This window comes from Microbacterium sp. GCS4, assembly GCF_001262495.1.
GTDB lineage: Bacteria > Actinomycetota > Actinomycetes > Actinomycetales > Microbacteriaceae > Microbacterium.
Map to the genome: position 1 here is coordinate 113,320 of NZ_LGYE01000002.1, position 451,168 is coordinate 564,487.

436 protein-coding genes, 2 tRNA genes, 1 pseudogene and 1 riboswitch (2 of these 440 running past the window's edge) are annotated in these 451,168 nt (G+C 70.2%); of the genes and pseudogenes, 277 read left to right on the top strand and 162 right to left on the bottom strand.

Annotated features, from left to right (window positions below; genetic code table 11):
- Nucleotides 1-564, top strand: the 3' portion of a protein-coding gene (locus AKH00_RS07765) for a serine hydrolase (protein ID WP_050722175.1). 360 nt of this gene lie to the left of the window's left edge; the window shows 564 of its 924 coding nt (coding positions 361-924); its start codon lies off the left edge, out of view; the stop codon is at nt 562-564.
- A gap of 56 nt (nt 565-620) precedes the next feature.
- Nucleotides 621-1,040, top strand: a complete 420-nt coding sequence (locus AKH00_RS07770) for a hypothetical protein (protein WP_050722176.1) — start codon at nt 621-623, stop codon at nt 1,038-1,040.
- Between the two features lie 44 nt (nt 1,041-1,084).
- Here the strand turns inward: AKH00_RS07770 and AKH00_RS07775 are convergent, their stop codons facing one another.
- Nucleotides 1,085-2,527 (bottom strand): MFS transporter, encoded by a 1,443-nt coding sequence (locus AKH00_RS07775; RefSeq protein WP_050722177.1) that lies wholly within the window; start codon nt 2,525-2,527, stop codon nt 1,085-1,087.
- Between the two features lie 55 nt (nt 2,528-2,582).
- Nucleotides 2,583-4,052, bottom strand: coding sequence for a peptide MFS transporter (locus tag AKH00_RS07780; protein WP_050722178.1), 1,470 nt, complete (start codon nt 4,050-4,052; stop codon nt 2,583-2,585).
- Nucleotides 4,053-4,100: 48 nt separating this feature from the next.
- Here AKH00_RS07780 and AKH00_RS07785 point away from each other — a divergent pair, with 48 nt between their 5' ends.
- From AKH00_RS07785 to AKH00_RS07795, 3 genes are all read left to right on the top strand, one after another.
- The gene (locus AKH00_RS07785; RefSeq protein ID WP_050722179.1) at nt 4,101-4,718 is read left to right on the top strand and encodes a hypothetical protein; all 618 of its coding nucleotides are present in this window, start codon (nt 4,101-4,103) and stop codon (nt 4,716-4,718) included.
- A gap of 51 nt (nt 4,719-4,769) precedes the next feature.
- Entirely contained in the window at nt 4,770-5,459 is a 690-nt protein-coding gene (locus tag AKH00_RS07790; RefSeq protein WP_050722180.1) for a GNAT family N-acetyltransferase, read from the top strand.
- A 124-nt stretch (nt 5,460-5,583) separates the two neighbouring features.
- Nucleotides 5,584-6,969 (top strand): glycine--tRNA ligase, encoded by a 1,386-nt coding sequence (locus AKH00_RS07795; protein WP_050722181.1) that lies wholly within the window; start codon nt 5,584-5,586, stop codon nt 6,967-6,969.
- A gap of 6 nt (nt 6,970-6,975) precedes the next feature.
- On the opposite strand, the gene AKH00_RS07800 is transcribed toward AKH00_RS07795, so the two are convergent.
- A complete protein-coding gene (locus tag AKH00_RS07800; RefSeq protein ID WP_050722884.1) occupies nt 6,976-7,935 on the bottom strand; it encodes a helix-turn-helix transcriptional regulator in 960 nt (319 codons plus the stop codon).
- Between the two features lie 67 nt (nt 7,936-8,002).
- Between AKH00_RS07800 and AKH00_RS07805 the strand changes: the two genes are divergently transcribed.
- Nucleotides 8,003-9,148, top strand: coding sequence for an epoxide hydrolase family protein (locus AKH00_RS07805; RefSeq protein WP_050722182.1), 1,146 nt, complete (start codon nt 8,003-8,005; stop codon nt 9,146-9,148).
- Between the two features lie 97 nt (nt 9,149-9,245).
- The gene (locus tag AKH00_RS07810) at nt 9,246-9,728 is read left to right on the top strand and encodes a hypothetical protein (RefSeq protein ID WP_050722183.1); all 483 of its coding nucleotides are present in this window, start codon (nt 9,246-9,248) and stop codon (nt 9,726-9,728) included.
- Between the two features lie 29 nt (nt 9,729-9,757).
- Here AKH00_RS07810 and AKH00_RS07815 read toward each other — a convergent pair whose 3' ends face one another.
- The 3 genes from AKH00_RS07815 to AKH00_RS07825 all read right to left on the bottom strand — a co-directional run bounded on the left by AKH00_RS07815 (nt 9,758) and on the right by AKH00_RS07825 (nt 12,257).
- Entirely contained in the window at nt 9,758-10,183 is a 426-nt protein-coding gene (locus tag AKH00_RS07815) for a DUF1801 domain-containing protein (RefSeq protein ID WP_050722184.1), read from the bottom strand.
- Entirely contained in the window at nt 10,180-10,755 is a 576-nt protein-coding gene (locus tag AKH00_RS07820) for an HhH-GPD-type base excision DNA repair protein (protein ID WP_050722185.1), read from the bottom strand. The genes AKH00_RS07815 and AKH00_RS07820 overlap by 4 nt, the downstream gene beginning before the upstream one ends.
- Nucleotides 10,756-10,949: 194 nt before the next feature.
- Entirely contained in the window at nt 10,950-12,257 is a 1,308-nt protein-coding gene (locus AKH00_RS07825; protein WP_050722186.1) for a glutamyl-tRNA reductase, read from the bottom strand.
- Nucleotides 12,258-12,319: 62 nt separating this feature from the next.
- On the opposite strand from AKH00_RS07825, the gene hemE reads away from it, so the two are divergent.
- The 10 genes from hemE to AKH00_RS07875 all read left to right on the top strand — a co-directional run bounded on the left by hemE (nt 12,320) and on the right by AKH00_RS07875 (nt 21,518).
- On the top strand, nt 12,320-13,339 hold the full coding sequence (gene hemE / locus AKH00_RS07830) for a uroporphyrinogen decarboxylase (protein WP_050722187.1): 1,020 nt from the start codon (nt 12,320-12,322) through the stop codon (nt 13,337-13,339).
- A gap of 61 nt (nt 13,340-13,400) precedes the next feature.
- Nucleotides 13,401-15,047 (top strand): protoporphyrinogen/coproporphyrinogen oxidase, encoded by a 1,647-nt coding sequence (locus tag AKH00_RS07835; protein WP_082297499.1) that lies wholly within the window; start codon nt 13,401-13,403, stop codon nt 15,045-15,047.
- 187 nt (nt 15,048-15,234) lie between these two features.
- The gene (locus AKH00_RS07840; protein ID WP_050722188.1) at nt 15,235-15,666 is read left to right on the top strand and encodes a hypothetical protein; all 432 of its coding nucleotides are present in this window, start codon (nt 15,235-15,237) and stop codon (nt 15,664-15,666) included.
- Between the two features lie 2 nt (nt 15,667-15,668).
- Entirely contained in the window at nt 15,669-16,076 is a 408-nt protein-coding gene (locus tag AKH00_RS07845; protein ID WP_082297500.1) for a phage holin family protein, read from the top strand.
- Nucleotides 16,063-16,374 (top strand): hypothetical protein, encoded by a 312-nt coding sequence (locus AKH00_RS07850; protein WP_235556723.1) that lies wholly within the window; start codon nt 16,063-16,065, stop codon nt 16,372-16,374. The genes AKH00_RS07845 and AKH00_RS07850 overlap by 14 nt, the downstream gene beginning before the upstream one ends.
- Before the next feature lie 82 nt (nt 16,375-16,456).
- Complete coding sequence (gene hemQ / locus AKH00_RS07855) at nt 16,457-17,134, top strand: hydrogen peroxide-dependent heme synthase (protein ID WP_050722191.1); 678 nt, start codon at nt 16,457-16,459, stop codon at nt 17,132-17,134.
- A gap of 7 nt (nt 17,135-17,141) precedes the next feature.
- Nucleotides 17,142-18,155, top strand: a complete 1,014-nt coding sequence (hemC, locus tag AKH00_RS07860) for a hydroxymethylbilane synthase (RefSeq protein ID WP_050722192.1) — start codon at nt 17,142-17,144, stop codon at nt 18,153-18,155.
- On the top strand, nt 18,152-18,943 hold the full coding sequence (locus AKH00_RS07865) for a uroporphyrinogen-III synthase (protein ID WP_050722193.1): 792 nt from the start codon (nt 18,152-18,154) through the stop codon (nt 18,941-18,943). Before hemC ends, AKH00_RS07865 begins: the two co-directional genes overlap by 4 nt.
- The gene (hemB, locus tag AKH00_RS07870; protein ID WP_082297501.1) at nt 18,940-19,917 is read left to right on the top strand and encodes a porphobilinogen synthase; all 978 of its coding nucleotides are present in this window, start codon (nt 18,940-18,942) and stop codon (nt 19,915-19,917) included. Before AKH00_RS07865 ends, hemB begins: the two co-directional genes overlap by 4 nt.
- 278 nt (nt 19,918-20,195) lie before the next feature.
- Nucleotides 20,196-21,518, top strand: coding sequence for a glutamate-1-semialdehyde 2,1-aminomutase (locus AKH00_RS07875; protein ID WP_050722194.1), 1,323 nt, complete (start codon nt 20,196-20,198; stop codon nt 21,516-21,518).
- A gap of 219 nt (nt 21,519-21,737) precedes the next feature.
- Here AKH00_RS07875 and AKH00_RS07880 read toward each other — a convergent pair whose 3' ends face one another.
- Nucleotides 21,738-23,231, bottom strand: a complete 1,494-nt coding sequence (locus tag AKH00_RS07880; protein ID WP_050722195.1) for an HNH endonuclease signature motif containing protein — start codon at nt 23,229-23,231, stop codon at nt 21,738-21,740.
- 144 nt (nt 23,232-23,375) lie between these two features.
- Between AKH00_RS07880 and AKH00_RS07885 the strand changes: the two genes are divergently transcribed.
- On the top strand, nt 23,376-23,825 hold the full coding sequence (locus AKH00_RS07885; protein ID WP_050722196.1) for a hypothetical protein: 450 nt from the start codon (nt 23,376-23,378) through the stop codon (nt 23,823-23,825).
- Nucleotides 23,826-23,888: 63 nt separating this feature from the next.
- On the opposite strand, the gene AKH00_RS17630 is transcribed toward AKH00_RS07885, so the two are convergent.
- Nucleotides 23,889-25,859: an ATP-binding cassette domain-containing protein gene (locus AKH00_RS17630; protein ID WP_082297502.1), complete on the bottom strand. Its 1,971-nt coding sequence runs from the start codon at nt 25,857-25,859 to the stop codon at nt 23,889-23,891.
- Nucleotides 25,860-25,980: 121 nt separating this feature from the next.
- Between AKH00_RS17630 and AKH00_RS07895 the strand changes: the two genes are divergently transcribed.
- The 3 genes from AKH00_RS07895 (at nt 25,981) to AKH00_RS07905 (ending at nt 31,202) form a co-directional block, all read left to right on the top strand.
- A complete protein-coding gene (locus AKH00_RS07895) occupies nt 25,981-27,042 on the top strand; it encodes an enoyl-CoA hydratase/isomerase family protein (protein WP_050722197.1) in 1,062 nt (353 codons plus the stop codon).
- A gap of 201 nt (nt 27,043-27,243) precedes the next feature.
- Nucleotides 27,244-28,971: an ABC transporter ATP-binding protein gene (locus AKH00_RS07900; RefSeq protein WP_050722198.1), complete on the top strand. Its 1,728-nt coding sequence runs from the start codon at nt 27,244-27,246 to the stop codon at nt 28,969-28,971.
- The gene (locus AKH00_RS07905; protein ID WP_050722199.1) at nt 28,968-31,202 is read left to right on the top strand and encodes an ABC transporter ATP-binding protein; all 2,235 of its coding nucleotides are present in this window, start codon (nt 28,968-28,970) and stop codon (nt 31,200-31,202) included. Before AKH00_RS07900 ends, AKH00_RS07905 begins: the two co-directional genes overlap by 4 nt.
- A gap of 78 nt (nt 31,203-31,280) precedes the next feature.
- Here the strand turns inward: AKH00_RS07905 and AKH00_RS07910 are convergent, their stop codons facing one another.
- Nucleotides 31,281-32,777, bottom strand: a complete 1,497-nt coding sequence (locus AKH00_RS07910; protein ID WP_050722200.1) for a D-alanyl-D-alanine carboxypeptidase family protein — start codon at nt 32,775-32,777, stop codon at nt 31,281-31,283.
- 82 nt (nt 32,778-32,859) lie between these two features.
- Nucleotides 32,860-32,969, top strand: a riboswitch (TPP riboswitch).
- Between AKH00_RS07910 and AKH00_RS07915 the strand changes: the two genes are divergently transcribed.
- The 5 genes from AKH00_RS07915 (at nt 32,963) to AKH00_RS07935 (ending at nt 38,498) form a co-directional block, all read left to right on the top strand.
- The gene (locus AKH00_RS07915) at nt 32,963-33,619 is read left to right on the top strand and encodes an ECF transporter S component (RefSeq protein ID WP_050722201.1); all 657 of its coding nucleotides are present in this window, start codon (nt 32,963-32,965) and stop codon (nt 33,617-33,619) included. It overlaps the preceding riboswitch by 7 nt.
- Nucleotides 33,616-35,076: an ABC transporter ATP-binding protein gene (locus AKH00_RS07920; protein ID WP_235556724.1), complete on the top strand. Its 1,461-nt coding sequence runs from the start codon at nt 33,616-33,618 to the stop codon at nt 35,074-35,076. Before AKH00_RS07915 ends, AKH00_RS07920 begins: the two co-directional genes overlap by 4 nt.
- The gene (locus AKH00_RS07925; protein WP_050722202.1) at nt 35,073-35,870 is read left to right on the top strand and encodes an energy-coupling factor transporter transmembrane component T family protein; all 798 of its coding nucleotides are present in this window, start codon (nt 35,073-35,075) and stop codon (nt 35,868-35,870) included. Before AKH00_RS07920 ends, AKH00_RS07925 begins: the two co-directional genes overlap by 4 nt.
- Nucleotides 35,871-36,034: 164 nt before the next feature.
- A complete protein-coding gene (locus tag AKH00_RS07930; RefSeq protein ID WP_200903822.1) occupies nt 36,035-37,105 on the top strand; it encodes a TerC family protein in 1,071 nt (356 codons plus the stop codon).
- 91 nt (nt 37,106-37,196) lie between these two features.
- Nucleotides 37,197-38,498, top strand: a complete 1,302-nt coding sequence (locus AKH00_RS07935) for a hemolysin family protein (RefSeq protein ID WP_050722203.1) — start codon at nt 37,197-37,199, stop codon at nt 38,496-38,498.
- 130 nt (nt 38,499-38,628) lie between these two features.
- On the opposite strand, the gene AKH00_RS07940 is transcribed toward AKH00_RS07935, so the two are convergent.
- Nucleotides 38,629-39,354, bottom strand: coding sequence for an aminoglycoside 3'-phosphotransferase (locus AKH00_RS07940; protein WP_050722204.1), 726 nt, complete (start codon nt 39,352-39,354; stop codon nt 38,629-38,631).
- 149 nt (nt 39,355-39,503) lie between these two features.
- On the opposite strand from AKH00_RS07940, the gene AKH00_RS07945 reads away from it, so the two are divergent.
- Nucleotides 39,504-40,265, top strand: coding sequence for an SDR family NAD(P)-dependent oxidoreductase (locus tag AKH00_RS07945; protein WP_050722205.1), 762 nt, complete (start codon nt 39,504-39,506; stop codon nt 40,263-40,265).
- Between the two features lie 29 nt (nt 40,266-40,294).
- Nucleotides 40,295-41,125 (top strand): SDR family oxidoreductase, encoded by an 831-nt coding sequence (locus AKH00_RS07950; RefSeq protein WP_050722206.1) that lies wholly within the window; start codon nt 40,295-40,297, stop codon nt 41,123-41,125.
- A 25-nt stretch (nt 41,126-41,150) separates the two neighbouring features.
- Here the strand turns inward: AKH00_RS07950 and AKH00_RS07955 are convergent, their stop codons facing one another.
- Genes AKH00_RS07955 through AKH00_RS18250 form a run of 4 tightly spaced genes read right to left on the bottom strand, consistent with a single transcriptional unit; the run spans nt 41,151 to nt 43,809 of the window.
- Nucleotides 41,151-41,900: a sulfite exporter TauE/SafE family protein gene (locus AKH00_RS07955; RefSeq protein ID WP_050722207.1), complete on the bottom strand. Its 750-nt coding sequence runs from the start codon at nt 41,898-41,900 to the stop codon at nt 41,151-41,153.
- Nucleotides 41,901-41,907: 7 nt separating this feature from the next.
- A complete protein-coding gene (locus AKH00_RS07960; RefSeq protein ID WP_050722208.1) occupies nt 41,908-42,603 on the bottom strand; it encodes an ankyrin repeat domain-containing protein in 696 nt (231 codons plus the stop codon).
- A 41-nt stretch (nt 42,604-42,644) separates the two neighbouring features.
- A complete protein-coding gene (locus AKH00_RS07965; RefSeq protein WP_082297504.1) occupies nt 42,645-43,283 on the bottom strand; it encodes a bifunctional 4-hydroxy-2-oxoglutarate aldolase/2-dehydro-3-deoxy-phosphogluconate aldolase in 639 nt (212 codons plus the stop codon).
- 49 nt (nt 43,284-43,332) lie between these two features.
- On the bottom strand, nt 43,333-43,809 hold the full coding sequence (locus tag AKH00_RS18250; protein WP_050722210.1) for a ribosomal protein L7/L12: 477 nt from the start codon (nt 43,807-43,809) through the stop codon (nt 43,333-43,335).
- Nucleotides 43,810-43,882: 73 nt separating this feature from the next.
- On the opposite strand from AKH00_RS18250, the gene rlmN reads away from it, so the two are divergent.
- On the top strand, nt 43,883-45,172 hold the full coding sequence (gene rlmN / locus AKH00_RS07975; RefSeq protein ID WP_235556725.1) for a 23S rRNA (adenine(2503)-C(2))-methyltransferase RlmN: 1,290 nt from the start codon (nt 43,883-43,885) through the stop codon (nt 45,170-45,172).
- On the opposite strand, the gene AKH00_RS07980 is transcribed toward rlmN, so the two are convergent.
- Nucleotides 45,121-45,759: an NAD(P)H-dependent oxidoreductase gene (locus tag AKH00_RS07980; RefSeq protein WP_050722211.1), complete on the bottom strand. Its 639-nt coding sequence runs from the start codon at nt 45,757-45,759 to the stop codon at nt 45,121-45,123. The two genes, rlmN and AKH00_RS07980, sit on opposite strands and share 52 nt — an antisense overlap.
- 64 nt (nt 45,760-45,823) lie before the next feature.
- Between AKH00_RS07980 and AKH00_RS07985 the strand changes: the two genes are divergently transcribed.
- The 3 genes from AKH00_RS07985 (at nt 45,824) to AKH00_RS07995 (ending at nt 49,179) form a co-directional block, all read left to right on the top strand.
- Complete coding sequence (locus AKH00_RS07985) at nt 45,824-46,393, top strand: TetR/AcrR family transcriptional regulator (protein ID WP_050722889.1); 570 nt, start codon at nt 45,824-45,826, stop codon at nt 46,391-46,393.
- Nucleotides 46,394-46,467: 74 nt separating this feature from the next.
- Nucleotides 46,468-48,084: a DUF4407 domain-containing protein gene (locus tag AKH00_RS07990; RefSeq protein ID WP_050722212.1), complete on the top strand. Its 1,617-nt coding sequence runs from the start codon at nt 46,468-46,470 to the stop codon at nt 48,082-48,084.
- Nucleotides 48,085-48,165: 81 nt separating this feature from the next.
- Complete coding sequence (locus AKH00_RS07995) at nt 48,166-49,179, top strand: aldo/keto reductase family protein (RefSeq protein ID WP_050722213.1); 1,014 nt, start codon at nt 48,166-48,168, stop codon at nt 49,177-49,179.
- A gap of 110 nt (nt 49,180-49,289) precedes the next feature.
- On the opposite strand, the gene AKH00_RS08000 is transcribed toward AKH00_RS07995, so the two are convergent.
- From AKH00_RS08000 to AKH00_RS08015, 4 genes are all read right to left on the bottom strand, one after another.
- Nucleotides 49,290-50,204, bottom strand: a complete 915-nt coding sequence (locus tag AKH00_RS08000; protein ID WP_200903823.1) for a carbohydrate ABC transporter permease — start codon at nt 50,202-50,204, stop codon at nt 49,290-49,292.
- Nucleotides 50,201-51,166, bottom strand: a complete 966-nt coding sequence (locus AKH00_RS08005) for a carbohydrate ABC transporter permease (RefSeq protein WP_050722214.1) — start codon at nt 51,164-51,166, stop codon at nt 50,201-50,203. Before AKH00_RS08005 ends, AKH00_RS08000 begins: the two co-directional genes overlap by 4 nt.
- Nucleotides 51,167-51,169: 3 nt before the next feature.
- Complete coding sequence (locus AKH00_RS08010; protein WP_050722215.1) at nt 51,170-52,486, bottom strand: ABC transporter substrate-binding protein; 1,317 nt, start codon at nt 52,484-52,486, stop codon at nt 51,170-51,172.
- An 88-nt stretch (nt 52,487-52,574) separates the two neighbouring features.
- On the bottom strand, nt 52,575-53,810 hold the full coding sequence (locus AKH00_RS08015) for an aminotransferase class V-fold PLP-dependent enzyme (RefSeq protein WP_050722216.1): 1,236 nt from the start codon (nt 53,808-53,810) through the stop codon (nt 52,575-52,577).
- Between the two features lie 166 nt (nt 53,811-53,976).
- On the opposite strand from AKH00_RS08015, the gene AKH00_RS08020 reads away from it, so the two are divergent.
- On the top strand, nt 53,977-54,675 hold the full coding sequence (locus tag AKH00_RS08020; RefSeq protein WP_050722891.1) for a FadR/GntR family transcriptional regulator: 699 nt from the start codon (nt 53,977-53,979) through the stop codon (nt 54,673-54,675).
- A gap of 132 nt (nt 54,676-54,807) precedes the next feature.
- Here AKH00_RS08020 and AKH00_RS08025 read toward each other — a convergent pair whose 3' ends face one another.
- Genes AKH00_RS08025 through AKH00_RS08050 form a run of 6 tightly spaced genes read right to left on the bottom strand, consistent with a single transcriptional unit; the run spans nt 54,808 to nt 59,155 of the window.
- Nucleotides 54,808-55,314, bottom strand: coding sequence for a glycine cleavage system protein R (locus AKH00_RS08025; protein ID WP_050722217.1), 507 nt, complete (start codon nt 55,312-55,314; stop codon nt 54,808-54,810).
- A 30-nt stretch (nt 55,315-55,344) separates the two neighbouring features.
- A complete protein-coding gene (locus AKH00_RS08030) occupies nt 55,345-55,848 on the bottom strand; it encodes a hypothetical protein (protein ID WP_050722218.1) in 504 nt (167 codons plus the stop codon).
- Nucleotides 55,845-56,903 (bottom strand): PLP-dependent cysteine synthase family protein, encoded by a 1,059-nt coding sequence (locus AKH00_RS08035; protein ID WP_050722219.1) that lies wholly within the window; start codon nt 56,901-56,903, stop codon nt 55,845-55,847. Before AKH00_RS08035 ends, AKH00_RS08030 begins: the two co-directional genes overlap by 4 nt.
- A gap of 37 nt (nt 56,904-56,940) precedes the next feature.
- The gene (locus tag AKH00_RS08040) at nt 56,941-57,744 is read right to left on the bottom strand and encodes a GntR family transcriptional regulator (RefSeq protein WP_050722220.1); all 804 of its coding nucleotides are present in this window, start codon (nt 57,742-57,744) and stop codon (nt 56,941-56,943) included.
- 1 nt (nt 57,745) lies between these two features.
- A complete protein-coding gene (rbsD, locus tag AKH00_RS08045) occupies nt 57,746-58,150 on the bottom strand; it encodes a D-ribose pyranase (RefSeq protein WP_050722221.1) in 405 nt (134 codons plus the stop codon).
- A 51-nt stretch (nt 58,151-58,201) separates the two neighbouring features.
- Nucleotides 58,202-59,155 (bottom strand): ribokinase, encoded by a 954-nt coding sequence (locus tag AKH00_RS08050; RefSeq protein WP_050722222.1) that lies wholly within the window; start codon nt 59,153-59,155, stop codon nt 58,202-58,204.
- A 106-nt stretch (nt 59,156-59,261) separates the two neighbouring features.
- Between AKH00_RS08050 and AKH00_RS08055 the strand changes: the two genes are divergently transcribed.
- A complete protein-coding gene (locus AKH00_RS08055) occupies nt 59,262-59,924 on the top strand; it encodes a transaldolase family protein (protein ID WP_050722223.1) in 663 nt (220 codons plus the stop codon).
- Between the two features lie 27 nt (nt 59,925-59,951).
- Here the strand turns inward: AKH00_RS08055 and AKH00_RS08060 are convergent, their stop codons facing one another.
- Nucleotides 59,952-60,629 carry a FadR/GntR family transcriptional regulator gene (locus AKH00_RS08060; RefSeq protein ID WP_050722224.1) on the bottom strand — a complete coding sequence of 226 codons (678 nt, stop codon included), beginning with the start codon at nt 60,627-60,629 and terminating at the stop codon, nt 59,952-59,954.
- 47 nt (nt 60,630-60,676) lie between these two features.
- On the opposite strand from AKH00_RS08060, the gene AKH00_RS08065 reads away from it, so the two are divergent.
- Complete coding sequence (locus AKH00_RS08065; RefSeq protein WP_050722892.1) at nt 60,677-61,648, top strand: amidohydrolase family protein; 972 nt, start codon at nt 60,677-60,679, stop codon at nt 61,646-61,648.
- Between the two features lie 56 nt (nt 61,649-61,704).
- Here AKH00_RS08065 and AKH00_RS08070 read toward each other — a convergent pair whose 3' ends face one another.
- Entirely contained in the window at nt 61,705-62,463 is a 759-nt protein-coding gene (locus tag AKH00_RS08070; RefSeq protein ID WP_200903824.1) for an SDR family NAD(P)-dependent oxidoreductase, read from the bottom strand.
- A complete protein-coding gene (locus tag AKH00_RS08075) occupies nt 62,460-63,320 on the bottom strand; it encodes a fumarylacetoacetate hydrolase family protein (RefSeq protein ID WP_050722225.1) in 861 nt (286 codons plus the stop codon). Before AKH00_RS08075 ends, AKH00_RS08070 begins: the two co-directional genes overlap by 4 nt.
- Before the next feature lie 132 nt (nt 63,321-63,452).
- Between AKH00_RS08075 and AKH00_RS08080 the strand changes: the two genes are divergently transcribed.
- Together AKH00_RS08080 and AKH00_RS08085 are read left to right on the top strand one after the other, a co-directional pair.
- Entirely contained in the window at nt 63,453-64,748 is a 1,296-nt protein-coding gene (locus AKH00_RS08080) for an L-fuconate dehydratase (protein ID WP_050722226.1), read from the top strand.
- The gene (locus AKH00_RS08085; RefSeq protein ID WP_050722227.1) at nt 64,735-65,700 is read left to right on the top strand and encodes an aldo/keto reductase; all 966 of its coding nucleotides are present in this window, start codon (nt 64,735-64,737) and stop codon (nt 65,698-65,700) included. The genes AKH00_RS08080 and AKH00_RS08085 overlap by 14 nt, the downstream gene beginning before the upstream one ends.
- 121 nt (nt 65,701-65,821) lie before the next feature.
- Here AKH00_RS08085 and AKH00_RS08090 read toward each other — a convergent pair whose 3' ends face one another.
- Nucleotides 65,822-66,823: a LacI family DNA-binding transcriptional regulator gene (locus AKH00_RS08090; RefSeq protein ID WP_050722228.1), complete on the bottom strand. Its 1,002-nt coding sequence runs from the start codon at nt 66,821-66,823 to the stop codon at nt 65,822-65,824.
- A gap of 170 nt (nt 66,824-66,993) precedes the next feature.
- Between AKH00_RS08090 and AKH00_RS08095 the strand changes: the two genes are divergently transcribed.
- The 4 genes from AKH00_RS08095 (at nt 66,994) to AKH00_RS08110 (ending at nt 71,716) form a co-directional block, all read left to right on the top strand.
- On the top strand, nt 66,994-67,863 hold the full coding sequence (locus AKH00_RS08095; RefSeq protein ID WP_050722229.1) for a sugar phosphate isomerase/epimerase family protein: 870 nt from the start codon (nt 66,994-66,996) through the stop codon (nt 67,861-67,863).
- A gap of 229 nt (nt 67,864-68,092) precedes the next feature.
- Nucleotides 68,093-69,595 carry a sugar ABC transporter ATP-binding protein gene (locus AKH00_RS08100; protein WP_050722230.1) on the top strand — a complete coding sequence of 501 codons (1,503 nt, stop codon included), beginning with the start codon at nt 68,093-68,095 and terminating at the stop codon, nt 69,593-69,595.
- A complete protein-coding gene (locus AKH00_RS08105; protein ID WP_200903825.1) occupies nt 69,595-70,626 on the top strand; it encodes an ABC transporter permease in 1,032 nt (343 codons plus the stop codon). The genes AKH00_RS08100 and AKH00_RS08105 overlap by 1 nt, the downstream gene beginning before the upstream one ends.
- Before the next feature lie 88 nt (nt 70,627-70,714).
- Nucleotides 70,715-71,716 carry an ABC transporter substrate-binding protein gene (locus AKH00_RS08110; RefSeq protein WP_050722231.1) on the top strand — a complete coding sequence of 334 codons (1,002 nt, stop codon included), beginning with the start codon at nt 70,715-70,717 and terminating at the stop codon, nt 71,714-71,716.
- A gap of 211 nt (nt 71,717-71,927) precedes the next feature.
- Here the strand turns inward: AKH00_RS08110 and AKH00_RS08115 are convergent, their stop codons facing one another.
- From AKH00_RS08115 to AKH00_RS08145, 7 genes are all read right to left on the bottom strand, one after another.
- A complete protein-coding gene (locus AKH00_RS08115) occupies nt 71,928-72,224 on the bottom strand; it encodes a putative quinol monooxygenase (protein WP_050722232.1) in 297 nt (98 codons plus the stop codon).
- Between the two features lie 109 nt (nt 72,225-72,333).
- Nucleotides 72,334-73,287 (bottom strand): phosphotriesterase family protein, encoded by a 954-nt coding sequence (locus tag AKH00_RS08120; protein ID WP_050722233.1) that lies wholly within the window; start codon nt 73,285-73,287, stop codon nt 72,334-72,336.
- Nucleotides 73,284-74,231 carry a shikimate dehydrogenase family protein gene (locus AKH00_RS08125; protein ID WP_050722234.1) on the bottom strand — a complete coding sequence of 316 codons (948 nt, stop codon included), beginning with the start codon at nt 74,229-74,231 and terminating at the stop codon, nt 73,284-73,286. The genes AKH00_RS08120 and AKH00_RS08125 overlap by 4 nt, the downstream gene beginning before the upstream one ends.
- A gap of 24 nt (nt 74,232-74,255) precedes the next feature.
- Entirely contained in the window at nt 74,256-75,212 is a 957-nt protein-coding gene (locus AKH00_RS08130) for an NAD(P)-dependent oxidoreductase (RefSeq protein ID WP_082297568.1), read from the bottom strand.
- Entirely contained in the window at nt 75,212-76,714 is a 1,503-nt protein-coding gene (gene xylB, locus AKH00_RS08135; protein ID WP_050722235.1) for a xylulokinase, read from the bottom strand. Before xylB ends, AKH00_RS08130 begins: the two co-directional genes overlap by 1 nt.
- 9 nt (nt 76,715-76,723) lie before the next feature.
- Nucleotides 76,724-77,308, bottom strand: a complete 585-nt coding sequence (locus AKH00_RS08140) for a glucose-6-phosphate isomerase family protein (RefSeq protein WP_050722236.1) — start codon at nt 77,306-77,308, stop codon at nt 76,724-76,726.
- Between the two features lie 307 nt (nt 77,309-77,615).
- Nucleotides 77,616-78,596, bottom strand: a complete 981-nt coding sequence (locus AKH00_RS08145) for an acetylxylan esterase (protein ID WP_050722896.1) — start codon at nt 78,594-78,596, stop codon at nt 77,616-77,618.
- Between the two features lie 85 nt (nt 78,597-78,681).
- On the opposite strand from AKH00_RS08145, the gene AKH00_RS08150 reads away from it, so the two are divergent.
- Nucleotides 78,682-79,245 (top strand): VOC family protein, encoded by a 564-nt coding sequence (locus AKH00_RS08150; protein WP_050722237.1) that lies wholly within the window; start codon nt 78,682-78,684, stop codon nt 79,243-79,245.
- Here the strand turns inward: AKH00_RS08150 and AKH00_RS08155 are convergent.
- Nucleotides 79,242-79,778 (bottom strand): CGNR zinc finger domain-containing protein, encoded by a 537-nt coding sequence (locus AKH00_RS08155; protein ID WP_050722238.1) that lies wholly within the window; start codon nt 79,776-79,778, stop codon nt 79,242-79,244. The two genes, AKH00_RS08150 and AKH00_RS08155, sit on opposite strands and share 4 nt — an antisense overlap.
- Before the next feature lie 39 nt (nt 79,779-79,817).
- Between AKH00_RS08155 and AKH00_RS08160 the strand changes: the two genes are divergently transcribed.
- The 8 genes from AKH00_RS08160 to AKH00_RS08195 all read left to right on the top strand — a co-directional run bounded on the left by AKH00_RS08160 (nt 79,818) and on the right by AKH00_RS08195 (nt 89,024).
- A complete protein-coding gene (locus AKH00_RS08160) occupies nt 79,818-80,819 on the top strand; it encodes an EamA family transporter (RefSeq protein ID WP_050722239.1) in 1,002 nt (333 codons plus the stop codon).
- Between the two features lie 33 nt (nt 80,820-80,852).
- Nucleotides 80,853-81,608: a GntR family transcriptional regulator gene (locus AKH00_RS08165; RefSeq protein WP_082297507.1), complete on the top strand. Its 756-nt coding sequence runs from the start codon at nt 80,853-80,855 to the stop codon at nt 81,606-81,608.
- Between the two features lie 9 nt (nt 81,609-81,617).
- Nucleotides 81,618-83,144, top strand: coding sequence for an MmgE/PrpD family protein (locus AKH00_RS08170; protein WP_050722240.1), 1,527 nt, complete (start codon nt 81,618-81,620; stop codon nt 83,142-83,144).
- A 102-nt stretch (nt 83,145-83,246) separates the two neighbouring features.
- Complete coding sequence (gene prpB / locus AKH00_RS08175) at nt 83,247-84,155, top strand: methylisocitrate lyase (protein WP_050722241.1); 909 nt, start codon at nt 83,247-83,249, stop codon at nt 84,153-84,155.
- 89 nt (nt 84,156-84,244) lie between these two features.
- The gene (locus tag AKH00_RS08180) at nt 84,245-85,375 is read left to right on the top strand and encodes a bifunctional 2-methylcitrate synthase/citrate synthase (protein ID WP_050722242.1); all 1,131 of its coding nucleotides are present in this window, start codon (nt 84,245-84,247) and stop codon (nt 85,373-85,375) included.
- Nucleotides 85,376-85,576: 201 nt separating this feature from the next.
- Entirely contained in the window at nt 85,577-87,064 is a 1,488-nt protein-coding gene (locus AKH00_RS08185; RefSeq protein ID WP_050722243.1) for an MFS transporter, read from the top strand.
- Nucleotides 87,065-87,088: 24 nt separating this feature from the next.
- Nucleotides 87,089-88,348 carry an FAD-binding protein gene (locus tag AKH00_RS08190; RefSeq protein WP_050722244.1) on the top strand — a complete coding sequence of 420 codons (1,260 nt, stop codon included), beginning with the start codon at nt 87,089-87,091 and terminating at the stop codon, nt 88,346-88,348.
- Between the two features lie 100 nt (nt 88,349-88,448).
- Nucleotides 88,449-89,024: an NADPH-dependent FMN reductase gene (locus AKH00_RS08195; RefSeq protein ID WP_050722245.1), complete on the top strand. Its 576-nt coding sequence runs from the start codon at nt 88,449-88,451 to the stop codon at nt 89,022-89,024.
- Nucleotides 89,025-89,057: 33 nt separating this feature from the next.
- Here AKH00_RS08195 and AKH00_RS08200 read toward each other — a convergent pair whose 3' ends face one another.
- Complete coding sequence (locus AKH00_RS08200) at nt 89,058-89,903, bottom strand: NAD-dependent epimerase/dehydratase family protein (protein ID WP_050722246.1); 846 nt, start codon at nt 89,901-89,903, stop codon at nt 89,058-89,060.
- A 57-nt stretch (nt 89,904-89,960) separates the two neighbouring features.
- Between AKH00_RS08200 and AKH00_RS08205 the strand changes: the two genes are divergently transcribed.
- Nucleotides 89,961-90,884, top strand: coding sequence for an aldose 1-epimerase family protein (locus AKH00_RS08205; protein WP_082297508.1), 924 nt, complete (start codon nt 89,961-89,963; stop codon nt 90,882-90,884).
- Nucleotides 90,885-90,989: 105 nt separating this feature from the next.
- Here the strand turns inward: AKH00_RS08205 and AKH00_RS08210 are convergent, their stop codons facing one another.
- Nucleotides 90,990-91,574, bottom strand: coding sequence for an antibiotic biosynthesis monooxygenase (locus AKH00_RS08210; RefSeq protein ID WP_050722247.1), 585 nt, complete (start codon nt 91,572-91,574; stop codon nt 90,990-90,992).
- Nucleotides 91,575-91,703: 129 nt separating this feature from the next.
- Here AKH00_RS08210 and AKH00_RS08215 point away from each other — a divergent pair, with 129 nt between their 5' ends.
- Nucleotides 91,704-92,891 (top strand): thiolase family protein, encoded by a 1,188-nt coding sequence (locus AKH00_RS08215; protein WP_050722248.1) that lies wholly within the window; start codon nt 91,704-91,706, stop codon nt 92,889-92,891.
- Nucleotides 92,892-92,997: 106 nt separating this feature from the next.
- Here AKH00_RS08215 and AKH00_RS08220 read toward each other — a convergent pair whose 3' ends face one another.
- Nucleotides 92,998-93,321 carry a hypothetical protein gene (locus AKH00_RS08220; protein ID WP_152926136.1) on the bottom strand — a complete coding sequence of 108 codons (324 nt, stop codon included), beginning with the start codon at nt 93,319-93,321 and terminating at the stop codon, nt 92,998-93,000.
- Nucleotides 93,322-93,521: 200 nt separating this feature from the next.
- Between AKH00_RS08220 and AKH00_RS08225 the strand changes: the two genes are divergently transcribed.
- The 4 genes from AKH00_RS08225 (at nt 93,522) to AKH00_RS08240 (ending at nt 98,007) form a co-directional block, all read left to right on the top strand.
- Entirely contained in the window at nt 93,522-95,021 is a 1,500-nt protein-coding gene (locus AKH00_RS08225; protein WP_050722250.1) for a CoA-acylating methylmalonate-semialdehyde dehydrogenase, read from the top strand.
- A 48-nt stretch (nt 95,022-95,069) separates the two neighbouring features.
- Nucleotides 95,070-96,254, top strand: a complete 1,185-nt coding sequence (locus tag AKH00_RS08230; protein ID WP_050722251.1) for an acyl-CoA dehydrogenase family protein — start codon at nt 95,070-95,072, stop codon at nt 96,252-96,254.
- The gene (gene mmsB / locus AKH00_RS08235) at nt 96,251-97,159 is read left to right on the top strand and encodes a 3-hydroxyisobutyrate dehydrogenase (RefSeq protein ID WP_050722252.1); all 909 of its coding nucleotides are present in this window, start codon (nt 96,251-96,253) and stop codon (nt 97,157-97,159) included. The genes AKH00_RS08230 and mmsB overlap by 4 nt, the downstream gene beginning before the upstream one ends.
- A gap of 71 nt (nt 97,160-97,230) precedes the next feature.
- Entirely contained in the window at nt 97,231-98,007 is a 777-nt protein-coding gene (locus tag AKH00_RS08240; protein WP_050722253.1) for an enoyl-CoA hydratase-related protein, read from the top strand.
- A 19-nt stretch (nt 98,008-98,026) separates the two neighbouring features.
- On the opposite strand, the gene AKH00_RS08245 is transcribed toward AKH00_RS08240, so the two are convergent.
- Genes AKH00_RS08245 through AKH00_RS08255 form a run of 3 tightly spaced genes read right to left on the bottom strand, consistent with a single transcriptional unit; the run spans nt 98,027 to nt 99,475 of the window.
- Entirely contained in the window at nt 98,027-98,470 is a 444-nt protein-coding gene (locus AKH00_RS08245; RefSeq protein WP_050722254.1) for a YdeI/OmpD-associated family protein, read from the bottom strand.
- Nucleotides 98,467-98,937, bottom strand: coding sequence for an SRPBCC family protein (locus AKH00_RS08250; protein WP_050722255.1), 471 nt, complete (start codon nt 98,935-98,937; stop codon nt 98,467-98,469). The genes AKH00_RS08245 and AKH00_RS08250 overlap by 4 nt, the downstream gene beginning before the upstream one ends.
- Nucleotide 98,938: 1 nt before the next feature.
- A complete protein-coding gene (locus AKH00_RS08255; RefSeq protein ID WP_050722256.1) occupies nt 98,939-99,475 on the bottom strand; it encodes a MarR family winged helix-turn-helix transcriptional regulator in 537 nt (178 codons plus the stop codon).
- Between the two features lie 110 nt (nt 99,476-99,585).
- On the opposite strand from AKH00_RS08255, the gene AKH00_RS08260 reads away from it, so the two are divergent.
- From AKH00_RS08260 to AKH00_RS08270, 3 genes are read left to right on the top strand one after another with little or no spacing between them, the layout of a single operon-like run.
- A complete protein-coding gene (locus AKH00_RS08260; protein ID WP_050722257.1) occupies nt 99,586-100,362 on the top strand; it encodes an electron transfer flavoprotein subunit beta/FixA family protein in 777 nt (258 codons plus the stop codon).
- A 2-nt stretch (nt 100,363-100,364) separates the two neighbouring features.
- Nucleotides 100,365-101,336: an electron transfer flavoprotein subunit alpha/FixB family protein gene (locus AKH00_RS08265; RefSeq protein ID WP_050722258.1), complete on the top strand. Its 972-nt coding sequence runs from the start codon at nt 100,365-100,367 to the stop codon at nt 101,334-101,336.
- 2 nt (nt 101,337-101,338) lie between these two features.
- Nucleotides 101,339-103,015 (top strand): cytochrome b/b6 domain-containing protein, encoded by a 1,677-nt coding sequence (locus tag AKH00_RS08270; protein WP_050722259.1) that lies wholly within the window; start codon nt 101,339-101,341, stop codon nt 103,013-103,015.
- A gap of 131 nt (nt 103,016-103,146) precedes the next feature.
- On the opposite strand, the gene AKH00_RS08275 is transcribed toward AKH00_RS08270, so the two are convergent.
- Nucleotides 103,147-103,653, bottom strand: a complete 507-nt coding sequence (locus tag AKH00_RS08275) for a GNAT family N-acetyltransferase (protein WP_050722260.1) — start codon at nt 103,651-103,653, stop codon at nt 103,147-103,149.
- 130 nt (nt 103,654-103,783) lie between these two features.
- Between AKH00_RS08275 and AKH00_RS08280 the strand changes: the two genes are divergently transcribed.
- From AKH00_RS08280 to AKH00_RS08305, 6 genes are all read left to right on the top strand, one after another.
- The gene (locus AKH00_RS08280) at nt 103,784-104,344 is read left to right on the top strand and encodes an acyl-CoA thioesterase (protein ID WP_050722898.1); all 561 of its coding nucleotides are present in this window, start codon (nt 103,784-103,786) and stop codon (nt 104,342-104,344) included.
- A 4-nt stretch (nt 104,345-104,348) separates the two neighbouring features.
- Entirely contained in the window at nt 104,349-105,200 is an 852-nt protein-coding gene (locus AKH00_RS08285) for a sugar nucleotide-binding protein (protein WP_050722261.1), read from the top strand.
- A 142-nt stretch (nt 105,201-105,342) separates the two neighbouring features.
- Nucleotides 105,343-107,919 carry an ATP-binding cassette domain-containing protein gene (locus tag AKH00_RS08290; RefSeq protein ID WP_082297509.1) on the top strand — a complete coding sequence of 859 codons (2,577 nt, stop codon included), beginning with the start codon at nt 105,343-105,345 and terminating at the stop codon, nt 107,917-107,919.
- Entirely contained in the window at nt 107,916-108,971 is a 1,056-nt protein-coding gene (locus AKH00_RS08295; RefSeq protein WP_050722262.1) for an ABC transporter permease, read from the top strand. Before AKH00_RS08290 ends, AKH00_RS08295 begins: the two co-directional genes overlap by 4 nt.
- Nucleotides 108,964-110,025: a rhamnose ABC transporter substrate-binding protein gene (locus AKH00_RS08300; protein WP_050722263.1), complete on the top strand. Its 1,062-nt coding sequence runs from the start codon at nt 108,964-108,966 to the stop codon at nt 110,023-110,025. The genes AKH00_RS08295 and AKH00_RS08300 overlap by 8 nt, the downstream gene beginning before the upstream one ends.
- Before the next feature lie 126 nt (nt 110,026-110,151).
- Complete coding sequence (locus AKH00_RS08305; RefSeq protein WP_050722264.1) at nt 110,152-111,165, top strand: LacI family DNA-binding transcriptional regulator; 1,014 nt, start codon at nt 110,152-110,154, stop codon at nt 111,163-111,165.
- A gap of 55 nt (nt 111,166-111,220) precedes the next feature.
- On the opposite strand, the gene AKH00_RS08310 is transcribed toward AKH00_RS08305, so the two are convergent.
- The 4 genes from AKH00_RS08310 to AKH00_RS08325 all read right to left on the bottom strand — a co-directional run bounded on the left by AKH00_RS08310 (nt 111,221) and on the right by AKH00_RS08325 (nt 114,845).
- Nucleotides 111,221-111,883 carry a nucleoside/nucleotide kinase family protein gene (locus AKH00_RS08310; RefSeq protein ID WP_050722265.1) on the bottom strand — a complete coding sequence of 221 codons (663 nt, stop codon included), beginning with the start codon at nt 111,881-111,883 and terminating at the stop codon, nt 111,221-111,223.
- Nucleotides 111,884-111,936: 53 nt separating this feature from the next.
- On the bottom strand, nt 111,937-112,737 hold the full coding sequence (locus AKH00_RS08315) for an ATP-binding cassette domain-containing protein (RefSeq protein ID WP_050722266.1): 801 nt from the start codon (nt 112,735-112,737) through the stop codon (nt 111,937-111,939).
- Between the two features lie 10 nt (nt 112,738-112,747).
- Nucleotides 112,748-113,743: an ABC transporter permease gene (locus tag AKH00_RS08320; RefSeq protein WP_050722267.1), complete on the bottom strand. Its 996-nt coding sequence runs from the start codon at nt 113,741-113,743 to the stop codon at nt 112,748-112,750.
- A gap of 79 nt (nt 113,744-113,822) precedes the next feature.
- Nucleotides 113,823-114,845 carry a substrate-binding domain-containing protein gene (locus AKH00_RS08325; protein WP_050722268.1) on the bottom strand — a complete coding sequence of 341 codons (1,023 nt, stop codon included), beginning with the start codon at nt 114,843-114,845 and terminating at the stop codon, nt 113,823-113,825.
- 155 nt (nt 114,846-115,000) lie between these two features.
- Here AKH00_RS08325 and AKH00_RS08330 point away from each other — a divergent pair, with 155 nt between their 5' ends.
- The 7 genes from AKH00_RS08330 to rocD all read left to right on the top strand — a co-directional run bounded on the left by AKH00_RS08330 (nt 115,001) and on the right by rocD (nt 123,959).
- Nucleotides 115,001-115,996, top strand: a complete 996-nt coding sequence (locus AKH00_RS08330) for a LacI family DNA-binding transcriptional regulator (RefSeq protein ID WP_235556758.1) — start codon at nt 115,001-115,003, stop codon at nt 115,994-115,996.
- Nucleotides 115,997-116,204: 208 nt separating this feature from the next.
- The gene (locus AKH00_RS08335; RefSeq protein WP_050722270.1) at nt 116,205-119,864 is read left to right on the top strand and encodes a proline dehydrogenase family protein; all 3,660 of its coding nucleotides are present in this window, start codon (nt 116,205-116,207) and stop codon (nt 119,862-119,864) included.
- A 93-nt stretch (nt 119,865-119,957) separates the two neighbouring features.
- Nucleotides 119,958-120,392 (top strand): hypothetical protein, encoded by a 435-nt coding sequence (locus tag AKH00_RS08340; protein ID WP_050722271.1) that lies wholly within the window; start codon nt 119,958-119,960, stop codon nt 120,390-120,392.
- Nucleotides 120,392-120,622, top strand: coding sequence for a helix-turn-helix transcriptional regulator (locus AKH00_RS08345; protein WP_050722272.1), 231 nt, complete (start codon nt 120,392-120,394; stop codon nt 120,620-120,622). Before AKH00_RS08340 ends, AKH00_RS08345 begins: the two co-directional genes overlap by 1 nt.
- A 1-nt stretch (nt 120,623) precedes the next feature.
- Entirely contained in the window at nt 120,624-121,688 is a 1,065-nt protein-coding gene (locus AKH00_RS08350; RefSeq protein WP_050722273.1) for an NAD(P)-dependent alcohol dehydrogenase, read from the top strand.
- 181 nt (nt 121,689-121,869) lie between these two features.
- A complete protein-coding gene (gene ddaH / locus AKH00_RS08355) occupies nt 121,870-122,745 on the top strand; it encodes a dimethylargininase (protein WP_050722274.1) in 876 nt (291 codons plus the stop codon).
- Nucleotides 122,742-123,959 carry an ornithine--oxo-acid transaminase gene (rocD, locus tag AKH00_RS08360; protein ID WP_050722275.1) on the top strand — a complete coding sequence of 406 codons (1,218 nt, stop codon included), beginning with the start codon at nt 122,742-122,744 and terminating at the stop codon, nt 123,957-123,959. The genes ddaH and rocD overlap by 4 nt, the downstream gene beginning before the upstream one ends.
- A gap of 18 nt (nt 123,960-123,977) precedes the next feature.
- Here the strand turns inward: rocD and AKH00_RS08365 are convergent, their stop codons facing one another.
- From AKH00_RS08365 to AKH00_RS08375, 3 genes are read right to left on the bottom strand one after another with little or no spacing between them, the layout of a single operon-like run.
- Nucleotides 123,978-124,382 (bottom strand): hypothetical protein, encoded by a 405-nt coding sequence (locus AKH00_RS08365; protein ID WP_050722276.1) that lies wholly within the window; start codon nt 124,380-124,382, stop codon nt 123,978-123,980.
- 59 nt (nt 124,383-124,441) lie between these two features.
- A complete protein-coding gene (locus AKH00_RS08370; RefSeq protein WP_082297511.1) occupies nt 124,442-125,794 on the bottom strand; it encodes an MFS transporter in 1,353 nt (450 codons plus the stop codon).
- A 5-nt stretch (nt 125,795-125,799) separates the two neighbouring features.
- On the bottom strand, nt 125,800-126,240 hold the full coding sequence (locus tag AKH00_RS08375; RefSeq protein ID WP_050722278.1) for a MarR family winged helix-turn-helix transcriptional regulator: 441 nt from the start codon (nt 126,238-126,240) through the stop codon (nt 125,800-125,802).
- Nucleotides 126,241-126,388: 148 nt separating this feature from the next.
- Between AKH00_RS08375 and AKH00_RS08380 the strand changes: the two genes are divergently transcribed.
- From AKH00_RS08380 to AKH00_RS08465, 18 genes are all read left to right on the top strand, one after another.
- The gene (locus tag AKH00_RS08380) at nt 126,389-127,801 is read left to right on the top strand and encodes a serine hydrolase domain-containing protein (RefSeq protein WP_050722279.1); all 1,413 of its coding nucleotides are present in this window, start codon (nt 126,389-126,391) and stop codon (nt 127,799-127,801) included.
- A 70-nt stretch (nt 127,802-127,871) separates the two neighbouring features.
- Complete coding sequence (locus AKH00_RS08385) at nt 127,872-129,449, top strand: ABC transporter substrate-binding protein (protein WP_050722280.1); 1,578 nt, start codon at nt 127,872-127,874, stop codon at nt 129,447-129,449.
- A 40-nt stretch (nt 129,450-129,489) separates the two neighbouring features.
- Nucleotides 129,490-130,485, top strand: a complete 996-nt coding sequence (locus AKH00_RS08390) for an ABC transporter permease (RefSeq protein ID WP_050722281.1) — start codon at nt 129,490-129,492, stop codon at nt 130,483-130,485.
- Nucleotides 130,482-132,347: a dipeptide/oligopeptide/nickel ABC transporter permease/ATP-binding protein gene (locus tag AKH00_RS08395; protein WP_050722282.1), complete on the top strand. Its 1,866-nt coding sequence runs from the start codon at nt 130,482-130,484 to the stop codon at nt 132,345-132,347. Before AKH00_RS08390 ends, AKH00_RS08395 begins: the two co-directional genes overlap by 4 nt.
- On the top strand, nt 132,344-133,093 hold the full coding sequence (locus AKH00_RS08400; RefSeq protein WP_050722283.1) for an ABC transporter ATP-binding protein: 750 nt from the start codon (nt 132,344-132,346) through the stop codon (nt 133,091-133,093). The genes AKH00_RS08395 and AKH00_RS08400 overlap by 4 nt, the downstream gene beginning before the upstream one ends.
- 46 nt (nt 133,094-133,139) lie before the next feature.
- Nucleotides 133,140-136,505, top strand: coding sequence for a serine hydrolase (locus tag AKH00_RS08405; RefSeq protein WP_050722284.1), 3,366 nt, complete (start codon nt 133,140-133,142; stop codon nt 136,503-136,505).
- A complete protein-coding gene (locus AKH00_RS08410; RefSeq protein ID WP_050722285.1) occupies nt 136,502-137,641 on the top strand; it encodes a M20/M25/M40 family metallo-hydrolase in 1,140 nt (379 codons plus the stop codon). Before AKH00_RS08405 ends, AKH00_RS08410 begins: the two co-directional genes overlap by 4 nt.
- Complete coding sequence (locus tag AKH00_RS08415; RefSeq protein ID WP_200903827.1) at nt 137,629-138,438, top strand: GNAT family N-acetyltransferase; 810 nt, start codon at nt 137,629-137,631, stop codon at nt 138,436-138,438. The genes AKH00_RS08410 and AKH00_RS08415 overlap by 13 nt, the downstream gene beginning before the upstream one ends.
- Complete coding sequence (gene menC / locus AKH00_RS08420) at nt 138,435-139,541, top strand: o-succinylbenzoate synthase (protein ID WP_050722287.1); 1,107 nt, start codon at nt 138,435-138,437, stop codon at nt 139,539-139,541. Before AKH00_RS08415 ends, menC begins: the two co-directional genes overlap by 4 nt.
- A gap of 16 nt (nt 139,542-139,557) precedes the next feature.
- Nucleotides 139,558-141,180 carry a PucR family transcriptional regulator gene (locus tag AKH00_RS08425; protein ID WP_152926137.1) on the top strand — a complete coding sequence of 541 codons (1,623 nt, stop codon included), beginning with the start codon at nt 139,558-139,560 and terminating at the stop codon, nt 141,178-141,180.
- Between the two features lie 23 nt (nt 141,181-141,203).
- Nucleotides 141,204-141,968: a copper homeostasis protein CutC gene (locus tag AKH00_RS08430; RefSeq protein WP_050722900.1), complete on the top strand. Its 765-nt coding sequence runs from the start codon at nt 141,204-141,206 to the stop codon at nt 141,966-141,968.
- Between the two features lie 9 nt (nt 141,969-141,977).
- Nucleotides 141,978-142,832 (top strand): alpha/beta fold hydrolase, encoded by an 855-nt coding sequence (locus AKH00_RS08435; protein WP_050722289.1) that lies wholly within the window; start codon nt 141,978-141,980, stop codon nt 142,830-142,832.
- Between the two features lie 148 nt (nt 142,833-142,980).
- Complete coding sequence (locus AKH00_RS08440; RefSeq protein WP_050722290.1) at nt 142,981-143,718, top strand: DUF1684 domain-containing protein; 738 nt, start codon at nt 142,981-142,983, stop codon at nt 143,716-143,718.
- Between the two features lie 49 nt (nt 143,719-143,767).
- The gene (locus tag AKH00_RS08445; RefSeq protein ID WP_050722291.1) at nt 143,768-144,817 is read left to right on the top strand and encodes a lipoate--protein ligase family protein; all 1,050 of its coding nucleotides are present in this window, start codon (nt 143,768-143,770) and stop codon (nt 144,815-144,817) included.
- Nucleotides 144,796-145,767, top strand: coding sequence for a DNA-methyltransferase (locus AKH00_RS08450; protein WP_082297512.1), 972 nt, complete (start codon nt 144,796-144,798; stop codon nt 145,765-145,767). Before AKH00_RS08445 ends, AKH00_RS08450 begins: the two co-directional genes overlap by 22 nt.
- Nucleotides 145,768-145,797: 30 nt before the next feature.
- Nucleotides 145,798-147,267, top strand: a complete 1,470-nt coding sequence (locus tag AKH00_RS08455; RefSeq protein ID WP_050722292.1) for a carboxylesterase/lipase family protein — start codon at nt 145,798-145,800, stop codon at nt 147,265-147,267.
- 17 nt (nt 147,268-147,284) lie between these two features.
- Nucleotides 147,285-147,530 carry a hypothetical protein gene (locus AKH00_RS08460; protein WP_050722293.1) on the top strand — a complete coding sequence of 82 codons (246 nt, stop codon included), beginning with the start codon at nt 147,285-147,287 and terminating at the stop codon, nt 147,528-147,530.
- On the top strand, nt 147,527-147,871 hold the full coding sequence (locus AKH00_RS08465) for a type II toxin-antitoxin system PemK/MazF family toxin (RefSeq protein ID WP_050722294.1): 345 nt from the start codon (nt 147,527-147,529) through the stop codon (nt 147,869-147,871). The genes AKH00_RS08460 and AKH00_RS08465 overlap by 4 nt, the downstream gene beginning before the upstream one ends.
- Before the next feature lie 7 nt (nt 147,872-147,878).
- On the opposite strand, the gene AKH00_RS08470 is transcribed toward AKH00_RS08465, so the two are convergent.
- The 3 genes from AKH00_RS08470 to AKH00_RS08480 are packed head-to-tail and all read right to left on the bottom strand — an operon-like array spanning nt 147,879 to nt 150,127.
- Nucleotides 147,879-148,226, bottom strand: a complete 348-nt coding sequence (locus tag AKH00_RS08470; protein WP_050722295.1) for a cupin domain-containing protein — start codon at nt 148,224-148,226, stop codon at nt 147,879-147,881.
- Complete coding sequence (locus AKH00_RS08475) at nt 148,223-149,629, bottom strand: NAD(P)/FAD-dependent oxidoreductase (protein ID WP_050722296.1); 1,407 nt, start codon at nt 149,627-149,629, stop codon at nt 148,223-148,225. Before AKH00_RS08475 ends, AKH00_RS08470 begins: the two co-directional genes overlap by 4 nt.
- Nucleotides 149,630-149,659: 30 nt before the next feature.
- A complete protein-coding gene (locus AKH00_RS08480) occupies nt 149,660-150,127 on the bottom strand; it encodes an Lrp/AsnC family transcriptional regulator (RefSeq protein WP_050722297.1) in 468 nt (155 codons plus the stop codon).
- A 100-nt stretch (nt 150,128-150,227) separates the two neighbouring features.
- Here AKH00_RS08480 and AKH00_RS08485 point away from each other — a divergent pair, with 100 nt between their 5' ends.
- From AKH00_RS08485 to AKH00_RS08500, 4 genes are all read left to right on the top strand, one after another.
- A complete protein-coding gene (locus AKH00_RS08485; RefSeq protein ID WP_050722902.1) occupies nt 150,228-151,676 on the top strand; it encodes a gamma-aminobutyraldehyde dehydrogenase in 1,449 nt (482 codons plus the stop codon).
- An 88-nt stretch (nt 151,677-151,764) separates the two neighbouring features.
- Entirely contained in the window at nt 151,765-152,940 is a 1,176-nt protein-coding gene (locus AKH00_RS08490; RefSeq protein WP_082297513.1) for an ROK family transcriptional regulator, read from the top strand.
- Complete coding sequence (locus AKH00_RS08495; RefSeq protein WP_050722298.1) at nt 152,937-153,842, top strand: polysaccharide deacetylase family protein; 906 nt, start codon at nt 152,937-152,939, stop codon at nt 153,840-153,842. The genes AKH00_RS08490 and AKH00_RS08495 overlap by 4 nt, the downstream gene beginning before the upstream one ends.
- Nucleotides 153,839-155,173: an MFS transporter gene (locus AKH00_RS08500; RefSeq protein WP_050722299.1), complete on the top strand. Its 1,335-nt coding sequence runs from the start codon at nt 153,839-153,841 to the stop codon at nt 155,171-155,173. Before AKH00_RS08495 ends, AKH00_RS08500 begins: the two co-directional genes overlap by 4 nt.
- A gap of 161 nt (nt 155,174-155,334) precedes the next feature.
- Here the strand turns inward: AKH00_RS08500 and galE are convergent, their stop codons facing one another.
- The 3 genes from galE to galT all read right to left on the bottom strand — a co-directional run bounded on the left by galE (nt 155,335) and on the right by galT (nt 158,737).
- Complete coding sequence (gene galE / locus AKH00_RS08505) at nt 155,335-156,312, bottom strand: UDP-glucose 4-epimerase GalE (RefSeq protein ID WP_050722300.1); 978 nt, start codon at nt 156,310-156,312, stop codon at nt 155,335-155,337.
- Between the two features lie 89 nt (nt 156,313-156,401).
- Nucleotides 156,402-157,592, bottom strand: coding sequence for a galactokinase (gene galK, locus AKH00_RS08510; RefSeq protein WP_050722301.1), 1,191 nt, complete (start codon nt 157,590-157,592; stop codon nt 156,402-156,404).
- Nucleotides 157,589-158,737 (bottom strand): galactose-1-phosphate uridylyltransferase, encoded by a 1,149-nt coding sequence (galT, locus tag AKH00_RS08515; protein ID WP_200903846.1) that lies wholly within the window; start codon nt 158,735-158,737, stop codon nt 157,589-157,591. Before galT ends, galK begins: the two co-directional genes overlap by 4 nt.
- Before the next feature lie 200 nt (nt 158,738-158,937).
- Here galT and AKH00_RS08520 point away from each other — a divergent pair, with 200 nt between their 5' ends.
- From AKH00_RS08520 to AKH00_RS08545, 6 genes are all read left to right on the top strand, one after another.
- Entirely contained in the window at nt 158,938-159,885 is a 948-nt protein-coding gene (locus AKH00_RS08520) for a LacI family DNA-binding transcriptional regulator (protein WP_050722903.1), read from the top strand.
- Nucleotides 159,886-160,050: 165 nt separating this feature from the next.
- Complete coding sequence (locus tag AKH00_RS08525) at nt 160,051-161,214, top strand: Gfo/Idh/MocA family protein (RefSeq protein WP_050722303.1); 1,164 nt, start codon at nt 160,051-160,053, stop codon at nt 161,212-161,214.
- A complete protein-coding gene (locus AKH00_RS08530) occupies nt 161,211-162,398 on the top strand; it encodes a dihydrodipicolinate synthase family protein (RefSeq protein ID WP_050722304.1) in 1,188 nt (395 codons plus the stop codon). The genes AKH00_RS08525 and AKH00_RS08530 overlap by 4 nt, the downstream gene beginning before the upstream one ends.
- A complete protein-coding gene (locus AKH00_RS08535) occupies nt 162,395-163,261 on the top strand; it encodes a sugar phosphate isomerase/epimerase family protein (RefSeq protein WP_050722305.1) in 867 nt (288 codons plus the stop codon). The genes AKH00_RS08530 and AKH00_RS08535 overlap by 4 nt, the downstream gene beginning before the upstream one ends.
- A gap of 42 nt (nt 163,262-163,303) precedes the next feature.
- Nucleotides 163,304-164,362 (top strand): LacI family DNA-binding transcriptional regulator, encoded by a 1,059-nt coding sequence (locus AKH00_RS08540; RefSeq protein WP_050722306.1) that lies wholly within the window; start codon nt 163,304-163,306, stop codon nt 164,360-164,362.
- On the top strand, nt 164,359-165,468 hold the full coding sequence (locus tag AKH00_RS08545) for a glycerate kinase (protein WP_050722307.1): 1,110 nt from the start codon (nt 164,359-164,361) through the stop codon (nt 165,466-165,468). The genes AKH00_RS08540 and AKH00_RS08545 overlap by 4 nt, the downstream gene beginning before the upstream one ends.
- A gap of 136 nt (nt 165,469-165,604) precedes the next feature.
- Here AKH00_RS08545 and pgm read toward each other — a convergent pair whose 3' ends face one another.
- Nucleotides 165,605-167,248 carry a phosphoglucomutase (alpha-D-glucose-1,6-bisphosphate-dependent) gene (gene pgm / locus AKH00_RS08550; protein WP_050722308.1) on the bottom strand — a complete coding sequence of 548 codons (1,644 nt, stop codon included), beginning with the start codon at nt 167,246-167,248 and terminating at the stop codon, nt 165,605-165,607.
- 98 nt (nt 167,249-167,346) lie between these two features.
- On the opposite strand from pgm, the gene pheA reads away from it, so the two are divergent.
- Entirely contained in the window at nt 167,347-168,297 is a 951-nt protein-coding gene (gene pheA / locus AKH00_RS08555; RefSeq protein WP_050722309.1) for a prephenate dehydratase, read from the top strand.
- A 288-nt stretch (nt 168,298-168,585) separates the two neighbouring features.
- Entirely contained in the window at nt 168,586-169,518 is a 933-nt protein-coding gene (locus AKH00_RS08560; RefSeq protein WP_050722310.1) for an endonuclease domain-containing protein, read from the top strand.
- Nucleotides 169,519-169,627: 109 nt separating this feature from the next.
- Here the strand turns inward: AKH00_RS08560 and AKH00_RS08565 are convergent, their stop codons facing one another.
- Both AKH00_RS08565 and AKH00_RS08570 read right to left on the bottom strand, forming a co-directional pair.
- Complete coding sequence (locus AKH00_RS08565; protein ID WP_235556726.1) at nt 169,628-169,834, bottom strand: methyltransferase; 207 nt, start codon at nt 169,832-169,834, stop codon at nt 169,628-169,630.
- 85 nt (nt 169,835-169,919) lie between these two features.
- Nucleotides 169,920-170,954 (bottom strand): LLM class flavin-dependent oxidoreductase, encoded by a 1,035-nt coding sequence (locus tag AKH00_RS08570; RefSeq protein WP_050722312.1) that lies wholly within the window; start codon nt 170,952-170,954, stop codon nt 169,920-169,922.
- A 56-nt stretch (nt 170,955-171,010) separates the two neighbouring features.
- Here AKH00_RS08570 and AKH00_RS08575 point away from each other — a divergent pair, with 56 nt between their 5' ends.
- Complete coding sequence (locus AKH00_RS08575) at nt 171,011-172,744, top strand: cation:proton antiporter (RefSeq protein ID WP_050722313.1); 1,734 nt, start codon at nt 171,011-171,013, stop codon at nt 172,742-172,744.
- 236 nt (nt 172,745-172,980) lie between these two features.
- On the opposite strand, the gene AKH00_RS08580 is transcribed toward AKH00_RS08575, so the two are convergent.
- Together AKH00_RS08580 and AKH00_RS08585 are read right to left on the bottom strand one after the other, a co-directional pair.
- Nucleotides 172,981-174,402, bottom strand: a complete 1,422-nt coding sequence (locus AKH00_RS08580; protein ID WP_082297515.1) for a dicarboxylate/amino acid:cation symporter — start codon at nt 174,400-174,402, stop codon at nt 172,981-172,983.
- A 169-nt stretch (nt 174,403-174,571) separates the two neighbouring features.
- Nucleotides 174,572-174,922, bottom strand: a complete 351-nt coding sequence (locus AKH00_RS08585; protein ID WP_050722314.1) for a hypothetical protein — start codon at nt 174,920-174,922, stop codon at nt 174,572-174,574.
- Between the two features lie 107 nt (nt 174,923-175,029).
- Between AKH00_RS08585 and AKH00_RS08590 the strand changes: the two genes are divergently transcribed.
- Nucleotides 175,030-175,398: a YbjQ family protein gene (locus AKH00_RS08590; protein ID WP_050722315.1), complete on the top strand. Its 369-nt coding sequence runs from the start codon at nt 175,030-175,032 to the stop codon at nt 175,396-175,398.
- 7 nt (nt 175,399-175,405) lie between these two features.
- Here AKH00_RS08590 and AKH00_RS08595 read toward each other — a convergent pair whose 3' ends face one another.
- The 3 genes from AKH00_RS08595 to AKH00_RS08605 are packed head-to-tail and all read right to left on the bottom strand — an operon-like array spanning nt 175,406 to nt 176,891.
- Nucleotides 175,406-175,636 carry a helix-turn-helix domain-containing protein gene (locus tag AKH00_RS08595; RefSeq protein WP_050722316.1) on the bottom strand — a complete coding sequence of 77 codons (231 nt, stop codon included), beginning with the start codon at nt 175,634-175,636 and terminating at the stop codon, nt 175,406-175,408.
- Entirely contained in the window at nt 175,633-176,274 is a 642-nt protein-coding gene (locus AKH00_RS08600; RefSeq protein ID WP_050722317.1) for a hypothetical protein, read from the bottom strand. Before AKH00_RS08600 ends, AKH00_RS08595 begins: the two co-directional genes overlap by 4 nt.
- Nucleotides 176,274-176,891: a hypothetical protein gene (locus AKH00_RS08605; protein ID WP_050722318.1), complete on the bottom strand. Its 618-nt coding sequence runs from the start codon at nt 176,889-176,891 to the stop codon at nt 176,274-176,276. Before AKH00_RS08605 ends, AKH00_RS08600 begins: the two co-directional genes overlap by 1 nt.
- Before the next feature lie 238 nt (nt 176,892-177,129).
- Here AKH00_RS08605 and AKH00_RS08610 point away from each other — a divergent pair, with 238 nt between their 5' ends.
- The 7 genes from AKH00_RS08610 to AKH00_RS08635 all read left to right on the top strand — a co-directional run bounded on the left by AKH00_RS08610 (nt 177,130) and on the right by AKH00_RS08635 (nt 184,787).
- Nucleotides 177,130-179,655 (top strand): ATP-dependent Clp protease ATP-binding subunit, encoded by a 2,526-nt coding sequence (locus AKH00_RS08610; protein WP_050722319.1) that lies wholly within the window; start codon nt 177,130-177,132, stop codon nt 179,653-179,655.
- 302 nt (nt 179,656-179,957) lie between these two features.
- Nucleotides 179,958-180,659: a 2OG-Fe dioxygenase family protein gene (locus AKH00_RS17635; protein WP_161804384.1), complete on the top strand. Its 702-nt coding sequence runs from the start codon at nt 179,958-179,960 to the stop codon at nt 180,657-180,659.
- Nucleotides 180,660-180,861: 202 nt separating this feature from the next.
- Nucleotides 180,862-181,884, top strand: coding sequence for an argininosuccinate synthase-related protein (locus AKH00_RS08615; protein ID WP_268768107.1), 1,023 nt, complete (start codon nt 180,862-180,864; stop codon nt 181,882-181,884).
- Entirely contained in the window at nt 181,877-182,812 is a 936-nt protein-coding gene (locus AKH00_RS08620) for a DMT family transporter (protein WP_161804385.1), read from the top strand. Before AKH00_RS08615 ends, AKH00_RS08620 begins: the two co-directional genes overlap by 8 nt.
- Before the next feature lie 87 nt (nt 182,813-182,899).
- Nucleotides 182,900-183,403, top strand: a complete 504-nt coding sequence (locus AKH00_RS08625; protein ID WP_050722321.1) for an amino-acid N-acetyltransferase — start codon at nt 182,900-182,902, stop codon at nt 183,401-183,403.
- 9 nt (nt 183,404-183,412) lie between these two features.
- Nucleotides 183,413-184,066, top strand: a complete 654-nt coding sequence (locus AKH00_RS08630) for a hypothetical protein (RefSeq protein WP_050722322.1) — start codon at nt 183,413-183,415, stop codon at nt 184,064-184,066.
- Nucleotides 184,067-184,379: 313 nt separating this feature from the next.
- The gene (locus tag AKH00_RS08635) at nt 184,380-184,787 is read left to right on the top strand and encodes a hypothetical protein (RefSeq protein WP_050722323.1); all 408 of its coding nucleotides are present in this window, start codon (nt 184,380-184,382) and stop codon (nt 184,785-184,787) included.
- A gap of 196 nt (nt 184,788-184,983) precedes the next feature.
- Here the strand turns inward: AKH00_RS08635 and radA are convergent, their stop codons facing one another.
- Nucleotides 184,984-186,351: a DNA repair protein RadA gene (gene radA / locus AKH00_RS08640; RefSeq protein WP_050722324.1), complete on the bottom strand. Its 1,368-nt coding sequence runs from the start codon at nt 186,349-186,351 to the stop codon at nt 184,984-184,986.
- Between the two features lie 100 nt (nt 186,352-186,451).
- On the opposite strand from radA, the gene AKH00_RS08645 reads away from it, so the two are divergent.
- The 5 genes from AKH00_RS08645 to cydC all read left to right on the top strand — a co-directional run bounded on the left by AKH00_RS08645 (nt 186,452) and on the right by cydC (nt 193,135).
- On the top strand, nt 186,452-187,111 hold the full coding sequence (locus AKH00_RS08645; RefSeq protein WP_050722325.1) for a helix-turn-helix transcriptional regulator: 660 nt from the start codon (nt 186,452-186,454) through the stop codon (nt 187,109-187,111).
- A 103-nt stretch (nt 187,112-187,214) separates the two neighbouring features.
- Nucleotides 187,215-188,630: a cytochrome ubiquinol oxidase subunit I gene (locus AKH00_RS08650; protein WP_050722326.1), complete on the top strand. Its 1,416-nt coding sequence runs from the start codon at nt 187,215-187,217 to the stop codon at nt 188,628-188,630.
- Between the two features lie 14 nt (nt 188,631-188,644).
- Nucleotides 188,645-189,673, top strand: a complete 1,029-nt coding sequence (gene cydB, locus AKH00_RS08655) for a cytochrome d ubiquinol oxidase subunit II (protein ID WP_050722327.1) — start codon at nt 188,645-188,647, stop codon at nt 189,671-189,673.
- A gap of 115 nt (nt 189,674-189,788) precedes the next feature.
- Nucleotides 189,789-191,453, top strand: coding sequence for a thiol reductant ABC exporter subunit CydD (gene cydD, locus AKH00_RS08660; RefSeq protein ID WP_082297518.1), 1,665 nt, complete (start codon nt 189,789-189,791; stop codon nt 191,451-191,453).
- On the top strand, nt 191,450-193,135 hold the full coding sequence (cydC, locus tag AKH00_RS08665) for a thiol reductant ABC exporter subunit CydC (protein ID WP_050722329.1): 1,686 nt from the start codon (nt 191,450-191,452) through the stop codon (nt 193,133-193,135). The genes cydD and cydC overlap by 4 nt, the downstream gene beginning before the upstream one ends.
- Before the next feature lie 105 nt (nt 193,136-193,240).
- On the opposite strand, the gene AKH00_RS08670 is transcribed toward cydC, so the two are convergent.
- On the bottom strand, nt 193,241-194,017 hold the full coding sequence (locus AKH00_RS08670; protein WP_050722330.1) for a hypothetical protein: 777 nt from the start codon (nt 194,015-194,017) through the stop codon (nt 193,241-193,243).
- Nucleotides 194,018-194,149: 132 nt separating this feature from the next.
- On the opposite strand from AKH00_RS08670, the gene AKH00_RS08675 reads away from it, so the two are divergent.
- Nucleotides 194,150-194,240 (top strand) — tRNA-Ser (locus AKH00_RS08675).
- A 107-nt stretch (nt 194,241-194,347) separates the two neighbouring features.
- Here the strand turns inward: AKH00_RS08675 and AKH00_RS08680 are convergent.
- The gene (locus tag AKH00_RS08680) at nt 194,348-195,367 is read right to left on the bottom strand and encodes a LacI family DNA-binding transcriptional regulator (protein WP_050722331.1); all 1,020 of its coding nucleotides are present in this window, start codon (nt 195,365-195,367) and stop codon (nt 194,348-194,350) included.
- Nucleotides 195,368-195,472: 105 nt separating this feature from the next.
- Here AKH00_RS08680 and AKH00_RS08685 point away from each other — a divergent pair, with 105 nt between their 5' ends.
- From AKH00_RS08685 to rbsK, 6 genes are all read left to right on the top strand, one after another.
- The gene (locus tag AKH00_RS08685; RefSeq protein WP_050722332.1) at nt 195,473-196,408 is read left to right on the top strand and encodes a nucleoside hydrolase; all 936 of its coding nucleotides are present in this window, start codon (nt 195,473-195,475) and stop codon (nt 196,406-196,408) included.
- 241 nt (nt 196,409-196,649) lie between these two features.
- Nucleotides 196,650-197,627, top strand: a complete 978-nt coding sequence (locus AKH00_RS08690; protein WP_050722333.1) for a nucleoside hydrolase — start codon at nt 196,650-196,652, stop codon at nt 197,625-197,627.
- Nucleotides 197,628-197,691: 64 nt separating this feature from the next.
- On the top strand, nt 197,692-198,723 hold the full coding sequence (locus AKH00_RS08695; RefSeq protein ID WP_050722334.1) for a BMP family lipoprotein: 1,032 nt from the start codon (nt 197,692-197,694) through the stop codon (nt 198,721-198,723).
- Between the two features lie 60 nt (nt 198,724-198,783).
- Nucleotides 198,784-201,534, top strand: a complete 2,751-nt coding sequence (locus AKH00_RS17825; protein WP_152926139.1) for an ATP-binding cassette domain-containing protein — start codon at nt 198,784-198,786, stop codon at nt 201,532-201,534.
- Nucleotides 201,531-202,475 carry an ABC transporter permease gene (locus AKH00_RS08705; RefSeq protein WP_050722335.1) on the top strand — a complete coding sequence of 315 codons (945 nt, stop codon included), beginning with the start codon at nt 201,531-201,533 and terminating at the stop codon, nt 202,473-202,475. Before AKH00_RS17825 ends, AKH00_RS08705 begins: the two co-directional genes overlap by 4 nt.
- 34 nt (nt 202,476-202,509) lie before the next feature.
- Nucleotides 202,510-203,433 carry a ribokinase gene (rbsK, locus tag AKH00_RS08710; RefSeq protein WP_050722336.1) on the top strand — a complete coding sequence of 308 codons (924 nt, stop codon included), beginning with the start codon at nt 202,510-202,512 and terminating at the stop codon, nt 203,431-203,433.
- Nucleotides 203,434-203,516: 83 nt separating this feature from the next.
- On the opposite strand, the gene aztD is transcribed toward rbsK, so the two are convergent.
- From aztD to aztB, 4 genes are read right to left on the bottom strand one after another with little or no spacing between them, the layout of a single operon-like run.
- Nucleotides 203,517-204,704: a zinc metallochaperone AztD gene (gene aztD / locus AKH00_RS08715; RefSeq protein WP_050722905.1), complete on the bottom strand. Its 1,188-nt coding sequence runs from the start codon at nt 204,702-204,704 to the stop codon at nt 203,517-203,519.
- Between the two features lie 50 nt (nt 204,705-204,754).
- Nucleotides 204,755-205,675 (bottom strand): zinc ABC transporter substrate-binding protein AztC, encoded by a 921-nt coding sequence (gene aztC, locus AKH00_RS08720; RefSeq protein WP_050722337.1) that lies wholly within the window; start codon nt 205,673-205,675, stop codon nt 204,755-204,757.
- Nucleotides 205,672-206,871, bottom strand: coding sequence for a hypothetical protein (locus AKH00_RS08725; RefSeq protein ID WP_050722338.1), 1,200 nt, complete (start codon nt 206,869-206,871; stop codon nt 205,672-205,674). The genes aztC and AKH00_RS08725 overlap by 4 nt, the downstream gene beginning before the upstream one ends.
- Nucleotides 206,868-207,779 (bottom strand): zinc ABC transporter permease AztB, encoded by a 912-nt coding sequence (aztB, locus tag AKH00_RS08730; RefSeq protein WP_050722339.1) that lies wholly within the window; start codon nt 207,777-207,779, stop codon nt 206,868-206,870. The genes AKH00_RS08725 and aztB overlap by 4 nt, the downstream gene beginning before the upstream one ends.
- Before the next feature lie 54 nt (nt 207,780-207,833).
- On the opposite strand from aztB, the gene AKH00_RS08735 reads away from it, so the two are divergent.
- A complete protein-coding gene (locus tag AKH00_RS08735) occupies nt 207,834-208,457 on the top strand; it encodes a metal ABC transporter ATP-binding protein (RefSeq protein ID WP_082297519.1) in 624 nt (207 codons plus the stop codon).
- Nucleotides 208,458-208,521: 64 nt separating this feature from the next.
- Here the strand turns inward: AKH00_RS08735 and AKH00_RS17640 are convergent, their stop codons facing one another.
- Both AKH00_RS17640 and AKH00_RS08740 read right to left on the bottom strand, forming a co-directional pair.
- Nucleotides 208,522-208,656, bottom strand: coding sequence for a methionine/alanine import family NSS transporter small subunit (locus AKH00_RS17640; RefSeq protein WP_082297520.1), 135 nt, complete (start codon nt 208,654-208,656; stop codon nt 208,522-208,524).
- Nucleotides 208,653-210,272, bottom strand: a complete 1,620-nt coding sequence (locus AKH00_RS08740) for a sodium-dependent transporter (protein ID WP_050722341.1) — start codon at nt 210,270-210,272, stop codon at nt 208,653-208,655. The genes AKH00_RS17640 and AKH00_RS08740 overlap by 4 nt, the downstream gene beginning before the upstream one ends.
- A gap of 150 nt (nt 210,273-210,422) precedes the next feature.
- Here AKH00_RS08740 and AKH00_RS08745 point away from each other — a divergent pair, with 150 nt between their 5' ends.
- From AKH00_RS08745 to AKH00_RS08765, 5 genes are all read left to right on the top strand, one after another.
- Nucleotides 210,423-211,472 carry a type IV toxin-antitoxin system AbiEi family antitoxin gene (locus AKH00_RS08745; RefSeq protein WP_152926141.1) on the top strand — a complete coding sequence of 350 codons (1,050 nt, stop codon included), beginning with the start codon at nt 210,423-210,425 and terminating at the stop codon, nt 211,470-211,472.
- Nucleotides 211,462-212,304: a hypothetical protein gene (locus tag AKH00_RS08750; protein ID WP_050722343.1), complete on the top strand. Its 843-nt coding sequence runs from the start codon at nt 211,462-211,464 to the stop codon at nt 212,302-212,304. The genes AKH00_RS08745 and AKH00_RS08750 overlap by 11 nt, the downstream gene beginning before the upstream one ends.
- Before the next feature lie 196 nt (nt 212,305-212,500).
- The gene (locus tag AKH00_RS08755; protein ID WP_050722344.1) at nt 212,501-213,823 is read left to right on the top strand and encodes a flavin monoamine oxidase family protein; all 1,323 of its coding nucleotides are present in this window, start codon (nt 212,501-212,503) and stop codon (nt 213,821-213,823) included.
- Between the two features lie 196 nt (nt 213,824-214,019).
- Nucleotides 214,020-215,414, top strand: a complete 1,395-nt coding sequence (locus AKH00_RS08760; RefSeq protein ID WP_050722345.1) for a hemolysin family protein — start codon at nt 214,020-214,022, stop codon at nt 215,412-215,414.
- Entirely contained in the window at nt 215,411-216,412 is a 1,002-nt protein-coding gene (locus AKH00_RS08765; RefSeq protein ID WP_050722346.1) for a hemolysin family protein, read from the top strand. The genes AKH00_RS08760 and AKH00_RS08765 overlap by 4 nt, the downstream gene beginning before the upstream one ends.
- A gap of 15 nt (nt 216,413-216,427) precedes the next feature.
- Here the strand turns inward: AKH00_RS08765 and nhaA are convergent, their stop codons facing one another.
- Both nhaA and AKH00_RS18145 read right to left on the bottom strand, forming a co-directional pair.
- Nucleotides 216,428-217,711, bottom strand: a complete 1,284-nt coding sequence (nhaA, locus tag AKH00_RS08770; RefSeq protein ID WP_050722347.1) for a Na+/H+ antiporter NhaA — start codon at nt 217,709-217,711, stop codon at nt 216,428-216,430.
- Nucleotides 217,712-217,777: 66 nt separating this feature from the next.
- Nucleotides 217,778-217,951 carry a hypothetical protein gene (locus tag AKH00_RS18145; RefSeq protein ID WP_200903829.1) on the bottom strand — a complete coding sequence of 58 codons (174 nt, stop codon included), beginning with the start codon at nt 217,949-217,951 and terminating at the stop codon, nt 217,778-217,780.
- An 86-nt stretch (nt 217,952-218,037) separates the two neighbouring features.
- On the opposite strand from AKH00_RS18145, the gene AKH00_RS08775 reads away from it, so the two are divergent.
- The 9 genes from AKH00_RS08775 to AKH00_RS17835 all read left to right on the top strand — a co-directional run bounded on the left by AKH00_RS08775 (nt 218,038) and on the right by AKH00_RS17835 (nt 228,139).
- Nucleotides 218,038-219,186, top strand: a complete 1,149-nt coding sequence (locus AKH00_RS08775) for an agmatine deiminase family protein (RefSeq protein WP_050722348.1) — start codon at nt 218,038-218,040, stop codon at nt 219,184-219,186.
- A 208-nt stretch (nt 219,187-219,394) separates the two neighbouring features.
- Entirely contained in the window at nt 219,395-220,915 is a 1,521-nt protein-coding gene (locus AKH00_RS08780; protein ID WP_050722349.1) for an ABC transporter substrate-binding protein, read from the top strand.
- Nucleotides 220,916-220,919: 4 nt separating this feature from the next.
- The gene (locus AKH00_RS08785; RefSeq protein ID WP_050722350.1) at nt 220,920-221,864 is read left to right on the top strand and encodes an ABC transporter permease; all 945 of its coding nucleotides are present in this window, start codon (nt 220,920-220,922) and stop codon (nt 221,862-221,864) included.
- Nucleotides 221,861-222,724, top strand: coding sequence for an ABC transporter permease (locus AKH00_RS08790; RefSeq protein WP_050722351.1), 864 nt, complete (start codon nt 221,861-221,863; stop codon nt 222,722-222,724). Before AKH00_RS08785 ends, AKH00_RS08790 begins: the two co-directional genes overlap by 4 nt.
- Entirely contained in the window at nt 222,721-223,695 is a 975-nt protein-coding gene (locus tag AKH00_RS08795) for an ABC transporter ATP-binding protein (protein ID WP_050722352.1), read from the top strand. Before AKH00_RS08790 ends, AKH00_RS08795 begins: the two co-directional genes overlap by 4 nt.
- Nucleotides 223,692-224,567 (top strand): ATP-binding cassette domain-containing protein, encoded by an 876-nt coding sequence (locus tag AKH00_RS08800; RefSeq protein ID WP_050722353.1) that lies wholly within the window; start codon nt 223,692-223,694, stop codon nt 224,565-224,567. Before AKH00_RS08795 ends, AKH00_RS08800 begins: the two co-directional genes overlap by 4 nt.
- 7 nt (nt 224,568-224,574) lie before the next feature.
- Nucleotides 224,575-225,192, top strand: a complete 618-nt coding sequence (locus AKH00_RS08805; RefSeq protein WP_050722354.1) for a TetR/AcrR family transcriptional regulator — start codon at nt 224,575-224,577, stop codon at nt 225,190-225,192.
- A 170-nt stretch (nt 225,193-225,362) separates the two neighbouring features.
- A complete protein-coding gene (locus AKH00_RS17830) occupies nt 225,363-226,397 on the top strand; it encodes an agmatine deiminase family protein (RefSeq protein WP_200903830.1) in 1,035 nt (344 codons plus the stop codon).
- Nucleotides 226,394-228,139, top strand: coding sequence for an amidase (locus AKH00_RS17835; RefSeq protein ID WP_050722355.1), 1,746 nt, complete (start codon nt 226,394-226,396; stop codon nt 228,137-228,139). The genes AKH00_RS17830 and AKH00_RS17835 overlap by 4 nt, the downstream gene beginning before the upstream one ends.
- Before the next feature lie 72 nt (nt 228,140-228,211).
- Here AKH00_RS17835 and AKH00_RS08820 read toward each other — a convergent pair whose 3' ends face one another.
- Nucleotides 228,212-228,415 (bottom strand): hypothetical protein, encoded by a 204-nt coding sequence (locus AKH00_RS08820; protein ID WP_050722356.1) that lies wholly within the window; start codon nt 228,413-228,415, stop codon nt 228,212-228,214.
- Between the two features lie 158 nt (nt 228,416-228,573).
- Between AKH00_RS08820 and AKH00_RS08825 the strand changes: the two genes are divergently transcribed.
- The 9 genes from AKH00_RS08825 to AKH00_RS08865 all read left to right on the top strand — a co-directional run bounded on the left by AKH00_RS08825 (nt 228,574) and on the right by AKH00_RS08865 (nt 236,894).
- Nucleotides 228,574-229,887 carry an MFS transporter gene (locus AKH00_RS08825; protein ID WP_050722357.1) on the top strand — a complete coding sequence of 438 codons (1,314 nt, stop codon included), beginning with the start codon at nt 228,574-228,576 and terminating at the stop codon, nt 229,885-229,887.
- Between the two features lie 93 nt (nt 229,888-229,980).
- The gene (locus tag AKH00_RS08830) at nt 229,981-230,571 is read left to right on the top strand and encodes a TetR/AcrR family transcriptional regulator (RefSeq protein ID WP_050722907.1); all 591 of its coding nucleotides are present in this window, start codon (nt 229,981-229,983) and stop codon (nt 230,569-230,571) included.
- 99 nt (nt 230,572-230,670) lie between these two features.
- Entirely contained in the window at nt 230,671-231,456 is a 786-nt protein-coding gene (locus tag AKH00_RS08835; protein WP_050722908.1) for an NAD-dependent epimerase/dehydratase family protein, read from the top strand.
- Entirely contained in the window at nt 231,453-232,463 is a 1,011-nt protein-coding gene (locus AKH00_RS08840) for a phosphoglycerate dehydrogenase (RefSeq protein ID WP_050722358.1), read from the top strand. The genes AKH00_RS08835 and AKH00_RS08840 overlap by 4 nt, the downstream gene beginning before the upstream one ends.
- A complete protein-coding gene (locus AKH00_RS08845; RefSeq protein ID WP_050722359.1) occupies nt 232,460-233,134 on the top strand; it encodes a substrate-binding domain-containing protein in 675 nt (224 codons plus the stop codon). The genes AKH00_RS08840 and AKH00_RS08845 overlap by 4 nt, the downstream gene beginning before the upstream one ends.
- Before the next feature lie 59 nt (nt 233,135-233,193).
- Nucleotides 233,194-234,180: a nucleoside hydrolase gene (locus tag AKH00_RS08850; RefSeq protein ID WP_050722360.1), complete on the top strand. Its 987-nt coding sequence runs from the start codon at nt 233,194-233,196 to the stop codon at nt 234,178-234,180.
- Between the two features lie 103 nt (nt 234,181-234,283).
- Nucleotides 234,284-235,606, top strand: coding sequence for an MFS transporter (locus AKH00_RS08855; RefSeq protein WP_050722361.1), 1,323 nt, complete (start codon nt 234,284-234,286; stop codon nt 235,604-235,606).
- A 7-nt stretch (nt 235,607-235,613) separates the two neighbouring features.
- Nucleotides 235,614-235,925, top strand: a complete 312-nt coding sequence (locus tag AKH00_RS08860) for a YgjV family protein (RefSeq protein ID WP_050722362.1) — start codon at nt 235,614-235,616, stop codon at nt 235,923-235,925.
- Nucleotides 235,926-235,946: 21 nt separating this feature from the next.
- Nucleotides 235,947-236,894, top strand: coding sequence for a nucleoside hydrolase (locus tag AKH00_RS08865; protein ID WP_050722363.1), 948 nt, complete (start codon nt 235,947-235,949; stop codon nt 236,892-236,894).
- Nucleotides 236,895-236,966: 72 nt separating this feature from the next.
- Here the strand turns inward: AKH00_RS08865 and otnC are convergent, their stop codons facing one another.
- The 8 genes from otnC to AKH00_RS08905 form a co-directional block, all read right to left on the bottom strand.
- Nucleotides 236,967-237,587 (bottom strand): 3-oxo-tetronate 4-phosphate decarboxylase, encoded by a 621-nt coding sequence (gene otnC, locus AKH00_RS08870; RefSeq protein WP_050722364.1) that lies wholly within the window; start codon nt 237,585-237,587, stop codon nt 236,967-236,969.
- Complete coding sequence (gene otnK / locus AKH00_RS08875; protein ID WP_050722365.1) at nt 237,584-238,864, bottom strand: 3-oxo-tetronate kinase; 1,281 nt, start codon at nt 238,862-238,864, stop codon at nt 237,584-237,586. Before otnK ends, otnC begins: the two co-directional genes overlap by 4 nt.
- The gene (locus tag AKH00_RS08880; RefSeq protein WP_050722366.1) at nt 238,861-239,556 is read right to left on the bottom strand and encodes an aspartate/glutamate racemase family protein; all 696 of its coding nucleotides are present in this window, start codon (nt 239,554-239,556) and stop codon (nt 238,861-238,863) included. The genes otnK and AKH00_RS08880 overlap by 4 nt, the downstream gene beginning before the upstream one ends.
- Entirely contained in the window at nt 239,553-240,341 is a 789-nt protein-coding gene (locus tag AKH00_RS08885) for a hydroxypyruvate isomerase family protein (RefSeq protein WP_050722367.1), read from the bottom strand. Before AKH00_RS08885 ends, AKH00_RS08880 begins: the two co-directional genes overlap by 4 nt.
- 69 nt (nt 240,342-240,410) lie before the next feature.
- Nucleotides 240,411-241,148, bottom strand: a complete 738-nt coding sequence (locus tag AKH00_RS08890; protein ID WP_050722368.1) for an MBL fold metallo-hydrolase — start codon at nt 241,146-241,148, stop codon at nt 240,411-240,413.
- 133 nt (nt 241,149-241,281) lie between these two features.
- Nucleotides 241,282-241,944, bottom strand: coding sequence for a GntR family transcriptional regulator (locus tag AKH00_RS08895; RefSeq protein WP_235556727.1), 663 nt, complete (start codon nt 241,942-241,944; stop codon nt 241,282-241,284).
- A gap of 109 nt (nt 241,945-242,053) precedes the next feature.
- Nucleotides 242,054-242,446 carry an ester cyclase gene (locus AKH00_RS08900; protein WP_050722370.1) on the bottom strand — a complete coding sequence of 131 codons (393 nt, stop codon included), beginning with the start codon at nt 242,444-242,446 and terminating at the stop codon, nt 242,054-242,056.
- Nucleotides 242,447-242,469: 23 nt separating this feature from the next.
- Nucleotides 242,470-243,483, bottom strand: coding sequence for a DUF2188 domain-containing protein (locus AKH00_RS08905; RefSeq protein ID WP_050722371.1), 1,014 nt, complete (start codon nt 243,481-243,483; stop codon nt 242,470-242,472).
- Between the two features lie 235 nt (nt 243,484-243,718).
- Here AKH00_RS08905 and AKH00_RS08910 point away from each other — a divergent pair, with 235 nt between their 5' ends.
- The 4 genes from AKH00_RS08910 to AKH00_RS08925 are packed head-to-tail and all read left to right on the top strand — an operon-like array spanning nt 243,719 to nt 247,624.
- A complete protein-coding gene (locus tag AKH00_RS08910; protein ID WP_050722372.1) occupies nt 243,719-245,449 on the top strand; it encodes a DHA2 family efflux MFS transporter permease subunit in 1,731 nt (576 codons plus the stop codon).
- A gap of 1 nt (nt 245,450) precedes the next feature.
- The gene (locus AKH00_RS08915; protein WP_050722373.1) at nt 245,451-245,942 is read left to right on the top strand and encodes a MarR family winged helix-turn-helix transcriptional regulator; all 492 of its coding nucleotides are present in this window, start codon (nt 245,451-245,453) and stop codon (nt 245,940-245,942) included.
- A 42-nt stretch (nt 245,943-245,984) separates the two neighbouring features.
- Entirely contained in the window at nt 245,985-246,494 is a 510-nt protein-coding gene (locus AKH00_RS08920) for a MarR family winged helix-turn-helix transcriptional regulator (protein ID WP_050722909.1), read from the top strand.
- Between the two features lie 38 nt (nt 246,495-246,532).
- Entirely contained in the window at nt 246,533-247,624 is a 1,092-nt protein-coding gene (locus tag AKH00_RS08925) for an alkene reductase (protein WP_050722374.1), read from the top strand.
- Here the strand turns inward: AKH00_RS08925 and AKH00_RS08930 are convergent.
- Nucleotides 247,617-248,774: a calcium:proton antiporter gene (locus AKH00_RS08930; protein WP_050722910.1), complete on the bottom strand. Its 1,158-nt coding sequence runs from the start codon at nt 248,772-248,774 to the stop codon at nt 247,617-247,619. The genes AKH00_RS08925 and AKH00_RS08930 overlap by 8 nt on opposite strands.
- Nucleotides 248,775-249,098: 324 nt before the next feature.
- Nucleotides 249,099-250,709 (bottom strand): HNH endonuclease signature motif containing protein, encoded by a 1,611-nt coding sequence (locus AKH00_RS08935; RefSeq protein ID WP_050722375.1) that lies wholly within the window; start codon nt 250,707-250,709, stop codon nt 249,099-249,101.
- 655 nt (nt 250,710-251,364) lie between these two features.
- On the opposite strand from AKH00_RS08935, the pseudogene AKH00_RS08940 reads away from it, so the two are divergent.
- Nucleotides 251,365-252,550: pseudogene (locus tag AKH00_RS08940) on the top strand (zinc-dependent alcohol dehydrogenase).
- 36 nt (nt 252,551-252,586) lie between these two features.
- Here the strand turns inward: AKH00_RS08940 and AKH00_RS08945 are convergent.
- Nucleotides 252,587-253,024, bottom strand: a complete 438-nt coding sequence (locus tag AKH00_RS08945) for an SRPBCC family protein (protein WP_050722376.1) — start codon at nt 253,022-253,024, stop codon at nt 252,587-252,589.
- 181 nt (nt 253,025-253,205) lie between these two features.
- Between AKH00_RS08945 and AKH00_RS08950 the strand changes: the two genes are divergently transcribed.
- Nucleotides 253,206-253,409, top strand: coding sequence for a hypothetical protein (locus AKH00_RS08950; protein ID WP_050722377.1), 204 nt, complete (start codon nt 253,206-253,208; stop codon nt 253,407-253,409).
- Nucleotides 253,410-253,659: 250 nt separating this feature from the next.
- Here the strand turns inward: AKH00_RS08950 and AKH00_RS08955 are convergent, their stop codons facing one another.
- Both AKH00_RS08955 and AKH00_RS08960 read right to left on the bottom strand, forming a co-directional pair.
- Nucleotides 253,660-254,634, bottom strand: a complete 975-nt coding sequence (locus AKH00_RS08955; RefSeq protein ID WP_050722911.1) for a cation transporter — start codon at nt 254,632-254,634, stop codon at nt 253,660-253,662.
- Between the two features lie 5 nt (nt 254,635-254,639).
- Nucleotides 254,640-255,119, bottom strand: a complete 480-nt coding sequence (locus tag AKH00_RS08960) for a hypothetical protein (RefSeq protein WP_050722378.1) — start codon at nt 255,117-255,119, stop codon at nt 254,640-254,642.
- A 126-nt stretch (nt 255,120-255,245) separates the two neighbouring features.
- Between AKH00_RS08960 and AKH00_RS08965 the strand changes: the two genes are divergently transcribed.
- Nucleotides 255,246-256,499, top strand: coding sequence for a hypothetical protein (locus AKH00_RS08965; protein WP_050722379.1), 1,254 nt, complete (start codon nt 255,246-255,248; stop codon nt 256,497-256,499).
- Here the strand turns inward: AKH00_RS08965 and AKH00_RS08970 are convergent.
- The 3 genes from AKH00_RS08970 to AKH00_RS08980 are packed head-to-tail and all read right to left on the bottom strand — an operon-like array spanning nt 256,413 to nt 258,222.
- Nucleotides 256,413-256,898: a hypothetical protein gene (locus tag AKH00_RS08970; RefSeq protein ID WP_050722380.1), complete on the bottom strand. Its 486-nt coding sequence runs from the start codon at nt 256,896-256,898 to the stop codon at nt 256,413-256,415. The two genes, AKH00_RS08965 and AKH00_RS08970, sit on opposite strands and share 87 nt — an antisense overlap.
- A complete protein-coding gene (locus tag AKH00_RS08975) occupies nt 256,895-257,452 on the bottom strand; it encodes a hypothetical protein (protein WP_050722381.1) in 558 nt (185 codons plus the stop codon). The genes AKH00_RS08970 and AKH00_RS08975 overlap by 4 nt, the downstream gene beginning before the upstream one ends.
- Nucleotides 257,449-258,222, bottom strand: coding sequence for a hypothetical protein (locus tag AKH00_RS08980; protein WP_152926144.1), 774 nt, complete (start codon nt 258,220-258,222; stop codon nt 257,449-257,451). Before AKH00_RS08980 ends, AKH00_RS08975 begins: the two co-directional genes overlap by 4 nt.
- A gap of 130 nt (nt 258,223-258,352) precedes the next feature.
- Here AKH00_RS08980 and AKH00_RS08985 point away from each other — a divergent pair, with 130 nt between their 5' ends.
- The 7 genes from AKH00_RS08985 (at nt 258,353) to AKH00_RS09015 (ending at nt 265,319) form a co-directional block, all read left to right on the top strand.
- Entirely contained in the window at nt 258,353-259,387 is a 1,035-nt protein-coding gene (locus AKH00_RS08985; RefSeq protein ID WP_050722383.1) for a substrate-binding domain-containing protein, read from the top strand.
- Between the two features lie 31 nt (nt 259,388-259,418).
- The gene (locus AKH00_RS08990; protein ID WP_050722384.1) at nt 259,419-260,492 is read left to right on the top strand and encodes an ABC transporter permease; all 1,074 of its coding nucleotides are present in this window, start codon (nt 259,419-259,421) and stop codon (nt 260,490-260,492) included.
- Nucleotide 260,493: 1 nt separating this feature from the next.
- Nucleotides 260,494-261,303 (top strand): ATP-binding cassette domain-containing protein, encoded by an 810-nt coding sequence (locus AKH00_RS08995; RefSeq protein ID WP_050722385.1) that lies wholly within the window; start codon nt 260,494-260,496, stop codon nt 261,301-261,303.
- Between the two features lie 71 nt (nt 261,304-261,374).
- Nucleotides 261,375-262,211: an SDR family oxidoreductase gene (locus AKH00_RS09000; protein WP_050722386.1), complete on the top strand. Its 837-nt coding sequence runs from the start codon at nt 261,375-261,377 to the stop codon at nt 262,209-262,211.
- A 1-nt stretch (nt 262,212) separates the two neighbouring features.
- Nucleotides 262,213-263,328 carry a galactitol-1-phosphate 5-dehydrogenase gene (locus AKH00_RS09005; protein WP_050722387.1) on the top strand — a complete coding sequence of 372 codons (1,116 nt, stop codon included), beginning with the start codon at nt 262,213-262,215 and terminating at the stop codon, nt 263,326-263,328.
- Entirely contained in the window at nt 263,325-264,368 is a 1,044-nt protein-coding gene (locus AKH00_RS09010) for a zinc-dependent dehydrogenase (protein ID WP_050722388.1), read from the top strand. The genes AKH00_RS09005 and AKH00_RS09010 overlap by 4 nt, the downstream gene beginning before the upstream one ends.
- A gap of 48 nt (nt 264,369-264,416) precedes the next feature.
- Nucleotides 264,417-265,319, top strand: a complete 903-nt coding sequence (locus AKH00_RS09015) for a MurR/RpiR family transcriptional regulator (RefSeq protein WP_050722389.1) — start codon at nt 264,417-264,419, stop codon at nt 265,317-265,319.
- A gap of 58 nt (nt 265,320-265,377) precedes the next feature.
- Here AKH00_RS09015 and glpK read toward each other — a convergent pair whose 3' ends face one another.
- From glpK to AKH00_RS09045, 6 genes are all read right to left on the bottom strand, one after another.
- Nucleotides 265,378-266,877, bottom strand: coding sequence for a glycerol kinase GlpK (gene glpK / locus AKH00_RS09020; protein ID WP_050722390.1), 1,500 nt, complete (start codon nt 266,875-266,877; stop codon nt 265,378-265,380).
- Nucleotides 266,878-267,019: 142 nt separating this feature from the next.
- Nucleotides 267,020-267,820 carry an endo alpha-1,4 polygalactosaminidase gene (locus AKH00_RS09025; RefSeq protein ID WP_050722391.1) on the bottom strand — a complete coding sequence of 267 codons (801 nt, stop codon included), beginning with the start codon at nt 267,818-267,820 and terminating at the stop codon, nt 267,020-267,022.
- A 15-nt stretch (nt 267,821-267,835) separates the two neighbouring features.
- On the bottom strand, nt 267,836-268,540 hold the full coding sequence (locus AKH00_RS09030) for a DUF899 domain-containing protein (RefSeq protein WP_050722392.1): 705 nt from the start codon (nt 268,538-268,540) through the stop codon (nt 267,836-267,838).
- 136 nt (nt 268,541-268,676) lie between these two features.
- Nucleotides 268,677-270,074, bottom strand: a complete 1,398-nt coding sequence (locus AKH00_RS09035; protein ID WP_235556728.1) for an MFS transporter — start codon at nt 270,072-270,074, stop codon at nt 268,677-268,679.
- Between the two features lie 45 nt (nt 270,075-270,119).
- Complete coding sequence (locus AKH00_RS09040) at nt 270,120-271,283, bottom strand: carboxylate-amine ligase (RefSeq protein ID WP_082297526.1); 1,164 nt, start codon at nt 271,281-271,283, stop codon at nt 270,120-270,122.
- Between the two features lie 7 nt (nt 271,284-271,290).
- On the bottom strand, nt 271,291-271,557 hold the full coding sequence (locus tag AKH00_RS09045) for a DUF7218 family protein (protein WP_050722393.1): 267 nt from the start codon (nt 271,555-271,557) through the stop codon (nt 271,291-271,293).
- Between the two features lie 124 nt (nt 271,558-271,681).
- Between AKH00_RS09045 and AKH00_RS18150 the strand changes: the two genes are divergently transcribed.
- Nucleotides 271,682-271,846 carry a hypothetical protein gene (locus AKH00_RS18150; protein WP_200903832.1) on the top strand — a complete coding sequence of 55 codons (165 nt, stop codon included), beginning with the start codon at nt 271,682-271,684 and terminating at the stop codon, nt 271,844-271,846.
- A gap of 52 nt (nt 271,847-271,898) precedes the next feature.
- On the opposite strand, the gene AKH00_RS09050 is transcribed toward AKH00_RS18150, so the two are convergent.
- Entirely contained in the window at nt 271,899-272,105 is a 207-nt protein-coding gene (locus AKH00_RS09050) for a CsbD family protein (RefSeq protein ID WP_050722394.1), read from the bottom strand.
- Between the two features lie 217 nt (nt 272,106-272,322).
- On the opposite strand from AKH00_RS09050, the gene AKH00_RS09055 reads away from it, so the two are divergent.
- Nucleotides 272,323-272,724 (top strand): hypothetical protein, encoded by a 402-nt coding sequence (locus AKH00_RS09055; protein ID WP_235556729.1) that lies wholly within the window; start codon nt 272,323-272,325, stop codon nt 272,722-272,724.
- Nucleotides 272,725-272,881: 157 nt separating this feature from the next.
- Here AKH00_RS09055 and AKH00_RS09060 read toward each other — a convergent pair whose 3' ends face one another.
- Entirely contained in the window at nt 272,882-273,229 is a 348-nt protein-coding gene (locus AKH00_RS09060) for a hypothetical protein (protein WP_050722396.1), read from the bottom strand.
- Between the two features lie 298 nt (nt 273,230-273,527).
- Between AKH00_RS09060 and AKH00_RS09065 the strand changes: the two genes are divergently transcribed.
- Entirely contained in the window at nt 273,528-274,013 is a 486-nt protein-coding gene (locus AKH00_RS09065; RefSeq protein ID WP_050722397.1) for an FBP domain-containing protein, read from the top strand.
- Here AKH00_RS09065 and AKH00_RS09070 read toward each other — a convergent pair.
- From AKH00_RS09070 to AKH00_RS09085, 4 genes are read right to left on the bottom strand one after another with little or no spacing between them, the layout of a single operon-like run.
- The gene (locus AKH00_RS09070; protein ID WP_152926145.1) at nt 274,010-274,882 is read right to left on the bottom strand and encodes a PaaX family transcriptional regulator; all 873 of its coding nucleotides are present in this window, start codon (nt 274,880-274,882) and stop codon (nt 274,010-274,012) included. The genes AKH00_RS09065 and AKH00_RS09070 overlap by 4 nt on opposite strands.
- A complete protein-coding gene (locus AKH00_RS09075; protein ID WP_082297527.1) occupies nt 274,872-276,164 on the bottom strand; it encodes a kynureninase in 1,293 nt (430 codons plus the stop codon). The genes AKH00_RS09070 and AKH00_RS09075 overlap by 11 nt, the downstream gene beginning before the upstream one ends.
- A gap of 1 nt (nt 276,165) precedes the next feature.
- Nucleotides 276,166-277,212, bottom strand: a complete 1,047-nt coding sequence (locus tag AKH00_RS09080) for an amidohydrolase family protein (protein ID WP_050722398.1) — start codon at nt 277,210-277,212, stop codon at nt 276,166-276,168.
- The gene (locus AKH00_RS09085) at nt 277,212-278,063 is read right to left on the bottom strand and encodes a tryptophan 2,3-dioxygenase (protein ID WP_050722399.1); all 852 of its coding nucleotides are present in this window, start codon (nt 278,061-278,063) and stop codon (nt 277,212-277,214) included. Before AKH00_RS09085 ends, AKH00_RS09080 begins: the two co-directional genes overlap by 1 nt.
- A 171-nt stretch (nt 278,064-278,234) precedes the next feature.
- Between AKH00_RS09085 and AKH00_RS09090 the strand changes: the two genes are divergently transcribed.
- From AKH00_RS09090 to AKH00_RS09115, 6 genes are all read left to right on the top strand, one after another.
- Nucleotides 278,235-279,569 (top strand): extracellular solute-binding protein, encoded by a 1,335-nt coding sequence (locus AKH00_RS09090; RefSeq protein WP_082297528.1) that lies wholly within the window; start codon nt 278,235-278,237, stop codon nt 279,567-279,569.
- Nucleotides 279,570-279,638: 69 nt separating this feature from the next.
- On the top strand, nt 279,639-280,550 hold the full coding sequence (locus AKH00_RS09095) for a carbohydrate ABC transporter permease (protein WP_050722401.1): 912 nt from the start codon (nt 279,639-279,641) through the stop codon (nt 280,548-280,550).
- A complete protein-coding gene (locus AKH00_RS09100) occupies nt 280,547-281,437 on the top strand; it encodes a carbohydrate ABC transporter permease (protein ID WP_050722402.1) in 891 nt (296 codons plus the stop codon). Before AKH00_RS09095 ends, AKH00_RS09100 begins: the two co-directional genes overlap by 4 nt.
- 26 nt (nt 281,438-281,463) lie before the next feature.
- A complete protein-coding gene (locus tag AKH00_RS09105; RefSeq protein ID WP_050722403.1) occupies nt 281,464-282,168 on the top strand; it encodes a GntR family transcriptional regulator in 705 nt (234 codons plus the stop codon).
- Nucleotides 282,165-282,869, top strand: a complete 705-nt coding sequence (locus AKH00_RS09110) for an N-acetylmannosamine-6-phosphate 2-epimerase (RefSeq protein WP_082297530.1) — start codon at nt 282,165-282,167, stop codon at nt 282,867-282,869. Before AKH00_RS09105 ends, AKH00_RS09110 begins: the two co-directional genes overlap by 4 nt.
- On the top strand, nt 282,866-283,873 hold the full coding sequence (locus AKH00_RS09115; RefSeq protein ID WP_082297531.1) for a BadF/BadG/BcrA/BcrD ATPase family protein: 1,008 nt from the start codon (nt 282,866-282,868) through the stop codon (nt 283,871-283,873). Before AKH00_RS09110 ends, AKH00_RS09115 begins: the two co-directional genes overlap by 4 nt.
- A gap of 398 nt (nt 283,874-284,271) precedes the next feature.
- Here AKH00_RS09115 and AKH00_RS09125 read toward each other — a convergent pair whose 3' ends face one another.
- Together AKH00_RS09125 and AKH00_RS09130 are read right to left on the bottom strand one after the other, a co-directional pair.
- The gene (locus AKH00_RS09125; RefSeq protein WP_050722406.1) at nt 284,272-284,526 is read right to left on the bottom strand and encodes a hypothetical protein; all 255 of its coding nucleotides are present in this window, start codon (nt 284,524-284,526) and stop codon (nt 284,272-284,274) included.
- Nucleotides 284,523-284,756: a hypothetical protein gene (locus AKH00_RS09130; RefSeq protein ID WP_152926146.1), complete on the bottom strand. Its 234-nt coding sequence runs from the start codon at nt 284,754-284,756 to the stop codon at nt 284,523-284,525. The genes AKH00_RS09125 and AKH00_RS09130 overlap by 4 nt, the downstream gene beginning before the upstream one ends.
- Nucleotides 284,757-284,830: 74 nt before the next feature.
- Here AKH00_RS09130 and AKH00_RS09135 point away from each other — a divergent pair, with 74 nt between their 5' ends.
- The gene (locus tag AKH00_RS09135) at nt 284,831-286,336 is read left to right on the top strand and encodes a glutamate-cysteine ligase family protein (RefSeq protein ID WP_050722408.1); all 1,506 of its coding nucleotides are present in this window, start codon (nt 284,831-284,833) and stop codon (nt 286,334-286,336) included.
- 112 nt (nt 286,337-286,448) lie between these two features.
- Here AKH00_RS09135 and AKH00_RS09140 read toward each other — a convergent pair whose 3' ends face one another.
- Nucleotides 286,449-288,155, bottom strand: coding sequence for an amidase (locus AKH00_RS09140; RefSeq protein WP_050722409.1), 1,707 nt, complete (start codon nt 288,153-288,155; stop codon nt 286,449-286,451).
- Nucleotides 288,156-288,275: 120 nt separating this feature from the next.
- A complete protein-coding gene (locus AKH00_RS09145) occupies nt 288,276-289,313 on the bottom strand; it encodes an agmatine deiminase family protein (RefSeq protein WP_050722410.1) in 1,038 nt (345 codons plus the stop codon).
- An 80-nt stretch (nt 289,314-289,393) separates the two neighbouring features.
- On the opposite strand from AKH00_RS09145, the gene AKH00_RS09150 reads away from it, so the two are divergent.
- The 3 genes from AKH00_RS09150 (at nt 289,394) to AKH00_RS09160 (ending at nt 292,180) form a co-directional block, all read left to right on the top strand.
- The gene (locus AKH00_RS09150) at nt 289,394-290,038 is read left to right on the top strand and encodes a TetR/AcrR family transcriptional regulator (RefSeq protein WP_050722411.1); all 645 of its coding nucleotides are present in this window, start codon (nt 289,394-289,396) and stop codon (nt 290,036-290,038) included.
- Between the two features lie 10 nt (nt 290,039-290,048).
- Nucleotides 290,049-291,422 carry a pyridoxal phosphate-dependent decarboxylase family protein gene (locus AKH00_RS09155; RefSeq protein ID WP_050722412.1) on the top strand — a complete coding sequence of 458 codons (1,374 nt, stop codon included), beginning with the start codon at nt 290,049-290,051 and terminating at the stop codon, nt 291,420-291,422.
- Between the two features lie 74 nt (nt 291,423-291,496).
- On the top strand, nt 291,497-292,180 hold the full coding sequence (locus AKH00_RS09160) for an SGNH/GDSL hydrolase family protein (protein ID WP_050722413.1): 684 nt from the start codon (nt 291,497-291,499) through the stop codon (nt 292,178-292,180).
- Between the two features lie 41 nt (nt 292,181-292,221).
- Here AKH00_RS09160 and AKH00_RS09165 read toward each other — a convergent pair whose 3' ends face one another.
- Nucleotides 292,222-293,301, bottom strand: a complete 1,080-nt coding sequence (locus tag AKH00_RS09165) for an alpha/beta hydrolase (protein ID WP_235556730.1) — start codon at nt 293,299-293,301, stop codon at nt 292,222-292,224.
- A gap of 371 nt (nt 293,302-293,672) precedes the next feature.
- Between AKH00_RS09165 and AKH00_RS09170 the strand changes: the two genes are divergently transcribed.
- Together AKH00_RS09170 and AKH00_RS09175 are read left to right on the top strand one after the other, a co-directional pair.
- Entirely contained in the window at nt 293,673-295,265 is a 1,593-nt protein-coding gene (locus AKH00_RS09170) for an ABC transporter transmembrane domain-containing protein (protein ID WP_050722414.1), read from the top strand.
- Nucleotides 295,262-297,001 carry an ABC transporter ATP-binding protein gene (locus AKH00_RS09175; RefSeq protein WP_050722415.1) on the top strand — a complete coding sequence of 580 codons (1,740 nt, stop codon included), beginning with the start codon at nt 295,262-295,264 and terminating at the stop codon, nt 296,999-297,001. Before AKH00_RS09170 ends, AKH00_RS09175 begins: the two co-directional genes overlap by 4 nt.
- 9 nt (nt 297,002-297,010) lie before the next feature.
- Here the strand turns inward: AKH00_RS09175 and AKH00_RS09180 are convergent, their stop codons facing one another.
- Complete coding sequence (locus tag AKH00_RS09180) at nt 297,011-297,574, bottom strand: TetR/AcrR family transcriptional regulator (protein ID WP_235556731.1); 564 nt, start codon at nt 297,572-297,574, stop codon at nt 297,011-297,013.
- A 64-nt stretch (nt 297,575-297,638) separates the two neighbouring features.
- On the opposite strand from AKH00_RS09180, the gene AKH00_RS09185 reads away from it, so the two are divergent.
- Nucleotides 297,639-298,349, top strand: coding sequence for an MBL fold metallo-hydrolase (locus tag AKH00_RS09185; protein ID WP_050722416.1), 711 nt, complete (start codon nt 297,639-297,641; stop codon nt 298,347-298,349).
- 131 nt (nt 298,350-298,480) lie between these two features.
- Here AKH00_RS09185 and AKH00_RS09190 read toward each other — a convergent pair whose 3' ends face one another.
- The 3 genes from AKH00_RS09190 to AKH00_RS09200 all read right to left on the bottom strand — a co-directional run bounded on the left by AKH00_RS09190 (nt 298,481) and on the right by AKH00_RS09200 (nt 301,865).
- Nucleotides 298,481-299,029, bottom strand: a complete 549-nt coding sequence (locus tag AKH00_RS09190; RefSeq protein WP_050722417.1) for a cysteine hydrolase family protein — start codon at nt 299,027-299,029, stop codon at nt 298,481-298,483.
- Nucleotides 299,026-300,486, bottom strand: coding sequence for a purine-cytosine permease family protein (locus AKH00_RS09195; RefSeq protein WP_050722418.1), 1,461 nt, complete (start codon nt 300,484-300,486; stop codon nt 299,026-299,028). Before AKH00_RS09195 ends, AKH00_RS09190 begins: the two co-directional genes overlap by 4 nt.
- 92 nt (nt 300,487-300,578) lie before the next feature.
- On the bottom strand, nt 300,579-301,865 hold the full coding sequence (locus AKH00_RS09200; RefSeq protein WP_050722419.1) for a M18 family aminopeptidase: 1,287 nt from the start codon (nt 301,863-301,865) through the stop codon (nt 300,579-300,581).
- A 193-nt stretch (nt 301,866-302,058) separates the two neighbouring features.
- On the opposite strand from AKH00_RS09200, the gene AKH00_RS09205 reads away from it, so the two are divergent.
- From AKH00_RS09205 to AKH00_RS09215, 3 genes are all read left to right on the top strand, one after another.
- Nucleotides 302,059-307,599 (top strand): DUF7507 domain-containing protein, encoded by a 5,541-nt coding sequence (locus AKH00_RS09205; protein WP_161804386.1) that lies wholly within the window; start codon nt 302,059-302,061, stop codon nt 307,597-307,599.
- A gap of 190 nt (nt 307,600-307,789) precedes the next feature.
- Nucleotides 307,790-314,425, top strand: a complete 6,636-nt coding sequence (locus tag AKH00_RS09210) for a DUF7507 domain-containing protein (protein ID WP_152926147.1) — start codon at nt 307,790-307,792, stop codon at nt 314,423-314,425.
- Nucleotides 314,426-314,653: 228 nt separating this feature from the next.
- Nucleotides 314,654-315,520, top strand: a complete 867-nt coding sequence (locus tag AKH00_RS09215; RefSeq protein ID WP_050722422.1) for an EamA family transporter — start codon at nt 314,654-314,656, stop codon at nt 315,518-315,520.
- Nucleotides 315,521-315,562: 42 nt separating this feature from the next.
- Here the strand turns inward: AKH00_RS09215 and AKH00_RS09220 are convergent, their stop codons facing one another.
- Nucleotides 315,563-316,216: a response regulator gene (locus tag AKH00_RS09220; RefSeq protein ID WP_235556732.1), complete on the bottom strand. Its 654-nt coding sequence runs from the start codon at nt 316,214-316,216 to the stop codon at nt 315,563-315,565.
- 225 nt (nt 316,217-316,441) lie between these two features.
- Here AKH00_RS09220 and AKH00_RS09225 point away from each other — a divergent pair, with 225 nt between their 5' ends.
- Nucleotides 316,442-317,719, top strand: a complete 1,278-nt coding sequence (locus AKH00_RS09225) for a sensor histidine kinase (RefSeq protein WP_082297533.1) — start codon at nt 316,442-316,444, stop codon at nt 317,717-317,719.
- Between the two features lie 218 nt (nt 317,720-317,937).
- Here the strand turns inward: AKH00_RS09225 and AKH00_RS09230 are convergent, their stop codons facing one another.
- On the bottom strand, nt 317,938-318,681 hold the full coding sequence (locus tag AKH00_RS09230; RefSeq protein ID WP_235556733.1) for a GntR family transcriptional regulator: 744 nt from the start codon (nt 318,679-318,681) through the stop codon (nt 317,938-317,940).
- A gap of 171 nt (nt 318,682-318,852) precedes the next feature.
- Here AKH00_RS09230 and phnD point away from each other — a divergent pair, with 171 nt between their 5' ends.
- The 6 genes from phnD (at nt 318,853) to AKH00_RS09260 (ending at nt 325,487) form a co-directional block, all read left to right on the top strand.
- Nucleotides 318,853-319,785, top strand: a complete 933-nt coding sequence (gene phnD / locus AKH00_RS09235; protein WP_050722424.1) for a phosphate/phosphite/phosphonate ABC transporter substrate-binding protein — start codon at nt 318,853-318,855, stop codon at nt 319,783-319,785.
- A 130-nt stretch (nt 319,786-319,915) separates the two neighbouring features.
- The gene (gene phnC / locus AKH00_RS09240; protein ID WP_050722425.1) at nt 319,916-320,797 is read left to right on the top strand and encodes a phosphonate ABC transporter ATP-binding protein; all 882 of its coding nucleotides are present in this window, start codon (nt 319,916-319,918) and stop codon (nt 320,795-320,797) included.
- Nucleotides 320,794-322,527 carry a phosphonate ABC transporter, permease protein PhnE gene (gene phnE, locus AKH00_RS09245; RefSeq protein ID WP_235556734.1) on the top strand — a complete coding sequence of 578 codons (1,734 nt, stop codon included), beginning with the start codon at nt 320,794-320,796 and terminating at the stop codon, nt 322,525-322,527. Before phnC ends, phnE begins: the two co-directional genes overlap by 4 nt.
- Nucleotides 322,524-323,672: a TIGR03364 family FAD-dependent oxidoreductase gene (locus AKH00_RS09250; protein ID WP_050722427.1), complete on the top strand. Its 1,149-nt coding sequence runs from the start codon at nt 322,524-322,526 to the stop codon at nt 323,670-323,672. Before phnE ends, AKH00_RS09250 begins: the two co-directional genes overlap by 4 nt.
- Complete coding sequence (locus AKH00_RS09255) at nt 323,669-324,388, top strand: phosphonatase-like hydrolase (protein WP_050722428.1); 720 nt, start codon at nt 323,669-323,671, stop codon at nt 324,386-324,388. Before AKH00_RS09250 ends, AKH00_RS09255 begins: the two co-directional genes overlap by 4 nt.
- A gap of 10 nt (nt 324,389-324,398) precedes the next feature.
- On the top strand, nt 324,399-325,487 hold the full coding sequence (locus AKH00_RS09260) for an alcohol dehydrogenase catalytic domain-containing protein (protein WP_050722429.1): 1,089 nt from the start codon (nt 324,399-324,401) through the stop codon (nt 325,485-325,487).
- A 58-nt stretch (nt 325,488-325,545) separates the two neighbouring features.
- On the opposite strand, the gene AKH00_RS09265 is transcribed toward AKH00_RS09260, so the two are convergent.
- From AKH00_RS09265 to AKH00_RS09285, 5 genes are all read right to left on the bottom strand, one after another.
- Nucleotides 325,546-326,970, bottom strand: coding sequence for an HNH endonuclease signature motif containing protein (locus AKH00_RS09265; RefSeq protein ID WP_050722430.1), 1,425 nt, complete (start codon nt 326,968-326,970; stop codon nt 325,546-325,548).
- Between the two features lie 117 nt (nt 326,971-327,087).
- Complete coding sequence (locus AKH00_RS09270) at nt 327,088-327,597, bottom strand: CinA family protein (RefSeq protein WP_050722431.1); 510 nt, start codon at nt 327,595-327,597, stop codon at nt 327,088-327,090.
- Nucleotides 327,594-328,007 carry a CBS domain-containing protein gene (locus AKH00_RS09275; RefSeq protein ID WP_050722432.1) on the bottom strand — a complete coding sequence of 138 codons (414 nt, stop codon included), beginning with the start codon at nt 328,005-328,007 and terminating at the stop codon, nt 327,594-327,596. Before AKH00_RS09275 ends, AKH00_RS09270 begins: the two co-directional genes overlap by 4 nt.
- Complete coding sequence (locus tag AKH00_RS09280; protein ID WP_200903833.1) at nt 328,004-328,576, bottom strand: FHA domain-containing protein; 573 nt, start codon at nt 328,574-328,576, stop codon at nt 328,004-328,006. Before AKH00_RS09280 ends, AKH00_RS09275 begins: the two co-directional genes overlap by 4 nt.
- Nucleotides 328,577-328,642: 66 nt before the next feature.
- Nucleotides 328,643-328,984, bottom strand: a complete 342-nt coding sequence (locus tag AKH00_RS09285; RefSeq protein WP_050722433.1) for a DUF7882 family protein — start codon at nt 328,982-328,984, stop codon at nt 328,643-328,645.
- Nucleotides 328,985-329,073: 89 nt separating this feature from the next.
- On the opposite strand from AKH00_RS09285, the gene AKH00_RS09290 reads away from it, so the two are divergent.
- The 3 genes from AKH00_RS09290 to AKH00_RS09300 all read left to right on the top strand — a co-directional run bounded on the left by AKH00_RS09290 (nt 329,074) and on the right by AKH00_RS09300 (nt 331,381).
- Nucleotides 329,074-329,424 (top strand): DUF7882 family protein, encoded by a 351-nt coding sequence (locus tag AKH00_RS09290; RefSeq protein ID WP_050722434.1) that lies wholly within the window; start codon nt 329,074-329,076, stop codon nt 329,422-329,424.
- A 113-nt stretch (nt 329,425-329,537) separates the two neighbouring features.
- Nucleotides 329,538-330,419, top strand: coding sequence for an SDR family oxidoreductase (locus AKH00_RS09295; protein ID WP_050722435.1), 882 nt, complete (start codon nt 329,538-329,540; stop codon nt 330,417-330,419).
- 26 nt (nt 330,420-330,445) lie between these two features.
- Nucleotides 330,446-331,381: an EamA family transporter gene (locus AKH00_RS09300; RefSeq protein ID WP_050722436.1), complete on the top strand. Its 936-nt coding sequence runs from the start codon at nt 330,446-330,448 to the stop codon at nt 331,379-331,381.
- Between the two features lie 27 nt (nt 331,382-331,408).
- Here the strand turns inward: AKH00_RS09300 and AKH00_RS09305 are convergent, their stop codons facing one another.
- On the bottom strand, nt 331,409-332,182 hold the full coding sequence (locus tag AKH00_RS09305) for a YidC/Oxa1 family membrane protein insertase (RefSeq protein WP_050722437.1): 774 nt from the start codon (nt 332,180-332,182) through the stop codon (nt 331,409-331,411).
- A gap of 63 nt (nt 332,183-332,245) precedes the next feature.
- Nucleotides 332,246-332,518: a DUF6412 domain-containing protein gene (locus AKH00_RS09310; protein ID WP_050722919.1), complete on the bottom strand. Its 273-nt coding sequence runs from the start codon at nt 332,516-332,518 to the stop codon at nt 332,246-332,248.
- Nucleotides 332,519-332,609: 91 nt separating this feature from the next.
- On the opposite strand from AKH00_RS09310, the gene AKH00_RS09315 reads away from it, so the two are divergent.
- From AKH00_RS09315 to AKH00_RS09325, 3 genes are read left to right on the top strand one after another with little or no spacing between them, the layout of a single operon-like run.
- The gene (locus AKH00_RS09315) at nt 332,610-333,656 is read left to right on the top strand and encodes an NAD(P)H-dependent flavin oxidoreductase (protein ID WP_050722438.1); all 1,047 of its coding nucleotides are present in this window, start codon (nt 332,610-332,612) and stop codon (nt 333,654-333,656) included.
- Between the two features lie 36 nt (nt 333,657-333,692).
- On the top strand, nt 333,693-333,950 hold the full coding sequence (locus AKH00_RS09320) for a type II toxin-antitoxin system Phd/YefM family antitoxin (protein ID WP_050722439.1): 258 nt from the start codon (nt 333,693-333,695) through the stop codon (nt 333,948-333,950).
- Nucleotides 333,947-334,348 (top strand): type II toxin-antitoxin system VapC family toxin, encoded by a 402-nt coding sequence (locus AKH00_RS09325; RefSeq protein ID WP_050722440.1) that lies wholly within the window; start codon nt 333,947-333,949, stop codon nt 334,346-334,348. Before AKH00_RS09320 ends, AKH00_RS09325 begins: the two co-directional genes overlap by 4 nt.
- A gap of 13 nt (nt 334,349-334,361) precedes the next feature.
- On the opposite strand, the gene purU is transcribed toward AKH00_RS09325, so the two are convergent.
- Nucleotides 334,362-335,213: a formyltetrahydrofolate deformylase gene (gene purU, locus AKH00_RS09330; protein ID WP_050722441.1), complete on the bottom strand. Its 852-nt coding sequence runs from the start codon at nt 335,211-335,213 to the stop codon at nt 334,362-334,364.
- A 76-nt stretch (nt 335,214-335,289) separates the two neighbouring features.
- Between purU and AKH00_RS09335 the strand changes: the two genes are divergently transcribed.
- The gene (locus tag AKH00_RS09335; protein WP_050722442.1) at nt 335,290-335,760 is read left to right on the top strand and encodes a hypothetical protein; all 471 of its coding nucleotides are present in this window, start codon (nt 335,290-335,292) and stop codon (nt 335,758-335,760) included.
- A 259-nt stretch (nt 335,761-336,019) separates the two neighbouring features.
- Here AKH00_RS09335 and AKH00_RS09340 read toward each other — a convergent pair whose 3' ends face one another.
- The 6 genes from AKH00_RS09340 to AKH00_RS09365 all read right to left on the bottom strand — a co-directional run bounded on the left by AKH00_RS09340 (nt 336,020) and on the right by AKH00_RS09365 (nt 340,399).
- Nucleotides 336,020-336,739 carry a glutamine amidotransferase-related protein gene (locus AKH00_RS09340; RefSeq protein ID WP_050722920.1) on the bottom strand — a complete coding sequence of 240 codons (720 nt, stop codon included), beginning with the start codon at nt 336,737-336,739 and terminating at the stop codon, nt 336,020-336,022.
- Between the two features lie 44 nt (nt 336,740-336,783).
- Nucleotides 336,784-337,530, bottom strand: coding sequence for a LysR substrate-binding domain-containing protein (locus AKH00_RS09345; protein WP_050722443.1), 747 nt, complete (start codon nt 337,528-337,530; stop codon nt 336,784-336,786).
- A gap of 52 nt (nt 337,531-337,582) precedes the next feature.
- Nucleotides 337,583-337,990 (bottom strand): DapH/DapD/GlmU-related protein, encoded by a 408-nt coding sequence (locus AKH00_RS09350; protein ID WP_050722444.1) that lies wholly within the window; start codon nt 337,988-337,990, stop codon nt 337,583-337,585.
- Between the two features lie 93 nt (nt 337,991-338,083).
- Entirely contained in the window at nt 338,084-338,857 is a 774-nt protein-coding gene (locus tag AKH00_RS09355) for a DNA-formamidopyrimidine glycosylase family protein (RefSeq protein ID WP_050722445.1), read from the bottom strand.
- A complete protein-coding gene (locus tag AKH00_RS09360) occupies nt 338,857-339,675 on the bottom strand; it encodes an EI24 domain-containing protein (RefSeq protein WP_082297535.1) in 819 nt (272 codons plus the stop codon). Before AKH00_RS09360 ends, AKH00_RS09355 begins: the two co-directional genes overlap by 1 nt.
- A gap of 49 nt (nt 339,676-339,724) precedes the next feature.
- Nucleotides 339,725-340,399, bottom strand: a complete 675-nt coding sequence (locus tag AKH00_RS09365) for an HAD family hydrolase (protein WP_152926148.1) — start codon at nt 340,397-340,399, stop codon at nt 339,725-339,727.
- A gap of 254 nt (nt 340,400-340,653) precedes the next feature.
- On the opposite strand from AKH00_RS09365, the gene AKH00_RS09370 reads away from it, so the two are divergent.
- Nucleotides 340,654-341,388 (top strand): GntR family transcriptional regulator, encoded by a 735-nt coding sequence (locus AKH00_RS09370; RefSeq protein WP_050722447.1) that lies wholly within the window; start codon nt 340,654-340,656, stop codon nt 341,386-341,388.
- A gap of 195 nt (nt 341,389-341,583) precedes the next feature.
- Here the strand turns inward: AKH00_RS09370 and AKH00_RS09375 are convergent, their stop codons facing one another.
- Nucleotides 341,584-346,248: an ATP-dependent helicase gene (locus AKH00_RS09375; RefSeq protein WP_050722922.1), complete on the bottom strand. Its 4,665-nt coding sequence runs from the start codon at nt 346,246-346,248 to the stop codon at nt 341,584-341,586.
- Nucleotides 346,249-346,317: 69 nt separating this feature from the next.
- Here AKH00_RS09375 and AKH00_RS09380 point away from each other — a divergent pair, with 69 nt between their 5' ends.
- Complete coding sequence (locus AKH00_RS09380; RefSeq protein WP_050722448.1) at nt 346,318-346,728, top strand: DUF6157 family protein; 411 nt, start codon at nt 346,318-346,320, stop codon at nt 346,726-346,728.
- 3 nt (nt 346,729-346,731) lie between these two features.
- Here the strand turns inward: AKH00_RS09380 and AKH00_RS09385 are convergent, their stop codons facing one another.
- A complete protein-coding gene (locus AKH00_RS09385; protein ID WP_050722449.1) occupies nt 346,732-348,330 on the bottom strand; it encodes an ABC-F family ATP-binding cassette domain-containing protein in 1,599 nt (532 codons plus the stop codon).
- 305 nt (nt 348,331-348,635) lie between these two features.
- Here AKH00_RS09385 and AKH00_RS18070 point away from each other — a divergent pair, with 305 nt between their 5' ends.
- Complete coding sequence (locus AKH00_RS18070) at nt 348,636-348,920, top strand: hypothetical protein (protein WP_152926149.1); 285 nt, start codon at nt 348,636-348,638, stop codon at nt 348,918-348,920.
- 3 nt (nt 348,921-348,923) lie between these two features.
- Here AKH00_RS18070 and AKH00_RS09395 read toward each other — a convergent pair whose 3' ends face one another.
- A complete protein-coding gene (locus AKH00_RS09395) occupies nt 348,924-349,580 on the bottom strand; it encodes an alpha/beta hydrolase (RefSeq protein ID WP_050722451.1) in 657 nt (218 codons plus the stop codon).
- 97 nt (nt 349,581-349,677) lie between these two features.
- Here AKH00_RS09395 and AKH00_RS09400 point away from each other — a divergent pair, with 97 nt between their 5' ends.
- The gene (locus AKH00_RS09400; protein ID WP_050722452.1) at nt 349,678-350,280 is read left to right on the top strand and encodes an NUDIX hydrolase family protein; all 603 of its coding nucleotides are present in this window, start codon (nt 349,678-349,680) and stop codon (nt 350,278-350,280) included.
- A 288-nt stretch (nt 350,281-350,568) separates the two neighbouring features.
- Here the strand turns inward: AKH00_RS09400 and AKH00_RS09405 are convergent, their stop codons facing one another.
- Nucleotides 350,569-351,636, bottom strand: a complete 1,068-nt coding sequence (locus AKH00_RS09405) for a threonine aldolase family protein (RefSeq protein ID WP_050722453.1) — start codon at nt 351,634-351,636, stop codon at nt 350,569-350,571.
- 62 nt (nt 351,637-351,698) lie between these two features.
- Here AKH00_RS09405 and AKH00_RS09410 point away from each other — a divergent pair, with 62 nt between their 5' ends.
- Nucleotides 351,699-353,120 (top strand): MFS transporter, encoded by a 1,422-nt coding sequence (locus tag AKH00_RS09410; RefSeq protein ID WP_082297538.1) that lies wholly within the window; start codon nt 351,699-351,701, stop codon nt 353,118-353,120.
- Here the strand turns inward: AKH00_RS09410 and AKH00_RS09415 are convergent.
- Nucleotides 353,089-353,733 carry an SDR family NAD(P)-dependent oxidoreductase gene (locus AKH00_RS09415; protein ID WP_050722455.1) on the bottom strand — a complete coding sequence of 215 codons (645 nt, stop codon included), beginning with the start codon at nt 353,731-353,733 and terminating at the stop codon, nt 353,089-353,091. The two genes, AKH00_RS09410 and AKH00_RS09415, sit on opposite strands and share 32 nt — an antisense overlap.
- Nucleotides 353,734-353,848: 115 nt before the next feature.
- On the bottom strand, nt 353,849-355,279 hold the full coding sequence (locus AKH00_RS09420) for a DUF6421 family protein (RefSeq protein ID WP_050722456.1): 1,431 nt from the start codon (nt 355,277-355,279) through the stop codon (nt 353,849-353,851).
- 71 nt (nt 355,280-355,350) lie between these two features.
- Between AKH00_RS09420 and AKH00_RS09425 the strand changes: the two genes are divergently transcribed.
- The 3 genes from AKH00_RS09425 to AKH00_RS09435 are packed head-to-tail and all read left to right on the top strand — an operon-like array spanning nt 355,351 to nt 357,162.
- Entirely contained in the window at nt 355,351-355,806 is a 456-nt protein-coding gene (locus AKH00_RS09425) for an Lrp/AsnC family transcriptional regulator (protein WP_050722457.1), read from the top strand.
- A 57-nt stretch (nt 355,807-355,863) separates the two neighbouring features.
- Complete coding sequence (locus tag AKH00_RS09430) at nt 355,864-356,154, top strand: DUF4287 domain-containing protein (protein WP_050722458.1); 291 nt, start codon at nt 355,864-355,866, stop codon at nt 356,152-356,154.
- A gap of 36 nt (nt 356,155-356,190) precedes the next feature.
- The gene (locus AKH00_RS09435) at nt 356,191-357,162 is read left to right on the top strand and encodes a 1,4-dihydroxy-2-naphthoate polyprenyltransferase (RefSeq protein WP_050722459.1); all 972 of its coding nucleotides are present in this window, start codon (nt 356,191-356,193) and stop codon (nt 357,160-357,162) included.
- 206 nt (nt 357,163-357,368) lie between these two features.
- Here the strand turns inward: AKH00_RS09435 and AKH00_RS09440 are convergent, their stop codons facing one another.
- On the bottom strand, nt 357,369-357,665 hold the full coding sequence (locus AKH00_RS09440) for a DUF4229 domain-containing protein (RefSeq protein WP_050722460.1): 297 nt from the start codon (nt 357,663-357,665) through the stop codon (nt 357,369-357,371).
- 62 nt (nt 357,666-357,727) lie between these two features.
- On the bottom strand, nt 357,728-358,612 hold the full coding sequence (locus AKH00_RS09445) for a hypothetical protein (RefSeq protein ID WP_152926150.1): 885 nt from the start codon (nt 358,610-358,612) through the stop codon (nt 357,728-357,730).
- Nucleotides 358,613-358,754: 142 nt separating this feature from the next.
- Between AKH00_RS09445 and AKH00_RS09450 the strand changes: the two genes are divergently transcribed.
- The 5 genes from AKH00_RS09450 (at nt 358,755) to AKH00_RS09470 (ending at nt 364,654) form a co-directional block, all read left to right on the top strand.
- Complete coding sequence (locus AKH00_RS09450; protein WP_050722462.1) at nt 358,755-359,735, top strand: glycosyltransferase family 2 protein; 981 nt, start codon at nt 358,755-358,757, stop codon at nt 359,733-359,735.
- Nucleotides 359,732-361,084 (top strand): polysialyltransferase family glycosyltransferase, encoded by a 1,353-nt coding sequence (locus AKH00_RS09455; RefSeq protein ID WP_050722463.1) that lies wholly within the window; start codon nt 359,732-359,734, stop codon nt 361,082-361,084. The genes AKH00_RS09450 and AKH00_RS09455 overlap by 4 nt, the downstream gene beginning before the upstream one ends.
- A gap of 37 nt (nt 361,085-361,121) precedes the next feature.
- On the top strand, nt 361,122-362,267 hold the full coding sequence (locus AKH00_RS09460; protein WP_050722464.1) for an acylneuraminate cytidylyltransferase: 1,146 nt from the start codon (nt 361,122-361,124) through the stop codon (nt 362,265-362,267).
- 96 nt (nt 362,268-362,363) lie between these two features.
- Nucleotides 362,364-363,236 (top strand): N-acetylneuraminate synthase family protein, encoded by an 873-nt coding sequence (locus tag AKH00_RS09465; protein WP_050722465.1) that lies wholly within the window; start codon nt 362,364-362,366, stop codon nt 363,234-363,236.
- The gene (locus AKH00_RS09470) at nt 363,233-364,654 is read left to right on the top strand and encodes a DUF6716 putative glycosyltransferase (RefSeq protein WP_152926151.1); all 1,422 of its coding nucleotides are present in this window, start codon (nt 363,233-363,235) and stop codon (nt 364,652-364,654) included. The genes AKH00_RS09465 and AKH00_RS09470 overlap by 4 nt, the downstream gene beginning before the upstream one ends.
- Before the next feature lie 20 nt (nt 364,655-364,674).
- Here AKH00_RS09470 and AKH00_RS09475 read toward each other — a convergent pair whose 3' ends face one another.
- Nucleotides 364,675-365,457 carry an ABC transporter permease gene (locus AKH00_RS09475; RefSeq protein ID WP_050722467.1) on the bottom strand — a complete coding sequence of 261 codons (783 nt, stop codon included), beginning with the start codon at nt 365,455-365,457 and terminating at the stop codon, nt 364,675-364,677.
- Nucleotides 365,454-366,485 carry an ATP-binding cassette domain-containing protein gene (locus AKH00_RS09480; protein WP_050722468.1) on the bottom strand — a complete coding sequence of 344 codons (1,032 nt, stop codon included), beginning with the start codon at nt 366,483-366,485 and terminating at the stop codon, nt 365,454-365,456. Before AKH00_RS09480 ends, AKH00_RS09475 begins: the two co-directional genes overlap by 4 nt.
- Nucleotides 366,486-366,546: 61 nt before the next feature.
- Between AKH00_RS09480 and AKH00_RS09485 the strand changes: the two genes are divergently transcribed.
- Nucleotides 366,547-367,533, top strand: a complete 987-nt coding sequence (locus AKH00_RS09485) for a helix-turn-helix transcriptional regulator (protein ID WP_050722469.1) — start codon at nt 366,547-366,549, stop codon at nt 367,531-367,533.
- Here AKH00_RS09485 and AKH00_RS09490 read toward each other — a convergent pair.
- The gene (locus tag AKH00_RS09490) at nt 367,522-368,472 is read right to left on the bottom strand and encodes a hypothetical protein (RefSeq protein WP_050722470.1); all 951 of its coding nucleotides are present in this window, start codon (nt 368,470-368,472) and stop codon (nt 367,522-367,524) included. The genes AKH00_RS09485 and AKH00_RS09490 overlap by 12 nt on opposite strands.
- Before the next feature lie 146 nt (nt 368,473-368,618).
- Here AKH00_RS09490 and AKH00_RS17845 point away from each other — a divergent pair.
- Nucleotides 368,619-368,694: transfer RNA gene (locus AKH00_RS17845), tRNA-Met, on the top strand.
- A 5-nt stretch (nt 368,695-368,699) separates the two neighbouring features.
- Here the strand turns inward: AKH00_RS17845 and AKH00_RS09495 are convergent.
- A complete protein-coding gene (locus tag AKH00_RS09495; RefSeq protein ID WP_050722471.1) occupies nt 368,700-369,308 on the bottom strand; it encodes a TetR/AcrR family transcriptional regulator in 609 nt (202 codons plus the stop codon).
- Nucleotides 369,309-369,378: 70 nt separating this feature from the next.
- Here AKH00_RS09495 and AKH00_RS09500 point away from each other — a divergent pair, with 70 nt between their 5' ends.
- On the top strand, nt 369,379-370,662 hold the full coding sequence (locus AKH00_RS09500) for an MFS transporter (protein WP_235556735.1): 1,284 nt from the start codon (nt 369,379-369,381) through the stop codon (nt 370,660-370,662).
- Nucleotides 370,663-370,697: 35 nt separating this feature from the next.
- Complete coding sequence (gene arfB, locus AKH00_RS09505) at nt 370,698-371,138, top strand: alternative ribosome rescue aminoacyl-tRNA hydrolase ArfB (protein ID WP_050722472.1); 441 nt, start codon at nt 370,698-370,700, stop codon at nt 371,136-371,138.
- Between the two features lie 9 nt (nt 371,139-371,147).
- On the opposite strand, the gene AKH00_RS09510 is transcribed toward arfB, so the two are convergent.
- Both AKH00_RS09510 and AKH00_RS09515 read right to left on the bottom strand, forming a co-directional pair.
- A complete protein-coding gene (locus AKH00_RS09510) occupies nt 371,148-371,348 on the bottom strand; it encodes a hypothetical protein (RefSeq protein WP_050722473.1) in 201 nt (66 codons plus the stop codon).
- A 91-nt stretch (nt 371,349-371,439) separates the two neighbouring features.
- Nucleotides 371,440-373,530, bottom strand: a complete 2,091-nt coding sequence (locus AKH00_RS09515) for a bifunctional lysylphosphatidylglycerol flippase/synthetase MprF (RefSeq protein WP_050722474.1) — start codon at nt 373,528-373,530, stop codon at nt 371,440-371,442.
- Nucleotides 373,531-373,663: 133 nt separating this feature from the next.
- On the opposite strand from AKH00_RS09515, the gene AKH00_RS09520 reads away from it, so the two are divergent.
- On the top strand, nt 373,664-374,695 hold the full coding sequence (locus tag AKH00_RS09520; RefSeq protein ID WP_235556736.1) for a PQQ-dependent sugar dehydrogenase: 1,032 nt from the start codon (nt 373,664-373,666) through the stop codon (nt 374,693-374,695).
- 56 nt (nt 374,696-374,751) lie between these two features.
- Here the strand turns inward: AKH00_RS09520 and AKH00_RS09525 are convergent, their stop codons facing one another.
- Nucleotides 374,752-375,411 (bottom strand): DsbA family protein, encoded by a 660-nt coding sequence (locus AKH00_RS09525; RefSeq protein WP_050722476.1) that lies wholly within the window; start codon nt 375,409-375,411, stop codon nt 374,752-374,754.
- Nucleotides 375,412-375,517: 106 nt separating this feature from the next.
- A complete protein-coding gene (locus tag AKH00_RS09530) occupies nt 375,518-375,964 on the bottom strand; it encodes a hypothetical protein (RefSeq protein WP_050722477.1) in 447 nt (148 codons plus the stop codon).
- An 88-nt stretch (nt 375,965-376,052) separates the two neighbouring features.
- On the opposite strand from AKH00_RS09530, the gene AKH00_RS09535 reads away from it, so the two are divergent.
- From AKH00_RS09535 to AKH00_RS09545, 3 genes are read left to right on the top strand one after another with little or no spacing between them, the layout of a single operon-like run.
- Entirely contained in the window at nt 376,053-376,403 is a 351-nt protein-coding gene (locus tag AKH00_RS09535) for a PLD nuclease N-terminal domain-containing protein (protein WP_050722478.1), read from the top strand.
- Nucleotides 376,404-376,417: 14 nt separating this feature from the next.
- Nucleotides 376,418-378,076, top strand: a complete 1,659-nt coding sequence (gene menD, locus AKH00_RS09540; protein ID WP_050722924.1) for a 2-succinyl-5-enolpyruvyl-6-hydroxy-3-cyclohexene-1-carboxylic-acid synthase — start codon at nt 376,418-376,420, stop codon at nt 378,074-378,076.
- A gap of 53 nt (nt 378,077-378,129) precedes the next feature.
- Entirely contained in the window at nt 378,130-378,972 is an 843-nt protein-coding gene (locus AKH00_RS09545) for a PPK2 family polyphosphate kinase (protein WP_050722479.1), read from the top strand.
- A 10-nt stretch (nt 378,973-378,982) separates the two neighbouring features.
- Here AKH00_RS09545 and AKH00_RS09550 read toward each other — a convergent pair whose 3' ends face one another.
- The gene (locus tag AKH00_RS09550) at nt 378,983-380,233 is read right to left on the bottom strand and encodes an isochorismate synthase (protein ID WP_050722480.1); all 1,251 of its coding nucleotides are present in this window, start codon (nt 380,231-380,233) and stop codon (nt 378,983-378,985) included.
- Nucleotides 380,234-380,419: 186 nt separating this feature from the next.
- On the opposite strand from AKH00_RS09550, the gene AKH00_RS09555 reads away from it, so the two are divergent.
- The 5 genes from AKH00_RS09555 to AKH00_RS09575 all read left to right on the top strand — a co-directional run bounded on the left by AKH00_RS09555 (nt 380,420) and on the right by AKH00_RS09575 (nt 385,378).
- The gene (locus AKH00_RS09555) at nt 380,420-380,983 is read left to right on the top strand and encodes a hypothetical protein (RefSeq protein WP_050722481.1); all 564 of its coding nucleotides are present in this window, start codon (nt 380,420-380,422) and stop codon (nt 380,981-380,983) included.
- A 9-nt stretch (nt 380,984-380,992) separates the two neighbouring features.
- Entirely contained in the window at nt 380,993-381,727 is a 735-nt protein-coding gene (locus AKH00_RS09560) for a class I SAM-dependent methyltransferase (protein WP_050722482.1), read from the top strand.
- A 45-nt stretch (nt 381,728-381,772) separates the two neighbouring features.
- Entirely contained in the window at nt 381,773-382,834 is a 1,062-nt protein-coding gene (locus AKH00_RS09565) for a polyprenyl synthetase family protein (RefSeq protein WP_050722483.1), read from the top strand.
- Between the two features lie 60 nt (nt 382,835-382,894).
- The gene (locus AKH00_RS09570; RefSeq protein ID WP_050722484.1) at nt 382,895-384,268 is read left to right on the top strand and encodes an FAD-dependent oxidoreductase; all 1,374 of its coding nucleotides are present in this window, start codon (nt 382,895-382,897) and stop codon (nt 384,266-384,268) included.
- 102 nt (nt 384,269-384,370) lie between these two features.
- Nucleotides 384,371-385,378 carry an alpha/beta hydrolase gene (locus tag AKH00_RS09575; RefSeq protein ID WP_050722485.1) on the top strand — a complete coding sequence of 336 codons (1,008 nt, stop codon included), beginning with the start codon at nt 384,371-384,373 and terminating at the stop codon, nt 385,376-385,378.
- Nucleotides 385,379-385,401: 23 nt separating this feature from the next.
- Here AKH00_RS09575 and AKH00_RS09580 read toward each other — a convergent pair whose 3' ends face one another.
- Both AKH00_RS09580 and AKH00_RS09585 read right to left on the bottom strand, forming a co-directional pair.
- Nucleotides 385,402-386,034, bottom strand: a complete 633-nt coding sequence (locus AKH00_RS09580) for a GntR family transcriptional regulator (RefSeq protein WP_050722486.1) — start codon at nt 386,032-386,034, stop codon at nt 385,402-385,404.
- A 243-nt stretch (nt 386,035-386,277) separates the two neighbouring features.
- Nucleotides 386,278-386,766, bottom strand: a complete 489-nt coding sequence (locus tag AKH00_RS09585) for a YajQ family cyclic di-GMP-binding protein (protein WP_050722487.1) — start codon at nt 386,764-386,766, stop codon at nt 386,278-386,280.
- Between the two features lie 147 nt (nt 386,767-386,913).
- Between AKH00_RS09585 and AKH00_RS18075 the strand changes: the two genes are divergently transcribed.
- The 41 genes from AKH00_RS18075 to rplQ all read left to right on the top strand — a co-directional run bounded on the left by AKH00_RS18075 (nt 386,914) and on the right by rplQ (nt 421,764).
- Nucleotides 386,914-387,066, top strand: a complete 153-nt coding sequence (locus AKH00_RS18075; RefSeq protein WP_162531779.1) for a hypothetical protein — start codon at nt 386,914-386,916, stop codon at nt 387,064-387,066.
- A 124-nt stretch (nt 387,067-387,190) separates the two neighbouring features.
- Nucleotides 387,191-388,207, top strand: coding sequence for a hypothetical protein (locus AKH00_RS09590; protein ID WP_050722488.1), 1,017 nt, complete (start codon nt 387,191-387,193; stop codon nt 388,205-388,207).
- A 188-nt stretch (nt 388,208-388,395) separates the two neighbouring features.
- Complete coding sequence (locus AKH00_RS09595) at nt 388,396-388,707, top strand: hypothetical protein (protein ID WP_235556737.1); 312 nt, start codon at nt 388,396-388,398, stop codon at nt 388,705-388,707.
- 60 nt (nt 388,708-388,767) lie between these two features.
- Entirely contained in the window at nt 388,768-389,415 is a 648-nt protein-coding gene (locus tag AKH00_RS09600; protein ID WP_050722489.1) for a hypothetical protein, read from the top strand.
- Nucleotides 389,416-389,635: 220 nt separating this feature from the next.
- Nucleotides 389,636-390,004: a 30S ribosomal protein S12 gene (rpsL, locus tag AKH00_RS09605; protein WP_013584051.1), complete on the top strand. Its 369-nt coding sequence runs from the start codon at nt 389,636-389,638 to the stop codon at nt 390,002-390,004.
- A gap of 5 nt (nt 390,005-390,009) precedes the next feature.
- Nucleotides 390,010-390,480 carry a 30S ribosomal protein S7 gene (gene rpsG / locus AKH00_RS09610; protein ID WP_050722490.1) on the top strand — a complete coding sequence of 157 codons (471 nt, stop codon included), beginning with the start codon at nt 390,010-390,012 and terminating at the stop codon, nt 390,478-390,480.
- Between the two features lie 87 nt (nt 390,481-390,567).
- Nucleotides 390,568-392,682, top strand: a complete 2,115-nt coding sequence (gene fusA, locus AKH00_RS09615; RefSeq protein ID WP_050722491.1) for an elongation factor G — start codon at nt 390,568-390,570, stop codon at nt 392,680-392,682.
- Between the two features lie 147 nt (nt 392,683-392,829).
- Nucleotides 392,830-394,020: an elongation factor Tu gene (tuf, locus tag AKH00_RS09620; RefSeq protein WP_050722492.1), complete on the top strand. Its 1,191-nt coding sequence runs from the start codon at nt 392,830-392,832 to the stop codon at nt 394,018-394,020.
- A 401-nt stretch (nt 394,021-394,421) separates the two neighbouring features.
- Nucleotides 394,422-403,553, top strand: a complete 9,132-nt coding sequence (locus AKH00_RS09625) for an isopeptide-forming domain-containing fimbrial protein (protein ID WP_050722493.1) — start codon at nt 394,422-394,424, stop codon at nt 403,551-403,553.
- A gap of 128 nt (nt 403,554-403,681) precedes the next feature.
- On the top strand, nt 403,682-403,894 hold the full coding sequence (locus AKH00_RS09630; RefSeq protein WP_050722494.1) for a hypothetical protein: 213 nt from the start codon (nt 403,682-403,684) through the stop codon (nt 403,892-403,894).
- An 858-nt stretch (nt 403,895-404,752) separates the two neighbouring features.
- Nucleotides 404,753-405,061 carry a 30S ribosomal protein S10 gene (gene rpsJ / locus AKH00_RS09635; RefSeq protein ID WP_017201594.1) on the top strand — a complete coding sequence of 103 codons (309 nt, stop codon included), beginning with the start codon at nt 404,753-404,755 and terminating at the stop codon, nt 405,059-405,061.
- An 8-nt stretch (nt 405,062-405,069) separates the two neighbouring features.
- A complete protein-coding gene (gene rplC, locus AKH00_RS09640) occupies nt 405,070-405,729 on the top strand; it encodes a 50S ribosomal protein L3 (RefSeq protein ID WP_050722495.1) in 660 nt (219 codons plus the stop codon).
- A gap of 2 nt (nt 405,730-405,731) precedes the next feature.
- Nucleotides 405,732-406,394 carry a 50S ribosomal protein L4 gene (gene rplD / locus AKH00_RS09645; RefSeq protein WP_050722496.1) on the top strand — a complete coding sequence of 221 codons (663 nt, stop codon included), beginning with the start codon at nt 405,732-405,734 and terminating at the stop codon, nt 406,392-406,394.
- Nucleotides 406,391-406,714: a 50S ribosomal protein L23 gene (gene rplW, locus AKH00_RS09650; RefSeq protein ID WP_017829206.1), complete on the top strand. Its 324-nt coding sequence runs from the start codon at nt 406,391-406,393 to the stop codon at nt 406,712-406,714. Before rplD ends, rplW begins: the two co-directional genes overlap by 4 nt.
- A 21-nt stretch (nt 406,715-406,735) precedes the next feature.
- Complete coding sequence (gene rplB, locus AKH00_RS09655; protein WP_050722497.1) at nt 406,736-407,575, top strand: 50S ribosomal protein L2; 840 nt, start codon at nt 406,736-406,738, stop codon at nt 407,573-407,575.
- A gap of 12 nt (nt 407,576-407,587) precedes the next feature.
- Complete coding sequence (gene rpsS / locus AKH00_RS09660; RefSeq protein ID WP_017201589.1) at nt 407,588-407,869, top strand: 30S ribosomal protein S19; 282 nt, start codon at nt 407,588-407,590, stop codon at nt 407,867-407,869.
- Nucleotides 407,869-408,267 carry a 50S ribosomal protein L22 gene (gene rplV, locus AKH00_RS09665; protein WP_050722498.1) on the top strand — a complete coding sequence of 133 codons (399 nt, stop codon included), beginning with the start codon at nt 407,869-407,871 and terminating at the stop codon, nt 408,265-408,267. Before rpsS ends, rplV begins: the two co-directional genes overlap by 1 nt.
- Nucleotides 408,267-409,022: a 30S ribosomal protein S3 gene (rpsC, locus tag AKH00_RS09670; RefSeq protein WP_050722499.1), complete on the top strand. Its 756-nt coding sequence runs from the start codon at nt 408,267-408,269 to the stop codon at nt 409,020-409,022. The genes rplV and rpsC overlap by 1 nt, the downstream gene beginning before the upstream one ends.
- Nucleotides 409,022-409,441: a 50S ribosomal protein L16 gene (gene rplP, locus AKH00_RS09675; RefSeq protein WP_045275476.1), complete on the top strand. Its 420-nt coding sequence runs from the start codon at nt 409,022-409,024 to the stop codon at nt 409,439-409,441. The genes rpsC and rplP overlap by 1 nt, the downstream gene beginning before the upstream one ends.
- Nucleotides 409,441-409,758 carry a 50S ribosomal protein L29 gene (gene rpmC / locus AKH00_RS18255; protein WP_050722500.1) on the top strand — a complete coding sequence of 106 codons (318 nt, stop codon included), beginning with the start codon at nt 409,441-409,443 and terminating at the stop codon, nt 409,756-409,758. Before rplP ends, rpmC begins: the two co-directional genes overlap by 1 nt.
- On the top strand, nt 409,758-410,075 hold the full coding sequence (gene rpsQ / locus AKH00_RS09685) for a 30S ribosomal protein S17 (RefSeq protein WP_050722501.1): 318 nt from the start codon (nt 409,758-409,760) through the stop codon (nt 410,073-410,075). The genes rpmC and rpsQ overlap by 1 nt, the downstream gene beginning before the upstream one ends.
- Nucleotides 410,072-410,440: a 50S ribosomal protein L14 gene (gene rplN / locus AKH00_RS09690; protein ID WP_050722502.1), complete on the top strand. Its 369-nt coding sequence runs from the start codon at nt 410,072-410,074 to the stop codon at nt 410,438-410,440. Before rpsQ ends, rplN begins: the two co-directional genes overlap by 4 nt.
- Nucleotides 410,441-410,443: 3 nt before the next feature.
- Nucleotides 410,444-410,791, top strand: a complete 348-nt coding sequence (gene rplX, locus AKH00_RS09695; protein WP_050722503.1) for a 50S ribosomal protein L24 — start codon at nt 410,444-410,446, stop codon at nt 410,789-410,791.
- On the top strand, nt 410,791-411,381 hold the full coding sequence (rplE, locus tag AKH00_RS09700; protein ID WP_050722504.1) for a 50S ribosomal protein L5: 591 nt from the start codon (nt 410,791-410,793) through the stop codon (nt 411,379-411,381). The genes rplX and rplE overlap by 1 nt, the downstream gene beginning before the upstream one ends.
- A 133-nt stretch (nt 411,382-411,514) precedes the next feature.
- A complete protein-coding gene (gene rpsH, locus AKH00_RS09705; RefSeq protein ID WP_050722505.1) occupies nt 411,515-411,913 on the top strand; it encodes a 30S ribosomal protein S8 in 399 nt (132 codons plus the stop codon).
- Between the two features lie 6 nt (nt 411,914-411,919).
- A complete protein-coding gene (gene rplF / locus AKH00_RS09710) occupies nt 411,920-412,456 on the top strand; it encodes a 50S ribosomal protein L6 (protein WP_050722506.1) in 537 nt (178 codons plus the stop codon).
- A 2-nt stretch (nt 412,457-412,458) separates the two neighbouring features.
- Complete coding sequence (gene rplR / locus AKH00_RS09715; protein ID WP_050722507.1) at nt 412,459-412,818, top strand: 50S ribosomal protein L18; 360 nt, start codon at nt 412,459-412,461, stop codon at nt 412,816-412,818.
- 20 nt (nt 412,819-412,838) lie between these two features.
- Nucleotides 412,839-413,516 carry a 30S ribosomal protein S5 gene (gene rpsE / locus AKH00_RS09720; protein ID WP_268768102.1) on the top strand — a complete coding sequence of 226 codons (678 nt, stop codon included), beginning with the start codon at nt 412,839-412,841 and terminating at the stop codon, nt 413,514-413,516.
- The gene (gene rpmD / locus AKH00_RS09725) at nt 413,516-413,701 is read left to right on the top strand and encodes a 50S ribosomal protein L30 (RefSeq protein WP_042538783.1); all 186 of its coding nucleotides are present in this window, start codon (nt 413,516-413,518) and stop codon (nt 413,699-413,701) included. Before rpsE ends, rpmD begins: the two co-directional genes overlap by 1 nt.
- The gene (gene rplO / locus AKH00_RS09730; RefSeq protein WP_082297539.1) at nt 413,701-414,330 is read left to right on the top strand and encodes a 50S ribosomal protein L15; all 630 of its coding nucleotides are present in this window, start codon (nt 413,701-413,703) and stop codon (nt 414,328-414,330) included. Before rpmD ends, rplO begins: the two co-directional genes overlap by 1 nt.
- Nucleotides 414,331-414,434: 104 nt before the next feature.
- The gene (gene secY, locus AKH00_RS09735) at nt 414,435-415,757 is read left to right on the top strand and encodes a preprotein translocase subunit SecY (RefSeq protein WP_050722509.1); all 1,323 of its coding nucleotides are present in this window, start codon (nt 414,435-414,437) and stop codon (nt 415,755-415,757) included.
- On the top strand, nt 415,754-416,350 hold the full coding sequence (locus AKH00_RS09740) for an adenylate kinase (RefSeq protein ID WP_050722510.1): 597 nt from the start codon (nt 415,754-415,756) through the stop codon (nt 416,348-416,350). The genes secY and AKH00_RS09740 overlap by 4 nt, the downstream gene beginning before the upstream one ends.
- Before the next feature lie 8 nt (nt 416,351-416,358).
- Complete coding sequence (gene map / locus AKH00_RS09745) at nt 416,359-417,207, top strand: type I methionyl aminopeptidase (protein WP_050722511.1); 849 nt, start codon at nt 416,359-416,361, stop codon at nt 417,205-417,207.
- A gap of 133 nt (nt 417,208-417,340) precedes the next feature.
- Nucleotides 417,341-418,021, top strand: coding sequence for a DsbA family protein (locus AKH00_RS09750; RefSeq protein WP_050722512.1), 681 nt, complete (start codon nt 417,341-417,343; stop codon nt 418,019-418,021).
- A gap of 70 nt (nt 418,022-418,091) precedes the next feature.
- Nucleotides 418,092-418,463 (top strand): hypothetical protein, encoded by a 372-nt coding sequence (locus tag AKH00_RS09755; RefSeq protein WP_152926152.1) that lies wholly within the window; start codon nt 418,092-418,094, stop codon nt 418,461-418,463.
- Between the two features lie 185 nt (nt 418,464-418,648).
- Nucleotides 418,649-418,870: a translation initiation factor IF-1 gene (gene infA, locus AKH00_RS09760; protein ID WP_017201569.1), complete on the top strand. Its 222-nt coding sequence runs from the start codon at nt 418,649-418,651 to the stop codon at nt 418,868-418,870.
- Nucleotides 418,871-418,935: 65 nt separating this feature from the next.
- Nucleotides 418,936-419,052: a 50S ribosomal protein L36 gene (rpmJ, locus tag AKH00_RS09765; RefSeq protein ID WP_005050492.1), complete on the top strand. Its 117-nt coding sequence runs from the start codon at nt 418,936-418,938 to the stop codon at nt 419,050-419,052.
- Nucleotides 419,053-419,237: 185 nt separating this feature from the next.
- On the top strand, nt 419,238-419,612 hold the full coding sequence (rpsM, locus tag AKH00_RS09770) for a 30S ribosomal protein S13 (protein WP_050722514.1): 375 nt from the start codon (nt 419,238-419,240) through the stop codon (nt 419,610-419,612).
- Between the two features lie 31 nt (nt 419,613-419,643).
- Entirely contained in the window at nt 419,644-420,042 is a 399-nt protein-coding gene (gene rpsK / locus AKH00_RS09775) for a 30S ribosomal protein S11 (protein WP_050722515.1), read from the top strand.
- Nucleotides 420,043-420,187: 145 nt separating this feature from the next.
- Nucleotides 420,188-421,177 (top strand): DNA-directed RNA polymerase subunit alpha, encoded by a 990-nt coding sequence (locus AKH00_RS09780; protein WP_050722516.1) that lies wholly within the window; start codon nt 420,188-420,190, stop codon nt 421,175-421,177.
- A 32-nt stretch (nt 421,178-421,209) separates the two neighbouring features.
- Entirely contained in the window at nt 421,210-421,764 is a 555-nt protein-coding gene (gene rplQ / locus AKH00_RS09785) for a 50S ribosomal protein L17 (RefSeq protein ID WP_050722517.1), read from the top strand.
- A 160-nt stretch (nt 421,765-421,924) separates the two neighbouring features.
- On the opposite strand, the gene AKH00_RS09790 is transcribed toward rplQ, so the two are convergent.
- Nucleotides 421,925-423,499, bottom strand: coding sequence for an AMP-binding protein (locus tag AKH00_RS09790; RefSeq protein ID WP_050722518.1), 1,575 nt, complete (start codon nt 423,497-423,499; stop codon nt 421,925-421,927).
- 138 nt (nt 423,500-423,637) lie between these two features.
- On the opposite strand from AKH00_RS09790, the gene AKH00_RS09795 reads away from it, so the two are divergent.
- The 6 genes from AKH00_RS09795 to AKH00_RS09820 all read left to right on the top strand — a co-directional run bounded on the left by AKH00_RS09795 (nt 423,638) and on the right by AKH00_RS09820 (nt 427,799).
- Nucleotides 423,638-424,438: a sulfite exporter TauE/SafE family protein gene (locus AKH00_RS09795; protein ID WP_050722519.1), complete on the top strand. Its 801-nt coding sequence runs from the start codon at nt 423,638-423,640 to the stop codon at nt 424,436-424,438.
- Nucleotides 424,439-424,498: 60 nt separating this feature from the next.
- Entirely contained in the window at nt 424,499-424,954 is a 456-nt protein-coding gene (locus tag AKH00_RS09800; protein ID WP_050722520.1) for an FAS1-like dehydratase domain-containing protein, read from the top strand.
- The gene (locus AKH00_RS09805) at nt 424,954-425,352 is read left to right on the top strand and encodes a MaoC/PaaZ C-terminal domain-containing protein (protein ID WP_050722521.1); all 399 of its coding nucleotides are present in this window, start codon (nt 424,954-424,956) and stop codon (nt 425,350-425,352) included. Before AKH00_RS09800 ends, AKH00_RS09805 begins: the two co-directional genes overlap by 1 nt.
- Complete coding sequence (locus tag AKH00_RS09810; RefSeq protein WP_050722927.1) at nt 425,352-426,506, top strand: UDP-N-acetylmuramate dehydrogenase; 1,155 nt, start codon at nt 425,352-425,354, stop codon at nt 426,504-426,506. The genes AKH00_RS09805 and AKH00_RS09810 overlap by 1 nt, the downstream gene beginning before the upstream one ends.
- A 98-nt stretch (nt 426,507-426,604) precedes the next feature.
- Nucleotides 426,605-427,354, top strand: a complete 750-nt coding sequence (locus tag AKH00_RS09815; protein WP_050722522.1) for a fibronectin type III domain-containing protein — start codon at nt 426,605-426,607, stop codon at nt 427,352-427,354.
- 46 nt (nt 427,355-427,400) lie between these two features.
- Nucleotides 427,401-427,799 (top strand): VOC family protein, encoded by a 399-nt coding sequence (locus tag AKH00_RS09820; protein WP_050722523.1) that lies wholly within the window; start codon nt 427,401-427,403, stop codon nt 427,797-427,799.
- Nucleotides 427,800-427,896: 97 nt separating this feature from the next.
- Here the strand turns inward: AKH00_RS09820 and AKH00_RS09825 are convergent, their stop codons facing one another.
- Entirely contained in the window at nt 427,897-429,099 is a 1,203-nt protein-coding gene (locus AKH00_RS09825; protein WP_050722524.1) for a pyridoxal phosphate-dependent aminotransferase, read from the bottom strand.
- Between the two features lie 84 nt (nt 429,100-429,183).
- Nucleotides 429,184-430,278: an alanine dehydrogenase gene (gene ald, locus AKH00_RS09830; RefSeq protein ID WP_050722525.1), complete on the bottom strand. Its 1,095-nt coding sequence runs from the start codon at nt 430,276-430,278 to the stop codon at nt 429,184-429,186.
- Nucleotides 430,279-430,387: 109 nt separating this feature from the next.
- Between ald and AKH00_RS09835 the strand changes: the two genes are divergently transcribed.
- Nucleotides 430,388-430,897, top strand: coding sequence for an Lrp/AsnC family transcriptional regulator (locus tag AKH00_RS09835; RefSeq protein ID WP_050722526.1), 510 nt, complete (start codon nt 430,388-430,390; stop codon nt 430,895-430,897).
- 32 nt (nt 430,898-430,929) lie between these two features.
- On the opposite strand, the gene AKH00_RS09840 is transcribed toward AKH00_RS09835, so the two are convergent.
- The 5 genes from AKH00_RS09840 to aceA form a co-directional block, all read right to left on the bottom strand.
- Nucleotides 430,930-431,334 carry a PIN domain-containing protein gene (locus AKH00_RS09840; RefSeq protein ID WP_050722527.1) on the bottom strand — a complete coding sequence of 135 codons (405 nt, stop codon included), beginning with the start codon at nt 431,332-431,334 and terminating at the stop codon, nt 430,930-430,932.
- Nucleotides 431,331-431,588: a type II toxin-antitoxin system Phd/YefM family antitoxin gene (locus AKH00_RS09845; RefSeq protein ID WP_050722528.1), complete on the bottom strand. Its 258-nt coding sequence runs from the start codon at nt 431,586-431,588 to the stop codon at nt 431,331-431,333. Before AKH00_RS09845 ends, AKH00_RS09840 begins: the two co-directional genes overlap by 4 nt.
- 43 nt (nt 431,589-431,631) lie before the next feature.
- On the bottom strand, nt 431,632-432,066 hold the full coding sequence (locus tag AKH00_RS09850; protein WP_050722529.1) for a hypothetical protein: 435 nt from the start codon (nt 432,064-432,066) through the stop codon (nt 431,632-431,634).
- 97 nt (nt 432,067-432,163) lie between these two features.
- The gene (gene aceB, locus AKH00_RS09855) at nt 432,164-433,813 is read right to left on the bottom strand and encodes a malate synthase A (RefSeq protein WP_050722530.1); all 1,650 of its coding nucleotides are present in this window, start codon (nt 433,811-433,813) and stop codon (nt 432,164-432,166) included.
- 81 nt (nt 433,814-433,894) lie between these two features.
- Nucleotides 433,895-435,220: an isocitrate lyase gene (aceA, locus tag AKH00_RS09860; RefSeq protein WP_050722531.1), complete on the bottom strand. Its 1,326-nt coding sequence runs from the start codon at nt 435,218-435,220 to the stop codon at nt 433,895-433,897.
- A 232-nt stretch (nt 435,221-435,452) separates the two neighbouring features.
- Here aceA and AKH00_RS09865 point away from each other — a divergent pair, with 232 nt between their 5' ends.
- Nucleotides 435,453-436,892, top strand: a complete 1,440-nt coding sequence (locus AKH00_RS09865; protein ID WP_050722532.1) for a helix-turn-helix domain-containing protein — start codon at nt 435,453-435,455, stop codon at nt 436,890-436,892.
- A gap of 27 nt (nt 436,893-436,919) precedes the next feature.
- On the opposite strand, the gene AKH00_RS09870 is transcribed toward AKH00_RS09865, so the two are convergent.
- Nucleotides 436,920-437,486: a zeta toxin family protein gene (locus tag AKH00_RS09870; RefSeq protein WP_050722533.1), complete on the bottom strand. Its 567-nt coding sequence runs from the start codon at nt 437,484-437,486 to the stop codon at nt 436,920-436,922.
- A 3-nt stretch (nt 437,487-437,489) separates the two neighbouring features.
- Nucleotides 437,490-437,852 carry a TA system antitoxin ParD family protein gene (locus AKH00_RS17655; RefSeq protein WP_082297540.1) on the bottom strand — a complete coding sequence of 121 codons (363 nt, stop codon included), beginning with the start codon at nt 437,850-437,852 and terminating at the stop codon, nt 437,490-437,492.
- 122 nt (nt 437,853-437,974) lie between these two features.
- Here AKH00_RS17655 and AKH00_RS09880 point away from each other — a divergent pair, with 122 nt between their 5' ends.
- Together AKH00_RS09880 and AKH00_RS09885 are read left to right on the top strand one after the other, a co-directional pair.
- The gene (locus AKH00_RS09880; RefSeq protein WP_050722534.1) at nt 437,975-439,558 is read left to right on the top strand and encodes a glucoamylase family protein; all 1,584 of its coding nucleotides are present in this window, start codon (nt 437,975-437,977) and stop codon (nt 439,556-439,558) included.
- A gap of 37 nt (nt 439,559-439,595) precedes the next feature.
- A complete protein-coding gene (locus AKH00_RS09885; protein ID WP_050722535.1) occupies nt 439,596-440,222 on the top strand; it encodes a TetR/AcrR family transcriptional regulator in 627 nt (208 codons plus the stop codon).
- 11 nt (nt 440,223-440,233) lie between these two features.
- Here the strand turns inward: AKH00_RS09885 and AKH00_RS09890 are convergent, their stop codons facing one another.
- Nucleotides 440,234-441,742: a PucR family transcriptional regulator gene (locus AKH00_RS09890; protein WP_050722536.1), complete on the bottom strand. Its 1,509-nt coding sequence runs from the start codon at nt 441,740-441,742 to the stop codon at nt 440,234-440,236.
- A gap of 93 nt (nt 441,743-441,835) precedes the next feature.
- On the opposite strand from AKH00_RS09890, the gene gabT reads away from it, so the two are divergent.
- The 6 genes from gabT (at nt 441,836) to AKH00_RS09920 (ending at nt 450,093) form a co-directional block, all read left to right on the top strand.
- A complete protein-coding gene (gene gabT / locus AKH00_RS09895) occupies nt 441,836-443,197 on the top strand; it encodes a 4-aminobutyrate--2-oxoglutarate transaminase (protein WP_050722537.1) in 1,362 nt (453 codons plus the stop codon).
- Nucleotides 443,198-443,297: 100 nt separating this feature from the next.
- Nucleotides 443,298-444,680, top strand: coding sequence for a flavin monoamine oxidase family protein (locus AKH00_RS09900; protein WP_050722538.1), 1,383 nt, complete (start codon nt 443,298-443,300; stop codon nt 444,678-444,680).
- Nucleotides 444,680-445,564, top strand: a complete 885-nt coding sequence (locus tag AKH00_RS09905; RefSeq protein WP_050722539.1) for a universal stress protein — start codon at nt 444,680-444,682, stop codon at nt 445,562-445,564. The genes AKH00_RS09900 and AKH00_RS09905 overlap by 1 nt, the downstream gene beginning before the upstream one ends.
- Nucleotides 445,564-447,108, top strand: coding sequence for an APC family permease (locus tag AKH00_RS09910; protein WP_050722540.1), 1,545 nt, complete (start codon nt 445,564-445,566; stop codon nt 447,106-447,108). The genes AKH00_RS09905 and AKH00_RS09910 overlap by 1 nt, the downstream gene beginning before the upstream one ends.
- A gap of 44 nt (nt 447,109-447,152) precedes the next feature.
- On the top strand, nt 447,153-448,619 hold the full coding sequence (locus tag AKH00_RS09915) for an NAD-dependent succinate-semialdehyde dehydrogenase (protein WP_050722541.1): 1,467 nt from the start codon (nt 447,153-447,155) through the stop codon (nt 448,617-448,619).
- A 109-nt stretch (nt 448,620-448,728) separates the two neighbouring features.
- Complete coding sequence (locus tag AKH00_RS09920) at nt 448,729-450,093, top strand: NAD-dependent succinate-semialdehyde dehydrogenase (RefSeq protein WP_050722542.1); 1,365 nt, start codon at nt 448,729-448,731, stop codon at nt 450,091-450,093.
- A 101-nt stretch (nt 450,094-450,194) separates the two neighbouring features.
- Here AKH00_RS09920 and AKH00_RS09925 read toward each other — a convergent pair whose 3' ends face one another.
- Nucleotides 450,195-450,848, bottom strand: a complete 654-nt coding sequence (locus tag AKH00_RS09925; protein ID WP_050722543.1) for a response regulator transcription factor — start codon at nt 450,846-450,848, stop codon at nt 450,195-450,197.
- Nucleotides 450,839-451,168, bottom strand: the 3' portion of a protein-coding gene (locus AKH00_RS09930) for a sensor histidine kinase (RefSeq protein ID WP_050722544.1). The gene runs 801 nt beyond the window's last position; 330 of the gene's 1,131 nt are visible here — the last part of the coding sequence; its start codon lies off the right edge, out of view; its stop codon occupies nt 450,839-450,841. Before AKH00_RS09930 ends, AKH00_RS09925 begins: the two co-directional genes overlap by 10 nt.

A 451,168-nucleotide genomic window follows, 5' to 3' on the forward strand; every position in this document is an offset into this window, starting at 1 on the left:
CTGCACGCCCCCGCGCTCCCGCTCGAGGATCTCGCGGTCCTCGCGGCGACGGCGGGCGACCCGATCGCCGTGAACGCCCTTCTGCACCGTGTGGGCCATGACCGGGTGCGTCGGCGCATCGAAGACCTCGGCCTGCGCCGCACGGCGCTGCTCGACCGGTTCCGCGATGAGCGCGGCCCGGATGACGCGCCGCAGGTCGCGGTGGGCTCGGCGCGGGAGTTCGCGGGGCTGTTCTCGGCCCTCGTGAACTCGCAGGTGGTCGATGCGCCGGTGAGCGCGCAGGTCGCGGAGTGGCTCAGCCTGAACCAGGATCTCAGCCTCGTGGCGGCATCGACGGGCCTGGATCCTTTCGCCCACGACCACGACGCTCACGGGCTGCTCTTCATCAACAAGACGGGTCGCGACCGCGGGGTGCGTGCCGAAGCCGGCGTGCTCGCGGGCCCGCGCGCGGGGGTCGGATACTCGATGATCGTCTGCTTCGACGACCTCTCGATCACACACCGCCTGCGGGCTCACGACGCGTTCCGGGTGCTGGGCGTCGAGCTCATGGAATACACGCACTAGTCGGAGAACACGTACTAGTCGGAGAACACGCACTCGTCGGAGTACGCTATCTGGTCATGCCCCGCTCAGACTGGACCCCGCATCGCCGCGACGACGGCGAGCTGCTGGGCTGGATCCATCCCGAAGGCGTCGGCTGGGTCGCGGTCGACGTGCTCGGGCGTCCGGTGTCGGCGCCGGTCGAGTGGCTCGACGCCGAGGCCGCTCTGGAGGATCACGGCATCGCGTGGCTCGCGGATCCGTGGATGCTCGAGGGTGAGGACGAGGGTGATTCCGTGGGCGAGGGCGACCGGGCGCTGCGTGTGCGGATCCTCGAGGTCACTCCGGATGAGGACGGGACTCCGGGGCGCATCGTGGTGAAGGTCGACGATTTCGGGGACGTGACCCGGCCCCCGACGCAGCGGTTCTCGCTCCCGTGGCCGATCCCCGCGCGTCTTCGTCCGCCGCGTCACGACGACCCGGACCCGCGGGTGCTCTGAACGGGGGNGGGGGGGTGGGGGGGGGGGGGGGGGGGGACTCGTCGTCAGCCGGGCAGTGACGGATGCTGCTCGCTCGCGCGCTGACGCGGGATGAACAGCGACAGCACCACGGCGACGACGCCCGCGGCGATCGCGAGCCAGAAGCACAGGTCGAATGCTGCACGCGTGGGGATGGCGGCGCCGTCGACCTCCACGCTCATCGCCGCGAGCACGCCGCCCATGACGGCCGAGGCGCTCGAGGTGCCCACCGAGCGGAACAGCGCGTTCAGGCCGTTCGACGCACCGGTCTCGTTGGCGGGCACGGAGCGCATGATGATCATCGGCATGGCGGCGAATGTGAACCCGATGCCCACGCCGATGAGGATGTTGCCGACGAGGATGTGCCACACCTCGCTCGACCACAGCAGCACGAACAGGTAGGCGAGCACGATCGCGGAGGCGCCGACGGTGAACAGCGGGCGCGGTCCGACCGTGCGCTCGAGCCACCCCGAGAGGGGCGAGATCACCATCATGACGAGTCCGGCGGGCATCACGACGAGCGCCGCCGACACCATGTCGAGCCCGAAGCCGGAACCGGTCGCGACCGGCATCTCGAGCAGCTGCGGGAAGGTCACGTTCGAGGCGAACAGCGCGAATCCCATGCCGATCGCGGCGATGTTGGTGAACAGCACTGCGGGTCGGGCGGCGACGCGCAGGTCGAGCAGGGGATCGGTCGTCCGCAGCTGATACCAGCCCCACAGGAGCAGCACGCCGAGTCCGCCGAGGATGCAGGTGAGCGTGAGAGGAGCGGTCCAGCCCCATTGCGCGCCGCGGGAGACGAACAACAGGATGCCGGTGAGGCCGATGGCCAGTCCGATCGCGCCGACGACGTCGAGCCGACCAGGTGTGCGGAGCACGTCCTCCGGCACGGCGAGGAGCACGAGTGCGAGCCCGATCAGCCCGAGCGCCGCGGCGAGCCAGAACAGCCAGTGCCAGTCGGCGTTCTCGGCGAGGAGCGCGGCGACCGGCATCCCCACGGCTCCGCCGACGCCCATGGTCGCGCTCATCAGGGCGACGGCGGTGCCGAGACGTTCGGGCGGCAGGACGTCGCGCATGATCGCGATGCCGAGCGGCACGACGCCCGTCACGGCGCCCTGGAGGGCCCGGCCGATGATGACGCCGACGATCGAACCCGACAGGGCGGCGATGAGGGAGCCGACGATCAGGAGCGCGAGCAGAACGATCACGACGCGACGTTTGCCGTACATGTCGCCCAGGCGGCCCGAGATCGGCGTCGCGACGGCCGCGACGAGCAGAGTGATCGTGACGACCCAGGTGGTGTCCTCGCGCGAGGCGTTCAGCAGGCGGGGGAGCTCGGCCTGCAGGGGCACGACGAGGGTGAACATGAAGGACGCGCACAGGCCGGCGAAGGCGAGGACGGCGATCGTCGCCCAGCGGGGGACCTGTCGGGAGAGTCGTCTGCGTGCGCGATCGTCGTTCTCTCCCATCATTCCAACATATCGGCGCAGGGAGTGCAGGGGTCCGGATGGGCAGTGTGACCCCTCAGCTCACACCCTTCATGAGCCGCAGCACCGGCTTCACCGAGAGGAGCAGGCCGGCGCCCACGAGGATCGCGATGCCGCCCAGGATCGCGAAGTACGGCACCTCGTTCTTCGGATCGTAGAAGCGCACGAGCCAGCCGGAGATCGCGGTTCCGAGCGCGATCGACAGGAAGAACAGCGCCACCATCTGCGTGTGGAAGACCTTGGGTGCGAGCTTGGTCGTGACCGACAGCCCGACCGGGGAGATCAGGAGCTCGGCGATCGTGAACACGAGCAGGATGCCGACGATCGCGAGCAGCGGCGTCGAGTTCGCGGCGCCGTTCGCGAAGATCAGGAACAGCAGGAACGCCGATCCCATGATCATGGCGCCGAGCGCGAACTTGACCGGGGTCGAGGGCTGGCGGGCGCCGAGCCGCGTCCAGATGGCGGCGAACACTCCCGACAGGATGATGATGAACACCGGGTTGATCGACTGCACCCAGGAGACCGGCATCTCGAAGCCGAAGATGTTGCGGTCGAGGCGCTCGTCCGAGTACACGGTGAGCACCGTGAACTGCTGCTGGTACAGGGACCAGAACGCTACGCTCGTGACGAACAGAGGCAGGAAGCCCCACACGCGCGAGCGCTCGGTCGCATCGATCCGGCGGCTGCTGAGGATGACGGCGAAGTAGGCGATCGCCGCGACGACCGTGCCGATGATCACGATGGTCGAGAGGTTGTCGGGCTTGATCACGCCGAGCAGCACCAGGGCGACGATCACGATGATCGCGGCCGCCGCGACGACCGCGACGAGCGGGTAGCGCTTCGCGGGGAGCGGGTTGGGCACGCGTCGAGCCTCGCCGGGCAGTCCTCGGCGGCCGAAGGCGTACTGCACGAGGCCGAGCGTCATGCCGATCGCGGCGAGTCCGAACCCGAAGTGGAAGCCGAGGGTGGATTGCAGGATGCCGGTGAGGATCGGTCCGAGGAAGGCGCCGAGGTTGATGCCCAGGTAGAAGAGCGAGAACCCGGCGTCGCGGCGGGTGTCGTCGGCGCTGTACAGCGTGCCGACGACGGAGGTCGCGTTGGCCTTGAGTCCGCCGGAGCCGAGCGCGACGAGCACGAGTCCCACGCCGACGCCGAGGAAACCGGGCAGCAGGGCGAGCGCGACGTGGCCGGCGACGATCACGATCGCGCTGAGGAACAGCACGCGCTCGGAGCCCAGCATCCGGTCGGCGATCCACGCGCCGAGGATGGTCGAGAGATACACGGAGCCGCCGTACGCTCCGACGATCCCGCCCGCGACGGCCTGCGGGAGTCCGAGGCCGCCCTCCGTGACGGAGAAGTACAGGTAGATCAGCAGGATGCCCTGCATGCCGTAGAAGCTGAAGCGCTCCCACATCTCGACGCCGAAGACGTGGACGAGCGCCCACGGCTGCCCGAAGAAGCGGGTGTCCTGGCGGTCGCTCGCGCTGGTCTGCTCTGCGGTGCTCATTCTTCGACGGTACTCCGCAGACGCCCTTCGGGGTGATTCGATAGGGGGATGGGCACCTTGGAACAGCATCCGGCAGACAGCGACTGGCACCGGTGGGCTCCCATCGGCGAGACGCTCGATGCGACCAGCGTCCCGGGGAGCGGTCCTGCCCCGAGCATCGCGGCCTTCGAACTGCTCCCCCTGGATCGGATGCTCGTGCCGGAGAAGCCTCGGAACGGGGAGCTCGACCCGTCGACCTGCGGACACTGTCGGCCCTCGGAGCACACCATCTGGCAGGACGACGAGTGGCGGGTGAATGCGGGCTTCGGTGGACCGACGGGGCTGCCGTTCGTCGCCGCGATCTCGCCGCGCCGACACGTGCGACTGGAGGATGCACCCGTCGAGGTGCTCGCGGGGCTCGGCCCTGTGATGCAGCGTGTGTCGGAGGCGGCGAAGGCGATCCCCGCTGTCGCCCGCGTGCACTTCTCCCGCTGGAACGACGGGAGCGCGCATCTGCACCTGTGGGCGTATGCCCGCCCCCTGGGCATGATGCAAGGCCGCGGCGCGATCCTCCCGTACTGGGAGCAGTGTCTTCCGGCGATGCCCGACGCGATGATGGCCGAGTACCTCGATATCGTCGCTCGCGGCCTCGCAGCAGGCGGGGGAGAGGCCTATCCGAACCGCTGACACCCCGGGGTCGGGTTTCGCACCTGAGGCGATGAGGGACAGACTGTGAGGGTGCGAACCATCCGTGATCTCGACACCGTTGAACTCATCATCGACGCGCAGGGCCTGCTGGACTCGATCCGCGGCCCCGAACGCGTGATCGACGCTGGCACTCTGCGCGCGCTGCAGCAGTCCGGCAACTACGTCGTGGGCCTGTTCGACGGCGAAGGCGGGGAAGAGCGCATGGTCGGAGCCTCGATCGCGTTCTTCGGCGCTCCGGCTCAGCGGGCGATGCACTCCCACATCACGGCGCTGCTTCCGGAGTACCGGGGGCGCGGCTGGGGGCGCGAGCTCAAGGAGCACCAGCGCCAGTGGGCGTTCTCCCGCGATGTCGGCCGCATCACGTGGACGTTCGACCCGCTCGTCGCACGCAATGCGCACTTCTTCCTCTCGGTGCTGGGCGCCCGCGTGACCGGATACTCGATCAACCGCTACGGCATCTTCGGCGGAGGGGATGCCGGTGACGAGAGCGACCGTCTCGATGTCGAGTGGGCGCTCGCGGACATCGCCAAGGCTCCGGCATCCGACCTCGTGGTCGAGACGCTCGAGATCCCTTCCGACATCGAGGCCCTGCGGGAGTCGGATCCCACCGCGGCCCACGAGTGGCGCACCCGCCTCCGCGCGCAGATGGAGGGCCTGCTCGGCAGCGGTCTGCGGATCGCGGGCTTCGACGTCGAGCAGGGCTACCTGTTCACCGCGTGACGGGGCTGTTCACCATGTGATGGGGCTACCTGATCACTCGCGCATAATCCAGCGCGGATAGGATTGACGTGCCCGGGTTCCCGGGTTTCTCCGCATCCTTCCCTCTCCGACCATTGGAGCCACCGTGGCCGAACAGTCTCGTCTCGACAAGGTCATCGCCCTCGCCCGCCACCGCGGGTTCGTCTTCCAGGCGGGTGAGATCTACGGCGGTTCCCGGTCCGCCTGGGACTACGGACCCCTCGGCACGGAACTCAAGGAGAACATCCGCCGCCAGTGGTGGCAGACGTTCGTGCGGGGTCGCGGCGACATGGTCGGCCTGGACTCGAGCATCATCCTGCCGAAGCGCGTGTGGGAGGCGTCGGGTCACGTCGCGACCTTCAGTGACCCACTCGTGGAGTGCCTCAGCTGCCACAAGCGCTTCCGCGCCGACAACCTCATCGAGGACTTCGAGGCGCGCAAGGGCCGCAAGGCCGAGAACGGTCTGGCCGACGTCCCGTGTCCGAACTGCGGCACCAAGGGGCAGTACACCGAGCCCAAGGACTTCTCGGGTCTCGTGAAGACGTACCTCGGCGTCGTCGACGACGAGTCCGGCCTCTACTATCTGCGTCCCGAGACCGCCCAGGGCATCTTCGTGAACTTCTCGAACGTGCTCACCGCGAGCCGCAAGAAGCCGCCGTTCGGCATCGGCCAGGTCGGCAAGGCCTTCCGCAACGAGATCACCCCCGGCAACTTCATCTTCCGCACGCGCGAGTTCGAGCAGATGGAGATCGAGTTCTTCACCCCGCCGGCCGACGCGCCGGAATGGTTCGCGCACTGGGTCGAGGCCTGCTGGAACTGGTTCATCGATCTCGGCATCGACCCCGAGAACATGCGCCAGTTCGACGTGCCGGAGGAGGACCGCGCGCACTACTCCACCGGCACGATCGACGTCGAGTACCGGTTCGGCTTCCAGGGCAAGGAGTGGGGCGAGCTCATGGGCGTCGCGAACCGCACCGACTACGACCTGTCGAGCCACAGCGAGGCCTCCGGCCAGAGCCTCACCTACTTCGACCAGGCCTCGGGCGAGCGGTACACGCCGTACGTGATCGAGCCCTCGTTCGGTCTGACGCGCGCGATGATGGCGTTCCTCGTCGACGCGTACGTCGAGGAGGAGGTGCCGAACGCGAAGGGCGGCACCGACGTCCGCACCGTGCTCAAGCTCGACCCGCGTCTCGCTCCCGTGAAGGCCGCCGTTCTCCCGCTGTCGCGCAACGAGCGTCTGTCGCCCCTCGCCCGCGAGGTCGCGGACACGCTGCGCACCTCCTGGGCCGTCGACTTCGACGACGCCGGGGCGATCGGGCGCCGCTATCGCCGTCAGGACGAGATCGGCACGCCGTTCTGCGTCACGGTCGACTTCGACTCGCTCGACGACCACGCCGTGACGGTGCGCGACCGCGACACCATGGCCCAGGAGCGCGTGGCGATCGACGAGCTGCACGCCTACCTCGCGGAGCGTCTCCGGGGCGCCTGAGTCGGTTCACCCCGATCCGGCGACAGCGCGTGCGTATCGCTCCGACAGCACGCGCAGTCGCGGGATCAGCTCGGGCGGCGACTCGACCGTGAAATCCAACATCAGCATCCCGATGTACGCCGCGACCGTGTCGAGGCTGTCGGCGCCGGTGACGAGGATGCAGTGGGTGTCGTCAACCGGTTCGACGACACCCACGGCGGCATGGATGCGGTCGAGCACGGCCTCGGCGGGGGCGTCGATGCGCAGCCGCGCGTGCACGACCCATCCGCTCACGGCGATCGTGCGCATCGCGAAGGCGGTGTAGTCGCCGCCGGGGAGCGGCTGCGGTGCGAAACGTCGCCGTGTCGGCATCCGCAGTCCCATCCAGTCGACCCGGAACGTCGTCCACTCCTCGCTCTGCGGGTCCCGGCCGACGAGGTACCAGCGGCGATGCCAGGTGAGCAGGCGGTAGGGCTCGATGAGAACGGCCGCGTCGGCGTAGTCGAAGCGCAGCCACTCCTGGTTGCGGATCGCGGTGGCGATGGCCTGCAGCGTGCCGGCGTCGACCTCGGGATCGGGAGCATCGGTGTCGTTGTTCTCGGGGGCCCTGTCGACGCTCGACCGCAGGGCGTCGACCGTGGGGCGCAGATGCGAGGGCAGGACCTGCTCGAGCTTGGCGAGGGCGCGAGCACCGGAGTCCGCGATCCCTGCGATGCCGGCCGCGGCGCGGAGTCCGACCGTGACCGCTACGGCCTCTTCGTCGTCGAGCAGCAGCGGCGGGAGCTTGCCTCCGGCGCCGAGCCGATAGCCGCCCGTCGATCCTCGCGTGGCGTCGACGGGGTAGCCGAGGTCGCGCAGGCGCTCGATGTCGTGACGGATCGTGCGAGCGGAGACTCCGAGCCGTGCGGACAGCTCGCTGCCCGAGCGCCCTGGCGCGGTCTGCAGCTGTGCCAGGAGCGCGAGCAGGCGGGCGGTCGGATCGGTCATGACATCTCCGAGAATCGATGCTTCCATTAGGAACATATTCAACCTAATGGGTTCCTACCGTGGAGATATGGAAAACACGAACCTCACCTTCAGCCCCTTCACGGTCTCGATCTCCGCCGCCGAGGTCGCCGATCTGCATGATCGCCTCGCCCGCACCCGACTGCCGCAGCCCTCGCCCACGGACGACTGGGATGCCGGTACGCCGAACTCCTACCTCCGCGAGGCGATCGCCGCCTGGCGGGCGTTCGACTGGTCGGCCGCTCAGGACCGGATCAACGCCGTGCCCCAGTTCACGACGGAGATCGACGGCCAGACAATCCACTTCCTGCACGTGCGCTCCCGGCACGAGGGCGCCACGCCACTGCTGCTCGCGCACACCTATCCGGGGTCGTCCGTCGACTACCTCGACCTGATCGACGAGCTCGTCGACCCGGTCGCGCACGGAGGTCGTGCCGAGGATGCGTTCGACGTCGTGATCCCCGACGCCCCGGGCCATGGGTTCTCACAGCCGCTCGCGTCGTCCGGATGGACCACCGCCCGCGTCGCGGAGGCCTACGACCGCCTCATGCGCGGACTCGGCTACGACAGCTACGGCATCCACGGCTCCGACAACGGCGCGATGGTCGCCCGCGAGCTGGGGCTGCGGGAGCCCGAGGGGTTCCTCGGACTTCACGTGCTGCAGCTGTTCTCGTTCCCGTCGGGCGACCCGGCGGAGTTCGAACGACTCGAGCCGCAGGACTACGCCGGCCTCGAGCACATGCAGTGGTTCCAGTCGGTCGGCGGCTACAACACCATGAACTCCTCGCGTCCGCAGACGGTCTCGGTCGGGATCAGCGATTCCCCCGTCGGCCTCCTCGCCTACAGCGAGCTGTTCAACTCCTTCGGCAACGGCACCTCGCTCGTGCCGCTCGAGACGATCCTGCTCGAAGTCAGCGTGAACTGGTTCGCGAACGCGGCCTCCGGCATGAACCGCAGCTATCTGGAGAACGCTCGAGCGGATGCCGGGGAGGAGGCCGCGCCGCGCATCAACGCCGCGCGCACCGGGGTCGCCGTGTTCGCCGACGACTTCCAGACCATCCGGGTCTTCGCCGAGCGCGACAACTCGAACATCGTGCACTGGAGTCGCTTCGACGAGGGCGGCCATTTCGCAGCCCTGGAGCGTCCGGCCGTGCTGGCCGGGGACATCCGCGCTTTCTTCGCCGATCGCCGCTGAACCGCATCCCCGCCGAGCCCCTCGCGTCCCCTGACGCGAGGGGCTCGGCGTGCGGGTGCTCCCGGGCCTACCATGTCCTCATGATCGGGGACGTCTCATGATCGAGGAGTGGAGCGAGTTCAACGTTGCGATGGCGGGCGCGACCGCCGCCCTCGCCGGCCTCGTGATCGTCGCGGCCAGCGTCAACATCGCCGAGATCGTGAAGTCGCGCACGCTCACGGCTCGGCTGCTCGCGGGGATCGCCGCGCTCGTGCTCGCACTCGCCGTCTCCGCGCTCGGACTCGTCCCCGATATCGACCTCGTCTGGTACGGCATCCTCATGGTCCTGGCGACGCTGCTGATGTCGGTGTTCCAGGTGAACGTCACGCGGCTGATCGCACGGGACCCGGATCCGGCCGACCGCGCACGCCCGCTCAAGTACCTCATCGGCTTCCTGCCGCTCACCGCGTACCTCGTCGCCGGCGTGCTGGTGGCGGTGGGGCATCCTTCCGGCCTGTACGCGGCCGCTGCCGGGTGTCTGCTCGCGATCGTCTCCGCGATCGTCGTGTCGTGGGTGGCCCTCGTCGAGGTCCTGCGCTGAGCGTCTCGGCGGGCTGAGAACCCTGGCCGTCAGCCTGTGACGGTGATCTGCACGTCCGGGGTGCCGCCGGCCTCCATCCACGCGAGGGACGTCTCGAGGATCCCCCGGAGCACGTCCAGATCGATCAGCTCGAGATCCTTGATGTAGACGCAGCTCGCGCCGGTGGTGTGCGGGCCGAGAGAGCTCAGCGCCTCCGCGTGCGCGTCGGTGCCTTCGAAGAGGTAGATGGTCGTCGCGGCCGCCCGGGGCGCGAACCCGAGGAGTCCGCTGTCGCCCTCCGTGCCGGTGGGGTAGCGGTAGTGGCAGGATCCGAAGCCGATGATCGTCCCCCAGGTCGCGGGCGCGCGGCCGGAGACCTCCTGCATGAGTGCGGTGAGGGTCTCGGCGTCGCGTCGCCGGCTCGCCGGCGTGGCGCGAGCGATCAGGCCGGCGACGTCGTCGCCCGTGGGCTTCACGCCTTCGCGGCCTTGGCCGCGGCCTTCATGGCCTTCTTGTGCTCGCGCACCTTGGTGAGGGACTCGGGGGAGACGATGTCGGCGACGCTGCGGAACGAGCCCTCCTCGCCGTAGGCGTCGGCCGCTTCGCGCCACCCCTCGCCCGCGAACCCGTACTGCTTGCCGAGCAGGGCCAGGAAGATCTTCGCCTTCTGCTCCCCGAACCCCGGCAGAGCCTTCAGGCGCTTCAGAACCTCGGCGCCGTTCGGGTCGCCCTGGGTCCACAGCGCCGCCGCGTCACCGCCCCAGTGGTCGACGAGGTCCTGGCACAGCGTCTGGACGCGGGTCGCCATGGAGCCGGGGAAGCGGTGCACGGCCGGGGTGGTCTTGAACGCCTCGAGGAACTCCTCGGGGTCCATGCCGGCGATGGATGCGGCGTCCGCCGCGCCGGTGCGCTGCTCGATCTTGAGGGGCCCGGCGAACGCGGTCTCCATCGGCACCTGCTGGTCGAGCAGCAGGCCCACGAGGAGGGCGAGCGGGTTGTCGGTCAGCAGCGCGTCGGCGGCGGTGTCTCCGGTGATGTGAAGGGCCATGCGTCCAGTGTGACAGTCCCTGTTCACAGACGCTGCAGTCGCCGCGCGACGGGGCCTTCGATCCGGGCGATGGAGATCTTGACCTCGGCGATCTCGGCCCGGATCGCGGAGCGCGGATGCGCGGACGACGGTCTCCGTGGAGAAGTCTCGCTCGGGAGCGGCCGTGGAGGGAGGGTTCCGGCGGGGCCTGTGATTCAGGCGGTCGCTGCGTCGTCCGGAATCGCGGTCTGCGCGGGCTCGACCGGCTCGAGGCCGTACAGCGTCGAGAGCGCGGCGGCGAACTCGTCTGCGCGACCGGCGTCGGCGAGCTCGTGGGCGCGCGTCGTCGGTGCGTGGAGGAGCACCCCGGCGAGGTGGCGCAGCGCCTGCTCGACCTTTCCGTCCTCGTCTCCACGCGCGCGGGCGCGGTCGATCTCGGAGTCGAGCAGCGCGAAGATGTGCGAGCGCAGCGCGACCACCGACGGGGTGACGCTCTGGCGACTGCCGACCACGTGGAACGTGTCGGCGGCCTCGCGGACGACCGAGCGCGCGGCATCCGTCGCCTGCAGCTCCTCGAGCGGCGCGTGCAGGCTGATCGTCTCGAGGTCGAGCAGCGAGACGCCCTCGAGCGCGGCGACGGCCGGATCGACGTTGCGCGGCATGCCGAGGTCGATCACGAGCTGGCTGTGCGAGGTCACGGGGCAGCCGACGGCGGAGAGCCCGGTCGGAGCCTCGAGCTGCGCGGGCGTCAGCACCGGCTCCGTGGCCGTCGTGCAGGTGATCAGCAGGCTCGATCGTGAGGCGACACGCGCGTAGTCCGCAGCCGCGACGGCACGGAGGCCGTGCTTCGCGGCGAACTTCTCGGCGCGTCCGGACGGCGAGTACACCGAGATGTCGACGGCGCCGCGCTCGCGCAGCGTGGCCAGGGTCACGGCCGCGTACGCGCCGGTGCCGACGAGCAGCACCCGCTCTGCCGACCAGTCCGCGATCCGGCTGTCGGCGAGTTCGAGGGCGAGGCGCACGAGCGATCGGCCGGCGCGACCGAGGGCTGTCACGTTCTTGACCTTGCGCTGAGCCTGGCTCGCGCGCTGGAACAGTCGCTCCAGCTCCGGCGACGTCGTGCCGTCCTTGCGGGCGCTCTTGAGCGCGCGACGAACCTGGCCCGCGATCTCGCCCTCGCCGGACACCACGGATTCGAGCCCCGAGGCGACCGAGAACAGGTGCTCGGCCACGTGGCGGCCGGAGTGCACCTCATAGGCGCCGTCCAGCTCGGCGACGGTGATGCCGGTCGCGGACTCGACGGCCTCGAGCACGGCCTCGACGCCGATCGCGCCGGCCGCCGTGACGGGCTCGTCCATCTCGACGTACGCCTCGAAGCGGTTGCACGTCGCCAGCACGACAGCACCCTGCACGCACGACGCTGCGTCCACCACGGTGGAGGCGACGTCGTCGGGGGTGCGGCTCAGGCGTTCGAGCAGTTCGAAGGAGGCGGTCTTGTGACTCGCCGTGACACACAGCAGCACCCCATGAGTCTACCCCTCCTCACGCACAGGTCGGTCGGAGAGCGGGATGGGAGGATGGAGACATGGCCCTCTCCGACGCCCCGCTGCTGCGCGCCCTCACCGGTCCCCGTCCCGATCGCACCCCCGTGTGGTTCATGCGGCAGGCCGGCCGCTCGCTGCCCGAGTACCGTGAACTGCGGGTCGGGACGCGGATGCTGGATGCCTGCCTCACGCCCGATCTGGCCGCCGAGATCACCCTCCAGCCCGTGCGTCGGCACGGTGTGGACGCCGCCGTGTTCTTCAGCGACATCGTGATCCCGCTGCGCCTCGCGGGTGTCGACGTCGAGATCGAGCCGGGCCGAGGGCCCGTGTTCGCGAATCCGGTGCGCTCGGCCGCGGACGTCGAGCGCATCACCGCGATCGACCCCGAGTCCCTGGACGGCACGGCGGTGGCCGAGGCCGTGCGCATCGTCGCGGCCGAGCTCGGCGACACCCCGGTGATCGGATTCGCGGGCGCGCCGTTCACGCTCGCCGCCTATCTCGTCGAGGGAGGCCCGTCGAAGGAGCACCTGCGGGCGAGGGCCATGATGCATGCGGACCCGGAGTCCTGGGACCGCCTGGCCGGATGGCTCGCGGGCGTCTCGCGGCGGTTCCTCGAGATCCAGCGCGACGCGGGAGCGTCGGTCGTGCAGCTGTTCGACTCGTGGGCCGGGTCGTTGAACCCCGCCGACTACCGGCGCTTCGTCGCCCCGCATTCGCACGCCGCGCTCGCGGGCATCGGCGTGCCGACCATCCACTTCGGCGTGGGGACAGGTCCGTTCCTCGCCGACATGCGCCTCGACGGCGTGGCCGACGGCGTGGGCGTCGACTGGCGTCTGCCGCTCGACGAGGCCGCGGCGATCGTCGGACCGGACACCGCGGTACAGGGCAACATCGACCCGGCACTGCTATCGGCGCCCTGGCCTGTGCTCGAGGCGCACGTGCGCGATGTGCTCGAGCGGGGACGAGCGGCGAAGGGGCACATCCTCAACCTCGGTCACGGCGTGCCGCCCGAGACCGATCCCGACCAGCTCACCCGGATCGTGGAGCTGGTGCACTCATGACCCGCGTGCCGCCCGAGACCGATCCCGACCAGCTCACCCGGATCGTGGAGCTGGTGCGCTCATGACCCGCGCCGAGGGGAGTGCCGGGAGTCCCGACGAGGCTTCCGCTGCCGAGAGCTCGCGGATCGAACTCGAAGCACGCGCCGCTCGCGCGGCCGAGCGTCACGTCGTCGTGATCGGCGGCGGCATCGGCGGACTCATCGCCGCGCGGGAGTGCGCCAAGGTGGGTATGAGGGTCACGGTGCTCGAAGCGGGGGATGCCGTCGGCGGCGCGATCCGCCGCGCCGAGCTGGACGGCGTCGTGCTCGACGCGGGCGCCGAGAGCTACGCGACCCGCGGAGGACATGTGCGAGCGCTCCTCGCCGAGCTCGGGCTGTCCGATCGCATCGTCGCGCCCGCGGCGGGCGGTGCCTGGCTCGCGGGGATCCCCGGCGTCGGCGCCGCACCCCTGCCGGTCGGCGGCATCCTCGGCATCCCGAGCAACCCCTTCCAGGAGGATGTGCGCCGGATCATCGGGTGGTCGGGAGTGTGGCGCGCCTACCTCGACCGCATCCGTCCGCCGCTCACGATCGGCCACGATCACAGCCTCGGCAAGCTCGTCCGCACCCGAATGGGGGCGAGGGTGTCCGACCGTCTCGTGGCTCCGGTGACCACGGGCGTGTACTCGGCGTCGCCTGAGGACGTCGACGTGGATGTCGCGGCGCCCGGGCTGAACGCGGCCCTCACCCGTGTCGGCTCGCTGTCGGGCGCGGTGCAGGTGCTGCGCGATGAGGGCGCCGCTCGGGCGGCGCAGGCGAAGTCCCCCGGCGCTGCCGTCGAGGGCCTCATCGGAGGCATGAGCGTGCTCGTCGAGGCGCTCGTCGCCGACATCGAGAAGCTCGGCGGCGAGGTGCGCACCGGGGTACCGGTGACGAGTGTGGTCCGCGAGGGCGAGACATGGCGCGTCGCCATGGGCCGGTCGGCCGATGCGGGTGCGGTGCAGCCGGCGGACGCGGGTGCGGTGTCTCCGGAGGATGCGGGTGCGGTGTCTCCGGAGGATGCGGGTGCGGTGTCTCCGGACGCTGCGGGTGCATCGCGCACGCACGAGAGCGAACCCCGCGAACTCGCCGCTGACGGAATCGTCGTCGCCACGTCCGAGAGCGTGGCCCGCACCCTGCTCGCCGCCGCCGTCACTGCGCTGGCGAAGACCGACGCCGCCGATGCCCCCGAGATCGAGATCGTCACGCTGCTGCTGTCGGCAGGGGCGCTGCAGGGCGCTCCGCGCGGCACGGGGGTGCTCACGGTGCCCGGGAGTCACACCGCCAAGGCGCTCACCCACTCGAGCGCGAAGTGGACGTGGCTGCAGGATGCTGCGGGAGATCGACACGTCGTGCGCGTGTCGTTCGGCGCGCAGGGCGAGCCCGCGGCGACGGCGGGGCTCGATGACGCAGAAGCAGCCCAGCTGGCGTTGCGGGAGGCCGGGGCGCTTCTCGGGACGTCGTTCACCGATGGGCATCTCCTCGCCGCCCATCGGTCGCGGTTCGTGCAGGCCCAGCCGGCTTCGATCATCGGCTCCGGAGACCGACGGGATGCTGCGCGCGCGGCGGTCCGCGCCGTGCCCGGCCTAGCCGTCGTCGGCGCGTGGATGGCCGGCACCGGCCTCGCCCAGGTCGTCCCCGACGCGCACGACGAGGCCGACCGCCTGCGCCGGACGCTCCTCTGGGAGTGAACTCGGGGCTGAAGGGGGTAGGTGCAGCGGGCTCGCTCGTTCCGAATGCGAACCGGGCTCGTGTGTCAACCCTCTACGCGATAGATGCCGAAATCGGCATACGGCGTTACGCTGGACACCTGGCTGGCGGCGCCGAGCCGCCGGGTCGCCCCCGGGCGATCGCACCGGAACAACGTGAGGAGACCCCATGAAGGGGAAGATCGGACTCGTCGTAGGACTCGGCGTGGGATACGTCCTCGGAACGCGCGCCGGACGTGAGCGCTACGAGCAGATCAAGACGCAGTGGCTCAAGGTGTGGCACCTCGATCCGGTGCAGGAGCAGGTCGAGAAGGTCAAGGGCTATGTCGGCGACAAGGCCGCCGCGGTCCCGGGAGCGATCTGGTCGGGCGTGCAGAAGGTCGTGCGCTCGGCGAACGGCGGAGGCACGGCGGGGCAGCGCCTCGACGCAGCCGTGGCTGCCGGCAAGAAGGCCGCGGACGACATCGTCGACGCGACCGAGGATGCGGTGGAAGAGACCAAGTCCGCCGCCAAGAAGCCCGCCGCGAAGAAGCCGGCTGCGAAGAAGCCGGCATCCAGCCGATCGACGTCGTCGCGTTCCACGACGAAGTCCGGTGACTGACCATGGCCCGGGGCTACCGCGATCGCGCGGATGACAGTCTGCTGTCGCTCATCGGCGACCTTCCCGAGCTGATCGGGAACCTGGTCAAGGCCGAGATCGACGCCGGGAAGAAGTGGGTCGCGAAGACCGCGAAGGGTGCCGGGATCGGCGCCGTGTGGTTCGTCGTCGCGCTGTTCTTCCTGTTCTGGGCCGTGCCCGTGATCCTCGTGTTCGCGATCGCGGGTCTGTCGTCGTGGTGGCCGGTGTGGCTGTCGGCGCTCGCCGTGTTCGGCATCCTCCTGCTCGCCGTGCTGTTCTTCGCGCTGCTCGGCATCCTGAAGTTCCGCAAGGTGCTCCGCCGCGAGAATCCCGCCCAGGCGGTCGGCGCAGACCTCCGACTCGTGAAGGAAGCCGGCGATGACGAACTCTGACAACTCCCTGCGATCGTCTCGATCAAACGTCACGATGGCGACCCTGCCGAAGACGGCGGTGCCCGCGGGCATCGCCGATCCGGTGGAGTCGGCTCGTGCGGAGCTGAAGGCGGCTCTCGCCGCGATCGAGGTGAAGGGGAACTTCCCGCGCCGCATCGACAAGGCATCGAAGCGGGCGGTGGGCAAGGCCCGTGCGTTCGCGGACCGCAACCCCGCGGCGGCGACTGCCGCATCCGTCGCTCTCGCCGCCGTCGTCGGCGGAGCTGTGTGGGTGATCGCCCGGGCGCTGTCGCGCTGAGTAAGAGCGGGTTCTCCCGGCTGCGAACGACCCGGGTCCCTCCGCGTTCGCTACTCCTTCGCAAAGGGGGCAGACTGGACACATGTCCGATGAGCGCGAAGAGAACCCGTCCGGCTTCACCCTGTGGGCCGTGTGGCGGCGCAACCCCGATGTCCCGGTGACCGAGTCCGACTCGACGGAGCTCGAGACGATCGCGGGCTACATCGAGGACTCGGGCGTGACCGTGCGCGGTTTCTACGACGTATCCGGTCTGAAGGCCGACGCCGATCTCATGGTGTGGCTGCACGGTGAGACCGCCGAGGAGCTGCAGCGTGCGCTGCGCCGCCTGCGTCGCACCGAGCTGCTGCGTTCGCTGCTGCCGGTGTGGAACGTCATGGGGGTGCACCGCGACGCGGAGTTCAATCGCGCGCACGTGCCGGGATTCCTCCGCGGCGTCGAGCCGAAGGACTGGTTGTGCCTGTATCCGTTCGTGCGCACGCCGGAGTGGTATCTCGCGCCGGAGGAGGAGCGTCGGAAGATGCTCGCGGATCACGGCCGCAAGGGTGCGGCGTTCACGGGCGTCATCGCGAACACGGTCGCGGCCTTCGCGCTCGGCGACTACGAGTGGATCCTCCCGATGGAGGCGGACGACGTCACCGACCTCGTCGACATGATGCGCGACCTGCGCTACACGGATGCGCGCCTCTACGTGAAGGAGGAGGTGCCCTTCTACACGGGGCGCCGACTCCGGTTCGACGAGATCGCGGACGTCCTGCAGTAGGTCGTCCATGAGCATCTCGATCGACCGTTCCGCCCCCATCCGCCTGGGCACCCGACGCAGCGCGCTCGCGCAGGCGCAGTCGGGTCATGTCGCAGCCGCGCTCGAGAAGGTATCGGGCCGCGCGGTGGAACTCGTCCCGATCACGAGCGAGGGCGACACGAACCGCGCCTCGCTGTCGGAGATCGGTGGGCAGGGCATCTTCGCCACACGCCTGCGCGAGGCTCTGCTCGCGGGGGAGTGCGACTTCCTCGTGCACTCGCTCAAAGACCTCCCGACGGCGATCCCCGACGGTCTCGTGATCGCCGCGACGCCGGTGCGCGAGGATGCGCGGGACGTCGCGATCACCCGTGGGGGCACGCCGCTCCACGAGCTGCGATCGGGGAGCAAGGTCGGCACCGGTTCGCCGCGTCGCATCGCGCAGGTGCGTCGACGGTCGCCGCACGCGAAGGTCGTCGACCTGCGCGGCAACGTCGACTCCCGTCTGCATCGCGTCGCCTCGGGCGAGCTCGATGCCGTCATCCTCGCCGCCGCGGGTCTCTCGCGTCTCGGCACGGACTCGCCCCTGCGGCGGGAGGAGCTCGGCCTCGCCGAGTGGCCGACCGCACCGGGGCAGGGTGCGCTGGCGATCGAGACCCGCACGGATGCGCCCCAGGAGCTGCTCGATGCGCTCGCAGAGCTCGACGATCACGACACCCGGGTGGCCATCACGGTGGAGCGCGCGGTGCTGGAGGGTCTCGATGCCGGTTGTCAAGCCCCCATGGCCGCGCACGCGGTTCTGCAGGGCGACGAGATCCGCGTCAGGACGGTCGTCTACGCCCCCGAAGGGGAGCGTCGGATCGGCCTCGACGTCACCGAGGTGCTGAACGGGGAGTATATTCGTCGGAACGGCAGTGGCAATGGGGCGGATGCTGCCGATGGTGCAGACCCGATGCACGCAGCGCGCGAGCTCGGGTTGACTGTTGCCCGTCGGCTGCTCGAACAAGGGGCGGCTGACCTTGTTTCCCGAGAGCATTCTTCATGACTGAATCGAAGCAGGACCGACCGCTGAGCGGCTGGCGCATCCTCGTGCCGCGCGGGGGGCCGTGGGGCGACGGCGTCGCCGCGAGCCTCCGTGCCCAGGGCGCGGTGCCGGTGGTCGCGCCGCTGATCAATTTCGCCCCGACCACGGACCAGGCGGCACTCGACGTGGCGCTCGCGCAGCTTGCCGACGGCGCGTACGACTGGCTGACCGTGACGAGCGCGACGACCGTCGACGTGATGTTCGCGCATCGCGCGGTCGTGCCGCGGGGGACGAAGATCGCCGCGGTGGGCGAGACGACGGCCGCGGCCCTGCAGGCCGTCGGCTACGAGGTCGCTCTCGTGCCCGAGCAGGACAACTCCGCCGAGGGGATGGCGCAGCAGCTGATCGCTCTCGAGACCGAGCCGCGACGCATTCTCGCGCTGCGCAGCGAGATCGCCAAGCCCGTGCTCAGCGTGCTGCTGCAGGAGGCCGGGCACGACGTGGACAGCGTCGTGGCGTATCGCACGGTCGGCGTGCCGGTGACGGATCGCATCAAGCGCGACGTGGAGAACGGCCGGATCAACGCGATCCTCATCACCAGCGGTTCTGTCGCGGCGCAGGTGCGCGAGCAGTTCCCGGAGATCCCGGATGAGACGCTGCTCGCGGCTATCGGCCCGCGGACTGCTCGGGATGCCGACAAGGCCGGGCTCCCCATCACGGTGGTCGCCGATCGGCAGACCGTCGATGCGCTCATCGACGCGGTGTCGACGTTCACGCTTCCGCACGCGGCGGACGAGCTGGCGCCGTGAGCTTCCCCGACGTGCGCCTGCGCAGGCTGCGACAGTCCCCGGCGGTGCGCGGGCTGGTCCGCGAGACCTCGATCGAGCCTCGCCAGCTGGTGCTGCCCCTGTTCGTGCGCGAGGGCGTCACAGAGGCGCAGCCGATCGGCTCGATGCCGGGCATCGTGCAGCATTCGCTCGACTCGCTGAAGAGCGCGGCGACGGAGGCCGCCGAGGCGGGTGTCGGCGGTGTGATGCTCTTCGGAGTGCCGGCTGTGCGTGACGCGCAGGGTTCGGGGGCCGATGACCCTCGCGGCATCCTCAACGTCGCGACCGAGGCGCTCGCTGCGGAGATCGGCGATGCGATCGTCGTGCAGACCGACCTCTGTCTCGACGAGTTCACCGACCACGGGCATTGCGGTGTGCTGGCGCCGGACGGCTCGGTCGACAACGACGCGACGCTGGAGCGGTACGCGTCGATGGCGCTCGCGCAGGCGCGCGCCGGCACGCAGCTGCTGGGCCTGTCGGGGATGATGGACGGCCAGGTGGCCGTGATCCGTCGGGCTCTGGATGCCGAGGGGTTCACGGACACGCTGCTGCTCGCCTACGCCGCGAAGTATGCGAGCGCCTTCTACGGTCCGTTCCGCGAGGCCGTCGATTCGCAGCTGAAGGGCGATCGCCGCACGTATCAGCTCGATCCGGGCAACCGGCGCGAGGGCGTGCGCGAGGCCGTCGTCGACGAGCAGGAGGGCGCCGACATCGTCATGGTCAAGCCGGCGATGGCCTTCCTCGACGTGCTCCGCGAGGTGCGGGACGCCGTCGACGTCCCGGTCTGGGCGTACCAGGTGTCGGGGGAGTACGCCATGATCGAGGCCGCCGCGGCGAACGGTTGGATCGATCGCCGCGCGTCGATCCTCGAGTCGCTCCTCTCGATCCGTCGTGCGGGCGCCGACGCCGTGCTGACGTACTGGGCGACCGAAGCGGCCCGCTGGCTGAGAGGCTGAGCGCGCGCGAGGCGCGCTGTATGTCCTCACCGCGCTCTGAGTCCGCGCGTCCCGTTCCGCTCTGCGAGCACCGGCCCTGAGTCCTGTGCTCAGGCCCTGAGTCCCGTGCGCCCGGCCCTGAGTCCTGTGCTCAGGCCCTGAGTCCCGTGCGCCCGGCCCTGAGTCCTGTGCTCAGGCCCTGTGTCCTGTGCACCCGGCCCTGAGCCCTGTGCACAGGAGCCGGGGATAGCCTGGAGGGTGTGCTCGGAGCCGTCCGTGCCCTGTCCGAGGAGTGTGCTGTGACCGACCGCAATGACGACCTGTTCTCCGCCGCGCGAGCGGTGATCCCCGGCGGGGTGAACTCGCCGGTTCGGGCGTACGGGTCCGTCGGTGGAACCCCACGTTTCCTCGCCTCGGCTCGCGGTGCGCGGGTGACGGATGCCGCGGGCGTCGAGTTCGTGGATCTCGTCGCGTCCTGGGGACCCGCGCTGCTCGGGCATGCACATCCCGAGGTCGTCGCCGCGGTGCAGGAGGCCGCCACCCGCGGGTTGTCCTTCGGTGCGCCGACCGAGGGCGAGGTCGAGCTCGCCGAGCTGATCGCGGATCGTGTGCGCGTGGGCGACGCCGCTCCGATCGAGCGTGTGCGTCTCGTGTCGACGGGCACCGAGGCGACGATGACCGCGATCCGACTGGCTCGCGGTGCCACGGGTCGCGACCTTCTCGTGAAGTTCGCGGGGCACTATCACGGTCATTCCGACGGGCTGCTGGCGGCGGCGGGCTCGGGCGTCGCGACGCTTGCTCTTCCTGGTTCCGCGGGAGTGCCCGCGCCGATCGCGGCGCAGACCCTGGTGATCGACTACAACGACCGCACCGCGCTCGAGACGGTGTTCGCCGAGCACGGCGACCGCATCGCCGCGGTGATCGTCGAGGCCGCTGCGGCGAACATGGGCGTGGTCGCGCCGGACCCGGGTTTCAACGCCTTCCTGGCTGACACGGCGCACGCGCACGGTGCGTTGTTGATCCTCGACGAAGTGCTCACGGGGTTCCGTGTCCACCCTGCGGGCTTCTGGGGTTTGCAGGCTGCGGCCGGCGAGCAGTACACGCCCGATATCGTCACGTTCGGCAAGGTCGTCGGCGGCGGGATGCCGCTCGCCGCTCTGGGGGGTCGCGCCGAGGTCATGGATCTTCTGGCGCCTCTGGGGCCTGTGTATCAGGCGGGTACGCTCTCGGGGAATCCGCTGTCGGTCGCGGCCGGTCTGGCGACCCTGCGCCTCGCCACGCCCGAGGTCTATGCGGCTGTCGACGCTGCCGCTGCACGCGTCGCATCGGCCCTCGACCGCGCTCTCTCGGACGCAGGCGTGACCCACGCCGTCGCCCACGCCGGAAACCTGTTCAACGGGTCGTTCCGGCCGACCGCCCCGCGCGACTACACCGAAGCGCAGGCCCAGGAATCGTTCCGCTACGCGCCGTTCTTCCACAGCATGCGCGAGCAGGGCGTGGCGCTGCCGCCGAGCGTGTTCGAGGCGTGGTTCCTCACAGCCGCTCACGATGAGGAGGACCTGCAGCGGATCGAGGCAGCACTCCCGTCGGCAGCCCGGGCTGCCGCGAACGCGCGGGGATGATGCGAACCTGACCGGGTGCCGGGCGCACATGCCCTGGAGGATGCACGACTGATCGGATCTACGACTGGGCAGATTCCGCGGGGCGCGATCACGCCTGCGGGCAGGATCCCGCGGGGCAGGACTCGACTGGGCAGATTCCGCGGGGGCAGGATCCGACTCGCCACCAGTGGGCAGGATCCCGCAGGGCATGGTCACGCCTGCGGGCAGTACCTCCCCCTGTCAGGTGAACATGACCCGGCGCTGTGGTTCGTCGCGGTAACTGCGGCCCAGCGGGCTGAGCCAGTCGATCGTCCCGTCCGGGAGTTGCCGCGCTGTCCATCGGTGGTCGTCCGCGATGTCCGGATGTTTGAGTACGTGGTGGGTCGCGCACAGGTGCCCGAGGTTGTGCACCTCGGTCCGACCGCCCTTGGCGTGATCGTGGGTGTGGTCGATCTGGCAGCGGTGCACCGGCATCCGACAACCGGGGAAGCGGCAGTGCTGGTCTCGCGCTCGAAGGAATCGGCGCATCGGCTCGGTCGGAGTGTAGGTGTCCGTCTCGGTGACGAGTCCTCGAGCGTCGAGGAAGAGTCGTGACCACCCGCTGTTGCGCCCGGCGAGATCCCGTGCGATGTCGGGATGCAGCGGACCGAAGCCGTCGAGCTCGGCTGGACGATCGTCGAGGCCGGCAAGCGTCGACGCCGCGACCGTCACCTGGATGCGGGCGTGAATGCCGTCGAGAGCGGCTCTGTGAGCGTCGCCGGGTGCGGCAGAGAGCAGGAGATCGGTGAGCAGGTCGGTGCGGACCTGGTCGATGGTGCGATCGTCGGCCGGCTGCGGCGCGAGGGGTTTGATGTCTTCGCCGCCTCCCGCAGAGACTGTCGGCGTATCTGCTGTGATCGACGGGTCCACCGTGAACGTCGCGCCGGCGAAGATCGCATGGTCGTCGCGATCGGCCGATGTCGTCTCACCGCCTGCGTCCCGAGCGTCTGCGACACCGGCGTCCCGAGCGTCTGCGACACCGGCGTCCCGAGCGTCTGCGACACCGGCGAGGCGCGCATTCTTCCGGGACGAGTCCGTGCGCGCAGCCAGCACACCGCGCGCGAGCTGGGTGAGTCGGTCCATGATCGCGACCGCGAGATGTTCTGGCAGGACCACGGTGAGCAGTGCGAGTCCGTCGTCGACGGAGCGCAGCGTGACGGTGCGCTCCGACCGCGCGCGTGCATGGCGCTCCCGCAGGGTCGCTCCGGCCAGCACCGCGGCGAGGGAACGGACGTGCACGGCGGTGCGCGCGGGGGACTCGCGTTGCGCGACGATCACGGCCCCGGCGTCGTAGTCGTCCGCAGCCTCGGCATCCGCTCGTCCGTTCATGACGGCCTCACGGACGACGCCGCCCTCGCGGATGATCGCCCGCACATGGGCGGCTGTGATCGAGCCTGTGCGGAAGGCGGCGAGCACCTCGGGGTGGCCCCGGCGCAGGAATGCGGCATCTGTGAACGCGTACTCCATCGCGCCGGTGGACAAGCGACCGGCCGCGGCGTACTCGGCGACCATCGAGCGGTGGATCGCATCCCGGTGGAAGGGGTGCTCCGCCGCATCGGCCTGGCTCAGTGCCATCCGATCGGCGAGCAGCGACGAGGCCTCGGACTCGAGGACGGCGATCCGACGCCGCTTCTCGACCCACGCGTCGAGCAGAGCTCGGCGGTGGTCGAGATCGGTGTCGGGAATTGCTGCCATGCTTCGAGTTTAGTATCTTTGTTCGAAACTCGGGCAGAACATCGGAATGGAACAGCGCGTGATGGTGGGAACAGACAAGGGATCGTTGTGGTCCTGTGAAGAAGACGCAGGCAACGGACGGGGTACCGCTGGCAGACTGGACGCATGGTGACGTTGCTGCTGGACCAGACGCAACTCGAAGTCGTGCTCTCGCCCATCGAGCGCGCGGCCAGCTTCCATCGTGACAACCTGCGCATCGCGCGCGAGACGATCGCGAAAGTGCAGCTCACCGACGATGCGTGGACCTGGCTGCGCGGCGTGCCCAATCCGGGAACGCACATCCCCGGGGTGCTCGCCTCGGGAAGCTGGAAGGCGGCGGGCAGCGTCGACTTCGTGCTCATCCGCCGACACCGTCCGAGCGTCGTGATCGACCTCGACGGAGATCCGCAGTTCCGTCGCCTGATCCTCACGACGCGCCACGGACTCGCCCTGACCCAGGCCCTGCGCCTCGACGTTTCCGCGGAGCCCGCAGACGTCGAGGAGATCGTCGCCACGGCACCGACGCCCGTGTCCAAGCAGCGCCGCCGGCCGGTCATCCGTCCCCGACCGGCCTGAGCCCTCGACAAGAATGCCCTCCGTCACCGATCGGTGACGGAGGGCATCGTCGCTCGGGGCGCGTCAGTCGTGACGGTGCTCGCCCTCGTGGTTCTGGTGCTCGCCCTCGTGGTTCTGGTGCTCACCCTCGTGGTTCTGGTGCTCACCCTCGGGGTGCTCGCTCTCGACCTGGTGCCCCTGCTCGTCATCCGCAGACGAACGGCCTTCAGCGGACGAAGCCGCCCCTGACGCCGAGTCGTCCTCCGCAGCCGAATCGTTCTCCCCAGCTGCGTCGCTGTCGGGTGTCCACGCGGGCACCTGGTCGATCACGCCCGTGCTCGCGACAGACCAGTGCGCGTCCTCGTTCGAGGTCTCGTCCTCGGACGCGGCGCCCGTAGCGCCTTCGGACGCGTCGCCGGCCTCGCCGTCGGCGCCGGCATCGGTGGACGCCGCGGCGTCGCCGAGCGGGTAGTCTGCCGGCTCATCGTCGTAGTAGGCGCGAGCGGCGGCGGCGAGCATGGACGTCACCGCCGTGGAGCGTGGATCGTCGCCCTCGGGGCGGTCGTCCGATTCGTCGCCTCCGTCGGCGACGTCATCCTGCTCGCCGAGGTCGTCGAAGACCTCGACACCGGATGCCGCGGCGTCCGCCTCGCCCGTCGTCGGTGCGTCGGCGACCTCGGGGAGACGGTCCTCGTTATCGTCCCCGGGCGCGGTCCCGGTGCCGAACAGGATGTCGTCGAAGGACTGCGTGGTCGCGCCTTCCTCGGCCGGGAGATCCTGCTCTTCGCCGGTGTCCGCGTCAGCGGCCTGCGCGGCGTCTGCCTCCGGAGCCGCATCGGCGGTCACCGCGTCCGGGGCCACCGCAGAGGCTCCCGCTGTCGGGTCCGCCTGTGCCTCAACCGCAGCACCCGAAAGCGGGTCGATGGCCGCAGTCACATCCGCTTCGGCCGCAGCATCCACATCCGCATCGGCCGCAGCATCCGCATCCGCACTGGCCGCTGCATCCGCTTCCGCCGCGTCCGCCGCAGCATCCGCCGCGGAACCGGCATCCGCCTCCGAATCGGCATCCGCCTCCGAATCGGCTTCCGCCTCGACGGCCGCAGGGGCAGCCTCCGGCGGCGCCACGTACTCCGACGCCGCCGCGACCGCGCGCGGTCCGAGCGTCCCTCCGCGGACGAGCTCGATGAACACGTCTTCCAGAGTGGGTCCGCGCTGCACGAGCGTGCTGAGCGCGACGCCCGCCGAGGCGGCGATCGCACCGACGGTCTGCGCGTCCCCGCCGCGCACGCGGAGTCCGGAGCGCAGCACCTCGACCTCGAAGCCCGCGGTCGAGAGAGCGGTGCGCAGAGCGACGCGGTCGGCGGAGTCGACGACGACGGATCCGCCGGACGGGTCGGCGAGGGTCTCGATGCCGCTGGAGAGCACGAGCTGCCCCTTGGACAGCACGAGCACGTGGTCGGCGACCTGCTCGATCTCGCTGAGGACGTGGGAGGAGACGAGCACAGTGCGTCCCTCATCCGCGAGGCGCCGCATCAGAAGACGCATCCACCGGATGCCCTCGGGGTCGAGTCCGTTCGCCGGTTCGTCGAACACGAGCGCGCCAGGATCGCCGAGCAGGGCGTGCGCGACGCTCAGGCGCTGGCGCATGCCGAGGGAGAAGCTGCCGACACGGCCCTCCGCCTCGTGCTCGAGACCCACGAGCGACAGCACCTCGTCGACGCGGGAGAGCGGGATGCCGTTGGCCTTGGCCGCGATGGTCAGGTGGCGTGCGGCGCTGCGGCGCGGTCGGTAGACGGTCTCCTCCAGCACGGAGCCGATCGTGCGCAGCGGGTGCCGCAGCTCGGCGTAGGCGACGCCGCCGATCGTGGCCGTTCCGCTCGTGGGTCGCACCTGGCCGAGCAGGATGCGCAGAGACGTGGTCTTCCCGGCGCCGTTGGGGCCGAGGAACGCGGTGACGATCCCCGGCTCGACACGTGCGGAGAGGTCGGACACCGCCGTCACGTCATTGAAGCGCTTCGTCACGCGCGTGAACTCGAGCACCTGTCCGTCGGGCATCCGCGACCTCTCGTTGCAATGGGCGGTTCCGTCTATCCTGCCGGAAAAGCGGTCAGATCGCGCATTTACCGCAGGAACATGTGCAGAAGCAAGCCCTGGAAGACGGGGTAGCCTGGCACGCGTGACCGCATCGACCGCCTCGCCCCGCGTCCTCGTCCGCACGGAAGGCGCGCTGGGTCGACTCACCCTCAACCGTCCCGAGGCCATCAACGCGCTCGACGTCGACATGATCCAGGCGCTCACGGCGGCGCTCGAGGCCTGGCGCGACGACACCGACGTGCAGATCGTGCTGATCGACGGCGACGGCGATCGCGGGACGTGCGCGGGCGGCGATGTCCGGGCCCTCTACGACCAGATCGTGGCGGGTCAGGCCGAGACCACGACGGAGTTCTTCCGCTCCGAGTACGCCCTGGATGCCATGATCGCGGAGTACCCCAAGCCGGTGGTCGCGTTGGCGGACGGCATCACGATGGGTGGCGGGATCGGCCTCACCGGACACGCGGCGATCCGCATCGTCACGGAACGGTCGAAGCTCGCTATGCCCGAGACGAGGATCGGCTTCACCCCCGATGTCGGCGGCACCTGGCTGCTCGGCCGCGCTCCCGGGCGCTTCGGGGAGTACTTCGGACTCACGGGCTCGACCATGAACGGGGCGGATGCCGTGCTGCTCGGCTTCGCCGACCACTTCGTCCCCTCGGATCGGCTCGATGCGCTGCGCGAGGCCCTCGCGTACCGCGCCGACCCCACGGGGCCGGCGGAGATCGTGCTGCTGTTCGACGAGACCCCCGACCCCTCGACGCTGCCGGCCTCCCGCGAGTGGATCGACGACGCGTTCTCCGCCGACACGGTCGCGGAGATCGTCGCGCGGCTGCGCGCTCGCACCGAGTCGGATGCGGTCGCGACGGCCGATCTGCTCGAGACGCTCGCGCCGACCGCGCTCACCGTGACGCTCGACGCGGTGCGCGAGGCGCGGGAGATGCCGGGTCTCCGCGCGGCTCTGGAGGGGGAGTACCGCCGCGTGATGTGGTTCGTGCGGCACCATCCCGACCTCGTGGAGGGCATCCGCGCGCAGATCGTCGACAAGGATCGCGACCCGCATTGGAGTCCGGCGACGATCGCCGAGCTCGCGTCGGATGCGGGGGCTCCGGCCCGTTCGTTCGTCCCGGAGCGCTCGCTGTTCTAGGGGGTGCCGTCGGTCGGCCTTTGTTCGCCGCGGTGCAGAAAACCCCCGGCCGGGCCGGGGATCGGTTCGCTGTGAGCGAAGGTCCTCCCATAGGGGCATACGAATGTCGTCGGTTCGTGGCACTCTTGCATGTGCGCGATCGTCGGCCTGCGTCCGCCCGCCGGGAGATCCGCCGCGTCATCCTTCCTAGAAAGTCCGCCTGTGCTGGGAAAAATCCTCTTCCGCTATCTCCGTCGATACAAGTGGTTGCTCGTGGGCGTGCTGGTCTTCCAGTTCGCCAGCGCCATCGCCACGCTCTACCTCCCCCGTCTCAACGAAGACATCATCAACAAGGGCGTCGCGCAGTCCGACACCGATTACATCTGGCGCACCGGGCTGTTCATGCTCGCCGTGTCGCTCGGTCAGATCATCGCCTCGATCATCGCGACCTACTTCGCCGCCCGCGCGTCCATGGGAGCGGGGCGCGACATCCGCTCCGACGTCTTCGGCAAGGTGAGCGGCTTCTCCGAGCGCGAGGTCTCGCAGTTCGGTGCCGGTTCGCTCATCACCCGCAACACGAATGACGTGCAGCAGGTGCAGATGCTGGCGATGATGGGTGCGACGATGCTCGTCACCGCCCCGCTGCTCGCGATCGGCGGCATCATCTTCGCCGTGCAGACGAACGTCGGCCTCAGCTGGCTGATCGCGGTCTCGGTTCCGCTGCTGCTGGTCGTGGCGGGCTTGGTGGTCAGCCGCATGGTTCCGCTGTTCCGCAGCTATCAGGGCAAGCTCGACACCGTGAACCGCGTCATGCGCGAACAGTTGACCGGCGTGCGCGTCGTCCGCGCGTTCGTCCGCGAGCGCATCGAGGAGGAGCGGTTCCGCGAGGCCAACACCGACATCATGGTCGTCGGTCGCAAGGTCGGCTCGCTGTTCGTCCTGCTGTTCCCGCTCTTCATGCTGATCCTCAACGTCACGGTCGTGGCGGTCGTGTGGTTCGGCGGCGTCGAGGTCAACAGCGGCACGGTGCAGGTCGGCACCATCTTCGCCTTCATGCAGTACATCGGCCAGATCATGGGCGGTGTCATCATGGCGAGCTTCATGGCGATCATGATTCCGCGCGCTGCCGTCTCGGCCGAGCGCATCGGCGAGGTGCTCGACACCGAGTCGAGCATGACTCGTCCGGCAGACGGCGTCACCGCGTTCCCGCGGCCTGGCTCCGTCGCCTTCGACGACGTCGAGTTCACGTACCCCGGCGCGGACTCTCCGGTTCTCACCGGCATCAGCTTCGGCGCCGAGCCGGGCGAGACCGTCGCGATCGTCGGGTCGACGGGCTCCGGAAAGACGACGCTCGTCTCGCTCATCCCTCGACTGTTCGATGTCTCAGGCGGAGCGGTCTTCGTCGGCGGGACCGATGTGCGCACCGCCGACGTCGAGTCGCTATGGGCGACCATCGGCCTCGTGCCGCAGCGTCCTTTCCTGTTCACCGGCACCGTCGCGTCGAACCTCCGGTACGGCCGGGAGGACGCGACGGACGACGAGCTGTGGCATGCGCTCGAGATCGCGCAGGGGCGTGACTTCGTCGAGGAGATGCCCGATGGCCTCGAGTCGCGCATCACGCAGGGCGGCACGAACGTGTCCGGCGGTCAGCGTCAGCGTCTCGCGATCGCCCGTGCGATCGTGCGCCAGCCGCAGATCCTCGTGTTCGATGATTCCTTCTCGGCGCTCGACCTCACGACCGATGCGAGACTCAGGCAGGCGCTGTGGCGCGAGCTGCCGCACGTCACCAAGATCGTCGTCGCACAGCGCGTCTCGTCGATCACGGATGCCGACCGCATCGTCGTCCTCGAGGGCGGCACGATGGTCGGGGTCGGCACCCATGAGGAGCTCCTCGAGACGAGCCCGACATACCGAGAGATCGTCGAATCGCAGTTGGGGGTCGACGCATGAGCGAGCAGAGCACGCCCACGTCCCGTCGCCGTCGCGCGCCGAAGGCCGCGGCCACCGCGACCGTCGAGGCGGAACTGACCGACGAGGAGAAGTACGAGGCAGAACTGGCCGAGCAGGCCCGTCAGAACGGCGGCGGCTGGGACAGCGTCGCGCCGGGCAAGGCCGACAACTTCGGCAAGAGCTTCAGCCGGATGATCGGTCTGCTGAAGCCGTCGGCGGTGTGGTTCGTCCTGGTGTCGATCGCGGGCGCTGTCGGCGTGGTGCTCACCGTCGCCGCCCCGAAGGTGCTCGGCGAGGCCACGAACCTCATCTACAAGGGCTTCCTCTCGGTGCAGCTCGGGCAGACGAACGGGGGCGTCCCCGGATTCCCCGCCGGTACCCCGCAGGAGGACGTCGTCGCCGCGCTGCGACAGGGCGGGCAGGACGACTTCGCGAACCAGGTGGCGGCCCTCGGCAGCTTCCAGGTCGGTGACGGCGTCGACTTCGACGCGCTGCGGTGGGTCATCATCGCAGTGCTCGCGATCTACATCGTCGCGGCGTTCCTCAGCTGGATCCAGGGCTACGTCATCAACGTCATCATGGTGCGCACCATGTGGCGCCTGCGTGAGCAGGTCGAGGCGAAGATCAACCGTCTGCCACTGTCGTACTTCGACAAGGTGCAGCGCGGTGACCTGATCTCGCGCGTCACGAACGACATCGACAACATCACGCAGACGATGCAGCAGTCGCTGTCCGGTGCCATCACGGCCGTGCTCACCGTCGTGGGCGTGCTCGTGCTGATGTTCTCGATCTCGTGGCAGCTCGCACTCGTCGCGCTCGTCGCCCTCCCGCTCATGGGCGTGATCTTCGGCGTCATCGGTCCGCGGTCGCAGAAGGCCTTCGGCACGCAGTGGCGCAAGGTCGGTCGTCTCAACGCCCGTGTCGAGGAGGCCTTCTCGGGCCACGCTCTCGTCAAGGTGTTCGGCCGCGAGCAGGACGCGCTCGACAAGTTCAAGGACGAGAACGAGGAGCTCTTCCAGGCCAGCTTCAAGGCGCAGTTCCTCTCCGGCATCATCATGCCGGCGATGACCTTCGTCGGAAGCCTCACCTATGTCGGCATCGCGGTGCTGGGTGGCCTCATGGTCGCCAGTGGCCAACTGCGGCTCGGCGACGTACAGGCATTCATCCAGTACTCACAGCAGTTCACGCAGCCGCTGTCGGAGCTGGGCGGCATGGCCGCGGTCGTGCAGTCGGGCACCGCATCGGCCGAGCGGGTGTTCGAGCTGCTCGACGCTCCGGAGCAGGAGGCAGACGCCCTCGACGCTCCGAAGCTCGACGAGGGCAAGGGCGTCGTCGAGTTCGAGAACGTGGCGTTCTCGTACACGCCGGAACGTCCGCTCATCACGGATCTGTCGTTCCGCGTCGAGCCCGGTCAGACGGTCGCGATCGTCGGCCCGACCGGCGCGGGCAAGACGACGCTGGTCAACCTGATCATGCGGTTCTACGAGCTGAACGGCGGGCGCATCCTGCTCGACGGTCAGGACATCGCGGAGATCACCCGTGAGGATCTGCGCTCGCGCACCGGCATGGTGCTGCAGGACCCGTGGCTGTTCGCGGGGTCGATCCGCGAGAACATCCGGTACGGGAGGTCGTCCGCGACCGACGACGAGGTGTACGAGGCCGCCAAGGCGACCTACGTCGACCGTTTCGTGCACGCGCTCCCGGACGGATACGACACCGTGCTCGACGAGGACGCGTCGAACGTCTCGGCCGGCGAGCGGCAGCTCATCACGATCGCCCGCGCGTTCGTGGCGCAGCCGTCGATCCTGATCCTCGACGAGGCGACGTCTGCCGTCGACACGCGCACCGAGCTGCTTCTGCAGAACGCGATGGCTGCGCTCCGTCAGGGACGCACGTCGTTCGTGATCGCGCACCGTCTGTCGACCATCCGCGACGCCGACCTCATCCTCGTGATGGAGCACGGCGACATCGTCGAGAAGGGCACGCACGACGAGCTCATCGCCGCGCAGGGTGCGTACTGGCGCCTCTACCAGTCGCAGTTCGAGCAGGCCGCGACCGACATCGACGCGGAAGAGGCCCTCACCGGCACCACGCCCGTCGTCGTGAGCGGCGAAGCCGAAGAGCAGACAGCGGCCCAGGTCGGCGCCTCCGTCGGAGCGCAGCAGCCGGTCGCCGAAGCCGCGGCAGCGAAAGCCGTGGTCGAGCGCCCGGACGGCGACTCACAGAGCTGAGCAGGAACACGAGAGCGCCGCGTCCCTCCCGGGGCGCGGCGCTCTCGCGTCCGCGATCAGCGCATCGACGGGGCTGAGTCAGCGCTGGGCTTCGGTGAGGCCGAAGAGTTCGAGCGGGTGCGTGAGGCGCCACCAGGGACTCGGCCCGTCGACATCCTCTGCGAGGCTGAGCGGTGTCACCACGGAGTTGAGAGGCCCGGACACGAGCAGCGTTCCCGCCTCGTCGCCACCCTCCCGGCGATCGCCGAGATCGAAGGTCGGGGTCGCCTGCGCGCCCACACCGTTCCACAGGATGATGGGGGTGTCGGCATCCGCGACAATATCCACCGTCTCGCCCCACAACGTCGTCACGGTGCCGATCACGGCATCCTTCTCGACCGCGGGTTCCTGTGCCGCGAGTGAGGCCTCGACCTGGGCGAACAGGGCACGCGTCTCGGACAGACGCTGCTCGTCGTCCACCTGCCCCAGCACCGCCGCGTACATCCGGACGGTCGTGTCGTCGACCACGATGTCCTTCGCCGTGAGGAGGTTCCAGCTGTCGCCGAGCGTGCCGGTCTTGACGCCGACGACACCGGCGTCGGCCAGCATCCCGTTCGTGTTGACGACCGTTCCCGCCCCGGGCAGGTCCACCGACGGCGTGCTCACGATGCTCGCGAACACGGGATTCTGCATCGCGCGCTCGGCCAGAGCGATCAGCGATGCCGGGGTCGCCGTGTTGCGCTCGTCGAACCCGGACGGCGTGGCGATCGTGATCTCGTCGAGGCCGCGATCCCGCAGCCACACCGTCGCCGCCGAGGCGAACGCCTCATCCGATCCCCAGATCTCTCGGGCGAGACGGTCGATGTAGTTGTTCGCCGATCCCAGCAGGGTGCCCTGCAGCATCTGGTACTCGGTGAGCGTTCCGCCGACGGGCACGTCGAGCGCGGACTGATCGGACCGGCGGTACTGCCAGTAGGCCTGGTTGTCGGCACGCGTGAACGCGAACTCGGGCCCCTGCTCCCCGACGGCGAGCGGCATGCGGTCGAGCACCATGAGGCTCGAGACGACCTTTGTGACGCTCGCGATCACGGCCGGGTCGAGGGAGGATGCGGTCGTTCCGAGTCCGCCGATGCCGACAGCGGCACTGCCCTGCGCGGGCCAGAGGATCTCCGCCGGAGCGGGCGCAGTCGGCGTGAACGTGGCGGCCTGCACGGTCGGCGGCAGCTCATGCAACGGCCACAGCATGGTCGCCCCCGCGTAGGTGCCCAGGAGTCCGAGAAGAGCGCCGACGGGCACGAGGATGCCGGGGCTCGCCGCCCGAGAACGCAGCCGCGCGCCGCGCAGCAGAGTGCTGGCCGCCTCCGGATCCGCGTCCAGTGTGAGAGGTCCGGTCGACGTGAGCTCCGCGACCTCGAGCGGGTCGACCCAGGTGAGAGCCGTGCCGCCTGACCCGGCCGCGGCCCATCGGGTCTCCGGGGCGCTCTCGGCGCCGGAAGGCTCGGCCTCGGCTGTCTCCACCGGCGGGCGCGTCAGCACCGACGTCGCGTCCGCGGGCGACGTGTCCGGAGCGGCCTCAGGGGAGTGGGGAGCGGTCACCCCCTCACGGTACCCAATCCCGGCACGGAATCCCGGCGCTGCAGGCAGACGAGACAGGAGTGTCGAACCCGGCTAGGATCGACAGCACAACCACGGGAGTCCGGCGAGCCGGGCTGAGAGGGAGCGAATCGCGCTTCGACCGTCGAACCTGATCTGGGTCATGCCAGCGCAGGGAGGAGCATTCAATGAGCACATCCACGTCCGGATCCACCACGGAATCCGCCGCCGTCAGCGCGTCCGCGAAGGGCCTCGGCCGTCCCGAGCTCTGGCGCTGGCGGGTCGTCGACATCGTCGTCGCCAGCGTCATCGCCGTCGCGTGCGCCCTGATCTTCCTGCTCTGGAACGTCGGATACGAGGTGCCGAGCAGCATCCTCAAGCCGCTCCTGCCGGGTGTGCAGGGCCTGCTCGCCGGACCGTGGCTCATCGCCGGCGTCCTCGGCGCTCTCATCATCCGCAAGCCGGGCGCCGCGCTGTACACCGAGCTCGTGGCCGCGATCATCTCCGCGCTCGTCGGCAACGCCTGGGGTCCGCTCACGATCGTGTCGGGTCTCGTGCAGGGCCTCGGCGCCGAGCTGATCTTCCTCGTCTTCCTGTACGGCGTGTGGCGTCTGCCCGTGGCCATGCTCGCGGGCGCGGGCGCGGGGCTCGCGTGCGGAATCAACGACCGCATCCTCTGGTACGCGGGCGCCGACACGCTCTTCACCACGGTCTACATCGTGTCGACGACGATCTCGGGGGCGATCATCGCCGGCCTCGGAGCCTGGCTCATCGCCCGAGGTCTCGCCGCGACCGGAGCGCTCAGCCGGTTCGCCGCCGGGCGTGAGGTCACCGCACGCGTGTGACCGCGCCGGGGACTCCGGCCGCCCTCGAAGCCCGCGGCTGGGGGTGGCGGTACGCGACGCGTCGCCGCTGGGCCGTGCGCGACATCGAGCTGCGCATCGAGCCGGGGGAGCGCGTGCTGCTGCTCGGCGCCTCCGGCTCGGGCAAGTCGACCCTGCTGCAGGGCTTCGGCGGCGTGCTCGGCGGTGCTGACGAGGGGGAGACCCTCGGGGCGCTGCTCGTCGACGGACGCGCGCCGACCGAGGCGCGAGGCCGCGTCGGCATGGTCCTGCAGGATCCGGACACCCAGACGATCCTCGCGCGGGTCGGTGACGACGTCGCGTTCGGCTGCGAGAACCTGGGCGTCCCGCGCGAGGAGATCTGGCCGCGGGTCCGGGAGGCGTTGGATGCCGTCGAGCTCGACGTCGACCTCGAGCGGTCGACCGCCGCGCTGTCGGGCGGGCAGAAGCAGCGCCTCGCCCTGGCCGGCGTGCTCGCGATGCGACCCGGAGCGATCCTGCTCGACGAGCCGACCGCGAACCTCGATCCCGAGGGCGTCGGGGACGTGCGGGATGCCGTCGCGTCGGCGCTCGATGCCACGGGAGCGACACTCGTCGTGATCGAGCACCGCATCGACGTGTGGCTGCCGCTCGTGACCCGCGTGATCGTCCTCGGCGCGGAAGCCGCGGGGACGGTCGTGCTCGCCGACGGCTCCCCGGACGAGGTTCTCGGGGCGCGCGGCGCCGAGCTCGCGGCATCCGGTGTCTGGGTGCCCGGTCATCCGCCGCGCGTGCCGGCATTGCCGTCGTCCCTGCCGGGCGAGACGCTGCTCGAGGCCCGCGGACTCGAGGTCGCACGCCGACGCGGACTCGCCGTCGCCGGCCCGTTCGACCTCGACGTGCGTGCGGGCGAGGCGCTCGGCGTGACCGGACCGAACGGCGCGGGCAAATCGACGCTGGGACTCACGCTCGCGGGTCTCCTCGCGGCCGAGCGCGGCCGAGTCGAGGCGCAGCCCGTGCTCGCGGACGGAGCCGGACCCGATCCGATGCGCTGGAGCTCACGCGCCCTGCTCACGCGCATCGCCACCGTGCTGCAGACGCCCGAGCATCAGCTGCTCGCGAAGACCGTGCGCGAGGAGCTCGCGGTGGGGCCCCGGGCCCTGCGACTGCCCGACGCGGAGGTCGCCGCGCGCACGGACGACCTGCTCGACCGGCTGCGGCTCCGCGCTCTCGCCGATGCGAACCCCTACACGCTCTCCGGAGGCGAGAAACGGCGGCTCACGGTCGCTGCGGCACTCGCCACACGTCCGCGGATGCTCGTGCTCGACGAACCGACGTTCGGACAGGATGCCGCGACCTGGGCGGAACTCGTGGGCCTCATCGCCCGGCTGCGCGACGAGGGCACCGCCGTCGTCGTGATCAGTCACGACGAGGCCGTGCTGTCGGCGCTGCACGCACGACGGATCGAGGTCGGGCGATGATCGACCCTCTCACGGCGCGGATCGAGCGCCCCGGCCCCATCGCCCCGCGCTCGGCGCTGGCGAAGCTCGCGGCGGCGCTGCTGATCGCGCTGCCGCTCGTGCTCACGATCGATGTCGTCTCCGCCGCCGTGGCGCTGCTGCTGGAGATCCCGCTGCTCGTGCTCGCGGGTCTTCGCGCCCGGGAGTTCTGGACCCGCACGGCCGTGCTGTGGATCGCCGCGCCCCTCGGGGCGGTCACGATCGCGCTCTACGGCGCGACGAGCGGCACGATCCACTTCGAGTGGCTGGTCATGCGGGTGAGCGACGGCTCTCTGGCGCTCGCTGCGGCGACGGCGGTGCGCGTGCTCGCGATCGGTCTGCCCGCCGTGGTGCTGTTCGTCACCGTCGACCCGACCGATCTGGCGGACGACCTCGCGCAGCGGCTGCGCCTCCCGGCGCGCTTCGTGGTCGGGGCGCTCGCGGGGATGCGGATGCTCGGCCTGCTCGTCGACGACTGGCGCGCGCTGTCCCTGGCCCGACGGGCGCGCGGCGTCGCGGACGAAGGCCGTGTGCGGCGGGCGTTCGGCATGGCGTTCGCGCTGTTCGTGCTGGCGATCCGACGCGGCTCGTCCCTCGCGACCGCGATGGAGGCCCGAGGGTTCGGCGGCCCCGGCATCCGCTCGTGGGCCCGGGAGTCGCGCTGGGACCGGCGGGATACAGCTCTCGTGCTCGTCGCAGCCGTGATCCCCGTCACGGCGCTCACCGTCGCCGTGCTCTCGGGATCGTGGAACTTCATCCTCGGACCCACTGCCTGAGCCGCCCCGACCGCCTGGTATCATCGAGGTAACCCAAGGGGAGTACTCCGCCACGGGCGGCTCGTCATTACGGATGTCTCTGCATCCCGGGTCCCCGGTCCTCGTCCACGAGGATGGAGAAGACCTTGGCGTCGACATCGTCACGCCCTCGTCTGGAGAACCCTGTGGAAATCACCCCCCTCGTGTGGATCATCACGCTCCTCGTCACCATCGCCTTCTTCGTGTACGAGTTCTTCGCGCACGTCCGCACCCCGCATGAACCCACCGTGGGCGAGTCCGCCCGCTGGTCGGCGTTCTACATCGGCCTCGCGCTGCTGTTCGGAGTCGGCATCGGCGTCGTCTCCGGATGGAAGTTCGGCGGCGAGTACTTCGCCGGATACCTCACCGAGAAGGCGCTGTCGATCGACAACCTCTTCGTGTTCCTCATCGTGATGACCGGCTTCGCGGTGCCGAAGATCTACCAGCAGAAGGTGCTGATGATCGGCATCGTGATCGCGCTCGTCATGCGCGGCGCGTTCATCGCGGTCGGCGCGGCGCTGATCGAGAACTTCTCCTGGATCTTCTACCTGTTCGGCGCCCTGCTGCTCGTCCTCGCCTACCGTCAGGCGTTCTCCGACGGCGACCACAACCCCGCCGACGGCCGGTTCATGCGCTTCGTCCGCCGCATCCTCCCGGTGAGCGACCAGTACGCGGGCGACCGCCTCACCGTCAAGAAGGACGGCCGCCGCTTCGTCACCCCGATGTTCCTCGTGATCATCGCGATCGGCTTCGTCGACCTGATCTTCGCGGTCGACTCGATCCCCGCGATCTACGGGCTCACGGAGGAGGCGTACATCGTCTTCACGGCCAACGCGTTCGCGCTCATGGGCCTCCGCCAGCTGTACTTCCTCATCGGCGGACTGCTGCAGAAGCTCGTCTACCTCGCGCAGGGTCTCGCCGTGATCCTCGCCTTCATCGGCGTCAAGCTGGTGCTGCACGCCATGCACGTCAACGAGCTGCCGTTCATCAACGGCGGCGAGCCGATGCTGTGGGCCCCCGAGATCCCGATCTGGTTCTCGCTCGTGTTCATCGGGCTGACGATCGCTGTCGCGACCGTCGCGAGCCTCATGAAGTCCCGCGCCGACGAGCGGCGCGCGGCCCAGGAGCCGGCTGCTCACACCACGGCCACGCCGACCGATGGCACCCTCCCGACCGACCCTGCCCTCACGACCGACACAGACAAGGATCACTCGTGAACCAGTCGCGCCGCTCCGACGCGTCCGCAGACCCTGACAGACCCGGCGCCCGACCGACCTCGGGCACCCCCGCACCGCAGGAGCCGGTCCGATGACCGCCGACCTGCTGTGGAACATCGCGCTGGTCCTCGTGTTCGTGCTGGTCGGCGGCGTTTTCGCCGCGACCGAGATGGCGCTCGTGACGTTGCGCGAAAGCCAGATCAACGCGATCGCGGCACGCGGTCGCCGGGGAGCGAAGGTCGCGGGCCTCGCCCGCAACCCGAACACGTTTCTGTCGGCCGTGCAGATCGGCGTGACCGTGGCCGGGTTCGCGTCGGCCGCGTACGGCGCCACCTCGATCGCGCCGTCGGTCGCTCCGCTGCTCCAGTCGTGGGGTCTCGACGAGCAGCTGTCCTTCACGCTCGCGACGGTCATCCTCACCCTGCTGATCGCGTACCTCTCGCTCGTGCTCGGCGAGCTCGTGCCCAAGCGCCTCGCGATCCAGCGCAACGCGCAGTTCGCCTATGCGGTCGCCCCTGTGCTGGATGGCTTCGCGACCGTCATGCGGCCCGTCATCTGGTTGCTGTCGGTCTCGACCAATGCGCTCGTGCGCCTGCTCGGCGGTGATCCGCACAAGACGGCCGACGAGCTGAGCGAGGAGGAGCTGCGTGACATCGTCGCGACGCATCAGAGCCTGCCCGACGACGAGCGCCGCATCCTCGACGACGTGCTGTCGCTCCGCGATCGCCAGGTCAGCGAGGTCATGCGCCCGCGCCCGGAGGTCGTCGCGCTCGACGCCGCCGCACCCCTGGCGGAGGCGATCGTGCAGGTCACCGAGCTGCCGTTCTCGCGCTACCCCGTGGTCGACACCTCGATCGACGACATCGTCGGCTTCGTGCACGTGCGCGACCTGTTCGAGGCGGCATCGGTCGACGCGTCCCGCACGGTCGAGACGCTCACCCGGCCCGTCGAGTATCTGCCGTCGACGGCGCGCGTGCTGCCCACGCTGACCCGCATGCGGGCGGCGGGCCACCAGATCGCGGTCGTGGTCGACGAGTACGGCGGCACCGACGGCATCGTGACGCTCGAGGACCTCGTGGAGGAGGTCGTCGGCGAGATCTTCGACGAGTACGACCCGGAGGAGCGGATGCCGGCGGCCGGCGGCCCGCTCGACGGGCGCCTCAACCTGCAGGACTTCGCCGAGATCACGGGAATCGTCCTGCCTCGCGGAGCGTCCGACACCGTCGCCGGCTTCGTCACGGAGATGCTCGGCCGCCTCGCCGTCGTGGGCGACTCCGTCGAGGTGCCCGGCGCGACGATCCACGTCACCGGGATCGACCGCCGTCGGATCTCGGAGATCCGGGTCGCGGTGCACGAGAACGACGCGGATGCCGGAGGAGAGGCGACCGCGTAGGTGCACGCCCGGCACATCGCCGACGGGCGGAACGAGGCGCCCGAGCATCCGCTGGCCGCGTCGATCGCCGTCATGGAGACGCTGGACGCCGCCCGCGCCGCCCTCGGCTACGCCTTCTGAGCTGCGCCGGTCACGTCGCGTTCCAGAGACGGCGGTAGTAATCGAGGCGCACGGGGTCGGGCTCGACGCCGTAGGCCGCGATGAGCGCATCCTCCCAGCCGGGACCGTAGTTCCACTCGGTGCTCATCGACGCGACGGCGATGTCGGCCCAGCGGTCGGCGACGCCGAGGGCCGCGAGGTCGACGTGTGCGAGCGGGCGGCCGTCGTCGTCGAGCAGGGTGTTCGGCACGCACGCGTCGCCGTGGCACACGACCAGGCGGTCCACAGGAGGGGGAGTGCGCAGCTCGGCCGGCACCTGGATGCCGCGGTCGGTGGCGTTCGCGATGCGGGTCGCCGGATCCCACAGCCACGGGCACTCCGCGACGGGAAGAGAGTCGTGCAGACTTCTGAGGGCCATGCCGACGGCGCGCACCGCTGTCGCGGGGTCGGCGATCCACCGCGGATCCACCGCGCTGCGCCCCGGCAGCGCCGCCGTCACGAGCCACTCCTGCACGGCATCCTCGCCCTGCTCGAGGACCTCGGGCACCGGCGTCCAGCGGCCCGCCCACCGCATCCGCTCGGCCTCGTCCCGCATCGTCGCCTCGGGGTCGCGCGGCCCCCACTTGATGTAGCGTCCGTCGTCGGTGCGGAACGTCAGCCCTCCGATGCCGTTGCGCCAGACCGGGGTGAGCCGTGCGCCGGCGGCGAGGGCGTGCACGATCGCGGGGACGTCGACGTCGCCTGCCGGGATGCTCATGCCTCCATCCTGCCCGGGAGTTCGCTCGCGCGCGCGGTGCGCCCGTGTCCTAGGCTCGGACCGATCACCCGACGCGACCCCCTCGCTCGGGATGGAACCGGGAATCAGTTAGGCTGAAACCCAGTCGCACACGTTCGAAGGAGAACCGCATGCAGATCCAGGGTTCGAGCGCTCTCATCACGGGAGGTGCCTCCGGGCTGGGACTCGCGACCGCCCGAGCGCTCACCGCCGCCGGAGCCGTCGTCACGATCCTCGACCTCCCCTCCTCCGCCGGGGCCGAACTCGCACGGGAACTCGGTGGCGCATTCGCACCCGGCGACGTCACGAGTCCCGAGGACGCGGCGGCAGCCGTCTCCGCAGCCCAGGCGACAGCCCCGCTGCGGATCGTCGTGAACTGCGCGGGCATAGCCCCGCCCGCCAAGGTCCTCGACCGCGAGGGCACCCCCGCGGTGCTCGCCGACTTCGAACGCATCGTGCGTATCAACCTCGTCGGCACGTTCAACGTCCTGTCGCAGGCTGCGGCCATCATCGCGAAGAACGACGTCGCCGAGGGCGGCACCCGTGGCGTCGTCGTGAACACCGCGAGCGTCGCCGCGTTCGACGGGCAGATCGGACAGCCCGCCTACTCCGCGTCGAAGGGCGGAGTGCACGCCATGACGTTGCCCGTGGCCCGGGAGCTCGCCCGCCACGGCATCCGCGTCTGCACGATCGCGCCCGGCATCATGGAGACGCCCATGCTCATGGGGCTGCCGCAGGAGGCGCAGGACTCGCTCGGCACGCAGGTGCCGTTCCCCTCGCGGCTCGGCCGCCCCGCGGAGTACGCCTCGCTCGTGCAGCAGATCGTCGAGAACGACTACCTCAACGGCGAGACGATCCGCCTCGACGGCGCGATCCGCATGGCGCCGAAGTGACCTCCGATCCCGCAACCTCAGGAGAACCCATGTCCCTCGCCGGAAAGACCATCCTCATGTCGGGCGGCAGCCGCGGAATCGGCCTCGCGATCGCCCTGCGCGCCGCCGCCGACGGTGCGAACATCGCCATGCTCGCGAAGACCGACACCCCGCATCCGAAGCTCGAGGGCACGATCCACACGGCCGCCGAGCAGATCCGCGCGGCCGGCGGCCAGGCGCTGCCGATCGTGGGCGACGTGCGCGACGACGACGACATCACCGAGGCGGTGCTCAAGACGCAGGGCGAATTCGGCGGCATCGACATCGTCATCAACAACGCCAGCGTCATCGACCTGTCGCGCTCGCTCGACCTCGGCGCCAAGAAGTACGACCTCATGCAGGACGTCAACGTGCGCGGCACGTTCATGCTGTCGCGTGCGGCCGTGCCGATCCTCAAGGATGCCGAGAACCCGCACATCCTGTCGCTCTCCCCGCCCCTCAACCCGACGCCGAAATGGCTCGGCGCGCACACCGGGTACACGCTCGCGAAGTTCGGCATGACGATGGTCACGCTCGGTCTCGCGGCGGAGTTCGCGCGCGACGGCATCGCCGCGAACACGCTGTGGCCGCGCACGACCATCGCGACCGCCGCGGTGCAGAACCTCCTCGGCGGCGACAAGGTCATGGCCGCGAGCCGCACGGCCGGCATCTACGCGGATGCGGCGTACGCCGTGCTCACGAAGCCCGCGGCGGGCTACACGGGGCAGACGCTCATCGTGGAGGACGTGCTCGAGGCCGATGGCGTCACCGACTTCTCGGGCTACGCCGCCATCCCCGGAACCCCCGACGACCGCCTGTTCCCCGACATCTTCCTCGACTGAAGGCCCGGAGGGGAGAGAGACCGCGTCAGAACAGCAGGTAGATCGCGCCGGCGATCGTGAGGACGATCACGATCCGGTCGAACAGCCGCTGGTCCAGGCGTTTCGCGACGGCGATGCCGACCAGCGCGCCGATCACGACGAGCGGCGCGAGCACGGCGTCCATGAGCAGCACGGGGCCGTGGAAGAGGCCCAGGCCCGCGAGGAACGGCACCTTCACGAGGTTGATGATCGCGAAGAACCACGCCGATGTGCCGAGGAAGACCTGCACGGGGGTGCGCGTCGCGAGGAAGTACATCGACATGACCGGGCCGCCCGCGTTCGCGACCATGGTCGTGAAGCCTCCGAGCGTTCCGTAGGTGCCCGCGAGCAGGATGCCGCCGCGCGGCGTGTCCACCGCATCCGACCGGCTCTGCCGCCATCGGCGCCACAGGGTCACGGCGATCATGAGCAGCAGGATGACGCCGATCGCGCGGCGCACGATGCCGTCACCGGCGATCGCGAGGAACGCGAAGCCGACCACGAGCCCCGCGACCACCGCCGGGGCGAGGCGCAGCAGCGTCGGCCAGTGCGCATGACGGCGATAGGCGAGCAGTGCGAACACGTCGCCGACCATGAGCAGCAGGAGCATCGCGGCGGTCGACGTGCGGGCAGGTAGCACCGCGGCGAACAGCGCGATCGCGAGGATGTTGCCGCCCGGCAGCGCGGTCTTCGAGATGCCGATCGTGACGGCGGCGACGCCGAGTGCGGCCCACGCCCAGGGTTCGAGTTCGATCACAGGGCGCTCAGCCCGCCAGCAGGGCGGCGATCGCGTCGTAGCCGCGCGCCGTCGCGAGGTCGTGGGGGAGCACGCCGTCGCCGTCGCGGATGGTGACGTCGGCACCGCCCGCGAGCAGTGCCCGCACGACCTCGACATAGGTCTGCGAGCCGTCGCCGAGCACGATCGCCTCGTGCAGCGCTGTCCAGTGCAGGTTGTTCACGTGGTTCGGGTCGACGCCGGCGTCGAGCAGGATTCGGATAGTCGACAGGAGCCCCCGCTCGGATGCCGGGATCAGCGCCGTACCGCCGTAGCGGTTCGTGCTCGCGAGGTCGGCGCCGTGGTCGAGCGTCAGTCGCAGGATCTCGTCGTGGCCGCGGGCTCCCGCGTAGAGGTACGCCGAGTCCTGGATGTCGTCCTTCGCGTTCACGTCGGCGCCGGCGTCGATCAGCGTCCGTGCCGCGCCGACATGGTTCGCCTTGGTCGCGGCGACGAGCGCGGTCATGCCGCCCTCGCCGCGGGCCTCGAGGTCTGCTCCCGCGTCGAGCGCCGCGCGCACGGCGTCCGCGTCTCCGTCGGTCGCGGCGGCGAGCAGGTCACGGGTGGCATCGGACACGGCGGACTCCTCAGGGGCGGGTGGGGCGGATGCCGGAGCGCACGCCGACAGCCCGAGAGCGACGACGGTCGCGAGAGCGCCCCACAGCAGCATCCGGGCGGTTCTCATGGTTCCGGTCTACCACGGTGCGGGAAGCGGGGCGGTCGCGATCAGCTCCGCGCGGCGGCGAGCGCGGCGGCGAAGCGCGCAGCGCGCTGCTCGAGGTCGGCCCAGTCGGAGCCCGCGATGGAGGCGCCGTTCGCGAGGTCGCCGCCCGCGCCGACTGCGACGGCTCCCGCGCGGAACCAGTCGGCGAGGTTGTCCGGCGTGACGCCGCCGGTGGGCATGAGCGGAGCGTCGGGGAACGGTCCGCGCAGCGCGCCGAGGTACGAGGGGCCGCCGAGGGAGGCGGGGAAGATCTTCACGACGTCGACGCCGAGCTCGAGCGCTCCCATGACCTCGGTCGGCGTCATCGCGCCGGTCATCACGACGCGACCGGTGTCGAGCATGGCGCGGGTGAGGGCGGGAAGGGTTCCGGGGCTCACGAGGAACTCGGCACCGGCATCCGCTGCGGCGGTCGCCTGCTCGACCGTGGTGACGGTGCCGGCTCCGACATACGCGGCGTCGCCGTGGCGGGCGATGAGCTCGCGGATCACGGCGGGGGCGTCGGGTGTCGAGAACGTGACCTCGATGCCGGTCACCCCACCGCGGATGATCGCCTCGGACGCCTCGAGCGCGAGCTCGGGGGAGGGGGCGCGGAGGACGGCGAGGACGCCGGTGGCGCGGGCGCGGTCGAGACGATCGGACATGGGTCTCCTTCGATGGGCTGCGTCCATTCTCCCGGACGCCAACCTGTCATTACAAGTTGTGCGTCGACCAGCCGTCGATCGCTTCCTTGGACTGCTTGAGTCCGAGCCCGGTGTGCTCGCGGTAGACCTTGATCGCCTGGATCTTCTGATCCGCGGCGACGAGACGATCGATCTCGGCGGTGACCTCCGAGGTGAGGGGTGCGGCGTGCGGGGGCGCCGTCGTCGGGCTGGCCGTCCTCGAGTGCCCCGCTCGCATCTCCCAGTGGTCGATCCGGTTCTTCGCCTCCTGCAGACCCACGTGCGTGTGCTCGCGGTACAGCTTGATCGCCGGGATCTTCTGGTCCGCGGCCACGAGGCGGTCGATCTCGGCGATGACCTCGGGGGTGAGGGGTGCGGCGGCCGCCTGGGCCCGGCTCGAGCCCGGGGACGCGGGAACCTGAGGACGCATGGCGCGAAGCGCCCTCGACAGCACGGCCACCACGATCAGCGCGGCGACCACGATTCCGATGATCCAGACGAGGTCCATGGTCGTCAGTCTAGGGAGGCCCCGCGCCCGCCGACCCAGCCGCCTCCCACCCGGCCCCCGGTACCCTGGAGACATGACCGAGAAGCCCCGCACGCGCGAGACGCGCCCCGCGACCGCGTCGTCCCGTCCCGCGGGGACCACGATCCGTGCCACCGGCGGCACGCAGGTGCGTCCGGCGACCGAGGGCTGGACGCAGCAGAAGGATGCCGAGGGGCGGCCGCTCCTGCAGTTCGCGAGCCCCAAGCGCGGCAAGCCACCCGTGCACCTCGCCGACCTCACGCCGGCCGAGCGCGTCGACAAGGTGAAGGAGCTGGGTCTTCCGGGGTTCCGGGCCAAGCAGCTCTCCACGCATTACTTCCGGCACTACACGTCGGACGCCGCCGAGATGACCGACCTCCCCGCCGGCATCCGCGAGGAGCTCGTCGCCGGCATGCTCCCGCCGCTCATGACCGAGGTGCGCCGCCTCGAGACCGACCGCGGCGACACGATCAAGTTCCTGTGGCGTCTGCACGACGGCGCGCTCGTCGAGTCCGTGCTCATGCGCTACCCGGGCCGCATCACGCTGTGCGTGTCGTCGCAGGCAGGGTGCGGCATGAACTGCCCGTTCTGCGCCACGGGCCAGGCCGGGCTCACGCGCAACATGTCGACGGCCGAGATCGTCGAGCAGATCGTGCGCGCCAACCGCCTGATCGCCGACGGCGGGCTGGGCGGCAAGAAGGCCGACGACCACTCCATGGAGCGCGTCTCGAACATCGTCTTCATGGGCATGGGGGAGCCGCTCGCGAACTACAAGCGCGTGATGGATGCCGTGCGCATCATGGTCGCCCCGCAGCCCGACGGCCTCGGGATGAGCGCGCGCGGCATCACGGTGTCGACGGTCGGTCTCGTGCCCGCGATCAAGAAGCTCGCCGACGAGAACATCCCGGTGACCTTCGCGCTGTCGCTGCACGCCCCGGACGACCACCTGCGCGACGAGCTCATCCCGGTGAACTCGCGCTGGAAGGTCGACGAGGCCCTCGACGCCGCCTACGACTACTACGCCAAGACGGGCCGCCGGGTGTCGATCGAGTACGCGCTCATCAAGGACATGAACGACCACGCCTGGCGCGCCGACCTCCTCGCCGAGAAGCTCAACCAGCGGGGACGCGGCTGGGTGCACGTGAACCCGATCCCGTTGAACCCGACGCCGGGCTCGATCTGGACCTCGTCCGAGAAGGACGTGCAGGACGAGTTCGTGCGCCGCCTCAACGACGCCGGCATCCCGACGACCCTCCGCGACACCCGCGGCAAGGAGATCGACGGCGCGTGCGGTCAGCTCGTCGCGACGACCGAGGACGAAGCCGCCGCGGCCGCCCTGGCCTGAGCGGATCTTCTGTCTGCGGCATCCCGGATGCCGTCGCGCCGTCCGAGTTCCTCGACGCGCGCGATCCATGATGCGATGCGTTCCGGACTCGCCGTCTTGACCCCCAGCATCCGGTGCGTCCGGACTGAGCGGATGCCGCAGAGCCGCAGCGTGTTGCGGGCGACCTGCGTCTGCGCGGGCAGGCCGGTGAAGGGCACGGCGTACCAGGGGGTGTCGGCGAGCAGGATCAGCCGACCGCGCCGGGCGGGGAGCAGTCCCTCGGGGATCCCGAGCGTCGAGTAGCGGTACTCCTGCTGCGGCAGCAGCGCGCGGTCGAAGAAGCCCTTGAGGACCGCGGGCACGGAGCCCCACCACAGCGGGGTCATCACGGTCACGGACGAGGCTTCGTGCAGCATCCGCTTGGCGTCGGCGAGGTCGGGCTCCAGGTCCATGCGCTCGCGATAGCCGAACCGCAGTGAGGGGTCGAAGGCGAGGTCGCGCACCGCGAGAACGCGCGCGTCGCCGTGCGCGGCGGCGTAGCGCCGGGCGAGCTCGGCGGTCAGCGAGCGGGCGTCGGGGTGGCCGTCGAGGACGAGGGCGGTGGTCATGGCTGCTCCAATGTTGACACTGTCAATGTGGTGGACACTGTCAACATAAGGAACAATGTTGCTCGTGTCAAGTTCTCGATCCGGATATCACCACGGCGACCTCGCGCACGCCCTCGAGGCCGCGGCGATGCAGCTGCTGGCCGATCGTCCGGCGCAGGAGATCAGCCTGCGCGAGGTGGCCCGCGCCGCCGACGTGAGCCACAACGCGCCGTACCATCACTTCTCCGACCGTCGCGGGCTGCTCAAGGTGCTCGCCGAGCGGAGCATGGCCGACCTCGTCGACGCGGTGCGCCTCGCGATCGGGCGGGCACCCGACGCGACCGCGGCCGCGATCGACGGCGGCGCGGCCTACATCCGCTACGCAGTCGAGAATCCGCATGGCTTCGACGTGATCTACGACCCGACCGTGTGCATCCCCGGCGAGCCGAGTGACACGATGGCTCCCCTCATCGCAGAACTGGAAGGTCAGCTGTCCCGCGCGGCAGCCTCCGCCGGCCTCGGCACCGCGGACGACGTCACGGGGATCTGGGGTCTCGTGCACGGCCTCGGGACGCTCTGCGCCGCGGGGCATTTCCCCCTCGACGCCGCGCTCGCCGGGTACGAGCACACGCTGCGCCGCATGCTCCCCGGCTGAGCCCGCGGGATCTCGCGGCGGAGACACAGGCACCGTCCACGTTTTCCACAGGCGACCTTTCGTAGATTGTCGGGATGCCCTATTCCGCTCACCGTCCCGGACGGTTCGACTCGCAGGGGCGGATCATCGTCGACAGCGACCCGAACGCCGACACGGATGACCTCGAATTCCTGCGCGCCTACGAGCCGAGCGGCGCCGACAGCGCCGACGCGCAGTCGACCGCGCCGATCGACGAGCGCGTGGTGACGACGGATGAGACGGATGCCGCGGCATCCCGTCCCGCCCGTGAGCCGAAGCCGCGTCGTCAGCCGCGCGAGAAGAAGCCGCGCGTCCCCGGATCCCGCCTGCGCACGCTCGCGATCCTCGGCGGTGCGGAGGGCGAGATCCTCGACCGCGTTCCCGGGGAGACCCCGCGGTTCGTGCAGATGTTCTTCGTGCTCGCCGGCACCGCCCTCGTATCGGCGATCTCCATGCTCTTCGCCCTCACCACGGGAGTGCAGGCCGCGATCTGGCTGGCGGTGCCTCTCGCGATCGTGTGGGCGCTGATCATCTTCAACCTCGACCGGTTCCTCACGTCGACCATGACGTCGACCCGCAACGTGTGGCGTCTGATCGGCCTCGCGATCCCGCGTATCGTCATGGCGGCGATCATCGGCTTCGTCGTCGCCGAGCCTCTCGTGCTGCAGATCTTCCACAACGACATCGCCCGCGAGGTCGCCTCGACCAACATCACCCAGGCGCAGTCCGACCAGGACGCACTCGAGACCGGTCCGGAGAAGAAGGCCCTGGATGCGGCATCCGATCGCGTCGCCGAACTCGAGAACCAGGCCGCGACGGGCATCGTCGCCGGCACCGACTCCTCGTCGGCGAGCGAGTCCGCCGCGCAGGCGACCGTCGACGACGTCACCGCCAAGATGACCGCCCAGCAGGCCGTGATCGACCAGGCGCGCGTGCTGTACCAGTGCGAGCTCACCGGCGAGGGCGCGGGGACGGTGCCCGGCTGCACGGGCGTGAACGGCGAGGGCGCGAGCTCGGATGCCGCGAAGGCCCAGCTCGCCGAGGCGCAGCAGACCTACGACGCGCTCGCCGCACAGCTGCGCACCGCGAACGAGGAGCTCGCCGCCGCGGGCACCTCGGCCAAGGAGAACACCACGGCCTCCGAGACCCAGAACCGCGAAGAGGCGAAGTCGCAGCTGCCCGCCGCCCGCGACTCGTACGAGACGGCGCTCGCCGCGTACAACGCCCGCGCCGAGTCGGTCGCCTCCGGCAACGCCGGCGCCATCGGTCTGCTCAGTCAGATCAGCGGGCTGAACCGCCTGAGCGCGAAGGAGCCCACCATCCTGTGGGCGCACATCCTCATCGCGGCGCTGTTCTTCATGATCGAGCTGCTGCCCGTGCTCGTGAAGGTGCTCACCTCCTACGGCGACCCCTCGCTGTACGAGCGTGCCCTGGCGATCCGCAAGCAGGTCGCGCTCGACAAGGTCACGGCCGAGGGCTTCCGCGACCGCGCCGCGATCGTCAATGAGCAGTCGAACGGCATCCAGGCGGAGGCGGATGCCGCGGCGCCGCAGACCCGCGCCGAGCGGCGCGAGGCGGAGAAGGCCGAGGCGGAGGAGCGCGAGCGGGTCGAGCAGCGCGCGCAGGCGCAGACCCTGGAGGATCAGGAGCGGCTGCTGCAGACGCAGGCCTGAGCGTGAATTCGGGATGCTGTCAGCGAGCTTCTCGCGTGAGCGCACGGCCCGCGCCCCGGCATCCGCGAGTAGCGTTGCAGCATGGTCAACTATCGCTACCTCGGTAACAGCGGACTCAAGGTCTCGGAGATCACCTACGGCAACTGGGTCACCCACGCCTCGCAGGTCGGTGACGAAGCCGCCGTGAAGACGGTGCACGCCGCGCTGGATGCCGGAATCACCACGTTCGACACGGCCGACACGTACGCCAACACGGCCGCCGAGGTCGTGCTCGGCAAGGCCCTCGAAGGTCAGCGCCGCGAGAGCCTCGAGATCTTCACGAAGGTCTACTTCCCGACCGGCCCGAAGGGCCCGAACGACACCGGGCTCAGCCGCAAGCACATCATGGAGTCGATCGACGGCTCGCTGACGCGCCTCGGAACGGACCACGTCGACCTGTACCAGGCGCACCGCTTCGACTACGAGACGCCGCTCGAGGAGACGTTCCAGGCGTTCGCCGACGTCGTGCGCCAGGGCAAGGCGCTCTACATCGGCGTCTCCGAGTGGACCGCGGAGCAGCTGCAGGACGGACACGCGCTCGCGCGCCAGCTCGGCATCCAGCTCATCTCCAACCAGCCGCAGTACTCGATGCTGCACCGTGTGATCGAGGGCAAGGTCGTGCCGGCCTCCGAGGAGCTCGGCATCTCGCAGATCGTGTGGTCGCCCATGGCGCAGGGCGTGCTGAGTGGCAAGTACCTGCCGGGTCAGCCGGTTCCCGCGGGATCGCGGGCGACCGATCCGCACAGCGGCTCCGACTTCATCAAGGGCTTCCTGCAGGACGACATCCTCACCGCCGTGCAGAAGCTCAAGCCGATCGCCGAGCAGGCCGGTCTCACGATGCCCCAGCTCGCGATCGCGTGGGTGCTGCAGAACCCCAACGTGGCCGCGGCGCTCGTCGGAGCATCCCGTCCCGAGCAGCTCGCCGACACGGTCAAGGCCTCGGGTGTCACGCTCGACGCCGACACCCTCGCGGCGATCGACGAGGCCCTCGGCGACACGGTGAACCGGGATGCCGAGGCCACGTACTCGGTCTCCCCGAAGTCCCGGCTCGTCTGACCCGGCCTCCTCGCCGAGCCACCCCCGTACGATCGAACCCGCCCCTTGCGTGCAGTACGCAAGGGGCGGGTTCGTCTGAAGAGGGGTGGCTCGGCGCAGGGATGCCGGAGCTACTCCTTCACGGCGCCGGCGGTGAGGCCCTGCACGATCCAGCGGCTCGCGAGCGCGAACATCGCCATGGTCGGCAGGATCGTCAGCACAGCGGCGGCGCTCATCGAGCCCCAGTCGATGTTGAACGTCGAGATGAAGCCGTTCAGCGCCGAGGGGACGGTGCGGTTCTCGTCGGTGTTCATCAGCACGACCGACAGGAACAGCTCGTTCCAGCAGTTCACGAAGTTGAAGATGAACGCCGCGATGATGCCCGGCGTCATCACGGGGACGAGCACGCGGAACAGGGCGCCGAGGCGCGAGCATCCGTCGATCATCGCCGCCTCTTCGAGCGCGTCGGGCACGTTCTCGAAGAACCCGCGCAGCATGACCGTCGAGAACGGGATGCAGATCGCGATGTACACGAGGATCAGGCCGGGCTTCGTGTCGACGAGACCGAGGTCGGTCATCATCGAGTACAGCGGCCCGAGCGCGATGAACGCCGGGATCATCTGCGTGAGCAGGAACGCGATCAGCACCGCGCCCTTGCCCCGGAACTCGAACCGCGCGATCACGTAGGCGCTCAGCAGGGCGATCAGCGTCGCCACGGCGCCGGCGACGATCGCGACGAGCGCCGAGTTGCCGAGGAACGTCGCGAACGCGCTCTGCTGGAACAGCTTCACGTAGTTCTCGAACGACGGCTCGCTGGGCCAGTACTCGATCGGGAACCGGTTGATCGTGCCGGGCGACTTGATCGACGTGAGCGCGATCCAGTACAGCGGGAACAGCGTGATCACGAGCCAGAGGCCGAGGCCGACCACGCGGACGACGCCGCCGGCCGTGACGCGACGACGGCCGCGCGGAGCCTTCGCGGCGTCCGGCACCGTCAGCACCCGCGTCTCGGTCATGGTCGTGCCGGTGGGGGTGGTGATGGTCATCGCTGGGCCCTCCGCATCGCCATCAGGTAGAACGCGCAGAACACGAACAGGAACGCGACGACGATCAGTCCGATCGCGCTCGCGATGCCGTAGTTGCCCTGCTGCGTGTAGTTGATCATCCACGTCGTGATGATGTGCGTCTGGTTCGCGGGTCCGCCGTTCGTCATCGCGTAGATGATGTCGGGGAAGTTGAAGATCCAGATCACGCGCAGCAGGATCGTCAGCAGCAGCGTCACCGAGATGTACGGGATGATGATCGAGAACAGCTGCCGCACCTTGCCGGCGCCGTCGAGGCTCGCCGCCTCGAGCATCTCGTCGGGCACCGACTGGAGAGCCGCGAGGATCATGATCGCGAAGAACGTCACGCCGTACCAGACGTTCGCGACGATGACCGCGAACATCGCCAGCTTCGGGTCGGCCAGCCACGGAAGGGGGGCGTCGATGAGCCCGGCCTTCATGAGCAGGTCGTTGACGACGCCGAACTCCGCGTTGAACATCCAGCGGAACAGCATCCCGATGAGGAAGCCCGAGACCGCCCACGGGAAGAACACCAGCGCCTGGTAGACACCGCGGAACCGGAACCGCTTGCGCAGTGCGAGAGCGATCAGGAACCCGATCACCAGCTGCGGCACGAGGGAGCCCACGACCCAGAGGATCGAGTTCCACGCGACGATCGGGAAGGCCGGGTCCTGGAAGACCGTGACGAAGTTGTCGAAGCCGACCCACGGGGTCGAGGTGAGGTCCCACAGGTTCCAGTCGTGGAACGCCATGCGCGCGCCCTGCAGCATCGGCCAGTACGTGAACCAGGCGACGAACACGATCGCCGGGGCCATGAAGGCCAGCAGGGTCAGCGCGTGACGCCCGCGGAACGGACGCCGACGCGGACCGGGGGAGGAGGCCCCGCCGGCGGCTTCTTTCGAAGCCGTGCCGGCGGAACCCCTCTCACGAAGAGCGGATGACACGGATCAACCCTTCTCCGCGGCGTACTTCTCGGTCCAGAACGTGTCCCACGACTCGAGCAGCTCGCTCGTCGACATGTTGCCGAGCAGCACGTTCTGCACATCCTGGTCGGACTTCTGGATCCACTCGGTCCACCAGCTCACTCCGCGCGGCTGGCGCACGTTCACGTAGGTCTCCGGGTCCTCCGTCATGGTGACGTAGCTGGTCCACGGGCCCGTCGAGTAGAACTCGTCGTCGGCCGCCTCCGCGATGATCGGCACGAGGCTGTTCGCCTGCGCGAACTCGGTTGCGGGCTCGGCCGACGAGAGGAATTCGACGAGCTTCACCGCGGCCTCCTGGTGCTCGCTGTTCTCGGCGACACCCCAGCCGGCGACCGCCAGCGGCTGCGCGGCCTTGCCCGAAGGGCCGACGAGCAGCGGAGCGGTGTCCCACTGGTCCTCGGTGAGCGAGGAGTCCTGCACGGTCGCGATGACCTCGGGGTCCTGCAGCAGGAACGCGGTGGTGCCGTTCGTGAAGCCGGCGACCATCTCGGGGTAGCCCCACGAGACGGCCGAGGGCGGCGACGCCTCGGTGAACAGGTCGAAGTAGTCGTCGACGGCATCCTGTGCCTCGGGGGCGGCGAAGATCGTCGAGCCGTCCTTCATGAGGAACGCGTCCTCGGTGTCGAGGCCGTCGATCGTGTAGGCCTCGATCGCCGCGACCACGTTGCTGTTGGCGTTCGCTCCGCCGCGGAAGGCGTAGCCGTAGACGTTGTTCGACGGGTCCTGGATGGCGCTGGCCTGCTCGAGGAGGTCCTCCCAGCTGTGCGGCGGACCGTCGAAGCCGGCGTCGGCAACGAGGTCGGTGCGGTAGAACAGCGACAGACCGTAGAAGCCGTAGGGCACGAAGTAGCTCTTGCCGTCGGCCGCGACCGACGCGGACTGCGCGTTGTCGGTCAGGGCGTCCCAGCCGTCCCACTTCTCCAGGTCGGCGGTCATGTCGTACAGCCAGCCGTTGTTCGCGAACGGGCCGACCGTGATGTCGCGGACCTCGAGCACGTCGACGCCCTTGCCGGACTGCAGCATCTGCTGGATCTTCGCGTCGGCCTGCTCGGTCGGCGGCGAGACCAGGTTGACCTTGATGTCGGGGTTCTCCTTCTCGAACTCGTCGAGCAGGCCGCGGATCAGGTCGGTGCGGGCCGGGTTGGTCAGGCTCTCGACCATCTGCAGCGTCACGGTGCCGTCGGCGGACGAGCCGCCGCTGCCGCCGGAGCAGCCGGTGAGCGCGAGTGCGGCGACGGTGCCGATTCCCGCTGCGGTCGTCAAGATGCGGTTCTTCTTCACGAGGTGCCTCTCAATTTCGGGTGGTGGTGGGTTCGGGTGGTGGTGGTTCGGGCGATGGTGGGTGCGGATGGGGGATCGGGTCGTGCGGTCAGGAGACGATGAGGGAGTTCGCGGAGCGGATGCCGGCGCGGCTGAGGATCTGCGGCACGCAGCGCTCGACGAACGCGGCGAAGTCGGACTCCTCCGTGTAGAGGTGCGCCGACAGGCGGAAGTAGCCGATGCCGCGGAAGCTCGTGAACGCGGTCTCGACGCCCACCGCGTCGAGGAGGTCCATGCGCAGCGCGTCGGCCTCCTCGCGGGTCGCGCCGAGTCCGAGCGGCAGGCGCACCAGGCGCATCGACGGCACGGGCGAGGGGAGCGGTGTGAGCGGGTCCTCGTCGCCGTAGGGACGCAGCGCCTCGGCGATCATCTCGGCGCCGGCATCCGCGATCTCAGAGATCGCGAGACGCGCGGACGCCCAGCCGAACTCGTTCTCGACGAAGTCGATCGCGGTCGGTGTGGCGAGGTACGTCGTCGCGTCGATCGTGCCCTGCGTGTCGAAGCGCACGGGATAGGGCTCGCGGGCGGCCCAGGAGTCGATGAGCGGCCACAGCTCGTCGCGGTCGGGAGCGCTGGTGACGAGCAGTGCGGATCCGCGCGGGGCGCAGGGCCATTTGTGCAGGTTGCCGAACCACCAGTCGCCGCCGGCCTGGGCCGCGGCATCGGCGATCAGGCCGGGCGCGTGTGCGCCGTCGACGAGCGTGCGCACGCCCTGCGCGGCGGCGAGCTCGGCGATGCGGCGGGTGGGCAGCAGGCGCGCGGTCGGCGAGGTGATCTGGTCGACAACGATCAGCCGCGTGCGCCCGGTGAGGGTGTCGGCGAACAGCTGCACGACCTCGTCGTCGGAGGCGAGCAGCGGCAGGGCGACGGTGCGGACGGATGCTCCGAAGCGGCGCGCGAGGCGCTCGGCCCCCATCGTGATGGCGCCGTATCCCTGGTCCGTCACGAGGATCTCGTCGCCGGCCTCGAGCCGGAGGGCGTTGTAGACGACGGTCGCGGCGGCGGAGGCGTTCGGCACGAACACGCTGTCCTCGGCGCGGGCGCCCACGAACGGAGCCGTGCGCTCGCGGGCCTCCTGCACGCGCTCGGCGATGCGCGGGAACCACTCGACCGGGCTGAGGTCGGCCCGGCGGCGCAGCGCGTCCTGGTGGGCGACGACCGCGGTGGGCACGGCGCCGAAGGATCCGTGGTTGAGGTGGATCACCTCGGGGTCGAGGGGCCAGGCGTCGCGCGCTCGCAGGCCGGAGTTCAGCGTGAGCGGTGCGGGGAACGGCAGTGCGGGCATCGATCCTCATCGGTGAGTCAGGGGCGAGTTGTTGCACAACTTTGCCACACGAGTGCGGAAATGGCTACGTATCGGTGAAGATGAAACATAGTTGTCATACGAGTTTTCATGGTCGGCACATTCCGACAGACTTCACGAGGAGCAGGCGATGGCCGAGAGGATGACGATGAGCGCACTCGACACGGCGCTGCACGGCCTGCGGGCGCTGATCGCCGACGGCGCACTGCGCCCCGGCGACCGCCTGCCGAGCGAAGGGGAGCTGTGCGAGCGGCTCGGGGTCTCCCGCGGGTCGCTGCGCGAGGCGATCCGCATGCTCGCGGCGCTCGGCGTGCTCGAGACGCGCCACGGCTCGGGCAGCTACGTCGGCGAGCTGCGGGCTGCCGACCTCATCGGCAGCCTCTCGCTCACGGTCGGGCTGCTGCCCATGGCCGGGGTGCTGGAACTCACCGAGCTGCGGCGGGTGCTCGAACCGCACGCCGCGGCGCTCGCCGCCGCGCGGATCGATGCCGACACGGTGGCGGCGCTCGACGGCATCCTCACCGAGATCGAGGCGAGCGACGACTTCGAGGAGCACTCGCGCCTCGACCACGCCTTCCATATGACGATCTCCGAGGTCGCCGGCAACGACGCCCTCACGAGCCTGATCGACGTGCTGCGCTCCCGCTCGCGCGCCTACCGCATCCCCGACGCGCACGACGCGAACGAGCTCAAGCGCAACTCGGATGCCGGGCACCGGGCCATCCTGCGCGGGCTCGCCGCCGCCGACCCGGTCGCCGCCTCGGCAGCCGCATCGTCGCACGTCGCGGCGACGGAGTACTGGGTGCGGCTGTACACCGAGGCCGAGGCCGCGGAGTCGTCCGCCTGAGGCCCGTGCGCCGGTCGTGCGCCGCCGACCCACCCCTCTCTCGCCGAGCCACCCCCGTATGCCCTGCACGCACCGGGGTGGTTCGCGACGAAAGGGGTGGTTCGGGGCAGGGGCGTCGGGGCGGGGCGGCGCCTACTCGAACGTGATGTCGACCTGGATCTCGGTGGCCAGGCGCTCGAGGTCGGCCTGCAGTGCGTCGACGTCGACGTCCGCAGGAACCCGCGCCGCGACAGTCGCCTCGAACAGGCGGCCTCCCGCCATCGCCGCATCCCGCGTCTCCGTCGCCAGCTCCTCGATGCTCAGCGCATGAGCGTGCAGCACGGCCGACACCTCTCGCACGATGCCGGGACGGTCGTTGCCCAGCACGCGCAGTTCCAGCATCCGCTCCGGGGCGGCGACGTTCTCGGTGCCGGTGCGCACGGCGACCGTGAGCAGGCCATCGAGCTCACGCAGCGCCGACTCCAGCTCGGACGACCGCTCCGGCGAGACCGAGACCTCGATCACACCCGCGAACGTGCCGGACAGCTCGGCGAGCTGGCTCGACTCCCAGTTGCCGCCGTGGGCGTCCACGACATCGGCGACGGCGGCCACGAGGCCCGGACGGTCAGCACCCGCGACGGTGAGGATGAGAGTGGTCATGCGGCCAGCGTACCCGGGCACTCCTGGCGGCTACTGCGGCGAGGTCTGCGCGTTGCGAATCGCGGCCCGCAGTTCGACGGCGCGGTCGCTGCGCAGAGTGCGGGTACTGCCCTGTGACAGGGTCAGACGGACGGCGGGGCCCGCGGACCAGAGCAGGAATCGATCAGTGCCGAGGATGCGCCATCCCACTCCGCCGGCCCCGGACGGCGTCACATCGACGAGGTCGATTCGCTCGATGTCGGCGAGCGGGATGTGCTCGACGCGGAATGGCGAGAGCCAGGCGTCGACGTGAGCGGAGGTGACGCTGAGTACGATGCGCCGAGTCAGCGCGAGCAGGCCCGCGCCCAGGACGAGCACAGCACCGATGAGCAGGACGACCACGGTCCAGGCGCCGACGTGCTCGCGTTCCGCAACCACGGCCGGTGCGGCGACGGCAATGATCACCGCGAGGAAAACCAGGGTGGCGGCGCCGGTGATCGCCAGCCACCGGGGACCCACGATCGTGTCACGGAACGGCGTGGAGGTCGAGGTCACTCCATCCACTCCCCGGTCTCCAGGAACCGGTCGAGCCGCGCCCGATGCGGAGCGAGGTCCCAGCCCTGCGCGGCGACCCAGTCGTCGGAGTAATAGGTGCCGGCGTAGCGGATGCCGCTGTCGCAGATGAGCGTCACGACGCTGCCGGTCTCGCCCGCCGCGCGCATGCGGGCGATCAGCTGGAAGGCACCGTACAGGTTCGTGCCGGTCGACCCGCCGGCGAGGTGCAGGGTGCGTTCGCGCAGCATCCGGATCGCGGCGACGGAGCCCGCATCCGGCACCTGGATCATCTCGTCGATCACGGTCGGAACGAACGACGGCTCGACCTGCGGGCGGCCGATGCCCTCGATGCGGCTGGGGCGTCCGGCGGGCGCGTCGGGAGTGCCCGCCCAGCCGTCGTAGAACGCCGAGCCCTCAGGATCGACGACCGCGATCTGCGTGTCGTGGCGGCGGTACTTCACGTACCGGCCGAACGTCGCGCTCGTGCCGCCTGTGCCCGCGCCCACCACGATCCAGCGGGGGATCGGATGCCGCTCCTGAGACAGCTGGCTGAACACGCTCTCGGCGATGTTGTTGTTGCCCCGCCAGTCCGTCGCGCGCTCCGCGTACGTGAACTGGTCGAGGTAGTGGCCGTGGCAGTCGTTCGCGAGGCGCCGTGCTTCGGGAGACATGTCCTCCGCGCGCTCGACGAAGTGGCAGGTGCCGCCGCAGAACTCGATGAGGTCGATCTTCTCCTGGCTCGTCGAACGGGGGACGACCGTGATGAAGGGCAGGCCCAGCATCCGCGCGAAATAGGCCTCCGAGACCGCGGTCGACCCGCTCGAGGACTCGACGAGCGTCGTGTCCTCCGTGATGCGTCCGTTCACGAGGCCGTAGAGCAGCAGTGAGCGGGCGAGGCGATGCTTGAGCGACCCGGTCGGATGCACCGACTCGTCCTTCAGGTACAGGTCGATGCCCCACGCGGCCGGCAGCGGGAACAGGTGCAGGTGCGTGTCGGCGCTGCGGTTCGCGTCGGCTTCCAGCAGGGCGATCGCGGTGCTGGTCCAGTCGCTCATGAATCGAGCGTAACGCGGCGCTCCCGACGGCGCCCGATCAGCTCACCGTGCCCGCCCTCGACGCCGCGCCGTCGTCGTCGATGTGCAGCAGCGACGCCTGCGACTGCTCCTGCTGCAGCTGGAACTCGAAGCGCGAACGATCACCGCGATGGTGCGCCACGAAGTACTCGATCGGGATGCCGTCGGCGCCGCGACTCACACTGCGCAGCCGCAGCAGGGCGGAGCCCGCGCTCACGCCGAGGTGCTGGGCCTGCTCGTGCGTCGCGACCGTCGCCTCGGCGGAGCGGACACCGCTCGTCGCGACGATCCCGTTCTCGGCGAGCAGCCGGTACAGCGACGCCTCCGACAGGTCGACACCGAGCGTCACGCCGCCGACCGCCTCCGGCATCCACGTCGTCGAGAGCGACCACGGTTCGCCGTCCACGTGCCGCAGGCGCTCGAGCAGGACGACCGGGGTGCCGGGCTCGACCTCCAGCGCGGCGGCGATCTCCTCGTCGGCCAGGGCCTGCTCGTGCCGCAGCACGTCGCTGTGCACGTGTCCCCCGCGGCGCTCGACGTCGTCGTACAGCCCGACCAGCGTGTGCACCAGGCTCTCCGCCGTGCGCGGGCGCGACACGAACGTGCCCTTGCCCTTGACGCGTTCGACGAGCCCTTCGTGCTCGAGCTGTGCGAGAGCCTGACGCACGACCGTGCGGGAGATGCCGTACCGCTCGCACAGACGATGCTCGCCGGGCAGCGGATCGCCCGGCTGCAGACCGTCGCGGGCGATGCCCTCGATGATCAGCTGCCGCAGCTGGTCGTACATCGGCGCTGCGGAGTGCCGGTCGATCGAGTCCTCCATGTCAGTACGCCACTCCCGCGTGCAGGATCACGTTGGCGTACGGCGTGAACTCGCCCGAGCGCACGAAGGCGCGTGCGCCGTGCGTGAGCTCCTTGAACTCGACGTGCGGCACGAGCGTGATCTCGAAGTCCTGGTCCGCGAACCGCTCGCGCAGCGCCGCCAGCACCTCGGGGCTCTTCTCGGCGACCTCGGCCGACACCGTCGCACCCTCGACCACGAGTTCGGCGAGCACGGTGTCGAGCACGTCGAAGAACGCGGGCGCACCGGGCCGGTACGCCAGGTCGATGCGCTCCGACCCGGGCGGGATCGGCAGGCCGGCGTCGGTCACCACGATGAGGTCGGTGTGGCCGGTCTCGCTGATCACGCGGGAGAGCGCGGGGTTGATGGTCGTGGCGGTCTTGCGCATGAGGGCTCCTCGGGCGGCTGATGCTGCGGGTCGGGCGGCGGGTGCGGCGGCTCAGGCGGCGGCTTCGCGGGCGGACAGGAACGCGTCGACCTCGGCGCGCAGCGGAAGGCTCGGCGACGCGCCCTGCTTCGTGACAGCCAGCGCCCCGGCCGCGGTCGCCAGGCGCACCGCCTCGTCGAGAGTGCTGCCGTTCGCGAGTGCGGCCCCGAGATAGCCGGCGTAGGCGTCGCCCGCGGCCGTGGTGTCGACGGCCTCGACCGGGAACGGGGGGATCACGGTGGCGCCCTCGGCCGTGACGACGCACGATCCCTGACCCGCGAGCGTGATGACGGCGGCCCCGACCCCGCGGTCGAGGAACCAGCGACCCGCGCGCTCGGCGGAGTCGGCGTCCGTCACCTCGACGCCGCTGATGAGCGTCGCCTCGGTCTCGTTCGGCGTCACGATGTCTATGCTCGACCACACCTCGTCGGGGAGGGATGCTGCGGGGGCGGGATCGAGGATCACGGTCATGCCGTGCTCGCGACCGCGCGCCGTGATGTGCGCCGTGAGAGCGGAGGGCGTCTCGAGCTGCGTGAGCAGCACCGACGTGGTCGGCGCGAGCGCGGCGAGGGCGTCGTCGATCTGCTCGGGGCTCAGCGCCGCGTTCGCGAGAGGCACCATGACGATGTCATTCTGCGCCGAGGCGTCGACGCGGATGTGCGCGATGCCGGTCGGGCCGGGCACGGTCCGCAGGTGCGCGAGGTCGACGCCCGCGTCGCTCAGCCCGGTCACGACGAGGTCGTGGAACAGGTCGTCGCCCACGCATCCGACGAAGCTCGTGAGCGCCCCGGATCGTCCGGCCGCCACGGCCTGGTTCGCGCCCTTGCCGCCCAGCATGAGCGTGAACTCGTCGCCCAGGATCGTCTCGCCGCGCGCGGGGAGTCGGGTCGAGAAGGTGGTGACGTCGGCGGTCACGCTTCCGACGATCACGACTCCGGTGCGGTCGGCCGAGGCGGCGGGGGTCATGGCGCTCCTGATCGTCGTCGATCCGCGGGCTTTGACAATCGTCCGCGGCTGTCATTACATTAGCCGAATCCGAACCTGTAACGACAGGTTGCGATCGAGGAGAGCCATGACCGCGCCGTCCCCCCGTCTCTACGTCGACAGCGCCGACCTCGAGCGCGTCTCGTCGCTCCTCGCCACCGGCGTCATGCACGGCGTCACGACCAACCCCACGATCCTCGAGCGCGGCGGGCGCACCGCCGCCGAGATCCCGGACCTGTACGCCCGGTGGGCGAGCGAGGGCGCGCGCGAGATCTTCTTCCAGACCTGGGGCGGCGACACCGCGTCCTTCCTCCGCAACGCCGAGGGGATCCGCGCGCTCGGCGACCTCGTCGCGGTCAAGGTGCCGGCGACGCGGGAGGGCTTCGCGGCGGCATCCGCCCTCGTGCGCGACGGCGCGACCGTGCTCGTCACGGCCGTGTACTCCGTCGCGCAGGCGCTCGCGTGCGCGAGCATCGGCGCGCAGTACATCGCGCCCTACCTGGGTCGCATGCGGGATGCCGGGATCGACGGCGACGCCGTGATCGCGCGGATGCAGGCGGTGTGCGCCGGAAGCGGATCGAACGTGCTCGCCGCGAGCCTGCGCTCACCCGACGACATCACCGGCCTCCGTCTCGCCGGGGTGCCCTACTTCACGGCGGCTCCCGACGTGCTCGACGCCGTGCTGTCCCACCAGGTCAGCGACAGTTCCGCCGCCGAGTTCGACGCGGCCATGGTGCGGCTCGGGGCCTGACGCCCGGCAGCGAGTCGACGCGGGGTATCAGGCCGACGCCGCCTGACGCAGCCACCGTTCCACGCCCGCGATGTGCGCCGTCGCGAGGGAGGTCGCGAGGATCGGATCGTGCTGCGCGACGGCGTCCGCGATCGCCCGGTGCTCCGACAGCGTGCGCTCGACGGCACCGCCCTCGGTGAGTCCGCGCCAGACGCGCGCCCGCACGGTCTGGCTGCTCAGGTGCTCGATCAGGCTCGCGAGATAGGCGTTGCCCGACATCGCGACGATCTCGCGATGGAACCGGATGTCGTGCTCGACGAGCTCCTCGATGCTGACGTTCGCGTCGACCGAGGCGACCTCCTGCTCGAGGTGCGCGATCGCCTGCGCCGTGCCGAGCGTCGCGGCGAGACCGGTGGCCTGCGACTCCAGCATCCGACGCACCGCGAAGATCTCCAGCATCGAGTCGTCGTCGTGCATGTCGACGACGAACGAGATCGCCTCCAGGAGCAGATGGGGTTCGAGGCTCGTGACGTAGGTGCCGTCGCCGCGGCGCACGTCGAGCACCCGGATGACCTCGAGCGCCTTCACGGCCTCGCGCATCGAGTTGCGCGACAGGCCCAGACGCTCGGACAGCTCCTTCTCGGGCGGGAGGCGGTCGCCGGGAGCGAGCTCGCCCGACACGATCATCGCCTTGATCTTCTCGATCGCCTCGTCTGTCACAGCCATGGCGTCATCCTAGCGATTCATCGGATGTCTGAGGCAGGATGGTCGGCATGCGCGTACTCGATTCGCACCTGCACCTCTGGGACCCCGAGGTTCTGCACTACACCTGGCTCGAAGGGCCCCTCGCGTGGCGGTTCGCCGACACGGAGATCGAGCACTCCCGCGTCGCGCGGGCGACCGTCGAGTCGTCGGTCTTCGTGCAGGCCGAGACCGTGGAGGCCGACTTCCTCGAGGAGGTCCGCTGGGTCGCGGGTCTCGCGCCCGCGCTCGGTGTGGTCGGAATCGTCGCCGGTGTGCGACTCGACCGGGGCACCGACACGACCGCGCACCTGGAGGGGCTCGAGGTCGAGCCGCTGGTCGTCGGCGTGCGGCACCTCCTACAGGGTGCGGACGACGGCCTCTCCGGGACGGCCGCATTCGTGACCGGCGCGCGCGAGGTCGCCGCCCGAGGATGGACCTTCGACGCCTGCATCCGCCCCGATCAGCTGCCCGAGGTCTCGCGGCTGGCCGCCGCGGTGCCCGAACTGCGCATCGCGCTCGACCACCTCGGCAAGCCGGCGGTCGGCACCGCGGACGCGCCGCTGGCGCCGACCCCGGAATGGGTGCGCGACCTCGCCGACCTCGCGCGGCATCCGCTCGCCTTCTGCAAGCTCTCCGGGCTGCCGGCGGAAGCCGGCGGGAACTGGACGCGGGAGCAGCTCGAACCCTTCCTGGATGCCGCGGCGGACGCGTTCGGAGCGGACCGCCTGATGTGGGGGAGCGACTGGCCGGTCTCGGTGATCGGCCCCGCGGAACACGACGACCCGCACGCGCCGGAGGACGGATCGCCCGTGTACCAGCCGCACGGCCGTGACCGCTGGGCCGAGACCGTGACCGCGTGGGCCGAGGAGCGCGGCCACGACGTCGACGCGATCCTGTGGCGCAACGCCTGGGAGTTCTATCGGATCGGCGAGCGCCGCGAGGCCGCGGATGCATCGGATCGGCCGCGCCGCGGCATCCTGGGGTGGCTCCGCGGGGAGTGACGCGAGCGGGCCGTCCCGATCCGCGGATCGGGACCGGCCCCGCAGATCGGGCGGGGTCAGCTGCCGACGGGGCGGAGACGCAACCGCGCCATGCCGCCGTCGACCTCGAGGAACGTGCCCGTAGTCGACCCCGCGTCCGGGCTCACGAGGTAGGCGACGGCTGCGGCGACCTCGTCGGGCGCGACCAGGCGGCCGTGCGGCTGCCGGGCCTCCAGTGCCGCGCGCTCCGCGTCGGGATCGGATGCCGTGTCGAGCAGTCGTCCCACCCACGGGGTGTCGGCCGTGCCGGGGTTGACCGCGTTCACGCGGATGCCCTCGCGCAGGTGGTCGGTCGCCATCGCGCGAGTGAGCGCCGCGACCGCGCCCTTCGAGGCGCTGTACAGGGCACGCTGCGGCAACCCGGTGGTCGAGGCGATGGATGCCGTGTTGCACACCGCCGCGCTCGGGGACTTCCGCAACCAGGGCAGCGCTGCCGCCGTGACGCGGGCGATGCCGGTCACGTTGATCGAGAGCACGCGCGCCCACTCCTCGTCGTCGTTCGCCGTGATGTCGCCCTGCGCACCGATCCCGGCGTTGTTCACGACGATGTCGATGCGGCCGAAGCGCTCGGCGACCGCGGCCACCGCGGCGTCGACCGACGTACGGTCGGACACGTCGGCGGTGAACGCCGCGAACGCGGCATCCGCTCCCGAGGTGTCGCGGTCGAGCACGGCGATCTGCGCCCCGTCGGCGTACAGGCGGGCGGCGATCGCGGCGCCGAGCCCCGAGGCCCCGCCGGTGACGATCGCGACGAGTCCGTTCAGTCCTTCGCTCACTTCTGCGCCTCCCAGGCCACGAACTCGTGGCGTTGACGCCCGAGCCCTTCGATCTCGATCTCGACGACGTCCCCGGCCTTCAGGTAGGGGAACTTCCCGCCGAACGCGACGCCCTGCGGTGTTCCCGTCAGGATGAGGTCGCCCGGTTCGAGCGTTACGTACTGCGACAGGTGGTGCACGATCGTGCGCACGTCGAAGATCATGTCGTCGGTGTTCGAGTCCTGGCGGGGCTCGCCGTTGACCCAGCTGCGCAGACGCAGGGCATCGACCTCGACCTCGTCGGGAGTGACGAGCCACGGCCCGGTCGGGTTGAACCCCGGAGCGATCTTGCCCTTCGACCACTGCCCTCCGGAGACCTCCATCTGGAAGGCCCGCTCCGAGACGTCGTCGGCCGTGACATAGCCGGCGATGTGGGCCTCGGCCTGCTCGGGGGAGTCGAGGTAGGCCGCGCGAGCGCCGATCACGATGCCGAGCTCGACCTCCCAGTCGGTCTTCTCGCTGCCGCGCGGGATCGTCACCGTGTCGTGCGGGCCCACGACCGTGTTCGGGGTCTTGAGGAAGATGATCGGCACCGTGGGCGGCTCCGCGCCGGATTCGCGGGCGTGAGCTGCGTAGTTCTGGCCGATGCAGATGACCGCGCTGGGGCGCGCGATGGGGGAGCCGATGCGCAGGTCCGCAGCGCCTTCGAGCGGCACGAGCTCGCCCGCGGAGCGCGCGGCGGCGATGCGGGCGGAGAAATCGCTCGTGAGGAACGCGCCGTCGACATCGGATGTCACGGGGCGAAGATCGAGGTGGACGTCGCCCTCGACGAGGACGGGGATCTCGGCTCCGAGGGGTCCCAGGCGTGCGAACTTCATGTCTCTCCTGCTCAGTCGGATCGTCGTGCAGACCGGCTGCGCCGACGCAGCCGGTCTCGTTGACAGTATAGACATCGGATGTTTACACTCCAAGAGATCCGCACGAATCCCATCCGTGCCCGAGAGGAACCCGTGAGCCGCATCGTCGCCCTCGACACGACCGACATCCGCTTCCCCACCTCGTTGAGCCTCGACGGCTCCGACGCGATGAACCCCGACCCCGACTACTCGGCCGCCTACGCCATCGTGCGCACCGACGCCGGCGACGGCCACGACGGGCACGCCTTCGTCTTCACGATCGGTCGCGGCAACGACGTGCAGGTCGCGGCGATCGACGCGCTCGCCGGACACCTCGTCGGACGCGAGATCGAACCGCTGCTCGACGACATGGGCGGGACGTTCCGCGACATCATCGGCGACTCCCAGCTGCGCTGGCTCGGACCCGAGAAGGGCGTCATGCACATGGCGATCGGCGCCGTGATCAACGCGCTGTGGGACATCAAGGCCAAGCGCGCCGGCCTGCCGCTGTGGCAGCTGCTCGGCCGGATGAGCCCCGAGGAGATCGTCGACCTCGTCGACTTCCGCTACCTCACCAACGCGCTCACCCGCGAGGAGGCCCTCGAGATCCTCCGCGCCGCCGTGCCGGGCCGGGAGGACCGCGAGCGCGAGCTGCTCGCGACCGGATACCCGGGGTACACGACGAGCCCCGGCTGGCTCGGCTACTCCGACGAGAAGCTCGAACGGCTCGCCCGCGAGGCCATGGCCGACGGCTTCACGCAGATCAAGCTCAAGGTCGGCGCCGACCTCGACGACGACATCCGCCGCTTCCGCAAGGCCCGCGAGGTGTGCGGGCCCGACTTCCCCATCGCGATCGACGCGAACCAGCGCTGGGAGGTGTCGGAGGCCATCGAGTGGGTGAACGCGCTCGCCGAGTTCCACCCTGCCTGGATCGAGGAGCCCACGAGCCCCGACGACGTGCTCGGGCACGCCGAGATCGCGCGCGGCGTCGCGCCCATCCGCGTGGCCACCGGCGAGCACGCCCAGAACCGCGTGATCTTCAAGCAGCTGCTGCAGGCCGAGGCGATCTCCGTCATGCAGATCGACGCCGTGCGCGTCGCCGGCGTCAACGAGAACATCGCGAACCTGCTGCTCGCAGCCAAGTTCGGCGTGCCGGTGTGCCCGCACGCGGGAGGCGTGGGACTCTGCGAAGCCGTGCAGCACCTGTCGATGTTCGACTTCGTCGCCGTCACGGGCACGAGGGAGGGGCGCATGATCGAGTTCGTCGATCACCTGCACGAGCACTTCGTCGTGCCGACCGACATCCAGGGCGGCTCGTACATGGCGCCCACCGCTCCGGGAGCGGGCATGGAGATGAAGGCCGACAGCATCGCGGACTACACGTGGACGGGCGCGCATGTCACGGTCTGATCGGCTGACCGTCCCGACGCTCGGCTACGGCGCCGCGAACGTCGGCAACCTGTTCCGGGAGCTCACCGACGAGGAGGCCTGGGCCGTGCTCGACGCGGCGTGGGAGAGCGGCATCCGCTTCTACGACACCGCACCGCACTACGGGCTCGGACTCTCGGAGCGGCGCCTCGGCGCGTTCCTGCAGACCAAGCCCCGCGAGGAGTACGTGCTGTCGACCAAGGTCGGTCGGCTGCTGCGCCCCAACCCCGACCACGCGGGCGGACTCGACACTGCGAACGACTTCCACGTGCCCGACGACCTGCAGCGGGTGTGGGACTTCTCGGCCGACGGCATCCGCGCCAGCCTCGACGAGTCGCGCGAGCGGCTGGGCATCGAGCGCATCGACCTGCTCTACCTGCACGACCCCGAACGGCACGACCTCGATCTCGCGCTCGCCGAAGCGCTGCCCGCCCTCGAAGGGCTGCGCGATGCCGGTGAGGTCGCCGCGGTCGGCATCGGATCGATGGTGTCGGATGCTCTCGCCGCGGCCGTCCGTGGAGCCGACCTCGATCTCGTGATGGTCGCCGGCCGGTACACGCTGCTCGAGCAGCCGGCGGCCGTGGACGTGCTACCGGCCTGCCGCGAGCGCGGGACGGGCATCGTCGCGGCATCCGTCTTCAACTCCGGGCTGCTCGCCTCGGACGAACCGCGACGCGACGGCCGCTACGAGTACGGGCAGCTGCCGGACGAGCTCTGGGAGCGACTCGTGCGCATCGCCGCCGTGTGCGCCGCGCACGACGTGCCACTGCCGGCCGCGGCGATCCAGTATCCGCTGCAGTCCGACGTCGTGCGCTCGGTCGTCGTGGGCGGGAGCCGGCCGGAGCAGCTGCGGCAGAACGCGGAGCACGCGGCGCGGGACATTCCGGCTGCGCTGTGGCAGGAGCTCGCGGCGGAAGGGCTCATCCCCGCCTGAGACGGTCGCGTGTGGGTGCCGGGGTGCAGCGGCGGTAGGCGAGAGCGCCGGCGTAGGACGATTCGGCGGGAACTCTCCTGCACCGGGTAGATCTCCTACCTCGGGGTGGGGTCGAGCGGGATCAGCGCCCGACGGTCGACTCCCGCACGATGAGCTCGGCCGCGAACGGCGTCGGCTCGGGCAGCGGCGCCGTGGGATCGGCGAGCTGTCTCAGCAGGGCGGCGCCCGCGGCGCGACCGATCTCGTATCCGGGCTGCCGCACGCTGGTGAGCGGGACGACGGACTGGTGGGCCTGCGCGACATCGTCGAATCCGACGAGTGCGACGTCTTCCGGGACGCGGACGCCGTGTCTCATCAGCTGTGCGAGCACGCCGATCGCGACCATGTCGTTCGCTGCGAAGACGGCGTCCGGGCGCTCGTTCGGCGGCAGCGCGACGATCCGCGCCCCCGCCTCCAGGCCGTCCTCCGTCGCGAGATGCGCGACCTCGTCGACCTCGACGGTCGCGGAGGACTCGGCGACGGCATCCTGGAGCCCGCGCAGGCGGTCGTTCGACTGGCTCACCGACGGCGCACCGAGGAACAGGATGCGGCGGCGGCCGAGCGCGAGCAGGTGCTCGCCCGCGAGACGCCCGCCCCCGCGGTCGTCGAAGAGCACGGACCCGACCGTCGAGGACTCGCGGGTCGGCCCGATCACGACCGAGCGGATGCCGCGCTCCGCCAGCTGCTCGAGGCGCGGTACGACGTCGCCCAGCGGGTAGATCACGATGCCCTGCACCCGGTGCGCCTCGAACATGTCGATGTTGCGTCGTTCGAGGTCGCCGTCACGGCTGCTGTTGCTGAAGAACAGCGACCAGCCCTCCTCGCGCGCGATGTCCTCGACACCGCGGGAGAGCTCCTGGAAGTACGGGATCCACGCGTCGAGCAGCACGAGCGCGAGGGTCCTGCTCGTTCCGGCGCGCAGCTGCCGTGCCGACTCGTTGGGCACGTAGCCCAGCTGCGCGATCGCGGCGCGCACCTTCTCGGCGCTCGCTGCGCCGAGCACGTGCGGATGGTTGAGGTAGTTCGAGACCGTCGAGGAGGAGACCCCGGCGAGGGCGGCGACGTCTTTGACGCTGGCGGGCATGGAGCTCCTCTGCTGATGCGGTGCGTGACCAGGCTAGTGCAGGACTTGGCACGTGCCAAGAAAGTTCTTGACAGTCGTGGGGCCGCGCACGTAGCGTGGCTCGCATGTCGATTTGGCACGTGCCAATCGACGGAGGCGACGGTGCCGCACACCCGCCTCCGAGAGGTGCCATGAACATCGGATGCCACGGACTGGTGTGGACCGGACGCTTCGACGCCGAGGGCATCCGCCTGTCCGTCGAGAAGACCAAGCAGGCCGGCTTCGACCTCATCGAGTTCCCGCTGATGGACCCGTTCTCCTTCGACGTCGCGGCCGCACGGGACGCGCTCGCCGACCACGAGCTCGCGGTCAGCGCCTCGCTCGGACTCTCCGAGTCCACCGACATCACGAGCGCGAATCCCGCGGTCGTCCAGGCGGGGGAGGAGCTGCTGCTGCGCGCGGTCGACGTGCTGGCCGAGCTCGGCGGACGCCACTTCTGCGGGGTGATCTACAGCGCCATGAAGAAGTACATGGAGCCGGTGACTCCGGAGGGGCTGGAGAGCAGCCGCCGCACGATCGCCAGGGTCGCCGAGCACGCCGCCGACCGCGGCGTCGAGGTCGCGCTCGAGGTCGTGAACCGCTACGAGACGAACGTGCTGAACACCACGCGGCAGGCGATCGACTACCTCGCCGCCGTGGACAGGCCGAACCTCGGCATCCATCTCGACACGTACCACATGAACATCGAGGAGTCGGACATGTTCGCGCCCGTGCTGGACGCGGCGCCGTCGCTGCGGTACGTGCACATCGGCGAGAGCCACCGCGGCTACCTCGGCACGGGGACGGTCGACTTCGACACGTTCTTCAAGGCTCTCGGACGTGTCGGCTACGAGGGTCCGATCGTCTTCGAATCGTTCTCCTCGGCCGTCGTCGCTCCGGATCTGAGTCGGATGCTGGGCATCTGGCGCAACCTGTGGACCGACAACGAGGAACTCGGCGCACACGCCAATGCGTATATCCGGGACAAGCTCGTGGCCGTCGACTCGATCCGGCTCCACTGAGCGCTATATCGGTGAGGGGTTGATCTGAAATCGATTTCACCTAGACTGGGCCGCCGGGTCCCAGGCGAGCTGTGACCCACTTGTTATTACAGATATTCCCTTTCCGCAGTCAGTTAGATACATTTAGATACAACTTGCGGTGCAGGCACCGCAGGCCGCAGAATTGATCCGATGTTTCCGGCCCGAACCGGAAACAGCGGAGACGACCTTCAAGGAAGCAGGTGAGCGCATGGGCGACCCCATCCTCCGAGTAGACGGGATCAGCAAGGGATTCCCGGGCGTGCAGGCGCTGAAGGACGTGCACCTCGAGGTGCACGCCGGCGAGGTGCTGGTTCTCGTGGGCGAGAACGGTGCAGGCAAGTCCACGCTCATGAAGATCCTCTCGGGGATCTACACCAAGGACGAGGGCACGATCACGTTCGAGGGCCGGGAGGTCGAGCTGACCAGCCCGCTGCAGGCGCAGCAGCTGGGCGTCACGATCATCCATCAGGAGCTCAACCTGATGCCGGACCTCACCGTGGCGCAGAACATCTTCGTCGGGCGCGAGCCCACGTCCGGCCCATTCCTGTCGGAGCGCAAGCTCAACGCGCAGACGGCCGAGCTGCTGACGCGTCTGAACATCCGGCTCGACCCGCGGCAGAAGGTCGGCGAGCTCACGGTCGCCGAGCAGCAGATGGTCGAGATCGCGAAGGCGCTGTCGTTCAACGCCAAGGTCCTCATCATGGACGAGCCCACCTCGGCGCTGACCGACTCCGAGGTCGAGACCCTGTTCGTGCTCATCGAGCAGCTCAGGGCCGCCGGCACCGGCATCGTCTACATCTCCCACCGCATGGACGAGCTGCGGCGCCTCGCCGACCGTGTCACCGTGCTCCGAGACGGCACATACATCGGATCACTGGAGAAGTCCGAGGTCAGCATCCCGAAGATCATCGAGATGATGGTGGGCCGCGTGATCGACGAGGGAACCCGTCCGCAGGCGCGCGAGCATGCGAACGACCCCGTGGTCCTCGATGTGCAGGGGCTGTCGACCAAGGCCCTCCTCAAGGACGTCTCCTTCCAGCTGCACAAGGGCGAGATCCTCGGCTTCGCCGGCCTCATGGGCGCCGGACGCACCGAGACCGCCCGCGCGATCATCGGCGCCGACCGCAGCGACGGCGGCGTCGTCACGATCGGCGGACGCTCCGTGCGCATCTCCCAGCCCGCGGATGCCGTCAAGCACGGCGTCGGCTACCTCTCCGAGGACCGCAAGCTGCTGGGTCTCATGCTCGAGCAGGACGTGACGTTCAACACCGTGCTCGCCTCGCTCGGCTCCTACGCCAACGCGATCGGCTGGATGGGCGACGGCAAGGCCAAGAACCGCACCAAGGACTACGTGCAGCAGCTGCGCGTGAAGACGCCCTCGGTGAACCAGGTCGTGAAGCTCCTCTCGGGCGGCAACCAGCAGAAGGTCGTCATCGCCCGGTGGCTGATGCGCGACTGCGACATCCTCATCTTCGACGAGCCGACCCGAGGGATCGACGTCGGTGCGAAGGAAGAGATCTACCGCCTGATGCAGCAGCTCGCTGATCAGGGCAAGTCCATCATCGTCATCTCGTCGGAGCTCCCGGAGATCCTCCGCGTCGCGAACCGCATCGCGGTCTTCGCGAACGGTCGCATCACCGGCACGCTCCGCAACGAGGACGCCAGCCAGGAGAAGATCATGCAACTCGCAGCCCACGGAGAGGAAGACTGATGAGCGCTCCGCAGAACGGATCGTCCACGACGACGATCATCCAGACGGCCATCGACGAGAACACCGACAAACGCGACGTCGTCGGATTCCTCAAGCGCCAGGTCCAGCAGTCCCTCGCGTTCGGCACGCTGATCGTGCTCGTGATCTTCTTCTCGATCGCGAGCCCCAACTTCTTCACGTTCAGCAACATCTCGACCGTGCTTCTCTCCACGGCGGTCATCGGCATCCTCGCCCTCGGCACGACCTTCGTGATCATCACCGGCGGCATCGACCTGTCGATCGGAACCGGCATGGCGCTCTGCGCCGTGATGACCGGTGTGATCGTCACGAACATGGGGCTGCCGGTCTGGATCGGCGTGATCGGCGGTGTGCTCACGGGTGTCCTGATGGGTCTCGTGAACGGCATCAACATCACCTTCCTCCGCCTCCCGCCGTTCATCGCGACCCTCGCGATGATGATGATCGCCGGCGGTCTCGCCCTCGTCATCTCGAACGTCGCGCCGATCTACTTCTCGAGCTCGGCCCCCGACTTCAAGAAGATCGCGCTCGGCCTGATCATCCCCGGCATCCCGAACGCCGTGCTCATCACGGCCGCCCTCGCGGTCATCGCCTGGCTCGTGCTGTCGAAGACGCTGCTCGGTCGCTACACCTTCGCGATCGGGTCCAACGAGGAGGCCACGCGTCTCTCGGGCGTCAACACCCGCCGCTGGACGATCTTCATCTACATGTTCGCCGGTGCCTTCACGGGTGTCGCGGGCATCGTGATCGCCTCCCGCCTCGACTCCGCCCAGCCGCAGATCGGCATGGGCTACGAGCTGCAGGCGATCGCGGCCGTCATCATCGGCGGCACCTCGCTGCTCGGCGGACGCGGCTCGATCCTCGGCACCGTGATCGGCGCGCTCATCATGAGCGTGCTCGTCAACGGCCTGCGCATCCTCTCGATCCAGACCGAGTGGCAGAACATCGTCGTCGGAATCGTCGTGCTGCTGGCCGTGTTCCTCGACTCGCTGCGCAACCGCCAGCACACCTGACCCATCCCGTAGCACCACCCGCAGTACGCATCACCACAGCAGTACCCACCCACCACAGCAGTACCCACCCACAAACAATGGAGTTTCCATGAAGTTCGGCAAGAAGACCGCATTCGCGGCACTCGTGGCCGCATCCGCCCTCGTGTTCGCCGGCTGTGCCGGCGGCGGCGGTGACGTCATCGAAGAGGGCAGCGGCGACGGAGGCAGCGGCGACGGCGAGATGTACATCGCCATGGTGTCGAAGGGCTTCCAGCACCAGTTCTGGCAGGCCGTGAAGAAGGGCGCCGAGGAGAAGGCCGAGGAGCTGGGCGTGCGCATCACGTTCGAAGGCCCCGCAGCCGAGACCGAGATCGCCCAGCAGCTCGAGATGCTGACCGCCGCCATCGACAAGAACCCGGATGCCATCGCCTACGCCGCCCTCGACCCCGAGGCGTGCGTCGCCCCGCTCGAGCAGGCCAAGTCGAAGGACATCCCGGTCGTGTACTTCGACGCTCCCTGCGACGGAGACGTGGGCCTGAGCCTCTCGGCCACCGACAGCAAGGTCGCCGGCGCGCTGGCCGCCGAGCACATGGCCGAGCTGATCGGCGGATCGGGCGAGGTCGCGATCGTCGGCCACTCGCAGATCAACTCGACCGGTGTCGAGCGTCGTGACGGCTTCGTCGAGAAGATGGAAGCCGACTACCCGGACATCGACATCGTCGACATCCAGTACGGCGACGGCGACCACCTGAAGTCGGCCGACATCGCCAAGACCCTCATCGCCGCGCACCCCGACCTCAAGGGCATCTACGGCACCAACGAGGGCTCCGCGATCGGCGTCGTCAACGCCGTGAACGAGCTCGGCCTCGAGAAGGGCAAGATCACGATCGTCGGCTTCGACTCCGGCGCTGCGCAGATCAACGCGATCAAGGACGGCACGATGGCCGGCGCCATCACGCAGGACCCGATCGGCATCGGCGCGCAGGTCGTGCAGGCGGCGTACGACGCCGCCAACGGCAAGTCGGTCGAGAAGTTCTACGACACGGGTTCGTACTGGTACGACAAGACGAACCTCGAGGACTCGAAGATCGCCGCGGTCCTGTACGAGTGATCCTCTGAGAACGGGAGAGCCCCTCGCCTTCGGGCGGGGGGCTCTTTCGCGTGTGTGGCCCGGATGCCGACGCCCCGTCTGATTGCCGACGCCCCGTCTGATTGCCGACGCCCCGTCTGATCGACGTCGGTCAGCGGGGGCGTGGGTAACCAGCCGGGGCGTCGGCGTGGAGGCGAAGAGGCGTGGAGGCGAAGAGGGCCGAGGGATGCCGTCAGAGGCGACGCAGGAACGTCAGAACGGACGACGGCTCGACGATGAGCTGCTGCAGCGCCTCGTTGAAGGGTCCCCCGGCCGGGGAGGCGAGGTGCGCCTGGAACGCCGCCTCGTCGCGATAGACCTCGTACACGAAGAAGCAGTCGGGATCGTCGACGAGACGGGTCGCGTCGAACACGACGTTGCCCTCCTCGGCGCGGACGCCCTCGGCGAAGTCCGCGAGCAGCGCGGCGACGCGGTCGCCCTCGCCCGGTCGCGCCGTGAAGGTGGCGTGGAGGATGGTCGGTGCGGTCATGAGGGACTCCTTCGGGGTGGATGCTGTGGACTGGGTGTTGTGCGGGGATCTGGCGCGTTTCGTCTCGCGGAGACCCGCGCTGAGCGAGCGTAGCGAGTCGAAGTGTCGCTCAACGACCCGTCAGGGTGAGGAGGCGTGCGGGGTTGGCGACGAGCATCCGGTCGACGCGGTCGTCGCCGATCGCGGCACGCAGCCGGGGCAGGTAGCGCTCGCCGAGGTAGGCGAGGCCCGGCATCCCGCCGTACGCGATGTAGCGGGTCGCGCGCGCGACGTCGCCGCCGAGCACCACGTGGTCGCCGGCGCCGCGCGACACGACGGCTTCGGTGAGGGCCAGCAGCTCGGCATCCGATCTCGTGCGGGGGCGGGCGAAGCCGTCGTACCCCAGGTAGGCGCCGCGTTCGGCGAGCGAGACGTGCAGTCCCGCGTCCGGGTCCCGGTCGGCGTGCGCGAGCACCACGCGCTCGGCGCCCACGCCCTCGGCGCCGAGCAGATCGAGCACTTCGTGCGCGGCCGTGCAGAACTCCAGGTGCACCATGATCGGGGCCCCGGTCGTGCGATGGGCGGCGGCGAGGGCGCGCAGGGTCGTGCTCTCGAAGTCGCTGATGCGCCAGTAGTCGACGCCGCCCTTGAGCAGACCGGCACGCGCGGGGGCGGCGCCGGGGGTGAGCGCCCGCGCGCCGTCGGGATCGGCGTCGTCGCGCGGCATCCCCTCGGCGATCTCGCACACGAACCGCCTCGTCAGGGTCTCGGCATCCTCATGGCGCGTCGGGTGGTCCGCAGAGTAGTGCGCCTCGCGGTGGCGTCCCGTCGTCGCGACGACGCGGAGTCCGGTCGCGGCGCTGATGCGCGCCAGCGCCTCGGGATCGCGGCCGAGCCCGAAGGGCGTGGCGTCGACCATCGCCGCGAACCCGCTGTCACGCAGCAGTGCGGCCTCGGCCCCCGAGCGCTCCTCGTCGTCGAGCTCGTCGCCCGGCAGCAGCGGCGACACCTGGAACAGGTGCTCGTGATAGTTCGTCGTCCCCAGATCCGCCGGGTCGACGTCGCCGAGGACGGTGCGGATCATCGGCGCACCGACTCCGCCGCCTCGGCCAGACGCTCCACGATCTCGGGCGTGAGCTCCAGCTCGAACACGTCGGCCACGACCTGCGACCATCCGTGGATGAAGTAGCGCCAGCCGTCGACCACGTGCAGGCGGCGCGCGGCCTCCTGCGCGCGGGCCTGGTGCAGGAACTCGAGCGTGCCGCGGTAGTTGAACTCCCACACCCACGCGTCCTCGGGGAACACCACGTCGTCGGGCAGCGGAGAGCCTGGCCGGTCCTTGCCGAGACCGGTGGCGTTCACGATGAGCGATCCGGCGGGGGCGGCGGCGACGACCGCGGCGGCCTCCTCGACAGACCCGGTGCGCACGTACTCGATGAAGCCCTCGCGGGTGCCGTGCTGGCGATGGACCTCGCGCAGATGCTCGAGCTTCTCGTCGCTACGGGCGGTCACCGTGATCTTGGACGGGGCGTCGGCGCGCTCCGCGAGAGCCCAGCTCAGCGCGGTGCCCGAGCCGCCGGCGCCTAGGATCACGACCTCGGCGCCGGTGCGCGCGAAGTGGTCGGAGGGCAGGAAGTCGTTCAGCGCGAGGTCGACCGTGAGCGGGTCCTTGGCACGACCGATCAGGAGGTCGCCGCGCTTGGAGATGCTCGAGATCTCGGAGCACGACACCGCGAACGGGTCGAGCTCGTCGAACAGGTCGGATGCCGCGGCGAACACGTTCATCTTGTGGGTCGTCACGAGCGCTCCGCGGTGGTGCGGGTCGTCGCGGATCTGCTCGACCATGGCGCGGTACTGCGCGGGGGTCGCATCCATGGGCAGGTCGTGGCCTACCAGCTCGGTCGTCGGCAGGTCGAGCACCTCCGCCCACCGGGGGAAGACCTGCATGATCGACGACGAGCCGGTGCTCACGCCCACGAAGCCCATGTAACCGCCGGTCGTGGTCGGCGTGTTCTCGGTGATGGTCATGTCGGTCCTTCAGGGGTAGAGACTTCAGGGTCGGGAGGAGACGGGATGCGCCGGTGCGCGCCCCGCGAGCACGGAGAGCACGTCGTCGAGCGACAGCGAGCCCATGTTGTCTACGGCCTGGGTGGTCTGCGCGCCGAGGTGCGGCGTCACGGTCACGCGTTCGGCGAGGTCGGCGGCGAGCAGCGGGCTCGCGCTCGCCGCGGTGTCGCCGGCGAGCGTGTCGGCCGCGTACGCGCCCAGGCGACCGTCGCGGAGGGCCGCGGCCACGGCATCCTCGTCGACGAGGTCGGGCCGGGCGGTGTTCACGACGATCGCGCCCGGGCGGATGCCGCCCAGCCGAGCCGCATCCACGAGCGTCTGTCCGCCCGGGGCATGGAGCGTGATGAGGTCGGCTGCACGGAACAGCTCGTCGAGGTCGACCGGGGTCGCGCCCAGCTCGGTGATCCGCTCCGCGGGGAGGTACGGGTCGGCGGCGAGCACCGTGCACCCGAAGCCGGAGAGTCGACGGGCGACGCCCTGGCCGATGCGGCCGAAGCCCACGATCCCGACGGTCGCGGCGCCCAGCTCACGGCCGCGCCGCACGCTCCAGTCGCCGTCCCGCACGCGTCGATCGCCGTCGGGGATGAAGCGCAGCGCGGCGAGCATCAGGCCCACCGCGTGGTCGGCGACGGCATCCGCGTTCGCGCCGGGAGTGTTCGTCACCGGGATGCCGCGGCGCTCGGCGGCCGCGATGTCGACCGCCTCGGTGCCGACGCCGTAGCGGGCGACGATGCGCAGCTGCGGTGCCGCCGCGAGGTGCTCGTCGGTCACAGGGCCGGTGCCCGCGATCCAGCCCTCGGCCGTCGCGAGCAGCGGGGTCAGCTCGGCGAGGTCGTGGTGCGCGGGTCCGCGCACGATCTCGTGCCCCGCGGCCTCCGCCCGGGCGACGAGGTCGAGCTCGCCGTCGGAGAACGAACGGCTCGTGGCGAGGATGACGCCCATCACACGCTCCCCGCGGACGGAGCCGAGGCGAACCACGGCGCGAGCGCGTCGTACGCCGTCGTGAAGCGGGCGTGCCGCTGCGCGTACACCGCGTGGCGACCGGCACCCGGGGCGAACTCGGCCGTGACCTCGCTCAGGGCGCGGGCGGCCGAGAAGTCGGCGAGGCCGAGGCCCACCGCGCCGGTGACCGCCGCACCCAAGCTGTTGGCCTCCTCGACGATCGTGCGGCGACGCACCGGCACTCCCCACACGTCGGCGAGGATGCCGAGCCAGACGTCGCTCTGCGCGCCGCCGCCGACCGCGTCGATGCGGTCGATCACGGCGCCGGACTCGCGGAACGCCTGGATGCAGGTGAAGAGGTTGAACGCCACGCCCTCGAGCACCGCACGGGTCAGGTGGGATCGCGTGTGGTGGCGGCCGATGCCGACGAACGCCCCGCGGGCGGCGGGGTCCCACAGCGGCGAGCGCTCGCCCAGGAGGTACGGGAGGAAGTAGAGATCCTCCGTGTCGAGGTCGCCGCCCGCGTCGGCGGTCAGACGGCCGGTCTCGGGGCGCGCCGGGTCGGCGGACAGCGCCTCCGCGATCCACTGCACCGAGGCGCCGCCGGCCTGCATCGTCGCGGTCGGCACGAACGAACCGGGCACGACGTTGTCGAACGTCATGGTGCGCATCTGCGGGTCGTGCAGCGGGGTGGGGCTCGCGAACGAGATCCACGACGAGGTGCCCAGGCACACGTACGCGCCGTCCTCCGGGGCGACGACACCGGAGCCGACAGCCGCGAGCGGACCGTCGCCGCCGCCCATCACGACCCGGGTCCCGGTCGGGAGGCCCAGCGCGTCGGCGGCGTCGGACGTGAGCGTGCCCGCGACGGTCGTCGAGTCGAGGATCTCGGGGAACAGCGCCGGGTCGAGGCCGGCCGCGGCGAGCACCGACTCCGACCACGTGCCGGTGATCTGGTCGTAGGCGTTCGTGCCCGAGGCGTCCGAGCGCTCGGTCGCCAGACGGCCGGTGAGGCGGTAGACGATGAAGTCCTTCGCGACGCAGAAGTGGCGCACGCGCGCCCACGTGTCGGGCTCGTTGTCACGCACCCACATGATCTTCTCGAGCGAGTACGTCGGGTTGAGGCGGTGGCCGAGCACGCGGTAGGCCGCCTCGGCGCCGAGCGCCTGCTCCAGCATCCGCGTCTGGGCACCCGAGCGCGTGTCGGCCCAGATGATCGCGGGGCGTACGGGGGCGCCGTGCGCGTCGAGCAGCACCGTGCCCATCATCTGACCGCTCACGACCAGGCCGCCGACGGTCTCCGGCCCGATGCCCGAGGTGGACAGCAGCTGCCGCGTGGCGGTGACGACCGCGCCCCACCAGTCCGCCGGGTCCTGCTCAGCGATGCCGCCCGCCGCGAAGTGCGCGGGATACGGCACCGTGACCGAGGTCACGAGCCGGCCGTCGTCGTGGTGCAGCGAGGCCTTGTTGCCGGTCGTGCCGAGGTCGTGCGCGATGATCATGGCCGGAGCCTATTCGGCGGTGGCGGCGTAGGGGCGGAGGTCCACGCCCTCGGACGCGCGGTACGCCCGCGAGCCCATGCCGTGCTCGAGCACCCAGCCGTAGTCGTGGCCGGCTCCGCCGGGGTATACCGCGAGGAACGCGTAGGGCTCGTCACCCGTGTTGACCGAGCGGTGTGCCCAGCCCGGCGGGATGTAACCGATCGTGCCCGGGAGCATGTCGAGCCACTCGGTGCGCTCTCCGTCGAACATCAGCAGTCCGCCGCGGCCTTTCAGCGCGAGGTAGATCTCGCCCTGGTGATTCGGGTGCTGGTGGCCCTTCGTCATCCAGAGCTCGCCCGAGGTGTCGCCCGGCATGATCGTCGTGATCGACTGGGGCAGCTCGCGGTCGATCTCCGGCACGGGGGAGCTCACGACCGTGTAGACCACGGGGTTGTCGCCTTCGCTGGCGGCCTTCCAGGCATCCGCGTCGAGGAAGAGACCCTCGAGGTCGGACATGCGGCGCGTGAGGGTCGGGCCTTCGGGCGACAGGGTGAGCTTCTCGGAGTCGAAGGCGATCGCGATCGGGGAGAGCGGCGGGGTGTGGAACTCGGGCATCGGTGCTCCTCGTAGGGTGCTGCGACACTGCGCAACCTGTAATGACAAGTTGAGCGTACCTGTTATGACAAGTGGTGTCCAGTGCTCATCTGCGCGGAGGTGCGGGCGCGGGTGCGGGGCGGCGGCGTGGGGGAAGGTGTGGAGGAGGGTGTGAGGGAGGGTGTGCAGGGAGGGGATGACGCGGAGGTAGGAGGATGTGGCCCGGATCGTCCTGCGCCCGGGTGATCGCCTACGCCCAGGGTTGCCGGGAGAGCGGCGGGCGGCGCGCGAGCGGGCGGGGAGTGTGGACGGGCGGGGGGAAGGATGCTCAGGATGCGGCGCGCAGAGCTCGCGTGAGGTGTGCGCGTCCCCTGCGCACGGCCCGGGCGGCAGCGGCATCCGACCCCGGGTACTCCGCGTGCCCGGCGGGCAGGACCTCCAGGTCGAGGTCGCGTACGGCGTTCGCGACGCCGAACTGCCCGGGTGGCGGTACGTAGTCGTCCCACAGCGCGGCCTCGACCCGCACTGGCACCCGGGTGAAGCCCAGCGTGCTCGACGCATCGAACAGCCGCAGCTGCTCCCGGGCCTCGGGGTGCGCGGCGACGTGCGCACGCACGACCTCGCCGCTGCCGAGGCACGGCACCGCGAGGCGTTCGTCGTACTGGCCGAAGCTCGGCACGATGAGCGTCGCGCCGATGTACCGGTCGTCCCAGGGCAGCGCGAGAGCCCCGATGCCGCCGCCGAAGCTCTCGCCCACGTAGTAGAGCGGCAGGTCGCCTGCCGCAGCGAGGAGCGTGTCCGCCGCGAGCCAGAGGTCCCGCGCGCACAGGCCGAGGACGTATCGATCGGGGTCATCGAGCCCGGCGAGAACGTGCTGCTCCACGAGCTCCGGGGCGCCGACGCCCGCGTTCAGGGTCGGCAGACCCCGCGCGACCGGGAAGATCGCCGCCGCGTCGTCGGGCACGCGCGCGAGATCGATCGCATCGCGGCCGCCGTAGCCGTGCGAGTGCACGATCCCGACGCGGGCCGCGCCCGTTGCCGGGCCCACGATCCAGGAGCGCAGGCGGATGCCGTCGGCACCGGCGTGCTCGACGACCGAGACCTCGCGGCCCTCGACCGTCTCGGACGAGAGCGTGCGCGGCGCGGCATCCACGCCCTTCGCTTCCGCGCGCCAGCGCCGCCAGGTCTCCGCGAGGCCTGGAGGCGCGGCGACCGGCCGGACCCGACGCAGTGCGCTCTCGTCGAAGCCGTAGGTGCTGTCGAACGCGGCATCCGGGAACCAGGTGTCGTAGGGCGCGGGGAAGGTCATGATCATCCGACCGTATCCCGCTCTCCATTGAGGACCGGATGTGTCCTGGTTGTCGGGGATGCTGGCCGGGACGAAAGGACGAGCCATGACTCATCTCCCCGCGATCCCCGCTGGATCCAACACCGTGAACCCCTTCCTGATGACCGACGATGCCCCGCGCATCATCGCCTTCCTCGTCGACGTGTTCGGCGCGGTCGACGTGCCGGAGGCTCGCACTCTCGACTCCGACGGGCTGATCCTGCACTCCGAGCTGCGCATCGGGGACTCGGTCGTCATCGTCGCCGATCGCAAGCCCGACTGGCCCTTCACGCCGGGCTTCGTGCAGGTGTACGTCGACGACGTCGAGGCGACGCTCGCCCGCGCGGTCGAGCGCGGGGCGCGGATCGTCACGGCGCCGACCGACTTCTTCGGCGACACCTTCTCGCGCTTCGCCGATCCCGCAGGGAACCTGTGGTGGGTGTATCGCCATGCGTCGGGCGCGGAGGCGGACGGGTCCGCGGATGCCGAGGAGTGGGGTGCGCCCGGCAGTGACGAGGGTGTGGAGCAGGAGGACTGGTCGGCATTCACCTCACCCGAGCTCGAGTACATCCACGGGAGTCTGGTGGACGCGATGCGCGCGTTGCGCGATCCGAGAGCGCGGGAGGCCTAGGCGCTCGCCTGCCTCGCGCGATACGCGGCGACGGCGTTGCGATTCGTGCACGTGGGCGAGCAGTAGCGCTTCGAGCGGTTGCGGGAGAGGTCGAGCGCGAGCGCCTCGCACGTGTCGTCGGCGCACACCGAGATGCGCGAGCCCTCGTCGGCGCGGATGACGTCGACCAGCGCCATGGCGGTCTCGATGAGCACGCGCTCGGCGAGGGGTCGATCGTCGGCGACCGCGTGCAGGTGCCAGTCGGCGGCGTCGTGGCGGACGAGGCGCGGGGTGAGGTGCGCCTCGGCGAGGGCGGCGTTGACGTGCTCGGCCATGTCGTCGCGCGATGCGAGGAGCATGGCGCGGAGGCGGGGGCGGATGCCGCGCAGGGCGTCGAGCTCGGCTCGATCGCGGTCGAGGCGGCCGGAGTAGGGGAAGTCCGCGAGGAACGCGCGATGGTCGTCGAGGGACTCGAGCGTGTCGGGGTCCTCCGCGGAGTTCACGAGCCAGACGGCCGAGCGCAGCGCCTCTTCGGTGTCATCGGTGAAGATCATGTTGACACCTTACTCCGTGCGCGAGTAGCGTCACGTGTCATGAGCACAGTCACCGATGACACACGCGCGACGGGCATGCGCCTCGGGCTGCCGCTGGCGATCGCCGCAGCCTTCTCCTTCGGCATGTCCGGCGCCTGGGCGCGCGGACTCATCGATGCGGGGTGGACGCCCGGGGCCGCGGTCACCGTGCGGGTGTGGGTCGCCGCGCTCGTGCTGCTCATCCCGACGATCCTCGCGTTGCGCGGACGGTGGCGTGCCCTGTGGCGGAACGTCGGCATGGTCGCCGCATACGGCCTGCTCGCGGTCGCCGCCACCCAGCTGTTCTACTTCCAGGCCGTCGCCGTGATGGACGTCGGCATCGCGCTGCTGATCGAGTACACCGCACCGATCGCCGTGCTCCTGTGGCTCTGGCTGCGACACGGAGAGAAGCCCAGTCGGCGCAGCGTGCTCGGTGCGGTCGTGGCCTTCGTCGGGCTCGTGCTCATGCTGGACGTCGTCACGGGTACACAGGTGAACCTCGCCGGCATCCTCTGGGCGCTCGCCGCGATGGTCGGCGCCGCCACCTACTTCGTGCTCTCGGCCCGCGCCGACACCGGCGTCCCGCCGATCGCCCTCGCGGGGTCGGGGCTGCTGCTCGGCGCGGTCGGGCTCTCGATCGCCGCCGCCGTCGGCATCCTCCCCTTCCGCTGGACCACCGACGACATCTCCTATCGTTTCGGCACCGTGCCGTGGTTCGTGCCGGTGCTCGCGATCGGCGTCCTGGCGACGGCGCTCGCGTACGTGCTCGGCATCACCTCGACGCGGATGCTGGGGTCCCGCCTCGCGTCGTTCGTCGCGCTCGCCGAGGTCGTGGCCGCGCTGCTGTTCGGATGGCTCCTTCTCGGACAGCTCCCCGACCTGCTGCAGGCCCTCGGCGGCCTGCTCGTGCTGGTCGGTGTCGTGGTCGTCAAGCTCGGCGAGCCGGTGCCGGCTGCCGAGTTCGTCGAGCCGTTGCCGGAGGATGCAGTGTATACCGAGGGCCGGTATCAGGCTAAAAGCTGACTCCATTGCGCGCTTTGTGTATACACTGAGGGCATGGCGCTTCCCGCAGTCGATCGCATCTCGGCGAGCGAGCGCGCCCACGCGGCGCTTCTCGACGAGATCCAGTCCGGAGTGCTGCCCGCGGGGTACGTGCTCGGCGAGGTCGAGCAGGCCGCGCGCCTCGGGGTGAGCCGCACGCCGCTGCGCGAAGCGCTCCGGCGCCTCGCTGCCGACGGTCTCGTCGTGCAGCAGTCGCCGCGGGTGACGGTGGTCGCAGCGCTGGATGCTGACGACATCCGCGCGCTGTTCGAAATCCGCCGTGCGCTGGAGGAGACGTCTGCGAGACTCGCCGCGCAGCGCGGGGACGCCGAGCTGTTCGCCGCGCTCGCCCTGGAGTTCGCCGACGTCGACCTTGCCGCAGCCGAGGGGCGCGATGCGTACTACGCGCTCATCGCCCGCTTCGACGCGACCCTCGACGCCGCCGTGGCGAACGACTACATCGCCTCGGCGCTGCGCACCGTGCGCACACATCTGGTGCGGGTGCGCCGCATGGCGAAGGACAAGCCCCAGCGTCTCGCCGCCTCCGCCGCCGAGCACCGCACGATCGCGCGGGCGCTCGCGGCCCGCGACGGCGACCTCGCCGCGCACGCGACGCACGTACACCTGCACAACGCGCTCACCGGCATCCTCGAGTCCCTGGATGCTGCGGGGGAGGGCGTTTCGACTCGCTCCGCTCGCTCAACGACCGGGGCGGGGGAGGGCGTTTCGACTCGCTCCGCTCGCTCAACGACCACGACCTCCGACCAGTAGGGATCGATCATGACCGTCACCCACCACGTCCGCGTCCACCGGAGCGACGAGAACCTCGCCCGTGAGGATCAGCTCGCCTGGAAGATCGCCGAGGTCGCCGCCGATCCCGTCGAGGTCGAGCCCGCGGTCGTCGACATGATCGTCAACCGCATCATCGACAACGCCTCGGTCGCCGCAGCATCCCTCACGCGCGGACCGATCAACGCGGCGCGCGCGCAGGCGTTCAGCCACCCGGTGTCGACCGGCGGCGCGGGCGCGACCGTCTTCGGCGCGGCGCTCGACCACCGCACGAGCCCGGAGTGGGCGGCGTGGGTGAACGGCGTCGCCGTGCGCGAGCTCGACTACCACGACACGTTCCTGGCTGCCGAGTACTCGCACCCCGGCGACAACATCCCGCCGATCCTCGCGGTCGCGCAGCACGTCGGGTCCGACGGCCGTGCGCTCGTTCGCGCCATTGCGACCGGCTATGAGATCCAGATGGACCTCGTGCGCGCGATCTGCCTGCACAAGCACAAGATCGACCACGTCGCGCACCTCGGCCCCTCCGCAGCCGCCGGCATCGGCACCCTGCTCGGCCTCGACGTCGAGACGATCTACCAGGCGGTCGGCCAGGGACTGCACACGACGACCGCGACCCGGCAGAGCCGCAAGGGCGAGATCTCCACGTGGAAGGCGCACGCCCCGGCGTTCGCGGGCAAGATGGCCGTCGAAGCGGTCGACCGGGCTATGCGCGGCCAGACCAGCCCGGCCCCGATCTACGAGGGCGAGGACGGCGTGATCGCCTGGATGCTCGACGGCAAGGATGCCGCGTACGAGGTGCCGCTCCCGGCATCCGGCGAGCCGAAGCGCGCGATCCTCGACTCGTACACGAAGGAGCACTCCGCGGAGTACCAGGCACAGGCGTGGATCGACCTCGCCCGCAAGCTCGGCACCGAGAACCCGGCGCTTCGCGACCCCGCCACCATCGAGAGCATCGTGCTGCACACGAGCCACCACACGCACTACGTGATCGGCTCGGGTGCCAACGACCCGCAGAAGTACGACCCGACGGCGTCGCGGGAGACGCTCGACCACTCGATCCCGTACATCTTCGCCGTCGCGCTGCAGGACGGCGGCTGGCACCACGTCGACTCGTACACGCCCGAGCGCGCCGGCCGACCCGACACGGTCGCGCTGTGGCAGAAGATCACGACGGCCGAGGATGCCGAGTGGACGCGCCGCTACCACTCCGAGGACCCCGACGTGAAGGCCTTCGGCGGTCGTGTGGAGTTCCGGCTGACTGACGGCTCGACCGTCGTCGACGAGATCGCCGTGGCCGACGCGCACCCGCTCGGGGCCCGTCCGTTCGCGCGCGAGAACTACATCGCGAAGTTCCGGCTGCTCGCGGAGCCCGTGCTGGAGCCCGCCGAGATCGAGCGCTTCCTCGAGCTCGTGCAGCGCCTGCCCGAGCTGACGGCGGCCGAGGTCGGCGAGCTGTCGATCATCGCGAAGCCCGGACTCCTCGAGGGCGCGGACGCGCCGAAGGGGCTGTTCTGATGCGACGTTCGTCTCGCTTCGCTCCTCGCTCAACGACCAGACGCTTCGGTCGTTGAGCGAGCGAAGCGAGACGAAACGCCCTAACCCGAGGGAGACCTTCTGATGCTGTACTCAACGACGACGCCGGCCGAGAAGAGGCGGTTGTTCCGTGAGCGCCTCGCGAGCGGCGAACTGCTGCGCTTCCCTGGAGCGTTCAACCCCCTCAGCGCCAAGCTCATCGAACAGAGGGGTTTCGACGGCGTCTACATCTCCGGGGCGGTGCTCTCGGCCGACCTCGGACTGCCCGACATCGGGCTCACGACGCTGACCGAGGTCGCCGGACGCGCGAAGCAGATCGCCCGCATGACCGACATCCCCGCGATCGTCGATGCCGACACCGGTTTCGGCGAGCCGATGAACGTGGCGCGCACGATCCAGGAGCTCGAGGATGCCGGACTCGCCGGCACGCATATCGAGGACCAGATCAACCCCAAGCGCTGCGGTCACCTCGACGGCAAGAGCGTGGTCGACGAGAACACGGCGATCAAGCGCATCCGCGCCGCCGCCGATGCGCGCCGAGACGAGAACTTCCTGATCATGGCCCGCACTGACATCCGCGCGATCGACGGACTGGATGCCGCGATCGATCGGGCCAAGGCCCTCGTAGACGCGGGGGCCGACGCGATCTTCCCCGAGGCGATGCGCGACCTCTCGGAGTTCGAGGCGATGGCGGATGCTCTCGACGTGCCGATCCTCGCCAACATGACCGAGTTCGGCAAGAGCGACCTGTTCTCCGTCGACCGGTTGCGGGACGCGGGTGTGAGCATGGTCATCTGGCCGGTCTCGCTGCTGCGGATCGCGATGGGCGCGGCGGGCCGTGCTCTCGATACGCTGAACGAGGAGGGGCATCTGACCTCGAAGCTCGGCGAGATGCAGCACCGCGCCGATCTCTACGACCTGATCGACTACGAGTCGTACAACCACTTCGACTCCGGCGTCTTCAACTTCACCATCGACACCACCGGTCGTTGAGCGAGCGAAGCGAGACGAAACGCGCCACCACGTTTCGTCTCGTCGCTTCGCTCCTCGCTCAACGACCGAAATGACACGAAGGAGTGAGCATGACCGAGCCTGACATCAAGAAGGGCCTCGCAGGGGTCGTCGTCGACACGACGGCGATCTCGAAGGTCAACCCCGAGACGAACAGCCTGCTGTACCGCGGCTATCCCGTGCAGGAGCTGGCCGACACGCAGCCCTTCGAGGCGGTCGCGTACCTCCTGTGGCACGGCGAGCTCCCCACCGCCGAGGAGCTCGCGGCCTTCCGGCTCGAGGAGCGCCGCCACCGCGCGCTCGCCGACAACGTCAAGGCCGCGATCGACCTGGTGCCGCTCGACGCCCACCCGATGGACGAGGTGCGCACGGCCGTGAGTGTGATCGGCGCCTCCGATCCCGCCGCCGGAGGTTCTGTGCTCGACGCGGGCGGCAGCCCCGAGCAGAACCTCGAGCGCAGCATCCGCCTCTTCGCCGCCCTGCCGGCGATCGTCGCCTACGGGCAGCGTCGTCGTCGCGGGCAGGAGATCATCGAGCCGCGCGACGACCTCGACTACTCCTCGAACTTCCTGTGGATGACGTTCGGCGAGGAGCCGGACCCGGTGGTCGTGGACGCGTTCAACCGCTCGATGATCCTGTACGCAGAGCACTCCTTCAACGCCTCGACGTTCACCGCCCGGGTGATCACGTCGACGCTGAGCGACCTGTACTCGGCGGTGGTCGGGGCCATCGGCGCGCTCAAGGGGCCGCTGCACGGCGGCGCCAACGAGGCCGTTCTGCACATCTTCGACGAGATCGGGGAGGCGGAGAACGTCGTCCCGTGGCTCGAGAAGGCGCTCGCCGAGAAGCGCAAGATCATGGGCTTCGGACACCGCGTGTACAAGCGCGGCGACTCGCGCGTGCCGACCATGAAAGCGGCCCTCGACACGCTCGTCGAGCACTACGACAAGCCCGAGGTCGCGGCGCTCTACGACGCCCTCGAGTCGGAGTTCGTCGAGCGCAAGGGCATCTACCCGAACCTCGACTACCCGTCCGGCCCCGCCTACAACCTCATCGGCTTCGACACGCTCACGTTCACGCCGCTGTTCGTGGCCGCGCGTGTCACGGGCTGGACCGCGCACGTGATCGAGCAGGCCGGTGCGAACGCGCTCATCCGTCCGCTCTCCCACTACGACGGGGTCGACGAGCGTCACGTGAGCTGACCCCGCCCCCGCAAAGACCCTCTATTTCTGCCGAAGGGCACGAATAGAGGGTCTATTGCTGCCGTTCGGCAGAAATAGACGGGTGGGTGGACGGGCGGATGCCGTAGCGCGATCCGCGGCGCGAATCAACCGGATGCGCGGACCCGCGCGCCAGGAGTATCACTGATCCGGGACCGAGGGGTCCCGGGTGAAGGAGGCTCCATGTCCGCGTCGGGTGTCAACGTCAAGGAGGTCCGGTCGCTCGTGCCCGCCCGGATGGACCGGCTGCCGTGGGCGCGATTCCACTGGATGATCGTCGTCGGCCTCGGGTTCTCCTGGATCCTCGACGGCCTCGAGGTGCAGATCGTCGCCGCGAACGGCTATGCCGCGACGCTCGGGATGGGCCCGGCCGAGGTCGGCCTCGCCGGCACCTGCTACCTGCTCGGCCAGGTGTTCGGCGCGCTGGTGTTCGGACGCCTCACCGATCGGCTCGGACGCAAGAAGCTCTTCATCCTGTCCCTCGCGGTGTACCTCGTGGGCTCCGCGGTCGCGGGCCTCGCGTTCGCGCCCTGGTTCTTCTACATCTGGCGCTTCGTCGCGGGAGCGGGCATCGGCGGCGAGTACGCGGCGATCAATTCGGCGATCGACGAGATCATCCCGGCGAAGTACCGGGGACGCGTCGACATCGCCATCAACGGCACGTACTGGGGAGGCGCGGCACTCGGCGCCGTCGCGAACCTGTTCTTCCTCAACACCGACATCCTGCCCGCCGACATCGGCTGGCGGCTCAGCTTCTTCCTCGGGCCCGTGCTCGGCATCCTCATCATCTGGCTGCGCCGGCACATCCCGGAGAGCCCGCGCTGGCAGATGACGCACGGACGCGAGGACGAGGCCGAGCGCAACGTCGACGGGATCGAGCAGCGCATCCGCGAGGAGGGCAAGGAGATCCCGCCGGTCGACGAGTCGAAGGCGATCACGGTCAAGGAGTACGGTCGGGTGCCGTTCCTCGTGATCGTGAAGGTGCTGTTCCGGAAGTACCCGCGGCGCACACTCGTCGGCATCACGATGATGGTCACGCAGTCGTTCCTGTACAACGCGATCTTCTTCACGTATGCGCTCGTGCTCGAGAACTTCTACGACACGCCACCGGCATCCGCCTCGCAGTACTTCATCATCTTCGCGATCGGCAATCTCGCGGGTGCTCTCCTCCTCGGGCACTTCTTCGATACGTGGGGACGGCGGCGGATGCTGTTCGCGACCTATGTGCTCGCGGGATCGATCCTGCTCGTGAGCGCGTTCCTGTTCCACGCCGGGGTGCTGAACGCCGGGACGCACACGGCGTTCTGGTGCGCCTCCTTCTTCTTCGCCTCGGCGGGGGCCTCGGCCGCGTACCTCACGGTGAGCGAGATCTTCCCGCTCGAGCTGCGCAGCCAGGTGATCTCCTACGTGTTCTCGATCGGGCAGCTCGTGGGCGCGATCGCCCCCGTGCTGTACGGGGCGCTGATCGGCGAGAGCGCCGAGACCGGCGATCGCGGCCCGCTGTTCTGGGGTTATGTGCTGGGCGCGGGGATCATGATCGTCGGCGGCGTCGTGTGCGGCGTGTTCGGTGTCAGCGCGGCAGGCAAGTCGCTCGAGGACATCGCGGATCCGCTGTCGCTCGTGGATCCGCCGGAGAAGGGGGTCACGCCCGACGCGCCCTCCGGCCGGTGAGCCGTGCCTCGGTATCCTGGCGCGATGGCTTCCGAACGGAACTGGGCAGGCAACATCGAGTACCGCGCCGCACGGGTGGAGCACCCGGCGTCGCCCGATCAGCTGCAGGAGCTCCTCGCGCAGGGGGGAGCGGTGCGGATGCTGGGCTCCCGCCACAGCTTCAACACGCTGGCCGATACGGACGGGACGCTGATCGCCCTCGACCGGATGCCGACCGTGTTCGAGGTGAGCCCCGAACGTGACGCGGTTCGGGTGAGCGGCGCGCTGCGCTACGGAGACCTCGCTCCGCTGCTGGATGCCGAGGGGCTGGCGCTCGCGAACCTCGCCTCTCTCCCGCACATCTCGATCGCGGGTGCGGTCGCGACGGGCACGCACGGCTCCGGCGACGCCCTCGGCTCACTGGCGACGGCGGTGCGCGCCCTCACGATCATGACTCCCGCCGGGGAGACGCGGAGTCTCGCGCGCGGCGACGAGGATTTCGACGGCGCGGTCGTGAGCCTCGGGGCGCTCGGAGCGGTGATCGACGTCACGCTCGACGTCGAACCCGCCTACGAGGTCGCCCAGCACGTGTTCGAGGGGCCGTCGTGGGACGCGATCCTCCGTGACTTCGACGAGGTCACCGGCATCGGCACGAGCGTCAGCATCTTCTCGACCTGGGAGCGCACCGACGTCGCGGACCAGATCTGGGTCAAGCAGCGGCTGCCCGAGGCGCGCGAGATCACCCGCGCCGACCTGTTCTCGCGCCTCGACGCACAGCCGGCTGCTGTGAAGCGGCATCCGATCCTCGGCGTCGATCCGGTCGCGTGCACCGAGCAGGGCGGCGAGCCGGGTCGGTGGTTCGAGCGCCTGCCGCACTTCCGGCTCGAGTTCACGCCGTCGGCCGGAGCGGAGCTGCAGAGCGAGTATCTCGTGCCGCGCTCCGATGCCGTCGAGGCCATCCAGGTCGTCCGCACGCTCGCGGGGCAGATCGCGCCTCTGCTGCTCGTGAACGAGATCCGTACGGTCAGGGGCGACGGGCTGTGGCTGAGCTCGTCGTACGAGACGGATGCCGTCGGCATCCACTTCACCTGGAAGCCCGACGAGGACGCGGTGCGTGCGTTCCTGCCGACCCTCGAGGCGGCACTGCCCGGCACGGCACGACCGCACTGGGGCAAGGTCTCCACGCTCGACGGCGCCGAGGTGCGGTCGCGGTACCCGCGCTTCGACGACTTCGCCGCACTCGCGGCGCGCTACGATCCCGAGCGCCGGCTCGTGAACCCCTACCTGCAGCGTCTGGACCTCTGAGCGGAGCGGCGCCCGGCGGGGGTGGACGCGGGCCGCTCCCGACGCGAGACTGGACCCAGTGCCCGGGCAGCGCGCTCGGCATCGAGACGGAGGAGCGGACATGACACGCAGGGTCGGATACTTCGTCGGCAGCCTGTCGTCGACATCCATCAACCGGATCCTCGCGACGGCCCTGATCGAGTTGGCGCCGCGGGATCTGGAGTTCTTCGAGATCCCGATCCGCGACCTGCCGCTGTACAGCCAGGACTACGACGAGTCGTATCCGCCGGAGGCGGTGGCGCTCAAGGAGGCGATCGACTCGGCCGACGCGGTGCTGTTCGTCACACCGGAGTACAACCGGTCGATCCCCGGCGGGCTCAAGAACGCGATCGACTGGGCCTCCCGCCCCTGGGGGCAGAACTCGTTCGACCACATCCCGGCCGCGGTCATCGGCGCCTCGGTCGGCGCGATCGGCACCGCCGTCGCACAGCAGAGCCTGCGCGGCGTGCTGAGCTTCTGCAACGCCCGGCAGATGACGGCGCCCGAGGCGTACGTCCGCTTCGTGCCCGAGCACTACGCCGAGGACGGCACGGTCACGCACTCCGACACGGCCGACTTCCTCCGCGGGTTCATGAGCGAGTTCCGCGACCACATCGAGCGCGTGCTGACCGTGCTCCCGCGCGACACCGACAGCTGACGCTCAGGTGCGCGCTCAGACGTGGTCGAGCGCTCAGACGTGGTCGCGCCAGGAGTGCTGCGGCTCGTAGCCCAGCATCCGCCGCGCCTTGTCGATCGACAGTAGGGTCTCGTTCGCTCCCACCTCGCGCCCCACGGGCACGTCGGGGAAGACCTCGGCGAGCAGCTCGGCGTTCGGCCGGGACATGACCGTGTCGGCCGCGGCGATGATGTACTGCTCGAACCCCGGCGGCGCGACCTCGAGCGCCCGCTGCACGGCCTGGGCGCCGTCGCGCGCGTCGATGTAGCCCCACAGGTTCCACTTGCGCCGCAGGGCATCGGCGTCGAATGAGGGGAACTCGGCGTAATCCTCGGGCACCATGACGTTCGAGAACCGCAGGGCCGTGATCGACAGGTCGGGGTGCCAGCGCACGAGCTCGGTCGCCAGGCGCTCCTCGAGCGTCTTCACGAGCGAGTACACCGACTCGGGCCGGGGCGGGTACTCCTCGTCGACGGGGACGTACGGCGGGGGCACGTCGAACGGGAGGCCGAGCACGGTCTCGCTGGACGCGTAGACGATGCGGCGGATGCCGAGGCGCACGGCCGCCCAGAACACGTTGAACGTCGCCGGCATGTTGTTGTGGAAGGTCGCGACGTCGCTGCGGATGCCCGGTGCCGGGATCGCCCCCAGGTGCACGACCGCGTCGATGCCGTCGTGCCGGTCGCCGACCGCGGTGAGGGCGTCGACGACCTGTCCGTAATCGGTGAGGTCGACCTGCACGAAACCGGGGCCCCGTTCGCCCGCGACGTCCATGCCGACGACGTCGATGCCCGCGGCGCGCAGCTCGCGGGCGACGACGGTGCCGAGCTTTCCCGATGATCCGGTGAGTGCGATGCGCATGTCACCAGCGTGGCATGCCGACAGGGGGCGCGGGCCGTTCGGCATACACTCGTCGGCGTGAGTGTTTCGACGACGTCCGCGGCTCGGCCGCGCTCCGGCCGCCAGCTGACGATCGCCGGGCACGGCTACGAGGCGGCGATCGCGAGCGTCGGGGCGACCCTCCGTTCCCTGACCTTCGCCGGGCGCGACCTCGTCGTGCCGTTTGCGGCCGACGAGGTGCGGCCGGCCTACCGCGGGGCGACGCTCGCGCCCTGGCCCAACCGGATCGTCGACGGGCGCTACACGTTCGGCGGCGTCGAGCATCGGCTGCCGCTCACCGAGCCTGAGCGCGGTCACGCGCTGCACGGCCTCATCGCCTGGACCGAGTTCGACGACCGTGTGGTCTCCGACGACCGGGTCGTGCTGGCCGGGGTGATCGAACCCCAGACCGGCTACCCCTTCCGCGTGGAGGTGGAGGTCGAGTACCGCCTCGACGCCCACGGTCTCACGCAGACCGTGACAGGTCACAACCTCGGGACGGATGCTGCGCCGTGGGGCGTCGGTCCGCACCCGTACCTCGTGGCCGGCGGCGGGCGCGTGGACGATTGGACGCTGACGCTGCCGGCATCCTCGGTGCTCACGGTGACACCGGATCGGCTGTCTCCGGTCGCGGTCGAGCCCGTCTCGGAGCATCCGGAGTGGGACTTCCGTGCGCCGCGCGTGCTCGGCGACGTCTTCGTCGACCACGCCTTCACGCGGCTGTCGCGGACCGACGCGGTCGCCGAGGTGCGCCTCGTGACGGACGGCGGGACCGGTGTCGCGATGCGGTTCGACGAGCGCTGTCCCTGGGTGCAGGTGCACACGGCGGACGATTCCGATCGCATCGGCCTCGCCGTCGAACCGATGACCTGCCCACCCGACGCCTTCAACTCGGGAACGGACCTCGTGGTCGTCGAGCCGGGCGCCGCGCACGCGGCATCCTGGACGATCTCCGCGATCTGACGTCCGCCCTCTCCCCGCCCGTCTATTTCTGCCGAACGGCACGAATAGGGCTCCTCAACCGTGCATTCGCCAGAAACAGACGGGCAGTACGGGCAGGGTGGGGCGCTAGCGGGCGAGCCAGCGGCGCAGCGCGCGCGTGACCCAGGGCAGCACCCAGTAGGTCATGATGGGCGTGAGCACCAGCGTCGTGGCGAGCACGCGCAACCAGATCGGCAGCTCGTTGAAGCCCGGGACAGGGCTCATGGCGTACGTGAACACCAGGTTCACGGGGAAGAATCCGAGCCAGATCGACACGGCCTGCTTCCACCGCGGGGGAGCCTTCACGATGGCACCAGCGGCCGTCCCCTCGGCGGTCTGCACCGTGATCGACCCCGTCGCGGGTTCGTCGAACCACCCCTCGATGCCGCTGCGTCGGCGGGAGCGCTCGCTCAGCACGAGGCCCTCTCCGGTGGCCAGCCAGGCCGCGCGCTCGGCGGAGTCCTCCCAGGCCACGAGCGTGTCCTCGTCGGCGAACCGGTACAGCATGTGCCAGACATGCGAGTCGGCGCCGGCGCGCACCCAGCCGGATCCGAGGAATCCCGGATACGTGTTCGCCTTGTTCACCCCGCGCTGCACCCACTCGGTGGTCTCGGCGATGCGCGTCGGGTCGACCTCGCGGCGGATGGACACGGTGATGGAGTCGCTGGACATGGCGGATCCTCGGGAGAGCACGGCCCGGGTCTCGGGCGCATCGGCAGGGGGCGGCGCCAGGGTGCGGGCGCCTATCGATCGTACGTCGGATGCGGCGCCCGCTCGCGCGCACGGGGTCACAATGGAGTCATGAGCGCGCGCAACGAAGCCGTCCTGATCGACGTCGTCCGCACCCCGGTGGGTCGGGGCAAGCCCGGAGGGATGCTGTCGGGAGTGCACCCCGTCGACCTCGCCGCCGGTGCACTCGCGGCGATCCTCACCCGCAACGGACTCGAGTCGCGCCAGATCGACGACGTGCTCCTCGGCTGCGTGAGCCAGGTCGGCGAGCAGTCGTCGAATATCGCGAGGCAGGCCGTGCTCGCCGCCGGCTTCGACGAGGCCGTGCCTGCCGCGACCATCGACCGGCAGTGCGGGTCGAGCCAGCAGGCCGTGCATTCCGCGGCGCAGGGCATCATCGCAGGGTCATACGACGCCGTGATCGTGGGCGGCGTGGAGTCGATGAGCCGCGTGCCGCTCGGATCGTCGTCGGCCGTCGCCGGAAGCCCGATGTCGCCACGGCTGCGGGCTCGCTATCCCGATGGGCTCGTGAACCAGGGCGTCTCCGCCGAGCTCATCGCGCAGCGCTGGGGCCTCGACCGCGACGCCCTCGACGCGTACGCCGAGGAGTCGCATCGGCGTGCCGCCGCCGCGTGGGACGAGGGGTTCTTCGACCGCACGGTGATCGCGGTGGACGAGGCTCCTGACGCTGCGAGGGATGAGACCGTGCGAGCCGGCACCACGGCATCCGCTCTGGCCGGTCTGTCGCCGGCGTTCCGTACCGATGCGCTGGCCGAGCGCTTCCCCGAGATCGACTGGCGCATCACCCCGGGCAACTCCTCGCCGCTCACCGACGGGGCCTCGGCCGCGCTGCTGATGAGCGCCGACCGCGCGGAGCAGCTGGACCTGGCACCGCGGGCGCGGTTCCGCGCCTTCACGGTCGTGGGCGACGACCCGCTGATGATGCTCACCGGCCCGATCCCCGCCACGCGACGCATCCTCGAGCGCGCGGGACTCTCGATCGACGACCTCGACGCCTACGAGGTCAACGAGGCGTTCGCCTCGGTGCCGCTCGCGTGGGCCGCCGAGGTCGGGGCGGATGCCGCGAAGCTCAACCTCCGGGGCGGGGCGATCGCGCTCGGCCACGCGCTCGGATCCTCGGGCACGCGCCTGCTCGGCACGCTCGTCGACCACCTCGAGGCCACGGGCGGCCGTCTCGGCCTGCAGACCATGTGCGAGGGCGGCGGCATGGCGAACGCCCTGATCGTCGAGCACCTCTAGCCGCCCGAGACGGAGAAGACCCCCGCCGACCCGATTCGGCGGGGGTCTTCGCGGCGGTGACACCGCGACGGGAGCAGAGGCTCACCGTGACGCGCGGATGACGTGACTACCCGATCCGGTCTGAGTCCTGTGTCCGCGCATCAGCAGTTGTAGTCGGCGGAGATGTCCGGCCGGTGAACGGGCGGAGAACACCCCGAGGGCCGTCGCACTTCAGAGCCGCCGCCAGAGCGACTCCCGTCAGACCCAGCGTGCCGGCGCCCAGGAGGACGAGCCCTGCAGGCCAGACGTCGAGAGTCGCTTGGAGGAACTGCGAGGTCCCGTCGGCGTTCCAGAACGACACCGTCGGGTTCGCCATGAGCACGATTCCGGCGATCGTCGAGACGATGGGTACCGTCCACGCCATTCCCCAGGCCAGCAGTCTCACACTCATTCCCGCCCCCGCATGTGTATTCATATGTCATCACAATGTCTTTGATCGACGCCACCACATGCCGGTATTCAGCACTGCATCACCCCATGCTGTCCTGCTGTCCGTGCGTTGTGCTGAATTTACTTGGATACCCTAGTAAATCCACGGATGCCGAAGTATGATCGCAATGTGCCAATGACGGCCCGAAGGGACAACGCACAATGACTCGTACTATCCCGCATTTCGTAGGCGGAAAGCCCGTGACTCCGGACTCCGGACGCTTCGCGGACGTCTTCGACCCCAGCAGCGGAGCCGTGCAGGCCCGCGTGCCGCTCGCGTCCGCCGACGAGGTGCGCGAGGTGATCGCGAACGCCGAGGCCGCCCAGGCCGACTGGGCCGCGACCAACCCGCAGAAGCGCGCCCGCGTGCTCCTGCGCTTCCTCGATCTGGTGCAGCGCGAGATGCAGTCGCTCGCCGAGCTGCTCGCGAGCGAACACGGCAAGACCGTCGACGACGCCAAGGGCGACATCCAGCGCGGACTCGAGGTCATCGAGTTCGCCGCCGGTGCGCCGCATCTCCTCAAGGGCGAGTACTCGACCGGAGCCGGCGCCGGCATCGACGTGTACTCGATGCGGCAGCCGCTCGGCGTCGTCGCCGCGATCACGCCGTTCAACTTCCCGGCGATGATCCCGCTGTGGAAGGCCGGGCCCGCACTCGCCGCCGGCAACGCCGTCGTGCTCAAGCCCAGCGAGCGCGACCCCTCGGTACCGGTCCGTCTCGCCGAGCTGTTCCTCGAGGCCGGTCTGCCCGCAGGGGTGCTCAACGTCGTGCACGGTGACAAGGAGGCGGTCGACGCACTGCTCACCGACGACCGCATCCGCGCCGTCGGCTTCGTCGGCTCGACGCCGATCGCCGAGTACATCTACGCCACCGCCGCCGCGCACGGCAAGCGCGCGCAGTGCTTCGGCGGAGCCAAGAACCACATGATCGTGATGCCCGACGCCGACCTCGACCAGGCCGTCGACGCGCTCATCGGCGCGGGCTACGGCTCGGCGGGCGAGCGCTGCATGGCGATCTCGGTCGCGGTTCCGGTCGGCCAGGAGACGGCGGATGCTCTCGCCGCGAAGCTCCTCGAACGCGTCGCGCAACTGCGCGTGGGCCCTTCGCTCGCCGCGGACGTCGACTACGGTCCGCTCGTGACCCGCGCGGCGGTCGAGCGCGTGGAGGGTTACATCCAGCAGGGCGTCGACGAGGGGGCGACGCTGCTCGCCGACGGGCGCGGCTTCACGGTCGCAGGTCACGAGGAGGGCTTCTACCTCGGCCCGACGCTGTTCGACCACGTCACCACCGACATGGCGATCTACCGAGAGGAGATCTTCGGTCCGGTGCTGGTGATCGCCCGCGCGGACGACTACGAGCAGGCGCTGCGCATGGCGTCCGAGCACGAGTTCGGCAACGGCGTCGCGATCTTCACGCGTGACGGCGACGCGGCTCGCGATTTCGCCGCCCGCGTGGAGGTCGGCATGGTCGGCGTGAACGTGCCCATTCCCGTGCCGATCGCGTACTACACGTTCGGCGGATGGAAGCGGTCGGGCTTCGGCGACCTCAACCAGCACGGCGCCGACGCGTTCCGCTTCTACACGAAGACCAAGACCGTCACGAGCCGATGGCCGAGCGGCATCAAGGACGGCGCCAGCTTCGTCATCCCGACCATGCACTGACCCTTGGTCGCCCCGCGAGCGCAGCGAGACGAAACGCAGGAGAGAGACATGACTGACACGATCACCGTCACCACCACCGCCGAGGAGCGCGAGGCGATCATCGGCGCCGTGCGCGAGTTCGCCGAGACCGAGCTCGCGCCCTTCGCCGCCGAGCGCGACGAGAAGCACCTGTTCCCGAGGGAGTCGCTCCAGCGCGGCGGCGAGCTGGGCCTGGGCGGCATCTACGTACGCGAGGAGTTCGGCGGCACCGGCCTCAGCCGCAGCGACACCGTCGCGATCTTCGAGGAGCTCGCGAAGGGCGACCCGGCGGTCGCGGCGTACATCTCGATCCACAACATGGTCGCGTGGATGATCGACACCTACGGCCACGACGCGCAACGCGCCGCCTGGCTGCCGCAGCTCACCGCGATGCAGGAGTTCGGCGGGTACTGCCTGACCGAGCCGGGGGCCGGATCGGATGCCGCGAACATCGCCACGAGCGCGGTGCGCGACGGCGACGACTACGTGCTCACGGGCGTCAAGCAGTTCATCTCCGGCGCGGGCGAGGCCGCGGTGTACGTCGTCATGGCCCGGACCGGAGAGCCGGGAGCGCGCGGCATCAGCGCGTTCCTCGTGCCGGGCGACGCGGCAGGGCTCAGCTTCGGAGCGCCCGAGAAGAAGATGGGCTGGCACGCCCAGCCCACGCGCCAGGTCATCCTCGACGGGGTGCGGGTGCCGGCATCCGCTCGTCTCGGCGAGGAGGGGCGCGGCTTCGCGATCGCGATGTCGGCCCTGAACGGCGGACGTCTGAACATCGCCGCGTGTTCGCTGGGCGGCGCGCAATGGGCGCTCGACCGTGCCGTGCAGTACGTGCACGAGCGCGTCGCGTTCGGCGAGCCGCTGGCCGAGAAGCAGTCGATCCTCTTCCAGGTCGCCGACATGCGCACCGATCTGCAGGCCGCCCGGCTCATGGTCAGCGACGGCGCGAGGGCGGTCGATGAGCACGCGCCCGACGCCACCATTCGCTGCGCCATGGCCAAGCGCTTCGCGACCGACGCCGGCTTCGACGTCGCCAACCGCGCGCTGCAACTGCACGGCGGCTACGGCTACCTGCAGGACTACGGCATCGAGAGGGTCGTGCGCGACCTGCGCGTGCATCAGATCCTCGAGGGGACGAACGAGATCATGCGCCTGATCGTCGGCCGGGAGATGCTGCGGCCGTCGGGCTCGGCATCCATGCGGAGCGCGTCGTGACCGCCCGGTCGGCCCAGGTGGTCGCGTTCCTCGGACTCGGTCACATGGGCCTGCCGATGGCGCGGAACCTCGTCGCCGCGGGACACGAGGTGCACGGCTTCGACCTCGTGCCGGCCGCGATCGACGCAGCGCGTGCCGCCGGCATCCCGGTCGCCGAGAGCGGAGCGGATGCCGTGGCCGACGCCGACGTCGTCATCACGATGTTCCCCGCGGGGAGGCACGTGATCGAGGCGTACCGCACCGAGCTCCTCGCCGCCGCGCGGCCCGGCACGCTCTTCATCGAATCGTCGACGATCGCGGTCGACGAGGCCAGGGCCGCGCACGCGCTCGCGCTCGCGGCCGGGCACCGCAACATCGACGCACCGGTCTCCGGCGGTGTGGTGGGCGCCGAGAACGGCACGCTCGCGTTCATGGTCGGCGGCTCCGACGAGGACTACGCCGCCGCGCTGCCGCTGCTCGAGGTCATGGGAAAACGCATCGTGCACTGCGGTGGGCCGGGGCTCGGGCAGGCCGCGAAGGTGTGCAACAACATGGTGCTCGCGGTATCGCAGATCGCCGTCGCCGAGGCCTTCGTGCTCGGAGAGCGTCTGGGACTCGAGCACCAGGCGCTGTTCGACGTCGTGTCGCAGGCATCCGGTCAGTGCTGGTCCATCACCACCAACTGCCCCGTGCCGGGACCCGTGCCCACGAGTCCCGCGAACCGCGACTACCAGCCGGGCTTCGCGGGCGCGCTCATGGCGAAGGACCTCGGCCTGGCGCTGCAGGCGATCGAGCAGACCTCGACGGATGCGCGGATGGGGCGGCTCGCGCAGGAGCTCTACGCTGCCTTCGCCGCGGGTGAGGGCGCGGGTCGCGACTTCTCCGGCATCATCACCGATATCCGCGACGGAGCTCCCGGTCGTTGAGCGAGCGAAGCGAGACGAAACGCACAGACCCCGCGACATACTGGAACCGACAGCCGACGGAGAGGGCCTTCATGACCGAGTACGAGACGATCCTGGTCGAGCAGCGCGGACGCGTCGGATGGATCACCCTGAACCGCCCGCAGGCGCTGAACGCGCTGAACTCCCGCCTCGCGGAGGAGATCACCGCCGCGGCGCAGGCCTTCGACGCGGATGACGGCGTCGGCGCGATCGTCGTCACCGGGTCCGAGAAGGCTTTCGCTGCGGGCGCCGACATCAAGGAGATGGAGGGCATGTCCGCGGCCGAGATGCTCGACACCGACCACTTCGGCATCTGGCACGAGTTCGCCGCGGTGCGCACCCCCATGATCGCCGCTGTCTCGGGCTTCGCGCTCGGCGGTGGCTGCGAACTGGCGATGATGTGCGACATCATCCTCGCCGCCGACACCGCGAAGTTCGGTCAGCCCGAGACCAACCTCGGCGTCATCCCGGGCATGGGCGGCACGCAGCGGCTCATCCGGGCGGTCGGCTACTACAAGGCGGCGGAGCTCGTGCTCTCCGGGCGACTCATGGACGCGGCGGAGGCGGAGCGCTCGGGTCTCGTCTCGCGCGTCGTCCACGCATCCGACCTGATCGCCGAGGCCACGACGCTCGCCGACACGATCGCCTCGAAGTCTCTGCCCTCGCTGTTCGCGGCGAAAGCGGCCCTGGATGCGGCGATGGAGACCGGTCTCGCCGACGGCCTGGCCCACGAGAAGCAGGCGTTCGCCGCCCTGTTCGACACCGCCGACCAGAAGGAGGGCATGGCCGCCTTCCGGGAGAAACGTGCACCCGACTTCCAGAACCGCTGAGGCACTGTCGTCGGACGCGTCAGCCCCGCAGCGACTCCACGATCTTGGCGATGCGCCGCTCGCGCGTCTCCTCCTGCTTGGCCTCGGCGACGGTGCGGGCGTGCTCCTTGCGCACCGAGTACGAGAGGGCGTCGAAGGCCGAGCGCAGCGCCGGGTCGGCGTCGAGCGCCGCCGCGAGTGCGGGCGGGACCTCGACCGTGCGCTCGGCGCCGTCGACCCGGATGACCGCGTCGACCTCCTGGTCGATCTCGACGCCGAGGTCTGCACGCACGGCCTTGCTGAAGCCGATCATGTTCTGCCCGCCCATTCGCGCCAGGCGCAGGCGGGCGGTGCGGCCGCCGATCGTCACGGCGACGGGGAAAGCCTTGCCCGCGCCGAACGAGGCGACCTGCTCGTCCGACAGGATGATCGCCGCGGCGGGGCCGCGGCCCTCGAGGACGGTGTGCAGACGCAGTTCGCTCATGGCGACAGAGTACGCCCACGCCCCTCGATCTCGGCGGTGATCGTGTCGTTGCGCTCCTCGATGAGCCGCTGCAGATACGTGCGCATCACGAGGCGGTCGACGAGCCGTCCGAGCGGACCGAACGGCGACCGGAACGTGATCGTGTCGCGCATGAGCGTTCCCCGCGGATGCTCCTCGAACTCGTGCACGTGCAGGAACGCCCCGAACGGGCCGGCGATCTGCCGATCGCGGAAACCCCGCGGCGGGTCGATGTCGAACACGAGCGAGCGCAGCCGGAACGGGATGCCGAAGTGGCGCGCGCGCCAGGTGACGGTCGAGCCCTCGCTGAACACCCCGCCGGCCGGTGCTTCGACCATGGTCTCGCCGTGTCGTGCCATCGACCGCACGTGCAGCCCGGGGTCGAGCGCCGCGGCGAAGACCTCGGCCGGGGGAGCGGCGATCACCCGCTCGAGCACGAAGCGCGCCATGTCAGAGGGCGTCGGGCTGTGGGCGGGGGTCGGCGAAGTCGCCGGCCGCCTTGCGCATGCGCGCGACGATCGCGACGAGCTCGGTGGCGTCCTCGCGGCTGATGCCCGGGTCGACGAACACCTCGGAGTTCAGCGCGGTCGTCGCACGCTCGACCAGGATGCGACCCGAGTCGGTGAGCGCGAGGAGAGCTGCGCGACCGTCGTGCGGGTGCGGTTCGCGCACGATGAGCCCGTCGCGCACCAGGCGCTCGGCCGTGCTCGTGACGGTCGTCGCGTGCACCTGCAGTCGGGCGACCACGCTCGACAGCGGGAGGCGTCCGGAGCGGCTGAACGCCAGCAGACGCAGCATCTCGTAGCGGGCGAAGCTCAGCGCGAAGGGCTTGAGCGCGGCATCCACTCGGGCGAGGAGCAGCTGCTGCGCGCGCATCACGGAGGTGACGACGGTCATGCCGTCGGCGGCATCCGTCCATCCGTGCGCGAGCCATTGCCGCTTCGCTTCGGCGAGCGGATCGACGGGGAGCGGACGGGATCGGACCACGGTTCTACGGTAGGGCATGGCGGGACGCGCGGCGCGTTGGTCCTCGGTCGCTCGTCGGATGGTACTCAGTTTCAGCGCGCTAGAATCGAGGCAGTCGTGAGGAGCAATCGATGAAGATCTTCGTCCTGGTCAAAGAGGTGCCAGACACCTACGGCGACCGCGTCCTGAACCTCGAGACCGGGCTCGCCGAGCGCGGCGCCGGAGACGTGGTGCTCGATGAGATCACCGAGCGGGCTCTCGAGGTCGCGCTGAGCCACGCCGACAAGAACGAGGGCACCGAGGTGGTCGCTCTCGCGATGGCCCCCGAGGGTTCGACCGCGTCGGTACGCCGCGCTCTCGCGATCGGCGCAGGATCCGCCGTACACATCGCCGACGAGGAGCTCGTCGGCGCCGACCTGGGCCTCACCGCCGACGTGCTCGCGGCCGCGATCCGCCGCGGCGAGCCCGACCTCGTCATCACCGGCAACCTCTCGACCGACGGCTCGGGCGGCGTGATCCCCGCGATGCTCGCCGAGCACCTCGGCTGGGCGCAGGCGACCGCGCTCACCTCCGTCGAGATCACGCCGGAGGGAGTCACCGGCACGCGCGCAGCGGATGCCGGTGCGCAGTCTGTCTCGGCCCCGCTGCCCGCCGTGATCTCGATCACCGAAGCGCTGCCCGATGCCCGGTTCCCGAACTTCAAGGGCATCATGGCCGCGAAGAAGAAGCCCCTCGAAGTGCTGTCTCTCGCCGACCTCGGTGTCTCCGCCGATCCGGCGGCAGCGCCGCGCACCATCATGACCGCGGTGTCGGAGAAGCCTCCGCGCGCGGCGGGCGTCAAGATCGTCGACGAGGGCGACGCCGCCGAGAAGCTCGTCGAGTACCTCGCGCAGAACAGGCTGGTGTGACCATGGGCTACCCCGAGAACCCGATCCTCGTGCTCGTCGACGTGATGCCCTCGGGTGACGTCGCCTCGAGCACCGCCGCGCTGATCGGCGCCGCATCGACCATCGGATCTCCCGTCGCGCTCGTCGTGGGCGGGGCGGAGGGCGCCGCGGCGCAGGCGGCCGCTGCCGGAGCATCCGTCGTGCTCACTGCCGATGCGGATGCCGCCACGCTCACGACCCCGGTCGTCGACGCGCTGCAGTCGGCCTTCGCGCAGGTGCAGCCCGATGCCGTGCTCGTCTCGAACTCCATCGCGGGCCGTGATGCCGCCGGACGGTTCGCCGTGCGCGCGAAGCTCGCACTCTCCGTCGACGCGGTCGGCATCTCACGCGACGACGAGGGCATCGTAGCTCACCACTCCGTGTACGGCGGGGCGTACCTCGTCGACTCGGCGCCCACGTTCGCTGCGCCCGTCATCACGGTGCGTCAGGGCGCGGTCGAGGCGCGGGCCGAAGCCGTGGAGTCGCCGACCGTCGAAGCGCTCGCGGTCACGGCATCCGAGGTCCCCGCTGCGACCGTCGGCGCGATCGAGGCCGTCGAGCAGGCGTCGTCGAGGCCCGAGCTGCGCGGTGCGACGCGCGTCGTCTCGGGCGGACGCGGTCTCGCCTCGAAGGAGAAGTTCGTGCTCGTCGAGGAGCTCGCCGACGCGCTCGGCGCCGCCGTCGGAGCATCCCGGGCCGCGGTAGATGCGGGCTACATCCCGCAGTCGCACCAGGTCGGGCAGACAGGGGTCTCGGTGTCGCCGCAGCTGTATGTCGCTCTCGGCATATCCGGCGCGATCCAGCACCGCGCGGGCATGCAGACCTCCAAGACGATCGTCGCGATCAACAAGGATGCCGAGGCGCCGATCTTCGACGTCGCGGACTTCGGCATCGTCGGCGACGTATTCACCGTCGTGCCGCAGCTCATCGCGGCTCTCGAGGCGCGGAAGAAGTAGCCATGGCAGAGCGGATGCTGCGCCGCGGCCTCCCGCGCACGCCCGGTGGTGAGCCGTGGCCTCCCGGCGGTGTGGTCGTGGTGGTTCCGGGCACCCCGGAGGCCGAGCCTCCGGTCGTCGAGCCCCTGGTCGCTGAGCCCCTGGTCGCTGAGCCCCTGTTCGTTGAGTCTCCGGCCGCGGCCTCTCCGGTCGTCGACTCTCCGATCGTCGAGCCCTCGGTCGTCGAGTCTCCGGTCGCTGAGTCCTCGGTCGTTGAGCGAGCGGAGCGAGACGAAACGCGCCCAACCGCCGGCACGACATTCCGCCGCGGACTCCCGCGCACGCCGGGCGGCGAGCCCTGGCCGCCTGCAGGCTCGCAGGCTGCGGCGCCGAGCGGAGCGGAACGCGTTTCGTCTCGGTCGACTCCGTCGTCCTCGCTCAACGACCGGGGAGCTGAGCCTTCTTCGCCGGACGTTCGGGTGGCGGCGCCGTCTTCGACCGACGTTCCGGCGGCTGCCGCTTCCGTGGTGGCCTCGCCGACGGCATCCGTCCGCCGAGGCCTGCCCCGGACCCCCGGCGCCGAGGCCTGGCCGCCCGCGGGCACAACCCCCGCGCCATCCGCATCGGCCCCCGCGACGGGTGCCGCAGCCGCCTCGACCGCGTTCGCCACGCCCACCGCCACGGCTACGCCCACCGCTACGTCCGCGGTCGTGTCCCGCGACGTCTCGACGCCGCTGCGATGGAACCGCACCGTGTGGAACGGCCGTGCGCCTCGTCACGTGGCCGCGGCCCCGGCATCCGCTCGTCGACGCCCGACGTGGACGCAGGGCATCGCCGTGCTGCTGGGCGCCGCGGCGCTCGGCATCCTCGCCGGAGCCGCGATCGCCTTCGTGCGGACGCTGCTGAGCCTGCCGTTCATGCAGGATTTCCTCATGGCGTTCCCCGGCGAGTACGAGCCCGCCGTGCACGTCGAGCCGGGATTCGCGCCCTGGATCGGCTGGCAGCACTTCTTCAACGTCTTCCTGATGGTGCTGATCATCCGCTCGGGGCTGACGATCCGCACCGAGAAGCGTCCGACAGCGTTCTGGACACCGCGCAACAACCCGAAGGGCAAGGTCAGCCTGACGATCTGGTTCCACCAGGCACTCGACGTACTGTGGCTCGTGAACGGCGTGATCTTCGTGGTGCTGCTGTTCGCGACGGGGCACTGGGCGCGCATCGTGCCGACCAGCTGGGAGGTCTTCCCGAACGCGCTGTCGGCGGCGCTGCAGTACGTGTCGTTCGACTGGCCGCACGAGAACGGGTGGAACAACTACAACAGCCTGCAGCAGCTCGCGTACTTCGCGACGGTGTTCCTCGCGGCGCCGCTGGCCGCGATCACCGGCTTCCGCATGTCGGGGATGTGGCCCAAGAAGGCCGAACGACTCTCGAAGGCCTACCCGATCGAGTGGGCGCGGGCACTGCACTTCCCGGTCATGCTCTACTTCGTGGCGTTCATCATCGCGCACGTCGCACTCGTGATGCTGACCGGGTTCCTGCGCAACCTCAACCACATGTACGCCTCGCAGGATGCCGTCACCTGGACCGGGTTCTGGGTGTTCGTGGCCTCGCTCGTGGTGATCGCGGTCGGCTGGGTGGCCGCGCGACCGCTCGTGATCGCGCCGATCGCGAAGCTCTTCGGGAACGTGTCCGGGCGCTGAGTCGCGGCGCATCTTGCGCCGCCCACGTCGACGCCCCCGCCGGTTGCCGACGCCCCTGCTGAGAAGCGAATCTCAGAGGGGGCGTCGGCGCTCAGCAGGGGCGTCGGCGCCGCAAGGGAACGGCGCGGGGCTCAGCGCGTGAAGCGGACCTCGGTCAGCGTCTCGCCGAGGAACGGCTCGGTGTGGCTGGCGCCGTCGAGCGTGAAGCCGTTACGCGTGTAGAACCGGTGCGCGCGGGGGTTGTCCTCGGCGACCCACAGGTACAGCGGCTCGTCCTTCTCGACGGCCGCGTCGAAGAGCTTCTGGCCGATGCCGGTGCCGTGCCACGCGTCGAGCAGGTAGATGAAGTACAGCTCGCGGAACGCGGGGGCGTCCTTGTCGCGGGCGGGCCCGGAGCCCACGAATCCGACGATCTCGCCGTCGACGAGGGCCGCGTTCATGGTGAACTCGGGCCCCTGAGCCGCCCAGTGCGTCCACAGTTCGGCCATGCGCCGGGGCGAGACCTTCTCGAGCGCGGCCTTGCTGATCAGGTGGTCGTAGGTCTCGTGCCAGCACTGCGCGTGCACGCGACCAAGGGCTTCCGCATCCACATCACGGACCGGACGGACGATGACTTCGGGGTGGGCTTCGGCGCTCATGCGGTGACTCTACGCGCGGCATCCGGGATCGTGAAATCGAGCAGGATGCCGAAATGCCGCTGTAACAACGTGTGGAGGAATCGCACAATGATGTTCGCGGATCGTGCACCGATGGCTACGATCGATCCTCGTGAACGTGATCTGGCGCACCCTCCTCGTCATCCTCGCCGCCCGCCGCCGTGTGCGCCGCGGCAAAGCCCTCGATCCCACGGCCGTCGGCACCGTGCGGCTCACCACCCTGCCGAGCGACATCGACATCCTGCGGCACATGAACAACGGCCGCTACCTGTCGCTGTTCGACCTCGGCCGCTGGGACCTGCTCATCCGCGCCGGCCTGTTCGACGCCATGAAGGAGAACGGCTGGTACGCGGTCGTGTCGAGCGAGACGGTCACGTTCCGCAAGTCGCTGCAGCTGTGGCAGCGCTTCGACGTGCAGACCCGGTTCATCGGCCATGACGAGAAGGCGGTCTTCATGGAGCATCGCGCGGTCGTGAAGGGCGAGGTCTACGCTCGGGCGATCGTGAGGGCGCGGATGCTGCGCCGCACCGGCGGCACCGTCAGCAACGAGGAGCTCTTCGCCGCTGTCGGCAAGCCCGAGGGCGTCCGCGAGATCGACGCGTGGGTGCACGACTGGGCCGCGGCCTCCGCGCTGCCGCCCGTGCGCACGCCCGCCCCGAGCGACTGGAGCTGACGCCGTGACGGATGCCGCGGGCCGGCGCCCCGGACGCACGCTCATCGTCGGCTGCGGGGCGCTCGGCACCGCGCTCGGGGAGCGTCTCATTGCGGGCGGGAACGAGGTCACCGCGATCCGGCGCGATGTCGCGGGGCTGCCGTCGGCGTTCGCGACGCTCGCGGCCGATCTGCGGCATCCGCTCTCCGCGTCGCTGCCGCGCTTCGAATCGGTCGTGATCACGCTGCCGCCGGGCATCGGCGGCGAGGGGTCGATCTACCCCGCGGCCCTCGCGCACATCGCGGAGGCGCTGCCAGCGACGCCCGAGCGGGTGCTGTTCGTGTCGTCGACGCGGGTGTTCGAGGGCTACACGGGCGAGAGCTTCGGCGGCGACGGCGGACGCGCGCCGCTCACCGAGAACGACGAGCCGCGCCCGACATCCGAGCGCGGAGAGGCGCTGATCGACGGCGAACGACGCGCGATCGACCTGCTGGGCGCCGTGATCGTGCGCCCGGCCGGCATCTACGGCCCCGGGCGCGACTCCCTGATCCGCCGGGTGCGCGAGGGCGCGCCCGTCGACCACGAGCGCCGCACCAACCGCATCCACGAGCACGACCTGGTGCGCCTGCTGGAGGTGCTGCTGCGGGCCGAGGCGCCGCCCGCTCTCGTGCACGCGATCGATCAGGAACCCGTTCAGCTCGGTGAGGTCGTGGCGCACATCGCGGCGCGGCTGGGTGCCGCGGTCCCGCCGCAGACCGAGGGGGATGCCGGCGGCGGAACGGTGCTCAACGGGGCTCGCGCCCACGCGCTGCTCGGCGAGCTCGCCTATCCGACGTTCCGCGAGGGCTACGACGCGATGCTCGACGCCCGCGCGTGATCCTCCCCGCCTGATCCCCGCGCTTCCCGCGGCGCGAGCGTAGATATGCGCATACCTTCGCGCAAGCGCTTGCGCATACGAATTCAAACGCGGGAACATTCCTCGGTCGCTCGATTCCACAACGACGTGAGGAGACGCCACCATGAGCACCGAACCACACTCGGAGATCGCCGAGAACCCGCGCACCGACCCGCCCGATCACGCCACCGTGCTGGTGGCCGACCATCTCGCGAAGATCTACGGCTCGACGATCGCCGTCTCCGACCTCAGCCTCACTCTGCGACGCGGCGAGGTCCTCGCCCTGGTCGGCGAGAACGGGGCGGGGAAGAGCACGTGCGTCAAGATGATCGGCGGCGTGGTCCGCCCGGATGCCGGCGTCATCACCCTGCGCGGCGAAGAGGTGACTTTCGACGGCCCCCGGGATGCACAGCGGCAGGGCATCGCCGTCGTGCACCAGCATCCGGGCCTCTTCCCCGATCTGTCCATCGCGGAGAACATCTTCGCCGGCAGGCCGCTGCGCACCAAGGCCGGACTGCTCGACAACCGGGCCATGGAGGACGAGGCGAAGCGACTGACGGCCGAGCTCGGTCTCGACCGCGATCCGACCACTCCCGTCGGACGCCTGCGCATCTCGGAGCAGCAGCTCGTCGAGATCGCCCGAGCGCTGTCGATCGACGCCGCGGTGCTGATCCTCGATGAGCCCACCGCCGCGCTCACCACGAGCGAGGTCGACAACCTCTTCACCGTGATCGACACCCTCAAGGCACGCGACGTGGCACTCCTGTTCGTCGGGCACCGGATGGAGGAGATCTTCCGCATCGCGACCCGCATCACGGTCATGCGCGACGGCGGCTACATCGCCACCGTCGAAACCGCGCAGACCGCGGAAGACGAGATCATCCGGATGATGGTCGGTCGGGAACTCGCCGAGCCCCTCGTTCGCGAACCCGTGACCCCCGGTCCCGTCGTCCTCGAGCTGGAGGACCTGAGTGCGAAGGGTTCCTTCGAGGACGTCTCGCTCACCGTGCGCGCCGGAGAGATCGTCGGTATCGCGGGCCTCGTGGGAAGCGGGCGCACCGAGGTAGCGCGAGCCGTGTTCGGCGTCGATCGCCCGGACTCGGGTCGGATACGCCTGGGCGGTTCTTCTGTTCGCATCCGCTCCGCCGCGCAGGCGATCGAGCTCGGCATCGCCTACGTCTCAGAGGACCGGCGGGGGCAGAGTCTCGTGGAGGACTTCTCGATCCTCGACAACGCCACCCTCCCGGTCATCGGCTCGTCGACCAGGGTGGGACTCATCAGTCGGCGTCTCGAGCTCGACCGCGTCGCCGGGGCTCTCGACAGGATGCGCCTGCGATTCCAGAGCTATCTCCAGCCCGTAGCCACCCTCTCGGGCGGCAACCAGCAGAAGGTGGTGCTCGCGAAGTGGCTCGCGACGAACCCTCGACTGCTCATCCTCGACGAGCCCACCCAGGGCGTCGACGTGAACGCGAAGGCCGAAGTGCACCGCATCATCGGCGAGCTCGCCTCCCAGGGCATCGCGATCCTGCTCATCTCCTCGGACATGCCCGAGCTGCTCGCCCTCGCCGACCGCGTCGTCGTCATGCAGCACGGCCGTCTCGTCGCGTCCTTCGACGGTGACGCGATCGACCAGTTCGACATCGGCCGCGCCGCGACCGGAACGGTCTCCACGGTCCCCTCGGCCACGACCACGACGGCGGAGAAGCGCATCACGCGCCTGCAGACCGGCCGCGCCCTGTCGTGGCTGCTTCGCCAGCGCGAGATCGGACTGCTCGTCGCCCTCGCCGTGGTGATCGTGCCCCTCAGCCTGCTCAACACCAACTTCTACAGCCCGTCGAACATCGCCGACCTCGGCATCTACTCGTCGCTCCTGGGGATCGTCGCGCTGGGCCAGATGCTCGTGATCCTGACCAGGAACATCGACCTGTCGGTCGCCAGCACTCTCGCCCTCTCCGCATACTGCGCCGCGGCGACGATGAGAGCTCTTCCCGACGCCACCCCTCTGCTCGGCATCGCCGTCGCGCTGGTCGTCGGTCTCGCCTGCGGCGCGCTCAACGGCGTGCTGGTGGCCTACGGCGGTGTGCCCTCCATCGTCACCACCCTGGGGACGCTGGCGATCTACCGCGGTCTCCTGTCTGTGATCTCTTCGGGCGACAGGGTCAAACCGGACGACGTCAGCGACGACTGGCTCGGATGGACGCGCGCCCATCCCCTCGGCATCCCTCTCATCGTGCTGATCGCCGTGCTCGTGGTGGTGACCGCGATCGTGGTGACCACGTCCACGAGAGCAGGACGCGAGGTCTACTACGTGGGCTCCAACCGGGACGGCGCCGAACTCATCGGCATCGACGCCCGCCGACGCACCTTCGCGGTGTTCGCGGGATCCGGCCTTCTCGCCGGCCTCACCGGGTCGATGTGGGCGTCCTGGTACCCCTACGTCGACGGCCAGGTCGCGATCGGGCTCGAGACGCTCGTGATCGCGGGCGTCGTCGTCGGCGGCGTCGCCCTGCGCGGAGGCTCGGGCACCGTGATCGGCGTCGTGATCGGCACAGTCGGCCTGCTCACCATCCGCAAGGTGCTGACGATCGCCGGGGTCTCCGACCAGTACCTGCAGGCCGTGTACGGACTCGCGATCATCGTCGCGGTCACCGCGGATGCGGTGCTGATGCGCCGCTCGACCCGCACCGGAGGTGTGCGATGAACCTCACCGTCCCCTGGCGCGAGCGCCTGCTGTCGTGGGAGTGGCTGCTCGGCGCGTTCGCGATCGCCGTGCTCGTCTACGCCTGCATCGCGACGCCCGGCTTCGCCGACGCCTACAACCTGGAGTCGTCGGTGGCGCGGATGGCCCCCAAAGCGCTGCTCGTGCTGCCGCTGGTCCTACTCGTCATCGCGCGGGAGATCGACATCTCGGTCGCGAGCATCGCCGGGCTCTCCGGGATCGTTTTCGGGATGCTGTACCAGTCCGGTGTGCCGCTCTGGCCGGCGGTACTGGGAGCCCTCGTCGTCGGCGGCGCCTGCGGCACGATCAACGCGATACTCGTCGCCCTCCTGCGACTGCCGTCGCTCATCGTCACACTCGGCACGCTCGCCCTGTTCCGGGGGCTCTGCTACGTCCTCGTCGGCGGAACGCCGATCTCTGCGGTCCCGCCCGAGCTGATCGACTTCTCGTACGGACTGGTGCCGGGAACGGTGGTCCCGACCGCGATCGTCCCGTTCGTCGTCCTGGCTGCCGCGACTGCGGTGATCCTGCATCGGATGCCCTTCGGGCGCCGCGTGTACGCCATCGGGGGGAACCCCGACACCGCCCGGTACGCCGGCGTGCGCACCACTCGGATGCTGATCACGATGTTCATCGCCTCCGGCGTCGTGGCGGCGCTGGCGGGTGTGATCCAGGTCGGGCTCACGTCGTCGGCCACGCCCGACGGCATGATCGGGTTCGAGCTCGACGCCCTCACCGTGGTCTTCCTCGGCGGTGTCAGCTTCCTCGGCGGCAGGGGCAAGATCTCTGGCGTGCTGTGGGCGCTGGTCGTCGTGATCGTGGTTCGCAGCATGCTGCAGCTGCAGAACGTCGGCGCCTTCGGGCAGGCCGCGGTGATCGGCGTCATCCTCATCGCCTCCCTTCTTCTCGCCGACACCGTGTCGCGAGTCGCCCGGTCGCGCGCCACGGCATCGGCTCGGGCATCCCGTTCGTCGGTCCCGACCGGCGACGGGGACACCACCACTGGTTCAGCAAAGGAGCACCACAATGCATAAGTCCGTCCGCACCGCCGCGTTCGTCGGCATCCTCGGCCTCGCCTCCGCGTCGATCGCCCTCACCGGTTGCTCGGGATCGACGAGCATCGACGCCGGATCCGGCGCACCGGCCGCCGATTCCTGCACTGATGGCCCCATCACGATCGGCATCATCCCCAAGCTCGGCGACGACCCGTACATGACCACCGTGCGCGACGGTGCCGAGGCTGCGGCCGAGGATCTCGGAGAGGGCGATGAGATCGTCTACACCTCGCCGAGCGAGGCGACCGGTGCCGCGCAGATCCCGTTCGTCCAGCAGCTGATCTCTCAGGGCGTCGACGTCATCGCGATCTCCGGCAGCGACCTGGACGGCGCGGCCGCCGAGCTCAAGAAGGCTCAGGAACGCGGCATCAAAGTCGTGTCGTTCGACTCCGACGTCGCCTCCGACGCCCGCAGCATCTTCGTGAACCAGGCCGAGACGTCGGAGCTCGGCACCAAGATGCTCGACAGCATGAGCGAGCTGGTCGACGGCGAAGGTCAGTTCGCCGTGCTCTCGTCGACGCAGACCGCGGTGAACCAGAACGCCTGGATCGCGGACATCCGCTCACGGATCTCCGCGGACCCCGCCTTCGCCGGGCTCGACCTCGTCGACGTGGTCTACGGCGAGGAGAAGGCCGACGTGAGCGCGAACCGCGCGAAGGAGCTGGTGACGAAGTACCCCGATCTCAAGGGCATCATCATCCCTGCGGGGATCTCGCTCCCCGCGGCGGCGACCGCGCTGGATGAGTCCGGCGACCTCGGGCGCGTCAAGCTCACCGGCCTCGCGCCGGCATCGCTGATCAGCGACTACATTTCCAGCGGCGACGTGCAGGACATCTGGTGGAACGTCACCGACCTCGGTCGTCTGACCTTCGCGACGGCCAAGGCCCTCGCGTCGTGCACGACGACGGGCGCCGTCGGGGAGACGTATGACGCAGGGGACCTGGGCACCTACACCGTCGGCGACGACGGTGTCGTGATCCTCGGCCCGGCGACCGTCGTCACGCCGGAGAACGTCGACGAGTTCGCGTTCTGAGCCCAGGGGGTGGCGGGTCGAGCGAAGCGACCCGCCACCCCCGTCCGCGGCGAGCGCAGTGCCCGGCCTCTGATGATCGGGCCTACTCTGATCGAAAATCCGCTCGCACCGACCGAGAGGGGCGCCATGGTGACCATGATCGATGTCGCGCGACTGGCCGGCGTCTCGCAGAGCACCGTGTCGCACGTGATCAACAAGACGCGGCGGATCGCTCCCGAGACGGAGAAGCGCGTGCTCGACGCCATCGAGGCCACCGGGTATGTCAACGACGGAGTGGCCCGGTCGCTGCGCACCGGTCGCACCGGCACCGTGGGCCTCGCCGCCTCGGCGCTGTCGAACCCCTACTTCGCGGACGTGGTGCACATGATCGAGCAGACCGTCAGCGCTGAGGGCCTGACGCTGGTCCTCGTCGACACGCACGACGAACCCGAACGGGAGGTGCGCAGCATCCGCGAACTGCTCTCGCGCCGACCGGACGGCGTGATCATCGCCCCCAGCGCGAGTCCGGCCCGAGCTTTCTCCCTCCTGGCACGCCGGGGTGTTCCCGCCGTCGCGCTCGACCGCATCCCGAGGACGACGCTCGCCCCCACTTTCGACTCCATCGGGGTGGAGAACACCGAGTCGACGGCCGCCCTCGTCGCTCACGTCGTCGCGCGCGGGCATCGCCGGATCGGCTTCGTCGCCCCGAGGCGCGGTCTCAGCACCACCGAGGAGCGAATAGCCGGCTATCGGCTCGGGTTGCAGCGTGCCGGTATCGACGCCGACTCGCGGCTCGTCGTCTCGTCCGACCCCGACCCCGATCGCCTCGAGGAGACGGTCGCCACTCTGCTCGGCACGCGGCCCCGGCCCACGGCGCTCATCGTCGGGAACAACCAGCTCACGATCGAGACGATGCGGGTGCTGCGCGATCTCGGAGTCGTCGTGCCCGACGATCTCAGCATCGCCGCGTTCGACGACTTCCGGTGGGCGGATCTGTTCGCCCCGCGTCTGACCGCGATCCGCCAGCCGGTGGAGATGCTGGGTCGCGGTGCCGCGCAGCTCCTTCTCTCGCGACTACGCGACCCGCACCTGCGCTCACGATCGGTGACGTTGCCGACCACCCTTCAGATCAGGGACTCGGTCGCCCCCGCCGTGCGCTGAGCGGGAGCCGCGCCGACTCCGGACGAGAGGGACGGCTTGGCCGCGGACCCCGACCTCACCGTCGAACGATGCGCACGATCAGATCCGCGCGCCCCGCGGTGTCGGCGACGACCTCGGCGTTGCGCTGATCACTGCCGAACGACCTGACCCGCGCGACCTCGGGCGTCAGGCCGAAGCGCTCGTGCCGCGCGATGAGCTGCGCGAGTCGCTGATCCTCATCCGTCGCGAGGAACCACATCTCGTCCACCAGCGCACGCACGTCCCTCCACGGCCGTTCCTGCAACAGCAGATAGTTGCCCTCGGTCACGACGAGTGGGACATCGGACCGCACCGGGATGGAGGACCCCACCGGCTCCTCCAGGTCACGGCGGAACTCGGGAGCGTAGACGATCCCGTCAGCTCCGTCTGCCGCCTCCCACGGCTGGTCGCGGATGCGTCGCATCAGAGCCAGGTACCCCCAGGCGTCGAACGTGTCGTCCGCGCCTTTGCGCCCCTGCATCCCGAGTTCCCGGAGTCGGGACCCGGAGAGATGGAAGCCGTCCATCGGCACTCTGACCGCGGCGGCCGCCCCCAGAGCCTCCACGATGTGCTCCGCGAGCGTGGATTTCCCGGCCCCGGGGGCCCCGGCGATGCCGAGGATGCTCCGGCGCCCCGGCACACACAGGGACCTGGCCCGTTCGACGAGCTCCTCGACGGTCGCCTCCCACATCGACGGCATCCGTTCGTCCCTCCTGATGCTGCGCGGTCGCTCCGCCCGATCGCGTCTCGACGTCACGCCCCACCTGCGGCCTCGAGGTCGGTCGGGCGCTCGGCGCCCGTCATCAGGGCGACGACCTCCGACATGGAGCGCGCCTTCGGATCGACGACACCTGCGCGCCGGCCGAGGCGGTGGATGTGGATCCGGTCCGCGACCTCGAACACGTGCGGCATGTCGTGACTGATCAGGACGACGGGGATCCCCCGGTCCCGGATCGTCTTGATCAGCTCGATCACCTGACCCGATTCGCGGACCCCCAGGGCCGCGGTCGGCTCATCCATGATGATGACCCCCTTGCCGAACGCCGCCGCGCGGGAGACGGCCACCCCCTGCCGCTGCCCTCCCGACAGGTCCTCGACGGCCTGGGTGACCGACGTGATGCCGATCTTCAGATCGTCGAGGTGACTCTTCGCCTCAGCACGCATCGCCGGGGCGTCCAGACGGCGGAAGAGGGTCCCCATGATCCCCTTTCTGCGCACCTCCCGCCCCAGGAAGAGATTCGAGGCGATGTCCAGAGCCGGGATCACGGCCAGGTCCTGGTACACCGTCTCGATGCCGTGCGCCCTCGCGTCTCCGGTGCTGCGGAACGTCACAGCCTCACCCCCCATCCGGATCTCCCCCTGATCCGGGATGATCGCGCCGGCGAGAGCCTTGATGAGACTCGACTTGCCTGCGCCGTTGTCGCCGATGACGGCGAGCACCTCGCCCCGACGGAGGTCGAAGTCCGCTCCGTTGATCGCGGTGACGCTGCCATACCGCTTGACGAGTCCTCGCGCCTGCAGCGCGAGCGTCTCAGTGGTGGTCTGTCCGCTCATGTCCGGCTCCTCACCGCGTCGTCGAGCGACGCATGACCTGGTCGACGGCCACCGCGACGATGACCAGGACTCCGGTCGCGATGTTCTGGTAGAGGTTGTCGACGCCCGCGAGGGTGAGTCCGTTGCGGAGGACGCCGACGATGAGTGTCCCGATCAGGGTGCCGAGCACACCCCCTCGGCCGCCGAACAGGCTGGTCCCACCGATGACCACCGCGGTGATCGTCTCGAGGTTGGCGTTCTGGAAGGCGTTGGGATCGGCGTTCGGGATGCGCCCCAGCGCCGCCCATGCGGCGATCATCGCGATGACGCCCGCCACGAGGTACACCGACAGGGTCGTCCTGTTCGAGCGGACGCCCGACAGTCTGGCGGCCGCCGGGTTGCCGCCCACCGCGTAGACGTGCTTGCCCCACGCCGTCTGCGTCAGCGCATAGCCCACCACGAGGTAGACGAGGATCATCGCGATGACTCCGTACGTCGTGCTGAACGCCCCGATCCGGAACGTCGTGCCGAGGAACGTGACCACCGGGTCGGTGACCGGAAAGGTCTGCGACCCGGCGAACAACCGGGTCGCCGCGAAGATCGCCGTGAACGTGCCCAGGGTCACTATGAACGGAGGCAGCCGCAATCCTGTGACCAGCCCGCCGTTCACCGCTCCGAGGGCGACGCAGACCAGAAGCGTGATGAGGAGCCCGGCGAAGGCTCCGATCTCGCCCGCGGTCTGCGCCAGCACGATCGTTCCGAGGACGGCGATGGCTCCGATCGACAGGTCGATGCCCGCTGTGAGGATGACGAGCGTCTGAGCGACGGCGAGGATGCCGATCACCACGGACTGCTGGAGGACGAGGGACAGATTGCCCGCCGTCAGGAAGCGCGGCGAGAGGATGCTGAAGACGATCACCGCCGCGAGGAGGGCGATCGAGGATCCGAAGAGCGGGGCGCGCACGAGAGAGCTGAGCGCTCTGGGACGCGGAGGCGCCACCGGGGTGGCAGAGGTGGGTGTCGACATGGAAGTGCTCCTTCTGCGGAGAGCGGACCGTGCGGGAGAGGACGCACGGTCCGCTGGTCGGGAATCGGGGCGCCGGGGCTCAGCCCCAGCAGTTCTCCGCACCCCAGGCGGTGTCCTGCGACTCCACTCCGTCGACGGGCGAGTCTGTGATGAGAGTCGATCCCGTGTCGGTGAACCCCGACGGCTTCGTGCCGTCCTGGGCGAAGGCCACGACCGCGGCGACGCCCTGCTCGGCCATCTTTCCCGGGAACTGCATCACGGTCGCTCCGATGATCCCCTTCTTCACGTTCTCGACGCCGGTGCAGGAGCCGTCGATCGACCCGATGACGATCTGGTCCTCGAGTCCGGCGGCGAGGATCGCCGCGTACCCGCCGGCGGCCGCCGGCTCGTTGATCGTGTACACCGCGTTGGCATCGGGAGCACGCTGCAGGAGGTTCTCCATCGCGGTCTGCGCCTTGGTCTGATCGCCGTTGGTGTTCTCCTTGCCGAGGATCTCGGGCGAGTCCTCGCTGAGCCCGATTCCTTCGAGAAACCCCTCGTGGCGGAAGGTATCGACCGTTCCACCCGCGGTTCCGTCCAGCATGAGCACGCGGGGTTCGTCGCCGTCGAGGCTGGCGCGGACCCATTCGCCCTGCGCGACGCCGGCCGCGTGGTTGTCCGTCGCGAAGGTCGCGTCCACCGCGTCCTCGGGATCCGTGGCGGTGTCGAGCGCGATGACGAGTACGCCGCTGTCCCTGGCCTGCTCGATGGCGGCGAGGATCCCCGCTGACGAGCTCGGGGTGATGAGGATGCCGGAGACGCCCTGGCTCACGAGGTTCTCGATCGCCGCGACCTGGCCCTCATTGTCGCCGTCGAAGGCCCCGGCGAGGGCGATGAGCTCGGCGCCGTTGTCCTCCGCGGCCTTCTTGGCGGCTTCGCGCATGTTGACGAAGAAGGGGTTCGAGTCGGTCTTCGTCACGAGGCCGATCTTGATCGAGTCGTCGGACGACGGCGAATCGGCGCCGTCCTGGTCGGCCGTCCCGCAGGCTGCGGTGGCGAGCAGTGCGCCGGCTGCGAGCAGCACGCCTGCGGCCCTCGTGAGTCGTGTGAATCTGACGTTCATGGGAGAACTCCTTTGATCTCGCTGTGTCCAACCTTGGTGAGGACGATCATGACACACGGGCAAGCGCTTGCGCAAGCGCTTGCGCAAGCGCTGTGCGCTAGATTCGACGACAGGGCCGATCGCCCTGTCGTCGAGGAGGTGCCATCGTGGTCACGATGGATGAGGTCGCGAGGCACGCGGGAGTATCGACGACCACCGTCTCGCACGTGCTGAACCAGACCCGCAAGGTCAACGAGGACACCCAGCTCCGCGTCGAAGCAGCCGTGGCCGAGCTCGGATACCGCCGCAACTCGGTCGCCCGCACGCTCGCCGGAGGACGCTCGCACACCGTGGGACTCGCGATCTCCGGACTCGCCAACCCCTACTTCGGCCCGCTCATCCACACCGTCGAGCGCCGCGTCTCCGAAGCCGGCTTCGTGCTCATCCTCGGCGACACGCACGACGAGGCCGCGACCGAACTGAAGGTGATCGATTCGCTCCTGGACCGCCAGGTCGACGGGTTGATCGTGGCACCGTCGCCGGGATTCGCCGACGCCGCAGCGGCGCGCGTCGCGGAGTCGGACACCCCGGTGGTCTTCGTCGACCGCGGCGCGCCCTTCGACTGCGACAGGGTCACCCCCGAGAACCGGAGGACTGCAGACCAGCTCACGACGCATCTGATCGAGCACGGCCACCGGCGCATCGCCGCCATCGCCGGTCTCGCCGGTCTCGACTCGACCGACGAGCGACTCCAGGGATATCGCGACGCCATGAAGCGAGCGGGCCTCCCGATCGACGAGGCCCTCATCCTGCGCGGTGACTCGCGCACCGAGAACGCCGAACGGGTCGTCGGCGCCATGCTCGGAGAATCCGATCGCGCCACGGGCATCGTCGCCTTCAACAACGCCATGACTCTCGGAGCCATGCGTGCCGCGAAATCCGCCGGCCTGCGGATCCCCGACGACCTCGCTCTCGTCTCTTACGACGACTTCGAGTGGGCCGATCTCTTCACCCCCGGCCTCACCTGCGCCGCGCAGGACGTCGCGGGACTCGGACGCGTGGCCGTGGAGCTGCTGTTCGATCGCATGGAGGGGGACACCAGCCCGTTCGCGCACCGAGTGATCGACACCACCTTCCATCGGCGGGACTCCTGCGGCTGTCCAGTCGCCTGATGCCTCCGATGACCCGCTCGATGCGTGTCCACCCGCAGGATCCGGCACGTACCGAATAATCGTGTCGGGCTGAGGATCCGTCTCGACCGGAGACCTCGAACGGCTCGCCCACCGTCAGCCGCACAGCACCAGCGGATCGGCGGCTCGTCCGGTGTCACCGGCGGCGCGGGGCGGCCGTGCGACGAGGCCGCGGTCCTAGGCTGAGCACATGGCCGACCCGACGCCTTCCGCCCCCGCATCCGACACCCTCGCGGATCGCGCGATCGAGCTCGCGCGCCGGTGGGTCGCCGAATCCGCGGCCGCAGACGTCGACCCGGCCGCCGAGCGCCTCGCGGGAGTGCTGCAGGACGCCAACGGGCTGCCCTTCACGCTCGGCTTCGTCGACGGCGTCATGCGCCCGGAGAGCCTCGGCGCTGCGGCATCCCAGCTGCACCGCATCGCGCCGATCGTGCCCGACTTCCTGCCCTGGTACCTGCGGTCGGCCGTGAGGATCGGCGGCGGCGTCGCGCCCGTCCTCCCCGCGCCGGTCGTGCCGATCGCCCGCCGGGTGCTGCGCGAGATGGTCGAACACCTCGTGGTCGACGCCCGGCCCGCCAAGCTCGGACCGGCCATCGCGAAGATCCGCGAGTCCGGGGCCCGCCTGAACCTCAACCTGCTGGGCGAGGCCGTGCTCGGCGAAGCCGAGGCGAAGCGTCGTCTCGACGGCATCCACGACCTCATCCGCCGGCCCGACGTGGACTACGTCTCGGTCAAGGTGTCGGCGATCATGAGCCACATCTCGATGTGGGCGTTCGACGACGTGGTGGATGCAGTGGTCGAGCGACTCCTGCCGCTATACGTGACCGCGGCAACCGACCGCACGTTCATCAACCTCGACATGGAGGAGTACCGCGACCTCGATCTCACGATCGCGGTGTTCACGCGCATCCTCGAGGACCCGCGACTGCAGGGACTCGAGGGCGGCATCGTCCTGCAGGCCTACCTGCCCGATGCGCTGCCCGCGCTGCAGGAGCTCACCGCCTGGGCGCGCGAGCGCGTGCAGCACGGCGGAGCGCTCATCAAGGTGCGGCTCGTGAAGGGCGCGAACCTCGCGATGGAGCACGTCGAGGCGACCATGCACGGCTGGCCCGTCGCGACCTACGACACCAAGGTCGACACCGACGCGAACTACCTCCGCTGCCTCGACTGGGCGCTGCGGCCCGAGAACATCGCCGCCGTGCACCTGGGCGTCGCCGGGCACAACCTCTTCGGCATCGCCTACGCCTGGCTGCTCGCGGGGGAGCGCGGCCTGGTGGGTGCGACGGCCGCTGACGGCGTGGCGTCGATCGCCGGCCAGCCGCCGATCGAGTTCGAGATGCTGCTCGGCATGGCGCAGGGGCAGGTGCAGGCCGTGTCCCGCGAGGTCGGCGAGGTGCTGCTGTACGTCCCCGTCGTCAAGCCCGACGAGTTCGACGTCGCGATCAGCTACCTCGTGCGCCGCCTCGAGGAGAACGCCTCCTCGGAGAACTTCCTCTCGGCGGCGTTCCGGCTCGGCGACGACGAGGCGCTGTTCGTGCGCGAGCAGGACCGCTTCCTCGACGCCCTCGACCGCTCCGCATCGCCCGACCTGCGCACGGGGCCGCGACGCACGCAGGATCGCAGCGCACCCGTGCACGAGTCGATGCGCCCGGCGCCCGTCGCCCCCGCCCCCGAGCAGGACCTCACGAAGGCCGTGCTCGGGATCTCGCGCGGATCCGGCGACGGGGGAGGGCCGTTCCTCGAGACCGCGGTGTACGACCCGCGCGAGGTCGAACGCGGCACCGGCGGAGCGCCGGGCTTCGAGAACACTCCCGACAGCGACGCCTCCCTGCCCGCGAACCGGGCCTGGGCGCACGAGGTGCACGCGCGCATCGCCGGATCGACGCTCGGCGAGGAGACGATCGCCGCCGCGCGCATCGACGACGCCGCGGTGCTCGAGAACACGGTCGCCCGCGTCCGGGATGCCGGCGCCAGCTGGGGCGCGCGCCCGGCCGCCGAACGCGCGGAGGTGCTGCTGCGGGCCGCCGCCGCGCTGGAGGGACGCCGCGGCGAGCTGATCGAGGTGGCCGCGTCCGAGACCGGCAAGGTGTTCGCCGAGGCCGACGTGGAGGTCAGCGAGGCGGTCGACTTCGCGCGCTACTACGCCGCGAAGGCGAGGGAGCTGGATGCCGTCGCCGGCGCCGCCTTCGAACCGGCGCGCGTGACCGTCGTGGCGCCGCCGTGGAACTTCCCGCTCGCGATCCCCGCCGGAGGGGTGCTCGCCGCGCTCGCCGCGGGGTCGGGCGTCGTGTTCAAGCCCGCACCCCAATCGCGCCGCTGCGCCGCGGTGATCGCCGAGACGCTGTGGCAGGTGGGCGTGCCCCGCGATGCCCTCGCTCTGGTCGACATCGAGGAAGGGGATCTCGGGCGGACGCTGATCGCGCACCCCGCGGTCGACCGGGTGATCCTCACCGGGTCGTGGGAGACGGCGGCGCTGTTCCGTTCGTGGCGGCCCGATCTGCCGCTGCTCGCCGAGACGAGCGGCAAGAACGCCATGATCGTGACGCCCTCGGCCGACCTCGACCTCGCGGTGTCCGACCTGGTGCGCAGCGCCTTCGGTCACGCCGGGCAGAAATGCTCGGCGGCGTCGCTCGCGATCCTCGTGGGTCCGGTGGGGCGCTCGCAGCGGTTCGCGCGTCAGCTCGCGGACGCGACACGCTCGCTGCACGTCGGCTGGCCCGAGGACCCGCGCTCCGAGATGGGTCCGGTGATCGAGCGACCGCAGGGAAAGCTCGCGTGGGCGTTGACCGAGCTGGAGGGCGACGAGCAGTGGCTGATCGAACCCGCTGTCGCCGCCGACGATCCCTCCGGACGGCTCTGGCGCCCCGGCATCCGGGTCGGCGTGCAGCCGGGCTCGCGCTTCCACACCGAGGAGTTCTTCGGGCCGGTGCTGGGTGTCATGCACGCGCCGACGCTGGAGGCGGCGATCGAGATGCAGAACGCGGTCGCCTACGGCCTCACGGCGGGGCTGTACACGCAGGACCCCGACGACGTCGGCCTCTGGCTCGACCGCGTGCAGGCCGGGAACCTCTACGTGAACCGCGGCATCACGGGGGCGATCGTGCAGCGGCAGCCGTTCGGCGGATGGAAGCGCTCCTCGGTCGGCCCCGGCGCGAAAGCCGGCGGCCCCAACTACCTGATCGGGCTCGGCACCTGGCGCTCGCGCGGCTCCGGTCCTGTCTCGAGCACGCTGCACCTGCGGGGCCTCGACTCGCGCATCACCGAGACCATCGAGGCCGCGCAGTCGTCGCTCGACTACGAGGCGTTCGAGTGGCTGCGGCGTTCGGCGCTGTCGGATGCGCTCGCCTGGGACCGCGAGTTCGGACGTGTCCGCGACGTCTCGCAGCTCGGGGTGGAGCGCAACCTGTTCCGGTACCGGCCGGTGCCGGTCGCGATCAGGGCGACGGCGGATGCCGGGTGGCAGGAGCTGCTGCGGGTCGTCGTCGCGGCGGTGCGGGCGGGGGCGGCGTTCACGCTCTCGACTCCGGTGGGTCTACCCTCGGCGGTGCGGCACGCGTTGGGCGACCTCGGCGCGGTCGTGTACATGGAGGCCGAGGAGGAGTGGATCGCGCGGATGCGGTCGCCCGAGCGTCCCGCCCGTGTGCGGATCGTGGGGCAGCGGGCCTCGGTCGCCGCGCTGCACGGCGCTCTCGCTGCGGCTCTCGACGGCGATCCCGATCTGGCGGTGTACGACGGCGAGGTGACGTCGGCGGGCCGCATCGAGCTGCTGCCGTTCGTGCACGAGCAGGCGATCGCGATCACGGCGCACCGCTACGGCAATCCCGACGACTGGAGCGCCGAGGTCATCTGAGCGTCCCGCATGCAGTATGTAAAGAATTCTTGACACCGAATGCCGGGTCGCCGTACTCTCCCATGTAAACAATCTTTTACATGGGAGGCTGTCATGGTCTACGAAGAGCGCAATGTCTGGGCGGGACTCATTGTCAGCATCCTCGTGATCCCCGCCTACATCGTGATCATCCTGCAGCAGGCGGCAGGTCGGCCCGTCGAGACGATCGACTGGTTCCCGCTCATGCTGTGGACGATCGGCATCGGCATCGTCGCGACCATCGTCGTCAGCGTCGTGTGGGGCATCGTCGCCGGCGCGCGCGACCCCGAGGGCGTCGGGAAGTCCGACATCCGCGACCGGGACATCAGCCGCATGGGCACCAGGGTCGAGCAGTCGTTCCTCGTGCTCGCCGGGCTCGGCGTGATCCTGCTGTGCGCGATCGGGGCCGACGTGTTCTGGATCGCGAACACCATGTTCGCCGGATTCGCCGTCTCGGCCGTGGTCGGCGGGGTCGCCCGGGCCATCGCCTACCGGCGGGGGCTCGTGTGATGGTCAAGTCGACCCTCGTCTCCAACCGCATCCGCGCCCACCGCGAGTCCGCCGGCCTCACCCAGGCCGAGCTCGCCCGCACGATCGGCGTGACCCGGCAGACCCTCATCGCGATCGAGCAGGAGAAGTACTCCCCGACGCTCGAGCTCGCGTTCCAGATCGCCCGAGCCTTCGGCGTCGGCCTCGACGATCTGTTCCAATACCCCGACGCCGCATCGACGGAGGACTGACATGAACGCCTCACACTTCACTCCCGCCACCACGGCCGCCACCATGCCCGCGTGGAGCCGCGACACCTACGGACCGGCCGACGGCATCCGCCTCACGCAGCGTCCGATGCCCGTGCCGCGCCGCGGCGAGGTCGTGCTGCGGGTCGAGGCGACCTCGCTCAACGCGGGAGACGTCCGCCTGATGCTCGGCGATCCGCTGGTCGTGCGTCCGGCCTTCGGTCTCACCCGCCCCAAGAACCCCGTGCGGGGGATGGAGGTCGCAGGCACCGTGGTCGAGCTCGGCCCCGAGGCGATCGGCGTGGAGCTCGGCAGCCGGATGGTCGGCGAGCTCGTCGGCGGCGGAGGCCTCGCCTCGCACGTCGCGGTGCCCTCGTCGCGTCTCGTCGCCGTGCCGCCCGACGTCCCGTCCGACGTCGCCGCGACCCTGCCCGTGGCCGGCGGCACGGCGTGGCAGGCGCTCGACCTCGCCGGCGTCGGCATCCGCACGGCAGGTGGGGCGCCGGATGCCGGCGCGGGGCGCGTCCTCGTGATCGGCGCCTCCGGCGGTGTCGGCACCTTCACGGTGCAACTCGCCGCGCTGCGCGGTGCCGAGGTGTGGGCGACGTGCGGGGAGCGCAACGCCCGTCTCGTCGAGCACCTCGGCGCGGTCCGCACGCTCGACCATCGTCGTACGCCTCTGTCGACGCTGCCCGAAGGGCATTTCGACGCCGTGGTCGACATCGCCGGCGGCATCCCTCTCCGCGATCTGCAGCGTCTCGTCCGCGCTGGCGGCACGGTCGTGCTGACGGCGGGCAACGGGGGTCACGTGCTGGGGCCGATCCCGCGTCTGCTCGCCGCGACGCTGCGGTCGATCGGGTCGCGCCGCCGCATCCGTCCGCTGCTGGCGACCCCGCGCGCCGAAGTGCTCTCGGCGCTCCTCGATCTGGCCGCAGATGGACGCATCACGCCCGTGATCGAGCGCGAGTACGCGTTCGACGATGCCGGGGAGGCGCTCCGCCACATCGAGGCCGGGCACACGGTGGGCAAGGTGGTCGTGCTCTCACACCCGTCTGTTTCTGCCGTATGACACAAACCGCCCGTCTATTCGCGCCATACGGCAGAAATAGACGGGCTGGGGAGGCGGGTGACAGAATGGTCCCGGCGTGCTCGAGTCGCATCTTCCCCGCACTCGCTCCTCGGCGAGCGGCACGGGTCGAAGGACCGCCGGGCCCCTGGACAGCGTCCGCCGCATCCGTTCGAGGAGCTCCATGTCTGTCGAAACCACGGCCACGACCACGCCGGTCCGCACCGCCCACCACCGCCGGTACCTGATGTGCGAGCCCTCGCACTTCACGGTCAACTACTCGATCAACCCGTGGATGGAACCGGCGAAGCCGACCGACACGGCCAAGGCGGTCGCCCAGTGGCAGAAGCTGCACGACCTGTACCTCGAGCTGGGCCACGAGGTCGAGCTGATCGAGCCGCTCGCCGGCTACCCCGACATGGTCTACACCGCGAACGGCGGCTTCCTCATCGACGGGCGGGCGTACGTGCCCAAGTTCCGCTTCGTGGAGCGTCAGGGCGAGGCCCCGGCGTTCGCCGACTGGTTCCGTGCCGCAGGCTACGACACGGTCATCCCCGAGGAGGTCAACGAGGGCGAGGGCGACTTCCTGCTCGTGGGCGACGTGATCCTCGCGGGTACCGGGTTCCGCTCCACGGGCGACAGCCACCGCGAGGTCGGCGAGGTCTTCGGCCGCGAGGTCGTGTCGCTGAACCTCGTCGACCCCCGCTTCTACCACCTCGACACCGCGATCGCGGTGCTCGACCCCGTGCAGGGTGTCGAGAACGGCGGCCCCGAGCGCGCCAACATCGCCTACCTGCCCGGCGCCTTCGACGCGGAGAGCCGCGCGATCCTTGAGGAGCGCTTCCCGGACGCGATCCTCGTGTCCGACGAGGACGGATCGGTGTTCGGCCTGAACTCGGCCAGCGACGGCTACAACGTCGTCATCTCGCCGCGGGCGACCGGCTTCGAGAAGCAGCTGCGCGAGCGCGGTTACAACCCGATCATGGTCGACCTGTCGGAGCTGCTGCTCGGCGGCGGCGGGATCAAGTGCTGCACGCTCGAGCTGCGCGGTGCCGCATGACCGCGCTCGACGAGACCACGGGGGCGGCGGCCGGGAACGTCGCCGAGCCCCACGTCGCGCACAACTACCACCCGCTGCCCGTCATGATCGCCCGCGGCGAGGGCGCCTGGGTCACCGACGTGGAGGGCAAGCGCTACCTCGACCTGCTCGCGGCATACTCCGCCGTGAACTTCGGGCACCGGCATCCGGCCCTCGTCGCCGCGCTCACCGAGCAGCTCGGAAGGGTCACGCTCACGAGCCGCGCGTTCATGAGCGATCGGCTGGAGCCGTTCGCCGCCGCGCTCGCGCAGCTCGCCGGCAAGGACATGGTGCTGCCGATGAACACCGGAGCCGAGGCCGTCGAGACCGGCATCAAGGTGGCCCGTGCCTGGGGCTACCGGGTCAAGGGCATCGCCGACGGCGCCGCGCGCATCGTCGTCGCTGCCGGCAACTTCCACGGGCGCACCACGACGATCGTGAGCTTCAGCGACGACGAGGAGGCGCGCGCCGACTTCGGTCCGTACACGCCCGGCTTCGACGTCGTGCCCTACGGGGACGCGGATGCCGTCGCCGCGGCGATCACGGCCGATACGGCCGCCGTGCTGATCGAGCCCATTCAGGGCGAGGGCGGCGTCATCATCCCGCCGGAGGGCTATCTGCGGCGCATCCGCGAGATCTGTGACGAGAAGAACGTGCTGTTCATCGCCGACGAGATCCAGTCGGGCCTCGGGCGTGTGGGCGAGACGTTCGCGTGCGACCGGGAGGGCGTCGTGCCCGACCTGTATCTGCTGGGCAAGGCGTTGGGCGGCGGCATCCTGCCCGTGTCGGCCGTGGTGGGGAACACCGACGTGCTCGGAGTGATCCAGCCGGGCGAGCACGGCTCGACGTTCGGCGGCAACCCGCTCGCCGCGGCGGTCGGTCTGCGCGTGGTCGAGATGCTCGAGACCGGGGAGTTCCAGGAGCGCGCCCGCGCCCTCGGAGCGCACCTCGCCGCGGCCCTCGAGCCCCTGATCGGGCACGGCGTCACGGCCGTGCGCATCGCGGGGCTGTGGGCCGGCGTCGACATCGATCCCGCGAAGGGCACGGGCCGCGAGATCGCCGAGAAGCTCCTCGACCGCGGCGTGCTCGTCAAGGACACGCACGGACAGACGATCCGCATCGCGCCGCCGCTCGTCGTGCGGGCGACCGAACTCGACTGGGCCGTCGAGCAGCTCCGGCACGTGCTGGGGGCGTAGCCCCGAGCACGCACCCGCTCAGGCGGGTGTGTCGTCGGGGTCGAGGGTGCGCAGCGTGTCGCGCTCGACCTCGGTGTCGGCGTCGAGCTGCTCCTCGGTCGTCGCGTCGCCGCCCAGGTGCGCGCCCCGGTCGGGGTTCGCGTCGCCCTGGATCGCGCCGTGCGGCGACTCTCCGTGGGAGCTGTCTCCCTGGATCGCGCCGCCCTGCGTCGCGCCCTGCGCGTCTCCGTCCTCGGCTTCGCCCTGGATGGCCCCGCGCGCCGATTCGCCGTGCGCGCTGTCTCCCTGGATCGCGCCGCCCTGAGCTGCGCCCTGCGCCCCGCCGTCCTCGCCGTCGGGGGCGGTGTTGTGCTCGGGGTTGACGTCGGGGGAGCCCTCGGCGGGCTGCTCGGGGTGCGGGGTGCGTCCTGTGTTGTCGTCCATGGGGGTGACGCTACGCGCGCCCGCATCCGCTCGAGAGGGCGTTGACAAAGCGCGGGCGCTCAGTCCTGGTTCGCGATCCGGATCGGGGTCGTCGCGGTGGCCTTCTCCGTGTAGTCGACGGGCTCTGCGGATGCCGAGGGCTCGGCCAGCTCCGGCTCGTCGACGATGCTGAGCGGCCGCGTCTCGTCGAGCGTGAGGAGGAAGCGCCGGTCCTCGCGGCGCTTCAGCCGTCCGGAGGTGAGCACCCAGGTCAGACCGATCGCGCAGGCGACGAACCCTGCGGTGCCGCCGAGCATGATCGCGCTGCGGGGTCCGAAGGTGTCGGCCACCCAGCCGGCGATCGGCGCACCCACCGGGGTCGAGCCCATGATGACGGCCATGTACAGCGCGAGGACGCGACCGCGCAGCGCGGCGTCGGTCGTCATCTGCACGTATCCGTTCGCGGTCGTGAGCAGCGTCACGATCATGAATCCGGTGAACGTGAGCGTGATCGCGTAGGTGAGGTAGGTCGGCATCGCAGCCGACACGAAGGCCGCGACGCCGAAGCCGCCGGCGGCGAAGATCACGACGCGCACGCGGGCGCGGTCACGGCGGGCGGCGAGAAGCGCGCCGGCGAGCGAGCCGATCGCGAGGATCGAGCTGAGCACGCCGTAGCCGTCGGCGCCCGCGCCGAACTCGAGTGCCATGGTCGAGGCGAAGATCGGGAAGTTCATGCCGAACGCGCCGATCAGGAACACGGTCACGAACACGACCCGCAGGTCGCTGCGCCCCCACACGTACCGGAAGCCCGCGGCGAGACCTCCGCGGCTGCGGTTCTTGAGGCGGGGGGCGAGCTGTCCGGTGCGCAGCATCAGCAGTGCGACGAGCATCGCGAGGAAGGTCGCGGCGTTCGCGATGAACACCCAGCCGGAGCCGATCGCGACGATGAGCAGGCCGCCGACTGCGGGCCCGATCATGCGGGCGAGGTTGAAGGATGCCGAATTGAGGGCGACCGCGTTGGAGGTGTCGCCGACCGACACCATGTCCGACACGAACGCCTGGCGGGCCGGAGCGTCGAAGGCGTTGACCACGCCGAAGGCCGCCGCGAAGCCGAACATCATCGGCAGCGTCATGAGCCCGTTCAGCAGCAGCGTGCCGACGGCGATCGCGAGGATCAGCAGGGAGGTCTGGGTCGCGAGCAGGATGCGGCGGCGCTCGAATCGGTCGGCGACCCATCCGGTGAGGCTCACGAGCACGAGCGGCGGACCGAACTGCAGCGCCATCGTCACGCCCATGGCGGCCGCGTCGTTGTCGGTGAGCTCGGTGAGGACGACCCAGTCCTGAGCGGTCGCCTGCATCCACCCGCCGACGTTCGAGACGAGCGCGCCCGCGAACCAGATGCGGTAGTTGATGTTCGCGAACGACCGGAACATGGCGCTCATCGGTCGACCACCTTGCGTATCAGGGCACTCGCCTCGCGCAGGGTCGCGAGCTCGTCGTCGGTGAAGTCGAGTTCGGCGAGCATGTCGGCGAGGAGGTCGTCGCGGCGCTGGATGGTCTCGGCCACGATCGCGGTGCCCGTCTCCGTGATGTCGACGTGCACGCGCCTCCGGTCCTCGTCGTCGGGGATCCGGACCACGTAGCCCTGTTCCTCGAGGCCGTTGATCATGCTCGTCATGGAGGGCGCGGTGACGCGCTCGCGCTCGGCGAGAGCGCTGATCGTGCGACGGCCGTGCATGCGGAGAGTGGCGAGGACAGCGAGCTGCGCATCGCTCATGGCGTCGATCGCGCGGGCGCAGCGGAGGCGGCGCGCGAGCCGGAACACGGCCATGCGCAGGTCTGTCGCGGTGAGGTGGAGGGCTTCATCGGACGCAGACATTACTTAGACAGTCTAAGTAATCCAGGCCGGAATCGATACCCGCGTCCGCGTGTCGTCTCCTGGATTCGTCTGAGAGGCCGAACGAGACCGCTGTCATCCGTCGAACTGAACGAACGACGTCGACACCCCCGGTGCCTAGAGTGAGGCCATGCAGAGCCCTTCAGAGGTCCGTGACCACCTGCGATCCACCCTCGGATCTCGGGCGGAAGCGCGCGGAGTGCCCGGCGCGTCCGTCGCCGTCCTCGTCGACGGCGAGATCGTCGTGCACGCCGCAGGTCTCCTGAGCACCCGCACGCGTATCGAGGCGACCACGGACGCCGTGTTCCAGATCGGCTCGATCACCAAGGGGTGGACGGCCACGCTCGTGATGCAGCTGGTCGACGAAGGTCTGGTCGACCTCGACGCCCCGCTCCGCTCGTACCTCCCGGAATTCGCGCTCGCGGACGAGAACGCGGCCGCCACGATCACCGTGCGCCAGCTCCTCAGCCACCGCTCCGGTTTCGAGGGCGACATCTTCACCGACACCGGACGCGGCGACGACGCCGTCGAGAAGTACGTGACGCTGCTCGCCGAGGCCCCGCAGATATTCGAGCCCGGCGCGCTGTTCTCGTACAGCAACGCCGGCTACGTGCTTCTCGGTCGACTCGTCGAGCGCCTGCGCGGCACCACCTGGGAGCAGGCGCTGCTGACGCATCTCGCGACGCCTCTGGACCTGCCCAGCGTCTCGCCCAGTCCCTACGAGGCCATCGTGCACCGCGTCGCCGTCGGACATCTGGATGCCCCGGACGGCGAACCGCAGCCCGCTCCCTTCTGGGCGATGGCGCGGTCGAACGAACCCGCGGGATCGATGCTGGCGATGACGGCCCGCGACCTCGCCGCCTTCGCCCACGCGCACCTTCGTGCGGCTGACGGCTCGTCCGGGCCGGATGCCGAGAGCGCCATCGTGTCGTCCGGATCCGCGGCGACCATGCGCGCAGCCGCGGTGCGACTGCCTCGGCTGACCGGGATGGGGGCGGCCTGGGGTCTCGGATGGGAGATCGATCGCGCCGAGGGCGTCGTGCTCTTCGGCCATGACGGCAACACGGTCGGTCAGTCGTCGTTCCTGCGGATCGCCCCGGAGGCGGGTGTGGCCGTCGTACTGCTCACGAACGGCGGCGACGGCGCGGGCCTCTTCCACGACCTGGCCGACCCGCTCCTGCGCGAACTCACCGGGGCGGGCCTGCCCGCGGCACCGCTTCCGTCGGCATCCGACTCCACCGCACCCGATCCCGCGGACGTCGACGTGGACGGCTTCCTCGGCGTCTACGCGAACTCGACCGTCGAGATGGAGGTGTCGCGGGACATGGAGGGGCGCCTGTGGCTCGAGCAGCGCCCGGCACCCGAGCTGAGCGCGCTCGGCGCCGAGCCCTCGACCGACGAACTCGTCCGCTTCGAGCAAGGATCGCTCATCGCCCGGGAGCCGAAGGACGGCCGGCACCTCGTGCTCGCCTTCCTCGCGCCGGGCGACGACGGCCGCGCCTCGTACATCCATTTCGGCCGCGCCGTCCCGCGGTCCCGCTGACCATCCGATCCCCTCGTCGCCACGCGGCGTGCACCCCGAGAAGCACGAACCCACTGCCTGGAGGAACGTCATGACACCGAATCGCACCGCCGTCACCGTCGTGGTCGGCGTGACCGCTCTCGCCACCGTGCTCACCGGGTGCGGGACCGACGGAGGTGGAGGAGAGCCGGTGAAGGGCGGCACCTTCACCGAGATCCTCGGCTCCGACCCCGGCAGTCTCGACCCGCAGCTGTCGGCGGGCAGCGCGCTGTTCGACATCAGCAAGCTCGCGTACGACACCCTCGTCAGTGTCGACTCCGACGGTGAGGTGCGCAGCCAGCTCGCCACCGAGTGGGAGGTCGACGGCACCACAGCGACCCTGAAGATCCAGGACGGCATCACCTGCGGTGACGGCACGCCGTTCACCGCGCAGAGCGCCGCCGACAACCTGAACTGGATCTCCGATCCCGCGAACCAGAGCGGCTTCCTCGGGGCCTTCCTCCCGGTCGGCGTGTCCAGCGCGGCCGATGGCGACACCGTCACCATGACACTGTCGAGCCCCGCGCCGTTCCTCCTGCTCGGTCTCTCGGGGCTCCCCATGGTGTGCGACACCTCGCTGAACGACCGCGACGGGCTCGCGGCAGGCACGGACGGCACCGGGCCGTACGTCCTCACCGAGGCCGTGCCCAACGACCACTACACGTACGAGCTGCGCGAGGACTACGCTTGGGGCCCCGGCGGGGCCACGGTCGACGAGGAGGGCATCCCCGCGAAGGTGAACGTCCGCGTCGTCTCCGACGGTACGACCGCGGCGAACCTCCTGCTCTCGGGCGAGGCCAACGCCGCGCAGCTCACCGGCCCCGACGCCGACCGGGCGATCGGCGCCGGGCTCTTCCAGCGTGAAGGCACTGCAATCGCCGGCGAGCAGTGGTACAACCACGCGGAGGGGCACCCGACGAGCGACCCCGCCGTGCGCATGGCGCTCACCCAGGCGGTCGACCTCGACGAGCTCGCGAACGTGATGACCGCGGGCAAGGGGGGACCTGCCACGGCCCTCGCGGTCGTCGAGCCGACCGTGTGCACGTACGACGCGATCGCCGAGTCGCGCCCGGCCTTCGACGTCGACGCCGCCAATGCGACGCTCGACGAGGCCGGGTGGGTGCGCGGCTCCGACGGCGTGCGCGTCAAGGACGGCCAGCGACTGAGCCTGACGTTCCTGTACGAGAACAGTCTGGGCGCCGCCGCCGCAGCCGCCGCCGAGCTCGCGCTCTCGGCCTGGAAGGACATCGGCGCGGAGGTCGACGGGAAGCAGCAGGACGAGACCGCGCTGCTGGAGGCGACCTTCAGCACCGGGGCGTGGGACGTCGCATGGCTGACGCTCAGCGTCAACAGCCCCGACCAGGCCATCGGCTTCGTGAGCGGCACCGTGCCGCCCGAGGGGTCGAACTTCTCGGCCATCGAGAACGCGGAGTACACGGATGCCGTCGCTCGGGCGTCCGAGATGAACGGCAGCGAGGGCTGCGACGTGTGGCAGGAGGCGGAGAGCGCCCTGTTCGCGGCTGCCGACATCGTGCCCTTCGCGAACGCGACGATCTACATGTTCGGCAACGGCGCCGAGTTCGACTGGACGGGCGTGATCGAGCCGACGAGCATCCGCCTGGTCGGCTGAGAGTCCCCGCCGCCCCCGACGCTCGGATCGAATCGACGACATGACGACATTGACCACCCGCCTCGCCGAAGACGACGCGCGCGTCGGCGACCACCGCTGGCTGAGGTTCGCCCTGCGCCGCACCGGTCGGCTGCTCGTCTCGCTGTGGATCCTCATCACGGCATCCTTCCTGATGATCCACCTCGTTCCCGGTGATCCGATCCGGGCGGCGCTCGGGCCGACGGCACCGGCCGCGGTCGTCGAGGCGAGGCGGGAGTCGCTGGGGCTGAACGACCCGATCTGGCAGCAGTACCTCGACTACCTCCGGGGGGTGTTCAGCGGCGACCTGGGGGTGTCGATCGGGTCGCAGCTGCCCGTCGCGGACACGATCGCGCAGCGGCTGCCGGCCACGCTGACGCTCGCGCTGCTGGCCTTCGTGCTCGCGGTGCTGATCGCCATCCCGCTGGGCATGGCCGTCGCCGCGGCGACGCAGCGCGGCAGGGCGCGGGGGCTCGAGGTGGGCTTCAGCTCGACGAGCGTCGTGATCGGGTCGATCCCCGACTTCCTCCTGGCCGTGGCCCTCGTGGCGGTGTTCGGCGTCCAGCTCGGATGGTTGCCGGTCGCCGGGCGGGAGGGGCCGCTGTCCTACATCCTCCCGGTGCTCGCGCTCGCGCTCGGGCCGGCGGCGATCCTCGCCCGCATCCTCCGCATCGAGGCGCTCTCGGTGCTCGACGCCGACTTCGTGCGCACCGCGCACGCCAAGCGGCTGCGGGGTCCGCGCATCACCCTGCGGCACGTGCTGCCGAACGCCGTGACGGCCACGCTCACTCTCGGCGGACTGCTGCTGAGCGGGCTCGTCGCGGGCACCGTGCTCGTCGAGACCGTGTTCGCGTGGCCGGGGCTCGGCAGCACGATCGTCAGTTCGATCCAGGCCAAGGACTATCCGCTCGTGCAGGGCACCGTGCTCGTCTACGGCGTGGGCGTGCTGCTCGTGAACACCCTCGTCGACGCCGCGCTCGCGGTGCTCGACCCCCAGTCGACGGCGGCCGACGCATGAGGCGCGCGCTCGCGACGATGGTGCGCACGCCGCTCGGTGCGACGGCGCTGGCGCTGCTCGCGATCGTCGTGCTCACAGCGATCGTCGCCCCGATGATCTGGGGCGAGCAGGCCGACGTGACCGACACCGGCGACCTGCTCGCCGGTCCGTCCGCCGAGCATCTGATCGGCACCGACAACCTCGGCAGGGACCTGCTGCTGCGGACGATCGTCGCCACACGTCTGTCGATCGTGCTCGCGCTGCTCGCGACCCTCGTCGCGGTGGTCGCCGGTCTCATCCTCGGCGTCGCCCCGCTGCTGCTCGGGCCGGTGCTCGGTCGGGCGATGACGTGGTTCACGGGCATCGCGGTCGCGTTCCCCGGTCTGCTGCTGGCACTGTTCTTCGCCGCGATCTTCGGCAGCACCGCCACCGCCGCGGTCTTCGCGCTCGGCCTCGCGGGAGCGCCGTCCTTCGCCCGTCTGTGCCAGAACCTCATCGCCGGCATCGAGGCCCGCGACTTCGTGGCAGCTGCCCGGGTGGGCGGGATCGGGCGCGTGCGGGTGCTGTTCCGCCACATCCTGCCGAACATCGGCGAACCCCTCATCGTGAACACGACCATCGGCGCGGGCGGCACGCTGCTCGCCTTCGCCGGCCTGTCGTTCCTCGGCCTCGGCGTGCAGCCGCCCGAGTACGACTGGGGCCGTCTGATGATGGACGGTCTGCGCGGCATCTACGCCAACCCCCTCGCCGCTCTCGCGCCGGGCCTCGCGGTCGTGATCGCCGGACTCGCCTTCAACCTGACGGGCGAATCGGCCGCACGCAGCCTGGGTCTCGCGGATGACGTGCTGCTGCGCACCGCGATCCGCCCCCGCCGCTCCCGCCGGACGTCGGGCGCACGCGCGGCCGCGCCGATCGCCCCGACGGCGCCGGAGGACGGCGCCGTGCTGGAGGTCGAGGATCTGCGGGTCGACTTCGAGAGCGCCGACGGCACCGTGGTGCACGCCGTGCGCGGGATCGACTTCGAGGTGGGAGCGGGCGAGATCGTCGGGATCGTCGGCGAGTCCGGCTCGGGCAAGTCGATGACCGCGCTCGCGGTGGCGCGGCTCGTGAACCCGCCGGGCCGCGTGACGGCATCCGCTCTGCGCTTCCTCGGCGTCGACCTGGTGTCGGCCGAGCGGCCGGCGCTGCGCCGCCTGCTCGGCACCTCGATGGCGATGGTGTTCCAAGACCCGATGTCATCGTTCAACCCGACCATGCGCATGGGGGCGCAGCTGGCCGAGGTCGCCACCGAGCATGCCGGCCTGAGCCGGCGCGAGGCGCTCGTCCGGGCAGCCGACCGGCTCGCAGCCGTGCGCATCAGCGCGCCGCAGCGCCGCGTGCGGCAGTACCCGTACGAGTTCTCGGGCGGGATGCGTCAGCGCGCCATGATCGGCATGGGTCTCATGGTGACGCCGCGCCTGATCATCGCCGACGAGCCCACGACGGCCCTCGACGTGACGGTGCAGAGCCAGGTCCTCGACCTGCTGCGGGCGATCCGCGACGAGGACGGCGCGTCGATCCTCTTCATCAGCCACGACATCTCCGTGGTCGCCGAACTCTGCGATCGCGTGCTCGTGATGCGCTCCGGCGAGATCGTCGAGTCGCTCCCGGCGACCGACCTGTCGTCGGCACGGCATCCGTACACGCGGGCGCTGCTCGCCGCCGTCCCGCACATGGCGACAGATCTCGACCGCCCGCTCGCGACTCTCGCGACGCTGGCCGAGGAGGAGGGCCGCACGACGGCTGCGGAGGGCCCTGTCGGCGCCGAGCGTGCGTCGGGTGCCGAGGAGGCCGCCGTCCCGCCCGACGCGGGGTCCGACCACGAGGAGGTGGGCAGCCGATGAGCGAGCTCGTCTTCGACGACGTCTCGGTGCGCTACGGCGTCGGCCGCGGCGCCATGACCGCGGTGGATCGCGTCTCGCTCACCGTCCCCGACGGAGGCGTCACCGGTGTCGTCGGCGAGTCCGGATCGGGCAAGTCCACGCTCGCCAGGGCCGCAGTCGGACTCGTGCCGCTGCACGGCGGACGGATCCTGCTCGACGGCGCCCCCATCCCACGCCGCGGGCCGCGTCCGCTGCAGATGGTGTTCCAGGACCCGTACTCCTCCCTCGACCCGCGGATGCCGGTCGGGGCGAGCATCGCCGAGATGATGCCGTCCGGCATGACCAGACGGGAGCGGGCCGCCGAGGCCGCGCGACTGCTCGAGCTCGTGCAGCTCGATCCCGACAAGGCCGACGCGCGTCCCTCGCGGTTCTCGGGCGGTCAGCGGCAGCGCATCGCGATCGCCCGCGCCCTCGCCGGCCGGCCCCGTGTGCTCATCGCCGACGAGATCACCTCGGCGCTCGACGTGCTCATCCAGGGCGCGATCCTCAACCTGCTCCGGGAGCTACAGGACGAGCTCGGGTTCTCGATGCTCTTCATCTCGCACAACCTCGCGGTCGTGCGGTACGTCGCCTCGCACATGGCCGTCATGCGCGACGGCCGCGTGGTGGAGCAGGGGCCGACGGCCGCCGTGCTCGACGATCCGCACGACGAGTACACGCGGCAGCTGCTCGCCGCGATCCCCCGACCGATCCAGTACACCCCCTGAACCGTCCCGACCCGGCGCCACGAACGCCGCAACCGAAGGAGTCACCGTGACCCGCAGAATGAGCATCGACGACGCTCTCGCTCTGACCGTGCCGAGTCAGCCGACGCTGTCGTCGACCGGCGACCGGCTCGTCTACGTCCTCGCCGCGACGGACGTCGCCGAGGACCGCAGCACGAGCGCGCTCTGGATCGCCGAGAACGGGGCGACGCGCGCTCTCACGCGCGGCCCGTCCGACTCGAGCCCGGTCTTCTCTCCGGACGGCTCGCAGGTCGCGTTCCTCCGCGAAGGCCAGCTGTGGACGCTCCCGCTCGCGGGCGGCGAGCCGGAGCAGCGCACGACCCTGCCGCTCGGCGCCGGTGTGCCGGTGTGGAGCCCCGACAGCACGCGCATCGCGTTCACGGCCGCGGTGGTGCCGCTCTCCGCGCAGGGTGAGGGGGAGAGCGGCGAGCAGCGGGCGGAGCGGGAGAAGGCCCCGATCGTCGCGACCGGGATCGACTATCTCGCGGACGGGGCGTGGTTCACCCGCGGCGTGCGCGATCAGCTGCATGTGCTCGACGTGGCGGACGGGCGCGTGCGCCGACTGACCGACGGCGTGGCCGGCGTCGGCAGCCCCGCCTGGTCTCCCGACGGCGCCACCCTCGCCTACGTCGCACGACCCGACGGCGCTGACGACCTCGCGTTCCGCTCCTCGGTGCAGGCGCTCGACCCCGCCGATCCCGCCGCCCGCCCCCGCACTCTCGCCTTCGCCGAGGGCTTCGCGGGCACCGTGTCGTTCACGCCCGACGGTGCGAGCCTGGTCGTCATCGGCTGGAACGGCGAGCCCGAGGGGCACGCCGGCCTCTTCGTCGTCGAGCTCGCATCGGGTGAGGTCGTCGACGCGGCGCGCGACCTCGACCGCAACGTCATGCCCGGAGCCCCCGCCTATCCGGGCGCGCTGCCGCAGGTCACGGCATCCGGCGACATCCTCTTCGCGGTCCGCGACCGCGGCGCGACCCACCTCTACGCCGTACCGGTGGCCGGCGGTGAGCCTCGGCTCGTGCACGGCGGCACCGACGAGGTCGTGAGCGGACTGTCGGTCGCGGGCGACACCGCGGCGATCGCGCTGACGACCCCGACGTCGTTCGGCGAGATCCTGCGCCTCGACCTCGCGGCGGGTACGAGCGCCGTGCTCACCGCGCACGGCGACGCGCCGGACGGGGCCGAGCTGTTCGTGCGCGAGAGCCGCGAGTTCTCGATCAGCGACGGCACCGTCGTGCAGGGCTGGATCGTGCGCGACCCCGCGGTCACCGGCGCGACCCCGCTGCTCGTCGACATCCACGGCGGACCGCACAACGCGTGGAACGGCGCGGTCGACGAGATGCACCTGTACCACCAGCAGCTCGCGGCGGACGGGTGGACGATCCTCATGATCAACCCGCGGGGCAGCGACGGGTACGGCGAGGACTTCTGGCGCGGCGTGAACGGTGGCTGGGGCGTCTCCGACGCGAAGGACTTCCTGGAGCCGGTCGACGAGCTCGTCGCGGAGGGGACGGCGGATGCCGCACGGCTCGCCGTCGCCGGATACAGCTACGGCGGCTACATGACGGCGTACCTCACCGGACACGACGACCGGTTCGCGGCGGCCGTCGCCGGCGGCATCGTCGCCGACCTGTTCAGCATGGGCGGCACGAGCGACGACGCGCACATGCTCAACGTGCTCGAGCTCGGCGTCATGCCGTGGGCCTCCGCCGACCGGGAGACGCTCACCGCGATGTCGCCGTACTCGGCCGTCGAGAACGTGACGACGCCGACGCTCGTGCTGCACGGAGAGAAGGACCTGCGGTGCCCCGTGCACCAGGCGCAGCAGTGGCACTACGCGCTGCGCGAGCGCGGCGTGCCCACCGAGCTCGTGCTCTACCCCGGCGGCAGTCACGTGTTCCCGCTGCTCGGGGCGCCGAGCCACCGGGTCGACTACGCGCGGCGCATCGTCGACTGGGTCGAGCGCTTCGCCGGGAGCACCCGCGGTGTGCGCCCGGCCGCGATCGACGCCGCGCACTGGCAGCACCGGCTCGACGAGCTCGCCCGGCTGCACGACGTGCCGGGCGCGCAGCTCGGCATCCTCCGCTACGACCCCGAGGGTCGTGACGAGGTCGTCACTGCCGCCACCGGCACGCTCAACGCCGATCTGCCGGCGGCGTCGGCGACGGTGCTGCCCGACTCCGTCTTCCAGATCGGCTCGATCTCGAAGGTGTGGACCGCGACCGCGGTGATGCGGCTGATCGAGCAGGGGGCCTTCACGCTCGACACCCCGGTCGTGGAGATCGTGCCCGAGCTGCAGCTCGCGACCGAGGAGTTCACCAGGGGTGTCACGGTGCGCCACCTGCTCACCCACACGAGCGGCATCGACGGCGACGTGTTCACCGACACCGGTCGCGGTGACGACTGCCTGGAGAAGTACACGGGGCTGTTCCCGGAGATCGGTGTGAACCACCCGCTCGGCGCGACCTGGTCGTACTGCAACTCGGGCTTCTCGCTGCTCGGACGCGTGATCGAGAAGGCCACGGGCAGTGTCTGGGACACGGCGATGCGCGACCTGGTCTTCACGCCGCTCGGGCTCACGCACACCGTGACGCTGCCCGAGGAGGCGATCCTGCACTCCGCGGCGGTCGGCCATGTCGAGACCGGCGAGAAGCCCGTGATCGCCCCGGTCTGGGCGCTGCCCCGCTCGCTGGGTCCGGCAGGGCTCATCACCGCTCGGGCAGCGGACGTGCTCGCGTTCGCGCGTCTGCACCTGGCCGGCGGCGTCGCGGCGGACGGCACGCGTCTGCTCGCCGAGGACACCGTGGCCGAGATGCAGGCGTTCCAGGCCGAGGTGCCCGACAAGCACATCCTCGGCGACTCGTGGGGGCTCGGCTGGATCCGCTTCGACTGGAACGGCGAGCGCCTCTATGGACACGACGGCAACACGATCGGCCAGGCGGCGTTCCTGCGCGTGCACCCCGGGTCCGGCGTCGCGGTGACGCTGCTCACGAACGGCGGTCACACACGCGACCTGTACGAGGACCTCTACCGCGAGATCTTCGCCGAGCTGTCGGGCGTGACCATGCAAGCCACCGTGCAGCCGCCGGCCGAGCCGGTCGAGATCGACATCGCGCCGTACGTCGGCACCTACGAGCGCGCCTCGGTGCGCGCGGAGGTGTTCGTCGGCGACGACGGACCGGTGCTCCGCACCACCGTGCTCGGGCCGCTCGCCGAGCTCGAGTCCGACCCGGTCGACGAGTACGCGCTCACCCCCTACAGCGATGGAGTGTTCGCGCTCCGCGCCCCCGGGACGCAGACCTGGATGACGGCGACGTTCTACGAGCTGCCGACCGGCGAGCAGTACCTGCACTTCGGTGCGCGGGCCACCCCGAAGGTGTCGAGCGGCGCATGAGCATCCCGTCTTCGCTCGTCGCCGGCGCCCTCACGGAGGCGACTCTCGTCTCCACGATCCGCCGGCTGATCGAGTGCGAGTCGCCCTCGGGTGACGACGCGGCCGTTGCCCGCTCGGCCGACGTCGTCGCCGAGATCGGCGCCGAGCTCCTGGGCGTCGAGCCCGAGCGCCTCGTGATCGACGGCTGCACCCACCTGCGTTGGCGCTTCGGCGCCGAGACCCGCGTGCTGCTCCTGACGCATCACGACACCGTCTGGCCGCACGGCACCCTCGACCGGCTGCCGTTCGGCGTGGTCGACGGCGTGCTGCGAGGGCCGGGATCGTTCGACATGAAGACCGGGCTGGCGATGGTGCTGCACGCGGTCGCCGAGCTCGACGATCGCGACGGCGTGACGATCCTCGTGACCGGTGACGAGGAGACCGGGTCGGTGCGCTCTCGCGCGCTGATCGAGGAGACGGCGCGCGGCGCCGGCGCCGTGCTCGTCACCGAAGCCTCGGAGGGCGGAGCCTGGAAGGGCGCGCGCAAGGGCGTCGGCATGTATGAGGTCGCGGTGCGGGGCAAGGCGGCGCACGCGGGGCTCGAGCCCGAGAAGGGTGTCAACGCGACGGTCGCGCTCGCACACCTCGTGCTCGCGGTCGGCGCCCTCGCCGATGCGGATGACGGCACGACCGTGACACCCACCCGTGCCGACGCCGGCACGACGGGGAACACGGTGCCTGCCGAGGCCACCCTGCGCATCGACGTGCGGGCCTGGTCGGCCGCCGAGTTGGACCGGGTGGATGCGGCGCTCCGCGCCTACGTCTCGCCCGTGCCGGGTGCGGTCGTGACGGTGCACGGCGGTATCAACCGCCCGCCGCTCTCCCGCGAGATGTCGCAGGCGCTCGCCGCCCTCGCTGCGCGGCTCGGCGCGAGGCACGGTCTCGGCGATGTGCGTGCCGTCGATGTCGGCGGGGGCAGCGACGGGAACTTCACGGCGGGTGCGGGCGTGCCGACCCTCGACGGCATGGGCGCCGTCGGCGGCGGCGCGCACGCCGACGACGAACACGCGATCGTGGCGGAGATCCTGCCGCGGACGCGCCTGCTGGCCGACATGGCGGCGGAGATCTCGAGAACGGACGGATCATGGCAGAACTGATGCACGACGACGCGGTCGTGTCGTCCGCGCGGCATGACGCGGACCGCGCCGCAGCGGCATCCGGTGTCGCGATCAGGGAGCTCGGGGCGGTGGGGGAGCACGCCGAGGCCATCGCGCTGCTGTCGCGGATCTGGGGGCGTTCGCCCGAGAACCCGGTCGTGCCGCCCGAACTCATGCGGGCGCTCAGCAAGGCAGGCAACTACATCGGCGGCGCGTTCGTCGGCGATCGTCTCGTCGGCGTCGCGATCGCGTTCCACGCCGACCCCGAGCGGCATGCGCTGTACAGCCACATCGCCGGAATCGCGGCCGAGAGCGCCGGTCGATCGATCGGCTTCGCGCTCAAGCAGCACCAGCGGGCCTGGGCTCTGGGTCGCGGCATCGATGCGATCGAGTGGACGTTCGATCCGCTCGTCGCCCGCAACGCCCACTTCAACATCACCAAGCTCGGTGCGAGACCGCAGGAGTACCTCTCGGACTTCTACGGCGCGATGACCGACGGCGTCAACAGCGACGACGAGACCGATCGGCTGCTCATGCGCTGGGAGCTGCGCGACGCGGGCGTCGTGCTCCGCGCGCACGGCAGTTCCGCCCAGCCCGAGACGCGGATGCCGGGCGACCGCAACGTCGCGGTACCGCCCGACATCGAGGGGCTGCGACGCGACGACCGCGCCGCGGCGCAGCGGTGGCGTTTCCTGGTGCGCGAGCAGCTCACCGGGGCGCTGGACGCGGGCGGGCGCATCGTCGGATTCGACCGCGCCGAGGGCTACATCATCCGACCGGAGAGGACAACGGCATGAGGATCGACGGGATCGAGCTGCGACGGGTGGCGATGCCGCTCGTCTCACCGTTCCGCACATCGTTCGGCACGCAGACTGCCAGGGACATCCTGCTCGTGCGGGCCGTGGTCGACGGCGTCGACGGGTGGGGCGAGTGCGTGACGCTGCCCGACCCCGTCTATTCGCCCGAGTACACCGAGGGCGCGGTCGACATGATCCGTCGCTACATCGTGCCGGCTCTGACCGGGGCCGAGCTCTCGGGCGCGCACATGGTCGGCGAGATGCTCGCGCCCTTCAAAGGCCATCGCATGGCGAAGGCCGCGATCGAGACGGCCGTGCTCGACGCGGAGCTGCGGGCCGAGGGCCGCTCGTTCGCCCGTGAGCTGGGCGCCGTGCGCGACACCGTGCCGTGCGGGGTGTCGGTCGGGATCATGGAGGAGATCCCGCGGCTGCTCGATGCGGTCGACGGATACCTCGCCGAGGGGTACGTGCGCATCAAGCTCAAGATCGAACCGGGGTGGGATGTCGACGTCGTGCGCGCGGTGCGCGAGCGCTTCGGCGACGAAGTGCTGCTGCAGGTCGACGCGAACACCGCGTACACGCTCCGCGACGCGCAGCACCTCGCCCGACTCGACGACTTCGACCTTCTCCTGATCGAGCAGCCCCTCGAGGAGGAGGACATCCTGGGGCATGCCGACCTGGCGCGGATGCTGAAGACGCCGATCTGCCTGGACGAGTCGATCACCTCGGCCCAGACCGCGGCCGCCGCGATCCGCCTCGGCGCCACGAGCGTCATCAACATCAAGCCCGGCCGCGTCGGCGGGTACCTCGAGGCGCGCCGCATCCACGACCTCGCCGTGGCCCAGGGCGTGCCGGTCTGGTGCGGGGGCATGGTCGAGAGCGGCATCGGCAGGGCCGCGAACGTGGCGCTCGCCGCGCTGCCGGGATTCGTCCTCCCCGGCGACGTCTCGGCGAGCGACCGCTTCTACCGGGTCGATCTCACCGAGCCGTTCGTGATGCGCGACGGCAGCCTCGCGGTCCCGCAGGGGGCAGGGCTCGGCGTGACCCCGATCCCGGAGATCCTCGACGAGCTCACGACCTCGACCGAGTGGCTTCCGATGTGAGGTTATGCTCGCCGATATGAGCGCGCTGTCACGGTCGAGCTGGGGTCGCGTGATCGACGATCTCGGCGTGACGCTGCTCGACGTGGCCTACGGGCGCATCGATGTGGATCGGCAGGTCGGCGGCGTCGTGATCCACGATCCGCTCGACGAGCCGGTGTATCCGCCGGGAGCCGTGGTGCTGGCGGTCTCGCTGCGCGACGCCGACGAGCTCGCGGAGCTCGTGCGGCATGCCGGCGACCGGGATGCCGTCGCGGTGGTCGTGCGTGCCTCGACGGATCTCACCGACGCCGTCCGCGCGGCGGCCGACACCGCGGGCATCGCGGTGCTCGGACTCGCTCGGGGTGCGACGTGGACGCAGCTCGCCGCGTTGCTGCGCTCGTTGCTCGCCGAGGACGACGTCGGGCAGACGCCGGCGGAATCGCTCGGAGGCGTCTCGTCGGGCGACCTGTTCGCAGTCGCCAACGCGATCGCCGCACTGCTCGACGCCCCCGTGACGATCGAGGACCGCTCCTCCCGGGTGCTCGCGTTCTCGGGCGGGCAGGAAGCGGCCGACCCCTCGCGGGTGGAGACCATCATCGGCAGGCAGGTGCCGGACCGGTACGCCCGAGTGCTCACCGAGATGGGCGTCTTCCGCGACCTCTACCGCGGCGACGCGCCTGTCGTCGTCGACCCCGTGCGTCTCGGCGAGGGCGTCTCCACGCAGCGCATCGCGATCGCCGTGCGCGCGGGCGACGAGGTGCTCGGCTCGATCTGGGCCGCGATGGACGGGCCCCTCACCGACGAGCGGGCGGCGACGCTCCGTGACGCGACGACGCTCGTGGCGCTGCACCTGCTGCGCATCCGCGCCGGCGCCGACGCGCAGCGCAGTCTGCGCGCCGAACTCGTCAGCCGGGCTGTGGACGGCGGGCCGGACGCTCAGGACGCCCTGGGGCGACTGGGACTCGCGGGACGCCGGGTGTGGGTGATGGCGACCGCCCTCGCCCCCCGTGGGGAGGACGGGTCGGAGCACGATTCGATCGCGGAACGCGAGCGCCTCACCGACGCCCTCGCGCTGCATCTGTCGGCCGTGCAGCAGGGCGCGGCGGTCGCGCTCGTGGGCGATACCGTCTACGGCATCCTGCCCGTGGCCGATGCTCCGGCCGAGGACCGATCGGCGCGTCTGGCCGAGGACTTCCTGCTGCGCGTCGGCGACCGCATCCCCGCCGTGATCGGCATCGGGCGCCCGGCGGTCACGGTGGCCGAGATCGCCCGTTCCCGTGCCGAGGCGCACCGCGCGCTGCGCGTCGTGTCGGAGCGGTCTCCGCGTCACCGCAGCCTCGCCCGCATCGCCGACGTCGAGACGGACTCCCTCCTGCTCGATCTGCGCGACCTGCGCAGTGCGCGCGGCGACCGCGCCTCCGGACCCCTCGCCCGGCTCGCCGACTACGACGCCGAGCACGACGCCCACCTCGTCGACACCCTGACCGCGTGGCTCGACCACTTCGGCGACGTCGCCGCGGCGGCCGCCTCCTGCTTCGTGCACGTCAACACGTTCCGCTACCGTCTGCGGCGCGTCGCCGAGGTCGGGGACATGGACCTCTCCGACGCCGATACCCGCTTCGCGGCGATGCTCGAGATCCGCACCCTCCCGCGACGGTGACGACGCTCGGGCAGAATGGGCGGATGACGACCCGCACGCCCGCACTCGAGATCGCCGTGACCGGACCCGCGGGGGTCCGCATCGCCGGAACCGTGGGCGCCGCCCGCGTCGAACTCGCGCAGGCCCTCCCGCTCGGCGGCCTGACGCCCTCGCCCGCGACCCTGGAGCTGTCGATCGACGCCGCGCGCGAAGCCCGCGTCGAGGTGCACGTGCTCGTGCGACCACGGGCCGGCGGATTCCACTACGACGCCGACGAGATCGCCCTGTCCGTCCTCGATGTGCGCCGTGCGGTCGAGGCGGGAGCCGACGGCGTGGTCGTCGGTGCGCTCGACCCGGCCGGCGCGCTCGACCTCGACGCCATGGCCCGTCTGCGCGACGCCGCGGGCTCGGCATCCGTCACCCTGCATCGCGCTATCGACGTCACCGCCGACCCGGTCGCGACGCTCGCCGCGGCACGCTCGCTCGGACTGCGCCGCGTGCTCACCTCGGGCGGGGCCTCGGCCGCGATCGACGGGATCGACAGGCTCCGGGCGATGGTCGTCGAAGCCGCCGGCGCGATCGAGGTCATGGCCGGGAGCGGAGTGGATGCCGCGAGCGCGGCCGCGCTCGCCGCGACCGGCGTCGACGCCCTGCACTTCTCGGCCAAGCGCACGGTGCGCGAAGACGGCGGCGTGCGCATGGGGTCGGCGTCCGACGGCGTCGGCGGCTACGAGGTCACCGACCTCGACACCGCCCGCGCGGTCGTCGCCGCGCTCGCCTCCCTGACGCCCTCGGGCACCGGTCAGTAGGGTGGGGGCGTGACCGAAACGCGTGAGTTCACGGATGCCCACGGCATCGCCATCGTCTACGACGTGCACCCCGCGGCCGGGGACGCGCGAGGCGTCGTCCAACTGCTGCACGGCGTCGGCGAGCACGCCGGCAGGTACGTCGCGCTGATCGCGGCGCTCACGGAGGCCGGGTTCCACGTGTACGCCGACGACCACCGCGGACACGGACGAACCGGCATCCGTCAGCATGAGGGTCCGGCGAAGCTCGGGCGGCTGGGGGCGGGCGGGATCCGCGCCGCCGAGGCCGCGATCTGGCAGCTCACCGGGATCATCAAGGACGAGCATCCCGACCTGCCGCTCGTGCTGGTCGGGCACTCCTGGGGATCCTTCCTCGCCCAGATGCTCGTGAACGATCACCCCGAGGCGTGGGACGCCGTGATCCTGTCGGGCTCCGCGCTGCGCATGCCGGGTTCCCTCAACGCCGCGCCGCTCAACGCGCGCTGGGCGGCCCCCGACGCCACCGGACTCGAATGGCTCAGCCGCGACCCGGAGGTGTGGTCGGCGTTCCACGACGACCCGCTCACGACCGAGGAACCGCTCCTGAAGCTGTTCGGCCCGATCGAGGCCGCCAAGCTCTACGGGCGGCCGCGCAAGGACCTCGGACGCGACATCCCCCTGCTGCTGCTCGTCGGTCGCGACGACCCGGTCGGCGGACCCCGCAGCGTGCACAAGCTCGCCGAGGCGTACCGCACGCGCTCGGGCTTCACCGACGTCACGACCCTCGTCTACCCCGACGCCCGCCACGAGATCTTCGCCGAGCTCAACCAGGCCGAGGTCCGCGCCGACGTGCTGTCCTGGCTGGACGCCCGGATCCCCGCGCGCTGAGCCCGCGGGAGATGTCCTCCCGTGACCTCGCGTGACCCCGCATGACAGCGGGTGAATCCGCGTGACGCCGCGCCCGCCCGGCATCCTCTCCTCGCCATAGATTCACGGCTGGAGGGTGAGAGCGACCGGGTCGAGAGGGAGGTGCGCGGTGGGCTTCGAACAGGAGTGGCGCAGCTGGCATGAGTCGCGCGAACGCTACGCCGGCGCCGAGTACGGACCGGCCGCGCTCGAGTCGACGAACTGGCTCATCACGGAACCGGCCGCGGTGGAGGGCGTGCCCGGGCTGTGGGCGCTCACCGGCGACGGCGGGATCCGCGGGAGCGACCTCGGCACCGCGGGGAACGTCGTCACGCTGCGGGGGCGCGAGACGTTGCGCCTCGGCCGACGCGAGCTGCGGGTGTTCGACCGGCGCGGCGCCGTCGCACTGCGGGTGTTCAATCCGCGGCGGCCGGAACGTGAGCGCTTCAGTGGGATCGACGCGTACCCGCCACGGGAGGGGTGGCGGGTGCGCGCCGACTTCGAGGCGACGCCCGACGAGACGATCACGATCACCGCGCTCGACGGCGCCGTGCACGAGCAGCCGCTGGCCGGACGCCTGCGCTTCGCGCTCGACGGCATCCCCCTGACCCTCTCCGCGACCCGCACGCCGCAGGGGGCCCTGACCGCGGTCTTCGCCGACGGCACGAACGGCACCGAGACCTACCGCTTCCGCTTCCTGCCCGTGGAGGAACCCGCGGACGACGGCACCGCGGTCGTCGACTTCAACCGGGCCTACCTGCCGCCGTGCGCGTTCTCCGACCAGTTCGTGTGTCCGCAACCGCCGGCCGAGAACCGGTACTCCCTGCCGATCCGCGCGGGCGAGAGGGTCGTCGTTCTGGGACGCTGAGCCCGGCATCCGCCCCCCGGCCCTGCGGGCCGCGCCTTAAGCTGGAACCGTGCACGGAGAATACAAGGTCCCAGGCGGAAAGCTCGTGGTCGTCGACCTCGAAGTCGAGGACGACCGGATCGCGCGATTCCGCCTCGCCGGCGACTTCTTCCTGGAACCGGACTCGGCGATCGAGGACATCGACGCCGCCGTGAACGGGCTGCCCGTGGAGTCCGACGCCACGACCATCGCCGCCGCCGTGCGCGCAGCGCTGCCCGAGGGTGCCCAACTGCTCGGCTTCGCGCCTGAAGCCGTGGGCACCGCGGTGCGACGAGCGCTCGTCACGGCTCCGGGCTGGGGAGACTTCGACTGGGAGATCGTGCACGAGAAGGCCGTCTCGCCACGCATGAACCTCGCGCTCGACGAGGTGCTCACCGCCCGCGTCGGCGAAGGGCGACGCCGGCCCACACTGCGGATCTGGGAGTGGGACCAATCGGCCGTCGTGATCGGGTCGTTCCAGTCCTACCGCAACGAGGTCGACCCCGAGGGCGCCGCCCGGCACGGCTTCGACGTCGTCCGCCGCATCTCCGGCGGCGGGGCGATGCTCATGGCCGCGGGGCAGATCATCACCTACTCGCTGTACGTGCCGGCATCGCTCGTGCAGGGCATGACGTTCGCCGACTCCTACGCGTTCCTCGACGACTGGGTGCTGCAGGCGCTGCGCTCGCTGGGGATCGACGCGGTGTACCAGCCGCTCAACGACATCGCGAGCTCGTCGGGCAAGATCGGCGGCGCGGCGCAGAAGCGCCTCGCGAACGGCGGAGTCCTGCACCACGCCACGCTCTCGTACGACATCGACGGGCAGACCATGACCGAGGTGCTGCGCATCGGCCGCGAGAAGCTCAGCGATAAGGGCACGACCTCTGCCGCCAAGCGCGTCGACCCGCTGCGCAGTCAGACGGGCCTTGCTCGCGCAGAGATCATCGAGCGCTTCAAGGCCACGTTCCGGTCGCTCACGCATGCGGAGGACGGCACGATCACGCCCGACGAGTACGCCGACGCCGAGGCGCTCGTCGAGTCGAAGTTCGCCACCGACGCGTGGCTGCACCGGGTCCCGTGACCGACGACCCGCTCGGCGCCGTCACGGTCATCCAGGGCGACAACCTCGCGGTCGCGGCGACGCTGCCCTCGGCGTCCTTCACGCTCGTCTACCTGGACCCGCCGTTCAACACCGGTCGTGCGCAGGAGCGGCAGGTGGTGACGGCGCGGCGCGCTTTCACAACTCCGGAGAACCCCGTCGTCGCGGAGGACGCGGCAGCGGGATCACGCGAAGGGGGCGGCCCGGCCGCCGCGGATCTCCGGAGTCCTGAACGGGAGGAGCCGACCACCGAGGTGCGGCACGGCTTCCACGGGCATCGGTACGAGCGCGTGCGGGGGATGCTGCGTACCTACGACGACCGTTTCGACGACTACGGCGACTTCCTCATGCCGCGCCTCGAGGAGGCCTGGCGCCTGCTCGCCGACGACGGCACCCTGTACCTGCACCTCGACTACCGCGAGGCGCACTACGCCAAGGTCATGCTGGATGCGGTTTTCGGGCGCGACTGCTTCCTGAACGAGCTCATCTGGGCGTACGACTACGGCGCGAAGTCGCGGCGGCGCTGGCCGACCAAGCACGACACGATCCTCGTCTACGTGAAGAACCCGCGAGAGTACGTGTTCAATTCCGACGACGTCGACCGCGAGCCGTACATGGCCCCGGGGCTCGTCACGGCCGAGAAGGCCGCGCGCGGCAAGCTGCCCACCGACGTCTGGTGGCACACGATCGTCCCGACCACGGGGCGCGAGAAGACCGGGTATCCGACGCAGAAGCCCGAGGGCATCCTCCGTCGCATCGTGCGGGCGTCGAGCAGGCCCGGCGACCGTGTGCTCGACCTCTTCGCCGGCAGCGGCACGACCGGAGCCGTCGCGTCGGCGCTCGGCCGCGACGCCGTTCTGGTGGACGACAACCCCGAGGCGATCCGCGTCATGACGGAGCGGATGCCGCATGCCGAGGTCATGCAGGGCTGAGCGCACCGCGCGATCCGGCAGACTGCTGTGATGAGCGAATTCGTCGAGGTCGACACCGCTGCAGGGCGCGTCCGCGGACGCTGGCGTGAGACGACGGGTGGTGGGGGCGCGCCGAGGTCGGCCGCGTTCCTCGGCATCCTGTTCGCGGAGCCTCCGATCGGGGATCTGCGCTTCGCGGCTCCCGTGCCGCATGCGGCCTGGGAGGGCGTGCGGGATGCGCTCGAGTTCGGCGCGACCGCGCAGCGCGGCGACCAGGGCGACACGCTGATCCCCGAGCCGAGCGTCGAGGGCGAGTCCACGCTCAACGTCAACGTGTTCACGCCCGACCCGGAGGCGTCCGGTCTGCCGGTGCTCGTCTGGATCCACGGCGGCGGCTTCACGACCGGGTCCCCGGCGAGCCCCTGGTACGACGGGCGCAGCTTCAATCGCGACGGCGTCGTGACCGTGACGCTGTCGTACCGGCTGGGGTTCGAGGGGTTCGGATGGATCGAGGATGCGCCGTCGAACCGCGGCGTGCGCGACTGGCTGCTCGCGCTCGAATGGGTGCAGCAGAACATCGCGGCCTTCGGGGGAGATCCGGGTCGCGTCACGATCGCCGGGCAGTCCGCGGGCGGCGGAGCCGTGCTCACGCTGCTCGGGATGGAGAAGGCGCAGCACCTGTTCCATGGCGTCTACGCGCTGTCGTCGGCGCTCACCGACGTCGCGGCCGCGCGCTCGGAGTCGTTCGGTCGCGCGCTCGCCGCATCCGCCGGGGTCGCCCCGACGGTCGCCGGGCTGTCGACGGTCGACGAGCTGCGGGTCCTCGAGCTGCAGAAGCGCGCCACGCAGCTGAATCCACGGATCATCGCGAGCCTGGTCGATCAGGGGCTTCCGCTCGGCCCCGCCGTCGACGGCGACCTGATCGTCCGGCCGACCCTCGACTCATTGCGTGCCGGCGTCGGCGCCGACAAGCCCGTCGTGCTGGGAGCCACCGACGACGAGTTCACGATGGTGTTCGGCGGCGCCGCGGCGAAGGCGCTGCGCTGGGTGCCGCGGAACGTCCTGTTGGACCGGCTCGGGCTGCCGCGGAGCGTTCGCGCCGACTACCTCGCCGCGAACGCCGACATCGTGCGCCTCGGCAAGTCCCGCCTGGCGGGGCGCGTGCTCAGCGACCGCATGTTCCGCGTCGGAGTGCTGCGGGTGTCGGACGCCCGCGGCGACGCACCGACCTGGGTGTACCGGTTCTCCTGGCCCTCCGGACGCTTCGGCTTCGCCGAGCACTGCCTCGACGTGCCGTTCTTCTTCGACTGCCTCGACGGTCCGCGCATCGAGAACCTCGCCGGCCCGAACCCGCCGCAGCGGCTCGCCGACGAGGTGCATTCCGCGGCCGTCTCCTTCATCACGCGCGGGGATCCGGGCTGGCCGCAGCACGAGGGGGATGCCGGGGTCGTGCGCGTCTACGACAGCGAGACCCGTGACGTCGCGGACGCCTACGCGACCGTGCGCCCGCTGCGGGTATGACCGGTTATACTCGAGTCATGAAGACAGCGATCTCGGTACCCGATGGCGACTTCGCGCGTTTCGAGCGCGTCGCCCGTCGTCATGGAATGAACCGATCCGAGTTCTACCGGCTGGCGGGTGCGAGGCTCGCGGACGAGCTGGAGGGCGCTGCGGATCTCACGCGCATCGCCGACGATGTGCTCGCGCGAGCAACCCGCATCCCGGACGACGACCTCTTCGTGCGCGCGAACGAGGAGCGTCTGCGCGAAGAGTCCGACTGGTGATCCGCCGCGGGGACGTCGTCTGGGTGGATTTCGGAGTCCCGCGCGGCTCGGAACCAGCCAAGGTCAGGCCCGCAGTCGTGCTCCAGGACGACTGGCTGCTCGACACGCAGATCAACACGGTGCTTGTGGTGCCGCTCACATCGAACACGACTCTCGAAGGCTTCCCGGGGAATGTTCTCATCCCCGCGGCGGCGTCGGGGCTGGACCGTGACTCGGTCGCTAACGTCAGTCAGCTCAGTGCGGTCAGCCGCGAGTTCCTCGACCCCTGTCCGGTTTCGCGGCTCGCGTCGTACCTGCTGACCCAGATCGGCGCGGGAGTCCGGCTCGTATCGGGCGTCTGACGTCGCCTCAGGCGATGTAGACCTTGCGGAAGGTCTCGGTGATCGTCCACACCGTGCGCATGCCCTCGGCGAGGCGCACGAGCGAGCCGGGTCCCACCTCGATCGACGGGAGCGCCGGGTCGACGAACTCGATGCGTGCTCGCCCCGACAGGACGACGAAGACTTCGTCGGCCTCGGTGTCGGATGCCGTGCCCGGGGTCATCTCCCAGATCCCGATCTCGATCCCCGACAGCTCGTCGAGCGCGACCGCGCCCGTCGTCGGAGCACCCGACAGCACCTCGGATGCGGGCAGCGGCTCGTGCGCGAGGGGCAGCGCCGCGGCATCCACCACGGCGCCCGGCGCGAGTGCGCTCACGAGTCGAACCCCATGCCGACGGCATCCAGCGTCTTGAGGAACAGGTTGCGCCTGCCCTCGTTGTGATCAGCCTGGTTCATCGCGGCGCGCACGAGGTTGATGCCGATCGCGGCGGCGGGCTCGGGTGGGAAGGGGATGGGCTTCTCGCGCACCATCGCGAGCTCGGTGCGCTCGGTCGGCTCGCCCGAGAGCTTGTCGAGCATGACGTCGGCGGCGAAGCGCGCAGCACCCACACCGAGGCCCGTGAAGCCGGTCGCGTACGCGACCCGACCGCGACGGGCCGTGCCGAAGAACGCGCAGAAGCGGCTCGACGAGTCGATCGCCCCGGCCCAGCGGTGCGTGAAGCGCAGACCCTCGAGCTGCGGGAACGTCGTGAAGAAGTGCGAGGCGAGTTTGCGGTGGCTCTCCATCCGGTCCTCGTACTCCGGGCGCACCTTGCCGCCGAAGTGGTAGACGGCGTCGTAGCCGCCGAACAGGATGCGGTCGTCGGCGGTCAGTCGGTAGTAGTGGAACTGGTTCGCGCTGTCGGCGAGCCCCTGACGGTTCGACCACCCGATCGATGCGAGCTGCTCGGCCGACAGCGGCTCGGTCATGAGCACGTAGTCGTACACGGGCACGGTCATGAGGCGGTTGCGCTTCAGGAGCGAGGGGAAGACGTTCGTGCCGAGCGCCACGGACTCGGCGATGACCTTCGCCCCGTCGCGCGTGACGACCGTCACCGGACCGGAGCCGTCTCCGGTGATCTCCCGTACGAGCGAGTTCTCGTGGATCTCGACGCCGAGCTCGACGGCCACGCGGGCCAGTTCGAGCCCGAGCTTGGCGGGGTGTACCAGGGCGCAGGCGTCGCGCTCCCAGGCCCCGGCGAGGAACGTGGGGGAGTGCACCTCGGCCTGCACGGCCTCCCGATCGAGGAAGCCCTCCTCCTCGCGCAACCACTCCACCTGGTGCGGTTCGACGGCGACGGCGAGCTGACCGGTGCGCTCGAAGTCGGCGTCCATCTCGTAGCGGCGGACGGTCGCCTCGATGCCGTCGAGGTTCTCGAGCCCGAGCTCTTCGAGGCGGTCGATCTCCTGCGGCCAGCGGGTGACGCCGTTCTCGTGCCCGTGCGTGAGACTGGCCTCGCAGAACCCGCCGTTGCGACCGGACGCCGCCCACGCGATGCGAGAGGCCTCGAGCAGCACGACCGAGCGTCCCGGCTCGCGCTCCTTGGCGCGGATCGCGGTCCAGAGGCCCGTGTAGCCGCCGCCGACGATCACGAGGTCGGCGCTCGTCGTGCCGCGGAGCGGTGGATGCGCGGGCCGCTCGACGTCGTCGAGCCAGAACACGCTCAGCGCGGTGTCCTGCAGGGACGCGTCGATGACGGCATCCGTCGGGCGCTGGCGTTCGAAGACGGTGGTTCCCATGGTCACTCCGATGCGGATGGCGGGCGCGCGTCAGCGCGTGCCCCAGTTGTAGAGGTCCTTGTAGAGGCCCGCGTACAGCAGGCTCTCGGTGTGCGTCACGCCGGGGATGGTGCGGATGCGGGTCGCGATGAGGTCGAGCAGGTCTGCGTCGCTCTCGCATACCGCCTCGACGAGGATGTCGTAGGTGCCGAGCGTCACGACGACGTAGGCGAGCTCGGTGATCTCTGTGAGCTGGATGGCGACCGCTCGCGGATCGCCCGTGACGCGGATGCCGATCATCGACATGCGGTGGAATCCGAGCTGCATGGGGTCGGTGACCGCGACGATCTGGATGATGCCCGCCTCGGTCATGCGCTGCACGCGCTGGCGGGCCGCGGCCTCGCTGAGCCCGACCTCACGACCGATCTCGGCGTACGGGCGACGGCCGTCCTCCTGCAGGAGTTCGACGATCCGCTTCGAGATGTCGTCCAGCACGGGCTGCTTCGCGGGCGCGCTCATATGTCGATATTGACAGGCGGATGTCATTCCTGCAACTGATTCCATCGTCTTTCTCGGCGGACTCTTCTGTATTCGCACAGCGGTCGCTAGCATGGCGAGCATGGCCACTCAACATCCGCGCACCGAGCTCCTGCAGAACTTCATCGGCGGCGCGTTCGTCGCCGCGCGCGGCACCGGTCGGATGCCGCTGATCGACCCCGCGACCGAGGAGACCTACGGCGAACTGCCGATCTCGGACGCCTCCGACGTCGACGCGGCCTACGCCGCAGCAGCCGCGGCGTTCCCGGTGTGGCGTGACACCACGCCCGCCGACCGGCAGCTGGCGCTCTTCCGCATCGCCGACGAGATGCAGGCCCGCGCGGAGGAGTTTGCCGACCTGGAGTCGAAGGACACCGGCAAGCCGCGCGCGACGCTGGTCGCCGACGAGATCCTGCAGTCGGTCGACCAGCTGCGCTTCTTCGCGGGCGCGGCCCGGAGCCTCGAGGGTCGGGCCGCCGCGGAGTACCTCGCGGGGCACACCTCCTTCGTGCGGCGGGAGCCGATCGGCGTGATCGGCCAGGTAACGCCGTGGAACTATCCGCTGAACATGGCGGTGTGGAAGATCGCTCCCGCGCTCGCGGCGGGCAACACCGTCGTGCTCAAGCCCGCCGAGTCCACTCCGCTCACGACGCTGCTGCTCGCCGAGATCGTCGCGGTGCACACCCCGGCCGGCACACTCAACGTCGTGCTGGGCGACCGCGAGACGGGCGTGGCCCTCGTCGAGCATCCGACCCCGCAGATGGTCGCGATCACCGGATCCGTGCGCGCGGGCATGGCGGTCGCCCGCTCGGCGGCCGCGGATGTGAAGCGCGTGCACCTCGAGCTCGGCGGCAAGGCACCTGCGATCGTGTTCCCCGATGCGGATGTCGCGAAGGCCGCCGCCGGCATCGTCACCGGCGCGTTCTTCAACGCGGGCCAGGACTGCACGGCGGCGACCCGCGTGCTCGTTCACGCCTCGCTGCACGATGAGCTCGTCTCGGCCCTCGTCGACCGCGCGAAGGCGGATGCCCGCACCGGCGGTCCGCACGAGGAGGGTGTGCTCTACGGACCGCTCAGCAGCGCGGCCCAGCTCGCCCAGGTGTCGGGCTTCGTCGACCGTCTGCCCGCGCACGCGACGGTCGTCACCGGCGGGCGCCGGCAGGGCGACACGGGCTACTTCTACGAGGCGACGATCGTCACGGGCATGCGTCAGGACGACGAGGCCGTGCAGGGCGAGATCTTCGGCCCGGTGCTCACGGTGCAGTCGTTCGAGACCGAGGAGGAGGCGCTCGCGATGGCGAACGACGTGCCCTACGCCCTCGCCTCCTCGGTGTGGACGACCGATCACGCACGCGCCATGCGCTTCTCGCGTGACCTCGACTTCGGCTGCGTGTGGATCAACACCCACATCCCCTTCGTCTCGGACATGCCGCACGGTGGCTTCAAGCACTCCGGGTACGGCAAGGATCTGTCGCAGTACGGCTTCGACGACTACACGCGCCTCAAGCACGTCATGACCGCGCTCGACTGAGCGCGGATCGCGGGGCTCCGGTCACGGCTCGACCAGTCAGACGCAATGTGTCTATGCTGGGTCCGACGTCGACTCCGGGGGGACCCTCATGGCACGACCGCTCGCCGGTCCGCAGACGCTGCTGCGCACGCTGAACGGACGCGCGATCCTCGAATCGCTCGCCCGCCGCGGACCTCTCACACGCGCCGAGCTCATGACCGAGACGGGTCTCTCCCGCACCGCGGTCACCCAGGTGCTGCGGATGCTGGAGGGTTCGGAGGCCGTCGCCGCCGCCGGCGTCGACCGGGAGACGCGCGGACCCGCCGCGGGGCGCGTGTCCCTGCATCCCTCCCTCGGATACGCGGCCGCCGTGCACGTCGAGCCCTCGGCCGCGCACGTCGCGCTCGTCGATGCGACCGGCGCCGTGCGCGTGGAGACCCACGGCCCGTTCCCGCCTCTCGGCGACCGTGTGGCCCACATCGCCGAGCTGATCGAGGCCTGTCTCGCCAAGGTGAACGGACCCCTGCACGTCGCGGTCGTCGGCGTGCCGGGCATCGTCACCGCCGACGGGGCGATCCGCGACGACCAGGGCCCCGACGGCGGAGCGTTCCGAGCCGCGCTCTCCGCCAGGCTCGGCGCGGCCGTCCGGGTCGAGAACGACGTGAACCTCGCCGCTCTGGCGGAGCTCGCCGACGGACGCGGCTCCGAGCTCGCGAGCTTCGCGCTGCTGCTGCTCGACGACGGCCTCGGCGGCGGCATCGTGATCGACGGGATGCTGCACCGGGGGTTCTCCGGCGTCGCCGGCGAGATCACGTTCCTGCCGCAGACGCCCGTGCCGATAGGCGCCCCCGTCCTCGGCGACGCCGTGGTGCGCGACCTCGCTCTCGCGCACGGACGCGACCCCGAGGAGAGCGTCCACCAGCACCTCGACGCCGCTGCCGCCGGAGACTCGGCCGCCCTCGCGATGGCGGCCGAGATGGGACGTCGTCTCACGATCGTGGCGGGCAGCATCGCGCTCGTGCTCGACCCCGAGGCGTTCATCCTCGGCGGGCTCGCCACGCATCCCGTGCTCGTCGAGGCGGTGGAGCGGGTCGCGGACGAGTACGCCGCGCAGCTGCCGATGCGCTTCCTCGTGTCGGCGTTCGGGCCGGAGGCCCCGCTGGTGGGCGCCGTGCAGGAGTCGGCCGCCGCGCTGCGTGCGACGGTCTTCTCGCGCCTGGTCCCCTCTGTGGATCGGGGCGCGTCCCTCGAACGCGGCGCCACGGGCGCACGGTCGTCCCGATGATCTCGGACCTCGCCGACCGTCTGGGCCTGGCCCCCGGGGCGCGCGCGATCATCGTCAACGCCGACGACTTCGGCATGTGCCACGCCGCGAACACCGCCATCATGCAGCTGCTGCCGGCCGGACTCGTCGACTCGACGACCGTGATGGTCCCGTGCCCGTGGGCGCCGGAGGCGCTCGCGTTCGCGGCATCCCGCACCGACCTCGACGTGGGCGTGCATCTCGTGCTCACGAGCGAGTGGACGCGGTACCGCTGGCGTCCCCTGACCGGCACCGCCACGACCCTCGTCGACGGGGCGGGGTACTTCCCCGCCGAGGTGCTCGCGGTCGAGCAGGGTGCGTCAGACGCCGACGTCGCCGCCGAGATCGCGGCGCAGCTGCAGGCCGCCCTCGACGCCGGAGTCGACGTCACGCATCTCGACAACCACATGGGCTCGGTCTACGGACTGCTCACCGGCCGCGACTTCCTCGGCCCCGTGCTCGAACTGGCGGCCCGCCACGGACTGCCCTTCCGCCTCCCGCGGACCATGGAGGGCGCGGCCGGCGACCCCGCGCTGCAGGCGACGCTCACCGAGGCCGCCGCGGCCGCCGACGCGCTCGGCGTGGAGATCGTCGATCGGCTCTGGACGCACCCCTTCGACGCGCTGCCCGGAGAGACCTACGAATGGGTGCGGGAGGGGTTCCTCGCCCTGTTGCGCGCCGTGCCGGCAGGGGTCACCGAGATCTATCTGCATCCCATGGTCGACGATGACGAGCTGCGCGCCGCGGTCGACTTCGGCGCCCAGAAGCGCGGGCATGAGCTGCGGCTGCTGAGCGACCCGATGGTGCTGCAGGCGATCGAGGAGGAGGGTCTGGTGCGCATCGGATGGCGCGATCTGCGCGACCTGCAGAGGGGAGAGCGGTGAGCTCGCTCACGACGCGCCTGCGCGATCGACGGCTCGATGCCGCCCCCACCCGCGCTCAGGCCCTGGCCTTCGGCGCCTCGGGATTTCCGACGCAGCTCATGGCGCAGACGTTCTCGGCGTTCGTCGTCTACTTCTACGTCACCCACCTCGGTGTCGCGCCGGCCTGGGTCGCGGCGGCCATGATCGCCCACGGGGTGCTGAACGCGGTGCTGAACCCGGTCGTCGGGGCGCTGTCCGACCGCATCCGCACGCCCTGGGGCCGACGCATCCCGTGGATCGGGATCGGCATCGTGCCGCTGGTCGTGGCCTTCGCCCTCGTGTGGATGCCGCCGGCCCTGCCGACCGCAGGGCTCATCGTCTGGTTCCTCGTGGTCGTCGCCGTGTACGACATCGCCTTCGTCGTGGTCGTGCTCAACGTCTCGGCGCTGTTTCCCGAGATCTTCCGCACCACCGAGGAGCGCGCCCGCGGCAACGTGCCACGGCAGATCTTCGCGATCCTCGGAATGGTGCTGGGCACGGCCGGCGCCCCCGCCCTGTACGGCTGGATCGGCTGGCCCGGGATGGCGATCGTGCTCGCGATCGTGTGCCTCGGGATGCTGGTCTGGTCGTTCGCGGGCGGCATGGTCGAGCGGCGCGTGCCCGAGGCGTCGTCCGAGGCGATGCGCTGGGGCGACCAGCTGCGGTACACGTTCGCGAACCGGGCCTTCGTGCCGTATGTGCTCGGCTCGCTGTGCGTGCAGACGTCGATCGCCGTGATCCTCGCCGCCATCCCGTTCTACGTGCGCTACTCGCTGCACGCCGCCGAGAGCGAGGGGAGCCTGCTGCTCGGGGCGATCTTCGTCACCGCAATCCCGTCGATCGTGCTGTGGAGTGCGGTCGTGCGCCGCACCTCGCCGCGCACCGCCCTGCTGTGGAGCGTGGCCGTGTTCGGCGTCGCCGTGCTCGGCTATCTGCTGCCGTCGAGCGTGCTCGCCGCGGCGCTCGTGGGCGTCGCCGTCGGCGTCGGGGTGGGAGGACTGCTGCAGCTGCTCGAGGTCGTGCTCGCGCAGATCATCGACGAGGATGCCGTCCGCACCGGGCACCGCCGCGAGGGGGCCTACTTCGGCATCAACGGCTTCGTGGTGCGCGGCTCGGTTGTGCTGCAGGCCGTCGTCGCGGCGGCCGTGCTCACGGCATCCGGGTTCGACGCGGGTCTCGGCGACGCCCAGCCCGAGTCCGTCGACGGCGGCATCCGGATCATGGTCGCGGTCGTGCCGCTCGTGTTCACGGTGCTCGCGTGGCTGTGCTTCTGGCTCTACCCGATCCGCGCGCGCGACGTCCCCGGTCGCTGAGCGAGCCGAGCGCCCCGGTCGTTGAGCGAGGAGCGAAGCGACGAGACGAAACGGGTCCGGACGCGTTTCGTCTCGCTGCGCTCGCTCAACGACCGGGGAGGCGTTTCCGGTCGTTGAGCGAGGAGCGAAGCGACGAGACGAAACGCCCCGGCCAGCGTCGCTCAGCTCGCGCGGCGGCGGGCCTCCCAGCCCGTGCGGACCATCTCGTCGACCGAGTACCGCATCTTCCAGTCCAGGTCGCGTGCGGCGAGCTCGCCCGTCGCCACGATCCGGTCGGGGTCGCCCGGGCGTCGGGGGCCGATCTCGGGGGCGAAGTCGATGCCGGTGACCCGCGCCACGGCATCCATGATCTGCTTCACGCTCAGCCCGTCGCCGGAGCCGAGGTTGTAGGCGGGCTCGACGTGCTCGCCTGCCGCGAGCCGCTGCGCGGCGGCGACGTGCGCGGCCGCGATGTCGCCGACGTGCACGTAGTCGCGCACGTTCGTGCCGTCCTCCGTGGCGTAGTCGTCTCCGAAGATCTTCGGGGTGCGGCCGTCGAGCAGCGCCTCGAACACGATCGGGAACAGGTTGTGCGGGCTCACGTCGTACACGGTCGGGTCCGCCGAGCCCACGACGTTGAAGTACCGCAGCGAGGTGTGGCGCAGCGGGGCATCCGAGTCCGCCGTCGCGACCGCCTGGTCGCGCAGCAGCCATTCGCCGATGAGCTTGGACTCGCCGTAGGGGCTGGCCGGGCGCTTCGCGGTGTCCTCGACGACGAGGGGCACGTCCGGGGTGCCGAACACGGCCGCGGACGACGAGAACACGATGTTCTGCACGCCGACGGCCTGCATGGCCTCGAGGATCACGCGCGTGCCCTCGACGTTCTGCGCGTAGGTGTGCAGGGGGCGCTGCACCGAGACGCCCGCGTACTTGTAGCCGGCGACGTGGATCACGCCCTCCGCGCGGTACTCCCGCAGTGTGCTCTCGACGAGGTCGCGATCGAGGATGCTGCCGCGCACGAACGGCACGCCCTCGGGGGCGAACGACGCGACGCCGCTGGAGAGGTCGTCGATGATCACGGGGTCGAGGCCTGCTCCGGCGAGGGCGCGGACGACGTGGGCTCCGATGTAGCCGGCGCCGCCGGTGACGATCCAGGACATGTGTTCCTCTCCTGCCGCGCTGCGCGGCTCAGGACGATTCTTCCAGGTGTCCCGCGGGCGACCGTCGGGTCTGCACCCAGGTGCCCGTGTCAGGCGTCGCGTCGCGGGCCTTCCGAGGGCGTCACCGTGAACATCACGGGTGGTGAGAAACCGGATGCCGCGAACGCGGCGTGCACGGCATCCGTCACCGCTCCCACGGCGTCGCGGTCGATCAGCGCGATCGCCGCGCCGCCGAATCCTCCGCCGGTCATGCGCGCGCCGATCGCCCCCGCCGAGAGCGCCGCGTCCACGGCCGTGTCGAGCTCCGGCACCGAGATCTCGAAGTCGTCGCGCATCGAGGCGTGCGAGGCGACGAGCAGGCCGCCGATCGCCCGGGCCCCCTGCTCGCGCAGCGTGCGCACCGTGTCGAGCACGCGCTGGTTCTCGGTCACGACGTGACGGACGCGTCGGAAGGTCACGTCGTCGAGGATGCTCTCGGCGCGGCCGAGATCGTCGACCGACACGTCGCGCAGGCTCGTCGCGCCGAGCATCCGGGCTCCCCGCTCGCACGACGCACGGCGCTCGCGATAGCCACCCGTCGAGTGCGCGTGCGCGACGCGCGTGTCGATCACGAGCACCGCGAGACCGGCCTCGACGATCCCGACCGGCACGGGCACCGCGTCGAGGGACCGGCAGTCGAGGAAGATCGCGGAGTCCGGCTCGCCCAGCATCGACGCCATCTGGTCCATGATCCCGGTGGGTGCGCCCACTGCGTCGTTCTCGGCCGTCCGGCCGATGCGCGCGAGCGCGACGCGGTCGAGTCCCGCACCCCACAGATCGTTCAGGGCGGATGCCGTCGCGCCCTCGATCGCCGCTGACGAGGAAAGTCCCGCGCCGACCGGGACGTCGGACGCGAGCGCGATGTCGACGCCGGAGCCGGTGACGCCCGCTTCGCGCAGCGCCCAGGCGACGCCGAGCGGGTACGCGGCCCATTCCGCGACGCGGGGTGCCTCGCCCGCGGGGGTCGGGAACAGCCGGTGCAGGTCGTCGAGCGCCACCTCCACGGGCTCGTCCGCGAAGGTCGAGGCCACCCGGATGCGGTCGTCGTCACGACGGCCCACGGCCGCGACCGTGCGGTGCGGGATCGCGAAGGGCAGCACGAAGCCGTCGTTGTAGTCGGTGTGCTCGCCGATGAGGTTGACGCGGCCGGGCGCCGACCAGAGGCCCTCGGGGGCATGACCGGTCAGGGTCGTGAACAGCTCCTCCGCGGCGGCGGCGGTCGGCGCGGCGTGCGCGCTCATGCCCTGACCTCGGGGATGCTCTCGACCGCCGCGCGCAGACGTGCGGCGCCCTGCTCGGGTGCGACCTCGGCGGCCCAGGCGCCCATCGCCGCCTCCGACCCGGCCAGGAACTTGAGCTTGTCGGCCGCGCGACGCGGGCTCGTGAGCTGAAGGTGCAGGCGCACGCTGTCGCGCCCGCGGCGGACCGGGGCCTGATGCCAGGCGGCGATGTACGGGGTGGGGGTGTCGTACAGGGCGTCCACGCCTCGCAGCAGGCGCAGGTACAGGGGTGCGAGCTCGTCGCGCTCGGCATCCGTCGTCTCGGCGAGGTCGGCGACGTGCCGGTGCGGCATGAGGTGCACCTCGAGGGGCCAGCGCGCCGCGAAGGGCACGAACGCGGTCCAGTGCTCGCCGCGCAGCACGACGCGCTCGGAGCGCTGCTCGAACTCGAGGATGCGGGAGAACAGGTCGGCGCCGGTGCGCTCGATGCTCTCCAGCACGCGCGTCGTGCGCGGGGTCACGTACGGGTAGGCGTAGATCTGGCCGTGCGGATGCGGGAGCGTGACGCCGATCGCCTCGCCGCGGTTCTCGAACGGGAACACCTGCTCGATTCCGGGCAGGGAGGAGAGAGCGGCCGTGCGGTCGGCCCACGCCTCGATCACGGTGCGCGCACGGGTGACCGACTGCGTGCCGAACGACCCGGTGTGCTCGGGGCTGAAGCACACGACCTCGCAGCGTCCGACCGAGGTGCGGGTGCGGCCGAGGCCGAGTGCCTCGAGATCGTCGAGTCCGCGCGGGGGATTGCTCGCTGCGGGTGCTCCGTCGAGCGCGTCGGCGAGCGCGGGGCCGAATGAGGGGGAGCGGTTCTCGAACACGGCGACGTCGTACAGCGACGGGATCTCGGACGGGTTCGTCGCGCTCTGCGGGGCGAGAGGATCGGCGTCGGCGCTCGGCATCATCACGCGGTTCTGCCGGTTCGCGGCGACCGTGATCCAGTCCCCGGAGAGCACGTCGAGTCGCATCGTCGCGGTCTCGCCGCGGGCATCGAGCACGCGGGAGTCGATCGCGCGCTCGGGGCCGAGGGTCGTGCCGGGGTCGTCGAAGTACAGCAGTTCGCGTCCGTCGGCGAGCGTCGTCGCGCGCTTCACGACTCCGGCCCGGAGCATCTGGGGCTGCACAGCGGCGCTGGTCGCCGTGCGGTTCTCCGGAGAATCTGGCATGTTCACGTCAACATGGTACGCATGGGGGCGTGGTAACGTCAACACACCGGAGTTGTGGCGGCGGAGCGGAGGTGCCTCGAGTGGACGACGGTTCCGTGCACCCGCCGCGATCGCCCGACGCTCGGCCCACCTCGGCGCGCGTCTCGATGGCGACCGTCGCCGCGGCCGCCGGCGTCTCGGGTCAGACGGTCTCCCGCGTCGTGAACGGCAGCCCGCGGGTCGATCCCGAGACGCGCATGCGCGTCGAACGGGCCATGGCCGACCTCGGCTACCGCCCGCACCGCGCTGCGCGCGCCCTGCGCACCGGACGCTCGCACACGATCGGTCTCGTCGTCACGACACTCGCCACCGTGGGCAACTCGCGCATGCTGCAGGCCACGGCCGAAGCAGCGGCCGAACGGGGGTACGCCCTCATGCTCGTGACCGCGGGCGACTCGGTCGCTGAGGCGTTCGCGCGCCTCGCCGAGCAGGAGGTCGACGGCGCGCTCGTGCTCAACGAGGCATCGGCGCTCGTCCCCGCGGCGCAGCGCCCCGCCGATCTGCGCCTCGTGGTCGTCGATGCCCCGGCGGACGACGGTCTCGTCGTCGTGCACAGCGATCACGCGGGGGGAGCCGCCGCCGCGACCGCGCACCTGCTCGACAGCGGCCACGCGACGGTGCACCATCTCGCGGGCCCGGCGGATTCCTTCGCGGCGGCCGAGCGCGAGCGCGGATGGCGCGAGACCCTGCAGGCTGCGGGCGCCGCGGTGTCGCCGGTCGTACGGGGGGACTGGTCGGCGGACGCGGGGTACGCGGCGGGGGATGCGCTCGCCTCGGCATCCGCGGTGTTCTGCGCGAACGACCAGATGGCGCTGGGCCTGCTGCGGGCGCTCGCCGAAGCGGGGCGACGGGTGCCCGCGGATGTCGCGGTGATCGGCTTCGACGACGTGCCGGAGGCGGCGAACTTCCGCCCTCCGCTCACGACCGTCCGGCAGGACTTCACCGCGCTCGCGCATCGTGCCGTGGACCTGCTCGTCGCAGAGATAGAGGGTGCCGACGCCCCGGCATCCACCGTCGTCCCGACTGTCCTGGTCGAGCGCGCCAGCATCCGCTGATTCGAAAGATCGAAAACGCTCCGGAAGGGCCCGCTTCCGATGCGTTTTCCATCTTTCGAGACGTGACGTGGAGCGGAGAGCGTTTTCCCAGAACGCTTGCGCTCCGCCCCGAGCCATGAGATCGTGCTGGAAAGCGTTTACCCAGATTCACAGAACGGACCACGCATGGCACAGGCGACCACCCGCGAGATCGGGATCATCATGAACGGCGTCTCCGGGCGCATGGGCTACCGGCAGCACCTCGTGCGCTCGATCCTCGCGATCCGAGAGCAGGGCGGCATCGAGCTGCCCGACGGCTCGCGCGTCACGGTCAAGCCGCTGCTCGTGGGTCGCAACGAGGCCAAGCTCGCCGAGCTCGCCGCGCGCCACGACATCGCCGACTACACGACCGACCTGGATGCCGCGCTCGCCGACCCGCAGTGGGAGATCTACGCCGACTTCCTGGTGACCAAGGCCCGCGCGGCCGCCCTCCGCAAGGCCATCGCCGCCGGCAAGGCGATCTACACCGAGAAGCCCACCGCCGAATCGCTCGAGGAGGCGCTCGAACTCGCCCGTCTCGCGGACGAGGCCGGGGTCAAGACCGGCGTCGTGCACGACAAGCTCTACCTGCCCGGTCTGCAGAAGCTCAAGCGCCTGATCGACTCGGGCTTCTTCGGGCGCATCCTGTCGGTGCGCGGCGAGTTCGGCTACTGGGTGTTCGAGGGCGACTGGCAGCCCGCCCAGCGGCCGAGCTGGAACTACCGCACGGAGGACGGCGGCGGCATCATCGTCGACATGTTCCCGCACTGGAACTACGTGCTCGAGAACCTGTTCGGCGCGGTGAAGAGCGTGTACGCGCAGGCGGCGGTGCACATCGCCGACCGCTGGGACGAGAAGGGCGAGCGGTACACCGCGACCGCCGAGGACGCGGCCTACGGCATCTTCGAGATCGAGGGCGGCGTCATCGCCGAGATCAACTCGAGCTGGACCGTGCGCGTGAACCGCGACGAGCTCGTCGAGTTCCAGGTCGACGGCACCCACGGGTCCGCCGTGGTCGGACTGTTCGGCGCGAAGATCCAGCCCCGCAACGCCACCCCGAAGCCGGTCTGGAACCCCGACCTCGAAGACGACCACGACTACGACGCCGACTGGCAGCAGGTGCCGACCAACGACGTCTTCCTCAACGGCTTCCGCCAGCAGTGGGAGGAATACCTGGTGTCGTACGTCGAGGGCACGGACTACCCGTTCGACCTGCTCGCAGGCGCGCGCGGCGTGCAGTTCGCCGAGGCGGGCCTGACCTCCAGCGCCGAGGGGCGCAAGGTCGCGATCGAGCCCCTGGGCCTGCGATGACCACGCTCCGCCTCCTTGCCGCCGACGGAGCGACCTCCGAGACCGAACTGCACGACAGCGGCGGCTACACCCGGCCGACCGCCCCGCTGCAGAGCCGCGTCGCCTACGCGGCCGCGCACGTCGTGCCGAAGGCGCACGCCGACAACACGCCCGGTCGCCCCGCCGACATCGACTGGGATGCCACGCTCGCGTTCCGTCGCAACGTGTACTCCTGGGGCCTGGGCGTCGCCGACGCCATGGACACCGCGCAGCGAAACATGGGGCTCGACCCGACGGCTGTGCGTGAGCTGATCGCCCGCAGCGCGGAGGTGGCACGCGAGGAGGGCGGCTCCGTGGTGGTCGGGGTGAACACCGACCACGTCGAGGAGACGCACATCCCGCTCGACCGTGTGATCGACGCCTACAAGCAGCAGCTGCACTTCACCGAGGAGCAGGGCGCCGGTCCTGTGCTCATGGCGTCCCGTCATGTCGCGAGGGCGGCGGGGGATGCCGACGACTACCGCCGCGTCTACCGGGAGGTTCTGGCGAGTGCGACCGTGCCGGTCGTGCTGCACTGGCTCGGACCTGCCTTCGATCCCGAGCTGCAGGGCTACTTCGGAGCGGATGACTGGGAGACGGCATCCGCTGTGCTCCTCGACATCATCGGGGAGCACCCCGACAAGGTCGCGGGCGTGAAGATGAGCCTGTTGAACGCCGACTCGGAGATCTCGGTGCGGGAGCGGTTGCCCGAGGGCGTGCGGATGTTCACCGGCGACGACTTCCACTACGTGGGGCTCATCGGGGGTCACCGGTCGTCGAGCGAGCGGAGTGAGACGAAACGCACCCACTCCGACGCGCTGCTCGGCGCGTTCGCCGCGATCACGCCGGTCGCCTCGGCGGCGATCCAGGCGCTGGATGCCGGAGACCCGCAGCGCTATCTCGAGATCCTCGGCCCGACCGAAGAACTCAGCCGTCAGGTGTTCGCCGCCCCCACGTTCTACTACAAGACAGGAGTCGCGTTCCTGGCGTGGCTCAACGGGCACCAGCCGGCGTTCCAGATGGTCGGCGGACTGCACTCGGCCCGCAGCCTCCCGCATCTCAGCCGGATCGTCGAGCTCGCGAACGCCTCGTTCGCGCTGGAGGATCCGCAGCTCGCGCGCGAGCGCTGGCACGGGATGCTGCGCCTGAACGGGGTGGACGCGTGAACGCCCCGGATCCGCGGCTGAGCATCAACCAGGCCACGATCAAGCACGCGGACCTCGCCACCGCCCTGCGAGTGACGGCGGATGCCGGCATCCACGCCATCGGACTATGGCGCGAGCCGGTGAACGAGGTGGGTCTCGACCTCGCGGCGCAGATGCTGGCCGATTCGGGCCTGCGGTTCACGACCCACTGCCGCGGCGGGTTCTTCACCCTGCCGGAGGGGCGGGAGCGCATCGCAGCCCTCGACGATAACCGTCGCGCGATCGAGGAGACCGCGACGCTCGCCGCCGCCGGCGCGGAAGGCTCCACGGCCGTGCTCGTGCTCGTCGCGGGCGGGTTGCCCGCCGGGTCTCGCGATCTGATCGGGGCGCGGGAGCGGGTGCGCGACGCGATCGGGACGCTGGCCACGGATGCCGAGGCCGCCGGGGTCACGCTCGCGATCGAGCCGCTGCATCCGATGTACGCGTCCGATCGCGCCGTCGTCTCGACCCTGGGTCAGGCGCTCGACATCGCGGCGGACTTCGCACCGGAGGTCGTGGGCGCGGCGGTCGACACGTTCCACATCTGGTGGGACCCGCAGGTGCTCGAGCAGATCGCCCGCGCCGGGCGCGAGGGGCGCATCGCGACGTATCAGGTGTGCGACTGGAAGACGCCGCTCGCGGCCGATCCGCTGCTGTCGAGGCACTATCCGGGCGACGGCGTGATCGACTTCGGGTCGCTCACGAGGGCCGTGGTGGATGCCGGATACGACCGTGACATCGAGGTCGAGATCTTCCATGCCGACGTCTGGGCCGATGCTCCGGAGAACGTCGTGCGGCGCACCGCCGAGGCGTTCGCGGCCGCGGTGTCACCGCATCTGCCATGACCTCCACGCGGGCACGGTCGCGGTGACCAGTAGGCTCGGCTCATGAGTGTGCCGGAAAGCCCTTCCCGCGTGCGTCAGCCGCGGCCGCCCCGCGGAGCGGCGCCCACCCTGCACGACGTCGCCCGGGAGGCGGGGGTGTCGCTCGCGACCGCGTCGCGCGTGCTCAACGGCTCCGATCGCAAGGTGGCCGAGTCGTTCCGCGAGAAGGTGGAGCAGGCTGCGGCCTCGCTCGGCTACACGGCGAACGTGTCGGCCCAGGCGACGGCACGCGGCACGTCCCCGGTCATCGCGCTGCTCGTCGCCGACATCGCCGACCCGTACTTCGGGCTGATCGCCGCCGGCGTCGCGCGCGGCGCCGACGAGCATGGTCTCGTCGTCACGATCTCGATCACCGAGCGCGACCCGGCCCGCGAGGCACGGATCGTCCGGGCCCTGCGCGGTCAGCGCCCGCAGGGTCTCATCATCGCGGCATCCCGCACGAGCGGGACGACGGATGCCGCCGCGGTCGCCGAATTGGACGGCTTCGCGCGCTTCGGCAGCCGCGTCGTCACGTTCGGCGCCAGGGTCGGCGAGAACCGGCACATCGAGATCGACAACCGCGCGGGCGCCGAAGAGCTCGGCCGTCGGATGGCCGCGCTCGGGTACCGCTCGGCGATCGCGCTCGCCGCAGCGCCCGGCATCCTCACCTCCGATGAGCGTCTCGCGGGATTCCGCAGCGGCTTCGAGGCGGGGGGAGGAACCGTCGACCGCGTGCTGCGCGGAGACTTCCGTCGCGAGTCGGGCGCGACGGGCATGGCGGCAGCGCTCGCCGAGGGCGTCGATCCCGGAACGCTCGTGTTCGGGATGAGCGACGTCATCGCGATCGGAGCCATGTCGGCGATCCGCGACGCCGGGCGCGAGGTCGGGCGCGACATCGCGGTGTGCGGCTTCGACGACGTGCCGTCGAGCAGCGACGTCACGCCGGGCCTCACGACCGTGCGGGTGCCGTTGAGCGACATCGGCTATCAGGCCTTCCGCGCCACGGTCGACGCCGACTGGGAGCAGACCCCACTGCCGCTCGAGGTCATGGTGCGCTCGAGCACCCCGGAGGTCGCGGCATGACCCGCGTCGTTCTCGCACCGGACAGCTTCAAGGGCACGATCACGGCCGCCGACGCCGCCGCGGCGCTCGCAGAGGGATGGGCGTCGGTCGACCCCGACGCCGACTTCGTGCACCGGCCGATGGCGGACGGCGGGGAGGGCACGGTCGCGGCGTTCGAGGCCGCGGTTCCCGGAGCGCGCCGGATGCCCGTGACGGTCGACGGGCCCGCCGGGCGTCGGATCGACGCCTCGTGGCTGCTGTTGCCCGGCGACGCCGCAGCGCCGAACGGGACCGCGGTGGTCGATCTCGCCTCGACGTCCGGCATCGAGCTGCTCGACGAGCTGCGCCCCTGGGATGCCGACACCACGGGTTTCGGTCAGGCGATCGCCGCGGCCCTCGATCACGGCGTCTCGCGGCTGGTCGTCGGCATCGGATCCAGTGCGTCGACCGACGGCGGCACGGGGATGCTGTCGGCACTCGGCGCCCGGTTCCTCGACGTGCACGGGCATCCCGTCGCCCGGGGTGCCCGTGGCCTCGCCGACATCGTCACGGTCGATCTCGGCGCCCTGCGCGCCGCCCCCGAGGTGCGCGTGCTCACCGACGTCACGAACCCTCTGATCGGCGCGCGCGGTGCGGCAGCGGTGTTCGGCCCGCAGAAGGGCCTCGACTCGGTCGACGACATCACCACGGCGGATGCCGGGCTGGCGCGCCTCGCCGCCCTGCTCGACCTCGATCCGACCACCGCGGGCACCGGGGCGGCGGGAGGCACGGGTGCGGCGCTCGTCGCATGGGGCGCGACACTCGCGTCGGGGGCGGCCGAAGTAGCCGCGCTCATCGGCCTCGAGGAGGCCGTCCGCGGAGCCGACGTCGTGATCACCGGTGAGGGCTCCTACGACGGCCAGTCCGGCGACGGCAAGGTCCCGTCGTTCCTCGCCGGGATCGCGTCCTCCGCGGGAGCCGCGGCCATGCTCGCCGCCGGACGCATCACGGATGATGCGGACACGGCGCTGTTCACGGCATCCGCGTCACTCACCGCGCTGGCGGGGTCGTCGGATGCCGCGCTCCGGGAGCCGGCCCGCTGGCTGCGTGAGGCCGGCGCGGCGCTCGCCCGCACGACCGGTCGTTGACCTCGGTCGTTGAGCGAGGAGCGCAGCGACGAGACGAAACGCATCCGCCGACGTGCGGCGCGTTTCGACTCGCTGCGCTCGCTCAACGAGCGGGGCCTCGGGTTCGCTCGCTGAGCGCGGTGGCCCGCCTCGGGGCTCAGCCTCCGAGCGCGGCGGACACGACCGCCCTGGCCTCCTCCTGCACCTGCGCGAGGTGCTCGGGGCCCCGCAGGCTCTCGGCGTACAGCTTGTACACGTCTTCGGTGCCCGAGGGCCGCGCGGCGAACCACGCGTGCTCGGTCTGCACCTTGAGGCCGCCGATCGCAGCGCCGTTGCCCGGAGCGTTCGACAGCTTCGCCGTGATCTCCTCGCCCGCGAGGGACGTGGCCGAGACGGCATCCGGCGCCAGCTTGCCGAGCGTCGCCTTCTGCTCGGGCGTGGCCGGTGCGTCGACGCGCTGGTAGGCGGACGATCCGAACGCCTCCTCCAGCTCGCGGTACCGCTCCGAGGGCGTCTTGCCCGTGACCGCGATGATCTCGGCCGCGAGCAGGCACAGCAGGATGCCGTCCTTGTCGGTCGACCACACCGAGCCGTCCATGCGGAGGAACGAGGCACCCGCCGACTCCTCGCCGCCGAACGCGACGCTGCCGTCGAGCAGACCGGGCACGAACCACTTGAAGCCCACCGGCACTTCCAGCAGGCGGCGGCCGAGCGACTCGGCGACCCGGTCGATGATCATCGACGACACGAGCGTCTTGCCGATCGCGGCGTCGCGCGGCCACTCGGCACGGTGCGAGAACAGGTAGTCGATCGCGACCGCGAGATAGTGGTTCGGGTTCATGAGACCGGCGTCGGGGGTGACGATGCCGTGGCGGTCGGCATCCGCATCGTTGCCGGTGAGCACGTCGAAGTCGCCCCGCTTCGCGACGAGCGAGGCCATCGCCGAGGGCGACGACGGATCCATGCGGATCTTCTCGTCCCAGTCGAGCGTCATGAAGCGCCACGTCGGGTCGACCTCGGGGTTCACGACCGTGAGGTCCAGGTCGTGGACCTCCTTGATGAGCTGCCAGTACTCGACCGAGGCGCCGCCCAGCGGATCGGCGCCGATGCGCACACCCGCCCGGCGGATCGCGTCGACGTCGATGATCGACGACAGGTCGCGCACGTACGCGTCGCGGAAGTCGTAGCCCGGCAGGGCATCCCAGTCGATGTCCGCGAACCGCTCGCGCTTCACTCCCTCGAGCCCCGCGGCGATCAACTCGTTCGCGCGATTCGCGATCCAGCCGGTCGCATCGGTGTCGGCCGGCCCGCCGTGCGGCGGGTTGTACTTGAACCCGCCGTCGCGCGGCGGGTTGTGGCTCGGCGTCACGACGATGCCGTCGGCGCGGCCCGCGTCGTCCGCCGCGCGGCCCCGGTTGTACGTGAGGATCGCGTGGCTGAGCGCCGGCGTCGGCACCCAGGCGTCGCGCGAGTCCACGCGCACGTCGACCCCGTTCGCGACGAGCACCTCGATCGCGCTGCGCTCGGCCGGCAGCGACAGGGCGTGCGTGTCGCGGCCGAGGAACAGGGGGCCGGTGATGCCCTGCGCCGCCCGGTAGTCGACGATCGCCTGTGTGGTGGCGAGGATGTGATGCTCGTTGAAGCTCTTCGACAGCGACGACCCGCGGTGACCGCTGGTGCCGAACACCACACGCTCCGCGGCGACGGAGGGATCCGGGGTGCGGTCGTAGTAGGCCGAGATCAGCTCGTCGACGTCGATCAGGTCAGTGTCCTCCGCGGGGAGGCCGGCACGGCTCGTCATGCAGACAGTCTGCCCCCATCTCGGCATCCGCGCACCTTCGAGTCGGATGCTTGACAGCGGCCGCCCCGTCGCCTCCAGGACCCGGCGCGTGCCCTACAGTGAAACGCGTGACCGAACGCCGCACCTACAGCTATCTGGGCCCCGCCGGAACGTTCACGGAGGCGGCGCTCGAGCAGGTCGCCGAAGCGCGCGGGCAGGACTGGCGCGCCGTGCACAACGTGGGCGAGGCTCTCGCGGACGTGCTGGAGGGGCGCAGCCACGCGGCGATGATCGCGATCGAGAACTCGGTCGAGGGCGGCGTCTCCACCACGCAGGACGCGCTCGCGACCATCCCCGGGCTGCGGATCATCGGCGAGTACCTCGTGCGGGTGAACTTCGTGCTCGTGGCCCCGCGGGGCACGACGCTGTCGGACGTGGCGGTCATCGCCGCGCATCCGGTCGCCTACGCGCAGTGCCACGGCTGGCTCGGCGAGAACCTGCCGTCCCACTCCCACGTGCCCGCCGCGAGCAACGTCGCCTCCGCGATCGGCGTGCTCGACGGGTCGCTCCCCGCCCAGGCGGCCATCGCCGCCCCCGGTGTCGTGAAGCACCTCGACGTCGACGTGCTCGCGTCCGACATCGGCGACAACGCGCAGGCCGTCACGCGGTTCGTGCTCGTCACGCGCACGACCACGGCGCCGGAGCCGACCGGCGCGGACAAGACCTCGCTCATCGTCGAGCTCCCGAACGACCACCCCGGGTCGCTCCTCGAGATGCTCGAGCAGTTCTCGACGCGCGGCATCAACCTCTCGCTGATCCAGTCGCGGCCCATCGGAGACGAGCTCGGCCGCTACCGGTTCGTGATCGACGCCGACGGGCACATCTCCCACGAGCGCATGGCCGACGCGCTGCTCGGCATCCGGCGTTTCAGCCCGCGCGTCGTGTTCCTCGGGTCGTACCCGCGCGCCGACCGCCAGATCGTGCAGTACCCCGACCGCTACGCCGATGACGTGTTCGTCGAGGCGCGCGACTGGCTGCGCGGCATCCTCTCCGGCGAGCCGGAGGCGTAGCCGCTCCCGCCCTCCCGTCCCGTCCCCTCCCGCCCCGTCCCCTCCTGGCCCGTCCCCTCTCGCCCCGCCCTCCCGCCCCGTCCCCTCTCGCCCCGTCCCCTCCCGTCCCGTCCCCTCCCGTCGAGAGATGGAAAACGCCTCTGAGGAGTGCCTGCTGGAGGCGTTTTCCATCTCCCATCGGTCTCAACGCTCCCTGCACAGGATGCCGCGGGGGCGGCTTATCCCGATCCGGTGGGCGTAGCGGACGGAGGACGGCGCTGCGGCGAAGGATGCTGGCAGGCTTCCCGGATGCATCATCGCAGCGACCTCCCGCACGAGCTGGGAGACAGCTTCAGCCTCTCTCAGGCATCGGCGCTCGGGGTGCGCCGTGGCCGGGCGGATGCCACAGACCTGGCGCGTCCATTCCCCGGCATCCGTGCGTTCCAACCGCCGACGACGTTCCTGGAGACCGTGAGCTGCTACGTTCCGCGCCTCCGCGACGGCCAGCGATTCGTCGGGACCACGGCCGTCCGCCTGTGGGGACTGCCGTGCCCGACGGGGTGGCGCGCAGACGAGCCGCTGCACATCGCCGTGGGCCATCGCCGCAATCCTCCGCGCACCCACGGGGTCGCGGGGCGACGTCTCGCCCTGTCCCGTGCGCAGACCTGGCGGGTGCACGGGGTGCCCGTGGTCGATCCCGTCGCCGCTGTCCTGAGCTGCGCTCCTGAGCTGACTGCGGACCAGCTCGTCGTGATGCTCGATGCCGTGATCACGTCGTCGGGGAACTACCCCGGTCTTCGGGAGGTCCGACGTCCCCGGGTGACGCGGGAGGAACTCGCATCCCGCGTGCAGGACTGGCGTGGATCGGCGGGCATCGCGACCGTGCGCTGGGCATTGCGGCGCACGCGCGACGCGGTGGAGTCGCCGAAGGAGACGCAGACCAGACTGCTGATCGTCGACGCCGGGCTTCCCGAGCCGGTCATCCAGCACGAGGTCTGGAGCGGCGGCGAATTCGTCGCGCGCGTGGACCTCGCCTACCCGGACCAGCGGATCGCGATCGAGTATGAGGGAGACGGGCACCGCACGGACAAGGCGCAGTGGCGACGCGACATCGCACGACAGCGGCGTCTCGAGGACCTCGGGTGGATCGTGATCCGACTGACGCAGCATGATCTCGACGCTCCGACCGACGTCATCTCCCGCATCCGCCGAGCGCTCGCGGCGCGCCCAAGCCAGCCATAGATGGAAAACGCCTCGCGGAGAGACCGCGCAGCGGCGTTATCCATCTCGCGACCGGCATATCGCCCGGATGGGGCCGGGTGAAGGGGCGCGGGGCGGGGAGGGAAGCGGGTCAGTGCTCGCGGAACATCGGCCAGGCGCTGCCCGGCCGCATCTTCGCGTGCAGGGCGCCCTTCGCCGACGCCAGGGTGGGGAAGGTGCCGGATGCGGCATCCGAACCCGCCATGACGACGGTGTACCCCTCATCATCGTGTCGGATGCTGCCGACCACGCCGTTCGTGCCGTACGCCACCCAGAGGGCCAGAGTCTTCGTGCTCATCATCGAACCCCTTCCGTTGCCGCTGAGGCTACGCCCGAAGGTGCGCGAAAACCAGCCCTTGCCGCGAACGCCGGGATGCCGCGGGCTACAGCGCCTCGGCGATGAGCTCGAGCGTCTGCGCGCGCCCGCCGGCGGCGTCGCGCGGCTCGGCCTCGAACGCGCCCGCGACCGGCGACAGCATGATCTCGTCGACGCCGTGTGCCGCGGCGAACGCCTGCGCCTCGGCGCCCACGGACTCGCCCGTCCCGACGAACCAGCGCGAGCGCGCGGCCTCCACGACCTGCTGCTCGGCGGCATCCGTCTCGGCGGCCTGCGCCTCCTCGACGGTCTCCAGCGCGATGAGCGGCTTGTTCAGGCGCAGCCGCGCCATCATGCGCAGCTGCGGCAGGGCGCGGGCCTCGGCCTCCTCCTGCGTGGGCGCGGCGACCGCGTTCACGGTGAGGAACGTACGCGGCTCGGGATGCTCCTCGCTCGGCCGGTACCCGCTGCGATACAGGTCGAGCGCGCGCTCGAGGCCCTGCCCCGAGAAGTGGTTCGCGAACACGTAGGGCAGCCCGTGCGAAGCGGCGAGCTGGGCGGAGTAGTCGCTCGACCCGAGCAGCCAGATCTCCGGAGCCCCGGTCGCGGCGGGCGTCGCGCGCACGGTGTACTCGCCGCCGGACGTGAAGCGCACGGTCGCGCCCTCGTCCGAGGTGAGCGCACCGATGTCCTGCACGTGGCGCGGGAACTGCTCGACGTCGCTCGTCGTGCCCGATCCGCGCAGCAGCTGCGTGATGACGGGGTCGCTGCCGGGGGCGCGGCCGAGACCAAGGTCGATGCGTCCCGGCGCGATCGCCTCGAGCGCGGCGAACTGCTCCGCGACGATGAGCGGCGCGTGGTTCGGCAGCATCACTCCACCCGATCCCAGGCGGATGCGGGAGGTGCGCATCGCGGCGGCGGCGATCAGCACCGGGGGAGTGGTGGACGCGACCGCCGGCATGTTGTGGTGCTCGGCGAACCAGTACCGGCGATAGCCCAGCCGGTCGGCCGTCTCGGCGAGGGACAGAGAGGCCGCGATGGCCTCCGCGCTGGTCTGCCCGGTGCGCACCGGGATGAGGTCGAGGACGGAGAGAGCAGTCACCCCCTCTCCAACCCGCGGACTGCGGCGCGCATTCCCCGCGCAGTATCTTGAGGGGCATGGATGCCGAGATCTTCTATGTGCTCGTCGGTGCGGTGGTCGTCGCGGCGGTCGCGCGATGGCGGGGCTGGCCGGCACCTCTGCTCGTGACGGTGGTCGCGCTCGCGGCATCCTTCCTGCCTTTCGTCCCCGACGTCGACATCGACGGCCATCTGCTGCTGAACCTCGTACTGCCGCCGCTGCTGTACTCGGCCGCGCTGGACGTGTCGTTCGTGGGGTTCAGGCGCAGCCTGCCGCAGATCCGCCGGCTCGGCATCACGCTCGTGCTGCTGACCTCGGTCGCGGTCGGGCTGGTCGCCTGGTGGATCCTGCCGTCGCTCACGCTGCCCGGCGCCCTGCTGCTCGGTGCGATCGTCGCCCCGCCCGACGCCGTGTCGGCCGCCGCGATCGGCCGCAAGCTCGGCCTGCCCCGCCGCATCATGACCGTGCTGTCGGGGGAGAGCCTCATCAACGACGCGACTTCGCTGACGCTGTACCGCGTGTTCGCGGCGATCATCGCGGGGGCGACGGTCTCGGTGTGGGGCGGGATCGGACAGTTCGGACTCGCGGTGGGCGTGGGCGTCGTCATCGGACTCGTGTTCGGGGCCGTGCTGCACCAACTCCGGATGCGGGTGAACGACGCGGTCGTGATCGGCACGTTCGGGCTGCTCGCCCCCTTCGGCGCCTACGCGATCGCCGAGCATCTGCTGGGTTCCGGCGTGCTCGCGGTCGTCGCGATGGGCCTGTTCGTCGGATACAACTCCCCGCGCACCGACTACACGACCCGCCAGCAGGAGAAGCCCCTGTGGCTCTCGGCCGACCTGCTGCTGGAGAGCTTCGTGTTCGCGTACATCGGCCTGCAGTTCCCGCGGGTGCTGAACGACCTCGGCGGCGAAGAGGTTCCGCGCATCCTGCTGCTCTCCGGAGCGGTGCTGCTGGTCGTGCTCGTCATGCGTCCGCTGTACGTGTATCCGGCGAACATGTGGTCGAACTTCCAGGATCGCCGGCGGCTGGAACGCTGGGATCGGAGCGTCGCCTCCGGGGCGTTCGACGAGCGCCGCCGTGAGTCCAAGCGGTGGAAGGAGTACACGCCGGAGGAGCTGCGGTCGAAGATCGTGCGCGACCGGATGGCGGGCCTCCAGCTCACCTGGAAGGACAACGCCGTGATCTCGTGGGCGGGCATGCGCGGCGTCGTGACGCTGGCGACCGCGCTCGCCGCGGCCGACCTCGCCGGGCTCGGGACCGAGCCCTCGCACGCGATCGTCGTGGTGGCGTTCATCGTCACCGTGGGCACGCTGCTGCTGCAGGGCCTCACGCTGCCGATGCTGATCCGCGGCCTGGGGATCGCGACCGACTCCGAGGAGGAGGAGGACGAGCGGGCGCTGGAGGCCGTCAAGGCGAAGAGCCGCGCGGCCGGCAAGGAGTTCCTCGCCGAGAAGCGCGCCGAGTGGGAGGCGAAGCACGGCCCCGCCGACCTCGACATGTTCGACGCGTTCACGAAGCGCATGACGCGCGTGCAGAAGGACACCGACGAGGCGCAGGAGGTCGAGGATGCCGCGGTGCGCCGTCCTTCGTTCGACGACCTCGTGGCGCTGTCGCGCGGGTGGCTGCAGGTGCGTCGCGACATCCTCGTGCAGGAGCGCGACGCCGGCAACCTCGACGAGGAGGTCATGCGCGAGCTCATGACGGCCATGGATGCCGAGGAGCTGGCGCTCGACACGAGAGGCGCTACCCGCCAGCAGGGCCGCGCCTGAGCATTCGGTCTCCCGCCCCCGTCCCGTCCCCGTCCCGCCCCGTCCCGTCCCCGTCCCGTCTCGTCCCCGCCCCGCCCCGTCCCGTCCCGCCGATATGCCGGTCGCGAGATGGATAACGTCGCTGCCGGGTCCTGTTGCGAGACGTTTTCCATCTATCGCCGGGTCGGACGGGGACTCGGGGATGCAGAAGCGCCCCGCCCCGGAGGGGCGAGGCGCTTCGTACGGTGACGCGGACGTCAGCGGGTGGCGGCGGGCTCCGACGCGGATGCCGTGGCGTCCGCCTCGGGCTCGTCGTCGTTGTCGTCGGCGAAGGGAAGGCCCTCGCGCGGCGCGTTGTAGAGGTCCTCGTTCAGGATGCCCTCGCGCTTGGCGACGATCGCCGGCACGAGCGCCTGGCCCGCGACGTTGACCGCGGTGCGACCCATGTCGAGGATCGGGTCGATCGCGAGCAGCAGGCCGACGCCCTCGAGCGGCAGGCCCAGGGTCGACAGCGTGAGCGTGAGCATGACGGTCGCGCCCGTGGTGCCGGCGGTGGCGGCGGAGCCGACGACCGATACGAGCACGATCAGCAGGTACTGCACGATGTTGAGCTCGATGCCGAAAAACTGCGCGACGAAGATCGCGGCGATAGCCGGGTAGATCGCGGCGCAGCCGTCCATCTTCGTGGTCGCGCCGAACGGCACCGCGAACGACGCGTACGAGCGGGGCACGCCGAGGTTGCGCTCGGTCACCCGCTCGGTCAGGGGCAGCGTGCCGATCGACGAGCGGCTCACGAAGCCGAGCTGCACGGCGGGCCACACGCCCGAGAAGTACTGCTTGATCGACAGGCCGTGCGTCTTCACGAGCACGGGGTAGACGACGAACAGCACGAGCGCGAGGCCGATGTACACGGCGATCGCGAACCAGCCGAGCGCGGCGAGCTTCTCCCAGCCGTACTTGACGACCGCGGCGCCGATGAGGCCGAACGTACCGATCGGGGCGATGCGGATGATCCACCACAGCACGCGCTGGATGACCTTGAGCAGCGACTCGGTGAACGCGAGGAACGGCTCCGCCTTCTTGCCGGCCTTCAGCGCGGCGATGCCCACGGCGACCGCGACGACGATGACCTGCAGGATGTTGAAGTTCACGCTCGAGGTGAACGTGCCCTCGACCGGGCCCGGGTTGGTGCTGACGCCCAGGCCGAGGAAGTTCTGGGGGATGAGGCCGAGGAGGAAGTTCCACCACGTCCCGACCGTGTACGGGTCGCTGGGCTCGAGGCCCTCGCCGGCGCGGGAGCCGGGCTGGATCACGAGGCCGAGCACGATGCCGATCGTCACGGCGATGAACGCGGTGATCGCGAACCACAGCAGGGTCTGACCTGCGAGGCGTGCGGCGTTCTGCACGCGGCGGAGGTTCGAGATGCTCGCGACGATGGCGGTGAAGATCAGCGGGACGACGGCGGCGCGCAGCAGCGTCACGTAGGAGCTGCCGATCGTGTCGAGCGTCGCCGAGAGGCCGTTGGGGGCGTCGGCGGTCGCGCCGAGCTGGCGGGCGACGAGTCCGGCGGCGATGCCGAGGACGAGGGCCGCGAGGATCTGGAAGCCGAACGAGGTCAGCAGCTTCCGGACCGGCCCGCGGGTGTCTGGCGCCTTGGCGGCGCGCGCGGTGGTTCTCATGGGGTGGGGACTCCAGGGTCGTTGCGCGGCTGGGGGACGCGCGTGGACGGACAGATGCGCGCGAGTGCGCGACATATCGGTCAACGCTAGGAGCGGGCTGACATTCCCGGGGTCGTTATGACGAAGGATGACGGATGCCGCAGCATCCGCCATCCTTCATCGATGCCTGCTACTCGGCGGTGACGCAGTCCGGACCGGCCTCGGTGATCGTGGACTGGACGAGGTCGAAGTCGTCCTGGTTGGTCTGCGCGTTCTGGTCGCCCTTCGCGATGGCGGCCAGCGTGTCGTTCGACACCTCCGAGTCGACCAGGGCCTCGGAGAGGCACAGGACCATCGGCTCGGTGAGGGTGTCGCCCATGCCCTGGTCCTCGAGGACCTTCATGAGTCCGTCCGAGACGTCCTCGGCGGAGGGGCGTTCGGCGGGGCCGCCGCAGGCGGCGAGCGAGAGGGCGACGGCCGCGATGGGCAGGGCCAGGAGCAGTCGGGAGGTGGGGCGCAGGTTCCGGTCGTTGAGCTTCATGCACACCAGAGTATTGGCGCACAGCGAATTCATAGAGGGGGTTGCATGGGGAGAAATCCCCACGCCATGATCTGTCGCCCGGGATGGCGGAGTGCCACGATGGCGTCATGTTCATGGTGACGACGAACGACATCCCCGGCTACCGCATCACCCAGGTGCTCGGGGAGGTCATGGGCCTCACGGTGCGGTCGACCGACTTCGGCCAGGGCTTCGCGGCGGGATTCCGCTCGCTCGGCGGCGGCGAGATCCCCGAGTACACGCAGGTCATGTACGAGGCGCGACAGGTCGTGATGGGGCGCATGTGGGCCGAGGCCCAGCAGCGCGGGGGCAACGCGATCGTCGCGATGCGCTTCGACGCCGGGTCGATCGCGAACTTCACCGAGATCTGCGCCTACGGCACGGCCGTCGTGGTCGAGCCGCTCGCGCCGTCGGCACCGCAGCCGGCATCGCAGCCCCCGCAGCCGCCGACGGCCTGACGCGGGATCAGGCGAGCACGAGCAGTTCGCCGACCTCGCACTGCAGGGCATCGCAGATCGCGCGCAGCGTCGAATAGCGAATGGCCCTGGCGCGATCGTTCTTCAGCACCGACAGGTTCACGATGCTCACGCCCACGCGTGCGCTCAGCTCGGTCAGCGTCATGCCGCGCTCGGCGAGCAGCTCGTCGAGTCGGCAGTGGATGCCGGTGAGCTCGTCGTCGCTCTCAGCCGGGCTCACACGAGACCCCGGGTGTCGTCGGCGAGCGAGTCCCGCTCCTGTTGCACGCGGATCCCGCGGCGGAAGGCGACGGCGATCAAGCCGACCGTCACTCCCGTGGCGAAGATCGGGGCGATCGCCCAGAACTCGATCGGATGCGCGGGCTCGGCCGCGCTCAGGCCGAGGGCGGCCGTCACGCCGTTCCGGCCCATCGTCTCGAGCATCACGATCAGGAGCGGGGCGAGCACGAGGGTCCAGCCGATCACATCGAACGCGCGGGCGTTGCCCCGCACGAAGAAGCGGCCGCGGAGGAAGTTCCAGGCGACGAGCGCGACCGCGGCGATGATCGCGAGCGCCGCGAGCGCCCACAGCGCGAGGGCAGCGATGATCGCCGCGACGGAGACGGCGTTCACATCCGGGGCCAGGACCATCGCCTGCTGCGCGATCCCCTCGACGGGGATCGAGCCGGAGTCCACGGTCGCCTCTATCGGCTGCTCGTCGATCGGGATCGACCAGGCGATGCCGTCGGCGCGGAAGGTGTCGAGCGCCCGCATGACCGTGACGATGCCGACGATGACGAGGGCTGCGGCGGCGTACAGGATCACGGTGATCGCATCGGCGCGTTCCGAGCGCGTGGGGGTGGCGGTGTTCGTCGACATCAGACGAGTCCGTCCGTCTCGCGCTGCAGGCGGTCGCCGATCGAGAACACCGTGGTGATGAGCGCGACCACGAACGCGGCGAGGATGAAGGTGAACGGCTCGACCGTGAGGACGGCGTTGTCGATGCCGTTGTCGGCGATGCGCGAGACCGTGGCGTTCGCGAGCATGTTGTCGAAGAAGCGCACCCCGGAGAAGCCGAGGAGGCCGGTGATGCCCGCAGTGGCGACGACGGCGGTGCGTCCGCGCCCGAAGATCCGCCCTCCGATCGTCAAGCGGGCGAGCAGGATGAGGCACGCGATCACGACGACCACCGTGATGATCTGCAGCACCTGGGCGATGATCCCCGGGACGACGGCGACGAGGGGCAGCTGCGGGGCGACGATCGTGCCGCTCTCGAGTCCGACCGGGATGCTGCCGCCCGTCGACAGCGGGAGGTCGACGCTGTCGCCGCGGAACTCGACCCGCACGGGGACCTGTCGTCCGCCCGCGAGCTCGATGATGCGGACGATCGAGTACACCGTGAAGTACACGGCGATGACGACGCCGGCGATGCAGAACCCGACGAGGGCTCCGACGTCGCCGCGACTCAGTGTCCGGTCGTTCTTCGTGGGGGACATTGTCCACTCCTTATCGACTATCGTTGTTACCGACAATCGTTAACATATCGACTTTCGATATGCAGGTCAACCGCCACTCCGGCATCCACCCGGCATCCGCGCGTCATCACCCGTCACGGCGATATGCCGACGGCGAACACGGGCATACCACCCGCGCACGGTGGTTACTCTCGATGTACAAGCGCTTCATGCGTCTTCGCCAGTGTCGAACAACACGTGCGAATAAAGGAGTCACAGCATGTTCGAGAGATTCACCGACCGAGCCCGTCGTGTGGTCGTCCTCGCCCAGGAAGAGGCGAAGATGCTCAACCACAACTACATCGGCACCGAGCACATCCTGCTCGGCCTCATCCACGAAGGTGAGGGCGTCGCCGCCAAGGCGCTCGAGAGTCTCGGCATCTCCCTTGACGCCGTCCGCGAGCAGGTGCAGGACATCATCGGCCAGGGTCAGCAGCAGCCGACCGGGCACATCCCGTTCACGCCGCGCGCCAAGAAGGTGCTCGAGCTCAGCCTCCGCGAGGCCCTCCAGCTCGGCCACAACTACATCGGCACCGAGCACATTCTCCTCGGGCTCATCCGCGAGGGCGAGGGCGTCGCCGCACAGGTGCTCGTCAAGCTCGGCGCCGACCTGAACAAGGTCCGTCAGCAGGTCATCCAGCTCCTCTCCGGCGCACCCGGACGCGAGCCCGCCGCCGTCGGCGCGCAGTCGAACGACACCCCGAGCGCCCAGGGCGGCTCGCAGGTGCTCGACCAGTTCGGCCGCAACCTCACGCAGGCCGCGCGCGACAACAAGCTCGACCCGGTCATCGGGCGCGAGAAGGAGATCGAGCGGGTCATGCAGATCCTCTCGCGTCGCTCCAAGAACAACCCCGTCCTGATCGGTGAGCCCGGCGTCGGCAAGACCGCCGTCGTCGAGGGTCTCGCGCAGGCCATCGTCAAGGGCGACGTGCCCGAGACGCTCAAGGACAAGCAGCTCTACTCGCTCGACCTCGGCTCGCTCATCGCCGGTTCCCGCTACCGCGGTGACTTCGAGGAGCGCCTGAAGAAGGTCACGAAGGAGATCCGCACCCGCGGCGACATCATCGTCTTCATCGACGAGATCCACACCCTCGTGGGTGCGGGCGCCGCCGAGGGCGCGATCGACGCGGCCAGCATCCTCAAGCCGCTCCTCGCGCGCGGCGAGCTGCAGACCATCGGCGCCACCACGCTCGACGAGTACCGCAAGCACTTCGAGAAGGATGCCGCGCTCGAGCGCCGCTTCCAGCCGATCCAGGTCGCCGAGCCGAGCCTGCCCCACGCGATCAACATCCTCAAGGGGCTGCGCGACCGCTACGAGGCGCACCACAAGGTGCAGATCACGGATGGCGCGATCGTCGCGGCGGCGAACCTCGCCGACCGCTACGTGTCGGACCGCTTCCTGCCCGACAAGGCGATCGACCTGATCGACGAGGCCGGCGCCCGCCTGCGTCTGTCGATCCTGTCGAGCCCGCCCGAGCTGCGCGAGTTCGACGAGAAGATCGCCGCCGTGCGCGAGCAGAAGGAGATCGCCTCCGAGGAGCAGGACTTCGAGAAGGCCGCGTCGCTGCGCGACGAGGAGAAGAGTCTCCTCGCCGAGCGTCTGCGCCTCGAGAAGCAGTGGCGTTCGGGCGACGTCGCGACCCAGGCGGTCGTCGACGAGGGTCTGATCGCCGAGGTGCTCGCTCAGGCCACCGGCATCCCGGTGTTCAAGCTGACCGAGGAGGAGTCCTCGCGGCTCGTCTTCATGGAGAAGGCGCTGCACCAGCGCGTCATCGGACAGGAGGAGGCCATCGCGGCCCTCTCCAAGACGATCCGTCGTCAGCGCGCCGGCCTCAAGGACCCGAAGCGTCCCTCGGGCTCGTTCATCTTCGCCGGCCCCACGGGTGTCGGAAAGACCGAGCTCGCCAAGGCGCTCGCGGAGTTCCTGTTCGACGACGAGGCCGCGCTCATCTCGCTCGACATGAGCGAGTTCGGCGAGAAGCACACCGTCTCGCGTCTGTTCGGCGCCCCTCCCGGATTCGTCGGATTCGAAGAGGGCGGCCAGCTCACCGAGAAGGTGCGCCGCAAGCCGTTCAGCGTCGTGCTCTTCGACGAGATCGAGAAGGCGCACCCGGACATCTTCAACTCGCTCCTGCAGATCCTGGAAGAGGGTCGTCTGACCGACGGCCAGGGTCGCGTGATCGACTTCAAGAACACCGTCATCATCATGACCACCAACCTCGGTGCTCGTGACATCGCCGGCGGTCCTGTGGGCTTCCAGATCGAGGGCAGCAACGCCACGACCTACGAGCGCATGAAGGGCAAGGTCAACGAGGAGCTGAAGCGCAACTTCAAGCCCGAGTTCCTGAACCGTGTCGACGACATCATCGTGTTCCCGCAGCTGAACAAGGAGGAGCTGGTGCAGATCGTCGATCTGTTCACCAAGCGCCTCGGCGAGCGTCTGCTGGACCGCGACATGACGATCGAGCTCTCGCTGGCCGCCAAGGAGCGCCTGATCGAGATCGGGTTCGACCCGGCCCTCGGCGCCCGGCCGCTGCGTCGCGCGATGCAGCACGAGGTCGAGGACCGTCTGTCGGAGAAGATCCTGCACGGCGAGCTGAACCCCGGCGACCACGTGAAGGTCGACGCGAAGGACGGCGAGTTCGTGTTCGAGCACGGCCCGCGCGGCGAGAAGGTCGCGGTCGGTGTGAACACCGGCGGCGAGATCTCGGCCACGCCGGACCTCGCGATCACCGGCAACGACTGATCGCAGAGCACACGGAGGGGCGGATGCTGCGGCATCCGCCCCTTCGTCGTGTCCGGGTGCACGGTCATCACCGCCGTCAACCACGTCATTCGTTGATGTATTGCAGCATACCGATGCAGCACAGCCGTCCCGGTGGACACCCGCTTGGGGTGACTCTAGCGTCGAGGTGACCACAGAACCGAAGACCTGGGTAACTCAGAACCGAAGACCCGGTCTCGCCTCCACTCCGAGCAGCATGTGAGAGCCGATTCCATTTCGCGAGCAGTTCGGGCGGCGAGGTCGATCCTATGAGAGGCACTGCATTGACGAACGTCTCCGACGCGCAGAACGTTGCGTCCCTGCGCACAAAGGGTTACGCACATTCGAAGCTTGACCTTGCTTCAGATTGGGAGCTCTTCGCGGAGAGCTGGGACAATCTGCGTCCCGACACATACATGGCTGATGGCGGGGAGTATCGCGTTCGCCGGTACTCGGAGTTCTCGGTCAACGGAACAACTGGTGCTGCGAACCTGCTTCCGCACGTCGCTTACCGACAGGAGCGCGACGTCAATCATCTGAACGGGGGGATCGATCGTCTTTACGAACCGTTCGAGTCGCGGGTGGTCGACAGTGATGCTCTGGCACGGGCGTTTGCCACATCGGCTGCATACCTCGAGGCAGTGCGCCCGGGGCGGACCTGGAAAGCGCAGTGTTTTCAGAATCGCATCATGTCGACGCCTAACGAAATCGGTCACCCTGCCCCAGAGGGCGTGCATCGCGACGGCGTCGACTTCGTTCTCACGCTTTTCGTGGACCGAGTCGGAGCACAGGGCGGTGTCAGCAGCGTCTACACGCTGAGAACCAGGGCTTGCTGGCAGAAGCGCAGTTGGCGGAGCCCGGAGAATACCTCTTCGTCGACGATCAGAAAACTGATGCACGGTGTTACCGGGTTGTCGCTGGAAGAGGGGCAGGAGATCGGCCACCGCGACGTGCTGATCGCGATGTTTACCGTAGTAGAAGACTGAGGGCTGTTGTGTCGAGAATTGTTCGCTCTTTCGCTCAGCTCGAAAGCGGGGAAGTCGATCTCCACGCTCCGGTCGTCACCCTGTTCAGTGGCGGACTCGACAGTACCTACCTCCTCCTCCGTCTTAAGGAACTGGGGGCACATGATGTGCATGCAGTTTCCGTAGATGTCGGTGACGAGGATTCGCACGCGGGAAGCAAGAGATCGCCGCCCACCTCGGGGCGAGGCTAGTGGCCGTCGATTCCAGGAGTGAGTTCGTCGATGAGCACGTGGCGCCTGCCCTGCGTGCCCATGCTGTCTACCTGCAGACGCATCCGGTGAGCTCGTCGCTCTCACGACCTTTGATTGCCAAGAGCGCCCTTCGCGTTGCTGCGGAACTAGGAGCAAGAGCCGTCCTGCATACCGCGAATAGGTCGCAGAATTCGCTCCGGCGGCTGAACGGGGCAATTCGAGCCCAGGGCTTCGAGGGTCACTATGGGAGCCCGTACGACCTGGACCCGATCGATCGTGTGACGAAGATCGCGCGCATCACGGAGGCTGGGATGTCGCATATGGCGGAGCGTGTGGTCAGCGGCGACACCAACCTCTGGTGTCGCGAGTACGAGTCCGGGTTTCTGGATGACCCCGAGGCGCACGCGATGAAGTACGACCTCTACCACTGGACCAAAGATCTGGGGCAGCACGCCGACGAGCGAATCAAGGTCACATTCAATCGCGGGCTACCGGTTGCTCTGAATGACTGCCCGATGGGTCTCGGGGCTATTCTCGAGGATCTCAACTATCGGGTCGGCAAGTTCGGCTACGGGCGATACAGCGGACTCGAGCATCTGGACCACGGACAGAAAGTACTCGAGGTTCGGGAGATGCCGGCTGCGTGGCTGTTGCTCCGAACATTGCGGCATCTGGAAGGAGCAACGCTCACGCAGCCTCATATCCGCGAGAAGCAGAGGGTCGAGCAGATCTGGGTCGAGGAAGTGCTTGAGGGACGGTGGTTCAGTGAGCTTCGAGCTGCCGCTCAGTCGTTCGTGGACGCATCCGTCTCGCAGGTATCCGGGTCGGTGACGTGGTCGATCAATCACCGATCGGCGGACACGGTGAGCATCGTGGCAGAGGAGCCACTCTATCTGCGTGACCGAGACGTGTGGGAGATCGAGGCCGTCCGCGCCGAGCGGTCTGCCTATGAGGTCTCGATGGCCAGTACTCTCGCCGGGTCACGCATTGGCTGAGTCCAGCGCCAGGAGGCTCGGAACGCGACCGTGGGTTGCGGATGTTCTGCTAGTCGTGGTCGCGGTCGCCTGGGGGTCGACCTACCTCGTTGCGAAGATTCTTGTAACCGAAGACACGGTCTTTGCGATGCTGGCCGTTCGGATGTCGGCGACAGCTCTCGTGCTCGGCGCACTGTGGGCATTGCTTCGACAACGGATCACTCGCGGCGCTTTGCGAGTGGGCTTCGTGTTGGGTGTGATGTTGTCGCTTGTCTTCATCTTCGAGACTTTCGGGATCGCGATGACCAGCGCAACGAACGCCGGGGTCATCATCAGCTTGACCATCATCATCACCCCTGTCTTGGAATCACTGGTGGGAAGGCGACGTTTGGGGGCTCTGTTCTACATCGCCGGCGTCATCGCGGTCGCCGGCGTGTACTTCCTCGCGACAGGGAGCAGGTTCACGGCGTTCGGCGTCGGCGACGTTCTCATCCTGATCGCGGCCTTCGCGCGTTCCCTCCACGTGCTGAGCATGCATCGCCTATCCCACGCGCATTCCGTAGACTCCCTCGCTCTCACATTCGTCCAGATGCTCACCTGCGGCGCGGTCTTCGTCGCCCTCTCCAGCATCTGGGGTGTCTCCAGCTGGAGTTACCTGACATCGATGGGGTGGAATCTCGCGGTATGGATGGCTTACCTGGTGATCGTCTGCACGGTGTTTCCCTTCTTCATTCAGATGTGGGCGGTGCGTCGGACCTCCCCGACCCGCGTGAGCCTCGTGCTCGGGACAGAGCCCGTATGGGCGGCGCTTATCGGGGTGACGATCGCCGGCGATCGACTCGGCCTCATGGGTTTCATCGGTGTTGCCCTCGTCTTGGTCGGCACGTTGTGGGGGCAACGACTCGAGCTTCGGGTTCCACGACACAGCATCGAGGATGTTCGTGAGTGAGCGACAATGAGCTCGACGGTGTCCATGCGGACTCAGGATCCGCAGGTGTTCAGGGTCGATCGAGGCGACCGGTTCTAGGCTGGACGGGTGAGTGAGTACATCGTCCGTCCGGCGCGCAGCGCGGACATCGTCGGCATCCGCGATCTCCTGCAGCCGATGGTGGAGCGACGCGTGCTCCTCGGCAAGGATCTCGCGGTGCTGTACGGCGCGGTGCAGGAGTTCGTGGTCGCCGAGGCCGAGGGCGAGCTCATCGCCTGCGGAGCCCTGCACGCGTTCTGGGAGGACCTCGGCGAGGTGCGCACACTCATGGTGCGCGAGGACTGGCTGCACCACGGCGTCGGCGGCGCGATCGTCGGCCGGCTCGAGGACAACGCCCGCGAGCTCGGCCTCAGCCGACTCTTCTGCCTCACGTTCGAGACCGTGTTCTTCGGACGCCGCGGGTACACGCCCATCGGCGAGCAGGTCGTCGACCCCGACGTGTACTCCCAGCTGCTGCGCAGCGGTGACGCGGGTGTCGAGGAGTTCCTCGACCTCGCGCACGTCAAGCCGAACACGCTCGGCAACACCAGGATGCTGAAGCGGCTGAACTAACCTGGGATCATGCCCCGCCAGTCCGCCGCCGTCTATCGTCGCCGGCGCATCGTGGTTCTCGTCGGGCTGGTCCTGTTCGTGGCGTTCGTGGGACTGTCGGTCTGGCTGCTGATCGAACGCCCCTGGGCTGCGGCGACCGATGCGACGCCCGTGCCGACCTCGACTCCGACCGGCACGCCCACGCCGAGCACGACTCCCACGGACACGGCCGAGTCCCCGGTGCCCGACCCCACAGCCGAGGAGACACCCGGGGTCGTGGCCTGCGAGGCGAAGGACGTCGTCGTGACGGCGGTCACCGACGCTGACACCTACGCGGCCGGTGTGCTGCCCAACCTGTCGATCTCGCTCACGAACAACGGCGCGGCGGACTGCACGATCGACGTCGGGTCGACCACCCAGGTGTTCACGGTGTCGAGCGGTGCGGACGTCTGGTGGCGGTCGACCGACTGCCAGGAGAACCCGAGCAGCATGATCGCGACGCTCGCAGCGGGCGCGACGGTCACCAGCAAGGTGCCGGTGGTGTGGGACCGCACGCGGTCGAGTGTCGAGACCTGTGCGCAGGAGAACCGTCCGCGCGCGCCCGGCGGTGGGTCGTCGTACCACGTGGCGGTCGAGATCGGCGGCTTCGCCGGGGCCGCGACGAAGCAGATCCTGCTCTACTGACGGAGCGGTGCCGACGTCGCGACACGCCCGAATACCTATCTGCACTCAGTATCGGGGCTGACACCTCGCTTTCTTTGGGATACCATTGGAAACGGCTCTCTGATCATGCGGCGTTCATGCCATCCCCAGTGGCGTCGACTCACAGCGTCCCCAGCGCTTCGACACGTGCCGCCCGAGAGCCCGCGGGCCCTCTCGAGTACCCCAGTCCCCAATGTGGGACTCGAGAGGGCCCCAATCCTCTCCTGACTGGATGTCGGCTTCTCCCGAGCGGATGCCGACGCGATGCCGACCGCGCCGTGACTACGCTGGAACCATGGCAGCGAAGAAGTCGAAGTCCGCGAAGAAGCCCGCACCCGAGGACTTCCGGTCGGATGCTCTCGCCCAGGCGCTCGAGAAGCAGGACGTCGCAGCCGTCGCTCTCGCCCTCCGCCACGGCACGACGGTGGTCCCGCTCGTCAAGCCCGGGTCGCGCGACAACCCGCTCGACAGCGGGGAGGTGTGGACGTACCGAGACCCGAACACGGGCGATCTCGCACTGCTCCTGTTCAGCGATGCGAAGAACAAGCCGGCGAACCTGCCGCCGGGCGTCGGGATCTACTCCGCCGACTGGCTGCGGAAGTTCCTCGCGACGCATCCCATCACGACGGTGTTCCTCGACATCGCTGGACCGCACCCGATGCAGGCGTCGCCCGAGGAGATCCTCAAGGCCCTCGACGCCTGAGCACCGCCGTGCGCGGTGATCCGAGGTCGTTGAGCGAGCGGAGCGAGACGAAACGCGGTGAGTGCCGTGCGGACGGAGCGCGTTTCGTCTCGTCGCTGCGCTCCTCGCTCAACGACCGGGGTTGGCACTGCGCCCTCGTGGGGTGACACTCTTCTGGGTCGTTGAGCGAGCGGAGCGAGACGAAACGCCTGGCGAGTCAGAACGGCGGGATGTCGGCCTCGCCGCGGCGTGACGTGTTGCGCGCGCGGACGTCGTTCAACGCGGCCCGCAGCGTCTTCGAACGGTCGTCGACGACCTGCTCATAGCCCAGGCGCGCGGCCTCGGAGCGCCGCTGAGTCGACTGCGTCACGGGGCGGATCTCTCCCGCGAGGCTGAGCTCGCCCACAGCGGCGACCGTGCGCGGCACGGAGATCTGCTGGATCGATCCCGCCACGGCGATCGCGATCGCGAGATCCGCGGCGGGTTCCGTGAAGCGCACCCCGCCGACCGTCGACACGTACACGTCGAGAGTGCTGGTCTTGATCCCTGCCCGCCGTTCGAGGATCGCGAGCACCATCGCCACGCGCGAGGAGTCGAGCCCGTGCACGACCCGGCGCGGATTCGGCGCCGTCGTCCCGACCGTGAGCGCCTGCACCTCGACCGGCAGTGCACGGCGCCCCTCGAGCGAGATCGCGACGCACGTGCCGGGCTCGGTCGCGCCCTGCGACAGGAACAGCCCCGAGGGGTCGGGCACCTCGGCGATGCCGTCGCCCGTCATCTCGAAGCATCCGACCTCGTCGGTGGGGCCGAAGCGGTTCTTGAGCGCACGGATGAACCGCAGCGAGGTCTGACGGTCGCCCTCGAAATGGCATACGACGTCGACCAGGTGCTCGAGCACGCGGGGTCCCGCCACCTGACCGTCCTTCGTGACGTGCCCGACGATGATGATGGGCAGGCTGCGCTCCTTCGCCACACGGATCAGGGTCGACGCGACGTCGCGCACCTGGCTCGGCTGACCCGCGGCGCCGTCGATCAGCGCCGACGACACGGTCTGCACGGAGTCGACGATCACGAGCTGCGGCTCGACCTCGTCGATGTGCCCGAGGATCGTCGCGAGATCGGTCTCGCTCGCGAGGTACAGCTCATCGTGCAGCGCGCCGGTGCGCTCGGCGCGCAGGCGCACCTGCGCGGGGGACTCCTCGGCGCTGGCGTACAGCACGCGGCGCCCCGACTGCGCGGCCTTCGCCGCCACCTCGAGCAGCAGCGTCGACTTGCCGACACCCGGCTCACCGCTCAGCAGGATCGCCGCTCCCGGAACGATGCCGCCGCCCAGCACGCGGTCGAACTCGCCCACACCGCTCGTGCGCCGCGGGGCATCGGTCGTGGTGATCTGCGTGATCGGCCGGGCTGCGCGATCGGCGGTCGGCGCGAGCGGGGTCACCCGGCTGAGGATGCCGGTCTGCGCGCTCTGCTCCTGCACCGTGCCCCACTGCTGGCACTCGCCGCAGCGTCCGACCCACTTCGCGGTCGTCCACCCGCATTCCGTGCACACATACGCGGGAGGGGCGGGTTTGCGGGTAGCCATGCAGCCAGGCTATCGCCGGTATCCGACATCCCTATCGCGGCGGGCATTATTCACGGCCCCAGCCCTCGATGTCGCGCAGCGGCCACGCGATACTGGATCCATGGCCAACGGAGCGCCCGTCTGCGGGCCCATCTCGACCTTCTCGCGAGTGCGGATCCTGCACGCGCTGTTCGAGTCCGGCACGGCCCAGATCCGTGGCACGCGCACGATCGGCGAACTGTGCGAGGCCACCGGCCTGCACCCCAACACGGTCCGCGAGCACCTGCAGCGCCTGATCGAAGGCGGCTACGTGATCCAGGCCACCGAGCACCGCACGACCCGCGGTCGTCCGCGCACCCTGTACAGCGCGGCGACCGGCACGGGTGACGCCTCCAGCCCGATCGCGCGCGACAAGGCCAAGGCCGCGGCGCAGCGCGGCGACCTGCTCCGCCGGATGCTCCCGGCGACCGCATCCGCCCTGGGTCGCGACGCGACCTACCAGCTGGACGCGCTCATCGAACACTTGGAGGAGAGCGGCTTCGAGCCCGTCGTCGACGACGAGCAGCTCACGGTCGACCTCACCCCGTGCCCGCATGCCGCGGGCCGCGCCGAAGACCGCCCGATGCTGTGCTCCGTGCATCTCGGCCTCATGCAGGGGGTGCTCGCCGAAGCGGGCGGGCCGCTCGCTGCCGAGGCCGTGCGCGCCTCCGGACTCCCGGAGGAGTGCCCGCCTCTGGAATGCACCGTGCAGCTGCGTCTGACGGAGATGACCGCCGCCTAGGCGATCGTCTGCACACCCTGCCGACGACTCCACGAGGGTCGCCGGCCCCGATACGCGCGACCTCAGGCCCGTACGAACAGGCACAGAAGAAGGAGTGGCCACCATGGAATGGCTCGATCCGCTCGCCCTCTCGCGATGGCAGTTCGGTCTCACGACCGTCTACCACTACCTGTTCGTGCCGCTGACGATCGGCATGGCGCTGGTCGCCGCGATCTTCCAGACCGCGTGGGTGCGCACCGGCAAGGTGCAGTACCTCCACCTGACGCGCTTCTTCGGCAAGATCTTCCTCATCAACTTCGCCATGGGCGTCGTGACCGGCATCGTGCAGGAGTTCCAGTTCGGCATGAACTGGTCGGACTACTCGCGCTTCGTCGGCGACGTGTTCGGCGCCCCGCTCGCGTTCGAGGGACTGCTGGCGTTCTTCTTCGAGGCCACGTTCATCGGCCTCTGGATCTTCGGCTGGGACAAGCTCCCGCAGAAGCTGCACCTCGCGACGATCTGGTGCGTCTCGATCGGCACGATCCTGTCGGCCTACTTCATCATCGCCGCCAACGCGTTCATGCAGAACCCGGTCGGCTACGTGTTCAACCCTGAGACGAACCGCGCCGAGCTCACCGACTTCTGGGCGCTGCTGACGAACCCCGTCGCGCTTGCCGCCTTCCCGCACACGATCTTCGGTGCACTCATGTTCGCCGCCGGCGTCGTGATCTCCGTGTCGGCCTGGCACCTCGCTCGCGGCCAGCACTTCGACACCATGCGCATCTCGCTCAAGTTCGGCCTGTGGGCGATGATCTTCTCGACCGCGGGAGTCGTGCTCACGGGCGACCAGCTCGGGCTCGCGATGTATGCCGCGCAGCCCATGAAGATGGCTGCGGCCGAGGCGACGTTCAACACCGTGTGCGGACCGGATGCCGCGTTCAGCCTCTTCACGCTCGGCACCCCCGACGGCAGCTCCGAACTGTTCAGCATCCGCGTGCCCTACCTGTTGTCGCTGCTGTCGACCCACACCTTCGACGCGTGCGTGCACGGCATCAACGACCTCAACGCCGAGTACGCGACCACGTACGCCGACACCGGGCTCACCGAGTTCGCCCCGATACTCTGGGTCACGTACTGGGCGTTCCGCTGGATGATCGGCCTCGGCATGGCTGCCGGCCTCGTCGCCGTGATCGGCCTGTGGCTGACCCGCAAGGGTGCGAAGAAGCCGCCGGCGCCGTGGATGTGGAAGCTCGCGATCTGGTCGTTCCCGCTCGCGCTCGTCGCGAACATCATGGGCTGGGTCTTCACCGAGATGGGTCGGCAGCCGTGGATCGTTTTCGGGCTCATGACCACGCAGGACGGCGTCTCGCCGGGCGTGACCGGTGTCGACGTGCTGATCTCGCTCATCGCTTTCACCGCCATCTACGCCGCGCTCGCCGTGGTCGAGGTCAGGCTCATCGTCAAGGCCGCGCAGAAGGGCCCTGACACCGACGAGCAACCCCACGAGGAGACGGCCCAGCTGCCGTCGGTCGTGTACTGAGAGGAAGGAACACCATGGATCTCGCAACGCTCTGGTTCTTCATCGTCGCCTTCTTCTTCGTCGGCTACTTCGTGCTCGACGGCTTCGACTTCGGCGTCGGCATGTCGCTGCCGTTCCTCGGCAAGGACGACGTCTCGCGCCGCCAGGTGATCAACACGATCGGCCCGGTGTGGGACCTCAACGAGACGTGGGTCATCGTGGCCGGCGCCGTGCTGTTCGCGTCGTTCCCCGAGTGGTACGCCACGCTGTTCAGCGGGTTCTATCTGCCGCTGCTCCTCATCCTGCTCGCGCTCATCCTGCGCGGCGTCTCGTTCGAGTACCGTCATCAGCGCGACAGCGCGGCGTGGAAGCGCGGCTTCGACCGGATGATCGTGATCGGCTCCGTCGTCCCGGCGCTGCTCTGGGGCGTCGCGTTCGGCAACATCGTGCAGGGCGTCGCGCTGGATGAGAACCACATCTACGTGGGCGGGTTCTTCGCGCTGCTGAACCCCTACGCGCTGCTCGTGGGCGTGACCACGCTGCTGCTGTTCTTCCTGCACGGGGTGCTCTTCGTGGCGCTCAAGACCGACGGACCCGTGCACGAGGACGCGCACCGTCTCGCGAAGCTCGCCGCCGGTCCGACCATCCTCGCCGCCGCGGGCACCGTGGTGTGGACGGCCGTGATCGCCATGAACCGGGAGGCGCCGCTGCTGTGGCTCGTGATCGGTGCGGGGGCTGTGGCCGCTGTGGCGCTGATCGCCGCGGTCGGCCTCTCGCTCGTGCGCCGGGACGGATGGGCGTTCTTCGCCGGCATGGTCACCGTGATGCTCGCGGTCGTGATGCTGTTCGCCGCACTGTTCCCGTACGTGATGCCGTCGACCATCGCGGACGCGAACAGCCTGACGATCGCGAACGCCTCGAGCACGCAATATACGCTGGAGATCATGAGCTGGACGGCGCTGATCGCGACCCCACTCGTGCTCGCCTACCAGGCGTGGACCTACTGGGTGTTCCGCAAGCGCGTCACCCGCCGTTCGATCGAGGGGGCTCCGGCGCACGCGTGAGTGATCGGTTCGATCGGCGGGTTTCATCTCTTCGTCTCGCTGCGCTCGCTCAGTGCGGCGCTCGCGGTAACGCTCGCTCAACGACCGGGTTGTGCGACGGGGATGGGGCGCACGCGTGAAACCCGTCGACATCCGGCTGATCCGGTACGCGAGCGCCGCCCGAGGGTTCCTGCTCCTCTCCGGGGTGATCGGGGTCGCGCAGACCGCGGTCGTGATCGCGTTCGCCTGGATGCTCACGGATGCCGTGACCGGCGCTCTCGCGGGACGCGACGTCACGGCATCCCTGCTGTGGCTGCTCGCACTCGCCCTGCTGCGCGGACTGCTCATCGCCGCCTCGGATGCCGCCGGCATGCGCGCCGCCGCGAAGACCGGGATGCAGCTGCGGTCGGCGCTCATCGCCGCGATCGGCCGTCTCGGGCCCGGATGGCTCGCGCAGCGCAACCGCGCGGAGCTGGCGGTCACGGCCGGTCACGGGCTCGAGGCTCTCGACGCGTACTTCGCCCGGTACATCCCGCAGCTCGTGCTCACGGTCGTGGCGACCCCCGTGATCGTCGCGGTGATGTGGTGGCAGGACTGGCCCAGCGGACTCACGGCGATCGTCACACTGCCGCTCATCCCGCTGTTCCTCATCCTGATCGGCATGGCGACCCGCACCGTGCAGCGTCGGCAGTGGCAGACGCTGCAGCGTCTCGCCGCCCGGTTCGCCGACACTGTGCAGGGGCTCGCGACGCTGCGCCTGTTCGGCCGCGAAGGCCGTGCGGCTGCGCAGATCGAGACCACGGCCGGCGAGTACCGACGCGAGACCATGAAGGTGCTGCGCTTCTCGTTCCTGTCGGGTTTCGCGATGGAGCTGCTGTCGTCGATCGCGGTCGCGCTCATCGCCGTCGCGATCGGGTTCCGGCTGCTGTCCGGTGACCTGTCGCTCGAGGTCGGACTGTTCGTGCTGCTTCTCGCGCCGGAGGCGTTCCTGCCGATCCGCCAGGTCGGAGTGCAGTTCCACGCCGCCGCGGAGGGGGTCGCGGCCACCGAGGACGTGTTCGCGGTGCTCGACGAGGCGGGGGATTCCGGCGACGTTTCGGCTCGCTCCGCTCGCTCAACGACCACCACCCGGTCGTTGAGCGAGCGCAGCGAGACGAAACGCGCGGAATCCGACGAGGAGCCTCTCCGCGGCCCTCTCACCGTGACGGACCTGCGCGTGCGCGACCTCCCGCCGGTCTCCTTCACGGCCGAGCCCGGCACGATCACCCTGATCGAGGGGCCGAGCGGGGCCGGCAAATCGAGCCTGCTCGCGGCGCTCCGCGGGGCCGTCGGGTTCGAGGGGGCCGCGACGATCGGCGGACGGGATGTCCGAACGCTGTCGCCCGCCGACTGGCTGGCGTGGGCCGGGCAGAGCCCGCAGCTCAGTCGGGGCACGGTGGCCGCCAATGTGGCGCTGGGCGATCCGGCACCGGAGGCCGACGGCATCCGTCACGCGCTCGACGAGGCATGCGCCGACGAGGTCGACGCCGCGCTCGAGCTCGGCGTGCAGGGCAGCGGGCTCTCCGGCGGACAGGCGCAGCGCGTCGCTGTCGCGCGGGCGCTGTACCGGCAGGCGCGCAGGCCGGAAGCGGTGCTCGCGCTCGACGAGCCGTCCAGTGCGCTCGACCCCGACACCGAGCGGCGCCTGTGGACCTCGCTGCGCGCGCGGGCGGATGCCGGGGCGACGGTGCTCCTCGTGTCGCATCGGCGCTCCGCGCGCGACATCGCCGACCGGGTCGTGGAACTGGGGGTGCGGGTATGAGCTCCGTCACCGGATCCGTCTCGCGGGCCGCCCGCATCCGGGAGGTGCTGCGACTCGCGCAGCCGCCCTTCCCGCGGTTCCTCCCCGGACTCGTCTGGGGTGTGGTGTCGGCGGGTGCAGCGGTGAGCCTGCTCGCGGTGAGCGGGTGGCTGATCGTGAGCGCCTCGATCGTCGACTCGCTCGTGCCGCTGTCGATCGCCGTGGTCGGTGTGCGCTTCTTCGCGGTGACGCGCGCGGTGACCCGGTACCTCGAGCGCCTGAGCGGTCACGACGCGGCGCTGCGACAGCTCGCCGCGACCCGCGCCGACATGGTCCGCAGGCTCACGCCCCTGTCGCCCGCGGGGCTCGGGCGCACCGACCACGGCCGCGTGCTCTCCGCGCTCGTCGACGACGTGGAGAACCTCCAGAACCTCCCGTTGCGCGTCGTGCAGCCCCTCGCGGTGTCCGGCGTCGTCGCGGTCGGCGCCGTCGTGTTCCTGCTGTTCGTCTCGGTGCCTGCGGCGCTCACGCTCGCGGTCTGTCTGGTGATCGCCGCACTCGCCGCGATCGGGCTGGGGTGGCTGTTCGGCTCACGCGCCGAGGCGGTGGTCTCGCAGCGGCGCGGCGACCTCGCGGCAGCGCTCACCGACTACCTGGGCGGGCTCGATGTGCTGCTCGCCTACGGCGCGGAACCCGAGGCGCGCGAGCGGGTGAGCGGTGCGGATGCCGCGCTGCGGCGTGCCGTCGCGCGAGCGTCCCTCGCGCAGGCCGTCGCTGCCGGGGTCGTGTCGGCGGTGGCGGGTGCGGCCTCGGTCTGGGCGCTCGCCGCCGCGGCGCCTGGTCTCGGGAGCGCGATCGACGGACCGTGGCTCGCGGTCGCGGTGCTCGTCCCGATGGTCGTGTTCGAGGTTTTCGGTGCGGTGCCGATCGCCGCCGCATCCTGGCGGAGCGTGCGGTCGAGTGCCGAGCGCATCGTCGACGTGCTGCCGGAGCGGATGCCGGTTCAGCTGCGCCCGGATGTCGGGACGGACGATGTCGTGGAGGGCTCCCTGGCTCTGCGCCTGCGCGGCGTGCGGGCCGACTGGCCGGGCGGGGCGCCGGCGCTGCGCGGAGTCGATCTCGACCTGCATCCGGGGGAGCGGGTGCTCGTGTCGGGGCCGAGCGGGGCGGGCAAGAGCTCGCTCGCCGCCGTGCTCGTCGGCTTCCTGCGGGCCGAGGGGGAGTACACGGTCGGGGGTGTGTCCGCTGCCGAGCTGTCGGGCCCGGCGCTGCGGCGCACGATCGGGCTGTGCGAGCAGAGCCCGCAGCTGTTCGACGAGGACATCCGTCAGAACCTGCTGTTCGCGCGCGACACCGCGACCGATGACGAGTTGCTGGCAGTGCTGTCGCGCGTCGGACTCGGTGACTGGGTGCGGCAGCGGGGCGGCCTCGATGCACGTGTCGGCGATCGGGGCGCGCTCGTGTCGGGCGGTCAGGCGCAGCGTCTGGCGCTCGCGAGGGCGCTGCTGCGCGGGTTCCCGGTGCTCGTGCTCGACGAGCCGACCGCGGGCGTCGACCCGGAGGCGTCGGATGCGCTGCTCGCCGATCTCCTGGGCGCCGCGGGGGAGCAGTCGGTGCTGCTGATCTCGCACGTCGCCCCGCCCGAGGGGTCGGTCGACCGCGTCGTGCGGCTGGAAGACGGCCGCACCGTCGCCGGTCGTTGAGCGAGGAGCGCAGCGACGAGGCTCGCTCCGCTCGCTCAACGAGCGGTTCCAGTCCGGTCGTTGAGCGAGGAGCGCAGCGACGAGACGAAACGCGGTGAGGGCGCGTCAGACGCTCAGATCGGCGCGCGGCTCCATGACGATGCCCTGCGCCTCGAAGGCGCGGCGGCGCTCCTCGATGCGGCGGTGCAGCTCGACCTGCGCGTCGTCTACGAGCTGGGGGTCGAGCGCGATCGTGTCGGGATGCGGGTCGCCGTGGTTCGCGGCGATGTACGCGTCGAGCTCGGGGCCGGAGGTCCACGACGTGATGAGCGCGAAGCGCGGGGCCGTGCCCCGGTGCCAGACGGCGTGCCAGAAGCGCTGCGTGTCGACGATGATGCGCGAGCCCGCGCAGAGCGGCAGGCGGACCTCGGTGGCCGGGTCGAAGCGGTCGCTGCGCAGGAGCAGCAGCGAGTCGGCGTCGTCCGTGAGGTTGTAGTAGCCGCGCACGACCCAGCCGGTGCCGTCTTCGTTGAGGCGGTTGTTGTCGTCCTGATGGAGGTTGTAGACCGCATCGGCGTAGGTGTTGGGCTGCAGCTCGATCACGCGGCAGCGGCCGACGCCGGCGCCGGGCTCGAGCGCGCGGCGCTGCAGCGTCGGGGCGACGGCGACCTGCGACGGCACCCACACGCCGTCTTTGTCGGTGCGGGGAGGGGTGTGGTTCCAGAAGCCGTTGCACTCGATCTCGCCGGCGTAGCTCGCGAGCGGCGCGAATCGGGTGACCCCGGACGAGCGCCAGCCGATGTACTCGAGATCGAGCCACTCGGCGGGATCGGATGCCTGGTCGTGGTCGTCGAGCACGACGTAGCCGGTCTCGGCCAGCGTCTCCGACGTGATGTAGCCCATGTGCGCATCCCTCCGTTGCGTCGCTTAGGCCATCCTAACTATCCCGCGCTCGTCGTGCCGGGGACGCGACCGTGGATAAGCCGTCAGGTCCACGATTCGCGCGGGAACGCGGACTGTCGTAAGCTAGTCCGCGGTGACGTGTCCGAGCGGCCGAAGGTGCAACTCTCGAAAAGTTGTGTAGGGTAACCCCCTACCGTGGGTTCAAATCCCACCGTCACCGCCATGGAAACCCCCGAGAGATCGGGGGTTTTTCCGTATCTGGGGTCGGTCCCGGCAGCACGCGCCCGCAAGGCCGTCGACGAAGTCGGCTCTCGCCGATCTTTTACCCGGCTACGCCGGCTGACCCTGCACCCGCGCCGTCGATCCCCCCACACGCAGCTCGGGGGCGAGGCAATTGCGGCGGAGTGCGCCGGAGCCGCCGCGGATGCGGTCGACGAGCAGGGTCACGGCGTCGGCCGCGATGGACGGCAGCGGCTGCACCACGGTCGTGAGGGTCGGCCAGGAGATGCGCGACAGGTCGCCGCCGTCGAACCCGGTGACGAGCACGTCACGCGGCACGTCATGGCCCTGTTCGCGCAGGCGGGCGATCACGCCGACCGCGATCTGATCGGATCCGGCGACGATCGCATCGGGGAGGGGCCCGGCGGCGAGGATGTGGTCCGCGGCCGCCGTGCCGTTCTCGACGCTGAACTCGCCGCGATAGGTGGCACCGATCTCGATGTCGTGACGCCGCGCGAGACGGTGGAAACCCTGCCAGCGCTCGACTCCGCTCGTCGTGGCGTCGTCGGTGCCGGCGTAGCCGACGCTCGTGACCCCCTGCTCGACGAGGTGCTCGAACAGCAGCTGCATCCCGAGCTCGTTGTCGACCCCGACGAAGTCGGCGATCGGCCGGTCGGTCGCGCGGTCGACCGTCACGACGGGGATGTCGTCGGGCACGTTGACGATCGAGGGCATGGAGGCGGTGCGGTCGGAGGCGACGATGAGGATGCCGTCGACGCGGCGGTCGCCGAGCACGCGCAGTCGCCGGACCTCCTCGTCGACGAACCCGTGCGAGTCGGCGAGCAGGAGCTCGAACCCGGCCCGGGTGAGCTCCTCTTCGACGGCGTCGATCAGCTGCGCGTAGAAGGGGATGCTGATCACGGGGACGATCATGCCCACCAGACGCGTCGAGCCATCGCGCAGCGCCCGGGCGATCGGGTCGACGCGATAGCCGAGTTCGGCGGCGACCGCACGTACGCGATCCACCATCTCGCGGGAGACGCGCGGCTTGCCGGCCAGCGCGCGGGAGGCGGTTGCGATCGAGACCCCGGCTCCGGCAGCGACATCAGAGAGAGTGACGGTGGACTTCACGGATGCTCCGTTCCTCGATCGAGATCCCCGGATTCGAGCAGTATCTCGGTGCTAAAATCGATGATGAGTAAACGATTACATGAAACGTAGCAGAAGGGATGCGCCATGCCGACGCCTGTCATCCTCGACTGCGATCCCGGCTACGACGACGTGTTCGCCATCTGGCTGGCGGCCGCGAACGACGCCGTCGACCTGCGCGCCATCACGACCGTCGCCGGAAACGGCACCGTCGACCACACCGCGCTGAACGCCCGCGTCGCCTGCACGGTCGCGGGAGTGCGCGGGGTGCCGATCGCCCGTGGGGCGGAGTCTCCGCTCGCGCAGGAGCTCGCCCCCGCGGATTGGATCCACGGGGCTAACGCACTCGGCGGGGTGGACCTCCCCGACGTCGCGATGTCGCTCGACGATCGCGACGCGGTCGCGCTGATCGCCGACGTGCTGCGCGACTCCGCCGAGTCTGTGACGATCGCCGCGACGGGGCCGCTCACGAACATCGCGCACGTCGTGCAGCGGCATCCGGACCTCCTCTCGCGGATCGAGCGGATCGTATGGATGGGCGGATCCACCGGCCGGGGCAACGTCTCGCCCTTCGGCGAGTTCAACGCCTCCACCGATCCCGAGGCACTCGCCCTCGTGCTGGACAGTGGCATCCCGTTCACCATGGTCGGGCTGAACATCACACATCAGGCGCTCATCACCCGGGAGGTGCGGTCGCGCATCCGTGCGATCGGCACGGAGACCGCGCGCTTCGGTGCCGAGCTCCTGGAGCGGTTCTGCTCCACCTACGACGCCTTCGGCGACATGCCGGACGGCCCCCTGCACGATCCGCTGACCGTCGCGATGATCATCGACCCGGAGGTGGCGACGACCGTGCGCGCCCGGGTCGACGTCGAACTGCACGGAGATCACACGCGTGGAGCGACCGCGGTCGACCTCCTCGAGCTCGCGCACCGGCGGCCCAAGAACGCGACGATCGCGCTCGAGCTCGACGTCGATCGGTACTGGCGCCTGATCGAATCCGCGGTCGCCGCTCTGCGCTGACATCGGCACGTACACGGCCTGACTGTCGCGCCCGACTGCGATCCGATCGTGCGTGTGAGCAATCGTTTACGCACGTCTGTCACAGGTTGATAACCCGCTTGACAGTGCCCCGGAGTGGTCGGTTCGCTGTCTTCATACCGCGTAAAACGTTTCTCAGTTAAAGAAACGCGTTTCTCAGATCGGGAAAACACCGGCACTCGTCGATCCCGACGTCGCTGGCCGCGGGACACGAAGGAGTGACATGGAGAAGATCATCCTGGATTGCGATCCGGGCCACGACGACGCGATCGCCATCCTGCTGGCCGCCGCGAGTCCGGAGATCGACCTGCTCGGCATCACGACCGTCGCGGGCAACCACACGATCGACAACGTGACCCGCAACGCGCTGTCGGTGTGCACGGTCTTCGGAATCCAGGTCCCCGTCGCGCGCGGGTCGGAGGGTCCGCTCGTGATCGAGCAGGTGATCGCCGAGGAGATCCACGGCGCCACCGGGCTCGACGGGCCGTACCTGCCGCCGGCGTCGTTCGACCTCGACCCGCGACATGCGGTCGACTTCATCATCGAGACGGTCATGGCGCACGAACCCGGAACCGTCACGCTCGTGCCCGTCGGCCCGTACACGAACATCGCGCTCGCCGCCCGCAAGGAGCCGCGCATCGTCGAGCGCGTCAAACAGGTCATCGTGATGGGCGGGGCGTACACGCGCGGCAACATCACCCCCGCGGCCGAGTTCAACATCTACGCCGACCCCGAGGCAGCGCACGTCGTCTTCAGCGCGGGCTGGCCCGTCACCATGATCGGACTCGACCTCACGCAGCACCAGGCCCTGGCGACTCCCGAGCTGCAGGAGCGCGTGCGGGCCATCGGCGGGGACATCAGCGAGTTCATCCTCGACACCTGGGACTTCGTGCACACGACCCACAACGGCCTGCTCGACATCCCGTACCCGGCGATCCACGACGCCTGCTGCGTGGCCGCCGTGATCGACCCCGACATCATCACGGTCGAGAAGGCCGACGTGCGCGTCGAGCTCGAGGGGCGCTGGACCAAGGGGCAGACCGTCGCGAACTTCCAGAGCGCCTCCGGGATGCGTCACTTCGGCGGCAGCGCGAGTGCGCAGACCGACTACCGCACGGACGTCGCGATCACCCTCGACTTCGAGCGCTTCGCCGACCTGATCGTCGACTCGGCGACGCACCTCACGAACGCGAAGGCCTGAGCGCCCCGCCCATCGCAGTACCCCACATCACCACGCAGTACCCACTCATACGAAGGGACCGTCCATGAACACCAAGCGGTACAGCCTCATCGCCGCGGCTGCCGTCCTCGCCCTGAGCCTCAGCGCGTGCAGCGCCTCGAACGCAGGCGGTGGCGACGGCGGCGACGACAGCCGCGGCGTCGCCAACGTCGTGCCGGGCGCACTGGGCGACCAGAGCTTCTACGACGACGCCGAGAGCGGCATCGCCGAGCTGAAGTCCGACGGCTACACCACGACCACCCTGCAGGGCGACGCCAACAACCCCGCGCAGTGGAAGGCCAACCTGCAGTCCGTGTCGACCGGCCAATACGACGTGGTCGTGATCGGCAGCTCGACCTCTTCGGACACAATCACCGAGGTCGCGCCGAAGTTCCCCGATCAGCACTACATCTTCTACGACGGTGTGATCGACGCCCCGAACGTCGCCTCCCTCACGTACAAGCAGAACGAGGGGTCGTTCCTCGCCGGCGTGCTCGCCGCGCTCGCCACGACCCAGACCGCCGACTTCCCGCTCGCCGAGGGCAGCAAGAAGGTCGGGCTGGTCGGCGGCATGGACATCCCGGTCATCAACGACTTCGCCGCAGGCTTCCGGGCAGGCGTCGAGGCGGTCGACCCGAGCGTCGAAGTGCTCGTCAGCTACGTCGGCTCGTTCAGCGACTCGGCCAAGGGGTACGACCAGGCGACCGCGATGTTCGACCAGGGTGCCGATGTCGTCTACCAGGTCGCCGGCGGCGCCGGGGTAGGAGTGCTGCAGGCCGCGGCGGATGCCGACAAGTACGCCATCGGCGTCGACAGCAACCAGAACGCGCTGCAGAAGGGCCACATCCTCGCCTCCATGCTCAAGCACGTCGGAGCCTCGATCGTCCAGGCCGTGCAGAGCGACGAGAAGGGCGACCTCGCGTACGGCGAGACCACGTCCTTCGGGCTCGCGAACGACGGCGTGGGACTCACGTTCGACGACAACGACGGCATCGTCCCTCAGGCGATCATCGACGCGATCGACGACTACAAGCAGAAGGTCGTCGACGGAGAGATCGACGTCCCGAGCGGATTCTGACCGCTCACGGCGGCGGAGGCCACCACCTCCGCCGCCGCCCCGTACTCGAAGGAGAGAACCATGGACCGCCCGATCCTCGAACTCCGCGGCATCACCAAGACGTTCGGCCCGAAGGTCGCCAACCGCGAGGTGTCGCTCCGCATCCTCCCCGGCACCGTCCACGCGATCGTGGGGGAGAACGGCGCGGGCAAGTCGACCCTCATGAACATGATCTCCGGCAACCTTCAGCCGGACTCGGGCGAGATCGTCGTCGACGGTGAGCGGGTGGTCGTCAGCGACCCGAAGCGCGCCGACGCGCTCGGCATCGGCATGGTGCATCAGCACTTCAAGCTCGTGCCCTCGCTCAGCGTGGCCGCCAACATCTTCCTCGGCAACGAGGTCGCGGGCGCGGGCGGTGTGCTCGACCGCCGCGCGATGGATGAGCGCGTGTCGACGCTGAGCACCGAGCTCGGCCTGACCCTCGATCCGCGCGACCGCGTGCAGGATCTGTCGGTCGGTGAACGTCAGCGCGTCGAGATCGTCAAGGCGCTCTCGCACGACACCCGACTGCTCATCCTCGACGAGCCCACGGCCGTGCTGACGCCGGCAGAGACCGACGAGCTGTTCGTCGTCGTGCGACGACTCGCCGCGCAGGGCTGCGCGGTCGTGTTCATCTCCCACAAGCTCGGCGAGGTGCTCGCGATCGCCGACGAGATCACAGTGATCCGCGACGGGGAGGTCGTCGGCAGCCGCTCGGCCGAGGGGCTCAGTCAGAGCGACATCGCCTCGATGATGGTCGGCCGCGAGGTGCTGCTGCGCATCGCCCACACTCCGCCGAGCCCCGGCGACGAGGTGCTCGCGGTCGACGACCTGTCCGCCATCGATCAGCGCGGCGCCGTGGCCGTCAAGAATCTCTCGCTGCGGGTGCGCTCCGGCGAGATCGTCGGCATCGCCGGAGTCGAGGGAAACGGGCAGTCCGAGCTAGCCGCAGCGATCGCCGGGATGTACCTGCCGCCGCGCGGGCGCATCGCTCTCGCAGGCGATGACGTCACCACGGCCTCCGTCGCCGAGCGCCGCGGACGCGGGCTCGCCTACATCCCGGAGGATCGGCACGAGGAGGGCGCGGCACCCGCGTTGAGCATCGGAGAGAACATCGCCGCGGGCCACCTGCGTCCGCCGATCGCCCGCCGCGGCTGGCTGTCGCTGCGCGCGATCCACGAGTACGCGCAGCGCCTCATCGCGAAGTTCGATGTGCGCGGCGCCCGGCCGGACACCCCGATCGGCTCGCTCTCGGGCGGCAACATGCAGAAGGTCATCATCGCGCGCGAGTTCGAGTCGGAGCCCGCGCTGCTCATGGTCTCGCAGCCGACCCGAGGCGTGGACGTCGGCGCCATGGAGTTCGTGCACAACTCGATCGTCGATCTGCGTGACAAGGGTGCGGGTGTGCTGCTGTTCTCCGCCGACCTCAACGAGGTCATGAGCCTGTCCGACCGACTGCTCGTGATGTATCGCGGCGAGGTCGTCGCGGAGTTCACCCAGGAGAACATGACCGAGCTCGCGGTCGGCCTCGCGATGGCGGGGGTGCCGCCGACCGAGGAGGCGCTGCGCGAGGCGGTGGCCGAGCGCGAACGCGTCGCCGCCGAGCTCGAGGCGACCGGCACGCGACTCGTCGACGCCTCCGCCGATGTCGCGATCGTCGACGAGGTCGAGACGACGTCGGTCGTCGTGCCCCGAACGGTCGCGGTCGAGACCACGGCGCGCGGCGTCAGCGCGATGCTGTCGGACTTCGTGTCGAACACGTTCCGCAGTGCCACCCAGCCGATCCTCGCCGTGCTCGCGGCTCTCGCCATCGGCGCCGTGGTGATCCTCGCGATCGGGCAGAATCCGGTGACCGCGTACGTCGAGCTCTTCACCTCGGCGTGGCGCACCCCCTTCGGGATCGGCAGCATCATCGCGATGTTCGTGCCCCTGGCGATCATGGCGGCCGGCACGATCGTGTCGTTCCGTGCCGGGTTCTTCAACATCGGCGGAGAAGGACAGCTGTACCTCGGTGCCTTCTTCGGCGCTTTCGCCGGCTTCACGTTCCACGGGCTGCCGCCGTTCGTGCACATCCTGCTGGTGCTGCTCTTCGGATCCGTCGCCGGGGCCCTGTGGGGTCTGATCCCCGGCTTCCTCACCGGGTTCCTGAAAGTCGACATCATCGTCATCACGCTGCTCCTGTCCCAGGTGGCGCTGCTCGTCACGAGCTTCTTCGTCACGGGGCCCTTCGCCGACCCCGCCGCGACCCTCGCCGGGTCGCCGCGCGTCGACGCCGCGGCGCTGCTGCCGGTCTTCGACGCCGCCTTCGGGTTCGCTCCCGACCTGCTGATCGCGATCGGCGTCGCCGTGCTCCTCGGAGTCGTCCTGAACCGCACGACCTGGGGTCTGCGCGTGAAGGAGCTCGGCGAGTTGAACCGTTTCGCGGACTACATCGGCACCTCCTCCCGGGGCATGGCCCTGCAGGTGATGTCGGTCAGCGGTGCGGCCGCAGGCCTCGCGGGAGCGCTGTTCGTGATCGGGCCGAACGGCGGACGCTTCCTGCAGGCGTTCTCACCCGGGTTCGCGTTCCTCGCGATCACGGTCGCGCTGCTCGCGCGACTCAACCCCTGGGCCTCGCTCGTGGCCGCGCTGTTCTACGCGACCATGATGGCGGGAGGCACAGGGATCCAGGCGGCCGGCGTGCCGTTCCCGATGATCAGCATCCTGCAGGGACTCATCGTGATCGCCATCACCGCCACGTTCGCCGTCGGGTTCCGCAGACGGCGCCAGTCCACGAAGGGCGCATCGAAATGAACGAGATCCTCGCGCAGGTGCTCACGGTCGGCACGCTCGCCGTCATCCTCGCCAAGACCACGCCGATCCTGCTCGCCGCGATCGGCGGCGGACTCAGCCAGGTCGGCAACATCCTCAACATCGGACTCGAGGGGCTGATGCTCGTCGGGGCGTTCGCAGGCATCGCGATCGGAGCCGTGACCAACCCCTACGTCGGGGTGCTCGCCGCGCTCGGCGCCGGGGTGCTCCTGGCTCTGGTGTACGCGGTCGCGTCGCTGGTGTTCAAGGCCGACTACATCGTGGTCGGGATCGGCACCAACCTGCTCGCCATCGGCATCACCGTGCTGCTCCTCACGGTCCTGTACGGCAACGCCGGGGTGACCCCGGGCGACGTGAAATCCGTGCTGCCGAAGATCGACCTCGGGCCCGTGGGCGATATCCCCGTGATCGGCCCGATCTTCGACGACCACACGATCCTCGTCTGGATCGCCTTGCTGCTGGTGCCGGTGTACTGGTTCGTGCTCTACCGCACGCGCTACGGGGTGCACCTCCGCGCCGTCGGCGAGGACGAACCGGCCGCGCTCGCCGCCGGCATCCGCGTCTTGCGGGTCAAGTTCCTCTCGATCATCGTGTCCGGCGCCCTGTGCGGACTCGCCGGCGCTCAGCTGGCGATGGCCTCGGTGGGGTCGTTCACGGCCGGGATGACCTCGGGGCGCGGGTTCATCGTCGTCGCGGCCGTGATCTTCGCCGCGGGTCGCCCTGTGCCGACTCTGGTGGTCTGCCTGATCTTCGGCGCGGCCGACGGTCTCGCCGATCGCCTCGCACTGGGCGGAGTGAACTCCTCCCTGGCCCTGCTCACGCCGTACGTCATCACGATCGCGGCGCTCGTGATCGCGGCGCTGCGCATCCGCGCCGCGGTCACGGCGCGGACACGCCGCGGCCTTGCGCAACTGACGGCGTGATCCCGCGCGGTCGCACGAAGGAACGGAAGAACAGATGAACCGTGTAGCCGTCCTCGGCAGCGCGAACGCCGATCTCGTGGTCGAGGTGGATCGCAGACCCGGAGCGGGGGAGACCCTGCTGGGCTCCGACCTGCAGGTCTTCGCGGGAGGCAAGGGAGCGAATCAAGCATCATCGGCGGCCCGATCGGGCGCGACGACCTCGTTCATCGCCTGCGTCGGCGACGACGACAACGGGATGCTCCTGCGCACGGCGCTCGAGGATGCCGGCGTCGACACGAGCGGGATGCGGCACGTCGATCGCCCCACCGGTACCGCGTTGATCCTGGTGACGCCTGATGGCGAGAACTCGATCGTCGTCTCGCCGGGCGCGAACCAGGCTCTCGACGTCGCCGCCGCGGATGCTGCGGTGCCTCGGTGGGCGGATCGAGACGTCCTCGTGCTCAATCTGGAGAGCCCGCTCGAGACGGTCGAGCACGCGGCCGAGGTGGCGGCGGGTCGCGGGGTGCGGGTGCTGCTGAACGCCGCCCCGGCGCATCCCCTCAGCACCGAGACCCTGGCCGTGTGCGATCCGCTCGTGGTCAACGAGCACGAGGCGCGCATACTGGCCGACGACGGGGGATCTCGCTCGTTCGAGGAGCTCGCCGCGGTTCTCCTCGAACGTGGAGTCCGCTCCGTGGTGATCACCCTCGGTGCGGAAGGCGCACTCTTCGGCGACGCCGGGGGGATCGGAACCGTGCCCTCTCATGCGGTCGACGTCGTGGACACCACGGGAGCCGGGGACGCGTTCGTCGGGGCGATGGCGTGCGAGCTCTCCCGGGGAGCATCCCTGAGCGCGGCCGTGGCGTTCGCGACGGCCGTGGCGGCGGTGTCCGTGCAGTCGATGGGCGCGCAGTCGTCGTACCCTCGACGCGGCGAGGTCGAGCGATGGCTGGACGCGATCCGGCATGTGACCGCATGACGGTGGGACGGTCACGGAACGAGGAGCGGGCAGGGCATCCCCCCTCGGGACGCCCTGCCCGCTCCGTAAGCGGATGCCGCTGATCAGCCGATCGCGACGGCCAGCTCGTTCGGGGTGTGGTCGAGCTCGACCGAGGCGATGACCTCACCGGTGGTGAGGTCCACCGCGTGCACACTGTTCGCGGCGGGCTCGGTCACGTAGGCGATGTCGCCGTCGACCTTGATCGCCGGGTGCGCGTCCTGCCACTCGGCGGGGCCCTCCCACGGTGCGACGACGGGGTACGCGTCGGTCAGCTCGCCCGTTCCGGGGTCGAGCACGTGGATCTGCCCGTCCGTCGACAGGATGTACGCGAGGTCGCCGGGGCCGCGGGCGATGTCCCGGAACGTGTAGCGCACCTCGGCGGGGAGCTCGACGACCTCGAGGGTCTCGGCCGCGGTGTCGATCAGCGTCACGGCGCTCAGCAGGTAGCCCTCGGCGTCGGGGTCGGTCTTGTAGTCGCCGACGACGATCGGGCTGGTCTCCGAGACGAAGGCGTTGCCCATGCGGCCGTATGCATCGGGCGCGGTGAGCTTGGTGAAGGCCTCGTCCTTGAACAGCAGTGCGCCGTTCTCGCAACCGAAGATCACGGCCTCGTCCGCGGCGGTGCCTTCGCCGTGGATGCCGGGGCACTCGGCGCTCGCCGCGGCCTCGTCCCAGTGGTCGTCGTGCGCGTGCAGCGACTTCGCGCCCGTGCGGGAGGTCTCGTCGCCGACCGTCGTGACGAGCGTGCCGTCCTCCAGGACGATCGAGACGCCGTGGTGCGCGGCATCCGCGGTGTAGGTCGTCGTCTCGGGCAGCGCGTCGTAGCCGTCGGCGAACCCGTCGGTCGGCACGATCGTGGTGACGCCGGTGCCGTCGTCGAACAGCACCGTGTTCTCACCGTGGATCACGACATGGCCGGGCGTGGTCCCCTCGAACAGCGCGTCGGTCAGGGCAGGCTCGGCGGTGTCGAGCATCTGGAAGCCCTCGGAGGTCGTGACGGCGATCGTCCTGCCGTCGCCGAAGGGGTTGAGGCGCGTGAACTCCTCGGTCTCGAACTCGTCGACGACCTCGAGCGTCTCGGGGTCGAGCACGGCGATCCCGCCCTCGTAGGAGACCGCGACGCGGCCCGTCTCCGCGGTCGCGGCCGGCGACTCCTCGTCTGCCGGGGCGGAGCCGGCGGCTCCTCCGGCGCACGCGGTGGCGAGCAGCGAGACGCCCGCGAGCGCCGCGACAGCGGCACTCATCCTCATGTGTCGCTTCATTGTTCTTCCTCTCGTGTCGGGCCCCGTTCGGGGTCCATTCATGGGTTCAGTCCGTCGGCGATGCGCTCGGTGTTCGCGCGCATCATCGTCAGGTAGGTATCGGCGCCCTCGCCCGGTGCGGTGAGGGATTCGGTGAACAGCTCGACGACCTCGACCTCGACGCCGGCCTCGGAGGCCAGCACCTGGATGAGCCGATCGGGCTGCGAGGATTCCGCGAAGATCGTGCGGACCCCTGCCTCGTCGATCGCGTCGGTCAGGTCGCGCAGGTCGGCCGCGCTGGGCGCGGCGAGCGTCGTGCCGCCGGGGATGACGGCGCCGACGAGGCGGAAGTCGAACCGGTCGGCGAGGTAGCCGAAAACATGGTGGTTCGTCACGAGCGCCCGGCGATCCGCGGGGATCGCGTCGAACGCCGCGGACATCTCCTCGTCGAGCTCGGCGAGCTCCCCGCGGTAGACGTCGGCGTTGTCGCGGATCTGCTCGACGTCGATCCCGTCGATGCCCGCGAGGGCGTCTTCGAGAGCATCGACGACGTCGACCATCCGGGCGGGATCCGTCCAGAAGTGCGGATCGTCGGCGCCGGCGGCATCCTCCGAGGTGTAGGGGAGCACGTCGATCACGTCGCCCGCGACCAGGGTCGGCACGCCGGCCGCCTCCGTGCGGTCGATGTGCTGCTGCAGCCCTTCCTCGAGCCCGAGGCCGTTCGTCACCAGCAGGTCGGCACCGTCCATCTGCGCGGCCTCCTGCGCGGAGATCTCGAACGAGTGCGGGTCGGCGTTCGGCTTCATGAGCACCGTGACCTCTGCGGCATCGCCGACGACGTTCTCGACGACGTCGCCGAGGATGTTCGTCGTGACGACGATCTGCGGTCCGTCGGTCCCTGCCGGGGCGGCGCACCCGGTGACTCCCGCGCCGATCAGTGCGATGCCCGCGAGCAGGGCGCCGGTGCGCAGCATCCTCATCGGCCGACCTCCGTGACGAACATCGGGGCCGTGGGGGTCTCGAGCGACCGCGCGATGCGGGCGCCGTCGGCGTAGTCGATCTCGTGCACGACGCCCGCCGCCGGATCGCTGACGTACGCCCGCTGCTCGTCGACCACCAGCGACGAGGCGCTGCCGCCGTCGGCGAGCAGGGGTTCGGTGGCGCCGACGAGCGCTCCTCCCTCGGCGAGGTGCACGACGATCCGTCCGTCGACGTCGATCGCGACCACGTGGCCCTCGGCGTCGTCCACCGAGACCACGCGGGCGAGCGGGCGCTCGGTCGGCACCAGGGTCCAGGTGCGCTGCCGGGAGTCCAGCAGCCAGAAGCCGGTGGTCCCGGCGACGGCTGCGACCGTCGGACGGCCCTTGCGTCCCTCGAACAGCAGCGCGCGGTCGGATGCGCCCGCCGGATAGGGGATGCGCTCGGTGAGGAGCTCGTCGTCCTGCCAGGTCGCGAGCACGGCGCCGTCCGCGCAGCCGACGACGAGTCCCACCCGGGTCGTGATGGCACCCGCGGCGTCGGCGCACTCGACCGGAGTTCCCGCCGATTCGCCGTCGCTGTCGTGGAACACCAGCGCCTCGCCGTCGGTCACGAGCGCGCCGTCTCCGACCGGGGCGACGAGTCCGGCATCCGCCCCCGTCTCGATGCGGAACAGCTCGTCGATCCGTCCGTCGGACAGCGCCTTGTTGTCGAGCAGGACCGCTTCGCCGGAGCCGGCGAAGAACACCCCCGTGGTGCCGGCGGTCGACAGCGCGCCGGTCGTGACGGTCGCAGCGCCGTCGCCCGGCACGGTCCCGAGCACGGCCGCCTCGGCGAGGTAGTAGTGGAAATGATCGCCGTGATCCCAGCTCCAGCGGCCCGAGTCGACGATCTCCACGCCCTCATCCGTGGTCACGAAGCCGTAGCGTCCGTCGCTCGCGAGGGCCGTCGGCGCCGCGGTGGCGCCGAGATCCGCAGTCTCCTCGCTGAGCAGGTCGAGCACCGCGACGCTGCCCTCGGCGTCGACCGAGAGCAGTCCGAGCGGCGGCTCGGCGACCTCTGCGGCGCCGGCGATCGCGCCGTGGCCGTCTCCGGACGTGGCAGTCGCCGACGGAGCAGCGCTCGGTGCCGCGGTGCAGGCGGAGAGTGCGGCGATGGCCAGGACTGCGGGGAGGAGCAGGAGGGGGCGGGAGGTCATCGGGTCCTTTCGGGGAGCGCGACGGGCGCGAGTTCCGGCGCGTGTTCGGGGGAGTGGGCGGGACCGGCGTCGACGGGGCGGCGTCGCCGCGTGGCGCGGGCGAGCACGGCGCGGATGGACGCGGAGAGCGCCGCGAGCAGGACGGCTGCCGCGGCGATCGAGGCACCCGCAGCGGTCGCGAAATGCCAGGACACGAGCAGGCCGGTCAGCACGGCCGCGGCGCCGACCAGGGTCGCGACGATCATGGTGGCCGGGATGCGGGTCGTCCAGGCGCGCGCGGCCACGGCGGGGGCGAGGAGCAGGCCCACGACCAGGAGGGTGCCGACAGCCTGGTACGAGGCCACGACGGCGACCGTCACGAGAGCGACGAGCACCACGTGCGCGAGCTGCGGCCGCAGCCCGAGGGTGCGGGCGATCCGCGCGTCGAAGGCCGTGACCACGAACGAACGGTGGAAGCCCGCTGCGACGCCGATCGTGACGACCACGGCGGCAGCGAGGACCGCGATGTCGTCAGGGCGGATCGCGAGGATGTCGCCGAACAGCAGCGCGGTGGCGTCGGTGGCGAAGCTGCGCGAGTGGGAGACGATGATCACGCCGAGCGAGAGCATCGCGACGAACAGCAGACCGATGCTCGTGTCGTACGACAGTCGGCCGCGGCGCTGCAGCAGGCCGATCGCCCCGCTCATCGCGGCGGCGCTGAGGGCTGCCCCGAGCAGCACAGGGGCGCCGAGGACCGTCGCGAGCGCGACGCCAGGCAGCATCCCGTGGCCGATCGCCTCGCCGAGGAAGGCCATGCCGCGGATCACGACCCAGGTGCCCACGACGCCGCAGATGACGGCGACGAGCACTCCGCCGGCCAGGGCGCGGACGAAGAACTCGACGGTGAAGGGCTGGAGCAAAAAGGGCACGGAAGGGGACTCTATCTGAAAATGAGAATGATTATCAATTGCTACAGTGGAGGGATGACTTCGAACGCAGCGCTCTCCGCGCGCGCCGTGTACTTCGGCTACGGCGAACACGACGTGCTGCACTCCGTCGACCTCGACGTGCGCTCCGGCGAGGTCGTCGCCCTCGCCGGCCACAACGGCTCGGGAAAGTCGACCCTCGTCGAGATCCTCGCCGGGGTGAAGGGTCCGCGACGAGGGGACGTGCGCCGCGGGGGCGACCTCGCGCTCGTGGTGCAGCGACCCGCTGTGCCGGATGCGCTGCCCGTGACGGCGGCGGACGTGGTGCGGATGGGCACCTGGAAGCGCGGCGCCCGCCTGTCACGGGCGGCCGCACGACGAGCGGTCTCCCAGGCGCTCGTCCGCGTGGACATGAGCGAGCTGGCCGGCCGTCCGCTGGCCGAGCTCTCCGGTGGGCAGCGGCAGCGCGTGTTCCTCGCACAGGGGATCGTGCGCGCGCCGAGCATCCTGCTCCTCGACGAGGCGGCCGCCGGGCTGGATCGGGAGAGCGCGGCGCGCATGCAGCTGATCCTCCGCGAGGAGGCTGCACGAGGCGCCGCCGTGTGCACCGTCACGCACGACGACGCGGCGGTCGCTGCAGCCGACCGCGTCGTCCGATTGGAACGGGGTCGCGTCGTCTAGACGGCAGGGAGCTTCGTCAACGACCCTGACAACGTCGAGGGCGACGACGAGAGGGCATCCCCTCCTAGAGCTCGACGGGCGGCTGCGGTTCGCTCTCGGCGACCTCGGGGTGACGCGCCAGGTTGACGACGGCGGCGATCAGACCGCCCCATACCGTGACCATGGCGATGACCATCATGACGATCGCGACGGGGGTCATGCCTCGCTCCTCTCACTCGGGGCGGATGCCGTCGGCACGGCGGCGGTCTCGGGATCGGGATCGTAGTCCTCGCTCTGCAGGAACTCGTCGTAGTCCGGGTCGTCCTTGGCGTGCGAGTGCGCACCCCAGGGCAGCGCCGACAGCAGGAGGCCGAGTACCACGAGGGCGACCACCATGCCCCAGCCGAACACGCCGAGGAACCAGTCGGGGTAGCCGCCGTAGGGCTCGGTGATCTTCGTCACGAGCTCGCTGATCAGCAGGTAGCCGAGCGCGAGCGGCGCGAGCACGCCCACCAGCAGCTTCCAGATGCGGCCGACGCGGAAGCTCGACCGGCGGTCGAGGTGCTCGACGAGCACCGGGAGCTTGTGCAGGAGCCAGGCGACGACGATCACGGCCACGAGCGCGACGGCCATGATGCCGAAGGCGTTCACGAAGGCGTCCGTGGTGTCGAGCACCGAGAGCGCGGTCGTGGTCGAGAACAGGGCCATCGAGATCACCGCGAGGGGGATCGTCACCACGAGGGTCGTTCGCACCCGGCGCCACCCCAGCTTGTCCTGCAGCGCAGCGACGATGACCTCGAGGATCGAGATGAGCGAGGTGATCCCGGCGAACACGAGAGCGCCGAAGAACAGCACGCCGATGATGGATCCGCCGGTGGCCTGCGACACGATCGTCGGGAACGCCACGAACGCGAGGCCGATGCCCGAGGATGCGACGCCGTCGACCGCGACGCCCTGCGACTGCGCCATGAAGCCGAGGGCGGCGAAGACGCCGATGCCCGCGAGGATCTCGAACCCGGAGTTCGCGAAGCCGACGACGAGGCCGGAGCCGGTGAGGTCGGTCTTGCGCTTCAGGTACGAGGAGTAGGTGACCATGATGCCGAAGGCGACCGACAGCGAGAAGAAGATGTGCCCGTAGGCCGAGGCCCAGACGGCCGGATCCGCGAGGGCCTGCCAGTCGGGCGTGAAGAAGGCGTTGAGCCCCTCCATCGCTCCGGGCAGGAACAGCGACTGCACCACGAGCACGGCGAACATCACCGTGAGCAGCGGCATGAGGATCATGTTCGCGGCGCCGATGCCGCGCTTCACGCCGAGCGCCATGATGACGATCACGAGCAGCCACACGACGACGAGGGGGATGCCGACCTGCGGCACGAACTCGCCCGAGAGGCCGACCTCGGCGACGTCCGCGGAGCGGAGGAAGTCGGTGAAGAAGAAGCCCTCCTCGTTGCCGGGTCCCCAGGTGAGCTGGGCCGAGAACCAGGTGTACATGCCCGCCCAGGCGACGATGACGGCGTAGTACACGGCGATCACGACGCAGATCAGCACCTGCCACCAGCCGAGGGGCTCGGCGGCGCGGTGCATGCGGCGGAACGCGAGCGGAGCCGAGCCACGGTAGCGGTGCCCGATCGCGTAGTCGAGGAACAGCAGCGGGATGCCGGCGGTCAGCAGTGCGCACAGATACGGGATCAGAAACGCCCCGCCACCGCCCTCGTAGGCGACGTAGGGGAATCGCCAGATGTTGCCGAGGCCCACCGCGGAGCCGATGGCCGACAGGATGAACACGTTCCGCGAGCCGAAGGCCTCGCGTTTCGGGGTCTGCGTCGTCGCGGTCATGCCTGGCACTCTACCGGTGGGTGCGAATCTCGTCCGGTGGGCGAGTCACGCCGATGCGGGTCGATCGCTCACTTGTATCGTTTTCTCCACAGATGAATTTTACCGAGTTAAATTGAGAATACCGAGTAAATATCAGTCTAGGATATAACTATGGCATCGCGAGAAAACCCCGCAGTGGCAGCTCTGCTGCGCGTCCTGCCATCGGATTTCCTCGTCGAGCCGCGCGTCGACGCGGTCGACGTCGCCCTCGATTCACGCCGCTGGACGCTTCAGCCGATCTGGGCGGGTGAGGGACTCCCCGCCGACATCCGCCGGGTCCGAAACGACGTCATGCACGGACGCACTGGGATCGACGGTCTCCCCGTCATCGCAGCTCGCCGAATGAGCCCGGGAGCCCGGGAGCTCCTCGACGAATCACAGCTCTCGTGGGTGGATGCGAGCGGACGCGCGAAGATCGTCATTCCCGGGGAGGTCTACCTCGCACGATTCGACCCGGTACCAGGAGATGCCGGACGGCCGTTCACATGGTCCGGAGCCGCGCAGGCCGTTGCGGAGACTCTCTTGACCTGGAGAGTGAGGCAGCGCGACGACGTGCCTGACTCGATCGGCCGGGTCGGCGTGATCGCGGGGGCAGCCGATGTCTCCGTCGCCCATGCGGCGCGAGTCCTTCGGCACTTCGACGAGCAGGGGTACACGGCGAAGACCGGCGCAGAGCGGGGGAGCACCGCGACACGGGAGCTGCGCGATCCCGGACGCATGCTGAGCGACTGGGCCGGGCAGTACGCGCTGAAGGGCATGGCCCCGGCAGTGGAGTTCCATGTTCCTTGGCGTGATCACGACCAGACCCTGTCGATGTTCACCTCTTCCCTGAGCGCGGTGGACTGGGCGCTGACCGGCGCTGCGGCGGCCGATCGCATCGCTCCGTACCTCACCAGCATCCCCACTGTGGACGTGGTCGTGCCGTTCGGTGCTCTGGCGGAAGTGCGTCGACGGCTGTCGAGCGACGAGGACGTGCGCGAGGTGGACCGCGGCGGGCGGGTGAGGGTTTTCACCGTGGACGAGTACCTCCTCGGTCTCGCCCAGGATCAGCGGGGCCTTCGTATCGCGTCGCCGGTGCGCGTGTACGGGGACCTCCTGCGCGAGCGGGGACGATCGGTGGACGCAGCGGAATACCTGAGGGAGGTCGCCATTGGATTCTGAGATCCGCAGCCGTGAAGCCCGGGCCCGCGCGGAGGACGCTCTCGTCCGGTTCGCGCTTCTCGCGGGTGAGCATGCCCGGGACTACGTCGTGATCGGCGGTCTCAATCCCGACTTCCTGGCGAGCAACGCGCCTGTGCCGCATCAGGGTACGACTGACATCGATCTGCTCTTCGCTCTCGGTTTCGATCACGTCGCGGACGCTCCGGACTTCTCCTGGGTGGACGCCGCACTCGAGGCGGGAGGGTTCGCATCGAGGAACGGATGGCGCTGGGACGCCCGGTCGGGGGACGCGAGAATACGTCTCGAGTTCCTGTGCGACGTCTGGGACCATGCCGAGGACACCGTTCCACTCCCGGGCTCAGTCCGAGCGGTGGCGAGCAAGATCGCCGGACCCGCCGCCGCGCTCCACGCACCGGTGGAGCGCCGACTCGCGGTGTCCGCGGGCGTGCGCGCAGACACGCCGGACGCGCCCGAGACGATGATGCTCCGGTTCTCGAATCTCGGCGGCTATCTCCTCGCCAAGGCCGCGGCGGCGCGATCGAGGATGCTCCCGAAGGACAAGTACGACCTGATGTACGTGGCTCTGTACAACGACGCGGGCCCGCGAGAAGCCGCCCGTGCTGTCGCGCGCCAGCTCGCCGCCACGGAGGAGTCGTCCGACCCTGCGGAGATCCGTCGCGTGATGGAGCGCTACCTGGACTCGGCCGGCTCGTGGGCGGGGGTCTTCGCCGAGACGATGATCGCCACGGGCGACACGGCGACGGAAGACCAGCTCCGTGCGGACGCGGCGGAAGGCGCTCGATCGTTCTTGGACGAGCTCGAGAACGCATAGCCGGCTCGTGCGGACGGACAGTCAGCCTTCCCGCAGCCGCCGCGCGCTGGATGGCCTCGTTCGCGGTGCGTGCGGGTGGAGCCCTGAAGAGTTCGCTGGAAGGGACTGCTCGGAAGGTCGACCGGGTCGTATCCTCGGAGGTGACACACGGCCAGCACAGGCCGACCCGATCCGGGTCAGGGAGAAGGGCGCGGCGATGGAGCATGTCGACACGATCGTGGTCGGGGCGGGCGTCTCGGGACTCAGCGCGGCGCGGCTGCTCGCGGATGCCGGTCAGCGCGTGATCGTCCTGGAGGCGCGCGACCGGGTCGGCGGACGCGTGCATACGGACCGCACGGGAGCCGCGACGGACCGTGGGGCGTCGTGGATCCACGGCGTGACCGACAGCCCGGTGGCTGCGGCGGCCGCGGCGTTCGGGATGCCGATGGTGGAGTTCACGGTCGGCGGCTACCAGCCCGACAGCAGGCCCATCGCGTACTACGGCCCCGACGGTGTGCGCCTGAGCGACGAGGCGGCACGCGCGTTCGCTGCCGACGTGCACACGGTCGACGCGACACTGCGCGACGTGATCGCGGAGTCGGCGCCCGAGGCCTCGTACCGGGACGTGACGGATGCGGCGCTCGCGCGGCAGGGATGGGATGCCGAGCGCACGCAGCGCGTCCGCGAGTACCTGGAGCACCGCTCGGAGGAGCAGTACGGCGTGTGGATCGACGACCTCGCGGCGCACGGCCTCGACGACGACTCGATCGACGGCGACGAGGTGGTCTTCCCCGAGGGGTACGACGTGCTGCCGACCCGTCTGGCCGAGGGGCTGGACGTGCGCCTGGACCACGCGGTGACCGCGATCGATCGCCGCGACGGCATCCGCATCCGCACCGCGCACGGCGAGTTCACGGCGGATGCCGCTGTCGTGACGGTCCCGGTCGGGGTGCTGCGCTCCGGGGCGGTCGAGTTCACGCCGCCGCTGCCCGCCGTGAACGCGGACGCCCTCTCGCGTCTGGAGATGAACGCGTTCGAGAAGGTGTTCCTGCGGTTCCCCGAGCGGTTCTGGGACGAGGGCGTCTACGCGATCCGTCAGCAGGGTCCCGAGGGTCGCTGGTGGCACTCCTGGTACGACCTGACCGCTCTGCACGGCGAGCCGACGCTGCTGACGTTCGCGGCGGGGCCGGCCGCCCGCGGCATCCGCGACGGGAGCGACGAGGAGGTCGTCGAGTCGGTGCTCGCCCAGTTGCGCCGCCTGTTCGGCGACCGCGTCGCACAGCCGGTGGGAGTGATCCGCACCGACTGGCAGGACGACCCGTGGTCGCACGGCTCCTACGCCTACATGACTCTCGGGTCGACCACGGCCGACCATGACGACCTCGCGACGCCGATCGACGGCATCCTGCACCTGGCCGGCGAGGCGACCTGGACGGACGACCCGGCGACCGTGCCGGCGGCCATGCTCTCGGGGCATCGCGCGGCCGAGCGCGTGTTGGGGCGCGACGTGCCGATCGAGCGGCTCTGGGCGCACGCCTGATCGACGTGCGCCGGAGAGGGCGGGAATCCCATCCCGATCACAGCATCCACTCGATAAAGTGAACATCGAGCCGTCCGTCGGACGAGCGACTCGCATACGACCCCAGGAAGAGACCTGTGAGCCGTCACCGCCCTGCCCCTGATCAGGAGGGTCGATCTACCGACCCCTTCGTCTTCGTGCGAGGGGGTGAGTTCGGATGCTGGAGGCAGTGCTGACGCTGCTGCTCGGCGTGCTGCTGACGCTGGCGATCATCGCCGCGTGCGGGTTCTTCGTCGCGCAGGAGTTCGCGTACATGTCGGTCGACCGGTCGCGCATGGCGGCCCTCGCCGAGAAGGGCGACGCGCAGGCGGGACGTGTGCTCGCGATCACGAAGCGCACCTCCTTCATGCTGTCCGGCGCGCAGCTGGGCATCACCGTGACGGGCCTCCTCATCGGCTACGTCGCCGAGCCGCTGATCGGCGAGTCGATCGGCACCCTGCTCGGCGGGGTCGGCATCCCGCCCGCCGTGTCGGTGCTGATCGGCACGACCGGGGCGCTGCTGCTCGCCACGATCGTCACGATGATCTTCGGCGAGCTGTACCCGAAGAACCTGGCCATCGCGAGCCCCGAGCCGCTCGCCCGCGCCCTGGCCCTGCCCACCCGCATCTACCTCGCGGCGTTCGGGTGGCTCATCACGGTGTTCGACGTCGCCGCGAACGCGCTGCTGCGACTCGTGCGCATCGAGCCGCTCGAGGACGTCGACGAGAGCGCCACGGCGCGCGACCTCGAGGCCATCGTCGAGGAGTCCCGCGTGAGCGGCGACCTGCCCGACGACCTGTCGATCATCATCGACCGGATGCTGGACTTCCCCGAGCGCGACGTCGAGCACGCCATGGTCCCGCGCTCCAAGGTCGACACGGTCGCGCCGTCGACCACGGTCGCCGAGGTCCGCGAGCTCATGTCCACCGGCCACACCCGGTACCCGGTGATCGGCGACGAGGACATCCCCGTCGGCGTGGTCGAGCTCATCGACCTGCTGCGCCTCGCGCCGGCCGACGGCGCTCCGGTGTCCGACGTCATGCGCCCTCCCGTGATCCTGCCGACGTCGATGCGGCTGCCGCTCGCGCTCGACCGCATGCGCCAGACGCGCAACGAGCTCGCGTGCGTGGTCGACGAGTACGGCAACTTCGACGGCATCCTCACGATCGAGGACCTCACCGAGGAGGTCGTCGGCGAGATCGAGGACGAGCACGACCCGGATGCCGTGGTCGTGGCGGGCGGCGAGGACGGCTGGACCCTCGCCGGCGACGTGCACCTCGACGAGATCGAACGGCTGATCGGGCACGACTTCGCGCCCGACGACGACGCCGAGACGATCGCGGGACTCGTGGTGAGCGCGCACGGCGACCTGCCGCAGGCCGGCGACGTCGTGCGGATCGACCTGCCCGCGAAGGCGGCCGAGACCGTGCAGGGGATCGAGATCGACCGCTGGCTGGACGTGCGGATCGTCGAGGTCGCGCGTCACGTGCCGTCCGTCGTGCACATCGCGCTCGAGGAGTCGGGCGCGGATCCCGACACGGACCCCGAGGCCACGACGGAGGTGGCCCGATGAGCTGGTGGCTGGTCACCCTGATCACGACGGCGCTGATCGTCGCGAGCGCGTTCTTCGTCATCGTCGAGTTCGCGCTGCTCGCCGCGCGACGGCATCGGCTGGAGGCGGAGGCCGACACGAGCGCCTCCGCCCGCTCCGCGCTGCGCGGTCTCAACGAGCTCACCGTCATGCTCGCGTTCGCGCAGCTGGGCATCACGGCGTGCACGTTCCTGCTGGGCGCGATCACCAAGCCCGCGATCGACTACGCCCTGTCGCCCGTGTTCGAGGCGTGGGGTCTGCCGTACATCGCGGCCGACATCATCGCGTTCATGCTCGCGCTCATCGTCGTCACGTTCCTGCACCTCGTGATCGGCGAGATGGCCCCGAAGTCGTGGGCGATCGCGCATCCCGAGACCGCGGCGAAGGCCACCAGCATCCTCGCCCGCGCCCTGACCTGGCCGCTGCGTCCATTCCTGCTGTGGATCAACCGCATCGCGAACCGCCTCGTGAAGGCCTCGGGCGTCGAGCCGGTCGAGAAGGCCGCCGCCGGCGGCCAGGACGTCGACACGATCCGCGAGCTCGTGGCGCACTCGCGCGCCGCCGGCACCCTCGAGGTCGAGTACTCCGAGCCGATCGTGCGGGCCATCTCCCTGCAGTCGCTCACGGTCGGCGAGATCGTGCGGACGGATGCCGCGCCCACCGCCGTGCCTCTCACGGCGACCGTGCGCGAGGTGCAGGCTGTGGCCGCCGAGTCGGGGCACCTCCGGATCCTCGTGGGGGAGGGGGCCGCGGCGCGCGTCGTGCACGTGCGCGACACGCTTCCGCTCGACGCCGCGACCCCGGTGGTGGAGGTCGCCCGGCCCGTGACCACGGTCGCCCCGGGCGCCGGCGCGTACGACACGCTCAGCCGCATGCAGCGTGAGCACGTGCAGCTCGCCGCGGTCGTCGAGGGCGGGGCGCTCGTCGGCGTCGTGACCCTCGACGACCTGCTGCGCGAGCTGCTTCCGGCGACCGTGTGAGCGCCGCCGGCGGGGTCAGCCGATCAGGCCCCGCCGGTAGCGCCCGCTGCGGATCGCGAGGATCGTGCCGCCGATGAGCGCCGCGACGAGCGAGCCCGTGAGCACCCCGATCTTCACGTGCTCGTCGGCGACCGAGGCGCTCCCGAAGGCAAGCTCGCCGATCAGCAGCGACACCGTGAAGCCGATGCCCGCGACGAACGACATGCCGATCAGATCGGGCCAGCGCAGGCTCGGGTCGCGGCGGAGTGCCGGGATGCTCCCGATTCCGAGGGTCGTGAGCAGGATGCCGATGGGCTTGCCGAGCACGAGACCCAGCACGATGCCGAGCGTGATCGGGTCGGCGAACGCCGAGCGCAGACCGTCGATGCCCCCGAGGGGGACGCCGGCGGAGAAGAACGCGAAGACGGGCACGGCGAAGAGCGTCGCGACGACGCCCCAGCGGTCGGCCCAGTGCGGGGCGAGTCCCTCGCGCATGCGCTTCTCGCCCTGGCCCAGGACCACGTGCGCGCGGTCGGTCGGCCGCACGGGGACGGTGAACGCCAGCAGCACCCCGGCCACGGTCGCGTGCACGCCCGAGGCGTGCACGAGAGCCCAGGTCGCGAGAGCCAGGGGCAGCAGGATCCACCAGGAGCGGATGCCGCGCTGCGCGGCGAATCCGAACCCGGCGAGCGGCAGCACGGCCAGTCCGAGCCAGAGCAGGCTGATGTCGTCGGTGTAGACGGTCGCGATGATCGTGATCGCGATGAGGTCGTCGACCACGGCGAGCGTGAGCAGGAACACCCGGAGCGCGGGCGGGAGGAAGCGCCCGACGACCGCGATCACGGCCACCGCGAAGGCGATGTCGGTCGCGGTGGGGATCGCCCAGCCACGGGAGGCGTCCGCGGCGCCGCCCGCGGTGAGCAGCAGGAAGATCAGCGCGGGGGCGATGACGCCGCCGGCCGCCGCGGCGACCGGGAGCGCGGCGGCGCGGGGGTCGCGCAGGCGCCCGGTCGTGAACTCCTCCTTCAGCTCGAGGCCGACGACGAAGAAGAAGATCGCCAGCAGGCCGTCGGCGGCCCAGGCGCCGACGCTGAGTTCGAGGTGCAGCTCGGGGATGCCGAACGTGAAGTCCCGCACGGCGCTGTACCAGCCGGAGGCGGGGCTGTTGGCGAGGATCAGCGCCGCGACGGTCGCGGCGAGCAGCAGCACGCCGGCGGTGACGTCGCTGCGGACGGTGGAGCGGATGCCGCGCCACAGCTCATGCGGCGCGAGGGGGAGACGGGATGACGAATCGGATGACGAAGACGATGACGAAGACACGGAGAGACCTCACGGTGAAGGGGACGCGGGACGGGCTCGATCGCGCGCACCGGCGTCGGTGGCGCGTCAGGGGCCTGGCGGCGGGCAGCCGGCGATCTCGCCGTGCGACAGGGTGCCCCACACGCTCGTCCACCCGTTCGTCCCCGGGTGCATGACGACCTTCGTCCAGGACACCATCGGGGTGGCCGACGGCAGCGACCGCGGCGCGCGTACGGCGCCGGAGATCGCGAGGGAGGGCATGGCACCAGACTACCGGGCGGGCCTGCGAGGGCGCTGGAGTGCGGCATCCGCTATTATTGGATGATATCCAATTCTAGGAGGTCGGAATGTCCGCCATCGAGATGACCCGACGCGGCTTGCTCGTCGCCACCGGACTCGGGATCCTGGGGGCCGGCGTGCTCGGCTGCTCGCCCTCGGGCTCTGCCGGCTCGCAGTCCGCCGCGGGTGCGACCGCCGAGGCGGCGACCCGACGCCTCGGCGCGGAATGGGAGCGGCACGAGCTCACCGTGATGTCGTGGCCGACCCGGCGGATCTGGGGTGCGGACACCGCCGACGTGCGCGCCGACATCGCGGGGATCGCCCGTGCCATCGCGGAGTTCGAACCCGTGGTGCTGCTCGCCTCGCCGGATGACGTGCGCGGCGCGCGGTCGGCCTGCGGGTCGTCCGTGGAGGTGCTCGAGCTGCCCGTCGACGATCTGTGGGCGCGTGACACCGTTCCGGTCTTCGTCGAGGAGGGCGGCGCCGTGCGCGGCGTGGACCTCAATTTCAACGGCTGGGGCGGCAAGCAGCGACACGGCGACGACGGCCGAGTCGCCCGTGGGGTGCTGCGCGAGTTCGAGATCCCGCGCATCGCGACGGATCTGGTGGGCGAGGGCGGCTCGATCGAGACCGACGGCCGCGGCACGCTCCTCGTGACCGAGAGCTCCCTCGTCAACGACAACCGCAATCCGGGGAGGAGTCGAGACGAGGTGGAGGGCCGTCTCATCGAACTGCTCGGCATGCGTCGGGTGATCTGGTTCGACGGCGTGTACGGGGAGGACATCACGGATGCGCACATCGACTCCCTGGTGCGCTTCACCGCGCCCGGCGTCGTGCTGCTCGACGTTCCGGGACCCGGTGCGCCGGACGACGTGTGGTCGCGTTCGACCGCGCAGGCTCGCTCGGTGCTGGGCGCGGCGACGGATGCCGATGGCACCCGCTTCGAGGTCGTGGACCTCCCGCAGCCGGACTTCTCGGAGATCCGCGGCTCCGGCGACGACTTCCTCGCCTCGTACGTGAACTTCTACGTCGGCAACGGCGCCGTGTTCCTCCCCGACTTCGGCGACCGCCGGGCGGACGATCGTGCCCGCGGCATCCTGCAGGATCACTTCCCCGACCGCGAGATGGTGCCCCTGGCGATCGACGCCGTCGCGTCCGGCGGCGGCGGGATCCACTGCGCGACGCACGACCTCCCCGGAGCGCCGCAGGGCGGCTGATCCCCCGTGTCGACAGAGCCCCGTCCGCGCTGCGGACGGGGCCATCCGGCGTGTGCGGGCACGGGCGCTGTGCGTCACGCGCGAACGGTCACGTCGGTGCGGCAGATTCGGGCGGGCGGTTGACAACCGCCTTCGAGCGTCTCAAGATAATTGGATATCATCCAATTTCGCCTCGGGACGATGTCGTCCCGAGAGACAGGAGGCACCGATGGCCCCCTCCCTCACGAAGGCCCTCGCGGCACTGGCGGTCGTGCTGTCCGCGGTCGGCCTCACCGCATGCAACGGCGACGGCTCCGTCCCGCCCGGCGTCGACGGCACCACGCTGCACATCGCGCGGTCGGAGTCGTTCGACGGCTGGGACCCCGACAAGGCCGCCGCGTACTCGACGTACCAGACCCTGCAGGGCGTGCTCGAACCACTGCTGAGGTTCTCCCCGTCCGGCGACGCCGTCGAAGCCGGACTCGCGACGGACTGGAGCTACGACGCAGCCGCCCTCACCTGGACGTTCACGCTGCGCGAGGGCGCGATGTTCAGCGACGGCACACCGCTCACGGCCACCGACGTCGTGTTCTCCGCCGGCGTCTGGGCAGAGGGTCCCAACTACGGAGCGCTGTACGCCAACATCGTCGACGTCACGGCCGTCGACGACCGCACGGTGGTGTTCGCGCTCGCCCACCCCGACAGCACGCTGCCGGTGCTCATGACATGGTCGTCCTCGGCCGTCTTCCCCGCCGACTTCGGCGGCCTCTCCCGCACGGAGTACTTCGCCGCACCGGTCGCCGCCGGGGCGTTCACCGTCGCCGACTGGTCGCCCGGCGGGCGCATCACGCTCGACGCGAACCCGCACTACTACCAGGAGGGGCGACCGTACGTCGACCACGTCGTCGTCGAGGTCGTGCCCGACGCCACCGAGCGCGGCGCGCAGTTCCAAGCGGGTCAGGTCGACATCTCCGAGTACGTCTCGCCCATCGACGCGCCCCAGTACGGGGACGCCCTCGTCGCGCTGCCCGCCAGCCAGATCGAGCACCTGAGCTTCACCACCACCGGGGGACCGCTCGCCGACCCGCTCGTGCGCCGGGCTGTCGCGCACGCGGTCGACTACGAGTCCATCGCGGCCGGCCCGTTCCGCGGCGTCGGCGCCGAGCCCCGCGGCATCCTGCCCCCGAACCTCGCGAACTGGGCCCCGCCCAGCGAGGAGCCGTTCCGACGCGATGTGGAGGAGGCGCGACGACTGCTCGCCGAATCGGGGGCCGAGGTGACATCGCTCGAGCTCATCTACGACGCCGGGAACCCCACAGACCATCTCGTGGCGCAGATCCTCGAGCAGGACCTCGCCGAGATCGGCATCGACCTCGGCCTCACCGCGCTCGAGACCGGCGCGTTCCTCAGCCGCGCCTACGGGCTGGACGCCGACATGGTTCTCTGGTCGTACGGCGCGGTGTCCCCGGACATGGTCGACCCGCTCGGCTGGATCACCGGCACGTCGTGGCTGTTCAGCGGATTCGAGACCGACACCGTCACGCAACAGTTCTTCGCCTACGGCGCCACCGAGTCCCCGGAGCAGAAGCAGGCGATCATCGCCCAGGTGCAGGACGACGCGTTGCGCGGGGCGCAGGCGATCAGCCTCGCCGAGTTCCAGGTGCAGCACGCCGTGAGCGAGAGCGTCTCGGGCTTCGCCCCCGCCCCCTGGGGCATGTACTACTGGGACACGATCCGGGTGGGGGAGTGAGTCCATGGGACGCTACCTGTTCGTCCTCACACGCCTGGCGCTCGCCGTGCCGCTGCTGCTGGGGATCGTCCTCCTCGTCTTCCTGATCCTCAAGGTGACACCCGGCGATCCCGCACGACTGATCGTCGGACTGCGGGCATCCGAGGCCGAGCTCGGCGCCGTGCGCGAGCAGCTCGGGCTGAACGACCCGGCGATCGTGCAGTACGTCGCCTACGTCGGTCGGCTGCTCACGGGCGACCTCGGCTACTCGTTCAAGTCCAGCGAATCGGTGGCCGCGATCGTCGCCGAGCGCGTGCCGGCCACGCTCTGGCTGCTGGGAGTCGGTGCGCTCCTGTCCCTGATGATCTCCGTGCCGCTGGCGATCCTGTCGGCGCGGCGTCCGGACGGCCCCGTCGACCACGGCGTGCGGGCCTTCGGCCTCGTCGCGCTGTCGATGCCGTCGTTCTGGGTGGGGATCGTGCTCATCCTCGTCGTCGCGGTGCCGACCGGATGGTTCCCGGTCGGCGGATTCGGTGCGACTCCGGCGGAGCACCTGCGCTCGATCATCCTCCCGGCCTTCACACTCGCACTCGCGATAGCCCCGCTCCAGGTGCGGAGCCTGCGCACCAGCATCATCGAGGTGCTCGGCGCGGAGCATGTCACGACCGCGCGCTCACTCGGCCTGTCCTCCGGCCGGATCATGTCGCGCTTCGTGCTCCGCAACGCGGCCCCGCCGACCATCTCGATCCTCGCCCTCAACGTGGGCTACCTGCTCTTCGGCGCGGTCGTGGTCGAGACGACGTTCTCCCTGCCCGGCATCGGGCAGGGGATAGTGCTCGCCGCCCGGCAGCGCGACATCCCCACCATCCAGGGCTACACCCTGCTGTTCGCGCTCGCGGTGGTTCTGGTGTTCCTGATCGCCGACATCGTGACCTCGATCGCCGATCCGCGTCTGGAGGTGGAATCGTGAGCGTCGCGGTCGATGCCGCGGTGATCGGCCCCAAGACCACCGCGATCGTGATGGTCGAACGCACGCGGCTCCCCCGACGCGTGTGGGTCGGGGCGACGATCGTGGGGCTCTACGTCCTCGTCGCGATCCTCGCGCCGGTGATCGCCCCGTACGACCCGCTCGCGCAGGACGTCGTCGACGCGCTCGCCGCGCCCAGCGCCGCGCACTGGCTCGGAACCGACGAGCTCGGACGCGACGTCCTCTCGCGTCTGCTGCACGCCGCGCGCATCGACCTGCTGGTCGGATTCCTCGGCGCCGCACTGCCGGCCGTCCTCGGCACGTTCCTCGGCGCGGTCGCCGGGTTCCGTGGAGGATGGCTCGACGGGACGATCATGCGGGTGTCGGATGTCGTGCAGGCCTTCCCCACCTACATCCTCATCATCGCCCTCGTGTTCGCTCTCGGACCCGGCGTGCCGTCGATCCTCGTCGCGTTCACCGCGATCGCCTGGGTCTCGTACGCGCGCCTGATCCGCACCGAGGTGCTGCGCGAACGCAGCCTCGACTACGTCGCGGCAGCCAGAGCGTCAGGGCTCTCGGGGGCGCGGACGCTGTGGCGGCACGTGTTCCCGAACTCGGTCGGCCAGACGCTCGTGTACCTGCCGTCCGACATCGTGGGGGCCACTCTGGGGCTCGCCGCGCTGTCGTTCCTCGGGTTGGGCATCCAGGCGCCGACACCGGAGTGGGGCGCGATGATCGCGGCCGGCCAGCCCTACATCCGCGAGCAGTGGTGGCTCTCCACCGTGCCCGGTCTCGTGGTGGTCGGGTTCGGGCTGGGACTCAGCCTGATCGGCGAGGGAATTGAAGAAGGGTTGAGGAGATGACGAGAACGGTGCTCGACGTGCGGGATCTGCACGTGTCCCTGCGCAGCGGCGAGCGGACGGTGACGCCGGTCGACGGGGTGTCCTTCGACGTGCGGGCCGGGGAGTCCCTCGGGATCGTCGGCGAGTCCGGGTCGGGGAAGAGCCTGACGCTCAAGGCGGTGCTCGGGCTCCTGCCCCGTGGCGGCTCGACCGCGGGATCGGTCTCGTATTCGTTCGCGGACGGCCCGACCGAGGTCGACGCCGATCGTGTGCGGGGCCGCGGTGCCGCGATGGTCTTCCAGGAGCCGATGACGGCTCTGAACCCGACGATGCGGGTCGGCGACCTGATCGCGGAGGCCGTGCGGATGACCGGATCGCGTCGCCCCGGGGTGATCCGGCAGCGGGTGCACGAGCTCATGGCCGGCGTCGGGATCCCGGACCCGGAACGCCGGGCGCGGATGTGGCCGCACGAGCTCTCGGGTGGACTGCGCCAGCGGGTGATGATCGCCGCCGCGCTCGCCACCGAGCCGGAGGTGCTGCTGTGCGACGAGCCGACCACCGCGCTCGACGTCACGATCCAGGCGCAGATCCTCCGGTTGCTGCGCGACCTGCGGCGTGAACGCGAACTCGCGATGGTGTTCGTCTCGCATGACCTCGCGGTCGTCGCGGAGGTGTGCGACAGGGTCGCCGTGATGTACGCGGGGCGGATCGTCGAGACCGGGGCCGTCGCCGACGTGCTGCGCGCCCCGCAGCATCCGTACACGGCCGCCCTGCTGGCCTCGGCCCCCTCGTTCGTCGGAGGCTCCGGCCGGTTGGCGACCATCCCCGGGTCCCCGCCCGACCCCCGCGCGTTCCCGAGCGGATGCCGGTTCGCGCCGCGCTGCACGTTCGCGGTCGAGGACTGCCGGTCGTCGTCGTACACGCTCGCGGGGGCGGACGGCGGAGCGACCGCCTGCATCCGCCCCGAGGTTCTGGCGGAGGCCGCGGCATGACCGTGCTGGTGGAGGCCGCGGGGCTGACGGTCGCATACCGCACGGGGTCGGCCCTGCTCGCTCGGTTGCGCGGCCGCCCCGCTCCCGAGGTGCGGGCGCTCGACGGCGTCGACCTGTCGATCGAACGCGGATCGATCGTCGGCGTCGTGGGGGAGTCCGGGTGCGGCAAGTCGACGCTCGCCCGTGCGCTCGTCGGGCTCGCGCCGCTCGCGCGGGGCGAGGTGCTGTTCGAGGGGGAGCGGATGGGGCGGCGGCGCACCCGGGAGCAGACGCGGCGCGTGCAGATGGTGTTCCAGGACCCCTCGGCGTCGCTCGACCCCTCGATGACGGTGGGTCAGACGCTGTGCGAGCTGCTGCGCGTGCACCGGATGGTCCCGTCGGACGCCGTGGCCGCCCGCGCGGAGGACCTCATGCGCCGGGTCGAGTTGCCGCCGGCGCTGCTGAGCGCTCGTCCGCGCCGTCTGTCGGGAGGGCAGCGGCAACGGGTGGGCATCGCGCGCGCTCTGGCGCTCGAGCCCGACGTGCTCGTGGCCGACGAGTCGGTCGCGGCGCTCGACGTCTCGGTGCAGGCGGCCATCCTGAACCTGCTGCAGCAGCTGCGGGTCGATCTGGGGCTCACGATCGTCTTCATCTCGCACGACCTCGCGGTCGTCCGTCACCTGTGCGATCGGGTCGTGGTGATGAACGGCGGTCGGATCGTGGAGGACCGGCCCGTGGGCGAGCTCTTCGACGACCCCCGGCATCCGTACACCGCCACGTTGCTGGCCGCGGCTCCGCGGTTCGCGGTGCTCGATCGCGGACCGGAGCCGATGCCGCCGGCGGCGTCGATGCAGTCGGCTCGGATCCCGCGGGAGGGCGCCCCGATAGGATGAAGGCGCTATGAGCGAGGTGACCGACCGGCGCGCGAAGGGCAGGGCGCGGCAGCAGATCGTCGTGGATGCTGCCGCCCAGGCGATCGCCGACCTGGGGCTCGCGAACGTGCGGGTCTCCGACATCGCCGAGCGCGCGGGCATGACCTCGGGGCACGTGACGTACTACTTCCCTTCGAAGACCGATCTGCTCATGCTCGCGATCCGGCGCAGTGAGGAGTCGCTCGTCGAGCAGGTGGACGCGGAGCTCGACGGCATCGCGGAGCCCTGGGCGCGGCTGGAGAGACTGATCGAACTGTCGGCGTCGAACGGACGCGGGGATCCGGGCTGGATCTTGTGGTTCCAGGTCTGGTCGGACGCCGCGATCGACGACACGGTCGCCGAGGTGCACAACGAGCTCGACTCGCGCTGGCGGGAGATCCTCCGGGGCGTGCTGGACTACGGACGCGCACGTGCCGCATTCGCGTTCGACGACCTCGACGACACGGCCGAGGTGATCTCGGCTGCGATCGACGGCCTCTCGGTGCAGCTCACGGTGGGCGCCCCCGGTGTGGACCACGCGCGGATGCTGCGGCTGTGCCTTCGGGTCTGCGCGGCGCTCCTCGGTGGTGCGCCCGAGGCTGACTGAGCCCGGCTCAGCGGGGCGGGTGCTTCGGTGCCCGGTTCCCTCGGCGCGCTCTCGTGCGCGCTCCCGTGGGCGTCGCGCGCGGGCACGCACACTCCGCGGAAGACGGGGTTGCGAGAAAATTGGATGACATCCAAGATAGTCGGAGTACACGCAACCAATGGAGGTCCGTCGTGATCGACACGAACACCACCCCGGCATCCGCCGGTTTCTCGATGCCCGCAGAATGGGCTCCCCACGCCGGCTGCCTCATGGTCTGGCCCACGCGCCGCGAGCTCTGGCGGGACCGCCTCGCCGACGCCAAGCGGGACTATGCGACGGTCGCCAGGGCGATCGCCGCCTTCGAGCCCGTGATCATGATGTGCGTGCCCGGCGAGGCGGGCGAGGTCATCGATCTGTGCGGTGCCGGCGTCGAGCCGCTCGAAGTTCCCGTCGACGACTCCTGGGCTCGCGACAGCGGTCCGGCGTTCGTGACGAACGAGCGCGGCGAGCTCGCCGCCGTCGGGTTCCGCTTCAACGCCTGGGGGGAGCGCTGGCATCCCCACGACCAGGACGCCCTGGTCCCCGAACGCATCGCCGCTCACCTCGGCATCCCGCTCTTCCGTGCGCCGTTCGTGCTGGAGGGCGGGGCGTTCTTCGTCGACGGCGAAGGCACGCTGCTCACGACCGAGCAGTGCCTGCTGAACCCGAATCGCAATCCGACCATGTCGAAGGTCGAGATCGAGCACGGGCTGCGCGACTACCTGGGTGTGTCGACGGTGATCTGGCTCCCCTACGGTCACAGTCTCGACGTCGGACCGGCCGGCACCGACGGTCACGTCGACGGTGTCGCGCAGTTCGTCTCGCCGGGGCGGGTGATGCTCGAGGTGCCTTCCGACCCGGCATCCACGGAGTACCTGCGGTCGCGGGCGAACCTCGCCCGCCTGCGCGAGGCCCGGGACGCCCAGGGGCGCGCCCTCGACGTCGCCCTGCTCGATCCGCATGCCGCCGCAGAGGTCTCGTACGCGAACCACTACCTCGCCGACGGCGCCGTCATCGTGCCGGTCGAGGGCGACGGCCGCGACGACGAGGTCCTCGACTTCCTGCGTGCGACATACCCCGAGCGCACCGTCGTGGGCGTACCCGGCGCGACCATCGCGTTCGGCGGCGGTGGACCGCATTGCATCACGCAGCAGATCCCCGCAGCCGCCGGTCGAGGACGGCTGTGACCGCGGGCGCCGGCGGGGCCTTCGACGTCGTGGAGGCCTCCATCGCCGATCTGCGGAGAGCGCTCGAGGACGGGTCGGCGACGAGCGAATCCCTCACCCGTGCCTACTCGGCGCGCATCGCGGCCTATGACGGCGCCGACACGGCGACCGCGCTCAACGCGCTCGTCGTCATGAACCCCGACGCGCTGCGCGAGGCGAGAGCGTCCGACGATCGCCGGGCGCGAGGAGCGGTCCGAGGCCCGCTCGACGGCATCCCGTACACGGCGAAGGACAGCTACCTGGTCCGAGGACTGACCGCCGCCGCGGGGAGCCCGGCCTTCGCGAACCTCCTCGCGCAGCGGGACGCCTTCACGATCGAGCGACTGCGCGCCGCGGGCGCGGTGCTCCTCGGCCTCACGAACATGCCGCCCATGGCGAACGGCGGCATGCAGCGCGGGCTCTACGGCAGGGCGGAGAGCCCGTACGACGGCGACCACCTGACCGCCGCGTTCGCCTCGGGGTCGTCGAACGGCTCCGGCACCGCGACGGCGGCCTCGTTCGCGGCGTTCGGCCTCGCCGAGGAGACCTGGTCGTCGGGCCGTGCGCCCGCCTCGAACAACGCCCTGTGCGCCTACACGCCCTCGCGGGGAGTGATCTCGGTGCGCGGCAACTGGCCGCTGGTGCCCACGATGGACGTCGTCGTCCCGCACACCCGCACCATGGCTGACCTGCTCGAGGTGCTCGACGTCATCGTCGCCGACGACCCGGACACCCGCGGCGACTTCTGGCGCGTGCAGCCGTGGGTCACGATCCCCGCTGCCTCGCGGATCCGGCCGTCGTCATACCCGGCGCTGGCGCCGATCGACGGTGCGGATGCTGCGGCGACGCTTCGCGGGAAGAGGGTCGGCGTCCCGCGGATGTACATCAACCAGGATGCCGAGGCGGGGCGCGGGGCGAGGGGCGTCGGCGGGCCGACCGGGCAGCGGATCGACACGCGGGACTCGATCCTCGCACTGTGGGAGGCCGCGCGACGTGACCTGGAGGCCGCGGGCGTCGAGGTCGTCGAGGTCGACTTCCCGGTCGTCTCGAACTACGAGGGCGACCGCGAAGGGGCGCCGACGATCGCGACGCGGGGCCTCGTGAGCCCCGAGTACCTCCGTCGGGAGATCGTCGACCTCTCGGCGTGGTCCTGGGACGACTTCCTCCAGGCGAACGCCGACCCGGCGCTCTGCTCGCTCGCCGACGTCGACGGGGACCTCATCTTCGTCGTCGAGGAGGGTGTGCTCCCCGACCGCTACACGGGCTTCGACGATGATGTCGCCGATTATCCGCAGTGGGTGCGCGATCACCCCGGAGCATGCCTGGACGAGATGCCCGAGCTGCCCGAGGGGCTCGCCGGGCTGGAGGAGACGCGCAGGCGCGACCTGGAGGAGTGGATGGGTCGGAGGGGGCTCGACGCCGTCGTCTTCCCCGCCGTGGCCGACATCGGTCGCGCCGACATGGACGTCAACCCTGCCGCGGCCGACGAGGGCTGGCGCAACGGCGTGTGGGTCGCGAACGGCAACCTCGTGCTCCGGCATCTCGGCATCCCCACCGTGACCGTGCCGCTCGGTCTCCTCGCCGACATCCGGATGCCGGTGGGGCTCACGTTCGCGGGGAGGGCGTACGACGACACGGAACTGCTGCGCCTCGCTGCAGCTTTCGAGGCGACGGGGGAGCGGCGGACGTCCCCGCCGCGGACACCGCGACTCGTGCAGAGGTGATCTGCGGGGCGCGGCGGCTCCCGATCGCGCGGTCTCGGCGCCGGCCCGCGGCGTCGGTCCGGGTGACGTCGCTCAGCGCGACGTCGGCGGCAGCTTGTCGACGCCGTGTCGGGCGGGTGTGCCCGGTTCGGCGGCGGTGTCGGGGGAGGCGTTGCCCTCTGCTGCGGGGGCGTCGGTGCCGGGGTAGTGCGGCTCCTCGATCTCGACGGCCTTGTCGCGCTCCTCGAGCGGGGGGAGGTGGTCCAGCGGCTGCTTGATGTCGTCGGGGTGGCTCATGGCGACAGCATCCGCCCGTTCGCATAGCGAGGACAGGGGGTTGCCGAGGGTTCGTGCGTGTGCTTCGAATCGATACGATGGAGGCGAGCAGGGTTTGTAACTTCCCCTTGCATATTCCTTCCCGTCCGCTTCCCCGCGATCCCCGAGAGCCGGTCCCCGTGTCGCACGAGCAGTCCCCGCGGGCCGAGGCGTCGGCCACGCGGTACATCGTCCGTTCGCGCCTGCTGCGCGGCGCGTTCCTGAGCCTCGTGATCTCGGGGATCGGCATGTCGATCACCGCCCCGCAGATCACCCTGTTCCTCGTCGAGGAGCTGCACCTCACCGACTCGCAGGCGGGACTCTACTTCCTCACCAATCTCGTGGCGCCGATCACCGGGTACATCGTGGGCTCGCTCTCCGACCGCATGGGATCGCGCCTGCTGGTGTTCCGCATCTCGGCGGTCGCGGGCTTCGTGGGGTGGGCGCTGATGGCGGTCGCGATGCAGGCGTGGATGCCGTTCGCGATCAACATGCTGATGCTCAGCGCTGCCGGCGCCGGTGCCGCGCAGCTGCAGGCGGCCGTGCGCGACGAGCTCAACGCCTCGCCGACGCCGGCCGACAACAGCGTGATCGCCGTGATGCGCACGGCCATGGCGTTCGGGTGGGTCGTGGGGCCGGTGCTCGGCGCCGTGCTCGGTGCCGCCTTCGGGCTGCGACCGCTGCTCCTGCTCACGGGACTCAGCATCCTGCTGTCGATCGTGCCGCTGATCGGGGTGCGGACGCCGCCCGTGCGCGCCGAGCGCTCCTCGCCGATCCGCTCGGCGGCCGACGATCCGGCCGAGCTGGGCGCGGACGAGCCCGCCCTTCCCTCGGGGGCGACGGTCGTCGCGGTGCGGCGGTCGATGGCGCCGCTGCTGCTGTTCACCGCGATCTACATCCTCATCATGTGCGGCGAGACCGTGAAGCTCGCCTACCTTCCGCTCTACATGGACCGGACCCTGGGTATGGATGCCGGGCTCCGCGGCGCGGTCATCGGCCTGCAGCCGCTCATCGAGCTGCCGCTCATGCTGTTCGCCGCGAAGCTCGCGGACCGGTTCGGGGTCACCCGCGTGCTGCTCTGCGGCGCCGTGATGGCGGTCGGTGCGCACGTGGCGTACGCGTCGGCGGATGCGGTCGCGCAGCCGATCGTGCTGCTGGTGCTCGGTCAGCTGTTCATGGCGGGGGTCATCGCGACGTTCGGGGTGCTCGGCATCACGGTGGCGCAGCGGCTGCTCCCGGAGCGCATCGGCACGGCATCCAGCGTCTTCCTCAGCTCCTACGCGCTCAATGCCGCCCTCGGCGGGTTCCTCGGCAGTGTGGGGGCGGCGTGGCTCGGGATGCCGCATCTCTTCTGGATCCCCGCCGGGATCGCCGCGCTCGGCGCCGTGTCGCTCGTCGCGCTGAGTGTCGCGGTGCCGCTCGGGTCGCCCGGGCGGGGCGCGCGGGTGGAGTGACGCGGGAACCTTTGGGTACGAACGTACGCATATGGGTATGATCGGGTCATGACCGACCACTTCGCAGGCGACCCTCGCACGAGCGGGGAGCGGATGCTCGCGGGCGACGCGGCCGGGGGCGACGCGGCCGCCGGCACGCGCAGCGGCCGCAAGAACGACCCTGAGCGGAGAGATCGGATCATCGCCGCGTGCCTCGACGTGATCGCCGACTCCGGAGTCGCGGGGGCGTCGCACCGCCGCATCGCGGACGCCGCCGGGGTGCCGCTCGGATCGATGACCTACCACTTCGACGGGATCGACGAGCTGCTGCACGAGGCCTTCACCCGGTTCTCCCACACCGTGAGCGAGCGCTTCGAGCAGCGCATGGCGGCCGCGACCGACCTCGAGTCGGCACGCGCCGCGGTCGTCGCGATCATCCACGAGGACGTGTTCGGCGACGGTCGCGAGCCGGTCCTCTCTCATGAGCTCTACACGCTCGCCGCGCGCAAGCCCGCGTACCGCGCTCTCACGACCGCGTGGATGCGACGCAGCCGCACGGCGCTCGAGCGCCACTTCGACCCTGAGACCGCGCGACTGCTGGATGCCATGATCGAAGGTGTGTCGATCCACCGCGCGCTCGACGAGGAGCCCCGCGATCCGGCCGAGGTCGCCGAGGCCGTCGCGCGCATCACTGCGGCCAGGTAGCCGGGAGAAGTCTCTGCAGTGGATGTCGGCGAGAGACTGGACGTGAATAAAATAGTATGTAAAATACTATTTGATTTGGAACGCGATCGAAGGACGATGATGACCACAGTTCTGTACACGGGAGGCACCGGCCGGATGGGCCGGGTGAGCCGCGAGGGCCTCGCCGGACGTTACGACCGGGTCGTCCTGTTCGCGCGCCATGCACCCGAGGAGGCGCTGCACGCGGGGGAGGAGGTCGCGATCGGCGACCTCGCCGACCTCGAGGCGCTGACGGCGGCCGCACAGGGCGTCGACGTCATCGTGCACCTGGGCGGCATCGCCGACGAGTCCTCGTACGAGAGCATCCGCACGGCCAACATCGACGGCACCCAGCACGTGTACGAGGCCGCGCGCCGAGCCGGAGTGCGTCGCGTCGTGTACGCCAGCTCGAACCACGTCGTCGGCTTCCACGACGCGAGCACGGTGCTCGACGAGAGGGCCCCGCTGCGGCCCGACACCTTCTACGGCGTCTCCAAGGCCTTCGGAGAGGCGCTCGCCAGCCTGTACCACGACAAGTGGGGCATCGAATCGGTGCTCCTGCGCATCGGCACCTTCCGCCCGGAACCCGAGGACGTGCGCCAGCTCGCCCTGTGGCTCAGCTGGCGCGACGGCATCGAGCTGGTCCGTTGCGCGATCGAGAACGGCCCGGTGGGCTGCCAGGTCGTCTACGGATGCTCCGCCAACACCGGCTCCTGGTGGAACGGCGCTGCGGGCTGGGCCGCGATCGGCTACGTGCCGCAGGACGACGCCGCCGACCACGCGGGCGGTGTCGACTCGGGCGCCCCGACGCCCCGGCACCACGGCGGCGCATTCACGGCCGCGGACTACGAGGGAGGCATCTGGTGAACACCGAGAACGTCCGGAACGCCGACGTCCTCATCACGACGGCCTTCCTCGCCCCCGGAGACGAGGTCGACCTGCTCCTGCGCGACGCGGGACTCACGACCAGGCACGAGCCGGAGCTCGACGCCCTCCCCGCAGAGGAACGCGAGACCGCCCTCGCCGGAGTACGCGCGATCATCGCCGGCACGCGCCCCCTGGGAGCGGACGACCTGGCCGCCGCCGCACAGCTGCAGGTCGTCGTACGCACGGGCGTCGGCTACGACAGCGTCGACGTCGACGCGGCCACCCGGCTCGGTCTCCCCGTGTGCATCACCGCGGGAGCCAACCGCCAGGCCGTCGCCGAGCACGTCTTCGCCCTCATGCTCGCCTCGGCGCGACGCATCCCCGAGAACATCCGCAGCCTCGCCGATGGGCGCTGGAACCAGCTCACGGGACGGGAGCTGCGCGGGGCGACCCTCGGCATCCTCGGTCTCGGCTCGATCGGCAAGGCGGTCGCGACGATCGCCCGCGGCTTCGGAATGCACGTCGCGGCCTACGACCCCTACTTCGACGAGGAGTTCGCCGAGGCGAACGGCATCCGCCGGGCGACCCTCGACGAGGTGCTCGCGGAGTCGGACTTCGTGACCCTGCACCTGTTCCTCGACGACACCACACGCAACCTGATGGATGCCGACCGTCTCGCGCTCATGAAGGACGACGCGATCCTCATCAACACCGCCCGCGGCGGGATCATCGACGAGGACGCCCTCGTGGATGCTGTGCGGCGCGGTGTCATCGGCGGCGCGGCGCTCGACGTGTTCGCGCAGGAGCCGCTGCCGGCGTCCAGCCCGCTGCTGCACACTCCGGGCATCCTCGCGACCACCCACGTCGCCGGGGCGACCCGCGAAGCGCGTGGGGAGTCCGGACGCATCGCCGCCGCCACCGTGATCGCCGTGCTCGGCGGGGGAGAGCCGCAGTTCGTGGTGAACCCCGAGCACCGCGCCGCGGCGGCGCAGGAGGTGACGGCGTGATCTCGCTGTACAGCGGACTGGTGGTCAAGCAGGCGCTCGAGGAGACCGTGATCCCCGCATTCGAGGAGGCGACGGGAGAGCGCGTCGAGACGACGTTCGAGCCGACGACCGTGCTGCTCGACCGCATCGCGGCCGGCGCGCGACCCGACCTGGTCCTGGGGGTCTCGGCCTCGGTCCGGGAGCTCGCGGAGGACGGCGTGCTCGACCCGCGGCAGGTGGCCGACATCGCGGTGTCGGCGGTCGGCTTCGCGCGGCTCCCCGAGAGCGCGGCACCCGTCGACGACGGGGAGGCCGCCTTCCTCGACTATCTGCGCGCGGCGCCGGCCGTCGCCTACACGCTCAGCGGCGCGAGCGGGCTGCATTTCATGTCGCTGCTGCGCGAGCGCGGCCTGCTCGACGAGATCGACGAGAGAGCCGTGCGATTCCCCGCGGGGCTCACGGCGGAGGCCGTCGTGGACGGCCGTGCGACCGTCGCGATCCAGCAGATCAGCGAGCTGCGCTCCGTGCCGGGCCCTCACATCGTGGCCCCGATGCCGGAGGCCCTGCAGTCCTACGGTCGCTTCGCGATCGGCGTGCGGGCCGAGGCGCCGGCCGCGTCGGTCTTCGCCGAGAGCCTCCTGCAGCCTGCCGCCCGTCGCGCGTTCGCGGCCATCGGCCTCAGCGCCCCCTGAGCAGCATCCCCCACCGACCTCCCCTCACCCGGCATCCCCTCACCCGAAAGAAGAGGAACATGAGAAAAGTCATTGTCGACACCGACACGGGCGTCGACGACGCTCTGGCCCTGATGCTGCTGGCCGCGGACCCCGAGGTCGAGATCCTCGCCGCGATCAGCGTCTTCGGGAACTGCGAGAGCGAGCGCGCAGCCGACAACGCACGCTACGTGCTCGACACGTGCGGACGCTCGGACGTGCCCGTCTACCGCGGCGCCGCGGTGCCCCTCGAACAGGACCTGCAGCTCAACCCCGGGGTGCACGGCGAAGACGGCTTCGGCAACACCGGCCTGCGTCCCGCCGTCTCCGTTCCCGCCGAGCCGGACGGCGTGCAGGTCATCCTCGACCTCGTCGAGGCGCACGACGGCGAGATCGACTACATCGCACTGGGCCCGCAGACCAACCTGGCACTCGCGCTCCACCGCGAGCCGCGCCTGCTGCAGCGCCTGCGCAGCGTCACGATCGTGGGGACGCTCGGCCCCGCGCTGTACCACGACACCGAGCCGTGGGCCGATCGCCGGTTCCGCGTCTCCCGCGACCCCAACGTGTCTTTCGACCCCGACGCCACGCAGGAGGTCGCGCGGCACGAGGGCGACGTCACGTGGTGCGGGCCTTATGTCACGCGCCAGGCGCTCGTGCCCGAGCGCTTCTTCCTCGACATCGCGGCCGAGACCGGTTCGCCCGCCGCGCAGCTGATCACGGCGATCAGCGCCGACTACGCCGGCTTCTACACGCGCTCCTACGAGCAACCCGACGACCGGCGGATCATGGGCATCAACGACAGCCTCGCAGTGGCGACCCTGCTTCGTCCCGAGCTCGTGGCGGCCTCGGTGCAGCGTCCGCTGCAGACGTTCGAGGACCCGGCGACCGGCGACCGCTATCTCGCCGGCGTGCATCCGGTGCGCGGCGAGACCCGGCCACTGCATCGCGTCATCGTCGACATGGACTTCGACGGCGTGCTCGACCTCATCGGCGACACCCTCCGCCGCCCGCTGCCCTGGAACTGAACGCCCCACCCGAACACCCGGCACACCCGAACACCCGGGACACCCGCCCGAACACCCGAAACCCGAACACCCCACTCTCACGGGGTAGAGCGAAGGAGCTCGAATGAGCATCGATGAAGAAGCAGTGACGACGACGGCACCGCAGCAGTTGAAGGGCAAGGCCAGCAAGACCGAGCGCCGCAACCTCCGCGCGCTGAGCTGGGGGCACGCACTCGAATGGTACGACTGGGCCATCTTCGGATTGCTCTCGGTCTACCTCGGTGCGGCGTTCTTCCCGTCTGACAACCCGCTCGCCTCGACCCTCAACGCGCTCGCGGTCTTCGCGGTGGGCTTCGTCGCCCGTCCGCTCGGCGGGGTCGTGTTCGGCTTCGTGGCCGACCGCTTCGGACGACGCAAGATCATGATCTTCGCGATCGGTGCCGTGGCGCTGGGGAGCTTCGTGATCGGCGTGCTCCCCGATTACCAGACCATCGGCGTCGCCGCGCCGATCATCGTCGTGGCGGCCCGTCTCCTGCAGGGGCTCTCCGCGGGCGTCGAGGCTCCGCTCGGAACCGCGTACGCGCTCGAGCTGGTGCCCAACCGGCCCGGGTACGTCGCCGGGTTCTTCGCGTTCTTCAACAACCTCGGCAACCTGCTCGCGCCGCTGTCGATCTTCGCCATCAGCTCGCTCCTCGGCCCCGCGGTGCTCGCCGAGTACGGCTGGCGCATCCCGTTCCTGATCGGCGGGGTGTTCGGACTGCTCGTCCTGTGGCTGCGCCGCACGCTGCCCGAGACGCTGAACACCGAGGCCATCCGCACGGTCGGAGCCGTGCCGACTCCGGAGAACTCGGTGTGGCGCGAGGTGCGCAAGTACTGGCTGAGCGTGCTCGCGGCGATCTTCATCGTCGGTGCGATCCAGGCGTACAACTACACGTGGATCGCCGGACTCCCGAACCTCGCGAACGGCACGTTCGGCGAGGACCCCACAGCGGTGTTCGCGATCACGACCGGCATGGGGATCTTCCTCACCCTGGGCGCGCTGGCGCTCAGCCGCATCCTCGACCGGTTCCCGATGTCGCGCTGGTTCGTGATCGCCCGACTGCTCGCCATCCCGACGATCTTCCTGGCCCTGCTCTACTCGCAGCCCGGCGTCGGGACGCTCGCCGGCGTGATGTTCGGCGGCGCGATCGTGCTGCTGCTCAACATGACGATCTTCGTCGTGGTGTCGAACTCCCTCCTGCCGCAGCACATCCGCGGCACGGCTCTCGGTCTCGGCTACGGCCTCGGCGTGGCGATCTTCGGCGGCACGGCCTCGTACCTCCTGCTGTGGCTGCAGAGCCTGGGGCTGATGTGGGTCTTCCCGATCTACATCGCGACCCTGTGCGCCGTGAGCGTCGTGCTGTACGTGCTCGCCAAGCGGCGCAACGGCCTCTTCGTGGGCAAGTGACCGCCTGATGGACCTCTGGCGCGAGATCGTCGGCTGGGCGGGGAGCGCCCTCCTGATCACTTCGCTGATGCAGCCGACGATCTCGCGCCTGCGGTGGGTGAACCTCGGCGCGTCGTCGCTGCTGATGGCCTACAACCTGATGCTCGGCTCCGCGCCGATGGTCGCGCTCAACGTGACGCTCATCGCGATCAACTGCGTGTACCTGTTCCGGGGCGCCCGTGCCGCTCGCGCGACCCGGGCCGCTGCGGCGGAGCCGACCACCATCCCCGACATCCCCGACCCTGCGGAAGAAGCATCCGACCGGCAGACGAGCCGGTAGGAGCCGAAAGAGAGAATGCACATGGAACGACTGATCATCGACACCGATCCCGGGATCGACGACGCGGGAGCGCTGTTCTGGGCGCTCGCCTCGGACGCCTTCCAGATCGAGGCGCTGACCACGGTCTTCGGGAACGTCCCCGTCGAGACGGCGACGATCAACGCGCGCAAGATCGCGACGCTCGCCGGTCGCCCCGACCTCCCGATCTGGAGCGGCGCCGCGCGGCCCCTCGTCGGCGAGCCGCATTTCGCGGAGCACATCCACCGCCCGGGAGGCGTGGGCTACTGGGAGTACCCCGATCCCGATCCGGAGGCGGTGGTCCCGTCCGACGCCGTGCTGCGGATGATCGACACGGTCATGTCGTCGCCCGGGGAGATCACGATCATGGCGCTCGCACCGCTCACGAACGTCGCGCTGGCCATCAAGCTGGAGCCCCGGTTCGCGCAGTCGGTGCGCCGCATCATCTACATGGGAGGAGCTGCGCTCACCTGGGGCAACGTCACGCCCGTCGCGAGTGCGAACATCTACAACGACCCCGAGGCCGCGGAGATCGTCGTCAAATCCGGCGCCCCGCTGACGCAGGTCGGACTCGACGTGTCGCGCAGCTTCGCCCTCAGCCCCGCTCACATCGCGACGCTGTGGGAGTCGGGATCGCCGATGGGACGCGCGCTGTGCGAGATGATCGGATACCCGGACCGCCATGACGACCCCGACGAGATGCCCGAGTGGAAGACCGAGGGCATGCACCTGAACGACGTGCCGTGCGTCGCATACGCCCTGAACCCGGACTGGTTCACGGTTCGGCGGCTGCGCGTCGACATCGAGCTGCACGGCGAGCACACCCGCGGGCAGACGGTCGTGCAGATGATCGACCGCTGGAAGGGCGAGCCCAACGTCGACGTGCTGTTCGACATCCACGCGAGTGCGGTGGCCGACGCGCTGACGGCGGCGGTCACGGCGCACCGCTGACCGGCGGAGACACGAGCGGCGGGTGAGGATTCCTCACCCGCCGCTTCGCCTGTGCTGGCGTCAGACGCAGGCTCAGTCGGCGGGGCGCAGCGCCTCGGCCTCGGCCGGCGTGAGCGGCCGGGTCGGCAGGCCCCGCAGCAGCAGGAAGAGCTTCGCGGTTTCCTCGAGCTCCTCGAGCGCATCCATCGCCGCCGACAGCGAGGCGCCGGCGACGACCGGGCCGTGGTTCCGCAGCAGCAGCGCGGTGTGCGTGCGTGCGGTCTCCTCGGCGAGGCCCTCGAGCGCGTCGTCGCCCGGTGCGTGGTACGGCAGCAGCGGCAGGCGTCCGACCCGCATCGCGAAGTACGCCGTGAGGGGCGGGAGCGCATCGGCGTGGTCGAGGTCCCGCAGGCACGACACAGCCGCGGCGTGCGTGGAGTGCGTGTGCACGACGGCGCGCGCCGAGGGGCGGGCGCGCAGCACGGCGGCATGCAGGAACGCCTCCTTCGAGGGGCGGGGCCCGGCCAGGTGGGCACCCCGATCGTCGATCAGAGACAGGTCGTCCTCGGTGACCGTGCCGAGGCTCGAGCCGGTCGGCGTCACGAGGATGCCGTCGTCCGTGCGCAGCGACACGTTGCCCGTGCTGCCGTGCGTGAGACCGCGGTCGAACAGCGACCGCGCGGCGCGGATCACGGCGGCCCGTTCCTCGTTCATGCGTCGCCTGCGCGTTCGCCGATGTCGGCCGAGGCTGTCACGAGCAGGTCGACCTCGCCGAAGTTGCCGGACTTGAGGAGCAGGCGGATGCCGTCCGAGGAGTGGATCCACGGCACGCCGCGGGCGGCCTCCGCGCCTATCTCACCGGCCGCCACACCGAGGGCTGCGACCACGGCGCCCGAGGTCTCGCCGCCGGCGGTGACGAAGCGTCTCACTCCGCGCTCGCGGAGGCCCTGGGCCACGCGCGAGAGCGCGGTCTCGAGGATCGCCGCGGACTCCGCGACGCCGAGACGCTTTTGCACCTCGTGCAACTGCGCGGGCGGGAGGGAGGCGTACACGAGCGGAGCGCTGTCGGGTCCGGCACCCGAATCCAGGGCGTCGTACCAGGCGAGCGCCTCCGCGGCGAGGCGCTCCGGGTCCTGCTCGCGGAGGGCGTCGAGGCGGAATGCGGGGCGCCCCGCGTCGAGCATGGCGTCGATCTGCTCGAGAGTGCGCTGCGAGCACGACCCGGCGAGCACGACCGCGCGACCCGTGGCGGTGGGCGGCGCCGAGCTGGCGACGTCGCCGCCGCGCTGCTCGGCGACGACGCGGGCGAGCGCACCCGCGAATCCGGCCGCTCCTCCCCACAGCGGGTCGGATGCCGCGGACCGGGCGATCATGACGAGGTCGTCATCCGTGACCGCATCCGGGAGCACGTACCGGACGTCGGGCGCGAGCGCCGAGAGGGCGCCGCGCAGGGCGTCGGGGCCGCGGCGCACGACGTCGAGCGCGACCGTGGCGCTCGCGGGCGCGGGAAGCTGGCCGTCCAGCAGTCGCACGAGGTCGGAGTCGCGCATCGGAGTGAGCGGGTGATCGCGCATGGGCGACTCGGCGAGAGGCGTGCCGTGCACGAGCAGCTGTCCGGAGTCGACCGTGCGCCCGTGCTCGGGGGAGCTCGGCGTCGTCACGACGCGCTCCGCGCCCACGAGCGCGGCGAGAGCGTCGAGCACCGGCCCGATGTTCCCCTCCGCGGTGGAGTCGAAGGTCGAGCAGTACTTGAGGTACAGCTGCGTCGCACCCGCCGCGCGGAGCGCCTCGGCCGCCGAGAGCGACTGCGCCACCGCATCCGCCGCGGGGATCGTGCGCGTCTTGAGCGCCACGACCGCGACGTCCCAGGAGGTGTCGATCGCCCCGGGCGAGGGCGCCCCGAAGACGATCCCGGTGCGCAGACCCTGGCGTCGGCACGCGACGGCCACGTCGGTACCGCCCGTGACGTCGTCGGCGATGATGCCGATCATCGGGCGTCCTCCTTCGGCGCGAGCAGGTTGCGCGGCGCGAGCAGGTCGCGCAGGGCGACCGCGGAACTGACGGGGCCGGACAGCACGGGCCGGTCCACGGCTGCGCTGAGCGCGGCGCCCGCGGGCGCGAGCGAGTACTGGGCGAGGAGGATCGCATCCACGTCCGCGGCGAGGGGCCGGCATGCCTCGACGAGCGCCCTCTCGAGCGCGTCCGCGTCCTGTGCCTTGGTCGCAGCCATGGCCGCGGGCGCGGCGACGCCCGTCACCGCCGTACTCGCGCCGGCCTGCGACAGCGCCTGCCGCAGGCGGTCGACCGAGTCCTGCATCGCCCCGTCGAAGGAGGCGACCACGAGCACGCGCCCGTAGCCGGCATCCGCGATCTCGGCGAACGCGGCCTCGTCGGGCGCGAGCACGGGAGCGTCTCGACGCACCTCGGAGACCACGGGTCCGTACAGCGAGCAGGTGAGCAGTACGCCGTCCGCACCCTCGGCGAGAGCGTGGTCGATCAGACGCGTCATGCGGGCGCGGAGCGCGTCGTCCAGGCCGCCGCGTGCGTCGGCGTCGCCCAGCAGTCGGTCGTCGAGGATGTTCCACACCTCGGCGTCGGGATACTGCTCGGCGAGCGCGGCGGTGGCGGGACCGATCGCGGCGGTGACGGCGCTGATCAGGGCGATGCGCGGGGGAGTGGTCATGCGGTGAGGCCCTTCATCCAGTCGAGACCGCTCACGGTGTCGGTGAGCGGCTGGTACTCGCAGCCGATCCAGCCGTCGTAGCCGGAGTCGGCGATCGTCGCGAAGATCCGGTCGAACGCGATCTCCCCGGTGCCGGGTTCGTGGCGTCCGGGCGGGTCGGCGATCTGGATGTGCGCGATCTGCTCGCGGAGCGCGAGGTAGGTCGTGATCAGGTCGCCCTCGTCGATCTGCGCGTGGTAGAAGTCCATGAGCAGGCCGACGGCATCCCGACCGACCGCGTCGACCACCGCGGCGGCCTGAGCCTGGGTGTCGAGCACGAAGCCCGGGGCGTCCCGCTTGTTCTGCGGCTCGAGCAGCAGGCGGATGCCGGTGCCCCTGGCCTGCTCCGCGGCCCAGCCGATGTTCTCCTGGTAGAGGGCGAACGCCCGCTCGCGCTCCACGCCGTCGGGGACGATGCCGGCTACCACGTGCAGGAGCGGGGCGTCGAGGGCTGTCGCATAGCGGAGACCCTCGAGCACGCCCTCGCGGAACGACTCCTCCGCACCGGGCACGCAGGCGAGTCCCTGACGCGTCGGCGATCCGGCCGGGCCCATGGGGGTGTTGATCAGCACTTGTGCGAGGCCGGCCTGCCGCAGCAGCTCGGCGAGGCGCTCGGGGGCGTACGCGTACGGCGCGGGGAACTCGACGCCGCGGAAGCCGGCGCGGGCCGCGGCGTCGAACCGCGTCTCGAAGGGATGCTCCGTGAACAGCCACTTGAGGTTGGCGTCGAATCGCAGGGCGGTCATGATCTCTCCTCGAGGCGGCGGTCAGTGCGCGGGCGGGCGGTCAGGCGGTCGGCGGTCGGCCGGTCCGGGTCAGCGGATGCTCCGGTCGGCCTCGCCCTGCACCCCGTCGGCGAAGAACCCGATGCGGGCGGCCTGCGCGGCGAGTCGCACGGCCTCCCGGCCGTCGAGGCCCAGGGCGACGTCGTGACCGGGGACGAGCACTCCGTCGGTGTCGCGGATCAGCGAGCGGAGTCGGTCGACGCTCGCGCGGCTGGCGTCGGCGTCCATGGTCGAGTCGACCCGCAGAGTGTTGAGCTCGAACACGTTCTTCACGGCGTCGCCGGCGAAGACGTGCGAGCGGTCGGCGGCCTCCACGTGGAATGCGAGGTGTCCGGGCGTGTGCCCCGGGCTTGCGATCGCGGTGATGCCCGGCAGGAGCTCCTGGCCGTCGCGCATGCGCTCGACGCCGTCGGTGCGACGCTGCAGCTCCTGCACGTGCAGGTCGGGGACGAACGGCGTCCCGGGCGGCTGCGTCCCCGCCCAGGACAGCTCTTCCTCGCCGACCCAGGTGGTGGCGTTCGGGTACATCGTGAAGTTCCCGACGTGATCCCAGTGCAGGTGCGTCACGAGGACGTCGGTGATGTCGGCGGTCGTGAGTCCGAGCTCGGCGAGGCCCGCGTGGATCAGGGGGATGTAGGCGGGTGGGCCGGCGTCGACGAGCACCCGGCGATCGTCGTCCTGCAGGAGCCAGAGGCTGCTCCATCCGAACGCCCCGTGCGAGGAGGACTTCCCCGGGAAGCCGTCGACGAGCGAGTGCAGCGTGTACATGGCTCGATTCTCTCCCTTCACGCGGGGGAGGTGAGCTGTCGTCGTCGACCCTCGCGATACTCAATACTATCGACAATAGTATTGCACGAACAGGAGAACCGGATCCCCGGTGTTCCGGCTCGGGTGCTCCGGCTCAGGGATCCAGCAGGCGTCCGGCTGCGCCTTCGATGTGCTCCCGCATCCGCTCGCGTGTGCCCTCCACGTCGTGCGCGCGGATCGCGTCGAGGATCGCGCGGTGCTCGGGAGCTGCCCATTTCGCTCCTGTTCGCCCGAGCTTGGAGAACAGTCGGAACCGCTGGATCTGCCCGGCCAGCGTGTCGTAGGCGGTGGCGAGGAACGGGTTGCCGGCGTGCGCGGCGATCAGGCGATGGAAGCGGTCGTCGGATCGCCAGTAGATCCGGAAGCCCTCGGTCTCGCGATCGGCGTGATCGATCGAGGATTCGAAGTCCGTCACGGTCTCCTCGAGGCTCGTGACGAACGCCTCGGTCGCGCGGGCGGTGGCCTCCGCCGCGAGGTGCGGCTCGATCAGCAGGCGGGCGTCGCGCAGCTGGCGCACCTCGGTGAGGCTCATCATCGGGGCGACGCGGTAGCCGCGCAGCGCCTCGCGGTGAACGAGGCCGGTGTGCTCGAGGCGGGCGAGCGCCTCACGCAGTGGGGTCGGGCTGACGTTCAGCTCGCGGGAGAGGGCCCCGATGTTCAGGGGCTCTCCGGCTCCGCGGATGCCGTCCATGAACTGTCCGAGCAGGACCTCGTACATCTGGTCCGCGACGGGGGTGCGTGCACCGCTCTCTGCCACCATTGCCTCCTCCGGGCGCGCGGCCCACGACCCATTCTGACCCATGACCGCCGGTGGGCCGTGGAGTGGGGCGTCGCGAGCGGGGTCGCTGCGAGCAGGATGCCGGTGTTCAGGACTCGATCGCGCGCATCAGGGCATCGTCCTCGCTGCCGCTGAACTCCAGCACCCGGCCGCGCACGATGCGGTACATGCCGAACTCGGCGACATTGACGTGCCGCCTGGTCGGTGGGATGCCGCTGTAGACGCCGGAATGCGTGCCGCTGCCGCGCAGATGGGCGGCGATGCGGTCGTCCTCGACGACCAGCTGGATGCGCCGCCACTGCCAGTCCGGGAACCCGTGGAACAGATCGGCGAGGTCGTCGATCCAGGCGTCGGCTCCCGCGGGGAGGTGGGCTCGGCGCACGCGGGGGTCGAGCAGCTCGCGCACGGCATCGAGGTCGTGCCGATTGCACGCGTCGAGGTAGTCCTCGAACCAGCTGCGCAGCTCCCACGGTTCCGTCACCCCTCGATCCTCGCATCGGATCGTCAGGGTGGGCCGACGGCATCCGTCGTTCCGCTGAGCTTCCGTACGCGATGCGCCGCCTGGACGCCGACCATGACGCCGGCGAGCGCCCCGAGGGCCAGGCCCCAGAACCCGTAGGTCGCGAGTCCCGCCAGGGCGACGAGCCAGACCAGGTAGACCGCCAGCGCGACGGCGGCCACGGCCAGCGTCTGCCTGTTCTTCGGCGACTGGATGATGATCCGTTGCACTTCGGCGAGCGAGAGCGACGGCGCTGCCAGCGTCGTGCCTCCGAAGAGCCCGGCGATGATGCTCGAGAGGGAGAACCCTCCCGCCACCACGAGGCCCCGTCGGGTCATGGTCCACCCGGTGCGTCGCGACAGGAACACGAACACCGCGATCGCGATGCCGCCTGACCACGCCAGGGTCGCTGCGAACACCGTCCACCACGAGTCCCCGAGGATCGCCGTCCCCTCCAGGCGCATGCCGGCCGTGGTCGCGAGCAGCGGCAGCACGATCGTCAGGGTCACGGTGATGGCGAGGCTCCCCGCACGGAAGAACGAACTCGCAGGGCTCCCGTCGCCGGTGCTGAGGGCACGTTCGGCGATGCTCTGGCCGTCGACCTCTCCATCGCCGTCCGCGTCGAGGCGCTCTCCGCGAGCGCCTGCCCGCATGGAGTCGAACAGCGTCGCGGCATCCGCGACGGCCGCCGCCGGGTCGAGAGGCTCCGAGGGTTCCGGCGGGGGCGGTGGTGGAGGGGGAGCCGCCGGAGTCGCGTGCGGGAGCGGATGCGGGGGTGCTGGTGGAGTTGGAGCCGGTGGTGCCGACGCATGCGGCGGAGTGCGGATGACGCGCTCGATGAGTCCGTCCGCGCCGCAGAGGCGGATCTCGCCGCCACGGGGCGCGAGGAACGAGCGCGCGGCGCCGATCGCGTCGGCCTCGGTCTCGTAGGTCGAGATCGCCGGGCTCCTCGCCAGGTCGTGCGCGACCTCCCACCCGCGCCCGGCAGGAGACGGGCGCACGACGCGGATGTCAGCCACGGACCTCGCCTCCCCGGATGGTGGACGGTGCCGACGGATACCGCTGCGGATCGCGCATGAGCGCTCCTCGGGTGCAGGCGACGTTCCCCAGTGAGCGTCGCTCGCGGAGAGTCTTGCACCGGAGGGTGCGCCGGTGCAATGCATACCTCCGCCCAGCATCCCCATTAGTTGTACTTTTGCAACCAATAGATGTATAGTTGACACTTATCAACTTTCTAGACGGAGCTCTCCTACAGTGACAATCCCCTCATCCACCTCCACCGAGACCACGCGCTCGGCCCGCGAGGTCTTCACCGCGATCTCGGGCCTCGTCGTCGGCATGTTCGTGGCCGTGCTCTCCGGCACCGTCGTGTCGACCTCGATGCCCGTCATCATCGCCGACCTCGGCGGCACCCAGTCCCAGTACACCTGGGTCATCACCGCGAGCCTCCTGGCCACCGCGGTCTCCACTCCCATCTGGGGCAAGCTCGCCGACCTCGTCGACCGCAAGATCCTCGTGCAGATCTCGCTCATCCTCTTCACGGTGGGCACCGTGATCGCCGGCTTCTCCACCGACACGAACATGCTCATCGCGGTCCGCGTCATCCAGGGCATCGGCGTCGGCGGACTCATGTCCCTCGTGATGATCGCGGTCGCCCTCATCATCTCCCCGCGCGAGCGCGGCAAGTACATGGGCGTCGTCGGCGGCATCATGGCCCTCGGCACGATCGGCGGACCGCTGCTCGGCGGTCTCCTCACCGACGTGTGGGGCTGGCGCTCCAACTTCTTCGTCGGCGTGCCGTTCGCGATCCTCGCGCTCGTGCTGCTGCAGTTCACGCTGCACCTGCCGAAGCCGCAGCGCGACACCAAGGTCTCGATCGACTACTTCGGCATCGTGCTCCTCGCGGTCGGCGTCTCCACGCTCCTCATCTGGGTCTCCATGGGCGGCAGCCAGTTCGACTGGGACTCCTCCACGAGCATCATGCTCGCCGTCATCGCGGGCGTCGCGCTCGCCGCGTTCATCACGGTCGAGTTCTTCGTCACGGAGCCCATCGTCCCGATGTCGCTCTTCCGCAACCGCACCTTCACGCTCTCGGTCATCGCGTCGATCGCGATCGGCGTCTCGATGTTCGCGACCTCGGTGTTCCTCGCGCAGTACTTCCAGCTCGCGCGCGGCGCCACGCCGACCGAGTCCGGCCTCATGACGATCCCGATGATCGTCGGACAGATGGGCGCGTCGATCATCATCGGCCAGCTCGTCAGCCGCTTCGGCAAGTGGAAGGGCTGGATGCTGACCGGAGCGGTGCTCACCACGGTCGGCGTCTCGCTCATGGCGACCCTGCGGTACGACACCCCGTTCGGCCTCGTCGCGACCTACATGTTCGTGCTCGGCGCGGGCCTCGGCATGGTCATGCAGAACCTCACGCTCATCGTGCAGAACGACACCGCGCCGCAGCAGCTGGGCGCCGCTTCGTCGAACGTCAACTTCTTCCGCACGATCGCCGGCACCATCGGCGTCACGATCATGGGGTCGCTGCTGTCGTCGAGCGTCGCCACCTACGTGAAGGACGGCCTCGAGGGCTTCGCTCCCACGACGCAGGACGAGATCGACGCCCTCCAGCACCTCGGCTCGGGCGACGTGCCGAAGGTGGGGCAGCTGCCCGACAGCATCCGCGCGATCGTCGAGGGCGCCTACGGGCACGGCATCGCGGACGCCTTCATCATCGCGATCCCGCTCGCGGTCATCGCGGTCATCGCGATCGCGTTCATCCGCAACAAGCCGCTGTCGACCAAGAACGCGGCCGAGCAGATGCGCGACCAGGTCGAGGAGTCGGTCATCGAGGTGTCCGAGGCCGAGGTCGGCGCCTCGACCGGAGTCATCCGGATCTCGGGCCTCGCGGAGGGATCCGCGACGCCGACGACGTCACCCACCACCGCGCCCGTGACGGTTCTCGAGCGCGAGGACGATCGGGAGTCGAAGGGCTGACATGAGCGCCCCGGACGCTCCGGCCACCCTCGCGGTGGAGTCCGCCCCCGAGGCGGACTCCACCCCGGATGTGGAGACCGCGATCGGCGACCTCCAGACGCATCTGAACCTCATCTTCGCGAGGACTCGGACGCTCTGGAGGGAGTCCGCGGCCCGCATCGCCCCCGACCTGCAGGTGGGCGGCTACAAACTGCTGACGTTCATCGAGCGGGCGGGCACGGCCAGTGCGCACGAGCTCGCGGAGCGGTTCGAGATGGACAAGTCGGTCATCAGCCGGCAGGTGCGGATGCTCGAGGAGCTCGGTCTGCTGGAGTCCCGGCCGGACGAGCGGGACGGGCGCCTGCGCGTGCTCAGCGCGACGCCGACCGCTCGGGAGGCCCTCTCCGAGCTGCGCCGCGACCACAGCGTGCGTCTGCACACCGTGATGGCGGAGCTGTCGCCCGAGGAGATCCGCGCCGCGTCGAAGGTGTTCCGGCTGCTGTCCGAGGTGTGACGGGCGGCGGCCGAGATCCCGGTTCCCCGTATGCTGGCGAGCATGAGCGCCGCCGACGATCCCGCCGACGATCCCGCCGACGATCCCGCCGACCTCGATGACGCGGACCTCGATGACGCGGTGCACCGAGTCGAGCACGAACTCGGACGCCTGTTCGCGCGCATCCGGGTGGGATGGCGCGAGGCGGCGATCACGGTGCACCCCGACCTGCAGCCGCTCGGCTATCAGGTGCTCACGTCGATCGCGTCGGGAGCTGCCACCTCGGCGGGCGCGATCATCGATCGCCTGCAGACCGACAAGTCGGCCGTGAGCCGTCACGTGCGCCAGCTCGAGCAGCTCGGGCTCATCGAGAGCGTGCCCGATGCGGTCGACCGCCGGGCGCGTGTGCTCGTGGCGACGCCGCTCGCGCAGGAGCGCATCGCGATCGCCCGGTCCCGGTACGAGGCGCGGCTCGGCGAGCGGGTGCGCGGCTGGTCGGCGGAGGACCTCGACCGGTTCGTCGCTCTGCTCGGCGACCTCAGCAGGGATCGCGGCAGCGACGGCGAATCCTGAGTGGGAATACTGCGCGTGCCGACCGGCTTGCCTTTCTCGTGAGTCTTTTCGAATCGGCCGTGTTCGGCGCTCTTCCGCTCTCCAACCGCGTCGTGATGGCGCCCCTGACGCGCACGCGCGCGGACGACGAGGGCGTGCCCACCGAGACCATGGCCGAGTATTACCGCCAGCGTGCGGGGCAGGGGCTCATCATCACGGAGGGCACCTGGCCCGCCGCCGAGGGCAAGTCGTATCCCGGCCAGCCCGGCATCGTGACGCCGGCGCAGATCGAGGGCTGGCGGCGCATCGCGGACGCCGTGCACGAGGCCGGCGGCACGATCGTGATGCAGCTCATGCACGGCGGACGCGTCGGGCACCCCGAGATCTCGGGGGAGCCGCGCGTGGTCGGACCGAGCGCGCTCGCCGCCCCCGGCGAGACGCACACGCCCGTCGGCAAGGCGCAGATGCCCGTCGCGCATGCGCTCACGCTCGAGGAGATCCCGATGGTGGTGGAGCAGTTCGCGCAGGCGGCGCGGAACGCGATCGCGGCGGGACTCGATGGCGTCGAGGTGCACGGTGCGAACGGGTACCTCGTGCACGAGTTCCTGTCGCCCGTGTCGAACGTCCGCGACGATGCCTATGGTGGCTCGCCGGACAACCGCGCGCGCTTCGCGATCGAGGTGAGCCGGGCGGTCGCCGCGGCGGTCGGGGCCGATCGCACCGGCATCCGCCTGTCTCCGCAGCACAACATCCAGGGCGTTCTCGAGGAGGATGACGCCGACGCGCTCGCGACGTATCTCGCGCTCGCGGAGGGCCTCGCACCGCTCGGGCTGGCGTTCGTCGATGTGCTGAGCGCCGATCCGACGACCGACCTCGTGCAGGGCATCCGCCGCGCGTCCGGTGCGCCGTTCATCGTGAACACGGGCTTCTCGGTGCCGACGACCCTCGAGACCGCGGACGAGCTCGTGGCCGGCGGGTGGGCGGATGCCGTCGCCGCGGGGCGTCCTGTGATCGCGAACCCCGACCTGGTCGCGCGCTGGCGCGAGGAGGCCGAGCTCAACGAGCCGCGTCCGGCGCTGTTCTACGGCCGCACCGCCGAGGGCTACACCGATTACCCGGCCCTCGACGACGTGCGCCGCGCGGTCAGCTGAAGAGCACGATCGCGTAGGCCGCGAACAGCACGAGGTGGGTGGCCCCGTGGGTGGCCGTCACGCGCTTCGCGCTGAACGTCGCGACCGACAGCAGCAGTGTCACGCCGAGCATCAGCAGGTTCGCGGGTGACTCGGCGAGGATCACGGTCTGCCCGGTCAGCATCCCGATCACCAGCACGGCGGGGATCGTGAGGCCGACGGTCGACACGAGGGCTCCGTGACACAGGTTGTTCACGCGTTGGGCTTCGCCGGCGAGGGCGGCGCGCACCGCGGTGATCGATTCCGGGAGGAACACGATCGCGGCGATGAGCACTCCGGCCAGCGCCGGTGGGGCGCCGAGACGTCCGAGTCCGTCGTCGAGCAGCGCCGCCATGTCGTGCGACAGGAGCACGATCGGCAGCACCGTCACGACGAGCAGCGCGAGGCGGACGAGCACCTCGGTGCGGTGGAGGGCGAGGGTCTCGCGGATTCCCGTCGACGCGGGGGTGTGCACTGCTGTTGCCGAGATAGCTTCCGCTGCCGGGATCGCGCGTGCTGTCGGGATCGTGGCCACCTCGGTGAAGTCCTCGGCCTGCGCGCCCATCTGCCGGGTGAGGAAGAACGCGTAGATCCCGAGAGTGAGGATCACGACGGGGATCTCCTGCGCGAGCGTGTACGAGCCGCCATCGCCGATGAGGGCCGGGAGGCCGAAGGCCAGCGTGACGAGCAGTACGAGCATCGCGAGGTACATGGACGTGCCGGTGCGGTTGTGCTGCAGTCCGCGGTGGCGGAGGCCGCCGAGGAGCAGTGAGAGTCCGATCACGAGGTTCATGATGATCATCGCGACGGCCATGACGGAGTCGCGGGCGATGGTCTGGTGCTCGCCGGGTCCGAGCATGACGGCCGAGATGAGGATCACCTCGATGAGCACGATCGACAACGTGAGCACGAGCGATCCGTAGGGGTCGCCGAGTCGGTGAGCTAAGGCTTCGGCCTGTTTCACGACGCCGAACGCGCAGACGAGGATCACGGCGATGATCGCGATCAGTCCGATCACGAGGGCGGGTGCCGGCGCGGGCGCCTCGAGCAGCGGGTGCGCGAACAGCAGGGCCCCGAAGGCGCCCCAGCCCAGCGCGATGCGTGCGATGTCGGCGGGGCGGATGAGGCGCATGACGCCGTTGCGGGCGTTGCGGGCGTCGGTGGAGTTACGAGTGGCGGCGGTGGGTGACATGGTCGCGCTCCTTCGAAGTGGGGCCGTCCCCGACTGAAGATGACGTCCGGGTCGTCCCGAGCGTCGCGCGGTGCTGGTGCACCGACTCTCACATCACTGGGTCCAGAATAGGCGACGAACTGGAACATCCGCTGTGCAGGTCGGAACGGGTTGAACGGGTCGGAACGGATCGGAACGGGGTGAACGGAGCGGGACAGGTCGGACCGGATCGGGACGGGTCATGACGCGCCGTGGCGCGTCGGGGTACGGATCGGCCTGCCGATCTCATCCAGCCCTGGCGAGCACGGCGGGCTGTCTCGTGGCACGTGGTTGCGGAGACGTCATCGGTGCGCTGAGCCGAGGCGCGCGCCATCGTCCTGTCGGATCCCACCAGGCCGGCCCCCTGATCTCCGGGACGCCCTGGTTCATCCTGATCTCCCAGCCCGAGGAACCCAGGCTGCGATGATGCCACCAGCACAGCGGCACGCCGTTGTCGGTGTGGGTGGGTCCGCCGCGGGCGTGCTCTGTGACGTGATGGATCTCGCACCAGGACGCCGGTACGTGGCATCCCGGGATCAGGCACTCCCTGTCGCGCGCGATGATGGCCCGACGCTGGTGTGCGGTGAACACCCGATCGGTGGAGCTGATGCCGATGATGCGTCCGCCATCCATGGTCACCCGCTGGATCGTGCCTGTGCAGCCGATCTGTGCGGCGATGCTCACTGGAACCTGATTCTGCGCGCCGGTGACGCTCGCTCGCCCGGTCCCGGATGAGAGGTCGGCGACGTCCACCGTCACGACGAGAGTCGGGGCCGCCCCGCCGAGAGAGGGCATGTCGTGGTGCCGTGCGGCGATGCCGATTGCGGCAGCGAGAGCGTCGTGCCGCTTCTGCGCCGCAGTACGGTCGTCGATCACCCGGCGCGGGTCGTCATTGAAGGGATCCCGTCGCGAGGTCACGGTCTCAGGGACTGCGTCGGCGTCTACGTCTCCGTCCGTGTACGCGGCGGCGGCGTCGGCGTCGGCATGTGCGCTTTCGTCGTCGTCGGCGTCGTCCGGACTCTCACCGCCGGCAGCGGGCAGGAACCGCACTCCCGGTGGTGGAGGCCCATCGCCCTTGGGATTGTTCTGCGCGTCGAGGACGAGTTCGAGTTGTGCCGCGACCTCGGGGGTCAGTGCGCCTGATATCGACCGCAGCCCGTCGCGCAGGCGTCCGATCGTGATGCCTCGGCGGCGCGCGGCGTCATCGCGGGGCTCATCGCCGTCGGGGTCGAGCAGTGTGGCGATGATCTCGGCGAGAAGGCGAAGGTCTTCGGGCATGGGCGCAGGGCCCCGCGATGCGTCGCGGACCGAATCGCCGGGGGAGTCGTCGTCGGCGCCGGACTCGTCGTCAGCGGCGGACTCGTCGTCGCGCACGCCACGCGCCGCCTCGGCGAGGCAGTCATCGGCTTCGAGCCGTTCATCGAGGCCGATCCGGTACGACACCTTCTCGATGGGGGCTGTCGCGGCGAGCAGTCCCGCCACGCCTACTGCGCCGCTCAGCAGCGCGTCCCGCAAAGCGGGCCATCGCGCAGGCAGCCGCTCGCCCGACACGATGCTGATGTCGCGACGGCACGCGTCGACCGCCTTGCCGACACGCGTCGCGCCCGCCGTGTCGATCAACAGAGCGCGTCGCAGCAGCTCGTTCTCGGTGCGACACCCCGCAGAATGCGGGAACTCGCTGTCACCCGATGCGACGGTTTCAACGACGACCGCCTCTGCACGGCGGAACACGGCTCCCGCTGCCGCCAGCACCTCGATACGCTCGCGGGGAGCAAGCCCGGCGAGCGCATCGTCGGCCAGCACCCGATCAAGGTCGGAGACGACCTGATCGAGCAGGAGGCTGAGGTGCGATGTCATATCCCGATTCAACTCGGGGCCACCGACATTCAGAGCCGCACGGACGCACTTTTTCCCCAGTTCAGGAGATATTCCGGAACTCGGTGGCGAGATCTCGGCATATCGCGAATTCCGCGCCGGAGGCGCAGGTCCGGGCGGGCGGGAGAGTGCGCATGCGGGCCGGCGCGATGGTGTGTTCGCGTGCGGGTGCGGGTGCGGGTGCGGGTGCGGGTGCGGGCGCCCGTGCGGATGGCTGTGGGTGCGCATGCGGGCCGGTGCGATGGTGTTCGTGTTCGTGTTCGTGTTCGTGTGCGTGTGCGCGTGCGGGTGCGGATGGCTGTGGGTGCGGGTGCAGATGGCTGTGGGTGTGGGTGTGGGTGTGGGGTGGGGGTGGTGCGGGTCGGGACGCGGGTGGGTGCAGGTGCAGGTGCAGGTGCGGGTGCGGGGATGTGCAGCCCCAGCGGGCGCGGCGTGTGCGTCCGGGCGCACGGCGCGGACGCGCACACGACAGGGCGGGCGTGCACAGGTCGGCACCGGCATCCTTCGCGCGTCTCGCCCACGGCATCCGCTCTGTCAACCCACTGTCGCGACGTCCGATCCCCGCGGAGGCTGGCCCCTTCGCACGAGACACGAGACACGAGACACGAGAATCACGACGCACGAGGAGGAAAGCATCATGAAGGCACTGACCTGGCAGGGAACCCGCACCGTGACGGTAGAGGACGTCCCCGACCCGGTGATCCAGCGACCGACGGATGCGATCGTGAGGATCACGTCGTCGGCGATCTGCGGATCCGACCTCCACCTCTACGAGCTGCTCGGACCGTTCCTCGACCGCGGCGACATCCTCGGGCACGAGCCGATGGGCGTCGTGGTCGAGGTGGGCGATGCGGTCACGACCCTCGCGGTCGGGGATCGCGTTGTCATCCCGTTCACGATCTCGTGCGGGGAGTGCTTCTTCTGCCGTCAGGGCCTGCAGTCGCAGTGCGAGACGACGCAGGTGCGCGAGTACGGCAGCGGAGCGACGCTGTTCGGCTACACGAAGCTCTACGGTCAGGTGCCGGGGCGGCCAGGCGGAGTATCTCCGCGTGCCGCTCGCGGACTACAACCACATCACGGTCGCCTCCGACCTGCCGGATGAGCGCTACCTGTTCCTCAGCGACATCCTGCCGACGGCCTGGCAGGGCGTCGAGTATGCGAACGTCCCCGACGGCGGGACGCTCGCCGTCATGGGGCTCGGACCGGTCGGACAGTTCGCGGCGCGCATCGGCGTGCACCGCGGATACCGCGTGCTCGCCGTCGATCCCGTCCGGGAACGCCGCGAGATGGCGGCCCGACACGGAGTGGAGGCCTTCGACCTGACGGACGACGTCGTCGCGGAACTGCGCGACCTCACCGAAGGTCGGGGAGCGGATGCCGTGGTCGACGCGGTCGGCATGGAGGCGCACGGCAATCCCGGGGTGGGGGTGGTGCAGCGCGCGGTGGGCATGCTGCCTGACCCGCTCGCCCGCCAGCTCATGGACAAGGCCGGGATCGACCGTCTCGCGGCCCTGCACGCGTCGATCGACCTCGCCAGACGCGGCGGCACGGTCTCGTTGAGCGGCGTGTACGCGGGCGACGCCGACCTCATGCCCATGAAGACCATGTTCGACAAGCAGCTCAGTCTGCGGATGGGCCAGTGCAACGTGAAGCGGTGGATCGACGACCTCATGCCGCTCGTCGAGGACCTCTCCGATCCGCTCGGCGTCATGGATCTGGTGACCCACGACGCCCCGCTCGAGGAGGCGCCGGGACTCTACGAGACCTTCCAGCGCAAGGAGGACGGCTGCATCAAGGTCGTACTGCACCCGTCCGCCGTGTGACCGCAGACCGGGTGCACGGCTACGCGGAGGGGCGCGTCACTCGGCGCGTCCCTCCGCGAGGTACGCCAGCCGGTGCAGGGTCTCGCTGTTGCGCCAGCACAGCAGCGGGGTCGTGACGAGCCCGGGCAGCAGGGTCGCCGGTCCCGACACGGGCTCCTCATCGATCCGCACCATGCACCGGTGGCCGTAGGAGCGCACGCGCAGCGTGACGCGGGCCTCTCCGATGGGCCAGCCGCGCGCCCGCATGACCATGCGGTTCGGCGGCGACCAGTCCTCGACCACGGTGGTGTCGTCGAGCAGGAACGGCCAGACGCCCACCGAATGGTGCAGTTCCGCGCCGCGCTGCGGCCAGGCCTCGTCGACGTCGCGCATGCGCGACGCGCCGACCACCCAGGCCGGGTACAGCCAGGCGTCGCCCAGCACCCGGAACACATCGTCCGGACGGCAGTTCATGATGCGGACGTTCTTCGCCATGACGGGCTCCCTTCGTCTCTCGCATGCTCGCCCCCGTCGCCGGTCGTACCCAGGGGGTTGACGTGCGGGGCGAGGGGCGTCAGCGACCTGGCTGCCACACGAAGCGCGCGTGTCAAGGGGGAATCGCGCGGGCCCGATCGGAGGGATGCTGTACACCCACCCACCGACGAGAGGAGCAACCATGTCGGACACCGGATCCGCCGATGAGACGCCGATGATCCCCGAGGAGCTCGTCCCGCGACAGACGTCGGACGACCCCGTCGCGAACGACCCGGATGCCGCCGGCGTCGCGAACGAGGAGGACGAGGCCGGTCACGGCCACGCCGACCACCGCCACGGACAGGACGAGGACGACGACAGGATCGACCTGAACGACCTCGCCTGACCGGCCCGGTCTGAACGGCCTCGCCTGACAGGCCCGGTCTGAACGACCCTGCCTGAACGGCGCAGAGACCGCCGACCGCTCCCTCGCGGTCGGCCCACGGCGCCCGCCGCTCGGATTCCCCCTTCCGCGTGCGGTGGGCGTCGCTCGCGTCCGGCATCCGCCCGGCATCGCGCGTCCGCTCGGCATCGCGCATCCGCCCGGCATCCGACCCCGCCCGATCCTGCGTCCTGCATCCGATCCGCGGCCGGATTCAGCCGCGCCCCGACCTGTCGGTCCCCTCGGGCAGCGACTCGGTGGGCACGATCACGATCTCCTGAATCTTCCAGTCGAGGTCCGTGATGCGCTCCTCGAGGTCCGTGATGTCCTCGAGCGACACGCGTCCCCGGCGCGGTACCACGAACGCCTCGACGTGGAACACCTGCCCCTGATCCCGCATCCTCACCGACGCCTCCTTGACCCACGGGCGCGAGCGCATGGTCGACAGGATGTCGCCGGCCAGCGGATGCGGCTCACTGCTGTCGAATGTGCGCGCACGCTGGTCCATGAGATCGATCACGGCGGTCTTGGTGTTCTTCACCCCGTCCCAGATGATGCCGAGGGAGATGAAGAGCGCGGCTGCGCCGTCGAGCCACCACAGGCCGACGCCCACTCCCAGCACGCCGACGATCGATGCGACCGTCGTCTGCCAGTCCGCCTTCGCCATGTCGGCGTCGGCGTACAGCAGTTTGTTGTGCAGCACGGGCGCGAGCTTCGACTTCGCCGGACCGTAGAAGAACACCGGACCCACGATCACGACCGCCATGACGGCGACCATGAGCCACCCGAGCCACACCGTCTGGCCGAACAGCACGACCGTCCCGATCGTCGGATGCTCGGCCGTGACCAGTCCGACGACGGCTTCGCGGGCGAGGTTGAGGCCCACGGCGAGCAGCGCGACGCCGGCGACGAGGTGTCCGACGCCCATGGCACGATGCAGACCGTAGGGATGCTTCACGGTCGGTCGACGACGGACGAAGATCAGCGCCGTGAGGAAGGCGATCTGCGGGACGAGCGAGAGCATGTCCTCGATCCACGCCGTCCGCATGGCCTGGGAGTTGCCGACGACGAGCGCGATCACGGCGATCGTCACGGCGGTGTAGACGATCGTGAACCACTCCCAGCGGACCGCCTTGCGCAGAGCGGTCTGCTGCTCCTCCGGCAGCTCGGTGCGGCCGATGCGGCCGATGCGGCTCACGATCCGACCTCGTCGTCGAGGTGCCGCTCGAGCGCGCTGAGGAACGCGTTCTCGCCCAGGGGGACGAGAAGGACGATCGATCGTCCGTCCGCCCCGTCGATCCCGGGGTAGCCGCGGGTGACTCCGGCCCGGTCGACCCAGAGTGTCTGATCGGTCATCCCGCCGACGACGAGGTCGAGGTCGCCGCGTTCCAGCATCCCGACCAGCGTCTCCTCCGAGGCCTCGGTCCATTCGACGTCGGCGTCGAGGTCGTCCGCGAAGCCCTCGACCAGGGTGGGCAGGCTGCCGGTCGGCTCGTCCGACGCCCCGCCGGAGATGAGCCCGGGATCGGCGGACCAGCCCACGCGCAGCTCGCCGTGCGTGACGCCCTCGAGCGTGCCATCGGGGTCCGCGGGTACGGTGAGGCCGCAGCCGGACAGCCCGAGCGCGAGCGCGAGCGCGGTCCCGGCGACCGCCATGGATCGCATCGTTCTCATGACGTGATCGTCCTGCGGGTCGAGCGCCCGTAGCAATGCTGTTGACGCGCACCTCGGCGAACGCTAGCGAGGGCTGCGAGGAGCGGCCTCGGGCAGAGTGCGCACCCGCCCGCTACGGTAGGGCACATGGCACCGGCCCTCCGCACCTTCGGGCGCATCCTCGCGCGGCACTGGCCCGCGCTGATGGCCTGGTACCTGGGCGGCGAGGCCGTGCACCGCCTGCTCATCGAGTTCGCGGGGTTCGTGGGCGGCCACACGACTCTCGGCGGTCTGCTGCTGCTGCCGCTCGCGGTGGCCGCCCGGCTCGTCTCCTACGTCGCGATGTACCTGACGGTGCGCCCGTCGCTGCCGCACAGCAGACGCGACGACGCCGGCGGCCCGCGGGAGTTCGCTTCGGCCACGCTCGCCGCGATCCTGCCCTTCTTCGCGTTCTACACCGCATGGGGGATGCTGGACGCGGATCAGATCGACTTCTTCCGCGTCGCGAGCGCCATCGCCCTCGCCGACTCCGGCTACCAACTCGACCAGGTGGGGGATCGGGGCGGCCTGATCGCGGTCGGCGCGCTGCCGGTCGCGGTGCTCGTGATCGCGCTCGCCGCCCGCCTCGTCTACATGCGTCTCGCGCCTCGACTGCCGCGCTGGAGCGTCGTGCTGGCGGTGTACGCGGAGGTGCTCTGGACCTTCATGCTCTTCACGCTCGTCGCCCGCTGGTGGAGCGGCATCCTCGACTGGATCGGGCAGCGCGAGGTCGTCGGCTGGCTGCAGGTCTTCGGCGACTGGTTCGCCGTGAACCTCGCCCCCGTCGCGGTCGTCTGGGAGGTGGCGACCTGGATCGTCGGCATCGTGATCGCCGCGGTCATCGTGCCGGCGGCGTGGCTCACGGTCGCCGGCGTCGTGTTCGGCACGACGTTCGACTCCACGCCGTCATTCGTCCGCTGGGGCGGGGGAGCGATGCGCGGTGCGCTCGCGAGCATCGCGCGCACGATCGTCCTGCGACTCGAAGGGCTGTGGGCGGCGGTCGCGGTGATCTGGCGCGGCGGCCCGCTGCTGTTCGGAGCGTACGCGGTCGCGTACGCGGCATGGGCGTGGGCGGAGCAGTCCGGCACTCGCGGAGCCCTGCTGCTGATCGGCGGGCACGAGAACGCGTTCTGGGCGGGCGTGTACCCACTGGTGGTCGTCGCGGTCGGCGCGATCGCGGAGCCGGTGCGTGTGGCGATCGTGGCCACCGCCTATGACAGCGTGATCGCGCGTCCGCAGGCCGGGCTCGACACCCGCCCCTCAGGGCTCGACGGCTCAGGGCTCGACGGTGAACCGGGCGGTCACATCGTCGCCGCCCTCGAGGTCGAGCCGGAACGGACCCTCGGCGTCGTCGGGGAGTAGGAACACCAGCAGGATGCGGTACGGCGAGGACTCCGCGACGCATGACGACTCGCCCTCACCGGAGGGCACGTCGAGTCCGGACCGCGAACTGAGCCAGGTGCGCGACGACGAGGGGTCGGTGAGCGTCGCCGGTCCGCACAGCGCGGCATCCGTCCCGCCGCTCGATCGGAGACGGATGCTGAGGGTCCGCGTACCGGCCGGGGACTCGAACTCGCCCCACTCGGCCGGCCCGATCGAGAGGGTCTGCCCGGAGATGTCGACGTCGGTGTCGACCTCGACGACCCGATCGCCCGACCGCACCGAGGGCAGCACGTCGAGCCAGACGTAGGCGCCGATCACGGCGACTGTGGCGACCGCCAGGGCGAGGAGCGCAGTGCGCTGCCGCCGCCACCAGCTCATCGCGGCACCACCTCCGAACGGGTGAGCTCGACGCTCTCCGACCGATCGAGGTCGCCGAGATCGATCGTCACGACGATCAGGTCGTCGAGCTCCGAGGTGACGAAGTCGGTCGTGAGGCGGAGCTCGGCGGTGCCGGTCGACACGTCGGGAGGCAGCTCGAAAGCGAGCACGCCGACGGTGTCGATGCCCACTCGCAGCGCTGTGCCGCGCAGCGCCGCCGACGGCCGTTCGCTGGCGAGGAACACCCGATCGCCGACCACGAGGGTCGCGAGCTGCACCGCGGCGTCGACCTCGGTCTGCGCCGCCGACGCCGTGATCCGCACGACGAGCCAGTTGCCCTCAGCGCTCCACGAGCCGTCGGACACGGTGACCTCGTCGGCGAACACGGCATCCTCGACCGTGGCGACCAGGGCGCGGGAGGAGACCGTCTCGCCCGCTTCGCCGCGGAGCGTGAACGGGGCGAGCACGTCCTCCTCGGCGGGCGTCATCGCGGTCACGGCGCCGGCGCCGACCACGAGCACGGCGCCGAGGATCCAGGGGAGCGCGCGCCTCATGGCGTCTCCGTGGCGGGCACGACGATGCGTGCCACGACCTCGGCGGGCCGCCAGGTCACGACACGGGAGGAGAGGATGACGGCGCCGCGGCGCACCTCGACATCGTGCACGTCGAGCGCGATCGGGCGATCCGTGTACGCGTCGTCTGGCACCGTGAAAGCGAACGTCACCTCGCTCGGGACTCCGGGCTGCAGCACGACCTGCCCTGCTGAGCCGTCGTCGCGCCAGACCGCGGTCACGCCGAGGGGCGTCACCCCGGCGAGATCGAGCAGCGGGGCGTCGGTGTTCACGAACCCTGCACGCGTGCGGTCGGCGGTCGTGGCGACGCCGACCGCCTCGTCCGAGAGGTTCTCCATGCGCGTGGTCAGCACGAGCAGCATCTCGCCCGGGTCGGCCTCGAGGTACTCCGACTCCACGGCGTCGGTCAGCTCGGCGTCGAGCACTGCGATCGCATAGGCGGAGGTGCGCACCTCCGTTCCCGCGTCGACCTCGTCTGCGGCGGTCTGCACCTGTGCGAACCCGCCGGCCACCGCGACGCCGAGGAGCCCGAGCACGACGACCCCGGCCGCGATCCAGACCAGGCGCGGAACGTCGGCGATCGCACGTCCCCACCGGGCGAGCACCGTACGTGTCGCCGTCGCGGCGCGGGCCGGGGAGTCCGTGCGTGCGCGCGCCGGGGAGCCTGTGCCTGCGCGGGCCGGGGAGTCCGTGCCTACGCGCGCCGGGGAGTCCGTGGGCGCGTCCGCGCCGTGTCCCCCCGAGCTCGTCACGGGGTCAGCCTACCGACCGCAGAGCCCAGCGTCCGTCGAGAAAACTTCGTCGCAACTATCGACATCGCAGAAATTTCCGTTATGCTCACGATGTCGGTAAACATTTCGAATCCGGTCCGAAAGGGACATCATGCACGCACACATCCGCAGCATCGTCGCTGCGACGGCCGTGGGGGCGATGGCGCTCGCAGGTCTCAGCGGCTGCGCCGCCTCGGCAGGATCCGACGAGCCACTCGTCGGCCTCGTCATCAAGACGCAGGACAACCCCTTCTACGTGAAGATGACGGAGGGGGCGAAGTCCGAGGCGGAGTCCCTCGGACTGAACCTCCAGATCGCCAGCGGCGACGGCCAGAGCGACGTCGACTCGCAGATCACCGCGATCGAGAACCTCACCGCGAAGGGCGCCAAGGCGATCCTCGTGACGCCGGCCGGCGACGGCATCATCCCCGCGATCCGCAAGGCCCAGCAGGCAGGGGTCCTGGTCTTCGCCCTCGACTCCCCGCTCGCGGCCGACTCCGGGGTCGACGGCACCTTCGCGACCGACAACCGCCTCGCGGGAGAGCTGGTCGGCCAGTGGGCCCGCGCGGCCCTCGGCGACACCGAGCCGCGCATCGCGACGCTCGACCTCTACTCCGACCAGATCCCCGTCGACGTCGCCCGCAACCAGGGGTTCCTGGAGGGCTTCGGCATCGACCTCGCCGACGACACCAAGATGTGGGACGAGGACGACCCCCGCTTCGTGGGGCACGAGGTGACCGACGCGAACGAAGCGGGCGGGCGCACCGGCATGGAGAAGCTCCTGCAGAAGGACCCGACGATCAACCTCGTCTACACCGTGAACGAGCCGGCCGCCGCCGGTGCCTACCAGGCGATCGTCGCGGCGGGCCTGCAGGACCGGATCATGATCGTCTCGATCGACGGCGGCTGCCCCGGCATCGCCAACGTGGAGAAGGGCATCATCGACGCGACGTCGATGCAGTTCCCGCTCGACATGGCCGCGCAGGCGCTGCAGGCGGTCGACGCCTACCTCGCCGACGGGACGAAGCCGCAGAACAGCGAGGGCCTGGACTTCACCAACACCGGTGTGACCCTCATCACCGATCAGCCCCAGGCGGGCATCGAGTCCGAGGACTCCGCCTTCGGCCTGGAGGAGTGCTGGGGCTGACGCCCCGCACGAGACGGCGAAGGAGCCGACCATGAACAGAAGCGCGACGGATCTGCCTGACGACGAGCGGGCGAGCACCGTGACGGCGGGGTTCTCGATGGGCCTGGTCGAGATCGATCAGGGTCCCCGCCCGACTCCGCTGCAGTGGATCGAGAGGAAGATGCTCACGCGGCCCCTGATCGGCCCGATCGCGGTGCTCGTCATCGCGGTGATCGTGTTCTCGATCGTGTCGCCGAATTTCGGCACGCTGCAGAACTTCTCCCTGATCCTGCAGCAGGTGCAGGTCATCGCGATGCTCGGGATCGCCCAGACCCTGATCATCCTCACCGCCGGCATCGATCTGTCCGTCGCGGCGGTGATGCTGCTGTCCCAGGTCGCGATGGGCCGGTTCGCCGTCGCGATGGGGCTCCCGGTGGAGCTCTCGCTCGTGCTCGGCATCCTGGTCGGCATCGCCTGCGGCGCGATCAACGGACTCATCGTGACGAAGCTCAACATCCCGCCCTTCATCGCGACGCTCGGCTCGCTGAGCATCTTCTATGCGCTCAACATCTTCATCTCCGACGGTGAGAGCGTGCCCTTCGCCGAGGTGCCCGCGCTGCTCACCTGGCTCGGCACCGGCTTCCAGATCATCGGCACGACCTTCACCTGGGGGCAGGTGCTCACCCTCCTCATGTTCGTGCTGTTCGCGTACATCCTGCGCAGCACCGCCTGGGGCACGCACGTGTACGCGGTCGGCGACAACCTCGAGGCCGCCCGGCTGAGCGGCATCCGCGTCGACCGGGTGCTGATGTCCGTCTACGTGATCGCCGGACTCATCATCGGCATCACCGCGTGGCTGCTCATCGGACGCATCGGCTCGATCTCCCCGACCGCGGGCGCCGCGTACAACCTCGCGTCCATCACCGCCGTCGTGATCGGCGGCACGAGCCTCTTCGGCGGGCGCGGCCGGATCATGGGCACGCTGCTCGGCTCGCTGATCGTCGGGGTCTTCTCGAGCGGACTCTCGCTCGCGGGCTTCGACAGCCTGTGGCAGGAGTTCACGATCGGCATCCTCATCATCGGCGCGGTCGCCGTCGACCAGCGCCTTCGCAAGATCGGACGATGACATGACCTCTGCACACGACACCGCCTCCACCGCCACGGATCTCGTGCTCGAGGCGCGCGGGATCGTCAAGCGCTACGGGCGTGTGGTCGCGCTCGACCACACCGACTTCGAGATCCGCCGCGGCGAGGTGCTCGCCGTCATCGGCGACAATGGCGCGGGCAAGTCCTCGCTGATCCAGGTGCTCGCCGGCGCGGTCCAGCCCGACGAGGGCGAGCTGCTCGTCGGGGGAGAGCCGACCGCGCTCAGATCGCCCGTCGAGGCTCGACGCCTCGGCATCGAGACCGTGTTCCAGAGCCTCGCCGTCTCGCCCGCACTCGACATCGTGAGCAACATCTTCCTCGGGCGGGAGCTGCGACGGCCGGGCATCGCCGGGTCGCTGTTCCGGATGCTCGACAAGAAGCGGATGCGGGAGCAGTCGCTCGAGGTCATGTCGCAGCTCGGCCTGCAGACCCTGCAGAACATCGGCCAGTCGGTCGAGACGCTGTCAGGCGGTCAGCGGCAGGGCGTCGCGGTCGCCCGGGCGGCCGCGTTCGGGTCGAAGGTCGTGATCCTCGACGAGCCGACCGCGGCCCTCGGCGTCAAGGAATCGGGGCGCGTCGTCAACCTCATCAAGGACATCAACGCGCGCGGCATCCCCGTCATCCTCATCAGCCACAACATGCCGCAGATCTTCGAGGTCGCCGACCGCATCCACATCCAGCGTCTCGGACGCCGGATCGCCCTGGTCGAGACCTCGCAGATCGACATGGCCGACGCGGTCGCGCTCATGGTCGGCGCGAAGACCCCCGAGCAGATGGGACTCGCCTCGTGAACGCCTCCGTCCCCGGACCCCCGTCATCGTCACACGAACCGCTGTCACCCTCACACGAAAGGAGCACCCTCATGGTGCCCGACTACCTCCCCGAACCCGGCAGCGCACTCATCGGCAAGGTCGCCCTGATCACGGGCGCGGCCTCCGGCATCGGCGAAGCCGTGGCCCGGATCTACGCCGCGAACGGATGCCGGGTCGCGCTGATCGACATCGACGCATCGCGCCTCGACCAGGTGGCCGCCGACATCACGGCGCGCGGCGGGGAGGTGCTGGCCGTCGTCGCGGACGTCGCAGACGAGGACGCCGTGCAGGCCTTCTTCTCCCGCACGGTGGCCGAGTGGGGGCGGATCGACCTCGTCATCAACAGCGCGGGCCGCGACTCGTTGGCCCCGCCGGTCACCGAGGTCACGCTGGAGGAGTGGAACAAGACGATCGGCCCCAACCTCACCGGTGTGTTCCTGTGCTGCCGTGAGGCGTTCCGGGTCATGGAGACCCAGGAGACCGGCGGACGCATCATCAACATGGGCTCCTCCTCGACCAGGGTCGCCTCCGGTCCCGGGCACAGCCCCTACCGGGCCTCGAAGCACGGGATGCTCGGGTTCTCGAAGAACATCCTCATCGAGGGCATGCACAAGAACATCGGGGTCACGGTGCTCAACCCCTCGCACGTGCGCACACCGATGACGGAGATCATCGACAAGGGCCTCTACGACGGCGACCTGCCCGCGTACACCGAGGGCTGGCTCGACGACAAGGAGATCGAAGAGGGGCTCTCCGCCACCTGCATCGACGTCTCCAACGTCGCCGACGCGGCGCTCTACATCGCGACGCGCACGCCCGACGTGACCATCCCGACCTTCTCGCTGTACCCGACGCACAAGGTGCTGCGGTACGGCATGGAGGTGTGAGGTGCGCGCGGCGGTGCTGCGCGGCGTCCGTGACATGGCGGTCGTCGAGGTGCCCGACCCCGAGCCCGTCGGCGTCGACCCGGTGCTCGTGCGCGTCGGCGCGGTGGGTGTGTGCGGCTCCGACGTCCTCCGCTACGCGGTGGGCAAGGGGTACGGCTTCCCGCTGGTCCTCGGGCACGAGATGTCGGGCACGGTGGTCGAGGACTCCCCGAGCGGGCGGCTCCGCGCGGGGGACCGCGTCGCGATCTTCCCCTGCATCCCGGATGCCGACGACCCCATGACCGAGATCGGCGAGTTCACGCTCGCCGAGCGGTACGACTACTTCGGGTCGCGCCGCGACGGCGGTCTCGAGGAGTACCTGCGGGTGCCCGAGCGCAACCTCGTGCCGCTGCCGGCGGGTACCTCGCTGCTCGCCGGAGCCATGGTCGAGCCGGCCGGCGTGGCCCTGCACGCGGTGCGCAAGGCGCAGGTGCCGCCGAACGCGACGGCGCTCGTGATCGGTGCCGGCCCCATCGGCCTGCTCGCGGCGCAGTGGCTGCGGATCCTCGGCGTCGTCCGGGTGCTCGTGTCCGACGTGGACCCGCGCAAGCGCGAGGTGGCCTCGCATCTCGGCTTCGAGGTGCTCGACGCGACGGCCGGGCCCTCCGACGAGCTCGCCACCGCCGCCACGGACGGCCGGGGCGTCGACATCGCGGTCGAGGCGAGCGGACTCGCCGTCACGTTCCTCCAGGCCGTGCGCTCGGCCGCGCACCGCGGCCAGGTGATCCTGCTCGGCGACCTGCGCGACGACGTCGACCTCCCGAAGGAGCTGGTGTCGCGCATCCTGCGTCGTGAGCTCGTGCTGCGGGGCACGTGGAACGCGGTGATCACCCCGCGCACCACGAACGACTGGGAGATGGTCGTGGCGTGCCTCGGACGCACGCTGCTCGTCGACGATCTCGTGAGCCATGTCGAGCACCTCGACGACGCACCCGAGGTGTTCGCCCGACTGGCGGACCGCGGCGAGTGGTCGAACAAGACGCTCTTCGCGATCTCGGAGGAGGCGCTCACTGAGCGCGATGACGCCCTCGCCCGGTCACTGTCGGCGTCGCTGTCGGCGAGTGCGGTGCGGTCATGAGGGCCGCGCTCTTCATCGAACCGGGTCGCATAGAGGTCGACGACATCCCGATCCCCGAGATCGGCGAGGGCGACCTGCTCGTCGAGGTGGCGGCCGCGAGCATCTGCGGCACGGATCTGCGGATCATGAAGCACGGCCACTTCCGCATCCCCGAGGGCACGCGCCGCGTGCTGGGGCACGAGCTCACGGGGCGCATCGTCGAGACCGGGCGTGCCGTGCAGGGTTTCACGGTCGGCGATCGCGTCAGCGTCGCGCCCAACGTGGGCTGCGGCACCTGTCCCATGTGTCGTCGCGGCCTGAACCAGCTGTGCCCGACCTACGACGCCTTCGGCATCACGTGGGACGGCGGGTTCCAGGAGTACCTGCGCATCCCTGCCGCGGCGATCGAGCGCGGCAACGTCTTCCGTGTGCCGGACGCGCTCTCGGATGAGTCCGCGGCTCTCATGGAGCCCATGTCGTGCTGTCTGCACGGGCAGCGCAAGGTCGCCGTCTCTGCGGACGACTCGGTGCTCATCATCGGGGCGGGACCCATCGGATGCTTCCACACCGTGCTCGCGAAGCGGGCGGGAGCCCGCCAGGTCATCGTCGCGAACACCCGACAGCCGCGGCTCGACATCGCCGGCAGGCTGGGCGCCGACCATCTCGTGAACGTCGGCGAGAGCGACCTGCGCACCGAGGTCATGGAGCTGACCGGGGGAGCGGGGGCCGATGTCGTCATCACGTGCGTGTCCAAGCCGGAGGTGATCGCCTCCACCACGGATCTCGCCGGGCGGCTCGGCCGCATCAACGTGTTCTCGGGTCTCGGCGATCAGGCGCGTCCGCAGATCGACGTCAACGCCCTGCACTATCGCGAGCAGACGCTGACCGGGACGACGGGGTCGAGCGTGCGCGACTACGGCGATGTGATCGACATCGTCGCGGACGACGCGATCGACCTGTCGCCGATCGTCTCCGCGCGCTTCGCCCTCGACGAGATCGAGGCGGCCATGGACCACTCGCGCTCCGGAGCGGGCATGAAGTCGCTCCTGACATTTTCGTGAACGAGGCCGCTCCCGTGACCGTCGCGGCGCATGTCATAGACTCCAGACGTGGCTGACCAGGACGAGGGCGGGAATCTGCTCCATCAGATATCCCGCCGCGCGAGTTCGCTGAGTCCGGCGCTGCGCGGCGTCGCCGACGTCATCCTGTCTGACCCCGAGAGCGCGCAGTCCCTGTCGATCACCGAGCTGGCCGGTCGCGCCGGCGTGGCCGACTCGACCGTCTCCCGGTTCCTCCGCGAACTCGACCTCGACGGGTACAACCAGCTCCGTCTCGGCATCGCGCAGGCGATCTACTCGAGGCCGGTGGATGCCGAGCAGCGGGCGTCCTGGGTGTACGAGGGCGTCCTCCGCGGCGACAGCCGCGACCAGATCCTGCAGAAGGTGCTGCACGGCAGCATCGAGGCGCTGAACCGCACCGCCGAGCGACTCGACCCGACCGTGCTCGACGACGCCGCGGAGCGCATCCACTCCGCCTCGTGCGTGTATCTCGCGGCGATGGGGTCGTCGGCGACCTCGGCGGAGAGCGCCGTCATGCGCTTCGTCCGCGCGGGCAAGAGGTGCCACTTCTTCCGCGATCAGAGCATCCAGTCGATGGGCAGCGCCACGCTCGGACCCGGTGACGTCCTGATCGCGATCAGCGATTCCGGCGACTCCACGCCGATCGTGTCGTCGGCGCAGATCGCCAAGTTCCACGGCGCGTTCGTGCTGGGCATCACCTCGAACGTCGACTCGGCCCTCGCCTCGGTGGTCGACAGTGTCCTGCTCACCGCAGGGACCGTCGCGAGCTCCGACGTCTACGGCGAATCCGTGACCGGCAAGTGGGGTCAGCTGCTCGCGATCGACGTGCTCTACGCCACGTACGCCGCGCGCTACTTCGAGGAGACGGCCGACTACCTGCACGAGAGCTACCTCTCAGCGATCAAGCCGACGCGCGTGACCGGTACCCACTAGACGGGTCACGCGCGCCGACCCGATCGCTCCCGGGCGCACCCGGGCGGGTCGCACCGTGTCAGTGGTCGACCCAGTCCTGGGCGCGGGACACGGCCTTGCGCCATCCCGCGTAGAGGCGGTCCCTGGTCTCGGCATCCGATCCGGGGGTGAACGAGCGCTCGATGTCGATCGAACGGCGCAGCTCGTCCTTCGACTCCCAGAACCCGACGGCCAGCCCCGCGAGGAACGCGGCGCCGCGGGCGGTGGACTCGGTGACGCGCGCGCGATGCACGGGCACGCCGAGCTGGTCGGCCTGGAACTGCAGGTGGAAGTCGTTCGACACGGCACCGCCGTCGACCCGCAGCTCGGGGAGGGGCGCGCCGGACTCGGCGACCATCACCTCGATCGCGTCCCGGTACGTGTAGCTCATGGACTCGAGGGCTGCGCGCACGAGATGCGCGCGCCCCGTGCCCGGCGTGATGCCGAGGATCGCCGCCCGGGCGTACTGGTCCCAGTAGGGGGAGCCGAGCCCGTGGAAGGCCGGCACGATGTAGACGCCGCCGGTGTCCTCGACCGTCGCGGCCAGCGCCGCCGTGTCGGACGCGGAGTCGACGATCCGGAGCTCGTCGCGCAGCCACATGACGGTCGCGCCGACCGCGAAGAACACGCCCTCGAGCGCGTACTCCACCTCGTCGCCGATGCCCCACGCGACGGTCGTGAGCAGGCCGGCGTCGGACATGACCGGCGTGGTGCCGGTGTTCATCATGACGGATCCGCCGGTGCCGTACGTGGCCTTGACCGAACCGGGCGTGAAGCACGCCTGGCCGAACAGGGCGCTCTGCTGATCGCCGACGGCGGCGGCGACGGGGATCTCGGAGCCGAATCCCGCCGCGACCCCCGTGAGGCCGTACACCTCGCTGGACGGGCGCACCTCGGGGAGCAGCGTGCGCGGTATGCGGAGGAGGGCGAGGATGTCGTCGTCCCACGCGGCGTCACGGATGTCGAAGCACAGCGTGCGGGACGCGTTCGACACGTCGGTGACGTGGGCGGCGCCGTCGGTGAGCTTCCAGATGAGCCAGGAGTCGATCGTGCCCGCCAGCAGCTCGCCGGCCTCGGCGCGTTCCCTGACACCGGGGACGGTGTCCAGGAGCCAGCTCAGCTTGGTCGCGGAGAAGTAGGTGTCGATCGGGAGTCCGGTGCGCGAACGGATCAGCTCCTCGTGCCCGTCGTCGCGCAGCCGGTCGCAGAACTCCGCGGTGCGGCCGTCCTGCCAGACGATCGCGCGGTGCACGGGTTCTCCGGTCGCGCGGTCCCACACGACGGAGGTCTCGCGCTGGTTCGCGATGCCGATGCCGGCGACCGCTGCGGCCTCGACTCCGGACTCCTCGAGCACCTGGTGCGCGACCCGCAGCTGCGCCTCCCAGATCTCGTTCGCGTCGTGCTCGACCCACCCCGGCTGCGGGTAGTGCTGGGCGAACTCCTCCTGGCAGATGTGCGTGATGGAGCCGTCGTGGGCGAACAGGATCGCGCGGACGCTGCCGGTCCCGGCATCCAGGGCCATCACATGTGTCTTCGTCATCGGAGGTCGCTTCCACTTCGTCGTGCGCGGGAGGGCGTGAGCCCTCACTCATGATTACCGAAGTTTCTTCGATACGCAATGCTCATCGCGAAAAAATTACGATCACGCGGTGTGCGGAGACAGGCGACGCCGGAGCATCCGCTCAGTCGCAGGTCTCGAAGACGTGCCCCTCGCGCCCGGCGATCCGCAGCAGACGGTCGCGCAGGACCACCGATCGAGGCGTCTCCGGGTCCGCGCACACATCCTCGAACGGGCGGGGCAGTTCGTCGGTGTATTCGATGTCGATCACGTGCTCGCCGTACACCTCGGTGTACGCGCCGCACTCGCGGTAGGCCGCGCACTCCTCGACGACGGCGAAGTCGAAGCCCGCCTGATCGTGCAGCGCCCGTGCGTCCTCGGCGGCGTTCTTCTGCCCGGCGGCGAGACCCGCATCATGCGCGATCTCGACGAACCGCGTCGCCAGCGCGAGGTTGTCGTCGAGCGAGAGCGCGCCGTCGGAGCGGGAGTAGGTGTCGAGGTTGTCGAACTCCACGGCCTGGAAGCCCGCGGTCGCGCATCCCTCGATCCACGGCCCCACGATCGCGGCGATCGACTCCCGCTTCTCGGGCGTCGAGGTGTCGAGCAGGGCCTCGTCGGGCCAGTCCGGGTCGAACACGGGGCCGTCGTCGCCGGCGAGCAGGAGCTCCTCGGGCCACTCGTCGAGCTCGCCCGGCTGCGTCTGGAACCCGTTCACGTAGCAGATCGAGTAGACGCCGTCCGCGGGATCGGACGAGCGGTCGCGCCCGACGATCCCCACACCGTCGGCCGGGTCGTACGAGCCGCCGAGCTGGTAGTCGGGCACCGCGCCGGCCGGGGGCAGCTGGACCTCGGCGCCGGGCAGAGCGCAGCCGGCGAGGGACAGCGCAAGCAGGCCGACCACGACGATCGAGGCGGATCGTCTCACAGCGCCGGGTGCGCGTCAGGCGTGGTCATGCCCCTCACCGTACAGCGCGGCGACCTCCTTCGACCCCATCCCCTGCGCGTAGGTCGGATGCTGCGGCCACCCCTCGGGCGAGTCCTCCCACTCCTCCTGACGGCCGTAGGGCAGGAGGTCGACGAGTCCCTGCAGGTAGCTGAGCCGTTCGGTGCCGCGCCCGTTCGTGTGCCAGGTGCGGTACACGGTGTCGCCGTCGCGGAGAAACACGTTCACGCCGAAGCCCTCGCCGGGCCCGGCATCCATGTCCGCGCCGAACGGGCTGCCCGCGCTCGAGTACCACGCCATGGTGTTGCCGACCTTGGTGCGATAGGCCAGGGCCTCCTCGATCGGGCCGTTCGTGACGATCACGAAGCGTGCGTCGTAGTAGCGCTCGATCACGTCGAGGCGCGTGAACTGCGACGTGAAGCCCGTGCAGCCCGGGCACTGCCACTCGTTGCCGTCCGACCACATGTGGTTGTAGACGATGAGCTGCGAGTGCCCGTCGAACACGTCGGCGAGGCGCACGGGCCCCTCCGGCCCCTCGAGCGTGTACTCCGGGAGCTCGACCATGGGAAGACGCCGTCGCTGCGCCGCGATCGCGTCGAGCTCGCGCGTCGCCGCCTTCTCGCGCACCCGCAGCGCATCGAGTTCGCGTCGCCAGGCGTCGGCGTCCACGACGGGTGGCAGGGGAGTCTGGGTCGTGCTCACGGGGGACCTCCGGATGCTCGGACGCCGTGTTCGCCGCGGCGATGCCCACCAGTCTGCGCCCGACCGCCGACACCGTCAACGGGGGCGCCGACACCGTCAACGGGGCGTCGCCGCGGACCGTGAGCGCCGCGCGGTCTCAGGCCTCGGGGACGACGGCGTCCTCCGCCGCCTGCTCCTCGGCCGGATTGCGGCGGATCCCGATCCACGAGACGACCCCGCCGAGCACGAGCAGCGCTGCCGTGACCCAGGCCGCGCTGTGGAAGCCGGCGAGGTTCAGCGTGCCGCCGATGATGGTCGACAGCATCGCGACCACGAGCAGCCCGGCGACGCGCGAGACCGCGTTGTTGACCGCGGAGGCGATGCCGGAGCGCGACTCGTCGATCGCGCCGAGGATCGCCGAGGTGAGCGGCGCGACCGTCAGCGACAGGCCGAGGCCCATCACGATCATCGCCGGGAGCACCTGCCACCAGTAGTCGAACTGCTCGGCCACGAGCAGGAGCATGATCGCGCCGGCTGCCATCACGAGCGGGCCGACCGTCATGAAGATGCGCGGCCCGTAGCGCCCGGCCCACGACCCTGCGCGCGAGCTCACCAGGATCATGAGGATCGTCATCGGCAGGCTCGCGAGGCCCGCGGCCGTCGCGCTCAGCCCCGCGCCCTGCTGCAGGTAGACGCCCACCACGAAGCCGTTGAGCGACAGTGCTGCGTACACGAAAAGGGTCGCGAGGTTGCCCCACGCGAAGTCGCGCACGCGGAACAGTGACATGGGCATGAGCGGTGCGGCGGAGCGCTGCTGGCGCACGAGGAACCAGGCGAAGAGCGCGGCCCCCACGACGCCGGGCAGCCAGATCGCGGGGGAGGACCATCCGAGGTTGGGCTGCTCGATCAGGGCGAACACGACGGCGCCGAGACCGACGGCGCACAGGATGCCGCTGGTCCAGTCGACGCGGACGCCGCTCGGCCTCTCGTTGAGCTTCAACCGGGCGAGCAGGAGAAGGGTCACGCCGATGGGGAGCACGTTGATGAGGAACACGAGCCGCCACGACAGGAAGTCCACGAACAGACCGCCCAGCAGCGGACCCACCAGCTGCGCGCCGGTCGTGAAGGCGGTCCACACGCCGATCGCACGCGACTGCACGTCGGAGCGCATGGTGGCCGTGATGAGGGCCAGCGAACTCGGCACGAGCAGGGCACCTGCCGCGCCCTGGGCCGCGCGGGCGATGATGAGCACGAGGGGGTCGGGAGCCGCGGCGACCGCGACCGAGGCCACGCCGAACGCGATCAGTCCCACGCGCATCACGAGCACGCGCCCGTAGGCGTCGGACAGTGAGCCCGCGAGCAGGATCAGCGCGCTGAGCGTGATGAGGTACGCGTCGACGACCCACTGCTGCGTCGTGATCCCGCCGCCGAGCTCGCGGCTGATCGCGGGCAGCGCGACGGTCACGACGGTGCCGTCGAGGAAGGTCACGAACGATGCGAGCACCGCGACCGAGATCACCAGCCGCTGGAGCGGCGCGAAGCGAGAGGTTGCCACAGGCCGACACTACTGCGGCGGGGAGGGGTGCGGGTCGACGAGAGATCAGAAACGCGTCGGAAGGATGCTCTCGGGAGGCGTTTCTGATCTTTCGACGCGGCTGTCGGGTGCGGGGGCGGGGGCGGGGGCGGACGTGCGGAGGTCGCGCGTGGTCGAACGGTACAGGTCGCGGAGGCCGCCGACACCGCCGCGCGCGTGAGCGCGGAGCTGCCGGTCGGCGCCGGTGCCGTCGCGGAGGACGCGTGCGAGAATCCCCTCGACGAACTCCGCGTCCCCGGACTCCGCGAGCCGGGGAGCGATGCGCTGCAGCATCCGGTCGAGGACGACGTCGGCGGCAGCGGCCTCGCCGGTGGTCGGATCGAGGATCCGTGCCCGCATGCCGTAGCGCGCCGCGGTCCACAGCGAGGCGTCGATCGCGTCGCTGCCGATCTCGGGTCCGTCGTCGAGATCCGCGGCCGTGACGATCGCCCGGCAGAGCGCCGCGGCGAGCAGCGAGTCCTCCACGTCGAGCTGCGCGTCGCACACCCGCACCTCCACGGTCGGGAACCGTGCCGAGAGACGCAGCGTCCAGCCGAGCGAGGACTCCTCCGTGATGCCGCCGAGCGCGAGCAGCGCGTCGACACGAGCCCGGTAATCGCTGTAGTCGTGGAAGCGCGGCGGCGTCCACGCGGTCGGCAGTCGCCGGATCACCACCGACCGCCAGCTCGCGAACCCCGTCGTCCGGCCGCCCGCGAACGGCGAGTTGCCGGTCAGGGCGAGCAGCATCGGCATCCAGCGTGCCGCGCGGTTGAGGGCCCGCACGCGCTCCTCCTCCGCGGGCACCTCGACGTGCACGTGCAGTCCGTTGACCTCGTGCCCGCGGGTGATCTCGCCGAGGATGTCGGCCACCGCGTCGTAGTGCGCGAGCGGGAAGATCTCGGGGTGCGGGGAGGCGAGGAAGGGCGTGCCGGTGGCGACGACGAGCGCCCGCTGCCGTGACACGTGCTCGTCCAGCGTCGCGCGGAGCGCGCCGAGCTGCTCGGCGCCATCTGCGATGGTCGAGAGGGGAGCGGTCGCGATCTCGAGCTGGCTCGTGAGGTACTCGGGCGTGATCGTGCCGCCGTGGCGCGATCCGACGAGGCTCTCCCGCGTGTCCCGGTCCAGCGCCAGAGGGACGAGTGTCTCCTCGTCGAGGACCACGAACTCCTCCTCGACGCCGAACCGGGCCATGGCGGGCCTAGTGGTTCCGGAGCGCGGAGATGAGCTCGGCCTTGCGCTTGCCGCTGTAGCCGGTGAGGCCGATCTCCTTCGCGCGCGTGCGCAGCTCGGGGACCGTCCAGTCCTCGTAGTCGCCGTGCTCGCCGCCGCGACGCCCGACCGTGCTGCGACCGTCTCGCGCGGCCGCGTTCGAGATCCGCGCGGCCTTCTCCTTCGACGCGCCGTCGTCGCGGAGCTCCTCGTAGAGCTCGGGATCCTTGAGCGAGTTGTTCCTGCGTCCTGGCATATCTGCATCTCCTCTACTCACGAGCGGATGCTCCGCGTCAAGCCCCTCGAAGGGAGTCCTGTCACGGGGCTAGGTTGGGTGACCAAGAGGGGCGCCACCGCGCCCCGGAAGAAGGGAAAGACCGATGAACATCCTTCTGATCATCATCATCGTCGTCGCCATCATCCTGGCCATCACCGGTGGACTCGTCCAGTCGCTGCAGTTCCTGCTGTGGGTCGGACTCGTCCTGCTGGCGGTCGCCGTGATCGCCTGGTTGATCCGATCCATCTCGGGGAACCGCACGCGCTGACCCGAGCCGTCGGAGAGGGGGTCCGCTTCGGCGGGCCCCCTCTCTGTGCGTTCTACTCGCGGAAGCCGTCCTTGACGCCGTCGCCGACGTTCTTCGCGGCGTCCTTGACGTTGGAGCCGGCCTGCTTCGCCGAAGCCTTGACCTGATCGGCCTTGCCCTCGGCCTCGAGGCGCTCGTTGTCGGTGACCTTCCCCACGCCCTCCTTGACCTTTCCGGTCAGCTTCTCGGCGGTGTTCTTGATGTCGTCTGCTGCACTCATGCTGCGTGTCCTTTCATCGTCCGATCAACGGGAGCACCACACTCGCACGCGCGTGCGAAGCCGCCTACGGGATTGACAATCGGCGGTCTCCATGACAGCCGGATCCACCGTCGACGGCCGCGTGATCCCGGACTACCCTGGCCTCAGGCGGGCGGACCTGCCCGCTGTCACCTCCGGCTCAGGCCGACGACGGAAGCGGTGCGCGATGGACTCGATGATGATGGATGCCTGGCGGACGAACATGTCCTCGATGCCGGACGCGTCGATGATGGACATGGCCGCGATGGACATGTCGGTCCTGCAGGCCTGCATGGACGCGTGCTCGGCCTGCGAGCAGGCGTGCACGGTGTGCTCGACGCAGATGATGGACTGCTCGCCGGCGTGCATGAACTGCGCCGACATGTGCAACACGATGATGCGCGCGATGATGCGGATGCAGGGCATGACGCCCGCGTCGATGATGGCGATGCTCGACGCGTGCATCGCGATGTGCCAGACCTGCATGGACGAGTGCATGGAGCACGCCGCCCACAGCGATGTGTGCCGCATGTGCGCGCAGGCGTGTCAGGCGTGCATGGACGCGTGCATGAGCGTGCGCGCCATGCTGATGCCGGCCTGACTCTTCAGGCCCGCGCTCCCGGTCGTTGAGCGAGCGCAGCGAGACGAAACGCTTTCAGCCCCTCGTGCTCCCGGTCGTTGAGCGAGCGCAGCGAGACGAAACGCTTTCAGACCCTCGTGCTCCCGGTCGTGAGCGAGCGCAGCGAGACGAAACGCTTTCAGACCCGCGCGACGTTGAACTGCGTGCGCCCCACGGCCAGCACGCCGTAGCGCCCGTGAAGCGCCACCGGGGTGCCCGCGGGCGCCTCGAGCGCTGCGCCCGCGCAGCTCCACAGCTCATGCGCCGTTCCGTCGAGCGTGCGCACGACGAGGCGTCCGGTCGCGGCATCCGCCCGCTCGACGAGGGCGTCCGCCCAGTCCGAGGGCGTCGCCGACGCGAGCCGCGCCTGGATGAGGTGCAGCGCGTGCCCCGGCGCGTACGAGGAGCAGACGTCGCCGTGGTCGCACATGCACGCCGAACGCTCACGCACCGTCGAGGGTGAGAGGTGGTTCTGCGGCGTGGACACGGGGTCTCCTTCGGTAGCGGGTGTCCGGCAAGAGTAGGTCGACTGTCGGCGGGAGAGAACCGGGACCGACACGCGACGACACAAACGGGCGTAGACTCTCCGGGTGCTGTCATCGATGAGCGCCCCCGAGCGGGCGCGGAACGGAGCCGCAGGCGCGATCAGCGCCGCGGACAGAGGCTGACGATCGGCCGGAGGCGGAACATCCCGCCCCCGGAGCTACGTCGTACCCGGCATCCGTCGGGCCTCTTTTCTCCTGACACTGCCGCGCAGAGCGCGGCCCACTCGAAAGAACACACTCATGCGTCCCCTCGACGAGCGCGTCCTGCGCGCCTCCTTCATCAACGCCTCCCGCAAAGAGGTCTCCGACCTGAACCTCCCTCCCGGCTTCGGCGAGATCGACTTCGACAGGATCGACTACCTCGGCTGGACCGATCCGAAGATGCCGCGCCGCGCCTACGTCGTGGTGTGGATCGACGACGTCGCCACCGGAGTCATCCTGCAGCGGGCCGAGCAGCGGGTGATCGCCCGGGCGCAGTGCTCGTGGTGCGACGACGTCACGCTCCGCAATGACGTGCAGATGTTCGCGGCCCGCAAGGCGGGACCCGCCGGACGCAAGGGCGACACGATCGGCACGCTCGTCTGCGCGGAGTTCGGATGCTCCAAGAACGTGCGCGTCCTCCCGCCGCTCGCCTACGAGGGCTACGACCGGGAACTCGCCAGGGACCTGCGCATCCTCGCCCTGCAGGAGCACGTGCAGGCGTTCGTCGGAGCGGTCGCCGGCTAGGCGCTCTCCCGGCTGACCGTCGCGCGCACGTGCGCGGATGCGGCGTCGGCGAGTTCCGCGGAGAGCCGCGCGAACTCGTCGACGCTGCGCCGGCCGGGCCAGTCCTCCGGGAGCATCGCCGGGGGGAGGCCGGGGTCGACGTACGGCAGCATCCGCCACGCGTCGAGCAGGTGCACGTAGGCGGCGAACGGCTCGACCGGCAGTGACGCGAGCGAGGCCTGGAAGGCGAGGTGCTCGGCGCGCAGCGCCGCGAGATCCCACCATTCGGCGGCGGCCTCGCGGGGCGAGCGGGCCACGACCGGATGCGCGCCGCGGAACAGCGTCACCCAGGCTCGCGCCCCCAGGTCGTCGACGATCTCCTCGACCTCGCCCTGCAGGTGCCCGGGGCAGATCCACAGCGCGGCCGACACCGTGCCGGCTCCGATCCATTGCAGGCGTCGACGCAGCTGATGCCGCACACTGCGTGCGCTCTCCGGGATCGAGAACGACACCAGGCACCAGCCGTCGGCGTCCGTCATCTCCCGCACCGCGAAGATGCGCCGGTCGCCGCGTTCGAGCATCGGCACGGCCGCCGGGTTCAGGCGGTACCCCGAGACGTCGCGGCGCTCGGCGAGCAGCAGGCCCTTCTGCTTCAGCCGAGCGATGCCCGTGCGGGCGGGAGCCGCGGGGATGCCGAGGTCGTCCGCGAGCGCCACGAGGTGCGCGGTCGAGATCCAGCCGCCGAGCGGGCGCAGGTACAGACCGATCAGGGTGCGCAGCAGCGAGGCCGTGCTGCCGGGGCGCGCATCGATGTCGTCGAGCACCGCGCCGTCGGCGAGCACCGCGCCGTCGGCGTCGGCGCCCGTCGGGCCTTCGGGGTCAGCGCTCATGCGACTCCAGGGCGTCGCGCACCGCGATCACGCCCGTCACGGTCTCGACGAACGAGGTGCTGAGCGGCGAGAGACCGAGGCGGATGCCGTCGGGGAACCGGAAGTCTGGGACGATGCCGTCCGCCCAGAGCCGCTGCGTGACGGCGCGGAAGTCGGGGTGTCCGATCGTCACATGGCCGCCGCGCAGCGCCGCGTCCCGCGGGCTCAGCAGGCGCACGCCGAGCGGGGCGAGCAGCTCGTCGTGCGCGCGGACGGCGAGGTCGGTGAGCGACTCGGACTTCGCCCGGACGGCGTCGATCGTGGCCTGCTCGATGAGGTCGAGCATCCCCTGCATCGCGAGCATCGAGGTCACCGGGGGAGTCCCGCTCAGCAGCTGACGGATGTCGCCGGCCGGTACGTACTCGGGGCCCATCGCGAAGATGTCGGCCGCGCTCCACCAGCCCTGGATCGGCTGCCGCAGCACGCCCTGCAGCGACCGTCGCAGATAGGCGAATGCGGGAGAGCCCGGCCCGCCGTTGAGGTACTTGTACGTGCATCCGACGGCGAGGTCGACGCCCCACTCGTCGAGCTGCATCGGCACGACACCGGCGGAGTGGCAGAGGTCCCACATCATGAGCGCGCCCGCGTCGTGCGCGGCCGCGGTGATGGCCGGCATGTCGGCGAGCGCGCCCGACCGGTAGTCGACATGACTCAGCGACACGAGCGCGGTGCGCTCCGAGACCACGGCCCCGACGTCGGCGACCTGCACGCCGAGCACGGGGTCGGGCTCGATCCAGCGGATGGTCGCGCCGGTCTCGGCGGCGACGCCCTCCGCGAGGAAGCGGTCGGTGGGGAAGTTGCCCGTCTCGATCACGAGCTCGGCGCGGGACGGGTCGTGCGCGAGCGCGGCGCGCATGAGCTTGTAGATCAGCACGCTGGTCGAATCGGCGACCACGGTCTGGCCCGCCGCGGCGCCGAGCGTCAGCGCGCCGATCCGGTCGCCGAGCGCCATCGGCAGCGCCATCCACTGCTCGTCCCACGACCGGATGAGCCGCGTGCCCCAGTCGTCGCGCGCGAACGCCGCGAGCCGCTCCGGGATGTCGCGCAGGGGCCTGCCGAGCGAGTTGCCGTCGAGATACGCCGTGACGCCGGGTGCGGGAGCGAACGCGTCGAGGTGCGCGCCGAGCGGATCGGACGCGTCGAGGGCGGTCGCGAGCTCGAGCAGCGAGTCGGCGGCGGTGCTCGAGCCGGCGGCGGTGCTCGAGTCGAGGGCGGGGCGGGGATCGCGGGTGTCGTGCGTCATGTCAGGCCTCCAGATCGGCCGCGGTCAGGCGGCGTGCGTGGGTCGGGTCGGCGTCGCGGTGCGGCAGGAGCAGCAGGACGGATGCCGGATCGCGGGGGTCCCGGGGCGCGAGCGCGCCCCGCAGGGCAGGACCGTCCAGCCCCGCGTCGCGGAGTGCGGCGAGCTCGAGCGGGTTCAGGTCGACGGGTGTCGGCCCGTTGCCCATGTCGGTGCCGTAGAGCACCCGTCCGCAGGCGGCGTGGAAGCGGCGCACGTTGTCGAGGGCCACGTGCAGGTCCGCTCCGCCGTGGATCGCGAGGGTCGAGATCCACGTGACGGATGCCGCCTGCTCGGCGATCTCCTCGTCGTCGAGTCGTTCCGTGAACGGCGCGTGCGCGAGCGTCGCGGCTCCGAGCCGGGCGACGCGCTGCGCCTCGCCGCGGCCCTCGGCGTGGGCGACGACGGGGAGGCCGTGCGCGCTCGCCGCCTCGACGATCGCGCGGAACACGATGTCGTCGAACACCGGTCCCGCGGTGCGGTTGCTCGCGATCTTGATGCACGACGCCCCGGCATCCGCCATCTCGGCCACGGCATCGGCTGCGGAGGAGGTGCTCGACGCCTCGTTCACGATCTCCCGGACGGACCCGGCAGGAGCCCAGTCGCGGTCGGAGGGGTAGCCGCCGACCGGTGTGAGGAAGGCCCCGGCGTACTCGATCCGGGTGGCGCGTTTCGTCTCGTCGCTACGCTCCTCGCGGGGCGACCGGAGTTCGCCGTCCCGGTCGTTGAGCGAGCGGAGCGAGACGAAACGCGCTGCATCTGCGTACGACGCGACGACCCCGGGGTCGCCGCCGAGGTCGACGACCCGCCCGAGCCGCGACTGCGCGAGCAGCTCGTGCTCGACGAGCTGCAGATGCACGTGGTGATCGGTGAACCCGCCGACGATGACGCCGTCGAGGCGCGGGATTCGGGATGCCGAGGGCTCGTCGCGCAGCAGCATCCGACCGTCGTCGTCGATCAGGACGACGCCCTCGCGCCATCCCTCTCCGTCGAAGAACGTCGCTGTGCGCATCAGCCGCCGATCTCCGTGCGCACCGTGTAGAGCTCGGGGAAGAACGTGAGGTCGAGCGCGCGCTGCAGGAAGCCGACCCCGCTCGACCCGCCCGTGCCGACCTTCATGCCGATCGTTCGGGCCACGGTCTTGAGGTGGCGGAAGCGCCAGAACTGGAAGTTGTCCTCGAGGTCGACCAGGTCCTCGCAGGCCTCATAGAGGTCCCAGTGAGTGGCCGGATCCTGGTAGATCGCGCGGATGGCCGGCACGAGCGCGGGCGTCTCGCGATAGGGCAGCCGCACGTCGCGGTCGAGGATCTCGGCGGGCACCGGCAGGCCGCGGCGGGCCGCGAAGCGCAGGAACTCGTCGTACAGGGTCGGCTTCTCCCACTCGGCCTCGAGCAGCGCGCGGTTCGCGGGGTGGTCGGAGAAGACGCCGAGCATCTTCTCGTTCTTGTTGCCGAGGGCGAACTCCACCGCGCGGTACTGCACGGACTGGAAGCCGGAGGAGTTGCCGAGCGCGCCGCGGAACTGTGCGTACTCGGTCGGGGTCAGGGTCGCGAGCACCGACCACTGCTGGGTGATGACGTCCTGGATGCGCTTGATGCGCGCGATGCGCTTGAGAGCCTCGCGCAGGTCGTCTCGGGCGAGCAGCTCGCGTGCCGACGACAGCTCGTGAAGCAGCTGCTTGAGCCACAGCTCGGTGGTCTGGTGCTGGATGATGAACAGCAGCTCGTCGTGGTGCTCGGGCACGCTGACCGGATGCTGCGCCGTGAGCAGCTGGTCGAGCGACAGGTACGACCCGTAGGTCATCCGGCCGGTCAGGTCGGTGACGATGCCCTCTTCGAGCGCGCGCTCGTTCTCGGTGCTCATGCAGTGAACATATCACTTCCGTGGCGGGCGTCACAGTGGTGAAATGCTGGTTTACGCGTCAATCTGACAACTGGACCGTACCAATTGTTTCGAATAGGTTACGTTTTCCGGATCTGCGCTGCACCGCTGGCATAGTCGACGCAACACTGGACCGTACCACTTGGAGGAAAGATGCGAAGGACGAGAACACTCACCCTGGGTGCCCTGGTCGTGTCGGCGGCGCTGCTGGCAGGATGCTCGACCGGCACGAGCGGCTCCGGCGGCTCCGACGGATCGGGCGAGGGCACCGTGAAGCTCGTCGCCTGGCCCGGCCCGGAGGGCGACGCGATGGCCGAGGTCGTCGACGCCTACAACGCCGGTCAGGGCAAGGATGACGGCGTGAACGTCGAGCTGACCCTGCTGTCGCGCCAGGACACCTTCTCGAAGGAGACGGCGCTCATGGCGTCGAAGTCCTCCGACGTCGACATCTACTTCACGGCCTCGTACAACATCGGACAGTTCGCGCCCTCGCTCGACCCGCTCACCGACATCGACACCTCCGCGTACTTCCCGGTCGCGGCCGAGGGGCTCACCTACGAGGGCGAGCTGTACGCGCTGCCCCTCGACGTGAGCAACCACTTCCTGCTCTACCGCAAGGACCTCATCGACGCCCTGCTCGCAGATCCCGCCGCGCAGGCCGAGTACGAGAAGATCAGCGAGACCGTGCTCGGCGAGAAGCGCGCTCCGAAGGACCCGGCCGACTGGGACCTCGACGACTTCAAGGTCGCCGCAGCGTACTTCTCGCAGAGCACGAACCCGGCGTCGCCCACGGAGTACGGCACGATCCTCCAGGCCAAGAACCTGCTCTACAACACCATGATCTGGAACGACGTGCTGTGGGGCTACGGCGGCAGCTGGGAGGAGGACGGCAAGGCCGCCCTCACGAGCGACGCCGCCAAGAAGGCCGTGCAGCTGTACGCCGACATCTACGAGAACGGCTGGACCTCGCCCGACAGTGCGCAGGCCGAGTTCCCCGAGACCCAGGCCGCTCTGCAGTCCGGTGACACGGCATTCGCGATCCAGTGGTCGGCGGCCTTCGCGCAGCTCAACGACCCGGAGCAGTCGCCCGACGTCGCCGGCAAGATCGCCATCGCCCCGGTCCCCGGCGGTCAGACGCACGTGCACGCGCTCGCGGTCTCGCTCAACAAGTACAGCCAGAACAAGGATGCGGCCAAGAAGTTCCTGTCGTTCCTCGCTACGACCGACGCGATGACGCAGTACGCCGAGGCCGGCGGCATCCCCGCGATGCCCGAGGTACTCGAGGCGCAGGCATCCCTCAACCCCGCCTTCGCGCAGGTCTCGGACAGCATCTCCGAGTACGGGTTCTCCGAGCCGGTCTTCCCGCAGACGTTCCAGGCGTACAGCAAGCTCGCCGAGGACCTCAGTGGCGCCTGGGTCGGCCAGACCGACGTCGACGAGGCGCTCGAGACCGCGAACGCCAACCTGCAGGAACTGCTCGACCGATGAAGACTCCGGGGCGGGCGCCGGCCGCCCGCCCCGGACACCACGCCACCCGAGGAAGGTCGAATTGACGTCATGAGCCATACCGCCGAACGTGCGAGGTCGATCGCCGTGGAGCGCCGCCGGCGCACCGTCGCCGCGACCGTCCTCAGCCTGCCGCTGATCCTCTTCGCGGCGGTCTTCGTCCTCTACCCGCTGGCCACCGGAGCGCTCACCGCGTTCCAGAGCAGCACCCTGCTCGACCAGTCGAACGAGCTGAACGGCATCGACAACTTCGTCTCGCTGTTCCGCAGCGACGGCTTCGCCAAGGCGGCCGGCTTCACGGTCGGGTTCTCGGCGATCGTCGTGGCGATCGAGATGGTGCTCGGCTTCGCGCTCGCGCTGCTGATGAACCGCGCGTTCCCCGGCAAGAAGCTGTTCTTCACCCTGCTCCTCCTGCCGATCATGATCGCGCCGGCGCTGCTCGGCGTCATGTTCCGGCTGCTCCTGAACGGCGACATCGGGGCCCTCCCGACGCTGCTCGAGAGCATCGGTCTCAGCGTCTCGCTCTTCTCGCCCGACTCGGTCGTGCCGCTGCTCGTCGTGCTCGACGTGCTGCAGTGGACGCCGTTCACGTTCCTCATCATCTACGCGGGGCTGCAGTCGCTGCCGAAGGAGCTGCTGGAGGCCTCCGCCATGGACGGCGCCGGGTACTTCCGCTCGCTGTTCTCGGTCGTCGTGCCGGTCCTGAAGCCGGTGCTCTTCGCCGCGTTCTTCCTCCGCGCGATCGACGCGATCCGCACCTTCGACGTGATCTACGTGCTCACCGCGGGCGGTCCCGGGACCACCACCACGACGCTCAGCATCTACATCTACAAGACGGCCTTCGAGGCGGGCGACTTCGGCAAGGCCGCCGCGGCAGCCCTCGTCGTTCTCGTCTGCCTGCTCCCGTTCGTGCCGTTCATCGTGCGACGCATCACCTCGACCGGAATGGAGGGGAAGCGATGACCACCGAGACGCTCGTCCGCCCCGCGAAGGGCCGCGCACGCTCCGCGGCATCCGACCCCCGCCCCACGACGTCCGGCCGCCGCTGGCTGTTCACGCTGCTCGCCGCCGTCGTGGCCCTGATCGTGAACGTGCCGCTGCTGAACGCGGCGCTGGTGAGCTTCAAACCCGACGGCGAGATCGCGAAGAACCCGCTCGCGCTGCCCGCCTCGCCCACGCTCGACCACTACGCGAACGTCCTCTACGCGTCGGGATACGACTTCCCGCGCTTCTTCCTGAACTCCGCCATGATCGCGGTCGGCACGGTCCTGGTCGTGCTGGTGATCGCGATCCCCGCCACGTACGCGATCGTGCGGCTCGGCTTCGGCGGCCGGTGGATCATCAGCAGTGCCTCGGGTCTGCGACTGCTGCCCGCGATCTTCTTCGTCGTGCCGTTCTTCCTGCTGTTCTCCTCGCTGGGGCTCCAGGACACCATCCAGGGACTCATCGCCGCGAACGCCTTCCTCAACCTGCCGCTCGCGATCATCCTGCTGTCGTCCGCGATCGGCGACATCCCCCAGGAGATCGAGGAGGCGGCGGCCGTCGACGGCGCGAGCATCTACCGCACCCTCGGATCGATCGTCATGCCGCTCCTCGCCCCGACCGTCGTCGCGGTCGCGGTGCTCGTGTTCATCTTCAGCTGGAACGACTACCTGTTCGCGCTGGTGCTGTCGACCTCGAACGCCACACCGGTCACGCTGGGTGCGGCGAACTTCATCACCAGCACCGGCATCCGCTGGGGCGACATCTCGGCGGCCTCCGTGCTGTCGACCCTGCCGCCGCTGCTCTTCGCGGTCTTCGCCCAGCGATACCTTGTGAGTGGGCTGTCCTCGGGTGCGGTCAAGGGATGAAACGGGCAGTTCAGGAGGGACGGACCATGCCGCACAAGTACGAAGAGGTCGCAGCCAGCATCCGGGAGTCGATCGCGCAGTCGATGTCGCCGCATGATGCGCTCGCCTCCGAGCGCGAGCTCATGGCGATCCACGGCGTGAGCCGGATGACGGTGCGCAAGGCGATCGCGACCCTCGTCGACGAAGGGCGCGTGTACAACGTGCACGGTTCGGGCACGTACGTCGGCTCCGCCGACATCTTCTCGAAGACCCCGAAGCTCACCTCCTTCACCGAGGACATGATCAGTCGGGGCTCCGTGCCGTCGTCGCGGGTGCTCGAGCTCGCCAGGGTGGATGCTCCGGATGCCGTCGCGGCCGCGCTGGGCCTCCCGGCGAAAGCGGCGACCACGCACATCCGCCGTCTGCGTCTCGCCGACGACGTGCCCATCGCGATCGAGGACGTGTACGTGCCGCTGGCCGTGCTCGCGATCGAGTCGTTGAACCTCGGCGCCTCGCTGTACGAGCAGCTCCGGGGAGCCGGGCACGACGTCTACCGCGCCGAGCAGGAGATCAAGGCCATCACGCTCACCGAGCAGGAGGGCGAGCTGCTCGAGGTGGCGCCCGGCGACGCGGCGCTCGCGGTCACGCGCGTCAGCTCCTCGCGGCGCGGTCAGCTGGTCGAGTTCGCCCGCACGATATACCGCGGCGACCGCTACACCTTCCAGCTCGCGGTCACGAGGGACGACAAGTGACCTCCGCGCACGTGGACGTCTCACTGCCGGCGCGCTTCCGCGCCTTGCGCGGCGGGCTCGTCGTGTCGTGCCAGGCGTACCCGGGGGAGCCGTTGCGACACCCGGAGTCGATGGCGCGCATCGCGCAGTCCGCCGTGACCGGCGGCGCGGTCGGCATCCGCTCCCAGGGTCTCGACGACATCCGCGCGATCGCCCAGGTCGTGGACGTGCCGCAGATCGGGCTGTGGAAGGTCGGGAACGAGGGCGTCTTCATCACGCCCACGCTCGACCATGCGCTCGCGGTCGCCGAGGCCGGGGCCGACGTCGTCGCGATCGACGGCACGCGCCGTCCGCGACCCGACGGGCTGACGCTCGCCGAGACGATCGCTCGCCTCAAGGCCGCGACGGGACTTCTGGTGATGGCCGACACCGGCAGCGTCGACGACGCGCTCGCCGCCGAGGACGCCGGCGCCGACATCGTCGGGACGACCCTCTCGGGGTACACAGGGGAGCGCCCGGTCTCCGACGGGCCGGATCTCGAGCTGGTCGAGATCCTCGCGTCGCGACTCACGGTTCCCGTCTTCGCCGAGGGACGCATCCGCACTCCGACCGAGGCGAGGGCGGCGCTGGACGCCGGGGCGTACTCGGTCGTCGTCGGTACCGCGATCACGCATCCCTCCTCGATCACCTCGTGGTTCGTCGACGCGATCACCGAGGCATGATGCGGACGGCGGGGGAGGCGGGCGCGGTCGGTCTGGCGATCGACATCGGGCAGACGCAGGCCCGCATCCGCGTTCTGGCGGCGGGCGACGCGCGAGGGGATGCCCGCGAGGTGGCCGGGGAGGTGGCCGGGGAGGCCGCGCGCGGAGCCGCCCGCGAGATCGAGACGCGCGGCTTCGTGTACGGCGCCGACCTGCTCAGCGCGATCCCCGCGCTCGTCCGGGAGTCGACGCAACGCCTCGAGGTGTCGCACGTCGCTGCGGTCGCGGTGGGGAGCACCGGGGTGCACGGACGAGTGCCGCCGATCGACGGCATCGCACGGGAGCTGCACCGTGACCACGGCGTGCGGCGGACCGTCGTCGCGGACGATGCGGTGACCGCGTACCTCGGCGCGCGGGGTGAGGTGGATGGCGTCGTGGTCGCGGCGGGGACGGGCATGGTCGGTCTCGGTCTGGGACCGGCAGGCGCCGCCCGGGTCGACGGGGTCGGCGGGATGATCGGCGACGAGGGCGCCGGCTGGTGGATCGGGCGACGTGGGCTCATCGCGGCGATCAGCGCCTCCGACGGTCGCCCGCAGGCATCGCCCGCGCTGCTCGAACGGCTGGAGTCCCGGTTCGGCCCGGTCGCGGGGTTTCCCGGAGTGGTCGCCGCCGATGAGAGTCCCGTGGCGCTCGTCGCCTCGTTCGCGAAGGACGTCGCCGAGGTCGCGCGCGCGGGGGATCCCGTCGCGACGAGCATCTGGCGGGAGGCCGGGGCGCATATCGCCGGTGTCGTGGTCGCCGGAGCCGTCCGCTCCGGACTCGATGGGGCCGTGCCGTGGGTGCTCCTCGGACGCCTCGGTGCCGCCGACGACCTGCTGCGGCCGGGGTGGGATCCGGTACTGGCTTCGGCGCTGCCGGGCGCGACACGGGTCGCACCGGAGGGGATGCCGCTCGACGGCGTCGCGCGGCTGCTCGACATCGATACGGCGCGGTTCGGCGCGATGGTCCGCGCGGTGGAGCCGTAGGTCGCGAACCGCGTTTCGTCTCGCTCCGCTCGCTCAACGACCGGGCCTCGCGTTTCGTCTCGCTCCGCTCGCTCAACGACCGGGCCTCGCGGGTCGTTGAGCGAGGAGCGCAGCGACGAGACGAAACGCGGTGACGTCCGCACGAACTCGCTTCGGCAGCGACCGGTCATACTAAGCGATCCAGGTCGCGCTGATGCTTCCTGACGTATGCGCGCTCTCGTCGTCGACGACTCCTGTCGCGCACGCGGCGGTAAAGGAAACGCATCAGTGACTCGCCTCCGGCGGAGAGTCCGTGCAGAAGTGCGATCCCACCGAGGAAGAGCCCGAAGCCGAAGGGGAGCAGCAGGAGCCCGACGAAGAACCCCTCGCCCATGTCCATGCGGTCAGCGTGGCGCGGCTCATCGCGTGTCGCCCTTCGGCGTGTGTTCGATGACCCGGAGAGCCGAGACGGCGCTCTCGCGAAAGACGGAGAGCGGATCACTCGCCGCGGAAGGCTCTCCTCCGGGACGCTCGCGATCCGTTCTACTCGTCTCGACGACCGCCAGGATCACAGCCACCACGATCCAGACCACGATCGCCGCGGCCATGAGAAGCAGGATGAGCATGAGCAGCCAGAACGCGATGTACAGCGGAAGGGAGAAAAGCGCGATCACCGGGGTGCCCCCGCCTCGTCGAGCGCCCGTCGATCGCGCTCGTATCTGCGCTGGTAGGCGAGTTCCCGACGCCCCGGGCCCTCGCGGTGCTCGACGATCGCGTCGATCACGATGCGGATCACGACGTGGACGCCGATCGGGACGATCAGGATGATCAGCAGGCCCGCCAGGACGATGCCCGCCCCGAACGGAAGCCCGAAGAGGGCGGCCAGGAGGGAGCCGTTGTCCACGCGCTCAGCGTAGTCCGTGTCAAGGGGGCGCCGATTCTCGACGAGCACCCGCCCGGGTGGATACCGTCGAACTCATGGGTGACAGCATCGAGGCGCGGACGTTCACGCGCCAGGACCGTACGCAGTTCCGCGCGAAGACCGAGCGGTGCCTCGACGCCCTGGCGTCCATGCTGGCGGACGGGCGGTTCGCTCCCGTGGACGCTCCGGAGTCGCAGCTCGGCATGGAGATCGAGCTGAATCTGGTCGATGAGCAGGGCGCGCCGGCCCGCAGCAACGAGGCCGTGCTCGACGCGATCGCATCGCCGGCGTTCCAGACCGAGCTCGCCCGCTTCAACGTCGAGGTCAACGTGGCGCCGCGGCCGATCGGCGACGATCATCTCCGGGAGCTCGAGGACGTGCTGCGCGGCGCGCTCGACGTCGCCGACCAGCGGGCGCGGTCGACCGGCAGCGGCCTGGCGATGATCGGGATGCTCCCGACGCTCGACGAGACGCACTTCACCGAGCGCTGGTTCTCGGCCGACCCTCGCTACAGCCTTCTCGGGCAGCAGATCCTCGCGGCCCGCGGAGAGGACATCGAGCTGCAGATCGACGGGGTCCCCCTGAGCGACGATCGCCCCGGCGACCGACTCGCGATGGTCTGCGACACGATCCTGCCCGAGGCGGCCTGCACCTCGGTGCAGCTGCACCTCCAGGTCGCCCCCGAGTCCTTCGCCTCGTACTGGAACGCGGCCCAGGCGATCGCGGGCCCGCAGGTGGCGCTCGCCGCGAACTCCCCGTTCTTCGCGGGCAAGGCGCTGTGGCACGAGACCCGGATCCCGATGTTCGAGCAGGCCACCGATATCCGTCCGCAAGAGCTCAAGAACCAGGGCGTCCGACCGCGTGTGTGGTTCGGCGAGCGCTGGGTCACGTCGATCTTCGACCTCTTCGAGGAGAACTCGCGGTACTTCTCCGCCCTGCTGCCGGTGTGCTCGGACGAGGACCCCTTCGAGGCGCTCGACGAGGGGCGTGCGCCCGAGCTCTCCGAGCTGCGGATGCACAACGGCACGGTGTACCGCTGGAACCGTCCGATCTACGACGCCGGCGACGGGACCGCCCACCTGCGCCTCGAGAACCGGGTGCTGCCGGGCGGGCCGAGCGTCGTCGACGTGATGGCGGATGCTGCGTTCTACTACGGACTCGTGCGCAGCATGGCCGAGGCCGACCGTCCGATCTGGACGCAGATGACCTTCGACGCCGCCGCCGAGAATCTGCAGGCGGCGGCGCGAGGTGGCATCGACTCGCGGCTGTACTGGCCGGAGGTCGGCTGGATCGGCGCGCGAGAGCTCGTGCTGCGACGGCTGCTCCCGGCGGCGGCCGAGGGGCTGGACGCGTTCGGCGTCGCACCCGAGGTTCGCGATCGCTATCTCGGCATCATCGAGCAGCGGTGCGTCACCGGTCGCAACGGCGCCGTCTGGCAGCGGGAGAACGTGGCGGCTCGCGAGCGCTCCGGCGCGTCACGGTCCGACGCGCTGCACGGCATGCTCGGGGACTACCTCGAACGGATGCAGGCCGGCGAGCCCGTGCACACCTGGACGCACTGACCTCGGCGGGATACCGCGTTTCGTCTCGCTGCGCTCGCTCAACGACCGGAGTGGGGGCGGCCTCGGGGTCGTTGAGCGAGGAGCGCAGCGACGAGACGAAACGCGCGACCTTCTACAGTGCGGGGGTGCGCGGCGGGGGAGTGCGGCGCTCGCCGGGGTCGCCGGTCGCCTCGAATGCGGCCGCGAGTCGCAGCAGCCTCGTGTCGTCGTAGGCGCGTCCTGCGAAGGTCAGGCCGATCGGCATCCCGATGTCGGCCATGAGCCCCATCGGCACGGTCACGGTCGGGATGCCGAGGTGGCGCACCGTGAGGTTGCCGTTGGCGATCCAGGTGCCATTGCGCCAGCCGAGGTCGGCCGACGCCTCGTTCACGTCCATGTCGGCCGGGCCCACGTCGGCGACCGCGGGGAACACCACGGCGTCGAGGCCGAGGGCGTCCATCCACCCTTCCAGGTCGACGCGGCGGGTCTCCTCGAGTCCGCGCAGGCCCGCGGGCAGCTCCGGCATGTCGGTGATGCCGACGCCCGGGTTCGCGCGCACCCAGTCGGGGTACTCGGCGATGTCGTCGTCGAAGCCGGTGTAGCGGTCCGGCAGCGCCCCCTCCGGGTGCGGGAAGATCGTCGCACCGTCGACGTCGGCGAGCGTCGACAGGTGCGGGTCGCCGTTCGCCTGCAGGAAGTCCTCCCAGCCCCACGCCGACAGGTCGACGATCTCGCGGTGAAGGTATCCCGGTGACACGAGCCCTCGGGTCGCGACGGTCGGGGCGCCGGGGCGATCGCCCTCGTAGTTCGACACCACGGGGAAGTCGACCTCGATGACGGTCGCGCCGGCGTCCTCCAGGTCGCGGCGGGCTGCGTCCCAGCGCGCGATCACCGAGGCGCGGGTGTCGATGCGCTGCCCCGTGGGGCCGCCGATGCCGGGGGCGGCGGCGGTTCCGGCATCCGGGTCGGCATTGATGTACATGCGCGGGATGCCGATGCGAGCGCCGTCGAGCGTCGCGGCATCCGCGAGCGCGCGATACGACTCCGGCCGCACCGACGACGGTGCGGGGATCTCGACCCAGGGCTGCGCGCGCCAGAAGTCGCCACGGGTCTCGGCGTCGTTGGCGACGATCACGTCGAGCACCTCGAGCAGGTCGGCCATGGTGCGGGCGTGCGGCACCACGACGTCCATGGTCGGCACGAGGGGCCAGTTGCCGCGCGTGGAGATCACGCCGCGCGAGGGCGTGTAGGCGCACAGGGCGTTGTTCGTGGCGGGGCCTCGGCCGCTCGACCAGGTCTCCTCGCCGAGCCCGAACGCCGCGAAGCTCGCCGCCGTCGCGGTGCCCGACCCGTTCGAGGAGCCCGAGGCGAACGGAGCCGTGAGGAACTCGCCGTTGTACGGACTCTCGGCGCGGCCGTAGACGCCGCGCTGCATACCGCCGTTCGCCATGGGCGGCATGTTCGTCAGGCCCAGGCAGATCGCCCCGCCCGCGCGAAGGCGCTCGATCGTGAAGGCGTCGCGCTGCGCGATGAGCTCGGCGAAGGCCGGACTGCCGGATGCCGCGGTGAGGCCGCGCACGAGGTAGCTGTCCTTCGCGGTGTACGGGATGCCGTCGAGCGGCCCTCGGGTCTCGCCGCGCGCCCTCCGTGCGTCGGACGCCTCGGCCTCGGCGCGTGCCTCGGGGTTCGCGACGACCACCGCGTTGAGCGCGGTCGCGGTGCCGGGGGCGTCATAGGCCGCGATGCGAGCCAGGTACGCGTCGACGAGATCGACGGATGTCGCCGCGCCCGTCTCGAGCGCATGGCGGAGGTCGGCGATGGATGCTTCGTGGACGTTCATCGGGGCTGGCTCCTCGAGGTGGGGTGGGGCGTTTCGTCTCGCTGCGCTCGCTCAACGACCGGGGCTGCGCTCGCTCAACGACCGGGGCTGCGCTCGCTCAACGAGCGGGGCTGCGCTCGCTCAACGACCAGAGACGCGGGGCTGCTGCTGAGTGATGCAGTGGATGCCGCCGCCGCGGTCGAACAGGGGACGGGCGTCGACCGTGACGACGCGGCGCCCGGGGTAGGCGTCCGACAGGATCCCGCGCGCCGCGGCATCCGCCTTCTCGTCTCCGAAGCCGCACGCCACGACGCCGTCGTTGGTCACGAGGTGGTTGACGTAGCTCCAGTCCACGAAGCCCTCGTCGTCGCGCAGCGTCGCGGGGGCCGGCAGGTCGGTGATCTCGAAGCGCCGACCCGCGGCATCCGTCTGCTCCGACAGGTGTGCGCGCAGCGCGCGGGTGACCTCGTGGTCGGGGTGATCCGGGTCGTGCTGCGCGTGCAGCAGCAGACGCCCGGGGGAGGTGAGCGTCGCGACGATGTCGACGTGCCCGTTCGTGCCGAACTCGTCGTAGTCGCGGGTGAGGCCGCGCGGCAGCCATACGGCCTTCGTCGCCCCGATCGTCCTCGCCATCTCAGCCTCGACGCGCTGTCGGTCGGCGTAGGGGTTGCGTCGCGGGTCGAGCTGCACGGTCTCGGTGAGCAGTACGGTGCCTTCACCGTCGACGTGGATGCCGCCGCCCTCGTTCACGAGCGTCGAGCTGACGAGCTCGGCGCCGACCGCGCCGGCGATGATGCGGGCATGCTCGGCCGCCTTGCGCCACTGCGCCCACGCGGGGGCGCCCCACCCGTTGAAGATCCAGTCGACCGCGCCCAGCACCCCGGGTCGCTCGTCGTCGACCACGAACGTGGGGCCGGAGTCGCGCATCCAGAATTCGTCGACCGGGGCCTCGACGATCTCGACGCCGCCGCCCAGCATCCGTCGCGCACGATCGATCTCGGACGGGTCGACGAGCATCGTGACGGGCTCGAACTCGGCGACGGCGTGCGCGACCGCCGTCCAGGTCGTGTAGCCCTCCTCGCGTTCCGAGGCGCTCTCGCCGAGCGTCACCCCTTCGGCGGGGAACGCCATCCAGGTGCGCTCGTGCGGCGCGATCTCGGCGGGCATGTGCCAGGCCATGTGCTCGTCTCCTCGCTGTCTCTGCGGCTCCGCAGCGACGCTATTGAACATGCGATCAACGAGTGCTACGGTAGCCCGTGATGACCAGCACGTCAAGACCCGCGGCACCGCGACGGCTTCCCCCGGAGGAGCGGGAGCGGTCGATCGTCCACGGCGCCATCGGCCTCGCCTCCGAGAGCGGCCTCGAGGCGTTGACCGTGCGCGCCATCGCCGCTCGCGTGGGGGTCACGCCCGCGCTCGTCGCGCACTACCGACCCGTCATGGACTCCTTCGTCGCCGAGGTCTTCACGTCGATCGTGTCGGCCGAGCGCGACGAGGTCATCGCCTCCTACGACCCCGCACTCGACCTGCGCACCAACCTGCTGCGGCTCATCGAGACGCTGCTCGACGATGCGCGCGACGACGTCGCGATGGTGTGGGCGCAGTCCTGGGCGCTCGGCGTGCGCAACGAGACTCTCGCCGCCCGCGTGCGCTCCGAGATGGACGGATGGCAGAGCGCCCTGGAGGACCTCATCGCGCGCGCCGTCGTCGAAGATCCGCGCCTGCGGGTCGACCCCGCCTCATCCGCGTGGATGCTGCTCGCGATGGTCGACGGCATGAGCGCGCACTCCCTCGTGGGGTGGGCGCCGCACGATCGCGCGGCTCTTGCCCGCCGAACCCTGGCCGCCGTGCTCGACGCGCCGGCCGACGACAACCCGCTCGCCGTCGCCGCGGCCGAGAGTTAGGAAACCGCTCATGGCAGCAGACCGCATGCACGCGGCATCACCGGAGTCCACCGCGATCGTCGACGCCGTGCTCGACTACTCGCGACGACGGATGCTGGCCGCAGACGTCCCGCTCGACAAGCCGCAGACGCCGGCCGAGCTGAACCGCCTCGTCGGCACGACGATCACCGACCGGGGACTCGGAGCGCAGCGCGCCCTCAGCGTGTTCGAGCACATCCTCGCGCCGGCGTGCCTCACGACCAGCCACCCGTCCTACCTGTCGTTCATCCCCACGGCGCCGACGATCGCGTCGATCGCGTTCGACCTGGTCGTCTCGGCCTCCGGGCTCTACGGCGGCAGCTGGCTCGAGGGCGCGGGCGCGGTGCACGCCGAGAACGAGGTGCTGTCGTTCCTCGCCTCCGAGTTCGGGCTGCCCGACTCGGCCGGCGGCGTCTTCGTGCAGGGCGGCACGATCGGCAACCTGTCGGCTCTCGTGGCCGCGCGCGAGTCCGCGAAGGCACGCCTCGCCGAGCGCGGCGTCGAGCCGCCCGCGCGCTGGAAGATCCTGTGCAGCGTCGAGGCGCACTCCTCGAACAAGTCGGCCGCGAAGGTGATGGACGCCGACGTGCTGCTCGTACCCGCGGGCGATGACGGAGTGCTGCGGGCGGATGCCGTGCGCGCGGCGCTCGAGGAGCACGGCGACGAGATCTGCGCCGTGGTGGCGACCGGCGGATCGACGAACTTCGGCATCGTGGACGACATCCGAGGCATCGCGGCGCTCAAGGACGACTTCGACTTCTGGCTGCACATCGACGGCGCCTACGGTCTCACCGCGATGCTCGCGCCCGAGGCCCGCCCGGTGTTCTCGGGTGTGGAGCGTGCCGACTCGGTGATCGTCGACCCGCACAAGTGGCTGTTCGCGCCCTTTGACTGCTGCGCGCTGATCTATCGCGACCCCGAGGCCGGGCGTCGCGCGCACACGCAGCACGCCGAGTACCTCGACACGCTCACGGATGCCGGGGACTACAGCCCGTCCGACTACTCGATCCAGCTCACGCGTCGTCCCCGGGGCCTGCCCCTGTGGTTCTCTCTCGCGACTTACGGAGTGGAGGCGTATCGCGACGCCGTCAGCGCGACGCTGGCGCTGACGCAGCGCATCGCGGCCGAGATCGCCGCACGCCCCGAGCTGCGGCTCGTGCGCGACCCGCAGCTCTCGGTCGTCGTGTTCGAGCGCGAGGGATGGGAGCGCGCCGACTACGACCGCTGGTCCGACGAGCTGCTCGACTCGCAGCGCGCGTTCGTGGTGCCGAGCTCGCACCGCGGGCGGCCGAACACCCGCTTCGCGATCCTCAACCCGCTCACCACGTTCGAGGAGCTCACCGGCATCCTCGACACCATGAAGTGAGGGCGGGTCGCGCTGATCCACGGATCTGACGCGCACGCCCCCATCCGGTCCCGCCTCCGCGACGAACGACCAGCATGCGCCGCCGCCGATCTCTCGCCTCCGTGATCGCCCTCGCCCTGGGCCTGACGGCGTGCAGTCCGTCGCCCGCCCCGGACGCGTCGCCCGCTCCGGGCGACGGGCCGGTGGCCGCCTTCTACGGGGACTCGTACACGCTCGGAACCGGAGCGAGCGACGAAGCAAATCGCTGGTCGACCGTCATCAGCGCGTCGCGGGGATGGCGAGAGTTCAACCCCAGCGTGAACGGGCTCGGGTTCGTGAACCAGCGGCGCTCCTTCGGCGAGGACGACCTGCCCGCGCTGATCATCGCGGAGGATCCCGACATCGTCGTCATCACGATGGGACTCAACGACAACTTCAGCTACGCCCACCGGGCCGACCGCATCCGTGAGGCCATCGTCGAGGACTTCACCCGGCTGCACGACGCACTCCCCGACGCGCGCTTCGTCGTGGTCGAGCCGTTCTGGTACACCGAGGACCGCCCCGACTCCGTCGAGATCATCAGCGGGTGGGTCCAGGACGCCGCGTCGACGATCGGCGCCGACTGGATCCCGGGAGCGAGTCACTGGCTCGACGAGCACTATGCCGGGTCGGAGGACAGCTGGATGGCGGCGGATGGACTGCATCCGTCCGACGAGGGGTACGCGCAGATGGCAGAGCGGATGGATGCCGCGCTGAAGGAGCTGGACCCGCCGCTCTAGGGGAGTCCCGATGCACTGCGCGGCGAAACCGTCAGCTCCTCTCAGCGCGTCGTGTGCGCGTCGAGGAAGTCGAGAGTCCGCTCCAGGGCGGTCTGCGCGTCGGGCATGTCGAGGTGGAACTGATACTCGTGGGGCAGCGACGGCTCGTGCGGCGCGGGCCAGAACAGCGTCGTGACGTCGACGCCGAGCTCGTCCAGCCGCTGCGCCATCGGGATCGACTGCAGCCACGTGAGGCCGTCGCCGTTGCCGCCGGAGATGTACGTCGTGGGGAAGTCGGCGGTGACCCAGTCGATGGTCGACATGGTGGCGCCGGTCGAGTCCTCCGCCCAGGTCTTGGTCCCCGAGTACGCCCACATCGCCGACTTGAAGCCCCATCCGGCCACACCGTCGAGGCGCGCGAGCGCGGCGAGGTCGTACACCCCGCAGTTGAGGATCGTGGCGACGAGCTGCGATGCCTCGATCGAGGGCTCGACACCGAGGATGTCGGCATAGTCCGGATTCGTGACGAGGGTCGCCATCTGGCTCGCGAGCTGCCCGCCGGCGGAGTCTCCGGCTAGGACGATCTGCTGCGGGTCGACCCCGAGGTCGGCGGCGTGCTCGTCGATGTACGCCAGCGCCTCGTTCAGCTGCGTCACGGCGAGCGGGTACACGCCTTCGGGGCCGATCGTGTAGTTCACGCCGATGGTCGTGTAGCCCTCGGCTGCGAGGATGCGCAGGTACGGGGCGACGTTCTCCTTCTCGCCCGAGATCCACGCGCCGCCATGGATCCACACCACGGTCGGCAGGGGACCGGACGCGGATGCCGGGGCGAAGACGTCCATGGTCGTGTCGGCGCCGGCATCGCCGTATGCCATGTCGAGGTGCTCGGTGAGCTCGACGTCGGGCACGTGCTTCTGCATCTCGGCCGCGGTCTCGGCGCCGCCCTTCTCGAACACAGCCCGGATGAGGATCGCCGACGGCCAGGGCGACAGCGACGTGACGATTCCGATGATCACGGCCACGACGGCCACCATGAGGAGTGCGATCTTCGTCCGGCGCCAGCGACGCTCGCGGCGGATCGGCCGGGGACGCTGGTCGTCGGTCATCGTCGCGGACTGCTCCGCGGGCGCGCTCGTGGTCATGGAAACCCCTCTCCGCGCTCAGTGTGCCAGTATTCCGGTTCGGCGTGCGCGGATGACGCCCCGATCTGCGGAGCCCGTCCCGATCCGCGGGTGAGTCGCCGGGATCCTTCGGTCGATCGGGACAAGGTCCGCGAATCGGGACGCCAGGGGACAGGACGGAGGCACCGCGGCGGCTGAACCGCCAGGGGTGAACCCACGGTTCGGCGTCGACGGCGCACGAGACGGCCGTTCCGCGACATCGGTGTCGCCTATCGTGAGAGGAGGCACTCGCCTCCGCGCCGATCCGCGCCGCACCACCCCCGTCTCTCCGGAGCCCCGATGTCCCTCTGCACTCCTGCGCCCGCGCGCCGCCGTTCTGACGCGGATCCGACATGACCACCACCGTCGGTGAGGTCTTCGCCGAGGGTGTCTGGGGTCGGGGATGCCGTGTCCGGGCCATTCTGTCGGTCGTGGGTTTCTGCGGACATCAGCTGGCCGAGGTCATGGTGCCCGTCGCGGTCGGCGTGGTGATCGATCGGGCGATCGGCCCGGGTGACCCGGTCGCGCTCGGTTGGGCGCTCGCCTTCCTCGTCGCCGTGTTCGCGGTGCTGATCTGTGCCTGGCAGCTCGGCGACCGCTCCGGCACCGTCGTCTACGCGCGCGGCGAGCACGCGCTGCGGCAGGGGGTGCTCGGGCTCGCGCTGCACCGGCGCACCCGCCGCCCTGCGGGCGAGGTCCTGACGATCTCCTCCTCGGATGCCGGGCAGACCGCCGGGTTCTTCTGGGTCATCGCCGAACAGGCGGCCGCCGCGACCGCGGTGCTCGTCGCCTGTGTGACGCTGCTCGTGATCGCGTGGCCGCTCGCGATCGCCGTCGTGATCGGCACGCTCGTGCAGGCGTTCCTCGTGCATCTCGTCAGCGGCGGGTTGCGGCGCCGCGGCTATGAGGCGCAGAAGCGGGCGGCGCGCCTCGATGCCGTGAGCACCGACTTCGCGACGGGGCTGCGCGTGCTGGGGGCGCTGGGCGGAGCATCCCGCGCCACCGAGCGCTACGTCGCCGAGAGCGCGATCGCGGCCGAGGCCGCCTATCGTGCCGAGAAGGCCGCCGCCGGCCTCACGGCGCTGAACCTCCTGGTGAGCGGACTCGCGTTCACCGGCATCGCGATGCTCGGCGGATGGCTCGCACTCGACGGCGCCATCACGGTCGGCGGCTTCGTCACGGCGATGGGCCTCGCGCAGACGATCCGCGGGCCCCTGCAGTCGCTCGGCTACCTGCCGGCCGCGATCGCCTCGAAGCACGGCTCGGCGCGGCGCATCGCGGAGTTCTCGGCCGAGACGGGCGCGGTCGCGGACGGCGTCGGGTCATCCGCCGCGACGCTCGCCGTGATCGCGCCCGAGAACGGGATCGTCGCTCGCCTGCGCGTCGCCGGCCGGGAGATCGAGCTCGCGGCCGGTCAGGTCACCGGCATCCGCGCCGATCCCGAGCTCGTCGTCGACCTCTCCCGCTTGTTCGGGGGGCTTCGTCCTGCCGAACCCGGCGAACTCGTGATCCACGGGACGGATGCCGCGAAGCTCGGCGACGCGGCCCTGCGCGCGGCCGTCTTCGCGCCGCCGCACGATGCCGCCGTGTTCAGCGGCACGGCGGCCGAGAACATCGCGCCGCGCATCCACGCCGCCCATCTCGCGGCGTCCGCGTTCGACGAGGTGCTGCGCCGGCTGCCCGAGGGGCTCGATGAGAGGGTCGGCGAACGCGGTCTGCGCCTGTCCGGCGGTCAGCGTCAGCGCCTCCTGCTCGCCCGTGCGCTGCACCAGCCGCAGCCGCTTCTCGTGCTGCACGAGCCCACGACGGCGATCGACCCGATCACCGAGGCGCAGGTCGCGGCGGGACTCGCGAGCGAGGGGCGCACAATCGTCCTGCTCACCGACCGCGCTTCGCTGCTGTCCTCCTGTCACCGGGTGCACGATCTGCGGGAGGCGCGCGCATGAGCGACGAGAAGCTCCCGATCGCGACCCGTCGCGACACCGCCCGGGGGCTGCTGACCGCGCTCGGCCACCGCCGGGGCCTGGTGCTCGCCTCGATGCTCGCGCTGTGCGCGGGTGTCGGTGCCGCGCTCGTCGCTCCGTGGGTCATCGGCCTCATGGTCGACGACATCGTGGCCGACGGCGGAGCGCTCCTGCCCTTCGGCCTCGCGCTCGCCGGGTCGCTCGCGGCGGGCGCCGCGCTCACCTGGGTCGGCCGGGTGCTGCTCGCGCGCCTCGGCCAGGGGACGATCCGCGAGGTGCGCGAGGCCGCGTTCGGCACCGCGCTCGCCCAGCCGACGGCGCGCATCGAGGCGGCCGGCACGGGCGATCTCGTCGCGCGGCTGTCCGGTGACGTCCGCGCGGTCGGCGAGGTCGTCGAGGAGGCGCTGCCCGCCTTCCTCACGGCCCTGTTCGGCATCGTGCTCAGCCTCCTCGGCCTCGGACTGCTGGATTGGCGCTTCGCCCTCGCGGCGCTCGCCGCGGCTCCGATCCAGTACTTCTCGCTGCGCTGGTTCCTGCGCCGCTCCGCCCCGGTGTACCGCGAGCACCGGGTCGTGGTCGCCGAGCGCGGTCAGCGCACGATCGAGGCGGTGCGCGGCGTCGACACGGTCCGCGCCCTGCGCGCGGAGGACCTGCATCTCGACCGCATCGCCGAGTCCAGCGAGCAGGCGATCGCGCTCGAGGTGCGGGCCACGAAGGTGCGCAACGACTTCAACGTGTTCCTCAACGGCGCGGAGCTCGTCGGCCTCTCGGCGGTGCTGGTGGTCGGGTACCTGCTCGTCACGGGCGGTCACGTCGAGCTCGGCGCGGCGACCGCGGCCGCCCTGTACTTCCTCGGGCTGTTCGGGCCGATGGGAACCCTGCTGTACCGGATCGACGAGCTGCAGGATGCCGGAGCCAGCCTCGCGCGCCTGTTCGGGGTGATCGGACTCCCGACGCCGCGCGAGCGTCCGGCCGATGTCGCATCGGCGAAGCACCACGGTGCGATCGAGGTCGACGGGCTGTCGTTCAGCCACTCGCCGGATCGGCGCGACCTCGACGGGGTCTCGCTCTCTGCCGCTCCCGGCGACACGATCGCGATCGTCGGAGCGAGCGGTGCGGGCAAGACGACGCTCGCCCGGGTGCTCGCCGGCGCGTTGCCCGTGGGGGAGGGCACGGTGCGCCACGACGACCGGGGCATCGAGGACTGGCATCCGCACGACCTCCGCGATGCGGTCGCGATGCTGAGCCAGGAGCCGCACGTGTTCGCGGGGACGGTCCGCGACGACCTCGCCCTGTTCGGCGACGGCGACGAGGAACGGATGCGCGCCGCGATCGACCGTCTCGGCGCCGACTGGATCCTCCGGCTGCCCGAGGGCCTCGACACCGTGATCGGGGAGGCGGGACATCCGCTGACCCCCGGTCAGGCGCAGCACCTCGCGCTCGTGCGGGTCGCCCTGTCGGCGGCATCCGTGGTCATCCTCGACGAGGCCACGGCCGAGGCGGGGTCGGCCGATTCGGAACTGCTCGACGGCGCTTCGCTGGGGGCGATCGATGGACGCACCGGCATCGTGATCGCGCATCGGCTGAGTCAGGCGGTCGTCGCCGACCGCATCCTGGTGATGCAGGACGGACGAGTCGTGCAGTCCGGGACGCACGAGGAGCTCGTCGCGGATGACGGGCCCTACGCCGAGCTGTGGGCGGCATGGTCCCGGTGGTGAACTCCCCGCTCAGGGCGTGAGGGCCCGGATGATGCGGCTCGTCGCGTAGTCGAAGGCCTCGTCGACGTCGCCGCCGAGACGGAACGCGCCGCTGAGCTCCATCTGCAGGAAACCGGTCGCCCACGCGGTGAACAGGCGCGCCGCGTCGAGGGCGTCGTCGGGGCCGACCAGACCCTCGCAGGCACGGAGCACCGGGCGGGCCGTCTCCCGGAGGGCCTCGGGCGGTGCCGACGAGGTGAACAGGAGGCGGAACCCCTCGGGCTGGTCGTGCGCGAAGCCGCGATAGGCGACGGCGATCTCGGCGAGCCCGCCGTCGGTGCGCTCGAGGCGTTCGGTGAGTTCGTCGGCCACGGCCTGGGTCACCGCGACGAGCAGCGCCTCGCGGTCGCGCACGCGTTTGTACAGCGAGGGGGCGCGGACGCCGACGCGCGCTGCGACGGCCTGCATCGTGACGCCGGCGGGGCCGTGCTCTTCGAGGATCGCGCGGCCGGCCGCGACGATGGCGGGGAGCGAGGTGCGGTCGGGTGTCGGCATCCGGTTCTCCAGGTGTCGGGTCGCGTCGGTGCGGGTCACGATGGCTATTGACAATAGCCATGATAGCTACGTATCGTAGCCTTCGCAACCGAAGGGATCCGTCATGAAGCTCGCACCCCATCTGCACCGCCTCGGAAACGACATCGTCGCCTCGTACCTGATCGACCTGCCCGAGGGGACCACGCTGATCGACGCCGGGATGCCGGGGCACTGGCACGACTTGCAGCGCGAACTCGCGGAGATCGGCCGGCCCCTCTCCGACATCCGCGGGGTCGTCCTCACCCACGGCGACAGCGACCACATCGGCTTCGCGGAGCGGCTGCGCACCGAGGCCGGGGTGCCGGTGTTCATCCACGCCGCCGACGCGCACCGCGTCCGCACCGGCGAGAAGCCGAAGACGCCGATGGGGCCCTCGCATCTCGCCCCGATGCTCGGGTTCCTCGCCTACGGCATCCGCAAGAACGCGCTGCGCACGAGACACGTCGCCGAGGTCGTCGAGGTCGCCGAGGGCGACGTGCTCGACCTGCCAGGCGCGCCCGTGATCATCGGGATGCCGGGGCATTCGCCGGGCAGCGTCGCGATCCACGTACCGGCGGTCGACGCCGTCTTCGTGGGCGACGCCCTCACCACGCGGCACGTCCTGACGGGGCGCGAGGGCGCGCAGCCGGCGCCGTTCACCGACGAGCCCGAGCGCGCGCTCGACTCCCTAGACCGGCTCGCCGCCGTCCCGGCATCCTGGGTCCTGCCCGGCCACGGCGCGCCGTGGCACGGCACACCCGCCGACATCGTCCAGGCCGTGCGCGCCGCCGGCTGAGGCGGGTTCACACCTCCCGATCTGCCCACGACGTCCCGATCTGCGGACGTCGTCCCGATTCGCGGATGGATCGGGCAGATCCGTCAGCGGATCGTGCCCGGGTCAGCAGATCGGGACGACGGACGCCCCGCTCAGAGCCCAGCCGTCACCGACGCCGTGTCGCCCACCATCAGCTGCGGCGGATACAGGCCCATGACGTGCAGGGCGGCGGCATGGTTCTCGGCCGTCGACCCCGCGCAGGCGTCGGCGGCGATGGTGACGTGCGCCCCGGCATCCGCGGCGGCGAGGGCGGTCGAGAGCACGCAGCAGTCGGTGGAGACGCCGGCCAGCACGACGTGTGCGCCGCGCCCCACGATCGCCTCGATCTCGGAGCCCCACTTGCCGAACGTCGGCAGGTCGAGGGTCGGATGCGGCGACAGGTCCTGCGCCTCGGGAACGAGGTCGAACAGCGCGTCGTCGGCGGGCCGGTCGGCGAACGGCCACTCCGCGAAGTAGTCGCCCCAGGCCGTGGAGCGGTCGGCAGTCGGCATCCATCGGGTGACGAGCACACGGTCGCCGAACACCGCCGCGAGCTCGCGGATGCGCACGATCGCGTCGCCGAAGAACGGCGACCCCCAGGCCGAATCGCGTGAGGCGAAGATGTTCTGCGGGTCGATCACGACCAGCCAGGGATCGCTCACGCGGCGGCTTCCTGCCGGCGGATCCTCCCGGCTCGCGCGAACCAGGTGAAAACGAACGACAGCACGAGCGCGAAGAAGACGCCGAGATTCGCGTAGGCCCAGTCACCCTCGCGCCCGCCGATCAGGAACAGCAGGTATCCCTGCCAGTTGTTCCACGGAGCATCCGCCGCGAAGTTGTTGACCACGAGGCCCCAGCCGATCACGCTCGTGACCACCATGGTGCCGATCGACGTCCAGTCCCACGCCCCGTAGCGGCCGCGGCTGTCGAACAGCGCCTCCTCGTCGTAGTCCTTCCGGCGGCGCAGGATGTCGGCGATGAGGATGCCGGCCCAGGAGGCGAGCGGGACGCCGAGCGTGATGAGGAAGCTCTGGAACGGCCCGAGGAAGTCGCCTGCGAAGAAGACGACGAAGATCGTGCCGAGCGTGAGGATCACGCCGTCGATCGCCGCCGCCGAGGGGCGGGGGATGCGGATGCCGAGACTGATCAGCGTGAGCCCGGAGGAGTAGATGCCGAGCACCGCGCCCGACACGAGGGCGAGCACGGCGGTGAGCAGGAACGGCACGAGCACCCACACGGGCAGGAGCGTCGCGAGGGCGCCGATCGGGTCGGCCTGCACGGCGGCGAACAGGTCGTCGTTCGAGCCCGCGAGCAGGAGCCCGAAGACCACGAGGAGGACCGGGGCGATCGATCCGCCGATCGTGTTCCACGCGACGATCGCGCCGTCGGAGGCCGTGCGCTTCTGATACCGCGACCAGTCAGCGGCGATGTTGATCCACCCGAGCCCGAAGCCGGTCATGACCATGACGAGCGCACCGATGACCTGGCCGAGGCCGCCGTCGGGACGCGCCATGACGGCGGCGAGGTCGATGCTGGGCGCGGCGAGGATCACGTAGAGGACCGTGACGGCGCCGGTGAGCCAGGTGAGCACCGACTGCAGCTTCATGATCGTGTGATAGCCGAGCACGGAGGCGGTGACGATGAGAGCCGCGACGATCACGGTCGCGATGATCTTCAGCGCGATGCTGTCGCCGTCGCCGCCGAGCTGGGTGATCACGGTCGCGGTGGCGAGGACGGCCAAGATCGCCAGGAACGTCTCCCAGCCGATCGAGGTGAGCCACGACACGATTCCCGGGACCTTCTGCCCGTGCACGCCGAACGCCGCGCGCGACAGCACCACGGTCGGCGCCGAACCGCGCTTTCCGGCGATCGCGATGAGCCCGCAGAGCAGGAACGACACGACGATGCCGATGACCGACACGATCGTCGCCTGCCAGAACGAGATGCTGAAGCCGAGCACGAACGACCCGTACGACATGCCGAACACCGACACGTTCGCCGCGAACCACGGCCAGAACAGGTCGCGGGGCCGGGCGGTGCGCTCGGACTCGGGGATGATCTCGATGCCCGCGCGCTCGATGAGGGCGCCGCGGGTCTCCACCGGCTGGATCTGCGTCATCTGCTCATGATGGCACCCCAGCCCGTCTGTTTCTGCCGAACGGCACAAATGGAGGGTCCCAAGGGTGCGTTCCGCAGAAATAGACGGGTCTGTCAGCCGGCGAAGAAGGCTCCCGCCACGCGCGTGAGGTCGTGCAGGTCGGAGACGCCGGCGAGCTCTCGCGCCGAGTGCATCGACAGGATCGGGATGCCGACGTCGACGGTGCGGATGCCGAGGCGCGTGGCCGTGATGGGGCCGATCGTCGACCCGCAGGGCACGTTGTTGTTCGACACGAACTCCTGGGTCACGACGTCGGCTGTGTCGCACCAGCCGCGCCAGGCGGCGGAGCCGACGGCATCCGTCGCGTACCGCTGGTTGGCGTTGAGCTTGAGGATCGGGCCGGAGCCCAGCACGGGCTGCACGACGGGGTCGTGCTTCTGCGCGTAGTTCGGGTGCACGGAGTGGCCGACGTCGCTCGACAGGCACCACGACGAGGCGAAGGCCTGGCGGCGCTGGGAGGCGTCCGCGCCCAGGGCGTCGTACACGCGGCCGAGCACGTCCTCGAGGAAGGGCCCGGCGGCGCCGGAGCGCGAGTTCGAGCCGAGCTCCTCGTGGTCGAAGGCGGCGAGCACGGCGATCGGACCGGAGTGGGCGGCCCCCGCCTTTTCGAGCGCGACCACCCCGGCGTGCACGGAGGCGAGGTCGTCGAGGCGGCCGGAGGCGAAGAACGCGTCGTCCTTGCCGAACACGGCGCCGCGCGCGGCGTCGGCGATCACGACGTCGTAGCCGCGGATGTCGTCGGCGGGGACGCCCGCAGACCCGGCGAGCTCGGCGAGGACGTCGGCCTCGCTCGCGTCGCCCAGTCCCCACACGGGCTGCGTCTCGGCCTGTTTGTCGAGGGCGAGGCCGTTGTTGTTGACGCCACGGTCGAGGTGCACCGCGAGCTGGGGGAGGCGCAGGAGGGCGCCGGTGTCGGCGAGCACGACGCGGCCGTCGGCGAGAGCCAGACGACCCGCGAGACGCAGCTCGCGGTCGAGCCAGGAGTTCAGCAGCGGGCCGCCGTAGATCTCCACCGCGGCCTGCAGCCATCCGCGGGAACCGATGGTGGGCTGCGGCTTGAGCTTGAAGCCGGGGGAGTCGGTGTGCGCGCCGAACACGTTCGTCGGGGTGGTGGCGGTCGCGTCGGCGGGCACGGTCCACGCGATCGTCGCGCCGTCGCGGACGACGACATAGCGACCCCCGGGGGCGATCTCCCACGCCTGCTCCTCGTGGAGGCGCTCGAATCCGGCGTCCTCGAGCCTGCGGGCTGTCTCGGCCGCGGCGTGGTAGCTGGAGGGGGAGGCGGCGACGAAGTCGGCGAGGTCCTCGGCGTGGGCGATGGCGTCCGGGGTGACGGGCATGGTCGACCTTCCTGATGGCGTGTTTCGATCGTAATCGGCGCGGGCGAGGGGTGCGGACGAGCGCGTCCTGAGCGCCTGTATGCCGATATGCCGATATGGACTTAAGTCTGAGGCTCGGTTAGGGTCCCATTTCAGGGAGTCGCGTCGTTTCGAACGGCGCGGGGAGGCTCCGGGGGAGAAACAGGGGAAAGCTGTGTCTGCACACGCTCACTCGTCTATTCGGCGCGCCCTCGCAGGGGCGCTGTCGGTGCTGATGATCGCGGCGGGACTCACCGTCGTCACCGAGACCGTCGCGCCGTTGCCGGCGTCTGCCGCGCAGGATCCGACGCAGTGCGCCGGATCCCTCGCGCTCGCCAACGGCAGCTTCGAGCAGCCGGCGTTCACCACGGGAGTGTCGATCGTCAACGCGGACGTCGTTCCGGGATGGTCGACGACCGCGACCGACAAGCAGATCGAGATCTGGCGCTCTCCCGGCAACCCGCGAGGCTACGCCGCAGCTCAGGGATCGCAGTTCGCCGAGCTCAACGCCACGCAGGCGAGCATGCTCTACCAGGACGTGGCGACCACCCCCGGCCAGACGCTGTACTGGTCGCTCAAGCACCGCGGCCGCGAAGGCACCGACACCATGCGTGTCATGATCGGCGTCCCGGGGGGCACGCTCACCAACGTCAGCGGATCCCTCGCCGACGGCACCGCCGCGTGGGGCACGCACACCGGCTCGTACACGGTGCCCGCCGGGCAGACGACGACCCGCTTCGGCTTCCAGGCCGTGAGCACGGCGACCGGCAACCAGTCGGTCGGCAACCTGCTCGATGACATCTCCTTCGGCACCGGCCCCTGTCTCATCTCGACCAAGACGGTCGCCAACCTCACGCGCGGCGGAACGACGGCCGAGATCGGCGACACGCTGCGCTACACCGTGACCACGCGCAACGACGGCGGCAACCCCGCCCTCCAGTCGGTCTCGACCGACGTGCTCCCGGCCGGCATCGACTTCGTGCCCGGCTCGATCCGCCTCGTCAGCGGGGCGGGCGCCGGAGCGCTGACGGATGCGACGGGCGACGACCGCGGCGAGTACGCGGCCGGCAGCCGCACCGTTCGCGTCCGTCTCGGAGAGGGCGGCACGGCGACCACCGGCGGCTCCATCAGCGCCGGCACCGTCACCTCCTACACGTTCGACGCGAAGGTCCGGACGGATGCCGCGGCCACGACCATCGTGAACGAGGCGCGCGTCGCCTTCCGCGAGCCGGTCACGAACCTCGATCGGACCTCGGTCACGCAGGAGACGCTGACGCCCGTCAACCCCGCGGCCGACCTCGCCGTCACGAAGACGCTCGACACCACACCTCTCGTGGCGGGACGCCCCGCGACCTTCACGATCGGGGTGACGAACAACGGCCCGCAGACCGGTACGGGGGTCACCGTGACGGATGCCGTGCCCGCGGGGTTCGCGAACGTCCAGGCGGTCCCGAGCTCGGGCACCTGCACCGTGACCGGGACGATCACGTGCGCGCTGCCGGACCTCGCGGTCGGCGCGAGCGCCACGATCACGGTCACGGGAGACATCTCGCCGTCGTTCACCCCTGGCGCGGCGCTCACGAACACCGCGACGGTGTCCGGCTCCCGCTTCGACGCGAACCTCGCGAACAACACCGCCACCGCGTCAGGGACGCTCACCGCGGTCGCCGACCTCTCGGTGACCAAGACCTTCGACCCCGCGACGCCCGTGGCCGGTCAGAACGTGACCTACACGCTCACGACGCAGAACGCGGGCCCCTCCGAAGCGCGCGACGTGCGCCTCAACGATCCGCTCGACCCCGAGACGACGTTCGTCAGCGCGGCGACGCAGCAGGGCACGTGCGCGGTCGCGAACGGCATCCTCGACTGCGCGATCGGCACGCTGGCGCCCGGGCAGACCGTGGTCACCACCGTGGTCGTGCAGATCGCGGCGGGTGCGAGCGCGGTCGTGCAGAACTCCGTCGCCGTCACGAGCAGCACCCCCGACCCGGACCCGAGCAACAACGTCGACTCCACGAGCTTCCAGCCCGAGATCATCGCCGACCTCGCGGTCGAGAAGACCGCCTCGGTCGCGCAGGTCGCCGCTGGCGGCACGGTCGACTTCACCCTCGCGGTGCGGAACCTGGGCTCCTCGGATGCCGTGAACGCGGTGCTCTCCGACACGGTGCCCGCGGGCTTCACGGTGACCGGGGTGCAGGCTCCGGCCGGTGCGGTGTGCTCCTCCACCACGACTTCGGTGAGCTGCGTCTGGGACGTGCTCCCGGTCGGCGGACCGACGCCCGTGGTCGTGAACACGGTCGTCGCGGCCGACGCCCCCACCGGCACCGTGATCAACACCGCGTCGATCGCCTCGCCCGCCGACGATCAGGACCCGACGAACAACTCCGACTCGGCCGAGGTCGAGGTCGTGCAGAGCGCCGATCTCGCGATCGCCAAGACCGCTCCGGCGACCGGAGTCCCCGGCGGTGCGTTCACCTACACGCTCGCCGTCACGAACAACGGCCCGTCCGTCGCCCGCGGCGCCACGCTCTCGGACACCCTGCCCGCCGACTTCACGGCCGCCGCCGTCGGCACCGCCGGCTGCGAGATCGTCGCCGGTACCGTGACCTGCGCGCTCGGCGATCTCGCTCCGGGCGCCTCCACGACCGTGACGGTCGACGGGGTCTGGAGCGCCACCGCCGTGGGCACGATCCGCAACACCGCGACGACCTCGTCCGCGACGCCGGATCCGAACACCGCGAACAACACCTCGTCCGCGGACGTCGCGCTCACGCCGAGCGCGGACGTGAACGTCGTGAAGACGACCTCCACGCCCAGCGTGCCGCTCGGCGGGACCGCCGACTTCGTCATCACGGTGCGCAACGACGGCCCCTCGGCTGCCGCAGGAGTCGTCGTCGCGGAGCTCGCGCCCGCAGGCCTCGCGGTGACCTCGGCCACGCCGTCCGTCGGCACCTGGGCTCCCACGGACCACCGCTGGACGGTCGGCACGCTCCTGCCCGGCGAGTCCGCGACCCTCACGGTGACCGCCACCGCGACCGCGGTCGGCACGCACACCAACACGGCGACCGCGACGTCGCCCACGCCCGATCCCGACCCCTCCGACAACACCGGCACGTCGACCGTCGAGGTCACCCCCTCGGCCGACCTGTCGATCGTGAAGACGGCCTCGGCGAACCCGGCGCCCTCGAACGGACCGCTCACGTACACGATCGTCGTGACGAACGCCGGGCCGAGCCCGGCATCCGCCGTCGTGATCTCGGATGCGCTCCCCGCCGCGTTGCTGAACGCGTCGACGCCGACCGCGGGATGCTCGATCGCCGCCGGCGCGCTCGACTGCGCGATCCCGACGCTCGCGGTGGGCGCGACGTTCACGGCCACCGTCACCGGCACCGTCGATCCCGCCTCGGCGGACACCACGATCGCGAACACGGCGACCGTGACCTCCGACACCCCCGACCCCTACCCCGACGACAACACCTCGACCGTCGAGGTGCCGATCGCCGGCGTTCCCGGCATCGAGCTCGTCAAGGCCGTCGCCGCGCCCGTCGACGCGAACGGCACCGGCCGCATCGACGTCGGCGACACCGTGGACTACACGTTCACGGTCCGCAACACGGGCGATGTGACGCTCACGGATGCCAGCCTCTTCGATTCCGTGCTCGGCGGCGCGATCGCCTGCGCGGCGCTGGCCGACCCGCTCGCGCCCGGCGCCGCCGTGACGTGCGGTCCGGTGTCGTACACGCTCACCCAGGCGGACATCGATGCCGGAACAGTGCACAACGATGCCGACGTGAGTGCCGAGTCCGCGTTCGGCCTGGTGTCCGACGACGCCTCCGCCGATGTGACCGTGCCGTCGGTCAACAGCATCGTGCTGACCAAGACGCCGAGCACCGTGGTCGACGTCGACGGCGCGGGTCAGGTGACCTCGGGCGACACGATCGCCTACACGTTCACGGTCACCAACACCGGCACCACGACGCTGCAGAACGCGGAGATCACCGACCCGATGCTGGGCGGCGGCGTGACCTGCGCTGCTCTCGACGGCGTGTCCCTCGCACCGGGGCAGTCGATCACGTGCGCTCCGGTCGACTACACGCTCACCCAGGACGACATCGACCAGGGCGTCGTGCGCAACACGGCGACCGTCACGGCCGACGCGCCGGACGGCACCGTCGACGACACGGCATCCGCATCCGCCGACATCGACCGCACGGCGGGAATCGATCTCGTCAAGACGGTCGGTCAGGTGCGTGACACCGTCGCGGATGGCGCGGTCGGGGCGGGCGACACCGTCGAGTACTCCTTCACCGTGCGCAACACCGGCAACACGACACTGACCGACGTGGCGGTGACCGACCCGCTGCTCGGCACCGGGACCCTCTGCACGGTCGCGTCGCTCGCCGTCGGGGCGTCCGCCGACTGCGGTCCGTACACGTACACGCTGACGCAGCAGGACATCGAGGACGGACGTCGGCCCAACACCGCGACCGCCGCCGGCACGAGCCCTCTGGGGCCCGTGGGCGACACCTCGTCCGCCGAGGTCCTGTTCGCGGGGACCGCGGCGATCGCACTCACCAAGACGCCGACCCAGCCGGTCGACGCGACCGGTGACGGCATGATCGGCGCGGGTGACACCGTCGGGTACTCGTTCACGATCCGCAACACCGGCACCACGTTGCTCACCGGCATCCTGCTCGACGACCCGCTCCTCGGCGGTGCCATCGACTGCCCGGCGCTCGACGGGCTCGCGCTCGCACCGCAGACGGACGTCGTGTGCGGACCGGTCGACTACGTCCTCACGCAGGCCGACGTCGACGCCGGAGAGGTGCGCAACACCGCGACCGTGAGCGGTCAGTCGGTCGCCGGTCCCGCCGACGACGAGGACTCGGCCGACGTGACGGTGGTCGGCACGGACGCCCTCACGCTGCTGAAGTCGGCGGCGGCGGTCGTCGACGCGAACGGCAACGGCCGGACCGACGCGGGCGACACGATCGCGTACACCTTCACCGTGACGAACACGGGGACCACGACGCTGACGGGCGTCACGGTGTCCGACCCCCGTCTCGACGGCGCCGTGGTGTGCGACGAGACCGAGATCGCTCCCGGAGCCTCGACCGTGTGCACCGGCCCCGTGGCGGTGCTGACGCAGGCCGAGATCGACGCGGGCGAGATCGTCAACACCGCCACCGCGACGGGCACCGGTACGGGCGACCAGCCGCCGACGACGGAGGACACGGTCGTGACGCCGCTCGAGGCGCAGCCGGCGATCGCGCTGGCCAAGACCGGCGGCGAGTACGCCGACGCGAACGGCAACGGCAAGACGGATGCCGGCGACACGATCGCGTTCCGCTTCGTCGTGACCAACACGGGGGCCCGCACGCTGACGGACGTCGCGATCGACGATCCGAAGCTCGGTGGTGCCGTGGAGTGCGCCATCCCCGCCCTCGCTCCCGGAGCGACCGCGGCCTGCGGACCGATCGCCTACACGCTGACGGCCGCCGACATCGCGAACGGGCAGGTCGTGAACGTCGCGACCGTGCGGGGCGCAGCGGGAGCGATCGTCGTGACGGCGGCGGCCACGGCCACCGTGGACCTCTCCGCGCTCGCGACCACGGGCGGCGTGATCACCGGTCTCGGATGGGCACTCGCGCTGCTCGTCGTCGGCGCGCTCGTGCTGCTCGTCGCCCGGATGCGCCGCCGGACCCAGGACGCGTGAGCGACGAGACGGAATACGACGGAGGGGCGGGATGCGACGGCATCCCGCCCCTTGTCGAGCCCCCAACCGGTATGCCGATATAGAGCCGCGCGCAGGCCGGGAGTGTCCGCTGATTCTCGGATAAGGTCCATCTCCAGAGGTTCGTGATCCGGGGATCGCGGGACTCCACGGGGAGAATCAGGGGGCAGCGGTGTCTGCAGGCGCGCGGTCGAGCATCCGGCGGACACTCGCGGTGATCGCCTGTGCTCTGCTGCTCGTCTGCGGGCTGGTCGTGGCGAACGACCGCATCGCCGCCCCCTCGGCATCCGCAGCGCAGGACCCGGCGCAGTGTGTCGGCGCGGTCTCCCTGAGCAACGGCGGCTTCGAGACCCCGGCGATCGGGAATGCCACGAACAAGCTGACCCCCGACAGCCAGGTGCCCGGGTGGTCCACGACCGACGCCCAGAAGGTGATCGAGATCTGGAGCAGCGGCTTCCTGGGCGTGCCGGCGGCCCAGGGGCGGCAGTTCGTCGAACTCAACGCCAACACCCCGAGCCGGCTGTTCGAAGACGTCGCGACGACCCCGGGGCAGACCTTCTACTGGTCGCTCCGCCATCGCGGGCGCATCGGCACGGACGTCATGCGGGTCATGATCGGCGCCCCCGGGGGAACGCTCGTGCAGAGCGGAGCGAACCTGTCCGACGGCAACACCGCCTGGGGTACGCACACGGGCACCTACACGGTTCCGGCCGGCCAGACCGTGACGCGTTTCGCCTTCGAGGCCGTGAGCTCTGCGGGCGGCAACGCCTCGGCGGGCAACTTCCTCGACGACATCACCTTCGGCTCGTTCCCGTGCCTCGTCACGACCAAGGCCGTGACCAACCTGTCGCGCAGCGGCACGACCGCCGAGGTCGGCGACATCCTCCGCTACACCGTGACGACGCGCAACGACGGCGGCAACCCCGCGCGACAGGCGGTGTCGACGGACGTGCTCCCCGCGGGGCTCGAGTTCGTCTCCGGCTCGCTGTCGATCGCCAGCGGACCGGGCAAGGGTACGGTGAGCGATGCGGCCGCGGACGATCGCGGAGAGCACCTCGCGGCCACCCGCACGGTGCAGGTGCGGCTCGGCGACGGAGCCACGGCCACGACGGGCGGATCCGTCGGCGTGGGAGCGAGCACGAGCTACACGTTCGACGCCCGGGTGACCGTGGAGGCGGCCGGCCGCACGCTCCTCAACGAGGCGCGGGTCGTCTTCCGCGACGACGTGACGACGCAGAGCCGCACCTCCATCAGTCAGCAGACCAGCACACCTGTGAACCGAGCGGCCGACCTCGCGATCATCAAGACGCTCGACACCGCCACGGTCGTCGCCGGACGCGCCGTGTCGTTCACCCTCGCAGTCTCGAACAACGGCCCGCACGCCGCCACGGGGGTCACCGTGACCGACCCGATCCTCGCGGGGATGACGGACGTGACGGCCACGTCCGCGGGAGCGACCTGCACGGTGGCCGCTGCCGTGAGCTGCACCGTGCCCGAGATGGGCGTCGGGGAGGCCGTGCAGATCCGGGTGAACGGCACCGTGCGCGCCGACGCGGACCCCGGAGCCGCGCTCACGAACACGGCGACCGTCATGGGCGCGCGCACCGACCCGATGCTCGCGAACAACACGGCGACCGCGACCGCGACCATCTCGACCGTCGCGGACGTGTCGATCGCGAAGACCTTCGCGCCGGCGGCCCCGATCGCCGGACAGGACCTGACGTACACTCTCGCACTGCGCAACGCCGGGCCGGCCGAGGCCCGCGACGTCGTGCTGACCGATCCCCTCGACCCCGCGACGACGTTCGTCAGCGCCGCGACGCCCCAGGGCGACTGCGCCGTGCAGACCTCGATCCTCACGTGCGCGATCGGCACCCTGGCCCCCGGTGCGTCGGTCGACGTGACCGTCGTCGTGCGGATACCCGCGGCGGCGACCGCGGTGGTGCAGAACACCGCATCCGTCACCACGAGCACGTCCGACGCCCAGCCCGCGAACAACGTGGATTCGGTGAGCTTCCAGCCCGGTGTCGTCGCCGACCTCTCGCTCACCAAGACCGCCTCCGCGGAGAGGGTGTCGGCGGGGGATCCGATCGACTTCACCCTCGCGGTGCGCAACCGCGGAGCCTCCGATGCGGCGAACGTGGTGCTGGACGACACCCTCCCCGCCGGGTTCACCGTCGCCGGGGTGGAGGCGCCCGCCGGGGCGGCCTGCACGGTCACCGGTGTCGCCGTGCGCTGCACGTGGGCGACCTTCCCGGTCGGCGGCCCGGCGAACGTGACCGTGCGCGCCCGGGTGTCCGCGGACGCACCCGCGGGGATCGTCACGAACACGGCATCCGTCGCGGCGCCGGCCGACGACGCCGACACCTCGGACAACGCGGACGCAGTCGACGTCGAGGTCGTGCACAGTGCAGACCTGCGCGTCGAGAAGACCGCCCCGGCGACGGGCGAGCCCGGGAGCGGATTCGCCTACACGCTCCTCGTCACGAACGCCGGCCCGTCGGTCGCGCGCGGAGCGTCGCTGAGGGATACCCTCCCGGCCGGCTTCGAGTCCGCCGCCGTCGGCCGCCCCGGATGCGCCGTCTCCGCGGGGACCCTCGTGTGCGACCTGGGGGACCTCGCGCCCGGGGCCGAGGCGACCGTCCGGGTCGAGGGACGGTGGAGCGCCACGGCGTCCGGAGTCGTGGCGAATACGGCATCCGTCCTCTCGGCCACCCCCGACCCGCGCACCGCCGACAACGAGTCCACGGCGGAGGTGCGGCTCGTGCCGAGCGCCGACGTCTCGGTCGTGAAGACCACGACGACTCCGACGCTGCCGCGTGGCGGCACGGCGTCCTTCCTGATCACGGTCCGCAACGACGGTCCCTCGGCTGCGGCGGGCGTGACGGTCGACGAGGCCGTCCCGCCAGGGCTCGCGATCACCGCCGCGACGCCGTCCGCAGGTTCGTGGTCGGCCAAGGACGCCCGCTGGACGGTCGGCACTCTGCTGCCCGGAGCGTCCGCGACGCTCGCGGTCACGGCCGGGACCACGGCCGAGGGGCGGCACGTCAACACCGTCGTGGCGAGTACGACCACGCCCGACCCCGATCCGTCGGACGACCGCGCCACGGCGGCCGTCGACGTCACCCCGTCCGCCGACGTGTCGATCGTGAAGACCGTCGCCGAGACACCCGCGGCGCTGAATCGACAGGTGTCGTACACGCTCACGGTGGCGAACGACGGGCCCAGCGAGGCCGCCGCCGTCACGGTCGCCGACGTGCTCCCTGCCGATCTGCTGTCGCCCGCGACGACAAGTCCCGGCTGCACGGTCTCCGGATCGCAGCTGACCTGCACGCGGCCGACGCTGGCCGCCGGGGCGAGGTTCGTCGTGGCGGTGAGAAGCACGCTCGACCCGGCGACCGCGGCTGACACGCTCTCCAACACCGCGACGGTGGCCTCGACCACAGCCGACCCCGATCCGGCCGACAACTCCTCGACGGTCGTGGTGCCCGTGACGGGCACGCCACAGGTCGAGCTCGTGAAACGCGCCGACGCCCCGACCGACTCCACAGGCGACGGGCGCATCGGCGCGGGCGATGCGGTGGCCTACACCTTCACGATCCGCAACACCGGTCCGGTGACGCTGACGGCCGCGACGATCGAGGATCCCCTTCTGGGCGGGGAGGTCGGCTGCGCCGCGTTCGCCGCGCCGCTCCCCCCGGGAAGCGAGGTGACGTGCGCGCCCGTGCTGTACACGCTGAGCCAGGAGGACGTCGACCGGGGCACGCTCCGCAACGACGCGACGGTTCTCGCGCAGTCGGCGCGGGGGAGCGCGACGGATGAGGCCGCGGCGGCCGTCACGGTGCCCGCGGTCAACGCGATCGACCTCGCCAAGTCCTCGAGCACCGTGGTCGACGTCGACGGGGACGGACGGGTGGATGCGGGGGACACGATCTCGTACACGTTCACGGTGACGAACGCCGGGACGACGACGCTGCGCGCCGTGCGGATCACCGACCCGATGCTCGGGGGCGGTGTCGTGTGCCCGGAGCTGGTCGGCATCGCGATCGATCCGGGCGGATCCGTGAGGTGCCCGGCGGTGTCGTACACGCTGACGCAGGACGACATCGATTCCGGGGTCGTGCGCAACGACGCGTCCGTGGTCGCCGACGCGCCGATAGGGACGGTGAGGGACTCGGCCGCGGCATCCGCCGACCTCGACCGCACCGCCGCGATCGAGCTGAGCAAGACGGCCGGCGACGTCATCGACGTCGACGACGACGGCATGATCGGCGCGGGCGACGCGGTCGAGTACACGTTCGCGGTGCGGAACACGGGCACCACGAGCGCGACCGGGGTGTCGGTCTCGGATCCGCTGCTCGGCACCGCGCCGCTGTGCGACCTCGGGGTGCTCGCGCCGGATGCCGTCGCGGAGTGCGGTCCGTTCCGGCACACCCTCACGCAGGCTGAGGTCGAGGCAGGCATCATCCGCAACACGGCGTCGGTTCAGGGCACGAGCCCTCTCGGCGCGGTCGCGGACGACGCGGCCGTCGACGTGGTCGTGCAGGGGGAGAGCGTGATCCGCCTCACGAAGACGCCGGGGACGCCCGTCGACGCCACCGGCGACGGCCGGATCGGGGCGGGCGACACGGTCGCCTACACCTTCACCGTCCGGAACGCGGGGACTACGGTGCTGCGCGACATCGTGATCGAAGACGCCCGCCTCGACGGCGTGGTGGACTGCCCGGCGCTGGAGGGTCTCACGCTCGCGCCCGGAGAGTCGGCGACCTGCGGCGCGGTCGATCTCACCCTCACCCAGCGGGACATCGAGAGCGGCTCCGCGTTCAATGTCGCGAGTGCGAGCGCGGACAGTGCGCGCGGTGTGACCGAGGACACCACGTCCGCACGTGTGGAGGCCCGGGGCACCAGCGGCGTCGAGCTCGTGAAGACAGCCGGGCCCGTGGTCGACACGAACGCCGACGGTCGTGCGGGCGCCGGCGACACGATCGACTACACCTTCCTGGTGCGCAACACCGGCACGACCGCGCTGCGCGGGGTCGTGCTGGACGACCCGCTGCTCGGCGGTGCCGTGCCCTGCGAGGCGCTGGAGGAGCGTGCGGTGGTCCCCGGGGCGGAGGTCACGTGCGGTCCCGTGCCGTACGCGCTCTCCCAGGCGGACGCGGATGCCGGCACCGTGCACAACACGGCATCCGTCCTCGCCCGGTCGGTGGCGGGCGACGTCGGCGATGGTGCGGAGGCCGATTCGCCCGTGCCGGGTACGGACGGCATCGCGCTCACCAAGTCCGCCGTCTCCGTCGATGACGTCGACGGCGACGGGGCGATCGGCGCGGGTGACGCGGTCTCCTATGCATTCGTCGTCTCCCACACGGGGACGCGGACCCTGCGTGCCGCGGAGATCACGGACCCGATGCTGGGAGGCGCCGTCGCGTGCGCGGGACTCGACGGCGCGGATCTGGCTCCCGGGGCGGTCGTCTCGTGCGCTCCGGTCGTCCACACCCTCTCCCAGGAGGACGTGGACGGCGGACGGGTGCACAACGAGGCCGTGGTGCGGGCGACAGCCCCGGGCGCCGTGATCGTCGAGGATGCGGCGGAGATCGAGGTCACGATCGACGGTTCGACGGGAATCGAGCTGCGCAAGTCCGCGGGAGCCGTGGCCGACGTCGACGCGGACGGCGCGATCGGCGCAGGAGACAGCGTGGCGTACTCGTTCCTGATCCGCAATGTCGGCAGCACCACGCTGCGCGACGTCGCGCTGGACGATCCGCTGCTCGGCGGCGCCGTCGCGTGCCCTGCGCTGGTCGGCCTCGCGCTCTCGCCGGGAGCCGAGGTCGAGTGCGGGCCCGTGGAGCACCTCCTCGTTCAGCAGGACGTCGACGCCGGCATCCTCCGCAACACCGCCACGGTCGGCGCGCGGTCCGGGGCGGATGCCGTCGAGGACTCCGCCACGGTCGACGTCGAGGTCACCGGTGCGTCCCGCATCGGCCTGCTCAAGTCGGCGGCGGCCACGGTCGATGCGAACGGCAGCGGACGAGTGGATGCCGGCGACACCATCGCCTACACCTTCACCGTGACGAACCTCGGGACGACCGGTCTGCGCGACGTGGTCGTCGCGGATCCGCGCCTCGACGGCGACATCCGGTGCGACGCCGTCGACCTCGAGCCCGGCCGCTCCACGATCTGCCACGGCATCGCGGCCGTGCTCACTCAGTCGGAGATCGATGCCGGCGAGATCGTGAACACCGCGACAACGACCGCGGCGAGGACGAACGGCGAGACCGTGTCCGCCCAGGCGACCGTGCGCACACCCGTCGAGAACCAGCCCGCGATCGCCCTCGTCAAGTCCGGCGGCGAGTACGCCGACGACGACGGCGACCGGAAGGTGAGCCCCGGCGACTCGGTGGCGTTCCGGTTCTCCGTGACCAACACCGGAGCGCGGTCGCTCACGGACATCGTGATCGAGGATCCGCAGCTCGGCGGTCGACTGGACTGCCGGATCCCCGACCTGGCGCCGGGGGAGACCACCGGATGCGGACCGGTCCGCTACCGCCTTACCGGGGTCGACGTCGCGTCCGGCGAGGTCGTCAACGTCGCGACTGTGAGCGCCGCTGCGGGCGCCGTGGTCGTGACGTCCGGCGCGACCGCCTCCGTCGACGTGTCGTCCCTGGCGGCCACCGGCGGGGCCACGTCGATCGCGGCGGTCGCCGCCGTCGTGCTGCTCGTGCTCGGCGGCCTGATGCTCGCGCTCGCCCGGCAGCGCCGTCGGCATGGTCAGCGGGTGCGGCGCAGGCGGAGCCCGGGGAACGTGTGAGTTCCGCGGCCCGTCCCCGTTGCGTCACCGCGCGTTCACGCACCGCCGTTACCATGGATCTCGATAGCGCCTAGGGTTCCGGGGCGCGATGCCGGCCGGACGGTCGGGATCGCCCCGTCTGGTCCGAGCGGCGCCACGGCCTCCCTCCGCAGGGACGCCGTCATCTGACAGGACAAAAGCCCGGAGGACCCTCTTCGTCGCGCCTCGCGACGCAGGGAAGGGTCGGTCATGTCCGCGTTCGCGTTCGTCCTCGTCATCACCGCTGCTCTCGCGCACGCGGCCTGGAACGTCATCGCGCACGGCGTGAGCCGGGCGGGCACGCCGTTCCTCTGGTGGGGCGCGGTCGGGAGCACGGTCGTGTGGCTCGGCGTCATCCCGTTCACGGGCGGACTCGGAACCGACGACCTGTGGGGCTTCACGTTGGGCGTCGCGGTGTCCGGCGTGCTCCACGTGCTCTACATGGCCGTGCTGCAGCGCGGATATCGCGAGGGCAATCTGTCCACCGTGTACGCGACGGCCCGCGGCACCGGACCCTTCCTGTCGGTGATCGTCGCGGTGCTGCTGCTCGGCGAACGCCCCTCGGCCGTGGCACTGCTCGGCGTCGCGGCGATCATCGTGGGGGTGGTCGCGATCGGGCTCGTCGACCGCGGGCGCTCCGGCGGCGTGCGGCGACGCATCGACCCCGGGCTCGTGTTCGGCCTGTTGACGGGCGTCGCGATCGCCGCGTACACGATCTGGGACGCCAACGCCGTGCGCACCTGGAGTCTCTCGCCGGTCGCGTTCATGGTGGGTACGACGCTGCTCGAGATCCCCTTCTACACGGTCGGTGTGCGGGGGCGGTGGTCGGCCGTGCGGATGCTGTGGACGACGCAGTGGCGGCGGATCACGGCGTTCAGCATCCTGTCGCCGCTGTCGTACATCCTCGTCCTCACGGCGATCCAGATCGCGCCGGTCGCGCTCGTCGCGCCGTTGCGCGAGGTGAGCGTCGTGCTCGTGAGCCTCTTCGGCGTCTTCGTGCTGCGCGAGAGTCGCCCCGGGTGGCGGATCGCAGCGTCAGCGGTCGTCGCCGCGGGCATCGTCCTGCTGGCGCTGTGAATCGTGCCGTCGGCGCGGTGAGCGGATCCGGTCGACCCGATCTCAGCGGAACTCGACGAGTCCCGCGTGGGCTGCCGTCACGAGGATCTGCACGCGATCACGCACGTGCCACTTCGACATGATGCGTCCGAGGTGGGCCTTGACCGTCCCCTCGGACACGATCAGCGACCGTGCGATCTCGGCGTTCGACATGCCCTGGGCGAGGCGCTGCAGCACTTCCTGCTCACGGTCGGTGAGCTCTTCGAGCGTGCCGTCGCTCGTGACGGGCTCGGTGTCGCGCACGTGCTTGATGAGCAGCGAGGCGATCCGCGGCGACAGCGAGCTCTGGCCGCTGTACACCTCGCGCACGGCCGACACGATGCTCGCGGCACTGGAGTCCTTGAGCATGTAGCCGGAGGCGCCGGCGCTGAGCATCGGCAGAACGGTGTCGCTGCCGTCGAGCGTGGTCACGGCGAGGATGCGGATCTCCGGCCAGCGTTCGGCGATCACGGCGGTGGCCTCGATGCCGTTCATCTCGGGCATCTGCACATCCATCATCACGACGTCTGGACGCTCGCGTTCGACGGTGTCGATGCCCTCGAGTCCGGTCTCCGCCTCGGCGATCACGGTGATCTCGGGGTCGCGGGACACGAAGTGGGACAGGGCAGAGCGCACGAGGGGATCGTCATCGACGATCACGACACGGATTTCCGGCATGCAGGAAGCCTACCTGCGGCGCGTCGATCAGCGAAGGACTAGACCTTCGTCTAGTCAGCTCTAGCGGAAAGACAGATGTGCGGAGCTCAGATCGCCGAGAAGATGTAATCACGACTTCACAAAAGACCAACTCAGGAGGTGAATTGATATGACTTTTTGGCAGGGTGTCGGTAAGTTCTTTGGCTTCACTCGCTAATATATCTGGCGAATAGGAGATACTGAAGCATGGCTTTAAGTCCGAGAAGCGCACGGGATACGACGGGCGCGCGTCTCGGCAAGGGCGAGAAGCTGATCGCCCTGGAACGGATCTTCGTTCTCGCGATCCTCGTCACGATCCTGACTGTCGACGTCATCGGGTATTTCGTCCCTCCGGGGGTGGACCCGTTCGTCGCTGCGATCGGTGTCGCGACGACCGTCTCGCTCGGCCTCTATCTCTGGTCTCCTCTCTATGCGACATGCGCGCTCGCCGTGGTGTTCGCACTCTCCTTCCTCACGGGCAGTGAATCCCAGGTCCTGATCGCCGCCGCTTTCGCGGCCGGTCTGATCATGCGCCTCGGGTGGAACGCCCTGATCCTCTCCTATGCAGGTCTGTTCCTGGTCGCGACGGCGCTCGTCGCTCTCTCCGACCCGGAAGGCCCTGCCAACATCAGTGTCGGCATCTTCCTCATCAGCGCGGCGGTGTCCGGTGCCATCGGATACGCGCTGAGACTCGCCTTCGCCCGAGGGCGCAGACTCGAGGTGGAACTGGCCGAGAAGGCCGAACAGGAACGACAGGCGGTTCTCGCCGAGCGACGATGGATCGCCGGCGAGTTGCACGACAGCATCGCCCATCACCTCACGGTGGTGTCGCTGCACGTGCAGATGCTCGACGACGCCGACGCGAGTCCGGCGTCGCAGGAGGCCATCCGCATCGCGGCCCGCAAGGCTATGACGGACCTCCGCTTCGTGATCGATCTCGCCGATGACGGTCCCCGCGCAGCGGGTATGCCGACCGGCGACCTCGCCGCCTCGATCTCCGAGGCCGCCGAGGAGTTCGAATCAGCCGGCCACACCGTGCTGCTCGTGGGCGACCCCGCCGATGAGCGCATTCCGCGTGCCGCTGAGATCATCTTCGCGCGCATCATGCGCGAGTCCGCCACCAACGTGCTCAAGTACGCGGGGCAGGGGCAGATCGAGATCCGCCTCGACGTGACGGACGACGCCGCAGGGCTGACCATCGGCAGCCCTCTTTCGGCGAGCCCCCGGCGTGAACTCTCGTCCAGCCGCACCGGCATCGGCCGCATGGCCGAGCGCGTGCTCGGCGCGAGCGGCGAGTTCAGCGCCGGCGAGGTCGACGGCCGCTGGGTCGTCGCCGCCCACCTGCCCATCGCCCGCCAGGCGCGGGACACGGACGACGCGCCCGCCGCGGATGTCGGCGCACCGAGCGCGGAGGCGGTAGAGTCCTCGGAAGGTGCCCGCGTCGAGACTCGAGTTCTCCGCAGGGCGAGGCGCAAGCAGAACTAGACGAAAGTCTAGGCAATGTCTCGACGTTCGATGGTGTTCCTTGGTGCACCGGGACGCTTACCTTGGTACTACCCCAGAAATAGCGCATCCCCAGCGCTTTGATCGCGAGCGCGATCCTTGGAATCTGATCCCCATCGCGCTCGCGATCGGCTTCTCCGGAACCGATCAGGTTCTCCGCCGTTCGCTGCGCGCATCGCCCTCGTTCGTTGGACGCCGGTTCAGCCGCCTACGGCGCGCATGTAGTGTCCGTCTGTGGATATCCCGGATGCCGCGACCGTGAACCGCACGACCTCGCTGAGGTAACGGTCCTCCGATGCCTCGAAGATCCGGCCTTCCGCATCCCGCGAGATGCGGATCAGGCGAAGGATCGGGGTGCCCTGCGGGACACGCAGCAGCGCCGCATCCTGCTCATCGGCTGCCACGGCATCGATCTGATGCTGCAGTCCCACGATCGGATGGCCGATAGACGCCAGATGTTCGGTGATGGAGATCTGATCCGTGTCCACCTCGAAGAGCCTCCGTCCGGGGACCTCCGTATAGAAGAGTCGCTCGAGCATGGTCGGACGTCCATCCAGTAGACGCAGGCGCACCACGCTCACGATCGTGGCCTCCGGCGCGACGCCGAGCAGCTCGGCGCGATCGCCGGCGCGGCGGAGGCTCAGCTCCTGGGTCTCGGCTCCCGGGGCGACGCCCAGCTCCCGCGCCCACCGGGTGAACGGGACCGACACGTCGACCGCCTGACTCGCCTTGCGCGCGACCACGCGGGCCGGACGCCCGCGACCCGTCTCGATCAGGCCCTCTCCGCGCAGACGCGCCAGCGCGTTGCGGATGGGTCCGCGGGACGTGCTCCATCGTTCGGCGAGCTCCGCCTCGGTGGGGACGTCGTCTCCCGGGCGCAGCGCCCCCGTCGCGATCTGGGTGCGCAGGTCGTCGGCGATCTGGGTGTACACAGCTTCGGCCACATAGGCATACTACTTCGCCATGTTGACGCCCGTCTCGCTGTTCGATGCGCGTTCATCCGCACGAATCCCCGGTGAACGACACCTGAACTCTTCCGAGTTAGGTACATATGTCGCGCTTCCTCCTGTCAGAGTTACCCGTGGATCACCCCCTCACACCTCTGAAAGGTCCTCATGAAGCTTCGCGCTCTCCCCGTCCTCGCCGGCGCAGCGATTCTCGCGCTCGGTCTCGCCGGCTGCTCCGGTGCCGCGGAGGCGAACGGCTCCGGTTCCGACGTCGACACGGCGTCCGCCACCGGCGGGTTCGCGGTCGACGAGAACACGCTCGTGTTCGGCGTGGTCCCCGACTCGGTGGACACCGAGACGAACTACCAGCCGCTCATGGACTACATCGCCGAGATCACCGGCAAGACCGTGGAGTACCACGAGTCCACTGACTATGCCGCGCTGATCGAAGCCGCGGTCGCCGGCAAGGTCGACGTGGCCTCCTTCTCGGGCTTCACGTACGTCACCGCCACCAACAACGGTGCGAAGCTCACCCCGATCTCCTCGATCGTCACCGAGGAGGGCCAGGAGCCCGGCTACTACTCCCAGGCCATCGTTCCCGCCGACAGCGACATCGACAGCATCGAGGACTTCGCGGGCAAGAAGGTCTGCTTCGTGGATCCGTCTTCGACCTCCGGCTACCTCTTCCCCTCGTACAACCTGCTCGAGGCGGGGATCGACCCGACGACCGACATCACGCCGGTCTTCGCGGGCAAGCACGACGTGTCGGTGCAGAAGGTCGGCGAAGGCGTCGAGTGCGAGGTCGGATTCGCGGAGGATTCCGAGGTCGCGAAGTCCGACGAGGTGAAGGTCATCGACGAGACCATGGTCCCCGGCGCCCCGCTGGTCTACTCCTCGACCCTTCCCGACGACGTCGCGCAGGAGCTCATCGACGGGCTCGGCCAGATCACGATCGACGACATCATCGCCGCGGGCATCGACAGCGCCGACTCGGACTCGTTCCGCAGCGTGTTCCACGCCACCGAGCCGGTCGACGACGCGTACTACGACCTGATCCGCGACATCTGCACGGAGACCGAAGCGGAGCAGTGCAAGGCCTGACCTCGCACCCGCCCGTTCGTTGAGCGAGCGCGGCGAGACGAAACGTGTCGACACTGCGCGTTTCGTCTCGTCGCTTCGCTCCTCGCTCAACGACCGAGTTCCACGACGACCTCACTCCCGGGAGAACACCATGAACGCAGCATCCGACTCCCTGATCCGCCTCGACGGCGTGACCAAGACCTTCGGCTCGACCACGGCCCTGAAAGACGCGTCGCTCCAGGTCGCGCGCGGCGAGATCGTCGTTCTCCTGGGCCTGTCCGGCTCGGGCAAGTCGACCCTGCTGCGGCACCTCGACGGACTCGAGGTGCCCACGGCCGGTTCCGTGCAGGTGCTCGGCGAGCAGGTGCCCGCGCTGAAAGGCCGGGCCCTGCGCGCGCTCCGCAGCCGCGTCGGCTTCATCTTCCAGCAGTTCGAGCTCGTGCCCTCGCTCACCGTGCTCGAGAACGTGCTCACCGGATCGCTGTCGACCGTCCGCGGGCCGCGCCTCGGGCTGTGGGGGTACTCGCGGGCCGCCAAGCTCCGTGCCCTCGAGCACCTCGACCGCGTCGGCCTGCTCGACCGTGCGTATCAGCGCAGCGACACCCTCTCCGGCGGGCAGCAGCAGCGCGTCGCCATCGCGCGCGCCCTCATGCAGAAGCCGGACATCCTGCTGGCCGACGAGCCCGTCGCCTCGCTCGACCCGGAGTCGAGCGACCAGGTGATGGCGCTCATCCGCGAGATCGCGGCCGACGAGGGGCTCACTGTCGTGTGCAGCCTCCACCAGGTCGACCTCGCGATCTCCTGGGCCGATCGCATCGTCGGCCTCCGCCACGGCGAGGTCGTGCTCGACACCCCCACGACCGCCCTCACGAAGGCCGAGGTCATGGAGATCTACGGACGCGTCGCGACGTCGACGGCCGAGATCCGGGCCGTGCAGGTCGAGCTCACCGAGACCGCCGTCGACGTCGCGCAGGTCGACCGGGAAGCCGCCGTCGCCGCCTCCGCAGCCGTGAGCAGGGCCTCCGTCTCGTGACGCTCCTGGACACCTCTGCCTCTCCGATGCCTGCGGGCGGCGGACCCGTCGCGGCACGTGCACCTCGTCGTCCGATCTCGCCGGAGCGCATCGCCGCCGGGCTGACGCTGCTGGCGCTCGTGGTCCTCGGCATCCTCGCCGTCCGCGAGGTCGACATCTCGATCCCCGCGATGGTGCAGAGCTGGGGCAACGCCGAGAACTTCATGGCCCGCGTCGGCGGACTGTCGTTCCCCGAGTTCGGCGACCTCGTGTGGCTCATCGCGCTGACAGTCGGTCTCGTGCTGGTCGGCACGCTGCTCGCCGCCGTGCTGTCGGTGCCGATCGCCTATCTCGCCGCAGCGAACACGACCCCCGGCAACGGCTGGCGGATCGCGGCGCGATTCGTCGGCGTGCTCACCCGAGCACTTCCGGACGTCGTGCTCGCGATGGCGTTCGTGCTCATGTTCTCGCTGGGCACACTGCCCGGGATCCTCGCGATCGGCATCCATTCGATCGGCATGATCTCGAAGATGTTCGCCGACGCGATCGAGCAGATCGACGAGGGCCCCCGTCTCGCGATCCGCGCCGCCGGCGGCTCGAAAGTGCAGGAGTTCACCGCCGGCATCCTCCCGCAGGTGCTGCCGAGCTGGGTCGCGACCGTGCTGCACCGCAACGACATCAACCTGCGCGGCAGCGTGGTGCTCGGCTACGTCGGCGTCGCGGGTCTCGGCCTCGAGATGTCGTACGCGTTCAAGGCTCTCAACTACGGCAAGGGCCTGGGGATCGCGCTCGTCATCTTCGTGCTCTGCATCGTCATGGAGATCGTGTCGAGCACGGTGCGCGGGGCGATGCTCGGGAAGCAGAAGCACACGCGCTCGTGGATCGACCGGATCATCCACCCGCGGATGCGGGATGCGGATGCCGGGACGTCGACCGGACGTCCGGCGTGGGCGAGTTCGCCGCAGACCGCCGTGCGTCGGCCGTGGACGGCCGAGCGCGTGCGGAACACGATCGGCGTGGCGATCGCCGTACTCGTCGTGATCGGCAGCGTCGTCGTGAGCCAGATCAACTGGATGGACTTCGTCACCTTCTGGGCCAAGCTGCCCGAGGTCGCTGTGAAGTTCTGGCCGCCGTCGTTCGGCAGCTACGACGCCTCCGCCATGTTCCTCGCGATGCGCGACACCGTGGCGATCGCCCTCGCCGCGACCGTGCTGACGCTGCTCCCGTCGCTGCTGCTCGGGTCGCTCGCGGCGTCGAACGTCGCCCCTGGCCCCGGCGTCCGTGGCATCGCGCGCCTCCTGCTCGTCGGCATCCGGGGCATCCCTGAGCTCATCCTCGCGATCGTGCTCGTGGTGGTCACGGGGCTGGGCGCGCAGGCGGGCGTGATCGCTCTCGCGATCGGCGGCATCGGACTTCTCGGCAAGCTCATCGCGGACTCGTTCGAGGAGGTCGACCGCGGACCGGAGCGCGCTCTGCGTGCGGTGGGCGCCACTCGGCTGCAGACTTATGCGTCCGCCACGGTGCCGCAGGGTGTGCGGGCGCTCATCGGACACAGCTTCTACATGCTCGACACCAACATCCGCGCGGCGACCATCCTCGGCATCGTGGGCGGAGGGGGCGTGGGCTACTACCTGCTCAACGCCAGCCAGGGCTCGCGCTACGAGACCGTCACGGCCATCGTGCTCATGATCCTCGTCACGGTGCTCATCGTCGAGGGACTCGCGATGTGGATGCGGAAGGTGTTCCGATGATCGGCGGGTGGACCTTCCGGGACTCCGCGGACCTCATCGTCGTCGGCTCGGGCATCGTCGGGCTCGGTGCGGCCTATGCGGCCGTCCGCCGGGGTCTCCGGGTCGTGGTCGTGGACCGCTCGGACGCTCCGGTGGGCGCGACGATCCGCAACTTCGGGCACCTGTGCATCGGTGCGCAGACAGGCGAGGCCCGGCGCTACGCTGACTCGTCGCGTGACATCTGGCTGCGGCTGTCGCGTGACGCGGGGTTCTGGCTCCGCGAGTCGGGAACGCTGGTCGCGGCCCGTCACGTCGACGAGATCGCCGTGCTGGAGCATGCGGCCCAGGACGGCGGCATCCGGATGCTGGACGCGGCGGAGCTGCGTCGACGGGCGCCGCTTCGCGTCGAGGGGCTGGTGGGCGGCGCCCACATCGAGACGGATCTGCAGACCGACCCGCGCGCGGCGGCCCCCGCGATCGTGCGGCATCTTACGTCGCTCGGCGTCGAGTTCCGGTTCCGCACGGCGGCGCTCGAGGTCGCGACGGGCGCGGTGCGCACGACGCGTGGGGTGATCTCGGCGGGGGCCGTCGTGGTCGCGGCGAACCATGACGTCGACCAGCTGCTGCCCGAGGTCGCCGAGCGGGTGGGCATCGAGCGCTGCGCGCTCGACATGATGCGCATCGCGGCGGATCTTCCGCGGCCGTTGTCGGCGCCGCTGCTCACGGGCTGGTCGCTCGTGCGGTACGGGCGTTTCGCGGAGTCGACGGCGGCTCAGGCGCTGCGCGAGCGACTGCACGCCGAACGGCCCGACCTCGCCGCGCTCGATCTCAACCAGATGTACACGCAGCTGCCCGACGGCACGCTCATCCTCGGTGACTCGCATGCGACCGCGACCGCGCCGCCGCCGTTCCAGCCCGAAGCTGCGTTCGCGGCTTTCCTTGCCGAGGCCGAGGCTCTCTTCGAGATTGGTGCCCCGCGCGTGCTGGAGCGCTGGCAGGGGGTCTACGCCAAGGGGCCGCAGGAGTTCCTCGTCGACAGGGGCGTCGAGGGGGTGCTGGTGCTCGCCGCGACCACCGGCATCGGCATGACGACGGGACTGGGGCTCGCCGAAGAGAATCTCACCGCCGCCTTCGGGTGGACACCCGCTATGGAAGGAACACCATGACCGCTCACGAACCCCGACCCCTCGAACTCGTCGTCCTCGACATGGCAGGCACCACGGTGCGCGACGACGGCGTCGTGGAGTCCGCCTTCCAGCGCGCGGCGGAACGCACGGGCGTCGCCGACCGGATGCCGTGGGAGGACGCTCTGCAGTATGTCCGCGACACCATGGGCCAGTCGAAGATCGACGTGTTCACGCATCTCGCGGGCGGCGACCGGGAGGCGGCGAGGCGCGCCACCGCCGCGTTCGAGGGCGCCTATGCCGAGATCGTCGCCGAGCAGGGGGTGTCGCCGATCCCGGGTGCTGCCGACGCGATCCAGGATCTCAAGGACGCGGGACTCGCTGTCGTGCTGACGACGGGGTTCGCGCCCGTCACCCGTGATGCGCTGCTCGACGGCCTCGGCTGGCGCGGACTCGTCGATCTGGCGCTCTCGCCGGTGGATGCCGGACGTGGACGGCCCGCTCCCGACCTCGTTCTCACGGCGCTGATGCGCACCGGGACCTCCGCGGTCGCGGCGGTGGCGGTCGCAGGGGACACCGTCAGCGACGTGGAGTCCGGACGCCGGGCCGGCGCGGGTTTCGTGGCCGGGGTCCTGACGGGTGCTCACGACTTCCGCGCTCTGTCGGGCGCGGGGGCCGACGCGGTGCTCGCCGACGTCTCGGCGTTGCGCGGGTCGCTGGCGGAGCACGGACTTCTGCGTCTCGTCGCGACCTCCTGAGGCGCGGGACATGGGCACCCTGCTGATCCGACCCCCTGGCCATCGCCGCGACGTCACACTGCGCCCCGCCGCGACGGCGATGGTGTGGATCGGCGACGGCCATCCGCACGAGACGATCGCGGTGCCCGGAGTGGCGCTCGGCGACGACGACGTGCTCGTGGCGGTCGAGCTGTCGACCATCTGCGGTTCCGACGTGCACACCGTGCAGGGCCGGCGCGCGGCGCCCGTGCCCCTGGTGCTGGGGCACGAGTGCGTCGGTCGCGTGATCGCGACGGGCGATGAGGGTGCCACCGCGGTCGACGGCACACCGCTGCGCATCGGCGACCGAGTGGTGTGGTCGGTGACGATCTCGTGCGGAACCTGCGACCGCTGCGCGGGCGGCCTGTCGCAGAAGTGCCGCACGCTCGGCAAGTACGGGCACGACCGCATCGGCGTGCACGGCGACCTCACCGGGGCGTTCGCGAGCCATGTGCAGGTGCGGGGAGGGACCGCGATCGTCCGCGCGCCGGAGTCGCTCCCTGCCTCGGTGCTCGCTCCCGCCTCGTGCGCGACCGCGACGGCGTGGGCGGCTGTCGCCCGCGCGGCCCGGGATCGGGATCTCGACGGCGCCGCCGTCCGCGTCCACGGCGCGGGTCTGGTCGGGCTCACGGCCGCGGCGATCGCGGTGGAGCGGGGCGCGACGGTCGAGGTCCTCGACCCCAACCCGCTGCGTCGTGCACTGGCGTCGCGCTTCGGGGCCACGTGCCTCGACCGCGATCCCGACGTCGTGATCGAGGCGTCGGGGCGTGCGGTGTCGCAGGCCCTGGAGGGCGTGGCCACGGGCGGAACGGTCGTACTGGTCGGCAGTGTGTTCCCGGCTGATCCCGTGCCGTTCGATGCCGAGAGCGCGGTGCGTCGCCTCGTGACGATCGCCGGCGTGCACAACTACACCGGAGTTGAGCTCGCCGAGGCCGTCGCCTTCCTCGCCGGACGTGGGCGGGCGTACCCCTTCGCCGACGCGGTCGGGGAAGTCCGGCCGCTCGCGGCGATCGACGAGGCGCTCGTCGCGGCGACCGCCCCGGACGCACCGCTGCGGATCGGACTCGTGCCCGGGCGCTGAAGCATGCCCACGTGCCGAACGAGCGCACACCCACGTCAGCCTCGCGGACGCGCGTGCGTCAGGTGAACATGACGCGTCGTCGTGGGGGGTCGGTGTAGGTGCGTCCGAGGGGGCTTGTCCAGGTGATGTGACCGCCGGGTTGCTGGTGTGCGGTCCATCGGTAGGGGTCGGTGCGTGTTCGTCCGCCGAGGGCGTGGTCGTGGGTGTGGTCGATGTCGCAGCGATGCACCGGCATGCGGCATCCGGGGAAGCGGCAGTGCTGGTCGCGGGCGCGAAGGAACCTGCGCATGGGTGCGGTGGGGGTGTAGGTGTCGGTCTGGGTCACGAGTCCGGTGGGATCGAGGAAGAGGCGGGACCATCCGGTGTGTCGTCCGGCGAGGCCGCGTGCGATGTCGGGGTGGAGGGGGCCGTGGCCGTCGAGTTCGGCGGGCCGGTCGTCGGTGCCGGTGAGGGTGGTCGCGGCGACGGTGACCTGGATGCGGGCCTGGATGGTGTCCAGTCCGGTGCCGAGCGTCTCGGAGGGGGCTGAGGCGAGGAGCAGGTCGGTGAGGAGGTCGGCACGGATCTGGTCGAGGGTGCGCTCATCGGCCGGGACGTGCTCGATGTCGGGGCTGGACGGATCCGTGAGCGGGTCGACGAGTCCGGCGAGCGGGTCTACGAGTCCGGCGAGCGGGTCGGTCGTGTACGTTCCGTCTTCGCCGTGAATGATGTTCTGCCCCTGGTCGGCGTCGAGGCGGGGATCGCCGGGCAGGAGGTCGCGCGCGAACTCATCGTCGGGGGCGGAGGGTGCGAGCGGCGGGAGGACGGGTTCGCGGTCGTTGCGGGTGCGGATGACCTCGCGGGCCATGCGGGTGAGGCGGTCGGCGATCGCGACGGCGAGCCATTCGGGGAGCACGGCGGTGAGCAGGGCGAGGCCGTCGTCGACGGAGCGCACGCTCACGCATCGTTCGTCGGTGGCGCGGCGGTGGCGTTCGAGGAGGGTCTGGCCGGCGAGGGTGGCGGCGACTTTGCGGGCGTGCGCGCGGGTGCGGGCGGCAGTGTCCTGTTCGGCGACGACGAGCACGGACTGCTCGAACAGCCCAAACGTCTCGATGTCCACGACCTTGTTGCGGACCGCCTCACCCACGATCCCGCTCGCGCGCACGATCTCCCGCACATGCCCGGCCGTGATCGTCCCGGCGGCGAACGCCGCACGCACGGCCGGCAGGTCGCGGGAGAGGGTGCGGGCGTCGGTGAACGCGTGCTCCACCGTCGCACGCGGTATGTGTCCGGCGGCGGCGTACTCGGCGATCATCGACCGGTAGATCGCATCACGGTGGAACGGGCTCTCGGCCACGTCCGCGTCGTGTACCGCGATCCGCTCGATCAGCAGGTCGGCCGCATGCGCTTCGAGTGCCGCGATCCGCCGCCGGGTGTCGACCCAGTCATCGAGCAGGCGGCACCGCTCCTCCATGTCGAGGTCGAGATCGGTGCGCCGGGTCATACCCCCAGCCTAGAACAAAGGTTCGAAACTACCGAGGGTCAGTCACGGAACATACCAGCATCCTCGTCGACGCGACGCGACGCGACGCGACGCGCCGCGCCGCGCCGCGCTCACGGTTCAGGGCACATCGGCGCGCTCTCGGCGCGGCCCCGGGGCGCGCAGCCCTTCCGCATGGAACGCCAAGAGCTTCACGGCCGCGTCGACCGTCTCGTCGAGGACCTCGCGCGGATCGCCTGCGAGCGCGAGCATCCGGTGTCCGATGCCGTCCGGCCCCGCCCATCCGAGGAAGACGGTTCCCGCTGGATGCCCGCCGTCCGGCCCCGGGCCGCCCACGCCGGTCGTCGCGACACACAGGTCGGCGTCGAACAGGTCCCGCGCACTCGCAGCGAGCTGTTCGGCGCAGGACGCCGAGACCGGATCCGTTCCCGGCGTGAGCCCCAGCACGCGCTCCTTGACGTCGGTGAGATAGGCGACCACGCCACCGGCGAACCACTCGCCGGCCCCCTCGGCCGCTCCGATCGTGCTCGCGAGGCGGCCGGAGGTGAGCGACTCCACGACGCAGACGCGGAGCCCGCGCTCCTGCGCGATCTCGCTCAGTCTCTCCAGGGCGTCTTGCGCTGCGGTCACTGCGAGATGCCCTCGACCGTCTTGCCCGTCGAGGCCGCCGAGAGCGACAGCGCGACGTCGGCCTGACTGACGATGCCTACCAACTGGTGGTTCTCGATCACGGGGAGACGTCGCACCTGGTGACGCTGCATGCGTTCGAGAACGATGCGTACGTCGTCGTCGGCCGCGATCGTCACCGGAGCGCCTTTCGCGAGCCGGCCGGCGGGAGTCGTCTCGGGATCCATGCCCTTGGCGACCGCGCCCACCACGATGTCGCGGTCGGTGAGCATGCCCTTGAGCTTTCTGTCCTCTCCGCAGATCGGCAGCGCGCCGACGTCGAGATCGGCCATGACGGATGCCGCGATGCGCAACGAGTCATTCACGCCGATGCAACGGGGGCTCTGCGTCATGATCTCCCGCGCGGTCGTCATCGCACGGCATCCGGGTCGTCGGGTGCCCCCTCGGACACGGCACCAGAACCCGGCGCGGAATCCGAACCCGACGCGGGATCCGCCTCGTGCGCCTCGTCCGCCTGGTCGGAGTAGTCCGGGCGCGGCTCCTGCAGCGGCTGGTCGGAGTACTCGCCGCCGAGGCGTCCGCCGAACGGGCGGCCGTGGTCCGCGAACTCCTCGCGAGCGAACGTGAACGACCAATCGCCGATCGTGAACTGTGCGCCGGTGCGGAGCGTCTCGGTCCGGTCGCCCGGATGCGTCGCATCCGCTGCGGGGTTGGTGTTCATCCCGCCCTCGCCGTGCATCTCCAGGACGTACTCGTCCCGTTCGTCGTGCGTGATGGTGGCGTGAACCGGGTCGGCGCCCGGGACCCGCAGGTCGGCCTCGGCGGCGGATCCGATGCGCACGACCTCGGCCTCGAGCGCGAACTCGGATCGGTCGTCGTCGTGGTTGATCCTCAACCGGGGATCGCCCGCGCCGTACTCGGCGTGCGTCGTCTCGGGCGTGTAGCCCTCGTCCGGGCGGTCGTCGATGTGCCGTGCGTTCATGAGAAGGCCTCCTCGGGTCGTGTGTCGACGCTACCGCGCGGGGTGACGTTCTGCAGGGGGTTGACTTCAGCGCTCTGCGTCGTCCGACTCCCCGAATTCGAGCGCCGGGAGGACATCCTCCGGCACCAGCATGATTCCTCCGGTGCTGCTGGCCGAGTTCGCCATCGCGGCGATCCACTCGGAGCGGAGTTCGACGGGGGCGGGGTCGTCGAAGATGAAGCGCAGGGGGATCGAGGGATGCAACCAGATCGTGGTGCGGCCCGGAGCGTCGCCTTCGGGGTGCTGCCAGCTCAGCGTGAAGCTCTCGTTGCGACGCAGCTTCGTCGAGATCACGACTTTGAGATGTGCGAGGGCGCGATCGTCGATCTGGATCGGATTGTCCGCACCGTCGTAGTAGATCATTCCCATAGGATCGACGCTACGCAGGTACGCGCCGCTCCGACAGGGGATGTGGTTCGGCGCCCCCGGTCGAGAGACGAGAGTGAGGAGAGGGGCCGATGGGCAAGTTCATCTACGAGGGAAACGTCAAGACGGAGATCGAGGACCGCGCGCTCACGCACCTCCAGCTCGTCATCACCGCCAAGCTCCGCCGCGCCGAGCCCTTCCCGTTCAGCTGGCGCGAGGACGCGAGCGTCGGCGGCGGTCGCACCACCGTCTGGGTGCAGCCGGGCAGCTCGCTCGTGTTCAAGTACTTCGGCAGTCGTCAGCCGTCGATCAACCGCGCCTGGATCGAAGCCCTCGCATACACGGCGAATGCTCCCAGCGGTCTGTATCTCGTCCCCGAACCGCAGGACCCGCACGGCTCGTCGGCCGACCACGTCGACGACTCCGTCACGCCGCCGGTCTGACGCGCGCGCACCGCGCGACCCGCGCACCGGGCGACGCGTGCGATCGTGTCAACCCCCTGCCGACCTCGGCCGGCTCCCGCGAGTCTCGAACGACACGGATCGAGAGGAGCGACATGACCGACACCACCGACCCGCGCCACGCGCATCGTGAAGAGGGCTTCCCCGCGCAGCAGCAGGATCAGCCGGGGCTGACCGACGAGACCCGGCCCGATCCCGATCACGGCGAGAGCACGTATCGGGGCCACGGACGGCTGCAGGGGCGACGAGCTCTGATCACCGGAGGCGACTCGGGCATCGGCCGCGCCGTGGCGATCGCCTACGCCCGAGAGGGAGCAGACGTCGCGATCGTCCACCTGCCGGAGGAGCAGAAGGATGCCGACGACACTCTCGCGCTCGTCCGCGCCGAGGGACGCACAGCACTCAGCCTCGCGGGAGACGTGCGCGACGAGGACTTCGCGACCCGGGTGGTGACCGAGACCCGCAGCGCGCTGGGCGGGCTCGACATCCTCGTGCTCAATGCCGCCTATCAGCACGACATCGACGGCTTCGAGTCCCTCAGCACCGAGCGGATGCGCCGGGTGTTCGACACGAACCTCATCGGGATGCTGTTCACGGCGCGCGCGGCGTTCCCGCACCTGGAGCCCGGCGCGAGCATGATCGTCACGGCCTCCGTGCAGGCGTACCAGCCGTCGCCGGGCCTGATCGACTACGCCATGACCAAGGCGGCCCAGGTCGCCTTCGTGAAGGCGCTCGCCGAAGAGGCCGGTCCGCGGGGCGTGCGCGTGAACGCCGTGGCGCCCGGCCCGATCTGGACGCCGCTCATCCCGGCGACAGGGTGGGATGCCGAACGTCTGGCGACCTTCGGCGAGGACACGCCCCTGGGTCGGGCCGGCCAGCCGTCCGAGCTCGCGGGAGCCTACGTGTACCTGGCCTCCGACGACGCCTCGTACACCTCGGGAGCGGTGCTCCCGGTGACCGGGGGCAAGCACCTGTAGAGGCCCGCGCGGCCTAGGCTGGACGGGTGCAGCAGTCCGCGTCCTCCCGCCCGCTGGTGGGCGTCGCCCTCGTCATCGGATCGTGTCTGTCGCTGCCCTTCGGCGCGGCCGTCGCGGCGCAGCTCTTCCCGGTGCTCGGCCCGTGGGGAGTGACCTCGCTGCGGGTCGCGATCGCGGCGCTGCTGCTACTGGTGATCGTGCGGCCGAACCCGCGGGGGTGGACGCGGCAGCAGTGGACGGCCGCGGCGCTGTTCGGGTTGTCGCTCGCGGCGATGAACGCGTTCTTCTACGCGGCGATCGACCGCATCCCGCTGGGGCCCGCCGTCGCGATCGAGTTCCTCGGACCGCTCATCCTCGCCGCGGTGCTCACGCGCCGCCTCGCGGACTTCGCCTGGGTCGGGATCGCGCTGCTCGGCATGGTCCTGCTCGGGATCGACGGTCTGATCGGAGCGGAGCCGCTGGATCCGCTCGGCGTCCTGTTCGTGCTCGTCGCGGCCGGGTTCTGGATCATGTACATCCGGATGAGCGCACGCGTGGGCGCTGTGATCCCGGGCAGCGGCGGGCTCGCCATGGGGCTCGCCGTCGCCGCGGTGCTGCTGATCCCCGTGGGGGTGCCCGCAGCCGTCACCGTGGCGGGAGACATGCAGCTCCTGCTGCTCGCGGCGATCACCGCCGTGCTGTCGTCGGTGATCCCGTACAGCTTCGAGCTCGCCGCGCTCCGGCGACTGCCGCAGCGGGTGTTCGGCGTGCTGCTGAGCCTCGAGCCCGCTTTCGCGACGCTCGCCGGCTGGCTCGTGCTCGGTCAGTCGGCGACGCCGCTCAAGCTGCTCGCGATCGGTCTCGTGGTCGCCGCCAGCGTCGGGACGACGCTCGGTGCGCGACGCCAGGACAAGGATGCGCGACGCCGTCGGAAGGAGGAGGAGGCCGGTCCGTTCACCGGCCCCCTCCCGCTGCCCGACTGATCTCGAGTCCCGATCCGCGGCTTCGTCTCACGCGACTCGGGCGGCCGCCCGGGGGACCGGAAGCGGATACCGGCGTCGCAGGAGCACCCGCTGCACGAGCGTCCACGCGACCGTGACGGTCAGATAGAGCGCGGCGGCCAACGGCACGAACGCCGCGAACACGGCCGTCAGGTAGTGCAGGGCTCCCGCCACTCGCATCATGGCGGGCGAGTTCAGCGGAGACTCCTCCGCACCCTCGACCGGCACCGGGCGGAAGACTCGCCGCGACACCTCGGCGACCGCCACGATGATCGCGAGGAGCGCGCCGAACACGGCGAAGGTCGCGGGTGTCGCCGTGCCGCCGAACAGCGCCGAGACGAGGCTCGTGCCGAGCGGTGCGCCGAACAGCTCGTGCGTGAGCAGGTCGTTGGGGTGCCCGGCGATCTCGGGGCGCAGGAACAGCGTGTAGATCAGGCCCACGACCGGCGCCTGGGCGAGCACCGGCAGCATGCCCGCGAAGGGGGAGGTGTTCTCGGAGCGGTAGAGCTCCATCATCTCCTTCTGCAGTCGCTCGGGGTTCTTCTTGTGGCGCTTCTGCAGCTCGCGCAGCCGCGGCGCGAGGCGCGCTCTGGTCTGCTCGGCCTTGGCCTGCGAGAAGCCGACGGGGATCAGCAGGGCACGCACGAGGAGGGTCACGAGCACGACCGCGAGGGCCGCGGCGGATGCTCCGGCGAGAGGTCCGACGAGGGTGGCGAGGCCGGCCAGCGCGCCGTAGGCGGCGTCGAGGAGGGCGGCGAGAGGAGGGAAGGCGAAGATGTCCATGGAAGTCCGTTCGTGTGTCGGGAAGGGTCGGCGAAGGCCGCGCGGTCCCGTACGAGAGACGGACTACGCGGCGACGGCGACTCCCGGCGCACGAGGACGAGGATGCCCCGCGGCATCCGGATCGCTCTGCGCGAGCAGCGTCGAGGCGTCGATCGCGCGCAGCGGATGCGGGGCGCTGCGCGGCGTCGGGGGAGCGAGGCTCAGCGCGACGGCGATCGTGAGGGTGGTCAGCGCGATCAGCGCGATCGCGAGACCGAGGGCGGCGGCATCGGGCAGGGCGACGAGGCCGAGCGCGGACGCGACGAAGGTCAGCATCTGACCGAACCACTCGTTCACGCGCACACCTCCCTCACCGTGAGCGTAACACCGGCGTCCGTGCCGCGGCCGGGAGCGGACGGGCTGTCCGCTCCGGGCGTAGCCTCGAGGCATGAGTGATCTGCGCCGCCTGTTCGGCATCGAGCATCCGATCGTCCTCGGCCCGTTCGGCGGGCTCTCCTCGGTCGCGCTGACGGCGGCCGTGAGCGATGCCGGCGGGCTCGGCGGCTTCGGGCTGTACGGGTTCGACGGCGCCCGCATCCGCTCCACCGTCGCGGCGCTGCGTGAGGCCACAGCGCGCCCGTTCGCCGTGAACATCTGGCTGCCGACCGGCGACGAGGTGGAGCCGAACGCCCAGCACGCCGTGTTCGCGCAGGCGCTGCAGCCCTTCTACGAGGCGGTCGGACTCGACGTCCCCGGGCGCCCCGATCAGTATCTTCCGTCGCTCGACGAGCAACTCGATGCGATCTGGGAGTCGGCACCGCCCGTGCTCAGCGTCGTGTTCGGCGTGCCCACCGACGAGATGATCGACGAGGCGCGACGCCGCGGCATCCGCGTGGTCGGCACCGCGACGACGGTCGCCGAGGCGGTCGCGCTGGCCGAAGCGGGAGTGGATGCCGTCGTCGCCACCGGTCTGGAGGCAGGAGGGCACCGTGTCTCGTTCCTGCGCCCTGCCGAAGACTCCCTCATCGGCACCCTGGCGCTCGTGCCGCAGGTCGTCGACGCGGTCGACGTGCCCGTGATCGCGGCGGGCGGAATCGCGGATCGGCGCGGAGTCGCGGCGGCGTTCGCGCTCGGAGCCTCGGCCGTGCAGGTCGGCACAGCCTTCCTCGCGACCGCCGAGTCGGCCACGACCGATGCCCACCGCGAGGCGATCCACTCCACCGCCGCCGACGAGACCGTGCTCACCCGGGCCATGAGCGGACGTCTCGCCCGCGGAGCGCGCAATCGCGCCGTGCGGGCGATCGAGGCGAGCGGCACGATCGCGCCGTTCCCCATGCAGAACTGGCTCACCGGGAGGTTCCGCGCCGTCGCGAACGACCAGGGTCTCGGCGAGCTGCAGTCGCTGTGGATGGGCCAGGGCGCGCCGCTCGCCCACGCCCGCACGGCATCCGAGGCCTTCGCAGAGCTGCGGGCGGGGGTACCGGGAGAGAACTGATGCCCACCTGGCTAGGCATCTGGCTGGAATGCACATATGTCGACCCATAACGTCCTGGATGCGCGGAACAACCTCTCACGCTTGATCGTGGAGTCGCAGAGCGGTGAGGACGTCGTCATCACCCGGCGCGGCACTCCGGTTGCCCGGCTCGTGCCCGTCGGACCCGTCGACATGGTTCAGAGCGGACGACTGCTCGTGGAATGGATCGAGAGTTCACCGCTCCCCCCGCGGCTCTCGCGCCTCGCACGCGAGATCGACGCGCAGGTCGCCGAGAACCGGGACGCCTGGGAATGATCTATCTCGACTCCTGCATCCTGATCTACGCGCTCGAGGACGCAGGGCCCCGCGGCGATGCCGTTCGCCGACGGCTTCGAAGCATCGACGAGACGGTGGCGTCGAGTCCGCTCGCGCTGCAGGAGTGCCTCATGCTCCTGATCCGGGAGAGGAACCTCGAGGTGCGGGATCGATATCTGGCGCTCTTCGATCACCTCGAGAGCATCCCCCTCGACACCGCAGTCTTCGTGCGTGCCGCTGAGCTCCGCGCGGACTTCGGGGTCAAGACGCCGGACGCCCTGCATCTTGCCGCAGCGCAGCTCTCGGGATGCACGGAGTTCTGGACGAACGACCGAAGGCTCGCATCCGCATCGCACGGTCTCGCCGTCGACGTGATCGACGACGCCGGTTCGGGCTGAAGGCTCTCCGTCGCTAGAGGATGACGGTCGAGCGGCCGTGCACGATCACGCGATCCTCCGCGTGCCACTGCACGGCGCGCGCGAGCACGAGACGCTCCACATCGGCGCCGCGGCGCTGCAGCTCGGCGGCCGACTCGGAGTGCGTGACGCGCGTGACGTCCTGCTCGATGATCGGCCCCTCGTCGAGGTCGGCCGTCGCGTAGTGCGCCGTGGCTCCGATGAGCTTGACGCCCCGCTCCTTGGCGCGCGCATAGGGGTTCGCGCCGATGAACGCCGGCAGGAACGAATGGTGGATGTTGATCACCGGGGCCTCGAGGCGCTCGATGAAGTCGTCCGTGAGGATCTGCATGTAGCGCGCGAGCACCACGAGGTCGACGTTGCCGCGCAGCAGCTCCAGCTGGCGCTGCTCCATGGACTCCTTGTCGCCCGAGGGGATGTGCACGAACGGCACACCGAACGAGCGCACGGCCTCCGCGAGGTCGGGGTGGTTCGAGACGACCATCGTCACGTCGATGTCGAGCTGACCGCGCTGCGTGCGCCACAGCAGCTCCATGAGGCAGTGGTCGTACTTCGACACGAAGATCGCGACGCGCTTGCGGCGGGCGGTGTCGTGCAGCGACCACTCCATGCCGAAGCGCTCGGCGACCCGCTCGAGATCGGCTTCGAGCGCGGTGCGGGCCGCGGCGAGACCGGGCAGGTGGATGACGGTGCGCTGGAAGAAGCGTCCGCCCTCGGAGTCCGTCGAGTGCTGGTCGAGCGAGATGATGTTCGCGCCGTGCTGTGCGAGTACGCCGGCGACGGCGGCGACGATGCCGGGCTGGTCGTCGCAGGCGATCAGCAGGCGGGCGGTGTCGGGCTGGGGCATGGAGGACTCCTCGGGGTGTGCATCGATTCTGCCGTGGATGAGACCCCCGGGCGAATCGCCGCCCTACCCTGGAGGGATGGAGACGCCCGCACCCCTCGCCTCGCAGCTGCTGGCCGAGGCGCGTGCAGCTCTGCACGGCGCCCCGACCGAAGGGCTCGGGGAGGAGCGGGAATCGCGCTGGCGCGGTCACCGCATCGTGAAGATCGGCCGGGTCTGGCACCTCGGCGTGCTGTTGCTCACCGACACGCACGCGCTCGCGACGGCCGAGGTGCTGCGCGCCGCCGACCCGGGTCGACGCGGCTACACGGCCGAGTCCGCGCGCGAACGAGCCGCGCGTCGGGCGCTCGCCCTGCGCGGCGGGTTCGACGAGGGCGAGGTCGCGCACGTGGGGTGGACGGTGATCGACGTGGACGCGGTGGATGCCGGCGGAGCATCCGGTCCGCTCGCAGTCGTCGACGGCGTGCCCTCGGTGCGCTGGAGCACAGCCGGTGGATGGATGCCGCTCGAGACCTACCTGCGCGAGCGGGTGGAGCTCCTGCGGGGCTGAGCGCCGCGTCGCTGCGTTTCGTCTCGCTGCGCTCGCTCAACGACCAGCGATCCCCCCGGTCGTTGAGCGAGGAGCGGAGCGTTCCCGGTCGTTGAGCGAGGAGCGGAGCGTTCCCGGTCGTTGAGCGAGGAGCGGAGCGTTCCCGGTCGTTGAGCGAGGAGCGGAGCGTTCCCGGTCGTTGAGCGAGGAGCGGAGTGTTCCCGGTCGTTGAGCGAGGAGCGGAGCGACGAGACGAAACACCCCGGCGCCACCCTCGATGTCACCCGGCGAACGTCTCCGCGAAGCGTCGCAGCAGCGCGGCGCCCTCCGTGACGGAGGCCGCGAGCACCTGGCCCTGCACGAGGTCGAACTCCTCCGGGTCGAAGTACCCGGTCGTGCGGTAGAACGTCATGCGGTCGGCGAAGTCCCGCGGCGTCGGCTCCGGGTGGAACTGCGCCGTGTACAGGTGCGTGCCCACGCGGTAGGCCTGCACCGGGCACGCGGCGTTCGTCGCGAGCAGCACGGCGCCGTCGGGCAGAGCCGCCGCGGATTCCTTGTGCGCCGTGAAGACCGTGAGCGCCGGCGCGCTGGGGCCGAAGACCGGGTCGGCAGAACCCGCCTCGGTCGTCTCGATCACGGTCGCGCTCGCGGGTTCGGGTGTGGTGGTCGTGACCTCGCCGCCCAGCATCCGTGTCACGACGCCGATGCTGAAGCACGTGAAGAACACCGCGATGCGCCGGTCGATCGCGAGCCGGGCGAGAGTCTCGAGGTCGGCCTCCACCCGCTGCTGCTCGGCGGACTTGTGCGCATCGCTCACGTTGAACGGCGAGCCGCCCACCACGACGCCGCGGTAGCGGCTCAGATCGACGGTGTCGAGACGCTGCGAGAGGAGGTCGAGCCGATCGACGACGTCCGCGCCGAGCGCCCGCCGGAACGAGGCGTGCTCGGCATCCGCCGCCCCCAGCTCGGGGCGCACGCAGACGTAGAGAAGCGAGACCACCACGCGAGTCTAACGAGCGCGAGGGGCCCCGCCCGACGCGGGCCTCACCGGGAGGAGTTGGCCGTGCGGCCGCGCACGATCCCCACGAACGTCTCGACGTCCGGCGTGGTCCGGTCGCGCAGCCAGGCAAGGGCCACGGTCGACGTCGGACCGTCGGCGAGGGGCCGGTGCTCGACGTCCTTGCGGTGGTGCAGGCGCGCGAGGGACATGGGGACGATCGCGACGCCCGTGCCCGTGGCGGCGGTCGCGATCGCGTCCGCGGTCGTCATCGCGGAGAAGCGCGGTGCGACGGCATCCGGGATGTCGAAGGGGACGAGTGCATCATCGGTCAGCGCGATCACGACCTCGCCCGCGAGATCGGCGATCGTCAGCTCCTCTGCGGCGAGCAGATGCGACTCGATCGAGGCGACGACGACGGGCACCTCCTCGTAGAGCGCGATGATGTGCAGGTCGTCATCCGTGAGGGGAAGGCGCACGAGCGCGGCGTCGAGGTCGTCGAGCGCGATTCGCTGCCCCACGACCTCGATCGGGACGAGTTCGAGCGGCACGTGCGGCATCCGCTGCTTCCAGGCGTCGATCCACTTGCCGGGGGTCGCCCCGGGGACGGCTCCGAGCCGGAACATGCGGGGCTCTTCGGGTGCGGGCGCGTCGAACACGACATCCGCGGTCTTGCGCGGCGGCTTGGGCGGGGGGAACCGCTGCGCCGGCGCGGCCTTGCTGCGCCGCGCGGGCGTGCCTCTTCCAGACCCCTTGCCCCCGCCGCGCGCCGGTCGTCGTCCCTGGGTCGCCATGCGCTCCAGGCTACCCGCCGCGCGGCTCCAGGCGGCGCTGACCGTCACCCGATCACGCCGCGAGCCACAGGCCCTTCGGCGTCGTGGCGATGGTCAGACCGGCCGCCACCGTCTCGTCGTCGCCGATCCGCGCGCCGCGCACGATGCGTGCCCCGGCCCCGACCTCGGTGCGGACGCCGATGTGCGCGTGGTCTCCCACGGCCGCGCCCTCGCCGATGTGTGCGTGCGCGTCGATGAACGCGCCCTCGCCGATCACGGCATCCGGTTCGATCCACGCGCCGCGGGCGATCGAGGCCCCGGCGCCGACGCGCGCGCCGGGTTCGATGTAAGCGCCCGCTTCGATGTGCGCCTTCGGATGGACCTTCGCGCCGTGCGCGACGAGACCCCGACCGTTGGCGTGCTTGCGGTAGCGCAGCGTGTCGCCTCGGTCGTTCTCGATGTCGACGTAGTTCTTGCCCACGATTCCTCCCGTGCTCCGGAGTCTCCCGGATATATGAACAACCATGAGTAGTTCGGATTCATTCCCCGGAATGGATGGGACGGATGTGTCGCGTCAGCGCTGGCAGACCGGGCACCAGAAGGTCACGCGCTCGCGCGTCGGGTCGGCGCCCAGCTCGCCGCGGCGGATGAGGGTGCTGCAGCGTCGGCAGGGGCGGCCGGAGCGGCCGTACACCCAGGTGCCCTGGCCTGGCCGGTCGACACCCGTGAAGGTGCGATGACGACGGTCGCGGTTCGCGCGTATCGTGCGCACCCCGAGCTCGATGAGCGCCGCGACGTCGACCTCGGGAGTCGGCGTCGTGGGCAGCACGCCCCTCAGGAACAGCAGCTCCGCCGCGTACTCGTTGCCGAACCCGGCGACGTTGCGCTGGTCGAGGAGCGCGACGTGGATGCTGCGGGTGTCGGCGCTCAGTCGCCGCACCGCTTCGGCCGCATCCCAGTCGGGTGCGAGTGGATCGGGACCCAGATGGCCGATCAGCTGCTGCTCGTCGCGCGTCGGCACGACCTCGATCTCGGCGAGGTCGATGCCCACGGCTTCGCGCTGCGCCGTGCCGACGATCGCGCGGACCTTGAAGGCCGGATGCCGCCACTTCTCGCCCGGTCGGTACACGAGCCACGCACCGTCCATGCGCAGATGGGAATGCAGTGTGCTGTCGCCGATCCGCAGCAGCAGATGCTTGCCCCGGGCGCCCGAGGAGACGACGGGTTGACCCGTGAGATCGACGGTCGCCGCCTGAGGCACCCGGAGGTCGAAGCGCGTGACCTCCGATCCGACGAGCGCATCCTCCAGGCGTCGGGCGGTGCGGAAGACGGTGTCGCCCTCGGGCATCAGACGGCTCCCGTGCCGGAGGAGGGCCCGGCGGGCGGCGGGAACGGCGCGGCCGTGGCGTCCCGCGCGGGCGGCGGCGGAGTGAGAGCGGTGCGCTGCAGCATCGTTCGGGCGAGGATCGTCGAGCCGGCGACCGCGGCGGGCATCACGGCGACCGCACCCCCGGGGATCAGGAAGCAGAGCTGCGTCGCGACCCCGAAGCCCAGCACCCGCGCGCGACTGCCGCGGAACAGCGCGGCGCGATCGGCGGGCGACAGCTCGCGGGCGTCGAACGCCCGGGCGGAGAGCTCGCGCGCCAGCAGGCGTCCGGTGAGGGTGACACCCACCACCGGGCCGAGGAGTCCGCCGACGAGCGGCACGAAACCGAGGAGCAGCACGACGATCGCCACGAGGACGCCGAGCAGCACGAGCCGGATGCCCTCGCCGAGCGCCGTCCAGAAACCGCCGCCGTCGGCGGAGGGCGCATCGCCCAGATCGGCCTCCACCGCACGCCAGATGCGCTGATAGAAGGGGTCTCCGATCGCGAGCGCGAGGGCGCTGAACACCGTGCTCGCCAGAGCGAGGGCCGCGGCGAAGAGCACGATGCCGACGACCCCGCGGAACAGGCCGCGCCAGGGCTCGACCCAGCCGTCGGCGAACGGGGTGAGTGCGTCGGCGATCGTGCCGAGCGAGAGCGCCAGGGGGATCAGCGCCGCGAGCAGCAGCAGGGCGGCGATGACCGCAGGCACGAGGCCGAGCGCCATGAGGCGAGGACGGGAGCGCCACGTGCCGAAGCCGCGCAGCAGCATGCGGACGCCCTCACCGAACTCGCGGATCATGCGTCCAGCCTAGGAGACGGCTCCGACACCCGGCGGGGGCACCTCGCGCTCAGGACGCCGCGGAGCGCTCGACGATCGTCTGCAGCATCCGCACATCCACGTGCTCCAGTGACGAGACCCGGTGGACCCCGGGTGGGAGGCTCCGGGCGGGGTCGCCGACCACGACGGTCGTGCAGCCTGCCGACACGGCCGACCACGCACCGACCTGGGAGTCCTCGAGCACGACGCAGCGCCCGGCGTCGAGGCCCAGAGCGGCAGCGCCGTCGAGATAGGGATCCGGGGCCGGCTTCGTGCGGACGGAGTCGTCGGCCGTGATCGACACCCGGAACGCCGACAGATCGACGCTCTCCGCGAAGCGATCGACCCAGTGCCGCGGCGACGATGTCACGAGTGCGAGCGGCACCTCGGCCTCCGTCAGCGCGCGCAGAAGGGCGGGAGCTCCCGGCCGCCACGTGACCGATTCGGCGTAGGCCGCGAGAGCCCGACGGTCCAGGTCGAGAGCGATCGCGGACTGCGGCTCGCGGAGGTCCAGGCGCTCGCTCAGCAGTGCAGCGGCACGATCGAGGTCGAGACCCTCGGAGGCGGCGGCCAGGCCCACGGCATCCGCTCCATCGTGGTCGCTCACGAAGCGTTCGATAACGCGCAGCCACGTGCTCTCGGTGTCGAGGAGTGTGCCGTCCATGTCGCTCAGGACGCCCCATCGGGGCGCGGGATCGTGTGTCATGGGTCGCCCTCCGGTCGCGTCGATCTCCACGGACCGCTGCCCCCATCTCCGCGGGGGCAGGAGGACGCCGCCCGGACTGAGCGGGAACGGCGGGTGAACGCGAGGAGAACGCCGGGGGAAACTCCGCGGACAGGTGCGTGCAGGTGTGCAGGATGCTGTCGCGCAGGCGGATCCGCGCGCCGCCACGGGGCTACGCTGACCGCGGACCGAGCGCGCCGGCCCGCATCCGACCCGGCGCCGTGAGAGGAGAAGTCGTGCACCGGTACCGGGAGATCGCCCGCGACCTCACCGTGCAGATCGCCGACGGCGCATTCGACGCCACCGGGATGCTGCCCGCAGAGGCGCAGCTCGCCGTGACCTACGAGGTGTCGCGAGGGACCGTGCGCAACGCGCTGGTGCTCATGGCGAGGCAGGGCGCGATCGCCCCACGACGCGGGTCCGGGTGGCTCGTGCGCACGACCGGGTTGAGCCAGCGCTTCTCGGAGATGCGCTCGTTCGCGCAGTGGGCGCGGAGCCGGGGCATGGAACCGGGCGGACGGGTCGTCGAGCAGCGGAGACGTGCGGCCACCGCGCACGAGGTCCGGCGGTTCCGCGGTGGGCACGGCATCGGCGACGTGCTCGAGGTCGTGCGCCTGCGGATGCTGAACGGACGGGTCGTGATGCTCGAGCGCACCGCGTACCCGTCGTGGATCGCGCCGCTCGTCGAGGATCTGTCGCCCGAGGAGCCCTCGGTCGTCGGCGCCCTCGAAGAGCGGGGCGTGCGCATGGTGCACGGCGAGCACACGATCGATGCGATCGCCGCCCCCAGCGAGGACGCCCGTCTGCTCGACGTGCGGCGATCGAGCCCGCTGCTGCGCGTGAATCGGGTCAGCTACGCCGCGGACGGGCGGGCGATCGAGGCGGGCGACGATCGCTACCTGCCCGATGTGATGTCGTTCCAGGTGCAGTCGTCGCTGCAGGGCATGTCACTCACCCGGCAGACGGGGTGACAGCGGGCGGGTGGCGTCGCGGTCGGTGACGTCGCGGTGGGTGAGCTCGCGGGCCTGTGAGGTCGCGGTGGGTGAGGTCGGGGGGCTGTAGGCGCGGGGAGGATCCCGAGGCCTCGGAGTCTCGCAGATCGCGTTGTGGGGAGTTCCTCAGATCGCTGTGCGGGGAGTCCCTCAGATCGCCTTGCGGGGAGTCCCTCAGATCGCTTTGCGGAGCGTGTAGCCGCGCGGGGTCGCCACGAACCCGGCCTCCTGCAGCGCGGTCGCGAGCTCGGTGCCGTAGACACCTTCTCCGTTGACCTTCTCGACCGTGAGCGTGTCGAGGCGACGGGCGCGGGAGGTGGCGACGAGGTCGGCGGCGGCCGCGCGCAACACCTCGCTGTCGTCGGTGAAGCAGAGCACGGTGCGTCCGCCGCGTTCCAGGTACAGCACGAGCGTGCCGTCGACGAGTACGACGAGGCCACCGGCCTTGCGTCCGGGCCGGTGTGAGACGTCGTCGCGGCGCGGCCAGGCCAGAGCCGCGCCATAGGGGTTCGCCGGGTCGGTGGCTGCGAGCGTGACGGCGAGCCGGGGCGGCGGATCGGCGAGGCCCGCGAAGGTGCGGAGGCGGTCGACGGTGGCGGAGGCCGCGAACTGTGCGGCGCCGAGCTTCTCGATCACGTAGCCGCGACGGCAGTGACCGGCCTCCTCGAAACCCGCGAGCACGCGGTACGCCTGCGCGAAGCCGCCGGGAACGCCTTCGGACTGCACGGCGCCGCGGGTCACGACGCCGTAGCGGTCGAGCAGCAGGCCTGCAGTGACGGTCGCGCGGCGCGCGGCATCCGTCTCGATGCCGGGAAGCAGCGCCCAGCGCCCGCCGACGGAGGAGGGGCGGGGTGTGGGACGGGCGAGCGACATGCCCCGGTACGCCCGGGTGCGCGGAGCGCGGCGGGTGACGCGGTGCGCCTGCGACCCTCCGGCGAGCAGGGAGCGGATGGGGGCGAACGTGTCGTTCGTGACGCGCCCGGCCCAGGTGAGGTTCCAGAGTGCTTCGAGCACGGACTGCTCGTTCTCGGCGCCGGTCATGTCGCGGAGCTGAGCGGCGAAGTACGCCCCTCCCGCGCCGAGCGCCTCCAGCACGCGGGCCTCGAGCGAGTCTGCGGCGATCGCCGAGTCGGGTTCGGGCAGGGTGAAGGGCGCGAGGTCGGCAGGATGCAGCGAGACCCACCCGTCGCGGCCGGGCAGGGTGCCGTGTCCCGACCAGATGACCTCACCGGCGGCCGTGAGCTCGTCGAGCAGCGCGGGGGAGTAGTCGCGCACCCGCGACGGAAGCACGAGCGATTCCCAGGCGCTCGCGGGGATCGGCACGCCCGCGAACTGCTCGATGACCGTGAGCACGCCGTCGATGCCCTCCAGCGGGCGATGCAGGTGCTGCCAGTCGGGCAGGAACCGCGCATACGCCTCAGGAGAGACGGGCTCGACGCTGCCGCGGATGGCTGCGAGCGACCGCATCCGCAGCCGCCGCAGCACCTCGGTGTCGCACCACTCGGTCTCGCTGCCCGACCCCGAGGCCTCCGGCAGGAAGTACCCGCTCGTCAGCCGGCCGGAGTGCTCGAGGCGTTGCAGTGTGTGCCGGGCCACTGCGGCGCCGATGCCGAGCCGCGAGGCGAGGGCGTCGGTCGTGAACGGACCGTGCGTGCGCGCGTAGCGCGCCACGAGGTCGCCCAGCGGATCGGCCATCGGCTCGAGGAACGCGACCGGGATGCCGGTGGGCAGCGCGGCTCCGAGTGCATCGCGCAGACGTCCGGCGTCTTCGATCGCGGCGATGCGCGTGGTGCCGGCGATGGTCACGGGGATCGCGCGTCGCGCGGCGACGAGCGCGTCGAGATGGGCCGCGGCGGCCTCGACCATCGCACCGGTGTCGGCGTCCGTCGCGGTGTCGAGCGCGGTGTCTGTCGTCGTCTCGGGCGCACGCTCCAGGCGCAGGGCCACCTCCGCGGCGTCCAGCGGGCCGAGCACGCGCAGGAGGTCCGCCACCCCCTCGAGCCCTCGCGCCCGCCGTTCGGGGTCGAGCCGCTGCACCTCGCGTTCGAACTGCGCGATCACCGCGGGGTCGAGCAGTTCGCGCAGCTCGACCGTGCCGAGCAGCTCGCCGAGCAGCGCCGGGTCGACCGAGAGCGCGGCGGCGCGACGCTCGGCCAGCGGCGAGTCGCCCTCGTACATGAACGCGCCAACGTAGCCGAACAGCAGGTCGCGAGCGTAGGGCGACGGCTGCGAGGGCTGGGTCTCGACGAGCCGGATGCGACGATCGGCGATCGAGGTCGCGAGCCGCCGCAGCGACGGCAGGTCGTAGACGTCCTGCAGTACCTCGCGCAGGGTCTCCAGGATCACCGGGAACGTCGGATGCCGTCGTGCCACCTCGAGCAGCTGCGCCGAGCGTTGCCGCTGCTGCCACAGCGGGGTTCGACGGTTCGGGTTGGTGCGGGGCATGAGCAGCGCTCGCGCGGCGCACTCCCGGAACCGGGAGGCGAAGAGCGCGGAGCCGCCGACCTCCTGCGTGACGAGCTGCTCGAGCTCGTCGGGGTCGAACACGAAGAGCTCGGCTCCGGGCGGCTCGGACTCCGCATCCGGCAGGCGGACGATGATGCCGTCGTCGCTCGCGACCGCCGATCCCTCGACGCCCAGGCGCTCCCGCACTCGGGCGTTGATCGCGAGCGCCCACGGCGCATGCACTTTCATGCCGTACGGGGAATGCAGGATCACGCGCCAGTCGCCGACCTCGTCGTGACCCCGCTCGACCGTGAGCGAGCGATCCGTCGGAAGCGTGCCCGTGGCCTCCCGCTGTTCCGTCAGATGGGCCATGAGGTTCGCCCTGGCCTGCTCGTCGAGACCGGCCTCGATCAGCCGCTGCGCTGCCTTCTCCGGGGCGGCCGACGACACCTCGCGGGAGAACTTCCCGAGCGCCTCGCCCAGTTCGAACGGACGGCCGATGCCGTCGCCGTGCCAGAACGGCACCTTGCCCGGCTGTCCATAGGCGGGGATCACGTTGACACGATCGTGGGTGATCTCGGCGATGCGCCAGCTGGTCGTGCCGAGCGTGAACACGTCTCCCACCCGGGACTCGTAGACCATCTCCTCGTCGAGCTCGCCGACCCGCGCGCCCGTGGACTCTCCTGCGACGAAGACGCCGAACAGCCCGCGGTCGGGAATGGTGCCACCGCTCGTGACTGCGATGCGCTGCGCGCCGGGCCGGCCCGTCAGCGTTCCGGCATCCCGATCCCACACGAGCCGAGGGCGCAGCTCGGCGAACTCGTCGGAGGGGAAGCGCCCGGCGAGGAGGTCGAGCGTCGCCTCGTACGCCGAACGGGGGAGCGACTGGAACGGCGCGGACCGGCGCACGGTCTCGAACCACTCCTCGACGCTGATCGCCCCGAGGGCGCTCGCCGCGACCGTCTGCTGGGCCAGGATATCGAGCGGGTTGCGGGGCACCTGGATCGCCTCGATCTTGCCCGCCAGCATCCGCTCCGTCACGATCGCGGTGTGCAGCACGTCGCCGCGGTGCTTGGGGAACAGCGCGGCGCGGCTGATCTCGCCGACCTGGTGGCCCGCCCGTCCCACACGCTGCAGGCCTGAGGCGGCTGAGGGCGGGGCCTCGACCTGGATCACGAGGTCGACCGCGCCCATGTCGATGCCGAGCTCGAGGCTGCTCGTCGCGACCACGCAGCGGAGGACCCCGGACTTCAGCTCCTCCTCGACCTGCGCGCGCTGCTCCTTCGACACCGAGCCGTGGTGGGCTTTCGCGAGCACGGGATCGGCGCCCGCCGTGGCCCCGGCCTGCGCCATCATCGACGCCGGCACGGTCGCGTCGGGGAGAGGCACGCCGATGCGCTCGGAGTAGATCTCGTTGAGCCGCCCGGTCAGTCGCTCGGCGAGCCGGCGGGAGTTCGAGAACACGATCGTGGACTTGTTCTGCAGGATGCGGTCGACGATCGCCTCCTCCACGTGCGGCCACACCGAGCCCGTGACCTCGGTGTACTCGGCGGCGTCCTCGTCGGCGGTCGTGGTGGAGGCCCCGGGCGGCGGGGGCGGGTTGGTCATGTCGTCCATCGGCACGACCACCCCGAGCTCGAACGTCTTCGAGGCGGGTGGGGCGACGATCTCGACGGGTGCCGCGCCGCCGAGGAAGCGCGCGACCTCGTCGATCGGCCGCACGGTCGCCGACAGGCCGATGCGCTGCGCCGGCTCGTCATGTCCGTGCGCTGCGCGCAGCGCGTCGAGGCGTTCGAGGCTCACCGCGAGGTGCGCTCCGCGCTTGGTCGCCGCGACCGCGTGCACCTCGTCGATGATGACGGTGTGCACGTCCCGCAGGGTCTCGCCCGCGCGGCTCGTGAGCATGAGGTACAGCGACTCGGGCGTCGTGATGAGGATGTCGGGCGGATCGGAGACGAGCTTGCGCCGGTCGCTCGACGTCGTGTCGCCCGAGCGGACCCCGACCGTCACCGCCGGTGCCGGCATGTCCAGCCGCCGGGCGGACTGACCGATCCCGATCAACGGGGAACGCAGGTTGCGCTCGACGTCGACGCCCAACGCCTTGAGCGGGGAGATGTAGAGGATGCGGGTGCGCGACGCCTCGGCATCCTTCTTCGCCTTCTTCTCCTTGTCTCCTGCAACGGCTCCCGCTGCGATGCGCTCGCGGAACACGCTGTCGATCGCCCAGAGAAAAGCCGAGAGCGTCTTACCCGATCCGGTCGGAGCGACCACGAGCGCGTGCTTGCCCTGCGAGATCGCCTCCCACGCGCCGGCCTGCGCGGGCGTGGGTGCGGTGAACGCCCCCCGGAACCAGTCCTGCGTGGCCGGGGTGAAGCGCTCGAGGACGTCACCCATCCCTCCATCATCGCGGGTGCCACCGACATCGGGTTCCGGATTGTCCGAGGTCGGGAGCATGCTGTAGGCATGGCCGCGCACACCACGAACTACCGCACCACGTTCATCGAGGTCGCCGAGGACTGCCCGGTCGATCATGCCGAAGAGCCGCCCACCGGCGAGAAGCCGACGATCGCCGCGCTGCACTACCGGCTGATCGCCGAGCAGCCCTACGGTCGCACATCCGACGATGTGATCTTCACGACCCACGCGCTGCGCCAGGGCATCGACCCCGACGACGCCGCCGCGCGCGAGGCGTTCTTCGCGAAGGGGCAGCCGTGCCTGCGGTCCTCGCCGCTCGGCAAGCGCTACGGCTGGGGACTCGACCATGACGAGGAGGGACGGGTCGCTCTCGTGCCGCGTGAGTCCGAGGACTACACGCTCCGCGCCGCCGACCCCGCGGTCGCGCACACACGCGCGATGCGGAGCCGGCGGGCCTGAGCATCAGTCGACCTGCCGCAGCATCCCGTCGCCGTCGATCTCGAGCGTGAGGTCGAGGTCGAGTCGGGAGAGGAACGCGTCGTCGTGACTCACCACGAGCACCGCGCCCCGATACGCCCTCAGCGCCTCCACGAGCTGGTCGACCGTGTCGATGTCGAGGTTGTTCGTCGGCTCGTCGAGCAGCACCAGGTGCGGCGGCGGGTCCGACAGCAGCAGCTTCGCGAGCGCCACCCGGAACCGTTCGCCGCCCGACAACGCGGACACCGGCCGGTCGGCGGTCGCCCCGCGGATCAGGAATCGCGCCAGGCGGTTGCGCAGCTCCTTCTCGGGAACGTGCGGCGCGGCATCCGCGATGTTCTCGAACACCGACCGTGTCTCGTCGAGCCCGTCGACCCGTTGGGGCAGGTAGCCGATCCGATCCGTCAGCGGCAGAGCCGTGAGCGGACCCCTCACACGATGATGGACGAGATCCTCCAGCAGCGTCGTCTTGCCGGCGCCGTTGCGTCCGATCAGCGCGACCCGCTCCGGGCCCTGCACGACCCACGTGCGCTCGCCGTCGCCGAGCTCGGCGATGCGGCGACCAGGCGACACCTGCGGGTCCGGCAGCTCGATCTTCATCGAGGCGTCGGAACGGATGCGGCGCCCCGCGTCGTCGAGCGCCGCGCGAGCAGCGTCCTCCTTGCCCGCGACCTCGGTACGCAGCCGACCGGCCGACACCTCGGCGGCACCGCGCCGCCCGTGCGCGATGATCTTCGGCACCCGCTTCTCGATCTCGGCCTTCTTCGCCGTGCGCGCACGGTGCGCGAGCTTGACCTCGGCCTCGATGCGCTGACGCTTCTCCTTGCGGAACTCCTGCTTGGCGGTCGCCTCGGCCTGGCGCGCGGCGTCCTGTTCGGCATCCAACCAGGCGCGCCATTCGGAGTACGGTCCGCCGAACACGCTCAGCGTCTGGGCGTAGAGCTCGGCCGTGTCGTCCATGAGCTCGAGCAGCGACAGGTCGTGGCTCACGACGATCAGTGTGCCCTTCCAGGCGCGCACCATCGCCGCGAGCGCGGCCCGTGCGTCCCGATCGAGGTTGTTCGTCGGCTCGTCCAGCAGGGTGATCGGCGCACGTCGCAGACGGATGCCGGCGATCGCGACGAGCACGGCCTCGCCGCCCGACAGCTCTCCGACGCGACGGTCGAGGAAGTCGGGGGCGAGTCCGGCCTCGGCCAGCGCCACCTCGGCGCGCGCCTCGATGTCCCAGTCGTCGCCGACCGTGTCGAAGTGCGCGGGGTCGACGTCGCCCGACGTGATGGCACGTACAGCGTCGAGCGTCTCGGCGACGCCCAGTAGCTCCGCCACTCGACGATCCACGTCCAGCGTGAGCTGCTGCGGCAGGTACGCGACCTCGCCCGTCGTCGACAGGACGCCGGACGTCGGGGCGAGCTCGCCGGCCATGAGGCGCAGCAGCGTGGACTTGCCGGCGCCGTTGCGGCCGACGAGGCCGGTGCGGCCCGTGCCGAACGATCCGGATACGGCATCGAGGGCCGTGGAGCCGTCCGGCCAGGTGAGGGTCACGCGGTCGAGCGTGACGGAGGAATGGAGGGTGGGGGTGGTCATGGGGTCTCCTGTCGAGTGCGGGGTGCACTGACACCGGACGCCCTGTTCCCCGAGCGGGGACCGCGAGAGGCGGGTGCCGTCAGAATGACGGCGGGCGGTGGTCGGCCGTGGAGTCGGCGATCGTCGGGTCAGCGCGCGGATGAGAGAGCGCGAAGGCGACGATTCAGATCAAAGGACTTCCAGACACGGCGGACAGGACCTGACGACCATACCCGGGCGTGTCGGCGCCCGCAACCTCCCGGGCGTGTCGCAGGCTCCGTCGTGCGGGGGATGTCGCCGCCGGTCGCCTTCCGTACGGTGGAGTCATGGCAGATCGCGAACCGAGTCCACACGAGATGCGCGCCCGGATGGGGTTGGGTGCGGGGATCGCGATCGGCATGGGGGTGGGCGTCGCTCTCGGCGTCACCTTCGACAACATGATCGTCGGGATCAGCATCGGCCTCGTGATCGGCCTCTCGCTGTCTGTCGCGCTGAGTCGGGCGCCGTGGCGGAAGGACACGCGGATGCCGGGCGACGAGAGCATGCCCGGAGACGAGCTCGACCAGGATTCGGACGACCCTCGCGACATCGACGGCCCCGGCCCGCGGTAGCGGTCAGCCCGCCGCGGTGCGCTCCAGCCAGCGCGCGAGGAAGGCGTGGACGTCGCCGAGCTCCTCCTCCGAGATGCTGTGTGTGAGGCCGGTATAGACGCGGCCCGACAGCTCGGAGTGCCCGGGCAGCCAGTCGGCCGTATGCGCGACGAGCGCCTCGGGGATCACATCGTCGTGTGTGCCGCGGCCCCAGAAGACGTGCGGTCGGAGCTCAGTGAGCTCGTCGTCCCGGGGTAGATCCCCGGGCGCGACGTAGCCGCTCAGCGCCACGACCGCCCCGACTCGGCCGGGGTCGAGACGCAACGCCTGCAAGGCCACGGCAGCGCCCTGGGAGAAGCCGAGGAAGGCGACGGATGCGGCATCCGCGGCCTCCTCGTCGAGCCAGCGCAGGAACGCCTCGGCCGCGACCGTCACGGTCGCCGAGCTGCGGCCGTCGAGGCCTTCGATCGGGTACCAGGAGCGGCCGGGCATGGGCCACGGGGGAGCGAGCGGTGCGGCGACCGAGGCCACCGCGATGCCGGTGGGCAGGTAGGGCACGAGTCCGAACAGGTCGTGCTCGTCGGCGCCGTAGCCGTGCAGCAGCACGAGCAGCGGCATCCCGCTGCGCTCGCCGGTCGACCAGCGCGTGAGGGCGCCGTCGATTCTCAGTTCCTCGCTCACATCCCCATCCTGCCAGGGGCCGCCGACACCCGACCCGCCCGGAGCCCTATGCCGGTCGTCGCTGTCGACGCGCAGGTGCGGCTGGTAGAAAGGACACATGGCCGTCCGCACACCCGATCCCGATCCCGAGCCCGACGACGGCATCGGCGGTTTCGGCGATGCGCAACCGCCCGCGCCGGACGGCAACCCCGGCTGGCTCAGCGAGTTCGAGCTCGAGGAGGCGCGTCGTCGCCTGCCGATGCTCTACGTCGAGGCGATCCCGGTGCGCACCGACGGTTCCGGGCAGGTCACCGAGATCGGCATCCTGCTCCGCTCCACGCCGCTGGGCGAGATGACCCGCACGATCGTGTCGGGTCGCGTCCGCTTCGGCGAGACGATCCGCGATGCGCTCTTCCGGCACGTCGAGAACGACCTCGGACCCATGGCGTTCCCGCTGCTGCCGGCGTCGCCGTTGCCGTTCACGGTCGCGGAGTACTTCCCGCTGCCCGGCGTGAGCGCGTATCACGACGACCGGCAGCACGCCGTGTCGCTGGCGTTCGTCGTTCCGGTCACGGGAACGTGCGAGCCGCGTCAGGATGCTCTCGAGGTCACCTGGTTCACTCCCGAGGCCGCCGCCTCCGATGCGGTCGCCGCCGAGATGGAGGGCGGGCGCGGCACGCTCATCCGGCTCGCGCTCGCGAACCTCGGCCTGCTGCGCTGATCGCTGCCGCCGGCCGACGCCCTCGCCTTCTCACGCCGACGCCCCTGTTCGTAAGCCTCCCGCTCGCCGACGCCCCTGTTCGTAAGCCTTCCGGTCGCCGACGCCCCTGCTCGTAAGCCTCCCGCTCGCCGACGCCCCTGCTCGTAAGCCTCCCGCTCGCCGACGCCCCTGTGGGTCGCCGACGCCCCTGCTCAGGTACGTCGTCCAGCAGGGGCGTGGGCGACCAGGCGGGGCGTCGGCGAAAGGACCGCCGCAGAGCAGCGCGGACGGAGAGCGCTCAGGCGGAGCTCAGGCGGAGGTGAGGCGCGCGAGCTCGGCGACGAACTGGTCGACGTCGGATTCCTCGGTGTCGAAGCCGCACATCCAGCGGACCTCGCGCCGAGCGGCATCCCAGTCGTAGAAGCGGAAGCTCTCGCGCAGCCGATCCGCGACGCCCTCGGGCAGAGTGGCGAACACGCCGTTCGACTGCGTGGGCTGCGTGAACTCCACGCCGGCGATGGAGCCGTCCGCGATGCCGGCCTCGATCGAGCCGCGCAAGCGCTGGGCCATCGCGTTCGCGTGTCGGGCGTTGCGCAGCCAGAGGTCGCCCTCGAGCAGTGCGATGAGCTGAGCGGACACGAACCGCATCTTCGACGACAGCTGCATGTTGAACTTGCGCGAGTATGTGAGGCCGGTCGACGCCTCGGGGTTCAGCACGACGATAGCCTCGCCCAGCATCGCCCCGTTCTTTGTGCCGCCGAAGCTCAGCACGTCGACGCCGGCGTCGCGGGTGAAAGCGCGCAGCGGCAGGTCGAGCGCGGCTGCGGCGTTCGAGATCCGGGCGCCGTCCAGGTGCAGTCGCATGCCGCGCTCGTGCGCGTGGTCGGCGAGCGCACGGATCTCGTCGACCGAGTAGAGGGTGCCGAGCTCGGTGGACTGCGTGATCGAGACGACGAGCGGCTGTGCGCGGTGCTCGTCGCCCCAGCCCCACGCCTCGCGGTCGACGAGCTCGGGCGTCAGCTTGCCGTCGTCTGTGGGGACGGCGAGGATCTTGAACCCGCCGATGCGCTCGGGGGCGCCGCCCTCGTCGACGTTGATGTGGGCGGTGGATGCCGCGATCACGGCGCCCCAGCGGGGAAGCATCGACTGGATGCCGGTGACGTTCGCACCCGTGCCGTTGAACACCGGGAACGCCTGGACGCCTTCGCCGAAGTGGTCGCGGAACACCTCCTGCAGACGCTCGGTGTAGGCGTCCTCTCCGTACGCGATCTGGTGTCCGCCGTTCGCCCGGGCGATCGCCTCGAGCACCTCGGGGTGCACACCGGAGTAGTTGTCGCTCGCGAAGCCGCGGAGCGCGGGGTCATGCTGAATGCTCACCGGTCAAGCCTAATCCGCGGATGCCCTACCGGATGTCGGAGGCACCCCCTACCCTCGGACCCATGGAACGCACCCCGGCGAAGACGGCCTTCGCGAACGTTCTCGTCAACACGCTGATCGCCAACGTGACGACGAGCTTCCTGTGGTTCGCGCTCACGTTCTGGGTCTACATCGAGACGCAGTCGGTGCTCGCGACGGGCATCATCGGCGGCGCGTACATGCTGTTCATCGCCTTCTTCGCGATGATCTTCGGCACGATCGTCGATCGTCATCGCAAGCACACCGTCATGCTGCTGTCGAGCGTCGTCTCGGCTGTGGCGTTCCTCCTCGCCGGCACCCTCTACGTCTGGCAGCCGGAGTCGGCGATCCTCGACCTGGGTGGCCCGTGGTTCTGGGCGTTCTCGATCCTCATCCTGTTCGGCGGCGTGATCGAGCAGATGCGCAACATCGCGCTGTCGACGACCGTGACGCTGCTCGTGCCGGAAGAGCGGCGGGCGAACGCCAACGGACTCGTCGGCACCGTGCAGGGACTCGCGTTCCTCGTGACGAGCGTGTTCTCCGGGCTGTCGATCGGCTTCCTCGGCATGGGCTGGACCCTGGGCATCGCGATCGTGGCGATGGTGCTGACCTTCGTGCACCTGCTGTTCATCCGGATCCCGGAGGGCACTCCGACGCCCGACCCCGAATCTTCGAGCGCGCTCGACTTCCGGGGCAGCGTCACGGCCATCCGCCTCGCGCCCGGACTCTTCGCGCTGATCATCTTCTCGACGTTCAACAACCTCATCGGCGGCGTCTACATGGCGCTCATGGACCCCTACGGGCTCACGCTGTTCGACGCGCAGACCTGGGGCTTCGCGCTGGCCTTCGCCTCCACCGGGTTCCTGATCGGCGGCGGCCTCGTAGCCAAGTTCGGTCTCGGCAAGAAACCCATGCGCACGCTGCTGCTCGTCGTCATCGCGATGGGGCTGCTCGGGTCCGTGTTCATGCTGCGCGAGTGGTGGCCGCTGTACGTGGTCGGGATGTGGATCTATATGGCGCTCGTGCCTCCCGCCGAGGCGGCAGAGCAGACCGTGATCCAGAAGGTCGTGCGCTTCGAGCGGCAGGGGCGCGTGTTCGGCGTCGCCGCCGCGATGGAGGCCGCGGCCGCGCCGATCACGGCCTTCCTCATCGCGCCGATCGCGGAGTTCGCGGTGATCCCGTACATGGAGTCGAGTGCCGGACGGCAGCAGTGGGGCTGGCTGCTCGGAGAGGGGGATGCACGCGGCATCGCACTGATCTGCCTGTTCGCGGGTCTCGTGATGGTGGTCGTCGGAACGCTCGCGTTCTTCACGAAGTCCTACCGCAAGCTCACCGACCTCTACGCGCACGCGCCGGAGCAGGAGCTGCCCGGTGAAGGCACCGACGCGGGGGGAGTCGAGAACCCGGATGCCATCGACGGTGCGGACTCCAGCGTCAGTCGTCGAGCAGGCGGACCTGATCGTTGAGCGTGGCGGCGTCCTCATCCCACAGCGCCGAGATGCGCGGCGCGAGCGACGACGGGTCCAGGGCCTTCGCGCGGAAGATCACGGATGCCGCGCGCAGCGGCTCTCCGGCATCCCGTGCCGCCTTCGCATACCCCTGGGCCACGGCCCGCGCCCACGCCTCGCTCGCGGCCTTGACCGCGGCGTAGTTCGCCCCGCCGGCGAGCGGACGCCCGACCGCGGTCGACGACACGATCGCGAAGCGCCCGGCCTCCGCCGAACGCAGCAGCGGGTCGAAGGCGCGACTCGTCGCCCGCACGGCCTCGAACGCGGGCAGGAGTGCCGCGAAGTCCTCGTCCGACTGCCCCGCGAGCCCGCCGCCACCGCGCCACCCGCCGACCAAGGGGACCACGGCGTCGACCGTGTCCAGACGGGCGGCGAGGGCGGTCATGGCATCGAGCGACGTGGCGTCCGCGACCGCAACCTCCGCGCCGAGTTCGCGCAGCGGTGCGAGTCGGTCGGCGGAGCGCCCGGTCGCGACGACGCGCGCGCCCGCGGCGACCAGGGCCGAGGTCAGGGCGATGCCGGACGGGCTCGTGGCCCCGGCCAGGACGATCGTGCGGTGTGCGACGCTCATGTGCTCAACTCTCGCGCATCAGAACGACTTCTGCGGCCACTGCCCCCTGGAGTGGCCGCAGAGATCGCGCCCGGCCGCAGAACGTCGACCGGACTCCCCAGAAACCACGCTCGGATCAGTCGTCCTCGCCGCGGATGCCGACGGTCGACTCGACGACCGGCTTCATCTTCTTGTCGAGGGTCTCGAAGAACATCGACAGCGGGAACTCGTCGTCCATCACGGCATCCGTGTACCCCTTGGGCGCGCCGGCGAGGATCTCGTCCGACAGCCCGCGAGCCCACTGCGAGGCCGGGTGCGGCGTGAGCGTGCCGCGCACGAGCTCGTACGCGGCAAGCCAGTGGGCGACCTTGGGTCGGTCGATCGAGTGCCAGTACAGGTCGTCGATCGCGTCGCCGAGAGCGACGACGGCATCCGGCACGGCGTCCCAGTCGAAGGCGAGGGCGGTGTCGGTCCAGTGCAGCACGCCCCGCTGGTGCAGCCAGGCGAACAGGAGCTGTCCGCCGACCGCGTCGTAGTTGCGCACCCGCGTGCCGGTGATCGCGAAGCGGAAGATCCGGTCGAAGATCACGGCGTACTGCACGAGACCGGCGTGGTCGTGCATTTCGCGCTCTGCGTCGGTGAGCTCCTCGCCGGCATCCATGCGGGCCGCGAGCGCCCGTTCGATCTTCACCGACTCGCGGAACGCGGTCATATCGCAGCGCATCTCCTCGAGCGAGTAGAGGAAGAACGGCATCCGCTGCTTGATCATGAACGGGTCGAACGGCAGGTCGCCGCGCATGTGCGTGCGGTCGTGGATGATGTCCCACATCACGAAGGCGCGCTCCGTGAGGGCCTGGTCGTCGAGCATCGCCGCGGCGCGCTCCGGCAGGTCGAGGTTCGTGATCTCGGCGGCGGCGCGGGTGACCCGGCGGTAGCGGGCGGCCTCGCGGTCCTGGAAGATCGCGCCCCACGTGAACGAAGGAATCTCGCGCATCGCGACGGTCTCGGGGAACAGCACGGCCGAGTTCGTGTCGTAGCCGGGGGTGAAGTCCACGAGGCGCAGCGAGACGAACAGCTTGTTGCCGTAGTCGCCGGCCTCGAGGGCGGCGATGAACTCCGGCCAGATGGTCTCGACGATCAGCGCCTCGACCAGGCGGTCGCTCGAGCCGTTCTGCGTGTACATCGGGAAGACGACGAGGTGACGGATGCCGTCGACGCGGTGCTGCTGCGGCTGGAAGGCCAGCAGCGAGTCGAGGAAATCGGGCACGCCGAAGCCCTCGGAGGCCCAGCGCTCGAAGTCCACGACGGAGGCCGCGAGGTAGTCGGCGTCGTGCGGGAAGGCCGGGGCCAGCGCGCGGATCGACGCCGTGATCGCGGACACGAGGTCACGCGCGGCGGCGTGGTGCGCGGCATCCGGGATCGAGCCGTCCTTGATCTGCATCTCGCGGATCGCGATCGCGGCGTCCTTGAGCTGCGCCCACGCGGCGCTCTGCTCGGCGATCGACGCGTCCTCGACGACCTCGGGTTCGCCGACGATGGCCTGAGAGTTCAGGGTGGGAGTGGACATGGAACCTCCGATCGCGGTAGTTGCAGGAAATATTCCGGTCAATGCGGAATCCTGACGATAATCTTACATCCATGGATGATGCTGTCGACCGATCGATCCTCGCCGCGATCTCCCGTGACGGACGGGCGACCCTCGCCCAGCTGTCCGAGGCCGTCGGCCTGTCCGTCTCCGCCGTGCAGTCCCGGCTTCGTCGCCTCGAGACCCGCGGGGTGATCACCGGCTACCGCGCCGTGCTCGACCCCGAGCAGGTCGGCGCACCGCTGTCGGCATTCATCGAGATCACGCCGCTCGACCCGGCCCAGCCCGACGACGCTCCGGATCGCCTCGAGCACCTCAGCGCGATCGAGGCCTGCCACTCGATCGCGGGTGACGCGAGCTACATGCTGTTCGTGCGCGTCGCGACGCCCCGCGATCTCGAGGAGCTCGTGCGCGACATCCGCCTCGCCGCGAACGTCAACACCCGCACGACCGTGGTGCTGCAGACCTACTACGAGCACCGACCGATCGTCACCGTCGGCGAGGGGTAGTGGCCGCGGGACGCGAAGCGCTACCGTGATCGACGTCCCTCGATGTCAGGAGCATGCATGTCCTTCCAGGCCTACCTCGACAAGGTCGAGACCCAGACCGGTCTCACCCCGCGGCAGTTCATCGAGCTCGCGAAGGAGCAGGGGTTCGACGAGACCACGAAGTCGACTGTCGTGCTGAACTGGCTCAAGCAGGAGTACAGCCTCGGACACGGGCACGCGCAGGCCATGGTGCACGTGATCCTCAAGGGGCCGAAGATCAGCGACAAGCATGTCGGCACGGGCGGCGCGCACGGCGACAAGTCGGACACGCTGTGGCTCGACGGCAAGGACTCCAACCCGAATCCCTGACCGGCCGGGAGAGACGCGGCCAGTAGGATTCCCTGCGTGGCAGCATCCTCCCAGCGCAAGAAGAACACGAAGTCCCGGCGGACCGCGCCGCACGCGAGCGGCAACCCCGCCAAGCGTCCGGTCGTAGAGGCAGGGCCCGTCACGGCACGCGACTGGATCGGCGCCGCGCGCCTGCGCACGCTGCCCCTCGCCGTCGCCCCCGTCGTGATCGGGACGGGCGCTGCTCGGAGCACCGGCCCCGAGTTCCACTGGGTGATCGCGCTCGCCTGCCTCGCGGTCGCGGTGCTGCTGCAGATCGGCGTGAACTTCACGAACGACTACAGCGACGGCATCCGAGGCACTGACGCCGTCCGCGTGGGTCCCGCCCGCCTCACCGCCTCCGGGCGCGTGAAGCCGCGCACCGTGCTGATCATCGGACTCGTGTTCTTCGCGCTCGCTGCCGCGGTGGGCGTCGCGATCATCGTGCGCACCGGCCAGTGGTGGATGCTGGCGGTCGGCGCGGCGTGCATCGTCGCGGCCTGGTTCTACACCGGCGGCAAGCGCCCCTACGGCTACTTCGGACTCGGCGAGGTCTTCGTCTTCGTGTTCTTCGGCCTCGTCGCCACCCTCGGCACGACCTGGGTGCAGGTCTTCGAACTCCCTCAGCAGGCCTGGCTCGGTGCGATCGCCGCCGGTCTGTTCGCCTGCGCCGTGCTGCTCGCGAACAACCTCCGCGACATCGACCAGGATCGCGTCGTCGGCAAGCGCACGCTCACGGTGCTGATCGGCCGGCGCGCCACGCAGGTGCTGTTCACGCTGTTCGTGCTCGCGCCCTTCGGCATCCTCGCGTTCCTCGCGCTGCTGTACCCGATCGGATGGATCGGACTCCTCGCGCTGCTCGCGGGAGGCCCGGCGATCCTCATCGTCTGGACGTACCGAGAGGCCAAGGAGCTCGTGATCGCGCTGGCGCTCACCTCGCTGACCGCGCTGCTCTACGCGGGTGCGCTGTTCTGGGCGTTCGCCGGCTGAGTCCGCAAGGCGGCTATCGGCGTTTCGTCTCGCTGCGCTCGCTCAACGACCGGGGGTGCGCTCGCTCGACGGACCGGGGGTGCGCTCGCTCGACGACCGGGGGTGCGCTCGCTCGACGACCCGGGGGCGGGCTCGCTCGACGACCGGGGGCGGGCTCGCTCGACGACCGGGGGTGCGCTCGCTCGACGACCCGGGGGCGGGCTCGCTCAACGACCGGAGCGGTCGGCGTCGTCCGCGTCGATGGCCGCGTCCTCGGCATCCGCGTCCGCGCGCTCTCCCGCGGAGCGGCTGTCGCGTCGCTCCTGGATCCGCGCGGACGCGTCGGTGAGCGGTGCGCGCAGGAACAGCATCGAGATGCTCACGCCGATCAGCGCGGCGAAGATCGCGGCGAGCCACCAGAACTCCCGGAAGATCGGGAAGAAGAACCAGAGGATCGCGAGCGGGACGAGGAACGCCAGCAGCCGGAGCACGGTGTAGACGAGGAGGGGCGCGGGCTTCTTCACGCTCCCAGTCTACGTTCGCGCGCTGAGCAGCGAGTTGAGCGCCCGGATGCGGACGGCGGCGGTCAGAGCCCCAGCGCGCCGAGCGGGATGCCGCGCACGACGCGCTTCCAGGGGTGCTCGCCCAGAGTCCACAGCAGCCGTGCCTCGGGGTCGAGGGCGAGGTCCTCGCAGCCGACCGGCAGCGGGATGCGGCTCGGTGTCAGAGCATCCCGAGCGCCGGTCCAGAGCGTCCCGGGCCGCAGATGGTCGGACTGCGAGACGAAGTGCCGGTCGCCCCAGCGCACGGCCCCCTGCATGCGGGGGATGCCGGGAGAGAAGCGCTCCCGCTCGACGAACCCGCCGTCGCCCTCGGGCAGGTCGAACTCCGCGATGCGTCCGGTGTCGTCGGGCTTGTACTCGCCGATCAGCACGCGGTCCACCGGCATCCCGTCAGCGTCGATCACGCGTCCGAGGTACGAGCAGCGCAGATCGATCGGATGCACGCGGGTGCGCACCGCGACGAGAGCGCTCACGCGCGGCCCGCGACCCGAGGATCCGGCCACGCGCCGCGCCTCTGCGCCGTGCACACGCCGGATGCGCGACAGGTCGAACTCCCAGATCCCCTTGCCGGTCGCCGCGACGAACAGGCGGTCGTCGAACCAGGCGATCCCACCCGCGTGGATCGGCGCAGGCTGCAGCGCTCCGTCGTCCTCGACGGCGAGCAGCACGTCGAGGTGTCGCGACCGATCCAGGTCGACGAGGGCCACCCGTGAAGCGAGGTGGTGCCCGTCGAGACGCTGCCGGAACCAGCTGACCGCGAGCGTGCGGCGGCCGTGCCACTCGCCCACGTCGACGCCCTGCGGGTACCAGCGACGGGTCCACGACCGCGCGGTCAGCCAGCGCAGGTCGACTGCGGTGCGCCTCTTCTGCCGCACCGGGCGCCACGTGGTTCCGAACGGCCAGAGCATGCCCTCCATCGTGGTCGATCGCGGCGGATCCCGCGAACCCGACGTGCGTGGCGTCTGGCGAGTCACCCCGCGTTCACCTGCCGGTCGCCACTCGGCAAGGAGCGCCTGACACCATGCCGGTACCGTCCACCCCGGGAGACCCGTGCGCACACCCCTCGTCACCGTCATCCTTCCTGCGAAGGACGCCGGCGCCTATATCGGCACGACGCTCGAGACGCTGACCCGCCAGTTCGACGATCCGACGGCGCTGCAGCTCGTCGCGATCGACGACGGCTCCCGCGACGACACCGGCGCGATCATGCGCAGCTACGCGGAGCGGATGCCGCGTGCGACCGTGATCGCGAATCCCCGGCCGCAGGGCCTTGCGACGGCCCGCAATCAGGGGCTCGCACACGTCGAGGGGGAGGCGTTCACGTTCCTCGACGGCGACGACTGGATGCAGCCGCAGCGACTGAGCGTGCTCGCGCGCCGTCTGCGCGACCTCGACTGCGATCTCGTGCGCACCGACCACGTGACGGTCAGAGGGAGCGCCCGAGCGCTGGTGCGGGCGCCGTTCGCCTGGCGCGAGACCGCCGTCTCGCCACGCGAGGCGATCCTGCCGGAGGACGAGCCCACCATGGTCGACTACCCCTTCGCGTGGGCGGGGCTGCTGCACCGTCGCGTGCTCGACCGGGGCCTCGCCGACTTCACCCCGGGGCTGTACACGGCCGAGGATCGCCCGTGGATCTGGCGCCTGCACCTGAACGCCCGCTCGTTCGCGGTGGTCGACGCTCCCGCACTGCTGTATCGGCGGGGGGTCTCGACCTCGCTCACGCAGGTGCGCGACCGACGGCAGCTCGACTTCGTGAGGGCGATGGGTGAGGTGCTCGACATCGTCGACGCGGATGCCGAGGCCGAACGCTTCCTGCCCAAGGCGGTGTGGACCGTGCTGGCGCTGAGCTCCCGGCACCTCGTGCGCGCTCGCCGCATGACGCCGGGGCTCCGCGCGGAGATGCGCTCCGGCATCCGGCAGCTGCTCGGTCGCCTGCCGCAGGCCGAATCGTCCGAGGTGCTGCGCCGCCTCGACGGTCCGCGTCGACGGGTGCTCGCACCGCTGCTGCGCACCGTGGGGCGTGCCGCGTGACCCAGCTCTTCGCGCTGCACAGCGCCTACGGTCTCGCGACGGCCGCCGCCGCGATCGACGGCGGTCTGCTCGGCGCGCACGGCGACCGCCTGCTCGTGCCCTTCGTGTCGGCGCGCGTGCCCGAGACCACGGTCGGCATCGCGGCGGATCCCGCTCTCGCCCCTCTGCGTGCGCGCTTCGACCGGATCGAGGACCTCGATGCGCTGCTCGGGCCGCTGCATCCGAGCGGCTGGAAGCCCGAGCCGGCGGAACTGCCGGTGCTGGAGCGTCTGCTCACCCGCGCGTGGGATCTCGATCCCGACGACCTGGAGCTGCTCGTGCAGAGCCCGCAGGTGGCCCCGGCGCGCACGCTCATGACCCTGTTCCCCCGTGCGCGCCTCACGATCATCGGCGACGGCCTCATGACCTACTCGCCGATGAGGGTGCGGATGCCGCACACGGTGACCGCGCGGATTGGACGCGTCGTGCACGCCGACGTGGTGCCGGGAGTCGCGCCGCTCGTGGGCGCGCCGCGCGCCGAGGCCGTGCCCGTGGCGCCGGAGCTGTTCCGTCGGGCGCTTCTGGATGTGGTCCCGAGCGATCCCGGCGACGCCGCGCCGGGACCCGTCGACGGTCCCACGGTTCTCGTGCTCGGCCAGTACCTCGCGGCACTGGGTCTCCTCACGGCCGCCGAGGAGGTCGCGCTGCAGGTCGACATGATCGACCGCGCCGCGCGGCACGCCCCGCGGCGCATCGTCTTCAAGCCGCACCCTGCCGCCCCGCCGCGAGTGACCGATGCGTTGCGGGAGCGCGCCGTGTTCCACGACATCGAGTTCGTCGAGTACCGGGGGGCGCTGTCGGCCGAACTGCTCGCCGAACGACTCGACGCGCGGATGGTGGTCGCCGGGTTCTCGACCGCTCTGCCGACCGTGCGCGCCCTGTTCGGCCGCGACATCGACGCGGTCGGGACGGATGCCCTGCTGCGGCGTCTCACGCCCTACGAGAACAGCAACCGCATCCCGGCCACGGTCGTCGACGTGCTCACCCGTCGGGATTCCCCGTACCGGGAGCCGGCCCAACTGCAGCTGCTGATCGACGCGGTGGGCTACGCGATGCAGCCCGAGGTCGCCGGTCACCTGCGAGGGCGGGCGGAGCGGCTGCTCGCCGGCATCCGTCCCGCCGACCGGGATCGGTACTTCTCCGCGGAGCGCCTGACCGAGCTGCGCCTGCCGGGAGCCCCGGAGCAGAGCCTCGTGCAGCGGGCGATCCGTCCCGCCGGGGGAATCGGGCGCGTGGAGGAGCTCAAGCTCACGGCGCTCGGAGCGAGGGGGCGGGTGGGGCGCGCGTGGCGTGCTCTGCGTGGGCGTTGATGCTCGTGACGAGAGAAGACGGACGAGGAGACACCGCATGACGACGGTCGCGATCATCCCCGCTCGCGGCGGCTCCAAGGGAGTGCCGCGCAAGAACGTGCAGCGGGTCGGCGGTGTGCCGCTCGTCGAACGGGCCGTGCGCACCGCGCTCGCCGCCGAGGGGGTCGACCTGGTGGCGGTGTCGACCGACGATGCCGAGATCGCCGCGGTCGCGACGGCCGCCGGTGCCGTCGTCATCCGTCGTCCCGCGGAGATCTCGGGCGACACCGCGTCGTCCGAGAGCGCGATCCTGCACGCGATGGACGAGCTCGGCGCGGCTGGCCACGACATCGACGTCGTCGCGTTCCTGCAGGCGACGTCGCCCTTCATCCCCTCCGACGCCCTGGCATCCGCAGTGCGCGAGGTGCGGGAGGACCGCGCCGACAGCGTGTTCTCGGCCTTCGAGACCTACGGGTTCCTCTGGGCGCGTACGGGCGACGACGCAGCCGTCGCACTCAACCACGAGGCAGGACATCGCCCCCGTCGGCAGGACCGCGAGCCGCACTATCTCGAGACCGGGGCGTTCTACGTCTTCGGGGCCGAGGGCTTCCGCGCAGCGCAGCACCGCTTCTTCGGGCGCATCCGCATCGCCGAGGTGCCGGAGTGGACGGCGATCGAGATCGACGACGCGCAGCAGCTGGAGATCGCCCGCGCGCTCGCCGCCCTGCACGAGTTGCCCGCCCGCATCCCCGTGCAGGCCGTCGTGACCGACTTCGACGGCGTGCACACCGACGACACCGCGAGCGTGGACGCCGACGGGGTCGAGCGCGTGCGTGTCAGCCGCGAGGACGGCATGGGTGTCGCGCTGCTGCGACGCTCCGGCATCCCCATGCTCATCCTCTCGACCGAGGTGAACGCGGTCGTGCGCGCGCGGGCCGAGAAGCTCAAGGTGCCGGTGCTGCACGGGATCGACGACAAGGAATCCGCGCTGCGCGGATGGGCGGAGGAGAACGGCCTCGCCCTCGCCGAGATCGCCTACCTCGGCAACGACGTGAACGACCTGCCCGCGATGCGCATCGTGGGCTGGCCGATCGCCGTCGCCGACGCGCACCCGCGCGTGCGCGCCGAGGCGCGTGTCGTGCTCTCTCGTCGCGGCGGTCACGGCGCCGTGCGCGAGCTGATCGAACGGGTGTTGCCGGGCTGACCTGTGCCTGACGGGTGCCGGTAACCGTCCTGTCGCACGCAGTTCACCCTCGGCGCGTACCCAGGGGAGAAGGCCATTTCGACGACCGGAGGAACCATGACTGTCAGCATCGGATCGCGTGTCATCGGAGGCGGCCGTCCCGCCTACGTCATCGCGGAGATCGGCCTCAACCACAACGGCGACGTCGAGATCGCCAAGCGGCTCATCGACGTCGCGGCGAAGGCGGGAGCCGACGCCGTGAAGTTCCAGAAGCGCACTCCCGAGATCTCCACCCCCGAGCACATGCGCGACGTGCAGCGCGAGACGCCCTGGGGCACCATGACCTACTTCGAGTACCGGCACCGCATCGAGTTCGGCCGCGACGAGTACATCGCGATCGGCGACCACGCCACGATGCTCGGACTCGACTGGTTCGCCTCGCCGTGGGATGTGCCGAGCGTCGACTTCCTCGAGGACCTGAACGTCGTCGCGCACAAGGTCGCCTCCGCGAGTCTGACCGACACCGAGCTGCTCCTCGCGCTGCGCGAGACCGGCAAGCCCGTCATCCTGTCGACCGGCATGTCGACCATGGAGCAGATCGATCGTGCGCTCGACACCTTGGGCACGGACCGCGTCGTGCTCATGCACGCGACCTCCACCTACCCCCTGGAACCCGACGAGGCCAACCTGCGCATGATCGCCACGCTGCGCGACCGCTACGCCGGGGTCCCGGTCGGCTACTCGGGCCATGAGCGCGGCCTCCAGATCTCGCTCGCGGCCGTCGCACTCGGCGCGGTCGCCGTCGAACGCCACATCACGCTCGACCGTACGATGTGGGGCTCCGACCACGCGGCATCCCTCGAGCCCACCGGTCTCGAGCACCTCGTGCGCGACATCCGTGTGATCGAGTCCGCGCTGGGCGACGGCGTGAAGCGCGTGTTCGACAGCGAACGCGCCCCCATGGCGAAGCTCCGTCGCGTCACCGCATGAGCATGAGCACGCGGGCGGGGCAGCCGCTGCGGGTCGTGGCGATCGCCGACGCCGACTCGTTCGTGAAGTGGTCGGCGTCTCTGCTCGGCGGTGTGCCCGACATCCGTCCGCACCTGCTGCTCGTGCAGACGCCCCTCACCGCGAGCATCGAGCAGCAGCGCACCGCGCTCGCCGGAACCGGGATGCCGGAATCCGCCGTCACGCGGCTGACCTTCGCCGAGACCGCGGGCTGGCTCGAAGGGCAGAGTCCCGACGTCGTGCTGCTCGCCGGGCGAGGTCCGTTCGTGCGGCTGCTCGGTCGCGTGATCGACCGCCTGTCACGGCGTCCCGTGGTGGTGGCCGGCCTCCCCGGCATGGCGATCCCCGCGCAGCGCGGAGCGCTCGACTACCGTCGGCACGCCGACCTGCTCGTGGTGCACTCGCACCGGGAGGAGCGCGCGTTCGCGGAACTCGGGCGGCGCATCGGGGTGACGCTGCCGACCGCGCTCGCGACGCTGCCGTTCGCGCGACCCCGGTCCCGCATGCTCGCGCCCGACCGGGCCAGGGTGCTCGCGGGCCCGACCGTGCCGGGCGCGAGGGCGACACTGCTCGCCGAGCGTCCCGATCGCGTCGGGGACGCGGAGCCACGAGCCGTGCGCGCACCCGCGACCGACATCGTGTTCGCAGCTCAGGCACTCGTGCCGACGGGCCGGGAGGAGCGGGCCGAGATCGCTGCGACACTCGTGCGCGCAGCCGAGGCGGATTCGCAACGGCGCGTCGTGGTCAAGCTGCGCTCACGACCCGGGGAATCGGAGACGCACCTCGAACGCGACCCGTACCTCGAACTGCTGCCCGCACGGCGTCCGGAGAACCTCGTCGTCTCTTACGACTCGATGGCGCAGGCGCTGTCCACCGCCGCGGGCCTCGTGACCGTGAGCTCCACCGCCGCGGTCGAGGCCGTGGCGCTCGGCGTCCCCGTGATCGCGCTGGACTCCTTCGGCGTGAGCAAGGGGCTCCTGAACACGGTGTTCGTCGGCAGCGGTCTGCTCGGGGGACGCAGCGAGGTCGTGGCCGGCCGGTTCCGGCATCCGCACCCCGACTGGCTGCGCGACAACTACTTCCACCCGGCGGGGGAGTCGACGTGGTGGAACCGGGTGGAGGAGCTCGTGGCGCTGCGGCGCACGGGCGCCCTGCCCGCACGAACCGTCCCCGCACCGCGCGGCGGATCGATGCATGAGGCCTGGCACCGCGCGAGCGTGCTCGGGAGGGAGGATCGCTCCGTGCGCGGCACGGCTGCTCTCGCGCTCGGCGTGCCCGCGACCGCGGCGATCTCCCGGCTGCGGCGCGGCCGGACGTCCGCCGAGGGCGGCACCTGGGCCGACGCCTCGACGGACTTCACGCTCGAGCCGAACCCGTTCCACGACTCGATCCGGCGCTGAGCAGAGGGGTCGTGCCGGCGTCAGCTGCTGCGGCGGATGGCCCGCACGCCGACCACGAGACCGACGACCGCGACCGCGAGGGCGGCGACCCAGCCCCACAGCACCGTGATGTCGCCCAGGTCGCCGGCGAACAGCGCGCGCTCGGCCTGCACGACCCAGTTCACGGGATTCACGGTGGCGACCGCGCGCATCCACGCCGGGCCGTCATCGAGCGGCAGCAGCATCCCCGAGAGGATCAGCAGCGGGAAGATGAGCGACTGCTGCACGCCCCAGAACAACCACTCGCGGTCCTTCGTGGCCAGGGCGAGCGAGTACGACAGAGCCCCCAACCCCACGCCGAAGACCGCGAGCAGCGCGAGGCCGATCAGCAGCCCCGGCACATGGATCGCGAACCCGAACGGCCACGCGATGAGCACGATCACCAGGGCCTGCACGACGATCGGCGCGATCTCCTTCAGGGCGCGCCCGATGAGCAGCGACGAGCGCGCCAGCGGTGCCACGAGGGTGCGCTCGTGCGAGCCGGTCATCATCTCGTACTGGAGGTTCGATCCGGTCGCCCCCGTGCCGAACAGCACGATCATGACGAGCACGCCGGGCACGAACCAGGCGAGGGTCTCACCCGCCGGCTGCCCCGACCCGCCCACGAGCAGCGGCGCGAAGAGTCCGAGGAACACGAGCGGCTGCAGCAGGCTGAAGATCAGCGTGAACGGATCCCTCAGCACGGGCTTCAGCTCACGCGTGAGCACGTTGCGGGTGTCGCGGGCGAGGTTCGGCCGCACGAGGGTGTCGGTGGTGATGCTCATGAGAGGGCTCCTGTCTTGTCGGATTCGGTGGCGTCGGAGGGATCGGATGCCGAGGAGTCCCCTTCGCCCGCTTCGCGCAGCGTGCGCCCGGTGAGGGCGAGGAACACGTCGTCCAGCGTGGGCGGCACACCGGTCGCCCGACGCACGAGGATGCCCGCGGCGTCGAGCTCCCGCACGATCCGCGGCAGCAGGCGATCGCCGTCGGGTGCTGCGAGACTCACCGCGTCCTCGTCGAGCGTCACCTCGGTCGCGGCGAGCCGGGCGATCACGGGGCGCGCGGCCGCGCCATCCGCCTCGGTCGCGAAGCCGAACGTCAGCACGTCTCCGGCGAGGGTGGCCTTGAGCGACGCCGCGTCGTCGTCGGCGATGATGCGCCCCTTGTCCATGACCATGACCCGTTCGGCGTAGCGATCGGCCTCCTCCAGGTAGTGGGTGGTGAGGAAGACGGTCGTCCCGTGCTGCGTGCGCAGATCCAGGATGTGCTCCCAGAGGTTCGCCCGGCTCTGCGGGTCGAGACCCGTGGAGGGCTCGTCGAAGAAGATGAGCGGCGGCGCGTGCATGAGCCCGAGAGCGATGTCGAGGCGGCGCTTCTGACCGCCGCTGAGCTGCTGCACCGTGCGGGTCGCGAACGACCCGAGGTCGAGCGAGCCGATCAGCTCGTCGGCACGGCGGATGCTGTCGCGTCGCGACATGCCGTAGAAGGCGCCCTGACTGAGAAGCTCGTCACGCACGCGCTGCGAGAAGCTGCCGCTGGTGAGCTGGCCGACGTAGCCGATCCGGGCGCGCACGCCCGCGGCATCCGAGCGGATGTCGTGGCCGACGACCCGGGCGGTCCCCGCGGTCGGCGGGATCAGGGTGGTCAGCATCCGCAGACTCGTCGACTTGCCCGCGCCATTGGGCCCGAGGAACGCGACGAGCTCGCCGCGCTCCGCGGTGAAGGAGAGATCGGTCACAGCCTCGACCGATGACTTCTTGACGGTGAAGACCTTGCTCAGGCCCTCGGTTTCGATGATGGGTTCGTTCGCCATGCCTCGACGGTAAGAGGCAACCAGGACACATCCTGTCCGCGATGCGTGACAATCTGGACCCATGTCCGACACCACCTCGCGAGCCCTCTCCCTGCTGAACCTGCTGCAGACCCACCGTCACTGGCCGGGCAGCGAGCTCGCCACGCGGCTCGGCGTGACCGAGCGGACCGTGCGCCGTGACGTCGACCGGCTGCGGGAGCTGGGTTACCGCGTCGAGTCCACGCCCGGAGCGGCCGGCGGGTACCGCCTGGAGGCGGGGAGCGCGGTGCCGCCGCTGCTGCTCACCGACGACGAGGCCGTGACCATGGCGATCGGTCTGCGCGTCGCGGCGACGCAGCAGCTGGTCGGTGGATCCGAGGTGACGCTCACCGCGCTCGCCAAGCTCGAGCAGGTGCTCCCGGCCGCGCTGCGTCGCCGGGTCAACGCGCTCGCCGCATCCGTGCAGCCGACGTCGACGCGCACGGCCTCCGTCATCTCACCCGCGGTGCTCGGAGAACTCGCACTCGCCGCGCGCGACAACGAGCGGGTGCGCCTGCGGTACGTCGATCGCGAGGGCGTCGAGAGCATCCGCCGGGTCGAGCCGCACGTGCTGTCGCCCGCCGACCGCAACTGGTATCTGCTCTGCTGGGACCTCGAGCGCGACGATTGGCGCACCCTGCGCGTCGACCGCATCGACTCGGTCGAGCACACGCGGGTGCTCTTCGCGCCCCGCGATCTGTCCGAGGAGGAGGTGCAGGAGCGCATCCTGCTCGCGACGTCCTGGTCGCCGCAGAAGATCGAGGCCGACGTCGTCATGGACCTGCCGATCGAGCGGATGCGCGAGCACTTCGGGATCTGGGCGGACGGCGCGATCCCCGAGGACGAGACACGGACCCGGTGGCCCGTCGGCGGCTCGGACTGGCGAGAGGCCGTGTACGGCCTGTTCTACGTGCCGCCCGGAGTCGAGTACACCACCGACTTCCCGGAGCCGCACCGCGCGGAGCTGCGTGAGGCGCTCCGCCGCCTCATCCGTGCGCTCGACGCTCCCGCGCCGCGGTCACGGTTCTGAGCGCCGCGGTCTCGCACCGCGGGGCGCGAGGATCGACGGAGGGTTCGGGTCGTTCCACCGCTGGAACGTCTGCACGGTCCAGAACCAGGCGAACAGCAGCAGCGCCACGGCCTCGCCGATCAGCACGGCCGGCGTCTCGCCGAACACCTGGCGGAACGAGATCGCCGCGACAAGGAAGAGCAGGTCGACGATCAGCAGGCCGGAGATCCACCGGTAGACGGCCCGCTGGCGGGGCGTCGGCGGCGTCTCGCGCTCGTCGAGCGGACCGCCGGCGTAGAGGATCGGCACGGCCGCGAAGCATCCGAAGAACAGCAGCGTCACCACGAAATGGATGCTGTGCACCGGCCAGAAGTTGAACGGGAAGCTCTGGTTCAGGGCCGGCGAGAACGCGAGCGCCGTGACGACAGCCGCCGTGACGAGCGCGATCGCCGACACGATCACGGCCGAGCGGTTCGGCGTGCGCGTGCGGGCGCGGATCACCGCGGTCACGATCACGGTCGCGACGACGACGACCGCGTACACCGCGATGCCCGCCTTCGCGGACTCGATCGCTCCGCCGGGGATGCAGTCCATCGCGGCCGGGCACGGGAGATGCCCCTCGGCCCGGGGATCGGCGATCCAGGTCGGCACGATCGCGATGAGCGGCGCGAACACCGCGCACACGTCGAGAAGCGTGGTCGCCCGGTTCCGTCCCGACAGCGCCAGGAGCGCCACGGATGCCGCGATCAGGGAGCCCGCGAAGACATCGCGCATCGGCGTGTAGAAGGCGTGACTGATCGACGCGAGCGGATGCCAGCCGAGCTGCAGCGGCTGCCATGTCACGACGACGCTCTGCAGCGCGACGCTCGCGAGCAGCGCGAAGACGACGAGCACGAGCGCGAGGCGCAGGTAGCGGTGGGTCTTCTGGCCGGTGGTGGCGGGTGCGTCGTCGGCGGCCATGCCCGTGACGCTACACCGGTATTCCGCTTGGTCACCGGGTCACGCGCCGACGCCCGCCGTCATGGGAGGACACGTCCCGACACGCGGCGTCAACCCCTCGGCGGATGCTGGCTTTCCCGATCACGCGCAGGTAACGTCGACCCCATCGCGGCGATCCGGGCGGTCCCGGGCCTCAGCTCATATCTGATGGCGTTGCGGGTTCGACTCCCGCCGTCGCGTCCACTCTCTCAGCGGCCCGCGAGCCGCTTCTCGATCGGGTCCCAGCCGCCCTCGAGCACCGCGAAGCCGGCCTCCAGGGTCGCGAGCTGATCCTCGCTGTCCGTCACGAGCAGCTGCATCTGCAACACGAAACGCGAGAACACGCGCACCTCGGCCGTCGGGGCGTCGAGGCCCAGTTCGTCGGCGATCGCTTCGGCGAGAGCATCCTCGTGGCGCAGCCACATCTTCGCGGCGTAGTCGCGTAGCGCGGGAGTCGCATTGAGGAATCGCATGAACACGCGCGCCATGTCCTCGCCGTGCTCGTCGAGGTTCAAGCCCACCTCGCCGCGGTAGAAGTCGTGGATCGCGCGGCTGATCGTCACACCGTCCTGACGCTCGCGCACGGCGGCGACGAGCCGGTCGCGCTGCTCGTCGTCCTCGTCGAACACGAGCGCCTCCTTCTGCGGGAAGTGCGCGAACACGGTCGTGGGGGAGACGTCGGCGGCGTCGGCCACCTCGCGGATGCTGACCTCGTCGAAGCCGCGCTCGAGGAACATCCTGGTCGCGACGTCGGAGATGTTCTTGCGCGTCGCGGCCTTCTTGCGCTCGCGACGGCCGAGGGGCTCGCTGGTCGTCATGCCGACACTCTATCGCGAAGTCGATCCAAAACTGGCTTGACACCGAAACTGGTATTGATACAGTTACGGAGTGACTTCACTCAACACGTCTGCTCGCGGCAACACGCGCGCCTGGGTCATGCTCATCGTCCTCACGGTGCTCACCGTCATCGGCATGACCGTCGTCCTTCCCGTGCTGCCCTTCGTCGTCCTGCAGTACGTCACCCACGAGCACGACCTCGCGCTCTGGGTCGGCGTGCTCGAGGCCATCAACGGGCTCTGCGCGTTCCTCGTGGCGCCGTTCCTCGGGCGTCTCTCCGACCGGTTCGGTCGCCGTCCGGTGATCATCGCCGCCGCATTCGGCGCCGCGTTCTCGATGGCGCTGTTCGGCATCGGAGGCGCCATCTGGGTGCTGGTGCTCGCGCGCGTGATCCAGGGCCTCACCGCCGGCGACATGCCCGCGCTCTTCGCCTACCTCGCCGACATCACCCCGCCCGAGAAGCGCGCACAGCGCTTCGGCCTCCTCGGCGCTCTCTCCGGCATCGGCATGATGCTCGGCCCGGCGATCGGCGGCCTCCTCGCGGCGGTCAGCCTGCAGCTCCCCGTCTTCCTCACCGCAGCGGTCTCGCTCGTGATCGCGATCCTCAGCCTCTTCCTGCTGCCCGAGAGCCTCAAGTCCGAGAACCGCATCCCCGCGATCCGCGCCCGCGACGTCCAGCCCTTCGCGGTCTTCAAGGAGGCGTTCGGCCGTCGTGAACTCCGCGCGCTGATGATCGGCTTCGGCCTCCTCGCCCTGCCGTTCGGCTTCTTCGTCAACAACTTCAGCGTGCTGGCCCTCGACTCGATCCAGTGGGGGCCGACGCAGATCGGCCTGTTGACGGCCGCGGTCGGCATCATCGACATCCTGATCCAGGGCGTGCTGCTCGGCTTCCTGCTTCCGCGCATCGGCGAGCGCGGTGTGATCGTGAGCGGCATCATCGCGCAGATGGTCGGCCTCGCCGGCCTCGCGATCGTCGCCTCCGTGCTCGCCCAGCCGTGGGTGTTCATCGTCGGTGCGCTGCTGCTCGCGGCAGGGCAGGGGGCGTCCCAGGCCGCGATGGACGGCGCGATGTCCAACGCGGTGGGCGACGACGAGCAGGGATGGCTGGGAGGCGCGACCCAGTCGCTCAACGCCGCCATGAGCACGGTCGCCCCGCTCATCGCCGCCGCGCTGTACACGACCGTCAGTCACGCGACGCCGTACTGGCTCGGCGTCGCCCTGATGATCGTCGCCGCGATCGTCGTGGGCCGCGCGCACATCGCCAACACGGCCAAGCGCGAGCCGGCATCCGCGTCCGTGCCTGAGGCGCAGACGCTCGATCCCGTCGGCGGCTGAGTCACCGCATCCCGGCCGGGGTGGATGATGGAGGCATGCCCGCCCCTCACCGCCCCGGTCTTCGGGTGTCCGGCGCGCTCACGATCCCCGAGGCCGAGCTGTCGTGGCGGTTCTCGCGGTCGTCCGGTCCGGGCGGTCAGGGCGTGAACACGGCCGACTCGCGTGTCGAGCTCGTCTGGGATGCCGGGCGCAGCACCGTGCTGTCGCCGGTGCAGCGCGAACGGCTGCTCGATCGGCTGGCGTCACGACTGGTCGACGGCGTGCTGACGATCGCGGCATCCGAGCATCGCGCGCAGCTGCGCAACCGGGATGCCGCGCGCGAGCGCCTCGCGGCACTCGTCGCCGCCGCGCTGCGGCCCCCGGCTCCGCCGCGGCGCGCCACGAAGCCGAGCCGCGGCTCGAAAGAGCGCCGCCTCACCGCCAAGCACCGCCGCACGGACGTCAAGCAGCTGCGGCAGCGCCCCCGCGATATGTGACCGCGAGGGTCACGCGAGCCGCTCGTCGAGCCAGTCGAACATGCGCTGCGCCGTGAGCGTGCGGGCCAACGGCTGGCAGTGGCCGTCGGCTCCCTCGGCGGCGGTGAACCGCACGAGCGTCGAGACGGATGCCGTGAGCGCGGCGAGCTGCTCCGCCTGACCACGCCTCCTGCTGATGCGCGAACAGCGCCGACAGCTGCTCGGAATCATCGGCGGCGTTCGCCGATCACGGTCTTCAGCTCGAAGTCGAAATCGGCGTCGCCCGAGAGTCTGATCGGGGCGCTGTCGCGAGGGGTCATGCTCAGTCCTTTCCGTCTCCTCCGCCGCGCACGAGCTCGAGACCGGCGCCCGCGAACTGGCGCAGCGTCGCATCCGGAAGGAACGCCCGGGTGAGCGCCGGTCCGATCGCGGCGAGATCGCTCTCATCGCGGAACAGCAGGTACATGGTCTCGTAACGCGGATGGAACTTCTGCTTGAAGCGGTGCAGCGAGCCGAAGCCGTACACGGGTTCCAGCGCATCGGCGAGCCGGTCACTCAGCGCCGCGATCATGCCGGCGTCCGGCGGATAGTCGTGTGCGAGCGGAGCACCCGAGAGCGACATGATCTCCGCGCCCTCATCCGAGAACTCGCGCGCCGACGATCCGATCAGGAACTCCATGACCGGACCGAAGCCGCCCTCGCGGCGGCGCATGAGATCGAGCGTCCATCCGCGCACGACGCCGTCGCCGCCGTACACGGGCAGCCAGGAGAGGAACCCGTCGACATCGCCGTTCGGCGCGAGCGCTAGCGCCAGACGCACCTCGGGGTCCTCCGCCTCCTCGAGCGTGCCGAGCGTGAAGCGCATCTCCGGGAGGTCCTTGTCGCCGACCCACGCCTCGGAGATCGCACGCAGCTGCTGCTGCACACCCCAGGACTCCGCCTTGAGATGCGTCATCCGGAACGTCATGTCCTCGCGTCCGGCCTTGTTGAGCGAGGTGCGCACCGAGTTCCAGCGCTTGCCGGTGAACTCGAGCCCCGGCAGGTCAACGATCGTGTCGTCCGCGACGACCAGGCTGCGCCAGCCTGCCGGCACCGCGTCGCGGGTGGCCTGGTCCGCGCTGAAGAAGCAGGGGACGAGCCCCGCGTGCTCGGCGACCCGGATGAAGTCCGCGACCGCCGCGGCTCGCTCGGATGCCGGACCGATCGGATCCGCGAGCGCGAGCGCCACCCCGCTGCGGCGCTGATAGGCGACGATGCCGCCCTCGGTGCGCGCGTAGCTGTTGCCGTCCCAGGTCGTCATCCACGACAGCGTCCCGCCGCCGTGCGCGCGCAGAGCGGTCTTGACGTCGTCGACGGTCGGAGCGGGCTGCGTTCCGAGCAGCGATTTGCGCTTGGCGCGGAAGGCCCGGCGCACACCGATGAGGTAGGCGAGCATGACGACCCACAGGAACCCGTTCGCGAGCGCGAGCTCGGTCTCGCCGTCCCAGCGGAAGTCCACCTGCGCCTGGCTGAACACCGTGATGAGAGTGAGGATCAGAGCCGCGATGAGCACGTTGAAGACACCGAGCAGGATCGCGAGCACCCAGGCGAGGCGACGTCCGCGGCGCAGCCCGTTCACGAGCACGAGGATCACGATGACGTCGATCGCGAGGTCGATGAACCCGCCCGAGACGGGCTCTGTGGGCCCGAACGGGCCGTCGGTCGCGATCAGCGTCGTGATGATCTCCACGGCTCCGAGCACGAGGATCGCCACCACGGCGACGAGACGCTGCTCGCGCACCGTGGTGCGGGACACCCGCAGCGAGCGGTCGATGCCGAGCACCAGCAGCACCGCGAGCAGATGCTCGAGGTCGGCGACCTTGCCCCAGAACAGCATCGCGATGAAGACGAACCCGAGCAGGATCAGCCAGCCGCGCACCCGCCAGGGCGGCCGGAACAGGCCGACGGCCGCGGCGATGCAGGCCATGGTGCCACCCGAGGCGCCGACGTCGAGCGCCTGCGCCTGAGTGGTCGCCCACGCCCACGGGAACAGGGACAGCACCGACAGCAGCAGTGCGGTCGCGAGGATCGCGAACAGCTGGCCGATGCCGTAGTAGGCGAGCGCGACGCGGCTGCCGCGGCGGTGCTCGAGGTAAGCCATGCCCCAGAAGCCGGCGATCGTGAAAACGTATACCCAGGGCTGGTTGACGAAGAAGGTGCCCGTGATCGGCGTCCACCACTTGCCGTCGAGGAAGGCAGGCAGGCCATAGGCGACGTCCCCGAACAGCACGGACTCCTCGAAGGGACGCCAGAGTCCCTGCGACGCGATGCCCACCACGAGGATCAGCGCCACGAACGTGAGCGTCGCGGGGATTCGTCGGGCGAACGCCAGGACGGGATGCACGGGGGACGGGGTGCGGCGCGCCTCGGTCATGCGCCTCAGCGTAGCGACGGAGGTGCGCCCGCGGGAGGGGACTCCCTTGCCGGCGGGGCGCGAAGCGTTATGGGATGGACCCATGGGCAGCATCAATCGGACACCTCACGGCCCACGAGGCCGAAATGCCAGAATGGCGGCGCTCGCGGCATCCGTCCTGATGCTCGCGACGGGCGCGCTCCTCGGGTGCGGAGCCGTCGAACCCGAGCCCGCGAGCGACGTCGCCACGATCGCAGAGGGGCTGGACGCCCCGTGGTCGATCGCCTTCCACGACGGGACCGCGCTCGTCAGCGAGCGCGACAGCGCGCGGATCCTCGAGATCGGCGACGACGGCTCCGTCCGTGAGGTCGGCGTGATCGACGATGTCGCGCCCGGGGGAGAGGGCGGGCTCCTCGGCCTCGCGGTGCGTGGCGACGAGCTCTACGCGTACTTCACCGCCGACGGCGAGAACCGGGTGGAGCGGTGCACGATCAGTGGGGATCCGGGCGGCCTGATGCTCGGCGACGCGGAGACCGTGATCGACGGCATCCCCTCGGCGGGGACGCACAACGGCGGACGGATCGCGTTCGGACCCGACGGGATGCTGTACGTCACGACCGGCGACGCCGGCGACCGCGACAGCGCTCAGGACCTCGGCGCCCTCTCCGGCAAGATCCTGAGGCTGACGCCCGACGGCGCTGTGCCTGACGACAATCCGTTCGCGGACTCCCCCGTCTACAGCTACGGGCACCGCAACCCGCAGGGGATCGCCTGGGACGCCGACGGCACCCTGTACGCGAGCGAGTTCGGCCAGGACACCTGGGACGAGCTCAACGTGATCGAGGCCGGTGGGAACTACGGCTGGCCCGAGGTGGAGGGCATCGCCGACGACGACGACTTCGTCGACCCGGTGCAGCAGTGGTCTCCTGATGAGGCGAGCCCGAGCGGCATGGCCGTCACGGACTCCGAGATCCTCATCGCGAACCTCCGCGGCGAGCGCCTGCGCGTCGTGCCCCTCGACGACCTCTCGGCCGAGTCCGAGCGCGGGATCGGCGACCTCGGACGACTGCGCGACGTCGTGATCGCCCCGGACGGCGCGGCGTGGGTGCTGACCAACAACACCGACGGCCGCGGCACACCGCTCGACGGCGACGACCGCATCGTCTCCGTCCCGGTCACGGGGTGATCCGGGAGCAGACCAGGACGCGCGGGTCGCTCAGGTCGTGATCGCCGACCCGCGGGTCACCGGTCGCCGCCGACCGCCTCGGCGATCGCGGCCTCGAGGTCGCCCCATGCCTGCAGCGTCACGGCCTCGCCGTCGATGAAGAAGCTCGGCGTGCTGCGGACGCCCAGCTTCTCGCCGTCGCTCTTGTCGACCTGCACGCGCTCGAGCGTCGCGGGGTCGGCGATCGCGGCGTCGTAGGCCGCGAGGTCGAGTCCGAGGTCCTCCGCGAACCCGCGGAACACCTCGGGGGTCTCGACGCTGTTCTCTCCCCACTGCGCCTGCGTCTCGAACAGGCGGTGGTACATGTCCTCGAAGCGGTCCTGCTGCGCTGCGGCTTCGGCGGCGAGCGCGGCCTGGGTCGAGTTGATGTGCCCGGGCAGCGGGAAGTAGCGGACGACGTAGGTGATGTCGCCCGCGTACTGCGCGCGCAGGTCCTCGACGATCGGATAGAAGGCGCCGCACGCCTCGCACTCGAAGTCGAGGAACTCCACGACCGTCACGGCGCCGTCACCGCCCTGGTCGAGCACGTGCGAGTCGGTGCGGACGGTCTGCAGGCGCTCGCCCTCGGGCGGGGCGGGGTCGGCGGCGCGCTGCGTCATGGCGTAGACGATGGCGACGATCGCGAGAACGATCGCGACGCCGAGGGCGATCAGGGTGGCTTTGACAGGGGTCTTCATGGGTCTCTCCAACGGTGGTCCGGGGGTGTGATCCGGGCGTGTGATCCGGGCAGGGCGAGGTGCGCGCGAGCGCGAGTGCGGGGATGCCGCGGCGCGGCGCTCCGGATCAGGTGCGGGAGAGGGAGAGCTGGACGAGCGTGAGGGCGGGGACCGCGCGACGAGGGCCGGCTCGTGACGGCATCACGGAGCGCCGTGGCGAGTCGGTGCAGAGCAGGGCGCTCCGTCCGGGGAGGCGGAGCAGGAGCAGGACGAGCAGGAGGCAGCAGAGGACCGCGATCACGACGCCGCCGGCATCCATGGGGGAGGCCTCGATCGGGGACGACGCGGCCTCCGTGAGGTCGTGTCCGCTGCCCGTCGAGGACGCCGAGACGCCCGTCGAGGACGCCGAGACGCCCGTCGCGAGGCACAGCGCGGAATGCGCGTCCGCGGTGCGGTGCGACGTCGACCACGCGCCGATCACGAGCAGCAGCGCGAGGCCCAGAGCGAGGGCGACCCTGACGATCAGCATCCGCTCGATCCCGCGCGGGGAGAGTCGGTTCGTCGGGGTGCGCATGGTGCGCGCAGTCTAACAATCCGGCCTCGGTGCCGCCTCCGCGGCCTGTGGCCGAGCCGAGGCCGCGACACGCGCCTAGACTGGAGGGGTGGCGAGACTGTTGATCGTAGGCGGCTTCCTGGCCGCCGTGTTCTGGGTGTTCAGCATCGTCGACTGCGCCGTGCAGCCGTCGACGCGTCACCGGGGCGTGCGCAAGCCGGTCTGGATCCTCATCGTCGTGCTGATCCCTGTCATCGGCGGCATCCTCTGGTTCACGATCGGTCGGCGCCGTGCGAACGAGAAGGGCGCGATCCGCGTGCTCGCCCCGGACGACGACCCCGAGTTCCTCCGCAGCATCAGCAAGAGCGAGCAGGACGCGCGCATCCGCCGTCTCGAGGAGGAGCTCGCGAAGCTCGAGGACGAGTCCGACGACGGCACCGCCCCGGACCCGCGTCCGTGACCTCATCGCCGGCGATGGATGCCGCGGCATCCCTCTTCGCGGAACTCGTCGCCCACGGGGTGCGCGAGGTCGTGCTCTCGCCGGGTTCGCGTTCGCAGGCTCTCGCGCTCGCCGCTGTACACGCCTCCGAGCAGGGAGCGCTCCGCGTGCACGTGCGCATCGACGAGCGTGTCGCCGGGTTCACTGCCCTCGGCCTGTCGCGTGAGAGCGGGGTGCCGGCAGCCGTCGTGTGCACGTCCGGCACCGCCGCCGCGAACCTTCTGCCGGCCGCGATGGAGGCTTTCCACGCGGGGGTCCCGCTGCTGCTGCTCACCGCCGACCGTCCGCCGGAGCTGCGCGGCGTCGGTGCGAACCAGGCCACGGTGCAACCGGGGATGTTCGCTGCGTGGGCGCGCGAGCAGATCGACGCGCCCGTGCCCGGAGAGGGCCCGGCCGACGGAGGCTGGGAGGGGCTCGGCGCCCGTGCGGTGACCGCCGCGATGGGCGGACACGCCGCGCACGGACTGCCCGGGGTCGCGGGTCCCGTGCACCTGAACCTGCCGTCCCGAGAGCCGCTGTCCGGAACGCATCCCTCGGTCGCCCTCGTACCGGGCGAGGCACCGCGCCCTCCCGTCGCCGAGGCGCTCGAACTCGCACAGGGACCGCGCACGGTCGTGATCGCCGGAGCGGACGCGGGACCGGATGCCGAGGAGCTCGCGCACGCCGCATCCTGGCCGCTCCTCGCCGAGATCGTCAGCGGGGCCCGGTTCGGCCGGCGCCTCGTGCACGGCTATCGCACACTGCTCGACGACCCGGAGCTCGGCGGCCGCGTCGAGCGCGCCGTCGTGCTCGGCCACCCGACCCTGAGCCGCCAGGTCGCGCGACTCCTCGCCCGGCCCGACATCGAGGTGATCGCGGTGCGCCGCGGCGGCGACGCCCTCGACCTCAACGGGCGCACGACCTCGGTGGGCGCAGTCCGAGTCGCCGAGGGGCCGGCCGACCGCGAATGGCTCGGCGCCTGGCTCACGGCATCCGCCTCTCAGGTCGTCGACCTCAGCGAGGCCGCACCCGACCAGGACGGACTCGTCTCGGCCGATCCGGCGGCGCGACGCGACGCCGTGGCCGCCGAGCTCGCCGCCGTGCGCCGCCCCCTCGACCGCGAGCTGCTGGTCGACGCGGTGTGGCGGGCGACCTGGCCGCACGACCGGCTCGTGTTCGGGTCCTCGCGGATCGTGCGCGTCGCCGATGCGGTGCTCCCCGGCAAGAAGGTGCCCGTGCACGCCAATCGCGGCCTGGCCGGGATCGACGGCACGGTCGCGACCGCCACCGGGATCGCGCTGGCCAGTCAGGCGGGCGGCGCCCCCGGGATCACGCGCGTGCTGCTCGGGGACCTCACCCTGCTGCACGACGTCGGGTCGCTGCTGCTGCCGCCCGACGAGGACGAGCCGCGCCTGCAGGTGATCGTCGGCAACGACGGCGGCGGCACCATCTTCGACGCGCTCGAGGTCGCGACCACGGCCGAGCGCGCCGACCTCGACCGTGCGTTCTACACGCCGCACACGGTGCGCCTCGAGCAGCTCGCGAGCGCGTACGGCTGGGAGTACCTCCGTGTCACCACGCGCGCGGCGCTCGATCAGGCGCTGACGGCGCCGGCCGGCGGCCGGCAGCTCATCGAGGTTCCGCTGACGCGGTGACCCGCTTCGCGCCGTGCTCGCGCTCGGCGCGGTCGACGCGGCAGGATGGGCGCATGAACGCGCACTCCTGGTCCCGCACCCTGCAGGTGGGCGAGGGCTTCCGCCTCGCCGACGTCGACCCCGCGAGCACCCCCGGGTACCACGGGCGCAAGGCCGACGGCGCACGCGACCTCGCCGCCGGCCTCGACGAACTGAACATCCTGCAGGAGCGTCTGTTCGCCGAGAGCCGCGTCGGAGTGGCCGAGGATTCGGTGCTGCTGATCCTGCAGGCCATGGACTCGGCCGGCAAGGGCGGCATCGTGCGTCACGTGGTCGGCGGCGTCGACCCGCAGGGGGTCATGCTCACGGCGTTCAAGGCGCCGACCGCGGACGAGCTCGCGCACGACTTCCTCTGGCGAGTCGAGAAGCGGTTGCCCGAGCCCGGGTTCATCGGGGTGTTCGACCGCTCCCACTATGAGGACGTGCTGATCGGGCGCGTGCGCGCGCTCGCGCCGGCTGACGAGATCGAGCGGCGCTACTCGGCGATCACCGAGTTCGAGGACGCCGCGGCTGCGGCCGGAACGCGCATCGTCAAGGTCATGCTGCACATCTCCCGTGAGGAGCAGAAGTCCCGGCTCATGGAACGGCTCGAGAGGCCCGACAAGCACTGGAAGTACAACCCCGGCGACGTCGACGAGCGGATGCTGTGGAACGAGTACATGGCCGCGTACCAGACCGTGTTCGAGCGCACCTCGACCGCGGCCGCGCCGTGGCACGTGGTGCCCGCCGACCACAAGTGGTACGCGCGGCTGGCGGTGCAGGAGCTGCTGCTCGACGCCCTGCAGCGCATCGATCCGCAGTGGCCCGCCGCCGACTTCGACGTCGAGGCCGAGAAGAAGCGTCTCGCCGCGAGCTGAGCGCGATGCCTCAGGCCAGGGCATCCACCAGCGGGCGGAACTTCACCCGCGTCTCGAGCAGCTCCGACTCGGGGTCCGACCCCGCGACGATGCCCGCGCCCGCGTAGGCGGTGACGGCGATGCCGTCCGCGACCGGCGAGAACTGCGCGCAGCGCAGCGCGATGGCCCACTCGCCGTTGCCGGCGGCATCCACCCATCCGACCGGTCCGGCGTAGCGACCGCGATCGAAGGGCTCGAGCTCGCGGATCGCGGCGATCGCGGCCGGTGTCGGCGTTCCGGCGACCGCCGCGGTGGGGTGCAGCGCGCCGACCAGGTCGAGCGACGACCCGCCCTCGGCCAGCTCGCCCTCGACGTCGGTCGCGAGGTGGAACAGGTTCGGCAGTTTGAGCAGGAACGGCTGCTCGCTGGCCGCCAGGGCGCGCGTGTGCGGTCGCAGCGAGGCGAGCACGCTCTGCACCGCGTACTGGTGCTCGTCGAGGTCCTTCGTGCTGGAGGCGAGGTGGGCGGATGCCGCGGTGTCGGCGTCGGCGTCGGCGCCGCGGCCGATCGTGCCGGCGAGGACTCGCGCCGTGACCGTGCGGTCCTGCACGGTCACGAGCGTCTCGGGGCTCGCGCCGATCAGTCCGTCGACGGCGAACGCCCAGGTGTCGGGGTAGCCGGTCGACAGCGCCCGGACGAGACGACGGAGGTCGGAGCCGGCCGGGATGCTGCCGGTGAGGTCGCGGGCGAGCACGACCTTGCTGAGTTCGCCGTCCGCGATGCGGGCGAGCGCGGCGCGCACCGAATCCTGATAGTCCTGAGGGCTCTGCGCGCCGGGGCCGACGGTGCCGGCCCAGTGCGGGCCGTAGGGATGCGTCTCGGCATCGGTCGGCTCCGGCGCATCCGCGGCCCGGATGCTCGTGAGCCACGTGCGTCCGTGGTGTCGGCCGATCACGAGCGCCGGCACGATGAGCACGCTGTCGGCGGCCGAGTCCTCGTCGAACGCGAGGGCTCCGAAGGCGACGAGTCCGGTGCCGGGGAGCCCGAGCGGATCCTCGATCTCGGCGCCGTCGGCGAGCTCCCGCCACGCGGAGGCGACGGCGCCGGAGCGCGGCGGGGCGTCGCCGCGGGGGACGCGGATCGTGGCGACGACGTCTGCTCCGACGGCCACGATCCCGTCGCCGCGGCGCAGCCACGCCAGCGGCCGGTCGGGGTCGGCGTAGGCCAGAGGGTCCTCGATCGGATCGATCTCACGGGTCCGCACGACCAGCCTGCTGCTCACCCCACCAGCCTAGTTCCGCCACGACATGCTCTCGCCGCCTACGGGCCTGACGCGTTCCGTCTCGTCGCTTCGCTCCTCGCTCAACGACCTTCTCACCGGTCGTTGAGCGACGCTTCGACTCACTGCGCTCGCTCAGTGCGGGTCTCCGCGCGACGAATCGCGCCGCACCGGGCCTACGCTGAGGGCATGACCGACGTACGACCCGCTCTCGGTGCCGAGATGATCTTCCAGTGGCGCAAATGGGATGGGTCGCCGCACTGGCGTCACGAGTGCGTGTACCTCGGCGCCGACGAGTGGGGCGACTGGATCGGACAGCCCACGGGGTGGCTCAGCGCTCGCCCCGGCGCGTCGTTCGTCGCCGAGACGCCGAACGTCACGCTGATCCCGCGGCGACCCGACTTCGCCCTCACCGTCAATCGCGCGCATCCCCGCGGCATGCGCGTGTACATCGATCTCGGATGGGAGATCGAGTGGTCCGACGATCCGCTGCTCGCCACCGGCATCGACATGGACCTCGACGTCGTCCGGGTGGTGGGCGAGCGCGGCACCTGGGTCGACGATCGCGACGAGTGGGCCGAGCACAGCGCGCTGTTCGGCTACCCGCCCGAGGTCGTGACGACGCTGGAGGCGCTCGCCCTCGACCTCGAGGAACGCGTGCGCGCGCAGGTCGCGCCGTTCGACGACGCCACCGCCGATCAGTGGCTCGACCGCCTCGACTCCCTCGGGCTGCCGCCCAGGTCGCCCGCCTAGACTGGACCCGTGACCCCGAACGATGTGAACCGCGCCGACCTCGGCAAGGACCCCGACCGCGTGAGCGGCATGTTCGACCAGGTCGCCGCGGGCTACGACCGCACGAACACGGCGATGACGGTCGGCAACGACGCGCTGTGGCGCGCGGCGACGACGCGCGCCGTGGCGCCGAAGCCGGGAGAGCGCATCCTCGACCTCGGGGCCGGGACCGCCTCCTCGTCGGCATCCCTCGCGCGCAGCGGAGCCGAGGTCGTCGCCGCCGACTTCTCGCCGGGGATGCTCGCGGAAGGGCGACGTCGGCACGGCAGCATCCGCAACCTGTCTTTCGTGCAGGCCGATGCCACGAACCTGCCCTTCGCCGACGGCGAGTTCGACGCCGTCACGATGTCCTACGCCCTGCGCAACGTGAACGACCCCAAGAAGGCTCTGCGCGAGCTGTTCCGTGTCACCAAGCCCGGCGGTCGACTCGTGATCAACGAGTTCTCCACCCCGCCCTCGACGCTCTTCCGTTCGGCGTACCGCTTCTACAACGCGCAGGTGCTGCCGCGCGTCGCCCGGGTCGCCGGCACGAACGGCGAGGCGTACGACTACCTGAACGAGTCCATCAGGGACTGGCCCGACCAGAAGACGCTCGCCGCGTGGATCCGCGACGCCGGCTGGACCGATGTCGCCTACCGCAATCTGTCGTTCGGCATCGTGGCGCTGCACCGCGCCCGCAAGCCCCGCACCGGCACGACCGCGTGAGCATCGCGCGCGAATCCGCATCGCGGACGACGGTAGGCTGAACCCGTGACTTCGAGCCGCGTTGCCCCGGGTTCGCGACTGGCGAGCCGTCTCGGTTTCAGCGACCGCGTCTTCATCGGCACAGCCGGCCGCCGCATCGCCCAGGCCATCGAAGACGGACTGGAGCTCGTCGAGACCGGTCTCGCCGAGGACGTGCGCGTCGCCGACCCGCTCGCCGACGCCGCGAGCCGCTACCTGTACGAGGCCGGCGGCAAGCGCATCCGCCCGGTGCTCACGCTCCTCGCGGCCCAACTCGGCGACGGCACCACCCAGCAGGTGGTCGACGTCGCCAAGGCGCTCGAGATCACGCACCTCGGCTCGCTGTACCATGACGACGTCATGGACGGCGCCGACCGCCGTCGGGGGGTGCCGGCCGCGCAGACCGTGTGGGGCAACAACATCGCCATCCTCACGGGCGACATCCTGTTCTCCCGGGCGAGCCAGCTCATGTCCCGCCTCGGTGAGCGGGCGATCCGTCTGCAGGCCGACACCTTCGAGCGGCTCGTGCTCGGGCAGATGCACGAGACCATCGGCGCACAGCCCGACGACGACCCCATCGAGTTCTACATCCAGGTGCTCGCCGACAAGACCGGGTCGCTGATCGCCGCCGCGACGCAGGGCGGTGTGATCTTCTCGAACGCGCCGAGCGAGTACGAGGAGCCGCTGCGCGTGTACGGCGAGAAGATCGGCGTCGCCTTCCAGCTCCTCGACGACGTGATCGATCTGTCGGCGAAGCCCGAGGACACCGGCAAGGTGCCCGGAACCGACCTGCGCGCCGGCGTGCCGACTATGCCGTACCTCCTCCTCAAGGCCGAGACGGATGACGCATCCCTCGACCTCGCCGCGCGCATCGACGAGGGCGTCGCCCGCATCGCCGACGGCGCCGACCCCATGATCCTCGACGGTCCGCTCGCCGAGCTGCGCGACCACACCGGCACGCAGAAGACACTGGCGCTCGCGCACTCCTGGACCCAGGATGCGATCGACGCGCTCGCCCCGCTTCCGCGCGGCACCGTGCGCGAGGCGCTCACGCGCTTCGCCGAGACCCTCGTCGAACGCTCCAGCTGATCCGATCGCGGCCACGGGCCGTGCGGATCCGGACGTGACGGCACACGAAAGGACCCTCCTATGACCAAGCTCCGACTGGCCATCGTCGGCGCGGGCCCCGCCGGCATCTACGCCGCCGACATCCTGCTGAAGGCCGAGCGCAAGTTCGACGTGTCGATCGACCTGTTCGAGCAGCTCCCCGCGCCCTACGGCCTCGTGCGCTACGGCGTGGCCCCCGACCATCCCCGCATCAAGGGCATCATCACGGCGCTGCGAGACGTGCTCGACCGCGGCGACATCCGCCTGTTCGGCAACGTGCGCTTCGGTGAGGACATCACGCTCGACGATCTCAAGAAGCACTACAACGCGGTGATCTTCGCGACCGGCGCGATCCGCGACACCTCGCTCGACATCCCCGGCATCGACGCGGTGGCCTCCTACGGCGCGGCCGACTACGTGAGCTGGTTCGACGGGCACCCGGATGTCCCGCGCGAATGGCCGCTGGATGCGGCATCGGTCGGCGTGCTCGGCAACGGCAACGTGGCCCTCGACGTCGCCCGCATGCTCGCAAAGCACGCGGAGGACCTCCTCGTGACCGAGGTGCCGGAGAACGTCTACGACGGTCTGAAGGCCAGCGAGATCACCGATGTGCACGTGTTCGGCCGCCGTGGTCCCGCGCAGGTGAAGTTCACGCCGCTCGAGCTCCGTGAGCTCGGCGAGCTCCGCGACGTCGACATGGTCGTCTACGACGAGGACTTCGACTACGACGAGGCATCGAAGGATGCCGTCGCCAGCAACAAGCAGGTCATGGTGATCGACCGCATCCTGCAGTCGTGGCGCAAGCGGGACTCGGTCAACAACGACGGCGGCACGGCCTCCCGACGTCTGCACCTGCACTTCTGGGCGCGTCCGGTCGAGGTGCGCACCGACGACGCCGGTCGCGTCGCCGCCCTCGTGTACGAGCGCACGCAGCCCGACGGGCAGGGCGGCGCGATCGGCACGGGCGAGCTGCGCGAGGTGCCGCTGCAGGCCCTGTACCGCGCGATCGGATACTTCGGTTCGCCGCTGCCCGACGTGCCGTTCGACAAGAAGCACGGCGTGATCCCGAACCGCGAGGGACAGGTGCTCGCCAAGGACTCCAACCAGCAGGTGCCCGGAATCTACGCCACCGGCTGGATCAAGCGCGGGCCCGTCGGCCTCATCGGCCACACCAAGTCCGACGCCATGGAGACCGTGCGGCACATCATCAACGATCAGGGCTCGTGGTGGCACCCGGAGGACCCGTCGGAGGAGGCCGTCGTGGCGCTCCTGCAGGAGCGCGGTGTCCGCTGGACGGACCTCGACGGCTGGCACCGGCTCGACGAGCACGAGATCGGCCTGGGCGCCCCGCAGGACCGCGCCCGCGTCAAGGTCGTTCCCCGCGAGGAGATGGTGCGGGTCTCTCGCGGCGAGTGACCGTCACCACATCGTCACCCGCGCACCGCGTATCCGGGATGATCGCGTCCGTAGGCATCACCGCGCCGCAGTAGTCGTCGGCGCGTCGGCTAGCCTGGCGGCATGGCTGACTGGGTCCCCGACGTCCTCGGCGACGAGTTCGCGCAGCTGACGCTCGCGCTCGAGCCCGACGACGAGGGGGACGTCGTCGCGACGCTCGTCCGGGCGCTGCCGCAGGAGATCGGGTGGTGGGATCGCTTGCGCGGTCGGGTGCGGATGCTGGAGGACGTCGACGTCCTGTACGTGCACGGGTGGTCGGACTACTTCTTCCAGAAACGGCTCGCGCGGTTCTGGACGGCCCGGGGTGCGAGGTTCTTCGCCCTGGACCTCCGCAAGTACGGACGCAGCCTGCGCGAGGGGCAGACGCCCGGATTCATCACCGACCTCGCCGCCTACGACGAGGACATCGCTGCCGCGCTGGACGCGATGGGACGCGATGCCGACGGAGCGGGGTCGGGACGAAGGCTCGTGCTGCTGGGGCACTCGACCGGAGGGCTCACGCTGAGTCTGTGGGCTTCCCGGCACCCCGGCACGGCGGATGCCGTGATCCTCAACAGCCCCTGGCTCGAGTTCCAGGTCGCGTCGGCACGGCCGCTCATCGCGCCGGTGGCGGAGCTGCAGGCGCGGTGGGCGCCGCGCGACGTCGCGCCCCAGGTCGACCTCGGGTTCTACACCCGGGCCCAGGAGGCGGTCGCTGACCCCGATGACCCTGTGGAGGTGAACCTGGCGTGGCGTCCGGCGCAGACGATGGCGGTGCACGCGGGCTGGTTCCACGCGATCCTCTCCGGACACGCGACGGTCGCCGCGGGACTCGCGATAGGCGCACCCGTGTGCGTGCTGCTGTCGGCGCGTTCGGCGACTCCCACCCGGTGGTCGGACGATCTGACCCGTGCCGATTCGGTTCTCGTGGTCGACGACATCGCGCGGGCGGCCCTGAAGCTGGGGCCGTCGGTGACGGTCGAACGCATCGACGGCGCCCTGCACGACGTCTTCCTCTCGCGGCACGATGCTCGGGAGGAGGCGTACCGACGGCTCGAGCGCTGGGTGCGGGGCTGGTCGTCTGCAGGCTGAGCGGCCGCTGCGAGGTGGGGGCATCAGACGCCGTGCATCGCGCGCGCGAGCCGTTCGGCCTCGCCGGCGTCACCGCGCAGGATCGCGTCGTGGAAGTCGCGATAGATGTCGTGCATCCGCTGCCGCTCGTTCGCGGGCACCTTCCAGTATCGGAGGTTGCGGGCGAGCGCCATGCTGGCGTCGGTGAGGAGGATCTGGTGCTGGATGTTCCGGCTGTGGTCGCTGAGGAACGTGAACACGGTCCAGCGGATGTCGAAGACGCGGAGGTCGTCGTGCTCGTCGTACAGCTCCTCGACGAGGGCGGCGGCGCGTTCGCGGTCGCGCTGGCTCATGCGCTCGACGCCCATGCGGGCCGCCATGCCCGCCTGGTAGCCGGCGAACTCGAGGGTCTGCTCGACGATCTCGGGGGTCACCGTGGTGACCTCCGTGTAGCGGCTCGGGTACATCACGACGAGTCCCAGTCGCTCCAGGCGCTGCAGGGCTTCGCGCACCGGCGTGCGCGACACGTGCAGCTCCTCGGCGACGTCCACGTCGCGGATGCGGTGGCCCGGCCCGAGCCTGCCGTCGACGATCTGCGAACCGATGTGCCGGAAGACCTCTTCGGCAAGCAGCTGCTTGCTCTCCCGCACGCCCGTCGTCGAACGGTTGTTGTTCATGGACTGCCCCCAGTTGCGTTCCCGACCCGAGCCCCCCGAAATGCCCGGAACGCCACTACATCACGAAGTCGATCACTCTGCCAATAATCCACAGGTGTACACGAGTGGTGTTCACATGAGGAGCGGCTGAGTGTGATCGTGTGCCTGGTTCCCCGGCGGAAGGCAGGGCTGGTGCACGGCCGCGAGTACACGACGAGGGGCGGATGCCGCAGCATCCGCCCCTCGTCGGTCGAAGGTCGCGCGTCAGCGGTAGTTGACGAACTGCAGGTCGAGGTCGAGGTCGGCGCCCTTGAGCAGCGCGATCACGGCCTGGAGGTCGTCGCGGCTCTTGGACTGCACGCGGAGCTCGTCGCCCTGGATCTGGCTCTTCACGCCCTTGGGGCCCTCGTCGCGGATGATCTTGCCGATCTTCTTCGCGTTCTCCGAGGAGATGCCGTCCTTGAGGGACGAGACGATGCGGAACTCCTTGCCGCTCGCGAACGGCTCGCCGGAGTCGAGGCTCTTGAGGGAGATCCCGCGCTTGATGAGCTTGGACTGGAACACGTCGAGGACGGCCTTCGCGCGCTCCTCGGTGCCGGCGATGATCAGCACCTGCTCGCCGCTCCAGGCGATCGATGCGCCGGTGCCCTTGAAGTCGTAGCGCTGCTCGATCTCCTTGCGGGCCTGGTTCAGGGCGTTCTCGGCCTCCTGGTGATCCACTTTCGAGACGATGTCAAAGGAACTGTCAGCCATGACGAGAAGTGTATCGATCCCACGGGCGCTGTGCCCCTGCTCCTGCGGCACCGCGTCGTCGTCGGGCTGACGGCGGGCTCGACGACGGGCCGATCCGTCGCGGCGTTGCGCCGCGCAGAACGGGGACTGCGGTCGTAGCGTTGAGGTATGGCACGGGTGGCGGGGCGCAGCATCGCGATGAGCTGGATCGCGGGCGTGATCTGCACCGGCGTGGTGGTGAGCCTCGTCTGGCTCTCGTTCCCGCTCGTGCCCGTGCTGGCATCGTTCGTGGGGGACACGCTCCGCACGGTCCTGCGCTGAGGGCGCCGAGGCGCGTCTCGAGCGCGACACGCCGTGGGGTCCACGACACGTCGGCTCGCCTCCGTACCCGCGTCGATACGCGGCGGTACCCTCGCAGAGCACACTTCCGAGGAGAGGCGCAGCCATGAGTGACCCCGAGGTTCCCCAGCCCGAGAGGCCGAAGGACGTCGATGACGTCGTCGACAGCGCCAACGCTGGTCTCGACGCCGCCGAGGCCGCGCGCGCCGACGTGCCCGCGTCGTCCGACGCCGCCTACGTCCCGTCGGACGACGTCCCCGCTCCCCGCACCGAACCGGCGGTCGATCCCGATCTCGCCGCTTTCGAGGCCGCCGAGCGCGACCACCCCGGCACGTTCTCGACGCCGGTCCGCGACGACGCCGAGTTCGCGCCCGCGCCTCCCGCAGCGGATGCCGACGCCACCGCCGCGTACTCCGCTCCCGTCGCGCGCGACTCCTCGTCGATGGCGGATGCCGCATACGCGGGGCCCGACGACGCCGAGACGCGCGTCGTCCCCTCTGAGCCCGTCGTGGCCGAGACCGTCGTCGCCGAGCCCGTCGTCGCACCCGCGTTCGCACAGCAGCCGATCTTCGTGCAAGCTCCCGAGCCGCCCCGCGAACGCGGCAACCGCGGCACGGCCGGCGCGATCGGCCTCCTCGCCACCCTCGCGTTCGCGATCCTCTACCTGGGCACCACCCTCGGGCTCGGGGCGTTCATGGGCGACGTCACGGGTGAGAACATCGGCGAGGCAGCGCTCGAGCCCCTCATGACCTGGGGCTATTGGGTGCCCGTCGTCGTGTTCTTCCTCGGTTTCTGGCTGCTCGGCGCGTTCATCAACCGCGGTCGCTGGGGCCTGTGGGTCGTCTTCGGCATCATCGTCGGCGTGATCGCGTACGGCGGTCACCTCCTCGGTCAGCTGTTCCAGGAGCGCTTCTGGCTCCTCACGGCATCCGAGGGGAGCGAGCTGATCGGCGGGCAGCTGTTCGCGCCGCTCGCGATCGCCGCCTTCGTGTTCGGTCGCGAGCTCACCATCTGGTTCGGCGCGTGGGTCGCCCGCAGCGGCGCCCGCAAGACCGAGCTCAACGCCGAGGCGCAGCGCGAGTACGAGCGCACGCTCGAGGCGGGCCCGACTCTCTCGAGGTAATCACGGACACCTCCTCGCCGAACCCCCGCACGCCCGAGCCTGCGGGGGTTTCGGCCGTCCTGGCGCTGGTCCTCGCGGTCATCGGGTTCTTCGCGCTCGCCGTCTTCGGACTCGGGGCGCTGAGCGTCGCGACCGACGCCGACATCATCGCGGTGCGCGGACTCGGGCAGGGCCCTGGTGTATTCGGGATGCTCGTCGGGCTCCTCGCGTTCGCTTTCGTCCTGTGGGCGGGGCTACGGCGCCCCCGTCCGTCGTTCTCATCCGCACCGGTCGTCGCGCTCGCGACCGCGCTCGCCCACCTCGCCGGAGTGTGGATCGGCGTGCTCGTCGGCGACGGCGACCTCGTGATCGCCACCGCCGTGGTCGGCGGACTCGTGAGCGGGGGAGCGAGCATCGTGCTCTTCGTGGCGGCCGCGGTCGCGGCGTGGAGCGGGATCGCGCTGCGACGCACCCGCGCCGAGCATCCGCGCTGGCCGTGGGAGCGGGACGAGGAAGGGTGACGCCCCGCCGTCCGGCGCGAAATCGCGGCGGTGGCGACCGCCGCGCCGTACTCTCTTAGTGTGGAGCGCTCGCTGGAGACGCAGGTCGACCAGGCCGTCGAGGCCTGGCTGCGCTGGGTGCCGCGCTGGGAGCCGGCCACCCATCGGGGTCGCGTCGCGCCCTGCCGACGCTGCCTCGGGTCGCCGATCCTGTCCGCCGCGGGCATCGGGGCGAACGCGCCGCACGGCGTTCAGCACGGGCTCTCGACGCGCATGAAGACGATCGTCGACCACGCCGTCGCCGAGTACACCTCGCGCAACCTGCCGATGCTGCAGCAGGAACTCGATCAGCAGGCCGCGCGCAATCGCGCGCGCAGCTACCGACCCGCCGACGGCCTCGATCCGGAGTTCGACGGACTGCCGCTCGATCCCGATCCCGTACCCGGCGCCCCTTTCCTGTTCACGATCGCGGGGATGGCCGACGACGAGTCCGCGGCCCTCCCGCCGCTTCCGCCGCTCAGTGACGAGGCGAAGACCGCGCTCCGACAGGAGGTCGCCCTCGCCGACGAGTACGCGAACCTCGTGGGGCGCGAGATCTGCGGCATCCTGCTGCGCCACCGCATCCGCATCCAGGCGGCGATCTCGCAGCACGTCGAGCCGCAGATCGAGGCGATGCTCGCCGAGCTGACGCAGTCGCTGGACTCGCCGTTCGACCCGGACCTGCCGTAGACGGCTCCGCGTCCAGCGCTCATTTGACCCGTCACGTTACGCGGCATTACACTTGATCAGGTGTGTGCACGTCTCGACGTGCGCGCTGGGCGTCGGCTCCATGGCCGGTCCGCCCCCACGGCATACCCACCACCACAAAAGCCCGCCGGTTCCGGCGTGCCGGTGGGTCATGATGTGAAACCCATCACGCTGTCACCGTGCAGCACTATGAGGAGAGAACGTGCCAACCATTCAGCAGTTGGTTCGCAAGGGTCGCTCGCCCAAGGTCTCGAAGACCAAGGCTCCGGCGCTCAAGTCGAACCCGCAGCAGGCCGGGGTCTGCACCCGCGTCTACACCACCACCCCGAAGAAGCCGAACTCGGCGATGCGCAAGGTCGCCCGTGTGAAGCTCCGCAACGGCACCGAGGTCACCGCGTACATCCCCGGTGAGGGCCACAACCTGCAGGAGCACTCGCTGGTGCTCGTGCGCGGTGGTCGTGTCAAGGACCTCCCCGGTGTCCGCTACAAGATCGTCCGTGGCGCCCTGGACACCCAGGCCGTCAAGAACCGTAAGCAGGCTCGCAGCCGCTACGGCGCGAAGAAGGGCTGAGTCCAATGCCTCGTAAGGGTCCCGCCCCCAAGCGTCCCGTCGTCAACGACCCGGTCTACGGCGCTCCCATCGTCAGCCAGCTGGTCAACAAGATCCTGGTCGACGGCAAGAAGTCCCTCGCCGAGTCGATCGTCTACAACGCCCTCCGCGGCGTCGAGGCGAAGAACGGCCAGGACGCCGTCGCCACGCTAAAGAAGGCGCTCGACAACGTCCGTCCCACCCTCGAGGTCAAGAGCCGCCGCGTCGGCGGTTCGACCTACCAGGTGCCGGTCGAGGTCAAGCCGCACCGCGCCAACACGCTCGCGCTGCGCTGGCTCGTCAGCTACGCCAAGGGCCGTCGTGAGAAGACGATGACCGAGCGTCTGCAGAACGAGATCCTCGACGCGTCGAACGGCCTCGGTGCCGCGGTCAAGCGCCGCGAGGACACGCACAAGATGGCCGAGTCGAACCGCGCGTTCGCTCACTACCGCTGGTAAACAGCTCCGCCCGTCCCTCGGCCACTCGCCGAGGGACGGGCACCCCCTCTTCGCAGTACACCTGCTCCAAAAGATAAGGACACTCCTGTGGCACAAGACGTGCTCACGGACCTGAGCAAGGTCCGCAACATCGGCATCATGGCTCACATCGATGCCGGCAAGACCACCACGACCGAGCGCATCCTGTTCTACACGGGCGTCAACCACAAGCTGGGCGAGACGCACGACGGCGCCTCGACCACCGACTGGATGGAGCAGGAGAAGGAGCGCGGCATCACGATCACGTCTGCCGCCGTGACCTGCTTCTGGAACAACAACCAGATCAACATCATCGACACCCCCGGTCACGTGGACTTCACGGTCGAGGTGGAGCGCTCGCTCCGCGTCCTCGACGGCGCGGTCGCCGTGTTCGACGGCAAGGAGGGCGTCGAGCCCCAGTCCGAGACCGTGTGGCGTCAGGCCGACAAGTACAACGTCCCCCGCATCTGCTTCGTCAACAAGATGGACAAGCTCGGCGCGGACTTCTACTTCACGGTCGACACGATCGTCAACCGCCTCGGCGCCAAGCCGCTGGTGCTGCAGCTCCCGATCGGCGCCGAGAACGACTTCGTCGGCGTCGTCGACCTCATTGAGATGCGCGCGCTGGTCTGGCCCGGCGACGCCAAGGGTGACGTGACCATGGGCGCGTCGTATGAGATCCAGGAGATCCCGGCCGACCTCAAGGAGAAGGCCGACGAGTACCGTCAGCAGCTCCTCGAGACCGTCGCCGAGACCGACGACGCGCTGCTCGAGAAGTTCTTCGGCGGCGAGGAGCTCACGGTCGCCGAGATCAAGGGCGCCATCCGCAAGATGGTCGTCGCCTCGGAGATCTACCCGGTCCTCTGCGGCTCGGCGTTCAAGAACCGCGGCGTGCAGCCGATGCTCGACGCGGTCGTCGACTACCTCCCGAACCCCCTCGACGTCGGCGCCATCGAGGCGCACGACCCGAAGGACGAGGAGAAGGTCATCGAGCGTCACCCCGACGCCAAGGACCCCTTCGCGGCCCTGGCGTTCAAGGTCGCCGTGCACCCGTTCTTCGGTCGTCTGACCTACGTCCGCGTCTACTCGGGTCACCTCGACTCCGGCTCGGCCGTCATCAACTCGACCAAGGGCAAGAAGGAGCGCATCGGGAAGATCTTCCAGATGCACGCCAACAAGGAGAACCCGGTCGACTCGCTCACCGCGGGCAACATCTACGCCGTGATCGGCCTGAAGGACACCACCACCGGTGACACCCTCGCCGCGATCGACGCGCCCGTGGTCCTCGAGTCGATGACGTTCCCCGAGCCCGTCATCGAGGTCGCGATCGAGCCGAAGACCAAGGCCGACCAGGAGAAGCTGGGCACCGCGATCCAGAAGCTCGCCGAAGAGGACCCGACGTTCCGCACGGAGCTCAACCCCGAGACCGGTCAGACGACCATCAAGGGCATGGGCGAGCTGCACCTCGACATCCTCGTCGACCGCATGAAGCGCGAGTTCCGCGTCGAGGCGAACGTCGGCAAGCCGCAGGTGGCGTACCGCGAGACGATCCGCAAGGCCGTCGAGAAGCACGATTACACGCACAAGAAGCAGACCGGTGGATCGGGCCAGTTCGCCAAGATCCAGTTCAACATCGAGCCGCTCGAGCTCGACGGCGACAAGACCTACGAGTTCGTGAACTCGGTCACCGGTGGTCGCATCCCGCGTGAGTACATCGGCTCGATCGATGCCGGTTTCCAGGACGCCATGAACGTCGGCGTGCTCGCCGGCTACCCGATGGTGGGCGTCAAGGCGACCATCGTCGACGGTGCCGCGCACGACGTCGACTCCTCGGAGATGGCGTTCAAGATCGCGGGCTCCATGGGCTTCAAGGAGGCCGCTCGTCGCGCCAACCCCGTGCTGCTCGAGCCGCTCATGGCCGTCGAGGTCCGCACGCCCGAGGAGTACATGGGCGACGTCATCGGCGACCTGAACTCGCGTCGTGGCCAGATCCAGTCGATGGAGGACGCCGCAGGCGTCAAGGTCGTCCGCGCCCAGGTCCCGCTGTCCGAGATGTTCGGCTACATCGGCGACCTGCGCTCGAAGACCTCGGGTCGCGCCGTCTACTCGATGGAGTTCCACAGCTACGCTGAGGTTCCCCGCGCCGTGGCCGACGAGATCGTCCAGAAGGCCAAGGGCGAGTAACACGTCCTGGGAGCCGGGTTTCGGCTCGGCTCCCAGGTCCCCTACAACTTCACATTCCCTCTCTACTAAACTGAGAACCTAACCCGTAGAGAACCGGTCGCAATCCAGTGCCCGGAACCTCTACAACGACGTCCTGAGGAGGACCCAGTGGCTAAGGCCAAGTTCGAGCGGACCAAGCCGCACGTCAACATCGGAACGATCGGTCACGTCGACCACGGCAAGACCACGCTCTCCGCAGCGATCTCGAAGGTGCTTGCTGACAAGTACCCGTCCGACACCAACGTGCAGCGCGACTTCGCTTCCATCGACTCGGCGCCGGAAGAGCGCCAGCGTGGTATCACCATCAACATCTCGCACATCGAGTACGAGACCCCGAAGCGCCACTACGCACACGTTGACGCCCCCGGCCACGCCGACTACGTCAAGAACATGATCACCGGTGCGGCTCAGATGGACGGCGCGATCCTCGTGGTCGCCGCCACCGACGGCCCCATGGCTCAGACGCGTGAGCACGTGCTGCTCGCCAAGCAGGTCGGCGTGCCGTACCTGCTCGTCGCGCTGAACAAGGCCGACATGGTCGACGACGAGGAGATCCTGGAGCTCGTCGAGCTCGAGGTCTCCGAGCTGCTCGCGGCTCAGGGCTTCGCCGAGGACGCTCCTGTCGTCCGCGTCTCCGCTCTCAAGGCCCTCGAGGGCGACGAGAAGTGGACCCAGGCGATCCTGGACCTCATGCAGGCCGTCGACGACAACGTCCCGGACCCCGAGCGTGACCGCGACAAGCCGTTCCTGATGCCCGTCGAGGACGTCTTCACGATCACCGGTCGTGGCACCGTCGTCACGGGTCGCGCCGAGCGTGGCACGCTGGCCATCAACTCCGAGGTCGAGATCGTGGGTCTGCGCCCGACGCAGAAGACGACCGTCACCGGTATCGAGATGTTCCACAAGCAGCTCGACGAGGCATGGGCCGGCGAGAACTGTGGTCTGCTGCTCCGCGGCACCAAGCGTGAGGACGTCGAGCGCGGCCAGGTCATCGTGAAGCCGGGTTCGGTCACGCCGCACACCGACTTCGCGGGCACCGCGTACATCCTGTCGAAGGACGAGGGTGGCCGTCACAACCCGTTCTACACGAACTACCGCCCGCAGTTCTACTTCCGCACCACGGACGTCACTGGCGTCATCTCGTTGCCCGAGGGCACCGAGATGGTCATGCCCGGCGACACCACCGACATGACGGTCGAGCTGATCCAGCCGATCGCCATGGAGGAGGGCCTCGGCTTCGCCATCCGTGAGGGTGGTCGTACGGTCGGCGCCGGTACGGTGACCAGCATCATCAAGTGAGTCGGGCCGGGTCAATGCGAGCGAAGCCCGCGTTGACCCGGCATCGACTCAGGTTGAGCGAGCGGAGCGAGTCGAAACCTCGTTCATCCTGAGATCACTGAAAAGGGGTCGGACCTTCGGGTCCGGCCCCTTTTTCGTGCCCTGAAGTCGAAGAATCTCCTCGTATTCGAGCGCGACGCGCCGATGCATGATTTTGAATATAACTTGAAGTGTCATATACGGTGAGAGCAGTTGCACATCGTGCAGCCCGTATGCGTCGAACCGGGGTCAAGGCCGGGACGGCAGCCGACGTGGGTGATCTGGGGAACCCGAACCTCCTCTGATGCGCCCACGCGGTGCATGCGCGAGGGGAGTGCCCGCACATCGGGGAGTGGTGTGCGGGGTCTTAGGGGAGTTTCAGCATGCGTTCGACCCTGCGTCGGAAGTTCGATCAGCGCGCCCGGAGACTGACGGCCATCACCGCCGTCGTCTCGCTCGTCACCGGGGCGCTCGCCCTCGGGGTCACGGCGCAGACGGCGGCAGCGGCCCCCTGGGCCCCCGCGGTGACGACGCAGAACGTCGACCCGTCCGGAGCCGGCAAGGACTTCGTGCTCGCGGGCGAGGACGTCGCCTTCGACGTCTCCGTGCGCAACAGCGACGGGGGTGCGCAGTTCAACCTCAGCCTGATCGCGACCCTGCCGGCATCCGTCGCATTCGTCTCCGGCGGATCCTTCGGCACGCCTGTCGTGTATGCGGAGGGTGAGACGCTGCCGAACCGCTCCCGGACCACGGCGAGCGACTGTGCGACGGAGGGTCTCGTCGACTCTCCCGAGACTCCGCTCTGCGCGGTGCCCGCCGGTCAGCAGGTGTGGGTGTGGTCGAACGTCAACGACCTCCCGCAGGGAGCCACGGTCTCCTCGAGCATCGCGATCGCCCCGATCAGCGACCTCTACCCGGTAGGCGGCGAGATCGGATTCTCGGTCCGCGCCTATACGAGCAACGATCCCTCGCGTCTGCCGACCTACGACGGTTCGCCCAGCGTCGCCCGCACCGGCACTCACACCTCGGGTGCCGGGACCGCGACCGACGACGTTCCCGTTCAGGCGCTGCGCATCGTCAAGGACGAGCCGAGCGTCGAGAGCGAGCTCGTGCGCGGTGTGCACCGCAACGTGACGACCTACACCATGAAGGTCGAGAACACGACTCGTGGTGCGACCACCGGTGTCACCGTCACCGACTATCTTCCGGCGGGCCTGGAGTACCTCGGCCTGGCCACGCGCGACAACTCCGCGGGCGTCGAGTACGACGGCGCGCCCGCGCTGGTCGGCGGCGTCACGGCGACGGAGTCCGTCGACACGGTGCAGATCGACGCCGCCCGGGCGAACGCCCCCGGCCTTCCCGGGGCCGGCGTCTACACGGTCGTGGTCTGGTCGCTCGGCGACCTCGCGCCCGGCGCCACAGCCGAGATCCGCTACCACGCCGCGGTGCCTCTCTTCGCGAATGCGCTGTGGGACGGAACCGCGCCCGACGTCTCCGCCGGTGCCCAGGCGGCCAACCTCGACAACAACACCGGTGCATCCACGCGCCACGGCGGCGCCGACGCCGCGGAGTCCGCGCAGTCGTTCCGCAACGTGGCGGCGGTCGCCGGCACGTACCAGGGGCCGGTTCTCGACGGAGATCCTGCGCTCCGCGCAGCGCGCGATGACGACGACGAGGTGATCGAGGCCGTCGACGTCCGCGTCGTGAAGAGCGTGGAGACCGGTGGACTGTTCGACGCGGGGGTGGTCGCCGCCTACTCCGTGCGCGTCGATGTCAGCGAGTACGTGGACGCCTCCCACATCGTGCTGACGGACGTCATCCCGAACGGGCTGTGCCCGGCCTTCCCTGGTTCGGGATCGGATGTCGCGCTCAGGATCGGCGATCGATCCGTCACGGGGGCGGAGTGGAACGCCGAGATCCCGGGCGACGCCTGCAACTTCCCGACCGAGGCGCGCGGAGCCGAGCTCTCGGACGGTCTCACGCTCACGTCGATGACGTACGCGCCGGGCGACGGCACCTTCACCGTGACCTTCGCGGTGGCCGACCTCGCCGCGGGCTCGTCGTACGCCGGCCGATATGCCGTAATGCAGCGTCCGAACTACACGGGAGCGAACGGAGGCACGAGCTCGGGGGACCGCTTCCTCAACACGGTGCAGGTCGCGGCCGAGACGACACCGATCGCGGCGATCGCGAACGACCCCGCGCTCCGCGACCGCGTCGGAGGCGTGCGACGCGTGCTCGACGACTCATCGGCGCTGATCACCTCGCGCTTCACGGCGCTCGAGAAGACCGTCCTCGAACGCGGGCAGACGCCGACGGATGCCGGGGCGACCTGGTCCGCCGAGAGCACGGCGCCGTTCTCTCCGGGCGACGACGTCTGGTACCGCCTCGTCGTGCCGTTCGCGACGGGCATCGACACCCGCAATCCGATCCTCACCGACTATCTGCCCGAGGGCGTCGAGCTCGCGGAGCTCCGCTACGCCTACCGCGGCATCCCGGGATTCGCCGACGTCACGACCCCGACCGCCTGGGGGAGCGGCTCGTTCCCGACCGCCTACATCCCCGACACCGCGGCGACCGGTACCTCGCTCTCCTGGGAGTTCGGCGCGCACAACCGCAGCGGCAGCGGCGACCGCTTCATGCCCGCCGGCAGCGCCGTCACGGTGTACCTGCGAGGAGTGGTGCAGGCGCAGTCCGCCTCGCAGGACGACGTCGACAGTCCCCTCAACCACGCCAAGTACCAGCAGGTGAACGTCGACGGCGAGATCTCCTTCCTCCGCGACGACGCCGGCATCGACCTCGACTGGGGTGCGACGCTCACCAAGGGCATCCGCGCGGTCGGCGGCACGGTCATCGGAGCGGACTTCGGCTCCCGCGTCGAGACCAGGCAGGTCGTGCAGGGTGACGCGGTCGAGTACCGCATCGACGTGACGACCCCGCAGAACACGACGACCGACTACGTGGTGTGGGACGTCCTCCCGGCCGGCGTGAAGAAAGCCGACGTCTCCGCCTACTCCGCAGAGCGCTACGACGGCGGCGCCACCTCGGCGCTCTCCAGCGGCCAGTACTCCGCGACCGCGTACGACGCGGGGGAGACGCTGCCCGACGGCATCGCGCTCGACCCTGCTCTCGGCGACCGCTCGGTGATCGCCTGGACCGTCGACGCGTCGCTCGCCGGATCCGTCGCCGCGACCGACACGACCTCCGCCCGCGTCCGCGGTCTGAGCCTCGGCTACACCCTCACGGTCCCCGCGGGCATCGTCGGCGGAGGGGATGCCGCGCAGCTGACCCAGAGCTACACGAACACCGCGGGCATCGTCAGCTACGCCGTCGAGAACACCCCGAGCCGCACGACGACGATCGTGCCCCAGCGCGACGGCGGGGGTCAGCAGCTCACCGACCGAACGCCGCGCGACGGAGAGGTGGCGGCTTCGGACGTCGACACCGTCGACAGCGCCGAGATCCACCTGCCCGATGTCGTGATCGAGAAGAAGCTGGTCTCCACCGAGGTGGCTCCGACCGCGGATGCCACGGCCGGTGTCGTGGACCTCGGCGACGGGACGCGCAACAGCGCGACGCAGATCGTGCAGGGCGAGCAGGCCACGTTCGAGTACTCCGTGACCATCCCGGCGCGCACCACGGTTCGGGGCGCGATCCTCTCCGACGACGGACGGCTCGGCATCTCGCCCGGCTCCGGGTCCACGGCCTACCGGTACGTCGAGGGCAGTGCGGCGTTCTTCGGTCCCTCCGGCGGACCTCTCGCGATCGGCGCCGGCTCGAACGACTTCCGTGCCTCCGAGCGCGCGGGGGAGTCGCACGGCGTGCTCACCTTCCCCGACGTGTACACCAACGCGACGTCCGCGCCGCAGACCTTCCGCGCACGCATCACAGTGTGGGTGACCGACAAGGACGACTCGGCCGACGGCGGCTCTCGAGCCGACATCGCGCACGGCACGGCGCTCACGAACACCGCACGCCTGACCTTCCTCGACCCGAACGCGACGGGCGGCGCCCGGCTGACTCGCACGGACACCGCGTCCGCGCAGTTCGTCGAGCCCGCGCCCACGCTGCGCAAGACCACCTCCTCCGCGACGGTGTCGGCCAGCGGCACGGTGACGTACACGCTCACCGCGAGCAACGCCTCGGGTCGTCCGGCGCTGTACGACGTCGTCGTGATCGACTGCGTGCCGCAGGAGGTCACCCCGAGCGCCCTCAGCGCGACGGTCGGATCCGCTCGCATCCTCGACGAGGACTGCAGCGGCTCGGCGTCCACCGCCATCACCCGAGGCTCCGGCACGGGAACGCTCATCGAGTGGACGATCCCTGCGGTGCGCGGTGACGACGTCACGCCGACGCTGACGTACCTCGGCACCGTGCAGGCCCATGCCGGCGGCGGCTCGGAGTTCGTGAACCGCGCCGAACTCACGGGGTACACGCTGCCCCTCGCCGTCGGCGCCGACGGGGACACCGCGGATCGTCGCGGCACGTACACGCGCTCGACCACCGCCACCGTGAAGATGCCCGAGGCGTCGATCGAGAAGAAGGTCGGCCCCACCGGGGCCGCCGTCGGCGACGTCGTCACGTACTCCGTGACCGCATCCCTCCCGTCGAACACCAACTTCTACGACATCACGTTGAACGACACCCTCCCGGCCGGCGTCGAGTTCCTCGCCGACGGCACGGCCACGCAGACCGTGCAGTGGGCCGGCGGCCCCGATGCCCCGGTCGTCGGCGCGCCGACAGTCGACGGTCGCGCGCTGTCGTGGAGGATCTCGTCCGACGACGTGCTGGCCTGGACGTCCGCCCGGTCCATCACGGTGACGTACCAGGCGCGGATCACGACGGCCGTGACCTCGGCGGCGCCGATCAACAGCGCGACGTTCGCGTGGAGCAAGGTCGACGGCTCGACGACATCGTCCGACCGTCGCACGCAGACCGCGACCGCACCGCTCACGATCCTGAACCCGAACGTCACGATCGCCAAGGCGGTCAAGAACACGGGTGCGGATGACAGCGCCTACGGCACCGCCTCCACCGGCGGTCCCGAGCAGTCGTTCACCTACCGGGTCCGCGTCAGCAACGCGACCGGCGTCGGCACCGCGCCCGCGTACGGCGTGGTCGTCACCGACACCGTGGACCGCGGCATCCGGATCGACACCACGCAGTCGGCGTTCGCCGGCGCGACGTTCTCGGACGAGACCGCACTGCGCGAGGGCCGCGGTGGCGTGATCACCTGGACGCTCGCGGGTCCGCTGAGCAATCGGGCGGGCGCGAACACGATCGACCTCGTCTACCGCGGCACGTTCGTGCCGGCCGAGTCCCTCGGCGCCGGGGCGCTCGGCAACCGTGCCGTCGTCACGCGCTACGAGTCCGCCCAGACCGGCGGATGGACCTATCGACCGGGTGCCGGATCTCGACCGGGCGGCGGCGCGATCCTCGCGACCAACACATCGGGCGCCGCGGACATCACCCCGCGCTTCCCGCAGGTCGCGCTGAGCAAGCGCGTCGCCTCGGGCAGCGAGGCGTTCGTCGGGGAGTCCTTCTCGTGGACCCTCCAGGCCCGCAACACCGGGACGGGGGAGGCGCAGACGATCACGCTGACCGACACGCTGCCCGCCAACTGGGAGTACGACGCCACGGTCGTGCCGCGCCTCACGGTGGGTACGCAGGCTCCGGTCGATCTGGCCGCGCCCGTCGTGACCGCGAAGGACGGGCGTCAGGTGCTGACCTGGGCTCTCGGGTCGTCGATCGGGCAGCCGCTGCTCCCCGGGACCACCGGCGGGGCCACGGAGTCGCAGCGCACGCTGCTCGTGACCTTCGCGACCGTGCCGCATCCTGGCGCGGTGACGGATCCCGGCGCCGGTCTCTCGATCGACCACCGGAACACCGTCGGCGGAGTGGCGACCGATACGACCGGAGCGACGCGCAACGCGTCCGGCTCCTACACCGGTCCGGACGCCGCGGCATCCGCGCACATCGCTCGTGCCGATCTGCGTGTCGCGAAGGAGGCGATCGGCGGAGACGCGAACGGCGCCTGGACCGCAGGCGAGACGGCTCGGGCGGGCTACGCCCAGCCGCAGTGGCGCATCACCGTCACGAACCAGGGGCCGGATGCCGCGAGCGGGCCGTTCCTCGTGACCGACGCCGTCGACCTCCCCGCGGGAGTGACGACCGGCGGGTTCACCGCGCGGTACCACTCCAGCGCCGCCGACACGACAGGCGTCGCGGTGACGCTGTCGGGCACTGGCACGGCGAGCGATCCGTTCGTCGTCGGCGACCGCGCTCGCACTCTCAAGGCCGACGGAAGCGACCGCATCGTGCTGCTGGCGAACGTCGCCGTACAGGCTCCGGCCACCGGCACGTCGTCGAACACCGCCGCCGCCACGGCCCGCACGTTCGAGCGTGCGGAGGACGTCGCGAAGGACAACACGGCCACGGCGTCGAAGACGATCTCGAGCGCCGCCGACCTCGCGGTGACGAAGACCGTGAACACGGCGGAGCCGACAGCGGGACGACCCATCACCTGGAGCATCAAGGTGCGGAACAACGGTCCGTCCGTGGCGCTGGCGTCCACCGCGTCGCCGATCACCGTGACCGACACGATCCCCGCGGGCATCAGCGGAGTGGCGGATCCGTCCGCGGGCCTCACGGCGTGGAGCGTCACGGCGTCGGACGGATGGCCCGCTGCGGCCGGCGACACGATCACCTGGACGTTCCTGGGGGCGCAGCTCGCCGTGGGCCCCGCCCAGGACCTGTCGCTCACCGGGACGATCGACTCCTCGTGGACCGGGGGCGAGATCCGCAACATCGCCACCGTCGCGCCGGGGATCACGGCCGACCCGACGCCGTCGAACGACCGGGGCGAGGTGTCGGTCACCCCCGGCGACGACACGACGCTCGCGATCACGAAGACGCGCGTGGTGCTCGACGGCGGCACGTGGAAGGATGCCGGACAGCTCGGCACCGCTCTGCCCGCTGTGGTCGCCGGCGAGACCATCAGCTACCGCGTGGTGGTGACGAACAACGGGCCCGCCGATGCGCGCGAGGTCCGTGTCGTGGACGAGGTCCCCGACATGCTGGCCTTCGCGTCCGTGCAGGACGAGTCGGGCGCGTGGACCCGCACGGCCGGCCCTGGCACGTCCGACACGTTCACCGTGGACGGGGCCGTGCCCGCGGCCTCCGGTCGGAACACGCGATCCTTCGTCGTGACCTACACGGTCGACGCCGCACTCGCCCCGGGCTCCGAAGTGGAGAACCAGGCACGGGCCGAGGCGGAGAACGCCACCAACGTCCCGCGGGACGGCGACTCCACGGCATCCGACCGCGTCGCCGACCTGTCGATCGTCAAGCAGGCGCTCGACGCGGCCGGCGTTCCGGTGGCCGAGGGCGTCGTCCCCGAGGTGACCGCCGGCACGCAGACGCGCTTCCTGCTGACCGTGACCAACCGCGGCCCGAGCATCTCCGGCGCACCGATCACGGTCGACGACCGGCTTCCCGCCGGGCTCGCCTACGTGTCGTCCACGATCTCCGTGGCCGGGGCGGCTGCGTCGGATGCCGACGCGATCGTCAGCACGGACGAGCGGTCGATCTCCTGGGCGGCGCTCACCGGCACCGACACCCTCGCGACCGGCGGGACGATCGTGATCGAGATCACGGCAGAGGTCGCCGCCGACGTCCGCGTGCAGCGGCTCGTCAACGCGGCGGACGTCAGCGGACCGGACGACGTCGATCCGAGCAACAACCACGATGAGGCGGTGATCGACATCGTGCGCCTGGCCGAGATGTCGATCGTGAAGGATGCCGCTGCTGGACCGTGGATCGCGGGGACCGAGGTCGCGTACACCCTGACGATCGCGAACGACGGCCCCTCGGTCGCCGATGCGTTCGTCGCGGACGTGCTCCCGACGGGGCTCACGGCCGTGTCGATCGTGGGTGACGGATGGACCTGCGACGACGGCTCCCAGAGCTGCCTGCGCGCCGAGCACCCGGTCGGCGAGAGCACGATCACGGTCGTCGCGCGGATCGGATCGGACGTGCCGACCGGCACGGCTCTCACGAACACCGCGACGCTGACGTGGACGGACAGCCGATCGACCTCGCCGCACGAGGACGACGACTCCGCGCGGATCGACGTCACGACCGACGCCGACCTGCGGCTCGTCAAGACGGCGATCACGACGGAGGGCGAGGAGACGGCCGCGGCCGTGGCGGGGGAGGACGTCCGCTACCGCATCGAGGTCGAGAACCTCGGCTCGAGCGACGCGATCGGCCCGATCTCGGTGGTCGACCGGCTGCCGGACGGCACCTCGTTCGTCGCGCTCACGGGCGCGGCCGCCGACCTGTGGTCCGCATCGGTCGACGACAGGGATCCCCGATCGGTCACCTTCACGCAGATTCCCGCCGCGGCGGGCCTCGGGAGCGGCGTGTCCGCATCGACGATCGAGTTCGAGGCGCACGTCGACGCCGCCGCGATGCACGGAGCCGTCCTGCGGAACACGGCGACGGTGTCGTCGGGAACGCCGGACTCCCACGCGGACAACGACACGGACACCGCCGACGTCACGGTCGCCCGCGAGGTGGACCTCGCGATCCTCAAGCGCCACGACGCGGGAGCGGTGCGCATCGGCGACGAGCTGCCGTTCACGCTCCAGGTGCGCAACGCCGGCCCGTCCGAGGCGACGGACGTCGTCGTCGTCGACACCGTGCCAGCGGGGCTGGAGGTGCTGACCGCGCCGGGCGACCCGGTCGGAGCGGGCTGGACCGTGGAGTCCGTCGAGCCGATCGATGTGGACGACCCCGCCGCGGGGACCCGTGTGTCCGCACGCTATGCGCCGGTGATCGCGCCGGGCGCCGAGTCCGCCGATCTCGAGATCGTGACGCGCGTGCAGGTGGCGGCGTATCCCGAGGTGGTCAACACGGCTGCTGTGACTGCTGCGGAGATCACGGAGGAGCATCCCGACCGGACCCCGGAGGACAACCGCGTCGAGGACGCCGTCTCGGTGCCTGCGATGGCGTCGCTCTCGACGACCAAGACCGCGGTCGGGACCTTCCAGGTCGGGAAGACCGCCACGTACGAGATCGTCGTGCGCAACGACGGCCCGACCGCCGACCCGGGACCCGTCGTCGTAACGGATGCGTTGCCCGCAGGCCTCTCCTTCGCCGATTCGCCCGACGACGGCGTCGCAGTGGACGGTCGGACCGTCACCTGGACGCTTCATGACGGCATCCCGGTAGATAGCGAGGTCACGCTGACGCTCCACGTCCGCGTCGATCAGGCGGCGTTCCCGTCGGTCGTGAACGTCGTCACGGTCGACTCGCCCTCCGAGCAGCTCGACGGCGCACGGCTGGTCGCGAGCGCCGCGGCGGAGGTCGCGGCGGCCGACGCGCTCGCGACCACCGGCGCAGGGCCCGCTTGGACCCTGATGCTCATCGCGCTGCTGCTGCTGGTCTGCGGGGTCGCGCTCGTCATCCACCGCCGACGGGTCGACGCAACCGGCGCACGGCGAGCGGACTGACGCGTCGGGTGAGGGGTGGCACGCGTCCTCCGGGCGGGGCCACCCCTCTTCCGCGCCCCGTGCGCGACGTGCAGAATGAACGTGGCGCGGGAGTTCCACCGCTCCGACCAACGAAAAGGGGGCCCGCCATGGGTATCGATGACGTCGTCAACAAGGGCAAGGACCTGTACGAGCAGAACAAGGACAAGATCGCGGATGCGGTCAAGAGCGAGCAGGCCGAAGACATCAGCGACAAGGTGCTCGACGGCGTCGCGGACTTCGCGAAGAAGATCGCTCCCGGCGCCGCGGACAAGATCGACGAGATCCGCGACCAGGCCGACAAGGCCGTCGGAAACGAATAGGACCGTCACGCGACGGCGAACGGCGGCTCTCCGGGGGAGGGCCGCCGTTCCCGTGTACCGGAGCATCGATATTCTCGAGGCGCGCTCTCGCGCTTCGGCGGTCTAGTCCCCTATGATGGACACGACCGCCTGGGGATCTTGCGGTTGAAGGATGTCGAAGGGGTTCGACGTCCTGACATCACGCGGTTCGCCGCGTCAAACTGGGGAAGCGATTTTGGGGATCATCGTGCGACGCGCGCACTCTGTGCGCCCTGGCGTCTTCCCGCCTGCGCGGCGGTCATCTCGCCGCGCCCTCGGTCGAGGAACCCGGCGTCCCTTCACGTCGGTGTCCTCGCGTTCGGTGTGCCCCCTCGCACTGAACGCCCTCCCCAAGCGGGGCGAGGCATGGGGATGCCTCGCCCCGCTCTCACCTCGTCGCTGAGCCATCCGATCGCGCCTTCCGCGCTCGCTCGACGACCGCCGTCGGACATCCTCAGGGGATGCTCAGCCCGCGCGACACGCCCGGGTTTGCGGAACAGAAATCCGCCGTGGCAGAATAGACAGGTTCGACATTTCGGCGGCGCTCGCGCGTGCGCCGGATCACCACCAGGGCAGTGCATAGGCGGCGCGGGAGCGCAGGGACCTAGGCCGCGGGTGGCAGAACACCCCCGACACCCTCATCCCGAGGGCCCTGCCGTGCGCGGCGGGGGTCGGCATCCGCTCGTCGAGAGGCGTGCGGGCTGACAGCAGAACAGTGGTGCGCAGGCCGGCTCCCCGGAGCCGTTCGAGTGCCGAGGCGCGAACAGCGCCGACGTGCGTCCAATGCCCCTGGGTCACCCGGCCCAGGACGGTAAGACGCCTAAAGAGAGAGAGCAGACAATGGCGGGACAGAAGATCCGCATTCGCCTGAAGTCGTATGACCACGAGGTCATCGACACGTCCGCACGCAAGATCGTCGACACCGTGACCCGTGCGGGCGCGACCGTCGTCGGTCCCGTGCCCCTTCCGACCGAGAAGAACGTCGTGTGCGTCATCCGGTCGCCCCACAAGTACAAGGACAGCCGCGAGCACTTCGAGATGCGCACCCACAAGCGTCTGATCGACATCGTCGACCCGACGCCCAAGGCCGTCGACTCGCTGATGCGCCTCGACCTGCCGGCCGACGTCAACATCGAGATCAAGCTCTGAGGTCCGACATGGCTGACATCAACTCCAAGGTTTCCAAGGGCCTGCTGGGCACCAAGCTCGGCATGACCCAGGTGTGGAACGAGAACGGCAAGCTCGTTCCCGTCACCGTCATCGAGCTCGCCCCGAACGTGGTCACGCAGATCCGTACCCCCGAGAAGGACGGCTACAACGCCGTGCAGATCGCGTACGGCCAGATCGACCCCCGCAAGGTCAACAAGCCGCTCTCCGCCCACTTCGAGGCCGCAGGCGTCACGCCGCGCCGTCACGTCACCGAGGTCCGCACCGCGGACGCCGGCGACTACACCCTGGGCCAGGAGCTCACGGTCGACGGCACGTTCGAGGCCGGCCAGCTCGTCGACGTCGTCGGCACGAGCAAGGGCAAGGGCTTCGCCGGTGTCATGAAGCGCCACAACTTCAAGGGCGTCTCGGCATCGCACGGTGCGCACCGCAACCACCGCAAGCCCGGCTCCATCGGCGCATCGTCGACCCCGAGCCGCGTCTTCAAGGGCATGCGCATGGCCGGCCGTATGGGCGGCGAGCGTGTGACCGTCCTCAACCTCACGGTGCACGCCGTCGACGCCGAGAAGGGACTCATGCTCGTCAAGGGCGCCGTCCCCGGTGCGCGCGGCCGCATCGTCTACGTCCGCAACGCAGTGAAGGGTGCCTGATCATGGCTGACTCGACTCTCGCGCTCGACGTCCTCAAGGCAGACGGCAAGAAGGCAGGCTCCGTCGAGCTTCCCGCCGCGCTGTTCGACGTCAAGACGAACATCCCGCTCATCCACCAGGTCGTCGTCGCGCAGCTCGCGGCGGCACGCCAGGGCACGCACTCGACCAAGCGTCGTGGCGAGGTCTCCGGTGCCGGCCGCAAGCCCTTCAAGCAGAAGGGCACGGGTAACGCCCGTCAGGGCTCCATCCGCGCGCCGCACATGACCGGTGGTGGCATCGTGCACGGCCCCAAGCCGCGCGACTACTCGCAGCGCACCCCCAAGAAGATGATCGCCGCCGCCCTGCTGGGCGCGCTCAGCGACCGCTTCCGCGGTGACCGTCTGCACGCGATCGACACGTTCGGCGCCGAGGGCACGCCCTCGACCAAGGCCGCGGCGAGCTTCCTCGCCCAGGTCGCGACGTCGAAGAACGTCCTCGTGGTCACCGAGCGCGGCGACGAGCTCGCGCTCAAGAGCCTCCGCAACCTCGGCCACGTCCACGTGCTGACGTTCGACCAGCTCAACGCCTACGACGTGCTCGTCTCCGACGACATCGTCTTCACCCAGGCCGCTCTGGAGGGCTTCATCGCCTCGAAGACCGGCGCCAACCAGGAGGTCTCCGCATGAGCGAGCAGGCATCTGTTCTCCAGACGGCCCTGAACAAGGACCCGCGCGACATCATCCTGAAGCCGGTCGTGTCCGAGAAGAGCTACGGTCTGATCGACGAGGGCAAGTACACCTTCCTCGTCGACCCGCGCGCTTCGAAGACCGAGATCAAGCTCGCCATCGAGAAGATCTTCGGCGTCAAGGTCGCTGGGGTCAACACCCTCAACCGCGTCGGCAAGGCTCGTCGCACCCGCTTCGGCACCGGCAAGCGCAAGGACACCAAGCGCGCCATCGTGACCCTGAAGTCGGGCACCATCGACATCTTCACGGCAATCGGCTGATCCGGGGGATAAAGGACAATCATGGCTATTCGCAAGTACAAGCCCACGACCCCGGGCCGTCGCGGCTCGTCGGTGGCTGACTTCGCCGAGATCACCCGATCGACGCCGGAGAAGTCGCTGCTGCGCCCGCTCGCCAAGACCGGTGGTCGCAACAACCAGGGACGCATCACGACCCGTCACATCGGTGGTGGCCACAAGCGCCAGTACCGTGTCATCGACTTCCGTCGCAATGACAAGGACGGCGTGGACGCCAAGGTCGCTCACATCGAGTACGACCCGAACCGCACCGCACGCATCGCGCTGCTGCACTACTTCGACGGCGAGAAGCGCTACATCCTCGCGCCGGCGAAGCTCAAGCAGGGCGACATCGTCGAGTCGGGTGCAGGCGCCGACATCAAGCCGGGCAACAACCTGCCGCTGAAGAACATCCCGACGGGTACCGTCATCCACGCGATCGAGCTCCGTCCCGGTGGCGGCGCGAAGATGGCGCGTTCGGCCGGTGCCTCCGTGCGCCTCGTGGCCAAGGACGGCAACTTCGCCCAGCTGCGTCTGCCCTCCGGTGAGATCCGCAACGTCGATGCGCGCTGCCGCGCGACCATCGGCGAGGTCGGCAACGCCGAGCAGTCGAACATCAACTGGGGCAAGGCCGGCCGTATGCGCTGGAAGGGCGTCCGCCCGACCGTGCGCGGTGTCGCGATGAACCCGGTCGACCACCCGCACGGTGGTGGTGAGGGCAAGACGTCCGGTGGACGTCACCCCGTCTCCCCCTGGGGCCAGGCTGAGGGTCGCACCCGTCACGCCAACAAGGAAAGCGACAAGTACATCGTGCGCCGTCGCAACGCCGGCAAGAAGCGCAAGTAGGAGTAAGAGAAGATGCCTCGCAGTCTTAAGAAGGGCCCCTTCGTCGACGAGCACCTGCTTCGCAAGGTGGTCGTGCAGAACGAAGCCGGCACGAAGAACGTCATCAAGACCTGGTCCCGCCGGTCCATGATCATCCCGGCCATGCTGGGTCACACGATCGCGGTCCACGACGGACGCAAGCACATCCCTGTGTTCGTGTCCGAGACCATGGTCGGCCACAAGCTGGGCGAGTTCGCGCCCACCCGCACCTTCCGCGGCCACGAGAAGGACGACAAGAAGGGGCGGCGCCGCTAATGGTCGAATCCATCGCACGCGTGAAGCACATCCGCGTGACCCCGCAGAAGGCTCGTCGTGTTGTCGCGCTCATCAAGGGCAAGCAGGCCCAGGAGGCTCTGGCGATCCTGAAGTTCGCTCAGCAGTCCGCCAGTGAGCCGATCTACAAGCTTGTCGCGTCGGCCATGGCCAACGCGCAGGTCAAGGCGGATCGTGACGGCGAGTACCTCGACGAGCAGGACCTGTACGTGAAGAACGCGTACGTGGACGAGGGCACGACGCTCAAGCGTTTCCAGCCCCGTGCACAGGGTCGCGCTTTCCAGATCAAGAAGCGCACGAGCCACATCACGGTCGTGCTCTCGACGCCTGAGGCGGCCCCGGCCGCTGCGGGCGACAGCAACAAGAAGGCGAGCAAGTAATGGGACAGAAGGTAAACCCGTACGGCTTCCGCCTCGGCATCACCACGGACCACGTGTCGCGCTGGTTCTCGGACTCGACGAAGCCGGGTCAGCGTTACGCCGACTACGTCGCCGAGGACATCAAGATCCGTCGTCTGCTGCAGACGCAGCTCGACCGCGCCGGCGTCTCGAACATCGAGATCGAGCGCACCCGTGACCGCGTCCGCGTCGACATCCACACCGCCCGCCCGGGCATCGTGATCGGTCGTCGTGGAGCCGAGGCCGAGCGCATCCGCGGCGACCTCGAGAAGCTCACCGGCAAGCAGATCCAGCTGAACATCCTCGAGGTCAAGAACCCCGAGGCCGACGCTCAGCTCGTCGCGCAGGGCATCGCCGAGCAGCTCTCTGCTCGTGTGGCGTTCCGTCGTGCGATGCGCAAGGGTCTCCAGGGCGCGCAGCGCGCTGGCGCCAAGGGCATCCGCATCCAGGTCTCCGGCCGTCTCGGCGGCGCCGAGATGAGCCGCTCGGAGTTCTACCGCGAAGGTCGTGTGCCGCTGCACACGCTGCGCGCGAACATCGACTACGGCTTCTACGAGGCGAAGACCACCTTCGGCCGCATCGGCGTGAAGGTCTGGATCTACAAGGGCGACCTGACCAACAAGGAGCTTGCTCGCGAGCAGGCCAACGCACCGAAGTCGCGTCGTGACGACCGTGGTGGCGACCGCCGCCGCGCTCCGCGCAACGAGGCCCCCGTCGCAGAAGGAGCGTCTGCCTGATGCTTATTCCCCGCAAGGTCAAGTACCGCAAGCAGCATCACCCCAAGCGCGATGGCCAGGCCACCGGCGGCACGAAGGTCTCCTTCGGCGAGTTCGGCATCCAGGCGCTCACGCCGGCGTACGTGACGAACCGTCAGATCGAGTCCGCTCGTATCGCGATGACCCGTCACATCAAGCGTGGCGGAAAGGTGTGGATCAACATCTACCCGGACCGTCCGCTCACCAAGAAGCCGGCTGAGACCCGCATGGGTTCCGGTAAGGGCTCGCCCGAGTGGTGGGTCGCCAACGTCAAGCCGGGTCGCGTCCTCTTCGAGGTCGCGGGTGTCAACGAGGAACTCGCTCGCGAGGCACTCACCCGAGCAATCCACAAGCTGCCGCTCAAGGCACGCATCATCAAGCGCGAGGAGGGCGACGCGTAATGGCGATCGGCACCAAGGAGCTCGCTCCGGCAGAGCTCGACACGTTCGAAGACCAGCGCCTCGTTGAGGAGCTGCGCAAGGCCAAGGAGGAGCTGTTCAACCTCCGTTTCCAGTCGGCCACCGGCCAGCTGGAGAGCCACGGCCGCATCCGCGCCGTCAAGCGCGACATCGCGCGCCTCTACACTGTGATCCGCGAGCGCGAGCTGGGCATCCGTGCGACGCCCGCTCCGGTCGAGGCTCCGGCCAAGAAGGCGTCCAAGTCGAAGGCGAAGAAGGCGGATGCCGCTGACGACGCCGTGAAGGAAGAGGCCGAGTGATGGCTGAGAAGAAGGCTGCAGCCGCTGAGGCCGAGCACGCCGCGCACGACGTCCGCGACGCGGACGCCCGCGGTTACCGCAAGGCCCGCCGTGGCTACGTCGTCAGCGACAAGATGGACAAGACCATCGTGGTCGAGGTCGAGGACCGCGTGAAGCACCCGCTTTACGGCAAGGTCATCCGCCGCACCTCGAAGGTCAAGGCGCACGACGAGGCGAACACCGCCGGCGTCGGCGACCTCGTCCTGATCAACGAGACCCGCCCGCTGAGCGCCACCAAGCGCTGGCGTCTGGTGGAGATTCTGGAGAAGGCCAAGTGATTCAGCAGGAATCTCGCCTCAAGGTCGCCGACAACACCGGCGCCAAGGAGCTGCTCACCATCCGTGTGCTCGGTGGCTCCAAGCGCCGCTACGCGGGCCTGGGCGACACCATCGTCGCGACCGTCAAGGACGCGATCCCCGGTGGAAACGTCAAGAAGGGCGATGTGGTCAAGGCCGTCATCGTCCGCACCGTCAAGTCCACGCGCCGTCCCGACGGCTCGTACATCAAGTTCGACGAGAACGCCGCCGTGATCCTGAAGAACGACGGGGAGCCCCGCGGCACCCGTATCTTCGGCCCGGTCGGCCGTGAGCTTCGCGACAAGAAGTTCATGAAGATCGTCTCGCTGGCGCCGGAGGTTATCTAAGTCATGGCGAAGATCAAGAAGGGTGACCTGGTCCAGGTCATCACCGGACCCAAGGACGAGCGCGGCAAGCAGGGCAAGGTCCTCGAGATCCTGTCCGAGCGCAACCGCGTCGTCGTCGAGGGCGTGAACTACGTCACCAAGCACACGCGCGTCGGCCAGACGCAGCGCGGCACCAAGACGGGCGGCCTCGAGACTGTCGAGGCTCCCATCCACATCTCGAACGTCGCACTCGTCGACCCCTCGACCAAGAAGCCGACCAAGGTCGGCCACCGGGTCGAGGAGCAGACCAAGGACGGCGTCAAGCGCACCGTCCGCGTGCGCTTCGCGAAGAAGAGCGGTAAGGACCTCTGATGGCAACCGAGACTGCCGTGGAGGCTGGCAAGATCCAGCCCCGCCTGAAGCAGAAGTACAACGCCGAGATCAAGAAGGCGATGCAGGACGAGTTCGGCTACACGAACGTCATGCAGATCCCCGGACTGGTCAAGGTCGTCGTGAACACCGGTGTCGGCGAGGCAGCTCGCGACAGCAAGGTGATCGATGGCGCGGTCGACGACCTCACCAAGATCACCGGCCAGAAGCCGATCGTCACGAAGGCCCGCAAGTCCATCGCGCAGTTCAAGCTGCGTGAGGGACAGGCCATCGGCGCGCACGTCACCCTGCGTGGCGACCGCGCCTGGGAGTTCGTGGACCGCCTGGTCTCGCTCGCACTGCCCCGCATCCGCGACTTCCGCGGTCTGTCGGCCAAGCAGTTCGACGGCAACGGCAACTACACCTTCGGTCTCCAGGAGCAGAGCGTGTTCCACGAGATCGATCAGGACAAGATCGACCGGGTTCGCGGTTTCGACATCACCGTCGTCACCACCGCGAAGACGGATGACGAGGGCCGCGCCCTGCTGCGCCACCTCGGCTTCCCGTTCCGCTCGGACGACGCACAGGCGTGACACCTCGACGGGCTCGGCGACCATCTGGTCACTGAGCCCGTCGAAGTGCCCGTACAATTGAAGATTGCGTGCTCATCGCAGGCCGTCTGTCGTGTAACGGCAGCCGGAACCTCATGAACAAAGGAAAACACCAATGACAATGACAGACCCGGTCGCAGATCTGCTGACCCGTCTGCGTAACGCGAACTCGGCGCACCACGACTCCGTGACGCTGCCGTCGAGCAAGCTCAAGACGCACATCGCCGAGATCCTCCAGCAGGAGGGCTACATCGCGGGCTGGGAGACCTCTGCCGCTCGCGTCGGCACGAACCTCACGCTGCAGCTGAAGTACGGCCCCAACCGGGAGCGTTCGATCGCGGGCATCAAGCGCGTGTCGAAGCCCGGACTCCGCGTGTACGCGAAGTCCACCGAACTCCCCAAGGTCCTCGGCGGCCTCGGCGTGGCCATCCTGTCCACCTCCTCCGGTCTTCTCACCGACCGTCAGGCTGAGCAGAAGGGCGTGGGCGGAGAAGTTCTCGCCTACGTGTGGTAATTCGACATGTCGCGTATCGGACGACTTCCCATCGACGTTCCCGCGGGCGTGACCGTTTCGGTCGACGGCCGTGAGGTCGCGGTGAAGGGCCCCAAGGGTGAGCTCACCCTGACGGTCGCCAGCCCCATCGAGGTCGCGGTCGAGGAGAACCAGGTTCTCGTCACCCGTCCCGACGACGAGCGCGAGTCGCGGTCTCTCCACGGCCTGACCCGCACGCTCATCAACAACAACATCATCGGCGTGACCCAGGGCTACTCCAAGGGTCTCGAGGTCGTCGGCACCGGTTACCGCGTGCAGCAGAAGGGCAGCTCGGTCGAGTTCGCCCTCGGCTTCTCGCACCCGGTCCTGATCGACGCTCCCGCCGGCATCACGCTCACGGTCGAGGGCACCAACAAGCTCACCGTCAGCGGGATCGACAAGCAGGCTGTCGGCGAGGCAGCTGCCAACATCCGCAAGATCCGCAAGCCCGAGCCGTACAAGGGCAAGGGCGTGCGCTACGCCGGCGAGAACGTGCGTCGCAAGGCCGGAAAGAGTGGTAAGTAACCATGGCTCTCAAGTCAAAGTCTGACGCCCGCGCGCGTCGTCACGCCCGCCTTCGCAAGAAGGTCGTCGGCACCGAGGTGCGTCCGCGCCTCGTCGTCAACCGCTCGTCGCGCCACGTCTTCGTGCAGCTCGTCGACGACAGCAAGGGTCACACCGTCGCGTCGGCTTCGACGCTCGAGACCGACCTGCGCTCGCTCGAGGGCGACAAGACCGCCAAGGCCCGCAAGGTCGGCGAGCTCCTCGCCGAGCGCGCGAAGGCCGCAGGCGTTTCCGAGGCAGTGTTCGACCGTGGCGGCAACCGCTACGCCGGTCGTGTCGCCGCCATCGCCGATGGCGCTCGTGAGGGAGGCCTGGCACTGTGAGTGACAACAAGGAGAACGAAGTGACCGAAGCGGCTGCTGCCACTTCCGAGACGGCCGCCGGCACCACGCAGGCCGAGCCGACTCGTGACCAGCGCGACGGTCGCCGCGGCGGCCGTGGTGACCGCAACCAGGGTGGACGCGACCGCAACTCGCGCGACCGTGGTGACAACCAGTTCCTCGAGCGCGTCGTGACCATCAACCGCGTGTCGAAGGTCGTGAAGGGTGGTCGTCGCTTCAGCTTCACCGCTCTCGTGGTCGTCGGCGACGGCAACGGTCTGGTCGGCGTCGGCTACGGCAAGGCTCGTGAGGTGCCCCTCGCGATCTCGAAGGGCGTCGAAGAGGCCAAGCGCAACTTCTTCCGCGTGCCGCGCGTCGGCAGCACCATCCCGCACCCCGTGCAGGGTGAGGCTGCGGCCGGTGTCGTGCTGCTGCGTCCCGCTGCCGCCGGTACCGGTGTCATCGCGGGTGGTCCCGTGCGCGCCGTGCTCGAGTGCGCCGGCATCCACGACGTGCTGTCGAAGTCGCTCGGCTCGTCGAACACGATCAACATCGTGCACGCGACGGTGACGGCCCTGAAGCAGCTCGAGGAGCCCCGTGCGGTCGCCGCACGTCGTGGCCTCGAGTTCGACCAGGTCGCACCCGCGCGCCTCGTCCGCGCCGAGGCCGACGCCATCGCCGCACAGAAGGTAGGTGCCTGATGGCCGCCCGGCTCAAGGTCACGCAGGTGAAGTCCAAGGTGAGCGAGAAGCAGAACCAGCGCGACACGCTGCGTTCGCTCGGTCTGAAGCGGATCGGTGACAGCACCGTCCGCCCCGACGACGCGCAGACGCGCGGTTACGTCAAGACCGTCGCGCACCTCGTGAAGGTTGAGGAGATCGACTAATGGCTGAGAAGAACGAAGCCGTCGAGGCTGAGAAGGCCCCGAAGAAGGCTGCCGCTCCCAAGGCTGCAGCCGAGAAGAAGCCCGCCGCCAAGAAGGCACCGGCCGCTGCGGCCGACGCCAAGGCCGAGGCTCCTGCGAAGAAGCCCGCCGCCAAGAAGGCTGCGCCGAAGAAGGATGCTCCGGCATCCCGTCCCGGCGTCCTGAAGGTGCACCACCTGCGTCCGGTCCCCGGATCCAACACTGCGAAGACCCGTGTCGGTCGCGGTGAGGGCTCCAAGGGCAAGACCGCCGGTCGCGGCACCAAGGGCACCAAGGCGCGCAACACCGTGCGCGTCGGCTTCGAGGGTGGGCAGATGCCTCTGCACATGCGCACCCCGAAGCTGCGCGGCTTCAAGAACCCGTTCCGCGTGGAGTACCAGGTCGTGAACCTGGAGAAGCTCGCGGAGCTGTACCCCCAGGGCGGCGACGTCACCGTCGGCGACCTGGTCGCCAAGGGCGCCGTTCGCAAGAACGAGAAGGTCAAGGTTCTCGGTAACGGCGACATCGCCGTGAAGCTCACCGTCTCGGTCGACAAGGTCTCGGGTTCTGCCGAGCAGAAGATCGTGGCAGCGGGCGGATCCGTCAAGTAACCACGTCATGAGAGGGGTCGGAGATTCTCCGGCCCCTCTTATGCGTTAGCCTGTTCTTTCAGCCGTCCCTCGGGGATCGGCAACCTTTTCAGGAGGAACGTCCCTTGTTTAGCGCCATCGCGCGGATCTTCCGCACGCCAGACCTGCGTCGGAAGATCGGTTTCACTCTCGCCATCGTCGCGATCTACCGACTCGGCTCCAACGTCCCCGCTCCGTTCGTCAACTTCCCGAACGTCGAGCAGTGTCTTGCAGAGAACACGCAGACCGACGGTCTCCTGGGCCTCGTCAACCTGTTCTCCGGCGGCGCGCTCCTCCAGCTCTCCATCTTCGCGCTCGGCGTCATGCCGTACATCACCGCGACGATCATCACCCAGCTCCTCCGCGTGGTCATCCCGCACTTCGAGGCGCTGCACAAGGAGGGTCAGGCCGGCCAGGCCCGTCTGACCCAGTACACGCGCTACCTGACGATCGCGCTCGCGCTGCTGCAGTCGACGACGCTCGTCACGGTGGCCCGCAGCGGGCAGCTGTTCGGGCAGACCGACATCGCCGCGTGCCAGAACCTCCTCACGAACGACGTGTGGTGGGCGCAGCTGCTCATCATCATGGCGATGACCGCCGGCACCGGCCTCATCATGTGGTTCGCCGAGCTCGTCACCGAGCGCGGCGTCGGCAACGGCATGTCCCTCCTCATCTTCACCTCGATCGCCGCGACGTTCCCCGGCGCGATGTGGCTGATCTGGGAGAGCCGCGGCTTCGAGGTCTTCCTGCTCGTGCTGCTCGTCGGCATCATCGTGATGGGTCTCGTCGTCTTCGTCGAGCAGTCCCAGCGACGCATCCCCGTGCAGTACGCCAAGCGCATGGTCGGCCGCCGCACGTACGGCGGCACCAACACCTACATCCCGATCAAGGTGAACATGGCGGGTGTGATCCCCGTGATCTTCGCGTCGTCGCTGCTGTACATCCCGGCGCTCATTGCGCAGTTCAACACCCCGCAGGACGGCTCGGAGCCGGCCGCGTGGGTCACGTGGATCAGCACGTACTTCACCACGGGCAACCACCCGATCTACATGGCGGCGTACTTCCTGCTGATCATCGGGTTCACCTACTTCTACGTCGCGATCACGTTCAACCCGGTCGAGGTCGCCGACAACATGAAGAAGTACGGCGGGTTCATCCCCGGCATCCGCGCCGGTCGTCCGACCGCCGAGTACCTCGACTACGTGCTCACCCGCATCACGCTGCCCGGCTCGATCTACCTCGGTCTGATCGCGCTCATCCCGCTCATCGCCCTCGCTACCGTCGGCGCCAACCAGAACTTCCCGTTCGGCGGCGCCTCGATCCTCATCATCGTCGGTGTGGGTCTCGAGACGGTCAAGCAGATCGATGCGCAGCTGCAGCAGCGTCACTACGAAGGGCTCCTCCGATGACCGCATCCGCACGTCTCCTGATCGTCGGTCCTCAGGGATCCGGAAAGGGCACGCAGGGCGTCCGCATCGCCGAGTCTTACGGCATCCCCGTGGTGTCGACCGGCGACATGTTCCGCGCGAACATCAAGGAGGGCACGCCCCTCGGACTGCAGGTCACCGCGATCCTCGACAAGGGCGACCTCGTGCCAGACGCACTGACCAGCGAGATCGTCCGCGATCGTCTGTCGCAGGAGGATGCCGCGAACGGATTCCTGCTCGACGGCTACCCGCGCAACACGGCTCAGGTCGCGCACCTCGAGGAGTTCCTCGGAGCACGCGGTGAATCGCTCGACGCGGTCATCCTGCTCGACGTGCCGCGCGAGGAGAGCATCGCCCGGCTGAAGCTCCGCGCCGCGGAGCAGGGCCGTTCGGACGACACCGACGAGGCCATCGCGCACCGTCTGGACATCTACGAGCACGAGACCGCTCCGATCCTCGAGGTCTACGGCGAGCGCGGCATCGTCGATCGCATCGACGGCGTCGGCACGCTCGACGAGATCACTGAGCGCGTGTTCGCGGCGCTGGCCGCTCGCGGTCTGCGCCTCGCCGCCTGACGTCGCCGATGTTCCGCCGGTCGATCTACAAGACGCAGGCCCAGCTCCGCTCGATGGTGGAGCCGGGGCTGATCACGGCGGCGGCTCTCGACGCCGTGCGACCGCTGGTCCGCCCTGGCGTCACCACTCTCGAGCTGGACGCCGCGGCGAACCGGCTGATCCTCGAGCGGGGCGCGGAGTCGAACTTCCAGCTCGTGCGGGGCTATCGGCACACGACCTGCATCTCGGTGAACGAGGAGGTCGTGCACGGCATCCCCGGTGAGCGCGTGCTGCAGGCCGGCGACATCGTGTCCATCGATTGCGGAGCGCAGTACCAGGGCTGGAACGGCGACAGCGCCATCACGGTCGTCGTTCCGGATGACACGCGTCCTGACGTCGTCGCCCGCCGCGAGGAGCTCTCCCGGGTCACCGAGGGCTCGATGTGGGCGGGTATCGCCGCGATGGCCTCTGCGCGCAACCTGGGCGACCTCGGTGCCGCCATCCAGGGGTACATCGAGGAGCAGGGTCCTTCTGCGGTGTCGGGGAAGACCTACGGCATCCTGCGCGAGTACGTCGGGCACGGCATCGGCCGCAAGATGCACGAGGCGCCGAGCGTCTTCAACTACCGCACGCCCGACCCCGGCGCCGAGATCAAGCCGGGTCTCGTACTGGCGATCGAGCCCATGGTCACGGCCGGCGGCGAGCAGACCTTCGTCGAGGACGACGACTGGACCGTCTCGACCGTCGACGGCACCGACGGCTCGCACTGGGAGCACAGCGTCGCGCTGCACGCGGACGGCATCTGGGTGCTCACCGCGGAGGATGGGGGAGCGGCAGGTCTCGCCCCCTTCGGCGTCACGCCGACGCCGATCGCGTAACGACGCCGTATCGTCATCGGCATCACAACCGGCGCATAGGTTTCTCCGGGCAGAATGGATGCTGTGGTGCGACTGCACCCGCAGACTTCAGGCCGGACTCGCCGTGAGCGGGCCTCGACAGAAACGGAAAGCAATGGCAGCCGCGAAGAGCAGCAGTCCCAACTGGTTCGTGATCGGCGTCTCGGCGGCTGTGGTGGTCGTCCTGGCCGTCCTCGCCTTCGTCGTGGTGTTCCTGAACAACCAGGCCACCGCCCCGGGGACCGCGCCGAAGAGCGCGATCGTCAACGAGGACACGGGCGCCATCAGCTTCGGATCCGGCGAGGACGAGATCGACACCTACGTCGACTTCATGTGCCCCATCTGCGGCCAGTTCGAGGACGCATACGGCGAGCAGCTGCAGACCGCGGCCGCGGACGACAAGATCACGCTCAACATCCATCCGATCTCGATTCTGGATCGTGCCTCCCAGGGGACGGAGTTCTCGACCAGGGCCGCGAACTCGATGTACTGCGTGGCGGTCGAGGCCCCGGACTCCGCCCTCGACTACTTCAACCTGCTCTTCGCCAATCAGCCGGAGGAGAACACGGCGGGGCTGACTAACGACCAGCTGATCGACTTCGCTACCCAGTCGGGAGCTGATGCGGCAGCTGACTGCATCACGGACGGTACGTACTCGCGGTTCGTCGCTACTCGTACGGACGAGACGCCTGTGGATCCGGCCACGGGTCGGTTCGGTACGCCGACCGTCGCCATCAACGGCGACCGGATCGACAACGCAGATATTCAGACGGAGTTCGCGAAGATCCTCGGATGACCCTCGAGGTCGCGCTTCCTCGGGATACGGTCGAATCGAATCAACCGATTCGATACGACCGGAGGACAGAATGACCATCGAGACAATCGCAGATGAGAACCACGTGCCGAACCCCGTGCGGGCGACGCGTGCAAGGAAGTCGAAGCGCGGAGCAAGACGCGTATCGGTGGCCGGTGCAGTCGCGGCGCTGGTGGTGGGGCTCATGGTCCCGATCGGCGCGGCTGCGCCTGCCCAGGCAGCAGGGTCCGCGACATGCTCGTCGTTCGGGTGGAGCGGCGCGAACATCATCGGGTCTTGCTCGAACAAGAGCTTCCAGGTGATGTGGCAGTGCTTCCCGTCCAAGAAGTGGAACTACAAGACACTGGGCGGACCGTTCGGGCTGAGCTTCAACTTCAAGGCCTGCGACGTGACGTGGGTCACTGACGCACAGGCCGTCATCTAGCAGTTCTCTGCACGCTTGACGAACGGGCGAGGGCTTCGGCGACGACGGGTTGCCGGAGCCCTCGTCGGCGTATATAGTAGGTCGTTGGTGCCTTGTGCCTTGATTCGGCGTGTTCCGGATCGGCGAGACACCGCAATCCCACTCACAACGCAGATCGACCGGTCTGCAGAAGCGCAAGCGAGGCTATGGCTAAGAAAGACGGTGTCATCGAGATCGAGGGCGTGATCTCCGAGGCTCTGCCCAACGCGATGTTCCGCGTTGAGCTCTCCAACGGGCACAAGGTCCTGGCAACGATCTCCGGAAAGATGCGGCAGAACTACATCCGCATCATCCCCGAGGACCGCGTGGTCGTGGAGCTCAGCCCCTACGACCTGACCCGCGGCCGCATCGTCTACCGCTACCGCTGATCGGTCGAGAAGTAACACCCCAGGCATCCGTGCCTGCCCGGTGAAGACAGCGAACAGGAATCATCATGAAGGTCAACCCCAGCGTCAAGCCCATCTGCGATCACTGCAAGGTGATCCGCCGTCACGGCCGCGTCATGGTGATCTGCAAGAGCAACCCGCGCCACAAGCAGCGCCAGGGCTGATCACACAGATCTGACTCACAACTCAATACAGGTCGCGCGAGCGTCGAGGCGTTTCGTCTCGCTCCGCTCGCTCAACGACCGAAAGAAACTGGCAGGATCAGATCCCACTCCGGTGGGGGACACCTCGGGGCGGAGGCCCGGGCACCGATCCTGCTCCACACCTCCACCACACTCAGGAGAACCGCATGGCACGTCTTGCCGGCGTTGACATCCCGCGCGACAAGCGCGTGGTGATCGCCCTTACCTACATCTACGGCGTCGGCCGTACCCGCTCGGTCGAGATCCTCAAGGCCACCGAGATCGACGAGTCGATCCGCGTGAAGGACCTCTCGGACGACCAGCTCGTCGCACTCCGCGACTACATCGAAGGCAACTACAAGGTGGAGGGTGACCTGCGCCGCGAGGTCGCCGCAGACATCCGCCGCAAGGTCGAGATCGGCTCCTACGAGGGCATCCGCCACCGTCGTGGCCTCCCGGTCCGTGGTCAGCGCACCAAGACCAACGCCCGTACCCGCAAGGGCCCGAAGCGCACCGTCGCCGGCAAGAAGAAGGCCCGCTAAGCGCGGCCCCAGGGACTAGGAGAACACTTTCATGGCTGCACCCAAGGCCGCCGCGCGCAAGCCGCGCCGCAAGGAGAAGAAGAACATCGCGCTGGGCCAGGCCCACATCAAGTCGACGTTCAACAACACCATCGTCTCGATCACCGACCCGTCCGGCGCTGTCATCGCCTGGGCATCGTCGGGTGGCGTGGGCTTCAAGGGCTCGCGCAAGTCGACCCCGTACGCCGCCGGCATGGCGGCCGAGTCCGCCGCCCGCCAGGCTGCGGAGCACGGCGTCAAGAAGGTCGACGTCCTCGTGAAGGGTCCGGGCTCCGGCCGCGAGACCGCGATCCGCTCGCTCCAGGCCGCCGGCCTCGAGGTCGGCTCGATCTCGGACGTCACCCCGCAGGCGCACAACGGCTGCCGCCCGCCGAAGCGCCGCCGCGTCTGATCCGGCTCATGTGAGGGGTGCTCCGGCATCCCTCACATGCCCGTTCCGCGGGTTCGCCCGCACTGCGGGCCGACGGAAACGTCACAACTCAAGACCTCACCCACCACATGTCATATAGCGGTCATGTGATCGAAAGGAACACAGAGTGCTCATTGCACAGCGTCCCACACTCACCGAGGAAAAGATCGTCGAGAACCGGAGCCGGTTCGTCATCGAGCCTCTGGAGCCCGGCTTCGGATACACGATCGGCAACGCGCTGCGTCGCAGCCTGCTGTCGTCGATCCCCGGTGCCGCCGTCACCAGCGTCCGCATCGACGGCGTGCTGCACGAGTTCAGCACCATCCCCGGCGTGAAGGAGGATGTCACCGAGATCATCCTCAACATCAAGCAGCTCGTCGTCTCGAGCGAGCGCGACGAGCCGATCACCGCGTACCTGCGCAAGACCGGTGCGGGCGAAGTGACCGCCGCCGACATCTCGGCTCCGGCCGGTGTCGAGGTCCACAACCCCGAGCTCGTCATCGCGACGCTCAACGACACCGCCAAGTTCGAGCTCGAGCTCACGATCGAGCGCGGCCGTGGCTACGTCTCCGCGACGCAGAACCGCAACGAGTACGCCGAGGCCGGTCAGATCCCGATCGACTCGATCTACTCGCCGGTCCTCAAGGTCAGCTACCGCGTCGACGCCACCCGTGCCGGTGAGCGCACCGACTTCGACAAGCTGGTCCTGGACGTCGAGACCAAGTCGGCGATCAGCCCCCGCGACGCCGTCGCATCGGCTGCCAAGACGCTCACCGAGCTGTTCGGTCTCGCCCGCGAGCTGAACGTCGAGGCCGAGGGCATCGAGATCGGCCCGGCGCCGGTGGAGGCTGTGAACTCCAGCGAGCTGTCGATGCCGATCGAGGACCTCGACCTGTCGGTGCGCTCGTACAACTGCCTGAAGCGTGAAGGCATCAACACCGTTTCGGAGCTCGTCGCCCTGTCGGAGACGCAGCTCATGAACATCCGCAATTTCGGCCAGAAGTCGGTCGACGAGGTGCGCGACAAGCTCATCTCGCTCGGTCTGTCGCTCAAGGATTCGGTGCCCGGTTTCGACGGCGCCCACTTCTACGGCGGCAGCGAAGACGAGTCCTTCTGAACCCCGACCTTCTGACCAGGAGTTAGACGATTATGCCCAAGCCCACCAAGGGTCCCCGCCTCGGAGGCGGCCCCGCCCACGAGCGCCTGCTGCTTGCCAACCTCGCCGCTGCGCTGTTCACGCACAAGTCCATCAAGACGACCGAGACGAAGGCCAAGCGCCTGCGTCCGCTCGCCGAGCGTCTGATCACCTTCGCCAAGCGCGGAGACCTGCACGCTCGTCGTCGCGTTCTCTCGGTCATCGGTGACAAGGACGTCGTGCACACGCTGTTCGCCGAGATCGCTCCGCTCGTCGCGGACCGTGAGGGCGGCTACACGCGCATCACGAAGGTCGGCAACCGCAAGGGCGACAACGCACCCATGGCCGTGATCGAGCTCGTCCTCGAGCCCGTCACCCCCAAGAAGAAGGCTGCCAAGGCTGCTCCGAAGGCCGAGAAGGCTGAGAAGCCGGCCGAGGAGGCTCCGGCTGAGGAGACCGCCGTCGAGGAGGCTCCCGCCGAGGAGACCGCTGCAGACGCCGGCGCCGAGTCGCAGGCCGAGGGCGAGGCCGCTGAGGCCGCCGCCGAGGACGCCGTCGAGAACAAGTAAGCTCTCGCATCGCACGGAGCCCGTCATCCCTCTCGGGGTGGCGGGCTTCGTCGTGTCGGGCGTCGGCGGGGTCCGTTTCGCGGACCGCGTCCCGATCCACGGACGATTCGTCGGGATCGGTCCGTCGATCGGGGCGGCGTCCGCAGATCGGGACGGGTTCTCAGGCGCGGGCGCGGAGGTCCTTGCGCAGGATCTTGCCCGAGGCGGACTTGGGGATCGCGTCGATGAACTCCACCTGCCGCACCTTCTCGTGCGGCGCGACGTGCGCCGCGACATGCGCTATCACGGCATCCGCGTCGAGCTCCGATCCGGGCTGCACCACGACGAACGCCTTCGGGACCTCCTGCCCGTCGTCGTCGAGGGAGCCGATCACCGCGGCATCCGCGATGGACGGATGCTCGAGCAGCACGGCCTCCAGCACGGCCGGCGCCACCTGGTAGCCCTTGTACTTGATGAGCTCCTTGAGGCGGTCGACGATGCGGAACACGCCCTCCGCCGTGACGGTCGCCACGTCACCCGTGTGCAGCCAGCCGTCGGCGTCGAGCATCTCCGCCGTCGCGTCCGGGCGGTTCAGGTATCCCGCCATGACCTGAGGCCCGCGGATCAGCAGTTCGCCGGGGTCGCTGGCGCCCTCGGCGGGCACGTCGACGTCGGTGCCGTCTTCCGCGAGCAGCCGAGCCTCGGTGTTCGCGAGCAGCATGCCGACCGTGGACCGGTCGATCTCGGTGCGGTCGTACGGGATCGCATGCGTCACGGGACTCGTCTCGGTCATCCCGTACCCCTGACACACCGTGCAGTCGAGCCGTGCCGCCACCGCCGACGCGAGAGCGCCGTCGAGCGGTGCGGCACCCGAGAACACGACCTTGACCGACGACAGGTCGTACTGGTCGACGAGCGGATGCTTGGCCAGGGCGACCGCGATCGGCGGAGCGATGAAGATCCAGCTCGTGCGGTGGTCCTGGACGACGCGGAGGAACTCGGTCAGGTCGAACCTCGGCATCGTGACGAGCGCGGAGCGCTGCCGCAGCGCGAAGTTCAGGAGCACCGTCAGTCCGTAGATGTGGAAGAAGGGGAGCACGGCCAGGACGCGATCGTCGTCGGCGAGGGAGATCGTCGAGCGGCACTGGCTGACGTTCGCGACGAGGTTGCGGTGCGTGAGCATGACGCCCTTCGGACGCCCGGTCGTGCCCGAGGAGTATGGGAGCACGGCGATGTGGGATGCCGGATCGAAGGAGACGTCGGGGGCGCCGCGCCCCTCGCCCAGGAGCGCGCCCAGCGAGGGGTGTCCTTCGGCGCCGTCGAGCACGATCACGTGGTCCGCGTCGAACCCGAGACTCTCCGCGGCGGCCGCGGCCCCGGGCAGCAGGGGAGACTCGGTGACGAGCCACGTCGCCCCGGCATCCGTCAGCTGATTCGCGATCTCCTCCGAGGTGTACAGGGAGTTGATGGTCGTGGCCGTCGCCCCCGCGCGCAGGATGCCGTGCAGCACGGTCGCGAAGGCGGGCACGTTCGGGCACAGCACGCCGACGACCGTGCCGACGCCCACGCCGCGCGCGGCCAGGGCGCCCGCGAAGCGGTCGATCTGGCCGATGAGCTGGCGGTAACTGGTGGTGTCCCCGCTCGTGCCGTCGACGAGCGCGACCGCGTCGAGGCGCGTCGGGTCGATGTCTCCGAAGAGGAAGTCGTAGATCGAGACCTCCGGGACCTCGACATCGGGATACGTGCTGCGAACCATGAGATCTCCTTCGATCCGGGTCGGCGACGGGGCCGCGTGATGCGATCCAGTGTCGCATAGCCGGGCACCCGGTCCCAGTGCTCGTCTCGCAGGACCGTTCATGAGAGCAGAAGAGTCCTGCGGGAGTAGGCTGATCCGGTGAGTGACGCAGAGACCCTGACCCGAGGGCCTCGTGCCTACGCCTCCTTCATCGTGATCGGCCTGGTCGCGGGCCTCCTCTCCGGCCTGTTCGGGGTCGGCGGCGGCACCGTGATCGTCCCGCTCCTCGTGCTGTTCCTGCACTTCAACCAGCGTCTCGGCGCCGGCACCTCGCTCGCCGCGATCGTCCCGACCGCGACGGTCGGCGTGATCTCGTACGCGATCCACGGCTCGGTCGCGTGGATCCCCGCGCTCATCCTCGCCGCCGGCTCCGTGGTGGGCGCGCAGATCGGCACCCGACTGCTGCCCAAGATCTCGCAGACGACGCTCCGCTGGTTCTTCGTCGGCTTCCTCGCGGTCGTGATCGTGAGCCTGTTCCTCGTGATCCCCTCCCGCGACGCCGTCTTCGAGCTGTCGGTCCTCAGCGGCATCGCGCTCGTCGTGGTCGGCGTCGCGACCGGCATCCTCTCAGGGCTCATCGGCGTCGGGGGCGGGATCGTCGTCGTCCCCGTGCTCATGCTCGCGTTCGGCACGAGCGACCTCGTCGCCAAGGGAACCTCGATGCTCATGATGATCCCGACCGCGATCTCCGGCACGATCGGCAACCTCCGCAACCACAACGTCGATGTCGTCGCCGCCGCGTTCGTCGGGATCTCCGCGTGCACGACCACGGCGCTCGGCGCGTGGCTCGCCACTGTGATCGACCCCATGGCCGCGAACATGCTGTTCGCGGCATACCTCGTCGTGATCGCGGTGCAGATGGCGATGAAGGCGATCAAGGGGCGTCGTAAGAAAGACTGACCCGGGTTTCGTCCGGTCGCACGCATCCTCGGCGCACGGCGGAGAACGTAGGATCGAGGGGTGGCAGTGAACCAAGATCTCGTCGGCCGGGAGTTCCCGCCGACCACCCCGTACCTCGTCGGACGCGAGAAGGTGCGCGAGTTCGCGCGCGCCGTGTTCGCCGACGCCCCGCAGCACACCGACGTCGAGGCCGCGCGCGCCGCGGGCTTCGCCGACGTCGTCGCGCCGCCCACATTCGCCATGGTGATCCAGGACCTCACGCTGCAGCAGCTCCTCGGCGAGCCCGACTCGGGCATCCTGCTCGCCCGCACGATCCACGCCGAGCAGCGCTTCGCCTACAGCCGTCCGATCGTCGCGGGCGACGAGCTCACCGCGCAGCTCCGCGTCACCGGCATCCGCATGATGGGCGGCAACGCCATGATCACGAGCGAGGCCGAGATCGCGGATGCCGAGGGGGCGCATGTCGTGACCGCCACCAGCGTGCTGCTGGTCGGCGCGGAAGAGGGAGCCGAGTGATGCCGTACGCCGTCGGAGACGTGGTCGCCGAGCGCACCGTCCACCTGACCCGTGAGTCTCTCGTGCGCTACGCGGGCGCTTCGGGCGACTTCAACCCGATCCACTACCGTGACGATGTCGCCGCCGCCGTGGGACTGCCCGGCGTGCTCGCGCACGGGATGCTGACCATGGGCATCGCGTCGTCGGTCGTGATCGCGGCGCTCGACCCCGCGGCGCGCGTTCTCGACTACGGAGTGCGGTTCACCAAGCCCGTGGTGGTCGACCCCGAGGACGGCGCGGACCTGCACGTGCTCGCCACCGTCGGCGCGGTCGACGAGTCGGCGACCCGCGTCGACCTGAAGGTCACGTTCGGTGAGACGACGGTCCTCGTCAAGGCGCAGCTGCGCATCGCCGCGTGATGGCGGGCTCCACCGTGCCCGACGTCCGCGAGATCCCGCCGCTGCGGCTGTCGACGCTCACGACCCTCCGCACCGGCGGCGCTCCCGAGCGCATGGTCGAGGCGCATACTCGCGAGGAGCTCATCGCGGCGCTCGCTGACGTCTGGGAACGCGGAGACGAGTGGCTCGCCCTCGGCGGCGGTTCGAACCTGTTCGTCGGCGACGAGAGCTTCGAGGGCACGGTCATCCGCATCCTCACCCGCGGCATCCAGGAGATCCCCTCGCCGCATCCCGGTCGCATCCGCCTGCGGGTCGAGGCCGGTCACGGCTGGGACGAACTGGTCGCGTACGCGGTCGAGCACGGCTACGCGGGTCTCGAGGCCATGAGCGGCATCCCGGGCACGGTCGGGGCGTCCCCCGTGCAGAACATCGGAGCGTACGGCCAGGAGATCCAGGAGACTCTGGTCGAGGTCGAGCTGATCGACGAGTCGACGGGCGAGGTCTCGACGGTCTCCGCCGCAGACCTCGGGCTCGGCTTCCGCACCTCGGTGCTCAAGCACCACTACGGGCACGAGCCGCAGCGGCGGGCCGTGATCCTCTCGGTCACGGTCGATCTGCTCGTGGCGGGGGAGCGCGTCGTGCGCGGCGAGCAGCTGCGTCGGGCGCTGGGTCTCGCCTCCGACGACCCCGTGCCGCTGACGTGGGTGCGCGAGCGCATCCTCGCCACTCGGGCGTCCAAGGGGATGCTGCTCGACGAGCACGATCCCGACACCCACGGCGTGGGATCGTTCTTCCAGAACGCGATCGTGACGGATGCCGTCGCGCGCACCCTTCCTCCGGAGTGCCCGCGGTGGCCGGTCGCCCCGGACCTCGACGCCGTCACGGTGATCCCGCTCTCCTCGTACGACGGGCTCGTGCCGGTGACGAAGACCGAGGCGCCGGACGTGAAGGTCAGCGCCGCGTGGCTCATCGAGCAGGCGGGGATCCGCAAGGGCTTCAAGCTGCCGCGGTCGCGCGCCTCGGTGTCGACCAAGCACGCGCTCGCCCTGACCAACCGCGGCGGCGCGACCGCCGCGGAGGTCTCGGAGCTGGCTCGGTTCATCCAGAGCCGGGTGCACGCCGAGTTCGGCCTCGTGCTGCAGCCGGAGCCCGTGCTGCTCGGCGTGGAGCTGTAGCCCGCGTCGTCGGCATTTCTCCTGCGGTGCATCGGCATCCCGGAATGGAACGCGGCGGTCGCTCGACTGCCGGGATCGGCGCCTGACACGCTCGAAGGATGATCACCATCTCCTCGAAGAAGTCCACCGCTCTCGGTGCCGTCGGCGCGATCGTCCTGCTCTCCGTGCTCGGTTCGGCCGGGAACGCCGTCGCCCAGGAGCCTGCGACGCAGCTCGTCTCGGCGAGCGCCACGGATGCGCAGGCTCCGTCGGACGTCACGGCGCTCCAGGCGCGTGCGACGAGCGCCTCGACGATCGACCTCTCCTGGGCGGCGGCCGTCGACGATGTCGCGGTCGTGCGCTACGAGGTCCGCAGCCCCTCGACCACGGTGCTCGCGACGGTCGACGGCAGCACCACGCAGGCGACGCTCGCGAACCTGAAGCCGGGTGCCTGGTACTCGCTCCAGGTCTGGGCTTACGACGCCGCCGGGAACACGAGCGGGTCGAACGTCGTCGACCTGCGGATGCCGTCGAGCGATGCAGCCCTCCTGCTGCCGGACGTGACCGCGCCCTCGACGGTGAAGTCGCTCGCCGCTCCGAAGGCGCGGGTGGGATCCACGTCCGCGTACCTGCTGTGGTCCAAGTCCGTCGACGACCTCGGTGTCGTCGAGTACCGGGTGCGCGACCGCATCTCGGGCACGACCGTCGCGGCCGTTCCCGGCACCATCGGGATCACCGGGCTGAAAGGCGTCAGCGTCGCGTTGACGCCCGCGACGACCTACGAGCTCGAGGTCGTCGCGGTGGACGCGGCGGGCAACGTGTCCGCCCCGTCGAAGCCCGTCGCGGTCACGACCAAGCCCGCGGCCTGAGAGCACAGCGGGTGCGGGGTCGTCCCGGCGAGGTTACACTCACGGGATGAGCGGACTGATCCCGTACCTGCTGTTCCCCGGAAATGCGGCGGAGGCTCTCGAGCTGTACCGGTCCGTGTTCAGCGGTGAGCTGCAGACCATGAGCTACGCGGATGCCGGTCGGCACGACGGTCCGGGCGACGCGATCGCGCACGGTCAGCTGACCGGTCCGGTGGAACTCGCCGGAGCGGATGCCGGTGCCGACGACGACGCCGTGCAGATGAGCGGCATGTTCCTGTCGCTGCTCGGCACCGCCGACGCCACGACCCTCACCAGCTGGTTCGACCAGCTGTCCGCGGGAGGCCGCGTGATCGACGCGCTGCAGAAGCGCCCGTGGGGCGACTACGACGGCACTCTCGTCGACCGCTACGGCATCCGCTGGCTGATCGGCTTCCAGGGGGAGTAGTGCGTTTCGTCTCGTCGCTGCGCTCCTCGCTCAACGACCAGGGAGTATCCCACCCGGTCGTTGAGCGAGCGCAGCGAGACGAAACGCGCCGCGCGTCTCAGGAGGCGAACAGACGCTGCAGGCGCTGGAGGCCCGCGAGCAGCTGGTCGTCGCCCAGCGCGTACGACATGCGGATGTAGCCCGAGGGGCCGAAGGCCTCGCCCGGCACCACAGCGACCTCGGCCTGCTCGAGGATGAGGTCGGCGAGCTCGAGCGACGTCGTCGGCGTCACGCCGCCCCACCTGCGGCCGAGGAGGCCCTGCACGTCGGGGTAGACGTAGAACGCGCCGAGCGGGTTCGGCACGATGAGGCCGTCGATCTTCGACAGCTCCGACACGATCAGGCGACGACGACGGTCGAAGGCCTCGCGCATCTGCTCGGCCTCGGTCTGCGGGCCGTTGAGGGCGGCGATCGCGGCCTTCTGCGCCACGTTGTTGACGTTGCTCGACAGGTGCGACTGCAGGTTGCCGGCGATCTTGATCGCGTCGGCCGGACCCACCATCCAGCCCACACGCCATCCGGTCATGGCGTAGGTCTTCGCGACGCCGTTCACGAGGATCGTCTGCCCGGCGACCTCGGGGACGGCCGCGACGATCGACGTCGCCGTGGCGCCCTCGTACGTGAGGTTCTGGTAGATCTCGTCCGAGATCACCCAGATGCCGTGCTCCAGCGCCCACTCGCCGATCGCCTTCGTCTCCTCGGCCGTGTACACCGAGCCGGTGGGGTTGGACGGCGAGACGAACACGAGCACCGTGGTGCGCTCGGTGCGGGCGGCCTCGAGCTGCTCGACGGTGACCTTGTAGTCCTGGTCGGCGCCCGCGAAGACCTCGACCGGGATGCCGTCGGCGAGACGGACCGCCTCGGGGTACGTTGTCCAGTACGGGGCCGGCAGCAGCACCTCATCGCCCGGGTTCACCACCGCCTGGAAGGCCTGGTACACCGACTGCTTGCCGCCGTTCGTCACGATGACCTGCGACGGCGAGACCTCGAGGCCCGAGTCGCGCAGCGTCTTGGCGGCGACGGCCTCGCGCAGCGCGGCGAGTCCGGTGGCCGGGGTGTAGCGGTAGCTCGCCGGGTCGGCCAGCGCCTCGGCTGCGGCATCCACGATGAACTGCGGCGTCGAGAAGTCCGGCTCGCCCGCGGCGTAGGAGATGACGTCTTTGCCGTCGGCCTTGAGGGCCTTGGCCTTGGCGTCGACCTTGAGGGTCGCCGACTCGGCGATGGCGGACAGCTTGCGGGAGAGGGGAGCGCGTTCGGTCACGTTACGAGCGTACTCGGGAAGCCCTGCGCCGTGCCGGGTGAGTCGTCATCAAGAATCGCCGATCTTTCATGGGCGACGGGATGCTCAGACCGTCGCGAAGCCGTGCGCCTTGGCGACTGCATCCAGGGTGATGCGACCGCCCTGCACGTTCAGGCCCTTCGCCAGTGCCGGGTCCTCGGCCGCTGCCCGTTCCCAGCCCTTGCCGGCGATCGCCGACACGTAGGGGAGGGTGGCGTTCGTGAGCGAGCGCGTCGCGGTCTCCGGCACGGCGCCCGGCATGTTCGCGACGCAGTAGTAGATCGAGTCGTGGACAGCGAACGTGGGGTCGTCGTGCGTGGTGGGGCGCGAGCCCTCGAAGCATCCGCCCTGGTCGATCGCGATGTCGACGAGCACCGAGCCCGGCTTCATGTTCGCGACCATCTCGTCGGTCACGAGCTTGGGGGCGGCGGCCCCCGGGATCAGCACGGAGCCGATCACGAGATCGGCTGTCGTGAGCGCCTCGGCGATGTCGTAGCGGCTCGACGCGCGCGTCTCGAGCGCGCCGCCGTAGCGGTGCTCCAGTTCGCGCAGGCGCGGCAAGGAGATGTCGATCACGGTCACCTGCGAGCCGAGGCCCAGGGCGTTCGCGGCCGCGTGCTCGCCGGCGACGCCGCCGCCGATCACGACGGTCCGGGCGCGCGGCGCTCCGGCGATGCCGCCCATGAGCACGCCGCGTCCGCCGGCGGAGCGCATGAGCGAGTACGAGCCCATCGTGACCGAGAGGCGTCCGGCGATCTCGCTCATCGGGATGAGGAGCGGAAGGCTGCGGTCGGGCAGCTGCACGGTCTCATAGGCGACCGCCGTGGTGCCGGCGTCGACGAGCGCCGTGGTCAGGGCGCGGTCGGCCGCGAGGTGCAAGTAGGTGAAGAGCGTGAGGTCAGGGCGGAGGAATCCGTACTCCTGGGCGATCGGCTCCTTGACCTTGATGAGCAGTTCGGCCTCGCCCCAGGTCTCCTCGGCGGTCGCGACGATCTCGGCACCCGCGGTGCGGTACGCGTCGTCGGAGATGCCCGAGCCGACGCCGGCGCCCGACTGGACGAGGACGCGATGGCCCTCGTGCACCAGGCGGTCGGCTCCGGCGGGGGTCAGTGCCGTGCGGTTCTCGTTGTTCTTGACCTCGGTGGGCACGCCGATCTTCATCGATCCTCCTGGTGACGTTTGGTGCTTCCAGAATCGCAGAAACATCGTCGAGGCGACAGATTCACTGAAGAAGCTTCGGTTTGCATCGGGATCCTGCATAATCGTTCGCATGGAGACGCCATCCGAGACCCCTGAGCCGCAGAGTCTTCGGGCGCCCGCCCTCGACCACATCGACGCACGAATCGTGCAGTTGCTCAGCGCCGACGGACGCATGACCAACGCCGAGCTCGCCGGGCACCTCGGTGTCGCTCCGTCGACCGCGCACACCCGGCTGCGCGCACTCGTCGACCGCGGAGTCATCACCGGCTTCCACGCCAGCGTCGACGAGCGGATGCTGGGCGCAGGGCTCCAGGCCGTGATCGGCGTCACGCTGCGCCCGAGCGGTCGACGCGAGAGCATCGTGGAGTTCGCCGACCGCGTGCGCGTGCTGCCCCAGGTCATCCAGGTGTTCTTCCTCGGCGGGGACGACGATTTCCTGCTGCACATCGCCGTCGCGGATTCCTCCGAGATGCGGGAGTTCGTGCTCGAGCACCTGTCGGCGCAGGCCAGCGTCGCGTCGACCCGCACGAGCATCGTGTTCGACTACCACCGCAACTCGGTCGCGGCGTCGTTCCGCTGAGGGCGCGGGCGTCGTCGCGGAGTAGGCGTCCGTCAGGCGCGGACCACGGGGACCAGGTCGGTCAGACCACGGAGGGCGTCGCTGTCGCGAGATACGAGCGTGAACCCGTGCGCGAGCGCGGTCGCGGCGAGCATGCGGTCGAACGTATGCGGACGAGCCGGCAGTCGTTGCGCGCTCAAGTGGGCGAGTACTCGGTCGTAGGCGTCGGCGCAGTCGTCGTCGAACGGGATGCCATCGCCGAAGGCGGCGCGCAGCGCGGCCAGTCGTGCCGACCGCTGCCTGAAGATCTGGATGTCCTGCGTCGTGTGGAGGCCCTTGGCGAGTTCGGCCCACGTGAGGGAGCTCACGCGCAGGTCGTCGAACGCGTCGAGATCGGCGGCCGACTCACCGCGAGAGTCGGAGGCGATGAGGATGTTCGTATCGAGGAGCGCGATCATCCTTCCCACGCGTTCCGCGCGTCGTCGAGGTCGGAGCGCTCGATGGTAATCTCCTGCCCCCACGCGGCATCCACGGGCGTTTCCGCAAGCGTGCGGCGCAGATCGGCGGCGGTCGTCGCGCGGCGGGTTCGTGGCGGGACGAGTTGCGCGATCTCCCGACGGTGTCGCGTCACGGAGTACGTTTCTCCGTGTGCGACCGCGTCGAGGGCGGCAGTCGGATTCTGACGGAGATCGCCGACGGAGATGGTCTTCATCATCCGATTCTAGCAAATAAAGACATTTATCTACGTGCGCCAGTCAGGCGCCGAAGGCGGCGGGGAGGGCACAGTAGTCGGCGAAGCGGCGGGTCGGGTTCTCGGGGTCGGTGACGTCGACGAGTGCGGAGGCCACCGAGTGCGGCTGCTCCGCGCCGGCGAGCTGCCACAGCGTGAAGTTCCACAGGCCACGGGTGCTCTCGCTCAGCAGAGCTGCGGGTCCGGAGACCACGAGCACCGCGCGGTCGGACCCGTCGGCGCGGAACGGGGCGATCACGTCGGTCCGCAGCACGTCCCCGTCGCCGTCAGCGCTGTGCACGCGCTCGACCGGGTGCCCGGCGGCGACCAGCGCCGCAGCGAGGTCGTCGGCGGCGCGGCGCGAGCGCTCGGCATCCGTTCCCGCGACCGCGAGCAGTCGCTTCCCCCGGGGGTAGAGGTGCAGGAACTCCGCGGCGATCCCGGTCCAGGTGTCGGTCATGCAGTCAGGCTACGCCCGTCAGAGCGGGCGGGGGCCGGGAAGGCACGACGAGGGGCCCGGATGCCGTCGGCGTCCGGGCCCCTCGAGATCCGCGACCTCAGTCCTCCTCGAGCAGGAACCGGGAGTAGGCGCCGACCGTGAGGAACGCGGGGAACTCGGGCTGCAGCGCCACCTCGCGGAACACCTCGGCCGCGTCGTCGAAGCGGTCGCCGGCAGAGCGGGTCGCCTGAGCCAGCACCTGCCCGATCAAGCCCTCGACGTACTCCGCCGTGATGGGCGTGCCGTCCTCCGTGGTGCGGTCCTGGTGGATCCACTGCCACACCTGCGAGCGGCTGATCTCGGCGGTCGCGGCATCCTCCATGAGGTTGTCGATCGCCACCGCCCCGAGGCCCCGCAGCCACGCCTCGAGGTAGCGGATGGCCACCGAGACGTTGTCGCGCACTCCACGCGCCGTGATCGGACGCCCGATGTGCAGGTCGAGGAGGTCCTCCGGCGCGACCGACACCTCGGGGCGAAGCCGGTCGAGCTGGTTCGGACGGTCGCCGAGCACGGCGTCGAACTCCGCCTGCGCCGTGGGGATCAGGTCGGGGTGCGCAACCCAGGTGCCGTCGAAGCCGTCGCCCGCTTCGCGCTTCTTGTCGGCTGAGACCTTCTCGATCGCCCGGGCGGTGACCTCGGGGTCGCGTCGGTTCGGGATGAAGGCGCTCATGCCGCCGATGGCATACGCGCCCCGCTTGTGGCAGGTCTGCACGAGCAGCTCGGTGTAGGCCCGCATGAACGGCACCGTCATCGTGACCTCGCTGCGGTCGGGGAGCACGAAGCGTGCCCCGCGGCCGCGGTAGTTCTTGATGATCGAGAAGATGTAGTCCCAGCGACCGGCGTTGAGGCCGGCGCAGTGGTCGCGCAGCTCGTAGAGGATCTCGTCCATCTCGAACGCGGCCGGGAGCGTCTCGATCAGCACGGTCGCGCGGATCGTGCCGTGGGGGATCCCGATGTACTCCTCGCTGAACGAGAACACGTCGTCCCACAGCTTCGCCTCCTCGCTGGATTCGATCTTGGCGAGGTAGAAGTACGGGCCGCGGCCGTTCGCGATGAGCTCCTGCGCGTTGTGCAGGAAGTACAGCCCGAAGTCCACGAGGGAACCGGATGCCGCGGTGCGGCGTCCCGCCCGATCGATGAACTCCACGTGCTTCTCCGGCAGATGCCAGCCGCGGGGGCGCATCACGATCGTGGGCGTCCGCTCGGCGGTGACGCGGTACTCCTTGCCGGGGCCCTCGGCGGTGGCCGGTCCCGTGAAGGAGAGCTCGCCGCGGATCGCGTCACGCAGCGACAACTGCCCCTCGATCACGTTCTTCCAGGTGGGGCTCGTGGCATCCTCCTGATCGGCCAGCCAGACCCGCGCGCCCGAGTTCAGCGCGTTGATCGTCATCTTCGGATCGGTGGGGCCGGTGATCTCGACGCGGCGGTCCTCGAGCCCCGGACCGGCGCCGGCGACCCGCCAGGACGCGTCCTCGCGGATGTGCCGGGTGTCGTCGCGGAAGCGCGGGTCGTGGCCGTTTCCGATCTCGAAGCGACGGCGCATCCGATCGGCGAGGCGGTCGTGGCGGCGCGACGCGAAACGGTGGTGCAGCTCGGTGAGGAACGCGATCGCCTCGGGGGTGAGGATCTCGGCGTAGCGGTCGCGCAGTGGTCCGGTGACGGTGATCGCCGGACCCTGCTGCGTGGGCTGGATGGTGGGAGTGGTCATGATCGGTGTCCTTGTCTGTGTGGCGCGTTTCGTCTCGCTTCGCTCGCTCAACGACCGGGGAGCAGCGAGACGAAACGGGGGTCAGTGGAACTGCGCGGTCTCGGTGGAGCCGGCGAGGGCGAGCGTGACGCTGTCGGGGTTGAGCGCCGTCGAGATCACGTCGAAGTAGCCGGTGCCCGCCTCTCGCTGGTGCTTGGTGGCGGTGTAGCCGTCGGCTTCGGCGGCGAACTCGGCCTCCTGCAGTTCGACGTACGCGCTCATGGCGCGCTCGGCGTAACCGCGGGCGAGGTCGAACATGGAGTGGTTCAGGGCGTGGAAACCGGCCAGCGTGATGAACTGGAACTTGTAGCCGAGCTCGGCCAGCTCCTGCTGGAAGGTCGCGATCTCGGCATCCGAGAGGTGGCGCTTCCAGTTGAAGCTCGGTGAGCAGTTGTACGCGAGCATCTTGCCGGGGAACTCGGCGTGGATCGCCGCCGCGAACTCGCGGGCCAGTTCGATGTCGGGCTCGCCGGTCTCGACCCAGAGCAGGTCGGCATACGGGGCGAAGGCGAGTCCACGGCTGATGACCGAGTCGATGCCGGCGCGGACGCGGTAGAAGCCCTCGGGTGTGCGCTCGCCGGTCGTGAACGCCTGATCCCGTTCGTCGACGTCGCTCGTCAGCAGGTCGGCGGCGAGAGCATCCGTCCTGGCGATGATCACGGTCGGGACGCCCGCGACATCGGCCGCGAGGCGTGCCGCGTTCAGCGTGCGGATGTGCTGCTGTGTCGGCACGAGGACCTTGCCGCCCAGGTGGCCGCACTTCTTCTCGCTCGCGAGCTGGTCCTCCCAGTGGATCGCTGCCGCGCCCGCCTGGATGAGCGACTGCGCCAGCTCGTAGGCGTTGAGCGGACCGCCGAATCCGGCCTCGGCGTCCGCGACGATCGGCGCGAGCCAGTCCTGCGTGACGGTGCCCTCGGCGTGCTCGAGCTGGTCCTGGCGCAGCAGCGCGTTGTTGATGCGACGCACGACGGCCGGCACCGAGTTGGCGGGGTAGAGCGACTGGTCGGGGTAGGTCTGACCGGCGAGGTTGCCGTCGGCCGCGACCTGCCAACCCGAGAGGTAGATGGCCTTGAGGCCGGCGCGCACCTGCTGCACGGCCTGACCGCCGGTGTAGGCGCCGAGCGCGCGGACGTAGTCCTCGGTGTGCAGCAGGTTCCACAGGTTCTCGGCGCCGCGGTGGGCGAGCGTGGAATCCTCGCGGACCGAGCCGCGGATGCGGATGACGTCGTCGGCCGTGTAGGTGCGCTCGACGCCGTCCCAGCGCGGGTCGGTGTCCCAGATCTCCTGCAGCTCGGCGGCCGTCTGGACCTGGTCGCCTGCCCGGAGTCCGGCGGGGCGGGGTGTGCGGTTCTCGGCGGTGTTCGACATGGTGTCTCCTTGATCGGATGCCGGCGGCGGTGCCGGGTGGCGTGTATCCACCATCCGTGAAGTTCCGCGGCCTCGATGACGATTCGTCAAGTGAAGATCGACGGAAATTCTGTTTCTGTGACAGAATCGCCCCTGTCTGGGTCGTTGAGCGAGCGAAGCGAGACGAAACGTCGCACGTTTCGTCTCGTCGCTCCGCTCCTCGCTCAACGACCGGCGTGCGAAGGAGGCCCTTATGGACGAGAACGAGACCGACGCCCTCACGATCGGGCGACGCATTCGCCAGCTCCGCACGGCGCGGGGGATGACACTCGACGACCTCGCGGCGGCCGTCGACCGCGCCCCGAGTCAGCTGTCGATGATCGAGACCGGCAAGCGGGAGCCCAAGCTCACGCAGTTGCAGGCGATCGCCCGGGCGCTCGGCGTGACGTTGGATGCGCTGCTGGAGGGAGAGCCGCTCGACGAACGCAGCGCGATCGAGATCGCCCTGGAGCGCGCCATGAAGGGGCAGACGTTCCAGGCGCTGGGCATCGAGCCCTTCCGGATCGCCAAGAGCATGCCGACCGATGCGCTCAGGGCGCTCCTCGCCCTGCACGGCGAGATCGACCGGCTGCGCGACGAGCGCGCTGCCACGCCGGAGGAGGCGCGGCGCGCCAACGTCGAGCTCCGGCACCTGATGCGCCGGCAGGACAATCACTTCGCCGAGCTCGAGGCCCAGGCCTCCGAGATCCTCGCCGCCGTGCGGCATCCGGGCGGTCCGCTCACCCAGCGCACGGCGTCGGAGATCGCCGCCTACCTCGGCTTCACGCTGCACTACGCCCCCGACCTGCCGCAGACCACGCGGAGCGTCGCGGATCTCGCGAACGGGCGGCTGTACCTGTCGAGCACGGTGCCGGCCAAGGGCGACGCCCGCACCGCGGTGCTGCAGGCGCTGTCGAGCCGCATGCTCGGGCACGTAGAGCCGCGCAGCTACGCCGAGTTCTTGCGTCAGCGCGTCGAGACGAACTACCTCACGGGGGCGCTGCTGATGCCCGAGGCGCACGTCGTGCCCGCGCTGCAGGAGGCCAAGGCCCGGCGGTCGATCTCGATCGAGGATCTGCGCGACGCCTACTCCGTGTCGTACGAGACCGCCGCGCACCGCTTCACCAATCTCGCGACACGGCATCTCGGCATCCCCGTGCACTTCCTCAAGGTGCACGAATCGGGGACGATCACCAAGGCGTACGAGAACGACGACGTGAACTTCCCGACGGATCGGCTCGGCGCGATCGAGGGTCAGATGTGCTGTCGTCGGTGGACGAGCCGGGTCGTGTTCGACGAGGACGACCGCTTCAACCCCTACTACCAGTACACCGACACGGGCAACGGGACCTATTGGTGCACCGCGCGCGTGGAGGCGTCGAGCGAAGGGCTGCACTCGGTCAGCGTCGGCGTGCGCTTCGACGACACGAAGTGGTTCGTGGGGCGTGACACCCCGCATCGGGGAGTCTCGCGGCACTCGATCGAGGTGTGCTGCCGCCGGGCGCCCGCCGACCTGGAGGAGCGCTGGCGCGAGCAGTCCTGGCCGAACGTGAAGACGCCCCGCACGCTGCTCGCGACCCTGCCGACCGGTGCCTTCCCCGGAGTCGACTCGACCGATGTGTACGAGTTCCTCGAGGCGCACGCCCCGCGCTGAGCGATCTCGGCGGGAGACCGCAGGCGCTCAGGCGGTGAGGGCGCTCGGCGCCCAGGACGGCCAGTCGACCCTGCCGATCGGAACGCCGTGCTCGTAGGTCGCGACGAGACGGAAGGGTGCGGCGGCGGTGCTGTTGTCGAAGAACTCCGCGCGATCCGCTGATGGCAGGGCGCGCTCGATGAGGTCCCAGAGTCTCGCGTGTCTGTCCCGAACCTTCTGCTCGGGCACATCGTGCCCACCCGTGGCTACTCGTTCGGCGACACGGGCGACGCTCACTTCGACGGGGACCATCATGACGTGCAGATGCACGAGATATCCACGACGGACGGCCTCCACCACGAGATCGACCTTGCTGCTGTGGCTGAACACCGTCTCCGTGATGAAAGAACGCTGCGCGTTCATCAGCTCGCTTCGCCTCGCGGCGGCGAGCCGCGAGGCCTCGTATGCGTGTTCAGCGGGGGCTGAAGGCCATTCGGCCGCTGCGATCTGATCGGCGTTGACGAAGGGCAGGTGCGTCACGGGCTGAAGGACGCGCTCGGCGTAGGTGGACTTGCCTGAGCCGTTGGGGCCCGCCAGAAGATGGACGACCGGCACGCGTCAGGAGTTCGAGTCGCGGCCGCGTGTGACAACGCGCCCTCGGGGGTCCGCTTCCGTCCACGTTCGTCCCGCAGCGCTGAACTCCGCCGCGAGATCCAGGCGCGCGCGGCGCTCGACGATCTGCTGGTCCCACGTCGCTCGCACCACGGCCTGCCCGTGCTCATCGAGGTCATCGTAGGCGGCCACGCCGGCGAGGACCCGGCGGATATCGCGATGGTTCACTCGTGGTGAGGCCTCGATCTCGCGTCCGATCCGCGCCCAGTGCGTGATCTGCTGCGCCGCGCTGCGGCTCTCCTCCGCGCCGATCGACTTGGCCACCTCGAAGAGGTCCCCGTCGACCCTGGTCGGCATGCTGCTGCTCATCCACACATTGTAGCAAGGTGCTACCCGGTGACGAGAGGAGTTGAGTGAACACCGAACACCTGTTAGGTTTTCGGGAATCGGAGCGCTGCGATCGGCAGCGCCGTTCTCGACGAGGAGAAGCGATGAAGCGATGGATGAGTGCAGTGGCGACCGCAGGACTGGTCGTCTCGGGGCTGGCTCTCGCCGGCCCTGCGGTGGCCGGCGGTAACGGCACAGGACACGGCGGGCACGGCGGCGGCAAGCCGGGAACCGAGGAGCTGAACCGCTGGGCGGTCGACACCTGGCGGTCGCTCGACGCCATGACCGATGAGGGCACCGGTCTGCCGTCCGACAACATCACGGGCGACCTGCAGACCGCGGGCGCCTACACGTCTCCCACGAACATCGGGGGCTATCTCTGGTCGACCGTCACCGCGCGCGACCTCGGCATCATCGGCGACGACGAGGCCCGCGACCGCATGACCACCACGCTCGACACCCTCGCCGGTCTCGAACGCAACGATGCGAGCGGGATGTTCTACAACTGGTACTCCCCGACGACGGGGGAGAAGCTCACCACCTGGCCGGACTCCGGCGATCCCGTATACCCGTTCCTCAGCACGGTCGACAACGGCTGGCTCGCCGCATCCCTCCGCATCGTCCGTGAAGCGGAGCCCGATCTCGCGGAAGAGGCGGACGCCCTCTACGACTCGATGGACTTCGGAGCGTTCTTCGACCCCGCCGGTGCTGCGGGGCTCCCCGCAGGCACGAACCGCGGCGGCTTCTGGGACGCGGCTCCGCCGGACTGCAGCGTCGAGGCGCCCATGTACAACGGCTCGGGCGAGACCGCGTTCTACACGTGCCACCACTACGACACGACCGTGAGCGAGAGCCGCATCGCGACCTACCTCGGGATCGCCAACGGGCAGATCCCGGCGACCGCACTGTACGGCACGCATCGCACCATGCCGCCCGGATGCGATTGGGCCTGGCAGGAGCAGCTCCCGCAGGGCGAGTACCGCACTTACGACGGCGTCGAGGTCTGGGAGGGCACCTACCAGTACGGCGGCATGTCGTTCGTCCCCAGCTGGGGCGGCAGCATGTTCGAGTCGCTCATGCCCGATCTCCTCGTGCCCGAGGCGGAGTGGGGCCCGAAGTCGTGGAAGACCAACCACGCCGTCACGGTCGCCGTCCAGAAGCAGCACGGGCTCGACGAGGCCGGCTACGGCTACTGGGGCTTCTCGCCCGCGAGCAACCCGTTCGGCGGGTACGCCGAGTACGGCGTGGACGTCGCCGGGATGCGGTCGGACGGCTACACCTCGGATGCCGAGCAGACCGACGTCGACCTCGACCGTCCCGGGTGCTCGACCGGAACGAACCCTACTCCCGAGTTCGGCGACGGCGTCGTGACCCCGCATGCCGCGTTCCTCGCGCTGCCGTACGACCGCCGGGGAGCCCTGAGCAACCTCGAGGGCATCGAGCAGGAGCTGGGAGCATACGGCCCCGGCGGCTTCTACGACGCGGTCGCCGTGAAGAGCGGCACCATCGCGGAGCGCTACCTGTCGCTCGACCAGTCGATGATCATGGCGGCGATCGGCAACGAACTCACGAAAGATACACTCAAGGACTACTTCGTGGACCGAGAGATGGAGCAGACGCTGAGGCCCGCGATGAAGCAGCAGGTATTCGGCTCGTCGTGGGGAGCGGGACACGGCCACGGCGGCTGAGTCCCGCCCGGCCCGCGTCGGAGGAGTGGAGCGGGCAGTGGGAACGAGCGAGCAGCGGGCCGCGGGGCGAGGGCCCCGCGGCCCCTACGCGTCCGGGCAGGCGCGGCGGCAGGCGATCGTCGACGAGGCGCTCGCGGTGTTCGCCCGCACCGGGTTCCGTGGCGGATCCCTGCGGGAGATCGCGAAGCGCGTCGGCGTGACGCCGGCCGGGCTCCTGCACCACTTCGCCGACAAGGAGGAGCTGTTCGCGGAGGTGCTCCGTCAACGCGACGAGAAGGTGCGCGCGGCGGCGGGGGATCCCGCCGAGCACACGCTGCTCGAGCAGGCGTCGCGGGTGGTGGCACACAACCAGACGACTCGAGGCCTGACCTCGCTGTACGCGATCGTGTCGGCCGAGGCGACCGACCCCGAGCATCCGTCTCATGCCGACTTCGCCACCCGCTACCGGGACCGTGCAACCGAGGCGGAGGAGATCCTCCGCCTCGGCCAGGCGGCGGGCGAGGTGCGACAGGACGTCGACCCCGCGCACGCCGCGCGGTTGATCAGCGCGGTCATGGACGGCATCCAGCTGCAGTGGCTGCTCGACGACTCGGTCGACATGGTCCTGCTGTTCCAGGAGTTCGTGGATCGGTACCTGCTGCCCGAGGCGCCGACGGGCGACTGACCTTCGCGCGATCAGTCGCGCGCGGTCTGCAGCAGCGCCCAGAGCTCGGCGCGGGCGGGGAACGACGACAGGTCGACGCCCAACAGAGTGCCGGCCTGCGCGATGCGCGTGCGCAGGGTGTGGCGGTGGACGCCGAGCGAGGCGGCCGTCGGCTCGGCCTTCGCATCGTTCTCGAGCCAGGAGCGCAGCGTCCCCTCCAGGTCGTTCCCCGAACGGGCGTCGCTCTCGCGCAGGGGGGCGAGGCGCGTGTCGGCGAGCAGGCGGGCCTCGTCGGTCGCGAGGGCACCGAGGATGCTGGTGCTCACCGCGTCCGCGTAGCGGAACACGCCGGCATCCGGCTGGTGCAGCAACGCGGTCACGGCCTGCGCGTGCGCACGGGAGAACGCGTCGTACGACTCGGGACCCGACGCTCCCATGCGGAGGCCGAACCTGGCGGCCGCATCGTCGAGCAGCGCCTCGTCGCTCGCCGCGACGCACAGCGTCACGCCCTCGTCGGACTCCGCGAGGAAGGAGGCGACGCCGTCGTCGGCGCGTCGCCTCTCCCACCAGTCGATCAGGGGACCGGCCGGAGCATCGGAGGCGACGGCCACGACCACGGGCGCGGGAGGCAGCCCGCCGAGCACGCGACGCGCGAGCCCCGGGTCGTCGTCCTGCAGCGACACGAGAAGCTGCGAGTGCAGGCGTCGGCGGCTGCGGGAGAGCTGCTCGCTCTGCTCGAGTGCGAGGCCCGCCATCGCGATGACCGAGGTGACGACCGTGCGCGCCTCGGCGTCGAGCCCGTCGATCCCGAGCGCGATGACCCCGCGCAGCCGTCCTCCGCGGCCGATCGTGAACAGCATGAACGTCTGCTCGTGGAGAGTGAGCGACTGCCCGGCCTCGAGTCCGCGCGTGAGCACTTCGGCGACGTGCGCGGCGAGCTCGGTCTGCTGCTGGGGTGCGAGCTCTGCGCGAGGGTGTGAGACCTGCAGGGCGCCGGCGGCGTCGTACATCCCCACCCAGACGCTCAGCCGGCGACCGAGCTCCGCCAGCGTGGCGTCGAGTCCGCGGGGGCGGAGGGCTGCGAGTGCGAGCGCGCGCTGCGTGTCGAGCGCCCAGGACCGTCGGGAGTATGCCTGCGCGGCGATCGCCTCGGAGTGCGCGCGCGCCACGGCGATGAAGGGCGTGCGGTACGGCACCTCGAACAGCGGCATCCCGCGCAGGGCGCACTCGGCGATCAGCTCCTCGGGGATGCCGGTGCGATGCACTTCCGTGCCGAACCCGAGGCCCTGCACGCCGCGGTCGGACAGCCGCCCCACGTAGACGTCGATGTCGGTCTCGTCGTCGAACTGCGTTCCCGTCGTGAGCAGCACGAGGTCCTCGGCGAGGAAGGGCGTGGGGTCCGCGAGGTCGGAGCTGTGCACCCAGCGCAGCGGGCGGTCGAGTGCGCCCTCGGGCAGTTCCGCCTCGGTCGAGACGAGCCGGAGTCCGAGGTCGCGGCGCCGGAAGAGGGCGCGCAGCGTGGGCTGATCCACGATCTCCATCACATGACCCTTGTACTCTTCGGCGAATATCTCTCCCCAGATTGTACAACTAGGTGAATGCAGCCCGCCTGAGCGCGGTCGTACGCTCGCGACATGGCACTCCTCGATACCGACACCGCGACCGTTCCCCTCGGCGGACCCGACCTCCCTCAGGAGCGTCGCCTGGTCCCAGAGCTCCCCGGACCCCGCTCGGCCGAGATCCTCGCCCGCAAGGCCGAGGCCGTGCCCGCCGGTGTCGGCCACACCGTGCCCGTCGCGGCCGTCGCCGCCGGTGGTGGCGTCGTGGTCGACGCCGACGGCAACTCGCTGATCGACCTCGGCTCCGGCATCGCCGTCACCACGGTCGGCAACGCGCACCCGAAGATCGCCGCAGCCGTCGCAGCCCAGGCCGCGCAGTTCACGCACACCTGCTTCATGATCTCGCCGTACGAGTCGTACATCGAGGTCGCAGAAGCCCTCAACCGCCTCACGCCGGGCGACTTCGCCAAGAAGAGCGCGCTGTTCAACTCCGGCGCGGAGGCCGTCGAGAACGCGATCAAGATCGCCCGCAAGCACACGGGGCGCCAGGCCGTCGCCGCCTTCGACCACGGCTACCACGGACGCACGAACCTCACGATGGCGCTGACCGCCAAGTCGATGCCGTACAAGAGCGGCTTCGGACCCTTCGCGCCCGAGGTGTACCGCGCGCCGATGTCCTACCCGTTCCGCGACGGCCTGACCGGGCCCGAGGCCGCTGCCCGCGTCATCCTGCAGCTCGAGAAGCAGGTCGGCGCCGACAACCTCGCCGCCGTCATCATCGAGCCCATCCAGGGCGAGGGCGGGTTCATCGTCCCGGCCGACGGCTTCCTCCCGGCCATCCTCGACTGGTGCCGCGAGAACGGCGTGGTCTTCATCGCCGACGAGGTGCAGACGGGCTTCGCCCGCACCGGCCACATGTTCGCGAGCGAGATCTTCGGCATCGAGCCCGACCTCATCACGACCGCCAAGGGCATCGCGGGCGGCCTGCCGCTCGCGGCGGTCACGGGCCGCGCCGAGATCATGGACGCCTCGCACACCGGCGGCCTCGGCGGCACGTACGGCGGCAACCCGATCGCCTGCGCCGCCGCGCTCGCCGCGATCGACGTGTTCGAGAACGACGGGGTCATCGAGCGGGCGCAGGAGATCGGGACGATCCTCCTCGGCCGCCTCACCGAGATCCAGGCGAAGGACGCCCGCATCGGCGACATCCGCGGACACGGCGCGATGATCGCGGCCGAGTTCGTCGACCCCGAGACCAAGGCTCCGGATGCCGCGCTCACGGCGGCGGTCGCGAAGGCTGCGATCGCGAAGGGCGTCATCGTCCTCACCTGCGGGACGTACGGCAACGTCATCCGCTTCCTCCCGCCGCTCGCGATCGGCGACGACCTTTTGAACGAGGGGCTCGACGTCGTCGCGGAGGCGCTCGCGTCCGCCTGACCTCCGGCCGCGCGGCGGCCGGCACACACGTCCGGTCGCGACTCGTATCGGGGGATTTCGAGTCGCGACCGGCACATTCTTTCCAACGAAGGAGAAGCAGATGGCTGAGATCACCCGTGACGTGCTGATCGTCGGAGCCGGGGCCGCGGGCCTCACGGCCGCGAACGACCTGCGCAAGGCCGGCCTGTCGGTCGCCGTGCTCGAAGCGCGCGACCGCGTGGGCGGCCGTCTGTGGACCGACGTGATCGAGGGTGCGATGCTCGAGCTCGGCGGCCAGTGGGTGTCGCCCGACCAGGATGCGCTCAAGGACACGATCGCCGAGCTCGGCCTCGAGACCTACAGCCGCTACCGCGAGGGTGACAGCGTGTACGTCGGCCCCGACGGCCAGGTGCACCGTTTCACGGGCGAGATGTTCCCCGTGTCGGCGGAGACCGAGAAGGTCATCGCCGAGATCACCGAGCGTCTCGACGCGATGGTCGCCGAGATCGACCCCGACCGTCCCTGGGAGCACCCGCAGGCGAAGGAGTGGGACTCCGTCACGTGGGACGCGTGGCTGCGCGCGCAGACCGACGACGACGAGGCCGTGCGCAACCTCGCATTCGCGACCGGGTCCGCGATGCTGACCAAGCCGACGCACACGTTCTCGCTGCTGCAGTCGCTGCTCATGGCGGCATCCGCCGGGTCGTACTCGAACCTCGTCGACGCCGACTTCATCCTCGACAAGCGGGTCGTCGGCGGCCTGCAGCAGGTGCCGATCCTGCTCGCCGAGCGCCTCGGGGAGGACGTCCTCCTGGGTCAGCCCGTCCGCACGCTGGAGTGGGGCGCCGACGGCGTGACCGCCACGACCGACGAGATCACGGTCCGCGCGCGCTTCGCGATCCTCGCGCACGCCCCCGTGCTGTACGACCGCATCTCCTTCGTGCCGCCGCTGCCGCGACGTCAGCACCAGCTGCACCAGCACCTCTCGATGGGCTTCGTGATCAAGGTGCACGCGGTCTACGAGACGCCGTTCTGGCGCGAGCAGGGACTCAGCGGCACCGCCTTCAGCCCTTACGAGCTCTCGCACGAGGCCTACGACAACACCAACCACGGCGACGAGCGCGGCACGCTCGTCGGCTTCGTCAGCGACCAGAACGCCGACGACCTGTTCGCGCTGTCGGCCGAGGAGCGCAAGGAGCGCATCCTGGAGTCTCTGTCGCACTACTACGGACCCGAGGCCAAAAACCCGGTCGTGTACTACGAGAGCGACTGGGGCACCGAGGAGTGGACGCGCGGCGCCTACGCCGCGAGCTTCGACATGGGCGGTCTGCACCGGTACGGCGCCGACCTGCGTGCCGCGGTGGGCCCGATCCACTTCGCGTGCAGCGACATGGCGGGAGCCGGCTACCAGCACGTCGACGGCGCGATCCGCATGGGTCACCTCGCGGCCGCCAACATCGTCGAGTCGACGAGGGATGCGGGCGACACGGTCGAGGCCGTCTGATGTCGGGGTCGATCGTCGTCGGCTACACCGCGACGGATGCCGGAGCGGATGCCGCGGCGCTCGGCGCCCGGCTGGCCCGCAGCCTCGGTGCGGTGCTGCGTCTCGTGATCGTGCTGCCCTCGGAGGGGACGCGGAATGCCGCGGTCGCCCCGGAGCGCGCTTACGAGGACCATCTGCGTCGTCAGGCCACGCAGTGGCTCGAGGAGGCCGTCACCGGTCTCCCGCAGGAGCTCGTGCGCACCGGGCACGTGCGCTTCGGCGAATCCTTCGCCGAGGGTCTCATCGCCGCGGGCGAGGAGTTCGGCGCCCGGCTGATCGTCGTCGGCGCGGCCGGGGGGTCGCTGTTCGGGCGTCACCGTCTTGGCAGCGTGGCTTCCGAGCTGCTGCACTCCTCGACCATCCCGGTGGCGCTCGCCCCCGCCGGCACCTCCACGCAGGACGACCACGTGCTGCCGCGCGTGACCGTGGCCGTGGGCACACGTCCCGGTGCGGAGAACCTGCTCGACGAGGCGGCGGCGGTCGCGGGCGACGCGCACGTCGCGCTGCGTCTCGTCTCGCTCGTGCCGTTCGACGTGCCGCCCGGTCTCGACACGGGGTCGATCCGCCTCGTGGGCGACGAGCACTCTCGTGAGGTCCTCGCGGTCGCACAGGGGCTCCTGCCCGAGACGGTCGACGCTTCGGTACAGGAGGCTCACGGCGACACCGTTGAGGACGCGGTCGCGCACCTCGACTGGTTGCCGGGTGAGATCGTGCTCGTGGGATCCAGCCGTCTCGCTCAGCCCCGCCGGCTGTTCCTCGGGTCGACCGCGGCGAAGATGCTGCACGAGTTGCCCGTCCCCATGATCGTCGTCCCGCGCACCCGCGCCGAAGCAGGAGTCCGCTGATGAGCAGCTCGAACCGGGCGACGGAGCCCGCATCCGGCGTGACGACCGGCATCTCGCAGAAGGGCCTGAGCGTCGGCACGGTCGGCGTGATCGGCGCCGTCGTGATCGGCGTCTCGACGATCGCCCCCGCATACACGCTCACCGCGTCGCTGGGCCCGACCGTCGCGGTGGTCGGCACGCAGGTCCCCGCCATCATCCTCGTCGGCTTCATCCCGATGCTGCTCACGGCGTTCGGCTACCGCGAGCTCAACCGGGAGATGCCCGACTCCGGTACCTCGTTCACGTGGGGCGTGCGGGCCTTCGGACCGTGGATCGGCTGGATGACGGGGTGGGGCCTCATCGCCGCGACCGTGATCGTGCTGTCGAACCTCGCCGGCATCGCGGTCGAGTTCCTGTTCCTGCTGATCGCGCAGCTGTCGGGCAACCCCGGCATCGCGGACCTCGCGTTCAACCCGTTCATCAACGTCGTCGTGTGCCTGCTGTTCATGCTCGGCGCGACCCTCGTGTCCTACCGCGACATGCAGACCACGCAGAAGTTCCAATACATCCTCGTGGGCTTCCAGGTGCTCGTGCTCGTGGCTTTCGCGACGGTCGCGATCGTCAAGGCCGTGACCGGGGACGCCCCCGACCCGACGCCGTTCTCGTGGTCGTGGTTCAACCCGTTCGAGGTGCCGACGTTCAGCGCCTTCGCGGCCGGGCTCTCGCTGTCGATCTTCATCTTCTGGGGCTGGGACGTCGTCCTCACCATGAACGAGGAGACCAAGGATCCGGCGAAGACCCCGGGTCGCGCCGCCATGGTCACGGTGTTCGTGGTCGTGAGCCTGTACCTGCTGCTCGCGATCGGGCTCATCATGTTCGCGGGCGTGGGCGACGGCGAGCTGGGCCTCGCGAACGAGGGCATCTCGGCGAACGTGTTCTTCGCGCTGTCCGACCCGATCCTCGGGCCGCTCGCCTTCCTCGTGTCGCTCGCGGTGCTGTCGAGCTCGGCCGCATCGCTGCAGTCCACCGCGGTCGGACCTGCGCGCACCCTGCTCGCGATGGGCCACTACGGCGCGCTGCCGAAGCAGTTCGCGAAGGTCAGCCCGCGGTTCTTCACACCCGGGTACTCGACCATCGTGTCGGCGGTCGTCGCCTCGGTGTTCTACGCCGTGATGCGCCTCGTCAGCGAGAACGTCCTCACCGACACGATCCTGTCGCTCGGCATGATGATCTGCTTCTACTACGGCCTCACCGCGTTCGCCTGCGTGTGGTACTTCCGCAAGCAGTGGTTCGACTCGACGCGGAGCTTCTTCTTCACATTCCTGTTCCCGCTCGTCGGCGGCGCCATCCTCGCCGTGCTGTTCGTCACGACCCTCATCGACTCGATGGACCCCGCCTACGGCAGCGGATCCAGCATCGGCGGCGTCGGCCTCGTGTTCGTGCTCGGCGTCGGGATCATCGTGGTCGGCATCGCCGTGATGATCTGGCAGTCCATCAAGCGACCCGCGTTCTTCCGCGGCGAGACGCTCGGGGCCGACGCCCCGCCGAGCCTCCGTCGCCGCTGAGCCCCCCGCACTCTCCCGCCCCCGTCCCCACAGAAAGCGAATCCATGAGCACTCAGACAGAGCAGGCGCTGCTCGACAGCATCCCCACCGGCCTCTTCATCGGCGGCGAGTGGATCGACGGTGAGACCGGCGCGACCTTCGACGTCACGGACCCTGCGACGGGCGCCGTGATCAAGACGATCGCCGACGCGACGCCGGCCGACGGCATCCGCGCCCTCGATGCCGCGGTCGCCGCGCAGGATGCCTGGGCCGCCACGGCACCGCGCACGCGCAGCGAGATCCTCCGGAAGGCGTTCGACCTCGTGCAGGAGCACAAGGAGGACCTCGCGCTGCTCATGACGCTCGAGATGGGCAAGCCGCTCGCGGAGGCGCGCGGCGAGGTCGGCTACGGCGGCGAGTTCCTGCGCTGGTTCAGCGAGGAGGCCGTGCGCATCAGCGGCCGCTACGGCATCAACCCGGAGGGCACGGGCCACATGGTCGTCTCGCAGCGCCCGGTCGGGCCGTCGTTCTTCGTGACGCCGTGGAACTTCCCCTTCGCGATGGCGACCCGCAAGATCGCGCCCGCGCTCGCCGCCGGCTGCACGGTCGTCATCAAGCCCCCGGCACTGACCCCGCTCACCACGATCTTCTTCACCACCCTGCTCGAGAAGGCCGGCTTGCCTGCGGGCGTCGTCAACGTCGTGCAGACGTCGAAGTCGTCGGCGCTGTCGGCCCCGATCATCGCCGACCCGCGACTGCGCAAGCTGTCGTTCACGGGCTCGACCGAGGTCGGCCGCAAGCTCATCGCCCAGGCCGCCGAAGGCGTGCTGCGCGTCTCTATGGAGCTCGGCGGCAACGCGCCGTTCGTCGTGTTCGACGACGCCGACCTCGACAAGGCCGTCGACGGCGCACTGGCCGCGAAGTTCCGCAACATCGGCCAGGCGTGCACGGCCGCCAACCGGTTCATCGTGCACAAGGACGTCGCGGGGGAGTTCGCCAAGCGCGTCACCGAGCGCGTCGAGGCTATGAAGATCGGCCGCGGCACCGAGGAGGGCGTCACGATCGGACCGCTCATCGACACGGATGCCGTCGCCAAGGCCGAGGAGCTCGTGGGCGACGCCGTCGAGCGGGGCGCGACCCTGCTCGCGGGCGGCAAGGCGCTCGAGGGCACCGGCACGTTCTACGAGCCGACCGTGCTGACCGATGTGGTCGCCGGGTCCGCGATCCTCCGTGAGGAGATCTTCGGTCCGGTGCTCGCGATCGCGACCTTCGAGACCGAGGAGGAGGCCGTCCGGCTCGCGAACGACACCGAGTACGGACTCGTGTCGTACGTCTTCACCGAGAACCTGCAGCGCGGCCAGCGGATGATCGCCGGCCTCGAGACGGGCATGATGGGACTCAACGTGGGCGTGGTGTCGAACGCGGCAGCCCCCTTCGGCGGCGTCAAGCAGTCCGGCGTCGGCCGCGAAGGCGGCTTCGAGGGCATCCATGAGTACCTGTCCACCAAGTACACGCTGATCCCGGTCTCCTGACCCACCTCCGGTCGTTGAGCGACACTTCGACTCGCTTCGCTCGCTCAGTGCGGGTCTCCGCGAGACGAAACGCGCTCAACGACCGGGATCCGAATGAGAGGACGAAACCATGACCGACTACGCCGTCATCAACCCCGCCACCGGAGAGACGCTGAAGTCCTTCGACACGTTCACGGATGCGCAGATCGAGGATGCGGTCGCCGCGGCCGACACCGCGCACCGCGAGTGGTCGCGCTCGTCGACCGTCGCCGAGCGTGCCGCGCTCGTGCGCCGCATGGCCGAGCTGCACCGCGAGCGCCGGGAGGAGCTGGCCGACGTCTTCGTGCGCGAGATGGGCAAGCCGCGCGAGGCCGCTCTGGGCGAGGTCGACTTCGCCGCCGACATCGCCGAGTACTACGCCGACCAGGCCGAGGCGATCATGGCCGACCAGCCGATCGCGATCCTGGGCGACGGCTCGGCGATCATCCGCCGCTCGTCGCTCGGGCCGCTCGTGGGCATCATGCCGTGGAACTTCCCGGCCTACCAGATCGTGCGCTTCGCCGCCCCGAACCTCATCGTCGGAAACACGATCCTGCTGAAGCCCGCACCCCAGTGCCCGGAGTCCTCGTCGGCGATCGCCGCGATCTACCGCGACGCCGGGTTCCCGGAGGGCGCGTACCAGAACGTGCTCGCCACGAACGAGCAGATCGCGACGATGATCGCCGACCCGCGCGTGCAGGGCGTCTCGCTCACGGGCTCGGAGCGCGCAGGCGCAGCCGTCGCCGAGATCGCCGGCCGCAACCTCAAGAAGGTCGCGCTCGAGCTCGGCGGCTCCGACCCGTTCATCGTGCTCTCGACCGACGATCTCGACGCGACCGTGCAGGCCGGTGTGGACGCCCGCCTCGATAACAACGGACAGGCGTGCAACGGCGCCAAGCGCTTCATCGTGGTCGACGGTCTGTACGACGCGTTCGTCGAGAAGTTCACGGCCGCGATGGCCGCTGTCGAGGCGACCGACCCGATGCTCGACGACACCGTGCTCGGCCCTGTCTCCTCCGAGACCGCGGCTGAGAACCTGCAGAAGCAGATCGACACGGCCGTCGCGCAAGGGGCGACGCTGCTGACCGGCGGGACCCGCGACGGGGCGTTCTTCGCGCCGACCGTGCTGACCGACGTCACGCCCGAGATGGACGTCTACCGTGAGGAGCTGTTCGGCCCGGCTGCCGTCGTCTACCGCGTGGCCGACGAGGACGCGGCGGTCGACCTCGCCAACGACACGACCTTCGGTCTCGGGTCGTACGTCTTCACGACCGACGCCGCGCAGGCCGAGCGCGTCGCCGACCGCATCGAGGCCGGCATGGTCTACGTGAACCTCGTGCTCGCCGACAGCCCGGAGCTGCCGTTCGGCGGCATCAAGCGCAGTGGCACGGCCCGCGAGCTCGGACACCTCGCGGCCGACGAGTTCGTCAACAAGAAGCTCATCCGCATCGGCTGAGCGGGCGCAGTACGAGGGGGCGGGTGCTGCGGCATCCGCCCCTCTCGCGTTCCCGGGCGCGCGTCTGCCGCGTGCCCCAGCGGACACGGCGAGGGATGTCCTCAGTCGGCCTGGTCGAGGTGGGCGAGCACGGCCAGCACCCGACGGTTGACGCCGGAACCCGCGGCGAGCCCGAGCTTCGTGAAGATCGTGTTGATGTGCTTCTCGACGCCGCTCTGGCTCACGAACAGACGCTCGGCGATGCTCGCGTTGCTGTGCCCCTCGGCCATGAGCTCGAGGACGGCGGCCTCGCGCTCGCTGAGATCGCCCACGCCCTGATCGGGGCCGGACCGGTCGGCGATCAGACGTCGGATCACCTCCGGGTCGAAGGCCACCCCGCCCTCCGCGACCCGCACGATCGCGTCGAGGAAGCCCGCGATGTCGGACACGCGGTCCTTCAGCAGGTAGCCGACCCCGCCGCGGCCGTCGAGCAGCAGCTCGCTCGCGTAACGCCGCTCGACGTGCTGGGACAGCACGAGCACCGCCACCGACGGATGCTCCCGCCTGATGCGCAGCGCGGCGCGGATGCCCTCGTCGACGAAGTCGGGCGGCATCCGCACGTCGACGATCACGAGGTCGGGCTCGTCGCTCGCGAGCGCGGCCATCAGGGACTCGGCGTCGGCCACGGAGGCGACCACCTCGTGCCCCTCGGCGGCGAGCAGCTGCACGATGCCCTCGCGGAGCAGCGTCGAGTCCTCGGCGATCGCTATCCGCACGGGATCACCGCCTCGACCACGGTCGGGCCGCCGAGCGGACTCCGCACGTCGAGTCGCCCGTCCCGCGCCGCGACTCGGGAAGCGATGCCCGACAGGCCCGTGCCCGCGGCATCCGCCCCGCCGACGCCGTCGTCCTCGATCGTCACGGCGAGCATCCCGTCCCCGGCGCGCACCCGGATCGTGATCGCGGAGGCGTGCGCGTGCTTGATGGCATTGGTCACGGCCTCGCTCGCCACGAAGTAGGCGGCGGTCTCGGCGGCACGGTCGGTGATCGGCGCCGGGTCGACCTCGAGATGCACGGGCATCGCGACGCGGTCGCG

What these genes read in the sequence shown, in the direction of transcription:
- AKH00_RS09815 (WP_050722522.1), top strand. Translation starts at nt 426,605, where the DNA reads ATGATCACCATCTCCTCGAAGAAGTCCACCGCTCTCGGTGCCGTCGGC.
- AKH00_RS09365 (WP_152926148.1), bottom strand. Translation starts at nt 340,399, where the DNA reads ATGACACACGATCCCGCGCCCCGATGGGGCGTCCTGAGCGACATGGAC.
- glpK (WP_050722390.1), bottom strand. Translation starts at nt 266,877, where the DNA reads ATGACGAAGACACATGTGATGGCCCTGGATGCCGGGACCGGCAGCGTC.
- AKH00_RS08575 (WP_050722313.1), top strand. Translation starts at nt 171,011, where the DNA reads ATGGATGCCGAGATCTTCTATGTGCTCGTCGGTGCGGTGGTCGTCGCG.
- AKH00_RS08190 (WP_050722244.1), top strand. Translation starts at nt 87,089, where the DNA reads ATGGCTTCCGAACGGAACTGGGCAGGCAACATCGAGTACCGCGCCGCA.
- AKH00_RS09495 (WP_050722471.1), bottom strand. Translation starts at nt 369,308, where the DNA reads ATGACGACCAGCGAGCCCCTCGGCCGTCGCGAGCGCAAGAAGGCCGCG.
- AKH00_RS08975 (WP_050722381.1), bottom strand. Translation starts at nt 257,452, where the DNA reads ATGAGGCGCGCGCTCCCCTGGATCCTCGGCGCCGTGCTCGTGGTCGGC.
- AKH00_RS08025 (WP_050722217.1), bottom strand. Translation starts at nt 55,314, where the DNA reads ATGACCACTCTCATCCTCACCGTCGCGGGTGCTGACCGTCCGGGCCTC.
- prpB (WP_050722241.1), top strand. Translation starts at nt 83,247, where the DNA reads ATGCTGTACTCAACGACGACGCCGGCCGAGAAGAGGCGGTTGTTCCGT.
- AKH00_RS09345 (WP_050722443.1), bottom strand. Translation starts at nt 337,530, where the DNA reads ATGGCGACCCAGGGACGACGACCGGCGCGCGGCGGGGGCAAGGGGTCT.
- rpsJ (WP_017201594.1), top strand. Translation starts at nt 404,753, where the DNA reads ATGGCGGGACAGAAGATCCGCATTCGCCTGAAGTCGTATGACCACGAG.
- AKH00_RS09475 (WP_050722467.1), bottom strand. Translation starts at nt 365,457, where the DNA reads ATGAGCATCACCACCGACACCCTCGTGCGGCCGAACCTCGCCCGCGAC.
- AKH00_RS08945 (WP_050722376.1), bottom strand. Translation starts at nt 253,024, where the DNA reads ATGGCGAAGAACGTCCGCATCATGAACTGCCGTCCGGACGATGTGTTC.
- AKH00_RS08390 (WP_050722281.1), top strand. Translation starts at nt 129,490, where the DNA reads ATGACGACATTGACCACCCGCCTCGCCGAAGACGACGCGCGCGTCGGC.
- cydB (WP_050722327.1), top strand. Translation starts at nt 188,645, where the DNA reads ATGGATCTCGCAACGCTCTGGTTCTTCATCGTCGCCTTCTTCTTCGTC.
- AKH00_RS09265 (WP_050722430.1), bottom strand. Translation starts at nt 326,970, where the DNA reads ATGACCCGGCGCACCGATCTCGACCTCGACATGGAGGAGCGGTGCCGC.
- AKH00_RS09580 (WP_050722486.1), bottom strand. Translation starts at nt 386,034, where the DNA reads ATGAACAACAACCGTTCGACGACGGGCGTGCGGGAGAGCAAGCAGCTG.
- AKH00_RS09900 (WP_050722538.1), top strand. Translation starts at nt 443,298, where the DNA reads ATGGCTGAGATCACCCGTGACGTGCTGATCGTCGGAGCCGGGGCCGCG.
- rlmN (WP_235556725.1), top strand. Translation starts at nt 43,883, where the DNA reads ATGACCGAGAAGCCCCGCACGCGCGAGACGCGCCCCGCGACCGCGTCG.
- AKH00_RS08990 (WP_050722384.1), top strand. Translation starts at nt 259,419, where the DNA reads ATGAACAGAAGCGCGACGGATCTGCCTGACGACGAGCGGGCGAGCACC.
- AKH00_RS08855 (WP_050722361.1), top strand. Translation starts at nt 234,284, where the DNA reads ATGAGCATCGATGAAGAAGCAGTGACGACGACGGCACCGCAGCAGTTG.
- AKH00_RS08295 (WP_050722262.1), top strand. Translation starts at nt 107,916, where the DNA reads ATGAACCTCACCGTCCCCTGGCGCGAGCGCCTGCTGTCGTGGGAGTGG.
- AKH00_RS08400 (WP_050722283.1), top strand. Translation starts at nt 132,344, where the DNA reads ATGAGCGAGCTCGTCTTCGACGACGTCTCGGTGCGCTACGGCGTCGGC.
- AKH00_RS09385 (WP_050722449.1), bottom strand. Translation starts at nt 348,330, where the DNA reads ATGACCACCCCCACCCTCCATTCCTCCGTCACGCTCGACCGCGTGACC.
- AKH00_RS07990 (WP_050722212.1), top strand. Translation starts at nt 46,468, where the DNA reads ATGCCCTATTCCGCTCACCGTCCCGGACGGTTCGACTCGCAGGGGCGG.
- AKH00_RS08645 (WP_050722325.1), top strand. Translation starts at nt 186,452, where the DNA reads ATGGCCAACGGAGCGCCCGTCTGCGGGCCCATCTCGACCTTCTCGCGA.
- AKH00_RS09160 (WP_050722413.1), top strand. Translation starts at nt 291,497, where the DNA reads ATGCGCCGCCGCCGATCTCTCGCCTCCGTGATCGCCCTCGCCCTGGGC.
- AKH00_RS09170 (WP_050722414.1), top strand. Translation starts at nt 293,673, where the DNA reads ATGACCACCACCGTCGGTGAGGTCTTCGCCGAGGGTGTCTGGGGTCGG.
- AKH00_RS18075 (WP_162531779.1), top strand. Translation starts at nt 386,914, where the DNA reads ATGGCACGGGTGGCGGGGCGCAGCATCGCGATGAGCTGGATCGCGGGC.
- AKH00_RS07995 (WP_050722213.1), top strand. Translation starts at nt 48,166, where the DNA reads ATGGTCAACTATCGCTACCTCGGTAACAGCGGACTCAAGGTCTCGGAG.
- AKH00_RS09320 (WP_050722439.1), top strand. Translation starts at nt 333,693, where the DNA reads ATGTCGACCCATAACGTCCTGGATGCGCGGAACAACCTCTCACGCTTG.
- rbsD (WP_050722221.1), bottom strand. Translation starts at nt 58,150, where the DNA reads ATGCGCAAGACCGCCACGACCATCAACCCCGCGCTCTCCCGCGTGATC.
- rplP (WP_045275476.1), top strand. Translation starts at nt 409,022, where the DNA reads ATGCTTATTCCCCGCAAGGTCAAGTACCGCAAGCAGCATCACCCCAAG.
- AKH00_RS18150 (WP_200903832.1), top strand. Translation starts at nt 271,682, where the DNA reads ATGAACATCCTTCTGATCATCATCATCGTCGTCGCCATCATCCTGGCC.
- AKH00_RS08545 (WP_050722307.1), top strand. Translation starts at nt 164,359, where the DNA reads ATGACCCGCGTCGTTCTCGCACCGGACAGCTTCAAGGGCACGATCACG.
- AKH00_RS08590 (WP_050722315.1), top strand. Translation starts at nt 175,030, where the DNA reads ATGTTCATGGTGACGACGAACGACATCCCCGGCTACCGCATCACCCAG.
- AKH00_RS18250 (WP_050722210.1), bottom strand. Translation starts at nt 43,809, where the DNA reads ATGGACCTCGTCTGGATCATCGGAATCGTGGTCGCCGCGCTGATCGTG.
- AKH00_RS08705 (WP_050722335.1), top strand. Translation starts at nt 201,531, where the DNA reads ATGAACGAGATCCTCGCGCAGGTGCTCACGGTCGGCACGCTCGCCGTC.
- AKH00_RS08085 (WP_050722227.1), top strand. Translation starts at nt 64,735, where the DNA reads ATGTCACGGTCTGATCGGCTGACCGTCCCGACGCTCGGCTACGGCGCC.
- rplX (WP_050722503.1), top strand. Translation starts at nt 410,444, where the DNA reads ATGGCGAAGATCAAGAAGGGTGACCTGGTCCAGGTCATCACCGGACCC.
- AKH00_RS09255 (WP_050722428.1), top strand. Translation starts at nt 323,669, where the DNA reads ATGACCGCTCACGAACCCCGACCCCTCGAACTCGTCGTCCTCGACATG.
- AKH00_RS08485 (WP_050722902.1), top strand. Translation starts at nt 150,228, where the DNA reads ATGGCCACTCAACATCCGCGCACCGAGCTCCTGCAGAACTTCATCGGC.
- AKH00_RS08490 (WP_082297513.1), top strand. Translation starts at nt 151,765, where the DNA reads ATGGCACGACCGCTCGCCGGTCCGCAGACGCTGCTGCGCACGCTGAAC.
- AKH00_RS07780 (WP_050722178.1), bottom strand. Translation starts at nt 4,052, where the DNA reads ATGAGCACCGCAGAGCAGACCAGCGCGAGCGACCGCCAGGACACCCGC.
- AKH00_RS09630 (WP_050722494.1), top strand. Translation starts at nt 403,682, where the DNA reads ATGGGTATCGATGACGTCGTCAACAAGGGCAAGGACCTGTACGAGCAG.
- AKH00_RS07835 (WP_082297499.1), top strand. Translation starts at nt 13,401, where the DNA reads ATGACCCGCGCCGAGGGGAGTGCCGGGAGTCCCGACGAGGCTTCCGCT.
- AKH00_RS09080 (WP_050722398.1), bottom strand. Translation starts at nt 277,212, where the DNA reads ATGCGCACAGCGACGTTCTTCGACGGAGAGGGATGGCGCGAGGGCGTC.
- AKH00_RS08245 (WP_050722254.1), bottom strand. Translation starts at nt 98,470, where the DNA reads ATGAGCGAACTGCGTCTGCACACCGTCCTCGAGGGCCGCGGCCCCGCC.
- AKH00_RS09805 (WP_050722521.1), top strand. Translation starts at nt 424,954, where the DNA reads ATGCCGTACGCCGTCGGAGACGTGGTCGCCGAGCGCACCGTCCACCTG.
- AKH00_RS09835 (WP_050722526.1), top strand. Translation starts at nt 430,388, where the DNA reads ATGGAGACGCCATCCGAGACCCCTGAGCCGCAGAGTCTTCGGGCGCCC.
- AKH00_RS08610 (WP_050722319.1), top strand. Translation starts at nt 177,130, where the DNA reads ATGTTCGAGAGATTCACCGACCGAGCCCGTCGTGTGGTCGTCCTCGCC.
- rplR (WP_050722507.1), top strand. Translation starts at nt 412,459, where the DNA reads ATGGCTCTCAAGTCAAAGTCTGACGCCCGCGCGCGTCGTCACGCCCGC.
- AKH00_RS08370 (WP_082297511.1), bottom strand. Translation starts at nt 125,794, where the DNA reads ATGTTCCGGTCGTTCGCGAACATCAACTACCGCATCTGGTTCGCGGGC.
- AKH00_RS07880 (WP_050722195.1), bottom strand. Translation starts at nt 23,231, where the DNA reads ATGGCAGCAATTCCCGACACCGATCTCGACCACCGCCGAGCTCTGCTC.
- AKH00_RS07800 (WP_050722884.1), bottom strand. Translation starts at nt 7,935, where the DNA reads ATGACCGATCCGACCGCCCGCCTGCTCGCGCTCCTGGCACAGCTGCAG.
- AKH00_RS07785 (WP_050722179.1), top strand. Translation starts at nt 4,101, where the DNA reads ATGGGCACCTTGGAACAGCATCCGGCAGACAGCGACTGGCACCGGTGG.
- AKH00_RS08055 (WP_050722223.1), top strand. Translation starts at nt 59,262, where the DNA reads ATGACCGCGCCGTCCCCCCGTCTCTACGTCGACAGCGCCGACCTCGAG.
- AKH00_RS09045 (WP_050722393.1), bottom strand. Translation starts at nt 271,557, where the DNA reads ATGCCAGGACGCAGGAACAACTCGCTCAAGGATCCCGAGCTCTACGAG.
- AKH00_RS07885 (WP_050722196.1), top strand. Translation starts at nt 23,376, where the DNA reads ATGGTGACGTTGCTGCTGGACCAGACGCAACTCGAAGTCGTGCTCTCG.
- phnD (WP_050722424.1), top strand. Translation starts at nt 318,853, where the DNA reads ATGAAGCTTCGCGCTCTCCCCGTCCTCGCCGGCGCAGCGATTCTCGCG.
- AKH00_RS09050 (WP_050722394.1), bottom strand. Translation starts at nt 272,105, where the DNA reads ATGAGTGCAGCAGACGACATCAAGAACACCGCCGAGAAGCTGACCGGA.
- AKH00_RS09515 (WP_050722474.1), bottom strand. Translation starts at nt 373,530, where the DNA reads ATGACCGAGGCGCGCCGCACCCCGTCCCCCGTGCATCCCGTCCTGGCG.
- AKH00_RS08115 (WP_050722232.1), bottom strand. Translation starts at nt 72,224, where the DNA reads ATGACCGCACCGACCATCCTCCACGCCACCTTCACGGCGCGACCGGGC.
- AKH00_RS09810 (WP_050722927.1), top strand. Translation starts at nt 425,352, where the DNA reads ATGGCGGGCTCCACCGTGCCCGACGTCCGCGAGATCCCGCCGCTGCGG.
- gabT (WP_050722537.1), top strand. Translation starts at nt 441,836, where the DNA reads ATGGCACTCCTCGATACCGACACCGCGACCGTTCCCCTCGGCGGACCC.
- ddaH (WP_050722274.1), top strand. Translation starts at nt 121,870, where the DNA reads ATGTCTGTCGAAACCACGGCCACGACCACGCCGGTCCGCACCGCCCAC.
- xylB (WP_050722235.1), bottom strand. Translation starts at nt 76,714, where the DNA reads ATGATCATCGCGCACGACCTCGGCACGACCGGCAACAAGGCCTCGCTG.
- AKH00_RS08140 (WP_050722236.1), bottom strand. Translation starts at nt 77,308, where the DNA reads ATGCCCGAGTTCCACACCCCGCCGCTCTCCCCGATCGCGATCGCCTTC.
- AKH00_RS08530 (WP_050722304.1), top strand. Translation starts at nt 161,211, where the DNA reads ATGACCACGCTCCGCCTCCTTGCCGCCGACGGAGCGACCTCCGAGACC.
- AKH00_RS08385 (WP_050722280.1), top strand. Translation starts at nt 127,872, where the DNA reads ATGACACCGAATCGCACCGCCGTCACCGTCGTGGTCGGCGTGACCGCT.
- AKH00_RS08150 (WP_050722237.1), top strand. Translation starts at nt 78,682, where the DNA reads ATGACTCATCTCCCCGCGATCCCCGCTGGATCCAACACCGTGAACCCC.
- AKH00_RS09520 (WP_235556736.1), top strand. Translation starts at nt 373,664, where the DNA reads ATGGCGGCGCTCGCGGCATCCGTCCTGATGCTCGCGACGGGCGCGCTC.
- AKH00_RS17655 (WP_082297540.1), bottom strand. Translation starts at nt 437,852, where the DNA reads ATGAGCAGCAGCATGCCGACCAGGGTCGACGGGGACCTCTTCGAGGTG.
- AKH00_RS09530 (WP_050722477.1), bottom strand. Translation starts at nt 375,964, where the DNA reads ATGCGCACCCCGACGAACCGACTCTCCCCGCGCGGGATCGAGCGGATG.
- AKH00_RS09465 (WP_050722465.1), top strand. Translation starts at nt 362,364, where the DNA reads ATGACTGTCAGCATCGGATCGCGTGTCATCGGAGGCGGCCGTCCCGCC.
- AKH00_RS08365 (WP_050722276.1), bottom strand. Translation starts at nt 124,382, where the DNA reads ATGGACGACAACACAGGACGCACCCCGCACCCCGAGCAGCCCGCCGAG.
- AKH00_RS08265 (WP_050722258.1), top strand. Translation starts at nt 100,365, where the DNA reads ATGGGCTACCCCGAGAACCCGATCCTCGTGCTCGTCGACGTGATGCCC.
- AKH00_RS08540 (WP_050722306.1), top strand. Translation starts at nt 163,304, where the DNA reads ATGAGTGTGCCGGAAAGCCCTTCCCGCGTGCGTCAGCCGCGGCCGCCC.
- rplV (WP_050722498.1), top strand. Translation starts at nt 407,869, where the DNA reads ATGGTCGAATCCATCGCACGCGTGAAGCACATCCGCGTGACCCCGCAG.
- AKH00_RS08250 (WP_050722255.1), bottom strand. Translation starts at nt 98,937, where the DNA reads ATGGCGCGCTTCGTGCTCGAGCGGGTGATCGCCGCTCCCCCGGCCGAG.
- galE (WP_050722300.1), bottom strand. Translation starts at nt 156,312, where the DNA reads ATGTCCTGGATCGTCACCGGCGGCGCCGGCTACATCGGAGCCCACGTC.
- AKH00_RS08560 (WP_050722310.1), top strand. Translation starts at nt 168,586, where the DNA reads ATGCATCATCGCAGCGACCTCCCGCACGAGCTGGGAGACAGCTTCAGC.
- AKH00_RS08065 (WP_050722892.1), top strand. Translation starts at nt 60,677, where the DNA reads ATGCGCGTACTCGATTCGCACCTGCACCTCTGGGACCCCGAGGTTCTG.
- AKH00_RS08995 (WP_050722385.1), top strand. Translation starts at nt 260,494, where the DNA reads ATGACCTCTGCACACGACACCGCCTCCACCGCCACGGATCTCGTGCTC.
- AKH00_RS09625 (WP_050722493.1), top strand. Translation starts at nt 394,422, where the DNA reads ATGCGTTCGACCCTGCGTCGGAAGTTCGATCAGCGCGCCCGGAGACTG.
- AKH00_RS08630 (WP_050722322.1), top strand. Translation starts at nt 183,413, where the DNA reads ATGCCCCGCCAGTCCGCCGCCGTCTATCGTCGCCGGCGCATCGTGGTT.
- map (WP_050722511.1), top strand. Translation starts at nt 416,359, where the DNA reads ATGTTCCGCCGGTCGATCTACAAGACGCAGGCCCAGCTCCGCTCGATG.
- AKH00_RS07775 (WP_050722177.1), bottom strand. Translation starts at nt 2,527, where the DNA reads ATGGGAGAGAACGACGATCGCGCACGCAGACGACTCTCCCGACAGGTC.
- AKH00_RS09425 (WP_050722457.1), top strand. Translation starts at nt 355,351, where the DNA reads ATGGATGATGCTGTCGACCGATCGATCCTCGCCGCGATCTCCCGTGAC.
- AKH00_RS08105 (WP_200903825.1), top strand. Translation starts at nt 69,595, where the DNA reads ATGAGCGCTCCGCAGAACGGATCGTCCACGACGACGATCATCCAGACG.
- AKH00_RS08375 (WP_050722278.1), bottom strand. Translation starts at nt 126,240, where the DNA reads ATGTCTGCGTCCGATGAAGCCCTCCACCTCACCGCGACAGACCTGCGC.
- rpmD (WP_042538783.1), top strand. Translation starts at nt 413,516, where the DNA reads ATGGCCGCCCGGCTCAAGGTCACGCAGGTGAAGTCCAAGGTGAGCGAG.
- AKH00_RS08200 (WP_050722246.1), bottom strand. Translation starts at nt 89,903, where the DNA reads ATGCGCATCGCACTCACCGGATCATCGGGAAAGCTCGGCACCGTCGTC.
- AKH00_RS09790 (WP_050722518.1), bottom strand. Translation starts at nt 423,499, where the DNA reads ATGGTTCGCAGCACGTATCCCGATGTCGAGGTCCCGGAGGTCTCGATC.
- AKH00_RS09095 (WP_050722401.1), top strand. Translation starts at nt 279,639, where the DNA reads ATGAGCCATACCGCCGAACGTGCGAGGTCGATCGCCGTGGAGCGCCGC.
- AKH00_RS09545 (WP_050722479.1), top strand. Translation starts at nt 378,130, where the DNA reads ATGAACGCGCACTCCTGGTCCCGCACCCTGCAGGTGGGCGAGGGCTTC.
- AKH00_RS07965 (WP_082297504.1), bottom strand. Translation starts at nt 43,283, where the DNA reads ATGTCCGATCGTCTCGACCGCGCCCGCGCCACCGGCGTCCTCGCCGTC.
- AKH00_RS08670 (WP_050722330.1), bottom strand. Translation starts at nt 194,017, where the DNA reads ATGGGCTACATCACGTCGGAGACGCTGGCCGAGACCGGCTACGTCGTG.
- AKH00_RS08215 (WP_050722248.1), top strand. Translation starts at nt 91,704, where the DNA reads ATGAGCGCGCGCAACGAAGCCGTCCTGATCGACGTCGTCCGCACCCCG.
- AKH00_RS08195 (WP_050722245.1), top strand. Translation starts at nt 88,449, where the DNA reads ATGACACGCAGGGTCGGATACTTCGTCGGCAGCCTGTCGTCGACATCC.
- rplW (WP_017829206.1), top strand. Translation starts at nt 406,391, where the DNA reads ATGAGCGAGCAGGCATCTGTTCTCCAGACGGCCCTGAACAAGGACCCG.
- rpsQ (WP_050722501.1), top strand. Translation starts at nt 409,758, where the DNA reads ATGGCTGAGAAGAAGGCTGCAGCCGCTGAGGCCGAGCACGCCGCGCAC.
- AKH00_RS09105 (WP_050722403.1), top strand. Translation starts at nt 281,464, where the DNA reads ATGCCGCACAAGTACGAAGAGGTCGCAGCCAGCATCCGGGAGTCGATC.
- menC (WP_050722287.1), top strand. Translation starts at nt 138,435, where the DNA reads ATGAGGATCGACGGGATCGAGCTGCGACGGGTGGCGATGCCGCTCGTC.
- hemE (WP_050722187.1), top strand. Translation starts at nt 12,320, where the DNA reads ATGGCCCTCTCCGACGCCCCGCTGCTGCGCGCCCTCACCGGTCCCCGT.
- AKH00_RS09460 (WP_050722464.1), top strand. Translation starts at nt 361,122, where the DNA reads ATGACGACGGTCGCGATCATCCCCGCTCGCGGCGGCTCCAAGGGAGTG.
- AKH00_RS08110 (WP_050722231.1), top strand. Translation starts at nt 70,715, where the DNA reads ATGAAGTTCGGCAAGAAGACCGCATTCGCGGCACTCGTGGCCGCATCC.
- AKH00_RS07905 (WP_050722199.1), top strand. Translation starts at nt 28,968, where the DNA reads ATGAGCGAGCAGAGCACGCCCACGTCCCGTCGCCGTCGCGCGCCGAAG.
- AKH00_RS08725 (WP_050722338.1), bottom strand. Translation starts at nt 206,871, where the DNA reads ATGACCTCCCGCCCCCTCCTGCTCCTCCCCGCAGTCCTGGCCATCGCC.
- AKH00_RS07935 (WP_050722203.1), top strand. Translation starts at nt 37,197, where the DNA reads ATGACCGCCGACCTGCTGTGGAACATCGCGCTGGTCCTCGTGTTCGTG.
- galK (WP_050722301.1), bottom strand. Translation starts at nt 157,592, where the DNA reads ATGAGCGCGCACGCCGCGCCGACCGCCGCCGCCGCGGAGGAGCTGTTC.
- ald (WP_050722525.1), bottom strand. Translation starts at nt 430,278, where the DNA reads ATGAAGATCGGCGTGCCCACCGAGGTCAAGAACAACGAGAACCGCACG.
- AKH00_RS09315 (WP_050722438.1), top strand. Translation starts at nt 332,610, where the DNA reads ATGAGTGATCTGCGCCGCCTGTTCGGCATCGAGCATCCGATCGTCCTC.
- AKH00_RS08095 (WP_050722229.1), top strand. Translation starts at nt 66,994, where the DNA reads ATGAACATCGGATGCCACGGACTGGTGTGGACCGGACGCTTCGACGCC.
- AKH00_RS08565 (WP_235556726.1), bottom strand. Translation starts at nt 169,834, where the DNA reads ATGAGCACGAAGACTCTGGCCCTCTGGGTGGCGTACGGCACGAACGGC.
- AKH00_RS09380 (WP_050722448.1), top strand. Translation starts at nt 346,318, where the DNA reads ATGGCCGCGCACACCACGAACTACCGCACCACGTTCATCGAGGTCGCC.
- AKH00_RS09355 (WP_050722445.1), bottom strand. Translation starts at nt 338,857, where the DNA reads ATGCCCGAGGGCGACACCGTCTTCCGCACCGCCCGACGCCTGGAGGAT.
- AKH00_RS08920 (WP_050722909.1), top strand. Translation starts at nt 245,985, where the DNA reads ATGAGCGCCGCCGACGATCCCGCCGACGATCCCGCCGACGATCCCGCC.
- AKH00_RS09510 (WP_050722473.1), bottom strand. Translation starts at nt 371,348, where the DNA reads ATGATTCCGAGCAGCTGTCGGCGCTGTTCGCGCATCAGCAGGAGGCGT.
- rocD (WP_050722275.1), top strand. Translation starts at nt 122,742, where the DNA reads ATGACCGCGCTCGACGAGACCACGGGGGCGGCGGCCGGGAACGTCGCC.
- AKH00_RS09260 (WP_050722429.1), top strand. Translation starts at nt 324,399, where the DNA reads ATGGGCACCCTGCTGATCCGACCCCCTGGCCATCGCCGCGACGTCACA.
- AKH00_RS08320 (WP_050722267.1), bottom strand. Translation starts at nt 113,743, where the DNA reads ATGTCGACACCCACCTCTGCCACCCCGGTGGCGCCTCCGCGTCCCAGA.
- AKH00_RS08325 (WP_050722268.1), bottom strand. Translation starts at nt 114,845, where the DNA reads ATGAACGTCAGATTCACACGACTCACGAGGGCCGCAGGCGTGCTGCTC.
- AKH00_RS08795 (WP_050722352.1), top strand. Translation starts at nt 222,721, where the DNA reads ATGACGAGAACGGTGCTCGACGTGCGGGATCTGCACGTGTCCCTGCGC.
- AKH00_RS08865 (WP_050722363.1), top strand. Translation starts at nt 235,947, where the DNA reads ATGGAACGACTGATCATCGACACCGATCCCGGGATCGACGACGCGGGA.
- rplO (WP_082297539.1), top strand. Translation starts at nt 413,701, where the DNA reads ATGGCTGAGAAGAACGAAGCCGTCGAGGCTGAGAAGGCCCCGAAGAAG.
- AKH00_RS08860 (WP_050722362.1), top strand. Translation starts at nt 235,614, where the DNA reads ATGGACCTCTGGCGCGAGATCGTCGGCTGGGCGGGGAGCGCCCTCCTG.
- AKH00_RS17640 (WP_082297520.1), bottom strand. Translation starts at nt 208,656, where the DNA reads ATGACCCCCGTCGCGATCGTCATGATGGTCATCGCCATGGTCACGGTA.
- AKH00_RS08180 (WP_050722242.1), top strand. Translation starts at nt 84,245, where the DNA reads ATGACCGAGCCTGACATCAAGAAGGGCCTCGCAGGGGTCGTCGTCGAC.
- AKH00_RS09040 (WP_082297526.1), bottom strand. Translation starts at nt 271,283, where the DNA reads ATGGCCCGGTTCGGCGTCGAGGAGGAGTTCGTGGTCCTCGACGAGGAG.
- AKH00_RS08745 (WP_152926141.1), top strand. Translation starts at nt 210,423, where the DNA reads ATGGCATCGCGAGAAAACCCCGCAGTGGCAGCTCTGCTGCGCGTCCTG.
- AKH00_RS08695 (WP_050722334.1), top strand. Translation starts at nt 197,692, where the DNA reads ATGAACACCAAGCGGTACAGCCTCATCGCCGCGGCTGCCGTCCTCGCC.
- rpsG (WP_050722490.1), top strand. Translation starts at nt 390,010, where the DNA reads ATGCCTCGTAAGGGTCCCGCCCCCAAGCGTCCCGTCGTCAACGACCCG.
- AKH00_RS09195 (WP_050722418.1), bottom strand. Translation starts at nt 300,486, where the DNA reads ATGACGCAGATCCAGCCGGTGGAGACCCGCGGCGCCCTCATCGAGCGC.
- phnC (WP_050722425.1), top strand. Translation starts at nt 319,916, where the DNA reads ATGAACGCAGCATCCGACTCCCTGATCCGCCTCGACGGCGTGACCAAG.
- AKH00_RS08060 (WP_050722224.1), bottom strand. Translation starts at nt 60,629, where the DNA reads ATGGCTGTGACAGACGAGGCGATCGAGAAGATCAAGGCGATGATCGTG.
- AKH00_RS08970 (WP_050722380.1), bottom strand. Translation starts at nt 256,898, where the DNA reads ATGAGCTGGTGGCGGCGGCAGCGCACTGCGCTCCTCGCCCTGGCGGTC.
- AKH00_RS08805 (WP_050722354.1), top strand. Translation starts at nt 224,575, where the DNA reads ATGAGCGAGGTGACCGACCGGCGCGCGAAGGGCAGGGCGCGGCAGCAG.
- AKH00_RS17825 (WP_152926139.1), top strand. Translation starts at nt 198,784, where the DNA reads ATGGACCGCCCGATCCTCGAACTCCGCGGCATCACCAAGACGTTCGGC.
- rplF (WP_050722506.1), top strand. Translation starts at nt 411,920, where the DNA reads ATGTCGCGTATCGGACGACTTCCCATCGACGTTCCCGCGGGCGTGACC.
- AKH00_RS09335 (WP_050722442.1), top strand. Translation starts at nt 335,290, where the DNA reads ATGGAGACGCCCGCACCCCTCGCCTCGCAGCTGCTGGCCGAGGCGCGT.
- AKH00_RS08210 (WP_050722247.1), bottom strand. Translation starts at nt 91,574, where the DNA reads ATGTCCAGCGACTCCATCACCGTGTCCATCCGCCGCGAGGTCGACCCG.
- rplE (WP_050722504.1), top strand. Translation starts at nt 410,791, where the DNA reads ATGGCAACCGAGACTGCCGTGGAGGCTGGCAAGATCCAGCCCCGCCTG.
- AKH00_RS08600 (WP_050722317.1), bottom strand. Translation starts at nt 176,274, where the DNA reads ATGTCGACGAACACCGCCACCCCCACGCGCTCGGAACGCGCCGATGCG.
- hemC (WP_050722192.1), top strand. Translation starts at nt 17,142, where the DNA reads ATGAGCATCTCGATCGACCGTTCCGCCCCCATCCGCCTGGGCACCCGA.
- AKH00_RS08035 (WP_050722219.1), bottom strand. Translation starts at nt 56,903, where the DNA reads ATGAGCGACTGGACCAGCACCGCGATCGCCCTGCTGGAAGCCGACGCG.
- AKH00_RS09185 (WP_050722416.1), top strand. Translation starts at nt 297,639, where the DNA reads ATGAAGCTCGCACCCCATCTGCACCGCCTCGGAAACGACATCGTCGCC.
- AKH00_RS07850 (WP_235556723.1), top strand. Translation starts at nt 16,063, where the DNA reads ATGACGAACTCTGACAACTCCCTGCGATCGTCTCGATCAAACGTCACG.
- AKH00_RS09400 (WP_050722452.1), top strand. Translation starts at nt 349,678, where the DNA reads ATGGCCGTCCGCACACCCGATCCCGATCCCGAGCCCGACGACGGCATC.
- AKH00_RS07810 (WP_050722183.1), top strand. Translation starts at nt 9,246, where the DNA reads ATGATCGAGGAGTGGAGCGAGTTCAACGTTGCGATGGCGGGCGCGACC.
- AKH00_RS09100 (WP_050722402.1), top strand. Translation starts at nt 280,547, where the DNA reads ATGACCACCGAGACGCTCGTCCGCCCCGCGAAGGGCCGCGCACGCTCC.
- AKH00_RS08690 (WP_050722333.1), top strand. Translation starts at nt 196,650, where the DNA reads ATGGAGAAGATCATCCTGGATTGCGATCCGGGCCACGACGACGCGATC.
- AKH00_RS09555 (WP_050722481.1), top strand. Translation starts at nt 380,420, where the DNA reads ATGACCGACGTACGACCCGCTCTCGGTGCCGAGATGATCTTCCAGTGG.
- rpsH (WP_050722505.1), top strand. Translation starts at nt 411,515, where the DNA reads ATGACAATGACAGACCCGGTCGCAGATCTGCTGACCCGTCTGCGTAAC.
- AKH00_RS08240 (WP_050722253.1), top strand. Translation starts at nt 97,231, where the DNA reads ATGACCGAGTACGAGACGATCCTGGTCGAGCAGCGCGGACGCGTCGGA.
- AKH00_RS09165 (WP_235556730.1), bottom strand. Translation starts at nt 293,301, where the DNA reads ATGACCACGAGCGCGCCCGCGGAGCAGTCCGCGACGATGACCGACGAC.
- AKH00_RS09845 (WP_050722528.1), bottom strand. Translation starts at nt 431,588, where the DNA reads ATGAAGACCATCTCCGTCGGCGATCTCCGTCAGAATCCGACTGCCGCC.
- AKH00_RS07840 (WP_050722188.1), top strand. Translation starts at nt 15,235, where the DNA reads ATGAAGGGGAAGATCGGACTCGTCGTAGGACTCGGCGTGGGATACGTC.
- otnK (WP_050722365.1), bottom strand. Translation starts at nt 238,864, where the DNA reads ATGATCGGCATCATCGCCGACGACGTCACGGGCGGTACCGACGTGGCC.
- AKH00_RS08800 (WP_050722353.1), top strand. Translation starts at nt 223,692, where the DNA reads ATGACCGTGCTGGTGGAGGCCGCGGGGCTGACGGTCGCATACCGCACG.
- AKH00_RS08260 (WP_050722257.1), top strand. Translation starts at nt 99,586, where the DNA reads ATGAAGATCTTCGTCCTGGTCAAAGAGGTGCCAGACACCTACGGCGAC.
- AKH00_RS07980 (WP_050722211.1), bottom strand. Translation starts at nt 45,759, where the DNA reads ATGACCACCGCCCTCGTCCTCGACGGCCACCCCGACGCCCGCTCGCTG.
- AKH00_RS07950 (WP_050722206.1), top strand. Translation starts at nt 40,295, where the DNA reads ATGTCCCTCGCCGGAAAGACCATCCTCATGTCGGGCGGCAGCCGCGGA.
- AKH00_RS07820 (WP_050722185.1), bottom strand. Translation starts at nt 10,755, where the DNA reads ATGGCCCTTCACATCACCGGAGACACCGCCGCCGACGCGCTGCTGACC.
- AKH00_RS09910 (WP_050722540.1), top strand. Translation starts at nt 445,564, where the DNA reads ATGAGCAGCTCGAACCGGGCGACGGAGCCCGCATCCGGCGTGACGACC.
- AKH00_RS08755 (WP_050722344.1), top strand. Translation starts at nt 212,501, where the DNA reads ATGGAGCATGTCGACACGATCGTGGTCGGGGCGGGCGTCTCGGGACTC.
- AKH00_RS09920 (WP_050722542.1), top strand. Translation starts at nt 448,729, where the DNA reads ATGACCGACTACGCCGTCATCAACCCCGCCACCGGAGAGACGCTGAAG.
- AKH00_RS07940 (WP_050722204.1), bottom strand. Translation starts at nt 39,354, where the DNA reads ATGAGCATCCCGGCAGGCGACGTCGACGTCCCCGCGATCGTGCACGCC.
- rplC (WP_050722495.1), top strand. Translation starts at nt 405,070, where the DNA reads ATGGCTGACATCAACTCCAAGGTTTCCAAGGGCCTGCTGGGCACCAAG.
- AKH00_RS08740 (WP_050722341.1), bottom strand. Translation starts at nt 210,272, where the DNA reads ATGACCGCGACGACGCAGACCCCGAAACGCGAGGCCTTCGGCTCGCGG.
- AKH00_RS09880 (WP_050722534.1), top strand. Translation starts at nt 437,975, where the DNA reads ATGAAGCGATGGATGAGTGCAGTGGCGACCGCAGGACTGGTCGTCTCG.
- AKH00_RS08785 (WP_050722350.1), top strand. Translation starts at nt 220,920, where the DNA reads ATGGGACGCTACCTGTTCGTCCTCACACGCCTGGCGCTCGCCGTGCCG.
- AKH00_RS08000 (WP_200903823.1), bottom strand. Translation starts at nt 50,204, where the DNA reads ATGACCATCACCACCCCCACCGGCACGACCATGACCGAGACGCGGGTG.
- AKH00_RS08160 (WP_050722239.1), top strand. Translation starts at nt 79,818, where the DNA reads ATGAGCACAGTCACCGATGACACACGCGCGACGGGCATGCGCCTCGGG.
- AKH00_RS08475 (WP_050722296.1), bottom strand. Translation starts at nt 149,629, where the DNA reads ATGGGAACCACCGTCTTCGAACGCCAGCGCCCGACGGATGCCGTCATC.
- AKH00_RS09145 (WP_050722410.1), bottom strand. Translation starts at nt 289,313, where the DNA reads ATGGCCTGGCACATGCCCGCCGAGATCGCGCCGCACGAGCGCACCTGG.
- AKH00_RS09485 (WP_050722469.1), top strand. Translation starts at nt 366,547, where the DNA reads ATGTCCGACACCACCTCGCGAGCCCTCTCCCTGCTGAACCTGCTGCAG.
- AKH00_RS08300 (WP_050722263.1), top strand. Translation starts at nt 108,964, where the DNA reads ATGCATAAGTCCGTCCGCACCGCCGCGTTCGTCGGCATCCTCGGCCTC.
- AKH00_RS09595 (WP_235556737.1), top strand. Translation starts at nt 388,396, where the DNA reads ATGCTCGTCGGGCTCCTCGCGTTCGCTTTCGTCCTGTGGGCGGGGCTA.
- AKH00_RS09325 (WP_050722440.1), top strand. Translation starts at nt 333,947, where the DNA reads ATGATCTATCTCGACTCCTGCATCCTGATCTACGCGCTCGAGGACGCA.
- hemQ (WP_050722191.1), top strand. Translation starts at nt 16,457, where the DNA reads ATGTCCGATGAGCGCGAAGAGAACCCGTCCGGCTTCACCCTGTGGGCC.
- AKH00_RS09090 (WP_082297528.1), top strand. Translation starts at nt 278,235, where the DNA reads ATGCGAAGGACGAGAACACTCACCCTGGGTGCCCTGGTCGTGTCGGCG.
- rpsK (WP_050722515.1), top strand. Translation starts at nt 419,644, where the DNA reads ATGGCTGCACCCAAGGCCGCCGCGCGCAAGCCGCGCCGCAAGGAGAAG.
- aztD (WP_050722905.1), bottom strand. Translation starts at nt 204,704, where the DNA reads ATGAGGATGAGTGCCGCTGTCGCGGCGCTCGCGGGCGTCTCGCTGCTC.
- AKH00_RS09740 (WP_050722510.1), top strand. Translation starts at nt 415,754, where the DNA reads ATGACCGCATCCGCACGTCTCCTGATCGTCGGTCCTCAGGGATCCGGA.
- AKH00_RS08270 (WP_050722259.1), top strand. Translation starts at nt 101,339, where the DNA reads ATGGCAGAGCGGATGCTGCGCCGCGGCCTCCCGCGCACGCCCGGTGGT.
- AKH00_RS09570 (WP_050722484.1), top strand. Translation starts at nt 382,895, where the DNA reads ATGACCAAGCTCCGACTGGCCATCGTCGGCGCGGGCCCCGCCGGCATC.
- AKH00_RS07960 (WP_050722208.1), bottom strand. Translation starts at nt 42,603, where the DNA reads ATGAGAACCGCCCGGATGCTGCTGTGGGGCGCTCTCGCGACCGTCGTC.
- AKH00_RS07805 (WP_050722182.1), top strand. Translation starts at nt 8,003, where the DNA reads ATGGAAAACACGAACCTCACCTTCAGCCCCTTCACGGTCTCGATCTCC.
- AKH00_RS08315 (WP_050722266.1), bottom strand. Translation starts at nt 112,737, where the DNA reads ATGAGCGGACAGACCACCACTGAGACGCTCGCGCTGCAGGCGCGAGGA.
- AKH00_RS08830 (WP_050722907.1), top strand. Translation starts at nt 229,981, where the DNA reads ATGCTCGCGGGCGACGCGGCCGGGGGCGACGCGGCCGCCGGCACGCGC.
- AKH00_RS08880 (WP_050722366.1), bottom strand. Translation starts at nt 239,556, where the DNA reads ATGACCACTCCCCCGCGCATCGCCCTGATCAGCGCCGTCACCGCCGCG.
- AKH00_RS08985 (WP_050722383.1), top strand. Translation starts at nt 258,353, where the DNA reads ATGCACGCACACATCCGCAGCATCGTCGCTGCGACGGCCGTGGGGGCG.
- AKH00_RS09575 (WP_050722485.1), top strand. Translation starts at nt 384,371, where the DNA reads ATGGCTGACTGGGTCCCCGACGTCCTCGGCGACGAGTTCGCGCAGCTG.
- AKH00_RS09410 (WP_082297538.1), top strand. Translation starts at nt 351,699, where the DNA reads ATGGAACGCACCCCGGCGAAGACGGCCTTCGCGAACGTTCTCGTCAAC.
- AKH00_RS08885 (WP_050722367.1), bottom strand. Translation starts at nt 240,341, where the DNA reads ATGACCGCCCTGCGATTCGACGCCAACCTCAAGTGGCTGTTCACGGAG.
- AKH00_RS08480 (WP_050722297.1), bottom strand. Translation starts at nt 150,127, where the DNA reads ATGAGCGCGCCCGCGAAGCAGCCCGTGCTGGACGACATCTCGAAGCGG.
- AKH00_RS09420 (WP_050722456.1), bottom strand. Translation starts at nt 355,279, where the DNA reads ATGTCCACTCCCACCCTGAACTCTCAGGCCATCGTCGGCGAACCCGAG.
- AKH00_RS08835 (WP_050722908.1), top strand. Translation starts at nt 230,671, where the DNA reads ATGACCACAGTTCTGTACACGGGAGGCACCGGCCGGATGGGCCGGGTG.
- AKH00_RS08415 (WP_200903827.1), top strand. Translation starts at nt 137,629, where the DNA reads ATGGCAGAACTGATGCACGACGACGCGGTCGTGTCGTCCGCGCGGCAT.
- AKH00_RS09140 (WP_050722409.1), bottom strand. Translation starts at nt 288,155, where the DNA reads ATGAACGTCCACGAAGCATCCATCGCCGACCTCCGCCATGCGCTCGAG.
- AKH00_RS09850 (WP_050722529.1), bottom strand. Translation starts at nt 432,066, where the DNA reads ATGACCGACACCTGGACCGGGATCGCCGCGGAGTTCCTGCACCTCTAC.
- AKH00_RS09085 (WP_050722399.1), bottom strand. Translation starts at nt 278,063, where the DNA reads ATGAGCACCGAGAACGAGCGCGCGCTCGAAGAGGGCATCGTCACCGAC.
- AKH00_RS08145 (WP_050722896.1), bottom strand. Translation starts at nt 78,596, where the DNA reads ATGACCTTCCCCGCGCCCTACGACACCTGGTTCCCGGATGCCGCGTTC.
- AKH00_RS09250 (WP_050722427.1), top strand. Translation starts at nt 322,524, where the DNA reads ATGATCGGCGGGTGGACCTTCCGGGACTCCGCGGACCTCATCGTCGTC.
- AKH00_RS09525 (WP_050722476.1), bottom strand. Translation starts at nt 375,411, where the DNA reads ATGAAGACCCCTGTCAAAGCCACCCTGATCGCCCTCGGCGTCGCGATC.
- AKH00_RS08930 (WP_050722910.1), bottom strand. Translation starts at nt 248,774, where the DNA reads ATGCGCCTCATCCGCCCCGCCGACATCGCACGCATCGCGCTGGGCTGG.
- AKH00_RS09225 (WP_082297533.1), top strand. Translation starts at nt 316,442, where the DNA reads ATGGCTTTAAGTCCGAGAAGCGCACGGGATACGACGGGCGCGCGTCTC.
- AKH00_RS08125 (WP_050722234.1), bottom strand. Translation starts at nt 74,231, where the DNA reads ATGACCATCACCGAGAACACGCCGACCACGACCGGCGGTTACATGGGC.
- otnC (WP_050722364.1), bottom strand. Translation starts at nt 237,587, where the DNA reads ATGAACGAGGAACGGGCCGCCGTGATCCGCGCCGCGCGGTCGCTGTTC.
- rplQ (WP_050722517.1), top strand. Translation starts at nt 421,210, where the DNA reads ATGCCCAAGCCCACCAAGGGTCCCCGCCTCGGAGGCGGCCCCGCCCAC.
- AKH00_RS09415 (WP_050722455.1), bottom strand. Translation starts at nt 353,733, where the DNA reads ATGAGCGTCGCACACCGCACGATCGTCCTGGCCGGGGCCACGAGCCCG.
- AKH00_RS07915 (WP_050722201.1), top strand. Translation starts at nt 32,963, where the DNA reads ATGAGCACATCCACGTCCGGATCCACCACGGAATCCGCCGCCGTCAGC.
- AKH00_RS09470 (WP_152926151.1), top strand. Translation starts at nt 363,233, where the DNA reads ATGAGCATGAGCACGCGGGCGGGGCAGCCGCTGCGGGTCGTGGCGATC.
- AKH00_RS08425 (WP_152926137.1), top strand. Translation starts at nt 139,558, where the DNA reads ATGAGCGCGCTGTCACGGTCGAGCTGGGGTCGCGTGATCGACGATCTC.
- AKH00_RS08130 (WP_082297568.1), bottom strand. Translation starts at nt 75,212, where the DNA reads ATGGGCGTCATCCTCGCCACGAGCCGTTCGTTCTCCGACGGCGAGCTC.
- AKH00_RS08520 (WP_050722903.1), top strand. Translation starts at nt 158,938, where the DNA reads ATGGCGACCGTCGCCGCGGCCGCCGGCGTCTCGGGTCAGACGGTCTCC.
- AKH00_RS09755 (WP_152926152.1), top strand. Translation starts at nt 418,092, where the DNA reads ATGACCATCGAGACAATCGCAGATGAGAACCACGTGCCGAACCCCGTG.
- AKH00_RS08580 (WP_082297515.1), bottom strand. Translation starts at nt 174,402, where the DNA reads ATGAGAACCACCGCGCGCGCCGCCAAGGCGCCAGACACCCGCGGGCCG.
- radA (WP_050722324.1), bottom strand. Translation starts at nt 186,351, where the DNA reads ATGGCTACCCGCAAACCCGCCCCTCCCGCGTATGTGTGCACGGAATGC.
- AKH00_RS08950 (WP_050722377.1), top strand. Translation starts at nt 253,206, where the DNA reads ATGTCGGACACCGGATCCGCCGATGAGACGCCGATGATCCCCGAGGAG.
- AKH00_RS08605 (WP_050722318.1), bottom strand. Translation starts at nt 176,891, where the DNA reads ATGTCCCCCACGAAGAACGACCGGACACTGAGTCGCGGCGACGTCGGA.
- AKH00_RS09820 (WP_050722523.1), top strand. Translation starts at nt 427,401, where the DNA reads ATGAGCGGACTGATCCCGTACCTGCTGTTCCCCGGAAATGCGGCGGAG.
- AKH00_RS09905 (WP_050722539.1), top strand. Translation starts at nt 444,680, where the DNA reads ATGTCGGGGTCGATCGTCGTCGGCTACACCGCGACGGATGCCGGAGCG.
- AKH00_RS09065 (WP_050722397.1), top strand. Translation starts at nt 273,528, where the DNA reads ATGCGTCCCCTCGACGAGCGCGTCCTGCGCGCCTCCTTCATCAACGCC.
- rpsC (WP_050722499.1), top strand. Translation starts at nt 408,267, where the DNA reads ATGGGACAGAAGGTAAACCCGTACGGCTTCCGCCTCGGCATCACCACG.
- AKH00_RS08185 (WP_050722243.1), top strand. Translation starts at nt 85,577, where the DNA reads ATGTCCGCGTCGGGTGTCAACGTCAAGGAGGTCCGGTCGCTCGTGCCC.
- rplB (WP_050722497.1), top strand. Translation starts at nt 406,736, where the DNA reads ATGGCTATTCGCAAGTACAAGCCCACGACCCCGGGCCGTCGCGGCTCG.
- AKH00_RS08220 (WP_152926136.1), bottom strand. Translation starts at nt 93,321, where the DNA reads ATGAGTGTGAGACTGCTGGCCTGGGGAATGGCGTGGACGGTACCCATC.
- AKH00_RS18070 (WP_152926149.1), top strand. Translation starts at nt 348,636, where the DNA reads ATGGCAGATCGCGAACCGAGTCCACACGAGATGCGCGCCCGGATGGGG.
- AKH00_RS08120 (WP_050722233.1), bottom strand. Translation starts at nt 73,287, where the DNA reads ATGATCCGCACCGTCCTCGGCGACGTCGACCCGGCGGATCTGGGGACG.
- AKH00_RS09375 (WP_050722922.1), bottom strand. Translation starts at nt 346,248, where the DNA reads ATGGGTGACGTCCTCGAGCGCTTCACCCCGGCCACGCAGGACTGGTTC.
- AKH00_RS08585 (WP_050722314.1), bottom strand. Translation starts at nt 174,922, where the DNA reads ATGAAGCTCAACGACCGGAACCTGCGCCCCACCTCCCGACTGCTCCTG.
- AKH00_RS09430 (WP_050722458.1), top strand. Translation starts at nt 355,864, where the DNA reads ATGTCCTTCCAGGCCTACCTCGACAAGGTCGAGACCCAGACCGGTCTC.
- AKH00_RS08780 (WP_050722349.1), top strand. Translation starts at nt 219,395, where the DNA reads ATGGCCCCCTCCCTCACGAAGGCCCTCGCGGCACTGGCGGTCGTGCTG.
- AKH00_RS08850 (WP_050722360.1), top strand. Translation starts at nt 233,194, where the DNA reads ATGAGAAAAGTCATTGTCGACACCGACACGGGCGTCGACGACGCTCTG.
- AKH00_RS08735 (WP_082297519.1), top strand. Translation starts at nt 207,834, where the DNA reads ATGACTTCGAACGCAGCGCTCTCCGCGCGCGCCGTGTACTTCGGCTAC.
- AKH00_RS08965 (WP_050722379.1), top strand. Translation starts at nt 255,246, where the DNA reads ATGGCACCGGCCCTCCGCACCTTCGGGCGCATCCTCGCGCGGCACTGG.
- AKH00_RS08305 (WP_050722264.1), top strand. Translation starts at nt 110,152, where the DNA reads ATGGTGACCATGATCGATGTCGCGCGACTGGCCGGCGTCTCGCAGAGC.
- AKH00_RS08020 (WP_050722891.1), top strand. Translation starts at nt 53,977, where the DNA reads ATGAGCGCACTCGACACGGCGCTGCACGGCCTGCGGGCGCTGATCGCC.
- AKH00_RS08395 (WP_050722282.1), top strand. Translation starts at nt 130,482, where the DNA reads ATGAGGCGCGCGCTCGCGACGATGGTGCGCACGCCGCTCGGTGCGACG.
- AKH00_RS08820 (WP_050722356.1), bottom strand. Translation starts at nt 228,415, where the DNA reads ATGAGCCACCCCGACGACATCAAGCAGCCGCTGGACCACCTCCCCCCG.
- AKH00_RS09275 (WP_050722432.1), bottom strand. Translation starts at nt 328,007, where the DNA reads ATGACGACCGCGCGGGAGATCATGACGCAGAGCCCCCGTTGCATCGGC.
- AKH00_RS08350 (WP_050722273.1), top strand. Translation starts at nt 120,624, where the DNA reads ATGAACGCCTCACACTTCACTCCCGCCACCACGGCCGCCACCATGCCC.
- AKH00_RS08225 (WP_050722250.1), top strand. Translation starts at nt 93,522, where the DNA reads ATGACTCGTACTATCCCGCATTTCGTAGGCGGAAAGCCCGTGACTCCG.
- rpsM (WP_050722514.1), top strand. Translation starts at nt 419,238, where the DNA reads ATGGCACGTCTTGCCGGCGTTGACATCCCGCGCGACAAGCGCGTGGTG.
- AKH00_RS08075 (WP_050722225.1), bottom strand. Translation starts at nt 63,320, where the DNA reads ATGAAGTTCGCACGCCTGGGACCCCTCGGAGCCGAGATCCCCGTCCTC.
- AKH00_RS08455 (WP_050722292.1), top strand. Translation starts at nt 145,798, where the DNA reads ATGAGCGAATTCGTCGAGGTCGACACCGCTGCAGGGCGCGTCCGCGGA.
- AKH00_RS09285 (WP_050722433.1), bottom strand. Translation starts at nt 328,984, where the DNA reads ATGGGAATGATCTACTACGACGGTGCGGACAATCCGATCCAGATCGAC.
- AKH00_RS08155 (WP_050722238.1), bottom strand. Translation starts at nt 79,778, where the DNA reads ATGATCTTCACCGATGACACCGAAGAGGCGCTGCGCTCGGCCGTCTGG.
- AKH00_RS08340 (WP_050722271.1), top strand. Translation starts at nt 119,958, where the DNA reads ATGGTCTACGAAGAGCGCAATGTCTGGGCGGGACTCATTGTCAGCATC.
- AKH00_RS08890 (WP_050722368.1), bottom strand. Translation starts at nt 241,148, where the DNA reads ATGTACACGCTGCACTCGCTCGTCGACGGCTTCCCGGGGAAGTCCTCC.
- AKH00_RS09590 (WP_050722488.1), top strand. Translation starts at nt 387,191, where the DNA reads ATGAGTGACCCCGAGGTTCCCCAGCCCGAGAGGCCGAAGGACGTCGAT.
- AKH00_RS08380 (WP_050722279.1), top strand. Translation starts at nt 126,389, where the DNA reads ATGCAGAGCCCTTCAGAGGTCCGTGACCACCTGCGATCCACCCTCGGA.
- AKH00_RS07945 (WP_050722205.1), top strand. Translation starts at nt 39,504, where the DNA reads ATGCAGATCCAGGGTTCGAGCGCTCTCATCACGGGAGGTGCCTCCGGG.
- AKH00_RS18145 (WP_200903829.1), bottom strand. Translation starts at nt 217,951, where the DNA reads ATGCCCTCCCTCGCGATCTCCGGCGCCGTACGCGCGCCGCGGTCGCTG.
- AKH00_RS08765 (WP_050722346.1), top strand. Translation starts at nt 215,411, where the DNA reads ATGAGCTGGTGGCTGGTCACCCTGATCACGACGGCGCTGATCGTCGCG.
- AKH00_RS08775 (WP_050722348.1), top strand. Translation starts at nt 218,038, where the DNA reads ATGTCCGCCATCGAGATGACCCGACGCGGCTTGCTCGTCGCCACCGGA.
- AKH00_RS07865 (WP_050722193.1), top strand. Translation starts at nt 18,152, where the DNA reads ATGACTGAATCGAAGCAGGACCGACCGCTGAGCGGCTGGCGCATCCTC.
- AKH00_RS09490 (WP_050722470.1), bottom strand. Translation starts at nt 368,472, where the DNA reads ATGGCCGCCGACGACGCACCCGCCACCACCGGCCAGAAGACCCACCGC.
- AKH00_RS08345 (WP_050722272.1), top strand. Translation starts at nt 120,392, where the DNA reads ATGGTCAAGTCGACCCTCGTCTCCAACCGCATCCGCGCCCACCGCGAG.
- AKH00_RS09115 (WP_082297531.1), top strand. Translation starts at nt 282,866, where the DNA reads ATGATGCGGACGGCGGGGGAGGCGGGCGCGGTCGGTCTGGCGATCGAC.
- AKH00_RS08290 (WP_082297509.1), top strand. Translation starts at nt 105,343, where the DNA reads ATGAGCACCGAACCACACTCGGAGATCGCCGAGAACCCGCGCACCGAC.
- AKH00_RS09055 (WP_235556729.1), top strand. Translation starts at nt 272,323, where the DNA reads ATGATGGATGCCTGGCGGACGAACATGTCCTCGATGCCGGACGCGTCG.
- AKH00_RS09865 (WP_050722532.1), top strand. Translation starts at nt 435,453, where the DNA reads ATGGACGAGAACGAGACCGACGCCCTCACGATCGGGCGACGCATTCGC.
- AKH00_RS08430 (WP_050722900.1), top strand. Translation starts at nt 141,204, where the DNA reads ATGACGACCCGCACGCCCGCACTCGAGATCGCCGTGACCGGACCCGCG.
- AKH00_RS17630 (WP_082297502.1), bottom strand. Translation starts at nt 25,859, where the DNA reads ATGCCCGACGGACAGGTGCTCGAGTTCACGCGCGTGACGAAGCGCTTC.
- AKH00_RS09750 (WP_050722512.1), top strand. Translation starts at nt 417,341, where the DNA reads ATGGCAGCCGCGAAGAGCAGCAGTCCCAACTGGTTCGTGATCGGCGTC.
- AKH00_RS08310 (WP_050722265.1), bottom strand. Translation starts at nt 111,883, where the DNA reads ATGCCGTCGATGTGGGAGGCGACCGTCGAGGAGCTCGTCGAACGGGCC.
- aceA (WP_050722531.1), bottom strand. Translation starts at nt 435,220, where the DNA reads ATGTCGAACACCGCCGAGAACCGCACACCCCGCCCCGCCGGACTCCGG.
- cydC (WP_050722329.1), top strand. Translation starts at nt 191,450, where the DNA reads ATGAGCTCCGTCACCGGATCCGTCTCGCGGGCCGCCCGCATCCGGGAG.
- AKH00_RS09135 (WP_050722408.1), top strand. Translation starts at nt 284,831, where the DNA reads ATGGGTGACAGCATCGAGGCGCGGACGTTCACGCGCCAGGACCGTACG.
- AKH00_RS08275 (WP_050722260.1), bottom strand. Translation starts at nt 103,653, where the DNA reads ATGAGCGCCGAAGCCCACCCCGAAGTCATCGTCCGTCCGGTCCGTGAT.
- AKH00_RS08760 (WP_050722345.1), top strand. Translation starts at nt 214,020, where the DNA reads ATGCTGGAGGCAGTGCTGACGCTGCTGCTCGGCGTGCTGCTGACGCTG.
- AKH00_RS08915 (WP_050722373.1), top strand. Translation starts at nt 245,451, where the DNA reads ATGAGCGCCCCGGACGCTCCGGCCACCCTCGCGGTGGAGTCCGCCCCC.
- rplD (WP_050722496.1), top strand. Translation starts at nt 405,732, where the DNA reads ATGGCTGACTCGACTCTCGCGCTCGACGTCCTCAAGGCAGACGGCAAG.
- AKH00_RS09290 (WP_050722434.1), top strand. Translation starts at nt 329,074, where the DNA reads ATGGGCAAGTTCATCTACGAGGGAAACGTCAAGACGGAGATCGAGGAC.
- AKH00_RS08040 (WP_050722220.1), bottom strand. Translation starts at nt 57,744, where the DNA reads ATGGAGGACTCGATCGACCGGCACTCCGCAGCGCCGATGTACGACCAG.
- AKH00_RS08935 (WP_050722375.1), bottom strand. Translation starts at nt 250,709, where the DNA reads ATGACATCGCACCTCAGCCTCCTGCTCGATCAGGTCGTCTCCGACCTT.
- pgm (WP_050722308.1), bottom strand. Translation starts at nt 167,248, where the DNA reads ATGACGAGCCGTGCCGGCCTCCCCGCGGAGGACACTGACCTGATCGAC.
- AKH00_RS09280 (WP_200903833.1), bottom strand. Translation starts at nt 328,576, where the DNA reads ATGAACGCACGGCACATCGACGACCGCCCGGACGAGGGCTACACGCCC.
- AKH00_RS09585 (WP_050722487.1), bottom strand. Translation starts at nt 386,766, where the DNA reads ATGGCTGACAGTTCCTTTGACATCGTCTCGAAAGTGGATCACCAGGAG.
- rpmC (WP_050722500.1), top strand. Translation starts at nt 409,441, where the DNA reads ATGGCGATCGGCACCAAGGAGCTCGCTCCGGCAGAGCTCGACACGTTC.
- AKH00_RS08165 (WP_082297507.1), top strand. Translation starts at nt 80,853, where the DNA reads ATGGCGCTTCCCGCAGTCGATCGCATCTCGGCGAGCGAGCGCGCCCAC.
- AKH00_RS09070 (WP_152926145.1), bottom strand. Translation starts at nt 274,882, where the DNA reads ATGAGCGCTGACCCCGAAGGCCCGACGGGCGCCGACGCCGACGGCGCG.
- aceB (WP_050722530.1), bottom strand. Translation starts at nt 433,813, where the DNA reads ATGACCACTCCCACCATCCAGCCCACGCAGCAGGGTCCGGCGATCACC.
- AKH00_RS09200 (WP_050722419.1), bottom strand. Translation starts at nt 301,865, where the DNA reads ATGCCCGTCACCCCGGACGCCATCGCCCACGCCGAGGACCTCGCCGAC.
- AKH00_RS08960 (WP_050722378.1), bottom strand. Translation starts at nt 255,119, where the DNA reads ATGAGAACGATGCGATCCATGGCGGTCGCCGGGACCGCGCTCGCGCTC.
- AKH00_RS08100 (WP_050722230.1), top strand. Translation starts at nt 68,093, where the DNA reads ATGGGCGACCCCATCCTCCGAGTAGACGGGATCAGCAAGGGATTCCCG.
- AKH00_RS09360 (WP_082297535.1), bottom strand. Translation starts at nt 339,675, where the DNA reads ATGATCCGCGAGTTCGGTGAGGGCGTCCGCATGCTGCTGCGCGGCTTC.
- AKH00_RS08495 (WP_050722298.1), top strand. Translation starts at nt 152,937, where the DNA reads ATGATCTCGGACCTCGCCGACCGTCTGGGCCTGGCCCCCGGGGCGCGC.
- AKH00_RS09840 (WP_050722527.1), bottom strand. Translation starts at nt 431,334, where the DNA reads ATGATCGCGCTCCTCGATACGAACATCCTCATCGCCTCCGACTCTCGC.
- AKH00_RS09155 (WP_050722412.1), top strand. Translation starts at nt 290,049, where the DNA reads ATGGCAGCAGACCGCATGCACGCGGCATCACCGGAGTCCACCGCGATC.
- AKH00_RS08015 (WP_050722216.1), bottom strand. Translation starts at nt 53,810, where the DNA reads ATGCCCGCACTGCCGTTCCCCGCACCGCTCACGCTGAACTCCGGCCTG.
- aztC (WP_050722337.1), bottom strand. Translation starts at nt 205,675, where the DNA reads ATGAGGATGCTGCGCACCGGCGCCCTGCTCGCGGGCATCGCACTGATC.
- AKH00_RS09075 (WP_082297527.1), bottom strand. Translation starts at nt 276,164, where the DNA reads ATGACGCACGACACCCGCGATCCCCGCCCCGCCCTCGACTCGAGCACC.
- rpmJ (WP_005050492.1), top strand. Translation starts at nt 418,936, where the DNA reads ATGAAGGTCAACCCCAGCGTCAAGCCCATCTGCGATCACTGCAAGGTG.
- menD (WP_050722924.1), top strand. Translation starts at nt 376,418, where the DNA reads ATGGATGCCGCGGCATCCCTCTTCGCGGAACTCGTCGCCCACGGGGTG.
- AKH00_RS09915 (WP_050722541.1), top strand. Translation starts at nt 447,153, where the DNA reads ATGAGCACTCAGACAGAGCAGGCGCTGCTCGACAGCATCCCCACCGGC.
- AKH00_RS09175 (WP_050722415.1), top strand. Translation starts at nt 295,262, where the DNA reads ATGAGCGACGAGAAGCTCCCGATCGCGACCCGTCGCGACACCGCCCGG.
- AKH00_RS09010 (WP_050722388.1), top strand. Translation starts at nt 263,325, where the DNA reads ATGAGGGCCGCGCTCTTCATCGAACCGGGTCGCATAGAGGTCGACGAC.
- AKH00_RS08525 (WP_050722303.1), top strand. Translation starts at nt 160,051, where the DNA reads ATGGCACAGGCGACCACCCGCGAGATCGGGATCATCATGAACGGCGTC.
- AKH00_RS08050 (WP_050722222.1), bottom strand. Translation starts at nt 59,155, where the DNA reads ATGACCCCCGCCGCCTCGGCCGACCGCACCGGAGTCGTGATCGTCGGA.
- AKH00_RS09305 (WP_050722437.1), bottom strand. Translation starts at nt 332,182, where the DNA reads ATGGACATCTTCGCCTTCCCTCCTCTCGCCGCCCTCCTCGACGCCGCC.
- AKH00_RS09890 (WP_050722536.1), bottom strand. Translation starts at nt 441,742, where the DNA reads ATGGAGATCGTGGATCAGCCCACGCTGCGCGCCCTCTTCCGGCGCCGC.
- AKH00_RS08685 (WP_050722332.1), top strand. Translation starts at nt 195,473, where the DNA reads ATGCCGACGCCTGTCATCCTCGACTGCGATCCCGGCTACGACGACGTG.
- AKH00_RS09445 (WP_152926150.1), bottom strand. Translation starts at nt 358,612, where the DNA reads ATGCTCTGGCCGTTCGGAACCACGTGGCGCCCGGTGCGGCAGAAGAGG.
- AKH00_RS09295 (WP_050722435.1), top strand. Translation starts at nt 329,538, where the DNA reads ATGACCGACACCACCGACCCGCGCCACGCGCATCGTGAAGAGGGCTTC.
- AKH00_RS08650 (WP_050722326.1), top strand. Translation starts at nt 187,215, where the DNA reads ATGGAATGGCTCGATCCGCTCGCCCTCTCGCGATGGCAGTTCGGTCTC.
- AKH00_RS08335 (WP_050722270.1), top strand. Translation starts at nt 116,205, where the DNA reads ATGGCCGACCCGACGCCTTCCGCCCCCGCATCCGACACCCTCGCGGAT.
- AKH00_RS09150 (WP_050722411.1), top strand. Translation starts at nt 289,394, where the DNA reads ATGACCAGCACGTCAAGACCCGCGGCACCGCGACGGCTTCCCCCGGAG.
- AKH00_RS08635 (WP_050722323.1), top strand. Translation starts at nt 184,380, where the DNA reads ATGGCAGCGAAGAAGTCGAAGTCCGCGAAGAAGCCCGCACCCGAGGAC.
- AKH00_RS08230 (WP_050722251.1), top strand. Translation starts at nt 95,070, where the DNA reads ATGACTGACACGATCACCGTCACCACCACCGCCGAGGAGCGCGAGGCG.
- AKH00_RS07770 (WP_050722176.1), top strand. Translation starts at nt 621, where the DNA reads ATGCCCCGCTCAGACTGGACCCCGCATCGCCGCGACGACGGCGAGCTG.
- rpsS (WP_017201589.1), top strand. Translation starts at nt 407,588, where the DNA reads ATGCCTCGCAGTCTTAAGAAGGGCCCCTTCGTCGACGAGCACCTGCTT.
- AKH00_RS08410 (WP_050722285.1), top strand. Translation starts at nt 136,502, where the DNA reads ATGAGCATCCCGTCTTCGCTCGTCGCCGGCGCCCTCACGGAGGCGACT.
- infA (WP_017201569.1), top strand. Translation starts at nt 418,649, where the DNA reads ATGGCTAAGAAAGACGGTGTCATCGAGATCGAGGGCGTGATCTCCGAG.
- AKH00_RS08090 (WP_050722228.1), bottom strand. Translation starts at nt 66,823, where the DNA reads ATGCCCGCCAGCGTCAAAGACGTCGCCGCCCTCGCCGGGGTCTCCTCC.
- AKH00_RS08330 (WP_235556758.1), top strand. Translation starts at nt 115,001, where the DNA reads ATGGATGAGGTCGCGAGGCACGCGGGAGTATCGACGACCACCGTCTCG.
- purU (WP_050722441.1), bottom strand. Translation starts at nt 335,213, where the DNA reads ATGCCCCAGCCCGACACCGCCCGCCTGCTGATCGCCTGCGACGACCAG.
- AKH00_RS09480 (WP_050722468.1), bottom strand. Translation starts at nt 366,485, where the DNA reads ATGGCGAACGAACCCATCATCGAAACCGAGGGCCTGAGCAAGGTCTTC.
- arfB (WP_050722472.1), top strand. Translation starts at nt 370,698, where the DNA reads ATGCCCGCCCCTCACCGCCCCGGTCTTCGGGTGTCCGGCGCGCTCACG.
- rbsK (WP_050722336.1), top strand. Translation starts at nt 202,510, where the DNA reads ATGAACCGTGTAGCCGTCCTCGGCAGCGCGAACGCCGATCTCGTGGTC.
- galT (WP_200903846.1), bottom strand. Translation starts at nt 158,737, where the DNA reads ATGCTCCGGGCCGGAGTCGTGAAGCGCGCGACGACGCTCGCCGACGGA.
- AKH00_RS09220 (WP_235556732.1), bottom strand. Translation starts at nt 316,216, where the DNA reads ATGCCGGAAATCCGTGTCGTGATCGTCGATGACGATCCCCTCGTGCGC.
- AKH00_RS08170 (WP_050722240.1), top strand. Translation starts at nt 81,618, where the DNA reads ATGACCGTCACCCACCACGTCCGCGTCCACCGGAGCGACGAGAACCTC.
- AKH00_RS09000 (WP_050722386.1), top strand. Translation starts at nt 261,375, where the DNA reads ATGGTGCCCGACTACCTCCCCGAACCCGGCAGCGCACTCATCGGCAAG.
- AKH00_RS07845 (WP_082297500.1), top strand. Translation starts at nt 15,669, where the DNA reads ATGGCCCGGGGCTACCGCGATCGCGCGGATGACAGTCTGCTGTCGCTC.
- AKH00_RS08460 (WP_050722293.1), top strand. Translation starts at nt 147,285, where the DNA reads ATGAAGACAGCGATCTCGGTACCCGATGGCGACTTCGCGCGTTTCGAG.
- AKH00_RS07925 (WP_050722202.1), top strand. Translation starts at nt 35,073, where the DNA reads ATGATCGACCCTCTCACGGCGCGGATCGAGCGCCCCGGCCCCATCGCC.
- AKH00_RS09215 (WP_050722422.1), top strand. Translation starts at nt 314,654, where the DNA reads ATGTCCGCGTTCGCGTTCGTCCTCGTCATCACCGCTGCTCTCGCGCAC.